This window comes from Pseudomonas sp. HN8-3, assembly GCF_020790195.1.
GTDB classification, from domain to species: Bacteria; Pseudomonadota; Gammaproteobacteria; order Pseudomonadales; family Pseudomonadaceae; genus Aquipseudomonas; species Aquipseudomonas synxantha_A.
Map to the genome: position 1 here is coordinate 227,483 of NZ_CP086206.1, position 461,373 is coordinate 688,855.

Annotated in this window: 391 protein-coding genes, 4 tRNA genes, 6 pseudogenes and 1 riboswitch (2 of these 402 only partly in view); of the genes and pseudogenes, 196 read left to right on the plus strand and 205 right to left on the minus strand. The window is 60.5% G+C overall.

Annotation, left to right across the window (positions count from 1 at the left end; all coding sequences use genetic code 11):
- From gabD to LJX92_RS00995, 3 genes are all read left to right on the plus strand, one after another.
- A protein-coding gene (gene gabD / locus LJX92_RS00985) for an NADP-dependent succinate-semialdehyde dehydrogenase (RefSeq protein WP_032878469.1) crosses the window boundary here: on the plus strand, positions 1-535 show its end. It extends 908 nt beyond the left edge of the window; the window shows 535 of its 1,443 coding nt (coding positions 909-1,443); its start codon lies off the left edge, out of view; it ends in the stop codon at positions 533-535.
- Positions 536-713: 178 nt separating this feature from the next.
- On the plus strand, positions 714-1,991 hold the full coding sequence (gabT, locus tag LJX92_RS00990; RefSeq protein WP_228309206.1) for a 4-aminobutyrate--2-oxoglutarate transaminase: 1,278 nt from the start codon (positions 714-716) through the stop codon (positions 1,989-1,991).
- A gap of 150 nt (positions 1,992-2,141) precedes the next feature.
- Entirely contained in the window at positions 2,142-3,350 is a 1,209-nt protein-coding gene (locus LJX92_RS00995) for an HDOD domain-containing protein (RefSeq protein ID WP_228309207.1), read from the plus strand.
- 99 nt (positions 3,351-3,449) lie between these two features.
- Here LJX92_RS00995 and LJX92_RS01000 read toward each other — a convergent pair whose 3' ends face one another.
- On the minus strand, positions 3,450-4,451 hold the full coding sequence (locus LJX92_RS01000) for a GGDEF domain-containing protein (RefSeq protein ID WP_032878465.1): 1,002 nt from the start codon (positions 4,449-4,451) through the stop codon (positions 3,450-3,452).
- A gap of 188 nt (positions 4,452-4,639) precedes the next feature.
- Positions 4,640-5,824: a delta-9 fatty acid desaturase DesA gene (gene desA, locus LJX92_RS01005; protein WP_005783697.1), complete on the minus strand. Its 1,185-nt coding sequence runs from the start codon at positions 5,822-5,824 to the stop codon at positions 4,640-4,642.
- Positions 5,825-5,991: 167 nt separating this feature from the next.
- Between desA and dibA the strand changes: the two genes are divergently transcribed.
- The 6 genes from dibA to LJX92_RS01035 all read left to right on the plus strand — a co-directional run bounded on the left by dibA (position 5,992) and on the right by LJX92_RS01035 (position 12,302).
- Entirely contained in the window at positions 5,992-7,905 is a 1,914-nt protein-coding gene (dibA, locus tag LJX92_RS01010) for a phosphodiesterase DibA (RefSeq protein ID WP_103734022.1), read from the plus strand.
- 250 nt (positions 7,906-8,155) lie between these two features.
- On the plus strand, positions 8,156-8,338 hold the full coding sequence (gene oscA, locus LJX92_RS01015; protein ID WP_003170956.1) for a sulfur starvation response protein OscA: 183 nt from the start codon (positions 8,156-8,158) through the stop codon (positions 8,336-8,338).
- Between the two features lie 65 nt (positions 8,339-8,403).
- A complete protein-coding gene (locus LJX92_RS01020) occupies positions 8,404-9,414 on the plus strand; it encodes a sulfate ABC transporter substrate-binding protein (RefSeq protein WP_228309208.1) in 1,011 nt (336 codons plus the stop codon).
- Between the two features lie 199 nt (positions 9,415-9,613).
- On the plus strand, positions 9,614-10,432 hold the full coding sequence (gene cysT / locus LJX92_RS01025) for a sulfate ABC transporter permease subunit CysT (protein ID WP_005783708.1): 819 nt from the start codon (positions 9,614-9,616) through the stop codon (positions 10,430-10,432).
- Between the two features lie 13 nt (positions 10,433-10,445).
- Positions 10,446-11,318: a sulfate ABC transporter permease subunit CysW gene (cysW, locus tag LJX92_RS01030; protein WP_032878463.1), complete on the plus strand. Its 873-nt coding sequence runs from the start codon at positions 10,446-10,448 to the stop codon at positions 11,316-11,318.
- A 3-nt stretch (positions 11,319-11,321) separates the two neighbouring features.
- Positions 11,322-12,302: a sulfate/molybdate ABC transporter ATP-binding protein gene (locus LJX92_RS01035; protein ID WP_005783710.1), complete on the plus strand. Its 981-nt coding sequence runs from the start codon at positions 11,322-11,324 to the stop codon at positions 12,300-12,302.
- A 47-nt stretch (positions 12,303-12,349) separates the two neighbouring features.
- Here LJX92_RS01035 and LJX92_RS01040 read toward each other — a convergent pair whose 3' ends face one another.
- Positions 12,350-12,877, minus strand: a complete 528-nt coding sequence (locus LJX92_RS01040; protein WP_032878461.1) for a DUF962 domain-containing protein — start codon at positions 12,875-12,877, stop codon at positions 12,350-12,352.
- Positions 12,878-12,960: 83 nt separating this feature from the next.
- Here LJX92_RS01040 and LJX92_RS01045 point away from each other — a divergent pair, with 83 nt between their 5' ends.
- Complete coding sequence (locus tag LJX92_RS01045) at positions 12,961-13,647, plus strand: Crp/Fnr family transcriptional regulator (protein ID WP_228309209.1); 687 nt, start codon at positions 12,961-12,963, stop codon at positions 13,645-13,647.
- Here the strand turns inward: LJX92_RS01045 and uraH are convergent.
- Together uraH and LJX92_RS01055 are read right to left on the minus strand one after the other, a co-directional pair.
- A complete protein-coding gene (gene uraH, locus LJX92_RS01050; protein WP_078820001.1) occupies positions 13,642-14,052 on the minus strand; it encodes a hydroxyisourate hydrolase in 411 nt (136 codons plus the stop codon). The genes LJX92_RS01045 and uraH overlap by 6 nt on opposite strands.
- Before the next feature lie 28 nt (positions 14,053-14,080).
- Positions 14,081-14,554, minus strand: coding sequence for a GlcG/HbpS family heme-binding protein (locus LJX92_RS01055; RefSeq protein ID WP_103734020.1), 474 nt, complete (start codon positions 14,552-14,554; stop codon positions 14,081-14,083).
- A 100-nt stretch (positions 14,555-14,654) separates the two neighbouring features.
- On the opposite strand from LJX92_RS01055, the gene LJX92_RS01060 reads away from it, so the two are divergent.
- Entirely contained in the window at positions 14,655-15,020 is a 366-nt protein-coding gene (locus LJX92_RS01060; protein ID WP_005783719.1) for a response regulator transcription factor, read from the plus strand.
- A 115-nt stretch (positions 15,021-15,135) separates the two neighbouring features.
- Here LJX92_RS01060 and LJX92_RS01065 read toward each other — a convergent pair whose 3' ends face one another.
- Positions 15,136-16,140, minus strand: a complete 1,005-nt coding sequence (locus tag LJX92_RS01065) for an AraC family transcriptional regulator (RefSeq protein ID WP_228309210.1) — start codon at positions 16,138-16,140, stop codon at positions 15,136-15,138.
- A 101-nt stretch (positions 16,141-16,241) separates the two neighbouring features.
- Here LJX92_RS01065 and LJX92_RS01070 point away from each other — a divergent pair, with 101 nt between their 5' ends.
- Positions 16,242-17,312, plus strand: coding sequence for a fatty acid desaturase (locus tag LJX92_RS01070; protein ID WP_228309211.1), 1,071 nt, complete (start codon positions 16,242-16,244; stop codon positions 17,310-17,312).
- Here the strand turns inward: LJX92_RS01070 and LJX92_RS01075 are convergent.
- Both LJX92_RS01075 and LJX92_RS01080 read right to left on the minus strand, forming a co-directional pair.
- Entirely contained in the window at positions 17,299-18,114 is an 816-nt protein-coding gene (locus LJX92_RS01075; RefSeq protein WP_032878454.1) for an ABC transporter ATP-binding protein, read from the minus strand. The two genes, LJX92_RS01070 and LJX92_RS01075, sit on opposite strands and share 14 nt — an antisense overlap.
- A complete protein-coding gene (locus LJX92_RS01080; RefSeq protein WP_228309212.1) occupies positions 18,111-19,709 on the minus strand; it encodes an ABC transporter permease in 1,599 nt (532 codons plus the stop codon). Before LJX92_RS01080 ends, LJX92_RS01075 begins: the two co-directional genes overlap by 4 nt.
- A gap of 287 nt (positions 19,710-19,996) precedes the next feature.
- Between LJX92_RS01080 and LJX92_RS01085 the strand changes: the two genes are divergently transcribed.
- Positions 19,997-20,998, plus strand: coding sequence for an ABC transporter substrate-binding protein (locus LJX92_RS01085; RefSeq protein WP_228309213.1), 1,002 nt, complete (start codon positions 19,997-19,999; stop codon positions 20,996-20,998).
- A gap of 103 nt (positions 20,999-21,101) precedes the next feature.
- On the opposite strand, the gene LJX92_RS01090 is transcribed toward LJX92_RS01085, so the two are convergent.
- Positions 21,102-22,022, minus strand: a complete 921-nt coding sequence (locus LJX92_RS01090) for a LysR family transcriptional regulator (RefSeq protein WP_223018016.1) — start codon at positions 22,020-22,022, stop codon at positions 21,102-21,104.
- Positions 22,023-22,204: 182 nt separating this feature from the next.
- Here LJX92_RS01090 and LJX92_RS01095 point away from each other — a divergent pair, with 182 nt between their 5' ends.
- Positions 22,205-23,110, plus strand: coding sequence for a TauD/TfdA dioxygenase family protein (locus LJX92_RS01095; RefSeq protein WP_032878449.1), 906 nt, complete (start codon positions 22,205-22,207; stop codon positions 23,108-23,110).
- A gap of 122 nt (positions 23,111-23,232) precedes the next feature.
- Here the strand turns inward: LJX92_RS01095 and LJX92_RS01100 are convergent, their stop codons facing one another.
- From LJX92_RS01100 to LJX92_RS01110, 3 genes and pseudogenes are all read right to left on the minus strand, one after another.
- Positions 23,233-24,840, minus strand: a complete 1,608-nt coding sequence (locus LJX92_RS01100; RefSeq protein WP_228309214.1) for an alkaline phosphatase family protein — start codon at positions 24,838-24,840, stop codon at positions 23,233-23,235.
- A gap of 296 nt (positions 24,841-25,136) precedes the next feature.
- Positions 25,137-25,475, minus strand: a pseudogene (locus LJX92_RS01105) (HIT family protein); the annotation flags it as partial.
- Between the two features lie 11 nt (positions 25,476-25,486).
- Positions 25,487-26,431: a LysR family transcriptional regulator gene (locus tag LJX92_RS01110; protein WP_032878447.1), complete on the minus strand. Its 945-nt coding sequence runs from the start codon at positions 26,429-26,431 to the stop codon at positions 25,487-25,489.
- Positions 26,432-26,586: 155 nt separating this feature from the next.
- Here LJX92_RS01110 and LJX92_RS01115 point away from each other — a divergent pair, with 155 nt between their 5' ends.
- A complete protein-coding gene (locus LJX92_RS01115; protein WP_228309215.1) occupies positions 26,587-28,902 on the plus strand; it encodes a TonB-dependent receptor in 2,316 nt (771 codons plus the stop codon).
- Here the strand turns inward: LJX92_RS01115 and LJX92_RS01120 are convergent.
- Entirely contained in the window at positions 28,873-30,060 is a 1,188-nt protein-coding gene (locus tag LJX92_RS01120) for a CynX/NimT family MFS transporter (RefSeq protein ID WP_228309216.1), read from the minus strand. The two genes, LJX92_RS01115 and LJX92_RS01120, sit on opposite strands and share 30 nt — an antisense overlap.
- Positions 30,047-30,508 (minus strand): nucleoside deaminase, encoded by a 462-nt coding sequence (locus LJX92_RS01125; RefSeq protein ID WP_228309217.1) that lies wholly within the window; start codon positions 30,506-30,508, stop codon positions 30,047-30,049. Before LJX92_RS01125 ends, LJX92_RS01120 begins: the two co-directional genes overlap by 14 nt.
- Before the next feature lie 105 nt (positions 30,509-30,613).
- On the opposite strand from LJX92_RS01125, the gene LJX92_RS01130 reads away from it, so the two are divergent.
- The 12 genes from LJX92_RS01130 (at position 30,614) to LJX92_RS01185 (ending at position 42,627) form a co-directional block, all read left to right on the plus strand.
- Complete coding sequence (locus tag LJX92_RS01130) at positions 30,614-31,465, plus strand: LysR family transcriptional regulator (protein WP_228309883.1); 852 nt, start codon at positions 30,614-30,616, stop codon at positions 31,463-31,465.
- 234 nt (positions 31,466-31,699) lie between these two features.
- A complete protein-coding gene (locus LJX92_RS01135) occupies positions 31,700-32,503 on the plus strand; it encodes an energy transducer TonB (protein ID WP_103734007.1) in 804 nt (267 codons plus the stop codon).
- Positions 32,504-32,552: 49 nt separating this feature from the next.
- Positions 32,553-33,275: a MotA/TolQ/ExbB proton channel family protein gene (locus LJX92_RS01140; protein ID WP_103734064.1), complete on the plus strand. Its 723-nt coding sequence runs from the start codon at positions 32,553-32,555 to the stop codon at positions 33,273-33,275.
- A 1-nt stretch (position 33,276) separates the two neighbouring features.
- On the plus strand, positions 33,277-33,678 hold the full coding sequence (locus LJX92_RS01145) for an ExbD/TolR family protein (protein ID WP_034125467.1): 402 nt from the start codon (positions 33,277-33,279) through the stop codon (positions 33,676-33,678).
- A 187-nt stretch (positions 33,679-33,865) separates the two neighbouring features.
- Entirely contained in the window at positions 33,866-36,763 is a 2,898-nt protein-coding gene (locus tag LJX92_RS01150; RefSeq protein WP_228309218.1) for a glycosyltransferase family 32 protein, read from the plus strand.
- A 240-nt stretch (positions 36,764-37,003) separates the two neighbouring features.
- Positions 37,004-37,585 (plus strand): alpha/beta hydrolase, encoded by a 582-nt coding sequence (locus LJX92_RS01155; RefSeq protein WP_032878440.1) that lies wholly within the window; start codon positions 37,004-37,006, stop codon positions 37,583-37,585.
- A 48-nt stretch (positions 37,586-37,633) separates the two neighbouring features.
- A complete protein-coding gene (locus tag LJX92_RS01160; protein WP_032878439.1) occupies positions 37,634-38,560 on the plus strand; it encodes a sigma 54-interacting transcriptional regulator in 927 nt (308 codons plus the stop codon).
- A 109-nt stretch (positions 38,561-38,669) separates the two neighbouring features.
- Positions 38,670-39,452: a MetQ/NlpA family ABC transporter substrate-binding protein gene (locus LJX92_RS01165; protein ID WP_032878438.1), complete on the plus strand. Its 783-nt coding sequence runs from the start codon at positions 38,670-38,672 to the stop codon at positions 39,450-39,452.
- A 251-nt stretch (positions 39,453-39,703) separates the two neighbouring features.
- Complete coding sequence (locus LJX92_RS01170) at positions 39,704-40,369, plus strand: amino acid ABC transporter permease (protein WP_005783759.1); 666 nt, start codon at positions 39,704-39,706, stop codon at positions 40,367-40,369.
- A complete protein-coding gene (locus LJX92_RS01175; RefSeq protein ID WP_078820016.1) occupies positions 40,350-41,009 on the plus strand; it encodes an amino acid ABC transporter permease in 660 nt (219 codons plus the stop codon). Before LJX92_RS01170 ends, LJX92_RS01175 begins: the two co-directional genes overlap by 20 nt.
- Positions 41,006-41,782, plus strand: coding sequence for an amino acid ABC transporter ATP-binding protein (locus tag LJX92_RS01180; RefSeq protein ID WP_228309219.1), 777 nt, complete (start codon positions 41,006-41,008; stop codon positions 41,780-41,782). Before LJX92_RS01175 ends, LJX92_RS01180 begins: the two co-directional genes overlap by 4 nt.
- Positions 41,779-42,627, plus strand: coding sequence for a transporter substrate-binding domain-containing protein (locus tag LJX92_RS01185; RefSeq protein ID WP_228309220.1), 849 nt, complete (start codon positions 41,779-41,781; stop codon positions 42,625-42,627). Before LJX92_RS01180 ends, LJX92_RS01185 begins: the two co-directional genes overlap by 4 nt.
- A gap of 145 nt (positions 42,628-42,772) precedes the next feature.
- Here the strand turns inward: LJX92_RS01185 and LJX92_RS01190 are convergent, their stop codons facing one another.
- Positions 42,773-43,933: an AAA family ATPase gene (locus LJX92_RS01190; RefSeq protein WP_228309221.1), complete on the minus strand. Its 1,161-nt coding sequence runs from the start codon at positions 43,931-43,933 to the stop codon at positions 42,773-42,775.
- A 121-nt stretch (positions 43,934-44,054) separates the two neighbouring features.
- On the opposite strand from LJX92_RS01190, the gene LJX92_RS01195 reads away from it, so the two are divergent.
- The 4 genes from LJX92_RS01195 (at position 44,055) to LJX92_RS01210 (ending at position 51,620) form a co-directional block, all read left to right on the plus strand.
- On the plus strand, positions 44,055-45,137 hold the full coding sequence (locus LJX92_RS01195) for an efflux RND transporter periplasmic adaptor subunit (RefSeq protein WP_032878433.1): 1,083 nt from the start codon (positions 44,055-44,057) through the stop codon (positions 45,135-45,137).
- Positions 45,134-46,204 (plus strand): efflux RND transporter periplasmic adaptor subunit, encoded by a 1,071-nt coding sequence (locus tag LJX92_RS01200; RefSeq protein ID WP_032878432.1) that lies wholly within the window; start codon positions 45,134-45,136, stop codon positions 46,202-46,204. The genes LJX92_RS01195 and LJX92_RS01200 overlap by 4 nt, the downstream gene beginning before the upstream one ends.
- Positions 46,201-49,266 carry an efflux RND transporter permease subunit gene (locus LJX92_RS01205; protein ID WP_032878431.1) on the plus strand — a complete coding sequence of 1,022 codons (3,066 nt, stop codon included), beginning with the start codon at positions 46,201-46,203 and terminating at the stop codon, positions 49,264-49,266. The genes LJX92_RS01200 and LJX92_RS01205 overlap by 4 nt, the downstream gene beginning before the upstream one ends.
- 164 nt (positions 49,267-49,430) lie before the next feature.
- Positions 49,431-51,620 (plus strand): glycoside hydrolase, encoded by a 2,190-nt coding sequence (locus LJX92_RS01210; protein WP_228309222.1) that lies wholly within the window; start codon positions 49,431-49,433, stop codon positions 51,618-51,620.
- Positions 51,621-51,729: 109 nt separating this feature from the next.
- On the opposite strand, the gene LJX92_RS01215 is transcribed toward LJX92_RS01210, so the two are convergent.
- Complete coding sequence (locus LJX92_RS01215) at positions 51,730-52,356, minus strand: class I SAM-dependent methyltransferase (protein ID WP_032878428.1); 627 nt, start codon at positions 52,354-52,356, stop codon at positions 51,730-51,732.
- Between the two features lie 177 nt (positions 52,357-52,533).
- Here LJX92_RS01215 and LJX92_RS01220 point away from each other — a divergent pair, with 177 nt between their 5' ends.
- Positions 52,534-53,637, plus strand: coding sequence for a hypothetical protein (locus tag LJX92_RS01220; RefSeq protein WP_228309223.1), 1,104 nt, complete (start codon positions 52,534-52,536; stop codon positions 53,635-53,637).
- 2 nt (positions 53,638-53,639) lie between these two features.
- Here LJX92_RS01220 and LJX92_RS01225 read toward each other — a convergent pair whose 3' ends face one another.
- The 11 genes from LJX92_RS01225 to LJX92_RS01275 form a co-directional block, all read right to left on the minus strand.
- Positions 53,640-54,284, minus strand: a complete 645-nt coding sequence (locus tag LJX92_RS01225; RefSeq protein ID WP_078820022.1) for a methionine ABC transporter permease — start codon at positions 54,282-54,284, stop codon at positions 53,640-53,642.
- A complete protein-coding gene (locus LJX92_RS01230; RefSeq protein WP_078820023.1) occupies positions 54,274-55,389 on the minus strand; it encodes a methionine ABC transporter ATP-binding protein in 1,116 nt (371 codons plus the stop codon). The genes LJX92_RS01225 and LJX92_RS01230 overlap by 11 nt, the downstream gene beginning before the upstream one ends.
- Positions 55,386-56,201 carry a MetQ/NlpA family ABC transporter substrate-binding protein gene (locus LJX92_RS01235; protein ID WP_103733995.1) on the minus strand — a complete coding sequence of 272 codons (816 nt, stop codon included), beginning with the start codon at positions 56,199-56,201 and terminating at the stop codon, positions 55,386-55,388. The genes LJX92_RS01230 and LJX92_RS01235 overlap by 4 nt, the downstream gene beginning before the upstream one ends.
- Before the next feature lie 83 nt (positions 56,202-56,284).
- Positions 56,285-57,637 (minus strand): LLM class flavin-dependent oxidoreductase, encoded by a 1,353-nt coding sequence (locus tag LJX92_RS01240; protein ID WP_032878423.1) that lies wholly within the window; start codon positions 57,635-57,637, stop codon positions 56,285-56,287.
- Positions 57,637-58,830 (minus strand): SfnB family sulfur acquisition oxidoreductase, encoded by a 1,194-nt coding sequence (locus LJX92_RS01245; RefSeq protein WP_005783783.1) that lies wholly within the window; start codon positions 58,828-58,830, stop codon positions 57,637-57,639. The genes LJX92_RS01240 and LJX92_RS01245 overlap by 1 nt, the downstream gene beginning before the upstream one ends.
- 40 nt (positions 58,831-58,870) lie before the next feature.
- Positions 58,871-60,112 carry an SfnB family sulfur acquisition oxidoreductase gene (locus LJX92_RS01250; RefSeq protein ID WP_032878422.1) on the minus strand — a complete coding sequence of 414 codons (1,242 nt, stop codon included), beginning with the start codon at positions 60,110-60,112 and terminating at the stop codon, positions 58,871-58,873.
- Between the two features lie 187 nt (positions 60,113-60,299).
- Positions 60,300-61,094, minus strand: a complete 795-nt coding sequence (locus LJX92_RS01255; protein ID WP_103733993.1) for a hypothetical protein — start codon at positions 61,092-61,094, stop codon at positions 60,300-60,302.
- A gap of 371 nt (positions 61,095-61,465) precedes the next feature.
- A complete protein-coding gene (gene tcyN, locus LJX92_RS01260; RefSeq protein ID WP_005783788.1) occupies positions 61,466-62,212 on the minus strand; it encodes an L-cystine ABC transporter ATP-binding protein TcyN in 747 nt (248 codons plus the stop codon).
- Positions 62,213-62,215: 3 nt separating this feature from the next.
- Positions 62,216-62,881, minus strand: coding sequence for a cystine ABC transporter permease (gene tcyL / locus LJX92_RS01265; protein WP_032878420.1), 666 nt, complete (start codon positions 62,879-62,881; stop codon positions 62,216-62,218).
- Positions 62,881-63,675, minus strand: a complete 795-nt coding sequence (gene tcyJ, locus LJX92_RS01270; RefSeq protein ID WP_103733992.1) for a cystine ABC transporter substrate-binding protein — start codon at positions 63,673-63,675, stop codon at positions 62,881-62,883. Before tcyJ ends, tcyL begins: the two co-directional genes overlap by 1 nt.
- 171 nt (positions 63,676-63,846) lie before the next feature.
- Positions 63,847-64,842, minus strand: a complete 996-nt coding sequence (locus LJX92_RS01275) for a D-cysteine desulfhydrase (RefSeq protein WP_032878418.1) — start codon at positions 64,840-64,842, stop codon at positions 63,847-63,849.
- A 167-nt stretch (positions 64,843-65,009) separates the two neighbouring features.
- Here LJX92_RS01275 and epsC point away from each other — a divergent pair, with 167 nt between their 5' ends.
- The 3 genes from epsC (at position 65,010) to mgrA (ending at position 69,401) form a co-directional block, all read left to right on the plus strand.
- Entirely contained in the window at positions 65,010-65,936 is a 927-nt protein-coding gene (gene epsC / locus LJX92_RS01280; RefSeq protein WP_228309224.1) for a serine O-acetyltransferase EpsC, read from the plus strand.
- A gap of 339 nt (positions 65,937-66,275) precedes the next feature.
- Positions 66,276-68,237, plus strand: coding sequence for a choline transporter BetT (gene betT, locus LJX92_RS01285; protein WP_164366000.1), 1,962 nt, complete (start codon positions 66,276-66,278; stop codon positions 68,235-68,237).
- A gap of 126 nt (positions 68,238-68,363) precedes the next feature.
- Positions 68,364-69,401 carry an L-glyceraldehyde 3-phosphate reductase gene (mgrA, locus tag LJX92_RS01290; protein ID WP_103733990.1) on the plus strand — a complete coding sequence of 346 codons (1,038 nt, stop codon included), beginning with the start codon at positions 68,364-68,366 and terminating at the stop codon, positions 69,399-69,401.
- Positions 69,402-69,561: 160 nt separating this feature from the next.
- Here mgrA and tauD read toward each other — a convergent pair whose 3' ends face one another.
- The 7 genes from tauD to LJX92_RS01325 form a co-directional block, all read right to left on the minus strand.
- Positions 69,562-70,398, minus strand: a complete 837-nt coding sequence (gene tauD / locus LJX92_RS01295; protein ID WP_228309225.1) for a taurine dioxygenase — start codon at positions 70,396-70,398, stop codon at positions 69,562-69,564.
- 14 nt (positions 70,399-70,412) lie between these two features.
- Positions 70,413-71,249 carry a taurine ABC transporter permease TauC gene (gene tauC, locus LJX92_RS01300; RefSeq protein WP_032878413.1) on the minus strand — a complete coding sequence of 279 codons (837 nt, stop codon included), beginning with the start codon at positions 71,247-71,249 and terminating at the stop codon, positions 70,413-70,415.
- Positions 71,246-72,025 carry a taurine ABC transporter ATP-binding subunit gene (gene tauB / locus LJX92_RS01305; RefSeq protein ID WP_228309226.1) on the minus strand — a complete coding sequence of 260 codons (780 nt, stop codon included), beginning with the start codon at positions 72,023-72,025 and terminating at the stop codon, positions 71,246-71,248. The genes tauC and tauB overlap by 4 nt, the downstream gene beginning before the upstream one ends.
- A gap of 18 nt (positions 72,026-72,043) precedes the next feature.
- Positions 72,044-73,021, minus strand: a complete 978-nt coding sequence (tauA, locus tag LJX92_RS01310; RefSeq protein WP_032878411.1) for a taurine ABC transporter substrate-binding protein — start codon at positions 73,019-73,021, stop codon at positions 72,044-72,046.
- Between the two features lie 190 nt (positions 73,022-73,211).
- Positions 73,212-74,795 carry a glutamate--cysteine ligase gene (gene gshA / locus LJX92_RS01315; RefSeq protein WP_032878410.1) on the minus strand — a complete coding sequence of 528 codons (1,584 nt, stop codon included), beginning with the start codon at positions 74,793-74,795 and terminating at the stop codon, positions 73,212-73,214.
- A 214-nt stretch (positions 74,796-75,009) separates the two neighbouring features.
- On the minus strand, positions 75,010-75,393 hold the full coding sequence (locus LJX92_RS01320) for a PaaI family thioesterase (protein ID WP_050549370.1): 384 nt from the start codon (positions 75,391-75,393) through the stop codon (positions 75,010-75,012).
- Positions 75,393-77,717 (minus strand): Tex family protein, encoded by a 2,325-nt coding sequence (locus LJX92_RS01325; RefSeq protein WP_032878409.1) that lies wholly within the window; start codon positions 77,715-77,717, stop codon positions 75,393-75,395. The genes LJX92_RS01320 and LJX92_RS01325 overlap by 1 nt, the downstream gene beginning before the upstream one ends.
- 357 nt (positions 77,718-78,074) lie before the next feature.
- On the opposite strand from LJX92_RS01325, the gene ompR reads away from it, so the two are divergent.
- Together ompR and LJX92_RS01335 are read left to right on the plus strand one after the other, a co-directional pair.
- Positions 78,075-78,815, plus strand: coding sequence for a two-component system response regulator OmpR (gene ompR, locus LJX92_RS01330; protein ID WP_003187669.1), 741 nt, complete (start codon positions 78,075-78,077; stop codon positions 78,813-78,815).
- Positions 78,816-78,931: 116 nt separating this feature from the next.
- On the plus strand, positions 78,932-80,245 hold the full coding sequence (locus LJX92_RS01335) for an ATP-binding protein (protein ID WP_005783812.1): 1,314 nt from the start codon (positions 78,932-78,934) through the stop codon (positions 80,243-80,245).
- Between the two features lie 140 nt (positions 80,246-80,385).
- Here the strand turns inward: LJX92_RS01335 and rimK are convergent, their stop codons facing one another.
- From rimK to LJX92_RS01350, 3 genes are all read right to left on the minus strand, one after another.
- Positions 80,386-81,291: a 30S ribosomal protein S6--L-glutamate ligase gene (rimK, locus tag LJX92_RS01340; protein WP_003187674.1), complete on the minus strand. Its 906-nt coding sequence runs from the start codon at positions 81,289-81,291 to the stop codon at positions 80,386-80,388.
- Positions 81,288-81,704: an ATP-dependent zinc protease gene (locus tag LJX92_RS01345; RefSeq protein ID WP_416309140.1), complete on the minus strand. Its 417-nt coding sequence runs from the start codon at positions 81,702-81,704 to the stop codon at positions 81,288-81,290. Before LJX92_RS01345 ends, rimK begins: the two co-directional genes overlap by 4 nt.
- Before the next feature lie 78 nt (positions 81,705-81,782).
- Positions 81,783-82,562: an EAL domain-containing protein gene (locus LJX92_RS01350; protein ID WP_078820035.1), complete on the minus strand. Its 780-nt coding sequence runs from the start codon at positions 82,560-82,562 to the stop codon at positions 81,783-81,785.
- 116 nt (positions 82,563-82,678) lie between these two features.
- Between LJX92_RS01350 and LJX92_RS01355 the strand changes: the two genes are divergently transcribed.
- Entirely contained in the window at positions 82,679-83,086 is a 408-nt protein-coding gene (locus LJX92_RS01355) for an RNA-binding S4 domain-containing protein (protein WP_005783819.1), read from the plus strand.
- Positions 83,087-83,221: 135 nt separating this feature from the next.
- Here the strand turns inward: LJX92_RS01355 and LJX92_RS01360 are convergent, their stop codons facing one another.
- Positions 83,222-84,025: a phosphatase PAP2 family protein gene (locus tag LJX92_RS01360; protein WP_228309227.1), complete on the minus strand. Its 804-nt coding sequence runs from the start codon at positions 84,023-84,025 to the stop codon at positions 83,222-83,224.
- Between the two features lie 124 nt (positions 84,026-84,149).
- On the opposite strand from LJX92_RS01360, the gene hslO reads away from it, so the two are divergent.
- Both hslO and LJX92_RS01370 read left to right on the plus strand, forming a co-directional pair.
- Complete coding sequence (gene hslO / locus LJX92_RS01365; RefSeq protein WP_005783822.1) at positions 84,150-85,052, plus strand: Hsp33 family molecular chaperone HslO; 903 nt, start codon at positions 84,150-84,152, stop codon at positions 85,050-85,052.
- A gap of 179 nt (positions 85,053-85,231) precedes the next feature.
- Entirely contained in the window at positions 85,232-86,773 is a 1,542-nt protein-coding gene (locus LJX92_RS01370) for a phosphoenolpyruvate carboxykinase (RefSeq protein ID WP_005783824.1), read from the plus strand.
- A 57-nt stretch (positions 86,774-86,830) separates the two neighbouring features.
- On the opposite strand, the gene LJX92_RS01375 is transcribed toward LJX92_RS01370, so the two are convergent.
- From LJX92_RS01375 to LJX92_RS01400, 6 genes and pseudogenes are all read right to left on the minus strand, one after another.
- The gene (locus tag LJX92_RS01375; protein ID WP_228309228.1) at positions 86,831-87,694 is read right to left on the minus strand and encodes a DMT family transporter; all 864 of its coding nucleotides are present in this window, start codon (positions 87,692-87,694) and stop codon (positions 86,831-86,833) included.
- Between the two features lie 160 nt (positions 87,695-87,854).
- Positions 87,855-88,211: a DUF1493 family protein gene (locus tag LJX92_RS01380; protein WP_228309229.1), complete on the minus strand. Its 357-nt coding sequence runs from the start codon at positions 88,209-88,211 to the stop codon at positions 87,855-87,857.
- 281 nt (positions 88,212-88,492) lie between these two features.
- Positions 88,493-88,969, minus strand: a complete 477-nt coding sequence (locus tag LJX92_RS01385; protein WP_228309230.1) for a hypothetical protein — start codon at positions 88,967-88,969, stop codon at positions 88,493-88,495.
- Positions 88,970-89,245: 276 nt separating this feature from the next.
- Positions 89,246-89,521, minus strand: coding sequence for a hypothetical protein (locus LJX92_RS01390; RefSeq protein ID WP_032878404.1), 276 nt, complete (start codon positions 89,519-89,521; stop codon positions 89,246-89,248).
- A 122-nt stretch (positions 89,522-89,643) separates the two neighbouring features.
- Positions 89,644-90,227, minus strand: a pseudogene (locus LJX92_RS01395) (Fic/DOC family protein).
- Positions 90,227-90,397 (minus strand): YhfG family protein, encoded by a 171-nt coding sequence (locus LJX92_RS01400; RefSeq protein ID WP_005783831.1) that lies wholly within the window; start codon positions 90,395-90,397, stop codon positions 90,227-90,229. Before LJX92_RS01400 ends, LJX92_RS01395 begins: the two are co-directional and overlap by 1 nt.
- 267 nt (positions 90,398-90,664) lie before the next feature.
- On the opposite strand from LJX92_RS01400, the gene LJX92_RS01405 reads away from it, so the two are divergent.
- Positions 90,665-92,602 (plus strand): RecQ family ATP-dependent DNA helicase, encoded by a 1,938-nt coding sequence (locus LJX92_RS01405; RefSeq protein WP_228309231.1) that lies wholly within the window; start codon positions 90,665-90,667, stop codon positions 92,600-92,602.
- 12 nt (positions 92,603-92,614) lie between these two features.
- Entirely contained in the window at positions 92,615-93,046 is a 432-nt protein-coding gene (locus tag LJX92_RS01410; RefSeq protein WP_032878401.1) for an acyl-CoA thioesterase, read from the plus strand.
- 67 nt (positions 93,047-93,113) lie between these two features.
- On the opposite strand, the gene LJX92_RS01415 is transcribed toward LJX92_RS01410, so the two are convergent.
- The 3 genes from LJX92_RS01415 to fdhD all read right to left on the minus strand — a co-directional run bounded on the left by LJX92_RS01415 (position 93,114) and on the right by fdhD (position 97,042).
- Positions 93,114-93,599 carry a glycine zipper domain-containing protein gene (locus LJX92_RS01415; RefSeq protein WP_005783837.1) on the minus strand — a complete coding sequence of 162 codons (486 nt, stop codon included), beginning with the start codon at positions 93,597-93,599 and terminating at the stop codon, positions 93,114-93,116.
- Positions 93,600-93,857: 258 nt separating this feature from the next.
- Positions 93,858-96,206, minus strand: a complete 2,349-nt coding sequence (locus LJX92_RS01420; RefSeq protein ID WP_228309232.1) for an FdhF/YdeP family oxidoreductase — start codon at positions 96,204-96,206, stop codon at positions 93,858-93,860.
- The gene (fdhD, locus tag LJX92_RS01425; protein WP_032878399.1) at positions 96,203-97,042 is read right to left on the minus strand and encodes a formate dehydrogenase accessory sulfurtransferase FdhD; all 840 of its coding nucleotides are present in this window, start codon (positions 97,040-97,042) and stop codon (positions 96,203-96,205) included. Before fdhD ends, LJX92_RS01420 begins: the two co-directional genes overlap by 4 nt.
- A 243-nt stretch (positions 97,043-97,285) precedes the next feature.
- On the opposite strand from fdhD, the gene lysM reads away from it, so the two are divergent.
- Positions 97,286-97,726, plus strand: coding sequence for a peptidoglycan-binding protein LysM (gene lysM, locus LJX92_RS01430; protein WP_032878398.1), 441 nt, complete (start codon positions 97,286-97,288; stop codon positions 97,724-97,726).
- A gap of 107 nt (positions 97,727-97,833) precedes the next feature.
- Here the strand turns inward: lysM and yrfG are convergent, their stop codons facing one another.
- Entirely contained in the window at positions 97,834-98,496 is a 663-nt protein-coding gene (gene yrfG / locus LJX92_RS01435) for a GMP/IMP nucleotidase (protein WP_032878397.1), read from the minus strand.
- Positions 98,497-98,583: 87 nt separating this feature from the next.
- Here yrfG and nudE point away from each other — a divergent pair, with 87 nt between their 5' ends.
- Both nudE and cysQ read left to right on the plus strand, forming a co-directional pair.
- Entirely contained in the window at positions 98,584-99,150 is a 567-nt protein-coding gene (gene nudE, locus LJX92_RS01440) for an ADP compounds hydrolase NudE (RefSeq protein WP_005783845.1), read from the plus strand.
- Positions 99,147-99,983: a 3'(2'),5'-bisphosphate nucleotidase CysQ gene (gene cysQ / locus LJX92_RS01445; RefSeq protein ID WP_005783847.1), complete on the plus strand. Its 837-nt coding sequence runs from the start codon at positions 99,147-99,149 to the stop codon at positions 99,981-99,983. Before nudE ends, cysQ begins: the two co-directional genes overlap by 4 nt.
- Before the next feature lie 128 nt (positions 99,984-100,111).
- Here cysQ and LJX92_RS01450 read toward each other — a convergent pair whose 3' ends face one another.
- The 7 genes from LJX92_RS01450 to rfbB are packed head-to-tail and all read right to left on the minus strand — an operon-like array spanning position 100,112 to position 107,182.
- Entirely contained in the window at positions 100,112-100,567 is a 456-nt protein-coding gene (locus LJX92_RS01450; RefSeq protein WP_228309233.1) for a thioesterase domain-containing protein, read from the minus strand.
- A gap of 25 nt (positions 100,568-100,592) precedes the next feature.
- Positions 100,593-101,978: a sigma-54-dependent transcriptional regulator gene (locus LJX92_RS01455; protein ID WP_148853129.1), complete on the minus strand. Its 1,386-nt coding sequence runs from the start codon at positions 101,976-101,978 to the stop codon at positions 100,593-100,595.
- Positions 101,975-103,783, minus strand: a complete 1,809-nt coding sequence (locus tag LJX92_RS01460; protein WP_103733976.1) for a sensor histidine kinase — start codon at positions 103,781-103,783, stop codon at positions 101,975-101,977. Before LJX92_RS01460 ends, LJX92_RS01455 begins: the two co-directional genes overlap by 4 nt.
- 36 nt (positions 103,784-103,819) lie before the next feature.
- Complete coding sequence (gene rfbD / locus LJX92_RS01465) at positions 103,820-104,689, minus strand: dTDP-4-dehydrorhamnose reductase (protein WP_228309234.1); 870 nt, start codon at positions 104,687-104,689, stop codon at positions 103,820-103,822.
- On the minus strand, positions 104,686-105,231 hold the full coding sequence (rfbC, locus tag LJX92_RS01470) for a dTDP-4-dehydrorhamnose 3,5-epimerase (RefSeq protein WP_032878390.1): 546 nt from the start codon (positions 105,229-105,231) through the stop codon (positions 104,686-104,688). Before rfbC ends, rfbD begins: the two co-directional genes overlap by 4 nt.
- On the minus strand, positions 105,228-106,103 hold the full coding sequence (rfbA, locus tag LJX92_RS01475) for a glucose-1-phosphate thymidylyltransferase RfbA (RefSeq protein WP_005783860.1): 876 nt from the start codon (positions 106,101-106,103) through the stop codon (positions 105,228-105,230). Before rfbA ends, rfbC begins: the two co-directional genes overlap by 4 nt.
- Positions 106,100-107,182 (minus strand): dTDP-glucose 4,6-dehydratase, encoded by a 1,083-nt coding sequence (gene rfbB / locus LJX92_RS01480; RefSeq protein WP_032878389.1) that lies wholly within the window; start codon positions 107,180-107,182, stop codon positions 106,100-106,102. The genes rfbA and rfbB overlap by 4 nt, the downstream gene beginning before the upstream one ends.
- 153 nt (positions 107,183-107,335) lie before the next feature.
- Between rfbB and LJX92_RS01485 the strand changes: the two genes are divergently transcribed.
- The 3 genes from LJX92_RS01485 to LJX92_RS01495 all read left to right on the plus strand — a co-directional run bounded on the left by LJX92_RS01485 (position 107,336) and on the right by LJX92_RS01495 (position 111,922).
- Positions 107,336-110,245 (plus strand): aminotransferase, encoded by a 2,910-nt coding sequence (locus LJX92_RS01485; RefSeq protein WP_228309235.1) that lies wholly within the window; start codon positions 107,336-107,338, stop codon positions 110,243-110,245.
- A gap of 120 nt (positions 110,246-110,365) precedes the next feature.
- Entirely contained in the window at positions 110,366-111,472 is a 1,107-nt protein-coding gene (gene aguA / locus LJX92_RS01490; RefSeq protein ID WP_032878387.1) for an agmatine deiminase, read from the plus strand.
- A 234-nt stretch (positions 111,473-111,706) separates the two neighbouring features.
- Entirely contained in the window at positions 111,707-111,922 is a 216-nt protein-coding gene (locus tag LJX92_RS01495) for a hypothetical protein (RefSeq protein WP_032878386.1), read from the plus strand.
- A 33-nt stretch (positions 111,923-111,955) separates the two neighbouring features.
- Here LJX92_RS01495 and LJX92_RS01500 read toward each other — a convergent pair whose 3' ends face one another.
- On the minus strand, positions 111,956-114,031 hold the full coding sequence (locus LJX92_RS01500; protein WP_228309236.1) for a TonB-dependent receptor: 2,076 nt from the start codon (positions 114,029-114,031) through the stop codon (positions 111,956-111,958).
- A 408-nt stretch (positions 114,032-114,439) separates the two neighbouring features.
- On the opposite strand from LJX92_RS01500, the gene LJX92_RS01505 reads away from it, so the two are divergent.
- On the plus strand, positions 114,440-115,726 hold the full coding sequence (locus LJX92_RS01505; protein ID WP_032878384.1) for an OprD family porin: 1,287 nt from the start codon (positions 114,440-114,442) through the stop codon (positions 115,724-115,726).
- 85 nt (positions 115,727-115,811) lie between these two features.
- On the opposite strand, the gene LJX92_RS01510 is transcribed toward LJX92_RS01505, so the two are convergent.
- From LJX92_RS01510 to LJX92_RS01565, 12 genes are all read right to left on the minus strand, one after another.
- Complete coding sequence (locus LJX92_RS01510) at positions 115,812-117,389, minus strand: M48 family metallopeptidase (protein WP_228309237.1); 1,578 nt, start codon at positions 117,387-117,389, stop codon at positions 115,812-115,814.
- A 13-nt stretch (positions 117,390-117,402) separates the two neighbouring features.
- Positions 117,403-117,768 (minus strand): hypothetical protein, encoded by a 366-nt coding sequence (locus LJX92_RS01515; RefSeq protein ID WP_032878382.1) that lies wholly within the window; start codon positions 117,766-117,768, stop codon positions 117,403-117,405.
- Positions 117,769-117,805: 37 nt separating this feature from the next.
- Positions 117,806-119,149, minus strand: coding sequence for a CHASE2 domain-containing protein (locus LJX92_RS01520; RefSeq protein ID WP_228309238.1), 1,344 nt, complete (start codon positions 119,147-119,149; stop codon positions 117,806-117,808).
- A 198-nt stretch (positions 119,150-119,347) separates the two neighbouring features.
- Positions 119,348-119,632 carry a DUF3077 domain-containing protein gene (locus LJX92_RS01525; RefSeq protein ID WP_103733968.1) on the minus strand — a complete coding sequence of 95 codons (285 nt, stop codon included), beginning with the start codon at positions 119,630-119,632 and terminating at the stop codon, positions 119,348-119,350.
- Between the two features lie 655 nt (positions 119,633-120,287).
- Positions 120,288-121,787: a hypothetical protein gene (locus LJX92_RS01530; protein ID WP_148853106.1), complete on the minus strand. Its 1,500-nt coding sequence runs from the start codon at positions 121,785-121,787 to the stop codon at positions 120,288-120,290.
- 336 nt (positions 121,788-122,123) lie between these two features.
- Positions 122,124-123,281 carry an AAA family ATPase gene (locus LJX92_RS01535; protein WP_148853104.1) on the minus strand — a complete coding sequence of 386 codons (1,158 nt, stop codon included), beginning with the start codon at positions 123,279-123,281 and terminating at the stop codon, positions 122,124-122,126.
- A gap of 190 nt (positions 123,282-123,471) precedes the next feature.
- Positions 123,472-123,547: transfer RNA gene (locus tag LJX92_RS01540), tRNA-Thr, on the minus strand.
- Between the two features lie 464 nt (positions 123,548-124,011).
- Positions 124,012-125,199, minus strand: a complete 1,188-nt coding sequence (locus tag LJX92_RS01545; protein ID WP_228309239.1) for a methyltransferase — start codon at positions 125,197-125,199, stop codon at positions 124,012-124,014.
- Positions 125,180-125,869: an ABC transporter permease gene (locus LJX92_RS01550; RefSeq protein WP_032803763.1), complete on the minus strand. Its 690-nt coding sequence runs from the start codon at positions 125,867-125,869 to the stop codon at positions 125,180-125,182. The genes LJX92_RS01545 and LJX92_RS01550 overlap by 20 nt, the downstream gene beginning before the upstream one ends.
- A 38-nt stretch (positions 125,870-125,907) precedes the next feature.
- The gene (locus tag LJX92_RS01555; protein ID WP_005783890.1) at positions 125,908-126,603 is read right to left on the minus strand and encodes an ABC transporter permease; all 696 of its coding nucleotides are present in this window, start codon (positions 126,601-126,603) and stop codon (positions 125,908-125,910) included.
- 74 nt (positions 126,604-126,677) lie between these two features.
- Positions 126,678-127,430: an ABC transporter substrate-binding protein gene (locus tag LJX92_RS01560; RefSeq protein WP_005783892.1), complete on the minus strand. Its 753-nt coding sequence runs from the start codon at positions 127,428-127,430 to the stop codon at positions 126,678-126,680.
- Positions 127,431-127,443: 13 nt separating this feature from the next.
- Positions 127,444-128,217: an ABC transporter ATP-binding protein gene (locus LJX92_RS01565; RefSeq protein WP_003187760.1), complete on the minus strand. Its 774-nt coding sequence runs from the start codon at positions 128,215-128,217 to the stop codon at positions 127,444-127,446.
- 556 nt (positions 128,218-128,773) lie between these two features.
- On the opposite strand from LJX92_RS01565, the gene gabP reads away from it, so the two are divergent.
- Complete coding sequence (gene gabP, locus LJX92_RS01570; protein ID WP_228309240.1) at positions 128,774-130,165, plus strand: GABA permease; 1,392 nt, start codon at positions 128,774-128,776, stop codon at positions 130,163-130,165.
- A gap of 889 nt (positions 130,166-131,054) precedes the next feature.
- Here gabP and LJX92_RS01575 read toward each other — a convergent pair.
- A complete protein-coding gene (locus tag LJX92_RS01575) occupies positions 131,055-131,468 on the minus strand; it encodes a hypothetical protein (RefSeq protein WP_005783897.1) in 414 nt (137 codons plus the stop codon).
- Between the two features lie 158 nt (positions 131,469-131,626).
- Between LJX92_RS01575 and LJX92_RS01580 the strand changes: the two genes are divergently transcribed.
- Together LJX92_RS01580 and LJX92_RS01585 are read left to right on the plus strand one after the other, a co-directional pair.
- Entirely contained in the window at positions 131,627-132,592 is a 966-nt protein-coding gene (locus LJX92_RS01580) for an arsenic resistance protein (RefSeq protein ID WP_228309241.1), read from the plus strand.
- 87 nt (positions 132,593-132,679) lie between these two features.
- Complete coding sequence (locus LJX92_RS01585; protein WP_228309242.1) at positions 132,680-134,287, plus strand: hypothetical protein; 1,608 nt, start codon at positions 132,680-132,682, stop codon at positions 134,285-134,287.
- Between the two features lie 22 nt (positions 134,288-134,309).
- On the opposite strand, the gene LJX92_RS01590 is transcribed toward LJX92_RS01585, so the two are convergent.
- The 7 genes from LJX92_RS01590 to LJX92_RS01620 all read right to left on the minus strand — a co-directional run bounded on the left by LJX92_RS01590 (position 134,310) and on the right by LJX92_RS01620 (position 140,787).
- Complete coding sequence (locus LJX92_RS01590) at positions 134,310-135,470, minus strand: Fic family protein (RefSeq protein ID WP_032878370.1); 1,161 nt, start codon at positions 135,468-135,470, stop codon at positions 134,310-134,312.
- A 198-nt stretch (positions 135,471-135,668) separates the two neighbouring features.
- Positions 135,669-136,340: a hypothetical protein gene (locus LJX92_RS01595; protein WP_005783902.1), complete on the minus strand. Its 672-nt coding sequence runs from the start codon at positions 136,338-136,340 to the stop codon at positions 135,669-135,671.
- An 86-nt stretch (positions 136,341-136,426) separates the two neighbouring features.
- Complete coding sequence (locus tag LJX92_RS01600; protein WP_228309243.1) at positions 136,427-136,825, minus strand: energy transducer TonB; 399 nt, start codon at positions 136,823-136,825, stop codon at positions 136,427-136,429.
- 227 nt (positions 136,826-137,052) lie between these two features.
- Positions 137,053-137,128: transfer RNA gene (locus LJX92_RS01605), tRNA-Phe, on the minus strand.
- Positions 137,129-137,231: 103 nt separating this feature from the next.
- Positions 137,232-137,504 (minus strand): oxidative damage protection protein, encoded by a 273-nt coding sequence (locus LJX92_RS01610; protein ID WP_005783905.1) that lies wholly within the window; start codon positions 137,502-137,504, stop codon positions 137,232-137,234.
- A complete protein-coding gene (gene mutY, locus LJX92_RS01615; RefSeq protein ID WP_228309244.1) occupies positions 137,501-138,568 on the minus strand; it encodes an A/G-specific adenine glycosylase in 1,068 nt (355 codons plus the stop codon). Before mutY ends, LJX92_RS01610 begins: the two co-directional genes overlap by 4 nt.
- Positions 138,565-140,787 carry an AsmA family protein gene (locus LJX92_RS01620; RefSeq protein ID WP_228309245.1) on the minus strand — a complete coding sequence of 741 codons (2,223 nt, stop codon included), beginning with the start codon at positions 140,785-140,787 and terminating at the stop codon, positions 138,565-138,567. The genes mutY and LJX92_RS01620 overlap by 4 nt, the downstream gene beginning before the upstream one ends.
- 326 nt (positions 140,788-141,113) lie before the next feature.
- Between LJX92_RS01620 and LJX92_RS01625 the strand changes: the two genes are divergently transcribed.
- From LJX92_RS01625 to LJX92_RS01655, 7 genes are all read left to right on the plus strand, one after another.
- Positions 141,114-142,775, plus strand: coding sequence for an OFA family MFS transporter (locus tag LJX92_RS01625; protein WP_005783912.1), 1,662 nt, complete (start codon positions 141,114-141,116; stop codon positions 142,773-142,775).
- Between the two features lie 232 nt (positions 142,776-143,007).
- The gene (hisB, locus tag LJX92_RS01630; protein ID WP_003187781.1) at positions 143,008-143,604 is read left to right on the plus strand and encodes an imidazoleglycerol-phosphate dehydratase HisB; all 597 of its coding nucleotides are present in this window, start codon (positions 143,008-143,010) and stop codon (positions 143,602-143,604) included.
- Positions 143,604-144,242, plus strand: a complete 639-nt coding sequence (gene hisH, locus LJX92_RS01635) for an imidazole glycerol phosphate synthase subunit HisH (protein ID WP_005783914.1) — start codon at positions 143,604-143,606, stop codon at positions 144,240-144,242. The genes hisB and hisH overlap by 1 nt, the downstream gene beginning before the upstream one ends.
- A complete protein-coding gene (locus LJX92_RS01640) occupies positions 144,243-144,500 on the plus strand; it encodes a DUF2164 domain-containing protein (RefSeq protein ID WP_032878360.1) in 258 nt (85 codons plus the stop codon).
- A gap of 39 nt (positions 144,501-144,539) precedes the next feature.
- On the plus strand, positions 144,540-145,277 hold the full coding sequence (gene hisA, locus LJX92_RS01645; protein WP_046070503.1) for a 1-(5-phosphoribosyl)-5-[(5-phosphoribosylamino)methylideneamino]imidazole-4-carboxamide isomerase: 738 nt from the start codon (positions 144,540-144,542) through the stop codon (positions 145,275-145,277).
- A 9-nt stretch (positions 145,278-145,286) separates the two neighbouring features.
- On the plus strand, positions 145,287-146,057 hold the full coding sequence (gene hisF, locus LJX92_RS01650; protein WP_003171107.1) for an imidazole glycerol phosphate synthase subunit HisF: 771 nt from the start codon (positions 145,287-145,289) through the stop codon (positions 146,055-146,057).
- Between the two features lie 66 nt (positions 146,058-146,123).
- Positions 146,124-146,879 carry a substrate-binding periplasmic protein gene (locus LJX92_RS01655; protein ID WP_228309246.1) on the plus strand — a complete coding sequence of 252 codons (756 nt, stop codon included), beginning with the start codon at positions 146,124-146,126 and terminating at the stop codon, positions 146,877-146,879.
- Positions 146,880-147,023: 144 nt separating this feature from the next.
- Here the strand turns inward: LJX92_RS01655 and LJX92_RS01660 are convergent, their stop codons facing one another.
- The 4 genes from LJX92_RS01660 to gpmI all read right to left on the minus strand — a co-directional run bounded on the left by LJX92_RS01660 (position 147,024) and on the right by gpmI (position 152,218).
- Entirely contained in the window at positions 147,024-147,797 is a 774-nt protein-coding gene (locus LJX92_RS01660) for a divergent polysaccharide deacetylase family protein (RefSeq protein WP_216090616.1), read from the minus strand.
- 2 nt (positions 147,798-147,799) lie between these two features.
- Positions 147,800-149,107 carry a S41 family peptidase gene (locus tag LJX92_RS01665; RefSeq protein ID WP_005783925.1) on the minus strand — a complete coding sequence of 436 codons (1,308 nt, stop codon included), beginning with the start codon at positions 149,105-149,107 and terminating at the stop codon, positions 147,800-147,802.
- Positions 149,108-149,137: 30 nt separating this feature from the next.
- The gene (locus tag LJX92_RS01670) at positions 149,138-150,433 is read right to left on the minus strand and encodes a murein hydrolase activator EnvC family protein (protein WP_005783927.1); all 1,296 of its coding nucleotides are present in this window, start codon (positions 150,431-150,433) and stop codon (positions 149,138-149,140) included.
- A gap of 258 nt (positions 150,434-150,691) precedes the next feature.
- Positions 150,692-152,218 (minus strand): 2,3-bisphosphoglycerate-independent phosphoglycerate mutase, encoded by a 1,527-nt coding sequence (gene gpmI / locus LJX92_RS01675; protein ID WP_078820066.1) that lies wholly within the window; start codon positions 152,216-152,218, stop codon positions 150,692-150,694.
- Positions 152,219-152,369: 151 nt separating this feature from the next.
- On the opposite strand from gpmI, the gene LJX92_RS01680 reads away from it, so the two are divergent.
- Genes LJX92_RS01680 through secB form a run of 3 tightly spaced genes read left to right on the plus strand, consistent with a single transcriptional unit; the run spans position 152,370 to position 153,561 of the window.
- Positions 152,370-152,783 (plus strand): rhodanese-like domain-containing protein, encoded by a 414-nt coding sequence (locus tag LJX92_RS01680; RefSeq protein ID WP_003187796.1) that lies wholly within the window; start codon positions 152,370-152,372, stop codon positions 152,781-152,783.
- 1 nt (position 152,784) lies between these two features.
- Positions 152,785-153,039: a glutaredoxin 3 gene (grxC, locus tag LJX92_RS01685; RefSeq protein WP_078820067.1), complete on the plus strand. Its 255-nt coding sequence runs from the start codon at positions 152,785-152,787 to the stop codon at positions 153,037-153,039.
- A 42-nt stretch (positions 153,040-153,081) separates the two neighbouring features.
- Complete coding sequence (gene secB, locus LJX92_RS01690; protein ID WP_005783933.1) at positions 153,082-153,561, plus strand: protein-export chaperone SecB; 480 nt, start codon at positions 153,082-153,084, stop codon at positions 153,559-153,561.
- A 127-nt stretch (positions 153,562-153,688) separates the two neighbouring features.
- Here secB and LJX92_RS01695 read toward each other — a convergent pair whose 3' ends face one another.
- Positions 153,689-154,144: a tRNA (cytidine(34)-2'-O)-methyltransferase gene (locus LJX92_RS01695; RefSeq protein ID WP_003171120.1), complete on the minus strand. Its 456-nt coding sequence runs from the start codon at positions 154,142-154,144 to the stop codon at positions 153,689-153,691.
- Between LJX92_RS01695 and LJX92_RS01700 the strand changes: the two genes are divergently transcribed.
- Positions 154,143-154,583: a hypothetical protein gene (locus tag LJX92_RS01700; protein ID WP_078820069.1), complete on the plus strand. Its 441-nt coding sequence runs from the start codon at positions 154,143-154,145 to the stop codon at positions 154,581-154,583. The two genes, LJX92_RS01695 and LJX92_RS01700, sit on opposite strands and share 2 nt — an antisense overlap.
- Positions 154,584-155,032: 449 nt before the next feature.
- Here the strand turns inward: LJX92_RS01700 and ntrC are convergent, their stop codons facing one another.
- From ntrC to glnA, 4 genes are all read right to left on the minus strand, one after another.
- The gene (gene ntrC / locus LJX92_RS01705; protein ID WP_003187806.1) at positions 155,033-156,469 is read right to left on the minus strand and encodes a nitrogen regulation protein NR(I); all 1,437 of its coding nucleotides are present in this window, start codon (positions 156,467-156,469) and stop codon (positions 155,033-155,035) included.
- Positions 156,466-157,551, minus strand: coding sequence for a nitrogen regulation protein NR(II) (gene glnL, locus LJX92_RS01710; protein WP_005783937.1), 1,086 nt, complete (start codon positions 157,549-157,551; stop codon positions 156,466-156,468). Before glnL ends, ntrC begins: the two co-directional genes overlap by 4 nt.
- Positions 157,552-157,871: 320 nt before the next feature.
- Positions 157,872-158,408: a chorismate mutase gene (locus LJX92_RS01715; protein ID WP_228309247.1), complete on the minus strand. Its 537-nt coding sequence runs from the start codon at positions 158,406-158,408 to the stop codon at positions 157,872-157,874.
- A gap of 208 nt (positions 158,409-158,616) precedes the next feature.
- A complete protein-coding gene (glnA, locus tag LJX92_RS01720) occupies positions 158,617-160,023 on the minus strand; it encodes a type I glutamate--ammonia ligase (protein WP_005783941.1) in 1,407 nt (468 codons plus the stop codon).
- Positions 160,024-160,357: 334 nt separating this feature from the next.
- Between glnA and thiI the strand changes: the two genes are divergently transcribed.
- Positions 160,358-161,812 (plus strand): tRNA uracil 4-sulfurtransferase ThiI, encoded by a 1,455-nt coding sequence (thiI, locus tag LJX92_RS01725; RefSeq protein ID WP_005783943.1) that lies wholly within the window; start codon positions 160,358-160,360, stop codon positions 161,810-161,812.
- A 139-nt stretch (positions 161,813-161,951) separates the two neighbouring features.
- Entirely contained in the window at positions 161,952-163,772 is a 1,821-nt protein-coding gene (gene typA / locus LJX92_RS01730; protein ID WP_005783945.1) for a translational GTPase TypA, read from the plus strand.
- Between the two features lie 193 nt (positions 163,773-163,965).
- Here the strand turns inward: typA and LJX92_RS01735 are convergent, their stop codons facing one another.
- Positions 163,966-164,400 (minus strand): YkgJ family cysteine cluster protein, encoded by a 435-nt coding sequence (locus tag LJX92_RS01735; protein WP_003187815.1) that lies wholly within the window; start codon positions 164,398-164,400, stop codon positions 163,966-163,968.
- Between the two features lie 237 nt (positions 164,401-164,637).
- Between LJX92_RS01735 and LJX92_RS01740 the strand changes: the two genes are divergently transcribed.
- The 4 genes from LJX92_RS01740 to LJX92_RS01755 all read left to right on the plus strand — a co-directional run bounded on the left by LJX92_RS01740 (position 164,638) and on the right by LJX92_RS01755 (position 169,313).
- Complete coding sequence (locus LJX92_RS01740; RefSeq protein ID WP_078820070.1) at positions 164,638-167,088, plus strand: glycogen/starch/alpha-glucan phosphorylase; 2,451 nt, start codon at positions 164,638-164,640, stop codon at positions 167,086-167,088.
- Positions 167,089-167,271: 183 nt separating this feature from the next.
- Positions 167,272-168,282: a class 1 fructose-bisphosphatase gene (locus LJX92_RS01745; RefSeq protein ID WP_032878350.1), complete on the plus strand. Its 1,011-nt coding sequence runs from the start codon at positions 167,272-167,274 to the stop codon at positions 168,280-168,282.
- Between the two features lie 176 nt (positions 168,283-168,458).
- Positions 168,459-168,713: a hypothetical protein gene (locus tag LJX92_RS01750; RefSeq protein WP_005783949.1), complete on the plus strand. Its 255-nt coding sequence runs from the start codon at positions 168,459-168,461 to the stop codon at positions 168,711-168,713.
- Between the two features lie 30 nt (positions 168,714-168,743).
- Positions 168,744-169,313 (plus strand): lipocalin family protein, encoded by a 570-nt coding sequence (locus LJX92_RS01755; protein WP_032878349.1) that lies wholly within the window; start codon positions 168,744-168,746, stop codon positions 169,311-169,313.
- Between the two features lie 111 nt (positions 169,314-169,424).
- On the opposite strand, the gene LJX92_RS01760 is transcribed toward LJX92_RS01755, so the two are convergent.
- Positions 169,425-170,789 carry a formimidoylglutamate deiminase gene (locus tag LJX92_RS01760; protein WP_078820071.1) on the minus strand — a complete coding sequence of 455 codons (1,365 nt, stop codon included), beginning with the start codon at positions 170,787-170,789 and terminating at the stop codon, positions 169,425-169,427.
- A gap of 147 nt (positions 170,790-170,936) precedes the next feature.
- Here LJX92_RS01760 and hutC point away from each other — a divergent pair, with 147 nt between their 5' ends.
- The 12 genes from hutC (at position 170,937) to hutG (ending at position 185,380) form a co-directional block, all read left to right on the plus strand.
- Positions 170,937-171,647 carry a histidine utilization repressor gene (gene hutC, locus LJX92_RS01765; RefSeq protein ID WP_171905445.1) on the plus strand — a complete coding sequence of 237 codons (711 nt, stop codon included), beginning with the start codon at positions 170,937-170,939 and terminating at the stop codon, positions 171,645-171,647.
- On the plus strand, positions 171,644-172,204 hold the full coding sequence (locus LJX92_RS01770; protein WP_228309248.1) for a HutD family protein: 561 nt from the start codon (positions 171,644-171,646) through the stop codon (positions 172,202-172,204). The genes hutC and LJX92_RS01770 overlap by 4 nt, the downstream gene beginning before the upstream one ends.
- A 406-nt stretch (positions 172,205-172,610) precedes the next feature.
- Positions 172,611-174,281 (plus strand): urocanate hydratase, encoded by a 1,671-nt coding sequence (gene hutU, locus LJX92_RS01775; RefSeq protein WP_032878345.1) that lies wholly within the window; start codon positions 172,611-172,613, stop codon positions 174,279-174,281.
- A 78-nt stretch (positions 174,282-174,359) separates the two neighbouring features.
- Positions 174,360-175,805, plus strand: coding sequence for a purine-cytosine permease family protein (locus LJX92_RS01780; RefSeq protein ID WP_103733952.1), 1,446 nt, complete (start codon positions 174,360-174,362; stop codon positions 175,803-175,805).
- Positions 175,806-175,874: 69 nt separating this feature from the next.
- Positions 175,875-176,840, plus strand: a complete 966-nt coding sequence (locus LJX92_RS01785; protein ID WP_148853046.1) for an ABC transporter substrate-binding protein — start codon at positions 175,875-175,877, stop codon at positions 176,838-176,840.
- A gap of 71 nt (positions 176,841-176,911) precedes the next feature.
- Positions 176,912-177,763 carry an ABC transporter permease gene (locus tag LJX92_RS01790; RefSeq protein ID WP_032878340.1) on the plus strand — a complete coding sequence of 284 codons (852 nt, stop codon included), beginning with the start codon at positions 176,912-176,914 and terminating at the stop codon, positions 177,761-177,763.
- Positions 177,760-178,584 carry a quaternary amine ABC transporter ATP-binding protein gene (locus LJX92_RS01795; RefSeq protein WP_050549364.1) on the plus strand — a complete coding sequence of 275 codons (825 nt, stop codon included), beginning with the start codon at positions 177,760-177,762 and terminating at the stop codon, positions 178,582-178,584. The genes LJX92_RS01790 and LJX92_RS01795 overlap by 4 nt, the downstream gene beginning before the upstream one ends.
- A gap of 121 nt (positions 178,585-178,705) precedes the next feature.
- On the plus strand, positions 178,706-180,214 hold the full coding sequence (locus LJX92_RS01800; protein ID WP_032878339.1) for an HAL/PAL/TAL family ammonia-lyase: 1,509 nt from the start codon (positions 178,706-178,708) through the stop codon (positions 180,212-180,214).
- A gap of 32 nt (positions 180,215-180,246) precedes the next feature.
- Positions 180,247-181,779: a histidine ammonia-lyase gene (hutH, locus tag LJX92_RS01805; RefSeq protein WP_032878337.1), complete on the plus strand. Its 1,533-nt coding sequence runs from the start codon at positions 180,247-180,249 to the stop codon at positions 181,777-181,779.
- A gap of 158 nt (positions 181,780-181,937) precedes the next feature.
- Entirely contained in the window at positions 181,938-183,347 is a 1,410-nt protein-coding gene (locus LJX92_RS01810; RefSeq protein WP_032878336.1) for an amino acid permease, read from the plus strand.
- A 15-nt stretch (positions 183,348-183,362) separates the two neighbouring features.
- The gene (gene hutI, locus LJX92_RS01815; RefSeq protein ID WP_032878334.1) at positions 183,363-184,568 is read left to right on the plus strand and encodes an imidazolonepropionase; all 1,206 of its coding nucleotides are present in this window, start codon (positions 183,363-183,365) and stop codon (positions 184,566-184,568) included.
- Between the two features lie 11 nt (positions 184,569-184,579).
- Positions 184,580-185,380 carry an N-formylglutamate deformylase gene (gene hutG, locus LJX92_RS01820; RefSeq protein WP_228309249.1) on the plus strand — a complete coding sequence of 267 codons (801 nt, stop codon included), beginning with the start codon at positions 184,580-184,582 and terminating at the stop codon, positions 185,378-185,380.
- Between the two features lie 140 nt (positions 185,381-185,520).
- On the opposite strand, the gene LJX92_RS01825 is transcribed toward hutG, so the two are convergent.
- Positions 185,521-186,906 carry a M10 family metallopeptidase C-terminal domain-containing protein gene (locus LJX92_RS01825; RefSeq protein ID WP_050549363.1) on the minus strand — a complete coding sequence of 462 codons (1,386 nt, stop codon included), beginning with the start codon at positions 186,904-186,906 and terminating at the stop codon, positions 185,521-185,523.
- Between the two features lie 290 nt (positions 186,907-187,196).
- Here LJX92_RS01825 and pip point away from each other — a divergent pair, with 290 nt between their 5' ends.
- From pip to LJX92_RS01865, 8 genes are all read left to right on the plus strand, one after another.
- Positions 187,197-188,168 (plus strand): prolyl aminopeptidase, encoded by a 972-nt coding sequence (gene pip / locus LJX92_RS01830; RefSeq protein ID WP_005783969.1) that lies wholly within the window; start codon positions 187,197-187,199, stop codon positions 188,166-188,168.
- A complete protein-coding gene (gene dtd / locus LJX92_RS01835) occupies positions 188,165-188,602 on the plus strand; it encodes a D-aminoacyl-tRNA deacylase (RefSeq protein WP_005783971.1) in 438 nt (145 codons plus the stop codon). The genes pip and dtd overlap by 4 nt, the downstream gene beginning before the upstream one ends.
- A 266-nt stretch (positions 188,603-188,868) precedes the next feature.
- Positions 188,869-190,605 (plus strand): glucan biosynthesis protein G, encoded by a 1,737-nt coding sequence (locus tag LJX92_RS01840; RefSeq protein ID WP_032881138.1) that lies wholly within the window; start codon positions 188,869-188,871, stop codon positions 190,603-190,605.
- On the plus strand, positions 190,598-193,168 hold the full coding sequence (gene mdoH / locus LJX92_RS01845; RefSeq protein WP_005783974.1) for a glucans biosynthesis glucosyltransferase MdoH: 2,571 nt from the start codon (positions 190,598-190,600) through the stop codon (positions 193,166-193,168). Before LJX92_RS01840 ends, mdoH begins: the two co-directional genes overlap by 8 nt.
- A 187-nt stretch (positions 193,169-193,355) precedes the next feature.
- Complete coding sequence (locus tag LJX92_RS01850; RefSeq protein WP_032878330.1) at positions 193,356-194,156, plus strand: transporter substrate-binding domain-containing protein; 801 nt, start codon at positions 193,356-193,358, stop codon at positions 194,154-194,156.
- 219 nt (positions 194,157-194,375) lie between these two features.
- Positions 194,376-195,173, plus strand: a complete 798-nt coding sequence (locus LJX92_RS01855; protein ID WP_005783978.1) for a transporter substrate-binding domain-containing protein — start codon at positions 194,376-194,378, stop codon at positions 195,171-195,173.
- 129 nt (positions 195,174-195,302) lie between these two features.
- The gene (locus tag LJX92_RS01860; RefSeq protein ID WP_005783980.1) at positions 195,303-196,262 is read left to right on the plus strand and encodes an amino acid ABC transporter permease; all 960 of its coding nucleotides are present in this window, start codon (positions 195,303-195,305) and stop codon (positions 196,260-196,262) included.
- Positions 196,255-196,989: an amino acid ABC transporter ATP-binding protein gene (locus LJX92_RS01865; protein WP_032878328.1), complete on the plus strand. Its 735-nt coding sequence runs from the start codon at positions 196,255-196,257 to the stop codon at positions 196,987-196,989. Before LJX92_RS01860 ends, LJX92_RS01865 begins: the two co-directional genes overlap by 8 nt.
- A gap of 4 nt (positions 196,990-196,993) precedes the next feature.
- Here LJX92_RS01865 and LJX92_RS01870 read toward each other — a convergent pair whose 3' ends face one another.
- From LJX92_RS01870 to ubiE, 12 genes and pseudogenes are all read right to left on the minus strand, one after another.
- Complete coding sequence (locus LJX92_RS01870; protein ID WP_228309250.1) at positions 196,994-198,901, minus strand: methyl-accepting chemotaxis protein; 1,908 nt, start codon at positions 198,899-198,901, stop codon at positions 196,994-196,996.
- Positions 198,902-199,079: 178 nt separating this feature from the next.
- Positions 199,080-199,952, minus strand: a complete 873-nt coding sequence (locus LJX92_RS27035; protein WP_372804085.1) for a methyl-accepting chemotaxis protein — start codon at positions 199,950-199,952, stop codon at positions 199,080-199,082.
- A 33-nt stretch (positions 199,953-199,985) separates the two neighbouring features.
- A pseudogene (locus LJX92_RS27040) lies at positions 199,986-200,996 on the minus strand (methyl-accepting chemotaxis protein); the annotation flags it as partial.
- 119 nt (positions 200,997-201,115) lie between these two features.
- Positions 201,116-201,823: a 16S rRNA (uracil(1498)-N(3))-methyltransferase gene (locus tag LJX92_RS01880; protein WP_228309251.1), complete on the minus strand. Its 708-nt coding sequence runs from the start codon at positions 201,821-201,823 to the stop codon at positions 201,116-201,118.
- Entirely contained in the window at positions 201,820-202,611 is a 792-nt protein-coding gene (tatC, locus tag LJX92_RS01885; protein ID WP_005783990.1) for a twin-arginine translocase subunit TatC, read from the minus strand. The genes LJX92_RS01880 and tatC overlap by 4 nt, the downstream gene beginning before the upstream one ends.
- Positions 202,608-203,006: a Sec-independent protein translocase protein TatB gene (tatB, locus tag LJX92_RS01890; protein WP_032878326.1), complete on the minus strand. Its 399-nt coding sequence runs from the start codon at positions 203,004-203,006 to the stop codon at positions 202,608-202,610. Before tatB ends, tatC begins: the two co-directional genes overlap by 4 nt.
- A gap of 10 nt (positions 203,007-203,016) precedes the next feature.
- Entirely contained in the window at positions 203,017-203,295 is a 279-nt protein-coding gene (locus LJX92_RS01895; protein ID WP_005783993.1) for a twin-arginine translocase TatA/TatE family subunit, read from the minus strand.
- 26 nt (positions 203,296-203,321) lie between these two features.
- Entirely contained in the window at positions 203,322-203,654 is a 333-nt protein-coding gene (locus tag LJX92_RS01900; protein ID WP_003187881.1) for a phosphoribosyl-ATP diphosphatase, read from the minus strand.
- Positions 203,655-203,656: 2 nt separating this feature from the next.
- A complete protein-coding gene (gene hisI, locus LJX92_RS01905) occupies positions 203,657-204,049 on the minus strand; it encodes a phosphoribosyl-AMP cyclohydrolase (protein WP_005783996.1) in 393 nt (130 codons plus the stop codon).
- A 41-nt stretch (positions 204,050-204,090) separates the two neighbouring features.
- Positions 204,091-205,695 (minus strand): ubiquinone biosynthesis regulatory protein kinase UbiB, encoded by a 1,605-nt coding sequence (gene ubiB / locus LJX92_RS01910; RefSeq protein ID WP_005783998.1) that lies wholly within the window; start codon positions 205,693-205,695, stop codon positions 204,091-204,093.
- A complete protein-coding gene (locus LJX92_RS01915) occupies positions 205,692-206,315 on the minus strand; it encodes a ubiquinone biosynthesis accessory factor UbiJ (RefSeq protein ID WP_005784000.1) in 624 nt (207 codons plus the stop codon). The genes ubiB and LJX92_RS01915 overlap by 4 nt, the downstream gene beginning before the upstream one ends.
- The gene (gene ubiE, locus LJX92_RS01920; protein WP_003171186.1) at positions 206,315-207,085 is read right to left on the minus strand and encodes a bifunctional demethylmenaquinone methyltransferase/2-methoxy-6-polyprenyl-1,4-benzoquinol methylase UbiE; all 771 of its coding nucleotides are present in this window, start codon (positions 207,083-207,085) and stop codon (positions 206,315-206,317) included. The genes LJX92_RS01915 and ubiE overlap by 1 nt, the downstream gene beginning before the upstream one ends.
- 145 nt (positions 207,086-207,230) lie before the next feature.
- Here ubiE and LJX92_RS01925 point away from each other — a divergent pair, with 145 nt between their 5' ends.
- The 3 genes from LJX92_RS01925 (at position 207,231) to LJX92_RS01935 (ending at position 208,982) form a co-directional block, all read left to right on the plus strand.
- Positions 207,231-207,506, plus strand: a complete 276-nt coding sequence (locus LJX92_RS01925; RefSeq protein ID WP_005784005.1) for a polyhydroxyalkanoic acid system family protein — start codon at positions 207,231-207,233, stop codon at positions 207,504-207,506.
- Positions 207,507-207,599: 93 nt separating this feature from the next.
- A complete protein-coding gene (locus tag LJX92_RS01930) occupies positions 207,600-208,022 on the plus strand; it encodes a phasin family protein (RefSeq protein WP_032878324.1) in 423 nt (140 codons plus the stop codon).
- A 12-nt stretch (positions 208,023-208,034) separates the two neighbouring features.
- Positions 208,035-208,982, plus strand: a complete 948-nt coding sequence (locus tag LJX92_RS01935) for a phasin family protein (RefSeq protein WP_078820082.1) — start codon at positions 208,035-208,037, stop codon at positions 208,980-208,982.
- A 174-nt stretch (positions 208,983-209,156) separates the two neighbouring features.
- On the opposite strand, the gene LJX92_RS01940 is transcribed toward LJX92_RS01935, so the two are convergent.
- From LJX92_RS01940 to LJX92_RS01985, 10 genes are all read right to left on the minus strand, one after another.
- A complete protein-coding gene (locus LJX92_RS01940; protein WP_005784011.1) occupies positions 209,157-209,777 on the minus strand; it encodes a TetR/AcrR family transcriptional regulator in 621 nt (206 codons plus the stop codon).
- 27 nt (positions 209,778-209,804) lie between these two features.
- A complete protein-coding gene (phaC, locus tag LJX92_RS01945) occupies positions 209,805-211,487 on the minus strand; it encodes a class II poly(R)-hydroxyalkanoic acid synthase (protein WP_228309252.1) in 1,683 nt (560 codons plus the stop codon).
- Positions 211,488-211,577: 90 nt separating this feature from the next.
- Complete coding sequence (gene phaZ, locus LJX92_RS01950) at positions 211,578-212,423, minus strand: poly(3-hydroxyalkanoate) depolymerase (RefSeq protein ID WP_005784015.1); 846 nt, start codon at positions 212,421-212,423, stop codon at positions 211,578-211,580.
- Positions 212,424-212,602: 179 nt separating this feature from the next.
- The gene (phaC, locus tag LJX92_RS01955; RefSeq protein ID WP_005784017.1) at positions 212,603-214,282 is read right to left on the minus strand and encodes a class II poly(R)-hydroxyalkanoic acid synthase; all 1,680 of its coding nucleotides are present in this window, start codon (positions 214,280-214,282) and stop codon (positions 212,603-212,605) included.
- Between the two features lie 249 nt (positions 214,283-214,531).
- A complete protein-coding gene (locus LJX92_RS01960) occupies positions 214,532-214,909 on the minus strand; it encodes a gamma-butyrobetaine hydroxylase-like domain-containing protein (protein WP_078820086.1) in 378 nt (125 codons plus the stop codon).
- Between the two features lie 149 nt (positions 214,910-215,058).
- The gene (gene hslU / locus LJX92_RS01965) at positions 215,059-216,396 is read right to left on the minus strand and encodes an ATP-dependent protease ATPase subunit HslU (protein ID WP_003171208.1); all 1,338 of its coding nucleotides are present in this window, start codon (positions 216,394-216,396) and stop codon (positions 215,059-215,061) included.
- A 37-nt stretch (positions 216,397-216,433) separates the two neighbouring features.
- Positions 216,434-216,964, minus strand: a complete 531-nt coding sequence (gene hslV, locus LJX92_RS01970; RefSeq protein WP_003171209.1) for an ATP-dependent protease subunit HslV — start codon at positions 216,962-216,964, stop codon at positions 216,434-216,436.
- 258 nt (positions 216,965-217,222) lie between these two features.
- The gene (locus LJX92_RS01975; protein ID WP_005784023.1) at positions 217,223-217,924 is read right to left on the minus strand and encodes an SPOR domain-containing protein; all 702 of its coding nucleotides are present in this window, start codon (positions 217,922-217,924) and stop codon (positions 217,223-217,225) included.
- A gap of 1 nt (position 217,925) precedes the next feature.
- Positions 217,926-219,662, minus strand: coding sequence for an arginine--tRNA ligase (argS, locus tag LJX92_RS01980; RefSeq protein WP_032878318.1), 1,737 nt, complete (start codon positions 219,660-219,662; stop codon positions 217,926-217,928).
- Between the two features lie 205 nt (positions 219,663-219,867).
- On the minus strand, positions 219,868-222,087 hold the full coding sequence (locus LJX92_RS01985) for a primosomal protein N' (RefSeq protein ID WP_223017975.1): 2,220 nt from the start codon (positions 222,085-222,087) through the stop codon (positions 219,868-219,870).
- 215 nt (positions 222,088-222,302) lie between these two features.
- Here LJX92_RS01985 and rpmE point away from each other — a divergent pair, with 215 nt between their 5' ends.
- The 3 genes from rpmE to LJX92_RS02000 all read left to right on the plus strand — a co-directional run bounded on the left by rpmE (position 222,303) and on the right by LJX92_RS02000 (position 224,808).
- Entirely contained in the window at positions 222,303-222,536 is a 234-nt protein-coding gene (gene rpmE, locus LJX92_RS01990) for a 50S ribosomal protein L31 (RefSeq protein WP_005784030.1), read from the plus strand.
- Positions 222,537-222,550: 14 nt separating this feature from the next.
- Entirely contained in the window at positions 222,551-223,357 is an 807-nt protein-coding gene (locus LJX92_RS01995) for a thermonuclease family protein (RefSeq protein WP_078820088.1), read from the plus strand.
- A 182-nt stretch (positions 223,358-223,539) separates the two neighbouring features.
- Positions 223,540-224,808: a malic enzyme-like NAD(P)-binding protein gene (locus LJX92_RS02000; RefSeq protein WP_005784034.1), complete on the plus strand. Its 1,269-nt coding sequence runs from the start codon at positions 223,540-223,542 to the stop codon at positions 224,806-224,808.
- A gap of 207 nt (positions 224,809-225,015) precedes the next feature.
- Here the strand turns inward: LJX92_RS02000 and LJX92_RS02005 are convergent, their stop codons facing one another.
- Positions 225,016-227,478: a penicillin-binding protein 1A gene (locus LJX92_RS02005; RefSeq protein WP_371920240.1), complete on the minus strand. Its 2,463-nt coding sequence runs from the start codon at positions 227,476-227,478 to the stop codon at positions 225,016-225,018.
- Between the two features lie 233 nt (positions 227,479-227,711).
- Here LJX92_RS02005 and pilM point away from each other — a divergent pair, with 233 nt between their 5' ends.
- The 10 genes and pseudogenes from pilM to hemE all read left to right on the plus strand — a co-directional run bounded on the left by pilM (position 227,712) and on the right by hemE (position 242,185).
- On the plus strand, positions 227,712-228,368 hold the full coding sequence (gene pilM / locus LJX92_RS02010; protein ID WP_228309253.1) for a type IV pilus assembly protein PilM: 657 nt from the start codon (positions 227,712-227,714) through the stop codon (positions 228,366-228,368).
- Entirely contained in the window at positions 228,365-228,919 is a 555-nt protein-coding gene (locus LJX92_RS02015) for a PilN domain-containing protein (RefSeq protein ID WP_005784037.1), read from the plus strand. The genes pilM and LJX92_RS02015 overlap by 4 nt, the downstream gene beginning before the upstream one ends.
- Positions 228,916-229,887 carry a pilus assembly protein PilP gene (locus LJX92_RS02020; RefSeq protein ID WP_078820090.1) on the plus strand — a complete coding sequence of 324 codons (972 nt, stop codon included), beginning with the start codon at positions 228,916-228,918 and terminating at the stop codon, positions 229,885-229,887. Before LJX92_RS02015 ends, LJX92_RS02020 begins: the two co-directional genes overlap by 4 nt.
- Positions 229,888-230,025: 138 nt before the next feature.
- Positions 230,026-231,282: pseudogene (locus LJX92_RS02025) on the plus strand (type IV pilus secretin PilQ); the annotation flags it as partial.
- 4 nt (positions 231,283-231,286) lie between these two features.
- Positions 231,287-231,805: a shikimate kinase AroK gene (aroK, locus tag LJX92_RS02030; RefSeq protein WP_005784043.1), complete on the plus strand. Its 519-nt coding sequence runs from the start codon at positions 231,287-231,289 to the stop codon at positions 231,803-231,805.
- A 125-nt stretch (positions 231,806-231,930) separates the two neighbouring features.
- A complete protein-coding gene (gene aroB / locus LJX92_RS02035) occupies positions 231,931-233,031 on the plus strand; it encodes a 3-dehydroquinate synthase (RefSeq protein WP_005784045.1) in 1,101 nt (366 codons plus the stop codon).
- 10 nt (positions 233,032-233,041) lie between these two features.
- Positions 233,042-234,613 (plus strand): SPOR domain-containing protein, encoded by a 1,572-nt coding sequence (locus LJX92_RS02040; protein WP_223017972.1) that lies wholly within the window; start codon positions 233,042-233,044, stop codon positions 234,611-234,613.
- Between the two features lie 355 nt (positions 234,614-234,968).
- Positions 234,969-239,414, plus strand: a complete 4,446-nt coding sequence (gltB, locus tag LJX92_RS02045) for a glutamate synthase large subunit (protein ID WP_032878304.1) — start codon at positions 234,969-234,971, stop codon at positions 239,412-239,414.
- Positions 239,415-239,446: 32 nt separating this feature from the next.
- The gene (locus tag LJX92_RS02050; RefSeq protein WP_228309254.1) at positions 239,447-240,865 is read left to right on the plus strand and encodes an FAD-dependent oxidoreductase; all 1,419 of its coding nucleotides are present in this window, start codon (positions 239,447-239,449) and stop codon (positions 240,863-240,865) included.
- A 252-nt stretch (positions 240,866-241,117) separates the two neighbouring features.
- The gene (gene hemE, locus LJX92_RS02055) at positions 241,118-242,185 is read left to right on the plus strand and encodes a uroporphyrinogen decarboxylase (protein WP_032878303.1); all 1,068 of its coding nucleotides are present in this window, start codon (positions 241,118-241,120) and stop codon (positions 242,183-242,185) included.
- A gap of 100 nt (positions 242,186-242,285) precedes the next feature.
- Here hemE and LJX92_RS02060 read toward each other — a convergent pair whose 3' ends face one another.
- Complete coding sequence (locus tag LJX92_RS02060) at positions 242,286-243,503, minus strand: MFS transporter (protein ID WP_416309141.1); 1,218 nt, start codon at positions 243,501-243,503, stop codon at positions 242,286-242,288.
- 181 nt (positions 243,504-243,684) lie between these two features.
- Here LJX92_RS02060 and LJX92_RS02065 point away from each other — a divergent pair, with 181 nt between their 5' ends.
- Both LJX92_RS02065 and LJX92_RS02070 read left to right on the plus strand, forming a co-directional pair.
- A complete protein-coding gene (locus tag LJX92_RS02065; RefSeq protein WP_228309256.1) occupies positions 243,685-244,578 on the plus strand; it encodes a LysR family transcriptional regulator in 894 nt (297 codons plus the stop codon).
- 88 nt (positions 244,579-244,666) lie between these two features.
- A complete protein-coding gene (locus tag LJX92_RS02070) occupies positions 244,667-245,053 on the plus strand; it encodes a type II toxin-antitoxin system PemK/MazF family toxin (RefSeq protein WP_032878300.1) in 387 nt (128 codons plus the stop codon).
- Positions 245,054-245,255: 202 nt separating this feature from the next.
- Here LJX92_RS02070 and LJX92_RS02075 read toward each other — a convergent pair whose 3' ends face one another.
- From LJX92_RS02075 to LJX92_RS02170, 20 genes are read right to left on the minus strand one after another with little or no spacing between them, the layout of a single operon-like run.
- The gene (locus tag LJX92_RS02075) at positions 245,256-245,651 is read right to left on the minus strand and encodes a hypothetical protein (protein WP_032878299.1); all 396 of its coding nucleotides are present in this window, start codon (positions 245,649-245,651) and stop codon (positions 245,256-245,258) included.
- A gap of 26 nt (positions 245,652-245,677) precedes the next feature.
- Positions 245,678-246,904, minus strand: a complete 1,227-nt coding sequence (locus LJX92_RS02080; protein WP_228309257.1) for a beta-ketoacyl-ACP synthase — start codon at positions 246,902-246,904, stop codon at positions 245,678-245,680.
- Entirely contained in the window at positions 246,904-247,632 is a 729-nt protein-coding gene (gene fabG, locus LJX92_RS02085; protein WP_032878297.1) for a 3-oxoacyl-ACP reductase FabG, read from the minus strand. The genes LJX92_RS02080 and fabG overlap by 1 nt, the downstream gene beginning before the upstream one ends.
- A complete protein-coding gene (locus LJX92_RS02090) occupies positions 247,629-248,090 on the minus strand; it encodes a hotdog family protein (RefSeq protein WP_078820098.1) in 462 nt (153 codons plus the stop codon). Before LJX92_RS02090 ends, fabG begins: the two co-directional genes overlap by 4 nt.
- The gene (locus LJX92_RS02095) at positions 248,087-249,253 is read right to left on the minus strand and encodes a beta-ketoacyl-[acyl-carrier-protein] synthase family protein (RefSeq protein WP_228309258.1); all 1,167 of its coding nucleotides are present in this window, start codon (positions 249,251-249,253) and stop codon (positions 248,087-248,089) included. Before LJX92_RS02095 ends, LJX92_RS02090 begins: the two co-directional genes overlap by 4 nt.
- The gene (locus LJX92_RS02100) at positions 249,250-249,732 is read right to left on the minus strand and encodes a DUF3261 domain-containing protein (protein ID WP_032878294.1); all 483 of its coding nucleotides are present in this window, start codon (positions 249,730-249,732) and stop codon (positions 249,250-249,252) included. The genes LJX92_RS02095 and LJX92_RS02100 overlap by 4 nt, the downstream gene beginning before the upstream one ends.
- The gene (locus LJX92_RS02105) at positions 249,729-250,478 is read right to left on the minus strand and encodes a class I SAM-dependent methyltransferase (RefSeq protein WP_032878293.1); all 750 of its coding nucleotides are present in this window, start codon (positions 250,476-250,478) and stop codon (positions 249,729-249,731) included. The genes LJX92_RS02100 and LJX92_RS02105 overlap by 4 nt, the downstream gene beginning before the upstream one ends.
- Positions 250,475-251,722 carry an NAD(P)/FAD-dependent oxidoreductase gene (locus LJX92_RS02110; RefSeq protein ID WP_032878292.1) on the minus strand — a complete coding sequence of 416 codons (1,248 nt, stop codon included), beginning with the start codon at positions 251,720-251,722 and terminating at the stop codon, positions 250,475-250,477. Before LJX92_RS02110 ends, LJX92_RS02105 begins: the two co-directional genes overlap by 4 nt.
- Positions 251,723-251,755: 33 nt before the next feature.
- Positions 251,756-254,086: an MMPL family transporter gene (locus LJX92_RS02115; protein WP_266105154.1), complete on the minus strand. Its 2,331-nt coding sequence runs from the start codon at positions 254,084-254,086 to the stop codon at positions 251,756-251,758.
- The gene (locus LJX92_RS02120) at positions 254,058-254,753 is read right to left on the minus strand and encodes an outer membrane lipoprotein carrier protein LolA (RefSeq protein ID WP_228309260.1); all 696 of its coding nucleotides are present in this window, start codon (positions 254,751-254,753) and stop codon (positions 254,058-254,060) included. Before LJX92_RS02120 ends, LJX92_RS02115 begins: the two co-directional genes overlap by 29 nt.
- Entirely contained in the window at positions 254,747-255,175 is a 429-nt protein-coding gene (locus LJX92_RS02125; protein WP_032878289.1) for an acyl-CoA thioesterase, read from the minus strand. Before LJX92_RS02125 ends, LJX92_RS02120 begins: the two co-directional genes overlap by 7 nt.
- Entirely contained in the window at positions 255,168-256,709 is a 1,542-nt protein-coding gene (locus LJX92_RS02130; RefSeq protein WP_032878288.1) for an HAL/PAL/TAL family ammonia-lyase, read from the minus strand. Before LJX92_RS02130 ends, LJX92_RS02125 begins: the two co-directional genes overlap by 8 nt.
- A complete protein-coding gene (locus tag LJX92_RS02135; RefSeq protein ID WP_228309261.1) occupies positions 256,693-257,628 on the minus strand; it encodes a glycosyl transferase in 936 nt (311 codons plus the stop codon). Before LJX92_RS02135 ends, LJX92_RS02130 begins: the two co-directional genes overlap by 17 nt.
- Complete coding sequence (locus LJX92_RS02140; protein WP_078820105.1) at positions 257,625-258,359, minus strand: glycosyltransferase family 2 protein; 735 nt, start codon at positions 258,357-258,359, stop codon at positions 257,625-257,627. Before LJX92_RS02140 ends, LJX92_RS02135 begins: the two co-directional genes overlap by 4 nt.
- Positions 258,352-260,022, minus strand: coding sequence for an acyl-CoA synthetase family protein (locus LJX92_RS02145; protein ID WP_228309262.1), 1,671 nt, complete (start codon positions 260,020-260,022; stop codon positions 258,352-258,354). The genes LJX92_RS02140 and LJX92_RS02145 overlap by 8 nt, the downstream gene beginning before the upstream one ends.
- Positions 260,019-260,564 carry a hypothetical protein gene (locus tag LJX92_RS02150; protein WP_078820107.1) on the minus strand — a complete coding sequence of 182 codons (546 nt, stop codon included), beginning with the start codon at positions 260,562-260,564 and terminating at the stop codon, positions 260,019-260,021. The genes LJX92_RS02145 and LJX92_RS02150 overlap by 4 nt, the downstream gene beginning before the upstream one ends.
- On the minus strand, positions 260,561-260,815 hold the full coding sequence (locus tag LJX92_RS02155; RefSeq protein WP_003187949.1) for an acyl carrier protein: 255 nt from the start codon (positions 260,813-260,815) through the stop codon (positions 260,561-260,563). Before LJX92_RS02155 ends, LJX92_RS02150 begins: the two co-directional genes overlap by 4 nt.
- A 9-nt stretch (positions 260,816-260,824) precedes the next feature.
- The gene (locus LJX92_RS02160) at positions 260,825-261,094 is read right to left on the minus strand and encodes a phosphopantetheine-binding protein (RefSeq protein WP_005784090.1); all 270 of its coding nucleotides are present in this window, start codon (positions 261,092-261,094) and stop codon (positions 260,825-260,827) included.
- Positions 261,072-261,884, minus strand: a complete 813-nt coding sequence (locus LJX92_RS02165; protein ID WP_078820109.1) for a lysophospholipid acyltransferase family protein — start codon at positions 261,882-261,884, stop codon at positions 261,072-261,074. Before LJX92_RS02165 ends, LJX92_RS02160 begins: the two co-directional genes overlap by 23 nt.
- On the minus strand, positions 261,860-262,582 hold the full coding sequence (locus tag LJX92_RS02170; protein WP_078820110.1) for a beta-ketoacyl synthase chain length factor: 723 nt from the start codon (positions 262,580-262,582) through the stop codon (positions 261,860-261,862). Before LJX92_RS02170 ends, LJX92_RS02165 begins: the two co-directional genes overlap by 25 nt.
- 315 nt (positions 262,583-262,897) lie before the next feature.
- Between LJX92_RS02170 and LJX92_RS02175 the strand changes: the two genes are divergently transcribed.
- The gene (locus LJX92_RS02175; protein ID WP_228309263.1) at positions 262,898-263,668 is read left to right on the plus strand and encodes a ParA family protein; all 771 of its coding nucleotides are present in this window, start codon (positions 262,898-262,900) and stop codon (positions 263,666-263,668) included.
- Between the two features lie 480 nt (positions 263,669-264,148).
- Positions 264,149-264,367 (plus strand): DUF6124 family protein, encoded by a 219-nt coding sequence (locus LJX92_RS02180; RefSeq protein ID WP_228309264.1) that lies wholly within the window; start codon positions 264,149-264,151, stop codon positions 264,365-264,367.
- Positions 264,368-264,497: 130 nt separating this feature from the next.
- On the opposite strand, the gene trxC is transcribed toward LJX92_RS02180, so the two are convergent.
- The 6 genes and pseudogenes from trxC to LJX92_RS27050 form a co-directional block, all read right to left on the minus strand.
- A complete protein-coding gene (gene trxC, locus LJX92_RS02185) occupies positions 264,498-264,932 on the minus strand; it encodes a thioredoxin TrxC (protein ID WP_032878279.1) in 435 nt (144 codons plus the stop codon).
- A gap of 36 nt (positions 264,933-264,968) precedes the next feature.
- On the minus strand, positions 264,969-266,432 hold the full coding sequence (gene selO, locus LJX92_RS02190; protein WP_032878278.1) for a protein adenylyltransferase SelO: 1,464 nt from the start codon (positions 266,430-266,432) through the stop codon (positions 264,969-264,971).
- Between the two features lie 48 nt (positions 266,433-266,480).
- Positions 266,481-269,864, minus strand: coding sequence for a mechanosensitive channel MscK (gene mscK, locus LJX92_RS02195; RefSeq protein ID WP_103733925.1), 3,384 nt, complete (start codon positions 269,862-269,864; stop codon positions 266,481-266,483).
- 49 nt (positions 269,865-269,913) lie between these two features.
- The gene (locus LJX92_RS02200) at positions 269,914-271,656 is read right to left on the minus strand and encodes a potassium/proton antiporter (RefSeq protein WP_005784108.1); all 1,743 of its coding nucleotides are present in this window, start codon (positions 271,654-271,656) and stop codon (positions 269,914-269,916) included.
- Positions 271,657-271,886: 230 nt separating this feature from the next.
- Positions 271,887-272,759 carry a methyl-accepting chemotaxis protein gene (locus LJX92_RS27045; protein WP_372804090.1) on the minus strand — a complete coding sequence of 291 codons (873 nt, stop codon included), beginning with the start codon at positions 272,757-272,759 and terminating at the stop codon, positions 271,887-271,889.
- A 30-nt stretch (positions 272,760-272,789) separates the two neighbouring features.
- Positions 272,790-273,512 (minus strand): annotated as a pseudogene (locus LJX92_RS27050) (MCP four helix bundle domain-containing protein); the annotation flags it as partial.
- 277 nt (positions 273,513-273,789) lie between these two features.
- Here LJX92_RS27050 and LJX92_RS02210 point away from each other — a divergent pair.
- Together LJX92_RS02210 and LJX92_RS02215 are read left to right on the plus strand one after the other, a co-directional pair.
- Positions 273,790-274,020: a hypothetical protein gene (locus LJX92_RS02210; RefSeq protein WP_003187970.1), complete on the plus strand. Its 231-nt coding sequence runs from the start codon at positions 273,790-273,792 to the stop codon at positions 274,018-274,020.
- Positions 274,017-274,307, plus strand: coding sequence for a cell division protein ZapA (locus LJX92_RS02215; protein ID WP_032878275.1), 291 nt, complete (start codon positions 274,017-274,019; stop codon positions 274,305-274,307). Before LJX92_RS02210 ends, LJX92_RS02215 begins: the two co-directional genes overlap by 4 nt.
- On the opposite strand, the gene LJX92_RS02220 is transcribed toward LJX92_RS02215, so the two are convergent.
- Both LJX92_RS02220 and putA read right to left on the minus strand, forming a co-directional pair.
- Positions 274,304-276,106 (minus strand): acyl-CoA dehydrogenase, encoded by a 1,803-nt coding sequence (locus LJX92_RS02220; RefSeq protein WP_228309266.1) that lies wholly within the window; start codon positions 276,104-276,106, stop codon positions 274,304-274,306. The genes LJX92_RS02215 and LJX92_RS02220 overlap by 4 nt on opposite strands.
- Before the next feature lie 211 nt (positions 276,107-276,317).
- On the minus strand, positions 276,318-280,271 hold the full coding sequence (gene putA, locus LJX92_RS02225) for a trifunctional transcriptional regulator/proline dehydrogenase/L-glutamate gamma-semialdehyde dehydrogenase (RefSeq protein WP_103733923.1): 3,954 nt from the start codon (positions 280,269-280,271) through the stop codon (positions 276,318-276,320).
- Between the two features lie 461 nt (positions 280,272-280,732).
- On the opposite strand from putA, the gene putP reads away from it, so the two are divergent.
- From putP to LJX92_RS02245, 4 genes are all read left to right on the plus strand, one after another.
- The gene (gene putP / locus LJX92_RS02230; protein WP_005784119.1) at positions 280,733-282,217 is read left to right on the plus strand and encodes a sodium/proline symporter PutP; all 1,485 of its coding nucleotides are present in this window, start codon (positions 280,733-280,735) and stop codon (positions 282,215-282,217) included.
- A 214-nt stretch (positions 282,218-282,431) separates the two neighbouring features.
- Positions 282,432-284,453, plus strand: a complete 2,022-nt coding sequence (locus tag LJX92_RS02235; protein ID WP_228309267.1) for a type VI secretion system tip protein VgrG — start codon at positions 282,432-282,434, stop codon at positions 284,451-284,453.
- Entirely contained in the window at positions 284,453-285,178 is a 726-nt protein-coding gene (locus LJX92_RS02240) for a DUF4123 domain-containing protein (RefSeq protein ID WP_228309268.1), read from the plus strand. Before LJX92_RS02235 ends, LJX92_RS02240 begins: the two co-directional genes overlap by 1 nt.
- Positions 285,179-285,275: 97 nt before the next feature.
- The gene (locus LJX92_RS02245; protein ID WP_032878270.1) at positions 285,276-286,112 is read left to right on the plus strand and encodes a 23S rRNA (adenine(2030)-N(6))-methyltransferase RlmJ; all 837 of its coding nucleotides are present in this window, start codon (positions 285,276-285,278) and stop codon (positions 286,110-286,112) included.
- Positions 286,113-286,248: 136 nt separating this feature from the next.
- On the opposite strand, the gene msrA is transcribed toward LJX92_RS02245, so the two are convergent.
- The 4 genes from msrA to aceE form a co-directional block, all read right to left on the minus strand.
- The gene (gene msrA / locus LJX92_RS02250) at positions 286,249-286,896 is read right to left on the minus strand and encodes a peptide-methionine (S)-S-oxide reductase MsrA (protein ID WP_032878269.1); all 648 of its coding nucleotides are present in this window, start codon (positions 286,894-286,896) and stop codon (positions 286,249-286,251) included.
- A gap of 72 nt (positions 286,897-286,968) precedes the next feature.
- Positions 286,969-289,662, minus strand: a complete 2,694-nt coding sequence (locus LJX92_RS02255; RefSeq protein WP_032878268.1) for a putative bifunctional diguanylate cyclase/phosphodiesterase — start codon at positions 289,660-289,662, stop codon at positions 286,969-286,971.
- A gap of 303 nt (positions 289,663-289,965) precedes the next feature.
- On the minus strand, positions 289,966-291,606 hold the full coding sequence (gene aceF / locus LJX92_RS02260) for a dihydrolipoyllysine-residue acetyltransferase (protein ID WP_223017958.1): 1,641 nt from the start codon (positions 291,604-291,606) through the stop codon (positions 289,966-289,968).
- 11 nt (positions 291,607-291,617) lie between these two features.
- Positions 291,618-294,263 (minus strand): pyruvate dehydrogenase (acetyl-transferring), homodimeric type, encoded by a 2,646-nt coding sequence (gene aceE, locus LJX92_RS02265; protein WP_003187985.1) that lies wholly within the window; start codon positions 294,261-294,263, stop codon positions 291,618-291,620.
- A 383-nt stretch (positions 294,264-294,646) separates the two neighbouring features.
- On the opposite strand from aceE, the gene glnE reads away from it, so the two are divergent.
- The 8 genes from glnE (at position 294,647) to LJX92_RS02305 (ending at position 304,761) form a co-directional block, all read left to right on the plus strand.
- A complete protein-coding gene (glnE, locus tag LJX92_RS02270; RefSeq protein ID WP_078820123.1) occupies positions 294,647-297,586 on the plus strand; it encodes a bifunctional [glutamate--ammonia ligase]-adenylyl-L-tyrosine phosphorylase/[glutamate--ammonia-ligase] adenylyltransferase in 2,940 nt (979 codons plus the stop codon).
- A gap of 222 nt (positions 297,587-297,808) precedes the next feature.
- On the plus strand, positions 297,809-298,843 hold the full coding sequence (gene waaF, locus LJX92_RS02275; protein WP_032878265.1) for a lipopolysaccharide heptosyltransferase II: 1,035 nt from the start codon (positions 297,809-297,811) through the stop codon (positions 298,841-298,843).
- Position 298,844: 1 nt separating this feature from the next.
- Positions 298,845-299,906 carry a lipopolysaccharide heptosyltransferase I gene (gene waaC / locus LJX92_RS02280; RefSeq protein ID WP_228309885.1) on the plus strand — a complete coding sequence of 354 codons (1,062 nt, stop codon included), beginning with the start codon at positions 298,845-298,847 and terminating at the stop codon, positions 299,904-299,906.
- Positions 299,906-301,030 carry a glycosyltransferase family 4 protein gene (locus tag LJX92_RS02285; protein WP_005784135.1) on the plus strand — a complete coding sequence of 375 codons (1,125 nt, stop codon included), beginning with the start codon at positions 299,906-299,908 and terminating at the stop codon, positions 301,028-301,030. The genes waaC and LJX92_RS02285 overlap by 1 nt, the downstream gene beginning before the upstream one ends.
- Positions 301,027-301,833: a lipopolysaccharide core heptose(I) kinase RfaP gene (rfaP, locus tag LJX92_RS02290; protein WP_223017957.1), complete on the plus strand. Its 807-nt coding sequence runs from the start codon at positions 301,027-301,029 to the stop codon at positions 301,831-301,833. The genes LJX92_RS02285 and rfaP overlap by 4 nt, the downstream gene beginning before the upstream one ends.
- Positions 301,833-302,567 (plus strand): lipopolysaccharide kinase InaA family protein, encoded by a 735-nt coding sequence (locus tag LJX92_RS02295; protein WP_005784139.1) that lies wholly within the window; start codon positions 301,833-301,835, stop codon positions 302,565-302,567. The genes rfaP and LJX92_RS02295 overlap by 1 nt, the downstream gene beginning before the upstream one ends.
- On the plus strand, positions 302,564-303,316 hold the full coding sequence (locus LJX92_RS02300) for a lipopolysaccharide kinase InaA family protein (protein WP_223017956.1): 753 nt from the start codon (positions 302,564-302,566) through the stop codon (positions 303,314-303,316). Before LJX92_RS02295 ends, LJX92_RS02300 begins: the two co-directional genes overlap by 4 nt.
- Positions 303,316-304,761 (plus strand): lipopolysaccharide kinase InaA family protein, encoded by a 1,446-nt coding sequence (locus tag LJX92_RS02305; protein ID WP_032878262.1) that lies wholly within the window; start codon positions 303,316-303,318, stop codon positions 304,759-304,761. The genes LJX92_RS02300 and LJX92_RS02305 overlap by 1 nt, the downstream gene beginning before the upstream one ends.
- A gap of 48 nt (positions 304,762-304,809) precedes the next feature.
- Here the strand turns inward: LJX92_RS02305 and LJX92_RS02310 are convergent, their stop codons facing one another.
- Positions 304,810-306,888 (minus strand): TonB-dependent receptor family protein, encoded by a 2,079-nt coding sequence (locus LJX92_RS02310; protein WP_228309269.1) that lies wholly within the window; start codon positions 306,886-306,888, stop codon positions 304,810-304,812.
- 205 nt (positions 306,889-307,093) lie between these two features.
- On the opposite strand from LJX92_RS02310, the gene LJX92_RS02315 reads away from it, so the two are divergent.
- The 6 genes from LJX92_RS02315 to LJX92_RS02340 all read left to right on the plus strand — a co-directional run bounded on the left by LJX92_RS02315 (position 307,094) and on the right by LJX92_RS02340 (position 313,718).
- Positions 307,094-307,429: a YceK/YidQ family lipoprotein gene (locus LJX92_RS02315; protein ID WP_032878260.1), complete on the plus strand. Its 336-nt coding sequence runs from the start codon at positions 307,094-307,096 to the stop codon at positions 307,427-307,429.
- Between the two features lie 119 nt (positions 307,430-307,548).
- On the plus strand, positions 307,549-309,306 hold the full coding sequence (locus LJX92_RS02320; protein ID WP_003187998.1) for a carbamoyltransferase: 1,758 nt from the start codon (positions 307,549-307,551) through the stop codon (positions 309,304-309,306).
- On the plus strand, positions 309,307-310,203 hold the full coding sequence (locus LJX92_RS02325; RefSeq protein ID WP_032878259.1) for a GNAT family N-acetyltransferase: 897 nt from the start codon (positions 309,307-309,309) through the stop codon (positions 310,201-310,203).
- Positions 310,200-311,606, plus strand: coding sequence for a PIG-L deacetylase family protein (locus tag LJX92_RS02330; RefSeq protein WP_228309270.1), 1,407 nt, complete (start codon positions 310,200-310,202; stop codon positions 311,604-311,606). The genes LJX92_RS02325 and LJX92_RS02330 overlap by 4 nt, the downstream gene beginning before the upstream one ends.
- A gap of 85 nt (positions 311,607-311,691) precedes the next feature.
- A complete protein-coding gene (locus tag LJX92_RS02335) occupies positions 311,692-312,840 on the plus strand; it encodes a glycosyltransferase family 4 protein (protein ID WP_032878257.1) in 1,149 nt (382 codons plus the stop codon).
- Positions 312,837-313,718 carry a glycosyltransferase gene (locus LJX92_RS02340; RefSeq protein WP_032878256.1) on the plus strand — a complete coding sequence of 294 codons (882 nt, stop codon included), beginning with the start codon at positions 312,837-312,839 and terminating at the stop codon, positions 313,716-313,718. The genes LJX92_RS02335 and LJX92_RS02340 overlap by 4 nt, the downstream gene beginning before the upstream one ends.
- A 19-nt stretch (positions 313,719-313,737) precedes the next feature.
- Here the strand turns inward: LJX92_RS02340 and LJX92_RS02345 are convergent, their stop codons facing one another.
- Complete coding sequence (locus LJX92_RS02345; protein WP_228309271.1) at positions 313,738-315,579, minus strand: bifunctional O-antigen ligase/aminoglycoside phosphotransferase family protein; 1,842 nt, start codon at positions 315,577-315,579, stop codon at positions 313,738-313,740.
- Between the two features lie 157 nt (positions 315,580-315,736).
- Between LJX92_RS02345 and msbA the strand changes: the two genes are divergently transcribed.
- The 3 genes from msbA (at position 315,737) to LJX92_RS02360 (ending at position 320,084) form a co-directional block, all read left to right on the plus strand.
- Complete coding sequence (gene msbA, locus LJX92_RS02350) at positions 315,737-317,542, plus strand: lipid A export permease/ATP-binding protein MsbA (RefSeq protein WP_032878254.1); 1,806 nt, start codon at positions 315,737-315,739, stop codon at positions 317,540-317,542.
- A 189-nt stretch (positions 317,543-317,731) separates the two neighbouring features.
- Complete coding sequence (gene hldE / locus LJX92_RS02355; protein WP_005784159.1) at positions 317,732-319,156, plus strand: bifunctional D-glycero-beta-D-manno-heptose-7-phosphate kinase/D-glycero-beta-D-manno-heptose 1-phosphate adenylyltransferase HldE; 1,425 nt, start codon at positions 317,732-317,734, stop codon at positions 319,154-319,156.
- Complete coding sequence (locus tag LJX92_RS02360) at positions 319,149-320,084, plus strand: NAD-dependent epimerase/dehydratase family protein (RefSeq protein WP_005784161.1); 936 nt, start codon at positions 319,149-319,151, stop codon at positions 320,082-320,084. The genes hldE and LJX92_RS02360 overlap by 8 nt, the downstream gene beginning before the upstream one ends.
- A 68-nt stretch (positions 320,085-320,152) precedes the next feature.
- Here LJX92_RS02360 and LJX92_RS02365 read toward each other — a convergent pair whose 3' ends face one another.
- Genes LJX92_RS02365 through LJX92_RS02380 form a run of 4 tightly spaced genes read right to left on the minus strand, consistent with a single transcriptional unit; the run spans position 320,153 to position 323,538 of the window.
- The gene (locus tag LJX92_RS02365) at positions 320,153-321,121 is read right to left on the minus strand and encodes a hypothetical protein (RefSeq protein ID WP_005784162.1); all 969 of its coding nucleotides are present in this window, start codon (positions 321,119-321,121) and stop codon (positions 320,153-320,155) included.
- 41 nt (positions 321,122-321,162) lie between these two features.
- A complete protein-coding gene (locus tag LJX92_RS02370; RefSeq protein WP_032878250.1) occupies positions 321,163-321,975 on the minus strand; it encodes an aldo/keto reductase in 813 nt (270 codons plus the stop codon).
- Complete coding sequence (locus LJX92_RS02375; protein ID WP_032878248.1) at positions 321,972-323,147, minus strand: NAD(P)/FAD-dependent oxidoreductase; 1,176 nt, start codon at positions 323,145-323,147, stop codon at positions 321,972-321,974. The genes LJX92_RS02370 and LJX92_RS02375 overlap by 4 nt, the downstream gene beginning before the upstream one ends.
- A 55-nt stretch (positions 323,148-323,202) precedes the next feature.
- Positions 323,203-323,538: a DMT family transporter gene (locus LJX92_RS02380; RefSeq protein WP_005784167.1), complete on the minus strand. Its 336-nt coding sequence runs from the start codon at positions 323,536-323,538 to the stop codon at positions 323,203-323,205.
- 103 nt (positions 323,539-323,641) lie between these two features.
- Here LJX92_RS02380 and LJX92_RS02385 point away from each other — a divergent pair, with 103 nt between their 5' ends.
- On the plus strand, positions 323,642-324,532 hold the full coding sequence (locus LJX92_RS02385) for a LysR family transcriptional regulator (RefSeq protein WP_032878246.1): 891 nt from the start codon (positions 323,642-323,644) through the stop codon (positions 324,530-324,532).
- A 23-nt stretch (positions 324,533-324,555) separates the two neighbouring features.
- Positions 324,556-325,833 (plus strand): lipid IV(A) 3-deoxy-D-manno-octulosonic acid transferase, encoded by a 1,278-nt coding sequence (gene waaA / locus LJX92_RS02390; protein WP_228309272.1) that lies wholly within the window; start codon positions 324,556-324,558, stop codon positions 325,831-325,833.
- A 123-nt stretch (positions 325,834-325,956) separates the two neighbouring features.
- Here waaA and LJX92_RS02395 read toward each other — a convergent pair whose 3' ends face one another.
- On the minus strand, positions 325,957-327,396 hold the full coding sequence (locus LJX92_RS02395) for a TolC family outer membrane protein (protein ID WP_005784173.1): 1,440 nt from the start codon (positions 327,394-327,396) through the stop codon (positions 325,957-325,959).
- 196 nt (positions 327,397-327,592) lie between these two features.
- A riboswitch (TPP riboswitch) is annotated at positions 327,593-327,698 on the plus strand.
- Between the two features lie 149 nt (positions 327,699-327,847).
- Between LJX92_RS02395 and thiC the strand changes: the two genes are divergently transcribed.
- Entirely contained in the window at positions 327,848-329,752 is a 1,905-nt protein-coding gene (thiC, locus tag LJX92_RS02400; RefSeq protein WP_228309273.1) for a phosphomethylpyrimidine synthase ThiC, read from the plus strand.
- A 226-nt stretch (positions 329,753-329,978) separates the two neighbouring features.
- Positions 329,979-330,320, plus strand: a pseudogene (locus LJX92_RS02405) (putative hydroxymethylpyrimidine transporter CytX); the annotation flags it as partial.
- Here the strand turns inward: LJX92_RS02405 and LJX92_RS02410 are convergent.
- Positions 330,289-331,035: an RsiV family protein gene (locus LJX92_RS02410; RefSeq protein WP_032878238.1), complete on the minus strand. Its 747-nt coding sequence runs from the start codon at positions 331,033-331,035 to the stop codon at positions 330,289-330,291. The pseudogene LJX92_RS02405 and the gene LJX92_RS02410 overlap by 32 nt on opposite strands.
- A 205-nt stretch (positions 331,036-331,240) precedes the next feature.
- Here LJX92_RS02410 and LJX92_RS02415 point away from each other — a divergent pair, with 205 nt between their 5' ends.
- The 8 genes from LJX92_RS02415 to LJX92_RS02450 all read left to right on the plus strand — a co-directional run bounded on the left by LJX92_RS02415 (position 331,241) and on the right by LJX92_RS02450 (position 340,127).
- Positions 331,241-331,858 carry an NUDIX domain-containing protein gene (locus LJX92_RS02415; RefSeq protein ID WP_032878236.1) on the plus strand — a complete coding sequence of 206 codons (618 nt, stop codon included), beginning with the start codon at positions 331,241-331,243 and terminating at the stop codon, positions 331,856-331,858.
- Positions 331,849-332,298 carry a DUF1249 domain-containing protein gene (locus tag LJX92_RS02420; RefSeq protein ID WP_003209507.1) on the plus strand — a complete coding sequence of 150 codons (450 nt, stop codon included), beginning with the start codon at positions 331,849-331,851 and terminating at the stop codon, positions 332,296-332,298. Before LJX92_RS02415 ends, LJX92_RS02420 begins: the two co-directional genes overlap by 10 nt.
- 113 nt (positions 332,299-332,411) lie before the next feature.
- Positions 332,412-333,206 carry a 3',5'-cyclic-AMP phosphodiesterase gene (gene cpdA, locus LJX92_RS02425; RefSeq protein ID WP_410457904.1) on the plus strand — a complete coding sequence of 265 codons (795 nt, stop codon included), beginning with the start codon at positions 332,412-332,414 and terminating at the stop codon, positions 333,204-333,206.
- A 141-nt stretch (positions 333,207-333,347) separates the two neighbouring features.
- Entirely contained in the window at positions 333,348-333,956 is a 609-nt protein-coding gene (locus LJX92_RS02430) for a YqiA/YcfP family alpha/beta fold hydrolase (protein WP_078820136.1), read from the plus strand.
- A 46-nt stretch (positions 333,957-334,002) separates the two neighbouring features.
- Positions 334,003-335,907, plus strand: coding sequence for a DNA topoisomerase IV subunit B (gene parE / locus LJX92_RS02435; RefSeq protein WP_005784190.1), 1,905 nt, complete (start codon positions 334,003-334,005; stop codon positions 335,905-335,907).
- Complete coding sequence (locus LJX92_RS02440; protein WP_228309274.1) at positions 335,907-336,902, plus strand: esterase-like activity of phytase family protein; 996 nt, start codon at positions 335,907-335,909, stop codon at positions 336,900-336,902. Before parE ends, LJX92_RS02440 begins: the two co-directional genes overlap by 1 nt.
- 73 nt (positions 336,903-336,975) lie before the next feature.
- Positions 336,976-339,240 (plus strand): DNA topoisomerase IV subunit A, encoded by a 2,265-nt coding sequence (gene parC, locus LJX92_RS02445; protein ID WP_228309275.1) that lies wholly within the window; start codon positions 336,976-336,978, stop codon positions 339,238-339,240.
- Positions 339,241-339,413: 173 nt separating this feature from the next.
- A complete protein-coding gene (locus tag LJX92_RS02450) occupies positions 339,414-340,127 on the plus strand; it encodes a PqiC family protein (RefSeq protein ID WP_005784196.1) in 714 nt (237 codons plus the stop codon).
- 116 nt (positions 340,128-340,243) lie between these two features.
- On the opposite strand, the gene LJX92_RS02455 is transcribed toward LJX92_RS02450, so the two are convergent.
- The gene (locus tag LJX92_RS02455; RefSeq protein WP_228309276.1) at positions 340,244-341,779 is read right to left on the minus strand and encodes a histidine kinase; all 1,536 of its coding nucleotides are present in this window, start codon (positions 341,777-341,779) and stop codon (positions 340,244-340,246) included.
- Between the two features lie 133 nt (positions 341,780-341,912).
- Here LJX92_RS02455 and serB point away from each other — a divergent pair, with 133 nt between their 5' ends.
- On the plus strand, positions 341,913-343,127 hold the full coding sequence (serB, locus tag LJX92_RS02460) for a phosphoserine phosphatase SerB (protein ID WP_057702577.1): 1,215 nt from the start codon (positions 341,913-341,915) through the stop codon (positions 343,125-343,127).
- Between the two features lie 141 nt (positions 343,128-343,268).
- On the opposite strand, the gene asd is transcribed toward serB, so the two are convergent.
- Genes asd through LJX92_RS02475 form a run of 3 tightly spaced genes read right to left on the minus strand, consistent with a single transcriptional unit; the run spans position 343,269 to position 346,553 of the window.
- Positions 343,269-344,129, minus strand: coding sequence for an archaetidylserine decarboxylase (asd, locus tag LJX92_RS02465; protein WP_032878223.1), 861 nt, complete (start codon positions 344,127-344,129; stop codon positions 343,269-343,271).
- 15 nt (positions 344,130-344,144) lie between these two features.
- Positions 344,145-344,960: a thiosulfate sulfurtransferase gene (gene rhdA / locus LJX92_RS02470; RefSeq protein WP_032878220.1), complete on the minus strand. Its 816-nt coding sequence runs from the start codon at positions 344,958-344,960 to the stop codon at positions 344,145-344,147.
- A 57-nt stretch (positions 344,961-345,017) separates the two neighbouring features.
- Complete coding sequence (locus LJX92_RS02475) at positions 345,018-346,553, minus strand: HDOD domain-containing protein (protein WP_032878218.1); 1,536 nt, start codon at positions 346,551-346,553, stop codon at positions 345,018-345,020.
- A 166-nt stretch (positions 346,554-346,719) separates the two neighbouring features.
- On the opposite strand from LJX92_RS02475, the gene motA reads away from it, so the two are divergent.
- Positions 346,720-347,571 (plus strand): flagellar motor stator protein MotA, encoded by an 852-nt coding sequence (motA, locus tag LJX92_RS02480; RefSeq protein WP_005784209.1) that lies wholly within the window; start codon positions 346,720-346,722, stop codon positions 347,569-347,571.
- A gap of 3 nt (positions 347,572-347,574) precedes the next feature.
- Positions 347,575-348,594, plus strand: coding sequence for a flagellar motor protein MotB (motB, locus tag LJX92_RS02485; RefSeq protein WP_046070637.1), 1,020 nt, complete (start codon positions 347,575-347,577; stop codon positions 348,592-348,594).
- Between the two features lie 61 nt (positions 348,595-348,655).
- On the opposite strand, the gene LJX92_RS02490 is transcribed toward motB, so the two are convergent.
- Positions 348,656-348,865 (minus strand): hypothetical protein, encoded by a 210-nt coding sequence (locus tag LJX92_RS02490; RefSeq protein ID WP_078820139.1) that lies wholly within the window; start codon positions 348,863-348,865, stop codon positions 348,656-348,658.
- A 240-nt stretch (positions 348,866-349,105) separates the two neighbouring features.
- Positions 349,106-350,137 carry a small ribosomal subunit biogenesis GTPase RsgA gene (rsgA, locus tag LJX92_RS02495; protein WP_005784215.1) on the minus strand — a complete coding sequence of 344 codons (1,032 nt, stop codon included), beginning with the start codon at positions 350,135-350,137 and terminating at the stop codon, positions 349,106-349,108.
- 108 nt (positions 350,138-350,245) lie between these two features.
- Between rsgA and orn the strand changes: the two genes are divergently transcribed.
- Together orn and LJX92_RS02505 are read left to right on the plus strand one after the other, a co-directional pair.
- Entirely contained in the window at positions 350,246-350,788 is a 543-nt protein-coding gene (orn, locus tag LJX92_RS02500; RefSeq protein ID WP_005784217.1) for an oligoribonuclease, read from the plus strand.
- 207 nt (positions 350,789-350,995) lie between these two features.
- Entirely contained in the window at positions 350,996-351,613 is a 618-nt protein-coding gene (locus LJX92_RS02505; protein WP_172833454.1) for a trimeric intracellular cation channel family protein, read from the plus strand.
- Here LJX92_RS02505 and queG read toward each other — a convergent pair.
- Complete coding sequence (gene queG / locus LJX92_RS02510) at positions 351,610-352,674, minus strand: tRNA epoxyqueuosine(34) reductase QueG (RefSeq protein WP_005784221.1); 1,065 nt, start codon at positions 352,672-352,674, stop codon at positions 351,610-351,612. The genes LJX92_RS02505 and queG overlap by 4 nt on opposite strands.
- Before the next feature lie 63 nt (positions 352,675-352,737).
- Here queG and LJX92_RS02515 point away from each other — a divergent pair, with 63 nt between their 5' ends.
- The 12 genes from LJX92_RS02515 (at position 352,738) to LJX92_RS02570 (ending at position 367,088) form a co-directional block, all read left to right on the plus strand.
- On the plus strand, positions 352,738-353,598 hold the full coding sequence (locus LJX92_RS02515; protein WP_032878212.1) for an NAD(P)H-hydrate dehydratase: 861 nt from the start codon (positions 352,738-352,740) through the stop codon (positions 353,596-353,598).
- A complete protein-coding gene (gene tsaE / locus LJX92_RS02520; protein WP_032878210.1) occupies positions 353,586-354,056 on the plus strand; it encodes a tRNA (adenosine(37)-N6)-threonylcarbamoyltransferase complex ATPase subunit type 1 TsaE in 471 nt (156 codons plus the stop codon). The genes LJX92_RS02515 and tsaE overlap by 13 nt, the downstream gene beginning before the upstream one ends.
- A 17-nt stretch (positions 354,057-354,073) precedes the next feature.
- A complete protein-coding gene (locus LJX92_RS02525) occupies positions 354,074-355,495 on the plus strand; it encodes an N-acetylmuramoyl-L-alanine amidase (RefSeq protein WP_032878208.1) in 1,422 nt (473 codons plus the stop codon).
- Entirely contained in the window at positions 355,495-357,411 is a 1,917-nt protein-coding gene (mutL, locus tag LJX92_RS02530) for a DNA mismatch repair endonuclease MutL (RefSeq protein ID WP_416309129.1), read from the plus strand. The genes LJX92_RS02525 and mutL overlap by 1 nt, the downstream gene beginning before the upstream one ends.
- Positions 357,411-358,382, plus strand: a complete 972-nt coding sequence (gene miaA / locus LJX92_RS02535) for a tRNA (adenosine(37)-N6)-dimethylallyltransferase MiaA (RefSeq protein ID WP_103733910.1) — start codon at positions 357,411-357,413, stop codon at positions 358,380-358,382. Before mutL ends, miaA begins: the two co-directional genes overlap by 1 nt.
- Before the next feature lie 94 nt (positions 358,383-358,476).
- A complete protein-coding gene (gene hfq, locus LJX92_RS02540; RefSeq protein WP_003188059.1) occupies positions 358,477-358,737 on the plus strand; it encodes an RNA chaperone Hfq in 261 nt (86 codons plus the stop codon).
- Between the two features lie 12 nt (positions 358,738-358,749).
- A complete protein-coding gene (gene hflX, locus LJX92_RS02545) occupies positions 358,750-360,051 on the plus strand; it encodes a ribosome rescue GTPase HflX (RefSeq protein WP_032878202.1) in 1,302 nt (433 codons plus the stop codon).
- Positions 360,052-360,147: 96 nt separating this feature from the next.
- Complete coding sequence (hflK, locus tag LJX92_RS02550; protein ID WP_005784234.1) at positions 360,148-361,323, plus strand: FtsH protease activity modulator HflK; 1,176 nt, start codon at positions 360,148-360,150, stop codon at positions 361,321-361,323.
- A complete protein-coding gene (gene hflC / locus LJX92_RS02555; RefSeq protein WP_003188064.1) occupies positions 361,323-362,189 on the plus strand; it encodes a protease modulator HflC in 867 nt (288 codons plus the stop codon). The genes hflK and hflC overlap by 1 nt, the downstream gene beginning before the upstream one ends.
- Before the next feature lie 293 nt (positions 362,190-362,482).
- Complete coding sequence (locus tag LJX92_RS02560) at positions 362,483-363,670, plus strand: ATP phosphoribosyltransferase regulatory subunit (protein ID WP_032878199.1); 1,188 nt, start codon at positions 362,483-362,485, stop codon at positions 363,668-363,670.
- Positions 363,671-363,724: 54 nt separating this feature from the next.
- A complete protein-coding gene (locus LJX92_RS02565) occupies positions 363,725-365,014 on the plus strand; it encodes an adenylosuccinate synthase (protein WP_005784238.1) in 1,290 nt (429 codons plus the stop codon).
- Positions 365,015-365,153: 139 nt separating this feature from the next.
- Positions 365,154-367,088: a methyl-accepting chemotaxis protein gene (locus tag LJX92_RS02570; protein WP_032878197.1), complete on the plus strand. Its 1,935-nt coding sequence runs from the start codon at positions 365,154-365,156 to the stop codon at positions 367,086-367,088.
- A 112-nt stretch (positions 367,089-367,200) separates the two neighbouring features.
- On the opposite strand, the gene LJX92_RS02575 is transcribed toward LJX92_RS02570, so the two are convergent.
- The 4 genes from LJX92_RS02575 to LJX92_RS02590 all read right to left on the minus strand — a co-directional run bounded on the left by LJX92_RS02575 (position 367,201) and on the right by LJX92_RS02590 (position 370,251).
- Positions 367,201-368,754, minus strand: a complete 1,554-nt coding sequence (locus LJX92_RS02575) for an ABC transporter permease (protein ID WP_228309277.1) — start codon at positions 368,752-368,754, stop codon at positions 367,201-367,203.
- Entirely contained in the window at positions 368,754-369,779 is a 1,026-nt protein-coding gene (locus LJX92_RS02580) for an iron ABC transporter substrate-binding protein (RefSeq protein WP_032878194.1), read from the minus strand. Before LJX92_RS02580 ends, LJX92_RS02575 begins: the two co-directional genes overlap by 1 nt.
- 145 nt (positions 369,780-369,924) lie before the next feature.
- Positions 369,925-370,011: transfer RNA gene (locus tag LJX92_RS02585), tRNA-Leu, on the minus strand.
- Positions 370,012-370,164: 153 nt separating this feature from the next.
- Positions 370,165-370,251: transfer RNA gene (locus LJX92_RS02590), tRNA-Leu, on the minus strand.
- 226 nt (positions 370,252-370,477) lie between these two features.
- On the opposite strand from LJX92_RS02590, the gene rnr reads away from it, so the two are divergent.
- The 7 genes from rnr (at position 370,478) to dnaB (ending at position 377,752) form a co-directional block, all read left to right on the plus strand.
- A complete protein-coding gene (gene rnr / locus LJX92_RS02595; protein WP_228309278.1) occupies positions 370,478-373,108 on the plus strand; it encodes a ribonuclease R in 2,631 nt (876 codons plus the stop codon).
- Positions 373,105-373,860 carry a 23S rRNA (guanosine(2251)-2'-O)-methyltransferase RlmB gene (rlmB, locus tag LJX92_RS02600; RefSeq protein WP_228309279.1) on the plus strand — a complete coding sequence of 252 codons (756 nt, stop codon included), beginning with the start codon at positions 373,105-373,107 and terminating at the stop codon, positions 373,858-373,860. The genes rnr and rlmB overlap by 4 nt, the downstream gene beginning before the upstream one ends.
- Before the next feature lie 311 nt (positions 373,861-374,171).
- Positions 374,172-374,588, plus strand: coding sequence for a 30S ribosomal protein S6 (gene rpsF, locus LJX92_RS02605; protein ID WP_005784250.1), 417 nt, complete (start codon positions 374,172-374,174; stop codon positions 374,586-374,588).
- Between the two features lie 29 nt (positions 374,589-374,617).
- Positions 374,618-374,848, plus strand: coding sequence for a 30S ribosomal protein S18 (rpsR, locus tag LJX92_RS02610; protein ID WP_002551829.1), 231 nt, complete (start codon positions 374,618-374,620; stop codon positions 374,846-374,848).
- A 36-nt stretch (positions 374,849-374,884) separates the two neighbouring features.
- Positions 374,885-375,778, plus strand: a complete 894-nt coding sequence (locus LJX92_RS02615) for a hypothetical protein (protein ID WP_005784252.1) — start codon at positions 374,885-374,887, stop codon at positions 375,776-375,778.
- An 18-nt stretch (positions 375,779-375,796) separates the two neighbouring features.
- Positions 375,797-376,243: a 50S ribosomal protein L9 gene (gene rplI / locus LJX92_RS02620; protein ID WP_003171376.1), complete on the plus strand. Its 447-nt coding sequence runs from the start codon at positions 375,797-375,799 to the stop codon at positions 376,241-376,243.
- Between the two features lie 111 nt (positions 376,244-376,354).
- Positions 376,355-377,752: a replicative DNA helicase gene (gene dnaB, locus LJX92_RS02625; protein WP_003188079.1), complete on the plus strand. Its 1,398-nt coding sequence runs from the start codon at positions 376,355-376,357 to the stop codon at positions 377,750-377,752.
- A 12-nt stretch (positions 377,753-377,764) separates the two neighbouring features.
- On the opposite strand, the gene LJX92_RS02630 is transcribed toward dnaB, so the two are convergent.
- Entirely contained in the window at positions 377,765-384,067 is a 6,303-nt protein-coding gene (locus LJX92_RS02630; RefSeq protein ID WP_228309280.1) for an NEL-type E3 ubiquitin ligase domain-containing protein, read from the minus strand.
- A gap of 314 nt (positions 384,068-384,381) precedes the next feature.
- Here LJX92_RS02630 and LJX92_RS02635 point away from each other — a divergent pair, with 314 nt between their 5' ends.
- From LJX92_RS02635 to LJX92_RS02665, 7 genes are all read left to right on the plus strand, one after another.
- The gene (locus LJX92_RS02635; RefSeq protein ID WP_005784258.1) at positions 384,382-386,685 is read left to right on the plus strand and encodes a YgiQ family radical SAM protein; all 2,304 of its coding nucleotides are present in this window, start codon (positions 384,382-384,384) and stop codon (positions 386,683-386,685) included.
- A 212-nt stretch (positions 386,686-386,897) separates the two neighbouring features.
- Positions 386,898-387,818 (plus strand): NAD synthetase, encoded by a 921-nt coding sequence (locus tag LJX92_RS02640; protein WP_216090661.1) that lies wholly within the window; start codon positions 386,898-386,900, stop codon positions 387,816-387,818.
- A complete protein-coding gene (locus LJX92_RS02645) occupies positions 387,815-388,273 on the plus strand; it encodes a hypothetical protein (RefSeq protein ID WP_032878185.1) in 459 nt (152 codons plus the stop codon). The genes LJX92_RS02640 and LJX92_RS02645 overlap by 4 nt, the downstream gene beginning before the upstream one ends.
- 65 nt (positions 388,274-388,338) lie before the next feature.
- Positions 388,339-388,719, plus strand: a complete 381-nt coding sequence (locus LJX92_RS02650; RefSeq protein WP_228309281.1) for a hypothetical protein — start codon at positions 388,339-388,341, stop codon at positions 388,717-388,719.
- 187 nt (positions 388,720-388,906) lie between these two features.
- The gene (locus LJX92_RS02655; RefSeq protein WP_223018754.1) at positions 388,907-392,197 is read left to right on the plus strand and encodes a DUF2126 domain-containing protein; all 3,291 of its coding nucleotides are present in this window, start codon (positions 388,907-388,909) and stop codon (positions 392,195-392,197) included.
- Positions 392,198-392,355: 158 nt separating this feature from the next.
- Complete coding sequence (locus LJX92_RS02660) at positions 392,356-394,842, plus strand: circularly permuted type 2 ATP-grasp protein (RefSeq protein ID WP_032878180.1); 2,487 nt, start codon at positions 392,356-392,358, stop codon at positions 394,840-394,842.
- Positions 394,842-395,732 carry a transglutaminase family protein gene (locus tag LJX92_RS02665; RefSeq protein WP_223018753.1) on the plus strand — a complete coding sequence of 297 codons (891 nt, stop codon included), beginning with the start codon at positions 394,842-394,844 and terminating at the stop codon, positions 395,730-395,732. The genes LJX92_RS02660 and LJX92_RS02665 overlap by 1 nt, the downstream gene beginning before the upstream one ends.
- Before the next feature lie 46 nt (positions 395,733-395,778).
- On the opposite strand, the gene LJX92_RS02670 is transcribed toward LJX92_RS02665, so the two are convergent.
- Positions 395,779-395,961: a hypothetical protein gene (locus tag LJX92_RS02670; protein ID WP_005784271.1), complete on the minus strand. Its 183-nt coding sequence runs from the start codon at positions 395,959-395,961 to the stop codon at positions 395,779-395,781.
- Between the two features lie 332 nt (positions 395,962-396,293).
- On the opposite strand from LJX92_RS02670, the gene azu reads away from it, so the two are divergent.
- Positions 396,294-396,740 (plus strand): azurin, encoded by a 447-nt coding sequence (gene azu, locus LJX92_RS02675; protein ID WP_032878176.1) that lies wholly within the window; start codon positions 396,294-396,296, stop codon positions 396,738-396,740.
- 109 nt (positions 396,741-396,849) lie between these two features.
- Here azu and nadE read toward each other — a convergent pair whose 3' ends face one another.
- The 3 genes from nadE to LJX92_RS02690 all read right to left on the minus strand — a co-directional run bounded on the left by nadE (position 396,850) and on the right by LJX92_RS02690 (position 399,993).
- Positions 396,850-397,677 (minus strand): ammonia-dependent NAD(+) synthetase, encoded by an 828-nt coding sequence (gene nadE, locus LJX92_RS02680; RefSeq protein WP_078820150.1) that lies wholly within the window; start codon positions 397,675-397,677, stop codon positions 396,850-396,852.
- A gap of 3 nt (positions 397,678-397,680) precedes the next feature.
- On the minus strand, positions 397,681-398,895 hold the full coding sequence (pncB, locus tag LJX92_RS02685) for a nicotinate phosphoribosyltransferase (RefSeq protein ID WP_005784275.1): 1,215 nt from the start codon (positions 398,893-398,895) through the stop codon (positions 397,681-397,683).
- A 207-nt stretch (positions 398,896-399,102) separates the two neighbouring features.
- On the minus strand, positions 399,103-399,993 hold the full coding sequence (locus LJX92_RS02690; RefSeq protein WP_223018733.1) for a LysR family transcriptional regulator: 891 nt from the start codon (positions 399,991-399,993) through the stop codon (positions 399,103-399,105).
- Between the two features lie 153 nt (positions 399,994-400,146).
- On the opposite strand from LJX92_RS02690, the gene LJX92_RS02695 reads away from it, so the two are divergent.
- The 9 genes from LJX92_RS02695 to LJX92_RS02735 all read left to right on the plus strand — a co-directional run bounded on the left by LJX92_RS02695 (position 400,147) and on the right by LJX92_RS02735 (position 411,262).
- Complete coding sequence (locus LJX92_RS02695) at positions 400,147-401,637, plus strand: aldehyde dehydrogenase family protein (RefSeq protein ID WP_223018732.1); 1,491 nt, start codon at positions 400,147-400,149, stop codon at positions 401,635-401,637.
- Positions 401,638-401,807: 170 nt separating this feature from the next.
- Entirely contained in the window at positions 401,808-403,091 is a 1,284-nt protein-coding gene (locus tag LJX92_RS02700; RefSeq protein WP_032878169.1) for an NAD(P)/FAD-dependent oxidoreductase, read from the plus strand.
- Positions 403,092-403,465: 374 nt separating this feature from the next.
- Positions 403,466-404,602 (plus strand): branched-chain amino acid ABC transporter substrate-binding protein, encoded by a 1,137-nt coding sequence (locus LJX92_RS02705; protein WP_032878167.1) that lies wholly within the window; start codon positions 403,466-403,468, stop codon positions 404,600-404,602.
- Positions 404,603-404,803: 201 nt separating this feature from the next.
- Complete coding sequence (locus LJX92_RS02710; RefSeq protein WP_003188099.1) at positions 404,804-405,718, plus strand: ABC transporter permease subunit; 915 nt, start codon at positions 404,804-404,806, stop codon at positions 405,716-405,718.
- A gap of 2 nt (positions 405,719-405,720) precedes the next feature.
- A complete protein-coding gene (gene livM / locus LJX92_RS02715) occupies positions 405,721-406,998 on the plus strand; it encodes a high-affinity branched-chain amino acid ABC transporter permease LivM (protein ID WP_005784284.1) in 1,278 nt (425 codons plus the stop codon).
- On the plus strand, positions 406,995-407,870 hold the full coding sequence (locus tag LJX92_RS02720) for an ABC transporter ATP-binding protein (protein ID WP_005784285.1): 876 nt from the start codon (positions 406,995-406,997) through the stop codon (positions 407,868-407,870). Before livM ends, LJX92_RS02720 begins: the two co-directional genes overlap by 4 nt.
- Positions 407,867-408,583 (plus strand): ABC transporter ATP-binding protein, encoded by a 717-nt coding sequence (locus tag LJX92_RS02725; protein ID WP_005784287.1) that lies wholly within the window; start codon positions 407,867-407,869, stop codon positions 408,581-408,583. Before LJX92_RS02720 ends, LJX92_RS02725 begins: the two co-directional genes overlap by 4 nt.
- Positions 408,584-409,407: 824 nt before the next feature.
- Positions 409,408-410,172 carry an SDR family oxidoreductase gene (locus LJX92_RS02730; RefSeq protein WP_032878165.1) on the plus strand — a complete coding sequence of 255 codons (765 nt, stop codon included), beginning with the start codon at positions 409,408-409,410 and terminating at the stop codon, positions 410,170-410,172.
- 184 nt (positions 410,173-410,356) lie between these two features.
- On the plus strand, positions 410,357-411,262 hold the full coding sequence (locus LJX92_RS02735) for a cation diffusion facilitator family transporter (protein ID WP_005784289.1): 906 nt from the start codon (positions 410,357-410,359) through the stop codon (positions 411,260-411,262).
- A 108-nt stretch (positions 411,263-411,370) separates the two neighbouring features.
- On the opposite strand, the gene LJX92_RS02740 is transcribed toward LJX92_RS02735, so the two are convergent.
- The 5 genes from LJX92_RS02740 to ureE form a co-directional block, all read right to left on the minus strand.
- Positions 411,371-412,480, minus strand: a complete 1,110-nt coding sequence (locus LJX92_RS02740) for an AGE family epimerase/isomerase (protein ID WP_032878163.1) — start codon at positions 412,478-412,480, stop codon at positions 411,371-411,373.
- A 173-nt stretch (positions 412,481-412,653) separates the two neighbouring features.
- Positions 412,654-413,226: a HupE/UreJ family protein gene (locus LJX92_RS02745; protein WP_228309282.1), complete on the minus strand. Its 573-nt coding sequence runs from the start codon at positions 413,224-413,226 to the stop codon at positions 412,654-412,656.
- A 22-nt stretch (positions 413,227-413,248) separates the two neighbouring features.
- Positions 413,249-413,863, minus strand: coding sequence for an urease accessory protein UreG (gene ureG, locus LJX92_RS02750; protein WP_005784294.1), 615 nt, complete (start codon positions 413,861-413,863; stop codon positions 413,249-413,251).
- Between the two features lie 24 nt (positions 413,864-413,887).
- Positions 413,888-414,562: an urease accessory protein UreF gene (locus LJX92_RS02755; protein ID WP_228309283.1), complete on the minus strand. Its 675-nt coding sequence runs from the start codon at positions 414,560-414,562 to the stop codon at positions 413,888-413,890.
- Positions 414,559-415,059 (minus strand): urease accessory protein UreE, encoded by a 501-nt coding sequence (ureE, locus tag LJX92_RS02760; protein WP_005784297.1) that lies wholly within the window; start codon positions 415,057-415,059, stop codon positions 414,559-414,561. Before ureE ends, LJX92_RS02755 begins: the two co-directional genes overlap by 4 nt.
- 337 nt (positions 415,060-415,396) lie before the next feature.
- On the opposite strand from ureE, the gene LJX92_RS02765 reads away from it, so the two are divergent.
- Positions 415,397-415,894, plus strand: coding sequence for a C40 family peptidase (locus LJX92_RS02765; RefSeq protein ID WP_228309284.1), 498 nt, complete (start codon positions 415,397-415,399; stop codon positions 415,892-415,894).
- Between the two features lie 4 nt (positions 415,895-415,898).
- Here the strand turns inward: LJX92_RS02765 and LJX92_RS02770 are convergent, their stop codons facing one another.
- Complete coding sequence (locus tag LJX92_RS02770) at positions 415,899-416,531, minus strand: TetR family transcriptional regulator (protein ID WP_005784300.1); 633 nt, start codon at positions 416,529-416,531, stop codon at positions 415,899-415,901.
- A gap of 151 nt (positions 416,532-416,682) precedes the next feature.
- Positions 416,683-417,003 carry a hypothetical protein gene (locus tag LJX92_RS02775; protein ID WP_005784302.1) on the minus strand — a complete coding sequence of 107 codons (321 nt, stop codon included), beginning with the start codon at positions 417,001-417,003 and terminating at the stop codon, positions 416,683-416,685.
- Between the two features lie 357 nt (positions 417,004-417,360).
- On the opposite strand from LJX92_RS02775, the gene LJX92_RS02780 reads away from it, so the two are divergent.
- The gene (locus LJX92_RS02780) at positions 417,361-419,430 is read left to right on the plus strand and encodes an AsmA family protein (protein WP_032878160.1); all 2,070 of its coding nucleotides are present in this window, start codon (positions 417,361-417,363) and stop codon (positions 419,428-419,430) included.
- Here the strand turns inward: LJX92_RS02780 and LJX92_RS02785 are convergent.
- From LJX92_RS02785 to LJX92_RS02795, 3 genes are all read right to left on the minus strand, one after another.
- Positions 419,427-420,137: a ribonuclease T2 family protein gene (locus LJX92_RS02785; protein WP_050549358.1), complete on the minus strand. Its 711-nt coding sequence runs from the start codon at positions 420,135-420,137 to the stop codon at positions 419,427-419,429. The two genes, LJX92_RS02780 and LJX92_RS02785, sit on opposite strands and share 4 nt — an antisense overlap.
- Positions 420,138-420,318: 181 nt before the next feature.
- Positions 420,319-420,849, minus strand: a complete 531-nt coding sequence (locus LJX92_RS02790) for a ferritin-like domain-containing protein (RefSeq protein ID WP_005784304.1) — start codon at positions 420,847-420,849, stop codon at positions 420,319-420,321.
- Between the two features lie 97 nt (positions 420,850-420,946).
- Positions 420,947-421,837: a DMT family transporter gene (locus LJX92_RS02795; protein ID WP_228309285.1), complete on the minus strand. Its 891-nt coding sequence runs from the start codon at positions 421,835-421,837 to the stop codon at positions 420,947-420,949.
- A gap of 97 nt (positions 421,838-421,934) precedes the next feature.
- Here LJX92_RS02795 and LJX92_RS02800 point away from each other — a divergent pair, with 97 nt between their 5' ends.
- The 3 genes from LJX92_RS02800 to LJX92_RS02810 all read left to right on the plus strand — a co-directional run bounded on the left by LJX92_RS02800 (position 421,935) and on the right by LJX92_RS02810 (position 424,317).
- A complete protein-coding gene (locus LJX92_RS02800) occupies positions 421,935-422,723 on the plus strand; it encodes an AraC family transcriptional regulator (RefSeq protein ID WP_005784308.1) in 789 nt (262 codons plus the stop codon).
- Positions 422,724-422,794: 71 nt separating this feature from the next.
- Complete coding sequence (locus tag LJX92_RS02805) at positions 422,795-423,094, plus strand: PsiF family protein (RefSeq protein ID WP_005784310.1); 300 nt, start codon at positions 422,795-422,797, stop codon at positions 423,092-423,094.
- Between the two features lie 209 nt (positions 423,095-423,303).
- Positions 423,304-424,317 (plus strand): AI-2E family transporter, encoded by a 1,014-nt coding sequence (locus LJX92_RS02810; RefSeq protein WP_032878157.1) that lies wholly within the window; start codon positions 423,304-423,306, stop codon positions 424,315-424,317.
- Positions 424,318-424,400: 83 nt separating this feature from the next.
- Here LJX92_RS02810 and LJX92_RS02815 read toward each other — a convergent pair whose 3' ends face one another.
- Positions 424,401-425,669, minus strand: coding sequence for an Hsp70 family protein (locus LJX92_RS02815; protein ID WP_078820160.1), 1,269 nt, complete (start codon positions 425,667-425,669; stop codon positions 424,401-424,403).
- 238 nt (positions 425,670-425,907) lie between these two features.
- On the opposite strand from LJX92_RS02815, the gene LJX92_RS02820 reads away from it, so the two are divergent.
- A complete protein-coding gene (locus LJX92_RS02820) occupies positions 425,908-426,846 on the plus strand; it encodes a DnaJ C-terminal domain-containing protein (RefSeq protein ID WP_032878155.1) in 939 nt (312 codons plus the stop codon).
- Positions 426,847-426,891: 45 nt separating this feature from the next.
- Here LJX92_RS02820 and ureC read toward each other — a convergent pair whose 3' ends face one another.
- From ureC to cbiE, 22 genes are all read right to left on the minus strand, one after another.
- Positions 426,892-428,592: an urease subunit alpha gene (gene ureC / locus LJX92_RS02825; protein ID WP_078820161.1), complete on the minus strand. Its 1,701-nt coding sequence runs from the start codon at positions 428,590-428,592 to the stop codon at positions 426,892-426,894.
- A gap of 118 nt (positions 428,593-428,710) precedes the next feature.
- Positions 428,711-429,016 carry an urease subunit beta gene (locus LJX92_RS02830; RefSeq protein WP_148852890.1) on the minus strand — a complete coding sequence of 102 codons (306 nt, stop codon included), beginning with the start codon at positions 429,014-429,016 and terminating at the stop codon, positions 428,711-428,713.
- The gene (locus LJX92_RS02835; RefSeq protein WP_032878151.1) at positions 429,013-429,546 is read right to left on the minus strand and encodes a GNAT family N-acetyltransferase; all 534 of its coding nucleotides are present in this window, start codon (positions 429,544-429,546) and stop codon (positions 429,013-429,015) included. The genes LJX92_RS02830 and LJX92_RS02835 overlap by 4 nt, the downstream gene beginning before the upstream one ends.
- A gap of 5 nt (positions 429,547-429,551) precedes the next feature.
- Positions 429,552-430,064, minus strand: a complete 513-nt coding sequence (locus LJX92_RS02840; RefSeq protein ID WP_032878150.1) for a GNAT family N-acetyltransferase — start codon at positions 430,062-430,064, stop codon at positions 429,552-429,554.
- Positions 430,065-430,073: 9 nt separating this feature from the next.
- A complete protein-coding gene (ureA, locus tag LJX92_RS02845; RefSeq protein ID WP_032878149.1) occupies positions 430,074-430,376 on the minus strand; it encodes an urease subunit gamma in 303 nt (100 codons plus the stop codon).
- Positions 430,377-430,535: 159 nt separating this feature from the next.
- A complete protein-coding gene (locus LJX92_RS02850) occupies positions 430,536-431,375 on the minus strand; it encodes an urease accessory protein UreD (RefSeq protein ID WP_228309286.1) in 840 nt (279 codons plus the stop codon).
- 31 nt (positions 431,376-431,406) lie between these two features.
- A complete protein-coding gene (gene urtE, locus LJX92_RS02855) occupies positions 431,407-432,105 on the minus strand; it encodes an urea ABC transporter ATP-binding subunit UrtE (RefSeq protein WP_078820165.1) in 699 nt (232 codons plus the stop codon).
- Between the two features lie 148 nt (positions 432,106-432,253).
- Positions 432,254-433,087: an urea ABC transporter ATP-binding protein UrtD gene (urtD, locus tag LJX92_RS02860; RefSeq protein ID WP_228309287.1), complete on the minus strand. Its 834-nt coding sequence runs from the start codon at positions 433,085-433,087 to the stop codon at positions 432,254-432,256.
- Positions 433,084-434,151 (minus strand): urea ABC transporter permease subunit UrtC, encoded by a 1,068-nt coding sequence (gene urtC / locus LJX92_RS02865; protein ID WP_032878142.1) that lies wholly within the window; start codon positions 434,149-434,151, stop codon positions 433,084-433,086. The genes urtD and urtC overlap by 4 nt, the downstream gene beginning before the upstream one ends.
- A complete protein-coding gene (urtB, locus tag LJX92_RS02870) occupies positions 434,151-435,653 on the minus strand; it encodes an urea ABC transporter permease subunit UrtB (RefSeq protein WP_148852887.1) in 1,503 nt (500 codons plus the stop codon). The genes urtC and urtB overlap by 1 nt, the downstream gene beginning before the upstream one ends.
- A gap of 165 nt (positions 435,654-435,818) precedes the next feature.
- Positions 435,819-437,084, minus strand: a complete 1,266-nt coding sequence (gene urtA, locus LJX92_RS02875; RefSeq protein ID WP_032878139.1) for an urea ABC transporter substrate-binding protein — start codon at positions 437,082-437,084, stop codon at positions 435,819-435,821.
- Positions 437,085-437,268: 184 nt separating this feature from the next.
- A complete protein-coding gene (locus tag LJX92_RS02880; protein ID WP_032878137.1) occupies positions 437,269-438,279 on the minus strand; it encodes a FecCD family ABC transporter permease in 1,011 nt (336 codons plus the stop codon).
- Positions 438,276-439,223, minus strand: coding sequence for an ABC transporter substrate-binding protein (locus tag LJX92_RS02885; protein ID WP_228309288.1), 948 nt, complete (start codon positions 439,221-439,223; stop codon positions 438,276-438,278). Before LJX92_RS02885 ends, LJX92_RS02880 begins: the two co-directional genes overlap by 4 nt.
- Positions 439,220-440,008 carry an ABC transporter ATP-binding protein gene (locus LJX92_RS02890; RefSeq protein WP_228309289.1) on the minus strand — a complete coding sequence of 263 codons (789 nt, stop codon included), beginning with the start codon at positions 440,006-440,008 and terminating at the stop codon, positions 439,220-439,222. The genes LJX92_RS02885 and LJX92_RS02890 overlap by 4 nt, the downstream gene beginning before the upstream one ends.
- Positions 440,008-442,116 carry a TonB-dependent receptor gene (locus LJX92_RS02895; RefSeq protein WP_216090673.1) on the minus strand — a complete coding sequence of 703 codons (2,109 nt, stop codon included), beginning with the start codon at positions 442,114-442,116 and terminating at the stop codon, positions 440,008-440,010. The genes LJX92_RS02890 and LJX92_RS02895 overlap by 1 nt, the downstream gene beginning before the upstream one ends.
- Before the next feature lie 151 nt (positions 442,117-442,267).
- Positions 442,268-443,650, minus strand: coding sequence for a PepSY-associated TM helix domain-containing protein (locus LJX92_RS02900; protein WP_148852880.1), 1,383 nt, complete (start codon positions 443,648-443,650; stop codon positions 442,268-442,270).
- 117 nt (positions 443,651-443,767) lie between these two features.
- Positions 443,768-445,828 (minus strand): TonB-dependent copper receptor, encoded by a 2,061-nt coding sequence (locus LJX92_RS02905; protein WP_228309290.1) that lies wholly within the window; start codon positions 445,826-445,828, stop codon positions 443,768-443,770.
- 93 nt (positions 445,829-445,921) lie between these two features.
- Complete coding sequence (locus tag LJX92_RS02910; protein WP_228309291.1) at positions 445,922-446,311, minus strand: DUF2946 domain-containing protein; 390 nt, start codon at positions 446,309-446,311, stop codon at positions 445,922-445,924.
- Between the two features lie 9 nt (positions 446,312-446,320).
- Positions 446,321-446,803 (minus strand): copper chaperone PCu(A)C, encoded by a 483-nt coding sequence (locus LJX92_RS02915; protein ID WP_032878127.1) that lies wholly within the window; start codon positions 446,801-446,803, stop codon positions 446,321-446,323.
- A 47-nt stretch (positions 446,804-446,850) separates the two neighbouring features.
- Positions 446,851-447,243, minus strand: coding sequence for a DUF2946 domain-containing protein (locus LJX92_RS02920; protein ID WP_005784364.1), 393 nt, complete (start codon positions 447,241-447,243; stop codon positions 446,851-446,853).
- Positions 447,244-447,500: 257 nt separating this feature from the next.
- Positions 447,501-448,220 carry a cobalt-precorrin-6A reductase gene (locus tag LJX92_RS02925; RefSeq protein ID WP_228309292.1) on the minus strand — a complete coding sequence of 240 codons (720 nt, stop codon included), beginning with the start codon at positions 448,218-448,220 and terminating at the stop codon, positions 447,501-447,503.
- On the minus strand, positions 448,217-449,422 hold the full coding sequence (gene cbiE, locus LJX92_RS02930; RefSeq protein WP_228309293.1) for a precorrin-6y C5,15-methyltransferase (decarboxylating) subunit CbiE: 1,206 nt from the start codon (positions 449,420-449,422) through the stop codon (positions 448,217-448,219). The genes LJX92_RS02925 and cbiE overlap by 4 nt, the downstream gene beginning before the upstream one ends.
- Before the next feature lie 38 nt (positions 449,423-449,460).
- Between cbiE and cobG the strand changes: the two genes are divergently transcribed.
- The 5 genes from cobG to LJX92_RS02955 all read left to right on the plus strand — a co-directional run bounded on the left by cobG (position 449,461) and on the right by LJX92_RS02955 (position 454,811).
- Entirely contained in the window at positions 449,461-450,807 is a 1,347-nt protein-coding gene (gene cobG, locus LJX92_RS02935; RefSeq protein ID WP_228309294.1) for a precorrin-3B synthase, read from the plus strand.
- Positions 450,800-451,426, plus strand: coding sequence for a precorrin-8X methylmutase (locus LJX92_RS02940; RefSeq protein WP_032878122.1), 627 nt, complete (start codon positions 450,800-450,802; stop codon positions 451,424-451,426). The genes cobG and LJX92_RS02940 overlap by 8 nt, the downstream gene beginning before the upstream one ends.
- A complete protein-coding gene (locus LJX92_RS02945) occupies positions 451,426-452,157 on the plus strand; it encodes a precorrin-2 C(20)-methyltransferase (protein WP_005784378.1) in 732 nt (243 codons plus the stop codon). The genes LJX92_RS02940 and LJX92_RS02945 overlap by 1 nt, the downstream gene beginning before the upstream one ends.
- Positions 452,157-453,794: a precorrin-3B C(17)-methyltransferase gene (gene cobJ / locus LJX92_RS02950; RefSeq protein WP_228309295.1), complete on the plus strand. Its 1,638-nt coding sequence runs from the start codon at positions 452,157-452,159 to the stop codon at positions 453,792-453,794. The genes LJX92_RS02945 and cobJ overlap by 1 nt, the downstream gene beginning before the upstream one ends.
- A gap of 237 nt (positions 453,795-454,031) precedes the next feature.
- On the plus strand, positions 454,032-454,811 hold the full coding sequence (locus LJX92_RS02955) for a hypothetical protein (protein WP_032878118.1): 780 nt from the start codon (positions 454,032-454,034) through the stop codon (positions 454,809-454,811).
- Here the strand turns inward: LJX92_RS02955 and LJX92_RS02960 are convergent.
- From LJX92_RS02960 to purH, 4 genes are all read right to left on the minus strand, one after another.
- Entirely contained in the window at positions 454,808-455,404 is a 597-nt protein-coding gene (locus tag LJX92_RS02960; RefSeq protein ID WP_003171467.1) for a MarC family protein, read from the minus strand. The two genes, LJX92_RS02955 and LJX92_RS02960, sit on opposite strands and share 4 nt — an antisense overlap.
- A gap of 494 nt (positions 455,405-455,898) precedes the next feature.
- Positions 455,899-458,673 carry a hybrid sensor histidine kinase/response regulator gene (locus tag LJX92_RS02965; RefSeq protein WP_032878117.1) on the minus strand — a complete coding sequence of 925 codons (2,775 nt, stop codon included), beginning with the start codon at positions 458,671-458,673 and terminating at the stop codon, positions 455,899-455,901.
- A gap of 115 nt (positions 458,674-458,788) precedes the next feature.
- The gene (purD, locus tag LJX92_RS02970; RefSeq protein WP_032878115.1) at positions 458,789-460,081 is read right to left on the minus strand and encodes a phosphoribosylamine--glycine ligase; all 1,293 of its coding nucleotides are present in this window, start codon (positions 460,079-460,081) and stop codon (positions 458,789-458,791) included.
- Positions 460,082-460,239: 158 nt separating this feature from the next.
- Positions 460,240-461,373: the 3' portion of a bifunctional phosphoribosylaminoimidazolecarboxamide formyltransferase/IMP cyclohydrolase gene (purH, locus tag LJX92_RS02975; protein WP_032878113.1), read on the minus strand. 474 nt of this gene lie beyond the right edge of the window; only the last 1,134 of its 1,608 coding nucleotides appear in the window; its start codon lies off the right edge, out of view; the stop codon is at positions 460,240-460,242.

The following is a 461,373-nucleotide window of genomic DNA, read 5'->3' on the forward strand; positions in this document are numbered from 1 at the left end:
CGCCTTCGCTGAAAAGCTCAAGGTGGCGGTGACCAAATTGAAGATCGGTAACGGTCTGGAAGAAGGCACCACCACGGGCCCGCTGATCGACGAAAAAGCCGTGGCCAAGGTTCAGGAACATATCGCTGATGCCCTGAGCAAAGGCGCCACGCTGCTGGCCGGTGGCAAGGCGATGGAAGGCAACTTCTTTGAGCCGACCATCCTCACCAACGTCTCCAAAGACGCCGCCGTGGCCAAGGAAGAAACCTTCGGCCCGCTGGCGCCGCTGTTCCGCTTCAAAGATGAAGCCGACGTGATCGCGATGGCCAACGACACCGAGTTCGGCCTGGCCTCCTACTTCTACGCCCGTGACCTGGGCCGTGTGTTCCGTGTGGCCGAGGCCTTGGAGTACGGCATGGTCGGCGTCAACACTGGGTTGATCTCCAACGAAGTGGCACCGTTCGGCGGCATCAAGGCCTCGGGCCTGGGCCGTGAAGGCTCCAAGTACGGGATCGAGGATTACCTGGAAATCAAATACCTCTGCCTGGGTATCTAAGGCGCGGGATTGCAGTAAACGCAGAGGGCACGAGAGCGCTGTCCCTTTGCGTGTTTCACATCGTTATTCGTAGTGGCCGGGAAAGCTGGGGCAGTCGATCATCGAATGCTGCCGTAGTTGCCTCCCCGCCACGTATGCCTTGGACCACGCCACCCGATGAGTGGCGAATGAGGACTTTATGAGCAAGACCAACGCTTCCCTGATGAAACGCCGCGAAGCCGCTGTACCGCGCGGTGTTGGCCAGATTCACCCGATCTTCGCCGACTCGGCGAAGAACGCCACCGTGACCGACGTTGAAGGTCGCGAGTTCATCGACTTCGCCGGCGGTATCGCCGTGCTGAACACCGGCCACGTGCACCCCAAAATCATCGCGGCCGTGACCGAGCAGTTGAACAAGCTGACCCACACCTGCTTCCAGGTATTGGCCTACGAGCCCTACGTCGAAGTGTGCGAAAAAGTCGCCGCCAAGGTGCCGGGTGATTTCGCCAAGAAAACCCTGTTGGTCACCACCGGTTCCGAAGCGGTGGAAAACGCGGTGAAGATCGCCCGCGCCGCCACGGGCCGCGCTGGTGTGATCGCCTTCACTGGCGCTTACCACGGCCGCACCATGATGACCCTCGGCCTGACCGGCAAGGTCGTGCCTTACTCGGCCGGCATGGGCCTGATGCCAGGTGGCGTGTTCCGTGCGCTGTATCCGAACGAACTGCACGGTGTGAGCGTCGATGACTCGATCGCCAGCATCGAACGCATCTTCAAGAACGATGCCGAGCCACGTGATATCGCTGCAATCATCATCGAACCGGTACAGGGCGAAGGCGGTTTCTACGTCGCGCCGAAAGCCTTCATGCAGCGCCTGCGCGAACTGTGCGACAAGCACGGCATCCTGCTGATCGCCGACGAAGTGCAAACCGGTGCCGGCCGTACCGGTACGTTCTTCGCCATGGAACAGATGGGCGTTGCCGCCGACCTGACCACCTTCGCCAAATCCATCGCTGGCGGCTTCCCGCTGGCCGGTGTGTGCGGCAAGGCCGAATACATGGACGCCATCGCCCCAGGCGGCCTGGGCGGTACCTATGCCGGTAGCCCGATCGCCTGTGCGGCAGCCCTGGCGGTGATGGAAGTGTTCGAAGAAGAGCACCTGCTGGACCGCTGCAAGGCTGTCGGCGAGCGCCTGGTGACCGGCCTCAAGGCCATCCAGGCCAAGTACCCGGTGATCGGCGAAGTGCGTGCCCTGGGCGCGATGATCGCGGTCGAGCTGTTCGAAGACGGCGACACCCACAAGCCAAACGCTGCCGCCGTTGCCTCCGTGGTGGCCAAGGCACGTGACAAGGGCCTGATCCTGCTGTCCTGTGGTACTTACGGCAACGTGTTGCGCGTACTGGTGCCGCTGACCTCGCCGGACGAGCAGTTGGACAAGGGCCTGGCGATTATCGAAGAGTGCTTCGCAGAGCTGTAACACTGTCACTGTGGCGAGGGAGCAAGCTCCCTCGCCACAGGTTATAGCCCGTACACAAAAAACCGCTTCGGCGGTTTTTTTGTGCCTGCTTCATTGTACGCACGCGGCGGCATTGTCTAAGGTGCAAGCATTGCCGATGGAGCGTGCTGGATGACTGCTGTTGATTTACCTGCTGTACCCCGAGTGTTGATTGCCGAGGCGGACCCCTGGTCGCGGGACCTGCTCAAGCAAGTGTTGTTGAATGTGCGTTGTGACGCGCGGCTGGATGTGTGCGCAGATGGTGACTACGCTGCTGCGCTGTTACGTGAGAAAAGCTATGACCTGATCCTGGCGGATTGGGAGCTTGCAGGCGTCGATGGTCTGAGCCTGCTGCGCAGTGTGCGCCAGCAGCGCCGCTCCCCTGCATTGCCATTTATTCTGCTGAGCAGTCGCAACGACAGCGCCAGCGTACGCGAAGCCTTGCCCCTGGCGCCCACGGCCTACTTGACCCGCCCGCTGAACATGGAGAGCCTGACCCAGCGCCTGCAAGACCTGCTGCTTAACGAGGGCGAAAGCGTGTATTGCGAGATCCCGGCGCTGGCACCGGGAATGACCTTGCCAGCATTCCTGGAGCAGCGCCGAGAGGTCTGCGATGGCGCACCGTTGCGTGTGGACGTGAAAGCGGCGGTGCATCGCAGCCTGGGCCCCGAGGGCGTGGACCTGCAGCAGCTTGAAGATCAGGTGCGCATGGACCCGCAAATCACCGCTGTGCTGATCGCTGCCGCCAACAGTGCCGGGTATCACGGCACGCCGGTGCAGACTCTGCACGCGGCCCTGAACAAGCTGGTCCCTGGGCAAAGCATGAACCTCATCCTGGGCCTTGCGCTCAAGCACAACGTGGTGCTGGGTGACTCTGGGCTGGTGGCCTACGCCGAGCGGCACTGGCAGTTGTCCGAGGACAGCGCCGAGTACGCCCGGCGCCTGGCACGCATGTTGGAACTGGATCACCAGCGCTGCTACAGCGCCTGCATCCTGCATCGGTTGGGCGACCTGGCCTTGTTGCGCTGCCTGGAGGACTGGCGCCAGGGCGGCGGCGCCCTGGATGACGAAGCCATAGGCGAATCCCTCGACGCCTTTGGCGCCGCCTACGGTTCGGCGTTGCGCACGCGTTGGCGCTTGCCGCTGGAGTTGCGCCAATTGATCGCGGCCACCTATTCACTGGAAGGCGGTGTGTATTCACGCGAAGCCTTGGTGGTGAACCTGGCGACGCAGATGGCGCGGTTGACCGAGCACGAAGGGCTGCAAGAGCTGGCCGGCAGCAAGACGGCGCGGTTGCTCAAGGTGGGCTTGTCCGAACTGACGCGAGTACGCAAAACCTGAAACACACACCGATCAATTGTGGGAGCTGGCTTGCCTGCGATAGCGGTGGGTCAGCCAAGACGCCATCGCAGGCAAGCCAGCTCCCACAGTTGATCGGTATCAACCGGCTATAACGCGGTTCTTGCCTTGGCGTTTTGCCTCATACATCGCTGCATCCGCCCGGGCGAACAGGCTGTCGAGGGTGGAGTCATCTTCACGCAAGCTGGCCAGGCCCTGGCTGACGGTCACGCTGAACTCGCGCCCTTCATAACTGAACAACAAGGCCTGGATCTCCTTGCCCAGCCGTTCGGCTACTTGCAGGGCCATTTCTGGCGCGCAACCGGGCAGCACAGCGGCGAATTCTTCGCCGCCAATGCGCCCGAACAGGTCGCCACGGCGCAATACCCCCCGACCACTCTCAGCGATGCGCCGCAGCACCTGATCGCCCTCCAGGTGGCCGTAGGTGTCGTTGACGTCCTTGAAGTCATCGATGTCCAGCAACAGGAACGCCAGCGGTGTGCCCTGAACGCAGGCGTTGTCGAACGCCTGGTTGGCGCATTCGAAAAAATACCGGCGGTTGCTGCTTTGGGTCAGCACGTCGGTGGTGGCCAGACGTTGCAGTTCCAGCTCCAGCAGCTTCTTTTCGGTGATGTCTTCGGCCATGCCAACCACAATCAGCGGTTCACCGGGCACCACCTGCTGGTTGATGTAGCACTTGTCACTCAGCCAGCGGATTTGCCCGTCGGCGGTGATGATGCGGTACTCGCGGTCTTCCACGGCGCCTTGTTCCAGCACGCGGGCCAGGCTGTGTTCGGCGTAATCGAGGTCTTCGGGGTGAACACTGTTGCGCCATTCGCGGTGGTCGGCCAACAGCAAACCGGCCGAACGACCGAATATGCGCTCGTAGGCTGGGCTCACATACAGCACGCGACGGGTTGCCCAATCGATGGCCCAGAGCACGGCGTTCACGCTGACCAACAGCGAACTGAGCAATTGCTCGCGCTCACTCAGCCGCTCCACTTCGCCCTGGGCATGCATCAGCGCCAACAGGGTCGCCGCCGCAGCTGGACGCGGCGGCTCGGCAGTGGGCACATCGGGCAGGCAGGGCTTTTCGTGAACCATCGGTACAACTCTCTCTGGGCGCGCCGCAGGATGGAGCAGCGGTCACTACAAGGGGTCACCATGATGGCGAAGTGTTCTTTGAGAGAGGGGATTTGCAGTGAAGTTCCGTGATCGGCATGGATTGACGGCGCCCGGAAAATGGCGCCAAAAAGCCAGTGTGTGGGAGGGCAAGCCCTCCCAAAGTACCGTCAGACCGCCGCAGGGCGCAGCGAGTAGGTCTTCAACTGGTGGGCAAAGTCGCGCAGGGATTGAATGCCGCTGGCCTCGGCTTCGTGCACCCATTCCTTGATCGCGGCCAGCATATCGTGGCCATTGGTGCTGGTCTTGAGCCAGATCTGCTGGAGCGCCAGACGCTTCTCATAGATTACGGTCAGCGCATGGCTGTGCTCCAACATGCTTTGGATACGCAAGTGGTGACGGTCATCCAGCAAGCTGGTTTCCCGTGACAACAGGCGCTTGGCACGGTGGAACTGGTGACGTACCGAGTGATCGACCTTCTCCAGCTCCTGCTTGACCAGCGGGCCGATCACCAACTTGCGGTATTGGGCCATGATCTGGAAGCGGTTGTTGAGGATCGCCATGGCGGTGTCCATATCCAGGCTGCCCTTGCCTTCGACGCGGTGGGCGATGGGGGCAACACGCTGCACCTTGGCCAGGCGCAGGAAGCTGAACACCTTGATCCAGGCCCAGCCCAGGTCGAACTCCCACTTCTTCACCGACAGCTTGGCCGAGTTGGGGTAGGTGTGGTGGTTGTTATGCAGCTCTTCGCCGCCGACGATGATGCCCCACGGCACCAGGTTGGTGGCGGCGTCACGGCATTCGAAGTTGCGATAGCCCACGGCATGGCCCAGGCCATTGATCACGCCGGCGGCCCAGAACGGAATCCACATCATCTGGATCGCCCAGATGGTGATACCGATGGTGCCGAACAGCAGCAGGTCGATCACGCCCATGAGCGCCACGCCCAACAGCGGGTAACGCGTGTAGAGCTTGCGTTCGATCCAGTCGTCCGGGCAGTTCTTGCCGTAGATGCGCAGGGTCTCGGGGTTTTCCGCCTCGGCACGGTACAGCTCGGCGCCTTTGCGCAGCACCGTGGACAGGCCCTTGATCACCGGGCTGTGCGGGTCATCGACGGTTTCGCATTTGGCGTGGTGCTTGCGGTGGATGGCGGTCCACTCGCGGGTGTTCTGCGCCGTGGTCAGCCACAGCCAGAAGCGGAAGAAGTGTTTCAGGCCGGCATTGAGCTCAAGGGAGCGATGGGCCGAATAACGGTGCAGATAGACAGTGACCCCAATAATGGTCACGTGGGTCATCAACAGCGTGACTGCCACCAGTTGCCAGGCTGACAGGTCAAGAAAACCGTTGTACCACATAGGCTGTATGGCCCTCAGATAAAGAAAAGAACAGCTCACGCATTATCACTAAGCCTACAGAGAAAACCAGCCGCTCTTTCAGATAGGAGTGACTGGATGTTTCTTATTCTATAATCCCCAGCCTTCGTAGGGCGATTCTGTTTTTTTTGGTAAGGATTACTGACCATATGCTGTTTTCATACCGAGGAGCCCTACGTGCGGGGCTGGTATACCTGTTGATTTCCGTCGTATGGCTCAGACTCAGCCACCAATTATTGATCAACTTTATCGATGAACCGGGGGCGCTGGCGCATTGGCTGCAACTTCGCGGCTACGTCTGGGTAGCCCTGAGTGCGCTGGCTATATACCTGATGGGCGTACGTTTCGCCCGCGCCCACCAACTACAGCTGCCCCTGCAAGAAAACCGCGTACGTCTGCAACAGGCGGCCGCCGTGTTCGATTGCACCCGCGAAGGTGTATTGGTCACCGATGCCCAGGGCCTGATCGTGCACGTCAATCGCGCATTCATGGAGATTACCGGCTACCGCCGCGAAGACGTCATGGGCCAGCCGCCCAGCCTGTTCAAGTCCGGGCGCCATTCGTCGGCTTTCTATCAACAGATGTTTCAGACCCTGGAACGTGAAGGTGAATGGAGCGGCGAAATCTGGAACCGCCGCAAAAGCGGCGAGGTGTATCCACAGTGGCAAACCATCCGTGTGATTCGCGATGAGCGGGGCCATATCAGCCATTACGTCGCGGTGTTCTCGGACATCAGCGCCATCAAGGACTCCGAACACGAACTGGCGCACCTGGCCCATCACGACCCGCTCACCGACCTGCCCAACCGCCTTTTATTCACCGATCGTACCGAGCAGGCCCTGGCCTCGGCGCAAGTGCACAAGCGTGGCTGTGCCCTGCTGTTAATGGACCTGGACCACTTCAAGATCATCAATGACAGCCTGGGCCACAATGTTGGAGACCAGTTGCTCAAGCTGGTGGCTGACCGTCTCAAGGGCCTGTTCGGGCCTGGGGTCACACTCGCGCGGCTGGGCGGCGACGAGTTCGCTGTGCTGGCGGAAAGTTGTCCACAGGTGATCCAGGCCGCTGCCTTGGCGCAGCGCATGCTCAATGCCATGAAAGACCCGTTTGTTTTTGACGGTAATCAATTGTTTATCAGCGCCAGTATTGGCATCAGCCTGTTCCCCAGCGATGCCTTGAGCGCCGAGCAATTACTGCGCAACGCCGACTCCGCGTTGTTCAAGGCCAAAAGCGTCGGCCGCGAGGGCTATGCCCTGTACACCGAAGAGCTGACCGCTCACGCGCAAAATCGCGTGGAGATCGCCAGCGAACTGCGCCGTGCCCTCGACCAGCAGGAACTGCGCGTCTACTACCAGCCGGTGCATAACCTGCCCGACAGCCGTTTGGTGGGCGTTGAAGCGCTGGTGCGCTGGCAGCATCCGGAGCGCGGCCTGGTGCCCCCTGGCGAATTCATCCCCATCGCCGAACGCACCGGGTTGATTGCCGATATCGACGCGTGGGTGATGGACCAGGCGTGCCGGCAGATGTGCCAATGGCTGGCGGACGGCGCGCCGTTGGGCTTTATCGCCGTCAACGTCTCCAGCCGCCTGTTTGCCCGGCGTGAACTCTATGAACAAGTGGCTCAGGTGCTGCACGACACGGGCCTGGACCCGGCGTTTCTTGAGCTGGAAGTCACCGAAAGCGCAGTGATGGACGACCCCGAAGTGGCTCTGGAGCAACTGCACCGTCTGCGCGAACTGGGCTTGCGCCTGGCCATCGACGATTTCGGCACCGGCTACTCTTCGCTGTTGCGCCTCAAGCGCCTGCCGGTGCAGAAGCTGAAGATCGACCAAGGCTTCGTCGCCGGTCTGCCGTGGGACGAAGACGACGCCGCGATCGTGCGCGTGGTCATCGCCCTGGCCAAAAGCATGGGGATGCAGGTACATGCCGAAGGAATCGAGCAGGTGGAACAGGCGCGGTTCCTGTTGGGTCAGGAGTGCGATATGGGCCAGGGGTATTGGTTTGGACGACCGATGCCGGCCCAGGAGATTGATTGGTCACGAGCCCCCGCCATCCGACCTTGAAACACGGTCAAACTGTGGGAGGGGCGGTGCGACCGCCCCGACCCTCCCACATTTTGATCACATCAGGCCTTAACTTCAGCATCTGAGCAGAAAATCCACCCGCAACCCCGCGCCCTATCAGAAAATTCTTTCTGGTTATATAAACATTCTTAAATAGTATTTTTAAGAATATCCACGCTTATCTACTATCGCCCTCACGCCGCAAGCAGTGTCGTCACTGCCAGGCACTATTCATTTCAGGAGCGAGACCATGAGCGCATCTCTACGTAGCGTCGACGGCCAGGACGAAGCAGCCATTTTGCGTGAGATCCAGAGCGCCTTGCGTGATCTGCGCTTTGGCGCGGTGGAAATCACTGTGCACAACGCCCAAGTGGTACAGATCGAGCGCAAGGAAAAATTCCGCCTGCAGAACCCGGGTAACAAACCGAGCTGAGCAAGAACGGCGATAGACCCGCAACTAATAAGAAAAGCCAACACTCAAGAATTTCAGGAGCTTCTATGTCGTCGATTCGCCGTTATGCCTTGGCCGCGCTGGCCAGTGCCGTGTTTGCCGGTTCCGCTGTTGCCAAGGACTACGAGTTGCTCAATGTCTCGTACGACCCGACCCGTGAGCTGTACCAGGACTATAACGCAGAGTTCACCAACTTCTGGAAGCAGTCTCACCCCGGCGACAACGTCAAGATCCAGCAGTCCCACGGCGGCTCGGGCAAGCAGGCACGAGCAGTGATCGACGGCCTGCGCGCCGACGTGGTGACCCTGGCCCTGGCCGGTGACATCGATGAAGTCGCCAAGCTGGGCAAGACCCTGCCGGAAAACTGGCAGACGCGTCTGCCGGACGCCAGCACCCCGTACACCTCGACCATCGTGTTCCTGGTGCGCAAGGGCAACCCTAAAGGCATCAAGGATTGGGGCGACCTGATCAAGAAAGACGTGTCGGTGATCACGCCCAACCCGAAAACCTCCGGCGGGGCGCGCTGGAACTTCCTTGCTGCGTGGGCCTATGGCCTCAAGGCCGGAGGCAGCGAAGCCAAGGCTCAGGAATACGTGAAAGAGCTGTTCAAGCACGTCCCGGTACTGGACACCGGCGCCCGGGGTTCTACCATTACCTTCGTCAACAACGGTCAGGGTGACGTATTGCTGGCCTGGGAAAACGAGGCGTTCCTGGCCTTGAAAGAAGACGGCGGCGCCGACAAGTTCGACATTGTCGTGCCGTCCCTGTCGATCCTGGCGGAGCCGCCGGTGGCTGTGGTCGACAAGAACGCCGAGAAAAAAGGCAATACCGAGATCGCCACCGAATACCTCAAACACCTGTACAGCCCGGCCGGCCAGGAGATTGCGGCGAAAAACTTCTACCGCCCACGCGATGCAAAAGTAGCCGCCAAATACGCCCAGCAGTTCCCGAAACTGGACCTGGTGACTATCGACAAAGATTTCGGCGGCTGGAGAACTGCCCAACCGAAATTCTTTAACGACGGTGGCGTGTTCGACCAGATCTACACGGCGCAGTAAGCCAAAGTAACTGTAGGGGCCTGACTTTCTGTAGGAACTGGGCTTGTGTGGGAGCTGGCTTGCCTGCGATAGCATCACCGTGGTGTGGCTGATACACCGAGGTGCCTGCATCGCGGGCAAGCCCGGCTCCCACAGAAAAGCCAGCTGCCACAAAAAGCGCGCTCCTACAGTGGTGTCTACCCTTTAACCAAGGACTCTTATGTCGCGTCGTATTTCCCCCGTCATACCCGGCTTCGGGCTGACGCTGGGCTACACCGTCGTGTACCTCAGCCTGATCGTGCTCATCCCGCTGGCGGCGATGTTTGTACACGCCGCCCAACTCACCTGGGATCAGTTCTGGAACATCATCTCCGCACCTCGCGTGCTGGCGGCGTTAAAGCTGAGCTTCAGCACCGCGCTGTACGCCGCGCTGATCAACGGCGTGATCGGCACGCTGCTGGCCTGGGTGTTGGTGCGTTACACCTTCCCCGGCCGCAAGATCATCGATGCGATGATCGACCTGCCGTTCGCCTTGCCCACCGCCGTCGCCGGTATTGCCTTGACCGCGCTGTATGCGCCTAACGGCCTGGTCGGCCAGTTCGCAACCGACCTGGGCTTCAAGATCGCCTATACCCCCTTGGGCATCACCCTGGCGCTGACCTTCGTGACCTTGCCCTTCGTGGTGCGCACGGTGCAGCCGGTACTGGCCGATATCCCCCGGGAAGTCGAAGAGGCCGCCGCTTGCCTGGGTGCCAAGCCACTGCAGGTGTTCCGCCATATCCTCGTGCCGGCATTGTTGCCTGCCTGGCTGACCGGGTTCGCGTTGGCCTTCGCCCGTGGCGTGGGTGAGTACGGTTCGGTGATCTTCATCGCCGGCAACATGCCGATGAAAACCGAAATCCTGCCGTTGCTGATCATGGTCAAGCTGGACCAATACGACTACCGCGGCGCCACCTCCATTGGTGTGCTGATGCTGGTGGTTTCCTTTGTCTTGCTGCTGCTGATCAACTTGTTGCAGCGGCGCATCGAACGTCCATAAGGAGGCGCGGAACATGTCCCAATCGTCTATTTCCGCCGCGTCCTCGGCCAACGCTGCCCGCCGTGGCAGCGCGACGTCGCGACGTATCCTGATCGGCCTTGGCTGGCTGGTGTTCGCCCTGTTCCTGCTGTTGCCGCTGGTGATCGTGGTGTCCCAGGGCCTGAAGAATGGCCTGGGTTCGTTCTTCACCGCGATCCTTGAGCCGGACGCGCTGTCGGCGCTGAAACTCACGGTGATCGCCGTGTTGATTTCGGTGCCGCTCAACCTGGTGTTCGGGGTCAGCGCGGCCTGGTGCGTAAGCAAGTATTCGTTCCGTGGCAAAAGCATCCTGGTCACGTTGATCGACCTGCCGTTCTCGGTTTCACCGGTGATTGCGGGCCTGGTCTACGTGCTGATGTTCGGCGCCCAGGGCTTCTTCGGCCCATGGTTGCAGGACCATGACATCCAGATCGTGTTCGCCTTGCCCGGCATCGTGCTGGCGACCATCTTCGTTACTGTGCCGTTCGTGGCCCGTGAGCTGATCCCGCTGATGCAGGAGCAAGGCACTCAGGAAGAAGAGGCCGCGCGCCTGCTGGGCGCCAATGGCTGGCAGATGTTCTGGCATGTCACCGTGCCGAACATCAAATGGGGCCTGATCTACGGCGTGGTGCTGTGCACGGCGCGGGCCATGGGCGAGTTCGGCGCGGTGTCGGTGGTGTCCGGGCACATTCGCGGCGTCACCAACACCCTGCCGCTGCACGTCGAGATCCTCTACAACGAATACAACCATGTTGCCGCGTTTGCGGTGGCCAGCCTGTTGCTGATCCTGGCGCTCTTCATCCTGCTGCTCAAGCAGTGGAGCGAGAACCGAATCAACCGCCTGCGCAACAGCGCCGGTGAGGAATAAGTCATGTCGATCGAAGTCCGTAATGTCAGCAAGAACTTCAACGCCTTCAAGGCCCTGGACAGCATCAACCTGGATATCCAGAGTGGCGAGCTGGTGGCGTTGCTGGGCCCGTCCGGCTGCGGCAAGACCACCTTGCTGCGCATCATCGCCGGCCTGGAAACCCCGGATGCCGGCAGCATCGTGTTCCACGGCGAAGACGTCTCCGGCCACGATGTGCGGGATCGCAATGTCGGCTTTGTGTTCCAGCACTACGCCTTGTTCCGCCATATGACCGTGTTCGACAACGTCGCCTTCGGCCTGCGCATGAAGCCGAAAAACCAGCGCCCGAATGAAAGCCAGATCGCGGCCAAGGTCCATGAGCTGCTCAACATGGTGCAACTCGATTGGTTGTCCGACCGCTACCCGGAACAACTCTCCGGTGGCCAGCGCCAGCGTATCGCCCTGGCCCGCGCGCTGGCGGTGGAGCCTAAAGTGCTGCTGCTGGACGAGCCCTTCGGCGCCCTTGATGCCAAGGTGCGTAAAGAGCTGCGCCGCTGGCTGGCGCGCCTGCACGAAGACATCAACCTGACCTCAGTGTTTGTGACCCACGATCAGGAAGAGGCCATGGAAGTCGCCGACCGCATCGTGGTGATGAACAAGGGCGTGATCGAGCAGATCGGCTCACCGGGGGATGTCTACGAAAACCCGGCAAGCGATTTTGTTTATCACTTCCTGGGTGATTCGAACCGCCTGCATTTGGGCGAAGACAAGCACCTGCTGTTCCGCCCCCACGAAGTGTCGTTGTCGCGGCATGAACTGGAAGATCACCATGCGGCCGAGGTACGCGATATTCGTCCGCTGGGCGCAACGACTCGCGTGACCTTGAAGGTGGAAGGGCAAAGCGAGCTGATCGAGGCTGAGGTGGTGAAAGACCACGACAGCCTCACCGGGCTGGCCCGTGGCGAGACCCTGTTCTTCAAACCCAAGGTCTGGCAAAAAGCCTAAACTCAATACAGAACCCAATGTGGGAGGGAGCAAGCCCCCTCCCACATTTAGACTTCACTTGGCTTGAGATCGCGGCGTCCCACCGGGCCTGAACGTTGTTCAATCTGCTTTTGCAGGTCCTGCCGCAACCCCAGCAAAAACGCCAACTCCGCCACCACAAACAACGGCCCCACGATCAGCCCCGACACATCGTCCACAAACGCGGGTTTCTTGCCTTCGTAGTAATGCCCGACAAACTGAATCACCCAGCCCACCACAAACATACCCACGCCACTGCTCAGCCATACCATCGTGCTCTGTGCCGCCAATACATGCCCAGCCCATACCGACAGACCCATCAACACCGTCATCAGCGCGCCCAGGGCCAGTTCCAGGCGCAGGTAGAACCACGCCGAGAACAACGCCAGGAGCACCGCTGGCGAGACCCAAAGGCCACCCACCGTCCACTCGGGGCGTGACAGCAGCACGGCCACGGCAACCACTATCAATGGGATACCGATAAAGTGACTGACAATATTGCGCGGGTCGCGGTGGTAGGCGGCGTATTGACTGAGGTGGTCGACGAGGCTTTTCATTGTTGTTCCTCCTGTAGGATGTTTGATCATGCCCTGTCAGTCGGTGCCTAACTGTCAATTGGGCGACAATCTTCGGAGTTCCCATGGACACAGGCAAATGGCACGCGCAATTGGTTCGCGGTCAGTGGTTCAGCCACTTGCCGCCAGACTTTCAGCGTAGCCTGCTGGGGGCGGCGCGGTTGCGCGTACTTGCAACGGGGCAGTTCCTGTTCAAACGCGGCGACCCGCCGTGTGGCCTGTATGCGGTGCTGGAAGGGGCGGTGCGCATCAGTGCCGTCAGCGCCCAAGGCAAGGAAGCGGTATTGAGCCTGGTGGAAACCCCTCACTGGTTCGGCGAGATCTGCCTGTTCGACAACCTGCCACGCACCCACGATGCCCTCGCCACGGGAGCCTGCACGCTGTTGCAGGTACCGCAGGCGGCCATCCTCGCCATTCTCGAACAGCATCCGGTGTTCTGGCGCGATATGGCGCTGTTGATGAGCCATAAACTGCGCCTGTCTTTGATCAACATTGAGCAGATAAGCCTGATGCCCGCGTCGGCACGTCTGGCCCATCGGTTGCTGATGATCGCCCAGGGTTACGGCGAAATAGAGCAGGCGCGCCGCATGTTGCAACTGCCTCAGGAGGATCTGGCGGCGATGCTGGGCCTGTCGCGCCAGACCATCAACAGTCTGCTCAAGGCGCTGGAGCAACAGGGCATCATTGGTTTGAGCTACGGCGCCATCGAGATACTGGACCTCGCCGGGCTGCGCCTTGCCGCGGGCCTATGAACCACGATAGGTGGAGAAGCCGTAAGGGCTGAGCAACAGCGGGATGTGGTAGTGCTGGTCGACCTGCTTGACCTGGAAAATCACCGGCACCTCGGGGAAGAACGTCTCGCGGTTGGCCTTCTTGTAGTAATCGCCGGTCTTGAACACCACACGGTACTCGCCCGGCTTCATGCTCTGGTCGGCGGGGAACAGTTCGGCGATGCGTCCCTGTTGATTGGTCACGCCCTGGGACAGTGATTGCCACTGATCGCCCACATGCTGTTCCAGGGTGACGCTGACACCGGCCGATGGCAGGCCGTTTTCCAGGTTGAGCACGTGTACGCTCAGCGGGTTGCCGGCGGCCAGGGCCAGGTTGCACAGGCCGCTCAGGCTGAGGGCGGCAAGGGTCATGCTAAGGTTTTTCATCGAGAAGTCCTTGTGACAGTGGGTGGAATCAAGGGGTGGTTTTCAAGCCCAGTTGCTCGGCAGCCTGTACGGCGCAGGCTTCGTCCTGCGCAGCGCCGCCGGCACCGGCGATGCCCAGCGCGCCGACCAGCTCAGCCTCGGCAAACAGCGGCACGCCGCCGCCGAGCAACAGCAACTCGGGCAAGCTGTTAAGGTTGGCGGCTTCAGGGTTGTTACGCGCACGCTCGGCAAACAGCCGGGTTGGGGTTTTGGTCGACAGCGCCGTGTATGCCTTGCGTTGGCTGGCGAAGCTGTTGTGCGGGCCGACACCGTCCGCCCGCAGGGCTACCAGCAAATTGCCACCGCGGTCCAGTACCGTCAGCGCGGCCGTGCAGTGGGCCAGGCTGGCGTCGGCCAGTTGGCGCGCAGTGTGCAAATCCAGCTCGGCATGGCGTGGCAGTGGTGGCGTTGCCTGTGCAGCGGTGGTCACAGCGAGGCTCAAGAACAAAGCGGTGCGATACATGTTTGTGGCTCCAGGAGGCAGGTGCTCACGGTAGCCAGTGGACGCGGACAAAAGCCGCACAATTGGATGACAGGTTTGTAATCAAACCCAGAGGTAAGACATGCAGGTGTTGTTAGTGGAAGACCAGCCGCAACTGGCGCAGCTTATGGCCCAGGGTCTGAGCGAGGCCGGCTTCTCCGTGGAAGTTGCGGCCAACGGCATGGCGGCGCAGCGGTTTGTGGAAAGCTCTGTGTACGAGCTGGTGATTCTGGATGTGATGCTGCCGGGCTTGAACGCCTGGAAATTGCAGCAGGCGATTCGCCAACGCGGCAAAACGCCGATTTTGTTTTTGACCACGCCGGGCGGCATTGAAGACCGATTGCGGGGGTTGGAGCTGCACGAGGATGATTACCTGCTAAAGCCGTTTGACGCCAAGGTGTTAGTGGCGCGGGTGAGGAAAGTATTGCGCCGGGATCGTGGGCGTTGATTGCCTGGGCGACCGCTATCGGGAGCAAGCTCCCTCCCACATTTGACCGCGTTCACAGTTCAGCGTGGGAGGGGGCTTGCCCCCGATGAGGCCATCACAGCCACTGAAAATTCTCCTACCGCAATCCCTCCCGAAATTGCCCGGGCGTCATCCCCGTCCAGCGCTTGAACGCCCGGTTGAAACTGCTGGTATCGGCAAACCCCAGCAAATGGCTGATCTCGGCCAACGAACACTGCGGATCCCTCAGGTGCAGCAACGCCAGGTTCTGCCTGCACTCATTGAGTAGCGCATCAAACCGACAGCCTTCATCCGCCAAGTGGCGCTGCAAGCTGCGCAAGCTCAGGTGCAAGGCCTGGGCAACGCGTTCGGCACTCGGCTCGCCATCGGGCAATTGCGCCTCGATCACGGAGCGCACCTTGCGCTCCCAGGTCAGCGGTTGCAGGTGGGCGAGGGTGCGCTTGAGCACGGTTTCATTGTGTTCGGCCAATTCCGGGTTGGCGTCGTCGAGATGGCTGTCGAAGTCGTGGGCAGCGAACTCCAGGCGGTCTTCGCTGGCGGCAAAAAACACCGGCGAGCGCAATACGGTATGCCACGGCGTGGGGTCGGCGGGTTCCGGGCGCATTAGATAAACGGCCAACGGCGCGTAGTCACGCCCCAGGCGGTTGCGGCAAGTGCGCACATAGATCGCCACGAAGGCGTCGATGGCCTCCGGCGCCGGCGCGGGGCTGCCTTGGGGTTGGAGCAGGCGAAAGTGGTACGCGTCGCCATGGCGGGTCAACTCCAGGCTCAGGGCGTCACTGACCACCTGGTGATAGCGCACGATGCGCTCGAACACCTCGCGCAAGCTGCCGCTGGCCACCAGGGCATAACCGAGGGCGTGAAAGGTGGTGGGGCTGACGAACCGCGACACCCGCAAGCCAATCGCCGGATCACCGCTGGCCTGCACCGCCAGTTGCCAGAGGCGCGTGGTGGCCGACAACGGATAGCGTGCGTTGGGGTCGTCCATCTGCTGCGGGTCGAGCCCGGCCTCGGCGCACAGCGTGGCGCTGTTCAGGCCCAGGGCGTCGAGCTGCTTGCGCAGGGCGCGGGTCCAACTGGCGAGGGAAGTGGGTTCGGTCATGGCGATTGGCGCTTGCGGTCAACAGGTTGGCGTCCGGGGCTAGCGTCCTGCCCGATCGCTTAGGGCAGGATGGACACATCAATGTACAAGAGGATGGAAGCATGGACGGTACTTCTGCAAGTCCCCAACAGATGAACGCACAACAACGTTCAGCGCATATCCGTGAGGTGGTGCTGGCCGAGGGCGCCCGATTGCGCCAGCGCCATCCCTGGCTGCTGCATCAGGACGCCCTGGGCGCGGGCATCCTGGCGTTTGCCTTGTTGGGCATGCTCGGCTCGGCGGCGCTCTATATCAGCGGTCACCTGGCCTGGTGGGCGTGCCTGCTGCTCAATGCGTTCTTTGCTTCACTGACCCACGAGTTGGAGCACGACCTGATCCACAGCATGTACTTTCGCAAGCAGCGCCTGCCCCACAACCTGATGATGGGCCTGGTGTGGCTGGCACGGCCCAGCACGATCAACCCGTGGATACGCCGGCATTTGCACCTCAACCATCACAAGGTCTCCGGCACGGAGGCCGATATGGAAGAGCGCGCCATTACCAACGGCGAGCCCTGGGGGCTTGCGCGCTTGCTGATGGTGGGCGACAACATGATGTCGGCCTTGATCCGAATGCTGCGGGCCAAGACCTGGGCACACAAGTTCAGCATCCTCAAGCGCGTGGTGCTGGTGTATGCCCCGCTGGCACTGCTGCATTGGGGCGCCTGGTACGTCTTCCTCGGTTTTCATGCCGCCAACGGCATCGCCAGCCTGTTGGGCGCGCCGATCATGTGGTCGGCCGGCACCTTGCAGATGATGCAGGTGATCGACATCGCTGCAGTGGTGATCATCGGCCCCAACGTATTGCGTACGTTCTGCCTGCACTTTGTCAGCTCCAACATGCACTACTACGGCGATGTGGAACTGGGCAACGTGATCCAGCAGACCCAGGTATTGAACCCCTGGTGGCTGTGGCCGTTGCAGGCGTTCTGCTTCAACTTCGGCAGCACCCATGGCATCCATCACTTTGTGGTGAAGGAGCCGTTCTACATTCGCCAGATGACCGTCAAGGTGGCGCATAAGGTCATGGCCGAGATGGGTGTGCGCTTCAATGATTTCGGCACCTTCGCCCGGGCCAATCGGTTTGAGCGCCAGGAGCAGCCGGGCGTCAAACTCGCTTTCAGCAAGCAATGAACGCCAGGGGCAAATCGCGGATCTGTTCGCGCACCGGCGGCTGGTAGTGGTCGTCACTGATCAGTTCATGCAGCAATTGTTCGCGCAGTTGGTGGAATTCAAAGCTGCTGCGCTGGCGCGGATGGGGCAGGGCGATGTCCACCATCTGCTTAATGCGCCCCGGCCGGGGCTCCATCACCACCACGCGGTCGGCGAGGAAAATCGCCTCTTCCACATCATGGGTGACCAGTACCGTGGTGATCCTGGCGCGGGCGCGAATTGCCAGGAGCTCGTCCTGCATCTGCTGGCGGGTCAGTGCGTCGAGGGCGCCGAAGGGTTCGTCCAGCAACAGGATGCGTGGGCTGGCTACCAGGCCACGAGCGATCGCCACCCGTTGCGCCATGCCGCCGGAGAGTTGATGCGGGTAGGCACGCGTGAAATCGGTGAGGCCCACCAGCTCGATAAAGTCACGGATGCGCCGGTTGCGCTCGGCCTCGTTCAGCGGCTCGTTGACCAGGCCCAGGCCGATGTTCTGCGCCACGGTCAGCCAGGGAAACAGGCGGTGCTCCTGGAACACGATACCGCGCTCGCCACCGATACCGCTGACGGCCTTGCCATCAACCTGGATCTCACCGCGATATTGTGTGTCGAGCCCCACCAGCAGACGCAGCAGGGTGGACTTGCCGCAACCGCTGGCGCCGACAATCGCGACAAATTCCCCTTCGGCAATCTGCAGGTTGAATTCGCGGATGGCTTCCAGTTCGAAGCCGTCGACATCGAAGCTTTTGCCCACATGGTTGAAGCTGACAATCGGTGCGTTCATGCGTGTCTCCAGCGGGTGGCACGGGTTTCGATGCGTTGGCCGATCAGGTTGAGGGCGGCGCCGGTGAGGCCGACCAGGAGCATGCCGCTCATGATCAGGTCCATGCGCAGCAACTGTTGGGCGCCGATCATCAGGCTGCCGATGCCGCCGTCCGAGGGCATGAAATATTCCGCGCCGATGGTGCCCATCCAGGCGTAGATCAGGCTCAGGCGCAGGCCGGCGAAAATCCCCGCCGCGGCCCCCGGCAGTACCAGGCGACGCAGACGTTGCCACAGGCTCAGGCGCAGCACTTGCGCGGCTTCGCGCAGTTGCGGCGACAGGTTGAGCACGCTGCGCTGAGTGGCGATGAATAACGGGAAGAACGCGGCGAGGGCGATAAACACCCACTTGGCCAGTTCACCCAGGCCGAACCAGGCAGTGAGCAGCGGCACCCAGGCGAAAATCGCGATCTGGCGCAGCGCGGCCAGGGTCGGGCCGAGTACCCGCTCACTGCGCCGCGACAGCCCCAGCCACAAGCCCACGGCAAAGCCCAGGCTGCCGCCGAGCAGCAAGCCACCCACGGCCCGGCCGAGGCTTTTGCCTAAAGCCGCGCTCAGGCTGCCATCCAGCACACCCGCCACGGTGGTTTGCAGCACCGCTTGGGGGCTGACCAGAATGTTCGGGTCGACCCAACCCTGTTGCGTTGCCACTTGCCACAACGTCAGCAATAGCAGCGGCAACAGCCACGGTTGCAAGCGTTGCCAGCCTTCATAGCGTGGCCCGCGGCGGATCTGCGCTGTAGCCGGATGGGGCCAGTGCACCCACTTGCGATCCAGCCAACCAATGCCGCGGTCCATCACTACGCCCAGCACACCGATGACCACGATGCACACAAAGACAATATCGAGCATGAACAACTGGCGCGCCCACACCATCAGGTAGCCGATACCTTCGCTGGAGGCCAGCAACTCCACGGCCAGTAACGACGTCCAGCCCGCCGCCAGGGCCAGGCGTACCCCGGCCATGAACGCCGGTAGCGCAGCGGGCAGGATCAGGCGGCGGATCAGCAAGTGGGTGGGCAGGCGCAACACGCGGGCGGCTTCGCGCAGGTTGGGTTGGGCGTCGCGCACGCCCACCAGGGTGTGCAGGGTTACGGGCACCACAATGGCCTTGACCAGCACCACCAGTTTCAAGGTTTCGCCAATGCCGAAAAACACCATGAACAGCGGAATCCACGCCAAGGTCGGTACCTGCGACAGCGCGCTGAACGTGGGGAATACCAAACGCTCGGCGCGGGCGCTGAAACCCAGGACTGCGCCGAGTATCGCGCCCACGCCGATACCGGCCAGCAGGCCCCAGAACAGGCGCTGCAAGCTGATCGCAAGATGGCTCCATAACTCGCCACCGGCCAACTCCACTGCGCTGCTCCACACCAGGGTGGGGGCGGGCAGAATCTGTTCGCTCATCCAGTGATTGCGACTGGCCAACCACCATAGGGCAAACAACGTGAACGGCAGCAGCCACGCCAACAGGCGCTGACACAGCTGCGGCCAACGCGGCACTCTACCGTTGGACGGGGCCACCAGAGGTAGGCTCAAAAGTGAAATCCGGGCCATGGAAGACCTCCGTGTCGCCAAATGCATTATGTGATTTCGATCTTATAAAAACGTAATCAAGATGATTGCGAGATAAGAGAAATCATTTAAAGCCTCAGCTCTCCACGCATCCAATGCATTCGAAGAATATTTTCGATGCTGTTCATGCATACCGCTCTGGAGCCTGTGTATTCGCTCGCATAGTCCAAAAAGCTATTAAATTGTGCATTTATAGTATTTAAAGTTTTGTTCGTGCTGTGCCTATTTTTTGCTCCCCAGGCGACCGTCGCCCACCAGGAGCTGCGCTTATGAAACTGCCCTTCAAACGTCTGATCAGCCTGTTCGCCGGTACCGCCCTGGCCGGGCTGGTGCATGCCGCTGACCTCAAGGAAATTCGCATCGCCGTGCCCGACCTCAGTGCCGGCAGCCAGCACAGTGGCGGCGGCATCACCGACGTTTTGCGTGAACAGCAAATCTATGAAAAAGCCTTTGCCGACCAAGGCATCAAGATCCAGTGGAATTACTTCAAGGGCGCGGGCCCTGTGATCAATGAAGCCTTCGCCAACGGCCAGGTGGACCTCGCCTATCTGGGCGACCTGGCGGCAATCATCGGCCGTTCCAATGGCCTGGATACGCGGCTGCTCAGCGCCACCGCACGTGGGGTCAAGCACTACCTCGGTGTGGTGCCGGGTTCAGGCATCAAGACCCTGCAAGACCTCAAGGGTAGGCGCGTGGCGGTGTTTCGCGGCACGGCCAGCCAGTTGTCGTTCGACAGCGCATTGGCCAGCCAGGGCTTGAGTGAGAAGGACCTGAAGGTCATCAACCTGGACTTCAATGCCGCCAGCGCTGCGCTGGCCGCCAAGCAGATTGACGCAACCTGGGGCGGTTCCACTCTCACGGCGTTGCAGGCCAAAGGCTTGGCAGAAATACCGCTGACCACGAAGGACCTGGGCGATGCCGGCAGCATCCAGGCCGTGCTGGTGGGCAGCGCCAAGTTTGTCGACGAACACCCAGATGCTGTGGCCAAGCTGCTCAAGGCCCAGCAGCAAGCAGTGCAGTGGTTGACCGATGACAACAATAAGCAGGCTTACATCGCGCTGGTGTCGGGGTTGGCCAGTTACCCGCCGGTGATCCTGACCAATGATTTGAAAGACCAGAAACTCAGTGAGATTTTCCCCTCGACCCTGGACCCGGTGTTCCTGGGCAAATTGCAGGATGCGGTGGATTTGGCCTCGAAGGAGAAGCTGATTCGCAAGTCGTTTCAGGTGAGCGATTGGGTGGCGCCTGGGTTGGCGGCGGCTGGGCTTTGAGCTTATCGGTGCCTGGGCTATCGCTATCGCAGGCAAGCCAGCTCCCACACTTGAATGTGTTCACCGCTCAATGTGGGAGCTGGCTTGCCCGCGATGAGGCCCTTCAAACCGCCACACTTACCTGCTGACTATCCACCTCCACCAACGTCTCGATCATCGCCTTCGCCGCTGGCGACAACCGCGACCCCGTGCGACTGACAATCCCGCAACGCGCACTCATGGTCTCCATATTCTGCGGCAGGTTGCGCCAGTGCAGCAGCACCAGCGAGCCGCTGGCGATGTCTTCGGCAAAGGCTTCTTCGGTGCCGACGCCGATGGCGTTGGATTGCAGCACAATCTTCACCAGCGCCGGGAAGTGCTCGGTCTGGATGCTCGGGGAAAAATCCATGCGCCCACTCAGGTTCGCCAGCAGTTTGCGAATACCCTGGGAGATCAGCGGCGCGGCCAGCGGATAGTCGAACATATCGTTGGTCGACAGGCTGTCCTTGGCCAGCAATGGGTGCCCGGGGCGGCAGAAAAAGACGCCGCGCTTGGGTGTCAGTGCGCGGGTCTGGAAATTCGGGTCGGCTTCGAACTGGCGGATGTCGGCGATAAAGAATTCAATCTCTTCGCGGCTCAGGCTGCGGCTGAGGGTTTCCCAGTTGTCCACCTGGAAACTTGTGCGGATTTTCGGGTGGGCGTTGATAAATCGCGCCACCGCATCCGGCACCAGTTTCACGGCGGGCGCGGGGCCGCAGCCGAAGCGCAGGTCGCCGGCGTCGAGCTTGGTCATGCGCGTCACTTCACTGCTCAGCAGCGCTGCGCCATGCACCAGGCTCAGGGCATGTTGCAACACCACCTGGCCTTCCGGTGTAGGGCGCAGGTCCTTGTGGCCACGGTCCACCAGCACGCAGCCAAACTCCTGTTCCAGCCCCTGGATGCTGCGGCTGAACGCCGGTTGGGTGATGCCCATGGCGTCCGCCGCACGCACGAAACTGCGGTGTTCGTTGAGGGCGATGAAGTAGCGCAGTTGGCGAAGATCCATATGCTTTCCCGGCATTTTAAAAATAGGTCGAAGGCATTTGCGACCGAGCAAGCTGAGGTTTTAAATGCAAGCTCTTATTCCGTCAACGAAGCATTGATTCATTTGCTAGATCTAAAATGCATATGGATAGAGCGTTGCTGGAAAGCATCTCCACCATCAGCAGGCACATGAGGGTCATCACAATGAGCAACGCCGCATTAGCTGTTCAACCCATCGCCCACGCGCTCGACATCCACCCGGTGGCCGGTCGTATCGGCGCCGAGATCCGTGGCATCAAACTGTCTGGTGACCTGGATGCCGCCACCGTTGAGGCCATCCAGCAGGCACTGGTGCAGTACAAGGTCATCTTCTTCCGCGAACAAACCCATCTCGATGACCAGAGCCAGGAAGCCTTCGCCCACCTGCTTGGTGAGCCGATTGCACACCCTACGGTGCCGGTGCGCGACGGCACGCGCTTTCTGATGGAATTGGATGGCACCCGTGGTCAGCGCGCCAACTCCTGGCACACCGACGTGACTTTCGTCGATGCCTACCCGAAAGCTTCGATCCTGCGTTCGGTGCTGGCGCCAGCGTCCGGCGGCGACACCGTCTGGGCCAATACCGCCGCCGCTTACAACGACCTCAGCGTCGAGCTGCGTGCGTTGGCTGACCACCTATGGGCGGTGCACAGCAACGAATACGACTACGCCGCACGCAAGCCGGATGTGGCGGTGGAGAAGCTGGAGGAATACCGCAAGGTCTTCACTTCGACAGTGTACGAAACCGAACACCCGGTGGTGCGTGTGCACCCGGTCAGCGGTGAGAAAACCCTGCTGCTGGGGCACTTCGTCAAGCGCCTGAAAGGCTATTCCCAGGCGGAGTCGACCCAGCTGTTCAACCTGCTGCAAGGCCACGTCACGCGTCTGGAAAACACCGTACGCTGGCGCTGGAATACCGGTGACGTGGCGATCTGGGATAACCGTGCCACCCAGCATTACGCGGTGGACGACTATGGCACCCAAGAGCGCATCGTGCGCCGGGTCACGCTCAAGGGTGATGTGCCGGTGGGTGTGCAGGGGCAGCGCAGCCAGACCACCAAAGGTCTCTAAACCAGTTGGAGATCAAAATGTGGGAGGGGGCTTGCTCCCGATAGCAGTGGGCCAGTCAAAAATGCTGTGACTGACACTCCGCTATCGGGAGCAAGCCCCCTCCCACATTGGATTTGTGGCGTTTACCAGACCCCAATTTGCACCACTTTTTCCGCCTCCGGCTCACCATAGCGAAACCATTGCCCGCGCACTTCGATCTCGGTGTGGCTGATGGTGGTACGCCGCTTCAACCCACGCAGCCATTCGAACAGATAACCCAAGTGAGTCTCGCGCACCTGGGCATAGGCGGGATCGCTGCCCAGGTCGTGGATTTCCTGCGGGTCGTTTTCCAGGTCGAACAGCTGCGGGCGAAAGCCGTCATAGGCCAGGTACTTCCAGCGTTCGCTGCGCACCATGGTCATGCGGCAACGGTCGATGGGCTGCGCCAGGCGTTCCCGAGCCGGGGCCTGGAAGGCGTAGTCGTATTCGGCAATGGCGTAGTGGCGCCAGGTGGGTTGCTCGCCGTGCAACAGCGGGATCAGCGAGCGGCCTTCGAGGCGATGGTCGGCGGCGGGCAGGCCCAGAGCGTCGAGGAAAGTGGGCAGGGCGTCGATGGTTTCCACCAGGCGTGCGTCCACGCTGTCACGGCTGACATCGGCACTGGCCCGTGGGTCGCGCACGATCAAGGGAACACCCACCGCAGGCTCCAGCAAAAACTCTTTTTCACCGAGGTAATGATCGCCGAGGAAGTCACCATGGTCGCTGGTAAACACGATCAGCGTGTCGTCCCAGCGGCCAGTGCTTTGCATGAAATCAAACAGCCGCCCGAGTTGATCGTCGATCTGTTTGATCAGGCCCATGTACGTGGGAATCACCGTCAGGCGCACTTCATCCCTGGAAAAATTCAGGCTCTCCTGGTGTTGGCGAAACGCCTGGTACACCGGGTGATCGCTGGTGTGTTCAGGTTGAATCGGCGCCTGGATATGCTCGGCGCCATACAGCGCGTGGTACGGCGCCGGGGCAATGTAGGGCCAGTGCGGCTTGATGTACGACAGGTGCAGGCACCATGGCTGCTGCCCCTGCTCGCCGATAAAGTCGATGGCGCGGTCGGTGGTGTAGACGGTCTCCGAATGTTGTTCGGCCACCCGCGCAGGTTTGCCGGCATTGCGCATGTGCCAGCCGCTGAGCACTTCACCGTCTTCACCTTGGGCCGCATTGGCCCAGTCATGCCAGGGGTTGCGACCACCGTAGCCCTGCTCGCGCAGGTAATGGGTGTAAGGCGCGGACTCGCGTTTGTCGTCGAACAGCGGGCTGTCGGGGTAGATGCCGTCGTGGCGCAGGTACGCGTCAAAGCCCACCTCATTCAGCGGCTCGGCCTGGGCGCTGTCGGGGTCGATATGCAGGCGTTGTAACGCCTCCACGTTCGGCGTGGCGTGGGTCTTGCCCACCAGCGCGGTGCGGATGCCGTGGGGGCGCAGGTAGTCGCCAATCGTCAGTTCTTCCAGCGGCAGCGGTACGGCGTTCCACGCCACCTGATGGCTGCTGACGTAACGCCCGGTATAGGCCGACATGCGCGACGGCCCGCAGATCGTGCCCTGGGTGTAAGCACGGCTGAAACGCACACCCGCAGCGGCCAGGCGGTCGATATTCGGCGTGTGCAGATGGGCATGGCCGTAGCACGACAGGTAATCGCGGCGCAGTTGGTCGCACATGATGTAGAGCACGTTGCGCACGGGTTGGGGTTTGGACATGGAGGTTCACCGGACGAAGGACAGGAGCGTTTTTTCGCCGTTCGCAGGGTGTGCTGGCAAGTGCATTTGAGGTCTGGATTTTATGCAGGGAATGCATGGGTGTGGCTGCTGGCGCCATCGCAGGCAAGCCAGCTCCCACAGGGGAATGCATTTCAAATGGGGAAGCCGGCCGCCAGCCGACGCTCATCTACCTGACACTCCGCGATCAAATTGTGGGAGCTGGCTTGCCTGCGATGGCGGCTAGCCAGCCGACACTCATCTACCTGACGCCCCACGATCAGCCTGTGGGAGCGGGCTTACTCGGCGAAGGACCTGATGTGAGCAGCCAGCTCTGCCAGCTCTTTATCGTCTTCCCCGGTCCCGTGCATCGGGAATAATTTGGCGTGCAGATGATCGACGCCGTAACCCTCCAGAATCATGCCCGTTCTAGCCACACCTTTTAGCGCTTCGTCCAAAAGCTGCGCCGTCTTCTTGGCTGCGATGACCAAGTCACACAGCGCGGTGTCCGGTTCGGCAAACGCGTAGCTGCCGTGATGGGTTTTGGGGATAACGACACTGAACCCCGGCGTGTTGGGAAATATGGAGAGAAAGGCTATGTGGGTCTGGTCTTCCCATAGGAGGTGGCGGGCCTCCGTTCACCACTGACTCAGACCGCAATATTTTCCAACGCATAAGCATCCTCGTCCCTCTCATCAATCTCCTTGATCTGCTCAATCATCGCCTCCGCCAACGGCGACAATCGATACCCCGCACGGCTGACAATCCCGTAGCGGGTGTAACGCTCCTCCAGGTTTTCATCCAGGCCATCGATCTTCAAACACACCAGCTCGCCCCGCGCCATGTGCAGCACATCGCTGTTGGCGCTGACGATGCCGATGGCATCCGAGCGCAGCACCACGCCCATCAGGCTATAGCCGTTTTCGCACTCCACATTGGGTTGGTAATCGGGCCGGCCGCTGAGGTCGGCGATGACCTTGCGCAGGTTCGGCGGGCGAATGGTGACCGCCAGCGGATAACTCATCAGTTCATCGGCGCGGATGCTTTCGCGGCCGGCCAGGGGGTGGCCGGCGCGGCAGCAGAAATACCAGCGACGGGCGCGCAGGCGGTGGGTGTGGTAGTCGGGGTTGGCTTCGAAGTGGCGAGTGTCGGCGACGAAGAATTCGAACTCTTCGCTGAGCAGGCGTTTGCCCAGGCTTTGCCAGTCATCCACCTGGAACTGCACGCGGGCCTTGGGGTAGCGCCCGATAAAACTGCCGATGGCGCGCGGGATCAACCCACCTGCCGGGGCCGGGCCGCAGCCGAAGCGCAGCTCGCCGGCTTCCAGGCCGTTGAACTGGCTGATCTCGTTGGCCAATTGCTGGGCGCCGCTGACCAGGCGCCGGGCATGTTCGAGCAGTACCTGACCTTGCTTGGTGGGCGCCAGGTCCTTGCGGCCACGGTCTACCAGCTGGCAGCCGGCGCTGTGTTCAAGGGCCTGGATGCTGCGACTGAACGCCGACTGCGACAGGTTCACGGCCAAGGCTGCCGCGACAAAACTGCGTTGCTCGGCGAGGGCGATGAAGTGGCGAAGCTGGCGCAAATCGATATGCATTTTTCACATCAAAAATATCCGGGAAATGCATTGGCTATGCATTAGGTCGACTCCTTATAAAGGCTATCTCTTATGCAGTAAATGTTCGTAAAAACATAAATAAATAACCTTTAGGAATATCTGGCGACGGATATCTCCGGGTTCTGGAGCCGCTTATGAGTCTGTTCAAGTCCTTGCCGCTGGCGATGCTGGTGGCCGGTAGCAGCAGTTGGTCGCCTTCCCAGGCCGCTGAAACACCCGCGCCTGCCGGCAAGGGCGAAAGCGCCAGTGGCCAACTGGAAACCGTCACCGTGACGGCCCGGCGGCGTACCGAAAGTGCCCAGGCCGTGCCAACGCCCATGAGCGTGGTCGGCGGCCAGGCGCTGGAAACCCAGCGGGTGTACCGCATCCAGGATTTGCAGCAACTGGTGCCCAGCGTCAACGTCGCCTACATGCACGCGCGCCAGTCCAGCGTGTCGATTCGCGGCCTGGGCAACAACCCGGCCAGCGATGGCCTGGAAGGCAGCGTGGGGTTGTACATCGACAACGTCTATCTCGGGCGCCCGGGCATGGCGGTGTTCGACCTGATGGACATCGAGCAGCTTGAAGTACTGCGTGGCCCGCAAGGGACGTTGTTCGGCAAGAACACCACCGCCGGGGTCATCAACATCAGCACCCGCGCACCGAGCTTTACCCCGGAGCGCAGCATCGAAACCTCTCTGGGCGAGGACGGTTACTTCCAGACCAAGGGCACGATTTCCGGCCCGCTCAGCGAGGACCTGGCGGGACGTTTCTCGGCCTATCGCACGCGCAGCGACGGCGACATCAAGAACGAGCACGACGGCCATGAGCTTAACGGCGGTTCGCGCCAGGGCTTTCGCGGGCAACTGTTGTACAAGCCCAACGAGGCGTTCAACCTGCGCTGGATCGGTGATTACAACGAAGAAGATTCCAGCGCCGGCACCCGCGTGTTGTACAGCACCGGGCCGACCATCAATGGCACCAACCTGTATCAATCCCGGGCCAACGCAGCGGGGGCGACCCTGGTGGATGGCACCCATCGCAAGGTCAACCTGGACAACGACCAGCATGTCACCGTGTTCCAGGGTGGTACCTCGCTGGAGGCCAACTGGACGCTGCCAAACGACTTCACCCTGACGTCGGTGAGTGCCTATCGCTGGTGGAATTTCACCCCACGCAATGATGACGGCCTCAACGTACCGGCGTCGTATAACGCCGGGGTTTCGGTGGAAGATAAGCAGTGGTCCCAGGAGTTTCGCTTGGCATCGCCTACCGGCGGCTTCTTCGATTACGTGCTCGGTGCCTATTACTTCGGCTCCGACCTGGACAACAAATCCTTCGCCTATTACGGCCCCAAGGCCGATATCTGGAACGGCACGCCGAACGGCGCTTTGAGCAATGTGAGCAGCGTCGGCAACGGGCATATCCGCACCGACAGTTTTGCCCTGTTCGCCCAAGGCACCTGGCACCTCACCGAGCGCCTGGATTTCACCGCCGGCCTGCGCGGCACCTACGAAGAAAAAAGCGCCTGGGTCACGCGCAATGCGCCGCTGGGCGGTGCTGCGGTGAGCGGTGCGGCGGCCACTGCACGGCGGGGGCGCACCGGGGCGTATGACTCGGGCGACCTGACGCAGTACAGCGCCACCCCTTCGGGGCTGCTCAACCTCAGTTATCACTTCAATGACAACCTGCTGGGCTACGCGACGCTGTCCCATGGCGAGAAGTCTGGTGGGGTCAACCTGGCGGTAGGGTCTGCGCCCACGGCCGGGGCCGACTCGTTACTGATCGGCACCGAGCGCGCCAACAACGCCGAGTTGGGTTTCAAGAGCACGTTGTGGGACCGCCGCCTGCAACTCAACGCCAACCTGTTCTGGACCCAGGTCAACGGCTACCAGACCAACGCCTACGACCAGGACAACCGTGTGCAGTACCTGACCAACGCCGGTTCCGTGCGCTCGCGAGGCGTTGAAGTGGAAAGCACCCTGGTGCCAATCAAGGGCCTGACCCTGAATATCAACGGCTCGTACAACGACGTGAGCTACCTGTCGTACAAAGATGCGCCGTGCCCACCCGAAACCAGCTTGCGCCCTGGTGCTCCGGCGTCCTGCGACCTCACCGGCCATCAAGTGGTGGGCGCGTCCAAATGGATCGCCAACGCCAACGGCGAGTACAAGTGGAACCTGGCCAACGGTTTCGAACCCTATGTCACCGCCAGCTACGCGTTCCGTTCCAAGGCGGTAGGCACGGTGGAAGACTCCGACTATGGGCAGATCCCGGCCTATGCGGTGGTCAACCTGTCCACCGGCCTGCGCGGTGACTATGAGCAGGGGCAGTGGGACGTGTCGCTGTGGCTGAAAAATGCCTTCGACAAAACCTATTACACCACCCTGTGGACCGGCGGTAACGGCGGCTATGAAGGTTTGCTGGGCACGCCGCGCACCCTAGGCGTGACTGGGCGCTACGACTTCTAGGTCGGTGCGATAGGTGGCCGGACTGAACACCCGAGTCACCAGCAGCATCGCCACCACCGTCACGGTCAGCACCACCCAGGCGCTGACAAAAGTGCCGGTGAGTTCGCGCAGCCAACCGGTCAGCCACGGCGAAATCGCATTGATCAAAAAGCCCACGCCTTGCACGAACGCCGCCAGTTGCCCGGCTTGGCGTGGGTCGCGGTGGTGGTCGAGGGTCAGCAGCAGGCTCAGGGCGAAACATGCGCCCAGGCCGAAGCCGATCAGCGCTACCCACAGGTGCGGGAATTGCTGTGGCGCCATCAGCAGGCCGAGGTAGCCGACCGTTTGCGCCAGCAGGCTGATGCTCAGCAACGGGCGCCGATCAATCCCTCGTTGCGCCAGCACCGGCATCAACAGTGCGGCGATCACCTGGAAGATGGTCATGAACGCCAGCAACGAGCCGCTGGGCAACACGCCCCAGCCCAGTTGCTGATAGTAGGCGGGCAGCCACGCGACCATGCTCATGTAGCCACAATTGACCAGGCCGAAATACAGCGCCAGCAGCCAGGCACGCCGGTTGCGCAACCCTTTGAACGCAGGTGCCTGTTGTGGGTTTCGCGCGGCACCCAGCGGCAGCCAGGCCCATAGCAGCAATGCCCCCAGCGCCGGCAATAACCACACCCCCAGGCCTGCCTGCCATTGCTGGAAATGCAGGGCCACCACAGGGCTAAGCAGCGCCGCCAGCCCACCCCCGGCCATCAGCGAGGCCGAATACACGCCCATCGCCACCGGCACGCGGTGATGAAATTCGCGCTTGATCATCGCGGGCACCAGCGCCTGGATCAGCGCCACGCCCGCGCCGCCGAGCAGTGCGGTAACCAACAGCGCCGAAGCCTGGCCCATCAACCAGCGCGCCAGGCACGCCAGCAAAATCATCAACAAGCCCAGGGCGATGCCGCGACGTTCGCCCAAGCGAGCCTCCACGCGCACGCCGACCAGTGCCACCAACCCCATGCAGATCACCGGCAGGCTGGTGAGCAGGGCGCTGCTCTGGAAGCTCAGCCCGGTGGCCTGGCGAATCTCGCCGAGCAACGGGCTGATGGAGCTGAGGATGGGGCGCAGGTTCAGGCCGAGCACCACCAGCAGGCCCCAGCCGGCAAGGGATTTATTCAGGGTCATGCAGAGCTTTCCACTGGTGATACAGCGCAGTCATTGCGCTGTCGGGCAGGTGCTGGATGGGCAGGCGTTGCGCGCCGATGGGCAAGCCGACCTGTTGGCTAATGGCTGCGGTCGAGAGGCCGAACGGCTCGGCCATTTCGTTGCTGGCGGCAAACACCACCCGTTCTACACCGCACAGGTACATGGCGCTCAGGCACATCGGGCAAGGCTGGCCGCTGGCGTAGATTACGCAGCCGTCCAGGCGTGCACCCAGCAGCCGGCTCGCTGCGCGGATCGCCAGCAGCTCGGCGTGGGCGGTAGGGTCCTGGGTCAGGTGGATCTCATTCACGGCTTCCACCAGCACTTCACCGTTGCGCGTCAGCACCGCGCCGAAGGGTCGGCCGCCTTGGGCAACGTTGGCGCGGGCCAAGCCGATAGCGCGTTGCAGGTGTGGTTGATCGTTGGTCATACAAGGCCCCCGGGCGCGATGAAAGGTGAAGTATGGTCAGCCACCGGGGTATGCTGAAATTAAATATAAACATGCCAATCAGTGGCAAACGCAATGGTGATGACGTTGTTCGATCCCGTGTTGTTGCGCAGTTTTGTCGCCGTGGTGGACTGCGGCAATTTCACCCGCGCTGCCGAGCGCCTGCATTTGACCCAGTCCACTGTCAGCCAGCAGATCCGCCGGCTGGAAGACGCAGTGGCTTGTCAGTTACTGGACCGCGACCAGCGCCGCGTGGTGGCTACCGCCGAGGGTGAGCGTCTGCTCGCGTATGCGCGCCGCATTCTCGCACTGCACGAAGAAGCCGCTGACGTGCTGATCAACCAGCAGAGCGACGGTGTGTTGCGCCTTGGCGTGCCGGAGGACTTTGCCGCCGAGCGCCTGATGCCGCTGCTTTCAGCGTTTGTCGTGGCCTATCCACGGGTGCGGCTGGAAGTCACCAGCGGTCTGGGCCCTGAATTGCAGCGCCAGTACCGGGGTGGTGAGTTCGATGTGCTGCTGGTCAAGCAGATGGGCGACAGCGACGACTGTGTGGCGTCGTGGCCGGAGCCCTTGTATTGGGTCGACAGCCTGAGCACCCCAGCGCTGGGCCGCGATCCGCTGCCGCTGGTGGCTTTCCCGGTGGGCGGCTTGTACCGCAACGACATGCTTCACCATCTTGAGCGGGCCGGCTGGCGTTGGCGCATCGGCTACTCCAGCGCCAGCCTGGCCAGCGTGTGTTCAGCGGTGGCGGCAGGCTTGGGCATCAGCCTGTTGCCGGAGCGGGTGTTGCAACCGTGCCATTGCATACTCGGCCCAGAGAGTGGCCTGCCGCCTGTCCATGGTGTGCGATTGGCCCTGTATGGCCGCAGTGGTTTGGGCGCAGCGGGCCAGAGTTTGCTGGGAGAATTGCTGGCGTTGTGCAGTGGAAATCCGCACTGAGCCATACCTTTGCTGAATATTTTGTATGCCTTTAAAGCATTGAAAAACAAGAGTTTGGCGCCAGGCCCCGAGCCACGTGGCTTTGACGACAGCGGCTGTTTCATTTATGCATTTTTGTTCTATATATAACTTTAAAGATTACTTTAAGAGATAAGTGTCTGGCCCCGATGATTCAGCCCTCGACGGGGCTGCACGCTGGCCCGTCGGTTTTTCAAAACCGTAGGGAGTGAATCAATGGGCAATGTCCAGACCGCCGCCAGTGCACCCGAGGCGCAATGGCGCCAGGCACCGAGTGGTGAGTTGGTCGACCTTGGCCGGCCGCATCGCGCGCCGTTGGGGCAATTGCGCCTGCAGAAGACCCCGAAGCGTTTTTCCAGCCGCCGCGAAGGGATTTTGCTCGGGTTGCTGGTGTTGGCGCTGCACGGCGCAGTGATCTATTGGGTGAGCCAGAAACCCACGCCGGTGCTGCCGATTGTGCCGCCGGAAATTCCGCCGATGACCATCGAATTTTCCCAGCCGGCGCCGCCGGTGGTTGAAACGCCACCACCTGTACCGCCACCACCGCCGCCCCCTGTAGTCGAGCCACCGCCGCCGGTGGTGGATGAGTTGGCGGCCAAGCCGGCGCCGCCCAAACCTATTGTGAAACCCAAGCCCAAGCCCGCGCCGAAACCTGAGCCCAAGCCGGCCCCCAAACCCGTCGAGCAGCCGCCTGCGCCACCGACGCCAGCCCCACCTGCTCCGCCCGCGCCCGCGCCGGTGACGCCGGCTTCGGCCAATGCCGCGTACCTGAAAAACCCGGCACCGGAGTACCCGTCACTGGCTCAGCGACGCGGTTGGGAAGGCACGGTGTTGTTAAGGGTGCATGTGCTGGCCAGCGGTAAACCGGGCGAGATTCAGGTGCAGAAAAGCAGCGGGCGCCAGCAGCTCGATGATGCCGCACTGGCCGCCGTAAAGCGCTGGAGCTTCGTACCGGCCAAGCAGGGGGATGTGGCCCAGGACGGCTGGGTCAGCGTACCGATCGACTTCAAGATTCATTAATTATTCGGCCGCGGTGTGCACACGCCGCGACCTGCACAAGAGGGAAAACATCATGGCATTAGCGTCTCCACTTGAATCCATCGAAAGCGCGGTGATCTGGCTGCTGGTGATCTTTTCGGTCGCCACCTGGGGACTGGCGTTGCTCAAGGGCGTGCAGTTCGGTCGCCTCAAGGCTCAGGATCGCAAGTTTCACAAACAGTTCTGGGCGGCATCGAGCCTCGATTCAGCCGCCGAACTCGCCGAAACCCAGCCCGGCGCCGCCGCGCGCGTGGCCCAGGCCGGCTATGCCGCAATCCAGGTGGGCGATACCCCTCACGCTGCGGATCTAAGCCAGGCGATCAATCATCAGGACCGCCTCGAACGCGCCCTGCGCCAGCAAATCGTGCGCGAGCGCCGCTCCCTGGAGACCGGCCTGGCTGTGGTCGCCAGTATCGGCAGCACCTCGCCGTTCATCGGCCTGTTTGGCACCGTGTGGGGCATCATGGAAGCGCTGAAGGGGATCAGCGCCGCCGGGTCCGCCAGCCTGGAAACCGTGGCGGGGCCGATTGGTGCGGCGTTGGTCGCGACCGGTGTGGGGATCGCCGTCGCGGTGCCTGCGGTGCTTGTCTACAACTATTTCCTGCGCCGCCTGAAGCTGACAGCGGCAGACCTGGATGACTTTGCCCACGACTTCTACAGCCTGGCGCAGAAGAACTCATTCCGCGTGCTGTTGCACCCGACACTGACCAAAGCCAGCGCCGCCAGCCCGCAAAAAGTGAAGGAGGCGTCCTGACATGGCCTTCTCCACGCAAGACAGTGATGAGGTGCTGAGCGAGATCAACGTCACGCCGCTGGTGGACGTGATGCTGGTGCTGCTGGTGGTGTTTATCGTCACCGCGCCGTTGTTGACCAACTCGATCCCGATCAACCTGCCCAAGACCCAGGCCGTGGCGCCTGTCGAGCAGAAAGACCCGCTGGTGGTGAGCATCGACGGCGCGGGAAAACTGTTTATCAACAAGGACGAAATCCAGCCGGACCTGCTGGAATTCAACCTGCAGGCGGCCAAGGCCAAGGACCCCGATGTGCGGGTGCAATTGCAGGCTGACGATGGAGTGAACTACGGCGAAGTGGCACGCGCCATGGCGTCGATTGAACGTGCGGGGATTACCAAATTGTCGGTGATTACCGCACGTTAGTTTCATCCGCCGCGACACGTTTTTTAGGCCGTTTCCTTGGCAGGGTGCGGCCTTTTTTTATTTTGTGGTTACAGTGTTTATAGAGGAAAAGAATTTTCACGTATTTGAATATTTCTGGGCGTGCAATTCACAACAGTATGATTACTCTAGTCGGCGCATGGAGAAATTTAACTAATGGAGAAGTTGCATGAACGTACGCTTTCCTATTCATTCGGTAAGTGCATTTGTTAACCCACAATCAACTCCCCCTCAGCTCGAAGAAACCCCCACTGCAAGGATTTATTCGCGGCCTGATAGGCCGGGTGTGCAGCATCCGCTTCCCAAAAAATCATTAAGTCGCGCTGATTATCGAGAGAGTAAAGCGCCAAAGGCCGGGGCGCCGGTGTTGAAACCAAACCCTGAAATAGATGCTTATATCAGCACACACTCTTTTGACTACATTTCTCCCGAGAAAGAAATTTCGACGATACTCTCGGCGAAAATAAAACAACATTGGGGCGTCGACGTTGATCCTGATAAAACGTATCTGGTTACGTTTAAAGATAATGGTAAAGATGATAAAGATGTTGTGGAAAAAATAACGCTGACACAAGCGGCGTTGAAAAACAGACAAGATGTAACGATTGAGGATAATGAGGGCTGGTTTGTAAAGATTGCCAAGTATTTTTCGCCGGCAGTTTATATTTACAATAAAGTTGACGGTTGGGTGCAGGAAGCACACAGTCGACAAGCTATTTACCGAGAGCCGAGTTCCCCAGGTTCTGCGCTGTATAGTGCAGACACTCAAGTGTCCATTCCTGTTGAAGACTTCAAAGCCTTGGTCTGGGATACAGACCGAACCAAACTTTACAAGAACACCCTTGACGGGTTTTGGGACAAGCACAGTAGTTCCTATGCTTCATTGAGTAAAATATCCTTTGTTAAAGCGATCAACCTACAGCGCTTGGAAGGCACGCTTGGCCCAGTCGAGGCGGCACTCGCCCAGAGGGCGTTGGGGCCTGTTGCGCAAAAGCAATGGTCCGAGCTGACGGTTCAGGACTTTTCAGCACCTGCCGTCAAGGATCCGAACCTGGATATCGGGTTGCTGAGCATCAATGGCCTGCAGTCAACCGACTTGATGTGTGTGACCGATCGCAAAACCCAGCTGACCTTGCTTTACATCCCTGGTAACTCCTCGCCGATACATCGTTTCGATAACCCACAGCAAATGAATATCTGGCTGGCCAAGCAAGCCACTGATCCTGTGAAACTTGAATCACTGCTGACGCATTTTTCCCTCAAGGACCAAGCCCAAAAGCTGTTGGCAGACGGTGTGCGTCAATCCTTGGACGGGATGGCACATTGGTCCAATGCGCAAGTATCTGGCAACGGCTTCCTTGCAAGGATCAACGGCTGGGTGCCCGATCGCTTTATCTCGGTTGAGCCTTTGCGCAGAGATCCTTTTGAAGCGGTCAAGGTCCGGCAAAAGGCGCGGTCTTATTCGGATGCAGAAAACGCGATCGTCAGCGATGGTGACTACACCAAGAACAAAGTCTTGCAAGGTGTGGAAGAGGCCACGAAGGTTGCCATGTTCATGACGCCTCTGGCATTGGTCATGCCGGAAGTAGCGATAGGCTTGGATGTTTTTTTCATGGCAGCCGGAGCCACTCAAACAGGTATCGGTATTGATGATGCCGTCAAAGGAAAGGCCACTGGTTCTGACCGGATTGTATTTGGAGTACTGAACGCGATACCGCCCTTGGTCACCCATGCGGGGGCGCCGCTGGCGAAAGCGATGACAGAGAGAATGGCCAACGGGGGCGTTACAGCAGGGGTTGACGCGGCAGCCCAGGCGCCCACTCAAGTGGCTGAACAGGAGCGTCCATTCTTCAATCCCCCACGACGAGTCAATGGGCATATCGGCTACCCAATGGGGCCTACTACGCCTCCCGTTATCCTCGATGAGTTCACGGTCCCCATGGACGACGTGCAGCGAATGTTTTCTCAGGACTACATGGTTTTTGTCGGGCAGTACGGTACTAAAGTCACTTATGACGTTGAGGCACGCCTCTGGCGTGGGCTCAACGAAGATGGTCAAGTGAATGATATATTCTATTGGCGTAATGGCCGAGGAAGATGGTTAGGTGGTACTAAAACCGAAGCGATCGAAGGGAATAAGAACGTACCTCCATCAGTTATAAATAAAACGCTTAAGTTACCACGGTTGCCGTCGCTGCCGTCCGGTACGACAGAAGTGCCCAAAGTCATTCATTATTTTTGGGCTGGCAATGAAATGCCGGAGCATTTAATCCAGAACATTATTGAGAACGCCAGGAAAAGCCCGGGTTACAAGTCTGTCGTTCACGTGGATGCAAACAGCGGGAGTGCGTTTCAGAAAATAAAATCTGCTCTGGATCACAAAGTGGGTGGGCTGGAGGTGCATGATCTGAAAGAGGATGAAGCTTTTCGAGAGCTAACGGCAAGTAAATATGGAGAGATGTATCAGTATTTTAGATCAGGTCAAGGGCAAAATTTAGCGGCTTCATCGGATGTGATGCGCGTTGCACTGATAAAGAAGCACGGTGGAATATACCTGGATACGGATGACACGCTGACCTTCAACGTGGGGGATGTCACGCTGAAAGCCACACCAAGTGATCTATTGATGAACTCGCCCATTACTTATGAGGGAGCGGATTTCAATGGTTTCAATACAAGTAATTTCGCAAGCCATGCGGACAATCCATTATTTGACAAGATTCTGGAGGAGTCATATCAGCGGTTCAAAGCCAACGAGTCGTGGTTTAACAATAATCGTCCGTTTTTAAGAGAAGGTTCGACAGACATAGAACGGCAAGCCTATAAAGAGTACGAGACGAAAATCTTCGAGGTTACCGGGCCGAGAATGTTTGGTGATGTAGAGGCGCAAGAGGAATATGGTTTTTTCCCGTTTGTTGATGACATGACTGAACTTTTGAATGCGCGTCTTCTTTTGCCCGAAGATTTCGGAAAAAAGTACATGGAAGTACGCGATTTCTATATGCCCATGAATCGTAAATTTGGGGTCGATATCGGCTCGGAGCACTCTATGCATCATTCTCGTTGAGTCGGTATAGCGGTAGCGGTCGTTGAGCATTGGGTTATCCAACTCAACATTACCGGCCCCCGATGCCATGGCGTCGGGGGGCACAATGGTTGGGTTTCCAGGAATGTGGAAGGGAGTGGGATTCGAATAAATGATGTGATGAGTTTTTGGTTATTAATAAATTCCTTTTTATTCCTTATTTGATTGTTGGGGCGCCCCTATACTGGTCAGCAACGTTAAAAGCTGCAGGAGGGCACACCCATGCACAGCGAGTCGATTCGTTATCTGATCGTGCCGGGCTGGCAAGGATCGCCAGAAGATCATTGGCAAACCCATTGGCAGCACAGCCTGCCCAACAGCGCTCGCGTGGAGCAGGCCGATTGGCTGACGCCGCGTCGAGAGGATTGGGTAGCTGCACTGGCTGAGGCGATTGCCGCCGACAGCACGCCGGTAATCCTGATTGCCCATAGCCTGGGATGCATCACCGTGGCTCATTGGGCGGCCACTGCCCCCGTGCATTTCTTGCGTCAGGTTCGCGGCGCCTTGCTGGTAGCCCCAGCCGATGTCGAGCGCGCAGCCTGTGCCCCCGCCCTGCGTAACTTCGCACCAATTCCCACCGACCTGCTGCCGTTTCCCAGCCAGGTGGTCAGCTCCGACAACGATAGCGCCGTCAGCGCGCCCCGGGCTCTGGAGTTGGCGCGTCAATGGGGGGCCGAAGCCGGCATTTTGTCCGGCGCCGGGCATATCAATGTGAAGTCCGGCCACCGCCGCTGGGAGCAGGGTTTCGCCTATCTCTATCGCCTGCAGAGCCGCCTCGAGCACCATGCTCGGCGTAGTGCCTGATATTTTTTCAACGCCCCGTCCCTGAGTGGATTGGGGCGGGAGCCTGCCATGAGTTTGCATGAAACCTACGGCCAGCCTTTGCTGACCTTTCCCGATGCCGAAAAGAGCCCACTGAGCATCCGCGCCAAGGCGTTGGTGTTCGTCGACCCACGCTCACGCCAACTGCGTGAAGAATTGGAAAGCCTTGCGCCGCGCGCCTTACCCGTATTGATCCGCGGTGAAACCGGCAGTGGTAAAGAACTGCTGGCGCGACACATCCACCGTGGCAGTGACCGTACTGGCCTGTTTGTCTCGGTCAACTGTGGCGCCATCAGTCCTACCTATGCGGATGCCGAGTTGTTTGGCTATGCCGCCGGCAGCCACAGCGGCGCAGCGAGCAGTCGGGCTGGCTGGTTTGGCTCTGCCAACGGCGGCACCTTGTACCTGGATGAGATTGGTGACTTGCCGTTGCCGATCCAGGTGAAATTGCTCGCGGCCCTGGAAAATCATGAGGTCACCCGCGTCGGTGCCCATCAACCCAGCCCGGTAGACGTACGTCTGGTGGCCGCTACCAGCATCGACCTGGCCCAGGCTGTGGCCGTTGGCAAGTTTCACGAGCGCCTGTTTCATTACTTGAGCGAAGGCCGGCTGGACCTGCCGGCGTTGCGCGAGCGGGTGGGGGATATTTTGTCTCTGGCCGAGTATTTCCTCGGCATCTACAGCCAGCGCCTGGACCTGCCGGTGCCGCTTATCAGCGACGCCGCTCAACAGGTACTGGAGCGTCACACCTGGCCGGGCAATACCCGCGAACTGGAAAACGTCATTCACTTTGCCTTGCTGGTGAGCAGTGGCGATGAAATCTTGCCCGAGCATTTGAACCTGCCGGTGGCAGGTTCGCCGCTGGAGCAAGTGCGACGAATTTTTGCCAGCGCCAGTGCGACCGAGCGCGAATCGCTGCGTACCTTCCTGTATGAACAAAATGGAATATCAACGTGAATAAAAGATATTGTTCGGGAATAAAAAATCTAGGTATTGTCCTTCCTACGCCGCGATAGCATTTCGCTGGCACCTCACATAAAAAATGGTCGTTAGAAAAGGACACTGCATGAAAAAGGTTCTGTTGTTTACCGCCCTGGCGGCTGCCCTGACTGCCGGCTTCGCCCAGGCCAACGAAAAGCTGGTGGTAGCGGCCACGCCGATTCCGCACGCTGAGATCCTGGAGTTGATCAAGCCGACCCTGGCCAAGGAAGGCGTGGACCTGCAGATCAAAGTCTTCACCGATTACGTGCAGCCAAACGTGCAAGTCGCTGAGAAGCGCTTGGACGCCAACTACTTCCAGACCCTGCCGTACCTGGAAAACTTCAACAAGGGCAAGGGCACCAACCTGGTCACGGTAGTCGGTGTGCATGTTGAACCCATCGGCGGCTACTCGAAAAAGATCAAGAAAATTGAAGATCTGAAAGACGGCGCGACCGTGGCCATCCCGAACGAAGGCTCCAACAGTGGACGCGCCCTGTTGCTACTGCAGAAGAACGGGCTGATCACCCTGAAAGACCCGACCAACGCGTTGTCCACGCCAAAAGACATCAAGGACAACCCGAAAAACCTCAAATTCAAAGAGCTGGAATCGGCCCTGCTGCCACGCGTGCTGGATCAGGTTGATCTGGATGTGATCAACACCAACTACGCCCTGGAAGCCGGTTTGAACCCGGCCAAGGACGCGTTGATCATCGAAGATGCCAAATCCCCTTACGTGAACTTCCTGGTAGCACGTCCGGACAACAAGGACAGCGACGCTATCCAGAAACTGTCCAAGGCCCTGACCAGCCCGGAAGTCAAAGCTTTCATCGAGAAGAAGTACAACGGCGCAGTCGTGCCGGCGTTCTGATGTAACTCAAAACCCCCTTCAAGGTTTCAACGCCGACGGCTACTACAGCGTCGGCGTTTTTTTTGTGGGAGGGGGCTTGCCCCTCCCACATTGATCGCCCTGGTGAAGGTTAGTTTTTTGGGTGATATCAATATGCTATTTCGGTATTTAAATTTTGCTTTTTATACCTTTAAAGTTCGCGCTACCCGACGTTATCCACGCCGGAACGGATTGCGCTCGCAGCATTACCCATGCGGCGATATGGACTGCACATGACCTTCGATTTCGCTTTTATCCTCAGCACCTTGCCGGCGTTCCTGCAAGCGGTGGGCGTAACCCTGCAAGTGGGCCTGATCGCCATCGGCACCTCCTTGCTGGTGGCGCTGATCAATGCAGCCTTGTTGGTGTTTCGCACGCCGTACCTGTCACGGCTGGTAGCGCTGTATGTGGAGCTGGCGCGGAACACGCCGCTGTTGATCCAACTGTTTTTCGTCTACTTCGCACTGCCGGCCCTGGGTTTGAATATCTCCGGGTTCTGGGCGGCAATCATCACCATGACCTTTCTCGGCGGCGCCTACCTCACTGAAGTGTTGCGCGCCGGTGTGGAAGCGGTGCCGCTGGCGCAGATCGAGTCGGGCAAGTCCATTGGCCTGTCCGACTGGCAGCTGTTGCGCCATGTGATTCTGCCCCAGGCCGGCATCCTCAGCCTGCCGGCGTTGTTCGCCAATTTCATCTTTCTGCTCAAGGAAACCACGGTGGTTTCCGCGGTGGCGGTGCCGGAGATTCTCTACACCACCAAGAGCTACATCGCCCTCTACTACAAGACCTACGAGATGCTCGCCGTGCTGACGCTGATTTGCGTGCTGCTGTTTTTGCCGTTGTCGTTGCTGCTCAGCCGTTTGGAAAGGAGGCTCCAGCATGGCCAGTTCGGGTCTTGAGTTGCTGTGGGTGTCGTTGCCACAACTGGGCAAAGGCGCTGCGCAAACCCTGTCGATTTCGTTTTTGAGCATCGCTTTCAGTACGGTCGGCGGCGTGCTGTATGGCGTGCTGCGCACCTTGAATAACAAGGTGATCAACGGTGTGCTGCGCATCTACCTGGAGCTGTTCCGGGCGATTCCGGTGCTGGTGTGGTTGTACCTGCTGTTTTTCGGCCTGCCGATTTTCTTTGGTGTGAGCCTGCCGAGCTTCTGGTGCGCGGTGCTGGTGTTGTCGCTATGGGGCGCCAGCGAAGTCGGCGAGGTGGTGCGCGGTGCATTGCATTCGCTGCCGCGTGGCCAGCGTGAAGCGGGCTTGTCGATTGGCCTGTCCGACCCGCAGTTGTACGGCTACGTGCTGCTGCCCCAGGCCCTTAAACGCATGACGCCGCCGACCATCAACGTCTACACGCGCATCATCAAGACCAGTTCCCTTGCGGTGCTGATTGGCGTGGTGGATGTGATCAAGGTCGGCCAGCAAATCATCGAGCGTACCTACGAGTCGGTATTGATCTACGGCGCGCTGTTCCTGTTTTTCTTCTTTATCTGCTACCCGTTGTCGGCCGCCTCCAAGGTGCTGGAACGGCGCTGGGCCCACGCATGAGCGCATTGATCGAGTTCCAGGGTTTCAACAAATTCTTTGGCCAGGCACAGGTGCTCAAGGGCATCGACTTGAGCGTGCAAAGCGGCGAGGTGGTGGTGATCCTCGGCCCCAGCGGCTGTGGCAAAAGCACCTTGCTGCGCTGCCTCAATGGGCTGGAAGTCGCGCACAGCGGCAGCCTGCGGTTTGCAGGCGTTGAGCTGCTGGATAAAAACACCGACTGGCGCCAGGTGCGCCAGGACATCGGCATGGTGTTCCAGAGCTACCACCTGTTCCCGCACATGAGCGTGCTCGACAACATCCTGCTCGGCCCGCTGAAAGTGCAAAGGCGTGACCCCCGCGAGGCTCGTGAGCAGGCGCAAAAACTGCTGGAGCGCGTGGGCCTGGCCGACAAGCGCGACGCGTTCCCGCGCCAGCTCTCCGGCGGCCAGCAGCAACGCATCGCCATCGTGCGTTCGTTGTGCATGAACCCCCAGGTCATGCTCTTTGATGAGGTCACGGCGGCCCTTGACCCGGAGATGGTCAAGGAAGTGCTGGAAGTGATCCAGGGCCTGGCCCGCGATGGCATGACCCTGCTGATCGTCACCCACGAAATGGCCTTCGCCCGCGCCGTCGCTGACCGCGTGGTGTTCATGGAGGCCGGTCGCATCCTCGAACACAACACCCCCGAGGCATTCTTTACGAACCCGCAGACCGCACGCGCGCAGCAGTTCCTGGAGAAGTTCTCCTTCGTTTCAACACTGCCCAAAAAGATCAAGGAACTGGAGCTGATATGAAAAAGTTACTGCTGCCACTGTTTGCCGTCGCCTTGCTGGCCGGCTGCGATAAAAAGGCCGAAGAGCCGGTAAAACCCGCGGCTGTCAGCTACATCGACAAAATAAAAGCGCGGGACAAGCTGATCGTTGGCGTCTTCACGGACAAGCCACCGTTTGGCTTTGTCGACGAGGCTGGCCGCTACGTCGGCTTCGATACTGACATTGGCCGTCAATTCGCCAAGGACCTGTTGGGCGACGAAAACAAGGTGGAGTTTGTCGCCGTTGAGCCCGCCAGCCGCATTCCATTTTTGCAAAGCGACAAGGTCGACTTGATCCTCGCCAACATGACCGTGACGCCTGAACGCAAGGAAGCGGTGGACTTCACCAACCCCAACCTGAAAGTCGCGGTCCAGGCCCTGGTGCCCAACGACAGTGCGGTGAAAAGCCTGGATGACCTGGCGACTCGCACCATTATCGTGACCACCGGCACCACCGCCGACATCTGGCTGACCAAAAACCACCCGGACTGGAAGCTGCTCAAGTTCGAAAAAAATTCCGAGTCGCTGCAAGCGCTGTCGGCAGGGCGTGGTGATGCCTATGCGCAAGACAACCTGGTGCTGTTCAGCTGGGCCAAGCAAAACCCGGGCTACCGTGTGCTGGAAGAAAAGCTGGGTGATGAAGCACCGATTGCTCCGGCGGTGAAGAAGGGCAATACCGAACTGCGCGACTGGGTGAATGCCGAGCTGGCGAAGCTGGGCGAGGAGAAGTTTCTGCTCAAGCTCTATGACCAATATGTGCGCAAAGAACTGAGCGATGACACCAAGCCTGAAAGTGTGATTGTTGAAGGTGGGAAGTGGCAGGGCTGAAACCTGACTTTTTGTGTTGGCTGCACCGGCCTCATCGGGAGCAAGCCCCCTCCCACACTGGATCGGGTTCACACATTCCGATGTGTGAATACAGGTCAAAATGTGGGACGGGGCTTGCTCCCGATGAGGCCGGTACAGTCACCACCTACTCCGGCCAATGCCAGGCCGGCCCATCCAGAATCCCTTGCCCCACGATCCGCGTTTCCCCCAACACCTTCTCCAGCACAATCGAATTGCACCCCTCATCCTGCTGCAACGCCGCAATCAAGCGGCTGGCATGGGACACCACCCACACCTGGCACTGCTTCGACGCCTGGATAATCAAGCGCGCCAATGCCGGCAACAGGTCCGGGTGCAGGCTGGTCTCCGGCTCGTTCAGCACCATCATGGTCGGTGGCCGTGGCGTCAGCAGTGCGGCGATCAGCAACAAGTAGCGCAGGGTGCCGTCTGACAGTTCCGCCGCCGACAACGGCCGCAGCAAGCCTTCCTGATAGAACTCAATGGCAAAGCGTCCGCCTTGCAACGGTTCAATGTTCAGGCGCGCCCCCGGGAATGCATCGCTTACGGCACGTTGCAGCGCCTCGGGGTCGCCGATCTCGCGGATAGTCTGCAACGCGGCCGCCAAATCGCGGCCATCCTGGTGCAACACCGGCGTACGCGTACCCAACTGGGGCTGGCGCACTGGTGCGTCCACGTCGCTGCGAAAGTGATCATAAAAGCGCCAGCCACGAATGCTTTCACGCAACAGCAGTACCTCCGGCGAGCCGCGCAGGCTGCCGACCTGATCGAACAGGCTGTGGTAGTTCGGTGTGTGCTGCGCCAGTACATCCCAGGCACGGCCTTCGCGGGCACGCACCATGGCACCTGAGCGCTGCACCAACAGGCTGGCCGGGCGGTAGATGTGGCCGGCCCAGATGCATTCCTTCTTCACTTCGGGGTCGAGGCTGAAGAACGACGAGGTTTTTTCCGGCAATCCCAGAGAGATTGCGTAGCTGAAATCTTCGGCGGCAAACCCCAGGCGCAGGCGTTTGACGCCTTGGCGCACATTGGATTCGATCGGTACTTCACCAGTGCGCATACGCCGGCTGATAGTTTCCGGCCCGGCCCAGAAGGTCGAATCCAGCCCGCCTTCACGGGCCAGGGCATTGATCACCCCGCCTTGGGCAGTTTCGGCCAGCAGGCGCAACGCGCGGTACAAGTTGGATTTGCCGCTGCCATTGGGCCCGGTGATCAGGTTCAAGCGGTCCAACGGGACTACCAATTTATTGATCGAGCGGTAATTGGCCACCGCGAGGGTTTTCAGCATATGCATTTAATCGGCTGGGGAACCATTGGAGTATGGGATCCTCCATGCAGATAAGGAACCCTGTTCTAAGCTCACAGTCGCATACACACTTGTACGTGAGCATCACGCAAAAGGAGCCTGCATGGGCGGTCGCGCTTCGACATTAATTTTCAGCCTTGGCCTCCTGGCGCTGCTGAGCGGCTGTGGCCAAGACAAAGCCGAGCCCAAGCAGCATTCACGGGTATTTGTGCAAACCGTGCAGCCGGCGGATTTTGCCGCGGCGGTCACGCTGACGGGCGATATCCAGGCGCGGGTGCAGACCGATTTGTCCTTTCGCGTGGGTGGCAAGATCATTCAGCGTATGGTGGACGTGGGCGACCGAGTAACGGCCAAGCAAGTACTGGCCAAGCTTGACCCCAAGGACCTGCAAACCAACGTCGATTCCGCCCAGGCCCAGGTTGTGGCCGAACAGGCGCGGGTCAAGCAGACCGCCGCCGCCTTCGTGCGCCAGGAAAAACTCTTGCCCAAGGGCTACACCAGTCGCAGCGAATACGACGCCGCTCAGGCCGCGTTGCGCAGCAGCCAAAGTGCCCTTGCCGCCGCGCAGGCGCAATTGGCCAACGCCCGTGAGCAACTTGGCTACACGGCGCTGGTCGCCGATGCACCGGGGATCATCACGGCGCGCCAGGCCGAAGTCGGCCAAGTGGTACAAGCCACCGTACCGATCTTCAGCCTGGCCAGTGATGGCGAACGTGACGCGGTGTTCAACGTGTATGAATCCCTGCTGGTGGAGCCGCCGCCGGATGCGCCGATTACCGTCAGCCTGCTGGACAACCCGAGCATCAAAGCCGTGGGCAAGGTGCGGGAAGTGACCCCGGCAGTGGCGGCCAATACCGGCACCATACAAGTGAAGATCGCCCTGCAAAACCTGCCTAAAGGCATGGAGCTGGGTTCGGTGGTGAGCGCCACCGCCAACGGCCCGGCCAAGGCCAGCATCGAATTACCCTGGGCGGCCTTGACCAAAGACCTCAGCGAGCCTGCCGTATGGCTGGTGGATGCCGACGGCAAGGCGCAGCTGCACAAGGTCAAGGTGGCCCGTTACCTCACCGGCAAGGTGATTATTGGCGAGGGCCTTAAAGGCGGCGAAAAAGTCGTAGTGGCCGGTGGGCAATTGCTGCACCCCGGCATGGTGGTCGAGATCGCCCAGCAAGGAGCCCAGCCATGAAGCAACTGACGGTTATCGTCGCCGCCAGCCTGTTGCTGATGGCTTGCTCCAAGGAAGAGGCGCCGCCTGAACCTGTGCGCCCGGTGTTGTCCATGCAAGTGAAGGCTGAAGATCAGGAAAACCTCGGCCGCTTCGCCGGCACTATCCAGGCCCGCTACGAAAGCAACCTGGGTTTCCGGGTGTCGGGCCGCATCGCCCGTCGCGCCGTCGACGTGGGCGCCGAGGTGGAGAAGGGGGCCTTGCTTGCCGTGCTCGACCCCACCGACCAGCAGAACCAACTGCGTGCTGCCCAGGGCGACCTCGCCCGCGTGCAGGCACAGTTCATCAATGCCCAGGCCAATGCCCGTCGCCAGCAGGAACTGTTCAACCGGGGCGTCGGCGCCCAGGCTCAGTTGGATGTGGCGCAGACTGACCTGAAAACCACCCAGGCCACCCTTGATCAGGCCCGCGCCTCGGTCAATCAAGCCAAGGACCAGCTCAATTACGCCGAACTGCACACCGACCACGCCGGTATCGTCACCGCCTGGAATGCCGAGGCTGGCCAGGTAGTCAGCGCGGGGCAGCAGGTGGTGACCCTGGCTCGCCCGGACATCAAGGAGGCGGTGATCGACCTGCCTGCCGGCCTGGCCGAGCGCCTGCCGACGGATGTGGTGTTTCTGGTCGCCGGGCAACTGGACCCCAGCGTGCATACCACCGCCATCGTGCGCGAGATCGAACCCCAGGCCCAAAGTGCCACGCGCACCCGCCGCGCACGTCTGAGCCTGACCGACACTCCCGCCGCGTTCCGCCTGGGCACCGCCATCAGCGTGACCTTGAGCAGCGCCATTACGCCGCGTATCGAATTGCCCTTGAGCGCCTTGCAGGACGTCGACGGCAAGACGCGCATCTGGCTGCTTGATACCCAGAGCCAGACCGTGCAGCCACGCGACGTCAGTGTGGTCAGCCGGGATGCTGACAGCGCCTTGGTCAATGGCGGCATCAAAGCCGGTGAACGCATCGTCACCGCCGGCGTGAACAGCCTGAAACCCGGGCAAAAAGTCAAAATCGACGAGGACAGCCCGCGATGAAAGGGAGCTTCAACTTATCCGACTGGGCACTCAAGCATCAGTCCTTCGTCTGGTACCTGATGTTCGTCGCGCTGCTGATGGGCGTGTTCTCGTATATGAACCTGGGCCGCGAGGAAGACCCCTCATTCACCATCAAGACCATGGTGATCCAGACCCGCTGGCCGGGCGCTACCCAGGAGGAAACCCTCAAGCAGGTCACCGATCGCATCGAGAAAAAACTCGAAGAGCTCGACTCCCTAGACTACGTGAAAAGTTATACGCGACCGGGTGAGTCCACGGTGTTCGTGTTCCTCAAGGACACCACCAGCGCCAAGGCCATTCCGGAGATCTGGTACCAGGTTCGCAAGAAGATCGATGATATTCGCGGCACCTTCCCCCAGGGCCTGCAGGGGCCGTCGTTCAACGATGAGTTCGGTGATGTGTTCGGCTCGGTGTACGCCTTTACTGGCGACGGCTTGTCGATGCGCCAGTTGCGCGACTACGTGGAGCAGGTGCGCGCCGAAATCCGCTCGGTGCCGGGGCTGGGCAAGGTCGAGATGATCGGCCAGCAGGACGAAGTGATCTACCTGAACTTCTCCACGCGCAAACTGGCGGCGTTGGGCATTGATCAGCGCCAGGTCGTGCAAAGCCTGCAATCGCAGAATGCGGTAACGCCCGCCGGGGTGATCGAGGCCGGGCCGGAGCGGATTTCGGTGCGCACCTCCGGGCAGTTCGCTTCGGAGAAAGACCTGGCCAACGTCAACCTGCGCCTCAATGACCGCTTCTATCGGCTGGCGGATATCGCTGACATCAGTCGCGGTTACGTCGACCCGGCAAGGCCGATGTTCCGTTTCAATGGCAAGCCGGCGATTGGCTTGGCGATCGCCATGCAAAAGGGCGGCAATATCCAGTCGTTCGGCAAGGCGCTGCACGGGCGCATGGATGAGCTGACTGCCGACCTGCCGGTGGGCGTCGGTGTGCACAAGGTGTCTGACCAGGCCGAAGTGGTGGAAGAGGCCGTCGGCGGCTTTACCAGCGCGTTGTTCGAAGCCGTGATTATCGTGCTGGTGGTGAGCTTTATCAGCCTCGGTATGCGCGCTGGGCTGGTGGTGGCGTGCTCGATTCCGTTGGTGCTGGCGCTGGTGTTCGTGTTTATGGAATACAGCGGCATCACCATGCAGCGGGTATCGTTGGGTGCGTTGATCATTGCACTCGGCTTGTTGGTGGACGATGCGATGATCACCGTGGAGATGATGATCACGCGCCTGGAAAAAGGCGAAACCAAGGAGCAGGCCGCCACCTACGCCTACACCTCAACAGCGTTCCCGATGCTCACCGGTACGCTGGTGACCGTGGCCGGTTTCGTGCCGATTGGCCTCAATGCCAGTTCGGCGGGCGAGTACACCTTTACTCTGTTCGCGGTGATTGCCGTGGCGATGTTGGTGTCGTGGGTGGTGGCGGTACTGTTTGCGCCGGTGATCGGCGTGCATATTCTCAGCGCCAATGTGAAGCCGCATAACGCCGAGCCTGGGCGCATCGGCCGCGCGTTCAATGGCGGTATGCTCTGGGCCATGCGCAACCGCTGGTGGGCCATCGGTATCACTGTGGCGCTGTTTGCGGCCTCGGTGTTTTCCATGCAGTTTGTGCAGAACCAGTTTTTCCCGTCATCGGATCGCCCGGAAATCCTGGTTGATCTGAACCTGCCGCAAAACGCCTCGATCAACGAGACGCGCAAGGCGGTTGACCGCCTCGAAGCGATCATCAAGGACGACCCGGACATTTCTCGCTGGAGCACCTACATCGGCCAGGGCGCGATCCGTTTCTACCTGCCGCTGGACCAACAACTGGAGAACCCGTACTACGCGCAGTTGGTGATCGTCAGCAAGGGCCTGGAAGAGCGCAGCGCCTTGATTGCGCGATTGCAGAAACGCCTGCGCGATGATTTTGTCGGTATCGGCAGCTATGTGCAGCCGCTGGAAATGGGCCCGCCGGTCGGGCGGCCGATCCAGTACCGCGTCTCCGGTAAAGACACCGACCAGGTGCGCAAGCACGCCATCGAACTGGCGACCTTGCTGGACCAGAACACCCACTTGGGCGAGATCATCTACGACTGGAACGAGCCGGGCAAAGTGCTACGCGTCGACATCGCCCAGGACAAGGCGCGGCAACTGGGGCTGTCGTCGGAAGACGTGGCGCAGTTGATGAACAGCGTGGTCAGCGGCGCGGCGGTGACTCAGGTGCACGACGATATCTACCTGATCAACGTGGTCGGTCGCGCCGAAGATGCCGAGCGCGGCACGCCGGAAACCTTGCAGAACCTGCAGATCGTTACGCCCAACGGTACCTCGATCCCGTTGCTCGCGTTTGCCACGGTGCGTTACGAGTTGGAGCAGCCGCTGGTGTGGCGTCGTGACCGCAAGCCGACGATTACCATCAAGGCCGCGGTGCGCGATGAGATGCAGCCGACCGACCTGGTCAAGCAACTGGCGCCGACCATCCAGAAATTCAGTGACGGCCTGCCGGTGGGCTACAAAGTCGCCACCGGCGGCACCGTGGAAGAAAGCGGCAAGGCCCAGGGCCCGATTGCCAGTGTGGTGCCGTTGATGCTGTTCCTGATGGCCACGTTCCTGATGATCCAGTTGCACAGCGTGCAGAAAATGTTCCTGGTGGCCAGCGTTGCACCGCTGGGGCTGATCGGCGTGGTGCTGGCGTTGATCCCCACCGGTACGCCGATGGGGTTTGTGGCGATCCTGGGGATCCTGGCGCTGATCGGTATCATCATCCGCAACTCGGTGATCCTGGTCACACAGATTCATGAGTATGAAGTGGCGGGCTATACGCCGTGGGATGCGGTGGTGGAAGCGACCGAACACCGGCGTCGGCCGATTCTGCTTACGGCGGCAGCGGCGAGCCTGGGCATGATCCCGATTGCCCGGGAAGTGTTCTGGGGGCCGATGGCCTACGCGATGATTGGCGGGATTATCATCGCCACGTTGCTGACGCTGCTGTTTTTGCCGGCGCTGTATGTGGCCTGGTACAAAATCCGCGAACCCAAACAAGAGCATCAGGAACAGCGCGGTTAAAAATGTGGGAGGGGGCAAGTCGAATCGTCGCACCGCCCCTCCCACATTTGGATCTTCATCTCGCTTGAGGCTGTGGGAAGCTTCCGAAAGATCCACTTGTTGCCCCGGCCACTGTCTGCATGTTTTACCCTCTCGACCTAACTTCTCCGTCCAGGTCGATTCCCATGCAGTGCCTGCGCCTCATCTTTGTGCTCTGTGCGCTTGTTCTTGCGCCCTCAGTCTTTGCCTCCACCGTGCTGGAAAACGCCCTGTGGCGCGTTGACCTCGACCCTGCAACCCTGGCGCTGCGTGTCACGCCAGCGGGGGAGGCCCCGGTACAAGCCTCCAGCGGTGTCGCCGCGCACGCTGTCAGTGCGTTGCAAGCTGATGCCGCACAGGTCTCCTGGCAATGGGATAGCGGCGCCTACCGCCTGACGGCCCGGCTTGAGCAGCGCGAACTGTCCCTGTCTATCAGTGCTCGCGAGCCGGGTGAATTGGCCCTGCTGCGCCAGCCGGCCACGGCCATGGGCCAGGCGCTGATCTGGCCGTTGGCTGAAGGGCATTATGTGCCCTTTGATAACCCCGTGTGGAAGGCGTTCCTGCTTGAGCACGGCGAAGTCAATACCACCCAGGACCTGAGCTTGCCCTTGTGGGGCCTGGATCACGGGCGCTTCACGCTTAACTGGCTGCTGACCAACCCCTACAACAATCGCCTAGAATGGCAAGCGGACGGCCAGGGCCTGGCGTTGTCAGCGGCCCATGAATTCACCACCCTTGCCCCCGACGCACCGATGACGCTGCGCCTGCATCTGGGCGACGCCGACCCGTTGGCCGGCGCCAAGCGTTATCGCCAATGGTTGGTGGAGCAGGGCCGTTACGAGCCGCTGGCGGACAAGCTGCGGCAAACCCCCGAGGCGGTGAAATTGCTCGGCGCCAGTCACGTTTACCTCTGGGGCAACGGCTTGCTGACGCTGGATGATGTCCGTGATTGGCCAACGTTGATCAAACGGCTGCGCACCCATGAGCTTGGCAGGCTGCTGGACAAAGAGTCTGCGAAGGTGCTCGCACAGACAACCGCATTGAATCGTTATGAGCAAACCGTGCTGCTGCGCGGCCTCAATGCGGCCATCAACCAGAAGGCCCGGCAAGCCTGGCAAGTGGAAGAGCCCGACATGAGTCGCCTTGCCACTCGCTACGGCGAGTTGCGTAGCGAGCTGGCCGTGGATTTCGCCTCAGCCTTGAGTGATCGCCCCGAAATCTGGGGGCATTCGACTATCCAAGCCTTGCGTGACGCGGGGCTCTCGCATCTGCTATTGGCCCTGGGGGATGGCTGGGAAGGCGGGCTCTGGCATCCCGAAGCGATTCGCGCAGGCGTGGATGCCGGGTACTTGATGGCGCCTTACGATTCGTATGAAACGGCGCTGTCGGCCAGCGAAAATCCGGATTGGGCCACTGCCCACCTGGGCGGCAAGGCGTACCGTGACTGCGCAATCATATTGAAGAACGGCCAGCCGAAAGCCGGTTTCCAACAATCCGGCCACTACACGGACCCGCGCTGTGTGCGACCGTTGCTGGAAGCACGGGTAAAGGCGGTGCAGGCCGCAGCCGGATTCAATGCCTGGTTCCTCGATGCGTACGCCACCAGCATGATCTTTGACAGCTACCGCGACGGCGCCTCCATGAGTCAGGTGCAGAATGCCCAGGGCAATATCGACGCCTCGCGCTGGATCAACACTTCGCTAAAACTGCCCGCAGGTTCCGAAGACGGCAACGCCGTCACCGCTCAGGGCATTATGTTTGCCCATGGTATGCAAACTCCGGTGATTGGCTGGGGTGACCGGGACATGACCCGCGACCGGCAGTCGCCCTATTACGTCGGCAACTGGTACCCGGCGGAACAGCCGGCGGTGTTCTTCAAGCCTGTGCCGTTGAAAGCGTCGCTGCGCACGGTGTATTTCGACCCGACGATGCGGCTGCCGTTGTATCAGGCGGTGTTCCATGGCTCGGTGATCACCACTCATCACTGGCTGTTCGACAACCTCAAGCTGAGCAATGTACGGGCTGAAAATGAACTGGCCCAACTGCTCTACAACGTACCGCCGCTGTATCACCTGAGCGCGACGACACTCAAGGACAGGCTGCCGGTGATTCAGCGCCAGGACCGGTTCTTTCGGCCGCTGCATCAACGGTTGGGGACTCAGGCAATGACTGAGTTTCGCTGGCTGACAGCGGACAAACTGTTGCAGCAAACCACCTTCGCCGATGGGACGCGGTTGGTGGCGAATTTTTCGGACGCGCAGAAAGATGGGTATGCCGGGCGCAGTGTGACGGCGCTGGTGGAGGGGGAGAAGCCGGTGGTGTATCAGGTGAAATAACGCTGCCCGTTACGGCGCCATCGCGGGCAAGCCCGGCTCCCACAGTGAAATGCATTCCGAATGTGGGAGCTGGCTTGCCTGCGATGAGGTCGGTACAGGCGATGCGGCACTAAATTTTACGCCACACACTCGCCAACCAAGGCTGCTGTTCCCGCGGCAACCCGGCCGGCCGGTAGTAGTGCTCCAGCTCTTCAAATCCGGCCTCGGTCAGCAAGCCCCGCCACGCCTCCAGGTCGTGATAAGAGCCATACCGCGGCCCATTCCAACCCTCCTGGTTCTCACCCCGTGGGTTGGAGCTGAACAGCACGCCTCCAGGCTTCAACGTGCCATGCAGCTGCTTGAGAACCCGCGGCAATTCCTGCTTGGGAATATGAAACAGCACCGCATTGGCAAACACGCCATCGAAGCGCTCGGGTGGCAGGTCCAGCTTGAGAAAATCCTGTTGCAACACCTCACAGCCGCTGTCGTCCCGCGCCATCTGCGCAAACCGCTCGGAGCCATCCAGCCCCACGGCGATATGCCCCATGCGCGTAAAAGTCTGCAAATCCCGCCCCGGCCCGCAGCCGAAATCCAGCACGGTAAACGGCGCCGAGCCCTGGATATGTCGCAACAGCGCGTCGATGTTCTGGCTCACATCGTGATCACGGGTGCCTTCACGGAAGTCTTCGGCGACTTTGTTGTAATGGCCGAGGGTGGTGGAGGTGATCTGGTTGAGGTCGTCGGGGGCGAGTTTCATGGTGTGGCGCACCGCTGCGGTTGAGGTGGTCGGACTATACCTCAGGCTCACCCTTGAGTTGAAAGACGTGTATCTGGTGTAGGGCGGTTCATTGTGTGCGTGTTGGGAGAATCCGACAGACCGCCCCGCAGGATTCTGGGTAAGATTCGGCCCTCATTCAAAGAGGGTTGTACATTCATGGAAGAAGAAAAACGTTCACGTGAGGGTCAGAAATTCACTGCAAACAAGGTGGACCAATACGCCACGAAACTCAGCAGCGGCCTCTTCTGGCTCAATGAACGCGCCTGGCCGCTGACGGTGGGGATCCTGTCGGTGGCAGGCTTGTATTTGTACCAGTACATCCAGGTGGAAAAAGTACCCCTGAGTATTTTGTCGGCCGCGGCGTTCACCGCATTGCCGGCCATGTTCGCCATGTTGGTATTCGTCATCGGCATGATGGGCGCGTCGATCCTGATCCCTACATTCATCTTGTTCAAACGCCTTAACGACACGGGCGTGCGCCTCAGTGATCAGCTGAATCTCAGTCCGCTTTCCCCTCAGTTGACGGCCCAGCACCGGCGTTTATTGTTGCACTGGGCTGCCAGCCTGGTCGTCATGGCCATCTTCTGGATGTGCGCCGTGTACCTGTCGGTGAACGCCGAAAGTGGACCTTTGCTGACTGTCAGTTGGATTGTGGCGATCGTGGTGGCGGTACTCGCCTATGTCGGCATCATCATGCGCGCACGCCCTGCTCAGGTTGCATTGCGTGACATATCCGGCGAGTTCTGGCTGGCCAGTGTGGGTGCTGGCGCGGTTCAAATGCTGGTAATCCTGATGGTAACCGTGCCGGTCTCCCGCGCCTTCCTTGAGTATTCCGACAGCGCTGTGCTCTTTGCACCGTTCATGTTTGCCGAGGTGGTCGTGCTGTTCCTGGTCCAGGGCTGTGGGGCCTGCCTTGTGGTGTACATGCGCGATCACAAGAACCCGGTTGCCTTCGCATCACTGGCAGCCTTTGTACTCATCGTCTTCCTCGGGCTGATCCCGGCAAGCGGGTCGAAGCTGGGTGGGTTGCCATTGCAAGGCTCCGCCTCCGGAGGGCGCGTGTGTACGCTGATGACCTGGTCGGACGACGCCAAGGTTCTTCGCGTGCTGGTAGACGCCGACAACCCGCAGCGCAGTGTAAAACTGCGGGTAATGGCAGACTCGGACGGCAGCTACATCGTGCGCCCCTGGCAGGCCAAGGAAAAAACCGTCAGCTTCGTACCCCATGCCAGCGTCGCGCAGTTGGACGAATGCCCGTGAGTTCAGCGCTTGTTCAATACCCGCGCCAAGCGATCCCCACTCAGTTGAATTACCGCCACCAGCACCACCAACAACACAATCACCGTGAGCATGATCTGCGAATCAAACCGCTGATAGCCATAGCGGTAGGCAATGTCGCCCAGGCCACCGGCACCGATCGCACCGGCCATGGCCGATGAGTTGATCATGGTGACCAGGGTGATGGTGAACCCGCCGACGATCCCCGGCAGGGCTTCCGGCAGCAGCACATGCCAGATGATGTGCCAGCGCCGGCAACCCATGGCCTGAGCCGCTTCGATCAGGCCGTGGTCGACCTCGCGCAGGCTGACTTCGGCAATGCGCGCAAAGAACGGTGTGGCGGCGATGGTCAGCGGTACCACGGCGGCCCATACACCGTAGGTGGTGCCGACGATCAGCCGAGTGAACGGGATCAGCGCCACCATCAGGATCAGGAACGGAATGGAGCGGAACAGATTGACGAACGCCCCCAGCACGCGGTTAAGCGCCGGCGCCTGGTAGATACCGCCCTTGTCGCTGGTAACCAGCAATACCGCCAGCGGGATACCGACCAGCAAGGCAATCAGCGACGACACACCGACCATCAACAACGTGTCGATAGCGCCCTGTACTAAACGATCAAACCACATAGCCCAGCACCTCTACCCGTTGTGCCCAATTGCCGGCGCGGTTACGCAGCTCTTCGGCATTGTGCGGCGACCCATTCACCGCCAGCAGTAATTGCCCCAGAGCGTGCCCCTGGATACGTTCCACACCGCCTTGCAGCAAACGCACGCGGCCGCCGAGGGCGCTGAACAGTGCGGCCAGGTCCGGCTCATCGGTATCGCTGCCGGTGAACTGCAAGCGCAGCACCAGCGCCGCATCAGCCGAGGTTTGTGTCGGTTGCAGGCGGTTTTGCAATTCGGGCGGCAGGCCGTGTTGCAGCGGTGCGAGCAGGGTCTTGCTGACCTCATGCTGCGGGTTGCCGAACACTTGCCACACCGGGCCTTGCTCGACGATGCGCCCGTGTTCCAGCACCACCACGCGGTCGCAGATTTCGCGGATCACCGCCATCTCATGGGTGATCAATACGATGGTCAGGCCCAGGCGTTGGTTGATCTCACGCAGCAGGCCGAGGATCGACTGGGTAGTCTCCGGATCGAGGGCCGAGGTGGCCTCGTCGCACAGCAGAATCTCGGGGTCGTGCACCAGCGCGCGGGCGATGCCGACGCGCTGTTTCTGCCCTCCGGAAAGCTGCGCCGGATACGCCTTGTGCTTGTCTTGCAGACCTACCAGCTCCAGCAGTTCATGCACCTTACGCACGCGTTGTGCCTGGGTCACGCCGGCGACCTTGAGAGGCAGTTCGACGTTCTGCCACACAGTCTTGGCCGACATCAGGTTGAAGTGCTGGAAGATCATGCCGATGCGCCGGCGCAGTGCGACCAGATGGTCTTCATCGAAGCCGCCGATGTCCACCTGATCGATCAGCACGCGCCCGCTGCTGGGTTGTTCCAGGCGGTTGATGGTGCGGATCAGCGACGACTTGCCGGCGCCGCTGCGGCCGATGATGCCGAACACTTCGCCACGCTGGATCGCCAGGTCGATGCCTTGCAGGGCGTGTACGGTGCCGCCATAGGTTTTGCCCAGGTTGATAAAACGCACGTGGGCGCGATTGAGGTCCGGGTGCAGTTCAGTCTGCTCGGCGTCCCTGGGCGCATGGCCCAGGTCGCGCAGTTGGGCGTTGGCGGCGGTCATTTTTTATCTTCCCAGCCGACTTGGTAGAGCTTGCCCAGGGATTTATCCAATGCGGCACGTACCACCGGCGAGTGCTGGTAGATGTCGACGAACTTGATCACTCGTGGGTCGGTCTTGCTCTTGGGCTGAATCACGAACTGAATCACGTACTCCGGGTGGTCGAGGCCATCGAACAGCAGCGCCGATTGCGCATCGAAGGTCTTGGACAGGCGGATATACGCCGGGTAGCCCTGCACCAGGTCGGCGTCGTCGTAGGCGCGTACCAGTTGCACGGCTTCCACCTGCAGGATCTTGAGCTTTTTGGGGTTGCTGACGATGTCTTCTTCGGTGGCCTTGTAGCCCACGCCCGGCTTGAGGGTAATCAACCCGGCCTTGGCCAGCAGTTGCAGGCCGCGCCCGCTGTTGATCGGGTCGTTGGCAATGGCCACGCTGGCGCCTTCGGGCAGGTCGTTGAAGCTTTTGTATTGCTTCGAATACAGGCCGACGTTGTTGATGATGCCTGGTGCGTAAGACACCAGGTCAAACCCGGCGGCGGCCTTGGCGTTTTCCAGGAAGGGAATGTGCTGGAAGTAGTTCACGTCGATATCGCCGGCGGCGAGGCTGACGTTGGGGGCGATCCAGTCGCTGAACTCGACCAGTTCGACTTTCAGGCCCTGTTTGCCGGCCTCTTCAACGGCCGCTTCCAGCGGAATGGCGAAGGCGGCGGTGGTGCCGATTTTCAGGGGAGGGTCGGCGGCGAAGACCGCTGTGCTGAATAACCCGAAGGCCAGGGCCAGTGCTTTGACTGGGTGGGTGAGCAGTGTTTTTTTCATAATCAATTTCCAGTCATAAGGTATAGGCACAAACAATGGAGATCCAATGTGGGAGGGAGCAAGCCCCCTCCCACATTTTTTGATCAGTGACGGTAGGTGGCGCCGGTGTGTTGTTCGGGTAGCCGAGCGGTGCCGTGGAAAACTTTTTCCCGCAGGGTGCCCTGCTCATAGGCGGTCTTGTACGACCCACGTCGTTGTAGTTCCGGTATCACTAGGTCAATGAAATCCACATAGCTCTCCGGCGTCACAACGCGCGTCAGGTTGAAACCATCCAGCCCGGTTTCGCTGATCCAGGATTCCAACTCATCGGCAACCTGTTCAGGCGAGCCCACCAAGGTGATATAGCGCCCACCCAGGGCGTGCTGTTCGAGCAATTTGCGCCGGGTCCAGTCGTTGTTTTGCAGGTTCTTGGTGGCCGACTGGATCGCGTTGCTCTTCACGTACTGGATCGGTTCGTCCAGTTCGTAGGTAGAAAAATCAATCGCCGTGGACGCCGAAAAGTGCGCCACACCGGCTTCCGCACTGGCATAGCTCAGGTACTCGGCGTGCTTGGCCCATGCAAGCTCCTCGGTGGCGCCCACGATCACGTTGAGGCCCATGAACACCTTGATGTCATCCGGGTTGCGCCCAGCCTCCACTGCGCTGGCGCGCACCTTGTCCACCTGTAGCCTGGTCGCGGCCTTGTTCTGCCCGCTGATGAACACGCACTCGGCGTGGCGCCCGGCGAACAGCAGCCCGCGCTCGGAACTGCCGGCCTGGAACAACACTGGCGTACGCTGCGGCGATGGCTCGCACAGGTGATAACCCTCTACCTGATAAAACTCACCGTGGTGCTCCACCTTGTGCACCTTGCCCGGTTGCGCATACACCCGCGTTTGCGGGTCGTTGAGCACCGCGTCGTCTTCCCAGCTGCCTTCCCAGAGTTTGTACAACACCTCCAGGTATTCATCGGCCTGGTCGTAGCGCCGGTCATGTTCGACCTGTTCGGTGAGGCCCATGGCTTTGGCGGCGCTATCGAGATAGCCGGTGACGATGTTCCAGCCGACGCGGCCACGGCTCAGGTGATCGAGCGTGGACATGCGCCGGGCGAACAGATAGGGCGGCTCGTAGGTCAGGTTGGCGGTAAGGCCGAAGCCAAGGTGCCGGGTGACGGCGGCCATGGCCGAGACCAGCAGCAACGGGTCGTTGACCGGTAGTTGGATGGACTCCTTGAGCGGCACGTCAATCGAGTTCTGGTACACGTCATAGACGCCGACGATATCGGCGATAAACAAACCATCGAACAACCCGCGCTCAAGGATCTGCGCCAATTCGGTCCAGTATTCGAGGCTCTTGTACTCGGTCGAGTTGTCCCGTGGGTGAGTCCACAAACCGTGGTTGATATGCCCGATGCAGTTCATGTTGAAGGCATTGAGCAGGATCTTTTTCTTGCTCATCAGATGGTCCCCCGCAGCGGCGGGTTTTCATCGTTGAGGTAATAGTTGCCTACCGCATGATATTTCCAGCGCACCGGATCATGCAGGGTGTGCACCCGGGCGTTGCGCCAATGGCGGTCCAGGCCATGCTCGGCCAAAGTCGCCTGGCTGCCGGCCAGTTCAAACAAGGTGCTGCCCGCTGCGAGGGAAATCTCGGTGCTCAGGGCGCGCACTTCGGCCACGGCGATGGACGCGGCGGCAACGGTCTGGGCATTGCTGTCGGCCTGGGCGCGGTCGAGGAATTCGCCGGAGCGCTCCAGCAACGCCTCGGCGGCGTGCAAGCGAATGCTCAGGTGGCCGAAGCTCTTTAGAGTCAGCGGGTCTTCGGTGGCCTTGTCGTTGCCGGAATCGATCCACGGGCGGGTCTTGGTGCGCACAAAATGCAACGCATCTTCAAACGCTGCGCGGGCGATGCCGGTGTCGATGGCGGCGTGAAGGATCTGCGCCAAGGGGCCCACGGTGGTCGGGCGTTCGAAGGCGCTCTGAAATGGGATCACGTCCTGCGCTGCGACCCACACGTTATCGAATACCACTGAGCCGCTGCCAGTGGTGCGCTGGCCGAAGCCGCTCCAGTCGTCGATGACCGTCAGGCCCTCGCTGTCACGGGGTACGAACGCCAGTTGCTGGATGCCGTTTTCATCCACCACCGAGGTGGGAATGCGTTGGGCATAGATCGCGCCGGTGGCGTAGAACTTGCGCCCGTTGATGCGAAAACCGTCGCCGTCGCGGGTGAGGCTGGTCACGCGGTCATGGGCGGTCTTGGTGCCCAGTTCCGCCAAGGCGTTACCAAAGCGCTGACCGGCCAGCACCTCGGCGTACAGGCGCTTTTGCTGCTCGGGGTTGCCGTTTACGCGCAGCACTTCAAGGGCATAAAAATGATTTTGCGGGATCTGGCCCAAGGAACCATCGGCCTGGGAAATCAGTGCAATCACCTTGGCCAGGGTGACATTGGATACGCCCGCGCCGCCGAATGCCTTGGGCACCGTGATACCCCACAGGCCGGAGCGCGAAAACACGTCCAGCTCGGGCCACGGCAGGCGGCGTTCGCGGTCGCGCTGGGCGCTGTCGCGGCGCAAATCTTCAGCGAGGTCGCTGGCGACGATAAGGGCTTGCTCATCGCTGGTGATAACCGCGACGTGGTGAGAAAGGGTCATGAGTTTCTCCAGAAGCTCGTGGAAAAAGTGTTCTGGTCGGTTAAATCCAGGAATGACGAGCAGGTAAGGTGCCGTTCAGTCGATACGCGCCGATGGCGTGATACTTCCAGCGCACCGGATCGTGCAGGGTATGCACCCGCGCGTTGCGCCAGTGACGATCAAGGTTGAATTCGGCGAGGGTGGCGCGGCTGCCGGCCAGTTCGAAGAGCTTTTCGGTAACCTGCAATGCCACTTCGGTGGTGAGCACCTTGGCCTCGGCTACGGCAATCGAGGCGCGCGCGGCGGACTGCGCGGTGATCGGCGCCGCGCTGACCTGGTCCAGCACCTGGCCGGCCTTGCGCAACAGTGCTTCGGCAGCGTGCAGTTCGATCTTCATCTTGCCGATATCGGCGATCACATACAGGTCATCGCTGGCCCGCTCGACCTTGGCGTCGATCCAGGGGCGTGAACGCTCGCGTACAAAGGCGATAGTGTCGTCGAGGGCACCACGGGCGATGCCGGCGTCAATGGCTGCCTGGATCAGTTGCGACACGGCACCCTGGATATTCGGGCTTTCGCCCAGGCGCCAGTTGTCGATGACCAACTCCGGGTCTACCGCCACCCGGTCGAGCAGTACCGTGCCGCTGGCAGTGGTGCGTTGGCCAAAACCGGACCAGTCATCGACGATGCGCAACCCCTCGCTGCCGCGCCGCACGAAGGCCATGACTTGCTTGCCGTCATCGTTCAATGCCTTTATCGCGACCCAGTGGGCAAATAGTGCGCCGGTGGAGTAGAACTTCTGGCCGCTGACCACGAACCCATCGCCTTCGGCCGTGAGGCGTGCCTTGAGCTCCAGCGTGTTTTTGGTACCGCGTTCCGGGCCGCCGTTGCCGATGCGCCACCCGTCGAGCACGCTCTGGAACAGCTGCTTTTTCTGGCGCTCGGTCGCGGTGCCCTGCAACACGTGCAGGATGCCGAAATGGTTCTGCGGGATCTGCCCGAGGGCCGGGTCGGCTGCGCTGATGATCGCGAAGACTTCGGCCAGGGTCACAAACGACACCTGTGGGCCGCCGTATTCGCGGGGAATGGAAATACTGCCCAGGCCGCTGCGGGTGAATTGTTCGAGTTGCGCCCACGGCAGTTTGCGCTGCTGGTCGCGCGTAGCGGCCTGCAGGCGCGCAGCCTGGGCCAGCTCATGAGCCGCGCTCAGTGCCTGCGCGTCGTTGCGCAGCACCGTTGCGGGCAACAACAGGGGGGCTACGTCCAGATCACTCTGGGGGGGTGTTAGAGCCAAGTTAGACATCAGCGCCGCTCCTTGGCTGCACGCAATGCCCTGGCGTTATGCACCGGGGTAATTCTGACCATACCGACCTCGCATTCAATGAAATAAAAACAGAAAAATCAGGAATGTCCGGTGGTCCGGTGCATATACCCTAAGCGTGTTAATTCTTTAAATAAACTAACTTTTAGGAATATGCATAGAAGGGCTGTCACCCCGGTTCACAGGGTGAGCCGAAGCGACGCGGTTGATAGCCCGGCGCGGGCGAGGCAGGTGGGGTTGGCACGACTGGCGTGCAAGCGGCGATACGTAGCGTGCGGGCCGGTGCCCAGCGTGAATTATTGCCCACGCGATCGAGAATGCAGTACGTGACTTCCAATCGGCAGTCGTCGCCCGCTTCGACAATGATCTGGGACGGTACCCACACCTGCACTGCCAGGCCAACGTTTTTGTCCTGGATTTTCGGCAGGTCCAGGCGCACATCACCCCAGCGCAGTGTGATGGCATCGCCGGCACTCATGTTCAAGTAAGGTTCGATGGTCAGCGGAATGCCGCGCCGAACCTGGTTGCGATTGACGCCATGGCGGCGGATCGTCTCGGGCAAACCCACGGGGGCGAGATTCTGGTTTTCATCACTTTCGTGGTTGAGGCATGGCGCAGGCTGGCCTCCGGGGTAGTTGGTCTTGACCCGCACCAGGGCGACGGCCGAGCGCATCGGGCCATGGCCGATTTGCAGGACCTGGTAGTGGACGCGTGCCGGCCCGTCCTGCACGAAGCTTTCCGGTACCCACAGATGAGTGAACGTGCCGATCTTGCACGCCGTCACCTTGCGCGAGGCGGCAAAGCAGTTGTTCCAGAACAGTTCGATCAGGTCGCCTTCCTCCATGCCCGAGTAGGGGGATATGTCGACCTGCAGATGGGTGGAGGCCAGGGCGCTGATGCCGTTTCCTACCGCCTGGGGCAGCTTCGGGGCAGGCAGCATGGCCAGGGTTTGGGTGTGTGTCATAAGTAATCTCCTTGTTGCAGCCAGCAGTCATCGTTCCGAACCTTCGGCGCATAGGCACAGGGCGATTCGAAAGGAACGATTCAGTCAGTAGCCGGGATGGGATCCAATCCTCAAGGCGCTAGATAAGAGGGTTGGCCGGGGAGCGTCAATGGAGGCAAAAGGCTAAACGGCGGGTTTGAGGATATTCAGAAGGGTCTGACGGGGAGGGGGATTTTAAGGGGGGGACGGCGGGGGTATTTTATGCGCTGAAATGGTAACCCGTTGTAGGAGTGAGCTTGCTCGCGAAGAACGTAAACGGTAACGCGGTGATTCAGATCGACCGAGTTGCCTGGGCGTTTTTCGCGAGCAAGCTCGCTCCTACAGAGGGTGGGTCAGTGGGCGAGGAATTTGCTCAGAAACTGCCGGGTGCGTTCTTCCCTGGGGTTGGCGAACAACGCTTTGGCTTCACCCTGTTCAACGATCACGCCCTTGTCGAAAAAGATCACGCGGTTGGCCACGTCCCGCGCAAAGCTCATTTCGTGGGTCACGATGACCATGGTGCGGTTTTCTTCGGCCAGGCTGCGAATGGTTGCCAGCACTTCGCCCACCAGTTCCGGGTCGAGAGCCGAGGTGGGTTCGTCGAACAGAATCACCTCCGGCTCCATGGCCAACGCACGGGCAATCGCCACACGCTGTTGCTGGCCGCCGGACAGCCGCCTTGGGTAGGACGCCTCCTTGCCCGCCAGGCCGACCCTGGCCAACAGCTTGCGCCCCAGTTCGGTGGCCGCTTCCCGTGGCATCTTCTTGACCACAATCGGGCCTTCGATGACGTTTTCCAGCGCAGTGCGGTGGGGGAACAGGTTGAAGTTCTGGAACACAAAGCCCACGTGCTGGCGCAGACGACGCACCAGCCCCTGTTGCTGGTTGAGCGGCTTGCTGCCGTCGATCTGGATATCCCCCACCTTGATGCGGCCGCTGGTGGGTTCTTCGAGGAAATTCAGGCAGCGCAGGAAGGTGGTCTTGCCGGAACCGCTGGGGCCGATGATGGCGACCACTTCGCCTTCCTTGACCTCAAGGTCGATGCCGTCAAGCACCACTTGACCGTTGAATTGTTTGGTCAGTTTTTCAACCACGATCATGCTTCAGGACTCCAGGTCATGCCGGTTGACCCGGTCTTCCAGACGATTTTGCAGATGCGCCAGGATGCTCGCCAGGATCCAGTAGATCAGGGCTGCGGACAGATACATGGTGAAAATTTCGAAGGTCCGCGCCGATACCAGTTGGGCCTGACGGAACAGCTCGGGCACCTGGATGGTGGCGGCCAGCGCAGTGTCCTTGACCAGCGAAATGAAGCTGTTGCCCAGGGGCGGCAATGCCGTGCGCATCGCTTGCGGCAGAATGGCCCGGCGCAGGGTTTGCGCGCGGGTCATGCCAATACTGGCGGCGGCTTCCCACTGGCCACGCTCGATGGAGGCGATGGCGGCCCGCAGGATTTCACACGCATAAGCGGCCATGTTCAGCGAAAAGCCGATCATGGCCGCCGGGATCGGATCCAGCTCGATGCCCACTTGCGGCAAGCCGTAGTAGATCAGGAACAGCTGCACCAGCAACGGCGTACCGCGAAAGAACGACACGTAGACTCGGGCCGTCCAGCTCAGCAACTTGAAGCGCGACAGGCGCATCAAGGCCAGGCCGAAGCCCAGCAGCAAGCCGAAAAACATCCCGCCCAGGCTGAGGATTACCGTGTAGTACGCGCCCTTGAGCAGAAAGGGCGCGGAGTCCAGCGCGAGTTGAAGACCTGCTTCCATTATTGAGTGACGTCAGCGTTGAAGTACTTCTCGGACAGCTTCTTCAAGGTGCCGTCGGCGCGCAGTTTGTCGAGGGCCGTGTTGACCGCATCGAGCAACTCAGGCTCGCCTTTGCGCAGGGCGATACCGGACTCCTGACGGGAGAAGGCGTCGCCGGCAGCGGCAGTGTCGGGGGCTTTCTTGGCGTATTCGAGGGCGGCCAGGCGGTCGATCAGGATCGCGTCGATACGGCCGATGCGCAGGTCCTGGAACTTGGTTGGGTCGTCGTTGTAGGTCTTGATAGTGGCTTTGGGTTGATTGTCCTTGAGCCATTGTTCGTAGTTGGTGCCCAGGCCCACGCCGACCTTTTTACCGGCCAGGTCGTCGGCTTTCGTGATCGAGTCGACGTTCTTTTTCAGCACCAGTGCCTGGATGCCGGACACGGTGTATGGCTTGGAGAAATCGTACTTTTTCTTACGCTCTTCAGAGATGGTCACCTGGTTGACCACTGCGTCCAGGCGCTTGGATTCCAGTGCGGCGAGAATGCCGTCCCACGGTGTAGCTTGCAGCTTGACCTTGACGCCCAGCTCCTTGGCCAGTGCTTCGGACAGTTCCACTTCGAAACCGCTGAGCTTGCCGCTTTCGTCGACGAAACTGAACGGTGGGTAGGTGCCTTCCAGACCGATCTTGATCTCGCCGGCCTTCTTGATGGTGTTCAACTGCTCGCCGGCAACCGCCTGGCCCAACCAACCGGCGCCAAGCGCCAGGCCCAAAGTGCTGACCAGCAGCGTGCGACGCAATACAGAAATAGTCATGAAGAGCCCCTGTGTTTTTATGGTGAGCGAAGCAGGTGACGCAGTAGTCGTATCCTGCCTTAAAGCGCGAAGCGCGTCTTCGCCTTCGGCGCGATGATAAAGCGGGTTTTTAAGACTTGAAAATAATAAAAAAACAATTTCATATTTCTTTTGAGAATATATGCCATTCAATCAATTGAATACTGAGTCATAGGCAAACAATGCCGGCGCCCCACCGGTATGCAGGAAAATGATCGGCCCCTCTTCAAACCGCTGGCGCCCGATGCCGTCCAGCAAACCGGCCATGGCCTTGCCGGTATAGACCGGGTCCAGCAGCAGACCTTCCTGGCTGGCCAAAAGTTTGATCGCGGAAAGTGTGCCGGCATTCGGTTCGCCATAACGGGGGCCGAAATACTCGTCCCACAGGATCACTTTGAAGGCGTCGGGAATAGCCACTCCGAGCAACTCGGCAGTGCGTTCTGCCAGGCTTTGCACTTTGGGCAACTGCGCTTGCTCGGTGCGCGACACGGTGATGCCGATCACCGGCAACTGCGGCAGTGCTTCGCTCAAGGCCAGGGCCAGGCCGCTGTGCGTGCCGGCACTGCCTGAGGCGAGCACCACGGCGGCGAACTCAATCCCGCTGTCTTCAATCTGCGCGGCCAGTTCCAGCCCTGCGCGCACGTAACCCAAAGCGCCGAGTGCATTGGAGCCACCGATAGGCACCAGGTAGGGCTTCTTGCCATTGCTGCGCAGGCGGTCGGCGAGGGCGGCGAGTTGGGCGTCGGCGTTGTCGAGGTTTTCCACCAGTTCCACTTTGGCGTCAAACAGCTCCAGCAGCAGGCGGTTGCCATTGGCCAGGTAGTTGGCGTCTTCGGTGCCAGTAGGGTTTTCCAGCAGAGCAACGCAGCCCAGGCCGAGTTTGGCGGCCAGTGCGGCGGTCTGGCGGACGTGGTTGGACTGGATCGCGCCGGCGGTGACCAAGGTGTCGGCGCCCTGGGCAATGGCGTCGGCCGCCAGGTATTCGAGTTTGCGCAGCTTGTTGCCACCCATGGCCAGGGGCGTGGTGTCATCGCGCTTGACGTAAATGTCCCTGCCCAGCCAGGCCGACAGCCGTTCAAGTTTTTCCAGAGCGGTGGCACCGCCCAGTAGTTCCAGACGGTTAAAGCGCTCGAGCTGTTGTTTGATCATGGCTACGCACGGTGACTGAATGATGGGGAGGACTATAGGCAGGCACTTTTCATCGGGCAACCGTCAATCGCTTATGAACAATAGTTCTTACGATCACACCATTGGTTCTTAAGAGCTGCCAGGGTGCATACCGTAAAGTGATGGCCATTTCGTCAGGAGTGAATACCGTGAGTGAGCGTTCCAGTCATTGGCAATTGCAGACCATCGTCAGCCAGCTGCGCGGCGCGCGGGACCAGTGGCGAACGCGCAACGGTCGCTTGAGCGGCGAGCACGGTGGCCGTGAATTGCCGTCCCGCGAGGCGGTGGCGCAAATCCTCGAAGCCTTGTGCGGCGCACTATTTCCCATGCGCCTGGGCCCGGTGGACCTGCGTGAAGAAAGCGAAGACTTCTACGTGGGGCATACCCTCGACGTGGCGCTCAACGCCTTGCTCGCCCAGGCGCGCCTGGAGTTGCGCTACGCCGCACGCCAGGGCGGCGGCGACGACAGCGGTGTGGATGCCCATGCCATTCGGCTGATCCAGGATTTTGCCCTGGCATTGCCGGCTCTGCGCAGCCTGTTGGATACCGACGTACTGGCCGCCTACCACGGCGACCCGGCTGCACGCAGTGTGGATGAAGTGCTGCTGTGCTACCCGGGCATCCTGGCGGTGATTCACCATCGCCTGGCCCACCACCTGTACCGCGCAGGTTTGCCGCTGCTGGCGCGCATCAGTGCAGAAATCGCCCACTCGGCCACTGGCATTGATATCCACCCCGGCGCGCAGATTGGCCCGAGTTTCTTCATCGATCACGGGACTGGCGTAGTGATTGGCGAAACGGCGATCATCGGCGATCGCGTGCGTATCTACCAGGCGGTGACACTGGGCGCCAAGCGCTTCCCAGCCGATGAGGATGGGCAGCTGCAAAAAGGCCATCCGCGGCACCCCATTGTCGAGAATGATGTGGTGATCTACGCCGGGGCGACGATTTTGGGGCGGATCACCATCGGCCAGGGTTCGACCATTGGCGGCAATGTGTGGCTGACCCGCAACGTGCCGGCAGGGGCGAATATCACTCAGGCGAACTTGCAGCATGACGATGGGGCGCAGAAGTAATACCTGAGCCAACCGCCGACCCGTGTGGGAGCAGGCAAGCCAGCTCCCACATTTCGTATGTATTTCAACGTGGGGTCGCTGAACGATTTGCCTTCTTCATCCGTCATACCAATCCTTGAGCTAGTGTAGGAATCATCTACCACTCAGCCCTGCGATTAGTCCCAGACCGCCTATTCATGTTTAACTTGAATGTTCGTTCAAGTTAAACCCGGTGGTTCGCTGCCCGCTCACAACAGGAGGCTTACCTTTGCTGAGTCCGTTATTTACAGCCATATCCCGCAACCTTGAGGTGCATCGTTCATGAGTGCATCGTCCACCCCTTCCAGCGGCATGGTGCGCATGAATGCGCCCGTTTTCTACTTTGCCGCCACCTTCATCCTGCTGTTTGGCATCACGGTTATCGCTATCCCGCAACAGGCCGGAGCCTGGCTGCTGGCGGCGCAAAACTGGGCGGCCAATACGGTCGGCTGGTACTACATGCTGGCGATGACCCTGTATCTGGTCTTCGTGGTGGTCACCGCGCTATCGGGCTACGGCAAGATAAAACTCGGTGCCGACCACGACGAGCCCGAATTCAGCTACCTGTCCTGGGCCGGCATGTTGTTCGCCGCCGGGATCAGCATCACGCTGTTCTTCTTCTGCGTCTCGGAGCCGTTGACGCACCTGGTGCAGCCGCCCCAGGGCGAAGCGATGAACGCTGATGCAGCGCGCCAGGCCATGCAGGTGCTGTTCCTGCACTGGGGCCTGCATGGCTGGGGTGTGTTCGCGTTCGTGGGCATGGCCCTGGCGTATTTCGCCTACCGGCATAACCTGCCGCTGGCATTGCGTTCGGCGCTGTACCCGCTGATCGGCAAGCGCATCAATGGCCCTATCGGTTATGCGGTGGATGGCTTCGGTATCATCGCGACGGTGTTCGGCCTGGGCGCTGACATGGGTTTTGGCGTGTTGCACCTCAATTCCGGCCTGGACTACCTGTTTGGCATTGCTCACACCCAGTGGATCCAGGTGGGCCTGATCACGTTGATGATGGGCGCGGCGATCATTGTTGCGGTAGCCGGCGTCGACAAGGGCGTGCGGGTGATGTCCGACATCAACATGCTGCTGGCCTGTGCGTTGCTGCTGTTTGTGTTGTTCGCCGGGCCTACCCAGCACCTGCTCAACACCTTGATCCAGAACATCGGTGACTACCTGGGCGCGCTGCCGACCAAGAGTTTCGATGTGTACGCCTACGATAAGCCAAGCGACTGGCTGGGCGGCTGGACAGTGTTCTACTGGGCCTGGTGGATCGCATGGTCGCCGTTCGTAGGTCTGTTTATTGCGCGTATCTCCCGTGGCCGCACCATCCGCGAATTCGTGTTTGGCGTGCTGCTGATTCCGCTGGGCTTTACCCTGGCGTGGATGTCGATCTTCGGTAACAGCGCCATCGACCAAGTGCTCAACCATGGTATGGCCGCGCTGGGCCAGTCGGCCATCGATGACCCGTCGATGAGCCTCTACCTGCTGCTGGAAACCTACCCGTGGAGCAAGACGGTGATTGCGGTCACGGTGTTTATCAGCTTTGTGTTCTTTGTGACCTCGGCGGACTCAGGCACGGTGGTGCTGTCCACCCTGTCGTCCAAAGGCGGCAACGCTGATGAAGACGGGCCGAAGTGGCTGCGGGTGTTCTGGGGTGCGATGACAGCGCTGGTGACCAGTGCCCTGCTGTTCGCCGGCAGTATCGATTCGTTGAAATCTGCGGTGGTCCTGACCTCGCTGCCGTTCTCGCTGATTCTGCTGCTGATGATGTGGGGGCTGCACAAGGCGTTTTACCTGGAGTCGCAAAAGCAGATCGCGCAGTTGCATTCCCTGGCGCCAATATCTGCTTCACGCAAAGGCCGTGGCGGCTGGCGCCAGCGCTTGAGCCAGGCCGTGCATTTCCCGTCACGTGATGAGGTGTATCGCTTCCTTGAATCGACGGTGCGCCCGGCGATCGAAGAAGTGACGGCGGTGTTTGTCGAGAAGGGCCTGAATGTAGTCACTCAGCCGGACCCGTCCAACGACAGCGTCAGCCTGGAAATCGGCCATGGCGAGGAGCATCCGTTCATCTACCAGGTGCAGATGCGCGGCTATTTCACGCCGTCGTTTGCCCGCGGTGGCATGGGTTCCAAAGAGATCAACAACCGCCGTTACTATCGTGCGGAGGTGCACTTGAGTGAGGGTAGCCAGGACTATGACCTGGTGGGCTATACCAAGGAGCAGATCATCAACGACATCCTCGACCAGTACGAGCGCCATCTGCAGTTCCTGCATTTGGTGCGCTGATACCGTTCCTCTCAAGTAGGTCTTTGCTGTAAAAGGAAGAGGCAGACTTAAGCGATTCAGCGGGTTAAAAGGCTTGGGAATAACCTTATTCCCGGGCCTTTCAACCCTCAGTCCAGAGAGGATTCGATGACGTACATTGCTGCCGAAAACCGCTATGAATCTATTCCCTATCGCCGCGTAGGCCGCAGTGGGTTGGTGCTGCCGGCACTGTCCCTGGGGCTGTGGCACAACTTTGGCGACAGCACCCCGATCGACACCCAGCGCGCTTTGCTGCGCACGGCGTTCGACCTGGGTATCAACCACTTCGACCTGGCCAACAACTACGGCCCGCCCTATGGCAGCGCCGAGATCAACTTCGGCCGTTTGCTGCGTGAAGACTTCAAGCACTACCGCGACGAATTGATCATCTCCAGCAAAGCCGGTTGGGACATGTGGCCCGGCCCCTACGGCCAGGGCGGTGGCTCGCGCAAATACATCCTGGCGAGCCTGGACCAGAGCCTGCAACGCCTGGGCGTCGACTACGTGGATATTTTCTACTCCCACCGTTTTGACCCCGACACGCCCCTGGAAGAAACCGCCAGCGCCCTCGCCACCGCTGTGCAACAAGGCAAGGCGTTGTACATCGGTATCTCGTCCTATTCCGGGGTGAAAACCCGCGAAATCGCAGCCTTGCTCAAAGAGTGGAAAGTGCCGCTGTTGATTCACCAACCGGCTTACAACCTGCTCAACCGCTGGGTGGAAAAGGACCTGCTCGACACCACCGAAGAACTTGGCGCTGGGGTGATCGCCTTCACGCCCCTGGCCCAGGGTTTGCTCACCGACAAGTACCTCAATGGCATACCGGCCGATGCACGGGTCAATCGTCCGGGTGGTGGTTCGTTGCAGGCCCAGCACCTGTCCGAGGCCAACATTGCCCATGTACGCGGCCTGAATGAAATCGCCCAGCGTCGCGGCCAGAGCCTCGCGCAATTGGCGCTGGCCTGGACCCTGCGTGATCCACGGGTGACCAGCGCGCTGATCGGCGCGAGCCGGCCGGAGCAGATCATCGAGAACGTCGGGGCGTTGCAGAACTTGAGCTTCAGTGCTGAGGAACTGGCGCAGATTGATCGGTTTGCGCAGGAAGGCGGGATCAACTTGTGGGAAAAGCCATCCACTGCTGAATAACTGACACAACTGGGTCAAAAATGTGGGAGGGGCGGTGCGACGATTCGACTTGCTCCCGATAGCAGTGGGTCAGCTACGGATGAGCTGACTGAACCACCGCCATCGGGAGCAAGTCGAATCGTCGCACCGCCCCTCCCACATTTGGTTTTCGGTGTGGCGACTAGAACGGCACATCCCCAAGAATCGTAGCCCGGTGCATCACCCGCCGCTGTGGCCGGTAGTCATCCACGGCGTAATGCTGGGTCACGCGGTTATCCCAGAACGCCACGTCATTTTCCTGCCAGCGCCAGCGGATGGTGAATTCCGGGCGGGTGGCGTGGGCGAACAGCAGCTTGAGAATGGCCTCGCTTTCGGCCGCTTCCAGTTCATTGATTCGGGTGGTGAAACCGTCGCTGACGAACAGCGATTTGCGCCCACTTACCGGATGCGTGCGCACGACTGGGTGCGATAGCGGCGGGTTTTTCTTGCGAGTTGCCTCCCAGCGCACCAGGTCCTCGGCGGTGTTGCCAAAGCGCTCCAGCGGGAACGACTTGGTGAAGTCGTGTGTGGCGGTGAGGCCATCGAGCAAGCGCTTTAGCGGTCCAGACAGTGCTTCATAAGCCGCAATCCCACTGGCCCACAAGGTATCGCCGCCAAACGCCGGCAGCAGCTTGGCGCTGAGCACAGCGCCCAGGGCAGGCGTGGGCAGAAAGGTCACGTCGGTGTGCCAAACGGCGTTGTCACGCACGTCGGTGACCGCGGTGTCGAGGATCAGCACTTCGGGCTGTTCCGGCACGTTGGGGTAGATCGGGTGGATGTGCAGGTCGCCAAAATTGGCCGCGAACCGTGCCTGTTGTTGCGGGGTGATTGGCTGATCACGGAAGAACAGCACCGAATAGTCGAGCAACGCCTGTTCAATGGCGTCGCGCTGTTCAGGGGCCAGCGGCTGAGTGATGTCGACGCCACTGATCTGGGCGCCCAGGGCGGTACTTAATGGGGTAACGGTCAGGCTGCTCATTGTAGATTCTTCACTCAGTGTGCCTGGCCATGCCAGGGCACTAATTTACGCTGCAAGGCGCGCAGGCCCATTTCCATGGCGAAGGCGATCAGGGCGATCACCAGGATCCCCAGCACCACCACATCGGTGACCAGAAACTGCGCCGCCGACTGCACCATGAAACCCAGGCCGCTGGTGGCGGCAATCAACTCGGCGGCGACCAGGGTCGACCAGCCCACACCCAGGCCGATACGCACACCGGTGAGGATATCGGGCAGGGCGCTGGGTAGGATCACATGGCGAATCAGTTGCGCACGGGTGGCGCCCAACGACTGCGCAGCCCGCAGCTTGGCCGGGTCGACGGTGCGCACCCCGGTTGCGGTGGCGATGGCGATCGGGGCGAAAATCGCCAAGTAAATCAGCAGCACCTTGGACAGCTCGCCAATGCCGCACCAGATCACGATCAGCGGCAGGTAGGCCAGCGGCGGAATCGGCCGGTAGAACTCGATCAACGGATCGAAAATGCCTCGGGCAATGCGGTTGGCACCGATGGCAATCCCCACCGGCACGGCAGTCAGCACTGCAAAACCCAGGCCCAGGCCGATGCGGCTCAGGCTCGCGCCCAGGTGCTGCCACAAGGTGGAATCCATGTAGCCGGTGGTCGCCAGCAGCCAGCCTTTTTGCAACACGGCGGACGGGGGCGGCAGGAACAAAGGTTCGATCAAACCGGTGGCGGTCACCCCCCACCACAGGGCAAGCAAAGCGACCAGGGTCAGTGCGCTGATCCAGCGTGTGCTCAGGCTGCGGCGTAACGGGATAACGGCGGGTGCCACCGGCTTGCTGGCGGTGGCGGGAAGTTCGTAGCTGCTCATGCGTACACCTGCCGTTGGGAGAACACTTTGCCCAGCACGTGCTCGCGGGTTTCGATAAAGCGCGGGTCGGACTTGATTGCGCGGGCTGATTCACCGGCAGCGTAACGTTGGCCGAAATCCAGCTGCAGGCGTTCGACGATCTGGCCGGGGTTGGGCGCCAGCAGGATCAAATCCGTGGCCAGGAACACCGCTTCTTCGATGTCATGGGTAATCAGGAACACCGGCTTGGCTGTGCGCCGCCACACTTGCAGCAGCAACTCCTGCATTTGTTCGCGGGTGAAGGCATCCAGCGCACCGAAGGGTTCGTCCATCAGTAATACGCGAGGGTCGGCCGCCAGGGCGCGGGCGAGGCCAACGCGTTGCTTCTGGCCGCCGGAGAGTTGCCAGATGCGCCGGCTGTCGAAACCGGCCAGGTCCACCAGAGCGAGCATTTCGCGGGCGCGTAATTCGCGCTGCGCCTTGGGCACGCCGGCCAGTTCCAGCCCGAAGGCGACGTTGGCCAGCACGTCCTGCCAGGGCAGCAGGGCGTCGTCCTGGAACACCACACCGCGTTCGGCGCTGGGCCCTTTGACCGGCACACCGTCGAGGGTAATCCGCCCGGCAGAAGGCTCGACGAAACCGGCAATCAGGTTCAACAGCGATGTCTTGCCACTGCCGGAGGGGCCCAGGGCGACCAGCAATTGCTGGGGCCCAAGGTCCAGGGAAATATCGGACAGTACCGGTCCCGGGGCGCCTGGGTACTGTGCGCTGATGCGCTCCAGCTGTAGCAAGGCCATCGCGATGAACTCCTTGGATCAGTTAGAAATGAACTTGGCGCTGACGTAAGGGGCGTAGTCGGGCAGTACGGCATCGACCTTGCCTTGTTCCTTGAGGAACACAGCAGTGTCGGTGACTGCCTTGGTGGTCGGCGCGCCCAGCAGGGTCACCTGGTCAGCGGCCAGCGGGTAGACGTTGCCTTGCAGCAGCAAGGGAATATCGCTGGCCTTGGCGCCGGAGAGTTTCACCAGCTTATCGACGTTGCCGGTGTCGGCCAGCCAGGCTTGTGGGTCTTTGCGGTAGGCTGCGTAGGCATCCAGGGTGACCTTGGCGAAGGCGGTGACGATGTCCGGGTGCTTCTCGGCAAAATCCTTGCGCACGATCCAGGCATCGAATGTTGGCGCGCCGAACTTGGCCAGTTCGCCGGAGGTGATCAGCACCTTGCCGTTTTCCTTGGCTACGCCCAGAGCCGGGTCCCACACGTAGGTGGCATCGATATCACCGCGCTTCCACGCGGCGATGATGGCCGGAGGCGCCAGGTTGAGAATGGTGACTTTGGCCGGGTCGATGTTCCAGTGTTTCAGCGCGGCAAGCAGGCTGTAGTGGCCGGTGGAGACGAAGGGCACGGCGATCTTTTTGCCGATCAGGTCCTGCGGGCTGTTGATCCCCGATCCGTTGCGCGCCACCAGGGCTTCGGCCCCGCCGATCTGGGTGGCGACGAGGAAGGTTTCTACTGGGACTTTGCGGGTTACCGCGGCAGTCAGCGGGCTGGAACCGAGGTAGCCGATCTGCACGTCGCCGGAGGCAATGGCGGCGATGATGTCGGCGCCATTGTCGAATTTGCGCCAGTCGATTTTGGCGTTGGTAGCTTTTTCATAGGCCCCGTCAGCCTGGGCGACTTTGGCCGGGTCGACGGTGGTCTGGTAAGCGATAGTCACGTCCGCCGCCTGGGCAAACAGACTGGCACCGGCCAGGGACAACGCGGCCAGCAAGCGCAGAGGGGTCAGCAGTTTCAAGGGGAAGCTCCTCAATCAGGCGGCCGAGAGTCGGCGTGTGAGGAGACTAAATGATCTAAGAACTCGAAAATAAATAACCTTTTCGAATTAGCTTATGAGTAGAAAGGTTGAAGCAAATGTTTGTACCGGTGATGACCAAATGTGGGAGGGGGCAAGCCCCCTCCCACATTGGAACTGAGTAGAGCTCCGGTTAGTTGCTGATGGCGAGGATGCTGGCCTGGTACGACCCGACAAACACATCGAAATCGCCCACTTCGTTCTGCTCAAGCTCCGCCTGTTGCGCCAGCGACGCACGGGCCAATTCTTCAAAGTGCGCTTGTTCCTCAGGCGCCAAAGGCTCCTTGCGGAAGTATTCGGCATGTACTTCGCTTTGATGCAGAGAGAACTGCGCAAAGCTTTCCTTGCGTTCAGCCATGGCCGCCAACACCTGGGCCGACGGCGTCAGGGACGGGTCCTTGACCTTGGCCAGTTGGGCATCCAGCGCTTCGCTGTGTTCGGTCATGCCCTGGCTCTCGTCGAGCAAGGCAGCCAACGGTGCAATCTTCTCCAGCAACTGCGCAGCCCATTCCTTCATGTCCACCGGCTGGCCGTCACGTTGCAATTGCAGGCCCGGACGCCGACCTTCCTTGACCACGCTGAGGAAGTTGGAGGTGGCGTTGCCGCACTCGTTGTTGGCGAACAGCGGGCTGTCGTTCAGCGCGCAATACAGCAGGAATGCGTCGAGGAATCGCGACTCCGGCAAGTCGATCCCCATCGGCAGGAACGGGTTGATGTCCAGGCAACGCACTTCGATGTACTGGATGCCACGGGCCATCAGCGCCTGGATAGGCCGCTCGCCGGTGTAGGTCACACGCTTGGGGCGGATATTGGAGTAGTACTCGTTTTCGATCTGCAGGATGTTGGTGTTGAGCTGCACCCACTCACCATCCTTGTGCGTGCCGACTTCAACATACGGCGCGTAGGGCGTTGCCACCGCTTCGCGCAGGCTGTCGGTGTAGCTGGCCAGGTCGTTGTAGCAAGGCGTCAGGCCGGCCTGGGCGTTGCTCTGGTAACCCAGGTCGCTCATGCGCAGGCTGGTGGCGTAGGGCAGGTACAGGGTGTCGGCATCCAGGACTTCAAGCTGGTGCGAGCGGCCGCGCAGGAAACCGGCGTCCAGGGCTGGCGAGGCACCAAAGAGGTACATCAACAGCCAGCTGTAGCGACGGAAATTACGGATCAGCGCGATATAGGCCGTGGACTGATAGTCACGGTCGGTACCGACAAAGCCTTCGGCTTCCTTGAGCAACGGCCACAGCTGTTCCGGCAGCGAAAAGTTGTAATGGATGCCGGCAATGCACTGCATGGTCTTGCCGTAGCGCAGGGCCAGGCCCTTGCGGTACACGTACTTGAGCTGGCCGATATTGGAGGTGCCGTAGTAGGCGATCGGAATATCTTCCTCGGCCGGTAACGGGCACGGCATCGAGGGGCTCCACAGGTATTCGCTGCCCAGCTTGGAGTAGGCAAAGCGATGGATCTTGTCCAGGCTGCCCAGGGTCTCGGCCGGGTTGGGCAGGGCTGGGGTGATGAACTCCAGCAGCGATTCCGAATAGTCAGTGGTGATCTGTTCGTTGGTCAACGCAGCGCCCAGGGCTTCAGGGTGCGGCGTTTGCGCCAGGCGACCCTCGCTGGTGACGCGCAGGCATTCGCGCTCGATGCCGTGCAAGCACTGCTCTAGCAGGGAGAGGTGTTCGCGCTTGCCGAGCAGGGCCAGGCGGCGGTTGAGAAGTTCGCTCAAGTTGGATTCCTTCACGCGTCAGTCGCCCCAATATGGGGGTGGGCAGGACGGTCTACAAGGGTGAAGTGGAAACTGGCGTGATCGCCTGGTTCTGAGTCGATTTGACCCGCTCTGAAAATGCCGACTTCACTCCATGAATTGGGCTACAGCGCAGCGAGAAAATTCCGACGCTGTTATCGCAGCGCCGAAATTAACTCAAATCGAGGGTAGGGAGCTATAGGACAGCGAACGTGCCCTGCGCTTTTGCGACAAGTCTTTCGCCCTGGTACACGTCGGCTTCGACCACCAACGTGCGCCGGCCGGCGTGAATTACCCGGCTGGTGCACAGCACGTCACCGTCTTCGACGGCGCGAATATAATTGATCTTGCATTCGATGGTGGCGCTCTGCTGGTCGAAACCATGGGCGCTGGAACAGGCCAGGCCCATCGTGATGTCCACCAGGCTGAAAATCGCCCCGCCATGGAGCTTGCCTGCACGGTTGCGCAGGTGCGGCTCCAGGGTCAGGGCCACCTCGGCAACGCCTTCATCCAGGCGTTGCAGGCGGCAGCCGATCAGCTCGCTGAACGCGCTCTGGGTCAAACCCGCCGGGATTTCCATCAACGCTTCTTCAACTGTTTGGCATTGGCGAACAGCGATGCCATGGCGTTGTTGCTCGGCGCGGCAGTCGTAGCGTCCTTGCGCGGCGCGTTGTTCTGCGACTGGCGCGGTGCCGAACCTGGGCGAGCGCCACGAGCACCGTCGATCTTCTCGCCCGGGGTATCGCTCATGCGCATCGACAGGCCCACGCGTTTACGCGGGATATCGACTTCCATGACCTTGACCTTGACCACGTCACCGGCTTTGACCGCTTCACGCGGGTCCTTGATGAACTTCTCCGAAAGCGCGGAGATATGCACCAAACCGTCCTGATGCACGCCAATATCCACAAAGGCGCCAAAGTTGGTCACGTTGGTCACTACACCTTCGAGGATCATGCCCGGTTGCAGGTCCTTGAGGTCTTCGACGCCGTCCTGGAACTCGGCGGTCTTGAACTCGGGACGTGGGTCGCGGCCAGGTTTTTCCAGCTCTTGCAGGATGTCGGTGATGGTCGGTACACCGAAGGTTTCGTCGGTGTACTTCTTTGGATCCAGACGCTTGAGGAAGGCGGCGTCGCCGATCAGCGAGCGGATATCACGGTCGGTCTCGGCGGCAATGCGTTGCACCAGCGGGTAGGCTTCCGGGTGAACCGCCGAGGCGTCGAGCGGGTTATCGCCATTCATCACGCGTAGGAAGCCGGCCGCTTGTTCAAAGGTTTTTTCACCCAGGCGTGCGACTTTTTTCAGCGCAGCACGGGTTTTGAACGCACCATTTTCGTCGCGATGGCTGACGATGTTCTGCGCCAGGGTCGCGTTGAGGCCCGAGATTCGCGCCAGCAGCGCTACTGAAGCGGTGTTCACGTCTACGCCCACGGCGTTTACGCAGTCTTCCACCACCGCATCCAGGCCGCGTGCCAGTTTAAGCTGCGACACGTCGTGCTGGTACTGGCCGACGCCGATGGATTTGGGGTCGATCTTCACCAACTCGGCCAGCGGGTCTTGCAGGCGACGGGCGATGGAGACGGCGCCACGGATCGACACGTCGAGGTCCGGGAACTCCTTGGACGCCAGCTCCGAAGCCGAGTACACCGAAGCACCCGCCTCGGAGACCATGACCTTGGTCATCTTCATGGCCGGGTATTTTTTGATCAGCTCGGCGGCCAGCTTATCGGTTTCGCGGCTGGCAGTGCCGTTGCCGATGGCGATCAGGTCTACCGCGTGCTTGGCGCACAGGGCGGCAAGGATCGCCAGGGTCTGGTCCCACTTGTTGTGCGGTACGTGTGGGTACACGGTGGCGTGGTCCAGCAGCTTGCCGGTGGCATCGACCACAGCGACCTTGCAACCGGTGCGCAGGCCCGGGTCGAGGCCCAGGGTGGCACGCGGGCCGGCCGGTGCGGCCAGCAGCAGGTCGTGCAGGTTGTGGGCGAACACGTTGATCGCTTCGGTTTCGGCGCCGTCGCGCAACTCGCCCAGCAGGTCGGTTTCCAGGTGGGTGTAGAGCTTGACCTTCCAGGTCCAGCGCACGACTTCACCGAGCCACTTGTCCGCAGGGCGATTCTGGTTCTGGATGCCGAATTGTTGACCGATCATGCCTTCGCACGGGTGCATGGTGCCTGGCAGTTCGTCACCGACTTTCAGCGCGGAGCTGAGAATGCCTTCGTTGCGGCCGCGGAAAATCGCCAGGGCGCGGTGGGACGGCATGCTTTTGAGCGGCTCGTCGTGTTCGAAGTAGTCGCGGAATTTGGCGCCTTCCTCCTCTTTGCCGGCGATGACGCGGGCGCTGAGGATGGCTTCCTGCTTCAAGTAGGTACGCAGTTTTTCCAGGAGGCTGGCGTTTTCGGCGAAGCGCTCCATCAGGATGTACTTGGCGCCTTCGAGGGCAGCCTTGACGTCGGCGACGCCTTTTTCCGCGTCGATGAAGCGAGCGGCTTCGGTTTCCGGCGTCAACGATGGGTCGTTGAACAGGCCATCGGCCAAGTCGCCCAGGCCGGCTTCCAGGGCGATCTGGCCCTTTGTACGACGTTTCTGTTTGTATGGCAGGTAAAGGTCTTCGAGGCGGGTCTTGGTGTCCGCGAGTTTGATGTCGCGCTCCAGTTGAGGGGTCAACTTGCCCTGTTCCTCGATGCTGGCGAGGATGCTGATACGCCGTTCGTCGAGTTCTCGCAGGTAGCGCAGGCGCTCTTCCAGGTGACGCAGTTGAGTGTCGTCGAGGCTGCCGGTCACTTCTTTTCGGTAACGGGCGATGAAAGGCACCGTGGAGCCTTCATCCAGTAGAGCGACGGCCGCTTCGACCTGTTGTGGGCGTACACCGAGTTCCTCGGCGATGCGGCTGTTGATGCTGTCCATAAAACCACCTGAAATTCTTAAAATCAGCGCGCCGGCCCGTAAAAACAAGGCCCGGCGAGGCTGGTTGAGCGGCCCGACTGGCGCCGCTGCCTGGGTCAAGAGGCTGCCTATTGACCCTCGAAATCGAAAAATTCACGACAAGCGGGTATAAAAAGCCCGGCAGCAAACGGTAACGATCTGACGTTGCCCTGCACGGAGGCGCCGCATTATAACCAGCGTTCTGCTATTGGGGGGTACTGCGCCGGAGGTTGTAGGGCGTGGGTTCGCTGGCAGTAGATGAAAAATCTGCTAACAATGCACACGGTGCGTATAACGGCAGCTACGCCATAATGCGCGCCGAGATAAGAGGAGCATCCAATGAGCAGCACCGCACAAACTGCTGAAGGCGAAAAAATTCTCATCGTTGATGACGATCCGGGGCTGAGCAGCCTGCTGGAGCGTTTTTTCAACTCCAAGGGCTACCGTGCCCGCGCGGTGCCGAACACCGAGCAAATGGACCGCCTGTTGGGGCGTGAAGTGTTCAACCTGGTCGTGCTCGATCTGATGCTGCCCGGCGAAGACGGCCTTACCGCCTGCAAGCGCCTGCGTGGTGCCAACAACCAGATTCCAATCATCATGCTCACCGCCAAGGGCGATGAGTTGAGCCGCATCAAGGGCCTTGAACTGGGCGCTGATGACTACCTGGCCAAGCCGTTCAACCCTGATGAGCTGATGGCGCGGGTCAAGGCCGTATTGCGTCGCCAGGCACCGGCCGTGCCGGGCGCACCGGGCAGCGAAGACGAAAGCGTCACCTTTGGCGACTACGAACTGTCGTTGGCCACCCGTGAGCTCAAGCGTGGCGAAGAAGTGCACATGCTTACCACCGGCGAATTTGCGGTGCTCAAGGCTCTGGTGATGAACGCCCGTCAGCCGCTGACCCGTGACAAGCTGATGAACCTGGCCCGTGGCCGTGAATGGGACGCCCTGGAGCGCTCCATCGACGTGCAGATTTCCCGACTGCGCCGGATGATTGAGCCGGACCCCTCCAAGCCGCGGTATATCCAGACGGTGTGGGGCGTGGGTTATGTGTTTGTGCCGGATGGTACCGCAACCAAGTGACCGATGATTTGCAGGGGCGGGTATCCGGCGTTTGACTCCATAAGAGTCGACGGGATGCCCGGCGTCTGCAATTCTGCGAGCACCGCTCGTTCCTGCAAGGTGTGCAGCTTTCATCTATGAAAACCCCGCTGTGGTTCCCACAAAGTTTCTTCTCTCGCACCCTTTGGCTGGTGCTTATTGTCGTTCTGTTTTCCAAGGCGCTCACGCTGGTTTATCTGTTGATGAACGAAGACGTGCTGGTGGATCGGCAGTACAGCCACGGTGTGGCCCTGACGTTGCGGGGCTATTGGGCCGTAGACCCTGAGAACCGAGAAAAGGTGGCCAAGGCGTCGACCTTGACTCGGGTTGATGGGGCCGGCGTGCCTGAAGGCGAGCAGCATTGGCCTTACAGCGAGATCTATCAGCGCCAGATGCAGGCCGAACTGGGCGCCGACACCGAGGTGAGGCTGCGCATGCATGTTTCACCGGCGTTATGGGTGCGGGCACCTAGCCTGGGCGATGCCTGGATCAAGGTGCCGCTTTATCCGCACCCGCTGCGCGGGCAGAAAATCTGGAACGTGCTGGGCTGGTTCCTGGCCATCGGCTTGCTTTCAACGGCCTCCGCGTGGATCTTCGTCCGTCAGCTCAACCAACCACTCAAGCGCCTGGTATTTGCCGCTCGCCAATTGGGCCAGGGGCGCAGTGTGCGCCTGCCGGTCAGCGACACGCCCAGTGAGATGACCGAGGTGTACGGCGCGTTCAACCAGATGGCGGAAGACGTCGAGCAGGCCGGGCGCGAGCGCGAGCTGATGCTGGCAGGTGTGTCCCATGACTTGCGCACACCGTTGACGCGATTGCGCCTGTCCCTGGAGCTGATGGGGGACCATACCGACCTCACCGATGACATGGTGCGCGATATCGAGGACATGGACGCTATCCTGGACCAGTTCCTGGCCTTCATCCGCGACGGGCGTGATGAAGTGGTTGAGGAGGTGGACCTCACGGACCTCGTGCGTGAGGTGGTTGCGCCCTATAACCAGAACGGTGAGCAGGTGCGCATGCGCCTGGAGCCGATCCAGCCGTTTGCATTGCGCCGGGTCTCGATGAAGCGCCTGCTGAACAACCTGATCGGCAACGCCTTGCATCATGCCGGTTCCGATGTGGAGGTGGCGGCGTATGTCTCCGGTGACAGTGCCGCGCCTTACGTGGTGCTGAGCGTGATGGACCGTGGCACGGGGATCGACCCTGCCGAGCTTGAGGGTATCTTCAACCCGTTCACCCGTGGCGACCGAGCCCGAGGTGGCAAGGGCACCGGGTTGGGGTTGGCGATCGTGCGACGAATCGCCTCGATGCATGGCGGCAATGTCGAGTTGCGTAACCGGGAAGAAGGCGGGTTGGAGGCGCGGGTGCGCTTGCCGCTTGGGCTGATGCTGCCTAGAGATGCGGTCTGACAAACAACAAATATCAAAAATGTGGGAGAGGGCTTGCTCCCGATGGCGGTCTTTCAGTCAAGAAGTTCAGTGACTGTGACACCGCTATCGGGAGCAAGCCCCCTCCCACATTGGTTTCATGTCGGGATTAAAATAGGCTTTTAGCCTTTGCCCTTGGTCCGAGTCATATTCGGTCCACCATTCTTCTCCAAGTGCTGAATGATGATCCCCGCCACGTCCTTGCCGGTGGTGGTCTCGATCCCTTCCAGGCCCGGCGATGAGTTCACCTCCATCACCAGCGGCCCATGATTGGAGCGCAGGATATCCACACCTGCCACGCTCAAGCCCATCACCTTGGCTGCCCGCAGTGCGGTCATGCGCTCTTCCGGTGTGATCTTGATCAGGCTGGCGCTGCCGCCACGGTGCAGGTTGGAGCGGAACTCACCGGGCTTGGCCTGGCGCTTCATCGCCGCGATCACTTTGTCGCCCACCACGAAGCAGCGAATATCTGCGCCGCCGGCTTCCTTGATGTACTCCTGCACCATGATGTTCTGCTTGAGGCCCATGAACGCCTCGATCACCGATTCAGCTGCCGTCGCCGTTTCACACAGCACCACACCGATGCCTTGGGTGCCTTCCAGTACCTTGATCACCAGCGGTGCACCATTGACCATCTCGATCAGGTCAGGGATGTCATCCGGGGAGTGGGCAAAGCCGGTGACCGGCAAGCCGATACCCCGGCGTGACAGCAACTGCAGCGAACGCAGTTTGTCCCGCGAGCGGGCAATGGCCACGGACTCGTTGAGAGGAAACACCCCCATCATTTCAAACTGACGCAACACCGCGCAGCCATAAAACGTCACCGAAGCGCCGATACGCGGGATCACCGCATCAAAGCCTTCCAGGGGTTTGCCCCGGTAGTGGATCTGCGGCTTGTGGCTGGCAATGTTCATGTAGGCACGCAACGTGTCGATCACCACCATTTCATGGCCACGTTCAGTGCCGGCCTCGACCAGGCGGCGGGTGGAATACAGACGCGGGTTTCGCGACAGCACAGCAATCTTCATGCAGCACCTGGGGCAGAAATAGTGGAGACCGGGAACACCGGCTTGTCTTGAACGTACTTGACGCCTGGATTGACGATCAACTGGCCGTCAATCAACGCCTTGGAGCCCAGTAACAGGCGATAACGCATGGCTTTGCGACAGGCGAGGGTGAATTCCACCCGCCATACCCGGTCACCCAGCGCCAGGGTGGTGCTGATCACGTAGCGCACCTGCGCATGGCCGTTGGAGCTCTTGATGGTTTTCATCGTCACCAGGGGCGCTTCGCAGCGACGGTGGCGCAGTTGCACCACGCTGCCCAGGTGCGCGGTAAAGCGCACCCACTTTTCACCGTCGCGCTCAAACGGCTCGATATCGGTGGCATGCAGGCTTGAGGTGCTGGCACCGGTGTCGATCTTCGCGCGCAGGCCCGCCACTCCCAGGTCGGGAAGTGCCACCCATTCACGCAGACCCACAACGGTCAAATGGTCAAATGTCTTCAATATGGGTACCGATCAATTTGCCCAGGCTTGAGGAGAAACCTTGGCCAGGGCATTGAATGCAGGTTTGGCGAACCAAAAACCCTGCATCAGAAATATTCCACAGTCGGAGAGGAAATCCCGCTCGCCAGCACTTTCGATGCCTTCGGCGATGACAGTAACTCCCAACTGCTCACAAATTGTGACAATCCCCCGGACGATCACCTGACGGACACGGTCTTGATCGACATCGCGAATCAACGCCATGTCGAGTTTGATCAGGTCGGGTTGGAAATCGGCCAGCAGGTTCAGCCCCGAATAGCCCGCACCGAAGTCGTCGATGGCGGTCTTGAAGCCGAATTCGCGATATTCACGCAGAATATTCGTCAAATGGCGATAGTTATCTACATGCTCGCTTTCCAGTGTCTCGAAAATCAGCCGGTCCAGCGGGAAATTGTGCGCCCGGGCGGCCTCCAGGGTGCTGCGAATACACAGTTCCGGACGGTATACGGCATTGGGCATGAAATTGATGGAAAGGTGAGTCTGCATGCCCAGCGCTGCGGCACCGGCAATGGCCTTGGTTCGGCAGCGCTGGTCGAAGCGGTAGCGATTGGTTTCGTTGACCTGGGCCAGCACCGAGAGCGCGCCTTCTCCCTGGGTACCGCGCACCAAGGCTTCGTTGGCGAATATCGAGTGGTCACGCAGGTCTACGATAGGTTGGTAGGCGAACGCAAAGTCGAACCCCAGAGGCTCGCTTTGCTGGCAACCCACGCACCGCTGGTTGGGCGAGGTGAGTGAAAGGGGGAAGTCGGTCACAGCGTATCCTCGCGAAAACAGGGTGCTACCTGGCGTATCTTAGGTGAGCCTTGGGGTTTATGCGTCGAAGGGTTTCAACGGTAAGGTTGCGACATTTTTCAGAGCGAGGAATTCAAGTGGGTCAAAAACAGGAAGAGGAAGAAAAGGTCCGACTGGACAAGTGGTTGTGGGCCGCGCGGTTCTACAAAACCCGTGCCTTGGCCAAGGCCGCAATCGAAAGCGGGAAGGTTCATCATCGCGGCGAGCGCTGCAAGCCGGGCAAAGAGCCACGTATCGGCGATGAGTTTCAGATTCGTACAGGGTTTGATGAAAAGACCGTCGTGGTGCAGGCGCTATCTGTCGTGCGCCGTGGGGCACCCGAAGCGCAGGCGCTGTACACCGAGACCGAAGCGAGTATCGCCAAGCGCGAAAATGCAGCGGCCATGCGCAAGGCTGGAGCGACTGGAATGACCACCGATGGCAAGCCAAGCAAGAAGCAGCGCCGCGATCTATTCAAGTTCCGCGGCAGCGGCAACGACGATTGATTACGAATCTCCTGCCGGCAGCAGATCAAAATGTGGGAGGGGGCTTGCTACCGATAGCAGAGTGTCAGCCAATACACTTGTGACTGAGCCACTGCAAATCGGGAGCAAGCCCCCTCCCACATTTAACCCGCGTATTTAAGGAGCGGTGCGTATGACGCTCAATCGCCCGATCACCGGCAGTTTTCCAAGCAACCCGAACACCGGCGCGGTTACCCGCAACAGGAACCCCGACACCTTCGCCGCAAACGGCGTGTAATACCCCCACCCCAGCGCCAACAGCGCCAGCAGTACGCCACCTATGTAATCGTCCTGACCCCAGTGCGCGCCCGCAACCAGGCGCGGCATCATGAACAGCAGCGCCAGGCCCCAGATCACCAGCACCTGGCCGATACGCTTGGCAAATACGGTCATGAACATCCCCCAGATCAACAGCACCGAGGCATGGTCGCCCGGGAAGCTCTGGCTGGAACGGTCCTTCAACTCCCAGGTTTTCTCCAGTCCCGGGAAAAAATCACTCATCTGAATCGCGCCGCCGATCACCATGGACGGGCTGCTGTGCTGCCAGCCCATATGCGCCGCAAGTTTGGAGAACAACATGCGAATAAACAGCAACAGCAGCAGAATGCCGAGGAAACCAAAGAACGCCTGGCGCACCTGCACGGCCTTGAACACCCAGTCGCCGCGGATCAGCAGCGTCAGCAAAATAACGCCGACCACTGCATCAAACGGCCGCAGACTGGCCACGGCCCACACATGCAGCCAGGTCGAATTGGTGGCTAGCGGGCCATTGAGCAGATGAAACAGCCACTCGTCGAAAATCACACACAGCATCTGGCCCGTGGGCCACAGCCAAAAACATAGCAGTCCGATAGCGAGTAGATTGCAAAGAGCCCATCGCCGGAGGTTCCAGTTGGCTTGGAACAAACCCGGATTGTTCATAAACTGTCCCTCATCGCTCTATTCAGCTCCTTGAATTCAGGAGAAGTCGCACCAAGATGGTGCTAAAGCGTTTAATTTTATAAACCTTGTAATCATTTTGTCATCACTTCAGATACCCAGACCTATGACTGATCTACCGGATACCGACTTCACCCAACGCTTCATCTTCGATGAGAGCGATGCCCGCGGCGAGATGGTGTCGTTGGAGCTCAGCTATGCCGAAGTCCTTGCCAAGCACGCCTATCCGGAGCCGGTCGCGCAATTGCTCGGCGAGCTGATGGCCGCCGCGGCGCTGCTGGTTGGCACCATGAAGTTCGACGGGTTGCTGATCTTGCAGGCCCGTTCCGAAGGGCCGGTGCCCATGTTGATGATCGAGTGCTCCAGCGAGCGCGAAATCCGTGGCCTGGCCCGTTATGAAGCCGACCAGATCGCCGCGGACGCCACCTTGGCCGACCTGATGCCCAATGGCGTCCTGGCACTCACCGTCGACCCGACCGAAGGCCAACGCTACCAGGGCATTGTCGACCTCGATGGCCAAACCCTGTCGGAGTGCTTCACCAACTACTTCGTAATGTCCCAGCAGGTGGGCACCAAGTTCTGGCTTAACGCCGACGGCAAACGTGCCCGTGGTTTGCTGGTGCAACAATTGCCGGCCGACCGCATCAAGGATGAGGATGATCGTGCCGAAAGCTGGCGGCATATCATCGCCTTGGCTGATACGTTGAAGGCCGAAGAACTGCTGGGCCTGGACAACGAAACCATCCTGCACCGCCTTTACCATGAAGAGGCTGTGCGGTTGTTTGACTCGCAAGCCTTGCACTTTCATTGCAGCTGTTCGCGCGAGCGTTCAGGCAACGCCTTGGTCAGCCTGGGCCTGGAAGATGCGCAAAATCTGGTGGTGGAACACGGCGGCCATATCGAGATCGATTGCCAGTTCTGCAACCAGCGCTACCTGTTCGATGCCGCTGATGTAGCCCAATTGTTCGCCGGAGCGGGCATCGACACCCCTTCCGACACCCGCCACTAAAACGTTTAAGCACAGGTAAATCACCTGACAAACGCGGGATTAGAGGTGTTCTGACGGGAGGGCCCTACTCTTTTTGGGCTTTTCTGGCATAATCCGGCCCACTTTTTTCGCGGTAGTAGTGCGCAACTTTCTACTACAAAACGTTTGGAGCACTCGGCCATAGGCCGACGGGGAACCTCATGACGCAAGCCAATAACGCCGTATACACCGATCTGAGTGTTGACGATCTGGTCAAAGAAGCCCTGCAGCGCGGTGAAGGCGTGCTTGCCGATACTGGTGCGCTGGTTGTCGAAACCGGTCACCGCACCGGTCGTTCGCCGGTCGACCGTTTTATCGTTGAAGAGCCTTCCACCCAGGACGCCATTGCCTGGGGCCCGATCAACCGCAAGTTCCCGGCCGACAAGTTCGATGCCCTGTGGGCTCGCGTCGAGGCGTTCAACAACGCGCAAGAGCATTTCGTTTCCCATGTTCACGTAGGGGCCGCAGAAGACCACTACCTGGCCGTGAAAATGACCACCCAGACTGCCTGGCAGAACCTGTTCGGTCGTTGCCTGTTCATCAACCCGGCCCAGTACAACCCGGCCGGTCGTGAAGAGTGGCAGGTGCTCAACGTGGCCAACTTCGAGTGCGTGCCAGAGCGTGACGGCACCAACTCCGACGGTTGCGTGATCCTCAACTTCGCGCAGAAAAAAGTGCTGATCGCCGGTATGCGTTACGCCGGTGAAATGAAAAAAGCCATGTTCTCGGTGCAGAACTTCCTGCTGCCGGCCGCCGACGTACTGCCGATGCACTGCGCCGCCAACATTGGCGAAGCAGGCGACGTGACCCTGTTCTTCGGCCTGTCCGGCACCGGCAAGACCACCCTGTCCGCCGACGAAAGCCGTTACCTGATCGGTGACGACGAACACGGCTGGGGCGAAGGCGTAGTGTTCAACATCGAAGGCGGTTGCTATGCCAAGTGCATCGACCTGTCCGAGAAGAACGAGCCGGTTATCTGGAAAGCCATCAAGCACGGCGCCGTGCTGGAAAACGTCGTGATCGACGAGGCCAAGCACGCCGACTACGCTGATGTCAGCCTGACCCAGAACAGCCGTGCCGCCTACCCGCTGGAGCACGTTGCCAAGCGTTCCGAGAAGAACCTGGGCGGCGAGCCAAACGCAGTGATCTTCCTGACCTGCGACCTGACCGGCGTACTGCCGCCAGTGTCGATCCTCAGCGAAGAACAAGCGGCCTACCACTTCCTGTCCGGCTACACCGCGTTGGTGGGTTCGACTGAAATGGGTTCGGGCAGCGGCATCAAGTCGACTTTCTCCACCTGCTTCGGCGCGCCGTTCTTCCCACGCCCGGCTGGCGAATACGCAGAGCTTCTGATCAAGCGCATCCGTGGTTTCGGCTCCAAGGTCTACCTGGTCAACACCGGCTGGACCGGTGGCGGCTACGGCGTTGGCAAGCGCTTCAACATCCCGACTACTCGCGGCGTGATTGCAGCGATCCAGAGCGGCGCGTTGATCGGTGCGCAAACTGAACACCTGGACACCATCAACCTTGACGTGCCATTGGCCGTACCGGGCGTTGAAACCGGCCTGTTGAACCCACGTAACACCTGGGCTGACAAAGCTGCCTACGACGAAGCCGCGAAGGCGCTGGCTGGTCTGTTTATCGAGAACTTCAAGAAGTTTGAAGTGAGCGATGCGATCAAGGCGGCGGGTCCTAAGTTGTAAGACTTAGCTGTTGTGAAAAAGCCGCCTCTTGTAGGCGGCTTTTTTGTGCGCGCAGGGTTAGTGGGCGATGTGCAGCAGCACCGCGCCGACCAGCACCAGCACAACCCCGAGCACCTGTACCGCCGACAAGCGCTCCTTGAAAAACACAAACCCCAGGATCGCCGCGATACCGCCTGACAGCGTACTGATCACGGTCACCACCGAAACCGAGCCGGCCATCGCCCCCCACGAAAACGCCGAGAACCCGCCGAGGTTCATCAGGCTCGCACCGGTCAACGTCGCGCAATTTTTCAGTGGTGGGATCTTCAGGCCGTCCTTGATCTTAAGCACCATCACCACCAGCACGCACAGGCCCACCAGGTAACCCAGCCACAACATCGTTATCGGCCCCAGCGCCGGCAGCGTGTAGCGCCCTTGCAACCAGAAACTGGTGCCGTACAGCGTTGCTGCGAGCATGGCGTAGGCGATGGACAGGCGCGGGTTGTTGTGGGGCGTACCGTTGTCCTTGTGGATGCTGGAGAGGATCACTCCGAGTACGCACAGCGCGATGCAGCCGAGTTGGACCAGGCTGATATGTTCACCGCTGGCCCAGGACAACAGGGTGGTTACTACACCATAAGAAGTGACCAATGGCGCGACGATGGCGGCTTTGCCCAGGGCGAAAGCCTTGGACAGCGCGAGGGCTCCAGAGACGGTCACCAGGGCCGCTGCGATGCCCAGGAGCCAGACGCTCAACGGCGCATCGAGGGATTTGAACAGGAAGGCCGGGAAAATGACCAGCAGCAGAGTCATGATCAGAAAGCCAAGGGCTTGGCCAAAATACACCGCGCGTTTAACGCCAACGGCGCGGGCATTGAGGCCCACGAGAAAGTCCGTGCCACCCCAGAGCAGGGCGGCCAGCAGGCCCATTAGTACGTCCATGTAAGGTCCTTGTTATGCATACCGCTCGCCAGATTAACGCAGAACCAATGTGGGAGGGGGCTTGCTCCCGATGGCGGTGAATCAGTCAGCTTATCTATAGCTGACCCACCGCAATCGGGGGCAAGCCCCCTCCCACATTTGGATCTCAGTGCTCTTGGGATCAGCTCAGGTTTTCCAAGGTCTGCGTGTCCCACCTTTGGGTCTTGATCGCCAGGTAGAGCATACCGATGGTCAGCGGTATTTTGTCGCCACGGCCTTTGGCGCGCCGCTTCAAGAATACGTCGAACATCGGCGGCTGAAAGTAACGATAAGCGTCGTAGTCGCTTAGGTCGACCCCAAAATCCTGTTCCAGCGCCTCCATGAATTGCTTGGCTTCAACACCATCGCAAGCAAGGTCGAAGTTGAGCGAGGTTTGCAGGCTAATGGTCTTGTGTTTCGGCAAGCCGATTTCTTCATGCAGCAATTGCAGGAGCTGCTGCATGACGGGGTCTTCGGGGAAGTGGGGGGCCAGGTTCATGGTGGGGGTGCGTAGGAGTGGGTGAGGGGGCCTTTTACGGTGCAGGCGGTATTTGTTTCGCGTGATGAAGAGAGCCAAGCCTATCAAGAACAAGGCCAGGGGAAGAAGTTGAATGTTCAGGACAATGGCGATGTAGGGTAGCCAGAACAACAGAAGCAGTCCCGTTACGATGAAGGTAACGGCGAAGCGCGTTCTTAACGTGCAGTCAGTGATTTTGTAATACAGCAGTAGATGGAGAGCGAATAATAGCGCTGTTTGTAGGTAAAGCCATTGACTAAAGTTCATCTGGAGTACACATGCATTGAGACGCTTGAGCGCTGCGGGCCTATGCCACCGCTGACCTGAGCATCCAGGCCAATGACGATGTCTGCGCTGTGGAAGTTGCGGATCCTGTGAGAAATCAAATCGCTGATAGCGTTCTCGATTATCGATTCTGCTTTGCTGGATATGATCCCGACAGGGGCTGCAACTGCGCCAGAAATGATTTCTTTTATGAGGTTGTTCCGATTGTTCAAGCTATCTGCCTGCTTCCTGGTCAGTGGCTTTGAGACGGCCACTGTCATGACGCAGGGTAGATCTCGGGCGAGCATCTTTTCGTACAACTTCTGAAGCCGCAAGCGGACCTCTATCGCTGAAGCTTTTGCTTCCAGCAAGCAAAGTGTGGCTAGCTCTTGTCGATTGTTTGGCATCACGGTGAGTCGAATTACCGTGAAAGTGATGCCATAGTAACCGACATATTGAGTCCTTTCGATGTTCACAAATTGATGCCGACAGAGCTTGGAGAGGGCGCTAGTTTCGCTCAGGCGAAAGGTATTTCCGTAGAGGGCGAGCGATTGTTTGAAGCAGTTTGGGAAGCGGACGTCGCGCCATTTGGTGGTTTCTTACAGTGGTTTCCTGGGTTTACGGCTTGATACCGATTTGGCAGGCTGAACTGGCAAAAAGTGGGAGCCGGGCTTGCCCGCGATGGCGGTGCGTCAGGTTTAAAAAATATAGCCCGATACGCCGCCATCGCAGGCAAGCCAGCTCCCACACGTTTAGCTGTGTAGCGGATCGCTTTGTGTTGGTTGGTCGGCCGCTGGTCGCATTTGCACGTGTTGAGTAGCTTCGAGCAAATCACAGCCGTCCTGAACGAGCAGGTACAGCGCATTGATGATGTGAGAAATGTCTTTGAGGTCGGCGTGTTCGAAGGTCAGGCAAGAGAAGGTTTCCACTAAATCGCTGGCGGCGCGGATACGCTGGTGGGCGGCGGATTGGATATCATCACAGTGTTCCAATACAGATTCAAAGAAATACGCCAGAGGAGCTGGCACGTTTGTCTCTGCTGTTTTTCGGGTGACCAAACCCGGTCGCTGAATTGGCAGCGACGAGCTGAACCTTAGAAGTGAGGTTGTTCTCGAGCAATAAACATATGGTTTAGTCGTTCGCGGTTCGATCAGGCTCTGGGAGGCTTACTGATACACCGCTCAAAAATCGCCTCCAGTCCTCGATAGTCACACGCCACCGCATCAATATTCGCCGGTATCCATGCCGCGTGTTTCACCAGCCACCAGTTCACCGAAAATCCCGCATTCACGATGATCTGTTCAAACAGGATCCGCTGAGCCCGTCCATTGCCTTCACGGAAGGATCGCCATAAGCTTCAGCGATGTGGTGAACGAGATCGGCCTGGGACGCGCCGACATACCAATTGGCTTCCAGCATGCGTTGAATGATTTTTGCAGCTTCCGGCGGGATGCGCTCCGGGGTGCAGAATAGCGTCTCACCTTTCTGGATGTTGACGCTGCGCAGTTCACCGGCCCAATCGTAGATGTCACCGAACAGGACGCGGTGGATGTGTTGCAGACGATCAAGGTCGTAGGGCGGCGGAAAGAGCGGAAGGTTGCCTACTGCAATCTCGGATAACTCCCGCTCTGCCTCGTGCAGGCGGTGTTCATCGAGCAAATCGAGGCGGTTGCGCAGGACGCTGCTACCGGGGTAGCAGTACGGGTCCTGGCCCACCCCGTATTTGTCGAGCATCAGCGTGAGGTATTGCGGTATTTGGCCAGGACGGCTTCGCGGGTCGGCAGGGGCTTGTCGACATCGGCCGGTTGGGTATCGAACCCTTCCAGGCGCAGGCTGGCCAGATAATTGGAACGGCGGATCTTGTGATAGTGATCCTGTTTTTGCTCAAACGTCAGTTCGCTCATTGCAGCGTACTCCTGGTTAGCAAGGCTTTGATTGTAGCGCAATGCATCAGGGGGAAGGCAGGATAAAAACCAAGTCGTAACCTGTATCAAAAACCCGCCGAAGATCTTAATTCAATGTGAGCTTTCGCAATATTCCCCTTCGGCCCTGGGCCATCCTCTGCCTGTGTATCATCCTGTCTCTTATTTCCTTGCGACCTTTCTCGATTCGCCGAACTTACTGGGCTACGTTTTTAAGCCACGTTCAGCGGTCAATGGAGTGACAGCCTTATGCACGACACCCTCCAGCAGGTCTTTGGTTATCCACAGTTTCGCCTGGGCCAGGAAGAGACGGTCAGCGCCGTTCTGGCCGGGCGTTCGGCAGCAACAATCTTCCCTACGGGGTCGGGTAAATCTTTGTGCTACCAGCTGTCGGCTGTGTTGCTGCCGCACCTGACGCTGGTGGTGTCGCCTTTACTGGCGTTGATGCAGGATCAATTGGGGTTTCTGCAGCGCCATGGCATTTCGGCAGGCAGTATCGATTCGGCCCAGAGCCGTGATGAGGCCAACGATGTGATGGCCCGTGCGCGTTCGGGCGAGCTGAAAATCCTGATGATTTCCGTGGAGCGCTTGAAGAGCGAGCGCTTTCGTAACTTTTTGCACAGCGTGCAGATCTCGCTGCTGGTGGTGGACGAGGCGCACTGCATCTCCGAGTGGGGCCACAACTTCCGCCCGGACTATTTGAAGCTGCCGGACTACCAGCGCCAGTTCAATATCCCACAAGCGTTGCTGCTGACGGCCACGGCGACGCCCAAGGTAATCGCCGACATGCAGGCCAAGTTCGCGATTGCCCCCGGGGATGTGGTGACCACCGGCTTCTATCGGCCCAACCTCAACCTGCTGGTGGAACCGGTCAGCGGTCAGCACAAGCGCCGCAGGTTGGTTGAATGGATGCAGGAGCGGGCCAACCAACCGAGCATCGTCTATGTCACTTTGCAAAAAACCGCCGAGCAGATTGCCGAGCATCTGAACCGCCACGGCATTCAGGCCGAGGCTTACCACGCGGGGCTGCCCCACGATAAACGCGAGGGCATCCAGCAGCGGTTCATGGGTGGGCGCTCCAATTGCATTGTCGCGACGATCGCGTTCGGCATGGGCATCGATAAAAGCGATATCCGCAATGTGGTGCACTTCGACCTGCCAAAGTCTATCGAGAACTACAGCCAGGAAATCGGCCGTGCAGGGCGTGACGGGCAGCCGTCGGATTGCCTGGTGTTGGCCAATCGCGACAGCCTCAATGTGCTGGAAAATTTCGTCTACGGCGACACGCCGGAGCAAGAGGGCATTGGCCGTGTCCTCGAGGAGTTGCAGGCCGCACGCAGTGAAGGGCAGTGGGAGTTCCTGCTCAGGTCGTTGTCCGATCACAGCAATATTCGCGAGCTGCCACTCAAGACGCTGCTGGTGCAGTTGGAACTCAAGGGTGTGATCGCGCCGCGCTACGCGTTTTATGCCGAATACCGTTTCAAGTACCTGGTCGAGCCCGACGCTTTGCTCGCACGTTTTTCCGGCGAGCGGCAGCAGTTCGTCGCGGTGATCATCCAGGTGTGCAAGCGTGCGAAAACCTGGGCAACGGTGGATTTCGACGCGCTGTATCAACAGCACAATGCCGAGCGCAGCCGGGTGGTAAAGGCGCTGGATTACTTCCAGGAGCAGGGCCTGATCGAGCTGGAAAGCAAACAGATGACCGAGGTCTACAGTTTGCTCGACACCGATTTCGAACCACAAACCTTGAGCGCTGAGTTATACACAGGCTTCAAGCAACACGAGGTGACGGAGGTGGCGCGGATTCACGCCATGCTCGACCTGTTCGCCACCGAGCACTGCCTGGGGCAGCGCTTGGCGCAGTACTTTGGTGATGAAAACGCTCCCCAGCGTTGTGGACATTGTTCGGTGTGCCACGGCCATGTCGCGTATCTGCCGCCTCCGCCAAGCCTGCCGCCGCTTGTGGATAAAAGCTTCATGGGGCTGTGCGGCGATTTTATCCACAGGCATCATGAGCACACTGGCGAGCTACCCAGTGCCGAGCGGCTGACGCGGTTTCTTGGCGGTATCAGCGTGCCGTTGTTTACCAAGTTGAAGGCGCGGGGCATTCCCGGTTTCGCCGCGCTGGAGGACTACCCCTACGCCGAAGTGCGCGAATGGGCCCGCGCTCAATTAGACCTACTCTGAAGAGACTTGCCGATGCCTGACTCAACGCCCCTGCGCGCCGATTACCGCTACTTCCAGCCGATCACCACGCGTTGGCACGACAACGATGCCTACGGCCATGTGAACAACGTCACCTACTACAGCTTTTTCGATACGGCGGTGAATACCTACCTGATTGAACAGGGCGGGCTGGATATTCACGACGGTGAGGTGGTGGGATTCGTGGTGAGTTCGGCGTGCGATTATTTTGCGTCGATTGCCTTTCCCGAGCGCATTGAAATCGGCCTGCGAGTGGGCAAGTTGGGCAACAGTTCGGTGCAGTATGAGCTGGCGGTGTTCAAGGCAGGCGAAGAAGAAGCCTGTGCGGCGGGGCGCTTTGTGCATGTGTTTGTGGATCGGGCCTCGAACCAGCCTGTGCCGATACCGGGGATGTTGCGCGAGGCGTTGCAGCGACTGGTGGTCTGACCGTGCGGCACCCCATGTGGGAGGGGGCTTGCTCCTCCCACATTAGTACTGCGGTGCTCTTCAGAGCTTACCGATGACGGTAGTGGTGCTTGTTCTTGCGATGCCCATAGGCATGGCCGCGGCCTGGATGGCCATCGCGGTAGTAGCGACGGTCGTCACGGTCGCGGTCGCGATAACGGCGGTCGTCGCGGTCACTTTCGTTACCCATGTAGTTGCCCAGTGCACCGCCCGCGCCACCGCCGGCCGCCGAGCCGATCAGTGCGCCGGTACTGCCGCCGACACTGCGGCCCACGACGTTGCCGCCAGCTGCGCCCAGTGCGCCGCCAATGGCGGCTTCGCCACGGCTGCGCTTGTCGGCGCCGACCGCACTACCACCCGCGCCGCCCAGGGCCGCGCCGATGGTCGAACCGGTATTGCCGCCCAGCTGCTGGCCGACAACAGAACCTAGAACCCCGCCCAATGCGCCGCCTACACCGGCTTCGGTGGTGCCACCGGCCATGGCTGCGCCACTGACCAGGCCAAGGGACAACAAGAGAATCGAGGAGAACTTCATTCAGGGAAACCTCAAGGGGATGACGGCGCGATCCTGAGGTTGTATCGAGCCGCTGACAATCGAAATCCGACCGGCGGCAGAGGTTGTATACAATTTGCTAAGTTGCTGTTTTGTATGGGGAACTTAAGTTGTTTTTACAGGTCTTTAGTTACTTCGGAACGGCCGCTTTTATGCAAAAGCGGCCTTTTTTGTGCCCGTAGAATATGTAGAGATTGTGCGGGCCTCGAAAGCGGTCGTTCAAACAACAAAGATCCCGGGTCAGGCCGAGCGCGCCATGATCAACCCAGTATCACTCGCCGCCTCCAGACGAATCGCGACGAACTTCGACGTTGGCGTATGGCTGCCGTCGCCAGTGCTTTCCAACGGCACCAGTGGGTTCACTTCCGGGTAGTACGCCGCCGCCTGTCCGGCCGGTATATCAAACGCCAGTAAGGTAAAGCCCTTCACCCGGCGCTCACGGCCGTCCTCCCACAGCGACACAATGTCGGCCTTCTGCCCTGGCTTGAAGCCCAGGCGGATGATGTCGGCTTCGTTGACGAACAGCACGTCACGCTGGCCCTTGACGCCACGGTAACGGTCGTCCAGGCCGTAAATAGTGGTGTTGTACTGATCGTGGGAGCGCATCGACTGCATGATCAGGTCTGGTACCCGGCCCGTGGCGTGGGTGCGTTCGTGGATCAGGTCTTTGGGCAGGATGTTAGGGCGGAAATTGGCGCGGCCCGACGGCGTGTTCCAGCGACGTGCACCGGCCGAGTTGCCAAGGTAAAAACCACCTGGGTGCTTGATGCGTTCGTTGAAATCCTTGAAGCCCGGGATGGTGTCGGCGATCAGGTCGCGGATGCGCCCGTAGTCGGCTACCAGCCAGTTCCAGTCCACCGGTGTGCTGCCCAGGGTGGCGGCGGCAATTCCGGCCAGGATCGCGGGCTCGGATTTCATCAGCGCCGACAGCGGTTGCAGTTGGCCATTGGAGCCATGGACCATGCTGAACGAATCTTCCACCGTCACCGCTTGCGGGCCGTCGGCCTGGATGTCGATATCAGTACGGCCCAGGCACGGCAGGATCAGTGCGTCTTTACCGTGCATCAGGTGGCTGCGGTTGAGCTTGGTGCTGATTTGCACGGTGAGGTCGCAATTGCGCAGGGCTTCGAAGGTACGCGGGCTGTCAGGCGTGGCTTGGGCGAAGTTGCCGCCCAGGCCGATAAACACCTTGGAGCGGCCTTCGAGCATGGCGTGAATCGCTTCCACCACGTTGTGACCATTGTTTCGCGGCACCTGAAACTGGAAACGACGCTCCAGCGCGTCAAGGAACGCCACCGGTGGGCGCTCGTTGATGCCCATGGTTCGATCGCCCTGCACGTTGCTGTGACCGCGCACGGGGCACAGGCCGGCACCAGGGCGGCCGATATTGCCACGCAGTAGCATCAGGTTGGCGATTTCCTGGATGGTCGGCACCGAGTGACGGTGCTGGGTAATCCCCATTGCCCAGCACATGATCACGTTCTTGCCTTTGGCGTACATGCGCGCCGCTTGCTCGATCTCGACCAGGGTCAGGCCGGATTGCTCGACGATTTCTTCCCATGAGGTGTCGTCGATCTGGCCCAGATACTCCAGTACGTTGGCGGTGTGCTCATTGAGAAAGTCATGGTCGAATACCGCTTCCTTGCCTTCGGCAAGTGCTTGGCGTTCCCACAGCAGCAGGAACTTGGCCATGCCGCGCAGGATCGCCATGTCGCCGCCCAGGGCCGGGCGGAAGTAGGCAGTGTTGGTCGGCTTGTCGCCGTTAGTGAGCATTTCGAGCGGATGTTGCGGGTGCTGGAAGCGCTCCAGGCCGCGCTCTTTCAGGGGGTTGATGCACACCACCTGGGCGCCGCGCTTCACCGCTTCGCGCAACGGTTCAAGCATGCGCGGGTGGTTGGTGCCGGGGTTCTGGCCCCAGACGAAAATAGCGTCGGCATGTTCGAAGTCGTCAAAGGTCACGGTGCCTTTGCCCACGCCCACACTTTGTGCCAGGGCTACGCCGCTGGCTTCGTGGCACATGTTCGAGCAGTCCGGGAAATTGTTGGTGCCGTAGGCGCGCACAAACAACTGATACAGGTAGGCGGCTTCGTTGCTGGCGCGACCCGAGGTGTAGAACTCGGCCATGTTCGGGCTGGGCAAGGCGTTGAGGTGCTTGCCGACCAGGTCAAATGCCGCATTCCAGCTGATGGGGGTGTAGCGGTCGGTTTGTGCGTCATAGCGCATCGGCTCGGTCAGGCGGCCCTGGTATTCCAGCCAATAGTCGCTTTGCTCCAGCAATGCCGTGACGCTGTGCTTGGCGAAGAAGGCTGCATCGACGCGGCGCTTGGTGGCTTCCCAGTTGACCGCCTTGGCGCCGTTTTCGCAGAACTTGACCATGCCGCTTTCCGGCGAGTCGCCCCAGGCGCAGCCCGGGCAGTCGAAGCCGCCGTTCTGGTTGGTCTTGAGCATCATGCGCAGGTTTTTAAGCGCGTTATCGCTGGTCAGCCAGGCTTGTGCCACGCTGATCAGGGCGCCCCAGCCGCCGGCCGGGCCTTTATAAGGCTTGTAGCGCGGAGTTGGGGTTTGGTCGGCTTGGTGGTGAAGGCTCATGGCTGGTGCTCCATCGCTGGGCTGTAGACCCGTGGCGCGCTTTTCTGCGGCAGGTGGATGAGATTGAGGTTGTGCCGGCGTGCCCATTGCAAGGCCAGGCCGGTGGGCGACGACAGGCTGACCAGGGTCTGGATGCCTGCACGCAAGACTTTCTGGATCAATTCAAGGCTGCAGCGGCTGGTAACAATCGCCAGGCCGCCGTCGGTCTGAATCTTTTGGCGGATCAACGCGCCGATCAATTTATCCAAGGCGTTATGCCGGCCGATGTCTTCACGGCCCAACAGCAATTCGCCTTGATCGTTCATAAACACCGCCGCGTGCACTGCTCCGCTGTACTGGCCCAACGGTTGGAACGCACTGATGCGCTGGCGCAGGCCGTCGAGCCATTGCGCTGGCGGCAAGGGCGCGCCGGGCAGCACTTGAAGGTCGGGCAGGGCCTGTTCAACCGCTTCTACACCGCACAGGCCGCAGCCGCTGGTGCCCGCCAATTGGCGGCGCTGCTGCTTGAGGTTCCAGAAGGCCCGGCTGGAAATCTGTACCTGAGCATACTGAGCGGAGCCCGCGCCGCTGATTTTTAGATCATAAATGTCGCTAACGTCGGCAATAATGCCGCTGCCGAGGCTGAAGCCGACGATAAAATCTTCCAGGTCGGTTGGTGTGACCAGCATGACTGCCTGGCTGATGTCGTTATAGGCAATGGCCAACGCCACCTCTTCGGCCAACGCAGTGCTGCCGACTTCAGTGTGTTCAAGATTGCAGTATTGGTAGCTCTGGCTGGCGGCGGGCGCGGGCGTTTCAAGGGCGGGCGCCGCGCAGGTTGGGCGCTTGGCGTTCATGGGGCAGTACCACCGACGGATTGATCAGTGTTCAGACTAGGCGCGACAAAGGGTCGCGTCTAATTGCCAGTATTGATGTATTGATAGATGGCGTCGATCAAGGTTCCCGCCCATTTCGCCGGGGGCTTATTCCAGGGACGGCGGATCTGGATACTTTTGAGTCTTTAGCCGGTTTGGAACCCAAGTCTGCTGGACTGGTCTAGTCTTGGGCATCTGGAAATTAAATCCCAAGGAGAGCGCACCATGAGTATTTTTAGCTTTATCAAAGAAGCCGGCGAAAAGATTGTCGACCTGTTGACGCCGGGTAATGCGAATGCGAGTGAGCAGCTGAAGGAGCATGTGAGCAAGGTGGGCCTGGGTAATCCAAACGTGCAGACTACGGTGGATGGCGACAAGGTCACTGTGACTGGTGAAGTGGCGAGCCAGGAAGAGAAAGAAAAGATCCTTTTGGCGCTGGGTAACATTGCTGGCGTGGCAAGCGTAGACGACCAGATCACTGTAACTGGTCCAGTAGTCGTGGCTTCACGCTTTGTTGTTGTGAAAAGCGGTGACACTCTCAGCGCAATCTCTAAAACGGTTTATGGCGACGCGAATAAGTACGACAAGATTTTCCAGGCTAACAAGCCGCTGCTGTCGCACCCGGACAAAATCTATCCAGGCCAGACACTGCGTATCCCTGAGTAATACGCAGGACAAAATGTGGGAGGGGGCTTGCTCCCGATGGCGGTGGTTCAGCACCTGATACTTGGCTGATACACCGCCATCGGGAGCAAGCCCCCTCCCACATGGGTTCAGAGCCCGACAATGAGATCGCGGTAATCCTCTACTGCCGCAAACTCTGCGGTGTCCTTCGGGCCTTTCTTGCTATCAGGCTCTTTGACTGCCAGCAAATGCCCCACGCCGAAATCCCGGGCACTGCGCAGGATCGGCAAGGTGTCATCGATAAACAGACTACGGGCCGGGTCAAAGTGGATATCGGCTTGCAACGCTTCCCAGAACTGTGGGTTTTCCTTGGGAAAACCGTAGTCATGGGAGCTGATCAATCGCTCGAAATACGGCGCCAGTTCAATGCGTTCCAACTTCAATGACAGCGAATCACGATGAGCGTTGGTGATCATGATCACGCGCTTGCCGGCCTGTTTGATCGCCTTCAGAAAGGTATCGGCATCCGGGCGCAGGGCGATCAGGTGGGCGGTTTCCAACTTGAGTTCGCGCACCGGGATCGCCAGTTCAGTGCTCCAGAAATCCAGGCAATACCATTGCAACTGTCCGGCGTTACGCTCAAACAACGGCTGCAACTCCATTTCGGCCATGGCCCGGCTCACGCCGTGCAGTTCGGCGTAGCGGTGGGGCAGGTGTTCCATCCAGAAATGGTTGTCGTAATGCAGGTCGAGCAGGGTGCCGTCCATGTCCAGCAGGACGGTGTCGATGGCGTGCCAGGGCAAAGAGGGCATGGTGCGTTCTCATGTAAGTAAAGATATCCGACACAGACAATCGGAAAAGCCACGGTATAGTAACCCGATCACGCCAAGGAGCCGCTTATGCGCCAGAAACCCACCGTCCTCGCCCGCGAAATAGTCGCCAGTAGCCGTTTGTTCCGCGTGGAGGAAGTGCAGTTGCGCTTTTCCAATGGCGTTGAACGGACCTACGAGCGCCTGGTGGGGCGCGGCGCGGGCTACGGCGCGGTGATGATTGTGGCGATGATCGACGAGGATCATGCATTGCTGGTCGAAGAATACTGCGGTGGCACTGACGAATATGAATTGTCCTTGCCCAAAGGTTTGATCGAGCCCGGCGAGGACGTGCTGGCGGCGGCGGACCGCGAGCTCAAGGAAGAAGCTGGCTATGGCGCACGGCAGTTGGAGCACATCACCGAGCTGTCGTTATCGCCGGGCTATATGAGCCAGAAAATTCAGGTAGTACTGGCCACCGACCTTTACGAAGAGCGCCTGGAGGGCGATGAGCCTGAGCCGATGCGCGTGGACAGGGTCAACCTGCGGGAGCTTTCTGCGCTTGCGCAAAACGAGCAATTCAGCGAGGGCCGAGCACTTGCCGCGCTGTACCTGGTACGCGATCTGTTGACCCAGCGTGGAGCGTTCAACGCATGAGCGAACTGTTTTTAGGCCACCCGTTTATCGCCCCCGTGATTGAGCTGGCCCGCCAGGCCGGCGAAGCTATCCTGCCCTACTGGCGCGCCAATGTAGCCGTGACCTCCAAAGCGGATGATTCGCCGGTGACGGCTGCCGATCTGGCCGCTCACCATCTGATTCTCGCGGGCCTGACCGCGCTCGATCCGAGTATTCCGGTACTCTCCGAAGAAGACGCCGATATCGATCTGAGCGTGCGTGCCCAGTGGCAGCGCTGGTGGCTGGTGGACCCATTGGATGGCACCAAGGAATTCATTTCCGGCAGCGAAGAATTCACTGTCAATATTGCCTTGATCGAACAGGGCCGCGTGGTGTTCGGCGTAGTGTCGATGCCGACCACTGGCCGTTGCTACTTCGGTGGCGCGGGCCTTGGGGCATGGCGTTCAGATGTGAAGGCCGCACCCAAGCAGATCCAGGTACGCCAGACCCCGGCCGTGGGCGAAGCCTTTACTGTGGTCGCCAGTCGTCGGCATACCAGCCCTGAGCAGGAACGCCTGCTGGATGGCTTGAGCGAAGGTTTGGGCGCGCTGAAGCTGGCGAATATCGGCAGCTCGTTGAAGTTTTGCCTGCTGGCCGAAGGCAGTGCTGACTGCTATCCGCGCCTGGCACCGACCTCACAGTGGGATACCGCTGCGGCACAGGGCGTACTGGAAGGCGCAGGAGGTGAAGTATTGGAGTTGAACGGTCAGCCGTTCAGCTACCCGGCGCGGGAATCGCTATTGAACCCGTTCTTTCTGGCGCTGCCAGCCAAGGCCGCATGGCGTGAGCGCCTGTTGACCCTGGCCAGATCTTAAGATCACTGCAGAGCAAAATGTGGGAGCATCGCTTGCCCGCGATGACGGAGTGTCAGTCATACAGGTATTGGCTGATCCACCGCTATCGCAGGCAAGCCAGCTCCCACTTTTATTTTATGTAATGGCTGCTAGCGGTGCAGGACGTACTGGCCGGTAAAGGCCACTGCACGCTCCTCACTGCCTTCATTCACAATCCATGTCTGCAGCGCCAACCGCGCCCGTCCATAACGCTTGTACGTCGCCAAGAAACGCTTCCACACTTTTTCTTCCGGCGCCGCGCAAATCGCCGTTGCATCCTGCGTCACCGGCAGCGGATAGCTGATCTGCCCTTCCTGAATCACGATATGACCGTCTTCTATCCCCGCTTCGCGCAGCTTCAGGTGCAGCCAACCCCAGCCTGCCAGTACGGCGCCACAGTAGAGGCTGCCACCGAACATGGTGCTTTTGTGGTTGATATTGGCTTGCAAGGGCAGGTGCAACTGCAGTTGGTCGTGTCGCCAGCCGAGCACCTTGAGACCCATCTCCCGGGTGAGGGGAATGTCGTGGTGAAGGACGGCTTCCAGGTAACGGCTGTCGCGGCTCATAGCGGTCTCTTGGTGGTAGGCGGATTCATTCGTCGTCGGCGCTTTGGCTGGTGCTGTCGGCGAAGTTCAGACCGTGTTTGCGTAACTTGTCGTGCAAGGTCTTGCGCGGCACGCCCAACGCTTCGGCGAGGCTGCGCACGGAGCTGTGAGGGCGGGTGAGTTCGGCGGCGATCAAGCTTTTTTCGAACTGCTCGACTTGCTCGCTCAAGCCGCCGGGCGTGGACGTCAGCACGCCCGCGGCGGGATTGTCTTGGGCGCTATCGAGCGCCAACTCCAGGCCCAGGGCGAAACGCTCAGCGGCGTTTTGCAGTTCCCGCACATTGCCCGGCCAGCTGTGGCGCAATAACAGCGCGCGTTGGCCCGGTTGCAGCTCATGCAGGGGCAGGCCGTGGCGGCTGCTGGCCTCGTCGGCGAAGTGCTGGAACAGCATCAATGCATCTTCACCACGCTCGCGCAGAGGCGGGATGCGTAGCGGTGCGACGTTGAGGCGGTAATACAAGTCGGCACGGAAACGGCCCTGGTCGGCGGCTTGGCGCAGGTCTTCCTTGGTGGCGGCGATAATGCGGATATCCAGCGGAATCAGCTGATTGCCGCCCAAGCGCTCCACCACGCGCTCCTGCAACAGGCGCAGCAACTTGACCTGCACATCCAGGCTCATGCTTTCGATTTCATCGAGAAACAGCGTGCCGCCATTGGCGAACTCGAACTTGCCGATGCGGCGTTTCTGCGCGCCGGTGAACGCCCCCGGCTCATGGCCGAACAGTTCGCTTTCTACCACCGATTCGGCCAGCGCCCCGGCGTTGATCGCCACAAATGGGCCACTGCGGCGGCTTGAAAGGTCATGCAGGGCGCGGGCGACGACTTCTTTGCCAGCACCGGTTTCGCCCAGGATCAGCACATCGGCCTTGGTCGCGGCCAAGGCGCCAATTTGCTCGCGCAGGCGCAACATTTGCGGGGAGTGCCCCACCAGGCGCGTGCTCAGTTGCTGACGATCGCTGAGAGCCAGGCGCAGGCTGCGGTTGTCCAGCACCAGGCGACGCAAGGCCAGGGCGCGGCGCACGCTGTCGAGCAGTGCGTCGCTGGCGAAGGGTTTTTCGAGGAAGTCATACGCGCCGGCACGCATCGCCTGCACCGCCAACGGTACGTCGCCGTGGCCGGTGATCAGCAGCACCGGCAGGTCCGGGTCCTGGCCATGCAGTTCGGCCAGCAGCTCCAGGCCGTCCATGCCGGGCATACGGATGTCGCTGACCACCACGCCAGGCCAGTCGCGGGACAGGCGTGCGGTGAGGCCGGTGGCTTCGCCCAGGGGCAGGACTTTGAGTCCGGCCAGGTCCAGGGTTTGGCACAGGGCTTGACGCAGGTGTGGATCGTCGTCGATCAACACCACCTGAATCTGGTTGTCGATGCTCATACACTGCGGTCCTCGGACGGTTGCAGACTGACGCCCGGCGAGCCGGCACGCAATTTCAAGGTTAACAGCGCGCCGCCTTCCTTGTGGTTGGCGAACAGCAGTTCGCCACCAAAGGCGCGCATCAGGGTGTCGCAGATTGCCAGGCCCAAGCCCAGGCCCTGGGTGCGCGTCTTGGTGGTGTAGAACGGCTCGCTGGCGCGGCCCAGGGCTTCCATGCAAAAGCCTGGGCCGTTGTCGCGAATGTACAGGTTGACGCCCTGGGGCGTGGTTTCGGCACTCAGCCAGAGTTTGCGCGGCGGGCCTTTTTCAGTGAGGGCGTCCAGGGCGTTGGCCAGCAAGTTACCCAGTACCTGGCGCAGGCGGGTTTCACCGGCCTGCACCCACAGAGTTGCCTCCGGCAGGTCGCGGATCAATTCCACTTCCATCGAGCGCCGCCGCTTGGCCAGCAACGCCAGGGCGTCGTCCAGGGCCGGTTGCAAGGCTACGCTCTCCGGTGCGTGACGATCACGGCGAGCGAATGCACGCAAATGGGCGATGATCGAGGCCATGCGCCCGGTCAGCTCGCTGATCAGTTTGAGGTTGCCGCGGGCATCGCTGGTGCGCTCATGGTCGAGGAGGATTTCGGCGTTTTCTGCATAGCTGCGAATCGCCGCCAGCGGTTGGTTCAGCTCATGGCTGATACTCGCCGACATGGTGCCCAGGGCCGAGAGTTTACCGGCCTGGACCAGGTCGTCCTGGGCGCGCACCAGTTCCTGCTGGGCGTGTTCGCGTTCCAGCACTTCCTGTTTCAGGCGCCGGTTCAGGCCCTCCAGGTCGCTGGTACGCTCGGCCACGCGCATTTCCAGCTCACGGCGGGCCTTGGCTTCGAAAGCGATGCGTTCCAGGTAGTGCCGACGGCGCTGCATCAGCAATCCCAGCAACAGCATCAGCACCAACAACGTGGCACCGCCCACGGCGACAACCGTGCGCACCGGACGGTTGATCAGCGAGCGTGGCGCCAGGATTTCCACATTCCAGCCGGTTTCGGCGATGGCCGTGGATTGGCGCAGCCAGGCGCTGCTGCTCAGGCTCAGCGGCTGCGGGTCACGGGTGGGGTAGGGCTGTATGGCGATGATGGCCTGGCGCTCTTCGGCGGTCAGTGGCCGCGTGGCGCGGAATCGCCATTGCGGGCGCGAGGTGAGGATCACCACGCCGTTGTGGTCGGTGACCAGCAGTTGTTCCGGGGTATTGCCCCACAGGCTTTCGGTGTGATCAAGGTCGACCTTGACCACCAGCACGCCGATGATGGTGTCGCCGTCACGCACCGCGGCGGCGAAGAAGTAGCCGCGCTTGGCTGAGGTGGTGCCCAGGCCGAAAAACCGACCCAGGCGCCCGGCCATGGCTTCGCTGAAATAGGGCCGAAAGGAGAAATTGCGCCCGACGAAGCTGTCTTGTTTGTCCCAGTTGGAAGCGGCAAGGGTCTTGCCGGTGGTGTCCATCAGGTACATCACTTCCACACCCGCCTGGGCGGCGACATCCTTGAGCAACAGGTTGGCATTGGCCAGGTTGGTACTGACGTGAGGTGCGTCCAGGGCGACGCGCAGGGCCGGCAAATCGCCGAGGATTTGCGGCAATACTTCGTAGCGATGCAAGGTGCCCAACAGGTTGGCGACATACAGGTCGAGAGTCTGGCGGTTTTGCCCGGCCAATTCGCTGCGGTAGTAGCGCTCGGCCAAATGCTCCAGCGGCCACAGCAGCGGTGCCAAGCACAATGCCAGCAGGGCGAGGCTGCGCCAGCGGGGTCTTCGCGGAAGGGGTGGAGTCATGGGGAGTGTGCGCCTGTGGGTACAGGCGCATTATGCCTAGTGCTGCTTGGCAAGACACTCGTGCAATGCATCTTGCCAATGGGGCTGGCTGACGTGCCATTGCTGTTGCAGACGCGAGCAATCCAGGCGCGAGTTCAGCGGGCGCTTGGCGGGGGTGGGGTAGGCACTGGAAGGGATCGGCTCCAGTTCGGCGCAGGCTTTGCCTTCGATCCGCAATTGCTCGCCAATGGCTTGGGCAAAGCCGAACCACGAGGTCTCACCTTGTGCGGTGAGGTGGTAAACCCCCCAGTCCCCGGCCTTGCCAGCCTGCCACTGCTGAATCAGCGCGCGGGTGCTGCTGGCGATGGTCCCGGCCCAGGTCGGCGCACCGATCTGGTCGGCGACGATGCGCATCTGCGCTTTTTCCTGCAGCAGGCGCTGCATGGTCAGCAGGAAATTCTTGCCATGGCCCGAATAGACCCAGCTGGTACGCAAGATCAGGTACTCGCCACCTGCTGCCGCAATCGCCTGCTCACCCGCCAGCTTGCTCTGGCCGTAGACACCCAATGGGTTCGGCGTGTCGCTTTCGGTGTACGGGGCAGGTTTGCTGCCGTCGAACACGTAGTCGGTCGAGTAGTGAATCAGCGGGATACTCAGGGCCTTGGCTTCCTCGGCGAGGATGCCGGGGGCGATGGTGTTGATCGCAAAGGCTGCGTCCGGTTCGCTCTCGGCCAGATCCACGGCCGTGTGAGCTGCCGCGTTGATGATCAGGCCAGGGCGGTGGGCGCGTACCTGTTGGCGGATGAGGTCAGCGTCGGCCAGGTCAAGCTGGTCGCGGCCCAGGATGACGAGTTCGCCAAGACCCTGGAGCCGCTGTTGCAGCTCCAGGGAGACTTGGCCGTGTTGGCCGGTGATTAATATTTTCATGGGAACAGGTCGGCTTCCATCAGCAGTTTTCCGACCTGGTCTTTGGCAGACAATTGCGGCGGCTCGACCAGCTCCCAGTCGATAGCCAGCGTCGGGTCATTCCAGAGAATGCTGCGCTCGGCGCTTGGCTGGTAGTAATCGGTGGTTTTGTACAGGAACTCTGCGTGGTCGCTCAACACCACGAAACCATGCGCAAAACCTTCCGGCACCCACAATTGACGATGGTTCTGTGCCGACAGGCGTACACCCACCCAGTGTCCGAAGTTTGGGGAGCTGCGACGGATGTCGACGGCTACATCCAGCACTTCGCCGTGAGTGACACGCACCAGCTTGCCTTGAGTGTGCTCAAGCTGATAGTGCAAGCCCCGCAGTACGCCTTTTTGCGAGCGCGAGTGGTTGTCCTGCACAAAATCACGCTTGAGCCCGGTAGCTGCTTCAAAAGCGCGGGCGTTGAAGCTTTCGTAGAAGAAACCGCGCTCGTCACCGAATACCTTTGGCTCAAGGATCAGCACGCCGGGTAGTGTGGTTTCAACTACGTTCACTGGGTCTCTCCGGCGAGGGAATACAGGTACTGGCCATAGCCGGTCTTGCCGAAGTATTTGGCGCGTTCCAGCAGATAGTCGCGGTCGATCCAGCCGTTTTCGTAGGCGATCTCTTCCAGGCAAGCCACTTTCAAGCCCTGGCGGTGCTCGATGGTCTGCACGTAAGTCGAGGCCTCCAGTAGGCTGTCATGGGTGCCGGTGTCGAGCCAGGCAAAACCGCGACCGAAGCGTTCTACATGCAGGTCGCCGCGCTGAAGATAGGCGTTGTTGACGTCGGTGATTTCCAACTCGCCGCGCGGCGAAGGCTTGACGGCCTTGGCGATCTTGATCACGTCGTTATCGTAGAAATACAGGCCGGTGACGGCATAGGGTGACTTGGGCTTCGCCGGTTTTTCTTCGATGGACAGGGCGCGGCCCTCTTTATCGAAATCAATCACACCGAAGCGCTCCGGGTCTTTTACCCAGTAGCCGAATACCGTAGCGCCCGATGAACGCTCGGCTGCAGTGCGTAATTGATCACTAAAATGTTGGCCGTGGAAGATGTTGTCCCCCAGAATCAGGCACACGGCGTCATCACCGATGAACTCTTCGCCAATGATAAATGCTTGAGCCAACCCGTCTGGAGACGGCTGTTCGGCATAGGTGAAATGCACGCCAAACTGGCTGCCATCTCCCAGCAGGTTTCGGTACTGTGGCAAGTCTACCGGCGTGGAGATCACCAGGATGTCCTTGATCCCGGCAAGCATCAGCACGGATATCGGGTAGTAGATCATGGGTTTGTCGTACACCGGCAACAGCTGTTTGGACACTCCCAGAGTAATGGGGTGCAAGCGGGTGCCGGAGCCGCCAGCCAATACGATGCCCTTCATCATGCGATTAGATCCTTCAAGTCGGTGTTGCCCAATCGTTCGCCCTGATAACTACCGTCCTGGACCCTGCGGCACCATTCCAGGTTATCGAGGTACCACTGCACGGTTTTGCGCAGTCCTGTCTCAAAGGTTTCTTCCGGGACCCAGCCCAGTTCGCGTTCGATCTTGCTGGCGTCGATGGCGTAGCGCTGGTCGTGGCCAGGGCGATCCTTGACGAAGGTGATCAGGTCAGTGAATTTTTCCACGCCGGCGGGGCGCTGCGGCGCCAGCTCTTCCAGCAGGCCGCAAATGCCACGTACCACGTCGATGTTCTTCTGCTCGTTATGACCACCGATGTTGTAGGTCTCGCCCACCACCCCAGTGGTGACCACTTTGAGCAGTGCACGGGCATGATCCTCGACGAACAGCCAGTCACGTACCTGCAAACCGTCGCCGTAGACAGGCAGTGGCTTGCCCGCCAAGGCGTTGAGAATAACCAGCGGGATCAATTTTTCGGGGAAGTGGAATGGCCCGTAGTTGTTCGAGCAATTGGTCAGCAGTATCGGCAGGCCGTATGTACGCTGCCAGGCGCGTACCAGGTGGTCGGATGCCGCCTTGCTCGCGGAGTAGGGAGAGCTGGGCGCGTAAGGCGTGGTTTCGGTGAAGAGGTCGTCTACGCCGTGCAGGTCGCCATACACTTCGTCAGTGGAAATGTGGTGGAAGCGGAACGCGCTTTTGGCCGGTTCTGCCAGCTTCTGCCAGTAAGCCCGTGTGGCTTCCAGCAGGCTGTAGGTGCCAACGATGTTGGTCTGGATAAAATCCGACGGACCGTCAATGGAGCGGTCAACGTGGGACTCGGCCGCCAAGTGCATGATCGCATCAGGTTCAAAGCGTGCGAGTACGGCGCTGACGGCGGCCTGGTCGATGATATCGGCCTGGACAAACTCATAGCGGCTGTTGGACGCGATGCTGGTCAGCGATTCAAGGTTGCCGGCATAGGTGAGCTTGTCCAGATTGAGCACTTCATGTTCGGTATCTTGAATCAAATAGCGGATCAGGGCTGAGCCGATAAAGCCAGCGCCGCCAGTAACGAGAATGCGCATATCGGAGGGCCCTTTCCTTAGATGGACATTAAGCGAATGAAGCATAGCTTGAGTTGTGTGGGCCGGGTGGTGCAAGTCCGGCGTTTACTGGGGGTTGCCTTGTGACCCGGAACAATGGCGATATAGACGTCTGAAAAAACAAAGGTCGTCACAATGTCGTTAGCCACATTGACCCACCGCGCCAGTTTACCTTGCCCACAAGTAAGCCCCGACCAGGCGGCAAGCCTGCTCGAGCGGCATTATGGGATGAGCGGTGTGCTGCAAGCGTTGGGCAGTCAACAAGACCTCAACTACAAGATTGACAACGCCCAGGGCCGTTTTGTTCTCAAAATCTGCCGCGGTGACTACGCCGCCGTTGAACTCGAGGCCCAGCACGCGGCCCTCAATAGTCTGCAAGCACATGTCCATCTGCGCGTGCCCAAGGTGATTCAAGCGTTGGATGGTAGTGAGCTGCTGACGGTAGACGTGGACGGGCACACCCTGCACCTGCGGCTACTGGAGTACATCGACGGCCAGCCCCTCACGCATTTACCGCACCTGGGCCGCGATGTGATCGCAGGCTTCGGTGAGCTGTGCGCGCAGATGAGTCTCGCGCTGCAAGGTTTCAAACATCCGGGCCTTGCGCGCACCCTGCAGTGGGATCCGCGCCATGCGCAGGCGTTGATCACTCATCTGCTGGCAACCTTGCCTGACCTGCCGCAACGCGCCGTATTGGAGCACGTAGCCACGCAGGTCGAGGCGTATGTCCAACCGTTGGCACCACGCCTGCCGTGGCAAGCGGTACATCTGGACATCACCGATGACAATGTGGTGTGCCAGCGTGATGCCCAGCGGCGCTGGCGTATCCACGGCGTGATTGATTTCGGCGATCTGGTGCACACCTGGCGGATTGCTGACCTGTCGGTAACCTGCGCGTCCCTGTTGCACCACGCTCACGGTGACCCGTTTGCGATTCTGCCGGCAATCCAGGCCTGTCACGCGGTGATGCCGTTACAGCGCGAAGAGCTGGAAGTGTTGTGGCCGCTGATCGTCGCACGCGCGGCGGTGCTGGTGCTCAGCAGTGAACAGCAGCAACGCCTGGACCCGGATAACACGTATTTAAAGAAAAACGCTGAGCACGAGTGGGAAATTTTCCATGTTGCGACGGCGGTGCCGTTTGCGCTGATGCAAGCGGCGATTCTCACTGGCGTTGGCGAGACGTTGCCACCGGTTGCCAGCCATGACTTTGCACCCTTGTTGCCGGGCCTGGTGGGCCGCGAGTTCGCGCTGATCGACCTGGGCGTACTCAGCCCGCATTGGGAGGCCGGTAATTGGGAAACCCCGGGAATAGATCGGCGGTTGCTGGCTGAAGCAGCGGCAGTACATGGGCTGGCGGCCAGCCGGTATGGGCAATACCGCTTGTCGCGTACCTGTGCCGACAGCGCGGTAGAGCCGCAGACCTTGCCCCTCCATGTCGAACTGCACCTGCCCCACGGCAGCGTGCTGCAAGCCCCCTTTGCAGGCACGCTGCGTGAAGGCGCCGATGGCTTGCTGTGCTTGCACGACCCTAGGCTGAGCCTGCGTGTGTGGGGCTTAAAAACGTCACTCACGCCTGGAGCGTTGGTGGTGAAAGGGCAAGTAATGGGGGAGGTTCACGCGCCGTTGACTGTGCAGTTATGCAGCGCCGACCTTGAACCGCCACTGTTCTGTACGCCCTCCCGAGCCTCGGCCTGGCAGGCGTTGTGCCCGTCACCGGCGGCGCTGTTGGGGCTGGCCTGCGATGCCGAGCCGGAACTGGACCCGCAGGCTCTGCTGGCCCGGCGTGATGCCAGCTTCGCCCGCTCCCAGAAGCATTACTACGTGGACCCGCCACGTATCGAGCGGGGCTGGCGCAACCACCTGATCGACATGCAGGGCCGATCCTACCTGGACATGCTCAACAACGTAGCCGTGCTGGGCCATGGTCACCCGCGCATGGCCGCGGTGGCAGCGCGGCAGTGGTCGCTGCTCAACACCAACTCGCGGTTTCACTATGCTGCGATTGCCGAGTTTTCCGAACGGTTGCTGGCGCTGGCGCCCAAGGGCATGGACCGCGTGTTCCTGGTCAACAGCGGCACCGAAGCCAATGACCTGGCGATTCGCCTGGCCTGGGCCTACAGCGGTGGGCGCGACATGCTCAGCGTGCTGGAGGCGTACCACGGTTGGTCAGTGGCGGCAGACGCCGTGTCCACATCAATTGCCGATAACCCCCAGGCATTGAGCAGCCGCCCGGACTGGGTGCACCCGGTGACAGCACCCAATACCTACCGCGGCGAATTCCGCGGGCCGGACAGCGCACCGGACTACGTGCGAAGCGTGGAACACAACCTGGCGAAAATTGCCGCAAGCCAGCGCCAATTGGCCGGATTTATCTGTGAACCGGTATACGGCAATGCCGGGGGCATCTCTCTACCGCCGGGTTATTTACAGCAGGTGTATGGCTTGGTCCGTGCCCAGGGGGGCGTGTGCATCGCCGATGAGGTGCAGGTAGGTTACGGCCGCATGGGCCACTTCTTCTGGGGCTTTGAAGAGCAGGGTGTGGTGCCCGACATCATCACCATGGCCAAAGGCATGGGCAACGGCCAGCCTTTGGGGGCGGTGATCACCCGTCGAGAAATTGCCGAGGCGCTGGAGGCCGAAGGTTATTTCTTCTCGTCATCGGGGGGCAGCCCGGTCAGTTGTCAAATCGGCATGGCGGTGCTGGACGTGATGGAAGAAGAGAAACTCTGGGAAAACGCCCAGGTGGTTGGCGGGCATTTCAAGGCTCGGCTGCAAGCGCTGATCGACCGCCATCCGCTGGTCGGAGCGGTACACGGTTCGGGCTTCTATCTGGGCCTGGAACTGGTGCGTGACCGACACACCCTGGAACCAGCGACGCAAGAGACGGCGCTGTTATGTGATCGTCTTCGGGAATTGGGGATTTTCATGCAGCCTACGGGTGACTACCTGAATATTCTCAAGATCAAACCGCCGATGGTGACCACCCGGCAAAGCGTGGACTTCTTTGTCGACATGTTGTCGAAAGTACTGGATGAGCAGCTGTGATAGATCGATTGTTATCGGCTATTTTGTGTAATATTCGGGATCTATAATCGTTAAGTGCTTCCAAAGCCGATTTTTATCCATATCAAGTCGGTCTTCACCCCATTCGGAGTTTTGAACGCCATGACCACCCTGCACAGCACACCTCGCGCCGATGGCTTCCATATGCCTGCCGAATGGGCGCCACAGACCCAAACCTGGATGATCTGGCCCGAGCGCCCCGACAACTGGCGTCTGGGCGGCAAGCCTGCGCAGGCCGCCCACGTGGCTGTGGCCAAGGCCATCGCCCGCTTCGAGCCCGTGACCGTTGCGGTTTCCGCCGGCCAGTACGAGAACGCCCGTGCGCGCCTGGATGTACCCAATATTCGCTTGGTGGAAATGTCTTCCGACGATGCCTGGGTCCGCGATACGGGCCCCACGTTCGTGATCAACGACAGCGGCGAAGTGCGGGGCGTGAATTGGGATTTCAATGCCTGGGGTGGTTTTGACGGCGGCCTGTATGCACCGTGGAACCGTGACTCCCAGGTAGGCGGCAAGATCCTCGAGATCGAGCGCGCGCCGCGCTATCGCACCCAAGGCTTCGTGCTTGAAGGGGGTTCGATCCATGTGGATGGCGAAGGCACCCTGATCACCACCGAAGAGTGCCTGTTGAACCGCAATCGCAACCCGCACCTGGATCGTGCCGCCATTGAAGCTGTACTGGCTGATCACCTCGCGGTGGATAAGATCATCTGGTTGCCGGATGGCCTGTTCAACGACGAAACCGATGGCCATGTGGATAACTTCTGCTGCTATGTGCGCCCGGGCGAAGTGTTGCTGGCCTGGACCGATGACCCGCAAGATCCGAACTACTCGCGCTGCCACGCAGCCATGGATGTGCTGCAAAACAGCACCGACGCCAAGGGGCGCGCGTTCATCGTGCATAAAATGCCGATCCCGGGACCGCTGTATGCCACCGAGGAAGAATGCGCCGGTGTCGACCCGGTGGACGGCAGCCAGGAACGTAACCCGAGCGTGCGGTTGGCCGGGTCCTACGTCAACTTCCTGATCGTCAACGGCGGCATCATCGCGCCGAGTTTCGATGACCCGCTGGACCACCAGGCCAAACAAATCCTGCAGAGCCTATTCCCGCAGCATGAAGTGGTGATGGTGCCGGGTCGCGAACTGTTACTGGGGGGAGGCAATATTCATTGCCTGACCCAACAGCAGCCCGCACCGCACAGAAATTGAGTGCAGTTGTAACGGTGCTTTGAGGGCGCGTGTGCGCTGCGCAACCGCAGTGTTCCAGCCAAGCCCGCGACCCAGCCAGGTCGCGGGCTTTTTTGTATCTGAATGCCAAGGCGAACGGCACATTGGCATAGCTCTTGTATCGCTGTCGGCACAGTGAATCTGTGCGATGACTGCGCAGTTCTGTCACAAACCTTGAGTAAGTTAGCCGCTCACGCAGCAGGAGAGAGCGCTGAAATGAATGCCGATATCGACCTGATGAACATGCGCACGTTTCACCCCTTGCGAGTCAACGGCGATGCGATCCATGCGTTGGCGCTGTGGTTGAAGGCAAACCGCTCGCGCCAGGTCAGGCAGGTGCCTGACTTGCGCAGGGTGATGAGAGAACGCTACCCGGTGGGGTTGTTCACGGAGGATGAAGTGCAGGCGTTATGCGAGTTGATGAGTAAGTGAAGGCACACTGCAGTCAGTGTGCCAGATGAAATATTAGAAACTGTAGGTACCGGTGACCACCAGGCTACGCGGCTCCCCTGGTTGAATCTGCGCCGCACTGGTCGCCGAGGCGTAGTAATTTTTGTCGGCAATATTGTTCAGCGCCGCCCTCACGTCCCACTCTTTCTGACGGAACCCGGCCAGCGCGTCCCAGCGCCCGTATCCCGGCAGTACCACGGTGTTGAGGCTGTCGGCGTAGCGATCACCCACCAGGGTCAAACCGGTTTCGGCGTACCAGCCCATTTCCGGTTTCCAGGTGATGAACACGCTGGCATTGCGCTTGGCCACGTCGCTGATACGTTTGCCTTCAAAGCCGTTGTTGTCCTTCTCCACCTTGGCGTCCTGCAGGCCTACACCACCGCGTACGTACCAGTTGTCGATGATCTTGCCGGTAGCCGTCAGCTCCACGCCGCGTGAGCGTTGCTCGCCGGTGAGCAGGGTAATGGTGCGGTCCAGCGGGTCGCTGGTGCGGCGGTTGTAGAGTTCCAGCTCGTACACGGCGAGGGTGGTGCTCAGGCGGTCGTCGAACCAGTCGCTCTTCACGCCGATTTCCTTCTGCTTGGTCAGCTCCGGGCTAAGGTCGTTGACGTTCCCGGCGGCGTTCGGCGTGATACCGATCAGGCCGCCGCCCGCTGGCGAGAAGGTCTTGCTCCACGAGGCATAGAACGAATGATGCTCCAGCGGCGTCCACACCAGGCCGACGCGCGGGCTGGTGCTGTGGCTCTTCACGTTCTCCTGGGTGTTGAGCACCTTGCTGGTGGTGTCCACTTCAAAGCGGTCGTAACGCAGCCCGCCCAAAAGTTGCCACTGGTCGTTCAGGCGCAGTTGATCCTGCACGTACAGCGCGCTGCTTTCGACTTCAGTGTGGTTGTAACTCGACAGTCGCATGCTCCCTGTGTGGCTCAGGCGGCGATTGGGTTGGTTGAGGTCCAGGCTGGGGACCGTCCTGGCATCCCGAGCCGAGTACAGCTTCGGGTCGCGCCGCTGGCTGCCCAGCTCGATGCCGGTGAGCAGGCGATGCTCCAGGCCAAACGTGTCGAAACCACCCTCCAGCTCAAGGTTGTTGAACACATTGCGGGTGGTCAGGTCCTGCTGCCAGTGTTGGCGGCTGACGCTGTTGGTTTTCGCGTCGTAGCCGGTCTGGTAGGTGTTGTCGAAATCGCTGTCGAGCTTGAACACACCGAGGGTGTGGCGCAGTTGCCAGTTGGCGTTGAGCTCGTAGGCGAGCTTGGAACGCAGTGACTGGGATTTATCGTCGATGTAGTCGCCGTGATTGAAATAAGTGGTGCTGCGGCTCACATCCGCCGGGCGCCCGTTGACCCCGGGAATGCCACGGTCCGGCGTGCGGTTGTAGCGGCTGTATTCGTATTGCACCAGCCAGTTCAGGTCGGGGGTGAGCTGCCAGCTCATCGACGGCGCAAACAACTGGCGGTTGCCGCTGACGCCATCGCGAAAGCTGTTGTTGTCCTGGTTGCCCATGTTCAGACGCAGGCTGATGGTGTCGCTCGGGTCAGCGCTCAGGTCGGCATACAGGCTGCGCAAATCGTTGCTGCCACCTTGGGCTTCGATACTCGACTTATGGCCCGGCGTGGGCAATTTGCTTACGCGGTTGACGATACCGCCCTGGCCACCTCGCCCGTACAGCACGGCGGCCGGGCCCTTGAGCACTTCGATACGCTCGATGTTGTGCAGGTCGCGCACGTACTGGCTGTCGTCGCGAATGCCGTCCAGATAGAAGTCATTGCTGGCGTCGAAACCGCGTATGCGCAGGCTGTCGAAGCGTGTGTCGGCGCCGCTGCTGACGTTGGGAATACCGCTTAACGCCTGGCCCAGGTCGTTGGTGCCGTAGGACCGCAGATTGTCGGTTTTTACCGAGTCGATCGCCTGGGGCACATAGCGTACGGAGGTCGCGGTGCGCGTGGCGGTGTTGGTCTCTTTGACCCGTGGGTCGTCTTCATCCGCTTCGGCATTGATCGAGGTCTCGGGCAATACCGTAGTCGCGCAGGCAAAACCGGCAGACAGCAGCATGGAGAGCCCAAGGGCGATGGGCGTCAGGCAAGGGGTGGGCATGGGGGTGTATCCAACAAGTTGGGCAGGAAATTTGCGCGAATGGTAATGCTTTGCATTTGCGCGTGTTATCTATTCCCTGTCGTGTCGCTGGCAGATTTGTTACTTGATGTGTTTTTTATCGGTGCCGTAGGTCATTCAATCGTTTTCAGCGTAGTGCTTTAGCTCGCCCCTTAGACGAATATCGCCTAAATACAGACGATTCACGAAATTGACACATAGTTCAACGCCCGCATAGGATTGCGCCCAACGCCTGTGGCTCACCGCCATGACTTACTCCAATAAAAAAAGGCCCGCGGCAGTTCAGTCGTCCGCGGGCTTTCTTTTTGCGGCAAAGGTCGACACCAGAAATAGCAACATGGAGCCTGGTGTCACAGCGCGTACTCAACCCGTAATAAGGAATATAAGAATATGTTGAAGCAACGGATGAGTCTGATCGCTCTGGGGATTTTGAGCGCATCGACAGCAATGGCAAACGACCAGGAGCAATCCAAGGGGTTTGTTGAAGATAGCCACCTGAACATCGCCGCACGTAACGCCTACATCAGCCGTGACTACAAAAACGGCAAGCAGGACAAAGCTGAATGGGGCCAAGGCTTCATCGGCAAGTTCGAGTCCGGCTTCACCCAAGGCACCGTGGGTGTGGGTGTGGACGTGATTGGCCAATACGCTATCCGCCTGGACGGTGGTAAAGGCCGCAGCGGCGCTGGCGGTATCGACTTCTTCAAGCAAGGTGACAGCGGTGAAGCCGCCAACGACCTGGCCAAAGGCGGCGCGGCCGTGAAGGCGCGTATCTCCAACACCGTGATCAAATACGGTCAGCAAATGCCGGCCGTACCGGTCCTGCAGTACGATAACTCGCGCTTGCTCTCGGAAACCTATGAGGGCACCTCGATTGTTTCCAAAGAGATCGCCGGCCTGCAACTGGACGCCGGTCACTTCACCAAGGAAGCTCGCAAGAGCGCCGAGGGCAGCGACAGTGGCCGCTTGAAGAGCATCAACTACATCGGCGGTAGCTACAAATTCACCGAAAGCCTGTCGGCTGCCCTGTATGCCTCCGACATGCAAGACGTGCTGAAAAAGCAATACGTCAACGTCAACTACGTGCTGGCCCTGCCAGAGAAGCAATCGCTGACGTTTGACTTCAACGGCTACAAAACCAAGCTTGATCGCAGTTTCGCCCTGGAAAACCAAGGTGATGCGGACGCGCGCGACAACAAGATCTGGAGCCTGGGCGCGACCTGGGCCGTTGGTGCGCACAGCTTCACCCTCGCTCACCAGCGCAGCACCGGCGACACTGGCTACCTGTACGGCGGCTACCGCAACGCTGGCGGCATCGGCGACGGCGGCAATACCATCTTGCTGGCCAACTCCTACTGGTCTGACTTCAACGGCAAGGACGAGCGTTCCTGGCAAGCAGGTTACGGCATCGATTTCGCCACCTTCGGCGTACCGGGCCTGACCTACAACATTGCCTACGTGCGTGGCACCAACATCGACGACGGCACCGGCCGTGGCGATGGCACCGAGCGTGAAATCTGGAACCAGTTCAAGTACGTCGTACAGAGCGGCCCAGCCAAAGACCTGAGCCTGCGTGCTCGCGCCTCGTGGCTGCGCGTTTCCAACAACGCCAGCAACTACAACGTAGGCGGTAACGAAATCCGTCTGTTCGCCGACTACCCGATCAACGTTTTCTAATTGATCGAGCGTCGTGCCTGATGCCAGGCAATAAAAAACCCCGACTGGTTCGGGGTTTTTTTATGCCAGGTGCGAATGTTGCCGCCTAGGCCTTGGCCGGTGCGAGCTTCTTGCAGTTTTCCTTGCGTGTCGGGTACTGCTCGCACTTGCGCAACACCGTTTGCACCTGCTGCACATTCTGCAGTTGCTGGTTGGCCAACAGCTTTTCGGTGATGAACAGCTCCTCCGAGCCCAGATTGCGTTCAGCCTTGTCGATCATCGCCAGGGCCGATTGCCCATCACCCCGCTTGAGGTGGTAGCTGATCATCAAGTCATAGGTGGAGGGGCCGGCCAGGGACCAGTCCTTGATCGCCTGCAACTCTTTCACCGCTTCGCTGTTTTTGCCCTGGGCCAGGCGCACGGTATAGGCCGTGCGCCGAATGCTCGGCTGGTCCTTGACCGGTGATGCCAGGGCCTTGCGGATAAACCCTTCAGCATCCGGCACTTTGTTTTTCTCCAGGGCATCGATGGCGAAGTACGCGTCTTTATAACCCTGTAAGGCCTTCGCCACTTGCGGCGTAGTCTTCATCTTCGACCAGCTTTGTGGGTTGACCCGAGCGCGGCGTTCCTGGCGATATTCGCGTTGCAAGTACTGGCGCAGCTCGGTGTCACGGTCCATCGCCGACATGTGCGAGCGGTTGAAGTATTGCGTGGTTGCGGTGATGCCGGTGGTCAAGCCGTCCTTGACCAGCACGTCCAGCTCTTTGGTGAACTGGTTGAGATTGAACTGCTGCAACGAATCCTGCATGGCATTCTTGCGCGCCGTGAGGAAGCCCGTGAGCAAGGGTTTCTGCTTGCCCTGGAAGTCGTTGAGGCGCTCCAGACTATGGGTGGCGGCACGCGGGGCGTAACCGGCGCGGATCATCAAGTCAGTGCCCAGCAAGTCGGCCTGGTCTTCCTGGCCGCGGCCCCAGGCGGTGCTCCATACCTGATCGGAAAAGGTATTGGCCAGTGCGGTGTACAGCACGGTGTTACCGATGGTCTTTTGCGTGCCGGCCGGGTCTTTACTGAACAGTTTCATCGTCCCGGAGCTGCGGTCGACGCCCGTATCGGCAGCCATGGTGGCCAAGGCGACCGTGGAGGCGACGGTGGTGAACATGTCTTTCTGCTGCTGGAAGGCAGCCATGCGGTCATGGTGATGCAGCAACACGTGGCTCATTTCATGGCCAAGCATCGCCGCGATTTCGTCTTCGCTGGCGACGTTGTCCAGCATACCCAGCGGCACGAACAGGTTGCCGTAAGGGTCTGCCGATGGCCCGAACCCATAGCTGTCAGTGATCTTCACCTGCAGCGGCGGCAACTCCCCCGGCCAGCCCTTGGACAAGCGCATGACAATGCCCTGCAAGTAGCCTTGCAGCATCGGGATATCCACCAGATTCTGCTGACGCGCTTCGGCAGCCGGCACCGCCCGCCCGTCGTAGCTCAGGCGCTGTTGGCTCTGGCGCTGTGGGTCGAGCTTGTAATACTGGCGTACGTCAGTGTTGTCCACGTAGTGGCCCTGGACCCGGGATTGGGTCGAAGGCCCCACCAGGTTCAGGAACGCCTGGTCCGCGCCCTTCAAGGTGGCGCAACCGCTGAGCACCGAACTGGCCAATAGGCTGGCCGCGACTAGATATCCCTTCACCGCACCTCTCCTTTTATTGATTGCAACCGGCACCAAAACCAATGGTGGAGTTATTGCGGCTGTCTTTGGCCTGGCTTTTGGTCAGGCCCTGGCAGGGCAGGTCGACGACGTTCAGCGGCGGCTCGATGCGCAGGTCCATGGTGTCCAGCCAGACCTTCTGGCCCGCCAGCTCGACCTGCACCAGGTCCAGCGCCTGGTTGTACTGCAACACCGGTACGGGCTGGGTGGGCGCATCCTTTTTCGCCAACTCACGTTGTTGCTTGCCTTGCTCGTCCAGTACGGTCACTGGGTCGGCCAGGAACGCTTTGATACTGTGAGTTTCCGCCCAGGCACCCTGGGTGAAGAGGGCGGTGAGCAAAACGATGAGACTTCTGTTCATCCTTGAATTCCTTGAGTCAAATGACAAAACGGCACACTCAGCGGTCGCGGTCGAAGAAGGCTTCGATCCGCTCGCTGAACAACACCAACGACAGCAATACAATGCCCAGCACGTTGACCGGAGTGATGTCATTGAGGCTCAGCAACACACTGACCGCCGCCAACATCGACATCACCAACAGCCACGATGGGCACGGCGAGGTAAAAAACCAGATTTCCTGGCGCCGCCAGCGGCTCCAGGTGCGATGGCCCGCCAGGCGCCGTGCGTGCAGCGCCTTGAGCACGGCAATCAACGCCAGCAGCCCGAGCTCGAGCAGGTCCAGCCAATTGAAGGGCAAGCGGGGGAAGTCGGCCGGTTCATGGTCGTAGTCCATGCCTGAATTGATCAGGTTATCCAGGGCCATGGCGTGCAAGTACACGCCGGGGAGTTGGCCATGTACCGGCGACTCAACCAGATCCCCCGTGGACGCGATATTGGCGCCCACCAGCACCAGGCGGTCGCGCAGCAACTCTGCAATCAATGCCTGGTCGTCGGGGTCGCTGACCTCCAGGTCACTGGCCGACAACGTCAGCGTATAAGGGCACCGTGCCTGGGCCGAGTCATCAAGCTTCCAGAACACGGCCTGAAAGAACTGCGCCACCCCATCCAGCAAAAAATGTCGCGCGGGCGCGCAGTGGCTGATATCGGCAATCCGCGCCTGTTCCGCCGCCAACTTCAGCCCCCACTGCACCGCAATGGGCTGGCGCTGCGCAGCGGTTTGCGCATCCACCGGCGGCTGTTTGCAATGTTGCGTGGCACAAAACTCGCGGTACAGCGCCATCGCTGGGGTTTCCAAAAGCCCTGCCTGTGTGTGCATGGCCAGCGGGTACTTGTCGTCCACCCCTTCCCACACCACCAGCGCTGGCCGGCTCACCTGCATGAACGGCGCCAGCGTATTGGCCTGGCCCGCCTCCGCGCGCGTCAACCCGGTATTGGCCAACCACAGCGGGATGCCCTGGCGCTGATAACGCTCAAACACATTCGCCAGCAACTGACTGCCCCGCGCCGGGTCGCCCAACGAGTGGTCGTGGCTGTACAACAGATCCACAAACACCGCCCGAGGCTTGTACGCCAGCAAGCGCTTGAACAACTTGCTCTGCTCGCCATACGGCATGGGCCACGAACTGTTATTGCGCATCAGGTAGGCATCATCAATCAACACCACCGCCACCCGCTGCTGCCCAAGGCTCGGGTAGTGACTGGCGAACATACGATTGAGCCACTGCGCCGACGCCTTGTCGCTGGAACTGGCCAGGCCGAAAGGATCAAGAATCGCCAGCAACACGATGATGGCCGCCAGCCAATAGCGGCGGTATTTGAACAGCGGGGGGTTGGACAACATCCATGTCTCGATAAAAGCGCAAGCAAGGCGGGGTTTTTAAAGGAGTGGGGAGGGGGTGTCAATCGAATAAGTGGCTAAGTGCCATATTGCCTTTGGCTCGTCTTTCGCAAAAAGCCCCGACCTATTCAGGCCAGGGCTTTCCTCTGTGGGAGCCGGGCTTGCCCGCGATGACGTCAGCCCGCGCACCACGCGACTTCTTTATTGCTCAACATTCCCTGGCGACTCCAACACCTTCACCACATCATCAATCACCGCCTTGCTCATCTCCTGCAAATAATGCGACGCCCAGGCATAACGGTCCGTGTCCTGCGTCATCGCCGCATCTTCCGCGAGCAGCTTGGCGAGGTGGAGCAGGTCAGAAACGTGATGCAAGGCTTCATGCAGGGAAACACCGCTGTTGACGCGGAACAGAGGTTGGTCGGAGTGAAAGGAAAAGGGGGTGACGCCGAGGGTGGTTAACGCGGATGGATTTGGAGCGGTCATTGGTAGAACTCCCGTATCTAGTGAGAGCTACCACGTTCGTTCTCAGGCGAATGGGTGGCAGCTGTGCGCAGGCTGAGAAACCGGAGATACAGGAACCCGGCAGACCCGAAGGTCTCCCACGCACAGCCGCCATTGCACGAATTGTAGGACGAAAAAAACGCCTGCAAATCGGGTTTGGGGGCGCTTGGTGCGCCTGCATCTTGCCGGGTTCTCAGGCCCGGTCGCTGAATTGGCAGCGACAGGAGGGAGGGTAGCGTGGTGGGGCTTGGGGAGCAATCGGGAAAATGGATTGGTTGTGTGCCCTCTGTGTTGAGAGATGAGATTGAAGGGCCGGTTATGAATTTTATAGATTAGGCATTCCGCTTAGGCGCACCGATAGAAAACGTTTCTACACAGCCTCGGCCAGAAGCTGATACTTAAAGAGTCGCAGAGTAGCGGCGCCTATCTCTTGGGATAAGTCCGAGCGGTCAACGAGTGGGGCCCAAGCAACTAGCTGCCTTTCCTGATGAGCCGAAAGCAAACGCTGGAACGGAATCGGGAGCATAGCATCGCAGATTAGGTAGTGGCTTTTGTGCGGGTTTATGAAGCGCTTACTGATGGTTAAGCGCTCGGCAACGGTCTCGGGAGATATATTTTATATGCTATTCATTAAGCACTATCGTTTGATAAGCCGCTTGACTGCTATGATGGTTTGCCAAATAAGAATACCGAACATTATGTAAAATATTAGACTAATAAATTCCATGTCTGTGCGTAGGAATTGTTTGAATGGTAGAAAGCCAGATGCAAAGCCGTTAAATAAGCTTGAGATGAAACGGATAATGTCATTCGCAGGAGGATAAATTTTGTACAGGATGTTATTTTCTTGGCCTAGGCTCAATAAACTGAAGGTGATAGAAAGAATAATAATGCACGAAGTTGCACGTAGATAGCTTTGGCCAAAATCTGACGTGAGCCCGTTTATTTTGTAGATTAAGCTGTCCCAAAAATTTGTGCTTAACTCTTTTTGAAATTTCTTCATTTCTAAAGCGAAGTATTTGTTTGCTTCTATATGAGAGCCATGAGCATCCAGTGCATGCTTTATTATTCTGAATGTCTCCCTGTTTGTGTGTTCGAAGGAGACTTGGGTGTTGTGAAAGTTTGGCGGCTCAATTGTATTTATTTTTTCTATATTTAATCCCGTTACAAAAACAGCATTTCGAAAGCTTGAGTGCTCAAGAAATGTTACATAGCTGAAGTCTGCGACTATTCGCGAGGCTCGCGCTAGTTTTGTTGCCTTTTTTTCTTCAAGCGGCGTTTGACCAAAGATACAGTTTTCAAATCCTGCAAATGTGCTGAAGATACTTTTGTTTATTTTGAAACGTAGAAATAGACTTCCATGGAAGTCGGCAACTTTTTCGAAGTTGCAGTTGTTAATTATCAATGCTCCGATACGGTTCCGTTTGAATTCAAATTTCCCTTTGAATATGCATGAGCGAAAAACTGCTGCGTCCATTAAATTTTTAATGTTGAGATATGTGCCAGATTGAAAAATGCAGTTTGTTGCAGTAATGCTGTGAAGTGTTGTGGGGTACCGTTGGTCTGGGTCAAATAAATAACCCTCAAGTTCTACATTTCTTAATTTTAAATTTTTTGAGAACGTGCATTTTGAAAATAGAGGGTGTTGAATTATAGTTCTTTCTTTCTCGTCATCAATCCCGCAATGCAGATCTCCATCGAATATGCAGTTTTGATAAATGCAGTCATCATAGCTATGGTCTTTGCGTAGTCTTACATTGAGAACCTCGTGCGTGGCACTAAATCGACATTCGAAAAATGAGATTCTGGGCGACCGTAAATCTATTTTTTTTAGGTAAAATTGGCATTGGGTGAAGCGTATGCTACCGAAGTGTTCTAGGATTTTTATTATTTCCTCACCCTCCCAGTCTCCGGGAAAACCTACGTGATTGATGTGAAGTTCTTTGGTTTTTAAAATACCAAATACCTCCGCTGTCGATTTTAAACGACCGTTCCTGTCGAGCCTGACAGGGCTTGGTAAGTTACTGAAGGACGTGTTGATCAGAAGAACGAGCAGATCTCTGAACTCTGTAAAAAAATAGAAATTTTCGTCTTTGTCCCCTGACAAAATCCTATCGGGGTCTAAATAGCGTTCCATAGCTCACCTACCAGCCTCAGTAGCTGGTTTTCGTCGACCTGGCAAAAGGCCAGTCGTTAATGTTTGCAAAGATGCCGATGCTCATCCACTAAATCAAGTAGTGGGTTAGGGGGGGGCTCGATGAGCGGGATGATTTCAAGGTGAACTGCCGTTCATTTTCCGTGTGAATACGGTGTGCTTGTGCCTCTGGCGAATACGACCATTTTCAAGACTCTATTTGCTTCCGCTTGGCAATCGACACCCGCAGACAAACGCCTGCCACCCATCACTGTGCGCATTGACCATGCCGAAGGAAAAAGGTGACGAAAAAGGTGACAGATTTATTTTGAGTGCTCCCTAACTCCCCTCTATCAACGCCCGCTCCTCCAACCAAATCTCCTGAACAAACTGATCCGTAATCGCGTAAATTCCATGCCCGCGCCGCATGATGATGTTCTCCGCCACCAGTGCAATTACTACCGGTTGAATCTCTTCAACCCGCACCTCGCGGCCGACCATTTTTGAATACTCAGCGGCTGCATCAATAGAGAATATCCCGCGGGCATCCCCTTCGGTTGCGGCGATTTTGTTGAAAATCGCCTGAGCGAGGCTGCCCAGTTGCTCGACTTTTTCAAGCTCAATATTCGCTGCCGCCGAGCGTAATGTGCTTGCAATCACGGGGAGGAAAAGGTCGGGATCACCCTCCTGCTGCAAGAGTTGGCGCAGGGCCTTTAGCATTTCCTCAGGTCTATTCCCCAAGGTGTTGAATGCCTCGATGGCAACTTCGAGAGAGGGGAGCTTTTCTTTCTTTACCGTCATCGCAAGACGATTGAGCAGAAACTCGACGTAATCACCTTTTAGCAGCGGATACGCAGCTGACGTGGCGCCGGAAAATGCCTGATTGCGTTTGGCGGTTAGCTCACTTACTTGCGCCCTATGAGAGCCAGTACCAATAAAGAGGAAATATCCTGGCGTATCAGGGCGTGGATTGATCGCATCACGTGCAGCCTTGAGTGCCAGTAGCAGCTGATTCCCGTCATCAGAGGAAATGGCGTGTTGCACTTCGTCGATGATCAGCACCAGATCAGTCTTCGCTTGGTCGACCACCTCTGTCAGGGCTTGAGCCAATGTCGGGCCGTCTGGGTTACCGACGCTGTCGAGCTTGAAACCGAACTTGAATCCTGCTGCGCCGAGGTCGACGTTGCTGACGCGCTTGAGCATCTCCAGTGCCGACGAGCCTGGGGTTTGTAGTTCTTTCAAGGTTTTGTAGATCGCGTTGTGTACGAGCGTTGCCGGGTTGGCCAGCGTGTCACTCCAGAGGTCGACGTAGATCACCAGGGCGCCTGCTGCTTCCAGGGCTGGGATCAGGTCATTTCTCAGAAAAGTCGTTTTACCCGTGCGGCGCAGGCCAGACAGAAAAAGGCCTGAGCGCAAGCCTTCATCAAGCACGCCTGGGTTCAGAAGCTGGTTCGCCATCGATTCAGCCAATTCGGGGCGCTGAAATATGCTGCTCATGCAATTATCCCTTTTTATGGATACGCCATAATTATTGCCAGTTCATAATTTAGCATAAAGCTCAAAAAATGGACTTCTGGTACAGCACATCGCAATTTCAGAGGCTTTGAAAGGGTGGCGTCAGAGGTGAGGAATATAGATCCCCAGAAACAACAAAGCCCCCACATTTCTGTGGAGGCTTCGTTTTGTATGGTGCCGGCACCAGGAGTCGAACCCGGGACCTACTGATTACAAGTCAGTTGCTCTACCAACTGAGCTATACCGGCGTGTTAGGGCGACGATTATAGCGATTGGAAAGGTTCTGTAAACCCCTGAATTCTGACTATTTTTGCAAAAACCAAGGTTTCTTGCGATTAGCGTGTTTTCCACACGGCGTGGCAGCGTAAAAAGCCGTCACTTCGGCGTCAGGCCAGGTACCCCGCGCATCTGAGCGATCCGACGCCCAACAAGGTTCTCCGCACGCTGAAACCGCCAGAAACCACCCTGCAAAGTCCGCTTTATACGTTTAACGTCTGATGCTTATGCACAATCGGTTGGTAACAGCTGTCACGAAACAGCCATTTTGTGCAGCCGTTCTCAACACGCTGCAACTGCCTGTTTTGTGTGCGTTTTATTTTATGAACAAAAAATGACCAGCCTCGCTTTTGGCGTTCAACGCCGATTGCTACAGCTTCCGCAAAGATTCCATCAACAGAGTTATCCACAGGGCGCGTGGAGGGAATTTTGCACCTCATTCGCGCTGGGCCAGCACCATCAGGTTGCGTGGGGTGAGCGTTGGTTCGCAGAAGGTGCCGACCTCGACGTTGTAGCCCTTTTCGCTCAAAAAAAGTGCGCGGTCCAGCACCAGCCACATTTCCAGTGGGCGTCGAAACAAACCCCTTACCAACTCCAGGTTTCGCACTTCGGCCAGGCGCTGCCAGCCGTGGGCTTCGAGCGCCGGCCAGTCTTGTTCACCTGTGGATAAATTCTTGAGGTTTGCCAGCTCGCGGCAGTAGTCGGCGAAGGATTTATCCAGCCAACTGGTGGGCAGGGAGGGCGTCGGCAGGTAGTCGTCGCAGCCGCGCAGTTGCCGCTGTAGTCGATCAAAGCCCAGGCGCCGCGCCATGGAGGTGTCCCGTTGCTGGCGCACGCGGTTGCCGGCGGTGACGGTTTCGCTCAGGGGTAATCCCAGATCGTCGATCGACAGGGTTAGCAGGGATGCGAGCCCGGCGCCGGACAGTGCCTGGTAGCCCTCGGCATTGATGCGGTTGTAGCAGCAGGGCGCCAGCGCCAATTGTTTGCAGCCAGCGGCGCTGGCCAGTTGCAGCAGGCGCACGTGCAGGTCGCCGCAGGCGTGCAGGGCCACAGGTGTGTGTTCGGGGTCGATCGCTACATCGGCCATCACGTCTTGCAGGCAATGGGCAGCGGGCAAGCCGTGGTGATCGCTCAGGGCTTGGCCGGACGCAATCAGGGCCGGGTCATATTCCAGGCAGGTCAACCGTTGGCCGGGTTGCAGCAGGCGGCGGCCAAGATGGCCTTTGCCGGCGCACCAGTCCAGCCAGTGGGCAGGCGTCTGGGCAAAAGTCAGTGCGGCGCCGAAGGCTTCGATCTGTTGCCACTTGCGCCCGGGCACGTCCACATTCAAACGGTGGCGAGCGGGGTCCAGTGAGTGGGCGGGTAACTTATCCACAGCACTCAGGCGCAGTGCTTGAGCGGCCAGCTGTGGAAACGGTGCAGGCGCAGGCAGGTCGTGGGGGTGGTTGTGACTGGCTTCAGCTTCGGCCAACGAACGCCGACGCAGCCACTGGGATAACTCGAGATGCTCGGTTTCCCAGGGCAACTGCAACTGAGTAAAGGGCCGTGGTCGCCACAGCCCTTGGTACTCGATCAGGAATGCATCCAGTGCCTGGAAGCGTGCCTCAACGTCCTTGGCACGCATCGACGCGCAGCCACTTTTCCAGCAGTTTGAAACCGCGCACCAGCACGTAAGCCATCAGCAGGTAGAACAACCCCGCGGCGAAGAAAATCTCCACCGGCAGGTAAGTGCGGGCAATGATGGTGCGCGCCATGCCGGTCAGTTCCAGCAGGGTCACGGTACTCGCCAGGGCACTGGCCTTGAGCATCAGGATCACTTCGTTGCTGTAGGCCGGCAGGCCGATGCGCGAGGCGCGTGGCAGGATGATGTAGAACAGCGTTTTCGGTTTGGACATGCCCAACGCCCGCGCTGCTTCGATCTCGCCCGGCGGAATGGCCTGGATTGCACCGCGCAGGATCTCGGCGATATAGGCCGCGGTGTGCAAGGTCATGGTGGCCGTGGCGCACCAGAACGGATCGCGCAGGTACGGCCACATGAAGCTGTTGCGCACGGCATCGAACTGCGCCAGGCCGTAATACACTAGGAACAACTGCACCAGCAACGGCGTGCCACGGAAGAAGAAGATGTAGCCATAGGGCAGGGCGCTCACGTACCAGCGGCGCGAAGAGCGCGCGATACCCAGTGGAATCGCCAGCAGCAGGCCGGCGATCACGGCGATTGCCACCAGCTCCAGGGTCAGGGTGGCGCCCTGGGCCAACTTCGGCAGCCACTTGATGATCACGGCCCAGTTCAGGCCCAGGTCAAAGTGCGATAGCCAGCTGTAGTCGCCGCTCATTGGGTGCTCCTTGCAAAGCCGCGGGCGGCGCGTTTTTCCAGGAAGTGCATGCTGGTCATCGCCAGTACGGTCAGGCCCAGGTACATGAACGCCGCGACCATGAAGAAGGTGAATGGCTGCTTGGTCACGGTCACGCCGATCTGCGCGTGGCGCATGATCTCTTCAAGGCCGATCACCGACACCAGTGCGGTGTCTTTCATCAGGATCATGAACAGGTTGCCCAGGCCCGGCAGGGCGATACGCCACATCTGCGGCATGATCAACCGGGTGAAAATCCGAAATTTCGACAGCCCCAATGCCACACCGGCTTCGCGGTGACCCTTGGGAATGGCGAGGATCGCGCCGCGAAACACTTCGGTGGCGTAGGCGCCGAAGCACAGGCCCAGGGCGATGACGCCGGCGGCGAAGGCACTCAGCGACAGGTCGGGGTTGCCAAAAAACTCACCCAGGGCGCGCATCAGGTTGACGGTGCCGAAGTAAATCAGCAGCACCCACAGTAATTCGGGAATACCGCGAACGATGGTCGAATACGCACCGCCCAGCCATTGCAGCGGCTTGTACGGCGAAGTCTTGGCCAAGGCGCCGGCAAGGCCGAGCACCAGCCCCAGGCACAGGGCCGTGAGCGCCAGTTTGACGGTCATCAGCGCGCCGGCGGCGAGGGCCGGGCCGAATCCGTAGAGATCGAAATTCATGGTGTTTTCATATCGCGGCAGGCATTGCTAAAAGCCGACGCGCTCCCAGGAGCGCGCCGGGCAGGTCGTTCAGATCATTCGATGCTGAACGGGAAGTACTTGTCGTTGATCTTTTTGTAGGTGCCGTCTGCCTTGATCTCTGCCAGGGCTTTGTTCAGGCGCTCGCGCAATGGGTCGCCTTTGCGCACGGCGATACCGATCTTGTCGCTTTCTACCACCGGGTCGCCTTTGAATTCATAGGCCGAACCGTCTTTGCTCTTGAGCCATTCGTACTGCACGTATTTGTCAGCCAGGATGCCGTCGAGGCGACCGGAGGTCAGGTCGAGGTAGGCGTTTTCCTGGGTGTCGTAGAGCTTGGCTTCGGTGTCTGGCAGCTTGTCTTCCAGGTAGGTACCGGCCAGCGTTGCGCGCTGTGCACCGATCACCTTGCCTTTCAGGTAAGCGGCGTCGGTCTTGAAGTCGGCCGTGGCTTTGGGCGCAATGAACTGCAGCTTGTTCGAGTAGTACGGGTCGGTGAAGTCAACCGCTTGCTTGCGCTCATCGGTGATCGACAGCGAAGACACCAGGAAGTCGAACTTCTTGGCGTTCAAGGCCGGGATGATGCCGTCCCAGTCGGACACATACACTTCGCACTTCTCGACTTTCATCTTGGCGCACAGGGCGTCGCCGATGTCCTTGTCGAAGCCCACTACGTTGCCGCTGGCGTCTTTATTGTTGAAGGGCGGGTAAGCCGCTTCGATCCCCATTTTCAAGGTTTCTGCCATGGCCGTGGCGCTGAACGCCATCGAGACGGCCGCGGCTAGAAGGAATTTCTTATAGGTCTGCATGCATGTTGCTCCGTTAGCGGTTGCTGGACATGAATTGTTTGCAGCGCGCCGAAAGCGGGTTTTCAAACACCTGCTGTGGCGATCCTTGCTCTTCGACCAGGCCCTGGTGCAAAAACACCACTTCGCTGGATACCTGGCGGGCGAAGCCCATTTCGTGGGTGACCAGCAGCATGGTGCGGCCTTCTTCGGCCAGTGCGCGGATCACATTAAGTACTTCCTGAACCATTTCCGGGTCAAGCGCCGACGTGGGTTCATCGAACAGGATGACTTTAGGTTGCATCGCCAGGGTGCGCGCGATCGCCGCCCGTTGTTGCTGGCCGCCGGAGAGTTGTGCAGGGTAGGCGTGACGCTTGTCGGCAATACCGACCTTGGCCAGCAAGGCCTCGGCCACTTCTATTGCTTCAGCCTTGCTTTGGCCGAGCACGCGACGAGGGGCCTCGATGATGTTGTCGAGGATGCTCATGTGCGGCCACAGGTTAAAGTTTTGAAACACAAAACCAATTTCGCTGCGCAGGCGGTTGATCTGCTTGCCGTCGGCGGCCATCAGCTCGCCGTTTTTTGCGGCCTTGAGCTTGAGCTCTTCGCCGGCTACCAGGATCTGGCCCTGATGCGGGTTTTCCAGCAGGTTGATGCAACGCAGGAAGGTGGACTTGCCGGAACCGGAGGAACCCAGGATCGAGATCACATCGCCGTCGCGAGCGGTCAGCGAGATACCCTTGAGTACCTCAAGCTCACCATAGCGTTTGTGCAAGTTGCGGATTTCAAGCGCGGGCGTGGCCTGGGCCATGTGCGGTCCTCATTGTGTTCGTTGCGATCTTCGCTGTTGGGCCGCCTTCCTGGCGAGGCGCCAAGCTAGCATAGCGTTTGGATGACAGCCAACAGCGCTGCGGACGGTTAACTGGTGGTCTGCGGCAGTGTGTCGCATCGGCGCAGTAGCGTGTCGCGCCATCAACAACCTACAGACGTTTGAACCCGAAAGATCCACAGGCTTCGCGTAAAAAAGGGCGCGATGGTGCCAGCTTTGGCCGGGTGTTGGAAGGGTTAACCGGGCAAACGGTCCATATCAGCCCGTTTATGGGGCGTCACGTACTTTTTATGTGTGTTTTTGGTGCGCCTGATTGGCTTGAAGGTGAGTCGCACGGTAACGCTATAGCGGAATGCCATGATTCTCAAAGACTTGCGAGCGCTGATGAATTGTCCTACAGCCCGCGTCAATGGCGGCTCTGTTACATTTTGGCGCAAATCTTGCGTAAAAAATAAAGAACGCCCTGTTGGATTCTTTTCACGAGAAAGGCTGCAGGCCGGGCGAACCCGTTTTCGCAATTCCTCGCAAAGGTGTGTCAATGAGTAGTACTCAAAGCTCCAATGACCTCGAACAGGGGCTCAAGCCGCGGCATGTCACCATGCTGTCGATTGCCGGCGTAATCGGCGCAGGTTTGTTTGTCGGCTCTGGCCATGCGATTGCTGCCGCCGGCCCCGCCGTGCTGCTGGCCTACGCGGCCGCCGGTACGTTGGTGGTGCTGGTGATGCGGATGCTGGCCGAGATGGCTGTTGCGTCACCCGATACCGGTTCGTTCTCTACCTATGCCGACCGCGCAATTGGTCACTGGGCTGGGTTTACCATTGGTTGGTTGTACTGGTGGTTCTGGGTGCTGGTGATTCCGTTGGAAGCCAACGCGGCGGCGACTATCCTGCACGCCTGGTTCCCCGACGTGGCGATTTGGGTGTTTACCCTGGTCATTACGTTGTTGCTGACTGCAACCAACCTGTTCAGCGTGAAGAACTACGGTGAGTTCGAGTTCTGGTTTGCATTGATTAAAGTCGTGGCCATCGTCGGCTTTGTAATCCTCGGCCTGGCCGCGATTTTCGGCTTTTTGCCCACCAGCCAGGTCAGCGGTGTTTCGCACCTGTTCGATACCCAGGGCTTTATGCCTAATGGGATGGGCGCGGTTCTGGCAGCGATCCTGACCACCATGTTCTCGTTCATGGGCACTGAGATCGTGACCATCGCTGCAGCGGAATCCAAGAACCCCGGCCAGCAAATCACCAAGGCCACCAACTCGGTCATCTGGCGGATTGGTTTGTTCTACCTGCTGTCGATCTTCATTGTCGTGTCGCTGGTGCCTTGGAACGATCCGACCCTGGCCGCCGTAGGTTCCTACCAGACGGTACTTGAGCGCATGGGCATCCCGAATGCCAAGCTGATCGTCGACCTGGTGGTGCTGGTGGCTGTTACCAGTTGCCTCAACTCGGCGCTCTACACCGCCTCGCGTATGTTGTTCTCCCTCGGGCGTCGCGGTGATGCACCAGCGGTGGCCAAGCGCACCAACAAAAGTGGTACGCCTTATTGGGCGGTGTTGCTGTCCACCGGTGCGGCGTTCCTCGCGGTATTTGCCAACTACGTGGCCCCGGCGGCCGTGTTCGAATTCCTGCTGGCCAGCTCCGGCGCCATCGCCTTGCTGGTGTACTTGGTGATCGCTGTGTCGCAACTGCGCATGCGTCAAAAACGTGCGGCGGCGGGCGAGAAGATCGTGTTCAAAATGTGGCTGTTCCCTGGACTGACCTACGCGGTGATGGTGTTTATCGTCGGCACCTTGACCATCATGCTGTTCCAAGAAGCGCACCGGGTCGAGATCATCGCCACCGGGATCCTGAGCTTGCTGGTAGTGCTGGCGGGGTTGTTCGTGGCGAGCCGCCGCAAGGCCCAGAAGGTAGGCGCAGCAGTGCTCAACTGACGGAATGTGGTGCAAATGTGGGAGGGGGCTTGCTCCCGATGGCGGTGTGTCAGTCACTGAGATGTCGAGTGAGACTCTGCCATCGGGAGCAAGCCCCCTCCCACATTTTGATACGCGTCAGTCTGCTGAGGTTGTCAGCGACTGAGATGCTGAGCTTGCAGGAGGTATTGGTAGTGGCGAGCTGCGGCAAGGCCCAGAAATCAGGTGCAGCAGTGCTCAACTGACGGAATGTGATGCAAGTGTGGGAGGGGGCTTGCCCCCGATGCAGTGTGTCAGTCACTGAGATGTCGACTGAGACTCTGCCATCGGGAGCAAGCCCCCTCCCACATTTTGATACGCGTCAGTCTGCTGAGGTTGTCAGCGACTGAGATGCTGAGCTTGCAGGTGGTATTGGTAGTGGCGAGCTGCGGCAAGGCCCAGAAATCAGGCGCAGCAGTGCTCAACTGACGGAATGTGACGCAAATGTGGGAGGGAGCAAGCCCCCTCCCACATTTTGATACGCGTCAGTCTGCTGAGGTTGTCAGCGACTGAGATGCTGAGCTTGCAGGAGGTATTGGTAGTGGCGAGCTGCGGCAAGGCCCGGAAATCAGGCGCAGCAGTGCTCAACTGACGGAATGTGACGCAAATGTGGGAGGGGGCTTGCTCTCGATGCAGTGTGTCAGTCACTGAGATGTCGACTGAGACTCTGCCATCGGGAGCAAGCCCCCTCCCACATTTTGATACGCGTCAGTCTGCTGAGGTTGTCAGCGACTGAGATGCTGAGCTTGCAGGTGGTATTGGTAGTGGCGAGCTGCGACAAGGCCCAGAAATCAGGTGCAGCAGTGCTCAACTGACGGAATGTGGTGCAAATGTGGGAGGGAGCAAGTCCCCTCCCACATTTTGATATGTGTCAGTCTGTTGAGGCTGTCAGCGCCTGGGATGCTGCTACATAGTCCGCCTGGAACTGCGGCGATTCGATCCACGCCAACGCAGCGGCCTCGTCATCGCTGTCAGTGGCCCACTGCCGATATTCAATCAGCGCCGCCAGGATAAAGTCGGTCGCTTCCTCTTCGCCTTCCTGCTCCAGCACCAGCGCCAACAGCGGGTGTGCGAGGAATACCGCGCACAGTGCCTGCTGGCTGATCTCGCCTGCGGTGCGCATCTCGACGAACAGTTCGGTCAAGTCCACCGATTCAAGATCGATGCGGCTGTCGTCGCCGGCGAACGCATCCGGCTTGGCCGCGACGGCGCGCTGGGTGCGGTTTTGCTTGGCCTTGGTCTTTGCCCGCTGGGCGCGTTTTTGCTGCTTGTTCGGCGAAGCCATGGGCTCAACATCCTTGGGTTCTGGATCGGGGTGGAGTATTGAAGCGCAGGTTGGGGCAAATCCCAAGGAAATCCGGGCGGGGTTTGGTCGCTTATCGCGCTCGACCGCCAGGCCATAGATCAATAGGCTATGCCTTTGTCATCTGCCAGAGCGTCTTCATGACCCGCGATGCCCTTGAGCATAACCAGATCCCCTTCTATTTTGTCGCCATCCTGCTGGCCGCTGCCTGTGGTGTGTTCGCGCCTCTAGTGGCTCACGGTTTGAGCGTATTGATCACGCCTGCCATCGCGGTATTGATGTACGCGATGTTCCTGCAGATTCCTTTCCTCGATCTGCGCCAGGGTTTGGGCAATATCCGCTTTGTCTCGGCGTTGTTGCTGGCCAACTTTGTTCTGGTGCCATTGCTGGTGTGGGCGCTGACCCGTGGCCTGCTGGGGCATCCCGCGCTGTTGGTGGGGGCATTACTGGTGTTGTTGACGCCCTGTATTGATTACGTGGTGGTGTTCACCCACATCGGCAAGGGCGATTCGCGGTTGATGCTGGCGGCCACACCGTTGCTGTTGCTGCTGCAGTTGGCACTGCTGCCGGTGTACCTGGGTTTTATGCTGGGCGCACACTCGGGTGTGGTGGTTGAGATCGGCCCGTTTATCGAGGCATTCCTGTTGTTGATCGTGGTGCCGTTGCTGCTGGCTGTGCTGACGGCCTACCTGGCGCGACGATCAAGGCTGGTCGACAAATGGAGCAGTGCGTGGGCTTGGTTGCCGGTGCCGGCGATGGCCCTGGTGCTGTTCGTGGTGATCGGGTCGCAAATCACATCGGTGATGCGCGACTTCGACCTGTTGCTGCCAGTGCTTGCGATCTACCTGGGCTTCGTACTGCTGGCGCCGCTGATGGGGATCCTGGCTGCGCGACTGTTTGCGCTGCCTGCGCCAAGCGCACGGGCGGTGACGTTCAGTGCTTCGACGCGCAACTCGCTGGTGGTATTGCCATTGGCGCTGGCCTTGCCGGAGGACATGCGCGGGTTGGCTGCGGCGGCGGTGATCCTGCAAACCCTCGTCGAGTTGGTGGCCGAGTTAGTCTACGTTCGCCTGATCCCGGCAGTGGTGTGGCCCGCAAGTCTATAAAAGCGTGAATGTTCAGGTTCGTTCAGGCGCTATTCAGGGCAGTGCTCGGCACCATACGCCAGCGCTTCCCACCTGACAGGTCACCCGATGGATCATCGCAACCGTTTTCGCCTGGAGTCCTTGGGCCTCTTTCTGATCGCCCTGTTGTTGTTCACGTTGGGGATCTGGGATCAGCAGCCCCAGGGCTTTGATGGGCGTTGGGCGTTGTTCATGCAGGAAATGTTTCGCCACGGCGCCAGTTTTTTCCCCACCACTTACGGTCAGCCTTACGCGGACTACCCAGGCACTGCGACCTTCTTCAGTTTTGTATTCGCCCGCTGGTTTGATGCGCCGAACCACCTGGCGAATGTGCTGCCCACCGCGCTTGCATCGGCCGGTGTGATCGCACTGATGTACCGCCTGCTGGCGCCGTTCAGTCGCCCATGGGCATTTTTGACGGTGCTGCTGACGCTGCTCACCACCCAGTTGCTCGAAAAATCGCGCTCGGTCTGCCTGGACCAGATGATCGCGCTGCTGTGTGTCGGCAGCTTCTATCTGCTGCACAGTGGCGAGCGCCTGGGGTCGCGGCTGCGGCAATTGGCGGTGTTCCCGTTGTTCGTCCTGGCCTTTGCCATTCGTGGCCCGCTGGGGTTGATCGAGGTGTGTGGGGTGGTGTGCGTGTATTGGGCGCTGGGCAGGCCGGGCGAGCGCGTCCGGCAAGTCCTGATCCACGGCGTTATCGGCCTGGTGCTGCTAGCAGTGTGCTGGTGGCTGCTGATGAAGCTTGCGCGGTTGAGTGGCGGTGATGCCTTTGCTGATGAAGTGTTCAAGATGCAGGTCGGCGGGCGCCTGGATGAGTCCGGTGAGCCGTTCTATTTCTATTTCCAGCTGAGTTTGTACCGTTACTTCCCGGTGGTGCCGCTGGCGTTGGCCACTCTGGTCGCGCTACGCCATCGCTGGCCGGAGCGCTGGGTCGACGGGCAGCTGCAACTGCTGGTGCGCCTCGGGGCGTGTGGCTTGATGATTCTGCTCGGGTTATCGGTGCCGCACTTCAAGCGCGCTTATTACATCTTGCCGATGGTGCCGATGTTTGCGGCTGTTGCGGCCTATGGGCTGCTCCAGGCGCAAGGTTGGCTGTTGGGCGTGCGCCGTTGTTACGAAGGGCTTGTCGCAGCGTTACCGGCGTTGTGCGTGGTTGTGTTGTTTGTGTGTCGGAACGCCTGGCACAAGCAGGGCTATTGGCCGGATATTTCCCTGCCGCTGATGATTGGTGCGTTGGTGGTGTTGCAACTCGCGGCGTTGATTGCCTGGCGCCGGCCGTTGCGTCTGGTATGGCTCAGCGTGATCGCACTGGCGGCGCAATGGTTGCTGCTGGTAGCGGTGATAGAACCGGCCAAGGACCTGCAATTCGACACCCGACGGTTTGTCAGCCAGGTGGAGGCGCTGCGTGAGTCGCAGCCTGGCCCTTTGGTGTTTGTCGACCTGGCCCGGGACACCTGGGCGGTGCGCTACATGATGAACCTGGATCACGATGAGCAGCCACTGTTTGTCGGGCGTCACCAGCTTGAGAAACTGAGTGAGCTGCCCCGGCCATCCTGGGTGATTGTGTCGCGCAAGGAGACTGCGCTGTTGAAGGGCTCGCCGGTGGAGCAATTGGCGCCAAGCTTTGCGGGGCGGTTGAATGACAATCCGTTGATGGTGTTTTTGCTGAAGTGAGGGGGCAACTTGGCGGGCCTCCTCATGGATAAGGTTTGTCCAGCTGCTCAGGGATAAAGCCTTCTTCGCGCAGGGATTTGATAACCCCTCTGATCAAATAATTATTTGAGAACCCGATTGTGTACTGCCGAGCGCCTGGACTGATGGGAAGCAGCATCCCTTGGTCGACCAGTTTTTTTATTTGATAGGTTCTTTGGGCGGCGGACAGTGTCGGTAGAGCGTCAGCGATATCGCCCGACTTGACCACCTTCAGTTGGATCGCCGTGCTCAGAATTTTCTCTTCAAGAGGCGTTATCCATGCGCGGTCTTTCGCCAATGCAATGGTGGGGGCAAGAATGTGCCTGGTCAGGTAGCGGTAGTCCGTCAGCCTGCTGACTTTCTCTAATTCATCTCTAATGCCTGCCAGCACATACGTACACCAAGCCTCAAGGCCTTCCTTGGTGCCTGTGTCAGCGGTGGAAAGCATCGAGTAATACTTTTCGCGGTCGATACAGAAGACTGCCGTCGGATTCAGGACTCGGCCGCCAGCGCTCACGTTGAAGCCGTACTTCATCAACATTGCGTACGTCAGAAGGCGCACGACGCGGCCATTGCCGTTGCCAAATGGGTGGATCCAGCCAAACCGGTGGTGGGCCAGCGCGACTTTCATCAGATCGTACTTGGGGGCATCCTGCTTATTCACAAAGGCGACGAGTTCTTGCATGTAGCCTGGCACCATCACCGCCTCGGGCGGGAGGTGATCGGACTGGGCAATGCTGACCCCGGACTCGCGGTAAGCACCTGGCGTACGATCACCTTCGCGTTGCAGTCCCTGGACGGTGATTGAGTGAAGCTCTCGAATCGCAAACTCCGTGAGATCAGCGCCGGTCTGCATGATGCTTTCGACGTAGTCCATGGCCTTTTCGATATTCGCAATTTCCCGCAACGGATCTGAAGCCTCGGCTGCCCCTTCGACTTTGCTTTCGATGTAGTCGGCCAGTGTCGTGTGGTTGCCCTCGATACGTGCAGAGCCCAGGCTTTCCAGCGTATGAAACAGGGCTTTCAACTGGAAAAAAACAGCAGGCGGTGTATCGCCACCCAGTTGCAGGCGGCGCAGGTGTTCCAGCTCGCTCAGAACATCAACCAGGCCCGAGTCGAACGAGGGGTTCAATAGCTCCAGATCGTGATGAGCAAACTCGGGCATATGGAAAGTATCTCCAATTGATATTTTGATTATCTCGAAAGCAGGCTGATTTGATGCCCGTAGGGAAGGCGTTAGGGGCCTGATGAGGCCCTACACTATCTCAAAAAAACAGTTCGGATAAGTGAAAAATATCCCAAATGAAACTAGGTCCGGTTGGCTTTGGTCAGGGTGCCCAAGCTGTATCCGGACGGGAGCAAGCTATTTGCAGCGATACCCCTCAGGCATCGTCACCGTGTAATTGCGCTGCACGCGGTCCTGGAAGTTCAGGTTCTGCAGGCCCTGCTGCACCAGGAAGGCTTCGACCTTGGCCGCCTGGCAATCGTCGTTATAGGACGATACTCGAAGCACGTACACGGCGCGCCTGCTCGCCTCGTCCCGAGCGGTAGCCCGGAAGGTGGTGAGGGTGGTGTAGCCGGTGCGTTCCGATGTGCCTACCGGGCCATAGGAGGTGTTCGGGGTGCTGGTGCAGGTCAGTTGATCGGTCTTTTTCTTGTTCTTCTTGCACTGTGTGGTGGTGCTGTTTGCTACCTGGCCATACTCGGTAGCGGTGTAGCGGTAAGTGACCTGCTTGCTTTCGACATCAAGGGTGATGGTCATTTTGATCGGTGCATGGTTCTTGGGCAGCGTGGTGTCGGTAAAGACATTGCGAAAGCCCTGGTCCTTCATGGCGCTGACCATGTCGCGCAGGTAGTACCGGGCATTGAGTGCGTTTTCGTCGCTGCCCCCGACAGACGTCACCAGTACGGTTGCCTGGCGGTCGAAGTGATAGTCCGGATCGGGTGTCGCGTTGATCGCTACGTCCATTTGCGTGGCGCATCCACTGAGTAGTGCAGTCAGCAGTAATAGCGAGCAGAGCAAGAGGCGTGTCATGAAAGAAACCTTACAGCTGTGAATTGGGTAAAGGGTGAACGATTGAAGCCAGTGAAAAACAAGCCTCAATCGCTCTGGGGCTTAGCTTAGCCCGCGCAGGATGGGGTCAGGCAAAACACAAAGGGTGCGCGCACCTCGACTTCACCATCCTTGAGAACTGACGGAGGCGGAGCAGGCATTGGCGATGCTGCTGGAAGAGATACCTGCACGGCAGCAACAAAAAGCTCAGAGCCTGAGTGACTGATGACGCGCTGACGCAACAAGTTGCCGTGGGCATCGATGATGAATTCAATATTGACCTGGCCTTCCAGCCCCTGCGCCTGGGCGTTTGCCGGGTAAAATTTGAACAGTTGTATATGGCTTATCAACTGTTGTTCCCATAGCTGCTGTTCTGCCAGTTGCTCTGGGGAAGGGGTTCTTGCGCAGGCGCCAAGCAGCAGGGCAAGTGCGATCCAGCAATACTTCATACATATTTCCTTGAGCATTTTTTGCATCCGTACTATCTGGCGCCACAGAGTATTTCAAATCCAGGCGCTTGGAAGGCTCACTCCCTCGACGGCTTTGCCGATTGACTTGGTCGGTGCCGGTATCCTGATTGCCTGAGTCAAAGCGCTCCTGCTCGGCATCCGGGTCCAGGGTGATCCAGAGCCCATTAAATCGCAGGCAATAAAAAACCCCAAGAAACATTGTTCCTTGGGGTTTTTCGGTATTTTGGTGCCCAGAGACGGAATCGAACCGCCGACACGGGGATTTTCAATCCCCTGCTCTACCGACTGAGCTATCTGGGCAACGGGGCGCATTAAACGGGTTTTTCAGGGGGTCGTCAAGCAAGTTTTCAAAAAATATTTAATTATTACCGTCGCTTACGTGTCGACCCCGGTTTTTGATCAATTATTGAGCAGGTGGCACGTAGCCTTCGGCTTGGGCGTATTCCTCGCCGGAAAAGAACTTGTCCATTTCACCGGCCAGGTATTTGCGGTCTTCGGCGTTCATCATGTTCAGGCGTTTTTCGTTGATCAGCAGGGTCTGGTGTTTCAGCCAGTCACCCCAGGCTTTGGCGGAGACATGGTCGTAGATGTCCTGGCCCTTGGCACCTGGGTACGGAGGGCGTTCCAGGGCTGGCAGTTCTTCTTTGTACTTGCGGCAGATAACGGTGCGGGTCATGACGAAACTCCTGCGTTCAATACGTCGGCCGCGCGCTTCAGCAGTTTTTTCACCGGGGCGGCAAGGCCCAGGCGCGGCGGGGTGGCGAGGTTATACCAAAGCCAGTCGGCCTCGGCCACGTGATGGGCGGATTCCTCGACCTGGACCAGCCAGGGTTCGATGGACAGTTGGAAGTGGCTGAAGGTGTGGATCAGCCCCGGCAGTTCCTGATGCTTGCCCAGCGCGAGTGCGTGCTGGTTGGCGAGGTGGTCGAGGTCGCTCAGGTCATCCAGCTCGGGCAAGCTCCACAAACCGCCCCACAGGCCCGTGGAAGGGCGACGGTAAAGCAGGATCGCGCCCTCGGCGTTCGCCAGCATGGGCATCAGCGTGCGCTTTTGCGGGATGGTCTTGCGTGGCTTGGGGATCGGGTAACGCGTCTCCAGGCCGAGCATGTGGGCTTCGCAGCCTTTTTCCAGCGGGCACAGCAAGCAACTGGGCTTGCTGCGGGTGCAGAGCGTGGCGCCCATGTCCATCATCGCCTGGGTGTAGGCGTTGACGCGCTCAAAGGGTGTAAAGCGCTCTGCGGTGGCCCACAGTTGTTTGGCCACCTTTGGCTCGCCCGGGTAGCCCTCCTGCGCGGTAAAGCGTGCCAGCACGCGCTTGACGTTGCCATCGAGGATCGGCGCGCGCAGGCCCATGCTCAGGCTGGCTATCGCACCGGCAGTCGATAGGCCGATGCCCGGCAGTTCGGTGAGCTTTTCGACGTCGCGGGGGAATTCGCCGCCGTATTCGGCCACCACGATCCTGGCGGTCTTCTGCAGGTTGCGCGCCCGGGTGTAGTAGCCCAGGCCGGTCCACAGGTGCAGCACTTCGTCTTCCGGTGCGGCGGCCAGGGCTTCGACCGTCGGCAGGGATGCCATGAACCGGTCGAAGTAATTGAGCACAGTGCTCACCTGGGTCTGTTGCAGCATGATCTCCGACACCCACACCCGGTACGGGGTGATGCCCTGTTGCCAGGGCAGGTCATGGCGGCCGTGGCGGTCGTACCAATCCAGCACCGCCTCTGAAAACTGCTCGTTTCTCATCGGTTGAACAGGCCTTTCAGTGCGTCTTTGAGCTTGGGATTAACCTTGTCGAGCTTCTCTTCCAGCTTCTCGTTCAGGCGATTGCCGGCAGCCTTGAGGGCGACCTGGCCCAGGCCGTCCTTGTCCAGGCGGCAGGCCTTGGCGCCAAGCTCCAGCGGGCCACGGCAGCGCAATGGCACCTCAATACCCTGGAAATTGGCGCCGACCTGGCAGGCCGGGTCCGGCACCTCGCGCTTGTCGCCTTCGACAATGATGCCGACGCGGTAGTCCATGCCCAGCACGCGCAAGTCGACATCGCCGTTGCCATTGACCGTCAGCCCTGGGATACGCACTTTCAGGTCGGGGTTGCTGGCCACGCCGTTACGCAACGTCAGGTTGCCGCGCAGTTCCTGGAAGGGGGTGTCCTTACCCGGTGGCGTGCTGGCCAGGGTCTTGCGGTTGAGCAGGGCGATACCGGTGCAGACTTGTTGCTCGATATTGGCGTTGAGCAACACACCGTTATTGATCACAAAGCTGGCGGTGCCGTTGAGGCTGTCGATCAACGCCTTCTGGCTGTTGCCACGCCCGGTCAGGTTGCTGTCCAGGGTGACCTGGCCTTTGACCGGCGGGTTTTTCCCTTGGGCCTGCAGGATTTTCTCAACCGGTACTTGCTTGATATGGGTTTGCATGGCCAGAAGCGGGAGATCCTGGCGCACATCGAGCGTGCCATTGGCCTGGAAGGTACCGTTGTAGAGACCGCCGCTCAGGGTGTCGAGCTTGAGCTGGCCGTCGATGCCGGAGGCTTTCAGCGCCGCGTTCTGGATCGGCAGCTGGCTCAGGGTCAATTGGCCGAACGCAAGGTCGGCGTCGATATCCAGGCTGCGCAGGCGGGTCAGCGGCAGCAGCTTGTCGGTGCTCCAGGCGCCTTTGGTCGGGGCGTCCGGCAGTGGCGTGTTGCCGCCGGCTGCCATCGCACCGGCCTCGCTGTTCTGCACTTCGGCCTGGCGAGCGGCGGTTGCGCCTTTGGCGGCTTCTGATTTGGCCGGCAAGTAGTTGTCGGCATTGAAGGTATCGGCCTTGAGCTGTACGCGCAGGGACTGCTTGGCGAAATCATCGACAGCGACACGGCCGCTGAAGGTGCTTTCGTCGAGTTTCAGGTTCAGGTTTTCCAGGGCGACGCTGGTGGGCGTGCCCTTGAGGCGACTCACCAGCTCGACCTTGCTCAGGCTGCCTGGGGCCATGGCCGGCAGCGGGTGGCCGACGCTCTCAAGGAACTTGGCCAGATCGAACTGGGCCACAGACAACGCACCACTGACCTGCGGGGTCTTGTCCAGGTCGTTGACCTTCAGTTCGCCCAAGGCGCGCAACTGGTTGGCCGACAGTTTCAGGTTGGTCCATTCGGCGACGTTGGCCGCCAGATCCACCAACAATTGGCCCTGGGTGGAGAAACTCACGGTCTTGCCTTGCAGCGGCTCGCCGGTGGCTTCGCCGCTCAGGCGCATGTCTTCGAACTGGTAGCGCTTGAGGGCACGCTGGATGCGCAAGTTGCCGTTCAGCTCGGTCTTGACGCGCATCAGTGGCTGGTTGCTGCCCAGGAACGCGGTGAGTTTGAGCGGAATGCTGGCGCCCTCGTGGATGGCCCCGGCGCTCAACTGGATGCTCTCGGCACTCAATTGCTTGCCGGTCTGTTCATCGGTGTATTCCACGCGAGCGTTGTTGATGGTCAGGCTGTCGATGTCCAGGCGGATCGGTTGTGGCGGTTTCTCCGGCTTGGTTTCAGCCACCGGTTCCACTGGCGCAGGCGCGGCTGCGGGGGCCTCGGCAGTCGCATCGGGTACGTTCTTGCCGATGTCTTCCCAGTTGCCATGGCCCTGCTTGTCGCGGTTCAGGCGCAGGTTCAGGCCCTCCACACGCACATCGCTCATCTGCACTTCGCGGCGCAGCAGCGGCAGTACGCGTACCGACAGGCCCAGCATCTGCAAATCGGCGAAAGGTTGAGTCGGTGCGGTCAGGGTCGCGACGCTGGCCTCGTGCAACTCCAGGCCCAGCCAGGGGAACAGGCTCCAGCCGATATCGCCATTGAGCGTCAGCTCGATGTGGGCCTTGTCGCGGGCTATCTGGCGAATTTCTTCTTTGTAGTCGTTGGGATCGAAGAGGTGGGTCAGGGCAAAGCCGAGCGCCACAATGATCAGCAACAGCCCGAGAAGTACCAGACCCAGGATTTTGCCGAACGCTTTCATGGGCGAGTCCTTGTATGTCGATTTCAAAATTTAGCCGAAGAGTATAACGCCCGACGGCCTGCGTCAGTTCACGGATCGTTACATTGTATCCAGGGGCTCGGAAATGGGATTTTGACGTCAGAAAAGTACAGATAATCCAAAAAAGGTAGTGGCAGTTTGATTTTTCTGTCATCCACTGATGCTAATCTCTGCACGTTCGTCCGCCTTCTGCGACGTATCGTCGCGCTTTAAATGGAGCTTCACTCAAAAAAACGGCCACGCTTTGCGTGCAAGGCCGAGGAGGAGAGCGCCTGACGGACGCATACCAATAACTGGGGGAAACACCAATGAGCACTAGCACTGTGGCCGGCACCGCCGCCGCACAGCCTGCGTTCCTGTCCAAGGAGCGCATCATCGCCAAGCCGGGGTTCAACCGCTGGCTGGTTCCACCGGCCGCCCTGGCCATCCACCTGTGCATCGGCATGGCCTACGGCTTCTCGGTGTTTTGGCTGCCGTTGTCCAAAGCGCTGGGTATCACCGCACCGGTCGCCTGCGCGCCAGACATGAGCTTTATCGCCCAGGTCTTCTCGTCCCAATGCGACTGGCCCATCTCCATGCTGGGCTGGATCTACACCTTGTTCTTCATCTTTCTGGGCTGCTCGGCCGCGATCTGGGGCGGCTGGCTCGAACATGCCGGGCCACGCAAGGCCGGTGTGGTCTCGGCGTTGTGCTGGTGCGGTGGCCTGCTGATCTCGGCGCTGGGCATCTATACCCACCAGATCTGGCTGATGTGGATCGGCTCCGGTGTCATTGGCGGTATCGGCCTGGGCCTGGGCTATATCTCGCCCGTTTCGACCTTGATCAAGTGGTTCCCGGACAAGCGCGGCATGGCTACCGGCATGGCGATCATGGGCTTTGGCGGCGGCGCGATGGTGGGTGCGCCCCTGGCTGCGGCACTGATGGGCCATTTCTCTTCGCCGACCAGCGTAGGTGTATGGCAGAGCTTTGTGGTCATGGCGGCGATTTACTTCGTGTTCATGATCGGTGGCGCACTGCTGTATCGCGTTCCGCCGACCGGCTGGAAGCCTGAGGGCTGGACCGCGCCGGCGAAAAAAGCCAGCAATGCGATGATCACTCATCGCCACGTGCATGTGAATGTCGCCTGGAAAACCCCGCAATTCCGCCTGGTATGGCTGGTGTTGTGCCTGAACGTATCGGCCGGTATCGGTATCCTCGGCATGGCCTCGCCACTGTTGCAGGAAGTGTTCGGCGGCAAGTTGCTGGGTGTCGATGTGCCATTTGGCCAGCTGGATGCCGGTCAGCTTGCCTCCATTGCAGCCATTGCCGCTGGTTTTACCGGCCTGTTGAGCCTGTTCAACATCGGTGGCCGGTTCTTCTGGGCGTCGTTCTCCGACTACCTGGGACGTAAGAATACCTACTTTGTGTTCTTCGCCCTGGGCTTTGCCCTGTACGCGCTGATCCCGAACCTGGGGCATCTGGGCAACGTGGCGCTGTTCGTGGCGGCGTTCTGCATCATCCTGTCGATGTACGGCGGTGGTTTTGCGACGGTCCCGGCTTACCTGGCCGACTTGTTCGGTACCCAGATGGTCGGTGCTATTCACGGTCGCCTGTTGACCGCCTGGGCTGCTGCGGGCGTGTTGGGGCCGGTACTGGTGAACTACCTGCGTGAATATCAGCTGAGCATCGGCGTTGAACGCGCCGCGGCGTATGACATCACCTTGTACATCCTTGCCGGTCTGCTGGTGCTGGGTTTCATCTGCAACCTGCTGGTACGCCCGGTGGCCGACAAGTACTTCATGACCGATGCCGAACTGGCCGCCGAACAGGCGCTCGGGCATGACAAGGGTGCCGATGCGTCCACCGTGCTGGAGTGGAAGGCCTCCGCCGCCAGCAAGCCGTTGGCGATCGCCGCCTGGCTGGTGGTGGGTATTCCGTTGGCGTGGGGTGTGTGGGTGACCCTGCAGAAGACCGCAGTACTGTTCCACTAACACTGCAAAACCCTTGTGGGAGGGGGCTTGCTCCCGATGGCGGCGCATCAGTCAGTGCATTGTTGACTGATCTACCGCTATCGGGAGCAAGCCCCCTCCCACATTGGTTATGCATGTATGCACATGTCTAACCCCGACACGCCGTCAGTCTTATCCCCTTCGATGTTTCTGTTTGGCGCCCGCGCCCCTATAATGGCTGCCTTTTTCGCCCAATGATTTTGCGGAGCTGGTGATGGCCGAACGTAAGGCGTCTGTCGAGCGCGACACTCTGGAAACCCAGATCAAAGCCTCGATCAACCTGGATGGCACCGGAAAGGCCCGATTTGATATCGGTGTCCCTTTTCTTGAGCACATGCTGGACCAGATCGCCCGTCATGGGCTGATCGACCTGGATATCGTCGGCAAGGGCGACCTGCACATCGACGACCACCACATGGTGGAAGACGTGGGCATAACCCTCGGCCAGGCATTTGCCAAGGCCATCGGCGACAAGAAAGGCATCCGTCGCTACGGTCATGCCTATGTTCCGCTGGATGAAGCGCTGTCGCGTGTGGTGATCGACTTCTCCGGCCGCCCAGGCCTGCAGATGCACGTGCCCTACACCCGCGCCAACGTGGGCCGTGGCTTTGATGTGGACCTGTTCCAGGAATTCTTCCAGGGCTTCGTCAACCACGCACTGGTCAGCCTGCATATCGACAACCTGCGCGGCACCAACACCCACCACCAGATCGAAACCGTATTCAAGGCTTTCGGCCGCGCGTTGCGCATGGCTGTGGAAGTCGATGAGCGCATGGGCGGGCAAATGCCGTCGACCAAGGGCGTCCTGTAATGCAGACGGTCGCGGTTATCGACTACGGCATGGGCAACCTGCACTCGGTGGCCAAGGCCCTCGAGCACGTAGGCGCCGGCAAGGTGCTGATCACCAGCGATGCCAACGTGATTCGCGAAGCCGACAGAGTGGTGTTCCCAGGCGTCGGTGCGATTCGTGATTGCATGGCCGAAATCCGCCGCCTGGGCTTTGACAGCCTGGTGCGCGAGGTCAGCCAGGATCGTCCATTCCTCGGTATCTGCGTCGGCATGCAAGCCTTGCTCGACAGCAGTGAGGAGAACGGCGGCGTCGATTGCATCGGTATGTTTCCCGGCCAGGTGAAGTTCTTCGGCAAAGACTTGCATGAAGACGGTGAGCATTTGAAGGTCCCGCACATGGGCTGGAACGAGGTGCGCCGCACCGTCGACCACCCGCTGTGGCACGAAATCCCGGACATGGCGCGTTTCTACTTCGTGCACAGCTACTACATCGCTGCCGGTAACCCGCGCCAGGTGGTGGGTGGCGGGCACTATGGTGTCGACTTCGCCGCAGCGCTGGCCGAAGGTTCGCGTTTTGCCGTGCAATTCCACCCGGAAAAGAGCCATACCCATGGCCTGCAATTGCTGCAGAACTTCGCCGCGTGGGATGGTCGCTGGTAAATGGCCAGGAAACCGAAGCCGCCGATCTTGAACCTCACGCCCGAGCAGGAGCGTGAGGCAACCGACAAGATCAAGCGTTTCATGGAAGACCGCTTCGAGCTCAAGCTGGGCTCGTTCGAGGTCGCCGAGATTCTTGAGCTGTTCACCACCGAAGTGGCACCGCACTATTACAACAGGGCGATTTTCGACACGCAGACGCTCCTTAAGGAAAGGTTCGAAAGCATCGAAAGCGACTTGTGGTCGCTTGAGAAGCCCTGATTTCCCAAGCATTGCTGAATATCGAATAAGGTTTGCCAGATGCTGATTATCCCCGCTATCGATCTCAAGGACGGCGCTTGTGTACGCCTGCGCCAGGGCCGCATGGAAGATTCCACGGTGTTCTCCGACGACCCGGTGAGCATGGCCGCCAAATGGGTGGAAGGTGGCTGCCGTCGTTTGCATCTGGTGGACTTGAACGGTGCCTTCGAAGGCCAGCCGGTCAATGGTGAGGTGGTCACCGCGATTGCCAAGCGCTACCCGAACCTGCCGATCCAGATCGGCGGCGGCATTCGCTCCCTGGAAACCATCGAGCACTACGTTAAAGCGGGCGTGAGCTACGTGATCATCGGCACCAAGGCCGTGAAAGACCCGGCCTTCGTCGCCGAAGCCTGCCGTGCGTTCCCTGGCAAGGTCATCGTTGGTCTGGATGCCAAAGACGGCTTCGTGGCTACCGACGGCTGGGCTGAGATCAGCACCGTGCAGGTGATCGACCTGGCCAAGCAGTTCGAAGCCGACGGCGTGTCCGCCATTGTTTATACCGATATCGCCAAAGACGGCATGATGCAGGGCTGCAATGTGCCGTTCACCGCAGCCCTGGCAGCGGCCACGAAGATTCCGGTGATCGCTTCCGGCGGCATTCACAACCTGGGTGACATCAAGTCGCTGCTGGACGCCAAGGCGCCTGGCATCATCGGCGCCATCACTGGCCGTGCGATTTACGAAGGCACCCTGGACGTTGCGCAAGCCCAGGCTTACTGCGACGCCTACAACGGCTGAGGACTGACCATGGCGCTGGCCAAACGCATCATCCCTTGCCTGGACGTCGACAACGGTCGCGTGGTCAAGGGCGTCAAGTTCGAGAATATCCGCGATGCCGGCGACCCGGTGGAAATCGCCCGTCGCTACGATGAGCAAGGTGCCGACGAGATTACCTTTCTCGACATTACCGCCAGCGTCGATGGCCGCGACACCACATTGCATACCGTCGAGCGCATGGCCAGCCAGGTGTTTATTCCGCTGACCGTGGGCGGTGGCGTGCGCACTGTGCAAGACATCCGCAACCTGCTCAATGCCGGCGCGGACAAGGTCTCGATCAATACTGCCGCGGTATTCAACCCCGAGTTCGTTGGTGAAGCCGCGCAACACTTTGGCTCGCAGTGCATCGTGGTTGCCATCGACGCCAAGAAGGTCTCCGGCCCGGGCGAAACCCCGCGCTGGGAGATCTTCACCCACGGCGGGCGCAAACCTACCGGGCTGGACGCGGTGGAGTGGGCGATGAAGATGGAAGGCCTGGGCGCCGGTGAAATCCTGCTGACCAGCATGGACCAGGACGGCATGAAAAACGGCTTCGACCTGGGCGTGACGCGCGCCATCAGCGATGCACTGGGTATTCCGGTGATCGCTTCCGGTGGCGTCGGTAACCTGCAGCATTTGGCCGACGGTGTTATCGAAGGCCATGCCAGCGCAGTGCTGGCGGCGAGTATTTTCCACTTTGGTGAATACACCGTACCCGAGGCCAAGGCCTACATGGCAGCGCGCGGTATCGTCGTTCGCTAAACGCTGCTGGACACCATGGCAGGCTCGCGGCACTCTCTGCGCTTGCCATGGATTCCGGTAGCCTTCATGTTCAAACACCTGCTGCTCGCCCTTGCCAGTACCTCGCTGCTCATGGCTGGTACGGCCCAAGCCGAAGAGCCGTCTGACGCCTCTCTGGTGCTGCTGACGGAAAATTTCCCGCCCTACAACATGGCGAAAAACGGCAAGAACTTCGCCAAGGACGAGAACATCGAAGGCATCGCCGTGGACATTGTGCGCGAAACCTTCCAGCGCGCCGGCATTTCCTACAACCTTACGTTGCGTTTTCCTTGGGAGCGAATCTACAAACTCGCCCTGGAAAAGCCTGGTTACGGTGTATTTGTGATGGCGCGGCTGCCGGACCGTGAAGCCTTGTTCAAATGGGTCGGCCCCATCGGGCCGGACGATTGGGTATTACTGGCCAAGGCCGACAGCACAATCCAGTTCAACGATCTTGAGCACGCCCGCCGCTACAAGATCGGTGCTTACAAGGGCGATGCGATTGCGGAAACCTTGGGGAAACAGGGGCTTAACCCGGTTGTCGCTCTGCGCGATCAGGACAATGCGCAAAAGCTCATGGACGGCCAGATCGACCTGTGGGCCACCGGCGATCCCGCCGGGCGTTACCTGGCGCGCCAGGTTGGTGTGAGCGGGCTCAAGACGGTGTTGCGGTTCAACAGTGCGCAGCTTTATTTGGCGTTGAACAGGGAAGTGCCTGATGAGGTGGTCGCCAAGCTCCAGGCGGCGCTGGATGAGTTACGCAAGAGCGGTCGTGTAGACGAAATCATGGCGCGTTACCTCTGAAGTTGGCAGTTGCGCAGAATAAACGCGGTCAAAATGTGGAAGGGGGCTTGCCCCCGCTAGCAGTAGATCAGCCAGTACATTTTCAGCTGACACACCGCCATCGGGGGCAAGCCCCCTCCCACATTGGATCTTCGCTGCCTTCATTTAGCGGTAAATGCCGTTTTTGCCGTGGGCACTCATGGCCCGATTACTGCGCACGCTGATCATCAGCTTGATATCGATCCAGTCGATACCCTGGGCCTTGAGCTTGGGCAGCTCGCGCTCCAGCACCGCCAGGGTCTGTGGGTAAGGGTGCCCGATCATCACCGCCGAACCCTGCTTATGCGCCAGCTTGATTGCGGTTTGCAGTTGGGTGGTAATTGCTGCCTCGGTGCGTTCGTCATCGAGGAACACATCCCGCGAAACATGCGCCAAGCCGATTTTCTGCGCCTCGGCGGCTGCGACGGTCTGCGCGCTGGTGCGGCTGTCCACGAAGAACTTGTGGCGCCGTTGTAGCTCGGCCATCAACCACGCCATGGCCTGCGGCTGCGCGGTCATGCGGCTGCCCATGTGGTTGTTGATGCCGGCGGTATAGGGCACAGCCTGGAACGCGGCGTCCAGGCGCTTGCCGAGTTCCTCCACCGGTAACTCGGGGTGCCAGGCGAAGGGGCCGGTGGCCGGGTCCATGGGCATGTGCAGGATCACGATCTTGCCGGCCTTGTGCGCCTCGCGGGCGAATTCGGCGGCATGGGGCGTGTCGGGCATGATCGCGGTGGTCACCGGGCCGGGCAGCGCAAGTACACGGCGATCGCGCGGCAGGTTTTGCCCCAGGTCGTCGATGATGAGAGTCAGGTAGGCTTTGTGGGGTTCGCCGGCAGGGGCCGCGTGAGCGACCCCTGCCAGGCTGCACAGCACAGCGATGATCAGGGCAAAACGCATGATCAACGGCTGCGAGTGATGCTCAGGCCCTTGAGCAGGCTCAGTGCCTGGGCCAGTTGGTAGTCATCGTCCTGCGGCATCGGCTTGGCCTTGGCGCCACTGCCGGTAGGCTGGTCGGCGCCGCCGTTGCCATTGCCCAGGTGACCCTGCAGGTCGGCCTCCTTGTAGTACTCGCCGTCGATCTCGTTGGTGATCTTGGCCCTGCGCACTTCGATGTCCGGCACGATGCCTTGGGCCTGGATCGAGCGGCCGTTCGGTGTGTAATACAGCGCTGTGGTGATTTTCAATGCGCGTTCGTTGTTCAACGGCAACACCGTCTGCACCGAACCTTTGCCAAAACTGGTGGTGCCCATCAGCACGCCGCGCTTGAGGTCTTGCAGCGCGCCGGCGACGATTTCCGACGCTGAGGCACTGCCGCCGTTGATCAGCACCGCCAGTGGCACGTTTTCGCTCAGGTCGTTGCCGGTGGCCGAGAAGCGCAGTTCGGAATTGGCGATACGGCCTTTGGTATAAACGATCAGGCCCTTGGTGACAAAGTGGTCGACCACCTCAACTGCCGACTGCAATACGCCGCCGGGGTTGTTGCGCAGGTCGAGCACGATGCCGTTGAGTTTCTTGCCATTGTCTTTGCGCAGCTTGGCCAGGGCCTTGGCCACTTCGTCGCCGGTCTTGACCTGGAACTGGGTGATACGGATGTAGCCGTAACCCGACTCCAGCAACTGGCTCTTCACGCTCTTGACCGTGATGGTCGCGCGGGCCAGGGTCACGTCAAACGGGTTGCCGCCGTCGCGTACCAGGGTCAGGGTGATTTTCTGGCCGAGCTTGCCGCGCATCTTGTCGACGGCCTCGGTCATGCTCTGGCCACGGGTCGGCTGGCCGTTGATCTTCACGATCAGGTCGCCGGCCTGGATACCGGCCTTGGACGCAGGGGTATCGTCGATGGGCGAGACCACTTTGATCTGGCCGTCTTCGGAGCCCACTTCGATGCCCAGGCCACCGAACTCGCCGCTGGTGCTTTCCTGCAGCTCGGCGAAATCTTCAGGGCCCAGATAGGCGGAGTGCGGGTCGAGGTTGCTGAGCATGCCCTTGATGGCATTTTCCAGCAGGGCCTTGTCGTCTACGGGTTCGACATACGCTGCCTTGATCCGGTCCATGACCTCGGCAAAGGTGCGCAGCTCATCCAGCGGCAACGGCGCCTTGGTGGTCGCGGCCATTGCAGCGGGTGCAGCCTGGTCGGCAAAAGCCAGAGGCGCGCCGATCACCAGGGCGATCGTCAGGGCCAGCGAAGTGAGGCGGGACAAATGCAGCATGTCGAACGAACTCCTAATGTAGATGCGGCCCTATCCTTGGGAACGGCACCATTGTGCGGGATCGCTCGGGCGACCCTGCTGACGAATAGCGAAGTACAGCGCCGGGGTGTCCTGGCCGCCACTGTTACCGACAGTGGAGATGGATTCACCGGCTTTTACAACATCACCTGCCGACTTGAGTAATGTCTGATTGTGGCCGTAAAGGCTCAAATAGCCATTTCCATGGTCGAGAATCACCAGTAAACCGGCGCCCCGCAGCCAATCGGCAAACACCACGCGCCCACCGTGAACGGCATGGACCTGGCTGCCGGCTGAGGCGCTGATCATCACCCCATCCCACTTGGCGCGGGTGTCATCGCCACGGGTTTCCCCAAAGCGTGCCAATAGTCGACCATCAACCGGCCATGGAAGTTTGCCCCGCGCTGAAGCAAAAGGGCCGCCGAATGACTCGCCGCTGCTGGAAACCAGCGGGCCGGGGCTGGCGCGCGCGGGTTTGCGCGGTGCCGGCGCGTCGCTGGTGGCAGCCAGTTCGGCCTCACGCTGACGCTTTTTTTCCGCTTCCTGCTGGGCGATCAGCGCTTTTTGCCGCGCTTCTTCGGCCTCGCGTGCCTGGCGGGCCAGGGTTTCTTCGATGGTCTTGAGCACTTTGGCCAGGTCGGCCTGATCCTGCTCGCGGGCCTGGAGCTTGGCGTCGCGGGCTTTTACATCGCTGTTGAGCTTGGCCAGGGCCTGCTGGCGCTCCTTGCGCACCTTGTCCAACTGGTCGCGCTGAACGTCGAGGGCGCTTTTCTGGTCGAGCAGTTGCGATTGCTGGTCGGCAATTTCCTGCTCGACATTGGCCAATTGGCGCAGGGTTTCATTGAAACCCTTCAATTGCGCCAGGCGCGCCTGGCTCAGGTAATCGTAATAGGTGAGGGTGCGGGCGAATTTTTCCGGGTTCTGCTGGTTGAGCAGCAGCTTGAGGTATTCCTGGCGACCGCTCTGGTAGGCGGCACGGGCCTGGATCGCGATCAGGCGTTGCTGTTCAACGCGTGCGCTCTGGAGTTTTTTTTTCTCAGCGTCGAGTCGCTCCAGTTCCGACTCGCTCTTCTTTAGTTCTTTTTGCAGCTCCTGGACCTGCTTCTCAAGCTTGCCCATTTCGGTTTCGGTGCCGCGCAGGTCTTTTTGCACCCCGGATTTTTCTTCCTGGAGCTTGCCGAGCAGCTTTTTCAGCTCGGTAATGTCCTGACGCGTAGCGTCCAACTGTTGTTGGGTTTGTGCGCGCTCATCGGCAAACGCCGGTTGGAGCAGGCAGACAAGAGCAAGGGTTATCAAGGCGCGAAGCATAGAGGCGGGCGACACCAGGGGAAAAGGACGGCCTAGTATGCCCGCCAAGCGCTGCAAAAAAAACGCCCAATTGGGGAGTTACGGCAAGATAGGTGCCGAGTGGCGGTGGTATGGCAAAAAGACATCTATCAAACACCACAAAACCAATGTGGGAGCGGGCTTGCCCGCGATTGCGGTGGGTCAGCGACATAGATGTCGACTGATTAGCCGCTATCGCGGGCAAGCCCGCTCCCACACTGTTTTGTGGCGTACTTTGGATCAGACCAGGATCGAGGTCCCAGTCATCTCTTCAGGCTTCTCCAGCCCCATCAGCATCAGCATGGTCGGCGCCACATCCGCCAGCACGCCACCTTCACGCACTTTCAGGTCACGTTTGCCGACATAGATGAACGGCACCGGCTCGGTGGTGTGGGCGGTGTGTGCCTGGCCGGTGGATTCGTCGGACATCTGCTCGCAGTTGCCATGGTCTGCGGTGATCAGCGCTTCGCCGCCGACTTTTTCCAGGGCGTCGACAATGCGGCCAACGCACAGGTCCAGGCATTCAACGGCCTTGACCGCCGCTTCCAGGTTGCCGCTGTGGCCAACCATGTCGCCGTTGGCGTAGTTGACCACGATCACGTCATAACGCTGGTTATCAATGGCATCGACGATCTTGTCGGTGACTTCCGGCGCACTCATTTCCGGCTGCAGGTCGTAGGTGGCGACTTTTGGCGATGGGATCAGGATGCGCTCTTCGCCCGGGAACGGTTCTTCACGGCCACCGGAGAAGAAGAACGTCACGTGGGCGTACTTCTCGGTCTCGGCGATGCGCAGCTGGGTCTTGCCGTTTTTCGCCAGGTAATCACCCAGCACGTTTTCCAGGCTGCCCGGGGCGAACGCCGACGGGGCCGGGATGTTGGCGGCGTACTGGGTGAGCATGACGAACTCGACTTTCGGCTGGCGTGCGCGCTCGAAGTCCTTGAAACCTTCATCGACGAACACATGGCTTAGCTCGCGGGCACGGTCGGCACGGAAGTTCATGAATACTACGGCATCGCCATCTTCGACCTTCACCGGTTCGCCGATGGTAGTGGCCTTGACGAACTCGTCGCTTTCGCCACGGGCGTAAGCGGCTTCCAGGCCTTCCTGGGCAGTGGCGGCATTGAATTCGGCCTGGCCGTCGACGATCAGGTTGTAGGCCTGGGACACGCGGTCCCAGCGGTTGTCGCGGTCCATGGCGAAGTAACGGCCCACCAGGCTGGCGATGCGGCCCTTGCCGAGGGCGGCGAAGGTGGTGTCGAGCAGTTCGATGGACGATTGCGCGCTTTTCGGCGGGGTGTCGCGACCGTCGAGGAAGGCGTGCAGGTAGATCTTGTCGGCGCCGCGCTTGAAGGCCAGTTCGGCCATTGCCACCAGATGATCCTGATGGCTGTGTACGCCGCCGTCCGACAGCAGACCCATGAAATGCACGGCCTTGCCGGCGGCCACGGCTTTATCCACCGCGGCGCAGATGGTCGGGTTCTCGAAAAACTCGCCATCGCGGATCGCTTTGGTGACGCGGGTGAAGTCCTGGTATACCACTCGTCCGGCGCCGAGGTTCATGTGGCCGACTTCCGAGTTGCCCATCTGGCCGTCCGGCAGGCCCACGTCCATGCCGGAACCGGAGATCAATCCGTTGGGGACGGTAGCGCTCAGGCGGTCCAGCACGGGCTTGTTGGCCGAGTACACGGCGTTGTCGTGGTGGCTTTCACTGTGTCCGAAGCCATCGAGAATTATCAGGACCAAAGGTTTAGGCGTGGTAGTCATAGATCCTCTCGCGGCGGTAATAAAGGAAGACAATGGAAAAGGGAGTGGCAGTTTAAAGCGAAGTTCCGAGCGCGTCACCGCTTTACGGGGGTTGGCCCTCCTTGGCGGCTGTGTATACTTACCGCCATTTTAACGCCCTGGAACCTCCTTGATGGTTGATCACCTGATTGCATTTGCCACTGCCCACTACCTGCTCGTGGGTGCCTTCGTCATCCTGCTGGCGTTGCTGATCGCACATGAACTGAGCCGCGGTGGTCGCAGCCTGAGCACGTCGGAGCTGACCGCGCTGGTCAACAAGGATGAGGCCGTTGTCGTCGATATTCGCCCGGCCAAGGATTATGCCGCCGGCCATATCGTTGGCGCCCTGAACATTCCCCAGGACAAGCTGATCGCACGCTTGGCCGAGCTGGAAAAATACAAGGCCAAGACCATCATTCTGGTCGACGCCCAAGGCCAGCACTCCGGCACCCACGCCCGCGAGATGCTCAAGACCGGCTTCACCGCCGCCAAGCTGTCGGGTGGTATCAGCAGCTGGCGTGGCGATAACCTGCCGTTGGTGAAGTGACATGAATAAGGTTGTCGTGTATTCCAGCGATTGGTGCCCTTACTGCATGCGGGCCAAGGCCCTGCTTGAGAAAAAGGGTGTTGCCTTCGAAGAGATCAAGGTCGATGGCAAGCCCCAGGTGCGTGCTGAAATGGCCCAGAAGGCCGGCCGCACGTCGGTCCCGCAGATCTGGATCGGCGCCAAGCACATCGGTGGTTGCGATGACCTGTTCGCCCTGGAGCGCGCCGGTAAACTTGATGCGCTGCTGTCCGTCTGACTGCTAACCCCTTAAGAACCCCAAGATAAAGAAGGATCTGCGATGACTGATCAACAGAACACCGAAGCAGCGCAAGACCAAGGCCCACAGTTTTCGCTGCAGCGCATCTACGTGCGCGACCTGTCGTTCGAGGCGCCGAAAAGCCCGGCGATCTTCCGTCAGGAATGGACCCCAAGCGTTGCCTTGGACTTGAACACCCGTCAGAAAGCCCTGGAAGGCGACTTCCACGAAGTGGTGCTGACCCTGTCGGTCACCGTCAAGAACGGCGAAGAAGTGGCCTTCATCGCTGAAGTGCAACAGGCCGGTATCTTCCTGATCCAGGGCCTGGACGAAGCGTCCATGAGCCACACCCTGGGCGCGTTCTGCCCGAACATCCTGTTTCCGTACGCCCGTGAGACCCTGGACAGCCTGGTCACCCGTGGCTCGTTCCCGGCACTGATGCTGGCTCCGGTGAACTTCGATGCCCTGTACGCCCAAGAGCTGCAGCGCATGCAACAGGAAGGCGCGCCGACGGTTCAGTAATCTCGAACCCGACGCAGCACTCAATGTGGGAGGGGGCTTGCTCCCGATAGCGGTGGAACAGTCACTTAGATGTCGACTGACACTCCGCCATCGGGAGCAAGCCCCCTCCCACATTTGTTATGCGGTGTTATTTAAAGCCAAGCTGGCGCCAGCCTTCATAGACGGCGACGGCTACGGTGTTGGACAGGTTCAGGCTGCGGCAGCCCTCACGCATCGGCAAACGCAGGCGATGGCCATCGGGCAGGGCGTCGAGCACCTCGGCCGGCAGGCCACGGCTTTCCGGGCCGAACAGGAAGGCATCGCCCTCGGCAAAGCTGGCATCGTGAAATGGTCGCGAACCCTTGGTGGTGAATGCGAACAGGCGCGGATGGCCCAGGCTTTCCAGGCAACTGGCCAGGTCGGCGTGACGCTTGAGGGTGGCGTACTCGTGGTAGTCCAGCCCGGCGCGGCGCAGGCGCTTGTCGTCCATGTCGAAGCCCAGCGGCTCGATCAAATGCAGGTGGCAGCCACTGTTGGCGCACAGCCTGATAACGTTGCCGGTATTCGGCGGAATTTCTGGTTGAAAAAGGATGACGTGAAACATGCACGGCTCCGAAGGCAAAGATGCGCTGCATTCTACCCCTGAAGAAGACCCGAGGCCGAAGCTATTGCCGAGGGTTTTGGGCTCGTTGGCGATTGTCGGCTTGATGGTGGGTTTGATGATCGGTCGCCTGACCACGCCAGACCCAGTCCAGTTACTGGAGGTGGTGCCTGCTGTCGACGGTGTAGCGGTGTGGTTCAACCGTGAGCCCAAGCTGCACGGTGAGCATATCGACGGCACCGTGGCGCTGCTGTTTGACGCCCAGGGCAAGGCGGCCAGCGGGCAGCTCAAGGTCAATGACAAGGACGTGAACTGGCGTGTGCGCAAGACCGATGGCGGTTTGCTGCTGAACCTGGTGGCGGCGCGACCGTTGCGTGGGGAGTGGAAAGGCGAGCAGGTCGATGACCGCTGGCGGCTGGAGGTCCATCTCCAGGAGCAATAAAAGAGGGAGTTCCCGGCCTGCCTGTACCAGGGCTCCCAAAACGGGGTGAAGCCTAAGGCTTCGGTGTTAAAGAGGGGATTCTCGGCCTGCCTGTACCAAGGTCCCCGAAACTGGGTTGTACGAGGGTTATTGCAGGGCGCGTGCCAGAGTTTGCAATTTCACCCATAAAATTTTTCCAAAAAGCGCAAAGCCCCGTAATCCGGGGCTTTGGTGGTTTCAGCTTGCGAGAGTTGTCCCGCGATAACGGTCTTCCACGTATCCAGCCCGTGCCCGATGCCGGTTCATGGTGCATTGAAGCGGTGCACAGTCGTGGAATTGCAGAGATCCAAATGTGGGAGGGGGCTTGCTCCCGATAGCGGTGGGTCAGACACAGATGTGGTGACTGAACTACTGCTATCGGGAGCAAGCCCCCTCCCACATTAGACTTTCAGTGGAACTGGGATGTGTGATCAGGCCTCATCACCCTCATCATCATCCCCACCATCTACCTTCATCCCCAATTCCTTGATCTTGCGCGTCAGGGTATTGCGCCCCCAACCCAGTAGCACGGCCGCATCGCGACGACGGCCGGCGGTATGCTTCAACGCGGTCTCAATCATGATCCGCTCGAACGCTGGCACGGCGCTGTCCAGCAGGTTCGACTGGCCGCGCGCCAACGCCTGGTCGGCCCATTGGCGCAGCGCTTGTTCCCAGTTGGTTACCGGTGCCGAATCCTGCGGCAGGCTCAGCAGCTCAGGCGGCAGGTCGCTGATATGCACTTCACGCCCGGAGGCCATTACGGTGATCCAGCGGCAGGTGTTCTCCAGCTGGCGCACGTTGCCGGGCCACGGCAGGTTCTTGAGGTATTCCTCGGTCTCGCTTTTCAGCAGCTTCGGCTCTACGGCCAGCTCCAGGGCGGCGCGGCTGAGGAAGTGGCGGGCGAGGGTGGGGATATCTTCGCGGCGGTCCGACATGCGCGGGATATGGATGCGGATCACATTGAGGCGGTGGAACAAGTCCTCACGGAACTTGCCCGCGTGTACCAGGGTTTCGAGGTTCTGGTGGGTGGCCGCAATGATGCGCACATCAACCTTGACCGGTGTGTGCCCGCCGACACGATAGAACTCACCGTCCGCCAACACCCGTAGCAAGCGGGTCTGGGTATCGGCCGGCATGTCGCCGATCTCATCGAGAAACAGCGTGCCGCCGTCGGCCTGTTCAAAGCGCCCGCGCCGCAGGTTGGCCGCGCCGGTGAACGCGCCTTTCTCATGGCCGAACAGCTCGGACTCCATCAGGTCCTTGGGGATCGCCGCCATGTTCAGCGCGATAAACGGCGAGGCCGCACGCGGGCTGTGACGGTGCAGGGCATGGGCCACCAGCTCTTTACCGGTGCCCGACTCGCCATTGATCAGCACAGTGATGTTGGAGTGGCTCAAGCGCCCGATGGCGCGAAACACTTCCTGCATCGCCGGCGCTTCACCGATGATTTCCGGGGTGCGGGTCAGGGTTGGCGGGGCTTCTTGGTTCTGTTGTTCCTGGGCGTGCTGGTTGGCGCGCTTGACCAGCGCCACCGCCTCATCCACGTCGAATGGCTTGGGCAGGTATTCAAAGGCGCCGCCCTGGTAGGACGCGACAGCGCTGTCCAGGTCCGAGTGCGCAGTCATGATGATCACCGGCAAGCGCGGGTGCTGCTCGCGGATGCGCGCCAGCAAGTCCAGGCCGCTTGCGCCGGGCATACGAATGTCGGAGATGATCACGTCCGGCTGCTGGCGTGCCAGGCGGCTCATCACTCCGTCGGCGCTGTCGAAGCTCTGGGTGGTCATGCCTTCCTGTTGCAAGGCTTTTTCCAGGACCCAACGGATAGAACGGTCGTCATCGACGATCCAGACAGTTTCACTACGGCTCATGTCGTGGGGGCTCCTTGTTCCAATGGCAGGAAGATCGAGAACGTGGTGTGGCCGGGATGGCTCTCACATTCGATCAGGCCCTGGTGCTGGCTGATGATGTTCTGGGTAATGGCCAGGCCCAGCCCGGTACCGTCCGGGCGGCCACTGACCATGGGGAAGAAGATGGTTTCCTGCAGTTCGGCGGGAATGCCGGGGCCGTTGTCGATGATCTCGACCTTGGTCACCAGGCGATGGCGCACATGGCCGATGGTGAACTGGCGCAGGGCGCGGGTGCGCAAACTGATGCGGCCCAGGCGCAGCTCGTTTTGGCTGCTGATGGCCTGCATGGCGTTGCGCACGATATTGAGCACCGCCTGGATCATCTGCTCGCGGTCGATCAATACATCGGGAATGCTTGGGTCATAGTCGCGTACCAGGGTGATACAGCCCTGGCTTTCGGCCTCGACCAGTTGGCAGACGCGCTCCAGCACCTCATGCACGTTGGTCATCGCCAATGACGGCAACTTGTTGGAGCCGAGCATCCGGTCCACCAGGTTACGCAGGCGGTCGGCTTCTTCGATGATGACGTTGGTGTAGTCCTTGAGATGCTCCTCGGGCAGCTCGCGGGCCAGCAGCTGCGCGGCGCCGCGAATCCCGCCGAGCGGGTTCTTGATCTCGTGAGCCAGGCCGCGCACCAGCATCTTGCTGGTTTCCTGCTTGGACAGCTGCGCCTCTTCCTTGGTGATGCGCAGCAGGCGGTCGCGGGGGTGTACTTCGAGCAATAGCAGCGTGGCGCCATTGCTCAGAATGGGGGTTACGGCGTAATCGACCGTCAGGGTCTGGCCGGTGAGGGCGGTGAGCATCGCTTCGCGCTTGGTGAACGGATGTGCCTGCTCCACGGCCTGGCGCAACGAGCTCAAGGCTTCGGCCGACTCGGTGAACAGCTCGCTGATGAACTGCCCATGGCTGCGCTGGCCGCTGATGGCCAGGAGCATCTCCGCCGCCGGGTTCATGTACTCAAGGCGCAGATCGGCATTGAGCAGGATGGTCGCGGTGGTCAGGTTGTCGAGTAACAAACGGTGCAGTGCATCGCTGATGGTCATCGGGACCTCTTTTGGAGCAAGGCGCAGGCTTGAGGCACACGCTGATACAAGGAAAATGCAAAAACCAAACCAAGGCTCCGAAAAGAAGCGTTAAAGCCCTGAAATAGGGGTTTGTGGCGCGAAACTGTGGCGTTCTGCCAGCTTTGTCGGGAAGATTCGAACCAAAATGGGCTGTGGCTGGAGTAAGGGTGCAACCTATCGCACCAATATAGTGCGGTTTTGTGAAGGTTGTTCAGGAAGCTGCCAGAGATGGCCCTGAATGCATACAGTCCAAATGTGGGAGGGGGCTTGCTCCCACATTTTTACCTTGTTTGCAGTCATTAACCTTTGTAGATGCAGAGTTCGGCGGTGGCGCGGATCATTGCCAGTTGGCGCAGCGGATCATTCAGCGGCTCATGCACGGCGGTGGCCAGCCATTGGGGGCACTGTGGATCGGCACGGTGCGGGGTGAAGTCGGCCAGTTGTTGCAGCAGGCGTTTTTGCAGCTCATCCAGCTGCGGGCGAATCTGCTTGATCAGGTCCGGGCGCGGCTCGTCTGGGGCTTTGCCCTGGAACTGCCAGTCGGACAGGTGGGTGTATTGCACCAGTTTGTTCGCTTCGATCTGTGCCGAGAAAAACTGCTCGGCGGCGGCCGGGTCAAGCTTGTAGCTCGGGGCTTGGGCGACGACGCTGGCGATCACTTCCTGCTCGCGGTTTTTGTCTTCGACGGGTTTGTGGCTGTCCCATTTGCTCAAGGCCACCTGATCGGCAATCTCCAGGCGTTCGGCAATGCTGTTGAGCAGGGGTTCGAGCGTAGGCGGCGCAGCGCTCGCACTGGCACTGATGAACAGCAGGGCAAATACAAGTCGATGTCTCAAAGGCGATCTCCTGTGGGAGCGGGCTTGCCCGCGATGGCGGTGTGTCAGTGATACAGCAGGTGGCCGGTAATGCGCTATCGCAGGCAAGCCAGCTCCCACACTTTGATTGGGTTTGCAGAGCTGGCGTAGCGTAACGCCCAGGCAAAAAAAAGACCTCCCGGGGGAGGTCTTTTTCGTCACGCCGCTCTTAAGAAGCAGCGCTACCGGATCAGCAGCTGTAGTACAGCTCGTATTCCAGTGGGTGTACGAAGGTGCGCACCTTGATTTCTTCTTCGCTTTTCAGAGCGATGTAAGCGTCGATGAAGTCGTCGCTGAACACGCCGCCTTTGGTCAGGAACGCACGGCCCTTGTCCAGCTCTTCCAGGGCTTCTTTCAGGCTGCCGCACACTTGTGGGATCTCTTTGGCCTCTTCAGGCGGCAGGTCGTACAAGTTCTTGTCGGCGGCGTCGCCAGGGTGGATCTTGTTCTGGATACCGTCCAGGCCGGCCATGACCAGTGCAGCGAAGGCCAGGTATGGGTTGGCAGCCGGGTCCGGGAAGCGAGCTTCGATACGGCGAGCGCGCGGGCTGGACACGTAAGGAATACGGATCGAGGCAGAGCGGTTACGCGCCGAGTAGGCCAGCATTACCGGAGCTTCGAAACCTGGGACCAGACGCTTGTAGGAGTTGGTCGACGGGTTGGTGAAGCCGTTCAGGGCCTTACCGTGCTTGATGATGCCGCCGATGAAGTACAGGGCGGTGTCGGACAGGCCGGCATAACCTTCACCTGCGAAGGTGTTCTTGCCTTCTTTGGCGATGGACAGGTGAACGTGCATACCCGAACCGTTATCGCCGTACAGAGGCTTGGGCATGAAGGTAGCGGTACGGCCGTAAGCGACGGCAGTGTTGTGTACGCAGTACTTCAGGGTCTGAACTTCGTCAGCCTTGGCCACCAGGGTGTTGAACTTCACACCGATTTCGTTCTGGCCGGCAGTCGCCACTTCGTGGTGATGCACTTCGATGACCAGGCCCATGTCTTCCATGGCGTTGCACATGGAGGTACGGATTTCGTGGTCGTGGTCGAACGGTGGAACCGGGAAGTAGCCGCCTTTGATGCCTGGACGGTGGCCATGGTTGCCGCCTTCCACGTCCTGGTCGGACATCCACGAACCTTGTTCGGAGTAGATCTTGAACATGGAGCCGGAGATGTCGGACTTGAACTTCACTTGGTCGAAGATGAAGAACTCTGGCTCCGGGCCCACGAATACAGTGTCACCAATACCGGTGGACTTCAGGTATTCCTCGGCACGCTTGGCGATCGCACGTGGGTCGCGGTCGTAGCCTTGCATGGTCGACGGCTCGATCACGTCGCAGACCAGGATCAGGGTCGGCTCTTCGGTGAACGGGTCCAGCACGGCAGTGCTGTCGTCCGGCATCAGGATCATGTCGGAAGCTTCAATGCCTTTCCAGCCGGCGATGGAGGAGCCGTCGAACATTTTGCCTTCTTCGAAGAAAGCATCATCCAGCGCGTCGCGAGCCGGCATGGTCACGTGGTGCTGAGTGCCTTTTGTGTCCGTGAAGCGCAGATCAATCCATTTAACGTCATGATCTTTGATGAGTTGAACCGACTTCGACATGGTGTCCTCCGGGTGGCTTCGGGCTTGGGTAGTGGAGTTAGCCCTTAGAATGTGGGTGATGCCGGCGCGGATACTCCGCCAAGGCAACCTGCCTCACAAGAGAGCAAATTACATGCCAGTGCGCCAACATGGTCTTTTTGCCTCAAAATGGCCCCTATAGCGGTGCAATAGGCCAAAGCGCGAGAAATAGCGCACTGCAATGTAGCGTTTATTTGTGTAAATGACCCGTTTTGGTGCGTTGCACGTTCGATGCATATTAACTGGTTAAACCTTGAGCGATTTCCGCTATAATCCGCGCCCCCCTTTTTCAGCAGGCCCGGCGCGCGCTGTTTCCATGAAATTAATCGTTAAAGTCTTCCCCGAGATCACCATCAAAAGCCGACCGGTACGGACGCGTTTCATCCGTCAGTTGGCCAAGAACATCCGTGCCGTGCTCCGTGACCTGGACCCGGCTGTGGTGGTGAACGGCGTGTGGGACAACCTCGAGCTGGAAACCCGCATTACCGACGCCAAAGCCTTGAAGGACATGACCGAGCGCCTGAGCTGCATGCCGGGCATCGCGCATTTCCTGCAGGTGGATGAGTACCCGCTGGGCGACTTCGACGACATCACCGAAAAGTGCAAGCAGCACTACGGCAGTGCACTTGAAGGGAAGATTTTTTCGGTGCGCTGCAAGCGTGCCGGCAAGCACACCTTCAGCTCCATGGATGTCGAGAAATACGTCGGCAGCAAGCTGCGTCGCGAGTGCGGCGCCGCTGGAATTTCCCTTAAAGCGCCGCAAATTGAAGTGCGCATGGAAATTCGCGACCAACGGTTGTTTGTGATCCACAGCCAGCACAACAGCATCGGCGGCTACCCGCTGGGCGCCCTGGAACAGACCCTGGTATTGATGTCCGGCGGTTTCGATTCCACGGTGGCGGCCTACCAGATCATGCGCCGCGGCCTGATGAGCCACTTCTGCTTCTTTAACCTGGGCGGGCGTGCCCATGAATTGGGCGTGATGGAAGTTGCGCACTTTATCTGGAAGAAGTACGGCAGCTCCCAGCGCGTGCTATTTGTAAGCGTGCCGTTCGAGGAAGTGCTGGGCGAAATTCTCGGCAAAGTCGATAACAGTCATATGGGCGTGGTATTGAAGCGTATGATGTTGCGCGCCGCGTCCCGAATCGCCGATCAATTGCAGATCGACGCGCTGGTGACCGGCGAGGCGATTTCCCAGGTGTCCAGCCAGACGCTGCCAAACCTGTCGATCATCGACTGCGTCACCGAGAAGCTGGTGTTGCGCCCGCTGATCGCCAGCCACAAGCAGGACATCATCGACCTGGCAGAGCAAATCGGCACCGCCGACTTTGCCAAGCACATGCCCGAGTACTGTGGGGTCATCTCGGTGAACCCCAAGACCCACGCCAAGCGTCACCGCGTGGAGCATGAAGAGAAAGAATTCGACATGGCGATTCTGGAGCGTGCGCTCGAGAACGCCAAGCTGGTCCCAATCGATCGGGTGATCGACGAGTTGGGCCAGGATGTAAAAATCGAAGAAGTCAGCGAAGCCCTGGCCGGCCAGATCGTCATCGACATCCGTCACCCGGATGCCGCTGAGGATGAGCCGCTGGAAATCGCCGGCATCGACGTGCAAACGCTGCCGTTCTACGCACTGAACGCGCGTTTCAAGGAACTGGATAACAGCCGTCAGTACCTGTTGTATTGCGACAAAGGCGTGATGAGTCGCCTGCATGCCCACCATTTGCTCAGTGAGGGGCATGCCAATGTGCGCGTTTATCGACCGAGCTAAGAGCCCGGGGCTGTTTGCCTGTGGCCTGCGTCACCGGCCCCCCGACTCTGCCGTCAAGCTGTAACGGCAAGGCCTGACTCTACTGTTAATCGCTGCCACGACCTGTCAGCACACCGAATCCTCTGATCGAGATACACAAGTGATCGAAAATCTACGTAACATCGCCATCATTGCTCACGTTGACCATGGTAAAACCACCCTGGTAGACAAACTCCTGCGTCAATCCGGCACCCTGGAGCGCAACGAGCTCAACGACGAGCGCGTGATGGACTCCAACGACCAGGAAAAAGAGCGCGGTATTACCATCCTGGCAAAAAACACCGCCATCAACTGGAACGGCTACCACATCAACATCGTGGATACCCCGGGCCACGCCGACTTCGGCGGCGAAGTAGAACGCGTAATGTCGATGGTTGACTCCGTTCTGCTGCTGGTTGACGCTCAAGACGGCCCTATGCCGCAAACCCGTTTCGTGACCAAGAAGGCTTTCGAAGCCGGCCTGCGTCCGATCGTGTGCATCAACAAGGTTGACCGTCCAGGCGCGCGTCCGGACTGGGTTCTGGACCAGATCTTCGACCTGTTCGACAACCTGGGTGCCACCGAAGAACAGCTGGACTTCCAGGTCATCTACGCCTCGGCCCTGAACGGTATTGCTGGTCTTGACCACACCGACATGGCTGAAGACATGACCCCGCTGTACCAGTCGATCGTCGACAACGTACCCGCGCCGAAAGTTGACCGTGACGGCCCGTTCCAGATGCAAATCTCGGCACTGGACTACAACAGCTTCCTGGGTGTTATCGGCGTTGGCCGTATCGCTCGTGGTAGCGTCAAGCCGAACACCCCGGTTGTGGCTATCGGCGCCGACGGCAAGAAGCGTAACGGTCGTATCCTGAAGCTGATGGGTCACCACGGTCTGCACCGTATCGACGTTGAAGAAGCTTTCGCTGGCGACATCGTATGCGTAAGCGGCATGGACTCGCTGTTCATCTCCGACACCCTGTGCCAGCCGGACAACGTTGAGGCGATGAAGCCTCTGACCGTTGACGAGCCAACCGTTTCCATGACCTTCCAGGTAAACGACTCGCCGTTCTGCGGTAAAGAAGGCAAGTTCGTGACCTCCCGTAACATCAAGGAGCGTCTGGACAAGGAGCTGCTGTACAACGTTGCTCTGCGCGTTGAAGAAGGCGACTCGGCTGACAAGTTCAAGGTCTCCGGCCGTGGTGAGCTGCACCTCTCGGTACTGATCGAAACCATGCGTCGCGAAGGTTTCGAAATGGGTGTTGGTCGTCCGGAAGTGATCATCCGTACTGTTGACGGCGTGAAGCAGGAACCGTTCGAAAACGTCACCATCGACACCCCTGAAGAATCCCAGGGCAAGGTCATGGAAGAGATGGGCCTGCGTAAGGGCGACCTGACCAACATGGTGCCGGATGGCAAAGGCCGTGTACGTCTGGAATACAACATCCCTGCTCGTGGTCTGATCGGTTTCCGTAACCAGTTCCTGACCCTGACCAACGGTGCTGGCATCCTGACCTCGATCTTCGATCGCTACGACACCATGAAGTCCGGCGACATGTCCGGCCGTCAGAACGGTGTTCTGGTATCGGTAGAAACCGGCAAGGCGCTGACCTACTCCCTGGAAACCCTCCAGGCGCGTGGCAAGCTGTTCGTTGAACACGGTCAAGAGATCTACAACGGCCAGATCGTTGGTCTGAACAGCCGTGACAACGACATGGGCGTCAACCCAACCAAAGGCAAGAAGCTCGACAACATGCGTGCTTCGGGCAAAGACGAAACCATCGCTCTGGTTCCACCTGTTCGCTTCACCCTGGAACAGGCCCTGGAATTCATCCAGGACGACGAGCTGTGCGAAGTCACGCCTAAGTCGATCCGCCTGCGTAAGAAGATCCTGGACGAAGGCGAGCGTACCCGCGCTGCCAAGAAAGCCAAGAACTGAGTTAACTCAGGCTGAATGAAAAACGCCCCCGGTCGAAAGGCCGGGGGCGTTTTTTTGTGCCCGCAGTTTGTGTGTTGTCTTTACTGGCCCCATCGCAGGCAAGCCAGCTCCCACAGTTGAATGTGTTCCCAAATCAAAATGTGGGAGGGGGCTTGCCCCCGATGAGGCCCTTCAGAACACTACAAAACCCGAGTCAGAATTTATCGAGAGTCTTGAAGTTGGTCTCGCGTACCACTTCCTTGGGCTTGTAAGCGCAGTACCCCGGCCGCGGCCCGATTTTCGGGTGGTTGCGGCAAGTATCCGGGCGCTTGTCATAAATAGTGCAGAAGCGCGTCTTACGATCCAGATACAGGCAGTCGTTGTTGCTCATGCGCTGCAGGGTAAAAATCTCGGATTTGTTGTTGTAGCGCTCGACGATGCCTTCTTTCTGCAAACGCTTGGCGATGTTCTTCGGCGGGTCGCCGCGCTCGAACTCGTCGACGATGCCAATGCGGATCAGGTCCTTGATCTTCACCTCAACCGGCAGGGTGCAACAGCTGGACACGCAGCCGCCGCACATGTGGGCGGAATATTTCTGCCACGTTTCGAGACGGTCGAGTTCCGCGGCGGCGATCAGTTGAGGCTTCATCAGGGTTCCAGGGTGGGGCGGTATACGGGCGCGGGATCATACCGGGATTGGTGGTTTTTTGAACAATATTTTGCAGGTTTCAGCTCAAAGGCTTCGCCGCGGCCTGATCGGGCACGACCCCTGCATCAAATTCAGCCAATGGTGAATGAGTTAAAAAACTGCCGAACCAGCACGTCTACCGTCTGTCAGACCGACTAGGCTCTAGCAACTCCTTCAATCTCGCCCGAGGTCGCACCGATGTCTCAGGAACCGCTTGCACGAGAAGCAGAGGTAGCCGCATTCCGCGATGCTGTCTTGACCAAACTCACCTACGCGGTGGGCAAAGACCCGGATCACGCCTTTGACCATGACTGGTTCGAAGCCATTGCCCTGGCCGCCCGCGACCAGATGGTCGATCACTGGATGGACCACACGCGGCGTATTTATCGCAAAGGCCAGAAGCGCGTTTATTACCTCTCGCTGGAATTTCTCATTGGCCGTCTGTTGTACGACAGCCTGAGCAATCTGGGCGTGTTGGAGATCGCCCGTGAAGCGCTGTCGGAGTTGGGCGTCGATCTGGAGCGCATCCGCCTGCTTGAGCCCGACGCGGCGCTCGGCAATGGTGGCCTGGGCCGTCTGGCGGCGTGCTTTATGGAAAGCATGTCGACCTTGGGGATTGCCGGCCATGGCTATGGTATTCGCTATGAACACGGCTTGTTCCGCCAGGCCATCGTTGATGGCTGGCAGCAGGAGCAGACCGAACGCTGGCTGGATTTTGGTAACCCTTGGGAGTTCGAACGCGCCGAAGTGATTTACCCGATCGGCTTTGGCGGCAGCGTCGAAACCCTTGCGGACGCCTCCGGCAAGATGATCCAGGTGTGGTCGCCCAACGAAACTGTCAGGGCTGTTGCCTATGACACCCCGGTAGTCGGCTGGCGTGGCGCCAGCGTCAACACCCTGCGCCTTTGGCGTGCACGGGCTGTGGAAGACTTGCACCTGGAGCGCTTCAATGCCGGTGACCACTTGGGCGCCGTCGCCGAGGTGGCCCGTGCCGAAAGCATCTCTCGCGTGCTTTACCCGGCCGACAGCACTGAAGCGGGGCAGGAACTGCGCCTGCGCCAGGAGTACTTCTTCGTTTCGGCGTCCTTGCAGGATTTGCTGCGCCGCCACAAGAACATGCACGGTTCGGTGCTGAGCCTGGGCGAACACGCCGCGATCCAGCTCAACGACACCCATCCGTCCATCGCCGTGGCCGAGCTGATGCGCCAACTGGTCGACCTGCATGACGTGCCGTGGGAAGCCGCGTGGGATGTCACCGTCGAAACCCTGTCGTACACCAACCACACCTTGCTGCCTGAAGCGCTGGAAACCTGGCCCGTAGGTCTGATGGAGCGCATGTTGCCCCGGCACATGCAGATCATCTACCTGATCAACGCCCAACACATCGACTCGCTGCGCGCCAAGGGCATCCACGACTTCGACGTACTGCGCGCCGTCTCGCTGATCGAAGAGGACAACGGCCGCCGCGTGCGCATGGGCAACCTGGCATTCCTCGGCTCCCATAGCGTCAACGGTGTATCGGGCCTGCATACCCAGTTGATGCGCAGCACGGTGTTCTCCGAGCTGCACAAGCTGTATCCCGAGCGCATCAACAACAAAACCAACGGCATCACCTTCCGCCGCTGGTTGTACCAGGCCAACCCCAAGCTGACCGATATGCTGGTGGAAGCCCTGGGGCCGGATATTCTCGACCAGCCTGAGCAGCGCTTGATCGAATTGGAGCCGTTCGCCGAGAAGCAGGCTTTCCGCAAGTCCTTCGCTGAACAGCGCCTGCACAGCAAGCGTGCACTGGCCCAGATCATCCATGAGCGCCTGGGTATCGCGATCAACCCGGCGGCGATGTTCGATGTGCAGGTCAAGCGCATCCACGAATACAAGCGCCAACTGCTCAACCTGCTGCACACCGTGGCGCTGTACCAGGCGATCCGCGCCGAGCCGGGCACCGACTGGGTGCCACGGGTGAAAATCTTCGCCGGCAAGGCTGCAGCCAGCTACCACCAGGCCAAGCTGATCATCAAGCTGACCAACGACATCGCCCGTACCGTCAACAACGACCCGACCGTGCGCGGTCTGCTCAAAGTGGTGTTCCTGCCCAACTACAACGTCAGCCTGGCGGAGAGCATTATTCCGGCGGCGGACTTGTCGGAGCAGATTTCCACTGCCGGCTTCGAGGCCTCGGGTACCAGCAACATGAAGTTCGGCCTCAACGGCGCGCTGACCATCGGCACCATGGACGGCGCCAACGTGGAGATGCACGAGCGGGTCGGCGCCGAGCACATGTTTATCTTCGGCCTCAGTGCCCAGCAGGTGGAAGCCCGCAAGCACGCCGGTGAGTTCAACGCCGGGCCGGACATCGCCGCGTCCCATCGCTTGAACGACGTGTTGCAAGCGATCCGTGGCGGGGTGTTCTCGCCGGATGATCCGGGGCGCTATGTGGGCCTGATCGATGGGCTGATCGACTACGACCGTTTCCTGGTGTGTGCCGACTTTGATTCCTACTGGGACGCCCAGGCGCGGGTCGAAGCCCACTGGCACGATTCCAAGGAATGGTGGCGTTCGGCGGTGCTCAATACCGCGCGCATGGGCTGGTTCAGCTCGGACCGGACCATCCGCGAGTACGCCACCGAGATCTGGAAAGCCCTCGACTGACCACTGCGGTTAAAAAATGTGGGAGGGGGCAAGCCCCTTCCCACATGGGTTCTGCGATGTTGGAGAGGGTCGTGGCGCCAGGTCGTGAACTCTATTGGCGTTAAATCCTCTGATTAGAGGAAATAACCCTCGACTCGCGTTAAACTGCGCGGGTTTTCAGCCCCCCATTCTCCGGAGCCTTCCATGTCCCGCGTTACCCTGAGTCGCTATTTGATCGAGCAGACCCGCAGCAACAACACGCCTGCCGATCTGCGCTTCCTTATCGAAGTGGTGGCGCGTGCTTGCAAGGAAATCAGCCACGCCGTTTCCAAAGGCGCACTGGGCGGCGTCCTGGGCAGCATGGGCACTGAAAACGTCCAAGGTGAAGTGCAGAAGAAGCTCGACGTACTCTCCAACGAAATCCTGCTCGAAGCCAACGAATGGGGCGGTCACCTGGCCGGCATGGCGTCCGAAGAAATGGACAATGCCTACCAGATCCCTGGCAAGTACCCGAAAGGCGCTTACCTGCTGGTATTCGACCCACTGGACGGTTCTTCCAACATCGACATCAATGCACCGGTCGGCACCATCTTCTCGGTACTGCGTTGCCCGAATGAATACCTGAGCCAGAACGAAGCCCTGAACGAAAAGGCCTTCCTGCAGCCGGGCACTGAGCAGGTCGCTGCCGGTTATGCCATCTACGGCCCGCAGACAATGCTGGTGCTGACCCTGGGTGATGGCGTCAAAGGCTTCACGCTGGACCGCGAAATGGGCAGCTTCGTGCTGACCCACGAAGACATTTCGATTCCTGCTTCTACCCAGGAATTCGCCATCAACATGTCTAACCAGCGTCACTGGGAGGAACCGGTGAAACGCTACGTCAACGAGTTGATGGAAGGCGAAGAAGGCCCGTTGAAGAAGAACTTCAATATGCGCTGGGTCGCTGCGATGGTTGCCGATGTGCACCGCATCCTGACCCGTGGTGGCCTGTTCATGTACCCACGAGACAGCCGCGAGCCGTCCAAGCCGGGCAAACTGCGCCTGATGTACGAAGCCAACCCGATGTCGTTCCTGGTTGAGCAGGCAGGCGGTGCGTCCACCGATGGCCACCAGCGCATCCTCGACATCCAGCCTGAAGGTTTGCACCAGCGTGTGGCGGTGTTCCTGGGTTCCAAGGAAGAAGTTGAGCGTGTGACCAGCTACCACAAGAAGTAATACACGGCGATAAGTTATCCACTGTGTTGTGAGGCCGTTCACCCTTGAAGAAGCCCCGAAACGTTTCAGCGTTTTCGGGGCTTTTTTGTTTTCGCTCGTCGGGAACCAGACACCCCTTTTCCCTTCTAAGCTTCTGGCAGATACCCCAGCTGCTTTGTCTCTCCAGGAGCTTTTCCATGTCTTTACGCCGTCTCGCCCTGCTGACTTTTTGCGTGCTGTTAGCCGCTTGCAGCAAGGTCACTCAAGAAAACTACCAGAAACTGTCGGCTGGCATGGCCAAGGCCGAGGTGGAGTCGTTGCTGGGTAAGCCGACCGATTGTTCCGGTGCGCTGGGCATGTCCAGCTGCACCTGGGGCGATAAAAACAGCTTTATCAGCGTGCAGTACGCCGGTGACAAAGTTCTGATGTTTTCCGGGCAAGGCCTGAAGTAAACCGGGGCGCGAGCCTGCGGGAGAAGAAGAATGATGCGTTTTGTTTTGTTCCTTTGCGCCAGCCTGTTTTTGGCGGGCTGCGCCAGCCATTCTGGCGATGATCTGCAACCCAAGACGGCAACCAACGTCAACCTCAAGCGTTATCAGGGCACCTGGTATGAGTTGGCCCGATTGCCGATGTACTTCCAGCGCAACTGCGCGCAGTCCGAGGCGCGTTACACCTTGCTGCCGGATGGCGACATGTCGGTGTTCAACCGCTGCCTGACGCCTGAATGGAAGTGGCAAGAAGCCAAAGGCACGGCCACGCCGCAGGTGCCTGGCAAAACCGACAAGCTCTGGGTGGAATTCAATAACTGGTTTACGTCACTGTTGCCGGGCGTTGCCAAGGGCGATTACTGGGTGCTGTATGTCAGCGATGACTACAAGACCGCCATCGTCGGCAGCCCGAGCCGGCGCTATATGTGGATCCTGTCGCGCACGCCGACGGTGAGTGCCGAGACGCGTGAAGACCTGTTGAGCAGGGCGCGACAGCAGGGGTATGACACTACGCGGTTGATCTGGCGTACTTCAGATAAACAAATGGCCAAGAGTTCGCAGTAATCAAATGTGGGAGGGGGCTTGCTCCCGATGCAGTGTGTCAGCCAGTACATCTGATACTGACACACCGCTATCGGGAGCAAGCCCCCTCCCACATTTGTTAGGTGTTGGCCGTTAGCCCAACAAAGCCTTCAAGACCTGGGTGAATGCCAGGCTGCTGTCTTCTTCGCCGGCATGATGCCCATCCCGCACCACCCATTTGCCATTGACCAGCACGTCGCGCACTTGGCGATCGCCACCTGCAAACAGCCAGCGATTGAGAATCCCATCCTCACTGGCGGTCGCCAGGTACGGGTCGCTACCGTCCAGCACAATCCAATCCGCCCGCTTGCCGACTTCCAGCCGCCCGATCGGCTGGCCAAGCGCCTGTGCGCCACCATCCAGCGCAGCATCGAACAGCGTGCGGCCAACCATTGGCTGATCACTGCGATACAGGCGATTACGCCGTTGATCGCGAAGACGCTGGCCGTATTCCAGCCAACGTAATTCCTCCACCACGCTCAGTGAAACATGGCTGTCGGAGCCGATACCCATGCGTCCGCCCTGGGCAAGGAAATCCACCGCCGGGAAAATCCCATCGCCCAGGTTGGCTTCGGTGGTCAGGCACAAACCGGCAATCGCTCGGCTGTTGGCCATGCGCGTCACTTCGTCAGCATCGGCATGAGTGGCGTGCACCAGGCACCAGCGCTCGTCCACTTCAACGTTGTCATACAGCCATTGCAGCGGGCGCTTGCCGCTCCAGGCCAGGCAATCGTCGACTTCTTTTTGCTGCTCGGCGATATGGATATGCACCGGGCAGGTCTTGTCACTGGCCGCCAGCACTTGCTGGATCTGTTCGGGGGTGACCGCACGCAGGGAGTGGAAACACAGGCCCAGTTGCTGCGCAGGTTGTGCCGCCAGGATCGGCTGCAAACGCGCTTGCAGGTCCAGGTAGTGCTCGGTGCTATTGATAAACCGGCGCTGCCCCTCATTCGGCGCCTGGCCACCGAAACCTGCGTGGGTATAGAGCACCGGCAGCAAGGTCAGGCCGATCCCGCTGCTGGCGGCTGCCAGGCTGATCTGGCGTGACAGTTCCGTACGGTCGGCATATGGCTGGCCGTTGGTATCGTGATGCACATAATGAAACTCGGCCACCGAGGTGTACCCAGCCTTGAGCATTTCGATATACAGCTGGCGGGCGATGACCTGTAACTGCTCGGGGTTGATCTTGCCGACCATGCGGTACATCAGGTCGCGCCAAGTCCAGAAACTGTCATTGGGGTTGCCGGCCACTTCGGCCAGACCTGCCATTGCGCGCTGGAAGGCATGGGAATGCAGGTTTGGCATGCCCGCCAATACTGGGCCTCTGAGCCGTTCGGCAGCGTCTGCACTGGCATTGGGCTCAACATGGGTCAGCAGGCCATCGGCGCTGACTTCAAGACGTACATCGTTGGCCCATCCATTAGGCAGCAGCGCGCGTTCGGCAAAGAAAGCGGACATGATCAAGGCACCCCGGTCGTGTGTTTATTTGTATATACATATACAGACGTTTGCCTGCTCGGTAAACTCCGGCAATCTATGCATCTTTTTCCCCTGCAAGGATTCCTCGTGCCGACTCCGCCTGCCAAGTCTTCGCTGGCTGCCCACATGGACGAAAGTCCGGCGCCCTTGTATGCCCGCGTCAAACAGATGATCAGCCAGCAGATCCTCAACGGCAACTGGCCGCCCCATTACCGCGTGCCGTCGGAAAGCGAACTGGTCAGCCAGCTGGGTTTCAGCCGCATGACCATTAACCGCGCCCTGCGTGAGCTCACCGCCGAAGGGCTGCTGGTGCGCATGCAAGGCGTGGGTACGTTCGTGGCCGAGCCGAAGAGCCAGTCGGCGCTGTTTGAAGTGCACAACATTGCCGATGAAATCGCTTCCCGCGGGCATCGGCACACGTGCCAGGTCATCACCCTGGGCGAAGAGGCCGCGGGTTCCGAACGCGCCGTCGCCCTGGAAATGCGTGAAGGTGGGCGAGTGTTCCACTCGTTGATCGTGCATTACGAGAACGATATTCCCGTGCAAATCGAAGATCGTTTCGTCAACGCCCTGGTTGCGCCGCAATATTTGCAGCAGGACTTCACCCAGCAAACCCCCTATGCCTATCTGAACCAGGTCGCGCCGTTGACCGAGGGTGAGCATGTGGTCGAAGCGATCCTTGCCGACGCAGCCGAGTGCAAGCTGTTGCAGATCGAGCCGAGCGAGCCGTGCCTGTTGATTCGCCGTCGCACCTGGTCGGGTCGCCAGCCGGTAACCGCTGCGCGATTGATCCACCCCGGTTCCCGTCACAGCCTGGAAGGACGTTTCAGCAAATGAGTACAGTGAAGGTCTGGCGCGCCGCCGACTACGTGCGCATGCCGTGGAAAAACGGTGGCGGCAGCACCGAAGAAATCAGCCGCGACGCCGGCACCGGCCTGGATGGATTTGGCTGGCGTGTGTCGATTGCCGATATCGCTGACTCGGGTGGTTTTTCCACCTTCGCCGGTTACCAGCGCGTGATCACGGTGATCAAGGGCGCGGGCATGGTGTTGACCGTGGACGGCGAGGAGCAGCGCGGCTTGTTACCGTTGCAGCCGTTCGCGTTCCAGGGTGAAAGCCAGGTTTCCTGCCGCTTGATCACTGGGCCGATCCGCGACTTCAACCTGATCTACTCGCCCGAGCGTTACCATGCACGCTTGCAGTGGGTGGATGGCGTGCAGCAGTTTTTCACCACGGCGCAGACGGTGTTGGTGTTCAGCGTGGCGGATGAGGTGAAGGTGTTGGGCGAGAAGCTCGGCCATCACGATTGCCTGCAAGTGGACGGTAACACTGGCTTGCTGGATATCTCGGTCAGCGGCCGCAGCTGCGTAATCGAATTGACCGCACTCGGTTAAAAACTGTGGGAGCTGGCTTGCCTGCGATAGCGGTGTATCAGCCTAGGATGTGCTGACTGACACACTGTTATCGCAGGCAAGCCAGCTCCCACATTTGTTTTTGCATTGTTCACAAAATCTGTTTCCAGCCCGCGCACCAATTTGTTACCGAATGCCCCAGCGTGATGCAAAGCTTCGCTGCCGTGACAAATTTCCCTTGCTGCAAAAAACCTCCGTAAGAAATTTCATCAAGCGTTGAAGCCTTGATTTACAAGGCTCGCACGCCCCGTGCAAAAAAATCCCAACCACTCCCGGCTAAAGTTGGCCGCTCGATTGCATATGCTTGTACATACAAGTAAAGATGTGTGCGTAAGAGCTTCCTTCGCACCATCCATGTTCGCGCATCGATCGCCGAGGAGTCCTAGCAGTGACCAAGTCTACAAAATACCGTGACGTCGAAATCCGCGCCGCCCGCGGTAACAAGCTCACCGCCAAAAGCTGGCTGACCGAAGCGCCGCTGCGCATGTTGATGAACAACCTCGACCCACAAGTGGCCGAGAACCCCAAGGAACTCGTGGTTTACGGCGGTATTGGCCGTGCGGCGCGCAACTGGGAATGTTACGACCAGATTGTCGAGAGCCTCACCCATTTGAACGATGACGAAACCCTGCTGGTGCAGTCCGGCAAGCCGGTCGGCGTGTTCAAGACCCACAGTAACGCCCCGCGCGTACTGATCGCCAACTCCAACCTGGTACCACACTGGGCCAGTTGGGAGCACTTCAACGAACTGGATGCCAAGGGCCTGGCCATGTACGGCCAGATGACCGCCGGCAGCTGGATCTACATCGGTAGCCAAGGCATCGTCCAGGGCACCTATGAAACCTTCGTCGAAGCTGGCCGTCAGCACTACGATTCAAACCTTCAGGGCCGTTGGGTCCTCACCGCTGGCCTCGGCGGCATGGGCGGCGCGCAACCGTTGGCCGCGACCCTGGCCGGCGCCTGCTCGCTGAATATCGAGTGCCAACAGGTCAGCATCGACTTCCGTCTGGCCAGCCGCTATGTCGACGAACAAGCCACCGACCTCGATGACGCCCTGGCGCGCATCGCCAAGTACACCAAGGAAGGCAAGGCCATTTCCATCGCCCTGCTGGGCAACGCTGCCGAAATTCTGCCAGAGCTGGTCAAGCGTGGCGTGCGCCCGGACATGGTCACCGACCAGACCAGCGCCCACGACCCGCTCAACGGCTACCTGCCGGCCGGCTGGACCTGGGACGAATACCGCGCCCGCGCCAAAACCGAGCCGGCTGCCGTGATCAAGGCCGCCAAGCAGTCCATGGCCGTGCACGTCAAGGCCATGCTGGAATTCCAGAAGCAAGGCATCCCAACCTTCGACTACGGCAATAACATCCGCCAGATGGCCCAGGAAGAGGGCGTGGAAAATGCCTTCGACTTCCCGGGTTTCGTACCGGCTTACATCCGCCCGCTGTTCTGCCGTGGCATTGGCCCGTTCCGCTGGGCGGCGCTGTCTGGCGACCCGCAAGACATCTACAAGACCGACGCCAAAGTCAAAGAGTTGATCCCGGACGACGCCCACCTGCACAACTGGCTGGACATGGCCCGCGAGCGCATCAGCTTCCAGGGCCTGCCGGCACGTATCTGCTGGGTCGGCCTGGGCCAGCGCGCCAAGCTCGGCCTGGCCTTCAACGAAATGGTACGCAGCGGTGAGCTGTCCGCCCCTGTGGTGATCGGTCGTGACCACCTGGACTCCGGTTCCGTATCCAGCCCGAACCGCGAAACCGAGGCCATGCAGGACGGTTCCGATGCCGTGTCCGACTGGCCACTGCTCAACGCCTTGCTCAACACCGCCAGCGGCGCGACCTGGGTCTCGCTGCACCACGGTGGTGGCGTGGGCATGGGCTTCTCTCAGCACTCAGGCATGGTGATCGTCTGCGACGGTACCGATGAAGCGGCCGAGCGGATTGCGCGGGTGCTGCATAACGACCCGGCGACCGGGGTGATGCGTCATGCCGATGCCGGTTATCAGATTGCTATCGATTGCGCCAAAGAGCAGGGCCTCAACCTGCCGATGATCAAGTGACCCATGTGGGAGGGGGCAAGCCCCCTCCCACATTGGATCGGCGGCAACCCCAAGACAATCCATCAGAGGTTGAACAACATGGCTGCAAACGACACCACCCCGTTGATCGAAAGGCGTTCGATCGACTACATCCCGGAAGCGGAAAGACACGGTCGTCTATTGAGCCAGTTCACCCTATGGATGGGTGCCAACCTGCAGATCACCGCGATTGTCACCGGGGCCCTGGCCGTGGTGCTGGGTGGTGATGTGTTCTGGTCGTTGATCGGCCTGCTGGTCGGTCAACTGATCGGTGGCGGGGTCATGGCGCTGCATGCGGCGCAAGGCCCCAAGCTTGGTTTGCCGCAGATGATCTCCAGCCGGGTGCAGTTCGGTGTGTATGGTGCGGCTATCCCGATCGTACTGGTGTGCTTGATGTACCTGGGTTTTACCGCCACCGGCACCGTGTTGTCGGGGCAGGCGCTGGGCCAGTTGTTCGGGGTCAGCGACAGCGTCGGTATCCTGATTTTCGCCAGTGTCATTGTGCTGGTCACCGTGCTGGGTTATCGGGTGATCCATTTCATTGGCCGTGTCGCCAGCGTCATTGGCGTGATTGCCTTTGTGTATCTGTTCAGCCGCCTGATGAGCCAGACCGACGTGGGCGCGCTCCTGCAAATCCGACATTTCAGCTGGAGCAGTTTTCTTTTGGCCGTGTCGCTTGCGGCCTCCTGGCAGATCGCTTTCGGCCCCTATGTGGCGGACTATTCTCGTTACCTGCCGAGCAACACGTCGTCGGTGAAAACCTTTCTCGCCGCTGGCGCGGGTTCGGTCATCGGCGCGCAGGTGGCAATGGTACTCGGCGTGTTCGCTGCGGCCATGTCCAATGGCCAATTTGCCGGGCATGAAGTGGCCTACATCGTTGGCTTGAGCGGCACGGGGGCCACCGCTGCATTGCTGTACTTCAGCATCGCGTTCGGCAAGGTCACCATCTCCACGCTCAACTCCTACGGCAGCTTCATGTGCATTGCGACCATCATCAGCGGCTTTCGTGGTCGCCTGGAGGTCACGCGTGTGCAACGCCTGGTGTTCGTGCTCGCCATCGTCGGTACGGCAACCCTGATCGCCTTGCTTGGCCAGCACTCGTTCCTCGGTGCGTTCAAGTCGTTCATCCTGTTCCTGCTGGCGTTTTTCACGCCCTGGAGCGCGATCAACCTGGTGGATTACTACTGCATCACCCGCGAGCGCTATGACGTGCCGGCACTGGCCGACCCGAACGGTCGCTATGGCCGCTGGAACCTCTTGGGTATCAGTGTCTATGTCTTCGGCGTGCTGGTGCAGTTGCCGTTCATCTCGACCAAGTTCTACACCGGCCCTTTGGTGGCCGCGCTGGGTAACGTGGACATCTCCTGGATCATCGGCCTGGTACTGCCGGCGGCCCTGTATTACGTGTGTGCGAAAAAATGGCACGGCACGGTACCCGATCACCTGATCCTGCCGACAGAGCAGGGCGCTTTACCCACAACAAACGGGCTGGCTGCACAAGCCTGATGGGACGTGGACAGGGCAGGACGCCTACTGACTGCCGTAATCCATTTCATGATTGGGAGCGTCACAACAATGACTATGAATAAGACCTTGCTGGCTACCTTGTTCTCAGCGGGCTTGCTGGCAAGCGCCGGCGCCCAGGCGGCCGGCTGGTGCGAATCCGGCAAGCCGGTGAAATTCGCCGGCCTGAATTGGGAAAGTGGCATGTTGCTCACCGACATCCTGCAAACCGTGCTGGAAAAAGGCTACGACTGCAAAACCGACAGCCTGCCAGGCAACTCCATCACCATGGAAAACGCCTTGGGTAGCAACGACATCCAGGTCTTCGCCGAAGAGTGGGTAGGCCGCAGCGAAGTCTGGAACAAGGCCGAGAAGGCCGGCAAAGTCGTCGGTGTAGGTGCCCCGGTGGTCGGCGCGGTGGAAGGCTGGTACGTGCCGCGTTATGTGATCGAGGGCGACGCCAAGCGCAAGCTGGAAGCCAAGGCCCCGGACCTGAAAAACATCGCCGACCTGGCCAAATACGCCTCGGTGTTCAAGGACCAGGAAGAGCCCTCCAAGGGCCGTTTCTACAACTGCCCGGCCGGCTGGACCTGTGAGCTGGACAACAGCGAAATGCTCAAGAGCTACGGCCTGGAAAGCACCTACACCAACTTCCGCCCAGGCACCGGCCCGGCGCTGGATGCGGCGGTGCTGTCGAGCTACAAGCGCGGCGAGCCGATCCTGTTCTACTACTGGTCGCCGACACCGCTGATGGGCCAGGTCGACCTGGTCAAACTGGAAGAAAAGCCCGGTGTGGATAAAAGCGTAAGCATCAAGGTCGGTCTGTCCAAGACCTTCCACGAACAAGCGCCAGAACTGGTGGCCGTGCTGGAAAAGGTCAACCTGCCCATCGACCTGCTCAACCAGAACCTCGGCCGCATGGCCAAGGAGCGAATCGAGTCGCCGAAACTGGCGAAAATTTTCCTCAAGGAACATCCTGAAGTCTGGCACGCCTGGGTGAGCGACGACGCAGCCAAGAAAATCGAAGCGGCCTTGTAGGTCAAGTGTGCACGGCTACCCTCAGGGGTGGCCGAGCGGCTGGCCACAACCCACTGGATCGAGAGCACGATATGTTTCCTGAGAGTTTTACGTTTTCCATCGCCGACTGGGTCAACGGTTGGGTGGACTCGCTGGTCACCAACTACGGCGATGTGTTCCGGCACATCTCCGACACCCTGCTATGGGCCATCGTCAACCTGGAAGGCCTGCTCCGCATGGCGCCCTGGTGGCTGATGCTGGCCATTGTCGGGGGCATCGCCTGGCACGCCACGCGCAAGCTGGTGACCACAGCGGTGATCGTCGGTTTGCTGTTCCTGGTGGGCGCGGTTGGCCTGTGGGACAAGCTGATGCAAACCCTGGCACTGATGATGGTCGCCACGGTGATCTCGGTGCTGATCGGCATTCCCCTGGGCATCCTGTCGGCGCGCAGCAATCGCCTGCGTTCGGTGCTGATGCCGCTGCTGGACATCATGCAGACCATGCCCAGCTTCGTGTACCTGATCCCGGTGCTGATGTTGTTCGGCCTGGGCAAGGTGCCGGCGATTTTCGCCACGGTGATCTACGCCGCGCCGCCGCTGATTCGCCTGACGGACCTGGGCATTCGCCAGGTCGATGGCGAGGTCATGGAAGCCATCAACGCCTTTGGCGCCAACCGCTGGCAGCAACTGTTCGGCGTGCAACTGCCGCTGGCGCTGCCGAGCATCATGGCCGGGATCAACCAGACCACCATGATGGCGCTGTCGATGGTGGTAATCGCCTCGATGATCGGCGCCCGCGGCTTGGGTGAAGACGTGCTCGTCGGCATCCAGACCCTCAACGTCGGCCGTGGCCTGGAAGCCGGGCTGGCGATCGTGATTCTCGCAGTGGTCATCGACCGCATTACCCAGGCTTATGGCCGCCCACGGCATGAGGCGAGCAAATGACGACTGTCAGCAAAATCGAAGTAAAGAACGTCTTCAAGATCTTCGGCGCCCGTTCCAAGGACGCCCTGGCGATGGTCGGCCAGGGCAAGACCAAGGACCAGGTACTGGCCGAGACCGGTTGCGTGGTCGGCGTGAACGATCTGTCCCTGAGCATCGGCACGGGTGAGATCTTCGTGATCATGGGCCTGTCAGGTTCCGGCAAGTCCACCCTGGTGCGCCACTTCAACCGCCTGATCGATCCCACCAGCGGCGCGATCCTGGTGGACGGCGAAGACATTCTGCAACTGGACATGGAAGCCCTGCGCCAATTCCGTCGCCACAAGATCAGCATGGTGTTCCAGAGCTTCGGCCTGTTGCCCCACAAGAGCGTGCTCGACAACGTCGCCTACGGCCTCAAAGTGCGCGGTGAAACCAAGCAGGTATGCGCTGAGCGCGCCCTGCACTGGATTGAAACCGTGGGGCTCAAGGGCTACGAAAGCAAATACCCACACCAGCTTTCCGGCGGTATGCGCCAGCGTGTGGGCCTGGCCCGCGCCTTGGCCGCAGACACCGACATCATCCTGATGGACGAGGCCTTCAGCGCCCTCGACCCGCTGATCCGCGCCGAAATGCAGGACCAGTTGCTCGAGCTGCAAAAGACCCTGCACAAGACCATCGTGTTTATCACCCATGACCTCGACGAAGCCGTGCGCATTGGTAATCGCATTGCGATCCTCAAGGACGGCAAGTTGATCCAGGTCGGCACGCCGCGGGAGATTTTGCATTCGCCGGCGGACGAGTATGTGGACCGGTTTGTTCAGCGGCGGGCGGCGGTGGTCTGACGGACGCCATCGCAGGCAAGCCAGCTCCCACATTTGATTGGGTTCACACAGTTCAAATGTGGGAGCCGGGCTTGCCCGCGATGAGGCCGCCAAAGGTTTAGAGAATATGAAGAGGTCAACGATGTCCCAGGCAACCAAAATCATCATCGCCGACGCCCCGATGCGCTGGCAGGACGTCGCCGCCGTTGCTCGCCACGGCGCAGTGCTCGAACTCTCGGGCCACGCCTGGGCGCGCATCGACAATGCCCAGGCCATCGTGCAGCGCATCGTCGCCAGCGGCGAGCGCGCCTATGGCGTGAACACCGGCCTGGGCGCGTTGTGCAATGTGTCGCTTGAGGGCGGGCAACTGAGCCAACTGTCGCGCAATACGCTGCTCAGCCATGCCTGCGGCGTCGGCCCGGTGCTCAGCGACGAGCAGACCCGCGCGATCATGTGCGCGGCAATCATCAACTACAGCCACGGTAAATCCGGCCTGCACCCGCAGGTGGTGCACGCGTTGCTGGCGCTGCTCAATCACGGCATCACGCCGCAAGTGCCATCCCAGGGTTCGGTGGGGTATTTGACCCACATGGCCCATGTCGGTGTGGCCTTGCTCGGCATCGGCAATGTGAGTTACCGCGGCCGGATCGTCACGGCGCAATACGCGTTGCAGGCTGAAGGCTTGCAGCCCGTGGTACTCGGTGCCAAGGATGGCCTGTGCCTGGTCAACGGCACGCCGTGCATGACCGGCCTGAGTTGCCTGGCCCTGGCCGACGCGCACCACCTGTTGCAATGGGCCGACGTGATCGGCGCCATGAGTTTCGAAGCCCAGCGCGGCCAGATCGATGCCTTCGACGAAGAAATCATCGCCCTCAAGCCGCACCCGGGTATGCAGCAAGTGGGCAGCAACCTGCGTGCGTTGCTCGACGGCAGTGAGGTGATCGCCAGCAGCAAAGGTATCCGCACCCAGGACGCCTTGAGCATTCGCTCGATCCCGCAGATCCACGGCGCGGCCCGCGATCAGGTGGAGCACGCCACGCGCCAGATCGAGACCGAACTCAACAGCGCCACCGACAACCCTTTGGTGCTCGGCACGCCGGTCAGCTACCGCGTGGTGTCCCAGGCCAACCCCCACGGCCAGTCCGTGGCGCTGGCGGCCGACATGCTCGCCATCGCCATGGCCGAAATCGGCTCGGTGGCCGAGCGCCGCCTGGATCGCCTGATCAATCCGCACGTCAGCGGCTTGCCGGCCTTTCTGGTCAGCAACCCCGGGGTCAACTCCGGGATGATGATCGTGCAGTACGTCGCCGCGTCCTTGTGCGGGCAAAACCGCCAGTTGGCGCAACCGGCGGTGCTCGACAACTTCGTCACCTCGGGCCTGCAGGAAGACCACCTGAGCATGGGCACCAACGCCGCGCTCAAGCTGCACCAGGTATTGGCCAACGTCACCCAGATTCTTGCCATCGAATACTTGCTGGCGGCCCAGGCGTTCGAGTTCCTCAAGGACCAGCGCTTGGGCGCCGGTACCGACCACGCCTGGCGCTTGCTGCGCGAAGTGGTCCCCGCTTACGAGCAGGACCGCTGGCTGGCGCCGGATATTGCCGCCGCTGCCCAGTTGCTTAAAGACACTGCGTTACCGAATTTGCACTGAACACTTAAGAATAATTCACAAGGAGAACGAATGTGACTGCGCTAAACCTGATTCCAGGCCAACTGAGCCTCGCCCAACTGCGTGCCATCTACCAGCAGCCGGTAACCCTCAGCCTGGATGACAGCGCCTCGGCCCAGATCGAAGCCAGCGTTGCCTGCGTGGAGCAGATCCTCGCCGAGAACCGCACCGCCTATGGCATCAACACCGGTTTTGGCCTGCTGGCCTCGACCCGTATCGCCAGCGAAGACCTGGAAAACCTCCAGCGTTCACTGGTGCTGTCCCATGCTGCCGGCGTCGGTGAGCCGATCAGCGATGCGCTGGTGCGGCTGGTCATGGTGCTCAAGGTCAACAGCCTGAGCCGTGGTTTCTCCGGGATCCGTCGCCAGGTGATCGACGCGCTGATTGCGCTGATCAACGCCCAGGTGTACCCGCACATTCCGCTCAAGGGTTCGGTCGGTGCATCCGGTGACCTGGCGCCATTGGCGCATATGTCCCTGGTGCTGCTCGGCGAAGGCAAGGCGCGCTACAAAGGCGAATGGCTGGACGCGACCGCAGCGCTGAAAGTGGCTGGCCTCACACCGCTGACCCTGGCCGCCAAAGAGGGCCTGGCCCTGCTCAACGGTACCCAGGTGTCCACCGCTTATGCATTGCGCGGCCTGTTCGAAGGTGAAGACCTGTTCGCCGGCGCCCTTGCCTGCGGCGGCCTCACCGTAGAAGCCGTACTGGGTTCGCGCTCGCCGTTCGATGCGCGTATTCATGCGGCGCGTGGCCAGCGTGGGCAGGTCGATGCGGCTGCGGCCTATCGTGACCTGCTGGGCGAAAGCAGCCAGGTCTCGCAGTCGCACCAGAACTGCGACAAAGTGCAAGACCCTTACTCCCTGCGTTGCCAGCCACAGGTCATGGGCGCCTGCCTGACCCAGTTCCGCCAGGCTGCCGAAGTGCTGGTGGTGGAAGCCAACGCGGTGTCGGATAACCCACTGGTATTTGCCGCCGAAGGCGATGTGATTTCCGGTGGCAACTTCCACGCCGAACCGGTGGCCATGGCCGCCGATAACATGGCCCTGGCGATTGCCGAAATCGGCTCCCTGAGCGAGCGACGCATCTCGTTGATGATGGACAAGCACATGTCGCAACTGCCACCGTTTTTGGTGGGCAATGGCGGGGTGAACTCCGGTTTCATGATCGCCCAGGTCACTGCCGCTGCGCTTGCCAGCGAGAACAAGGCACTGGCCCATCCCCATAGCGTCGACAGCCTGCCGACCTCGGCGAACCAGGAAGACCACGTGTCCATGGCCCCGGCTGCGGGCAAGCGCCTGTGGGAAATGGCCGAGAACACCCGTGGCATCCTCGCGGTGGAATGGCTGGCAGCGTGCCAGGGCCTGGATTTGCGCGACGGCCTGAAGACCTCGCCGAAACTTGAAAAAGCCCGCGGCATCCTGCGCGATAAGGTGGCGTTCTATGACAAGGATCGCTTCTTCGCCCCAGACATCAACGCCGCCAGCGAACTGCTCGCCACCCGCTGCCTGAATGAGCTGGTACCGGCCAAGTTGCTGCCGAGCCTTTAAGCACCCCGGTACCCAATGTGGGAGCTGGCTTGCCTGCGATAGCGGTGTGTCTGCGCCAGATGGGCTGTCTGGAAGTCCGCCATCGCAGGCAAGCCAGCTCCCACATTGATTTTCGCCAGATTCAGATTTTCTCGGGATAAGAATAATAGGGAAGAGAAATGCACCAGCCAGAAAAAGGTTTGAAACGCGGGCTCAACGCCCGACATATTCGCTTCATGGCACTCGGTTCCGCGATCGGCACCGGGCTGTTCTATGGTTCTGCCTCCGCTATCCAGATGGCCGGCCCCGCCGTACTGCTGGCTTACCTCATCGGCGGCGCCGCCGTGTTCATGGTGATGCGCGCCCTCGGTGAAATGGCCGTGCACAACCCGGTGTCCGGCTCGTTCGGCCACTACGCCAGCACTTACCTGGGGCCCATGGCGGGGTTTATCCTCGGCTGGACCTACGCCTTTGAAATGATCATCGTCTGCCTGGCCGACGTCACCGCGTTCGGTATCTACATGGGCTTCTGGTTTCCCGAGGTGGCCCGTTGGGTCTGGGTGCTGGGCATCGTGTTTTTGATCGGCGGCCTGAACCTGTGCAACGTCAAGGTCTTTGGCGAAATGGAGTTCTGGCTGTCGTTGCTCAAGGTCGGTGCCATCGTGGCGATGATCCTCGGCGGTTTCGGCATCATGCTGTTCGGCATTCACTCGGCGGGTGAAACGCAGGCTAGCGGCCTGAGCAACCTGTGGGCGCACGGCGGCTTCATGCCCAACGGCATTGGTGGCTTGATCGCCTCGTTTGCGGTGGTGATGTTTGCGTTCGGCGGTATCGAAATCATCGGCATCACTGCCGGTGAAGCCAAGGACCCGCAGCGAGTGATCCCCAAGGCGATCAACGCGGTACCGCTGCGTATCCTGTTGTTCTACGTGCTGACCCTGTTCGTGCTGATGGCGATCTACCCGTGGCCGCAAATTGGCAGCCAGGGCAGCCCGTTCGTGCAGATCTTCAGTAACCTGGGGATAGGCTCGGCGGCGACCATTCTCAATATCGTGGTGATCTCGGCGGCGGTCTCGGCCATCAACAGCGACATCTTCGGCGCCGGTCGCATGATGTACGGCCTGGCCCAGCAAGGTCAGGCGCCCAAGGGCTTTGCGCAGTTGTCCAAACAAGGCGTGCCGTGGATGACCGTGGTGGTGATGGGCGCCGCGTTGCTCGGCGGCGTGGTGCTCAACTACCTGATCCCGGAAAACGTCTTCCTGCTGATCGCTTCGATCGCCACCTTTGCCACCGTGTGGGTCTGGCTGATGATCCTGTTTACCCAGGTCGCCATGCGTCGCTCGATGACCAGGGAGCAGGTCGCCGAACTGAAATTCCCGGTGCCGTTCTGGCCCTATGCGCCGGCAGCGGCCATTGTGTTCATGCTGTTTGTGTTTGGTGTGCTCGGTTACTTCCCGGACACCCAGGCGGCCTTGATGGTCGGCGCTGTGTGGATCGTGCTGCTGATCGTCGCGTACCTGCTGTGGGTCAAGCCCGCTGCCGGGCAAGCGGCCAAGGTCCATTACGAACAGGCTTTGTCTCATCGATAACTTAGGGAGGCGTTGATGAAAACCCTTTGGCAACACTGCCACGTCGCAACCATGGCCCAAGGCAAATACTCGATTATCGAGGATGCCGCCATGGTGACAGCGGGCTCGCTGATCGAGTGGATCGGCCCGCGCAGCCAGGCACCTACGGCCGATTACGCCCAGGTGCATGACCTGCAAGGCGCGTGGGTCACCCCCGGGCTGATCGACTGCCACACCCATACCGTGTTTGGTGGCAATCGCAGCGGCGAATTCGAGCAGCGCCTCGAAGGCGTCAGCTACGCCGAGATCGCGGCCAAGGGCGGCGGGATTGCCAGTACCGTGCGTGCCACGCGTGCAGCCACGGAAGATCAATTGTTCCTGAGCGCTGAAAAACGTCTGCGCAGCCTTTTGCGTGACGGCGTGACTACCGTGGAGATCAAGTCCGGCTACGGCCTGGATCTGCCCAACGAGCGCAAGATGCTGCGCGTGGCCCGGCGCCTGGGTGAAGCGCTGCCGGTCAGCGTGCGCGCCACGTGCCTGGCCGCTCACGCGCTGCCGCCGGAGTACAAGGACCGCGCCGATGACTACATTGAGCACATCTGCAATGAGATGCTGCCGGCGCTGGCCGCAGAGGGCCTGGTGGATGCGGTGGATGCCTTCTGTGAATACCTGGCGTTTTCCCCCGAACAGGTCGAGCGCGTGTTCAAGGTTGCCCACCAGCTTGGCTTGCCGGTAAAGCTGCACGCCGAGCAACTCTCATCGCTGCACGGTTCCAGCCTGGCGGCGCGCTATCACGCGTTGTCGGCCGACCATCTTGAGTTCATGACTGAAGAAGATGCCATCGCCATGGCCGCTGCCGGCACGGTCGCCGTGTTGCTGCCGGGCGCTTTTTACTTCCTGCGCGAAACCCAGTTGCCGCCCATGGAGGCCCTGCGCAAGCACGGCGTGAAGATCGCCATCGCCAGCGACCTCAACCCCGGCACTTCCCCGGCGTTGTCGGTGCGCCTGATGCTGAACATGGCCTGCACCCTGTTCCGCATGACTCCCGAAGAAGCCTTGGCCGGTGCCACGCAACACGCCGCCACCGCGTTGGGCATGGGCGACACCCATGGCTCCCTGGAAGCGGGCAAGGTCGCTGACTTTGTCGCCTGGCAGATTGATCGCCCCGCTGACCTGGCCTACTGGCTGGGCGGCGAGCTGGATAAACGCGTTGTGCGCCACGGCGCCGACGTCACTGTGTAAGGAGTGGTGTTGTGGATAAGGTTCTGACATTCAAACAAGGCCGCGTACCGCTGCTGATCAGCATGCCCCACGCCGGCGTGCGCCTGACGCCTGCGGTCGAGGCCGGGTTGATTCCCCAAGCGCAAAGCCTGCCGGACACCGACTGGCATATTCCGCTGCTGTATGACTTTGCCGCAGAACTGGGCGCCAGCACCCTGGCGGCGGAGTACTCGCGGTTTGTCATCGACTTGAACCGGCCTTCCGACAACAAGCCGCTCTATGCCGGCGCTACCACTGGCCTGTACCCGGAGACGCTGTTCGATGGTGTGCCCTTGTTCCGCGAGGGGCTGGAGCCGAACGAGACCGAGCGCGCCAGTTACTTGCAGAAGATTTGGGGCCCGTATCACCGCACGCTGCAGGAGGAACTGGCACGGCTCAAGGCCGAATTCGGCTACGCGTTGCTGTTCGATGCGCACTCGATCCGCTCGGTGATCCCGCACCTGTTCGACGGCAAGCTGCCGGACTTCAACCTCGGCACCTTCAACGGCGCTGCCTGTGATCCCGAGTTGGCCAGCCAACTGGAAGCCATCTGCGCCGGGCATCCGCAGTACAGCCATGTGTTGAACGGGCGCTTCAAGGGCGGGCATATCACCCGTCACTACGGCAACCCCGCGCAGGATATTCATGCGGTGCAGTTGGAGTTGGGGCAATGCACGTATATGGAAGAGGTTGAGCCGTTTCAGTATCGGGCGGATTTGGCTGAGCCGACGCGGGAGGTATTGAAGCAGTTGTTGCAAGGTTGTTTGGCCTGGGGGAAAAAGCAGTACGGCTGAAATCGCCACCGCAAGCCAGTCGCGCCTGCTGATCGTTGCCGGCCTGTGGATGACCGCTGTGATCGGTGGCTCGGCCAGGAATCGACAGCAGCGCTGAGGAGGCGGGCGGTGTTGCTAAGAGTTGCACGCGCGTTTGACCGTCACTGGACAATATCGCTTTGTTTCAGGTCGCCGTGCACCTTCACCTCCAGTGGCTGACCTTGGCCATCGAAGACCCGCAGTGTGCTGATGTTCTTGTGTGGGTCGTAGGATATGGAGGCGTCGCCTTTTTGCATCTGCGCCGATTTGCCATCGACAAATCGCAATGGGGCGTCTCCGATTTTACTGCGTATGCCCGACACATCGACCTTGTCCTTGCTGCTTTCAAAATCCATGATTTCGTCGGTTCCATCCACGCTGTTCGATTCAGTCCAACTACCATAAACATAGGTGTCGGCACCTTTTCCGCCCCACAGCTTATCCGCGCCTCTGCCACCATCAATAATGTCGTCGCCATCACCACCCTTGAGTATGTTGTCGGCGTCGTTACCGATTATCAGGTCATTGCCTTTGCCACCAATCGCGTTTTCGATGATGACGCCCCGGGCAATAGAGAGGTTTCGATCGCGGCCATTGGCATTGGTGAAGGTGCCAGGCGTCAGGTTGATCTTTTGGTTTTTCTGATAGCCGGATAAATCCAGTGTGTCGTTGCCGCCGCTATCCCAAAGGGTACCTCTGAGCTCATCCTTGTCGGACTTGAGCTTGAGGAAGTTTCGGTTGGCGTTGGAGTTGAAGCCGTAGACGGTGTCCTCTTTGCGAGTATTGTGGTTCACACCGTACCGGGTCTGTATGGCGGTGATGTCATCCTGTAGGGGGGACTTCGCAACCGAGCCATGCTGGTATTTGCTCATAATGGTGTGGGAACGGGAATCTTCCACATAACCGAGTTTTTGCTGTTCATATTTTGTTCCGTAGTTGCCTCCTGGATGCTTCAAGCCAAGCGTGTGGCCGACTTCATGGATCAGAGTCGTCATGCCGCTCGGGCCTGCACTTTCTTTTTCTGTGGTCCAGACATGCGCCGTTAGCCTGTCTTTCGTCGGCGGCAAGGCGTGGGGGTTGAAAGGGGTGTACTGACCTTTGTCATTCAGTCTGGTTTTGAAGTTGCCGAAGTTGATATGACCTTCGCTTTGTTCATTTCTCGGCCCTTCTACAAATTTCACGTTTGTCACATCTTCCCAGAGCTTGAGTGCCTCGCGGGTTTTGGCTTTGTTTGCTTCGGACACATCAGTCACGCCTTGGTAACTGTCATGTTGCCCTTCAGGTTTATCGGAGCCGGGGGTAAATGAATAGGTGATGGTGATGACGCCATCGCCGTTCTTATCCTTCCAGATCGGATTCGGGCTTATCAGTCGCGCAGTGGCTTCCTCTGCGGTCTTGGACTTCAGGCCGTTGATTTCGATGTGCCCGCCACGATCATCACGACGCCTGAACTGTTCAACTTGTTGATATGTGGCACTTCCTTGCGGGGGAAGTCTGCTGATCGACATGGGATTCTCTATTCAAAGTTGGCGAGCTCTGAGCTTGGCGATGTCGAATCCAGTCGCAATTAAGAGTTTTCCGCAGTAGTGAGATGTCTTGCTCGCTGATTTGTAGGAAAGGGCAGTGACGCAATTGCAGCAACTCGACGATAACGTGCTGCATTACCTGAGCAGCGAAGGGCTGACACAGGTCTAAGCGCTCAATGACATGCTCATTGCACAATTCGGGTTTATGATGCGAGACGGCAAAATAATAGACGTCCCCCCAGGGATGAACCCGACACCCTACGGAGCGCGCAATGCAGACTTGGTACCCGCAGATCAAACCCTACGCCCGGCATGATCTGGCAGTCGATGACACCCACACGCTGTATGTCGATGAAAGTGGCTCTCCCGAGGGCTTGCCCGTCGTGTTCATCCACGGGGGGCCAGGTGCCGGTTGCGACGCCCAGAGCCGCTGCTATTTCGATCCGAACCTCTACCACATCGTCACCTTCGACCAGCGTGGCTGCGGGCGCTCCACCCCCCGCGCCAACCTTGAGAACAACACCACCTGGGATCTGGTCGCCGACCTTGAGCGCATCCGCGAGCACCTGGGCATCGACAAATGGGTGCTGTTCGGCGGCTCCTGGGGTTCAACCCTGGCCCTGGCCTACGCACAAACCCATCCAGAGCGTGTGCTTGGCCTGATTGTGCGCGGCATCTTCCTGGCCCGCCCGCAGGATATTCACTGGTTCTACCAAGAGGGCGCGAGCCGTCTTTTCCCGGACTACTGGCAGGACTACCTGGCGCCAATCCCGGTGGAAGAACGCCACGACATGATTGCCGCCTACCACAAGCGCCTCACCGGCAACGACCAGATCGCCCAGATGCATGCGGCCAAAGCCTGGTCGGGTTGGGAAGGGCGCATGCTCGGCCTGTGCCCGAGCCCGCAGCATGTGGAGCGTTTTTCCGAACCGCAACGCGCGCTATCCATTGCGCGTATCGAGTGCCATTACTTCACCAACAACTCCTTCCTGGAGCCCAACCAGCTGATTCGCGATATGCACAAGATCGCCCATCTGCCGGGCATCATCATCCATGGTCGCTACGACATGATCTGCCCGCTGGATAACGCCTGGGAGCTGCATCAGGCCTGGCCCAACAGTGAATTGCAGGTGATTCGCGAGGCTGGCCATGCCGCGTCTGAGCCGGGCATCACCGACGCGCTGGTGCGCGCCACCGGCGAGATGGCACGGCGCCTGCTTGATCTGCCGCCTGAAGAAGCATGAAGGGCCTGTTGCAGCGGGTGCGTGGCGCCCGCGTCGAAGTAGCCGGTGAGGTCGTGGGGGCGATTGACCAAGGTTTGCTGGTGCTGGTCGCCGTCGAACCTACAGATACGCCCGAGAGCGCCGACAAACTGCTGCACAAGCTGCTTAACTACCGGGTGTTCAGTGACGCCGAGGGCAAGATGAACCTCTCGCTCAAGGATATCGGCGGCGGGTTGCTGCTGGTGTCGCAGTTCACCCTGGCGGCGGACACGAAGAGCGGGCTGCGGCCAAGCTTCTCCACCGCTGCCCCTCCGGCCTTGGGAGCGGCGCTTTTTGAGCACTTGTTGTTACAAGCGCAACAATTGCATGGCAAGGTGGCGTCAGGGCGTTTTGGCGCTGATATGCAGGTGCATTTGGTCAATGATGGCCCTGTGACCTTTCTCTTACAGACATGAATGTATGAAAAACGACTTTAATGCCTAAAAACGCAGGTTTTCGCTACAAATACTTCGCTGTCCCTGATGCGTTGTCTCGCGGGCTACTAGATAATCGCGCGCTACGGGGATCAGCGTTGTTTGGTCCATTTTTGACTTAGGTAGAGCCTTGTCCGATAGCCTTTGGGGAATCATTTTGCCTTGGGGGAGTCGGAACATTGCTCGCCAACCTGGCATATAGATAGCTGGCCGTTGGTTTTTTGATCTGTTTTCGGCGAGGGTTGCTCGTGATTGTTAGTCCCTGTAATGCACCAAAATTGTCTGCCAAACGGTTACGAAACGCACTGGTAACGGGCTCTGCCCTGTTTTGCCTGTTCGGCGCGGGTCAACTGTGGGCATTCAGTCTGGATGATGTGTCGGCCAAGGCAAAAGAGCTGGCCGGGCAGAAATACGAAGCTCCGCGCAGCAATCTGCCGAACGAATTCCGCGAAATGAAATTCGCTGACTACCAGAAGATTCGTTTCCGCAACGAAAAAGCCGAGTGGGCCGATCAGAACACCCCGTTCAAGCTGTCCTTCTATCACCAGGGTATGCATTTCGATACGCCGGTGAAAATCAATGAAGTCACCGCCGACAGCGTGCATGAAATCAAGTACGACCCGACTCGCTTCGATTTCGGTGACGTGAAATTTGATCCCAAAGCCACCGAACAGCTGGGCTATGCCGGTTTCCGTGTGCTTTTCCCGATCAACAAGGCCGACAAGCAAGACGAAATCATGACCATGCTCGGCGCGAGCTATTTCCGCGTCGTCGGCAAGGACCAGGTGTATGGCCTGTCTGCCCGTGGCATGGCGATCGATACCGCGCTGCCGTCCGGTGAAGAGTTCCCGCGGTTTACCGAGTTCTGGATCGAGCGTCCAAAGCCGGGCGACAAGCACCTGGTGATCTTCGCCCTGCTGGACTCGCCGCGCGCTACCGGTGCCTATCGCCTGATCCTGCGCCCCGGCACTGACACCGTGGTCGATGTGAAATCCCAGATGTTCCTGCGCGACAAGGTCAGCAAGCTGGGGGTTGCCCCGTTGACCTCGATGTTCCTGTTCGGCGCCAACCAGCCTTCCAAGGTGCTTAACTACCGTCGCGAGCTCCACGATTCCAGCGGCCTGTCGATCCACGCCGGCAATGGCGAGTGGATCTGGCGCCCGTTGAACAACCCTAAACACCTGTCGGTCAGCAACTTCAGCGTCGAGAACCCGCGTGGCTTCGGCCTGCTGCAACGTGGCCGCAACTTCAGCCACTACGAAGACCTGGACGACAACTACGACAAGCGCCCAAGCGCCTGGATCGAACCTGAAGGCGATTGGGGCAAGGGCTCCGTTGACCTGGTAGAGATCCCGACAGCCGATGAAACCAACGACAACATCGTGGCGTTCTGGAGCCCGGCCGAACTGCCGGAAGTCGGCAAGCCGCTGGACATCGCCTACCGTCTGCACTGGACCCTGGACGACGCTGCATTCCATTCGCCGGACAGCGCTTGGGTCAAGCAGACCCTGCGTTCTACCGGTGACGTGAAGCAATCCAACCTGATCCGTCAGCCCGATGGCAGCGTGGCCTACCTGGTGGACTTCGAGGGCCCAGCCCTGAAGAAACTGCTGCCGGACGCCCCGGTGCGCAGCCAGGTGAGCGTGGGCGACAACGCCGAACTGGTTGAAAACAGTGTGCGCTACAACGAACACACCAAAGGCTGGCGCTTGACTCTGCGTATGAAGATCAAGGACGCAGGCAAACCAACCGAAATGCGTGCGGCACTGGTGCAGGATGTGGTTCAACCAGCGCCTGAGCCGGTTTCCAATCACGTGTTGAAGGCTGACAAAGTCCTGGCCAAGCAGCACGAGAAACAGGCCAAGAAAGACGCAAAAGACAAGCAAGACCCGCAGCCAGAAGCTGCCCCAGCCACACCGGAGCCGGCCAAGACCGAACAAGTCCTGACCGAAACCTGGAGCTATCAGTTGCCTGCCGATGAGTAATTCAAATGTCCGGCCAGAGACTCTGAGCGAGTATCTGGCGCACCTCCCGTTGACCGCTGAGCAGCGCGCCGAGCTGGCGGGCTGCAACTCGTTCAGCGAATTGCACGAACGCTTGTCGTCGTCGACTTTCGACGCACCGACTGAGGCCGCCCAGGCTTCGGTCGGCCGTCGCTTGACCCTCAACAGCGCCGAAGAGCTGCAAGACGCCGAGATGCTGGCGCTCGACGCCAGCGGTCGCGTGTGTCTTAAAGCCACGCCGCCGATCCGCCGGACCAAAGTGGTGCCCGAGCCCTGGCGCACCAACATCCTGGTGCGCGGCTGGCGCCGGATGACGGGTCGCACCAATCCGCCCAAGCCACCCAAGGATGAGCGCGTACTGCCCGCTGCCCGCTGGCGTACCGTGGGCTCGATCCGTCGCTATATCCTGCTGGTGTTGATGCTGGGCCAGACCATTGTCGCCGGCTGGTACATGAAAGGCATCATGCCGTACCAGGGCTGGTCGCTGGTCGACTTCGATGAAATCCGCAACCAGACCCTGCTGCAAACCGCCACTCAGGTAATGCCTTACGCGCTGCAAACCAGCATCCTGATCATGTTCGGGATTCTGTTCTGCTGGGTCTCGGCCGGTTTCTGGACCGCACTCATGGGCTTCCTGGAGCTGCTGACCGGTCACGATAAATACCGCATCTCCGGTAAAAGTGCCGGTAACGAGCCAATTCCGAAGGATGCGCGCACCGCACTGGTAATGCCGATCTGCAACGAAGACGTGCCGCGGGTATTCGCAGGTTTGCGTGCCACGTTCGAATCGGTAGCCGCCACCGGTGACCTGGATCGCTTCGATTTCTTTGTGCTCAGCGACAGTAACGACGCCGACATCTGCATCGCCGAACAGCAAGCCTGGCTCGACGTGTGCCGCGAAGCTGGCGGCTTTGGCAAGATCTTCTATCGCCGCCGCCGCCGTCGTGTAAAGCGCAAGAGCGGCAACCTCGACGACTTCTGCCGTCGCTGGGGTGGCGACTACAAATACATGGTCGTTCTCGACGCTGACTCCGTGATGAGCGGCGAATGCCTGACCAGCCTGGTACGCCTGATGGAAGCCACGCCGGATGCGGGGATTATCCAGACCGCGCCGCGGGCGTCGGGCATGGACACCCTGTATGCGCGTATGCAGCAGTTCGCTACCCGCGTATACGGCCCATTGTTTACCGCCGGCCTGCACTTCTGGCAGTTGGGTGAATCCCACTACTGGGGTCACAACGCCATTATCCGCATGAAGCCGTTTATCGAGCACTGCGCCCTGGCGCCGTTGCCAGGTAAGGGCGCATTCGCCGGTGCAATCCTTTCCCACGACTTCGTTGAAGCCGCGCTGATGCGCCGTGCCGGCTGGGGCGTGTGGATTGCCTACGACTTGCCGGGCAGTTACGAAGAACTGCCGCCGAACCTGCTGGACGAACTCAAGCGTGACCGTCGCTGGTGCCACGGTAACCTGATGAACTTCCGCCTGTTCCTGGTTAAAGGCATGCACCCGGTGCACCGTGCGGTGTTCCTGACCGGCGTGATGTCCTACCTGTCGGCGCCGTTGTGGTTCTTCTTCCTGGTGTTGTCCACGGCGTTGCTGGCGGTGAACACCCTGATGGAGCCGCAGTACTTCATGGCGCCGCGCCAGTTGTACCCACTATGGCCACAATGGCACCCGGACAAGGCGGTGGCGCTGTTCTCCACCACCATCGTGCTGTTGTTCCTGCCCAAGCTGCTCAGCATCATCCTGATCTGGGCCAAGGGTGCCAAGGAGTTCGGCGGCAAGTTCAAGGTGACCTTGTCGATGCTGCTGGAGATGCTGTTCTCCATGCTGCTGGCGCCGGTGCGGATGATTTTCCACACCCGTTTCGTCCTCGCCGCTTTCCTCGGTTGGGCTGCCACCTGGAACTCGCCGCAGCGTGACGACGACTCCACGCCTTGGAGTGAAGCGGTCAAGCGTCACGGCCCGCAAACTATCCTCGGCTTCCTGTGGGCACTGTTGGTGGTGTGGTTGAACCCAAGTTTCCTGTGGTGGCTGGTGCCGATTGTCGGCTCGCTGATGCTGTCGATTCCGGTGTCGGTGATTTCCAGCCGGGTCAAGCTGGGCCTCAAGTCCCGTGACGAGAGCCTGTTCCTGATCCCCGAGGAGTACAATCCGCCGCAAGCGCTGCTGTCGACCGAGAAGTACACCCACGAAAACCGTTGGCACGCCCTCAATGACGGTTTCGTGCGTTCGGTGGTCGACCCGCAGCAGAACGCCCTGGCCTGTGCCTTGGCGACCTCGCGTCACCGTGAGGCCGAGCCGATCGAGTACCTGCGCATGGAGCGCGTTCGCCATGCGTTGAAAGTCGGGCCTGCCGGCCTCAACAACAGCGAACGCCTGGCCCTGCTCAGCGACCCGGTAGCCCTGGCTCGCCTGCATGAGCAGGTCTGGAACGAAGGTCATGCCGAGTGGCTCGGTGCCTGGCGTGCTTCGATCAAGGCAGATCCGCACGCGCCATTGCTGCCTCTGCAACCGCAGTCGCCGCAGGCCCAACCGGCCTGATTCAGACGCCCCCGAGGGCTCGCCTCGGGGGCGCTGTAGACGCTGGTCCTACAGCGTTTACAGTCGCTTCCTTTTATCCCTAACTCCTTGTTATTTCGAAACAAAAGACCTTTGATCGAGGCGTATTGTCGTGCCTGTCGCTGGGTTAGCATCGCCCCCCAAAATTTGACTCGCCACGGGGGCATTCATGATCAAAAGGTATTGTTCGGTATTGCTGGTTAGCGTTTTCCTATGGGCTTACGCGGGTCTGCTGAGTGCGGGCGCCCTGGACGATGCTGTTCGTCGCGGCGTGTTGAAGGTGGGGACCACGCCCAATTACGTGCCCTTCGAGATGCTCGATAAGCAGGGGCGCATCGTCGGTTTTGAAATTGACTTGCTCCGCGCCATGAGCCGTGCACTGGGCGTGGAACTTGAGCTGATTGCGGTGCCGTATACGGATTTGGTACCGGGGTTGATGGCGAAGAAATTCGACCTGATTGGCAGTGGCATGACCGTCACCCAAGAGCGCAACCTGAAGCTCAACTTCAGCGACTCTTTCATTGTGGTGGGTCAGACCGTGCTGCTGCACCCCCGCCTGGCCGGCATCGTTTCCAGCATCGAAGAGCTGGACGACGCCAGCTACCGGGTGGTGACTATCCAGGGCACGACCGGAGAGGCAGCAGCCCAGCGTTTTCTGGGGGCTGCTCAACTGAGCACGGTGACGACCCCGGAAGACGGTGTGCGGCAGGTCGTGGAAGGCAAGTTCGATGCGTTTATCCATGATGCGCCCTACAACCTGATCGCGATGAGCCGGCCGCAGAACAGCGCCTTGTTGACACTGGAACAACCCTTCACCTTTGAGCCCCTGGCGTTTGGTTTGAAAAAGGGTGATTACGACAGCCTCAACTGGATCAATCACTTTCTCAACCAGATCGCTCAGGATGGCTCCTACGATCACCTGCATGACAAGTGGTTCAGGGACACGGCCTGGATGGCAGAGATTGAGTGATCGTCATAACTACTTACACATCAATCAATTGTCGAGGGGCTGCGCAGACGCGTCTACCCCTGCGCTTGACTGCACCGCCGTAGGACTTTTACGACATACGCCGATAACATTTACCGCTGAAACCTTTGTGACGGACAACGAGTGGGTTAGGATCGCATCCCGAAATGGCGCAGCCCTTTTGTGCGCCGACCTTATAAGAATCGTTCAGGGGTCTTGAAGATGAAAAAGTATCTTTCGATGCTGATGCTCGGCGTCACCGCGATGGTCGCTGCCACTGCGGCCCAGGCCGGTGCCATCGACGATGCGGTCAAGCGCGGCACGTTGAAAGTCGGCATGGACCCGACCTACATGCCGTTCGAAATGACTGACAAGCGCGGTGAAATCATCGGCTTCGAAGTCGACATCCTCAAGGCCATGGCCAAGTCCATGGGGGTCAAGCTGGAGCTGGTGTCCACCGGTTATGACGGCATCATCCCGGCCTTCCTGACCGGCAAGTTCGACATGATCGGCAGCGGCATGACCCTGACCCAGGAGCGCAACCTGCGCCTGAACTTCAGCGAACCCTTCATCGTGGTCGGCCAGACCCTGCTGATCCGCAAGGACCTGGAAGGCACCATCAAGTCCTACAAAGACCTGAACGATGAGAAATACCGTCTGACCTCCAAGCTCGGCACCACCGGTGAGATGGTCGCCAAAAAGCTGATTTCCAAGGCCAAGTACCACGGCTACGACAACGAGCAGGAAGGCGTGCTGGATGTGGTCAACGGCAAGGCTGACGCCTTCGTCTATGACGCACCGTATAACGTAGTAGCCGAGAAGAAAGTCGGCAACGGCAAGCTGGTGTTCCTGGAAGAACCCTTCACCTTTGAACCCCTGGCGTTCGGTTTGAAGAAAGGCGATTACGACAGCATCAACTTCATCAATAACTTCCTGCACCAGATCCGTAACGACGGCACCTACGATCGTATCCATGACAAGTGGTTCAAGAGCTCCGAGTGGCTCAAGGACATGGAATAAGGCCTGACACCGAGTTGCCTGCATCGCAGGCAAGCCAGCTCCCACATTTGACTGTATTTACACATCAAATGTGGGAGGGGGCTTGCCCTCGATGGCGGCCTATCAGGCAACACATATCCGGAAAGTGAAATGAAACAGAAAAAAGCCCAATGGCCCTGGCACCTGCTGACGGTGGTCGTGCTGGTCGGCCTGGCTGGCGCCTTGTACTACGCCACCTCGTTGATGTCCTACGAGTGGCGCTGGAACCGCGTGCCGCAATACTTCGCCTATCAAGCCGAAACCTCCCAGCGCGCCGCGGATATTTCCACCGTGGTCGAGTTGGTGCGCAAAGGCGATGTGGCCGAAGTCACCCTGCGCAACGACGCGGGGGCCGAGCAAAAGCTCACGGTTGCCGACAACAGCCTGCAAGTGGCGCGCGGTGATGATGTGGCTGAGGGCGATGTGGTCGGCGTGACCCGCCAGTGGGCGTTGGGGCCGCTGATGTGGGGCTTGTGGACCACGCTGTGGCTGTCGGTGGTGTCCGGCATCCTGGGCTTGGCGATAGGTTTGGCGACCGGTTTATGCCGGCTCTCCAAAAACCCGACCCTGCGGGATTTGTCGACGATCTACGTCGAACTGGTGCGCGGTACGCCGCTGCTGGTGCAGATTTTCATTTTCTACTTCTTCATCGGCACGGTGCTCAACCTCTCCCGGGAGTTTGCTGGGATCGCCGCGCTGTCGTTGTTCACCGGCGCCTACGTGGCCGAAATCGTCCGCGCCGGCGTGCAGTCCATCACCCGTGGCCAGGATGAAGCGGCGCGTTCCTTGGGCTTGAGCGCCAGCCAGTCGATGCGCCATGTGGTGTTACCGCAAGCCTTCAAGCGCGTGCTACCACCCCTGGCCGGGCAATTTATCAGCCTGGTCAAGGACACGTCCCTGGTGTCGGTGATCGCGATTACCGAATTGCTCAAGAGTGGCCGCGAAGTGATCACCACCTCGTTTTCGCCATTCGAGATCCTGTTCTGTGTGGCAGGCCTGTACCTGCTGATCAACCTGCCGCTGTCGAAAATGGCCAGCCGGCTTGAGCGGAGGCTCGCCCAAAGTGATTGAAGTGCGCGATCTGGTAAAAGTCTTCGACACCCGTGGGCATGTGGTACGCGCGGTTGATCACGTCACCACCCAGGTGGCCAAGGGCGAAGTGCTGGTGGTCATTGGCCCGTCCGGTTCCGGCAAGTCCACCTTCCTGCGCTGCCTCAATGGGTTGGAGGAGTTCGACTCGGGCTCGGTGAGCATTGATGGCCTGCAATTGGCCGATCCTAAAACCGATGTGAACGCCTATCGCCGTGAAGTCGGCATGGTGTTTCAGCATTTCAACCTGTTCCCCCACATGACCGTGCTGGAAAACCTGTGCCTGGCGCAAAAGGTCGTGCGCAAGCGCGGCAAGCAAGAGCGCGAGGCCAAGGCCCTGGCTCTGTTGGAAAAGGTGGGTATCGCGCAGAAGGCCCATGAGTTTCCATCGCGCCTGTCTGGCGGCCAACAGCAGCGGGTCGCGATTGCCCGAGCGCTGGCCATGGAGCCCAAGGTGATGCTGTTTGACGAGCCCACCTCGGCGCTCGACCCGGAAATGGTTGGCGAAGTCCTCGACGTCATGAAGACCCTGGCCCTGGAAGGCATGACCATGGTCTGCGTGACCCACGAGATGGGCTTTGCTCGCGAAGTGGCGGACCGGGTGCTGTTCTTCGACCATGGCAAACTGCTCGAAGATGCCGCTCCCGCAGCCTTCTTTGCAGCCCCCCAGGACCCGCGGGCTCAAGCCTTCCTACGCCAGGTGTTGTAACTGCTCAGACCTTGAACCGGCCTACCGAGCGCGCCAGGTCTGTGCCCAGGCGCGCCAGCTCAACGCTGGCCGCCGCCGTCTGCTCACTGGCGGTCGAGGTTTGTTCCGACGCATCCTTGACCTTCAGTACGCTGCGGTTGATCTCTTCGGCCACCGCGCTTTGCTCCTCGGCTGCTGCGGCAATCTGTGGGTTCATCTCCTGAATCACCGATACCGTACGGGTGATGTTGGCAAGGGCTGCGCCTGCGCGGCGCGTCAGCTCCACGCTGTTGTCGGTCAGGCTGAGACTGTTGTCCAGGATATCGGCGGTGTGTTGCGTGCCACGCTGCAAACCCTCGATCAACATCTCGATTTCCTCGGCTGATTGCTGGGTGCGCTGGGCCAGGGTGCGTACTTCGTCGGCCACTACAGCGAAACCGCGACCGGCTTCACCCGCGCGTGCCGCTTCGATAGCGGCGTTAAGGGCCAGCAGGTTGGTTTGCTCGGACACCGATTTGATCACCTCCAGCACGCTGCCGATCTTCTGGCTTTCCTGTTGCAAGCCTTGCATCGCCAGGCTCGAGCGGTTCATCTGCTCGGCCAGATGTTCGATATGGGTAATTGCTTCGGCCACCACCTGGTCGCCCACACCTGCTTGTTGATCAGCCTCAGTGGCGGCAATCGAGGCTTGCTCTGCATGACGAGCGACCTCTTGGGAGGTAGCGAGCATTTCGTTCATGGCGGTGGCGACTTGCTCGGTTTCCAGTTTCTGGCCATTGACCCCGGCGCGGGTTTGCTCGGTGACGGCGGACAGTTGCTCGGCGGCGCTTGCGATCTGGCGGGCGCTGTCGTTGATACCGCCGATCAGGGCGCGCAGGTTGAGCGTCATCTGGCCGATGCTGCGTTGCAATTGGCCCAGTTCGTCGCGCCGCGAGGTAGTGATATCGTGGCTCAGGTCGCCCTCGGCGATGCGGTTGGCTGTCAGCAGCGCCTGGCGCAACGGCCGCACGATCTGGCCGGCGATCAGCCAGGCAGCGAGGGCCCCGAGCAGCAGCGCTGCGCCTGTCACGTAGAGCAACATCAGGCGAGCCAAGTCTGCTTCTTTGTCGCGTTGCAGGGTCTGTTCCTCGCTCAGGCGGTCGCTTTGCGAGAGTAACTGGTCCAGCCACTGCTCCAGTTGATTCTGGGTGTTTTCAACAGTGACCTGCGCGTCCTTGACGCGGTTGAGTTGGGCGCGATAGTCGAGCAGGGCGCTGTTCAGAGCGGTGCTGTCGACCGGTAAAGCCGTCACGGCAGACTGAGCACCGTCGAGGGCCTTGAGCGCGTCGTCCACGCCTTGGGTGTAAATCTGCAGTGTGTCTGCGGCCCATGCCGGTGCCTTGGCGCGGTCTTCGGCTTTTTCCAAGGCCAGGCGCAGGTTTTCCACGCTATCCAAGGCTTTCTCATCGTTCTGGTCGGGCAAGTCACTGGAAAATTGTCCAAGGGTGTCGCTGGCCGCCACAGAACTGCTGGTGAGCCCCTTCTGCGCTTGCTCACGTTGTTGCATCAAGGTGGGTAGCCCGCCCAGTGCGGTCTTGAAGCGCGCGCTGAGGCGACTGGAGTCTTGGACTTGCTGCAGATGTGCCTGGATTTTCAGGCGATCCGCCAACTCGACCAGGTAACCGTCGATTTTTTCCATGTGCCGGCCGATCTTGTCGAAGTTCGTCGGTTCATTGAGGGTGCGGTACAAAATCCGTTCGGCGCGTAGTTCTTCACCGGTCACGGCCAATCGAGAAAGAGTGGTCAAGGTTTGTGCACGAAAGAGCGAGTCGTTCAGTGCCTGCCATCCCGTCAGGGCGACAGCAATGCACAGTGCCAGCACCAGGCCGAAGCCAAGGATAAGCTTGAGGGTGACGCTGGTATTGCCCAATACGCGGGTCAGTGGTCGAAACATGATGCACCTCCATCAGCAAAGAGAAAGCGTCTCGCAGTCCGACTGACGCAGGTCAGGAGGAGTGGGAACGCTAAATCTTTTCGGCAAGGGGCGCGTAAGTGTTGACCTGAAAGACGTGTAGGAAATTTCACAAGTTGCAGGGAGGACCCCGCACGGGCCACTCCCTGGTGTGAGCGTGTCAGACCCTGAAGCGGCCGACCAATGCTTGCAGATGAATGCCCAGGCGCGCCAGTTCTGCACTCGACGCAGCGGTTTCTTCGCTGGCCGAGGACGTCTGTTCGGATACGTCACGCACATTCAACACGCTGCGGTTGATCTCTTCGGCTACGGCGCTCTGTTGCTCGGCGGCGGTGGCGATTTGTGAGTTCATCGCCTGGATGGTTGAAACCGTGCGGGTGATATTCGCCAATGCGCTGCCGGCGCGACGCGTCAGTTCAACGCTGCTGTCGGTCAGCCCGCGGCTGTTGTCCATGATGGAGGCCACCTGCTGGGTACCGTTTTGCAAGCCGACGATCAGCTCTTCAATCTCTTCGGTGGACTTCTGTGTGCGCTGGGCCAGGCTGCGCACTTCATCGGCCACCACCGCGAAGCCACGCCCGGCCTCCCCGGCACGCGCCGCTTCAATGGCCGCATTCAGCGCCAGCAGGTTGGTTTGCTGGGCGACGGATTTGATCACGTCAAGCACGCTGCCGATCTTGTCGCTTTCGCGCTTCAGGTCGCCCATGGCGAGGGTGGAGTTGCCGACTTCGGTCGCCAGGCGTTCGATCTGGGCGATGGCTTCGCCGACCACCTTGTCACCTTCACGGGCCTGTTGGTCTGCGGCTACAGCAGCTTCCGAGGCTTGCTCGGCATTGCGTGCAACTTCCTGCACGGTGGCGGCCATTTCGTTCATGGCGGTGGCGACCTGATCGGTCTCGACCTTTTGGCTGTTGACCCCCGCGCTGGTCTGTTCAGTCACGGCCGACAATTGCTCGGCCGCGCTGGCGATCTGGGTGACGCCGTCGCTGATACCACCGATCAACGCGCGCAGGCCCACGGTCATGCTCTGCATGGCGCGTTGCAACTGGCCCAGTTCGTCCTGGCGGCCAGAGTCCAGGTTGTGGCTCAGGTCGCCGGAGGCCACGCGCTCGGCGACCTTGAGGGTCTGGTTTAGCGGGATGACGATCTGGCGGGTGATGGCCCAGGCTGCGAACAGGCCGAAGACCATCGCCAGTACGGTGGCGAGCAGCAACAGATACTTGGCCTGGGCCACATCGTGGTCGCGCACTGCGGTTTGCGACGTGGTGAGTTTCTCGCTATGGCCCAGCAGAATATCGCCCTGGGCGCTCATGATTTTAAGGGCGGCGGCACTGGCCACTTGGGAGTCGCGATATTGGCTGACGGCGGCGCGATAGGCTTGCAGTGAGACACCAGCCTCTTGCAGGTTGGCCTGGTAGGGCGCTGGCAGTTGGCTTTGCAGTTCGGTGATTTTTTTCAGGGCATTGTCGATGGCATCAAGGGCCGGTTGCTCGGCCTCGACTTTGCCGCTGTAGGTGTAGCCGCGTACCTGGAAGCGCGCTTGCTGGATCAGCTTGCTCAGGTCAACCACGCTGTTGAACTGGGTGACGCTGTCGCCTTGCAGGAGGCTTTTTTCAATCTCGTTGGTTTTGGCCACGGCATTGTCGGCGGTGTCGCCGAGCTTGCTGCGCGCGCCCTCACGCTTGAGGCCCGCCTGGACCATGGCCGCGAAGGCTTTTTTGTATTGGCTCAACGCTTCCTGTTGTTGCTCGACTAGGGCCTTGTCATTGGGCTGTTCGATTAACTGCGCGGCGGTTTCAAGGCCATTGTCCAACTGAGTAATCAGGCCGGTGACCGCGTCAGTGCCTTGTTCGCCGCGGCGCATATCAAAGTCCAGGCGCGCCAGGCGCAGGTCTTTGGTCAGGCCATTGAGGCTGGAGATAAAACCCAGCTTATCGCCGCGATTGATTACGTCGCCCAGGCCGGTCCAGCCGGTAAAGGTGATCAACAGCGTCAGGATCAACACCAGGCCAAAGCCGACGCTCAGCTTGCGGTTGACGCTTACATTCCCCAGTTTCTCGGCTAACCAACGATACATGCTGCGAACTCCCCTGGAACAAGGCTTGGACTTATTCAGAGGCTATCGGCATGGGCATAGGATTCTGTAGCGCCAGAGATCCAATGTGGGAGGGGGCTGTAGTGTTTTTGGATTTGATATCAGAACAGTCGGGCGAGCAGGGCCGTCACGGCGGTTTCAACCCGCAGGATGCGCGCACCTAGCTGCACCGGCTGTAGACCGGCCTTGGTCAGCAGGTCCACCTCATAGGGAATCCAACCACCTTCTGGGCCAATCGCCAGCGTCACCGGCTCATCCAGCCCCCGGGGGCACGCAGGGTAATCACCGGGATGGCCGATCAGGCCCAGGGTGCCTTCAACCATGGCCGGCAGGCGATCTTCGACAAACGGTTTGAAGCGCTTTTCGATAATGATCTCGGGCAGCACCGTGTCCCGCGCCTGTTCCAGACCGAGGATCAGTTGCTCGCGAACCGCTGCAGGTTCCAGGAATGGGGTCTGCCAGAAGCTTTTTTCCACGCGGTAGCTGTTGACCAGCACGACCTTGGGCACGCCCATGGCCGCCACGGTTTGCAGCACCCGGCGCAGCATCTTCGGGCGGGGCAGGGCCAGCAGCAGTGTCAGGGGCAGCTTTGGCGGCGGCGGTTGGTCGAAGCTGACTTGCAGCTCGGCTTCGCCTGCGTCCAGGCGCAGCAGTTGGGCATTGCCCATCAGCCCACCAATGCGGCCCACACGCAGGTTGTCGCCTACGGCGGCGCGGTGGACTTCCTGCATATGCACCAGGCGCCGATCACGCAGCACCACGCGGTCGGCCGCGATGAAGTCGGCGTCTTCCAGCAGCAGCAGGTTCACGGCTGGGTCGCTGGCGGCTGGTCGTCGTCGGCAGGCTGGTCGTCCGGGTGTTCGCCGCGCTTGCTGATCAAGCCGCTGAACAGGATGCCCACTTCGAACAGCATCCACATCGGCACGGCCAGCAAGGTCTGGGAGAAGATGTCCGGCGGCGTGAGGATCATGCCGACCACAAAGCAGCCGATGATCACGTACGGGCGGATCTTCTTCAGATATTTGACGTCGACCACTCCGATCCACACCAGCAACACCACCGCCACCGGGATTTCGAAGGCCACGCCAAAGGCGAAGAACAGCGTCATCACGAAGTCGAGGTAGCTGGTGATATCGGTCATCATCTCCACGCCGGCCGGGGTGGCGGCGGCGAAGAACTTGAAGATCAGCGGGAACACCAGGAAGTAGGCGAAGGCCATGCCGGTATAGAACAGCAGGATGCTCGACACCAGCAACGGCACTGCGATGCGCTTCTCGTGCTTGTACAGGCCCGGCGCAATAAAGCCCCAGATCTGATGCAGGATCACCGGGATCGCCAGGAACAGCGAAACCATCATGGTCAGCTTCAATGGCGTCAGGAACGGCGACGACACGTCGGTGGCAATCATCGTCGCACCGACAGGCAGGTACTGGCGCAACGGTGTGGAAACGAAGGTGTAGATCTGCTGGGTGAAGGCAAACAGCCCGGCAAAGATGATGAAGATGGCCGCTACGCAACGCAGCAGGCGGGTACGCAACTCGGTGAGGTGCGAGACCAGCGGCATGTGCTGGTCGTTTTCCGGTTTATCAGCGCTCATGGGGCTCGCGGCGGCAGTGTAGGGTCATTGGGCGCGGGCGACGCGACGGGCGTCGGCGCAGGCGTTATCGGGGCGGGAACGGCTTCGGCAGGGGACACCGGCGCGATGCTCTGCTCGGCCACCGGAGTGACCGGCTTGGCCGGCTCCTGCACCGGGGAAAGAATCTTGCGCGCCTCCTGCTCCAACGACAGGATATGTTCGTTGTGCAATTGCCGGCGGATCTCGTCGGCACCGATTTCACGTTCAACTTCCTGTTTGATCGCGTTGAAACTGCGTTTCAGGCGCCCGATCCACAGGCCGGCGGTGCGTGCGGCACCGGGCAGGCGTTCCGGCCCCAGTACCAGCAGGGCTACCAGGCCGACGAGCAGCAGTTCAGAGAAGCTGATACCAAACATTAGTCAGTGCTCACGAGTCTTTGCGGGTCGGCTCTTGGACTTTTTCAGCCTGCACGTCGAAGGTACGACGCTCGGTGATCGGCTGAGCGGCCTGCGGGTGCACAGGCTGTGCCGGTGGCACCGGGTTTGCGCTTGGCTCGGCGGGTTTCTCGTCGTCGTTCATGGCTTTACGAAAGCCCTTGATCGACTCGCCGACGTCGGTGCCGAGGTTTTTCAGTTTTTTGGTGCCGAACACCAGAACAACCACCACCAGAATGACGATCCAGTGTTTCCAGTCAAAAATGCCCATGCTGCAAATCCTCAAGTCTTGGTTAATCAGGCGGACGGGCGCGAGGCCTTTTCGGCGTGCCCGGACAAGCCGAAGCGACGGTCCAGTTCATCCAGCACGGCCTGTGGATGCTGCCCCAGTTGGGCAAGCATGACCAGGCTATGGAACCACAAGTCGGCGGTCTCATAGATTACATCGCTGTAATCACCGCTGATTTGCGCGTCCTTGGCCGCAATGATGGTCTCGACGGATTCTTCGCCGAGTTTTTCCAGAATCTTGTTCAGACCCTTGTGGTAAAGGCTAGCGACATAGGAGCTGTCGGCATCCGCGCCTTTGCGGTCTTCCAGCACCTGGGCCACACGGTTCAGGGTATCGCTCATGTTCAGTGTCCTGCCGAATAAATGGCGTGCGGGTCTTTAAGCACTGGGTCCACTGTCTTCCATTCGCCGTCTTCGAAGACGCGATAGAAACAGCTGTGGCGCCCGGTATGGCAGGCGATGTCGCCGATCTGATCGACCATCAGGATCACCACGTCAGCGTCGCAGTCCAGGCGCATTTCATGCAGAACCTGCACGTGTCCGGATTCTTCGCCCTTGCGCCACAGTCTGCCACGCGAACGTGACCAGTAGATGGCGCGCTGCTCAGTGGCGGTGAGGCTCAGCGCCTCGCGGTTCATCCAGGCCATCATCAATACGCGCCCGGTCTTGTAGTCCTGGGCAATGGCCGGCACCAGGCCGTCACTGTCCCACTTGATCTCGTCCAGCCAGTTTTTCATGTTCGGCTCCGGCAATTTGCGACAGTGTATAACCGGATTGGCTATCGACGCACGATCAGATAAACACCCACCGCCACCATGATTCCGGCTGGCCAGTGACCCAGTTGATTCAGCGGCCCGCCGATCACTAGCATCACACCGCCCACCAGGTGCGCGGCGCCGAGCAGGCGCAGGAACCAGTCGTCCTTGCGCTTGCGCCAAGGCGGCTCGGGGTCTTTGGCGTGGGGCTGGGACATGCGCTCCAGTAGATCGCGGGTCATGTTGGCCAGGTGCGGCAGTTGTTCGAACTGGCTGTGCAGGTTGCCCAACATGGTCTTCGGGCTCATCCGCTCACGCATCCAGCGCTCCAGGAACGGTTGCGCGGTGTTCCACAGATCGAGGTCCGGATACAACTGGCGGCCCAGGCCTTCGATGTTGAGCAGGGTTTTTTGCAGCAGCACCAACTGCGGTTGTACTTCCATATTGAAGCGCCGCGCAGTCTGGAACAGGCGCATCAGCACCTGACCGAAGGAAATATCTTTTAACGGTTTTTCAAAGATCGGTTCGCATACGGTACGGATCGCCGCTTCGAATTCGTTGAGCTTGGTTTCCGCCGGCACCCAACCTGAATCGATGTGCAACTGCGCCACGCGGCGGTAGTCGCGCTTGAAGAAAGCAAACAGGTTGCGCGCCAGGTAGTCCTGGTCTTCCGGGGTCAGGCTGCCGACGATGCCACAGTCGATCGCGATGTACTGCGGGCTCCACGGATTGACGGTGCTGACGAAGATGTTGCCGGGGTGCATGTCGGCGTGGAAGAAACTGTCGCGAAATACTTGGGTAAAGAAGATCTCCACCCCGCGTTCGGCGAGCATCTTCATGTCGGTGCGCTGGTCGGCGAGGGTGGCCAGGTCGGTGACCTGCACGCCGTAGATGCGCTCCATCACCAGCACTTTCGGCCGGCACCAGTCCCAATACACTTGTGGCACGTACAGCAGTTGCGAGCCTTCGAAGTTGCGTCGCAATTGGCTGGCGTTGGCCGCTTCGCGCAGCAGGTCGAGCTCGTCGTAGATGGTTTTTTCGTAGTCGGCGACCACATCCACCGGGTGCAGCAGACGCGCGTCGGCAGAAAAACGTTCGGCCGCCCGAGCCAGGATAAACAGCCACGCCAGGTCCTGGCCGATGATCGGCTTGAGGCCCGGGCGAATGACTTTTACCACCACCTCTTCGCCGGTCTTGAGCTGTGCGGCGTGGACCTGCGCGACCGAGGCCGAGGCCAGGGGCTCGACATCGAAGCGGCTGAACACCTCGCTGATCTTCTGGCCCAGTTGTTCTTCGATCAACGCCATCGACTGCTGTGAATCGAAAGGCGGCACACGGTCCTGCAACAGCATCAGTTCGTCGGCGATGTCTTCAGGCAGCAAGTCGCGGCGGGTGGAGAGGATCTGCCCGAACTTGATAAAGATCGGCCCCAGATCCTGCAACGCCAGGCGCAGGCACGCGCCTCGGCTGAGCTCCAGCTGTTTGCGCGGGAACCAGCGCCACGGCAGCACATAACGCACCGCCAGCAGGAACCAGGGCAGGGGCAGGGCAAACAGCAGGTCATCGAGGCGGTAACGGATTACGACGCGCTGGATACGAAACAAACGGCGGACGGCGAGCAGCTTCATGCGTTATCGCTTGGATCAAGGGAGCGGCTCAGGCGTTCGAAGCGGGCCTCGAGGCGTTCCAGGTCGATTTTGGCCTTGTCGAGCTCACGAAAGCGCGCTTGCGCTTCCCGTTGCCCGACCAGGGTGCGCGATTCTTCGCTCAGGTATTCGGCGAGGTTCTGGTTCAGGCTGGCGAACCCTTGCTGGTACCAGCGCGAGCGGCTGCGCAGGTGCCCGCTGAGCAACTGGGTGGCGACCGGGCCGATCCAGCGCGAGAGTTCGTATTCCCAATCCAGCTCCAGGTCCTGCAGCACGGCGGCCAGGTCCATCAGCACCGCACTGTCGCCTTCCAGCTCCACCTCGGGGCTGTGGAGGATGGCGGTCTTGTTGCGGCTCAGCGCCAGGTGCAACAGGCTGGAGGCCGGCGCACGCAAGGTGCAGTCGGCGTCGGCGGCCCATTGAGTGGCGAGCAGCAAGCCTTCATCGCTGGGCAGGATAAACAGCTGCACAGCGGGGCTGCGGCAGTCGACGGCAATGACTTTGCCGTTCAAGTGCGCGAGCCGTGCCAGGGCGGTGCTGTCCAGGCGCAGAACACGGTTGAGGCCATGTTCGACGCTTGCGAGAAGGCCTGCGAGCAGCATCAGGGTTTGATACCTCGGTGCAATGCAACGATGCCGGAGGTCATGTTGTGATAGGTCACGCGGTCGAAACCGGCCTCCACCATCATTGACTTCAGGGTTTCCTGGTCGGGGTGCATGCGGATGGATTCGGCCAGGTAGCGGTAGCTCTCGGCGTCATTGGTGATCAACTTGCCCATCAGCGGCATGAAGGCGAACGAGTAAGTGTCGTAGACCTTGGACATCAGCGCGTTGGTCGGCTTGGAGAATTCCAGCACCAGCAGGCGGCCACCTGGCTTGAGGACACGCAGCATCGAGCGGATCGCGTCCTCCTTGTGAGTGACGTTGCGCAGGCCGAAGGCGATGGTCACGCAGTCGAAATGGTTGTCGGGGAACGGCAGCTTCTCAGCGTCGGCCTGGACGAACTCGATATTGCCGGCCACACCTTTGTCGAGCAGGCGATCGCGGCCGACCTTGAGCATCGAACCGTTGATATCGGCCAAAACCACCTGACCGGTGGGGCCGACCAGTTTGGAGAACTTGGCGGCCAGGTCGCCCGTGCCGCCGGCGATATCCAGTACCCGGTTGCCGGTGCGTACGCCCGACAACTCGATGGTGAAGCGCTTCCACAGACGGTGCATGCCGCCGGAAAGCACGTCATTCATCAGGTCGTACTTGGCCGCCACGGAGTGAAACACCTCAGCGACTTTTTCCGCTTTCTGGCTTTCCGGGACGTTCTTGAAACCGAAGTGAGTGGTGGGTTCGGCATCGCTGCCTTTGCGCTGATCAGTCATATCGCTGTCACCAAAAGAGAATGCGGGACATGATAATCCCCAAGGCCTACTTTGTCTTGGCAAGGCTGCAGGTAAGATAGATGCTCACCGAGGCCATTTGCCGCATGGCGGGTGTTCCGAGTCGTTATAAAGAGGAGTCATTGCAATGGCCCGTATTACCGTTGAGCGTGAACATACCCTGGGGAAAGAACAGGCGCGGGCCAAGGCTGAGCAATTGGCGCGCAAACTCGAGGATAAATATGGTGTGGAGTCTTCATGGGCCGGCGATACCCTGAAGCTGAAACGTTCCGGGGTTAAGGGCACGGTCGCGGTGGCCGATGACTCGCTGCGCATCGAGGTAGAACTCGGCCTGTTGATGTCGGCCATGAGTGGCACGATCAAGTCCGAAATCGAAAAAGCCTTGGATAAGGCGTTGGCCTGACTTAGGGTGCCGATTCTAATTTTAACCCCTACTTTGTGCCCAAGCCCTCAACTCCTGCGGGCCGTCCTCCACCCTTTTTGCGTGAGGTGCACCATGGCCAAAGTTATTTTGAAGAAAAAAATCGACGTTCAAACCACCCCCCTGAGTGAGGTTAAAAGCTATGCCCGCAAGATCTGGCTGGCGGGCCTTGGTGCCTATGCAAAGGTCGGCAGCGAGGGCGGCGAATACTTCAAAGAGCTGGTCAAGAGCGGCCAACGCGTTGAAAGTAAAGGTAAAAAAGTTGTAGTTGAACAACTTGATGCCGCCAACAGTCAGATTGATCAAGTAAAGAGTAACGTCTCCGGCGTCAGGGGCTTGGTTGAAGTTCAGCTGGATAAAGTTGAAAAAGCTTTTGACACGCGTGTTGCAAGTGCCTTGAATCGAATCGGCATTGCGTCTAAACATGACGTGGAGACACTCTCTGCTAAGCTCGAAGAGCTGACGGCATTGCTCGAACGTGTCGCGCGTAAACACTAAGGAGACATCGGGATGGCTGTTAAAAAGACTACTCAGAAAGAAGGCAGCTCGTGGGTCGGGGAAGTTGAAAAATATTCCCGCAAAATCTGGCTTGCTGGTTTAGGCGTGTACTCGAAGGTTAGCAGTGACGGCGGTAAATACTTCGAGACTCTGGTCAAGGACGGCGAGAAGGCCGAGAAGTTGACCAAGAGCACAGTCGGTAAAAAAGTGGACGCGGCCAAGGCAACTGCCGGTTCTGCCAAGTCGAGCATTTCTGACACTTGGGGCAAGTTGGAAGAAACCTTCGACAAGCGCCTCAATAGTGCAATTTCGCGACTGGGCGTACCCAGCAAGGCTGAATTGAAGACGCTGCACAGCAAGGTCGATACCTTGACCAAGCAAATTGAAAAACTGACCGGCGCCAAAGCGGCTCCTGCCAAGACCGCCGCGGCCAAGCCTGCAGCAAAACCGGCTGCCAAACCTGCGGCTAAAACAGCCGCTGCAAAACCCGCCGCGAAAACTGCCGCCAAGCCTCTTGTTAAAGCCGCCGCCAAGCCGGCTGCAAAACCCGCTGCCAAAGCACCAGCCAAAGCCGCTGCGAAACCTGCGGCCAAGCCCGCGGCTAAAACCGCTGCCGCCAAACCGGCCACCAAGCCTGCCGCTAAGCCAGTGGCCGCTAAAGCCGCCGCGAAACCTGCGGCTAAACCGGCTGCCAAACCTGCGGCTAAAACCGCTGCTGCCAAACCTGCTGCCAAGCCCGCTGCTGCGAAACCAGCAGCCAAGCCTGCGGCCAAACCTGCAGCGGCCAAAAAGCCTGCGGTAGCGAAAAAACCGGCAGCAGCAAAGCCTGCCGCAGCGGCCAAGCCGGCAGCGGCGCCAGCACCGGCCGCTTCTACCGCCAACTCGGTGTCCGCACCGACGCATACGGCTGCTACCCCGACTGCAACGCCGGTCACCCCGACGCCATCCAGTCAGTCCTGATTTTTCCGGGACACAAAAAAACGCCCGGTCTGCGAAGACCGGGCGTTTTTTTATGCAAGCCTAAAAAACGCTGCATTTCCAATGTGGGAGCGGGCTTGCCCGCGATGGCGGAGTGTCAGTCATACAGGCATTGGCTGATCCAACGCTATCGCGGGCAAGCCCGCTCCCACATGTTTAATCAGTGTCATCCAGATATTTCAAGGCGAACTTCTCAGTCGCCTTCCGCGCCGTCGGTAACAGATGGGGGGCCACCAGCATCATGATCTGGTACACCACCACTCGCACCTCACCCTCACGGTCCAGAATCCGTTGGTAATCCAGGGAAAACAGCAGGGTCAGGGTGATCTGTTCCACCAGCTGTCCCAGTGCCTGGGTGTCACTGACCAGCTGCCCCGCGGCTTTCAACCGCGCTAACAATGAGGCCAGGGTGCGCTTGAGCGCCGTGAGCAGGTTGCGAATGCCCTTGGCCAGCTTCGGCAGGCGCCCGGCCAAGTTCGACAGGTCCTGGAACAGGAAGCGGTAGTGGGCCATGCGCTCGACAATCAGGTGCAGGAACAGCCAGTAATCCTCGGCCTCCAGTTGCGCATTGGCGGGAGGATCGAGCAATGGCGCCAACTCGCATTGAAAGCGCTCGAACAGCCCCAGCACCAACGGCTCCTTGCCGTGGAAGTGGTAGTAGAGGTTGCCGGGGCTGATCCCCATTTCATTGGCCACCTCCATGGTCGATACGTTCGGTTCGCCCTTGTGGTTGAACAACTGCAAGGCACATTCAAGGATACGGTCGCGGGTCTTCATCCAGTCTTCTTAATGTGATCGTTGAGCTCAACGCACCCGCACATAAGTGCCTGGCGCTGCTTCCATCGGTGGGTAGTTCTGGTTGCCCAGGACGGTAAGCGTTTCGCGTTGTACCCCGGAGCGTTGTTGTACCCATTCCAGCCACTGCGGCCACCAGCTGCCTTCGACATGCCGGGCGTCGTAGTACCAGGCACGCGGGTCACTGCTCAGCTTGAGGTTCTCGACGTAGTTGGCCTTGGGGTTGCCCGGCGGGTTGAGGATGCTCTGGATATGCCCGCTGTTGGACAGCACAAAGCGCCGCTCGCCGCCCAGCAGTTGGGTGGAGCGATACACCGCGTCCCACGGTGTGATGTGGTCGTTGATCCCGGCCACGCTGAAGCTGTCCACCGTGACCTTGCGCAAGTCGATGGGCGTTCCGCACACCTCCAGGCCGCCGGGATGGCTCAGGGGGTTGTGCTTGAAGAAGTCCAGCAGGTCACCGTGCAAGGCGGCGGGCAGGCGCGTGTTGTCGTTGTTCCAGTACAGGATGTCGAAGGCCGGCGGCTCCTTGCCCAGCAGGTAATTGTTGATCCAGTAGTTCCAGATCAGGTCGTTGGGGCGCATCCAGGCAAACACCTTGGCCATGTCACGGCCGTCCAGCACGCCCTCCTGGTAGGAGCGGCGCTTGGCGGCTTCGAGGGTTTGTTCGTCAGCGAACAGGGTTGCGGGGCTGTCGATCTGGCTGTCGAGCAGGCTCACCAGGTAACTGGCGCTGGAGATGCGCCGCAGCTGGCGCTTGGCTTGCAGGTGGCCTTGCAGGGCGGCGATGGTCAGGCCACCGGCGCAGGCGCCCATCAGGTTGACCTCGCGGGCGCCGGTGATGGCCCGGCAGACATTCAGTGCCTCCTCCAACGCCGCCACGTAGGTGGACAGGCCCCATTCGCGATGCCGCACGTCCGGGTTGCGCCAACTGATCATGAAGGTTTGCAGGCCATTTTTAAGGGCATATTGCACAAAGCTGTTGGCCGGGCTGAGGTCGAAGATGTAGTACTTGTTGATCTGCGGCGGCACCACCAGCAGCGGCTTGGCGTACTGTTTTTCGCTCATGGGCTTGTACTGGATCAGCTCCAGCAGTTCGTTGCGAAACACTACCGAACCGGGCGTGGTCGCCACCGTCTTGCCGACTTCGAAGGCGTGTTTGCTGACCTGGCGGGGCAAACCGTTGTTGTGCAGCAGGTCTTCGAACAGGTTACTCACGCCGCGCACCACGCTGTTGCCGCCGGAGTTGAGCAACTCCTTGATCGCCAGCGGGTTGAGCAGGGTGTTGGAAGGGGAGACGGCGTCGTTGAGCAGGGCGAAGGCGAACTGCGCACGCGCGCGATCATCGTCACTGAGGGTGCTGTCATCGATCCACTGCCGCGTCTGTTTCTGCCAGCTCAGATAGGCTTGCAAGCTGCGCCGGTACAGCGGGTTGAGCTTCCAGGTGGGGTCGCTGAAGCGATTGTCCCTGGGGTTGGGCTCGTGCACGGTCTCACCCAGCAGCACACGGCCCAGTTGGCCGCCCAGGGCCAGGGCGTGGCGGGCGGTGTGCACCGGGTTGCGCAGCCCGTGCGCGGCGACGGTGCGCAGGGTTGACAGCAGGTCGCGGCCGCGCAGGCCGGTGATCGCATTTTGTGCGTTGATGAACGCAGCGGGGGTGGGCGCCGGGTTCGTCACGGGTCTTTCTCGCATGAGCCAACACTCCTTCGTCAAGACATCAAGCAGGCACGCCAATCCAGAACCATAGTCGGTTCCTGGCAACTTGCGCGGTGGTGTGGTCCTTCACACCGCCGGTCGCGGATGTATCACTGCGCGCAAGCGCTCCTCTTCGAGAAACTTCATGATGATCGGCGCCACGGCTTCAGCCCGGGTGATCAGGAACAGGTGCCCGTCATCGATGATGTGCAACTGCGCATTGGGGATGCGCCAGGCGAGCATGCGCATGTTGACCAGCGGGATCAGCGGGTCATCGTCCCCGGCCAATACCAGGGTGGGCTGGCGAATCTTGTGCAGCCAATGAATGCTGGTCCAGCCCAGCCCGGCGAACAATTGCCAGTAGTAACCCAGCTTGCCAGCCGAGCGCACTTTGCTCGCATGTTCGGCGGCCAGGTTCGAATCGCGGCGGAACGAGCCGCCATAAATCATCGGCGCGATGCGCACCACATGGGAGGGTTGGATATAACGCCGGGGGCTGGCCATCAGCCACAGCACTTTGGGTTTGCCCGGCACCATAAAGGCCCCGGCAGCTGTGGCCGCCAGGATCAGCTTCTTGCAGCGTTCCGGGTAGTCATAGGCGAACTGCTGCGCCAGTGCCCCGCCCCAGGACACACCCACGGCGTTCACCTGGCCGTAGTCGAGGTAATCGAGCATACGCGCGGTGAGCCTGGCCAGGCCGGGGAAGCGATAGGGCCGCTTCGGCGTCGAGGAACCGCCAACGCCGGGCACGTCGAACGCAATCACTTCCAGGTCCGGGTCCAGGGCCTGGACGAACGGGAACACCAGCTCAAGGTTGGCGCCGATGCCGTTGAAGATCAGCAGCGGGGTCAAGTGCGGCTTGCCCGGGCGTACCGCCGTGCGGATGGTCTGGCCATCCAGGTCGATGGTACGGAAGATGAACGGTTGCGCCATGCTCAAGCCCTGTGAAGTGTTACAGGAGGAATACAGTCAAAATGTGGGAGGGGCGGTGCGACGATTCGACTTGCTCCCGATGGCGGTGTGTCATTGAGCACACCTGACACTGATCCATCCCTATCGGGAGCAAGTCGAATCGTCGCACCGCCCCTCCCACATTTGGATCTCATTCCAATCTACCGCTCATGTACATAGGTACCTGGCGCCGCTTCGGCGGCGGCATAGGTTTTACTGCCTAATGTCGCCGGGGCTTTTTTCAACTTCCCCGCCCGCTCCGCCTGCCACACCTGCCAGTGCAGCCACCACGAATCGGTGTGCTTGGTGGCGTTCTCCTGCCACTGCAACGCACTGCCCGACAAGCCCTCGCTGGTCTGGTAGCGCGCCTTGGGGTTGCCTGGCGGGTTGAGGATGCTCTGGATGTGCCCACTGCTGGACAGCACGAACTCGACCTTGCCGCCAAACAACTGCGCCGACTTGTAGCACGACTGCCACGGCGTGATGTGGTCGTTGGTGCCGGCCAGGGAGTAGATGTCGGCAGTGACCTGCTTGAGGTCGATGGGCGTGCCGCACACTTCCAGGGCGTTGGCGCGTACCAGTGGGTTGTTCTTGAACAGTTCGATCAGGTCGCCATGGAAAGCGGCCGGCAAGCGTGTGGTGTCGTTGTTCCAGAACAGGATATCGAACACTGGCGGTTCGTTGCCCAGCAGGTAGTTGTTGACCCAATAGTTCCAGATCAGGTCGTTGGGGCGCATCCAGGCAAAGACCTTGGCCATGTCGCGGCCTTCCAGCACGCCGGCCTGATAGGAATGGCGCTTGGCCGCTTCCAGGGTCTGCTCGTCGACAAACAGTGCCACTTGGGTGTCCAGGGTGGTGTCCAGCACGCTCACCAACAGGGTCAGGGCGTTGACCTTCTTCTCGCCCAGCGCCGCGTAGTGGCCCAGCAGTGCGGTGCAGGTGATGCCACCGGAGCAGGCGCCGAGCATATTCACGTCCTTGCTGCCGGTAATTGCTGTGACCACATCGACCGCTTCCTTGAGCGCCTCGATATAAGTAGAGAGCCCCCACTCGCGCTGGGCCTTGGTGGGGTTGCGCCAACTGACGATAAAGGTCTGTTGCCCATTGCGCAGGCAGAAACGCGCCAGGCTCTTTTCCGGGCACAGGTCGAATACGTAGAATTTGTTGATCTGCGGCGGCACCACCAGCAGTGGGCGCTCGTGTACCTGCTCGGTGATGGGCTTGTACTGGATCAGCTCCAGCACATCGTTGCGAAACACCACCGCGCCTTCGCTGGTGCCCAGGGTCTTGCCGACCTCAAAGGCGCCCATGTTGACCTGGCTCGGCATACCGCCGTTGTGCACCATGTCCTTGGCCAAGTGGGACAAACCGTCGAGCAGGCTTTTGCCGCCGGTTTCAAAGAAGCGCTTGACCGCCGCCGGGTTGGCCGCACTGTTGGTGGGGGCCATGGCTTCGGTCATCAGGTTGATCACGAAGTGGCCACGGCTGATGTCTTGTGCCGGCAGGTTGCTGTCGTCGATCCAGTCGTGGAGTTCCTTGCGCCACGCCAGGTAAGTCTGCAAATAACGTTTGTAGAGCGGGTTCTGGCTCCAGGCCGGGTCGTTGAAGCGACGGTCATCGCCTTCAGGCACCAGTTGGGATTTGCCGAACATCACATTCTTCAACTCGACGCCAAAGTGGGCGACGTGCTTGACGCTGTGCAACGGCTGCTTGATGGCTTGGGTCAGCACCATCTTGGCCGAGGCCAATAAATCCTTTTTGCGTAACGCGATGATCGGGTTCAGCCCCAGGGTGTTTTCCGAGGCCTGGCGTTTCAAGTCATCGTTATTCTTGTTACTCATCTACGACGCTCCATTGTCCGAAAGACGAGTACCGGCGATTGCTGCGCACCCAATTTCGATACACGACACCAGCCTGGTACTGCGACCCGGGTGACCGTTGATACCGCATCGTCAAATGCAGGGAACTTGCCAGCTCCATTGGTTACCCGAGTTTATTTTTTTTCGCAAGCGGGCCGATCATTGGCCACGCGACAGGGCATTCAAGCAGATGAAATTAGAAAATGCGCTCTAAAGAGCAAGAGGCCTGTGCTAGAGCATCAGCCGCACGACCGACTCACTCGGGTCGCGGGTTTTTCCGGCCGCTTTGAGCTCGGCCAGGTAGTCGGCCCATAGCGCGTCCTGACGTACGGCCAACTGGTAGAGGTAGTCCCAAGTGAACAGTCCGCTGTCATGGCCGTCATCGAAGGTCAATTTCAGTGCGTACTGGCCGGCCGGTTCGACTTGGGTCAACCTGACATTGAGCTTGCCGAATTGCAGGATGGGCTTGCCGTGGCCCTGGACCTCGGCCGAAGGCGAGTGAACCCGCAGGAATTCGGCGGGCAGTTGGTAGGTTTCATCCGGCCCGTAAGTCAGGCCAAGGGTATTGGAGGTTTTGTGCAGGTTTACTGCAGTAGGAAACTTGACCATATGGGATGCTCCTGAATAAACCGGCTTGAAAATGTGGGAGGGGGCTTGCTCCCGATGGTGGTGTGTCAGTCAGCTCATCTGATACTGATACACCGCCATCGGGAGCAAGCCCCCTCCCACATTTGAAGCAAAGCAGTTCTGTGTGAGGCTTACAGGATATAACGAGACAGATCTTCGTTCTGTGCCAATTCGCCCAAGTGGCTGTTGACGTAGTCAGCATCGATCTTGATCGCTTCGCCATTCTGCGCACCCGCCATGTCGCCGGCACTGAACGACACTTCCTCAAGCAGGCGCTCAAGCAAGGTATGCAGGCGTCGGGCACCGATGTTCTCGGTCTTCTCGTTGACCTGCCAGGCGATTTCCGCCAAACGCTTGATACCGTCCGCCTGGAACTCGATACCCAGGCCCTCGGTTTTCAGCAACTCACGGTACTGCTCGGTGAGCGAGGCGTGGGGTTCGCTGAGGATGCGCTCGAAGTCGCCAGGGGTCAGCGCCTTGAGTTCCACGCGAATCGGCAGGCGGCCTTGCAGCTCGGGTACCAGGTCGCTTGGCTTGCTCAGGTGGAACGCACCGGAAGCGATAAACAGAATGTGGTCAGTCTTGACCATGCCCAGCTTGGTGTTGACTGTGCAGCCTTCGATCAGCGGCAACAGGTCACGCTGCACACCTTCGCGGGATACATCGACGCCACCGGAGTTGCCACGCTTGGCCACTTTGTCGATCTCATCGATAAACACGATGCCGTGCTGCTCGACCGCTTCCAGGGCCTTGGCCTTGAGTTCTTCCTCATTGACCAGGCGGCCGGCTTCTTCGTCGCGCACCAGCTTCAGCGCTTCTTTCACTTTGAGCTTGCGGCTTTTCTTCTTGCCCTTGCCCATGTTGGCGAACAGGTTCTGCAACTGGCTGGTCATTTCTTCCATGCCAGGCGGGGCAGAAATATCCACGCCGGACACTTCAGCCACTTCGATCTCGATTTCCTTGTCATCCAGCTGGCCTTCACGCAGGCGCTTGCGGAACAGCTGGCGAGTATTGGAATCCGACGACGGTGCGGCGTCTTCGTTGAAACCCATGCGGGCCGGTGGCAGCAGGGCGTCGAGGATGCGCTCTTCCGCTGCGTCTTCGGCACGGTGGCTGACCTTGGTCACTTCCTGTTCGCGCAGCATCTTCAGGGCGGCATCGGCCAGGTCACGGATGATCGACTCGACATCACGGCCCACGTAGCCGACTTCGGTGAACTTGGTCGCTTCGACCTTGATGAACGGGGCGTTCGCCAATTTGGCCAGGCGCCGGGCGATTTCGGTTTTACCGACACCGGTCGGGCCGATCATCAGGATGTTCTTGGGGGTTACTTCAACGCGCAGTTCTTCGGGCAGTTGCATCCGGCGCCAGCGGTTACGCAGCGCAATGGCAACGGCGCGCTTGGCATCGTCCTGGCCGATGATATGGCGATTGAGTTCATGGACGATTTCGCGGGGGGTCATGGACATAGTGTCTGGCGGCCTCAAGCGGGAATAAGCCTACGGCTTACTCGGCGAGGTCCTGCTCCTCAATGGTCTGGTTGTGGTTGGTGAACACGCAGATATCGCCGGCGATACCCAGGGCGGTCTCGACGATTTCACGGGCCGACAGGTCGGTTTTCTTCAGCAGCGCACTGGCTGCCGCTTGGGCATAGCCACCGCCGGAACCCATGGCGATCAGGCCATGCTCGGGCTCTACCACATCGCCGTTACCGGTGATGATCAGGGAAGCGTCTTTGTTCGCGACGGCGAGCATGGCCTCCAGGCGGCTGAGGGAACGGTCGGTGCGCCATTCTTTGGCAAGTTCGACAGCGGCGCGCACCAGGTGGCCCTGATGTTTCTCAAGCTGGCCTTCGAAACGTTCGAAGAGGGTAAAGGCGTCGGCGGTAGCGCCTGCGAAACCGGCAAGTACCTGGCCGTGGTACAGGCGACGCACTTTTTTCGCGTTGCCTTTCATCACGGTGTTGCCCAGGGAAACCTGGCCGTCGCCGCCCATGACGACTTTGCCGTGGCGACGTACTGAAACGATGGTGGTCAAGGGGAGAGTCTCCACGCAGCGGGGCGAAAATGCCCTGATGAGAACTCATATGGGGGTGGCGGGGGGGATTTCAACCGTAGGACGGGTGCGCGGACGAGTGGTGTTTATTGATCCGACACCTATTCAAGAACACCGCAAAACCAAATGTGGGAGGGGGCTTGCTCCCGATCGCGGTGTGTCAGTCGCTGAATATATTGACTGATATACCGCCATCGGGGGCAAGCCCCCTCCCACATTAGCCCTGCTATGTCTTCGAAATCAGCGGCTCTGGCGCTGTTGTAACAACAGATTGCTAAACCCGGCCCCGGCCAATTGTTTCTGCGCCACGGTCAGTTGCTCACGGTTGCTGAACGGTCCCACCAATACGCGATACCAGGTCGCGTCCTTCACCGTGCCGGACTCAACCGAGACCGATTGGCCCAACAGAATGATCTGTGCACGCACACGATCGGCATCCGCCTGTTTCGGGAACGAGCCGGCTTGCAGGAAGAACTTGGTCACAGGCGCGGCCTTGGTCGCTGCCACTGGCGGTGCTGGCGGCGGAGTGATGCCGGCCAGTGCAGCCTGGGCGCGAGCCGTATCGATTTTCGCCGCTTCCGCTGGGGTTACGGGCGTGGTCGGCACTTGCGGGGTCGGCAGGGTTTTCTCCGGCACGGCGTCGGGCGGCACGATCACTTCCGATTCCGGCAGCAGTGTGTAGAAGTCGTATTTCGGCTTCACCGGTGCGGTCGGGCTTGGCGCAGTCTTGTTGGCCTCGGCAATTTTCGTGGCCTTCTGCTGCTCCTGTTTGACGCGCTTGACGTCATCGCCCTGGCCAGGCTCCAGCTTCATCAGAAACACAACGAAGGCACCGACCGTCAGGCCGATGGCCATCCACAGCCAGCCCGGGATCGGCTGCTTCGCCGGGGCCTGATAACGGCTGGCGCCGCGTTTGGGTGCAGGTTTTTTCTTGGCAGCCAACTTACATACGCTCCAGAGTTTCCAGGCCCAAGAGTTCCAGGCCTTGCTTGAGGGTGCGTCCAGCCAATGCGGCAAGGCGCAGGCGACTTTGTTTCTGGGCTTCGTCGTCGGCGGTCAGGATCGGGCAGTTTTCGTAGAAACTGGAGAACAGGCCGGCCACTTCGTACAAATAGGTGCACAGGATGTGCGGCGTGCCTTTTTCGCCAACGCTGTTGAGCACTTCGCCAAATTGCGCGAGCTTGGCCGCCAGTTCCTGTTCGTGGGCGGCGTCCAGCGCGATCTGGCCTTCGACTTCGCTGAAGTCCTTGCCCAGCTTGCGGAATACGCCGGCCACGCGGGTGTAGGCGTACAGCAGGTACGGCGCGGTGTTGCCTTCGAAGTTGAGCATCAGGTCGAAGTTGAAGCTGTAGTCGCTGGTGCGGTGCTTGGACAGGTCGGCGTATTTCACCGCACCAATGCCCACCACGCGGGCAATATTACGCAGGTCGGCCTCGGCCAGCTCCGGGTTCTTCTCCTTCACCAGGTTGTAGGCACGTTCCTGGGCTTCGGTCAGCAGGTCGATCAGCTTCACGGTGCCGCCGTCACGGGTCTTGAACGGGCGGCCATCGGCGCCGTTCATGGTGCCGAAACCCATGTGTTCCATGTGCATCGGGTGGGTGACGAAGCCGGCACGACGGGCCACTTCGAACACTTGCTGGAAGTGCAGGGCCTGGCGCTGGTCGACGAAGTACAGCGCACGGTCGGCCTTGAGCACACCGCTGCGATAGCGCACAGCAGCCAGGTCGGTGGTGGCGTAGAGATAGCCGCCATCGGCCTTGACGATGATCACCGGCAGCGGCTCGCCGTCGGCGGTCTTGAATTCTTCGAGGAACACGCACTGCGCGCCGTTGCTCTCGACCAGCAGGCCCTTGGCCTTGAGGTCGTTGACCACGTTGATCAGGTCGTCGTTGTAGGCGCTTTCGCCCATCACGTCGGCCATGGTCAGTTTCACGTTGAGCAGTTCGTAGATTTCCTGGCAGTGGGACAGGGAAATCTCACGGAAGCGGTTCCACAGCGCCAGGCATTCCTGGTCGCCGGCTTGCAGTTTGACCACCAGGCCACGGGCGCGGTCGGCAAACTCTTCGGATTCGTCGAAGCGCTTCTTGGCGGCGCGGTAGAAGTTCTCCAGGTCGGCCAGCTCGTTGCTGGTGATCGGGTTTTCCTGCAGGTAGGCCATCAACATACCGAACTGGGTACCCCAGTCGCCGACGTGGTTCTGGCGGATCACGGTGTCGCCGAGGAACTCCAGCACCCGCGCCACACCGTCGCCGATGATGGTGGAGCGCAGGTGACCGACATGCATCTCTTTGGCCAGGTTCGGCGCCGACAGGTCGATGACCACGCGTTGGGTGTCGCCAGCCTTGTGTGCGCCGATTTTGGCATCGGCCAGGGCTGCGTCCAGGCGCGAAGCCAAGGCCTGGGTGTTCTGGAAGAAGTTGATAAAGCCCGGGCCGGCGATTTCGGCTTTGGTGACACTGGCGTCAGCCGGCAGCGCGGCAATGATTTTTTCCGCCAGGTCGCGGGGTTTCATACCGGCCGGCTTGGACAGCATCATCGCGATGTTGCTGGCGAAGTCGCCGTGGGTCTTGTCGCGGGTGTTCTCCACCTGGATCGCCGGCGACAGGCCTTCAGGCAACACACCTTCGTTGACGAGTTGGGTGAGGGCTTGTTGGATCAGCTGGCGAATGGTGTCTTTCATGGTGTTCTCTTTCGACCGCAAGCGGCGGCGCGCGATGCGCAGGTGGAAAAACTGGGCATTATCCGTGGCGAGGGCGAGCTTGCCAACCGTTCAGACTAGATGGCGGACCTGCGGGCCTCTTCGCGGGCAAGCCCGCTCCCACATTTAAGGGGGGGGCACATTTCATAATGTGGGAGCTGGCTTGCCTGCGATGACGTAATTACCCTCAATATAAATCTACCGGGTCTACATCTAACGACCATCGCACCTGCCGGCCGCTGGGCATTTGCTCCAGCTCAAGCATCCAGCTACTTAGCAGTCGATGCAGCGGCGCACGGGAGGTTGCCTGCAAGAGTAGCTGAGCCCGATAACGCCCGGCACGCCGCTCCATGGGCGCAGGCACAGGGCCGAGCAGTTCGATACCGGTCAGGCCCAACTCGCCCAGCAAGCGTTCAGCAACGCTGCAGGCTTGATCGAGGAAACCTTCGGCCTGGCCGGGTTTGTGGGCTTCGGCACGCAGCAACGCCAAGTGCGCAAAGGGTGGCAAGCCGGCAGCGCGGCGTTCACTCAAGGCCTGCTCGGCGAAGGCAAAATAGCCTTGTTCCGTCAGTTGAATCAGCAGCGGGTGGTCGGCCAGGTGCGTCTGGATAATCACCTTGCCCGGCTCTTCGGCGCGTCCGGCGCGCCCTGCCACCTGCACGATCAACTGCGCCATGCGTTCGCTGGCGCGGAAATCCCCGGAGAACAACCCGCCGTCGGCATCCAGGATCGACACCAGGGTCACCCGTGGGAAGTGGTGCCCTTTGGCGAGCATCTGCGTGCCGATCAGAATGCACGGTTGACCTTTCTGAATGGTGGCAAACAACTGGTTCATTGCATCTTTGCGCGACGTGCTGTCGCGGTCGACCCGTAGCACCGGGTAATCCGGGAACAGAATGCCCAGACGCTCTTCGGCGCGCTCGGTGCCGGCTCCTACCGGGCGCAGGTCGACCTTGCCGCACTGCGGGCAATGGCGTGGCACCCGCTCTACATGGCCGCAGTGATGGCAGCGCAATTCGCCGTGGCGCTGGTGCACGGTCATGCGCGCATCGCAGCGCTCGCACTCGGACATCCAGCCGCAGTCATGGCACAGCAGTGTCGGGGCAAAGCCGCGACGGTTGAGAAACACCAATACTTGCTGGCCCGCGGCGAGGGTCTGGCCGATGGCCTGTTGCATCGGACCGGAAATACCGCTGTCCAGCGGGCGGCTTTTCACGTCCAGGCGCAGGAAGCGCGGTTGTTTGGCGCCGCCGGCGCGCTCGTTCATGCGTAGCAGGCCATAGCGGCCGGTGTAGGCGTTATGCAGGCTTTCCAGGGACGGCGTGGCCGAACCCAGCACAATCGGGATGTCTTCCTGACGTGCGCGTACCAGCGCCAGGTCGCGGGCGTGGTAACGCAGGCCTTCCTGCTGTTTATAGGAGCCGTCGTGCTCCTCGTCGATGATGATCAGCCCGGGGTTTTTCATTGGGGTGAACAGCGCCGAACGGGTGCCGATAATGATGTCTGCCTCGCCGTCCCGCGCTGCCAGCCACGACTCCAGGCGCTCACGGTCATTGACCGCTGAGTGCACCAGGGCGATGCGCGCGTTGAAGCGCTGCTCGAAACGCGCCAGGGTCTGTGGGCCCAGGTTGATCTCCGGGATCAGCACCAGTGCCTGCTTGCCGGCCTGCAGGGTTTCGCGGATCAGTTGCAAATACACTTCGGTCTTGCCGCTGCCGGTGACGCCAGCCAGAAGGAAGGCGTGGAAGCTGTCGAAACCGGCGCGAATCGCCTCATAGGCAGCGCGTTGCTCGGGGTTCAGCGGCAGCTCCGGCTGTGCCAGCCAATGTTCGTGGCGTGGGTCTGGGGCGTGCTTGCGGATTTCCACCTGCACCAGTCCCTTGGCCAGCAGCAGGTCGAGGCTGTCCTTGCTCAGCATCAGCTTGCTCAACAACTGGTGGGCCACGCCATGGGGGTGCTGGGCCAATGTGGCCAGGGCTTCGCGCTGGCGCGGGGCGCGGGCGATGCGCGGGTCGTCGAGGCGCGCGCCGGGCACCATCGACCAGAAACGCTCCTGGCGCGCTTCGGCCAGTTCGCCCTGGCGCAGCAGCACCGGCAGCGCCCAGCTCAAGGTATCGCCCAAGCTGTGCTGGTAATACTGCGCAGTCCACAGGCACAGCTTGAACAGTGCCGGCGGCAGTGGCGGTGTGGTGTCGAGGATGGCCAGGGCCGGCTTGAGCTTTTCCGCCGGGACCTCGCTGTGGTCCGTGACCTCCACCAGAATGCCGATCATTTCCCTGCGCCCAAACGGCACACGCACGCGCATCCCCGGCTGCAACTGCGTCCGCAGCACTCCAGCCGGGGCCCGGTAATCGAACAGGCGGCGCAGGGGGGAGGGCAGGGCTAGGCGCAAAATGGCGTCGGGCACGCGGGGCATCTCATATAAAGGCAGGCAGTGGTGCAGGGGCGCGAGCCTAGCAGAGCGGGGAGGGCTTGGGTATGCCATGGTTTTCTGATGAAAGGAGGTTTTTGGTCAGTAGCGCCGCTTGCGCGTTTAAAAAGGTCTGGTAGAATCCGCGGCCTAATTACGTGCGGTATTCGACAATAGTGTCGAGTGGCGGCACGCTAGCCCGAGGAAGTGCCATGAAAGCCGATATCCATCCAGCGTACGAAACCATCGAAGTTACCTGCAGCTGCGGCAACAAGTTCGAAACTCGTTCGAACCTGTGCAAGCCACTGGGTACTGACGTATGCAACGAGTGCCACCCGTTCTACACCGGTAAGCAGAAAACTCTGGACACCGGCGGCCGTGTACAGCGCTTCGCAGATCGCTTTGGTGCTTTCGGCAAGAAGCCTGCTGCTACTCCAGCAGAGTAAGGCTCAAAAGCCTTATGGGCTTTTGCCAGCTGTTGAAAAAGGCGTCCCTTGTGGGCGCCTTTTTTGTGCCCGGGATTTGGCTGGCAACCGCCCAGGCCGCGGTATTCTGCCCGGCACCCGCTTCCGTGGCGCGAGTAGAAGTGCAGCGCGTGGTGGACGGCGACACCGTACGCCTCAAGGATGGCCGCAGCGTGCGGATGATCGGCCTCAATGCGCCGGAAACCGGCAAGAAGGGTCGTACTGACGAGCCGTTTGCCGTCGCCGCCCGCCAGCGTCTACAAGCGTTGGTGCAGGCCAGTGATGGGCGTGTCGGTTTGGTGCCTGGCCGCGAGGGCAAGGATCATTACGGCCGCACCCTGGCCCACCTCTATGGCGCCAATGGCGAGAACCTGGAAGCGCAATTGCTCGCCGAGGGCTTGGGCTTCCAGGTGGGGGTGGCGCCGAATGTAGACCTCGCCACCTGCCAGCAGGCGGCGGAAAACAGCGCCCGCCAGGCGCGCCTGGGGCTGTGGCGCCAATCGCCGGTGCAAACGGTGGCACAACTCAAGCGCTCCGGGTTTGCGCTGGTAACTGGCCGGGTCAGCAAGATCGAGCGCAATCGCGGTGGCATCTGGATTGAAATCCAGGGTTCACTGGTATTACGTATTGCCCCCGAACTGATCAGTCAGTTCGATCCGGCCATGCTCAATGGTCTGCAAGGTCGCACTATTGAAGCGCGCGGCTGGGTGCAGGATCGCTCCCGCCGTGGTGGTTTGAAAAGAGGTCAATCACGCTGGCTCCTGCCAATAACCGATCCCGGCATGCTGAAATCGACGCTTTGAATAAAAAATTGTAGACATTTTTTATTCCGATTGTGAACAGTTGAGCCCTTGTATCCCGTGGCTCTTGGCCAAAAGTCGTAGCCCAGGGCCCTTGACACCTGTGACTGCCCAGTCTTGTAGGGACTTTGCGACACGCGTATCCTCGGCGGTCCGTCGACCAACAGTAAAAGCGGAATGCCGATATGTCTGATTTGAAAACTGCCGCTCTCGAATACCATGCCCATCCTCGTCCAGGAAAGCTGAGTGTAGAGCTCACCAAAGCCACTGCCACTGCTCGCGACCTGTCGCTGGCCTACAGCCCTGGTGTTGCCGAGCCCGTACGTGAAATCGCCCGTGACCCAGAACTGGCGTACAAGTACACCGGCAAGGGCAACCTGGTTGCAGTGATTTCCGATGGCACCGCGATCCTTGGCCTGGGTAACCTCGGCCCATTGGCTTCCAAGCCAGTCATGGAAGGTAAAGGCGTGCTGTTCAAGCGCTTTGCCGGCATCGACGTTTTCGACATCGAAGTCGATTCCGAGAGCCCGCAGGCTTTCATCGACACGGTCAAGCGCATTTCCATCACCTTCGGTGGCATCAACCTGGAAGACATCAAGGCACCTGAGTGCTTCGAGATCGAAAAGGCCCTGATCGAACAGTGCGACATCCCGGTATTCCACGATGACCAGCACGGCACCGCGATCGTTACCGCGGCCGGCATGATCAACGCCCTGGAAATCGCCGGCAAAACCCTGGGTGAGGCGAAGATCGTCTGCCTGGGCGCCGGTGCTGCGGCCATTTCCTGCATGAAGCTGATCATCAGCATGGGCGCCAAGCTGGAAAACATCTACATGGTCGACAGCAAGGGCGTGATCCAGTCCGAGCGTACCGACCTGAACCAGTACAAGGCGATGTTCGCCCACCCGTCCTCCAAGCGCACCCTGGCTGATGCCCTCGACGGTGCCGACGTGTTTGTCGGCCTGTCCGGCCCGAACCTGCTGAGCGCCGAAGGCCTGAAATCCATGGCGCCGAACCCGATCGTGTTCGCCTGCTCCAACCCGGATCCGGAAATCTCGCCTGAGCTGGCTCACGCCACCCGTAGCGACGTGATCATGGCTACCGGACGTTCCGACTACCCGAACCAGGTCAACAACGTACTGGGCTTCCCGTTCATCTTCCGTGGTGCCCTGGACGTTCGCGCCAAGCGCATCAACGAAGAAATGAAAGTAGCGGCTGCCAACGCTCTGCGTGAACTGGCCAAGCTGCCGGTGCCTCAGGATGTGTGCGACGCCTACGGTGGTGCCAAGCTGGAATTCGGTCGTGAGTACATCATTCCAAAACCAATGGATAAGCGCCTGATCACCCTGATCTCCGATGCCGTGGCCAAGGCCGCGATCGAGACCGGTGTAGCAACCCTGCCGTATCCAAAGAACTACCCGCTGCAAAGCGTGGATGATGTGTTCAACGGCTAAGCCGTTGTAGCGCACCAACAAAAAGCCCCGGCTCGAATGAGTCGGGGCTTTTTTTATGGCAATTCTCCTGAAGCCTATAGAGGTCAAATGTGGGAGGGGGCTTGCTCCCGATGGCGGTGTATCAGTCGCCATATTCATTGACTGACAGTCCGCCATCGGGAGCAAGCCCCCTCCCACATTTGGATCTATGTTGCGTCTTGGATCGGGTCAGAACAAATCGATCGGCGCGCCTTCATCCGCCGGCAGCGGGCTGCCCGGTGCCACGCCATTGCCCAGCTCGTTGACCGACGGCGGCGTGTCCTCGCTCTTGAACAGCTCGAAGTAAGCATTCGGCGTACTCGGCGACGCCGCACGTCCACTCACCGGGTCGATGCGCAGGCTCAGGATGCCTTCCGGTTCAGGCTGGGTGTGCAGCGGCTTGTCCTTGAGCGCGGCGCCCATGTAGCTCATCCAGATCGGCAGTGCGACGGTGCCGCCAAACTCACGGCGGCCCAGGCTTTCCGGCTGGTCGTAGCCAGTCCATACCGTGGTCACGTAGTCGCCGTTGTAGCCGGAGAACCAGGCATCCTTGGACTCGTTGGTGGTACCGGTTTTACCCGCGATATCCGCACGGCCCAGGGCCAGTGCGCGGCGGCCGGTGCCCTTCTTGATCACGTCCTGCAGGATGCTGTTGAGGATATAGGTGGTGCGGCCATCCACGATGCGCTCGGCAACCGCTGGCGCTTGCGGCTCGGTCGTTGCGGGAGCGTTTGCGGCCGGCGCTGTGCCTGGCGTGGGCTCGATGGTAATGCCGCCGTTACCCGGTGCTGCGAGACCATCGGTTGCCGCCACACCATTGACCACATCACCGGGCACCCGTGGTGGGTTGGCGGTGAACAGGGTGTCGCCATTGCGGCTTTCGATCTTGTCGATCAGGTACGGCGCAATCTTGTAGCCGCCGTTGGCAAAGGTGCTCCAGCCAGTGGCGATTTCCATCGGCGTAAGGGTTGCGGTACCCAGCGCCAGGGACAGGTTGGGCGGCAAGTCCGACTTGGCGAAGCCGAAGCGCGTCATGTAGTCGATGGTCTTGCCCACGCCCATGGCCTGCAGCAGGCGGATCGACACCAGGTTGCGAGACTTGTACAGCGCCTCGCGAATGCGGATCGGGCCGAGGAAGGTGTTGGTGTCGTTCTTCGGCCGCCAGACCTTGTCCAGGTATTCATCGACAAACACGATCGGTGCGTCGTTGACCAGGCTGGCGGCGGTGTAGCCGTTGTCCAGTGCGGCGCTGTAGACGAACGGCTTGAAACTTGAACCCGGCTGGCGCTTGGCCTGTATCGCACGGTTGTAGTTGCTCTGCTCAAAGGCGAAACCGCCGACCAGTGCGCGGATTGCGCCGTTCTGCGGATCGAGGGATACCAGGGCGCCTTGGGCGACCGGCACCTGGCTGAACTTGAGGCTGTCATCCTTCTGGCGTTGCACGCGGATCAAATCACCCACCTTGGCCACGTCGGACGGCTGCTTGGGCATCGGCCCCATGCTGTTGGTGTTCAGGAACGGGCGCGCCCATTTCATGCTGTCCCACGCCACGTGGGCTTCACCGGCGCGGGTCAGCACTTGAATGCCGTCTTTGGTCACCTCGGTGACGATGGCCGGCTCCAGGCCGCTGATCGAGCGCTGTTTGCCCAGTTCGGTGGTCCAGGCACTCAGGGTCTTGCCCGGCAGGCGCGACTCGGGGCCGCGGTAGCCGTGACGTTGATCATAGGTGATCAAGCCTTCGTGTACGGAGTGGTTGGCGATTTCCTGCAAGTTGCTCGGAACCGTCGTGGTCACGCGAAAGCCTTCGGTGTAGGCATCGCTGCCATAACGGCCAACCATTTCGGCGCGGGCCATTTCGGCGATGTACGGTGCATTCACTTCCGGCGTCGGCACGTGATAGCTGGCGTTCAGCGGCTCGGCCACGGCGCTTTCATAAGCGGCCTGATCGATCTTGCCCAGCTTGTACATGCGCCCCAGGATCCAGTCGCGACGTTCTTTACTGCGCGCCGGGTTGGCCAGCGGGTTGAAGCGCGACGGCGCCTTGGGCAGGCCGGCGATCATGGCCATCTGCGCCAGGCTGGCGTCACGAATCGATTTGCCATAGTAGACCTGGGAGGCGGCCTCAATGCCGTAGGCGCGATTGCCCAGGTAGATCTTGTTGACGTACAGCTCGAGGATTTCGTCCTTGGTCAGTTGGCGTTCAATCTGTAGCGCCAGCAGGATCTCGGTGGCTTTACGCGAAAAACTGCGCTCGCTGGTGAGGAAGAAGTTCTTCGCCACCTGCATGGTGATGGTGCTGCCGCCGGATTGAATGTGTCCGCTCTTTACCAACTGCGTGGCCGCACGCACCAGGCTGCTGGGGTCGACGCCGTAGTGGTTGGCAAAATTGTCGTCTTCTGCCGACAGCAATGCACTGATGAAATTGGGTGGAATGTCGGCGAAACGGATCGGTGTGCGGCGCATTTCGCCGAACTCCGCGATCAGTTTTTCGTCGCTGCTGTAGACCCGCAAAGGAATCTGCAACTGGATACTTCTGAGGGCCTCTACGGAGGGCAAACCCGGACTAAGGTAGAGGTAGGCCCCGCTGAGTACGAGCAGCAGCCCGCAGACGATCGCGACAATGGAGTACCCGAAAAACTTCAGCAGACGAATCAAGGCTTTTGGATTTCCAGAGAAAAGAATGAGTTACGCGTCGGGGATGCATGGCAAACGATGGATCGACCCGGGCAGCAGATAAAAAAGCGGGAAAAAACGCTGGGCATTAAAGCATTTTTCAGCTTGGGGCGTCATTCGCGTGCCTCGAACAAGCCGACCGAATGCAGGGTGCCTGGCAGCAATCAAGCGAGATGACAGCCGGTATGACAGGGAAAGTTTTGGGGAGTTTTATGGGAAAGGGATTTTTCAGGCGAAAAGCCGACATCGTCTTGGGTGTCGACATCAATGACAGCGGTATCAAGCTGATCGAGCTGAGCCGTTCATCGGGTGGTTTCAGTGTCCAGGGCTATGCCACCCAGGCGCTGCCCGCCCATGCGGTCGTCGATGGCGCCTTGCTGGACGTCGAGGGCGTGGGGCGAGCCTTGCAACAAGCGTTATCCTGCCTGCGAACTTCGGCTCGACACGCCGCTGTTGCAGTGGCGGGCCCTTCGGTGATCACGCGGTTGATCGAGATGGATGCGGGCCTGCGCGACGAAGAAATGGCCTGGAAGATCCACATGGAAGCCGACCAGTTCATTCCTTATCCATTGGATGAGGTGGCGATCGACTTTCAGGTCCAGGGTCCATCGGCCCAAGGGCCGCAGTGGGTTGACGTCATGTTGGCGGCCTGTCTGCGCGAGCAGGTCCAGGCGCGAGTGGCGGTTTTAGCCCGGGCGGGGCTGGTGCCGCGGGTGGTCGATGTCGAAGGGTTTGCATTGGAGCGCGCTTGCCGTCAGGATTTTGCCAGCTTCACGCCGGGTCATCGAGTCGATGGTGCACAATGGGCCGTGGATGCCCAAGGGATGGGAGTGGCTTGCGGGTTGGCCCTGAGGAGTTTCGCTGGATGACACGAATCAATCTTTTGCCTTGGCGTCAGGCGCTGGCAGAGCGCAAGCGCAGGTATTTCATGGTGCTATTGCTGGCATTTGCCTGCCTGGCGCTGGCGGCCGTGTGGCTGGCTGACCAGGTGATCGACCAGGCGATAGATCGGCAAGTGAGCCGCAATAGCCGCTTGGGTGAGGAGGTGGCTACCCAGGATTCGCGGATCAGGACCATCGACGACCTGCAGGAACGAAGCCAGCAACTGGCCGAACGCATGAAGGTGGTGCAGGACCTGCACGATGCCCGCTCTTCCGGCGCTCGATTGTTCGAGCAATTGGCTCGTGCAATGCCTGAAGGTGTCCATCTGCATGAGGTGGTCGCAAACGGTGACACCATCAGCATTCGCGGCACGGCTGAAAGCAACCAGGACATTGCCCGGTTGATGCAGCAGCTCAAGCAGTCATCCCAGGGCTCCAGCTCGACTCGTCTGCAGCGCGTGCAGGCTGATGGAGCGCGCGGCGAAAGTGAGTTTCAACTGATGGTGCGCCAGGGGGAATCCAGCGAGGCGCAACCATGAGCCTGCCCAGGCTCGATTTTCCCACGCTCTTCTACAACGCTGCTAAATGGCCCTTGCCTGGCAAGGTCCTGCTTGGCTGTGGGCTGGCCGGCCTGGTGCTGCTGATAGGAGAGGTTACCTACCTGAGCTCGTCACGTGAGCGATTGCACGGGTTTGAGGCGCGGGAGCAAACGCTACAGCAGCAGTTGGCGGAAAAAGCTGAACTGGCCTCCAGCCTTGAGGCGCGCACCGATCAGTTCAGGGCAATGGAGGACAAGGTCACAGGCCTTCTACGTCAATTGCCCGGCCAGTCAGAGGTGCCGGCCTTGCTTGAAGATATCGCCCGATTGGCGATTGCCAATGGAGTATGGGTCGAGGGCATCACGGTGTTGGATGAAGAGCCTCGTCAGCTCTATATCGAGCAACCCATGCAAATCGGCGTCACCGGGGGCTACCACGACTTGGCAGCATTCGTCGGCGCCCTGGGTGGGTTACCGCGCGTCGTCACCGTGCAGGATGTTGCACTGGGGCATGACGGCGCCTTGCTGCGTCTGAACATGCTGGCAAAGACCTATCGGCGTACCACGCAAAGCGCCAAGGCCCGCGAAGCGTTCGACCCGGCCCAGCCATTGGTCTACACCCCATCGTTTGTGCGCGACCCGTTTCAGCCGCCCGGTTTGCAAGTAACTCGCGTGCCGGGGCGACCGGCCCTTGCGCCGGATCTCGCTCGGCCACGGGGGCTGCTGGAAGGCATGAACATCGATCAGTTCAAAATGGTCGGCACGCTGTCGTTGGGGGCGCAGGCTTTTGCCCTGCTGCGTGCCGGAGCCAGGGTGCACCGGCTGACGATTGGTGATTACCTGGGGCCGGATCATGGCCAGGTCACGGCCATTCAAGAGGGGTCTATCCACTTGGTCGAACGGTTTCCCGATGAACAGGGCGGCTGGCTCGAACGCCCGCGAACCCTTGTGTTGAACGTCAACTCATAACGGAATCAAACAATGAAAAGGACTTTCTCGTCCTTCGGTGTGGCGCTATGGATAGCGTTCACGGCACCGATGGCTGCTGCTGTGCCCAATCGCCTGGACCTGATCCACCTGCCGCCGCCCGACAGTGCAGCGTCGGTCAGCTATACAGGCACCCGGCTGAACCTGAATTTCCAGGACATCGACCTGCGGGCGGTCTTGCAGCAAATCGCCGATGTCGCCGGGCTCAACCTGGTGACCAGTGATGAAGTGCAGGGCTCAATTACCCTGCGGCTCAAGGATGTGCCTTGGGATCAGGCGCTGGATCTGGTGCTGCAAACCAAAGGTCTGGATAAGCGCGTGAAAGCCGGTGTGTTGCTGGTGGCACCTGCGGATGAGTTGGCCGCTCGCGAACTGCTGGCGCTGGAGTCGCGCAAGCAGATGGCGGAACTGGCACCGCTGCGTCGGGAGCTGCTGCAGGTCAACTATGCCAAGGCGGCGGACCTGGCCAAGCTGTTTCAGTCGGTCACAGGTTTTGAAGGCGCCACGGATGAGCGCGGCTCGGTGGCGGTGGATGATCGCACCAACAACATCATCGCCTACCAGACCGGCGAACGGCTCGAAGAGCTGCGGCGTATCGTGGCGCAACTGGATATTCCCGTCCGCCAAGTGATGATCGAGGCGCGAATTGTCGAGGCCAATGTCGACTACGACAAAAGCCTGGGCGTGCGCTGGGGTGGGCGGCTCAGTCATGGCAGGGGAAGTGTCGGAGGTATTTCCAAGCCCGTGGCAGACGGCGCCGAACCGCCGCAAAACCCGCCCAGCTCCCCGTTTGTCGACTTGGGTTCGCTGACCGGCACCTCGGGTCTGGGCGTGGCCTACATCACCGACAATCTACTGCTGGACCTTGAGCTGACAGCCATGGAGAAAACCGGCAACGGCGAAATCGTCTCGCAGCCCAAGGTGGTCACGTCCGACAAGGAGACGGCACGCATCCTCAAGGGCACCGAAATTCCCTATCAAGAGTCCACCTCCCAGGGCGCTACCTCGGTGTCGTTCAAGGAGGCTTCGCTTTCGCTGGAGGTCACGCCGCAAATCACCCCCGACGACCACGTGATCATGGCGGTCAAGGTCACCAAGGATGAGCCCGATTACTTGAACAGGCTCAATGATGTACCGCCGATCAAGAAAAACGAGGTCAACGCCAAGGTGCTGGTCAGGGATGGCGAGACCATCGTCATCGGTGGGGTTTTCTCCAATACCCAAAGCAAAGTGGTAGATAAAGTGCCATTTTTGGGCGATGTGCCGTATCTTGGCCGCCTTTTCCGGCGCGATGTGCTGGCGGAGAAAAAATCCGAGCTGCTGGTATTCCTGACTCCGCGTATCATGAATAACCAGGCGATTGCTGTGAGTCGTTGATTCTGTGCGAAATTTGATTCTTGTAGGGCCGATGGGGGCTGGAAAGAGCACCATCGGCCGTTTGCTGGCCAAAGAGCTGCGCCTGCCGTTCAAAGATTCCGACAAGGAAATTGAATTGCGCACGGGTGCCAATATCCCATGGATCTTCGATAAAGAAGGCGAGCTGGGCTTTCGTGACCGCGAGCAGGCGATGATTGCCGAGCTGTGTGGCTGCGATGGCGTGGTATTGGCGACCGGCGGTGGCGCCGTCATGCGCGACGAAAACCGTCGAGCGCTGTATGCCGGTGGTCGGGTAGTGTATTTGCATGCCTCGGTCGAGCAGCAGGTGGGCCGCACCGCCCGCGATCGCAATCGCCCGTTGCTGCGCACCGCCAACCCGGAAAAAACCCTGCGGGACCTGCTGGCGCTGCGCGATCCGCTGTATCGGGAAATCGCCGATCTGGTGGTGGAAACCGATGAGCGACCCCCTCGGATGGTAGTGCTCGATATTCTGGAGCGCCTGCAGCGGTTGCCACCCCGTTAAAGCCTGGCCCGAAATGCGCTATTCTCGGCGGCGCGCCATAACCTTGTGAGGTGTGGCGTAGAGCCATCAGGTGATGTCGGATTGCGACATTGCCGGTCGTCAATACATCTTCAACGCGGGGAAACATGCAGACACTTAAGGTCGATCTAGGCGAGCGCAGCTACCCGATCCACATTGGCGAAGGTCTGTTGGACCAGCCCGAACTGCTCGCGCCGCATATTGCCGGTCGGCAGGTGGCGATCATCTCCAACGAAACGGTTGCGCCCCTGTATCTTGAGCGTTTGAGCCGCAGCCTTGCGGCGTATTCGGTGATTTCCGTGGTGTTGCCCGACGGCGAAGCCCACAAGAACTGGGAAACCCTGCAACTGATCTTTGATGGCCTGCTGACTGCGCGCCATGACCGTCGAACCACCGTGGTTGCCCTGGGCGGCGGTGTGATCGGCGACATGGCCGGTTTTGCTGCAGCCTGCTACCAGCGTGGCGTGGATTTTATCCAGGTGCCGACCACCCTGTTGTCCCAGGTCGATTCTTCGGTGGGCGGCAAAACCGGTATCAATCACCCGCTGGGCAAGAACATGGTCGGTGCGTTCTACCAGCCACAGGCCGTGCTGATCGACACCGCTACCCTCAACACACTGCCACCTCGCGAGTTGTCGGCGGGCCTGGCGGAAGTCATCAAGTACGGGCTGATCTGTGACGAGCCCTTCCTGAGCTGGCTTGAAGAACATGTAGATGCCTTGCGCGCACTCGACCAGGTGGCCTTGACCGAAGCGATTTCCCGCTCCTGCGCCGCCAAGGCGCTGGTGGTCAATGCCGACGAACGGGAGTCCGGCGTGCGCGCTACCCTGAACCTGGGCCACACCTTCGGCCATGCGATCGAAACGCACATGGGCTATGGTGTGTGGCTGCATGGGGAAGCCGTAGCGGCTGGCACGGTGATGGCGTTGGAGATGTCGCAACGCCTGGGCTGGATCAGCGCCCAGGAGCGTGATCGCGGTATCCGCCTGTTCCAGCGCGCCGGCTTACCGGTCATCCCTCCCACAGAGATGACCGAGGCAGATTTTCTCGAACATATGGCAATAGACAAGAAAGTGATCGACGGTCGACTGCGACTGGTACTGCTGCGCCACATGGGCGAGGCGGTGGTGACCGACGATTATCCGAAAGAGATTTTACAGGCCACGCTGGGAGCGGATTACCGCGCCCTGGCCCAGCTTAAAGGTTAATAAGATCCCGATGACTAGTTTGCATGCCGACGAGGCGTTCCTCGGCCATTATCACTTGAGCCATGACCCTTTTGCTCCACGGGTGCCTGGTTTCAAATTCTTCCCTGCGCAGCGTAAGCCGGTATTGGGGCAACTGCATCATCTGGCGCGCTACAGCCAGTTGCTGCTGGTGGTCACGGGACCGTTGGGCAGTGGCAAGACCTTGCTGCGCCAGGCGCTGGTCGCCAGCACCAACAAGCAATCGGTGCAGAGCGTGGTGGTATCGGCCCGTGGCGCCGGTGACGCAGCGGGTGTACTGCGCCAGGTTGCGCAGGCCCTGGACGTATCCAACGCCGAGCCGAACGCGATTCTCAAACAGGTGGTGCAACTGGGCCTGACCGGCCAGGAAGTCTACCTGCTGGTCGACGACGCCGAGCAGCTTGACGAATCCGCGCTGGAAGCGCTGTTGGCGCTGGCCGCGGGCACGCCGGAAGGCCGCCCGCATGTGTTCCTGTTTGGCGAGTCGTCGTTGATCGCCGATCTGGAGCAGATCAGCGGTGAGCAAGAGCTGTTCCACGTCATCGAATTGCAGCCGTACGAAGAGGAAGAAACCCGCGAATACCTGGCTCAGCGCCTCGAGGGTGCAGGGGCCGGTATCGAACTTTTCTCCGCTGCGCAGATCTCTGATATTCACGAAAGCTCCGATGGCTGGCCTGGAAACATCAACCAGGTTGCCCGCGATGCAATGATCGAAGCCATGATTGCCAGCCGCTCTGCGGTCAAGCGTCCAAAGATGGGGTTCACTATGCCTAAGAAGCACGTATTGGCTATTTCCGCCGTTGTCGTGGTCGCTGTAGCCGCCGCCTGGTTGATCCCGGGTCGCAATAAGGCACCGACAACAACCGGCGCGCCAACTGAGCAGGCGCAGTTGCCACTGGGCAAGCCCACGCCAAATGTCGAATTCGCCAACTCCGGCCAACCAACCAATCTGCCTATGGTCGGCCAGCCTGTAATGCGCGGCCCGCTGGCTGAAGAAGCCGGTGGCATCTCCGAAGGCGACGACGGCGTGCCGGTGGAAGGCTCCAGCGCCACGCCGCCGACCGTGACCACCACCGCGCCACCAGCGGGCGTACCGGCCGGCACGCCAGCAACCCCAGTAGCGCCTGCCGCACCGGTTGCGCCAGTTGCCAAGCCGACCCCGGCGCCGACAGTAGCGACAGCCAAGCCCGCAGCACCAGTTGCCAAGCCGGCACCGGCACCCGCGGCCAAGCCTGCTGAAAAACCTGCCGCTACCGTGGCCAAGACCGGCGCCGCTGGCAGCAGCTGGTACAGCAGCCAGCCTACCGGCAATTTCGTGGTGCAGATCCTCGGCACCAGCTCTGAGGCCAACGCCCAGGCGTTCGTCAAGGAGCAAGGCGGCCAGTACCGTTATTTCAAGAAAGTGCTCAACGGCAAGCCTCTCTACGTGATCACCTACGGCAGCTTCCCAAGCCGCGCCGCAGCCGATTCTGCCATCAAGGCCTTGCCAGCGAAGGTTCAGGCTGGTAAACCTTGGCCTCGCACTGTTGCCAGCGTTCAACAAGAACTGGCAGCAACTCGCTGAAGATCCGGCGGCCTTACCCAGGCCGCCCTCCCGGCACCTCAAAAAACAATCGCAAGGCGTGCAGTCCCCCGCAAGGACCGCGCGCTTTGTGGTGTCTGCGCCACAGTAGCTTTTGAGTCGTAGCGGTCAGAATTAAAAAAGTTTTGACTAGCACAGCATATCGCTTTAAACCTTTCATAAATGCGACATAGATTTGCGACATTTCGTCGCTAAATTTGTGAGCGTCTGTGTCGGTGTGTACAATGACCTCCCTTTTGCCCCCGCTAAGCCGGCGTACGTTCGGCGTGGAAGGTAACCGGTTGAATTGAAAAGAAATTTGCCTCGATATAAGAGGCAGCCTGGTGAGAAAGTGTCTATGAAAGCAGGTCTGTACCAACCCGATGAATTCAAGGATAACTGCGGTTTCGGCCTGATAGCCCACATGCAGGGCGAGCCCAGTCATACCCTTTTGCAAACGGCCATCGAGGCCCTGACCTGCATGACCCACCGCGGTGGGATCAACGCCGACGGCAAGACCGGTGACGGTTGCGGCTTGCTGATTCAAAAGCCCGACCAGTTCCTGCGCGCTGTCGCCAAAGAGCATTTTGCGGCCGACCTGCCCAAGCAGTACGCCGTGGGGATGGTGTTTTTCAACCAGGACCCGGTAAAAGCCGAAGCCGCTCGCGAGAACATGAACCGCGAGATCGTTGCTGCCGGCCTGCAACTGGTCGGCTGGCGCAAAGTGCCAATCGACACCAGCGTGCTCGGCCGCCTGGCCCTGGAGCGCCTGCCGCAGATCGAACAAGTGTTCATCGCGGGTGACGGCCTGAGTGACCAGGACATGGCGATCAAGCTGTTCACGTCCCGTCGTCGTTCGTCGGTGCTCAACGCCGCCGACACTGACCATTACATCTGCAGCTTTTCCCACAAGACCATCATTTATAAAGGTCTGATGATGCCGGCGGATCTCACCGCCTTTTATCCAGACCTGAGCGACGAGCGCCTGCAAACCGCGATATGCGTGTTCCACCAGCGCTTCTCCACCAACACCCTGCCGAAATGGCCGCTGGCCCAGCCATTCCGCTTCCTCGCCCACAACGGCGAGATCAATACCATCACCGGCAACCGCAACTGGGCCGTGGCCCGTCGCACCAAGTTCGCCAACGATTTGATGGACCTCGAAGAGCTCGGCCCGCTGGTCAACCGCGTGGGTTCCGACTCCTCCAGCATGGACAACATGCTTGAGCTGATGGTCACCGGTGGCATCGACCTGTTCCGTGGCGTGCGCATGATCATTCCGCCTGCGTGGCAGAACGTCGAGACCATGGACCCGGACCTGCGGGCGTTCTACGAATACAACTCGATGCACATGGAACCGTGGGACGGCCCGGCCGGCGTGGTCATGACCGACGGCCGCTACGCGGTGTGCCTGCTCGACCGTAACGGCTTGCGCCCGGCGCGCTGGGTCACCACCACCAACGGCTTTATCACCCTGGCGTCGGAAATCGGCGTGTGGGACTACAAGCCTGAAGACGTGATCGCCAAAGGCCGTGTCGGTCCTGGCCAGATCCTGGCCGTGGACACCGAAACCGGGCAGATCCTCGACACCGACGCCATCGACAACCGTCTGAAGTCGCGTCACCCGTACAAGCAATGGCTGCGCAAGAACGCCCTGCGCATCCAGGCGACCATGGAAGACAATGACCACGGTTCGGCTTTCTACGACATCGACCAGCTCAAGCAATACATGAAGATGTATCAGGTCACGTTCGAAGAACGTGATCAGGTGCTGCGCCCGCTCGGCGAGCAAGGCTACGAAGCCGTAGGCTCCATGGGCGACGATACGCCGATGGCTGTGCTGTCCCAGCGTGTGCGCACGCCGTACGACTACTTCCGCCAGCAGTTCGCCCAGGTGACCAACCCACCGATCGACCCGCTGCGCGAAGCCATCGTGATGTCGCTGGAAGTGTGCCTCGGTGCCGAGCGCAATATCTTCCAGGAATCGCCTGAGCACGCCTCCCGTGTGATCCTCAGCTCGCCGGTCGTTTCCCCGGCCAAGTGGCGCTCGCTGATGACCCTGGAGCGTCCAGGCTTCGACCGCCAGATCATCGACCTGAACTACGACGAGAGCCTCGGCCTTGAAGCCGCTGTGCGCAACGTCGCCGACCAGGCTGAAGAAGCTGTGCGCGCCGGCCGCACTCAGATCGTACTGACCGACCGCCATATCGCGCCGGGCAAGTTGCCGATCCACGCGTCCCTGGCGACCGGCGCGGTGCACCACCGCCTGACCGAAAAAGGCCTGCGCTGCGACTCCAACATTCTGGTGGAAACCGCCACTGCCCGTGACCCGCACCACTTCGCGGTGCTGATCGGCTTCGGCGCCTCGGCGGTGTACCCGTTCCTGGCGTATGAAGTACTCGGCGACCTGATCCGTACCGGTGAAGTGTTGGGCGACCTCTACGAGGTGTTCAAGAACTACCGCAAGGGCATCACCAAGGGCCTGCTGAAGATCCTGTCGAAGATGGGCATCTCCACCGTCACCTCCTACCGCGGTGCGCAATTGTTCGAAGCCATCGGCCTGTCCGAAGAAGTCTGCGAGCTGAGCTTCCGTGGCGTGCCGAGCCGTATCAAGGGCGCACGTTTCGTCGATATCGAAGCCGAGCAGAAAGCCCTGGCAGCCGAAGCCTGGAGCGCGCGCAAGCCGATCCAGCAAGGCGGCCTGCTCAAGTTCGTGCACGGTGGCGAATACCACGCCTACAACCCGGACGTGGTCAGTACCCTGCAAGCCGCCGTGCAGCAGGGCGACTACGCCAAGTTCAAGGAATACACGAGCCTGGTGGATAACCGCCCGGTGTCGATGATCCGCGATCTGTTCAAGGTGAAGACCCTGGACACGCCGATGGATATCGCCGAAGTCGAGCCACTGGAATCGATCCTCAAGCGCTTCGACTCCGCCGGTATTTCCCTGGGCGCCTTGTCGCCTGAGGCTCACGAAGCCCTGGCCGAAGCCATGAACCGCCTGGGTGCGCGTTCCAACTCCGGCGAAGGCGGCGAAGACCCGGCGCGTTATGGCACGCTCAAAAGCTCGAAAATCAAGCAGGTGGCAACCGGCCGTTTCGGTGTGACCCCGGAGTACCTGGTCAACGCCGAAGTGCTGCAGATCAAGGTTGCCCAAGGCGCCAAACCGGGTGAGGGCGGGCAATTGCCAGGCGGCAAGGTCAACGGCCTGATCGCCAAGCTGCGTTATGCAGTGCCGGGCGTGACCCTGATCTCGCCGCCGCCGCACCACGACATCTACTCGATTGAAGATTTGTCGCAGCTGATTTTCGACCTCAAACAAGTCAACCCGCAGGCCCTGGTCTCGGTAAAACTGGTCGCAGAAGCGGGCGTCGGCACCATCGCCGCTGGCGTGGCCAAGGCCTATGCCGACCTGATCACCATCTCCGGCTACGACGGCGGCACCGGTGCTTCGCCGCTGACCTCGATCAAGTACGCCGGTGCGCCGTGGGAGCTCGGCCTGGCCGAAACCCACCAGACCCTGCGCGGCAACGACCTGCGCGGCAAGGTGCGGGTACAGACCGACGGTGGCCTGAAAACCGGCCTCGACGTGATCAAGGCCGCGATCCTCGGCGCCGAGAGTTTCGGCTTCGGCACTGCGCCCATGATCGCGCTGGGCTGCAAATACCTGCGTATCTGCCACCTGAACAACTGCGCTACTGGCGTGGCGACTCAGAACGAAAAACTGCGCAAGGACCACTACATCGGCACCGTCGACATGGTGGTGAATTTCTTCACCTACGTCGCCGAAGAAACCCGTGAGTGGCTGGCCAAGCTGGGCGTGCGTTCGCTGGAAGAGCTGATCGGTCGCACCGACCTGTTGGACATCCTCGAAGGCCAGACCGCCAAGCAACAGCATTTGGACCTGACACCGCTGTTGGGCAGCGATCACATCCCCGCAGACAAGCCACAATTCTGCCAAGTGGACCGCAACCCGCCGTTCGACAAAGGCCTGCTGGCCGAGAAAATGGTCGAAATGGCCGGCTCCTCGATCAGCGATGCCAGCGGTGGCGAATTCGCCCTGGATATCTGCAACTGCGACCGTTCCATCGGTGCTCGCATCTCCGGTGAAATCGCGCGCAAGCACGGCAACCAGGGCATGGCGAAAGCGCCGATCACCTTCCGCTTCAAGGGCACTGCGGGCCAGAGTTTCGGTGTGTGGAACGCCGGTGGCCTGCACATGTATCTGGAAGGCGATGCCAACGACTACGTGGGCAAAGGCATGACCGGCGGCAAGCTGGTTATCGTCCCGCCAGCCGGTAGCGTGTACAAGACCCAGGACAGTGCCATCATCGGCAACACCTGCTTGTACGGCGCCACGGGTGGCAAGCTGTTTGCCGCGGGTACTGCCGGTGAGCGCTTCGCCGTGCGTAACTCCGGTGCCCACACCGTGGTGGAAGGCACTGGCGATCACTGCTGCGAGTACATGACCGGGGGCTTTGTCGCGGTACTGGGCAAGACCGGTTACAACTTCGGTTCGGGCATGACCGGCGGTTTCGCCTACGTGCTCGACCAGGACAACACCTTCGTCGACAAGGTCAACCACGAGTTGGTCGAGATCCAGCGGATCAGCGGTGAAGCCATGGAATCCTACCGGAACCACTTGCAGCACGTGCTGGACGAGTATGTCGAGGAGACCGGCAGTGAATGGGGTCGCAACCTCGCCGAAAACCTCGATGATTACCTGCGTCGTTTCTGGCTGGTCAAGCCCAAGGCTGCCAACCTGAAATCGTTGCTTTCCAGCATCCGTGCCAACCCGCAGTGATATGCGCCTGAACAGTTTGATGAGGTTTTAACATGGCTGAACGTCTGAATAACGACTTCCAGTTCATCGATGTCGGGCGCAAAGATCCGAAGAAGAAACTGTTGCGTCAACGCAAGAAAGAGTTCGTGGAAATCTACGAACCCTTCAAGCCCCAGCACTCGGCCGATCAGGCCCACCGCTGCCTGGGGTGCGGTAACCCGTATTGCGAATGGAAGTGCCCGGTGCACAACTTCATTCCCAACTGGCTCAAACTGGTGGCCGAGGGCAACATTCTCGCCGCCGCCGAGCTGTCGCACCAGACCAACACCTTGCCGGAAGTCTGCGGCCGGGTGTGCCCGCAAGACCGTCTATGTGAAGGTGCCTGCACCCTCAACGACGGCTTCGGCGCAGTGACCATCGGTTCGGTGGAGAAGTACATCACCGACACCGCGTTCGCCATGGGCTGGCGCCCGGATATGTCCAAGGTCAAACCGACCGGCAAGCGCGTCGCGATCATCGGCGCGGGCCCGGCGGGCCTGGGGTGTGCCGACGTGTTGGTGCGTGGTGGCGTGACCCCGGTGGTGTTCGACAAGAACCCGGAGATCGGTGGTCTGCTGACTTTCGGTATTCCCGAGTTCAAGCTGGAAAAAACCGTACTGAGTCACCGTCGTGAAGTGTTCACCGGCATGGGTATCGAGTTCCGCCTCAATACCGAGATCGGCAAAGACATCACCATGGAGCAACTGCTCGCCGAATACGATGCGGTGTTCATGGGCATGGGCACCTACACCTATATGAAGGGCGGCTTTGCCGGTGAGGACTTGCCGGGCGTGTATGACGCGCTCGACTTCCTGATCGCCAACGTCAACCGTAACCTGGGCTTTGAAAAGTCGCCGGAAGATTTCGTCGACATGAAAGGCAAGAAGGTCGTGGTGCTGGGCGGTGGCGACACCGCGATGGACTGCAACCGTACCTCGATCCGCCAGGGCGCCAAGTCGGTCACCTGTGCGTATCGTCGCGACGAAGCCAACATGCCCGGCTCGCGCAAAGAGGTGAAGAACGCCAAGGAAGAAGGCGTGAAATTCCTCTACAACCGCCAGCCGATTGCGATCGTCGGTGAAGACCGCGTCGAAGGCGTGAAGGTGGTCGAGACCCGTCTCGGCGAACCGGATGCCCGAGGCCGTCGCAGCCCCGAGCCGATCCCGGGTTCCGAAGAAATCATCCCGGCTGACGCCGTGGTCATCGCTTTCGGTTTCCGTCCAAGCCCGGCGCCCTGGTTCGAGCAGTTCGAAATCCAGACCGACAGCCAGGGCCGCGTGGTAGCCCCGGAACAAGGCCAGTACAAGCACCAGACCAGCAACCCGAAAATCTTCGCCGGTGGCGATATGGTGCGCGGCTCTGACCTGGTAGTGACGGCGATCTTCGAAGGCCGCAATGCCGCCGAAGGGATCCTGGAATACCTGCAGGTCTGATCAAATTTCAGTCTGAAATGCGATCAAATGTGGGAGCTGGCTTGCCTGCGATGCAGGCAACTCGGTCTGTCAGCCAGACCCAGTTGATGCTATCGCAGGCAAGCCAGCTCCCACACAAACCTCATTTCACATTGAGGTTTGTGTTGCCAGTCATTGCGACAAATTGACCCGATAGACAAAAGGCTCCGCTCTTGCCGTGCCTTTTGCGTCGCGCTCTGAGAAAATGCCCGCACTTTTTTTGCGGATGCCGACATGACTGCCCTCAAGAACGACCGTTTCCTTCGTGCCCTGCTCAAGCAACCTGTAGACGTCACCCCCGTGTGGATGATGCGTCAAGCCGGTCGCTACCTGCCGGAATACCGCGCCAGTCGCGCCCACGCCGGCGACTTCATGAGCCTGTGCATGAATCCTGCGTTCGCCTGCGAAGTCACGATGCAGCCGCTGGACCGCTACCCACAACTGGACGCGGCCATCCTCTTTTCCGACATCCTTACCATTCCCGACGCCATGGGCCAGGGCCTGTACTTCGAGACCGGCGAAGGCCCGCGTTTCAGGAAGGTCGTCAGCACCCTGGCCGATATCGAAGCCCTGCCGATTCCTGATCCGCACAAAGACCTCGGCTATGTGATGGACGCGGTCAGCACCATCCGCCGCGAGCTCAACGGTCGCGTGCCGCTGATTGGCTTCTCTGGCAGCCCGTGGACGCTGGCCACCTATATGGTCGAAGGCGGTTCGTCGAAAGACTTCCGCAAGACCAAGGCCATGCTCTACGACAACCCGCAAGCCATGCACCTGTTGCTGGACAAGCTGGCACAGTCGGTGACCTCCTACCTCAACGGCCAGATCATGGCCGGTGCGCAAGCGGTGCAGATCTTCGATACCTGGGGCGGCAACCTGTCGGCGGCGGCGTACCAGGAATTCTCCCTGGCCTACATGCGCAAGATCGTCAGCGGGCTGATCCGCGAACACGAAGGTCGCAAGGTTCCGGTCATCCTGTTCACCAAAGGCGGCGGCCTGTGGCTGGAAAGTATCGCCGATGCTGGCGCCGATGCATTGGGCCTGGACTGGACCTGCGATATCGGCGAAGCCCGCCGTCGCGTTGGCAACCAGGTTGCGCTGCAAGGCAACATGGACCCCACTGTGCTGTACGCCAAGCCGGAAGCGATCCGCACGGAAGTCGGGCGCATCCTCGCTAGCTACGGCAAAGGCAGTGGCCACGTGTTCAACCTCGGCCACGGCATCACCCCGGAAGTGAACCCGGAGCATGCCGGCGCGTTCCTGCGTGCAGTGCACGAACTGTCGGCGCAATACCACGAGTAAAACGCAGAACAAAATGTGGGAGCTGGCTTGCCTGCGATGGCGGTGTTGAATTCACCGCCGCCATCGCAGGCAAGCCAGCTCCCACATAAAGCAAGTAGCCTCAGGTTTCCACATGCCCCAACGGCGGCAACTTCGCCAGCTTCAACGCCACCAGCAACGCGCCGATCAGTAGCGCGATAATGAATCCGCCAATCCCGTTCCACCCGGCAAAATGCCAGAAGAACCCGCCTGCCGTCCCGGCAATACTCGATCCCACGTAATAGCAGAACAGGTAAAGCGACGACGCCTGCCCCTTGGCTTTCACCGCACGGCGGCCGATCCAGCTGCTGGCCACCGAGTGGGCGCCGAAGAAGCCGAAAGTGAAGATCAACATGCCCGGCACCACCAGCCACAGCGGGGTGAACAGCGTCAGGGCCATGCCGGCGAGCATCAGCACGATGGTGCCCCACAGCACTCGGCGGCGGCCGAGGCGGTCGGCCAGGGAGCCGATCTTGGCCGAGCTGTAGATGCCCGACAGGTACACCACTGACAACAGGCCAACCACCGCCTGGCTCAGCTCATAGGGTGAGGCCAGCAGGCGATAGCCGATGTAGTTGAACATCGTCACGAAGGCGCCCATCAGCAGGAAGGCTTCAAGGAACAGCCATGGCAGGCCGGCGTCCTTGAAGTGCATGACGAAGCCGTCCACCAGGCTGCGCGGCTTGAGGCTGCTGGCGCGGAAGTTGCGCGATTCGGGGAGGATCTTCCAGAACACCGTGGCGGCGATCAACGCCAGGGCGCCGATGATCAGCATTGCGGTGTGCCAGCTGACGAAGTCGATCAACACGCCGATGATCAGGCGCCCGCTCATGCCGCCAATCGCATTGCCGCCGATGTACAGGCCCATGGCCAGGCCTATGTGCTGGGGATGAATCTCTTCGCTGAGGTAGGTCATCGCCACGGCAGCCAGGCCGCTCAGGGACAGGCCCACCAGCGCCCGCATCAGCAGAATCCCCTCCCAGGTCGGCATCAGACCGCTGGCGATGGTAGCCAGCGCCGCACAGAACAACGCGGCGACCATCACCGGCTTGCGCCCCAGCCGGTCGGAAATCGGCCCGGTGATTAGCAGGCCGCAGGCAAGCATCGCGGTCGCGACCGAAAGAATCAGGCTGCTTTGCGCCGCATTGATGGAAAATTCATGGGACAGCGCCGGCATCATCGGCTGTACGCAATACAGCAGGGCGAAGGTGGCAAACCCGCCGGAGAACAGCGCCAACACCGTGCGCATGAACATCGGCGTGCCTTTTTCGATGTACTCGTCATTAAGCTGCGCCACCACGTCATCAAGGGCTGAGGGCGGGGTGTGTTGGGCAAGTGGAGCAACAGCAGGATTCACGGGGGACCTCGGGGAGGAAAGTCTGCCAGGACTGACAATACGAAAAAGAATATAGCTGGCTAATGATTCTTTCCAATATATTGTTCGACCTGTTTGATAGGTTCTACGACCTAATGAGGTGTGCATGGAATTACGTCACCTGCGGTACTTCATCGCCGTCGCTGAAGAACTGCACTTTGGCCGCGCCGCGCAGGTGCTGGGCATATCGCAACCGCCCTTGAGCCAGCAGATCCAGGCACTGGAGCAAGAGGTGGGGGCGCGGTTATTTGAGCGTACCAATCGTCGGGTCGAGCTGAGCGAGGCCGGGCGCCTGTTCCTGCAAGAGGCGCGGCTGGTGCTGGCCCAGGTCGACAAGGCGGCAGACGTGGCGCGCAGAGCGCAATTAGGAGAGCTCGGGGAGTTGAAGATCGGCTTCACATCTTCCGCGCCGTTCAATTCCAGTATTCCCCAGGCGATCTTTGCGTTTCGCCAGGCTTTCCCGGCAGTGCACCTCAATCTGCAGGAGATGAGCAGCACGGAGGTGGCCGAGTCATTGGTGGATGAGTCGATCCAGGTCGGGCTGATGCGGCCTTTGCCGTTGCCTGATTCGCTGAGCGTGATCGAGCTGATGCGCGAGCCGCTGGTTGCCGTATTGAGCGCCGGCCATCCGTTGGTGGAAGGCAGCGAGCGCGGCCTGCACTTGGCGCAGTTGGCGCAGGAACCCTTTGTATTTTTCCCACGCACCTACGGCAGCGGCCTGTATGCCCAACTGCTCAACCTGGCCCGCGACGCCGGGTTCAGCCCGCATTTTGCCCAGGAAGCGGGGGAGGCGATGACCATCATCGGCCTGGTGGCGGCGGGGTTGGGCGTGTCGGTGTTGCCGGCGTCTTACCAGCGTATCCGCATTGATGGCGTGGTCTACCGCACACTGCTCGACCCGGAGGCGATGACGGCGGTGTGGCTGGTGCAGCGCAAGGGCGTGCAAACGCCGATGGCTAAGGGGTTTGTGGAGTTGTTGACGCGTCAGGTATTGGTGTAGGCGGGGTCACATATCAGGTAACGCAACCGGCTTAGTTATTCGCCAGAAACTTGCGCAAAATCACTCTTTTTCAGGCGAGTGGATATGGATGGCACTTCTCTATCAGCCCAAGGAGGGCAGCGTGTTGATTTGTGATTTTCGTGGCTATGAGGTTCCGGAAATCATCAAGATTCGACCTGTTATTGTGATACGCAAACACCGGACGAATAAGCTGCTCGTAACGGTGGTACCTCTGAGTACTACCGCTCCACAGCAGGTGTTGGAACACCATTTGCGGCTTGATAGCCATCTTCAGGGAGCGAGCCCGGTCTGCTGGGCTAAATGCGACATCGTCGCGACAGTCAGCTTGGGTCGACTGGACCGAATCAAAAGTAAAGATCGTCATGGCAAACGAACTTACAAAATCGCCGAACTCACCAATGACCAATTTTTGGCGATAAAAGCGGCGGTGCGCAGTGCGCTTGGGTTGCGATAAAGTGGGATATAGATGGACGGCGTTTTGCCACCGATTGCAGGTAATCTGCTTTCAGGCATACTGGCCGAGTTCCCGAAAGGGGCTTGTGAGACTCTGAGGATCCTGGGCAACCAGCCATCGCAGAGCCAGGCAGGAAGCGGCGATGACAAGCCAACCTGTTTGTGAAGAGGGCGCCGAAAGGCGCCCTTTGTCGTTTCTGGCCTTACTGCATCCCGGTCGAGCGCAACCCTGCCAGGATGTCCCTATCCAGCATGCTCACCCAACGGTTGTAATTGCGATGGATCTTGCCGTCCTTGTAGCCCAGGTCGCGGCTGTCGCGGTAGGTGATGGCGTAGCTGTTGCGGGTGTAGCGGATATCGATTGCTGCATAGAACTGGCCGCGCACGGTGATCTCGGCCTGCACCAGTTGCGGGCTCAGGCGTTGTACTGTCCACTCACGTTTTTGCAGGGCAGCGACGATCACCTGTTTCATTTTTTCTTCGCTGACCTGGGTCGTGGCCGGCAGTTCGTGCTGGGTGTTGAGCACTGGTTTGCTGGTGCAGCCGGCAGTGGTCAACAGGGCCAGGGTGATCAGGGTAGCGCGTAGCAGGGAAGACATTCCGTTTTCTCCAATCGATTAAAAAGTCAGGCCCAGCGGCGGAAGATCAGCGAGGTGTTGACGCCGCCGAAGGCAAAATTGTTGTTCATCACGTAGTCGTTGTGCATCTGGCGAAAGCCCCCTTGCAGGTAATCGAGCTCGCCGCATTGCGGGTCGACCGAATCCAGGTTGAAGGTGTGCACGTAGTGGTCGCGGTTCATCATCTCGATGCTGAACCACGACTCCAGCGCGCCGCAGGCACCCAGGGTGTGGCCGAGGAAACTCTTCTGCGAGCTGATCGGCATACGGCTGCCGAACAGGCTGCTGGTGGCCAGGGTTTCGGCGATGTCACCTTGGTCGGTGGCGGTGCCGTGGCCGTTCACATAGCCGATGGCAGAAGGTGCAAGCCCAGCGTCTTCCAGTGCCAGTTCCATGGCACGGCGCATGGTTTTCTGTTCCGGGCGGGTGGTGTGCTGGCCGTCGGCATTGCTGCCAAAGCCAACCAGCTCAGCGTGAATATGCGCGCCCCGCGCCAACGCGTGTTCCAACTCTTCCAGTACCAGGATGCCGGCGCCTTCACCAATCACCAGGCCATCACGGCCGCTGTCGTAGGGGCGCGGACTGGTTTGCGGCGCATCGTTTTTCAGGCTGGTGGCGTAGAGTGCATCGAACACCATGGCTTCGGTGGGGCACAGTTCTTCGGCGCCACCGGCGAGCATCAAGGGCAGGCGCCCGAACTTGATCGCTTCATAGGCATAGCCGATGCCCTGGCTACCGCTGGTGCAGGCGCTGGACGTGGGGATCAAGCGCCCGGTGAGGCCAAAGAAAATGCTGATATTCGCCGCGGTGGTGTGCGGCATCATCCGCACATAGGAGTTGGCGTTTAGCCCCTCGGCCACGGAATTGAGCAGCATATTGCCGAACGCCTTGATCTCATCGGTGCTGCCGGTGGACGAGCCACAGGCCACGCCCATGCGCCCGTCCTTGATCGACGGGTCACCGAGCAAGCCGGCATCCTGCAGTGCCTGCTCCGCTGCCCACACCGCCAGGCGCGAGACGCGCCCCATGCTGCGCAATTGCTTGCGGGTCCAGTGCGCAGGCACCACAAATTCATCAATCGGCCCGGCCAGGCGCGTGTTCAATTCGGTAAAGCGGTCCCATTCATCCATGCGCCGGATACCGCTGCGGTTGGCGCGAAAGTTGGCGGCGATGGTGTCCCAATCGCTGCCCAGGGAGGTCATGCCGGCCATGCCGGTGACGACGACGCGCTTCATCAGCACAAGCCTCCGTTCACGGCCAGCACCTGGCGTGTGATATAGCCCGCTTCGGCCGACATCAGGAAATTCACCGCGCCGGCGACTTCTTCCGGGGTGCCCATGCGTTGCGCAGGGATCATTTTCATCAGCTCTTCGACGGGGACGTTTTCATCCAGCATCGCCGTGTCGATCAACCCCGGCGCCACGCAGTTGACGGTGATCTTGCGTTTGCCCAGTTCGATCGCCAGCGCCTTGGCTGCGCCGATCAGGCCGGCTTTTGAAGCACTGTAGTTGACCTGGCCGCGGTTGCCGATCAACCCGGACACCGAGGTGATGCACACGATACGCCCAGCGGCGCGACGTCGAATCATCGGCATCATCACTGGGTGCAGCACGTTGTAGAAACCATCGAGATTGGTGCGCATCACCACGTCCCAGTCGTCTTCCGACAGGGCAGGGAAGGCGCCGTCGCGGGTCAGGCCGGCATTGAGCACCACGCCGTAGTAGGCGCCATGTTGCTCCACGTCGGCTTCAAGGATGGCCTTGCAACTGGCGCGGTCGGACACGTCGAATTGCAGCACCCGCGCCTTGCGACCCAGGGCCTCGATCTCGACCTGCACGGTGTCGGCTTCGGCGCGGCCACTGCGGCAATGCAGCACGATGTCATGGCCGGCCTGGGCCAGGCGCAGGGCAATGGCGCGGCCGATGCCACGGCTTGAGCCGGTGACCAGTACGGATTCAGTCATGACGTTGGGTCCTTCGATTCATCTAAATAGTTGGCCGCCTGGGGCGGTCGAAATACGTTCAGGCGCGCACTGGCCTGGATACCCTTACCGGTGAGGTGGCATTCGAACACACCCATGCCGTTGTCGTCTTCCAGGGAGCGCAGGCCGTGGATATTCAGCTCGGCGCCTGCCGGGAAGTACTCGACATTGCACTCGAACTTGCGTGTACCCAACAGGAAGCCCAGTTCCACCGCGCGGCCTTGCTGGCGTGCATGGCAGCCGGCATAAGCGGCGACGCTTTGCGCCATCAATTCCAGGCCGACCCAGGCCGGCAGGCTACCGTCAGGGCGGTTGAACAGGCCGTCGGGCTTGACGGTGACGCGGGTGCGGATCTGCTCATCATCGAACGACAGCACCTGGTCGATCAGGATCATGTCGCCCGCGTGGGGTAGCAGCTCGGCAAGTGGCCAATCGATCATGGGGCCTCTGCGATTATCAGGCTGACGTTATTACCGCCGAAGGCAAACGAGTTGCTCATCAGGCAGGTTTTTTTCAAGGTGTCGCCGCTGTGCGTCCATTGCAAGGGCGGCAGCGCCGGGTCGGCGTGGCCATCCCACACGTGAGGCGGCAGCTGGCCCTGAGCCAGGCTCAGCCAGCAGAACGCCGCTTCCAGCGCTCCGGCGGCGCCAAGGGTGTGGCCGGTCATGGGCTTGGTCGACGAACAGGCCACACCGCCGGGGAACAGGCTGGCGACCGCCAGGCTTTCCATGGCGTCGTTGTGTTGAGTGGCGGTGCCGTGCAGGTTCAGGTAGCCGATCTGCTCGGGAGCCAGCTTTGCGCTGGCCAGGGCCTTGCGCATCGCCTGCAATGCACCCTTGCCGCTGGGCTCGGGCGCGGAGATATGATGTGCGTCGCAACTGGCACCGCTGCCCAGCAAGGCGATCGGTGCCGGCTCGCGGCTCATCAGGAACAGTACCGCCGCCTCACCGATATTGATGCCGTTGCGGTTCACCGAGAACGGGTTGCAGCGCTCGCTGGATACCGCCTCCAGCGAGGTAAATCCGTTCAGGGTCAGCTTGCACAGGCTGTCCACGCCGCCACAGATCACCGCATCGCACACCCCCAGGTTCAGGAGGCGCTGGGCGCTCATCAAGGCACGGGCGCTGGAGGTGCAGGCGGTGGAAATCACATAGGCCGGGCCGCTTAATTGCAGCCAGTCGGCGAGGAAGTTTGCCGGGGCGCTGAGTTCCTGTTGCTGGTAGTCGTAGTCGGCAGGGAACTGCTTGTCGCGCAGGTAATGGGCAATGCCACGGCTGGCTTCGTCGATGCCCGAGGTGCTGGTGCCAAGCACCACGCCGACTCTCCCTCGGCCATAGGTTTGAATGGCCTGACGGATCTCATCTTCAATCTGCAACGCCGCTTCCAGCAACAACTGGTTATTGCGGCTGCTTTGTTGAGCCAGTTCCACCGGCAAAGGCACCAGTTCGCCCTGGACGGCAGCCACCGGCACCACGCGCTCCGGCACCCAGCCGCTTTCGGCGCGCATGCCTGAGCAGTCACCGGCAAACAGGTTGCGGCTGACTTCGGCCTGGCCTCGGCCAAGGGCGCAGATCACACCGAGGGCATTGAGGTAAGCGGTCATCGGCTGATACCCAGCGGGGTGATGCGATAACTCAACGGCTGGCCGGCCATGTTCACGCTGAACACCTCGGAAGACTGATAGATGATTTGCCAATGGCCCGGCAGCGTGCGCGTCAGGTCCATGGCCTGGGCGCGTGGATACAACGCCGGCACGTCACCGGCCGGGGTCAGGGCAAACAGCAGCGCGGCAAACAGCTCCCGCGCCTGGGGATTGGGTGGCAGCAAGCCGTCGGCCTGCCACTGCCCATCGAGCAGTTTTTGCCGGGCCAGGGGAATGCCCAAGGGGTCCATCATCGACCAGCGAATCGCGTGGCCTTCGCGCTGGATCACCAGCAGCCAGTCCTGGCGCTGCCCGTCCGCCAGGCGCTGCACATGCAGTTGCATCGGCAAGGCCAGCGCCGGGATTTTTTCCGGCAGCGGTGCCTGGCTGGCGCAGGCACTGAGCAGCAACAGGCAACCCATTAACAGCAGGCGCATCATGAGGCGGCGTTCTCCAAAGGTTTGCGCGCTACGCAGTTGACCAGGGTTTCCTCGCGCTGGCCCACCGGCGGCGCCTTGCGCAGGCCCCAGCGCTCCAGCAGGCCGAAGTCGCTGGAGCGGCTCCACCACAGGTAGGGGTACGAGACATTCTGCGAGTCGAATTCAAAGCCTTGCTCGCGCAGCATCTCCAAGTACTCTTCGGCGCTTTTTTGCACATGCATCGGGTGGCGGAACAACCAGCGAATCACCCAGGTGTCGATATAGGCTTCGGTGGATTCGGCAAACAGCAGATAGCCGCCCGGTTTGAGTACCCGGTAGAACTCCTTGAGCGCGCGATGTTGCTCGACCAAATGGTGAAAGGTCTGGTGGCAAAACACGATATCGACGCTGGCGTCCGGTACATCGAGGGTGGCGCAGTCACTGCCGATCAGCTCGACAGCCAGGCCCTGGCGCGCAGCCTCTTCACGGCTCAGCTCCAGACTGTGGGGGTCGGCATCCAGGCCGATCAGGCGTGAAGGCGCAAACACCTGCTGCAGCAACCGGAAGGACTTACCCTGGCCACAACCGGCGTCCAGCAACACCGGGGCCACCGGCAGCGGCTCGCTGAACAGGCTGCGCAGGTCGTTGATCGCCACACGCAATACGTGATGCTGCCAGGTGTGGCTGCGCAGGAACCAGAAGCCGAACCTGGTTTCCTCGACATAATTTTTGCTCAGGTAGTTTTTTTCAACGGCAGGACTGTTCATACCGCTTCACTCGCACAAATATCCGACAACATCCGCAATCGCCGTTTAGGCTCGCTGACAAACGGGTTGCGCTCATCCCAGGCGTAACCGGCCAGGATCGAACTGATCATGCGGCGAATCTCCGGTGAGCTGCCTGGATGGAAAATCACATCCTGGAACGTACCGGCATACCAGCCTTCGACGTAGCAGCGGAAGGTATCGACACCGCGCTTCAAGGGTTCGGCGAATTCGCTTTGCCAGTCCACGGTCTCGCCGTTGAGCTGACGGTGCAGCACAGCGGCGGCCATGCTGGCCGACCGCATGGCGATGGTCACGCCGGACGAGAACACCGGGTCGAGAAATTCCGCTGCATTGCCCAGCAGCGCAAAGCCTGGGCCGTGCAGGCTTTTGACGTTGGCCGAATAGCCGCCGATGCTGCGCGCCGGGGTGTCCCATACGGCATTGCTGAGCACGGCGGCCAGGCTTGGCGTTTCATCGACAAAGCTGCGCAGGCAGGCGTCAAGGTCGCTGTCGCGGCCATCGAAATGCTCTTTGGCCGCAACCACGCCCACCGAGCAACGGCCGTTGCTGAACGGGATGGTCCAGAACCAGATGTCGCGCTGGGTCGGGTGGGTGGTGACCAGAATTTTGCTGCGATCAAAGCCTGGGTGTTCGATGCGGTCTTCGATGTGAGTGAACACGGCCTGGCGCAGCGGGAAGTTCGAGGGCGCCTCAAGGTCCAGCAGGCGCGGCAGCACGCGGCCATAGCCGCTGGCGTCGAGCACGAACTTGGCTTTGATGTGGTACTCGCTGCCGTTCTGTCGGCGCACATGCAGGTAGCGGCACTCGCCGGAGAAATCCACACCGACAATGCTTTGGCCATAGCGGATTTCCACACCTTGCAGCGCCGCCTGATCGGCCAGCAACTTGTCGAACTCGCCGCGCTGCACCTGGAAGGTGGTGGGCTTGCCGTTGCTGAAGGTGTCGCCAAAGTCAAACGCACTGTAGCGCTCGCCCCAGGCGAACGCGGCGCCGGTTTTTACCTGGAAGCCCGCCGCTTGCACAGCGTCGAGCATCCCGGCTTCTTCGATGAAGTCGATGCAGTGCGACAGCAGGCTTTCGCCAATCGAAAAACGCGGGAAATGCTCGCGTTCGATGATCAATACATCATGCCCTTTGCGCTTTAGCAGCGCGGCCGCAATGGCACCGGATGGCCCGGCACCGATCACCACCACCTGGCGACGTTCCATTTCAACTGTGGGCACGAGGGCTCCTTGCCGCATGGGCGATAATCGCATTCATAAGGTGTGTTTCTGCTGGGCTGCCCAGGGCGCCAGCATAAAGCTGAATGCCAGGCCCAGGCTGACCGATAAACCGAAATTACTCACGGCCGGTGTGCTCGACACCGCCAGCAGGCCGAACGACAACCAGGTTGTCAACGCCGCCAGCAGTGTTCCCAAGAGGCTGACGGCCGGGCCGCCGATCTGCTCGCGCATCAAGATCGCGTAGTCAACGCTGATGGCCGTGACCAGCAACAGGCCAAACAGGCTGAACAAGGTCAGCGGCTGGCCCAGCCAGCCGAGGCTGGCCAGGCTGCACAGCGCGGCCAGCAGGGGCAGGGCGACGATACGCAAGGCGCCGCCAAAACCGAAGGGCGCAATCAGCAACAGCACGATCAGCACGCACGACAGCAACTTCAATTCGGCTGCGCTGATTTGCGTGTCGGCAAACACGCGGTTCAAGTCGCCCAAGCGATCGACCAGTTGCACGCCGGGCAAATCCAGCGCCTGCACCCGCAGCAACGCCGGGTTGTTCAAGCCTTGCAGGCTGACCATGGCCGCCACGCCGCCGTCGACCGGGCCGAGCCAGAGCGTGCGCCAGGGTTCGGCCAGCGGGCCTTGCAGCGCTGCGTCAATGTCTTGAGTGGGTAGCGCCTGCAACTGCGCGACTTCAGCCTGCAGGGCACTGACGGGCACGCCGAGGTCCAGCAGCGGTTGCCAGTGTTGCGCCAGAGTGTTCAGCGCATCGCGCAGTTGTTGCTGCTCCTCGGGCAGGTTCACCAGTTGACTGAGCGCCAGGTAACCCTGGAGCTTGTCCATGTTCACCAACTGATCCAGGCGTTTGCCCAAGGCGGCCTGGCGTTCCAGCAACTGCTGCTGATTATCTGCGCGCACCAGGAAAAACTGGCTGGTGGGCTGGAACCCGGTGATGCGCGCTACGGCCTGTGCTTCCTGGAGCAATTGCGGCGGCGCGCCGATCCATTGGCGAATATCGTTCTTGCTGTTGAGCTGCCACAGGCCGGCGGCGCAGAACACCAGCACCGCCACCAGCAGCACTGAACCGGGCACGCGTTTGATCAAGGCGGTACGCAGTTGCCATAGGGCCTGGGCGACACGCAGCGGCCATTGCGCCGGGCGCAGCTCCACACCCTTGAGCAGCGCAGGCAGCAGGCACACCGCACACAAATAAGCCCCCACCAGCCCGGCGGCGGAGAACACCGCGATTTGCGTCAGCGCCGGGAAGGGTGTCCAGGCCAGCGCCAGGTAGCCGATGCAACTGGTGGCCAGGCTCAGGCTCAGCCCCGGCAGGGTCAGGCGCAACGCCGGCCAACTGCGCCAGGGTTGCAGGCTCCAGCTTTTGGACAGGTAGTGCAGTGGGTAATCCACCGCCACGCCGATCAGGCTGGAGCCCAGCACCAGGGTCATCACATGCATATGCCCAAACAGTGCCACACAAGCGACTGCGCCAAACAGCATGCCCACCAGCACCGGCACAAATGCCAGCAACACCCTCCAGCGTCGGAAAGCCAGCAACAGCAACAACAGGATGCCGATGGTTGCGCCACCGCCGACCCAGGTGATTTCCCGCGTGGCTTGCTGCTGCCCATTGGCCGCGTAGAGCAAGCCGCTGGCGGCGAGCAGTTGCGCGCCGTGCTCACCAGCCTGCTCGCGGCTGGCCTGGAGTAAATCCGCCACTTGCAACGGCAATTTCATATCGAAGGCATTGCCGTTGGTGCGTGCCCGCACCAGCACCCAGCTTTGGCCGTCGGCTTCGGCGATCAAGGCGCCGCTGCCGATGTCCAGCTGAACCGCGCCGTGTTGTGGCTGGCTGTTCTGGATACGCCCGGTTAGGCCGAGCCAGTCGTCCTGGCTCGGCACCAGGCTGAAGCCGGTGAACGGGTCGAACAGTGCTTGTACCCGCTGCTGGATAAAAGCGCCGGGGCGTTCGATCAGTTGCTCACGGTCGTTGGCCGAGAGCATCGACAAACGCCCGCGCAGCAGTTGCTTACGCAACGCCGGCAAGTCGGCTTGCAGGTTCCATTGCACCTGTTCAAACAGACCGCTGGCCTGCCAACGCTCGCCCATTTGCTGCGCCGCGGCCAGTGCTTGCTGGCGGTCGGCATGGCCCACCAGTACCAGCATCTCGCGGTTCAGCGGTTCTTGCATACGCTGTTCGGCCTGCTGTTCCAGGGCGTCCGGCGTACTGCCCGGCACCAGTTCCATCAGGTTGGCCGACAACGGCGCGCCATCGCGCCACTGCCAGCCGGCCAGGGCCAGCACGGCCACCAGCAGGATCAGGAACAGGCGCGGCAGCAGGCGCTCACTGGGCAAAGTCGTGTTGCTCCGCATCGCTCAAGGGTTGGTCGGCCGTGCTGTCCTGCATACGCAGTACAGTGCTGTCGCCCTGGGTTTCCAGCAGCTCGATGGTTTGCACCAGTTCGCCGCCGTCGATATTGATCCGGGTGAACACTTGCTTGAGCAGCAATGAGCGCGGGGTCAGCGTGAGCTTCCAGTTGTAGGGCTGGCCTTGCAGTTGCAGTTCGAAGTCACGCTGCAAGCCGCTGCTGTCGCCCTGGAGTACGGCGAGAAACAGGCGATTCTGTTCGGCCCCGGCGCTCTTGTTCGGCAGCGGTTGCCAGCCGTTGGCGTCACGCCGGGCGATGCCTTGGCCTGTGATGCGGTAGTCCTGTTGCAGCGGGGTCTTGAGCAGCCATAACAGGCCGTCGTCCTTGGCGAGCACGAAGGTGCCTTTGCTGACCAGCGGCTGGGGCAGGGCGCGCAGGTGTTTTTCCTGAGTGAAGCTGCCGTGGATGACAGAGGGTTTTGCAAGCTGATCGCTCAACTGCTGCAAGTCGAACGCCTGGGCCAAGCCTGGAACGCCCAACAGCAGGATAAGCACAATCCCTGTGGGAGCGGGCTTGCCCGCGAAGAACCTGAGGACGCTGCGTAGTGTCAGGCGTCGTGCGTTATCGTTAACGACCATCGCGGGCAAGCCCGCTCCCACAGGGGTCAGCATTTCAGGGCCCTTTCTACGGCATCGGTGAATATCTTGGGCGAGGCAAGTTGCATCTCGCGGTTGGCGATTTGCACCGCCACTTGCACGGTGCTGGCGCGGGTCAAGCGCTCGCCGCTCGCCAGGTCAGTGATCAGGTAGTTGACCTTCAAACGGTTCTCCCACTCCACCAGGCTGGCACGCACATTGAGCGTCTGGCCGAAGGTCGCGCCACGTACATAGCGTAGCTGCATGTCGATCACCGGCCAGGCGTAGCCGGACTCGAGCATCGCCGTGTAGTTATGGCCGATCTTGTCCAGCAGCGCACAGCGCGCCACTTCCAGGTACTTCACGTAGTGCCCGTGCCACACCACGTTCATGGTGTCGATATCGAAAAACGGCACGAGGATTTGCGTGTCGCAGTGCAATACGCCGGGGCTACGCATGCAGCCTCCAGTGTTGCGCGGCGATGCGTTGCAGGCACAGGCGCAGTTCGCCTTCCAGGGCACGGTCTTCGATGACTGGCGGGAAGTCCAGGGCCAATTCTGCGTGCATTGCGGCCAGTGCCGGTGGCAGCGCTCGGGCATCTTCTGCTTGGGCGCGCAGCCACACGCCCTGGTTGGCGGCGAGCAGGGTGGCGGCGGCTACTTGTTCGGTCAGCTCCAGTACGCGGATTGCATCGCGGGCAGCGATGGTGCCCATGCTCACCTTGTCCTGGTTGTGGCACTCGGTGGAGCGTGAGAACACACTGGCCGGCATGGTGTTCTTCAATGCTTCGGCGGTCCAGGCGCTGGTGCCGATCTGCACGGCCTTGAAACCGTGATTGATCATCGCGCGGTCGGCGGGGGCGCCCGAGAGGTTGCTTGGCAGGCCATGGTTGTAACGCACGTCCACCAGCAGCGCGAGCTGGCGGTCGAGCAGGTCGGCGACGTTGGCCACCAGGGTCTTGAGGCTGTCCATGGCGAAGGCGATATGCCCGCCGTAGAAGTGCCCGCCGTGCAGTACGCGTTCTTCTTCAGCGTCGATGATCGGATTGTCGTTGGCGCTGTTGAGTTCGATCTCGATGAACGAGCGCAACCAGCTCAGGCTGTCGGCCAACACGCCGAGCACATGGGGGGCGCAGCGCAGCGAGTAGCGATCCTGCAAGCGATGCAGCGGCGCGGTCGGTGCATCGATCGCCAGGTCATTGCGCAGCCACGCGGCCACTTGCATCTGCCCAGGGTGAGGCTTGGCGGCGAACAGGCGCTCGTCGAAGTGTTCCGGGTTGCCTTGCAGCGCCACCACATTGAGCGCGGTGATGCGCGTCGCCAGGTGGAGCAGGTAGTCGGCGCGGGCGAAAGCCAGGCAGGCCAGGCCAGTCATCACGGCGGTGCCGTTCATCAAGGCCAGGGCTTCCTTGGGGCGCAGCACCAAAGGCTCCCAGCCCAGTTCGCGGTGCACGTCGACCGCCGGGCGGCGTTCGCCACGAAACAGCACTTCACGTTCGCCGGACAAGGTCGCTGCCACGTAGGACAGCGGCGTCAGATCACCGCTGGCGCCCACCGAGCCTTCTTCCGGGATCAGTGGCAGCACATCGTGTTCGAGGAAGGCGTGCAGGCGTTCCAGCAGCTCCACGCGTACGCCCGACACGCCATGGCACAGCGACTGCAAACGCGCCGCCAACACGGCGCGGGTGGCTTGGGCGTCGAGCAGCTTGCCCAGGCCGCAACCGTGAAAGGTGTACAGGTGACGCGGCAAGGCTTCGACGTGTTCCAGCGGTACCGCCACCACGCAGGAGTCGCCGTAGCCGGTGGTGACGCCGTAGATCACGCCTTCCTTGTCCAGCAGCGAGTCGAGAAACTGCGCGCCCTTGGCGATGCGCTGACGATAGGCAGCATCACCCTGTAATTGCGTGGGCGCCTGACGGTTGGCCAGGGCCAGCACGTCTTCGATGCGCAAGGGGCGTTCGCCAAAGGTTACCGGCTCAAGATGCGTCGTCATCGGTCTTCCAGAAAGGGTAAAAGTTGAACCATTGTTGGGGCGCTTGCAGGCAGAACTGGCCCAGGCGTGCGGCGTAGCGGGCGGTCCACTCGGCAATCACCTGCTCGCGGGTGCTGCGCTTCCATTCGATCAACGGTGCGAAAGGCTCGATGGTCAGGCGATAGCGGCCTTGGTGTTTGAGGCACATCAGCAGGTTCACCGGGCATTTGAGCAGCCCGGCCAGCAGCCACGGGCCTTGGGGGAGCGCAGCCGGGTGGCCGAGGAAATCCACGCGCACCGTGCGCCCACCGTGCAACGGTATGCGGTCACCGGCAATCGCCAGCCATTCGCCGTCGTCCAGGCGCTGGCTGAGCAGCAGCATGGTGGCCGGGTCCAGCTCGCTGACCTGGATCAGGCGCAAATGGCTGGCCCCGGCTTCACCCAACAGGCGGTTGAAACGCTCGGCGTGCTTGGTGTGCACCAACACGTTCATGGTGACCTGTTCACCGATCTCCGCCAGTGCACGGCACACTTCCAGGTTGCCCAGGTGCGCGCCCACCAGCATCTGCCCGCGCTCGCCACGCAGTTGCCCGCGCAATTGCGCCGGGTCGTTGATTTCGATCTGTTCCAGGCCGAGATTGCCGTTCCATACGTCGAGCTTGTCGAGCAGGGAATCGGCGAAGGCCATGAACTGGCCGAAGACTTTCCGGTGGCTGGGCAGCAGTTCATCGCACCCACTCCATTGGGCCAGGCGCTGTTGATATTGCCAGGCGCTGCGGCGCGCCGTGCGGCCAAACAGAAAGAAGTAGAAAACGATGCTGTAGAGCAAAGGGCTCAACAGGCGACGACCCAGGACTTTTGCGGCGAGCGCCGTGAGCTTCATCAGCCAGAAGCTGCCGCGTTCCTCGCGGTCGGCCCAGTGCTTGGTGCTGTCGCTCATGCCTGCCACCGTCGCCACAGGATCATCGGCGCACGCACCAACATGCCGAAAAACAGCCGCGTGTGCATGGCGCTGATGCGAACGTTGTCGCGGAACAAGCGAAAGTGCGACAGGCCGTCGGCCGGGTAGTGCACCTGGGTCGGCAGCCAGCGCATCGGTTGGTTGCGCCAGGCCAGGCGCACCAGGATGTCCGAGTCGAAATCCATGTGCGTGCCGATGTAGGCCGAGTCCATCAAGGCCAGGGTTGGCGCCAGCGGGTACACGCGAAAACCGCACATCGAGTCGCGAATCTGCAACGACAGGGTGTTGATCCACACCCATACGTGGGTCAGGTAACGCGCATACAAACGGCCTTTGGGCACGCTGTCGTCGTATTCGGGGTAGCCGCAGATGACGGCGTCAGGGTGCCGGCGCGAGGTGTCGATAAAGGTCTCGACTTCACGCAGGTCGTGCTGGCCGTCGGCGTCCACTTGCAGGGCGTGGGTGTAGCCCTGGCGCGCCGCTTCGCGAAAGCCGGCCATCACGGCGCCACCCTTGCCCTGGTTGCTGGGCAGGGTCAACAGGGTGACGTTGTCGAGGGTGGCCAATTGTGCCAACACCGCTGCGCAGGCCGGGCTGCTGCCGTCGTCGACCAGCAGGCACGGCAAGCCGCTGCCCAGCAGGCTGCGGACCACGGCGGGTACGGCAGTTTCGTGGTTGTACACCGGAATCAGGGCGCAGGGGTTATGCATTCGCAGTCACCAACTGTATGCGACCGCTGGAACAGGCGGCAACGCCGTTGCGGTAGGTGAAATAAAGCTTGCTGCGTTCCGGGTCAAAGCGCAGGTGCAGTTCAATCTGATCGCCCGGGCGCACCAGTTGCTGGAACTTGAGCACTTCCATGCCGGCGAAGGTGCTCGGCAAGTCGAGCAGTTGCTGGCCCAGGTTGAACGCCCATTCCACTTGCACCACGCCCGGCAGCACGGGCGTTACCGGGAAGTGTCCGCTGAAATAGGCCAGGTCCGGCGGAACGCTCAGTTGCACGGTCCATTCGCCATCGGCTTCGACCTGCTCCAGCACTTCGGGGGCTTTTGGCCGGGGAGCCAGCAGAAGTGCTTCGATATCGGCCTGGGGCAGCTTGCCCTGGCTGTTGAGCGGCAATTGGCGCAGCAACCGCCAGCGACGGGGCAGGGCCAGGGCTTCGCAATGTTGGCCCAGGTGCTGGCGCAGGGTTTGGGTGAGCGTGCGCCGGCCCTGGTTGCGCAGGGCATGCAGGCCATCGCTGTTGAGCACCACCAGCGCGCCAAGGGAGGCGCGGTTTTCCTGCACTACACCCAAGCGGGTTTCGGCGACCCAGGGATGGGTCATCAATGCCTGTTCGAGCATCGGCAGGGAGATGCGTTTTTCTTCCAGCTTGACGATGCGGTCCAGGCGGCCCAGCAATTCGAAGCGGCCATCGGCATGGATGCGTGCAGCGTCGGCGGTCTGTTCGATGTGCCCTTCGGGCAGGTACTTTGATGCGATGCGCAGCGCGCCGTCGGCATCCTGGCTCAGTTGCACATCGGCAAACGGCTGCCAGGGTTGCGCGCCCTGGCGCCAGGCGATGCCGCCGGTTTCCGAGCTGCCGAGAATTTCCGTCGGCCATTGCTGCAAGCGGTCATACAGACTGCCGGCGGCTTCAACGGGCAGCGCGCCACCGGAGGAAAACACCCGCGCAACCTGGCTCAGTGCCGGCCAGTCGAGGTTGTCGCCCATGCGTTTGAGCAGCGCCGGGCTGGCGACCCAGGCGAATTGTGGGTGCTCGCGGCTGGCGCGCTGCATGTCTTCGGGGAACGCCAGTTGCTTGCGCACAAAGGTGCGACCTGCGCACAGCGGCCACAGCACGCGAAACAGCAAGCCGTAGATGTGCTGGGTGGCGACGCTGCCGATGATGCAGGCGTCTTTGAGGTCCGCCCCCCACAGGGCTTCCAGCGCCTCGACTTCATTGGCCAGTTGGCGCAGGGACTTGTCGATGCGCTTGGGCTCGCCGCTGGAACCGGAGGTGCACAGGCTCAGTTGGCAGGTGTCCAGGTCGAGAACCGCAGGGCTCAGTGGCGCCTGGTACAGCGCCTCGAGATCAGCGGCTTCGATCAACCAGGCGTCGACGGCAGGATCCCAGCGATGGCGGGTCTGGGGCTGCAGGTCGGCCGGCAGCAGTACGCTGGCACCGGCGCGCCAGGCGCCCAGCAAGGCAATCGCCAGGACGCCCGCGTCTTCCAGGTACACGGCCAGGCGCTGGATGCCTCGCGCCTGCAAGCCGGCCGCCAGGCGCAGGGATGCTTCCCACAGCTGGGCGTGATTCATGTCAGGCTCGGTGGTGACCCAGCGCTGTTGCAGCGGCTCAAGCAACAAGTGCTCAAGTTTCAACCCATTCATACGCGGCCTCGAACCCTTTGTCGTACCAGCCATTCCACGGCAAACAACAGCGCCATCAGCCCGTAGGCGATCAAGCCGTTGTACAACGTCCACCAGCTCAGCGGCGCCCACAGCGTGAGCGCGGCGGCGAGCAAGCCGTTACACAGAAAAAATGCACTCCACACCACGGTGACCTGGCGGGTATACACGATTGCCTTCGGCGGCAGTTGCGGGTCAGTCATGCGTGCCAGGCGCTCGACCATCGGCGGGCCGTATTTCAGGCTCAGGCCGAACAGCGCCAACATGAACGCGCTGACCAGGCTGGGGTACCAACGCAGCCACTGCGGGTTATCGAACCAGGCCAGCAGCACGCAGAACACGATCACCGTCACCGCCATCCAGCGGCTGCCCGGGCGCCGCCCAGCGGTCAGGGCGCGCAACAGCCACAGGCTGCCCAGCAACAGGCCGAATTGCCACGGTGCAAAATGCTCGGTGCCGTAATACACCGCAAAGGGGTACAGCAGCCCCGCCAACAACAGGCCAAGGCCGATCAGCCGGCTCATGCGGCGGGCTGGACCAGACGGTATACCGCCTCAACCACGTCGTTCACGGTGCGCACCGCCTTGAATTCTTCGGCGGCGATCTTCTTACCGGTCTGGCGCTTGATGTGGTCGATCAGGTCCACGGCGTCGATGCTGTCGATTTCCAGGTCTTGATACAGGTTGGCGTCGAGGGTGACGCGCTCCGGGGGCAGCTCAAACAGTTCCACCAAGGCATCGCGCAGGGTGTTGAAAATATCATCACGAGTTTGCATGGTACGGTCTCAAGCTGCCTGTCGGGCCGTGACGAACGCCGCAAGGCTGGCCACGTTGGTGAAATGATTGCGGGTGTCCTTGGCGTCGGCATCGATCTTGATGCCGTAGGTTTTCTGGATCGCCAGGCCCAATTCCAGGGCATCGACCGAGTCCAGGCCCAGGCCTTCGCCAAACAGAGTCTGTTCGCTGCCAATGTCGTCGGCGCTGATGTCTTCCAGGCCCAGGGCCTCGATGATCAGCTCTTTTATCTCGTGCTCAAGGCTTTTTTGGTCGCTCATCTTCGGCGAGCTCCTTAATGAAATAGTGATGCAGGTAATCGTTGAGCTTGCGTGAAGCCTGGGGCGCGGCGCCGAGCGCGGCAAACGCTTGTGGCTCTATATCGGCCCCCACGCGCAAACTGAAGTGAAATCGACGTTTGGGGATGCGATACCAGGGTTCGGCCTTGGTCAGGGTGGTGGGGCTGACCTTGATCACCACCGGGGTGATGATTGTCGCACCCCGCAGGGCAATGGCCGCGCCGCCGCGATGAAAGGCGGGGGCCGCGCCGGGTGTGGTGCGGGTGCCTTCGGGAAAGATGATCAGGGTCTGGCCGGCGCGCAGGGCATCGGCAGCCGCATCGAGCATATCGGCGCTGCCGTCGTTGCTGATGTAGCCGGCATCACGCACCGGCCCGCGGGTGAAGGGGTTCTGGAACAGGCTCTGCTTGACCACGCAGTTGGTCTGGCGCATCAGGCCGATCAGGAACACCACATCGATCAGCGACGGGTGGTTGGCAACGATCATCTGCCCTGGGCGCCCGAGCTTCTCGGCGCCTTCCACGCTGTAGGTCAGCACGCCGACACGCTGCATCAACCGCACAAAGAACCAGAACAGCCGGCTGATGGTGTGACGTGCACGGCGCTGGTGCTGTTCGGCACTGCCCGGCAAGCAACTGAGCAATGGAAACACCAGCAAACGCAGGCACAACCCGCCCACGCCGAACAGGAAAAAGCTCGCGGCGGTAGCGAACAGGCGCCAGTAATAGGCGTCCCGAGGCTTGTCGGTCAGGGCTTGCGTTGCCAGTTCCATACTCGGTTCTTCCAGGCATGTTGGCAGGCGCCCTGTTCGGTCAGCAGGGTGCGCAGCAGGTTCAGGGCGTGGGGCCACTGGGCGATGGTGGAGGGTTGGACAGTGCCGGTGGTAAGTTCCAGCTGCCACTCGTCGCCCGGTGTGAGCAACAGGCCGAGGGCATAGGGGAAGGGTACGTCATGGATCCAGCCGGCGTAGGCTTCGGGCGGCTGTTCTTCAGTGATCACCAGCAGCACCGCCGGGGCGCCTTCGTTGAGCAATGCGGCGGCTTCGAGGAGGCCGTGCTCCAGGCCATCGCCAACGGCGGCGAGGGCAGTCATCTCGGCGGTTTCATTGCGCAGGATCGACCACAGGCCGATCACCGCGTTGTGCACCGACAGGCTGAACTGGGTGGGCGACAGCGGCTGCTCGTTGGCCAGATCACTGAGGATATCCAGGGTGCGCGGGGTTTCGCCGTGGCGGGAAATGAACACCAGCGGCAGCTCTGCAAGGCCCTCGGCCAGCGGCCAGCCGACGCTGAATGCCATGCGCGCCAGCCGGCTCAAGCGGCGGCGCTGCATAGCTGGCAGAAATGACACATCCGGGCAGGCTTCGCTGACGGGCAGCAACACCGGGTCCCGGCACCAGGCGTGCCAGTCGTGCGCACTCTCAAGGCCAGGAGCCCAGGCGCGCCATTGGGCGATGTTGAAGTTGATCACTGAGAAGTTATCCCGCCCCTGCGGGCTTCCATGTGCGGCCAATGGCCCCGGATTCCGGGACAGAGAGCAATAGCCGAATGGCGCGCATTATCCCGGTGCCGCGGGGTTCTAGCAAATAGTGGTGAAAATTTGTTCACTATTGATCACAAATAAGTTGGAAGAATTTACAGATTGTCGGCGATCACAGGCCAGGCTGGGTCGTCGGAGATTTCCCATTCATTTGTGAGCCAGGCACAGCGTATGGATGAACGAGGTAGCTAACTGGCGCTTTTGCGCTCTACACTCGGTCATTCATTGATACACGGAGGTTTTTCCATGCGGCGCGTGGTGTTCAATCAAAAAGGCGGCGTGGGCAAGTCCAGCATCGCCTGCAACCTGGCGGCGGTCAGCGCCAGCGAAGGTTATCGAACCCTGTTGGTGGACCTCGATGCGCAAGCCAACTCGACCCAGTACCTCACCGGGTTGACGGGCGAAGACATCCCCATGGGGATCGCGGACTTTTTCAAGCAAACGTTGTCTTCCGGGCCGTTTTCGAAGAAGAACAAGGTTGATATCTACGAAACGCCGTTCGACAACCTGCACGTCATCACCGCCACCGCCGAGCTGGCAGACCTGCAGCCCAAGCTCGAAGCCAAGCACAAGATCAACAAGCTGCGAAAGCTGCTGGATGAGTTGAGCGAGGATTACGACCGGATTTACCTCGATACTCCACCCGCGTTGAACTTCTATGCGGTTTCTGCGCTGATTGCGGCTGATCGTGTGCTGATCCCCTTCGATTGCGACAGCTTTTCGCGCCAGGCCCTGTATGGCCTGCTGGCGGAAATCGAAGAACTGAAGGAAGACCATAATGAAGGCCTGGAAGTGGAAGGTATCGTGGTCAACCAGTTTCAGGCCCGGGCCAGCCTGCCGCAGCAGATTCTGGATGAACTGATTGCCGAAGGGCTGCCGGTGCTGCCGTTGTACCTGGCCAGCTCTGTGCGAATGCGCGAGTCGCACCAGGAGAGCAAGCCGCTGATCCACCTCGACCCACGGCATAAACTGACGCAGCAGTTTGTGGAGCTGCATAATCTGCTGGAAAATGCCTGACCCCACAGGCAGCGCAGAACACTGTGGGAGCTGGCTTGCCTGCGATGGCATCACCTCGGTGTACCAGGCAGACCGAGTCGCCTGCATCGCAGGCAAGCCAGCTCCCACAGTTTGGATTGCATTTCGGCAGGTGGGTTGGATTTGTCCCACGGGGTCTGTAGGAAGGGTCTGGCAATTGGGCTTGTGCCTTGTAACCTTGCCTACAGCTACGCCAGAATCCGCCGGCTTGTGCGTCTGGATGGGCGTCTCTAAGGTTTGCCGGTCGCTGAATGTTCAGTGTTCGGGTTTAGTAGCCCGACCGACCAAAGCATGTGCACCTGCTCCAAAAGCATGGCGTTATCGCCTATCTGATGGTGGCTGTGCGCAGGGCACCTTCGGGTGCGCCGGTCTTTGCTTTGTTCCCCGGTCTACTAACCTGCGTACAGCTGCCACCCTTCGTTTAGTAGCGAAACGGTAGTGGCCCTATCAGGGAACAAATGCATGTCTATCCGTCTTTTCAATGTTTCACCCAACCTCCCCACCGAAGCCCTCGTGCTCAACAGCTACGAAACCTTCTCCTCTGTGCGCACGCTATTACTCAACTTGTCCAACGACCTCACAGGCGAACATCGCGATGTGGCCCTGGCGATTCACCAATTAAGAGAACTGGGCGTCATGCTGGTCGGCCAGATGATGGACCGCGAAGCCCCCCTGACCTAAAGCTGAAATGCATTCAATGTGGGAGCTGGCTTGCCTGCGATAGCATCGCCTCGGTGTACCAGGCAGACCGAGTCGCCTGCATCGCAGGCAAGCCAGCTCCCACATTGACCGAGTTGATGGCGGGGGATGTTTATACGCCCTGGCTACGCAACCAGCTCATCAGCTGCGGCAACGGAAACGCCCCGCTCTGGCGCGCCACTTCGCGACCGTTCTTGAACAGAATCAAACTGGGAATAGAACGAATCCCCAACTGCGCCGACAGCTGCTGATTAGCCTCACTGTCCAGCTTCGCCAGCCGGCACTTGCCTTCAAGCTGCCCGGCGGCCTGCTCGAATACCGGCGCAAACGACTTGCACGGCCCGCACCATTCGGCCCACACATCGACCAGGAGCGGCAGGTCGCCCTTGATCTGGCTGGCATAGTCGCCCTGTTTCAAATCAAAGGGTTTGCTCAGCAACACCGACTGCTTGCAACGCCCGCACTTGGGCGCATCACCCAGGCGTTCGCCGGGGATGCGGTTGAGGCCGTTGCAATGTGGGCAGGGGATGACAAGAGATTCGGACATCGGGGGCTCCTTGGGGGTGGCTATGGGTTTCAGGACTTACGACGAACAACTAATCTCCAAATGCTTACCCCAATCCGGCGGCCGTTGCGCGTACTGCTCCATCCCCGCTTGCTCTTCAAACGGCCTGGTTAGCACTTCATGCAGCCGTCGCACTTCGCTGTAGTCGCCTGATTCGGCGGCGGCGATGGCGTTTTGGGCCAGGTAGTTACGCAGGATGTAGAGCGGGTTCACCGCATGCATCCGCTCACGGCGCTGTTCCTGGGTGAAATCCCCGTCCCGCGCAACGCGGGCCTTGTACCGCTCGGCCCAGGTATCAAACCCGGCCAGGTCGACAAAGTCGTCACGTAGCCGCGTCACGGCCAGCGCCGCGGATTCATCGCCCAGGCGTCGGAAGAACAGTGTGTAGTCCACGCCGCTGTTCTGCATCAGCTTGAGCAAGTCTTCCACCAGTTTCTGGTCATCCTCTTCAGCGCTCGTGAGCCCCAGCCGGCGGCGCATCAGGTCCAGGTAGTGGGCCTGGTAGAACGGCAGGTACAGGCCAAGTGCCTCCTTCAAGGCATCAACGCTGATGAACGGCGTAAGCGCCTGGGCCAAGGCGCTGAGGTTCCACTGCCCGATAGGCACCTGGTTGCTGAAGGAGTAGCGCCCTTCATGGTCGGAGTGGTTGCAGATGAAGTGCGCGTCAAAATCATCGAGAAACGCGAAGGGCCCGAAGTCGAAGGTGATGCCCAGAATCGACATGTTGTCGGTGTTCATCACCCCGTGGCAAAAGCCATAGGCCTGCCACTTGGCGATCATTTCGGCATTGCGCTCGACGATTTCGCGGAACATCGCCAGGTACGGCTCAGGCTGCTCGCGGCACTCGGGGTAATGCAGGTTCAGCACGTGTTCGGCCAACTCGGCCTGCTGTTCGGGCTTCTTGGTGTAGTAGAAGTATTCGAAATGCCCGAAGCGGATATGGCTATGGGCCAGGCGCAACACCATGGCGCCACGTTCCTGTTTCTCACGCCAGACCGGGGTGCTGGAGCCGATCACGCATAGAGCGCGGCTGCTGGGGATGCCCAGCGCGTGTAACGCTTCGGAGGCGAGGAATTCGCGGATCGAAGAGCGCAATACCGCACGCCCGTCGCCCATGCGCGAGTAAGGTGTCATCCCCGCGCCCTTGAGGTGCAAATCCCAATGCTCGCCGGCCTCGTTGTAGACCTCGCCCAGCAACAACCCGCGGCCATCGCCCAATTGCGGGGTGTAGCCGCCAAACTGATGCCCCGAATAGACCATCGCCCTTGGTTCGGCTTCGGCCCACAGCTTGTGGCCGCCAAACAGTTCGGCAAACACGGGCGTTTCAGCCACCGCCGGGTCGAGGTCGAGCAGCGTCATGGCGGCCTTGCTGGCCACCACCAGGCGCGGTTCGTCCAGGGGCTCTGGCAATACGTGGGTTGAGAACGCGTCGCCCAGGCGTGCGAAGCGGTTGTCGAAGGTCAGTTCGTCGAGGGCTTTCACCGGCCATCTCCAGCAGAATGTCCGAGCATTCTGCTGGGGACAGGGCGTTTAGTCGAGTTTGCTCGGTGGCGGCTCCGGCGCATCCACCACTTTGCCGGCGGGTGGCTCTGGTGCGTCGGGCTTGTCGACGGGCTCGACGATGGTCTTGCGCTCATCCTCGGCCGGCACCAGCTTGTATTCCTGGCCGTGGAGGTTTTTCAGGTAGATCTCCATCTGCCGGAACGAGATGTTGATGTGCTGTTTCTTGAACTCACGGTTGATAAAGCGGTTGACCTCGTCGAGCACCGGGTTGCGGTCGCCGAGGTCGCGCACATGCATGCGCAGCTCGTGGTCCAGGGTGCTTTCGCCGAAGTTGAGGAAGTACACGTGGGGTTCGGGTTCTTTCAGTACCCGCGGGTTTTCCCGTGCGGCTTTCAGTAATAATTCCTTCACCAGGTCCAGGTCCGAGCCGTAGTCCACCCCGAGTTTGAGGGTCACGCGAGTGATGGTGTCGGTCAGCGACCAGTTGATCAGTTGCCCGGTAATAAAGGTCTTGTTCGGGACAATGATGTCCTTGTTGTCGAAGTCGGTGATGGTGGTGGCGCGAATGCGGATCTTGCTCACTGTGCCCGATAGGTTGCCGATGGTGATGGTGTCGCCAATGCGCACCGGGCGTTCGAACAGGATCATGATGCCGGAGATGAAGTTGGCGAAGATCTCCTGCATACCGAAGCCCAGGCCCACCGACAGCGCCGCAACCAGCCATTGCAGCTTGTCCCAGCTCACGCCGAGGGTGGACAGGGTGGTGACAAACCCTACGCCGGCAATGATGTAGGACAGCAAGGTGGTGGTGGCATAGGCGCTGCCTTGGGCCAGGTCCAGCTTGGACAGCACCAGCACTTCCAGCAGGCCGGGCAGGTTGCGCGCCAGGGCGAAGGTGATGCCGATGATGATCGACGCGCCGAGCAGGTCGCCGATACTGATGGGTACCATGCTGATATTGGTACCCGTACCGCTGGTGTATTCGTACAGGGTGACGTTATCCAGGTACGAAAACACCGAGATCAGGTCCGACCACACCCAGTACAGCGCCGCGATAAAGCCGCCGAGCAAGGCCAGGCGGATCAGGCGCATGGACTGTTCGTTGACCTGTTCGATGTCCAGGGTCGGCTCCTCGATCACCGTTTCGCCATCACCGGCTTCCTTGGCGGCCTGGCGTTTGGCCAGGGCGCGGGCATAGGCCAGGCGCCGGGCGGCCACGCCGAGGCCGCGCACGAAGGTGGCTTCGATCACCAGCCAGAACATCAACAGGTACAGGGTGTTGATCAGCCGGTCGCTGAGTTTCAGGGCGGTGTAGTAGTAGCCAAAGCACACGGCGATGAACAGCGCGATCGGCAGGGCGGTGAACACCAGCCCGATGGCCTTGCGAAACAGCGAGGCCTTTTCATGGGTGGGGCTGTTGAGCAGCAGGCGACTCAGCAGCCACGCCATCAAGCCATAGCAGGTGAGCACCACGGCAATGCCCAGCACGTCTTCGGCCAGTGCCGCCGGTTGGTGTTCGGCAATCGCCACCACCGCCACCAGGGCCAGTACCACCAGCCCGAGCTTGCGTATCCAGCCCTGGAGGAACTGGACCTGAGGTTTCTCCCAGCGAAAGTGCAGTTCGGCCACGCCGCCCGGCGCAAGGATGCGGTAGGCGGTGTAGAACACCAGCCACGCCTGGGCGATCTGCAGCAGGGCCGAGCCCAGGTTGGCGTTTTGCCCGCGGGCGTCGATCTGCAAGGCATAGCCGCACAGCGCCAGGCCCAGTGACACCGGCATTGCCAGCAGGATATTGATCAGGATCGCCTGCGGCGTATGCCACTGGCTGTCGCGCTTGAAGTGACCGATGTCCAGGTGGACCTTGTTCAGGCGCTGATACAACGCCTTGCGCCGCCACAACAGCGCGCCGAGCAACAGCAGCAGCGGCAGGAACAGCAACGGGCGCTGGGTCAGGCCGTCATACAGTTCGCTGACACTGGACGCCCAGGGCAGGGTGGCGACTTGCTTGCTCAGGTGCGCCGGCACGGTTTCCAGCCATTCGGTGTCCAGCGGCTTGTTGCTCGGGATCCAGAACATCTGCTCATCAAGCGTCGCGCGCAGTGTAGTGGCGGTGCTCAACAGTTGCTTCTGGTTCAGTTGCAGGGTGATCGATTCGTTCAGTAGCGCACTCAGCTCGCGGCTCAGGCGCTCCAGAAGGTCGCTGCGGGTGATCGCCAGTTCCAGCAAGGTGCGACGCAGTTGCGGCGTGACTTCGTCCGGTGGCTGGTTGGCCAGCAGGTTATCCACATAGGCGCTGGGGGAACTGATCAGCTCACGCTGCTGGTTGACCTCGAACTGGTACAGGCGAATGTTGGCGATATCGTCGGCCAGGTCGCGGTCGACGGTAAGGCGCGGCAGGGCCTGTTTTTGCTTATACAGAATCTTGGAAAGCAGCAGGCTGCCCTTGAGCACGTTGATCTGCTCGTCCAGGGCCGAATCGCTCTGGTTGACCGTGTCCAGTTGCTGCTTGGTCTGCAGGTTCTTCTGGGTCAGGTCATTGAGACGGTCAGTGCTCTTGAGCAGGTAGTCGGACAGCTTCAGGTTGTCGGCGCTTTCCTTGGCAAGGATGCTGCTGCCCCCGGCTTTCTGGGCTTCGATGGACTGTTGCGTCACCGTCTGCTGGGACTGGGCCAGGCGTTTCTGGTTGATCAGGGTTTGCAGGTCCTGGATTTCCTGCTCCAGGCGCGCGGTTTTTTCCTGGATCAGGTCGTGCTGGCTGTTGCCCAGGTCTTGCAACTGGCTGTTGCCGGCCAACTCCTGGCGACGCAGCGGGATCAGCGCATTCAGGGCCGCCAGTTCAGCGTTCAACTGGTTGCGCTGGTCGCCGCTGAGGGCTTTGCCGTTGTCTTTGCCCAGCTTGAGCGTGGCGTTGATCTGCTGGATGCGCGTCTGGCTGCTGCTGATTTCGGTTTGGGCGCGCTCGGGTCGGGTCTGGGCGGCGATGGTCAGGCTGTTGGCGTCGGCCAGCTCTTTTTGCAGGTCGCCTTGCTGGGTGCTGCGTTGCACCAGCAATTGCTCAAGCTGCGGCACGGGCAGCGAGGCGTAGCGTTGGGCTACCGGGATGATTTTGGTGGCCTTGAGCCGGGCCAGCTCGCGCTGGTTGTCGGCGGTCTGGCGTGGGGCCTCTTCCAGCTGGCGCTTGAGATCGGCCAGGCGCTGCTCGTAATCCTGCTGGTTCGCCAGGTACGTCAGGGTCTGCTGCAGGATGCCCTGCAACGCCTTCATGTCAGCGTCGGGCAGCTTGCGGTCGGGCAGTTTATCCAGGGTTTGCTGGATGGCGTCGGCGCTGGGCGGGTCGGCAGCGTGAACGGCGCCGACGCAAAGGGTCAGGCCCAGCAGGGCAGTGGCGATAAAAGTGCGCAGGGTTGGCATAGAGACCGGTCTTGCAAGGTGAAGAATCGGGGCGTTGTTGCCCCGCAGTTTAGAGGAAGAGTCCGGGGCCGGGGCGACTTCCTTCGGGGAATCTGACGCCGACTTTGCCAATCTTGTTCCCGTCCATGACCGCGACAGTCCAGATGGTGTTGTTCCATTCCACCTGGTCGCCCACCACCGGTGCACCGCCGACCTTCTGGGTGATGAAGCGACTCAGCGGCATGTCCGGGTCGATACCCTCGAGCTTGAGCCCGTACAAGGCCGAAACCGCGCCCAGCTGGGCGTCGCCTTCGAGCACGAAGTCGCCGAAGAAGCGCAAATCGAGGCCCCGTTGCGGTGCCTGGCTGAACAGTTTGCCCAGGGCCGGCAGGTTGTGTTCATGGCCGATCACACAGAGCAAATCATCGACTTCCAGCACGGTACTACCCGACGGATGGAGCAGTTGCTGGCCGCGAAACAGTGCAGCGATGCGCGTGCCTTCGGGCATTTTCAGCTCGCGCAGGGCCGCGCCGATGCACCATTTCTCGGCGCCGAGGCGGTAGACGAACAGCTCCCACTCGCTGGTGACGTGCACTTCCAGGGCTGCGCGTGAAATCGGTGCCGGGTCCGGTGGTACGGTGACTTTGAGCAACTTGGCCACCCACGGCAGGCTTGTGCCCTGCACCAGCAGCGACACCAGCACGATAAAGAACGCCAGGTTGAAGTACAGCTGCGCATGGGGCAGGCCGGCCATCAGCGGGAACACCGCGAGGATGATCGGCACCGCGCCGCGCAGGCCGACCCAGGCGATAAAGGCCTTTTCGCGACCGTGGAAGGCCTTGAACGGCAGCAGGCCAACCATCACCGAAAGAGGCCGCGCAAACAGGATCATCCACAGCGCCAGGCCCAGCGCGGGCAGGGCGATGGGCAGCAGGTCATGGGGCGTGACCAACAGGCCCAGCACCAGGAACATGCCGATCTGCGCCAGCCAGGCCATGCCATCGAGCATATGCAAAATGCCATGGCGGCTGCGCACCGGGCGGTTGCCAATCACCAGGCCGCACAGGTACACGGCCAGGAAGCCGCTGCCGTGCAGGGCGTTGGTCAGGGCGAAAACGAACAGGCCGCCGGCGATTACCAGAATCGGGTACAGGCCGTTGGCCAGGTTGATGCGGTTGACCAGCTGCAGCATCAGCCAGCCGCCGCCCAGGCCCACCAGGCCACCGATGCCGAATTCACGAATCAGATGAGTCAACAGGCTCCAGTGCAGGCCGGTCTGGCCGCTGGCGAGCATGTCGATCAGGGTGACGGTAAGGAACACCGCCATCGGGTCGTTGCTGCCGGATTCGATTTCCAGGCTGGCGCTGACCCGTTCGTTGAGGCCCTTGCCGCCCAGCAGCGAGAACACTGCCGCGGCGTCCGTTGAGCCAACGATGGCGCCAATCAGCAAGCCCTGGATGATATTGAGGTCGAACAGCCAGGCCGCCGCCATGCCGGTGAGGCCGGTGGTAATCAACACCCCCACCGTGGCCAGGGACAAGGCCGGCCACAGCGCCACGCGGAAACTCGCCACCCGTGTGCGCAAGCCGCCGTCTAGCAGGATCACGGCCAGGGCGAGGTTGCCCACCAGGTAGGCAGTCGGGTAGTTATCGAAAATGATACCGCCGCCATCGACACCGGCGGTCATGCCCACGGCCAGGATGATCACCAGGATCGGGATGCCCAGGCGGGACGAAAGGGAACTCACCAGAATGCTCGCACTTACCAGCAACGCGCCGATCAAGAACAGGCTGTTGATGGTCGTCGCATTCAAAGGCAGTACTCCAGAGCAGGGAAGGCGGGGCGCAAACTGACCATGCAGTCTGCGTGCCAGCGATTCTAACCTGTTGAATTGCTGCGCTGTCAAAAAGCTTTTTCTGAATTTTTGCAGAAGCAAATGTGGGAGGGGGCTTGCCCCCGATAGCGGTGGGTCAGCCGCAGATAAGTTGACTGATATACCGCAATCGGGAGCAAGCCCCCTCCCACATTTTCAAGTGCCGTCAGTTAGAGACGGAAGCGGCCTACCATCCCATTCAGATCCACTGCCAGGCGCGACAATTCGCTGCTCGCGGCGCTGGTCTGGCTGGCGCCCGTAGCGGATTGCACTGACAGGTCGCGAATATTCACCAGATTACGGTCCACTTCCCGCGCCACCTGGGCCTGTTCTTCCGCCGCGCTGGCGATCACCAGGTTGCGCTCGTTGATCTCGACAATTGCGGTGTTGATGGTGTCCAGCGACATGCCCGCGCCCTTGGCGATGTTCAGCGTCGATTCGGCCCGCTCGGTGCTGTTTCGCATCGAATCCACTGCGTGCTCAGTACCCGTCTGGATACTGCCGATCATGCGCTCGATCTCGCTGGTGGATTGTTGCGTGCGATGGGCCAGCGCTCGCACCTCGTCGGCCACTACGGCGAAACCACGTCCGGCTTCCCCGGCGCGTGCGGCTTCAATCGCCGCGTTCAGGGCCAGCAGGTTGGTCTGGTCGGCCAGGCCGCGAATCACGTCCAGCACTTTGCCGATATCCCGCGATTCATTGGCCAGGTCGCCAATCAGGGAGGCGGTGGCCTGCACGTCAGCGCTCATGCGTTCGATGGCGCTGACGGTTTCCTGCACCAGGTCCCGACCATCACCGGCAGAGGTGGTGGCGTTGCGCGAAGCTTCGGAAGTGCTCACGGCGTTGCGTGCGACTTCTTCAACGGCGCTGGTCATCTCGTTGACGGCGGTGGCGGCTTGTTCGATTTCGTTGTTTTGCTGGGTCAGGCCACGGGCGCTTTCGTCGGTGACGGCGTTCAGCTCTTCGGCGGCAGACGCCAACTGAGTGGCGGAGCCGGCGATGCGTTGCAGGGTATCGCGCAGTTTGTTTTGCATCTTGGCCATGGCGGCGAGCAGGCGGCCGGCTTCGTCGTTGCCGTCTACGGTGATCGGGCGCGTCAGGTTACCTTCGGCCACTTCTTCGGCGGCTTCAAGGGCACGGGCGATGGGCAGGGTGATGCTGCGGGTCAGCAACCAGGCGAACAACACGGTCAGCGCCGTGGCAACCACCAGCAGGCCCACCACCAGGTCGAAGGCCATGTCGTATTGGTCTTTGGCTTGCTGGTTGGTGGCGTTGGCGTCGTCGTTATTGATATCCAGCAAGCGGGTCAATACGGCGTTGACTTGCTCGGAGTTGCTCAGCAACTCGGTGTTCAGCAGGCTGCGCAGCTCGTCAATCTGATTGGCGCGCGACAGGCTCTTCATGCGCTCTTCAATCTGGCGGTACTGGCCCAGCAGGCGCACGTATTCGTCGTAGGCGTTGCGCTCTTGAGTGCTGGTGATCAATTTTTCGTAGATGCCCTGGGCCGTGCGAATCTGCTGATTGCGCAACTCGAAGGCTTCCAGAGTCTTTTGCTGTACATCCGGCTCGCGGTTGGTCAGCAAGCGGTACGACAGCACGCGCAGGCGCAGGGTCAGTTGGGTGAATTCGTCGAGGGCACGAATGCTTGGCACGCTGGCTGAGGTGATGTCTTCGGTGGCTGCGCGAATCTTGCTCATCTGGTTCAGGGCGAACACACCCAGCAACAACATCAGGGCGCCAATAAACGCGAAGCCGAGGAAGGCCCTCGGGGCGATATTCATATTACGAAGAGACATGCTGGAATCCTGGGGGGAAGCGCGATCCGTGCGGCCATGAGACGAGGTGTGCCTGCGTTATCGGCCCTGCGACTAAAGTCTTAAGGGGCTGCGCGCTTTTGTCGCATCTGACGAAGGGTTGGGGGCATTGGAGGAACCAGATCGGGTAATTGCAGTCACTAAGGCTCGAAAGTGCGGCCCGGCCCCGATAAATCGGGCTGCACGCCGGGGATATCCCTGGCATCCGAGGTGAATTTTCTTTATCGTCACCGCCCTTTTAAAAGCCCGGGAAATCAAAATGTTAGAAGCATCTCTCAGCCAATTGGAACAACTGGTCAGCGACCTGGTACAGCAGAATCAAGAGCTGCTGGGCAGCAACGAATCCCTCAAGGCCGAACTGGCTCGCGCCAAGGATGAAAACGACAGCCTGCAACTGAACCTGATGGAGCAGGAAGAAAAGCACGGCGCCACCGCCGCCCGCATCCAGGCCCTGGTTGAGCGTGTGAGTGCAGGGCCTGTCAGCGCATGAATGAGGGGATAAAGGTCGTTTCGATTCTCGGAGAGGATTACTCGATCAAGGCACCGGCCGGCGAAGATCAGACCCTGATGCATGCCGTGACCATGCTCAAGGCTTCCCTGGCGGTTACCAAGAAAAAGTACCCGACCCTGATCGGTGACAAATTATTGGTACTGGCCGCGCTGAACCTGTGCGCCGAGCAGATCGAAATGCAACAGGCTCACCAGCAGGAACTCGACCGTTACCAAGAGCAAGTCAGCGCCACGGTCGAGGTGATTGCCAAGGCGATCCAGCCTTAGAACCACTCATCCTGCATCCCCAGGCACGTATCGTCGCGTGCCTCCAGAATTGCCAGTTCGTGATGGCAGCTCGGTACTTCCCAGGTCAGGAAGTACCGGGCGGCCTGGAGCTTGCCCTTGTAGAAGGCCGCATCGGCCGCCTCACCCTTGGCCAGCCCTTCTTCAGCGCGGATCGCCTGTTCCAGCCAGCGCCAGCCGATCACCGTATGCCCGAATACTTTCAAGTACAGCGCCGAGTTCGCCAGGCTGCTGTTGACCTTGCCCTGGGCGAGATCCGTCAGCAGGCCAATGGTGACGCCTTGCAGTCGATTGACCAGTTGCTCCAGCGGCTCTCGCAGTGCCGTAAGTGACGGGTACTTCTGCGCACGGGCCCCGGTCTCGGCGATCAGGCGAATCAATTGCTTCAAGCCGGCGCCGCCGTTCTGCGCCAATTTGCGCCCAAGCAAGTCCAGGGACTGGATGCCGTGGGTGCCTTCATGGATCGGGTTCAAGCGGTTGTCGCGGTAGTACTGCTCCACCGGGTATTCGCGGGTGTAGCCGTGGCCGCCGAGAATCTGGATCGCCAGTTCGTTGGCCTTGAGGCAAAACTCCGACGGCCAGGATTTGACGATGGGGGTGAGCAGGTCCAGCAGTTCGTGGGCGTGCTTGCGCTCGGTGTCGGTTGCCAGGGTGGTGGTGTCGTCAAACAGTCGGGCTGAGTAAAGGCCCAGGTCAAAGGCGCCTTCCACATAGGCTTTCTGGGTCAGCAACATGCGCTTGATGTCGGCGTGCTGAATGATCGCCACTGGCGCGGTGCCTGGGTCTTTGCTATCGGGCAGGCGACCCTGGGGCCGTTCGCGGGCGTAGTCCAGCGAGTAGAGGTAGCCGGCGTAACCAAGCATCACCGCGCCCATGCCCACGCCAATGCGTGCTTCATTCATCATCTGGAACATGCAGCTCAGGCCCTGGTGCGGTTTGCCCACCAAGTAGCCGACGCAGTTGCCGTTATCGCCGAAGTTGAGCGCCGTGGACGTGGTGCCGCGCCAGCCCATCTTGTGAAACAGCCCGGCCAGCAGCACATCGTTGCGTTCGCCCAGGCTGCCGTCATCGTTGACCAGGAACTTGGGCACGATAAACAGCGAAATGCCCTTCACGCCCGCGGGTGCGTCCGGCAATTTGGCCAGCACCATATGCACGATGTTTTCCGACAGCGAGTGGTCGCCACCGGAGATGAAGATCTTGTTGCCTTTGAGGCGATAACTGCCGTCAGCCGCCGGTTCTGCGCGGGTACGAATATCTGACAGCGAGGAGCCGGCGTGGGGCTCGGTCAGGGCCATTGTGCCGAAGAAGCGCCCGTCGATCATCGGTTGCAGGAAGCGCTGTTTCTGCTCCTCGGTGCCGAAGCTTTCGATCAGATTGGCGGCGCCCATGGTCAGGAACGGGTAGGAGGTCGATGCGGCGTTGGCCGCTTGAAAGTGGGCGAAGCAGGCTTGGGACAGCAAGGTCGGCAGTTGCATGCCGCCTGCTTCGAAACTGCGGGCTGCGTTGAGGAAACCGGCCTCCAGGAAGGCGTCTACGGCGGGTTTGACTTCCGGGATCAGGATCGCTTGGCCGTTCTCATAACGCGGTTCGTTTTCGTCGTTCTTGCGGTTGTGGGGGGCGAAGTACTTTTCGGCGATGCTGCGCGCCGTGCTGATCGCAGCGTCGAAGGTTTCGCGGTTGTGTTCGGCAAACCGCTCACGCTGGGTCAGGCCCTCGGCATCGAGGACTTCGTACAGCTCGAAAGCCAGATTGCGGGAACTGAGCAGCGTCTCGGACATGGCGGACTACCTTTGAAGGAATTGGCCTGAGTCTAAGCGCGTGAATAGAGGCTGGATAGCAAGATTGATCTGGGTGATGGAAGGGCAAAACGCAGGCAGGGAATTGAAATGCAGTCAATGTGGGAGGGGGCTTGCTCCCGATAGCAGTGTGTCAGTGTCCAATGTGCTGACTGACACTCCGCTATCGGGAGCAAGCCCCCTCCCACAGGTTTTAACCGATAGTCATCAGGCTGGCGTTACCGCCTGCCGCTGCGGTGTTGACGCTCAACGCCCGCTCGATCACCAATCGCTCCAAGGCAATGGCCGTCTCACCCTGAGACATACCATGCACCCCAACAATCGCCCCACCGCGCTGCGCCACTTGCTGGCACACCGCACGCAATTGGTCGGAATCACCGTGATGCAGCACGGCGTCAAACACTACGTCGTCCTTGGTCCAGTCGGCCACGCGCTTGATCTTCGCCTGAATGTCTCGCGGCAGGCGTGGGAACAGGGCCTTGGTCAGCTCAGTTTCCGGCCATACCGCCGAACCGCCGACGGCCAGCACTGCCGCCAGTTGGGTCAGCAGATCGCCTTCCACTTCAGCCAGGCACAGCACGTGTTCACGCGGCAGGATCGCGTAGCTGTTGCGCTCACCGGTCGGGCCGGCCAGTTGGCGGGTGATACCGCTTTGCGACTGCGCTGCGAACTGCGTGCACAGTGCGCTCAGTTCGCTGAACTTGTGGCTGTCGGCCCAGGTTTTCAGGGCGGTCAGCGGTTGGCTCATGGCGTCGCGCAGACGTACGTCCGGTGCAGTCAATGCGTCGCCACGTACGAAGGATTGCTCGATCGCGTCGGTAGGACGAGTCGACAGCAGGCGGTACAGGTACAACGGGCCGCCGGCTTTCGGGCCAGTGCCCGACAGCCCTTCGCCGCCGAACGGCTGCACGCCGACCACGGCACCCACGATGTTGCGGTTGACGTAGACGTTACCGGCGTTGACGTTGTCGATCACCTTGGCGATGGTCTCGTCGATGCGGGTATGCACGCCCAGGGTCAGACCGTAGCCCGACGCATTGATCTGGCCGATCAACTGGTCGATCTCTTTACGCTTGTAGCGCACCACGTGCAGCACCGGGCCGAAGATCTCGCGTTGCAGCTCGTCGAAGCTTTCCAGCTCGATCAGGGTTGGCATCACAAAGGTGCCGCGCTTTATCTCTTCGCCATCGGCAATTGCAACCTGATAAACGTTGCGGCCTTTGTCGCGCATGGCCTGGATGTGTTTCTCGATGCCGGCCTTGGCTTCGGCGTCGATCACCGGGCCGATATCCACCGACAGGCGTTCCGGGTTGCCCAGACGGCATTCAGCCATGGCGCCCTTGAGCATTTCGATCACGCGGTCTGCCGAATCTTCCTGCAGGCACAGTACACGCAGGGCCGAGCAGCGTTGGCCGGCGCTGTCGAAGGCCGACGACACCACGTCGATCACCACCTGTTCGGTGAGCGCCGACGAATCAACGATCATCGCGTTCTGGCCACCGGTTTCGGCGATCAGCGGGATCGGGCGACCCTGGGCATCCAGGCGCCCGGCGACATTGCGTTGCAACAAGCGAGCAACTTCGGTGGAACCAGTGAACATCACGCCTTTGACGCGATCATCACCCACCAGTCGGGCACCGACGCTTTCGCCTTGGCCGGGTAGCAGTTGCAGCACGCCCTCGGGAATGCCGGCTTCGAGCAGGATGCGCACGGCTTGGGCGGCGACCAGCGGGGTCTGTTCGGCAGGCTTGGCCAGTACCGGGTTACCGGCGGCCAATGCCGCAGCCACCTGGCCGCTGAAGATGGCGAGCGGGAAGTTCCACGGGCTGATGCAGACCACCGGGCCCAGTGGGCGATGGGCATCGTTGGTGAAGTCGTTGCGCGCCTGCACCGCGTAGTAACGCAGGAAGTCCACGGCTTCACGCACTTCGGCGATGGCGTTGGCGAAGGTCTTGCCGGCTTCACGGGCCAGCAGGCCCATCAGCGGCTGGATCTCGCCTTCCATCAGGTCGGCGGCACGCTCCAGAATCGCGGCGCGTTCGGCGGGCGGGGTGGCCTGCCAGATCGGCGCGGCGCTGATCGCGCACTGGATCGCGTTGTCGACGTCTTCGACGGTAGCTTCCTGTACGTGGCCGACCACATCCCGCAGGTCGGACGGGTTCAGCACCGGTTGGGCCGCTTCCTGGCTGGAGGCGCAACCGAGCATCGGCGCGGCTTTCCAGTTGTTGTGCGCGGTAGCCAGCAGGGCGCAGGACAGCGACGCCAGACGGTGTTCGTTGGCCAGGTCGATACCGGCCGAGTTGGCGCGGTCGCTGCCATACAGGTCACGCGGCAGCGGAATACGTGGGTGCGGCAAGCCGAAGCCACCTTCCAGCGTAGCCATCTGCTCGATGCTGGCCACTGGATCGGCCACCAGCTCCTGAATCGAGATCGATTGGTCGGCGATGCGGTTGACGAACGAGGTGTTGGCGCCGTTTTCCAACAGGCGGCGTACCAGGTAGGCCAGCAGTGTTTCGTGGGTACCGACCGGCGCGTACACACGGCACGGACGGTTCAGCTTGCCTTCGGAAACCTTGCCCACCACTTGTTCGTACAGCGGTTCACCCATGCCGTGCAGGCATTGGAACTCGTACTGGCCGGGGTAATAGTTCTGACCGGCGATATGGTAGATGGCCGACAAGGTGTGGGCGTTGTGCGTGGCGAACTGCGGGTAGATGGCTTCCGGCACCGACAGCAGTTTGCGTGCGCAGGCAATGTAGGAAACGTCGGTGTACACCTTGCGGGTGTACACCGGGTAGCCTTCCAGGCCCTCGACCTGGGCGCGTTTGATTTCGCTGTCCCAGTACGCGCCTTTTACCAGGCGGATCATCAGACGATGGCGGCTGCGGCGGGCCAGGTCGATGACGTAGTCGATCACATACGGGCAACGCTTCTGGTAAGCCTGGATCACAAAACCGATACCGTTCCAGCCGGTCAGTTGCGGCTCGAAGCACAGACGCTCCAGCAGGTCCAGGGACAGTTCCAGGCGGTCGGCTTCTTCGGCGTCGATGTTCAGGCCGATGTCGTATTGCTTGGCCAGCAAGGTCAGCGACAGCAGGCGCGGGTACAGTTCGTCCATCACGCGCTCGTACTGCGCACGGCTGTAGCGCGGGTGCAGGGCGGAGAGCTTGATGGAGATGCCAGGGCCTTCATAGATCCCACGGCCATGGGAGGCTTTGCCGATGGAGTGAATGGCTTGTTCATACGATGCCAGGTACTTCTGGGCATCGTGTTCGGTGAGGGCGGCCTCACCGAGCATGTCGTAGGAGTAGCGGAAGCCCTTGGCTTCGAACTTGCTCGCATTGGCCAGGGCTTCGGCGATGGTTTCGCCGGTGACGAACTGTTCGCCCATCAGGCGCATGGCCATGTCGACGCCCTTGCGGATCATCGGCTCGCCGCTTTTGCCGATGATGCGGCTCAGGGAGGAGGTCAGGCCCGCTTCGTTGTGGGTGGCGACCAGTTTGCCGGTCAGCAACAGGCCCCAGGTGGCGGCGTTAACGAACAGCGACGGGCTGTTGCCCAGGTGCGGCTGCCAGTTGCCGGTGCTGATCTTGTCGCGGATCAGCGCGTCACGGGTGCCTTTGTCCGGGATGCGCAGCAGCGCTTCGGCCAGGCACATCAGCGCCACGCCTTCCTGGGACGACAGGGAGAATTCTTGCAGCAGGCCCTGGACGATACCGGCACGGCCGCCGGCGCTCTTCTGGTTACGCAGTTTCTCGGCAATGGTGGCAGCCAGCTTGTTGGTGGCTTCGGCCATGTCTGCCGGCAGGCGTGCCTGCTCGATCAGCATCGGTACCACTTCCGGTTCCGGGCGACGGTAAGCGGCGGTGATCGATGCGCGCAGTACCGATTGCGGCAGGATGCTTTCAGCGAACTCAAGGAAGCACTGGTGGGCGTGGTCAGCCTGGATCTCGCCCGCGTCTTCGGCGTCCTTGCTGCTCAAGCCATTGAGCTCGGACAGGGTTGCACCACCCTCGAGTTTCTCCAGGTAATTGAAAATTGCCTGCTTGATCAGCCAGTGCGGCGTGCGATCAATGGAGGTCGCGGCGGCTTTCAGGCGCTCGCGGGTTGGGTCGTCGAGTTTGACCCCAAGGGTGGTCGTTGCCATTTTCTTATCCTCATGGGTGCCACTACCGAGTGGCATCTGCTGGCGGCAAGATTAGCTTTGCCCATGCAGAGGTGCAACCGGGTGCAACCCTTTTGTTCAGGAAATTTTCGACGGTTGATCGGAAAAAAATTGGCCTTCGACAAAATCCGCTCGGCATTGGTGCGTTTGCTTCTGAGATCGGCTGTTCTTGCTCCGAAAAGGAGCAAAAACACGGCGTTTGTCCTAAATCACACCTGGGTGCAACTTATTCGCAAGAAACTGGTTGCACCTTATTTGCTTTGTTGAATAGCATTCGCGCACCAAGGTGCAACCACCTCTAAGGTTTGGTTCATCGGCTGGCGGCTTTCCTGGGGAAACGCCAGTCATAAATGCGCGGCTAGCAGGCTCGTCTACTCGGTTATCCACCAGTGGCGATCTGACAGACCGTCGCTACATAAAAACAAAGCCAGGGCGTCACTCATATGAGCGTTAGCAATCCAACCCTGATCACGTTCGTGATCTACATCGCAGCAATGGTGCTGATCGGCTTGATGGCCTATCGCTCCACCAACAACCTTTCCGATTACATCCTCGGCGGTCGCAGCCTCGGTAGCGTGGTGACAGCTTTGTCGGCCGGTGCTTCCGACATGAGCGGCTGGTTGTTGATGGGCCTGCCGGGCGCCATCTACATGTCCGGCTTGTCGGAAAGCTGGATTGCCATCGGCCTGATCGCCGGTGCTTACCTCAACTGGTTGTTCGTGGCTGGCCGCCTGCGGGTGCAGACCGAACACAACGGCGACGCCCTGACCCTGCCGGATTACTTCTCCAGCCGCTTCGAAGATAAAAGCGGCCTGCTGCGGATCATCTCGGCAGTGGTGATCCTGGTGTTCTTCACCATCTATTGCGCCTCCGGCATTGTCGCCGGTGCCCGCCTGTTCGAAAGCACCTTCGGTATGTCCTACGAGACCGCGCTGTGGGCCGGTGCTGCGGCAACGATTGCCTACACCTTTATCGGTGGTTTCCTGGCGGTCAGCTGGACCGACACCGTACAAGCCACGCTGATGATCTTCGCGCTGATCCTGACGCCGATCATCGTGCTGCTGGCCACCGGCGGTGTGGACACCACGTTCCTGGCCATCGAAGCCAAAGACCCGACCAACTTCGACATGCTGAAAAACACCACCTTCATCGGCATCATCTCGCTGATGGGCTGGGGCCTGGGCTACTTCGGCCAGCCGCACATCCTGGCGCGTTTCATGGCGGCCGACTCGGTGAAGTCGATTGCCAACGCACGTCGCATCTCCATGACCTGGATGATCCTGTGCCTGGGCGGCACCGTGGCGGTGGGCTTCTTCGGTATCGCTTACTTCTCGGCGCATCCGGAAGTGGCTGGCCCGGTCACTGAAAACCCTGAGCGAGTGTTTATCGAACTGGCCAAAATCCTGTTCAACCCATGGGTTGCCGGTGTATTGCTGTCGGCGATCCTCGCGGCGGTGATGAGTACCTTGAGCTGCCAGTTGCTGGTGTGCTCCAGCGCCCTGACCGAAGACTTCTACAAGGCGTTCCTGCGTAAAGGCGCTTCCCAGCTTGAGCTGGTTTGGGTCGGTCGGATCATGGTGCTGGTAGTGGCCTTGATCGCCATCGCCATGGCCGCCAACCCGGAAAACCGCGTCCTGGGCCTGGTCAGCTACGCCTGGGCCGGTTTCGGCGCTGCGTTCGGCCCTGTGGTGCTGATCTCGGTGATCTGGAAAAACATGACCCGCAACGGCGCACTGGCCGGCATCCTGGTCGGCGCGATCACCGTGATCGTGTGGAAGCACTTTGAACTGCTGGGTCTGTACGAAATCATCCCAGGCTTCATCTTCGCCAGCCTGGCGATCTACTTCGTGAGCAAGATGGGCGCACCGACGGTTGGTATGGTCGAGCGTTTTGATGCTGCGGAAAAAGACTACAACCTCAACAAATAACTGCGCCGGGCGTTGAGCGCCTGTCCAGTTGAAACAAAAACGGCCCGCGTCCTTTGGATGGCGGGCCGTTTTTGTTTCGGCCAGTTCGCCTGGTTGCCTTCGAGGGTGGCTGGATGAAGGCACAGGTAGGACCTTACTGATTTGCCGGCGATACGCCCGGCCGGGCAAAAAGCTGGTGCAGAATCGGCTGCCACCCTTCGCAGAGAAACACCGGATGTTCGCTCCTGCCAACCAAAGTGCATTTACCCTGGCCCTGGATGGGGCGCCCAGTGACCTTAAGGTGTATGAGTTCAGTGGCTCCGAGGCCATCAACCAGCCTTACCGTTTCGAACTTGAGCTGGTCAGCGAGCAGCCGGATATCGACCTGGAGAGCTTGCTGCATCGTCAGGTATACCTGGGTTTCGATGACCGCGGCCATGGTGTGCATGGCCTGGTGTACCGGGTCGCCCAAGGCGATTCCGGACGGCGCCTGACACGCTACCAGCTCAGCCTGGCGCCGCACCTGGCGTATCTGGCGCACAGCAGTCATCAGCGGATTTTCCAGCATCAGACGGTGCCGCAGATCGTTGCGCAGGTGTTGGCGGGGCAGGGCATCCACAGTGACAGCTTTGAGTTCCGGCTGAGCGGTCAATACCCTGAGCGTGAGTATTGCGTGCAATTCGGTGAGACGGATCTGGCGTTCATCCAACGTCTGTGTGCCGAAGTCGGCATTCACTATCACTTTCAGCATTGCCCCGATGCTCATTTGCTGGTGTTTGGAGATGACCAGACGGTATTTGCCCAGGTCGATCAGCCCACGCCGTACCGGCCTGGGTCGGGCATGGTTGCCCAGGCGCCGGCGATCAAGCGTTTCACACTGCAATTGGCAGCCCGCACCACGGCGGTCAATCTGCGCGATTACGATTTTTGCAAACCGCACCTCGAGCTGCAAAGCACGGCGGCCGACGCGCAGTTGCCCAAGCTTGAGGCGCAGCAGTTCCCCGGCTATTTTTCCGACCGGGCCCATGGCAAATACCTCGCCCAGCGTAGCCTGGAGCGGCACCGCAGCGACTACCGCATCGCCCAGGGGCAAAGCGACGAGCCGGCCTTGGCCGGCGGCAGGTTCCTGCAATTGAGGGAGCACCCGCGCGAGGAGTGGAATGACTTATGGTTGGTCACCCAAGTCACCCACGAAGGCAAACAGCCCCAGGTGCTGGAGGAAGCGGTCACCGAGGTGGTTGGCGGGGCGTTTCGTCAGGGGTATGGCAACACCTTTGTTGCCACGCCGTGGGATGCAATCTTTCGCCCGCCCTTGCCTGAGCAGCCGCGCCCGACGATATCGGGTTACCAAAGCGCAGTGGTCACTGGCCCGGTTGGCAGTGAGATCCATTGCGACGAATACGGACGGGTAAAGGTGCAGATGGCGTGGGATCGCATCGGCGAGCACAACGATCATTCCAGTTGCTGGCTGCGGGTGGCCAGCGGCTGGGCCCATGACCGCTATGGTGTGGTGCTGATCCCCAGGGTCGGCATGGAGGTGCTGGTGGGCTTCGTCAATGGTGATTTGGACATGCCGCTGGTGGTGGGCTGCCTGCCCAATGCCGCCAGGCCAATGCCCCTCGACCTGCCGGCGGACAAGACCCGCAGTATCCTGCGTAGCCAGAGCAGCCCGGGCGGTGGAGGCTACAACGAACTGCGCATCGAAGACCGTAAGGGGGCCGAGGAAATCTACCTGCGCGCCCAGCGGGACTGGACCCAGCATGTGCTCAATGACCAACAGGTGCAGGTCGATAACCAGCGTCGTGTGCGGGTGGGCGGCGAGTCGCACCATGAGTTGCAAGGTGAAGAGCGGCGCATCACCCATGGCAACCGCCTCACTGAACTCAAGCAGGATGATCATCTGGCGGTCGGCGGTTCGCAGTACATGCGTGCCGGGCAGACCATTCAATTGGGCGCTGGGCAAAGCATCGTCATTGATGCGGGGGCCAGCGTGACGATTCAAGCGGGCGGGCAGTCGATCACGCTGTCGGCGGGCGGGATATTCAGCAGTGTGCCAATCCAGCCAGGCGGCGCGCCTGTTCCGGCGGCGCCGCCGTTAATGCCGGGGGTGAAGGAAACATTGTTGGCCGTTATTCCCGCGCCGCTAAGCCCTGCGCAAGTGGCCAGCCTCAAGCGCAGTGCGCCGTTTTGCGAAGAGTGTGAGCGCTGCAAAAACGGGCAGTGCGATATCAGCGCCCACGCACGGAGTTTCCCCTGATGGCCTCACCCTTGACGCCCCGCGCCTGGCTGGCCCAAAAACCGTTGCAGCCTGATGAGCAGCTATACGTCGTCATGGGCAACACCAGCGAGGCCAAGCCGTTTGCAGCCTGGCAAACCATAGCGGTCGCACCACCGCCGCAACCGGTGTGGGCGGGCACGCCCTATGCCGATTGGAATGAGGTGATGCCTTATGTTGGCGTTGTCGAGCCTGGCAGTGCTTTTCTCGACTGGGTAGCCACCACCCAGGCCTTGGACTGGGGCTGGCTGGCGGTGTCTTCGTGCCCGTTGGAGGTTGTGATCGATCACTTGAAGGGTTTGACCCAGGTGTACCTGCCTGAAGATCAGCCGGTATTTTTGCGCTTCTGGGATGGCGCGCAGTTTTTGCCGATGTTGCAGCAGTTGGGTGACGATGCCGCCACTGTGCTGCCCGTATTCCAGCGTTACTTAATCAATGGACAGTCGTTGGCAGTCTCGCCCCGCCAGGTGGCTGCGGCCAAACCCAGCCCTTGGTGGCGAGTGCCGGCGCCATTGTTGGCAAGCCTGGCGCAACACTCGCCCCAGGTGCTGATCTACAACCTGTTGCAATGGCTCCAGGAGCAGCGTCCCGACTTATACACTGCGTTTACACCCACGATCCTGCAGCACAAGGTCGCCTACTTCGCACGCAGGCCGGATATCGGCCATGCCGAGGTGGCGGACTACCTTGGCGTACAACTGAGTTAAACCCATGAGGCTCGCGTGATATCCGTACCGCCCGCCATGCGGCCCTGCACCTTTGCACCGGTAGAAGGTAAACTTCGCCCCCTGCGCAGGAGCAACCATGAATTATCGTCACGCCTTTCACGCCGGCAACCATGCCGATGTCTTCAAACACCTGACCTTGACCCGCCTCATCGCCCTGATGTCGCGCAAGGAGCAGCCGTTCGCCTACCTCGACACCCATGCCGGCATTGGCCTGTACGACTTGCAGGGCGACCAGGCCAACCGCACCGGTGAATACCTGGAAGGCATCGCTCGCCTGTGGGGCGCAAGCGACCTGCCGCCGCTCACCGCGGACTACATGCGCGTGCTGCACGAGATGAACCCGGACGGCCAGTTGCGCTACTACCCGGGCTCGCCGGAGCTGGCGCGACGCCTCACGCGTCCCCAGGACCGTGTGCTGCTCAACGAGAAGCACCCCGAAGATGGCGTGCTGCTCAAGGACAATATGAAGGGTGATCGCCGGGTCAAAGTGCATCTGGGCGAAGGCTGGCATGTGCCGCGTGCCCTGTTGCCGGTGCCGGAAAAACGCGCGTTGATGCTGATCGATCCGCCGTTCGAGAAGCTCGACGAAATGCAGCGTTGTGCGGCGTCCCTCAAGGAAGCCGTCAGCCGCATGCGCCAGACGGTCGCGGCGATCTGGTACCCGGTGAAGGACCAGCGCATGTTGCGCCGCTTCTACCAGGACCTGGCCGGTACCGGTGCGCCGAAGTTGCTGCGGGTGGAACTGCTGGTGCATCCACTGGACACGCCCAACACCCTGACCGGCTCGGGCCTGGCGATTGCCAACCCGCCGTGGGGTCTGGAAGAGGAGTTGCGTGAGTTGCTGCCGTGGGTGTCCAAGAAACTTGGGCAGACCCAGGGTGGGTGGCAGATGGATTGGCTTATCGCTGAATAGTCAGCGCTCAGGCCACACACAAAACTAAATGTGGGAGGGGGCTTGCTCCCGATTGCTGAGTGTCAGTCAGTACTTCTGTAACTGACACACCGCAATCGGGAGCAAGCCCCCTCCCACATTTGGTTCTATGTTGACCTTAGATCGGGCAGGTCACGCCTGTGCCGCCGATCCCGCAATACCCCTGCGGATTCTTCGCCAGGTACTGCTGGTGATACGCCTCGGCAAAGTACACCGTCGGTGCTTCTTCGATTTCCGTGGTGATCTCACCCAGGCCGGCCTTGTTCAGCTCTTGCTGATAAGCCTCGGCACTGGTTTTGGCCGCCGCCAATTGTTCAGGCGTGGTGGCATAAATCACCGAGCGGTACTGGCTGCCAATATCGTTGCCCTGGCGCATGCCCTGGGTCGGGTTGTGCAATTCCCAGAACATCTTCAGCAAGTCTTCGTACTTGAGCTTGGCCTGGTCATACACCACCAGTACCACTTCGCTATGGCCGGTCAGGCCTGAGCAGACTTCTTCGTAGGTCGGGTTCGGCGTGTAGCCGCCGGCGTAGCCGACCACCGTGCTGACCACGCCGTCGCGTTCCCAGAATTTACGTTCAGCGCCCCAGAAACAACCCAGGCCGAAGATCGCAAAACCGACGTCATCAATAAACGGACCCAGCAGCGGGTTGCCGTTGACGAAGTGCGTTTCCGGCAGCTTCATCGGGGTTTCACGGCCAGGCAAAGCTTGTTCTTGAGTAGGCAGCACGTTTTTGTTCACCAGAATTTCCGAGCGCAAGACCATGATCAGTCCTCTCGTCAGGTTGAGTAACAGTAAATTGTCAGACAGTCAGTGTGCCCGAGTGTTACAGCGCTGTCAGGCGATTGGCCCGCGCGGGTAGCGTTTAAGCATTGTCAGCAGCTCTGCACCGGGGATCGGTCGGTCGAACAGGTAGCCCTGGCCGACATCGCAGCGGTGTCTGCGCAGGAACGCCAACTGTTCGGCTGTCTCGATGCCTTCGGCCACCACCTTGAGCTTGAGGTTGTGAGCCATGGCGATCACTGCCGAGGTGATTTCCATGTCGTCCTGGTTATCCGGGATCTCGTGGATAAAGCTGCGATCAATCTTAATGATGTCGATGGGGAATTTTTTCAAGTAGCTCAGCGACGAGTAACCGGTGCCGAAATCGTCCATGGCCAGGGTCAGGCCAAAGCTTTTCAACTGGTCCAGTTGCAGGCGCGTGTCTTCGGTGGCTTCCAGCAGCAAACCCTCGGTCAGCTCCAGCTCCAGCAGGTTGGCCGGTAGCTGTTCTTCCTTGAGGATGGTGGCAATCGAGGTCACCAGGTCCGGATCGGAAAATTGCTTGGGCGACAGGTTGATCGCCACCTGCAAATTGCCCATGCCGGCGGCGCTCAACTGCCTGCTCATGCGGCACGCCTGGCGGGCGATCCATTTGCCGATCGGAATGATCAACCCGGTCTCTTCGGCCACGCTGATGAACTGGTCGGGGCGGATCATGCCCTTTTCCGGGTGGTTCCAGCGCAACAGCGCTTCCATGCCCAGCAGACGGCCGCTGCGCAGGCACAGTTTGGGCTGGTAGAACACGTCCAGCTCGTTCTGGGTCAGGGCGCGACGCAGGTTGTTTTCCACGAACAGCTTGTAGCTGGCTTCGGCATTCAACGCTTCGGTAAACACTTGCACCTGGTGTTTGCCGTTGGCCTTGGCCTTGTGCAGCGCCAGCCCTGCGTTACGCATCAGCGTCTGCGGGTCGCGGCCATGCAGCGGCGCGCAGGCCAGGCCCACGGAGCCGGTGACGCTGATCAACTGGTTGTCGACGAACATCGGCTTGTCGAGCGTGGCCAGCAACTGGCTGGCGACCTGCTGGCCGGTCTCCAGGTCGGAATCATCCAACAGCACTGCGAACTCGTTACTGGCAAAGCGTGCCAGGCTGCCACCGCTGCTCAAGCTATTGCGCAAACGGCGGGCCAGGCTGATCAGCAACTTGTCGCCGGTCTGGTGGCCGAGGCTGTCGTTGATGCGCTTGAAGTTGTCGATGTCCACCAGCAGCAGGCTGATCGGGCTGTCGCTGTCGCGGGCAAAGCGTTCGTCGAGGTTACGGATGAACGCCGGTCGGTTGCCCAGGTTGGTCAGGTTGTCGGTGTAGGCCAGGCGCTCGATGCGCTGTTGCGCCAGCTTGGTCTGGGTGATGTCTTCGTAGATGCCGATGTAGTGGGTCAGCTCGCGGTTATCGCCATACACCTTGGAAATCGACAACTGGCCCCAGTAGGGCTCCAGGTTCTTGCGCCGGCTTTTGAACTCGCCTTGCCAGCTGTTGCTTTTGGCCAGGGCCGACGGCGCGTCGAACAGCAACTCACTGAGATTTTCCAGGGCCGGCAGTTGCGCCAGGCGATGGCCGTGGACTTCTTCCGCGCTGTATTGGGTAATTGCGGTGAAGCTGGGGTTGACGTACTCCACCACGCCGTCGCAATTGACCAGCAGAAAGGCATTGGCGCTTTGCTCCACAGCACGCTGGAACAGGTGCAGGGCGCTGGTGGCGGTACGGCGGTTGTGGTTGTTGATGACTTGCGCGAACTGGTCTGCCAGCTCGCCGGCAAACGCGATTTCATCGGACTGCCAGGCACGTGAACTGCCGCTTTGTTCCAGGCACAGCACGCCGACGACCTGGCCGTCGACACGAATACTGGCGTCGAGCATCGCGTGGATATCGTTGGCGCGCAGGCTTTCGGCCATTTCCCGGGTGCGCGGGTCACGTTGGGCATGAGTGGCGTCGATGGCGCGGCTGGAGTGCAGGGCTTCCAGATAATCCGGGAAACCGCTGGCGTCGATGGCTTGGGGCAGGCGGTGCTGTTGGTCGGCGCGGTGGTACGCCGAGATAGGCACCAGATGTTGGCCTTCGAGGTGCCAGATGCTGGCGCAGTCGATCTGGTAAATGTCGCACGCGCTACGGGTGATCAGCTCAGCGGCTTCTTGCAGCGAATTGGGCGTGGTGTAGCGCTGTCGGGCCAGCAGCAGGATCAGCTCCTGCTGGGCGCGCACCCGTTCCAGGTGTTGCAACTGTTCCTGCTGCGCACGCTGGTTGAGCTCCAGGGCGATCTGCAGGCGGCTGTTCTGGTTTTCCAGGTCAGCGGTCGGGGCGGGCGCGGTGGTATCGCTGAACAGCCCGTCGACCACCATCAGGTAGCCGCGCAGCAGATGGCGGTTGTGTTGTTTGTAGGCCTCGCCCATTTCCAGCAGGCTCATCGGGCCGTCATGGGTGTGTAGGGTATAGCGCACCAGGTAATGGGGGCTGTGGGTCAGTTGCTGCTGGATTGCGTCGTGCAGCTGATAGCGGGCCTGGGGCTCCATCAGGCTGGCGTAGGGCGTGCCGATCAGCGCACAGAGTTCCACCGCTGGCAGGCCGAACTGGCGCTCGCAATTGGGATCGAGGTACAGCAGGGCCCAGCTTGCCTCATTAAGCCGCTCGAAACGCAGCATACCGAGGCGCGAAGGCACCGGTAATTGCGTCACTACCTCGGCCGCCATACGGGCGACATCGGGTTGGCTTTTCATGGGGAAACTCGCTTGGGAAAATGCGCGTGGCGCCCGGCTCACGCCCTCTTTACTGTCGCCTACGGCAAGGTTGCATCATGCGGCACGCACTGACAAGAGAGGATGAAGGCTAAGTGCTATAAGGCAGTTATCGGCCGTGCGGGGGATTTCTGCAATCGAAGTGACAGAAGGTGTACAAACCTGTTCTGTGCGTACACCGAGCGCACAAAAAAAGCCCCGCCAAGTGGCGGGGTTGAGGTACGAGCGTGGCGCTCGGAAATCGGTGCGGCAAGGGCCTTCCCCGTAAAGGGAAGGCTCTGCGGCTTACAGCAGGATGGTGCGGATGTCGTTCAGCAACTGGCTCAGGCGCTGGGTGAAGCGTGCAGCGGCGGCGCCGTTGATCACACGGTGATCGTAGGACAGCGACAGTGGCAGCATCAGCTTGGGCTGGAACGCTTTACCGTCCCACACAGGCTGGATGGTGGCCTTGGAAACACCCAGGATCGCCACTTCCGGCGCGTTGACGATTGGCGTGAAGCCAGTGCCGCCAATGTGCCCGAGGCTGGAGATAGTGAAGCAGGCGCCCTGCATGTCATCCGGGGTGAGCTTCTTGTCGCGGGCCTTGGCAGCCAGCGCAGCCGCTTCGCCAGCGAGTTGCAGCAGGCTCTTCTGGTCGACGTTCTTGATGACCGGTACCAGCAGGCCATCCGGAGTGTCGACGGCAAAGCCGATGTTGACGTACTTCTTGCGAATGATCGCCTTGCCGCTTGGCGCCAGCGAGCTGTTGAAGTCCGGCAGTTCCTTGAGCAGGTGCGCGCAGGCCTTGAGCAGCAGTGGCAGCACGGTCAGCTTCACGCCGGCCTTCTCGGCCACGGCTTTCTGCGCAACGCGGAAAGCTTCCAGGTCGGTGATGTCGGCCTGGTCGAACTGAGTCACATGCGGGATGTTCAGCCAGCTGGCATGCAGGCCGGCCGCGCCGATTTGCATCAGGCGGGTCATCGGCACTTCTTCGGTTTCGCCGAAGCGGCTGAAATCCACGGTACGGATCGGCGGAATGCCCGAGCCGCCCGTCGCGCCGGCAGCCGGTGCTTCCTTGGCCTTTTGCATCATGGCTTTGACGTAAGCCTGCACGTCTTCCTTCAGCACACGACCGTGCGGGCCGCTGGCCGAGACGGCGCTCAGCTCGACGCCGAACTCGCGGGCCAACTGACGCACGGCAGGGCCGGCGTGCACCTTGGCACCGCTTGGCGCAGGTGCGGCAGCCGCAGGGGCCGGTGTGGCCTCGGCTTTTGCAGCAGGTGCCGGGGCAGCAGCGGCCGGAGCGGCTTCAGGCTTGGCAGCCGGAGCAGCCGCCGGTGCTGGAGCGGCGGCCGGGGCAGCGCCTTGTACTTTCAGCTTGAGGATGAAGTCACCGGTGCCGACTTCGTCTTCCAGCTTGACCGCGATGCTTTCCACTACGCCGGCAGCCGGCGAAGGGATTTCCATGGAGGCCTTGTCGGACTCCAGGGTGATCAGCGACTGATCGGCTTCGACGGTGTCGCCGACCTTGACCAGCAGCTCGATGATCTTGGCCTTGCCCGACGAGCCGATGTCCGGGACGTGAATGTCCTGGACGGTGGCGGCGGCAGGTGCAGCAGCCGGGGCCGCTGGGGCCTCGGCAGCAGGTTTTTCAGCGGCAGGCGCAGGTTCAGCAGCGGCAGCCGGAGCCGCCGCAGGGGCTGCATCAGCGGCGCCTTCGATTTCCAGTTCCAGCAGTTCGTCGCCTTCTTTCAGGCGGTCGCCCAGCTTGACCTTCAGGCTCTTGACCACGCCGGCCTTGGGAGCAGGAATTTCCATGCTCGCCTTGTCCGACTCCAGGGTCAGGATGCTCTGGTCGGCTTCGACGGTGTCGCCGACCTTCACAAACAGCTCGATTACTTCACCTTCACCGCTGCCGATGTCAGGTACGCGAATGAGTTCGCTCACAAAAAATCTCCTCAGCAGTCCAGTGGGTTGCGTTTTTCCGGGTTGATCCCGAACTTGACGATGGCGTCAGCCACCACCTTGGGTTCGATCTCACCACGGTCAGCCAAGGCTTCCAGGGCTGCCAACACCACGAAGTGACGGTCGACTTCGAAGAAGTGACGCAGCTTCTTGCGGCTGTCACTGCGGCCGAAACCATCGGTGCCCAGGACTTTGAATTCCTTGGACGGGACCCACTGGCGAATTTGTTCAGCAAACAGTTTCATGTAGTCGGTAGAGGCAATGACTGGACCTTTACGGCCGGCCAGGCACTCTTCGACGTAGCTCTTGGCTGGCTTCTGGCCAGGGTGCAGACGGTTGCTGCGCTCTACGGCCAGGCCGTCGCGACGCAGTTCGTTGAAGCTGGTCACGCTCCACACGTCGGCGCCGACGTTGAATTCGTCACGCAGGATCTTCGCCGCTTCACGCACTTCGCGCAGGATGGTGCCGGAGCCCATCAGCTGTACGTGGTGCGCCGCTTCCTTGGTGTCTTCTTCGAGCAGGTACATGCCCTTGATGATGCCTTCTTCCACACCGGCCGGCATGGCTGGCTGCTGGTAGGACTCGTTCATCACGGTGATGTAGTAGAAAACGTCCTGCTGCTCTTCGGTCATCTTCTTCATGCCGTCCTGGATGATCACCGCCAGCTCATAGCCGTAGGTTGGATCAAAGGTGCGGCAGTTCGGGATGGTGGCAGCCAGGATGTGGCTGTGACCGTCTTCGTGTTGCAGGCCTTCGCCGTTCAGCGTGGTGCGCCCGGCGGTACCGCCGATCAGGAAGCCACGGGTACGGCTGTCGCCTGCTGCCCAAGCCAGGTCGCCAATACGCTGGAAGCCGAACATCGAATAGAAGATGTAGAACGGCAGCATCGGCTGGTTGTGGCTGGAGTACGAAGTACCGGCAGCGATGAAGGAGCTCATGGCACCCGCTTCGTTGATGCCTTCTTCGAGGATCTGGCCCTTCTTGTCTTCCTTGTAGAACATCACCTGGTCTTTATCGACTGGCTCGTAGAGCTGGCCGACGGAGGAGTAGATGCCCAACTGGCGGAACATGCCTTCCATACCAAAGGTACGGGCTTCGTCCGGGATGATCGGGACGATGCGCGGGCCGATGTCCTTGTCCTTGACCAATTGCGCGAGGATGCGCACGAAGGCCATGGTGGTGGAGATTTCACGGTCGCCCGAGCCGTCAAGGATGGCCTTGAGGGTGCTCAGGTCCGGCGTCGGTACGCTGAAGCTGTTGGCGCGGCGCTGTGGCACGAAGCCACCCAGTGCGCTGCGGCGCTCGCTCAGGTAGCGGGCCTCGGCGCTGTTTGGCTCAGGCTTGAAGAACGGCAGGTTCTCCAGCTCTTCGTCCTTGACCGGAATGTCGAAGCGGTCGCGGAACAACTTCAGGCTGTCGACATCGACTTTCTTGGTGTTGTGCGCGGTGTTCTTCGCTTCGCCGGCACCGGTGCCATAACCCTTGATGGTCTTGGCCAGGATGACGGTCGGTTGTTCTTTGTGGTTGACCGCTTCGTGGTACGCCGCGTAGACCTTGTACGGGTCGTGGCCGCCACGGTTGAGCTTCCAGATTTCGTCGTCGGACAGGTCGGCAACCATCGCCTTGAGTTCAGGCGTGTTGAAGAAGTGTTCGCGAACGAACGCGCCGTCTTTGGCCTTGTAGTTCTGGTACTCGCCGTCGATGACTTCGTCCATGCGACGTTGCAGGATGCCGTCGACGTCCTTGGCCAGCAGTGGGTCCCAGAAACGGCCCCAGATGACCTTGGTCACGTTCCACTGAGCACCACGGAACACGCCTTCGAGTTCCTGGATTATCTTGCCGTTGCCGCGAACCGGGCCGTCGAGGCGCTGCAGGTTGCAGTTGATGACGAAGATCAGGTTGTCGAGCTTCTCGCGGCCGGCCAGGGAAATGGCCCCCAGGGATTCCGGCTCGTCGCACTCGCCGTCGCCCAGGAAGCACCAGACTTTCTGCTTGCCTTCCGGGATGAAGCCACGGGCTTCCAGGTACTTCATGAAGCGTGCCTGGTAGATCGCCTGGATCGGGCCCAGACCCATGGAAACGGTCGGGAACTGCCAGAAATCAGGCATCAGCCAAGGGTGCGGGTAGGACGACAGGCCCTGACCGTCGACTTCCTGGCGGAAGTTGTTCATTTGTTCTTCGCTGATGCGACCTTCCATGAACGCACGGGCGTAGACGCCTGGCGAGGTGTGGCCCTGGAAGTAGATCAGGTCGCCGCCGTGTTCGTCGGTCGGGGCCTGGAAGAAGTAGTTGAAGCCGATGTCATACAGGGTGGCGCTGGAAGCGAAGCTGGAAATGTGACCGCCCAGGTCCGAATCTTTCAAGTTCGTGCGCATTACCATCGCCATGGCGTTCCAACGTACCAGCGAGCGAATGCGGCGTTCCATGAACAGGTCGCCAGGCATGCGTGCTTCGTGGGTAACGGGGATGGTGTTGCGGTATGGCGTAGTGATGGCGTAAGGCAGTTGCGAGCCGCTGCGGGTCGCGAGTTCGCCCATACGGGTCATCAGGTAGTGAGCACGGTCTTCGCCTTCTTTGTCGAGAACCGATTCCAGGGCGTCCAGCCATTCCTGGGTTTCGACGGGATCGAGGTCTTGCATGGCTTGCTCCAGGGCGGAAAGGCTACCAGAATCGGTTGCCTGAAGTTTGCGACTGGCCTTGTGGGCAGACGACATAAATTCTTGGATGGCCGAAGGTTGCTTCGGCGTCCTGTAGTTTTACTACAAATCGTCGGCCATTTCAGCCTTTCGAATGTATATACGAGTAGTAAAACTACACAAGACTGAGCGTATGGCTCGGTCTTGCTGGTGAGCATAATCGTTATTGTTGGTCTATTGCGAACAAGAAAAGGTGAAAGTTTGATGTTGCCTGCCAAGATTAATTTAATTTCAGCTATTTCTAACTTTTGTTCGACAGTCCTTCATCGAGCATGGCTCTTGCGTTCACAACTACACGCCAATTACACGCCGATCAAGGATAGACCATGAGCCTTCCAACGCTGGCCGAACTGCCGGCCATTCTCTTGCCTTATGCCCAGCGGGCCGAGCAGTCATTTCGTGACGCGGTGGCCGCGCTGGACGACGATCATGGCCTTTCTGCGTGGACGCCGCAACGGTGGGCCGACTTCGCCCGCGTGTGCGCTGCCAGTGATTTTGTCATTGAACAGAGTGTTCGTGACCCTTTGATGTTGCTCGAACTGGTGGCCTGGGGTGAGCTGGACCGCAGCTTTGCGCCCGGTGAGCTGTGCAGCCAGATTGCCGGCGCCGTGCAACAGGCCGAAACAGAAGATGAGTTGGGCCGCGTGCTGCGCCGCCAGCGCACGCGCCAGCAGGTGCGCATCATCTGGCGCGACCTGACGCGCCAGGCCGACCTGGTGCAAACCTGTCGCGACCTTTCCGACATGGCCGACGCCAGCATCGACCAGGCCTACCAATGGCTGTACCAGCGCCACTGCGCGCAGTTCGGCACGCCGACCGGGCGGCGCAGCGGTGAGGCGCAGCATATGGTCATCCTCGGCATGGGCAAGCTCGGTGCGGTGGAGCTGAATCTCTCGTCGGATATCGACCTGATTTTTGCCTACCCCGAAGGCGGCGAGACGGTGGGGGTAAAGCGCTCCCTGGACAATCAGGAATTCTTTATTCGTCTTGGTCAAAAATTGATCAAGGCCCTTGATCCTATGACGGTCGACGGTTTTGTCTTCCGTGTGGATATGCGCCTGCGTCCCTACGGCTCGGCCGGTGCGCTGGTGCTCAGCTTCAACGCGTTGGAGCAGTACTACCAGGATCAGGGCCGGGATTGGGAACGCTACGCCATGATCAAGGCGCGCGTAGTGGCCGGTGATCAAGTGGCCGGCGCGCAGTTGCTCGATATGCTGCGCCCGTTCGTCTACCGCCGCTACCTGGACTTTTCCGCCATCGAAGCGCTGCGCACCATGAAGCAGTTGATCCAGCAGGAAGTACGGCGCAAGGGTATGGCCGAGAACATCAAGCTGGGCTCAGGCGGCATTCGGGAGGTGGAGTTTATTGCCCAGGCGTTCCAGCTGATTCATGGCGGCCGCGACCTCAGCCTGCAACAACGCCCACTGCTGAACGTGCTGGGTACGCTTGAGGGGCAGGGTTACCTGCCGGCTGCGGTGATCACCGAACTGCGCAATGGCTACGAATTCCTGCGCTACACCGAGCACGCCATCCAGGCGATTGCCGACCGCCAGACCCAAATGCTGCCGCACAATCCCGAAGATCAGGCGCGTATCGCCTTCATGCTGGGCTTCAGCGACTGGGCTGCGTTCCACGAACGCCTGATGTACTGGCGTGGCCGCGTGGACTGGCACTTTCGTCAAGTGATTGCCGACCCTGATGAAGAAGAAGGCGAAGAAAGTGAATTGGTCGTCGGTGGTGAGTGGTTGCCGCTGTGGGAGGAATCCCAGGATGACGACGCCGCATGCCGTCAATTGGCCGAGGGCGGTTTCACCGATGCACCCAAAGCCCTCAAGGCCTTGGCCGGCCTGCGTGGCAGCCCGCAGTTGCGTGCCATGCAGCGGCTGGGGCGCGAGCGTCTGGATGCATTCATTCCGCGCCTGCTGGCCCAGGCGGTCGAGCACGCCAACCCGGACCTGGTGCTGGAGCGCGTGTTGCCGTTGGTGGAGGCCGTCGCCCGGCGTTCGGCCTATCTGGTGTTGCTCACCGAGAACCCGGATGCGCTGCGTCGCCTGCTGACCCTGTGCGCCGCCAGCCCGTGGATCGCCGAACAGATCACCCGTTTCCCGTTGTTGCTCGATGAGCTGCTCAACGAGGGCCGCCTGTTCAAGCCGCCGCTGGCGCCGGAGCTGGCTGCCGAGCTGCGCGAGCGCCTCACCCGCATTCCCGAGGACGACCTTGAACAGCAAATGGAGGCCCTGCGTCACTTTAAATTGGCGCACCGCCTGCGAGTCGCGGCCTCGGAAATCGCTGGCAGCCTGCCGCTGATGAAAGTCAGCGACTACCTCACCTGGCTGGCCGAAGCCATTCTTGAGCAAGTGCTGGCCCTGGCCTGGCGCCAGACTGTCGCCCGCCACGGCGCGCCGCAGCGCCTGGACGGTACCCTGTGCGATCCTGGGTTCATCATTGTCGGTTATGGGAAAGTCGGCGGCATCGAACTGGGGCATGGTTCGGATCTGGATCTGGTGTTTATCCACGATGGCGACCCCCAGGCCGAGACCGATGGCGCCAAGCCGATTGACGGCGCGCAGTTCTTCACGCGTCTGGGCCAGCGCATCATTCACCTGCTGACCACCCAGACCAACTCCGGCCAGCTGTATGAAGTGGACATGCGCCTGCGACCTTCCGGCGCATCCGGCTTGCTGGTGAGCTCCCTGGGCGCCTTCGATCGCTATCAACAAAATGAAGCCTGGACCTGGGAACATCAGGCGCTCATCCGCGCACGGGTGCTGGTGGGCAGCCAGGATGTGGGCCATGCATTCGAGCAGGTACGTGCCAACGTATTGGGGCGTGAACGGGACTTGGCGAAGCTGCGCCAGGAGGTCAGCGAGATGCGCACCAAGATGCGCGATAACCTGGGTACCAAGGCCACGGCGGCCGGCAGGGGCGCCAATGCCTTCGAGGCCACGGCGGTGTTCGACCTCAAGCAGGACGCCGGAGGTATCGTCGATATTGAATTTATGGTGCAATACGCGGCTTTGGCGTGGTCTGCGCAACATCCATCGTTGCTGCGCTACACCGACAATATTCGCATTCTGGAGGGCCTTGAGCAGGTCGGGCTGATGCCCGCCGCCGATGCCCATTTGCTGCGTGAGGTATATAAGGCCTACCGCTCCGCCGCCCACCGCCAGGCCTTGCAGAACGAGGCCGGCACGGTCGCCGGGGACCAGTTTGCCGACGAACGGCGACAGGTGATGCGAATCTGGCAAGCGCTGGGCTTAAATTGAAACTCGACTGATTGGGCGACGCCAATTTTTATATGGGATGCGGATTAATGTGGGAGCCGGGCTTGCCCGCGATGCAGGCGCCTCGGTTTATCAGTGATACCGAGGTGATGCAATCGCAGGCAAGCCAGCTCCCACATAAAGATGCTCCCTGGCGCGCCGCGATCTACAGTCATTATCGAGGCGGGGAGGCATAAGCCTCCCCGCATCGTTTGTGGAAACTACATGAATATTCTGATCGTTGGGCCCAGTTGGGTCGGTGACATGGTGATGGCACAGACACTTTTCCAGTGCCTGCGCCAGCGCTATCCAGACTGCCAGATCGACGTGCTCGCCCCTGAGTGGAGCCGGCCGATCCTGGAGCGCATGCCCGAGGTGCGCAAGGCCTTGAGCTTTCCGCTCGGCCACGGTGCCCTGGAACTGGCGACCCGCCGACGCATCGGCAAATCCATGGCCGGCCAGTACGACCAGGCGATCCTGTTGCCCAACTCGCTCAAGTCGGCGCTGGTGCCTTTTTTTGCCGGCATCCCCAAGCGCACCGGCTGGCGCGGTGAGTTTCGCTATGTGCTGCTCAATGACGTACGCACCCTGGATAAAGCCCGCTACCCGCTGATGATCGAGCGCTTCATGGCCCTGGCCTACGAGCCCGGCACGCAATTGCCCACGCCGTACCCGCGGCCCAGCTTGCAGATCGACCCGGTGACCCGCGATGCGGCGCTGGCCAAGTTCGGCCTCACCCTTGATCGGCCGGTTCTGGCCTTGTGCCCTGGCGCCGAGTTTGGCGAGTCCAAGCGCTGGCCGTCGGAGCATTACGCCAAGGTCGCCGAGACCAAGATCCGCGAAGGCTGGCAGGTGTGGCTGTTCGGTTCGAAGAACGATCATTCGGTAGGTGAAGATATTCGTCAGCGCCTGATTCCCGGCCTGCGCGAAGAGGCGGTGAACCTCAGTGGCGACACGTCCCTGGCCGAGGCTATCGACTTGTTGTCCTGCGCCGACTCGGTGGTGTCCAACGACTCCGGCCTGATGCATGTGGCGGCGGCGCTGAACCGCCCGCTGGTAGCGGTGTACGGCTCCACGTCCCCAGGCTTCACCCCGCCCTTGGCCGACAAGGTCGAAGTGGTGCGCCTGGGCCTGGATTGCAGCCCGTGTTTTGATCGCACCTGCCGCTTCGGCCACTACAACTGCCTGCGCCAATTGCTGCCGCAGCCGGTAACCGATGCCTTGCAGCGGTTGCAGGGCGATGTGGTCGAGGTTCACTGAGTTGCGGGTACTGGTAGTCAAGACCTCATCCCTGGGCGATGTGATCCATGCCTTGCCGGCGTTGACCGATGCAGCACGGGCGATTCCCGGCATTCGCTTTGATTGGGTGGTGGAAGAAGGCTTTGCCGAAATCCCGACCTGGCACCCGGCGGTGGACAAGGTGATCCCGGTGGCGATTCGCCGCTGGCGCAAGAACCTTTGGCAAACCATCAAGAGCGGCGAGTGGCGCCGTTTCAAGCAGGCCGTGCAGTCGACCAAGTATGACTTGGTGATCGACGCCCAGGGCCTGCTGAAAAGCGCCTGGCTGACCCGCTATGTGCGTGCTCCAGTGGCCGGCTTTGATAAAAACTCGGCCCGTGAGCCGATCGCTGCGCGTTTTTATTCACGACGCCTGGCCGTGGCCCGCGGGCAACACGCGGTAGAGCGCTTGCGCCAACTGTTCGCCGTGGCCCTGGGCTACGACCTGCCCAAAGGCTTGGGCGACTATGGCCTGAGCGTTGAAAAGCTGCTGGGCCTGCCGCCGAAAAAACCCTTTGTGTTGCTGCTGCACGGCACTACCTGGGACACCAAGCACTGGCCCGAAGCCTATTGGCGTGAGCTGGCCGAACGCATGGGGCGCCTGGGCGTGGACGTGAAATTGCCGTGGGGTAACGCCGCCGAAAAGGCTCGGGCCGAGCGCCTGGCCCAAGGCCTGCCCAACGCCGAAGTGCTGCCCAAACTCAACCTGGCGGGCGTGGCCGGCGTGTTGGCGGGCGCCCGCGCCTGTGTGGCGGTGGACACCGGCCTCGGTCACCTGGCGGCAGCGCTGGATGTGCCGACCATTTCCCTGTTCGGCCCCACCAATCCGGGCCTTACTGGCGCTTACGGCAAGGGCCAGATCCATTTGGCCAGCGACTGGCCGTGTGCGCGGTGCCTGCAAAAGCAGTGTACCTATCAACCTACCGCCGACGACCTGCGGCGGTTCGACATCAAGCGTGAGTCGCCCCTGTGCTTCACGCGCTTGAATCCTGAGCGTGTAGCAAGCCGGCTGAGCACGTTGTTACTGGCTGAGGAGCAGCACTGATGCAACTGGCTTTTGTTCTGTACAAGTACTTTCCCTTCGGTGGCTTGCAGCGCGACTTCATGCGCATCGCCCTGGAGTGCCAGCAGCGCGGCCACAAGATTCGTGTCTATACGCTGATCTGGGAAGGCGACATCCCACCCGGCTTCGAAGTACTGGTGGCGCCGGTCAAGGCGCTGGTCAATCACCGTCGCAATGAAAAGCTGTATGCCTGGATCCAGGCCGACCTGGCCAAGCGGCCGGTGGATCGCGTGGTGGGCTTCAACAAGATGCCGGGGCTGGATGTGTATTTTGCCGCCGACGGGGTGTTCGAAGACAAGGCTCAAAACCTGCGCAATCCCATGTACCGCTGGTTCGGGCGCTACCGGCACTTCGCCGAATACGAGCGCGCGGTGTTCGATAAGGACGCCAAGACCCAAATCATGGTGCTGTCCGAACATCAGCAGAAGTTGTTCACCCAGTATTACGGCACCCAGGCCGAGCGTTTCCACTTGCTGCCGCCGGGCATTGCCCGCGACCGGCGCGCTCCGCCTGACGCGGCCGAAATCCGCGCTGAGTTTCGTCGTGAGTTCGGCCTGGCCGAGGACGACCTGTTGCTGGTGCAGATCGGTTCGGGCTTCAAGACCAAGGGCGTCGACCGCAGCCTCAAGGCCGTGGCCGCCTTGCCTTCCAAGCTGAAGAAGCGCACCCGACTGTTTGTAATCGGTCAGGACGACCCCAAGGTATTCCAATTGCAGAGTGCGGCATTGGGCCTGGGCGATCAGGTGCAGTTCTTCAAGGGCCGCAGTGATATCCCGCGTTTCCTGCTGGGCGCCGACCTGCTGATTCACCCTGCGTACAACGAGGCGGCCGGCATGGTGCTGGTCGAAGCGGTGGTCGCCGGCCTCCCGGTACTGGTGAGCCGGGTGTGTGGCTACGCGTTCTACATCGACAAGGCCCAGAGCGGCCGGGTGTTGGACGAGCCGTTCGAGCAAGCCCAGCTCAACCAGTACCTGGTGGATATGCTCGACGATCCACACGCGCGTGCGACCTGGAGTCGCAATGGTCTGGCCTTCGCCGAGACGGCCGACCTCTATAGCATGCCGCAGTACGCTGCGGACCTGATTCTGGCGGAGCCAAACCGATGAAGTTGATTCTAGCCGAACCCTTCAAGACCCTCTGGGCCGGACGCGATGCGTTCGCCGAGGTCGAGAAGCTGCAAGGCCAGGTGTTCCGCGAGCTGGCCGCTCGCCGTACGTTGCGTACGGTGGTCGAAGGCCAGCCTTACTTTGTGAAGATTCACCGTGGCATTGGCTGGGGCGAAATCCTCAAGAACCTGGTCACGGCCAAGTTGCCGGTACTGGGCGCAGGCCTGGAGTGGCTGGCGATCCAGCGCCTGCAAGCGCTGGGCGTGCCGACCATGACCGCCGTGGCCTTTGGCGAAAAAGGCAGCAACCCGGCCGACCAGCATTCGTTCATCATTACCCAGGAACTGACGCCGATTATCAGCCTGGAAGACTTGACCCTCGATTGGGTCAAGCAACCGCCCGTGCCGGCCATCAAACACGCCTTGACCCGTGAGCTGGCGCGCACCGTCGGCGCGATGCACCGCGGTGGCGTGAACCATCGCGACTGCTACCTCTGCCATTTCCTGTTGCACACGGACCAGCCCATTACCGTCGACAATCTGAAATTGTCGGTGATCGACCTGCACCGTGCGCAGGTGCGTCCGACGACTCCACTGCGCTGGCGTAACAAGGACCTGGCCGGCCTGTATTACTCCGCATTGGAGATCGGCCTGACCCAGCGCGACAAGCTGCGCTTTCTCAAGACGTACTTCCAGCAGCCGTTGCGCCAGATCCTGGCGGAGCAAGCTGCGCTGCTGTCTGAGCTTGAGCGCATGGCCGCCAAGCTTTACGCGCGCAAGCAACGATACGGGGATGCGCTCTGATGGCGGGTTGGAACCTGGAACCTGCCTATGCCGCCCTGGCGGATGACTTTGGAAGCCTGGAGGCGGTATTTGCCTTGCAAGGCGAGCGATTGACCCGCGACCCGCTGTCGGAAGTCATCCGGGTCGAGCGCGGCGGGGTCAATTATTACGTCAAGCGCTACGTGGGCGCCGGCAAAGGCTTGCGCCGTTACCTGGGCAGGCCGCGGGTGAAATCCGAATGGCAGAACCTCAAGCGTTTCGCCAAGTGGGGCATCCCGACGGCTGATGTCGTCGCCTGGGGCCTGGACCGCAAGGGCCTGGCTTATAACCGGGGCGCGATGATTACCCGCGAGCTGCCCAAGACGGAAGACTTGTCAGTGCTGGCCGAGCGCAATGACGAACGCCTGAAAGACCCCCGGTGGGTCGATGGCATCAGCCGCCAGCTCGCCGAATACACGCGCACCATGCATGAGCACCGCTTCACTCATAACGACTTGAAGTGGCGCAACCTGCTGGTGGACGACCAACGAACCCTGTACCTGATCGATTGCCCCAACGGTGATTTCTGGCGTGGTTTCTGGCTCAAGTACCGCATCACCAAGGACTTGGCTTGCCTGGATAAGGTCGCCAAATATCACCTGTCGGCCACCCAGCGCCTGCGTTTCTACCTGCAATACCGCCAGCGCACGCACTTGTCGGCGTCGGACAAACGGCGAATTCGTCACGTGGTGAAGTTTTTTGAGGGACGCGAATGAGTGACTTCCTGGCGGCCGAAGACCGAGCCTTGCTTGAGCGCAACGGTCTGGCGACGTTTGACGCCCTGTGGGCCAAGCAACTGGACGCAGTGGACGAGCCCAATACCAGTCACGGCGGCTGGAGCAGTGTGTATCGCCTGGAGCTTGAAGGGCAGGGCTATTACCTCAAGCGCCAGAGCAACTACCTGACGCGCACCTTGCACCGGCCGCTTGGCGAGCCGAGTTTTGCGCGCGAGTTCCGTAATATCAGCCTGTATCGAAAGCTCGGAATCCCTGCTCTGCAGGCGGCGTTCTTCGGTGAGCGCAAGGTCGAGGGCGAGCGCCGGGCAATGCTGCTTACCCGTGCTCTGGATGGTTGGAACGACCTGGATTCGTTGCTGGAGCAGTGGCAGCAATTGAGCGTCGCCCAGCACAGTGCGATCCTGTCGGCGTGCGGCAAGCTGGCGCGTCATCTGCACAGCGTCGGGCAGGTGCATGGCTGTTTTTACCCCAAGCATATTTTCCTGCAGGCCACCGCTGAGGGTTATGCCGCGCAGCTGATCGACCTGGAAAAAACCCGTCCGTTGCTGTTTGGCTGGCGTGACCGGGTCAAGGACCTGGAACCGCTGCTGCGTCGCGCGCCCCAATGGTCGGACGCGCAGGTGCGCCAGCTGCTGGCGGCGTATCTTGAGCAGCCCGAGGACAGCGACCTGGTCTCCACTTGGCACCAGCGCCTGACCGCACGCCGCAGCCACAAGGAGAACCGCTGATGCGTTTATCCGAGCTGAAAAATGCCGGCCGTAGCCCCAGCCTGCCGTTGACCATCGATCTGGCGGATGCGGCAGGTTCGGGGCAGTTGCAACTGCTGAGCCTGCTGCGGGTGTTGCCCGGGCAGCGCTACGTGGGCGCGGCAGTGTGGCGTGGTCGCCCGGTATTGGCCAAATTGTTGGTTGGCAGCAAGGCGGCGCGGCATTTTCAGCGTGAACTCAAGGGTGTGCGTTTGTTGGCTGAGCAAGGCCTGACCACACCGTTGTTGTTGGCCGATGGCTTGCAGGACGGCGAGGGCGGCTGGCTGCTGTTTGAGTTTATCGAGGGCGCCCAAAGCCTGGCCGATGCGTGGCACGCCGTCGAACATCTGCCGCCGTTGGCGGACGAACAAACCGCCGTGCTCGCCGAAGCATTGGGCGCGATTGCGCAAATGCATGCCAAAGGCCTGTGGCAGGAAGACCTGCACCTGGACAACCTGCTGCGCCAGGACGGCAAGCTGTACTTGATCGATGGTGCAGGCATTTGTGTCGAGGAGGCGGGTAAGCCGTTGTCGCGCAATCGCGTGCTGGAAAACCTCGGCGTGTTTTTCGCCCAGCTGCCGAAAAACCTTGAGCCGTTTACCGAAGAATTATTGGTGTACTACCTGCTGGGTAATGGTGAGCACGCCTTGCCGCTGCAAGCCCTGGAAAAGCAGGTGCGCAAAGTCAGCGCCTGGCGCTTGAAGGACTTTCTGGACAAGACTGGCCGCGAATGCACGCTGTTCAGCGTGGTGCGTGGCGCCTTTGGCTTGCGTGCGATTCGTCGCGAAGAAGAAACGGCCATGTTACCGGTGCTGGAACAGGCAGACGCCTTGCTCGACCAGGGCCACCTGTACAAGACCGGCGGCGCGGCCAGTGTGGCCAAGGTCGAAGTGGCTGGTCGGCCGTTGGTGATCAAGCGCTACAACATCAAAGGCTTTGCCCACTGGCTCAAGCGCTTCTGGCGCCCGAGCCGAGCCTGGCATTCCTGGCGCGAGGGTAACCGCCTGGCGTTTCTCGGCTTTGCTACGCCCAAGCCACTGGCGGTGCTGGAGAAGCGCTTTTTATGGCTGCGCAGCCGTGCGTATCTGGTCACCGAGTTTCTGCCGGGGCCGGACATCATCGAGCGCTTTGCGCCGTATGTTGAAAACGGCGATGCGCCTGAGAGCGAGCTGCTCGCACTGGAACAGTTGTTTACCCAGTTGATTGGCGAGCGCATCAGTCATGGCGATTTCAAAGGCCATAACCTGTTCTGGAATGACGGGCGTTGGGCGATGATTGATCTGGATGCCATGTGTCAGCACGGCTCTGTTGCCAGTTTTGCGCCGGCATACGCTAAAGACCGGGCGCGGTTTATGCGCAATTGGCCGCAGGGCAGTGCGTTGTATCAGTTGATCGATCAGCGGTTGCCTAAAACCATCGTGGTTTAAGCGGGCGCCTGATACCCAAATGTGGAAGGGGGCAAGCCCCCTCCCACATCAGAATTGATATTCAGCCCCTGCTCCCGCATACCACGAGCGCCCCGGTGCTGCTTCGTAGTAGCGCCCGTTGCCGTCACCCACAATCACCGACCCCACATATTGACGATCCAGCAGGTTATCCAGGCGCAAGGTCTGGTGAAAGGTCCAGTGTTCCACCTTCTGCTCAAACCGTGCCCGCCAGTTGAAGACGCTGTAGCCCGGTGCGGCATGTTGGCTATTGGTGTCTTCGACATAGACTTTGCTGCGGTACATACCTTCGATGGCCGTGCTGACCCAGTCCCGTGGCTTCCAGTTCAGTTCGGCGAACAGGGTGGTTTGGGGGACGCCGGGGAGGTAGTTGCCCTTGTCGATGGTGTTGGCGCCGCTGGCGAAGTCGCTGTCGTAGGTGGCTTGGAGGCGGGTATAGGCGAGGCTGGTGCTCCAGTGCTCGTTCAGTTGGCTTTCAACACCCAGTTCGAAGCCGCGACGTAGTGTGCGACCGGCGTTCTGGTAGCTGGTACGGCCACCGATGGATTGCTGCACCACCAGTTCGTCCTCGGTAGTGATTTGAAAAACGGCGGCGTTGATCCGCGTGTTGTTCAGTTGCGCCTTCACACCTATTTCATACTGAGTGCTTTCAGACGGCTTCAAGCCGAAGTTGAAGCCCTCGACGTTGCCCGGGGCATAGGCCAGCTCGGCCTGGGTCGGGGTTTCAAAGCCCTTGCCTGCACTGATATAGCCGTGCAGGTCGGGCGTGAATGCATACATCACGCTCATCGAAGGCGTGTTTTTCTGGTAGGTCTTGTTACCACTGGCATCGCCATTGCTCAGGAATTGATCATCGACGTCCATCTGCATGGTGCTGTGCCGGACACCGGCTTGCAGGGTCCAGCGGTCGAGGGCCCAGTTGGCCTGGATATACGGATCGAGGCTACGAGCCGTGTCGATTTCGTCGCGGCGTAGTTGGCCTTTCACGCCGAGGGTGTTGCCCCTGTAGTTCTGATAACCGTGGCGGCTGTCTTCGCTTTGGTCGAAGTCCAGGCCAGTGATGATCATCAAGTCGCCGGGCGCACTGTCGATGGGCTGCATCCAGCGCACGCTGCCACCGTAGAACTTGCGGTCGAATTGCACCACGCCGCCGCCACGTTCGTTGGCGGGTGTGCCTTTTGGGATCGACAGGTACTGAATCACACTGCGGCGCCCGGTATACGCATTGACCTGCAACGTCGCATTGCCGATGTAGCGCTCGTAGTTCATTCCCAATTGCTGGTGATCGATGCTTTTACGCGTGTTATAGGTTAGCGCGTTGGCGCTTACCGAACGCGGATCGGCCTTGTACGCTGTCCAGGTCTGCCCCAGCGGATCCTGCGTACCGTTCTGCTCCAGGCTGCTGTAGATCAATGCCAGCTTGCTGTCGTCATCCGGCTGGAAGTTGAGCTTGGCGAAGGTCTGGTCGCGCCGGGCGCTGCTGTGGTCGCGGTAGCCGTTGGTGTCCATGCGTGAGGCATCGAGCACGAACCCGGCACCATTCGCCGCGCCTTCCGCGCTAAGGTGGTTCTTGTTCAGCCCGTCGCTGCCCACCAGCGTTTCTGCGCCGATGCGCGGTGGGCCTTCGCCGTCGCGGGAGAACATTTGGATCACACCGCCGGCGTTACTGCCATACAGAGTCGCCGCCGGGCCGCGCAGCACTTCGATGCGCTCGGCAGTGTCGAGGTTGAACGTTGCGGCCTGGCCCTGGCCGTCGGGGGTGCTGGCGGGGATGCCATCGGCGATCAGCTTGATGCCTCGTACGCCAAACGCCGAACGGGCGCCGAAGCCGCGGGACGAGATCTGCAAGTCCTGTGCATAGTTCTGGCGGTTCTGCACCACCAGGCCGGGCACGCGGGACAGGGCTTCGGAGGCGTTGATGCCCAGTTGGCCGTTGCTGATTTGTTCACGATTAATGCCGTCTACCGAATACGGCAGGTCGAACGTCGGGCTGGCGCTGCGCGAGCCGGTGACCACGCTGGGATCCAGGATCAGGGGCGCATTGTCGGCTTGGGCGGTGTTGCACAGGCCCAGCAGTAAGGCAAGGCAGGTTGGAGCAGAAGGAGTCATGAAAAGGCCGAGTGGGTAGCGCACGCAAGTAAGGGTGTAAGTGCAAATGTGACAAGTTTAACGACTCGTCCTCTGATTTGCCGAACTCCTTACCGCCTGGCGCATTGGGACGCTTCCTACGCTTAGCGTCGACTGCGCAAGCCTGAAGTCTTGGTTTTGTGGTGCTAGGTTTTCGATCTTTATCAAACGAAAAGAAGAATCAACTATGTGGACTCCTATCCTGCGCTTGCTGATGTTGCTGGGAATGTCGTTGATCGTTGCAGGCTGCGGCACGGCGACCACCGTGCTGCGTGGCGATGACGTTACTGTTCGTGACCTCAAGGGCAAGAAAACCTACTGTCAGTCCGTTTCGCGAATCTACAGTGGCGTAGCTTATGACCTCTGCGTCTTGCATGGGCCTCCCAACTCTGCGGGTGGGCTCTCGTTGAACGGGATTCCATGGGTCATTCTGGATGCGCCGGTTTCCGCGGTGCTGGACACGCTCGTCTTGCCCTACACCATCTACCGCCAAAGCGCCGACGGTAGCATCGAGCTGCGCTAACAGCTTCCTACTGCTTTTAAGCTATAATCCCGCCCTTTAGCTGTTTCCCGCCCGGGCGGGAAGCACACTTTTTTCAGGCGCGATGCGCCTGCATGCAGACTAAAAGAGGCTAGACCCCAGTGGCATTGACGATTCTTGGCCTGTCCGGCGCCCTTAGCCATGATCCTTCCGCAGCCCTGTATATCGACGGCAAGCTGATTGCGGCCGCCGAAGAAGAGCGCTTCGTACGCGACAAACATGCAAAGAACCGCATGCCCTACGAGTCGGCGAAGTTCTGCCTGGAACAGGCTGGCATCAAGCCTTCGGACGTTGACGTGGTGGCGATCCCATTCGCCCCGATCAGCCTGTTCGGCGAGGCACGCTGGCACTACGCCAAGCGCTACTGGTACGCCCCGGACCGCGCCCTCGACGCGATCCTGATGGGTAACCGTCGCTACAAGCGCTATCGCAACAAGATTGTCTGGTGCCTGGAACAACTGGGCTTCGATCCGAAGAAAATCAAGATCGAACCGGTTGAACACCACCTGGCCCACGCTTCCAGCGCCTACCACTGCTCGGGTTTCCAGGAAAAAACCGCGATCCTGGGCATCGACGGCAAGGGTGAGTACGCCACCACGTTCTTCGGCTATGGCGAAAACGGCAAGATCCACAAGATCAAGGAATTCTACGACCCGGATTCTCTCGGCGGCCTGTACGGTGCGATCACCGAGTTCCTCGGTTTCGAGATGCTCGACGGTGAGTTCAAGGTCATGGGCATGGCGCCGTACGGTGATGCCAGCAAGTACGATTTCTCGCGTTTGGCGTCCTTTGAAAACGGCGAGCTGGTGATCAACACCGACTACGCCAACGTCATCGGCCTGCGTCGCTACAAAGAGAAGGGCAAGGGTTTCTACTTCTCGCCAAAACTGATTGAGTGGCTGGGCCCCAAGCGCGAAGGCGACATTGCCGACGAGCCGTACATCCACTACGCCGCCAGTATGCAGGCGTTGTTCGAGAAGCTGGCCTTGCAGATGATCGACCATTACCTGGGCGACATCCTCAAGGACACCGGCAAGCTGGCCTTCGCCGGCGGCTGTGCGCTGAACGTCAAGCTGAACCAGAAGATCATTGCCCGCGACGACGTGAAAGAGTTGTTCGTGCAGCCGGCGTCCGGTGATGCCGGCACGGCTGTCGGCGCGGCCGCCTATGTATCCCACGCTCGTGGTGTACCGGTGGAGAAGATGGAGCACGTGTACCTCGGCCCGTCCTATAGCAACGAAGACGTGATCGCCGCTTGCGCCAAGCACGAGAGCAAGCCGAACTGGCGCAAGATCGAAAACATGCCCAAGCGCATCGCCAAGATCATGGTCGACGGTAACCCGGTGGCCTGGTTTCAGGGCCGCATGGAGTTTGGCCCGCGTGCCTTGGGTGGGCGTTCGATTATCGGCTGCCCAAGCGCCACCGGCGTGGCTGACCGCATCAACCACCAGATCAAGTTCCGCGAGCGCTGGAGGCCTTTCTGCCCGTCGATGCTCGACACCGTGGCCCCGCAGATGATCAAGGTCGATCACCCGGCGCCGTTCATGACCTTCACCTTTGAAGTGTCGGAAGAGTGGAAGACCCGCGTGCCTGAAGTGGTGCATGAAGATGGCACGTCCCGCGCCCAGGTGCTCAAGCGCGAATACAACCCGCGCTACTACGACATGATGAAAGAGCTGGAAGTGCTGACCGGTAACGGTGTGTCCCTGAACACCTCGCTCAACCGTCGTGGCGAGGCGATGATCTGCTCGCCGACCGACGCGCTGAACATGTTCTTCGGCTCGGACCTGCAGTACCTGATCATGGAAGACATCCTGGTCGTGAAAGACGGCGTGGACCCTTATGACGCCGTGGTTTAAATGCTGAACCGCTTCCAGGGCTGGCGTGAACGTGGCTGGGCGCCTGTCGAGGCCGAGGTTTACGCCCAGGCCTGGCAGCGTTACGGCGGCAGCGTGGCGACCCACCCGCAGGTTATCGAGCGGTTGGCTGGCCTGGCGCAGATTCCGGTACGCTACCTGGGCTGGGAACAAGGTGGCGAACTCAAGGGGGCGATAGCCACCTGGGGGCGCGATCTGGCTCTCTCCAAGGACGTGCTCAAGCGCACCGGCAAGAAAGGCCTGTTTGACCTGGGCAATGCCGAGGTCATCCTGCCCATTGCCGCCGATGCTCAGTTGCCGCTGCGCCACCGGGCGCGCTACCTGTCGGCTCTTAACGAAGGGCGCGTCAGTACCCTCAAGCCCCAGGCCGAGCAATTGGCCATGGCGCGCACGCCCGAAGAGCTGTCGAAGAAGTTTCGCTACAACCAACGACGTGAATTGCGTTTGCTGGAAGAAGCGGGCGGCGTGGTGCGGGCGGTCAGTGAGTTCTCCAGCGTGGAGCTGGCGGCGATTTATTGCGATCTGTTCCAGCGTCGCTGGGGGTTCCCGGCGGCTGGTGCGGCGCGTTTGGCCGAGGTGCTGGAGCTGCTCAAGGAGTTTGTGTTCGGCTCGGTGCTGTTTCTCAATGACGCCGCGATTGCGGTGCAATTGGTGTATCAGGTGCAGTCCAATGAATGGTTCAGCGCCGAGTACGTCAACGGCGGCGTCGACCCGCAAACCCGCGCGTTCAGCCCTGGCAGCGTGTTGAGTTTCCTCAATACCCAAAGCGCCTGGGAGCAGGCGCGGGCGGCGAACAAGTCGCTGCGCTTTTCCTTCGGTCGTTCCGACCGTGAGTATAAGGAGCGCTGGTGCAACCCGGTGCCGGTGTTCAGCGTATGAGTCGCAAACAGCAACTGCTCAAGCGCCATCGGCGCAACAAGCGCATTGCGCTGTTGATCGGCTTGGTGGTGCTGGTTGCCACCGGTGTAATGGTGGCCTGGTGGCTGCCGCCGATGTTGGCGGTATTGCTATGGGCGGCCCATGAAGCGTGGTTTGCCGATCACCTGTTCTACTCGCCCAGCGACCACTATGAGTACGCATTCCCAGCCGGCAGCGAGCAGCCCGGTTTGCGCCTGGAGTCGGGGCGGCTGTTGCTGGATGCGCCGCTGGCGAACGATGAAACCCTGATTATTGGCGTTGAGTTGAAAAGTTCGTGGCTGGGGCGCTTCCTAGACCCGGCGGTGGACCTGTTGGGCCTTGACTCAGCGGACCGCCAAACCTTTGAACGTGGCGTCAACGGGCGTCGCTATCTCAACCTGACCGGCGCTGCACAAGCACTGGCGGCGGGCAACATCAGCTTGCGCGGGCGCTTTTGCCGGATCAAGGGGCAGCCGATTCTGTGGCGTTTCCACCAACCGGACTATCGCCAGCAACGTGTGATGGTGATCGCTCCTCACGCCGACGATGCCGAGCTGGCCGCGTTCAGCCTTTACAGTCAAGCGGCTGAAAGCTGGATCGTGACCCTGACCGCCGGGGAGATTGAAGCCGAGCACTATCAGCAGATGGGTTTGCCCAAGGCCCAAGCATCACGCCTCAAGGGCCGCTTGCGTGCCTGGGACAGCGTTGCCGTGCCGCGTTGGGCCGGGGTGCCCGAAGCACAATGCGTGCAGTTGGGTTACTTCTGCATGCAATTGCAGGCTATGCAGGCTGCGCCGGACCAGCCTCAGGCGTCGCGCGAAGCGGATTTGGCCGACACGCGGCTATTTCGCCAGTTCAACGGCTTTGCCCTGCCGGGTGATGCAGATGGCGCACCGACCTGGCACAACCTGATCGCCGACCTGCGCGCACTGCTGCTCAAGGCGCGCCCTCAGGTGATCGTGTTGCCCACGCCATTGCTGGACCCCCACGCTGACCACATCTGCGCCCATGCGGCGGTGCTTGAAGCTCTGCAGGGCCTGGAGTGGCAGCCCGACACGTTGCTCGGTTATGCCAACCACCTGCATGATAATGACCGCTGGCCCATGGGTGACTCCGGTGCTGGGATGGCGCTGCCGCCACGTTTCGATTCATCGCCCGAGATGGTGCCGTGCAGCTTTGCACTCACCTTGAGCCAGCAGCAGGACAAGGCCATGGCCCTGGGCATGATGCACGACTTGCAGCCGCGCGCGCCGCTCAAGCGCCGGGTGCGCAAGTGGTTGCAGCAAGTGCTGGCCGGACGTAGTCCATCGCCTTACGGCGAGAACGAATTCTTTCGCAAAGCCGTGCGTCGTCACGAGCTGTTGTGGGTCCTTAAGCAGGACTGAAACCCTCTCGAAGGCAGGCCAGCGTGGGTCTGCCGCCCATTTTACCGGGCCGTGCGCCCGTAGCCAGATCGCTGCATGGAGAGTTATGAAGCCGCGTTTCAAGGTTTTGCAGTTACAGCCGGACTACAACGTCAAGACCCATGACTTCGCCGACCTGGGTGAGCAAATCGTCAAATCCCTGCCGCCTGAACGTTTCGAGGTGACCTCCGGGTTTCTAAGCGGTCGTCCGCTGCCCGGCCAGCCCCTGAGCGTGGCTGAGCATTCCCACTATTTCGAGCTGCCGGAGAAGTCTCTCAAGGGCATTCGTTTTGGCGCCATGTGGCAGATCTACAAGTATTGCCGCGAGCAGAAGTTCGATGTGGTCATTTGTAACCGCTTCAAATCGGTGAACATGATGCTGTCGCTCAATCGCTGGTTGAAAATCCCTCTGTGCATCGGTATCTCCCACGGTTTTGGCGAATATGCCCGTGGTTACCGTCGGCGTCAGACCCAGCGCTGGGTCAGCCCGGCCTGGCGTTTTGTCGGCGTGTCGGAAGCGGTGAAGGACTACCTGGTGGACCTCAACTGTGGGTTCACCCGTGAAAACACCAGCTACGTCACCAACGCCATCGACATTCCCCAGGCAGAAGCCTTGCAACTGTCCCGTGAGGACGCACGCAAGGCCCTGGGCCTGCCAATGGAAGCACGGATGATCGGCGCTCTGGGCCGCCTGGTGCCGATCAAGGGCCATACTCATCTGCTGCAGGCCTTCGCCACGCTCAAGGATAAATACCCTGAGGCGCAGGTGGGCATCATTGGTTCCGGGCGCGCCGAAGCCGATTTGCGTGCCGATATCGAACGCCTGGGCCTGAACGGTCGTGCGCACTTACTGGGCTTTCGCGAAGACGGCATGAAGTACGTGCGCGGCTTCGACATCTGGACCATGCCGTCGCTATTCGAGGGCCTGGGCCTGGCGCTGCTGGAAGGCATGAGCGGCCATCTGCCGGTGATTGCCTCCAACGGACCGGCAATGCTGCCCCTGGTGCAGGGCGCGGGTGGGTTGTCCCATGACCCGGGCAACGTCGAGCAGTTGGCTGCAGCCCTGGATACTTATCTGGCACTGAGCGATGAACAGCTGCGCGAAAAGGGTGAAGAGGTGTTCCGCTATCTGGAGGCCAACCACACCCTTGACGAGTTCAAGCACAAGTACCTGACCCTGATTGAAACCGGTTTGCGTGAAGTAGGTAGAGCATGAATCAGCAACAGCCCCTGGTCTCGGTGATCATCGCCTCCTATAACCATGGCCAGTACATCGAACAGAGCATCCTCAGCGTGCTGGGGCAGACCTACCCCAATATCGAACTGTTGGTGGTGGATGACGGTTCCAAGGATGACAGCGTCGAACGCATCCAGCGCTTGCAGGCCGAGCACGGCTTTGATTTCCAGGTGCAGCAGAACCAAGGCCTCAGCGCCACCTTGAACGGTGCGATCGCTCGTGCCAAGGGTAGCCTGATCGCGCCGTTCGGTTCGGATGACATCATGTTGCCAGACCGTCTCGCCACTCAGGTTGCGTACATGGAGGGCAAGCCGAAGGTGGGCATGTGCGCCGGCAATATCGAGCTGATCGACGGTGACGGCAACCTGCACCCGGAGAAGAAGCAACGTCGCGACGTGCCGTTTCGCAGCCTCGACTTCGACGATATATTCCTGGACCGCAAGCCCTTTCCGCCGGCGCCGACCATGCTGATTCGTCGCGACGTACTGGAGGAGGTCGGCGGGTTCGACCCGCAGATTCCCCTGGAGGACTTGCTGATCCAGCTGAAGATCACGGCGGCGGGCTATACCATCGACGCTTTGGGTGTGGTGATGGCCAAATATCGCCAGCACGCTACCAACACGTACAAGAACCACCGTTACATGATCCAGAACATTCTCAAGACTTACGCATTGTTCAGCGATCACCCGGCCTATGATCAGGTGCGCTACAACTTCCTGAACTCAATGTTCCTCAAGACCGCCGACCGCGACCGCCCGTTGGCGCGCGAGATTCTCAAGCAGATCCCGTTGAAGTTCTGGGGGCGCAAGACCTTGCGTGGGTTGGTGAGGTTGTATCTGGCGCCGCTCAGGAACTGAAACGGCGCCATCCCTCCTGCTACAGGCCCTGTACCTGCTCGCGGATTTTCGCAGTGGCGGCCGGGCTTGCCACCGAGGCATACCCTTTGACCAGTTGTTCGAAATGCGTTTCGAATAGCCAGTTGCGGTCTTGTGGGTAGCGCTGCATGTGACGCAGGTTACGTTGGCGCAGCGCATAACGCAGTGAAGAGGGGTAGATGCGCAGGTCAGCGATGTCGATCAGGCCGAACTCGCCATCGTCCATCAACAACACATTGCCCAGGTGCAACGAGCGAAAGTACACCCCTCGCTCGTGCAACTGCGCCATGAACCGGCCAAAACGCTCCACCAGTGATTCGCGCAGGCTGCTGTCTAGGCTTTGCAACGCCTGGCGCAGAGTCAAGCCGGGCAGTGGGGTGTAGGTCACGGCGCTGCTGGCATCGCTCAGGCGATAGAGCCCGAGGATTTGTGGCGTTGGAATGCCCAGGGTACGCAGTTGCTCGCTGTTGCTGGCAAAGCGCTCGGAGTAAGGGTTGAAGCTGCCTGAGGTGTACCAGCGGCGGGGGCGGAACACCTTGAGGAAATTACCGTCTTGCAGGCGCAGTACTTTGGGGCCCAGGCCATCGGCTTCAATGACATGGGCGTTGCTGCACAGCTGCTCGAAAGCCGGGGCCTTGATGTTCTGTACCGGCATGCGCAGCAGGCTGCGGTGGCGCTGGGCGAGGCTCAGACCTGTGATAATTGCCAACGGAATCCAGAGTACGAACCAATGTTCCTTGGGCCGCGACAGAATGCCGCCGCCTTCGGTCAGGCCAGCGCCGATGCCATAGGCCAGCAGCGACGATGCCAGGATGAACAACGGCTGCGCGCGCTCCTTCAGGCCCTTATACAGGCCCCACCCGAGCATGAAGATCCACGGAATAAAGCCGATGATACCGACGTAGTAGAGCACCCCGAGCGCAAAGCTGTGGGGTTCGCGCAGTTGGTCGCCATCTGCCAGGGTCAGGAACAGTTCGGAGTCGTAACTGTGACCGATCCACGGGTGTTCGGCGATAAGCCGCAACGACATGCTCCACAGTTCAAGGCGGAATGAGCTGCCTCGTTCAGTGATCGATTCGGGGTAGAGCACCAGGAGCGCGACGGCACCCAGGACCATACCGCCGAGAAGCAATGCCGAGCGGCGGTTGCGGCTGACAAAGCTCATCCACAGGATCGCCAGCGTCAACGCCACCAGCGGCGTGCGTGAGCCGGTCGCCAGCACCGCCGCCGTCATGATCGCCAGGGCCGGTACGCTGAACCACAATACCTTCAAGCGCTGGGTGGTCATGCAGGCGTACAGCCAATACACAGTGAAAAAACCAAAAAGGTGCGAACTGAGCAACGGGTTGTCGAGGGCGCCAAGGCCGCCGATCATGCGCATGCCGGGCTGGAATGATTTGACGAACACCACCAGGTTGCACAGGCTTACCACCAGCGCAATGACGGCGGCACCAAAGAAGATCGGCTTGAACAGTTCATTACGGTAATGCAGCAGGAGCCCGCAGCCGCCAAACAGCATGAAGGTATTGAGCGGCCGCTTGAAAAGGTCGGTATCGGAACTGGGCTCAGGGCTCCAGAGCAGGCTGGCCAAGGCCCAGGCGGAAAAGGCTAGAAAGGCGATAGCCAGGGGCTCTCGTAGCAGATCCCTGAGCTCCCGGGGGCGCATGCACAGTAAAAACAAGGTCGGTACGCTGAACAGGATGTAGACGATCCGGTGCAGGACATTACGATTGCCGACGAAGAAAAGTGCACTCAGGAGCAGCAGCAAGCCAACAGGTAAAATCCAAAGGACCAGGAAGTCGAAAACGCGGTTTGAGCCATAGATAAGGCGCTTGGAGTGCATACAGTAGAGCCATTCCACAAATAGAAAGCCAACCATCTTAAGCTAGTGGCTATGTAATGTCGCCGGTCAGATCCAACCGGGCCGCGGGTATACCGGGTGCAAGTACAACAGAGAAGCTGTGCTAAAGTCAGCCTCCTTTTTCAAAACGCCGCGTGATATGACCGACTCCAGTCCGAGCGCAAGCCCTTCGAGCTTGAAAATATACTTCCGCCTGCTCAGTTACGTTAAGCCCTACATGGGCTTGTTCGCGTTGAGTATCCTTGGATTTCTGATTTTCGCGTCGACCCAACCGATGCTGGGTTACATCCTCAAGTACTTTGTAGACGGCCTTTCCAATCCGGAAGCCGTGTTGTTCCCCACCGTACCCTTCCTGCGCGATCTGCAACTGCTGCAGGCGGTGCCGCTGCTGATCATCCTGATCGCGGCCTGGCAGGGCCTGGGTTCGTTCCTGGGCAACTATCTGTTGGCCAAGGTCTCCCTGGGGCTGGTCCATGACCTGCGGGTGCAGTTGTTCAACAACTTGTTGACGCTGCCCAACCGTTACTTCGATAACCACAACTCCGGGCACCTGATTTCCCGCATCACCTTCAACGTGACCATGGTCACGGGTGCGGCAACCGATGCCATCAAGGTGGTAATTCGCGAAGGCATGACGGTGATCTTCCTGTTCGCCTCCCTGCTGTACATGAACTGGCGCCTGACGCTGGTCATGATCGCGATCCTGCCGTTGATTGCGGTAATGGTCAGCACCGCCAGCAAGAAATTCCGCAAGCAGAGCAAGAAGATCCAGGTGGCCATGGGCGACGTGACCCACGTGGCCTCGGAAACCATCCAGGGCTACCGCGTAGTGCGCAGCTTTGGTGGCGAAGTCTACGAAGAGAAGCGCTTTTTCAAGGCCAGCCAGAGCAACACCAACAAGCAACTGCGCATGACTCGCACCGGGGCGATCTACACCCCGGCGCTGCAGTTGGTGATCTACTCCGCCATGGCCGTGCTGATGTTCCTGGTCCTGTATCTGCGTGGCGATGCCTCGGCGGGTGACATGGTGGCCTACATCACCCTGGCTGGCTTGTTGCCCAAGCCGATCCGTCAGCTCTCGGAGGTCAGTTCGACCATCCAGAAAGGTGTTGCGGGCGCCGAGAGCATCTTTGAACAGCTGGACGAAGACGTTGAGGTCGACCACGGCACCATCGAGCGCGACAAGGTCAATGGCCGCCTGGAAGTGCGCAATCTGAACTTCACCTACCCAGGCACCGAACGCCATGTGCTCAAAGACATCAGCTTCACCGCCGAGCCTGGGCAGATGATCGCTCTGGTGGGCCGTTCAGGCAGCGGCAAGTCGACCCTGGCCAGCCTGATCCCGCGTTTCTACCACCATGAAAGCGGTGAGATCCTGCTCGATGGCGTAGAGATCGAAGACTACAAGCTGCTCAACCTGCGCAAGCATATTGCTCAGGTCACCCAGCACGTGACCCTGTTCAGCGACACCGTAACCAACAACATCGCCTACGGCGACCTGGCCGGTGCGCCCCGCGCCGACGTTGAAGCGGCGGCGGCGGATGCCAATGCCAAGGACTTCATCGACCAGTTGCCCAAAGGCTTCGATACCCAGGTCGGTGAGAACGGCGTGCTGTTGTCCGGCGGCCAGCGTCAGCGCCTGGCGATTGCGCGCGCCTTGCTCAAGAACGCGCCGCTGCTGATTCTCGACGAGGCCACTTCGGCCCTTGATACCGAGTCCGAGCGGCATATCCAGGCGGCACTGGACAAAGTCATGCAAGGCCGTACGACCTTGGTGATCGCGCACCGATTGTCGACTATCGAGAAAGCCGACCTGATTCTGGTTATGGATGACGGGCGGATTGTCGAGCGCGGCACCCACGGCGAGTTGCTGGCGCAGAACGGCTATTACGCTCGCCTGCATGCCATGGGGCTGGATGCGCCAGTAGCGGCTGACATCACCTGATCCAGCAGCGACACAGAGCTAATGTAGGGGGCTTGCCTCCGATAGCGGTGGATCAGCCGGCATTTGTGCAAGCTGATACACCGCCATCGGGCGCAAGCCCCCTTCCACATTTGGCCTGCAGTGCGCGCAAGCGACCGCAAACCCTGTGCTAATATCGCGCCCCTGTTCATTTTGTATGTGGGTTGCTCCATGAAGTTGTCCATGCCGCGATTCAATCAAGCCGCTGTCTTGGTGGTCGGCGATGTCATGCTCGACCGTTACTGGCATGGTGGTACCTCACGGATTTCCCCTGAGGCTCCGGTACCGGTCGTCAAGGTCGAGCAAATCGAAGACCGCCCGGGTGGCGCTGCCAACGTCGCTCTCAATATTGCCGCCCTCGGTGCCCCGGCTTCCCTGGTGGGTGTGACCGGCGACGACGAAGCTGCCGAAAGCCTGGCCAACAGCCTGCAGGGGGCCGGCGTGCGTGCACTGTTCCAGCGCATCGCCCATCAGCCGACGATCGTCAAGCTGCGGGTCATGAGCCGTCACCAGCAATTGCTGCGTATCGATTTTGAAGAGCCCTTCGCCACCGACGCCCTGGCCCTCGGCGACCAGGTCGAGGCGCTGCTCGAAGGTATCAAGGTGCTGGTATTGTCCGACTACGGCAAAGGCGCCTTGCAGAATCACCAGGTGCTGATCCAGGCCGCCAAGGCTCGCAACATTCCGGTACTCGCCGATCCCAAGGGCAAGGATTTCTCGGTGTATCGAGGCGCCAGCCTGCTGACGCCTAACCTCAGTGAGTTCGAAACCATCGTCGGCGGTTGTGCCGATGAGCACGAACTGGTGAGCAAGGGCGCGGCGCTGATGGCCGAGCTTGATCTGGGCGCCTTGCTGGTGACCCGTGGCGAACACGGTATGACCCTGCTGCGACCTGACCATCCGGCCATGCACCTGCCGGCGCGGGCCCGTGAAGTGTTCGACGTTACCGGTGCCGGTGACACCGTGATTTCCACCCTGGCGGCGTCTATCGCGGCCGGTGAGGAACTGCCCCACGCCGTGGCCCTGGCCAACCTGGCGGCGGGCATTGTGGTGGGCAAGCTGGGTACCGCGGCCATCAGCGCACCGGAGTTGCGCCGTGCGATTCAGCGCTCCGAAGGCTCGGAGCGCGGCGTGCTGGGCCTGGAGCAGTTGCTGCTGGCGATTGACGATGCACGTGCCCATAACGAAAGCATTGTGTTCACCAACGGTTGCTTTGACATCCTGCACGCCGGGCATGTGACCTACCTGGAGCAGGCGAGTGCCCAAGGCGATCGCTTGATCGTCGCGGTCAACGATGATGCTTCGGTTAGCCGCCTGAAGGGGCCGGGCCGTCCGATCAACAGTGTTGACCGGCGCATGGCGGTGCTGGCGGGCCTGGGCGCGGTGGACTGGGTGATCAGCTTCTCCGAGGATACTCCGCAAAATCTGCTGGCCCAGGTCAAGCCTGACGTGCTGGTAAAGGGTGGTGACTATACCGTCGACCAGGTCGTGGGGGCGGATATCGTCAGCGCCTACGGCGGTAAGGTCAAAGTGCTGGGCCTAGTTGAAAACAGCTCAACCACCGCTATCGTCGAGAAGATCCGTAATAATGATTGATACTAAAAAGTGGGTTCTGATCACTGGCGGCGCTGGCTTCATCGGCTCACATTTGGTTGATGCGCTGCTTGCTGGAGGCTATTGGGTCCGCGTGCTGGATAACCTGTCCACTGGCAAGCGAAGCAATTTGCCGCTCGATAACGAGCGAGTCGAACTGCTTGAAGGTGACGTCGCCAATGCCGAAGAGGTGGCGCGGGCCCTTGTTGGTGTGACGGCGGTGGTGCACTTGGCGGCTGTAGCTTCGGTACAAGCATCGGTGGATGATCCCGTCAGCACCCATCAGAGCAATTTCGTCGGCACCTTGAATGTCTGCGAAGGTATGCGCAAGGCCGGTGTGAAGCGTGTGGTATTTGCCTCCAGCGCAGCTGTGTATGGCAACAATGGTGAAGGTGCTTCGATTGACGAGCAGACAGCTAAAGCCCCATTGACGCCCTATGCTTCGGACAAGTTGGCTGGCGAGTACTATTTTGATTTTTACCGCCGCCAGCATGGGCTGGAGCCGGTGATTTTTCGTTTCTTCAATATTTTCGGACCCCGCCAGGATCCGTCATCGCCGTACTCCGGCGTGATCAGCATCTTTAGCGAGCGTGCCCAGCGTGGCTTGCCTATCACCGTGTACGGCGATGGTGAGCAGACCCGCGATTTCATGTATGTGGAAGATCTAGTCAATGTGCTGGTGCAGGCCGTTGAAGTGCCAGACGCTCCCTTGGGGGCCATTAACGTCGGCTGGAGCCGCACCACCACCCTCAGGCAGGTTCTGCAGGCGCTGGAAGAGGCCTTGGGCTCGTTGCCTGCTGTGACATATGAAGCGGCGCGCTCGGGCGATATTCGGCATTCAAGGGCGAATAACCAACGGTTGTTGGCCAGTTTCACGCCGCCCGAGCCTACCCCGTTGAAAGTGGGGCTGGAGCGCCTGTTGAACAGCTGACGGTTTTACCTGCATGAGCCGAGGTGGACAGAACCGTCCTCCTCGCGCCTCAATGAAAGGTTAGCGCATCAGCTCCTGATGTTTTTCTTCGGCACGATCTTGCGCAGCATCTGCCGCGCCTTGCCGGTCAGGCGCTTGAGTTTCGAGTCCTTTTCCGGCTCTGCCAGGCCTTGCTGGCGCAGCCAATCCTTCCAGCGAATCCGCTCATCGCGCACCAGCCAGCCCTCTTGCTGGGCAAAGCTTTCCGCCAGGTACAAACCGCGTGTGCTGGCCGGGTACAGCTGATCTTTCTTGACGGTATACAGTTCGGCCAACGGCTCGCCGTCTTTCAATGGCATCAGGTACAGATCCGGACGCTGACGATCCAGGCGCGCCACCAGTTGGTCACCTTCCAGGCGTTCATCCACATGGAACAAACTGAGGGACTTGGCTTCCTTTGGCACTTCCAGGCGCAGGTCATAAATCAATTGCAGCGATGCCGTCGGCAGGTGCACATAGGCCCGTGGGCGCTCGATCAGTTGCGTGGTGGCGCAGCGTACCGGGCGTGCGGCGCCGGACAGGGGGCTCAGGCGAAACGGTAGGGCTTCGCGGTAATGCAGGGCGGCGGAGTAGGGCGCCGGTAGCCAGGTGTCATTGAAGCGCCCGCCGAGCCAGCCTTCAGGCGTCTCCAGCAGGCACTCTTCGGCAATTTCCTGGATCGCGGTGTGCAGCGGCAGGTTCAGTTCATGGGCCGGTACGTAGCCGGAGATCAGCTTGAGCACCACATCGCCGCGGTCCTGACGACGCTGGCGCACCAGCACCCAGTAATCCTTGTTTTGCCAGTGCAGTGTCAGGCGCACCGAGACGCCGAGGTTCGCCAGTTCCAGGGCGAAGCGTTCGGCATCCGGCACCTCCACCGGCTTGCGCCGTTGCAGGGTCTGGGCAAAGTTGAGCGGCATGCCGACGCTCTGGTAGCTCAGGCCTTCGGGGGTGGCCTCTACGTGCAGCGGCAGTGTCTTGAAGTTACTGGGGTTCTTTCTTATGAGCGTACGCGGCATGTCGGCTCCTTTGTGCGACGGGGTCGGCCGCGTGGGCGGCATCAGAGTTGACGGATGACTCGGGCAGCGGTTGCCACGTTATGGGCCAGGTGCAGCGGATTAATGGTCCCGACAATAGCACTGGCGACGCCCGTTTGCGCAAACAACAGCTGGAAACTGGCATGAATTGGATCCATTCCTGGCTCCAGGCACACGTGACCGCTGGCCAGGGCTTTTTTTACCAGTATGCCCTTGCCATGGGTGGTCGCGTAATCGATCACGGCTTTCTCGGCCTGTTCATTGAGGTTGTAGGTGACCATCGCGCAATCGCCCTGTTCCAGGGCCTTTATGCCGCCTTCGACGGTTTTGCCGGAGAAGCCGAAACCGCCGATCTTGCCGTCCTTCTTCAGTTGGGCCAGGGTCTGGTAAACCTCGCAGTCGTTGAGGATGTGCAAGTCGTTACCGTCGGAGTGCACCAGCACCAAATCGATAAAATCCGTTTCAAGGCGTTTCAGGCTGCGTTCGATCGACATTCGCGTATGGGCCGCGCTGAAGTCGTGACGGGACACGCCATCGGCAAACTCTTCGCCGACCTTGCTGACAATCACCCACTCGTTGCGCTGGCCACGCAGCAACGGGCCCAGGCGTTCCTCACTCATGCCGTAGGCGGGGGCGGTGTCGATCAGGTTGATGCCCAGCTCGCGAGCCTGGCGCAGCAGCATTCGCGCCTCGTCGTCGCCGGGAATCTGAAAGCCGCTGGGGTATTTGACCCCCTGGTCGCGGCCCAGCTTGACGGTGCCCAGTCCCAATGGCGACACCAGCAGGCCGGTGCTGCCCAACGGGCGATGCAGGTCGTGCAGGGTTGGCAGGCTCATGGCAACAGTTGCTCCCAGGCGGGTTGGCCGATAGCCGGTTTTGGCAGTTCGGGCAGTGGGGTGCTGGCGCCGGGGCGAATGCCGTCTCGCTCCAGAGCGTGGAGGACGCGGTCGGCGAAGTCCGGTGCCAGGGCCAGTTTGGTCGGCCAACCGACCAGCAGGCGGCCGTCTTCGGCCAGAAAGGCGTTGTCGGGCCGGCTCAGCCCCGATTGCAGCGGCTCGGCGCGCTCCACCCGCAGGGTCGCCCACCGGGTCTGGCTCATGTCGATCCAGGGCAGCAGGTGCGCCAGCTCTTTCTGGGCGGTGGCAATTTGTTCGTCAGGCGTACGCGCCACGCCATCGGCCTCGGCGATATCCCCGCCCAGGTACCACACCCAGTTGCCATCGGCGGCCGGGTGGGTGGTTACGGTGATGCGTGGCTTGGTACCGCCGCCCAGGCAATGGGCATACAGCGGCTTCAGGCCCGGGCCTTTGGCGATGATCATATGCAACGGGCGCTTTTGCATGGCCGGCTGGCTCAGGCCCAGGGCCGCGAGCAGGTCAGCGGTGCCGGCGCCGGCGCTCAGCACGATGCGCTGGGCACGGATCTCGCGGCCATCGACCTTCAAGCCCACCAGCGTATTACCGTCCAGCAACGGCTCGATGTGCTGGCCTGCGAGCAAGCCGTCACCCGCCAGTTGCGCCAGGCGTTCGATCAGGCTCGGTACGTCCACTACCAACTCCGCCAGACGATAGACCTTGCCCTTGAAGCGGCGGTCTTGCAGGGCAGCAGGCAGCTCTTCGCCCTTGACCTGATCAACGCGGCCGCGCACGGCCTTGCTGGCAAAAAAGCTGGTGAGGTTGCCGGCGAGGGTGCCCGGGGACCACAAATAATGCGCTTGGGACAACACGCGCACACCAGACAGATCCAGCTCACCGTCACCCGCAAGGGCTTCACGCCAGCGCCGCGGCATGTCGGCAATGGCTTCGGAGGCGCCGGTGAGGGCGCCATGCAGGGCGTATTTCGCACCGCCGTGAATGATCCCCTGGGACTTCACGCTTTGCCCGCCGCCCAGGCTGGCGCTTTCTACCAGTACCGTGGAAAACCCCTGGCGGCGCAGGCGCGCATTGAGCCAGAGCCCGGCAACCCCGGCGCCGACAATCAGAACGTCGGTGGAAATAACGGATGGCATCGGCGACCTCAGTGTTCAAGACAAGAGGCGCAGTATACAGGCTGTTGAGTGACGGTCAGTGCCCGGCGGTTTTCGAGAACAGCTGAATCACCACCACGCCCAGCACGATCAGGCCCATGCCCAGCATCGCCGGCACATCCAGCTTCTGCCCGTAGATGAACAGCGCCGCGACACTGACCATCACAATCCCCAGCCCTGCCCAGACCGCGTAAGCCACGCCCACGGGCACGGTGCGCACCACCAGGGTGAGCATCCAGAACGCTACGCCATAACCCGCGATCATCAGCAGCAGCGGGATCGGTGTGCTCAAGCCTTTGACCGCTTTCATGGAGACGGTGGCGATCACTTCCGAGCAAATGGCAATGGCCAGGTAGCAGTAGGCGGCGTTCATGGGGCAATCCTCAAGGTGAAGCTGGTTTGATAAGGTCGGCATTCTAGAGGTTCAACAGATGCGGTAAAGTCATTACCTATCCGAATTCAAGATAGGTTCAACCATGAGCGTGCAGTGGGATCTGGAACAGATGCGCCTGTTTGTCAGCGTTGCCGAGCAGCGTTCGTTCTCTGCCGTAGCGCGCGGGCAACGCAAGGCGCAATCGGCGGTCAGCAATGGCATCGCCCTGCTGGAGGCGGACCTGGGCGTCAGCCTGTTTGAACGTAGTAGCGGCCGCCAGCCACGCCTGACCGAAGCCGGCAGCGTGTTGCTGGAAGAAGCACGTGAAGTGCTGCGCCAATGCGAGCGGCTTAACGGCCGGGCGCTGTCCCTCACCCGCGGCGAGGAAGCCTGCCTGCGGCTGGCCCAGGATGAGGCGATGTTGTTTCAGCCAGTGCTCGACAGCCTGGAGGCGCTGGCGGTGCAGTACCCGCTCCTGGAAGTGCAGCTGTCCAGCGCCGCCCAGGGCGATGTGGCGCGCAAGCTGGTGGAGCGCCAGGCGGACCTTGGGTTGTTGTTCTATCACGACCAAATCCCGGAGGCCCTTGAGCGGCGGGTAGTGGGCAGTGTGGAAATGGTCACGGTATGCGGGGTGAATCATGCGCTGGCCAAGGAAACTTACGTGACTTGCCAGCATTTGGCCCAGCATCGGCAGTTGCTGATGTCGACCCAGACCAGCGTCTATCCCGGCAGCGAAGCGGCCAGCCCTCTGGTGTGGCGCGCCGACAGCTTCTACGTATTGGCCGAATGGCTGATGAGCGGCCTGGGCTGGGCCTGGCTGCCTCGGCACATCGTGCAATACCCGACCTACCAACAACAGATGGTCGAGTTAGCCAGCGAATGGACACCGCCGGCGCTGGTCGTGGAACTGGTATGGAGGCGCGATGAGCATCTGGGGCCCGCCGCTCGCTTCCTGGCCAAACGATTTGCCGAGTGCTTGCAGGCGATCGACTGAAAAAGCCGATAAACTCCGCCGCCATGAATAGAACTCTCTACAGCTGTCTGTTTTACCTGGCGCTGCCGTTGGTGGCCTTACGTTTATGGCTGCGCGCGCGCAAGGCACCGGCCTATGCCAAGCGTGTGGGCGAACGGTTTTCCTATGGCTTGCCGGTGATGCGCCCCGGCGGCATCTGGGTGCACGCCGTTTCGGTGGGCGAAAGCATTGCCGCCGCGCCGATGATTCGCGCTTTGCTGGCGCGGTATCCGCAACTGCCGATCACTGTCACCTGCATGACGCCTACCGGTTCCGAGCGTATCCAGGCGTTGTTCGCCAATGAGCCGCGCATCCAGCATTGCTACTTGCCCTACGACTTGCCTTGCGCCGCCAAGCGTTTTCTCGACCGTGTGCAGCCCAAGCTGGCGGTGATCATGGAAACCGAGCTATGGCCCAACCATATCCATGCCTGCGCTCAACGCGGTATCCCGGTCGCGCTGGCCAATGCACGTTTGTCGGCGCGTTCGGCAAAGGGCTACGCCCGGTTTGCCAAGCTGACGGCGCCGATGCTGGCGCAAATGAGCCTGTTCGCCGTGCAGACGCAAACCGAGGCGGAGCGCTTTCGCAGTCTGGGCGCACGGCCTGAAACGGTGGAGGTGACTGGCTCGATCAAATTCGACCTGACCATCGACCCCCAATTGACGGCCCGCGCCGCTGACCTGCGTGAACAGTGGGGCGCCAGCGACCGGCCAGTGTGGATCGCCTCCAGTACCCATGAAGGTGAAGACGAAGTGGTGTTGGCTGCCCATCGCCAATTGCTGGCGAGCTATCCCAACGCGTTGCTGATTCTGGTGCCGCGTCACCAGGAGCGCTTCGACCCGATGTTCGAGCTTAGCGTGCAACAAGGGTTTGCCACGGTGCGTCGCTCCAGCGGTGAGCCGGTCACCGAGCAAACCTCGGTGCTGCTCGGCGATACCATGGGTGAGCTGCTGTTTCTCTACGCCCTGGCCGACAGTGCCTTTGTGGGCGGCAGCCTGGTGCCGACCGGCGGGCACAACCCGCTGGAGCCGGCGGCTTTGGGTAAGCCTGTGATCATGGGGCCGCACCTGTTCAACTTCCTCGAAATCAGCACGATGATGCGCGACGCCGGGGCGTTGCGAGAGGTGGATGATGCAGACGGTTTGGCCGAAGCGGTGCGCCAATTGTTCGAACTGCCGCAGGATGCGCGCAGGATGGCGCAGGCGGGGTTGAAAGTGATGCAGGCCAACCAGGGTGCGTTAAAACGCCTTTTGGACGGTTTGGAAAGATTGATCGCTCACTGACCCAGCGCCCATCAAATGTGGGAGGGGGCTTGCTCCCGATGGCAGTGGGTCAGCCAACCTATTGGGCGACTGACACAGCGCTATCGGGAGCAAGCCCCCTCCCACATTGGTTATGCGGTGAGCTTAATAGCCCGGGCGGGCCTTGAGCTGTTCGGCAGCGGCCTTGGCCAGGTCCGGCGGCAGGAAGTCCTTGTCCGGGTTGTAGTCGGCCTTGAGGTAGCGCGCCAGGTCTTGCAGGTCCCCTGGGTTCAGGGTGCCCGCGGCCTGTTTCAAGCGCAGGTTGTCGAGGATGTAGTCGTAGCGGCTGTTGTTGTAGTTACGCACTGACGCATACAACTGGCGCTGTGAGTCCAGCACATCGACGATGTTGCGCGTGCCCACCTGATAACCGATTTCCGTGGCTTCTACCGCGCTCTGGTTGGAAATGATCGACTGGCGGCGTGCCTGCACCTGCTCCACGTCGGTGTTCACTGCACGGTGCAGGTTGCGGGTGTTTTCCACCACCTGGCGGCGCAGGCCCTCGCGCTGTTGCTCGGACTGGTCGAGGCGTGAATAGGATTCGCGCACTTGCGAACTGGTGAGGCCGCCGCTGTAGATCGGGATGTTCAAACGCAGGCCGATGGTGCGTTGCGACACATCGCCACCGTACGGGATAGGCAACTGATTCGGGTTGCTGAACCCCAGGGCGTCGTTGTCGCCTTTTTCGTATTGCGCGACCGCATCGAGTGTCGGCAAGTGGCCGGCCTTGCGCTGCCTGAGGGTTTCTTCGGCGGCGGTCACGGCGTAATTGCTGGCCAGCAGATTGAGGTTCTGACGCCCGGCGGTTTCGACCCAGGCCTTGGCGTCGTTCGGCGCCGGCGGCAGCACCGGCAGCGTATGGACGATGCCCTGGATCGAGTTGTATTGGCGGTTGGTCAGGGTAATCAGCGCTTCGAAAGCGTCGTCTACCTGGCGCTGGGCCACGATGCGGTTGGCCCGGGCGGTGTCGTAGCTGGCCTGGGATTGCAGCACGTCGGTCTTGTCCGACAGGCCCACATCGAAGCGCTCATTGGACTGGTCGAGCTGACGCTTGAAGGCATTTTCTTCGGCCTTGGTCGACGCCAGGTTGTCCTGGGCACGGAGCACGGCGAAGTAGCTCTCGGCACTTTGCAAAATCAGGTTCTGCTCACTGGCCGACAGTTGCAGCGAGGCTTGCTCGTTGACGGCTTCGGCAGCTTGCAGCTGGAACCAGCGATCGGCGCGGAACAGCGGCTGGCTCAGGGTAGCGCGCCAGGAGTGGGCGTCACGGTTGGCCGTGGCGGCGGGCTGGTCGATCTGGGTGCGCACATTGTTACTGTCGGCGCCGGCCGACAGGTTCGGCAGCAAGCCTGCGCGCGCCTGGGGCACCACCTCTTTTTGCGCGCCATATTGAGCGCGGGCAGCGGCCAGGTCGGCGTTGTTGCTCGCCGCTTCCTGATAAACGCTGACCAGATCGGTGTTGGTGGACAAGGGCGCTTCAGCTGCCCAGACCAGTCCGTTGGTCGCACAAGACACGGCAAGAGCCAGTGAAAGTTTGCGCAGCATGAGGCGATCCCTAATTTAAATATTACGGCAATAATTTAGCGCTCAAGGCTAAGGCTGGCCATTCCTGGCGTCAAGCCTTGAAGCAGTGCCCGAGTGTAGTTGCCGGACCTGCGCACAACAATCCCACGATCACGCCATTCATCACGCTGAATGCACCGCTATTGGCAATTTGCCCACGCCATGGTCTAGACTGGCCGCGTTCTTGTCGGGGTGCCTTGTTGGAAGGCTGAGATCGGTAAATACCGGATCCCGTTGAACCTGATCAGGTTAGCGCCTGCGTAGGGAACAAGATTTCTCGTCACCCGGCGAGTCCTCTTGTGCTTCGTCCGGGATGTTGTTCGACAATCGAACAGCCCTCGTGCGCCAAGCACAGCACTGATTCCAGTGCGTCCATCCGTCACAGGTTCGCTCCGACAAAAATCCACCGCCTGGATCAGTTGGAGAGCCCGTGATGAGCACTGAGATAAAAAGTACAAAACCAAAAAATACTGTGCACCTGAGTGAATCGGCCAAGGTCGACTCCGGCTCCGTGCAGCCGTTTACCCGCTCGCAGAAAATCTACGTGCAGGGCTCGCGCCCCGACATCCGCGTACCGATGCGGGAAATCAGCCTGGATGTGACCCCCACCGAGTTTGGCGGCGAAATCAACGCCCCTGTGGTGGTTTACGACACCTCCGGCCCCTATACCGACCCCAACGTCATCATCGATGTGCGCAAAGGCCTGGCTGATGTGCGCTCGCCGTGGATCGAAGAGCGGGGCGATACCGAGCGGTTGTCCTGCCTGAGTTCCAAATACGGCCAGGAACGCCTGGATAACCCGGACCTGGCCTACCTGCGCTTTGCCCACCTGCAAAACCCGCGTCGGGCGAAGGCCGGGGCCAACGTCAGCCAGATGCACTACGCACGAAAAGGCATCATTACGCCCGAGATGGAATACGTGGCCATCCGCGAAAACATGAAACTCGAAGAAGCCCGTGCAGCCGGCCTGCTCAGGCAACAACATGCCGGGCACAGCTTTGGTGCCAGCATTCCGAAAATCATCACGCCTGAATTCGTGCGCGAAGAAATCGCCCGCGGCCGCGCAATTATCCCGGCCAACATCAACCACACCGAGCTGGAACCGATGATCATCGGCCGTAACTTCCTGGTGAAGATCAACGGCAATATCGGCAACAGCGCCTTGGGTTCGTCCATTGAAGAAGAAGTGGCGAAAATGACCTGGGGTATCCGCTGGGGTTCGGACAACATCATGGACTTGTCCACCGGCAAACATATTCACGAAACCCGCGAATGGATCATCCGTAACTCGCCCGTACCAATTGGCACCGTGCCGATCTACCAGGCCCTGGAAAAAGTCGACGGCGTGGCCGAGGATCTGACCTGGGAGTTGTTCCGCGACACCCTGATCGAGCAAGCCGAGCAGGGTGTGGACTATTTCACCATCCACGCCGGCGTGTTGCTGCGTTACGTACCGCTGACTGCCAACCGCGTGACCGGCATTGTCAGCCGTGGCGGCGCGATCATGGCCAAGTGGTGCCTGGCCCACCACAAGGAAAACTTCGCCTACACGCATTTCGAAGAAATCTGCGAAATCATGAAGGCCTATGACGTCAGCTTCTCCCTGGGGGACGGCCTGCGCCCGGGTTCGGTGGCCGATGCCAACGACGCTGCGCAATTCGGCGAGCTGGAAACCCTGGGCGAGTTGACCAAGATCGCCTGGAAGCACGACGTGCAGACCATGATCGAAGGCCCCGGCCATGTGCCGATGCAGTTGATCAAGGAGAACATGGACAAGCAACTGGAGTGCTGCGACGAGGCGCCGTTCTACACCCTCGGCCCGCTGACCACCGACATCGCGCCGGGCTACGATCACATCACTTCAGGTATCGGCGCGGCGATGATCGGCTGGTTCGGATGCGCCATGCTCTGCTACGTCACGCCCAAGGAACACCTGGGTTTGCCGAACAAGGATGATGTGAAGACCGGGATCATCACCTACAAGATCGCCGCACACGCCGCAGACCTTGCCAAGGGCCATCCGGGTGCGCAGATTCGCGATAACGCCTTGAGCAAGGCGCGCTTCGAATTCCGTTGGGAAGACCAGTTCAATCTCGGCCTGGACCCGGACACCGCACGGGCGTTTCACGACGAAACGCTGCCGAAGGAGTCGGCCAAGGTGGCGCATTTCTGCTCCATGTGCGGGCCGAAATTCTGTTCGATGAAGGTGACTCACGAAGTGCGTGAGTATGCGGCCAACCAGCGTATTGAAGCGGTGGATGTGGACGTGGCCAAGGGGTTGGCCGAGCAGGCGGAGCGGTTCAAGCGCGAAGGCAGTCAGCTCTACAAGAAGGTCTGATCCCGAGTCGGCGGTGCCTGCACGGCCGTCATCGCGGGCAAGCCCGGCTCCCACAGTTGATCGAGTTGTAGACAATTTTTGTGTCCACAGCCGGTCCCCTGTGGGAGCGGGCTTGCCCGCGATAGCGATCTCCCAAACAACAAGTGCCCCTTAGAGATCACACCCTTGGGCGGTCAGTGGCCCGCTGACGTTTGTACGGCAAATCCTGCGCAAATGGGGGATTTGGCTGCTGGCACTGGCGGGCGCCGGGCTCGGCATTCCGCTGCTGTTGATTCTGCTCGATGAGTCGGAAAACGCCTTTGCCGATATTCACTCGGCGGCGGTGTCCAGTGGGATGCTGTTGCGTATGAAAGTCGAGCACCTGGCGTTGGCCATTGGCCTGGTCTGTACCTTGATTGCCTGTTTTGCACCCTTGGCGCAATACCAGAACTTCCTGCTGCTGATCGGCTCAGTGTTTGCGCCGCTGTTCGGCGTGGTCGGTGCGACCCTGCCGGCATTGCTGCTGGCAGGGCTGTTGCAGTTGATTCTGGGCCGGGTTAGTGGCGTGCAGGCATCAGTTCAGGCTTGATCACACCCGTGAGGCGCGTATAGGGGATGGTAATTTCGATCAGCCCCTGTGCGTAAGGGGCGATGGTGGCAACGTTGTACTTGAGTACTACGCCACCACTGGTCAAGGCCACGTTCGGGGTTTTCTGGAACGGCCAGTTCTTCAGGAACTCCGGATCGCGGTCCATCTTGGTGTTGATCAACCAACTGTTATGCGCAACTTTCGCGGTGTTCCAGAATGCCTGCTCCTGGCCCGGCAGCAACATGTCGGCCAGGCTCAACTCCTTGTGCAGCAGGCGTGAATAGTTGATGAAACCACGGCCCGGCTCACCATGAGCGACGCCGGTGTCGAGGTAGCTGGACACTTCAACGATCACCAGTGCGTCATGTTGCTCGCGTACCTTGGCTTGCAGATACATGCTGTGGCGGTCCGCGGATTCGCGCAGGAACTTGTCTCGATAGGCATTGAGCGTGGCAGGCACACTGGCGCCAGGCGTAGTGCGGGTCATCTGCAGCAGGCGCTGTTCCACCAGGCTGTCGAGTTGCGGGTCGGCGGGGAAGTGCACGGTATCGATGTTCACCAGTGGGCAGTCCGGGCTATCACAGCCAGGCTTGATCTGTTCCGACTTGTCGGTCGTGACGTCCAGCGGCTTGAGCTGGCCGGGTTGGAACAGGCTCTGGCAAGCACCCAGGGTCAAGGCAATACAGGCCATGGAGGCGATTTTGAAAAGCGACATGTGTGTCCTTCGTAAATCGATGGAAAGCGAAAAGAGTAGCGCTTGGACTGCCAACAAGGCAGTCAGTTCGCCACTAGACTGATGGGGGAGAGTTTGACGTCCGCCGCCGGTCCCGGCAACCGGAAAGGGGCTGCATCAACGGGCAACGGCGCGTTAGGATGGCGCCAATTGCACAAGCACACTCCTTGTCAAAGAGAGGAAACACATGACGGACACCGCGAAGTCCACGCCGAACAAGATCGAGATCGTTCAGCGCGACAATAGCTACCAGGGCTTCTACAAGCTCGATCACGTGCAACTGCGCCACGAGAAATTCGACGGTGGCATGAGCCGCGTGATCAGCCGCGAAGTCTTCGTTCGCCATGACGCTGTGTGCGTGCTGCCCTACGACCCGCAACGTGACGAGGTGGTGCTGATCGAACAGTTCCGCGTGGGCGCCATGGGCCGCGCCGGCAACCCGTGGTTGGTAGAGATGGTCGCCGGCCTGATTGACAAGGATGAGCAACCGGAGGAGGTTGCTCACCGCGAGGCCGAGGAGGAAGCTGGGTTGACGTTCTCCGCGCTGTGGCCGATCACCAAGTACTTCCCGTCGCCCGGCGGCAGTACCGAATTTGTCCACCTGTACCTGGGCCGTTGCGACGGCACGGGTGCTGGTGGTATCCATGGATTGGAAGAAGAGGCAGAAGATATCCGCGTCACCGTCTGGGCATTCGAAGACGCCCTGCAAGCGGTGCGCGACGGCAAAATTTCCAATGCAGCCAGCATCATCGCCCTGCAATGGCTTGCGCTTAACCGCGCGGAAGTGAGGGGGCTATGGCAGTAAAGGCACGGGAACGTTATCGAGTTGACCTGATCGGGCTGCAAGCCGCCTGCGAGGCCAATTATGCGCGGCTGATGCGCCTGCTTCCCGACATGCGTCACACTCCTGAGGCGCGGCGTATCGCCGTGACCCATGGCGACCAGATGCTTGGTGTGCTGACCCTGGAAGTCATCGTCAATTGCCCGTACACCACCACCCTGCGCGTACGCCAGGAACACAGCCTGCCCTGGCTGCCGGTGCCGCAACTTGAAGTGCAGGTGTACCACGACGCGCGTATGGCCGAAGTGATCAGCGCCGAACATGCGCGACGCTTTCGCAGCATCTATCCTTACCCGAATGTGTTCATGCACCAACCCGATGAGAAAGCACAGCTCAATGTGTTCCTCGGTGAATGGCTGAGCCACTGCCTGGCCCTGGGCCATGAGTTCGAAGTGGTGCGCTAGATGTGAATTGAGCCTGTTTCTCAGGTTTCCTCTTTGAGTCCTGCCCTAGCATAATCGTCAAATTATCCATGCCTGTGATTGCCAGGGAGAGCGCCTTGCCTCGCGTACCCACCATGAACCCTGATGCTGCGTTGTTGGTGCAATTGTCCGACAGCCATCTGTTTGCCGAAGCGGGCGGTACGCTGCTGGGCATGAACACCCGTGCAAGCTTGCAAAGCGTGATCGACTTGGTGCACGAGCAACAGCCGCGTATTGACCTGGTGCTGGCGACGGGCGACTTGTCCCAGGACGGCACACTGGCGTCGTACCAGCTATTTCGGAACATGACCGCGCCCATCGGTGCGCCGGCGCGCTGGATCCCGGGTAATCATGACGAGCCGCAGGTCATGGCCGAGGCCGCTGTGCAAAGCGACTTGCTCGAGCCCGTGGTGGACGTGGGCAACTGGCGCATAACCCTGCTGGACTCCGCGGTACCGGGTTCGGTGCCCGGTTACCTGCAGGATTCGCAACTGCAATTGCTTGCCCAGGCCCTGAGCGAGGCGCCCAGCCGCCATCATCTTGTGTGCTTGCACCATCATCCAGTGTCCATCGGCTGTGCGTGGATGGAGCCGATCGGCCTGCGCAATCCCGAGGCGCTGTTTGCCGTGCTTGACCGCTTCCCGCAGGTCAAGGCGCTGCTCTGGGGGCATGTGCATCAGGAAATCGACCGCGAGCGCAACGGCGTGCGGTTGCTGGCCTCACCGTCTACCTGCATCCAGTTCGCGCCGGGCAGCGAGGATTTCCAGGTCAGCGAGCAAGCGCCGGGGTATCGCTGGCTGCGCCTGTATGCCGACGGGCGGTTGGAGACGGGGGTAGAGCGGCTTCGGGACTTCGCGTTTACCGTCGACTACGGCAGCAACGGCTATTAAGACCTGCAAACACTGATCAAATGTGGGAGGGAGCAAGCCCCCTCCCACATGGGTTCTGCGGTGTCTGGAAGATCGGGTGCTCACACCTCACTCCGATCCCTGTAAACTGCGCCTCTTTGGCCCAAGCACGGAGAGCCCGGCATGTCCGCTTCGATCCTGTATATCCACGGCTTCAACAGTGCGCCAGCCTCCAACAAGGCCAGCCAGTTGATCACCGTAATGGGCAAGCTTGGCCTGTCCGACCGTTTGCGTGTGCCGGCCCTGCATCACCACCCGCGTCAGGCGATTCTGCAATTGGAGCAGGCCATTGACCAACTGGGGCGGCCGCTGCTGGTCGGCAGCTCACTCGGCGGCTACTATGCAACCCATCTTGCCGAACGCCATGGCCTGAAGGCGCTGCTGGTCAACCCGGCGGTCAGCCCCCATCGGATGTTCGACGGTTACCTGGGCACCCAGAAGAACCTCTACACCGATGAGACCTGGGAGTTGACCCATGATCACGTCGCAGCGCTGGCCGAGCTGGAAGTACCGGCGCCGCAGGATGCAGGGCGGTATCAGGTGTGGTTGCAGACCGGGGACGAAACCCTGGATTATCGCCTCGCCCAAGCGTATTACCGAGCCTGTGCCTTGCGCATCCAGGCCGGTGGCGATCATGGTTACCAAGGGTTCGCCGAGCAACTGCCGGCCTTGTTGAGTTTTGCCGGCATTGGCGCAGATCAGTATCAATCCTTCGATTTTTCGTCACTGTAAAAAATCGCAGGTCACTTTTTAATCGAACGACTCACGACGAGACCCCATGGCCACTCCCAGCGCTAGCTCTTATAACGCCGACGCCATCGAAGTCCTCTCGGGCCTCGACCCGGTGCGCAAACGCCCCGGCATGTACACCGACACCAGCCGGCCGAACCACCTTGCCCAGGAAGTCATCGACAACAGCGTCGACGAAGCCTTGGCCGGGCACGCGAAGTCGGTACAAGTCATCCTCCATGCCGATCACTCCCTTGAAGTGTCCGACGATGGTCGCGGCATGCCGGTGGACATTCACCCGGAAGAGGGCGTGTCGGGCGTCGAGCTGATCCTCACCAAACTGCACGCCGGCGGCAAGTTCTCCAACAAGAACTACCAGTTCTCCGGTGGTTTGCACGGCGTGGGTATTTCGGTGGTCAACGCCCTGTCGACGCAAGTGCGGGTCAAGGTCAAGCGCGACGGTAACGAGTACCAGATGACCTTCGCCGATGGCTATAAAGCCACCGACCTGGAAGTGGTTGGCACCGTTGGCAAGCGCAACACCGGTACCAGCGTGTACTTCGCCCCGGACCCGAAATACTTCGATTCGCCGAAATTCTCCATCAGCCGGCTCAAGCATGTGCTCAAGGCCAAGGCCGTATTGTGCCCCGGCCTGCTGGTCAGCTTTGAAGACAAAGGCACCGGCGAGAAGGTCGAATGGCATTACGAAGATGGCCTGCGCTCCTACCTGGAAGACTCCGTCAGCGACTTCGAACGCCTGCCCAACGAGCCGTTCTGCGGCAGCCTGGCCGGTAATAAGGAAGCCGTCGACTGGGCGTTGCTGTGGTTGCCCGAAGGTGGCGACAGTGTGCAGGAAAGCTACGTCAACCTGATCCCCACCGCCCAGGGCGGCACCCATGTCAACGGTTTGCGCCAGGGCTTGCTGGATGCCATGCGCGAATTCTGCGAATACCGCAGCCTGTTGCCGCGCGGCGTGAAGCTGGCGCCGGAAGACGTGTGGGAGCGCATCGCGTTCGTGCTGTCGATGAAGATGCAGGAGCCGCAATTCTCCGGCCAGACCAAAGAGCGCCTGTCGTCCCGTGAGGCGGCGGCATTTGTCTCCGGTGTGGTCAAGGATGCCTTCAGCCTGTGGCTCAACGAGCACCCGGAACTGGGCCTGGCCCTGGCGGAGCTGGCGATCAACAACGCCGGTCGTCGCCTGAAGGCCAGCAAGAAAGTCGAGCGCAAGCGCATCACCCAGGGCCCGGCATTGCCCGGCAAACTGGCCGACTGCGCCGGGCAGGACCCGATGCGTTCCGAGCTGTTCCTGGTGGAAGGTGACTCTGCCGGCGGTTCCGCCAAACAAGCGCGGGACAAAGAGTTCCAGGCGATCCTGCCGTTGCGCGGCAAGATCCTCAACACCTGGGAAGTCGACGGCAGTGAAGTGCTCGCCAGCCAGGAAGTGCACAATATCGCTGTCGCTATCGGTGTCGACCCTGGCGCGGCGGACATGAGCCAGCTGCGCTACGGCAAGATCTGCATCCTCGCCGACGCCGACTCCGACGGCCTGCACATTGCTACGTTGTTGTGCGCGTTGTTCGTGCAGCATTTCCGCCCATTGGTGGATGCCGGTCACGTCTACGTCGCCATGCCGCCGCTGTACCGCATCGATTTGGGCAAGGAGATTTTCTACGCCCTGGACGAAGCCGAGCGCGATGGCATCCTCGATCGCCTGGTGGCCGAGAAAAAACGCGGCAAGCCACAGGTCACGCGATTCAAGGGCCTGGGTGAAATGAACCCACCGCAGTTGCGCGAAACCACCATGGACCCCAATACCCGGCGCCTGGTGCAACTGACCCTGGAAGACTTCGCCGGCACCTCGGAAATGATGGACATGCTGCTGGCGAAGAAGCGTGCGCCGGATCGCAAAGCCTGGCTGGAATCCAAGGGCAACCTGGCCGAGGTTCTGGGCTGATGCGTACAGGCTTCGCCCTGGCGATGCTGATGTTGAGCGCACTGGCAACTCCCCACGTGGTTGCAGCCGGCGTGGCAGAGCTGAAGCTGGTATCCGAGCACCCGGTGGACGGCATGCGCGGCGGTAACCTATCGGGCCTGGCGTTGTGTGGCGCAGAACTGTGGACGGTTTCCGACCGCGATGATGATCAGATCTACCGCCTGGATACCCGCGCACCGACCTGGAACGCCGAAGCTCTGAAGATTGACGTGCCGCCCGTGCCCGAGTCGGGTTTGCCCTGGGGGCTGCGTTCACGCACCAAGGCCGCGTCGTTCATTCGCGGTGGTGACCTGGATTTCGAGGGCATCAGCTGTGATGCCGCAGGTAACCGCTACATTGTCAGCGAAGCCCATGCTGCAGTGCTGCAGGTACCTGCGACGGGCGCGCCCGAGTGGTTGAAAATCGCCCCGGGCATGGTGCGTGAGGCGCGGGCCAGTGGCATGTTGCTGCACTTCAATGCCTTGTTCGAGGGACTGGCGGTGAACCCCGAAGGCAACCAGATCTGGCTGGCCGCCGAGCGTGAGCGTCGCGGCCTGATCTCGATCAAGCGCGGGCAGAGCGTATGGGATTGCGATGGCCGGTGCGTGTTGTTGAGTGAGGCCGGGCAGGAAGTGCAACCGGCGCAGTTTACCAACGCCAAGGCAGTGTCCAATGACTTTGCCGACCTGGCGCTGTTCAATGGCAAGCTGTTTACCCTGGAGCGCAATGCGTTCCAGATTTGCCGACGCGACACAGTCACGGCCAGGGTTGAGCTGTGTTGGTCGTTTGCTGAAGAGACCCTGACGCCGCAGCGGCGTTATCCACAGCCTTACGGCCTGGCCGAAGCCCTGCTGTTGGACGCCGACGGTGCATGGATCGGTATAGACAACAATTTCGGCCCCCGCGCCGATGGTGAAAAACGCCCCGTGGTCTATCGTTTCGCCGCCCCTGCCGGTGGCTGGAGCGCCCAGCCATGAGCCAGCCGTTTTTTCAATTGACCCGGCGCAGCGGCAGTTCCGCTGCGCGTTACCCAACAATGATGAGGCCCGCATGAGTGACATCCTCGCAGACAGCTTAGATGGCGTAGAACGCCGGTCGCTGGCTGACTTCACCGAAAATGCCTACCTCAACTACTCCATGTACGTGATCATGGACCGTGCCCTGCCGCATATCGGCGACGGCCTCAAGCCCGTGCAACGGCGCATTATCTACGCCATGAGTGAGCTGGGCCTGGACGCTGATTCCAAGCACAAGAAGTCGGCGCGTACCGTCGGTGACGTACTCGGTAAGTTCCACCCCCACGGCGATTCGGCGTGTTATGAAGCCATGGTGCTGATGGCCCAGCCATTCAGCTATCGCTATACGCTGGTGGACGGGCAGGGCAACTGGGGTGCGCCGGATGATCCCAAGTCCTTCGCCGCCATGCGTTACACCGAAGCGCGGCTGTCGCGTTATTCCGAAGTGCTGCTCAGCGAGCTGGGCCAGGGCACGGCGAACTGGGGGCCGAACTTTGACGGCACCCTCGACGAACCCCTGGTATTGCCAGCGCGTTTGCCGAATATCCTGCTCAATGGCACCACCGGTATCGCCGTTGGCATGGCCACCGACGTGCCGCCGCATAACCTGCGCGAAGTCGCCACTGCCTGCGTGCGCCTGCTGGACGAGCCCAAGGCCACGGTCGAGCAATTGTGTGAACATATCCAGGGCCCGGATTACCCGACCGAAGCGGAAATCATCACGCCGCGCGCCGACCTGCTGAAGATGTACGAAACCGGTAAGGGCTCGGTGCGTATGCGCGCCGTTTACCATATCGAAGACGGCGACATTATTGTCACCGCGCTGCCGCACCAGGTGTCCGGTGCCAAGGTGCTGGAGCAGATTGCCGCGTTGATGCAGGCCAAACCGTCGAAACTGCCACAGGTCGCCGACCTGCGTGACGAGTCCGACCACGAGAACCCGTGCCGTATCGTGATCATCCCGACCAACAGCCGGGTCGATCATGAAGTGCTGATGCAGCATCTGTTCGCCAGCACTGACCTGGAGTCGAGCTACCGGGTCAACGTCAATATCATCGGTCTGGACGGCAAGCCGCAGTTGAAGAACCTGCGCAACCTGCTGGTGGAGTGGCTGGAATTTCGCGTACAGACCGTGCGCCGCCGCCTGCAGTTTCGCCTCGACAAGGTCGAGCGCCGCCTGCATCTGTTGGACGGCTTGCTGATTGCCTACCTCAACCTGGATGAAGTGATCCATATCATTCGTACCGCCGAGCACCCGAAAGCCGAGTTGATCGCGCGTTTCGAGCTGAGCGAAATCCAGGCTGACTACATCCTCGATACGCGCTTGCGCCAATTGGCACGCCTGGAAGAAATGAAGCTGCGTGACGAGCAAGACGCGTTGCTCAAGGAACAAGCCAAGCTGCAAGCGCTGCTGGGCAGCGAAGCCAAGCTCAAGAAGCTGGTACGCAGTGAGCTGATCAAAGACGCCGAAACCTATGGCGACGACCGTCGTTCGCCGATCGTCGAGCGTGCTGAAGCCAAGGCTCTGACAGAAACCGAGTTGTTGCCTAACGAGAAAATTACCGTCGTTTTGTCGGAAAAGGGTTGGGTTCGTTCCGCCAAAGGGCATGATATTGACGCCACCGGCCTTTCGTACAAAGCCGGTGATGGCTTCAAGACCGCCGCCGCCGGGCGCTCCAATCAGTTCGCGGTGTTTATCGACTCGACCGGGCGCAGTTATTCGGTGCCGGCCCATACCCTGCCGTCCGCACGGGGGCAGGGCGAGCCGTTGACCGGACGCCTCACGCCGCCACCTGGGGCGAATTTCGAGTGCGTGCTGCTGCCGGACGATGATTCGCTGTACGTCATCGCCTCTGACGCTGGTTACGGTTTCGTGGTCAAGGGTGAAGACCTGCAAGCCAAGAACAAGGCGGGCAAGGCGCTGTTGAGCCTGCCGAACAACGCCAAGGTGATCCTGCCAAGGCCGGTGGATGATCGTGAAAGCAACTGGTTGGCTTCGGTGACCACCGAAGGGCGTTTGCTGGTGTTCAAGATCAGCGATTTGCCGCAACTGGGCAAAGGCAAGGGCAACAAGATTATCGGGATCCCCGGTGACCGGGTGGCCAGTCGCGAAGAGTACGTAACAGACATCGCCGTGGTCCTGGAAGGCTCTACCCTGGTGCTCCAGGCCGGCAAGCGCACGTTGTCATTGCGCCCAGACGACCTTGAACACTACAAGGGCGAGCGTGGTCGACGCGGTAACAAACTGCCTAGAGGTTTCCAGCGAGTGGATGCCTTGTTGGTAGAAACGCCGGTTTAAGGCGTACTAGAGCACTCGATCTACGATTTAACCTGTAGATCGATGCTTTCGCGCTGGAGTCATGGCGCATATTCACGGATGATATGGCCTTTCCAGCGCCGGCGTGGCCGAGCGTGTTCAGGTTATTTTTAGTATTACATTGTGGTTCGCCTTGTGGCAGCCACTTGGATGGGATGATGACTGCTCCACGCCTTCCTCTATTTTTGATGCTCGCTGGCCTTTTGGGGCTGGCGGGTTGCAGCACGCACCAACCGGTGTCGCTGTACCAGCTGGACAGCGGTAGCCCGGCTCAGCCAGCCCAAACGGCTGGCATGGCGGTATTGCTCGGTCCGGTAGTCGTTGCCGATTACCTGCAACGCGAAACCCTGCTGCAACGTCAGAACGACGGCAGCCTGCAAGGTTCCACTGATGGTCGTTGGGCGGGCAGCTTGTCGTCCGATATCAATCAACTGATGTTGCGTCAGGTTGCAGGGCAGTTGGATAGCCAGCGTGTGGTCCTGGCACCAGGGCCATCGGGATTCACTCCGGATGTGCAGGTGCTGCTGACGATTACGCGGCTCGACTCCGGCAAATCGCAACCGGCGATTCTGGATGCACAGTGGCGCCTGATCGACCGTCGCGGGCAAGTACGGGATAACCGCATCGTGCACCTGCAGGAAGAACATACCGGCACCACCGCTTCTCAGGTCCAGGCCCAGGGTGTGCTGTTGCAGCACTTGGCGCAGCAGTTGTCGGTGGCGCTCAAGCCATTGGCGAACCAGCCGCCGATTGCCGAGGTGCAGCCGCGTAAACAGGCCCCAGCCCAGGCCAAACCGGCAGCCCCGGAAAAGCCGAAGATGCCGATGGCTACGCCGATTCGTACCGATCTGGAAGTGTTCAGGTTCTGATCTGAATCGCAGCCAAACAAAAGGCCCGCTGAATAAGCGGGCCTTTTTGTTTGCGCAGGATTTGAGTCATGTTGAAGATCAACTGTGGGAGCGGGACCCACTCCACAGTAGGTATTTCAGGGCTTGCGGCTCTCATGCATCCGCGCCAGCTGGCGTTCGAGCATCGAGGGGTACGGTTCCATCAGCCGCTCTACGCAACTGGCCCCTTCAGGGCTGGCAATCGGACGGATACGTGCGCGTTGGCGGATCAGCGTGTCTTCACTGATCTTGCGTTCCACCAGCAGCAGGTTGCGGCTGTGTTGGGACAGGGCCAGGGCATCCTGGGCGATTTCGGTGAGCAGCAGGTCGATCTGGCTCATGCCGAACAGGTCATCACCCACGGTCAAGCCAAGCTGCAATTGCAGGGTAATGCCGCTGTCGGCCACTTCGATCTGCAGGGCATGGCCCAGCGCGCGCAGCAATTCGCCGCAGCAAATTGCATTGGTCAGGTAGTCTTCGCCGCTGTCTTCGCTGTGGAACAGCATCAGGGTGCTGCCATCGTTCAACGTGTGCAGCTCGCTCTGGTACAGCGAGGCGGCCTGGTCGAGACAGTCGCGGTAGCGTTCGAGCAGTTCGGTCAGCCGGGCACGAGGCAGGCGGCGCAGCTGCTCCTGGGAGCCCAGTTGCACGGCGAGTACTGCACTGTGCTGCGGCTCGGTGTTCCTGACCACCGCAACGGGTTTTGTCGCAGCGGCCGGGGCCACGGCCGAGGTATCGCGCAGGTCGGCGAAGGGGTCTTCCTCGTCGAGTTCGTCTTCCTCGGCCTTGACCACATGGCGCGGTGCAGGCTTGAGGCCGGCCACCGGAGCGCTTTCGTCAAAGCCCGGGTCGCGCAGGTCACGTACTTCAAACTCAGGCTCATCGCTGTAGTCGTCGGTATCGTCGTATTCGGGTTCCGGTTCGACTTCAGGCGCTTTCGGCTCCGGAGCGAAGCTGGTATGGAGCTGGCGCGCGAGGTCGCCGATTTCATCCTGGCGATCAGTGGCCGGGGTGTGTTCGTCGATATCCCGCAGCCAGATACGCAGTTGCATCAGCGGTGTGGAGATATGCCTCCCCAGGCGCAGGCTCAAGGCCAGGGCCAGGGCCAGCAGGATCGCGCTCAAGATACCCATGCTTTGCAGGCTGATGGTCATCGGCTGCTGGAACTGCTGCATGTCGAGGCTGATACGCAGTTGGCCGGCTTTCACATCCTGAAAGGTGATATTGCTCTGGTAGAGGCCCTCGGCTTCACCCAGCAAGCCGTTCTTCGGGCGCTGCCCGGCTTCGGCCATGATCCGGTTGTCCACGCTATAAATGGCGGCGTGAGCTACCAGCGGGTTCTTGGTCAGGTTGTTGAGCAGCACGTTGAGGCTGAGGATGTCGTTGGACACCAGCAACTCAGTCGCCGAGGTGGCCGTCTGGGTCGTCAGGCTCGCACCCAGGGCGTCGGCTTGCTCATGCATGGCCTGCTTGAACTGCAAACCCATCACGCAGGCGTAGATTACCAGGGCCAAGGCGACCAGGATCACGTTATGGCTGGCGATGCGTAATGCGATCGGTACACGGCGGTGGCGCAGTGCCCGGAAGATCAGCAGGAAGAAGTTATCGGTTTTTACTGGCGTGGGCCGGTTCACTTGCGCTCGGCTCTTGGTCCGTGAAGTTGACGCGCAGTATAGCGACAGGCCCATGACCGGCAAAGCACTGGCTGTGCCCGATGGTCACTGAAAGTGGGTAGAATGCGGTTTTTTTCCAGCCTGGGGGTGCGCTTTGCGCGAAATTGTCCTGATCAACATCACGGGTGAAGACCGACCGGGTCTCACCGCGGCCATTACCGGCGTCCTGGCCCAGGGTGGTGTGAACATCCTCGACATCGGTCAGGCGGTGATCCACGACACCCTGTCGTTCGGCATTCTGGTGGAGATCCCCAGCACCGAACAGGCTTCGTCGGTACTCAAGGACATCCTGTTTACGGCCTATAAGCTGGATCAACAGGTGCGTTTCACCCCCGTGTCCGAAGCCGATTACCAACACTGGGTAGAAGGCCAGGGCAAAAAACGCCATATCGTGACGCTGCTTACTCGCAAGGTAACGGCTGAACAATTGCAGCGTGTCAGCTCGATCACGGCCCACTACGGGTTGAATATCGACCATATCGACCGTCTGTCGGGTCGTATGCCCTTGGACACCCCGGCCGACAAAGGCAAGGGCTGCATCGAGTTTTCTGTACGCGGTGAACCGGCTGACGCGCAAGCGCTGCGGGCCGAATTCCTGAGCGTGGCCCAGGAGTTGAATGTCGATATCGCCTTCCAGGAAGATTCGCTGTTCCGTCGCAACCGTCGTTTGGCGGTGTTCGACATGGACTCCACCCTGATCGAAGCCGAAGTCATCGACGAACTGGCCAAGGCAGCGGGAGTCGGCGAGCAAGTCAGCGAGATTACCGAGCGGGCGATGGCCGGTGAGCTGGATTTCCGTGCCAGCTTCAAGGAGCGCCTGGCGTTGCTCAAGGGCCTGGACGTGAGCGTGCTGGACTCCATCGGCGCATCCCTGCGCCTGACGGAAGGCGCCGAAACCCTGTTCGCCGAACTCAAGCGCCTGGGCTACAAGACCGCCATCCTGTCGGGCGGCTTCACCTACTTCGCCAAGCAGTTGCAGGCGAAGTTGGGCATTGACTACGTGTTCGCCAACGAGCTGGAAGTGGTGGACGGCAAAGTGACCGGCGTGGCCGTCGAGCCGATTGTCGATGCGCAGCGCAAGGCCGACCTGCTCAAGGAATTGGCGCACAAGGAAGGCTTGCGTCTGGAGCAGACCATTGCGGTCGGCGACGGCGCCAATGACTTGCCGATGCTGGCGATTGCAGGATTGGGTGTGGCGTTTCGCGCCAAGCCGTTGGTCAAGCAGTCGGCCAAACAGGCGATTTCAACGCTGGGGCTCGATGGCGTGTTGTATCTGCTGGGCTTGCGCGACCGCGACGGTCAGTTATAAGCCGATCTCACTGTAGAAATACAGTCAAAAATGTGGGAGCCGGGCTTGCCCGCGATAGCGGCAGTTCAGTCAATGATGTGTTGACTGACACTCCGCTATCGCGGGCAAGCCCGGCTCCCACATAGGATGTCACCAGCAATATCAGGCTTTCGGCAATGCGATACCCTGGCCCATCTGCACTGGCGTACCCGCTGCCAGTTCTTCAGCCCACTTCACCTGATCCGGCCCGAACAGCACGATGGCGGTCGAGCCCAGCTTGAAACGGCCCAGCTCCGCACCTTTTTCCAAATGAATCGGCGCACGTGCGGCTTCGTCGTAGCGGAAGGTTTTCAGCTCGCGCTTGGGCGGGGTTACCAACCCGGCCCACACCGTCTCAATCGACGCGACGATCATCGCACCCACCAACACCACGGCCATCGGGCCGCGCTCGGTGTCAAACAGGCATACAACCCGCTCGTTGCGCGCAAACAGCTCCGGTACGTTTTCGGCGGTGGTCTGGTTGACCGAGAAAATCCGACCTGGCACATAGACCATCTCACGCAAGGTGCCGGCCAGTGGCATGTGCACCCGGTGGTAGTCTTTGGGTGACAGGTAAATAGTCGCAAAATCGCCTCCCATGAACGGTGCAGCCAGCGCCGCGTCGCCACCGAGCAATTCCAGCACGCTGAAGCTGTGGCCCTTGGCCTGGAACACACGGCCATGTTCGATAGGGCCTAGCTGGCTGACGGCGCCATCGGCCGGGCTCAGCACGGCACCGGGAGTCTGGTCGAGCGGGCGGGCGCCGTCTTTCAAGGCGCGGGTGAAGAACGCGTTGAAATGCTCATAGGCGCTCAGGTCTTCAACCAGGGCCTGGGACATGTCCACTTGATAGCGCTTGGCGAACCAGGCGGTGAAGGCGTTCTTGAACCAGCGCACGCGGCACTCGGCAATGCAGCCGGCCAGGCGCGAGAGCAAGTGGTGTGGCAGCAAGTACTGGCTGAGGATAAACAACTGCTTTTTCATAACTGTCCTTAAACCTTAAATCTCAACGGGGGTGTCGGGGTGGTTGCCCCATTCGCCCCAGGAACCGGCATAGCCTTTGACTCGTGGATAACCGAGCGCCTTGGCCACCAGGTAGGTGAAGCCAGAGCGGTGGTGAGTCTGGCAGTGGGTAATGATTTCTTTATCGCGGGTCAGCCCGAGCTCTTCGAGGACCTGTGGCATGTCGCGACGGATGCGCAGGTTGCGCGCCTTGTCCATGCCGGCGGTCCATTCGAAATTCACCGCGCCGGGAATATGGCCCCCCTTGGCGGCGAGCACTTTTTCGCCGGAATATTCCAGCGGGCCGCGGGCATCCCAGACGCCCAGGTCGGCCGCGCCGAGGCGGCTTTGCAGGTACTCACGGGTAGCCGTGGGGCCATCGTGCAACGTGAGGCTGACGGGGCCGCCTGCCGGCGCGGGCACTTCGATGGAGAGTGGGTACTTTTCCTCCAGCCATGCCAGCAGGCCGCCGTCGAGGTAGTGATATTTCTGGTGACCGATCACGTCGAGCATCCAGATAAAGCGTCCGGCCCAGCCGCCGCCTTCGTCGTCATAGACCACGTAGGTCGCGTCCGGGGTGTGGCCCAGTTCGCCGAACAGTTTTTCCAGGTCGGCCTTGCTCGGCAGCAAGCCGGGTGCCGGTGGCTGGCCCAGTTGGGTGCGCTTGGGGTCAACAAAATGCGCGCCGGGGATATGCCCTTCGGCGTAGCGGGCGGCACTGGTGAGGTCCACCAGAATCAAGTGCTCGGCATCCAGTTGAGCGAGCAGGTCACTGGATTCGATCACCAGCGGCAAGCCAGAGAAGTCAGGCATGTGAGGTCTCCTGGGCACAAATGTTGGTGATAAAGGCCGCTGATTGTAGCGCAAGCATCAGGCGCTGCGGTTGGTAAAGCTGTGCAGGGCTTTTTCGATGCATTGGGCGGTTTTGCCGAACGCCTGCACGGTGGTTTCCGAGAATGGTCCGCCGCCTTGGTCCGCCACTACCAGCATCACCACGCGGCCATTGCAGCTCAGCGAACGCAGCAGCAAGTGCTCGCCCGTAAACAGGCGACGCAGGATAGGCGGCAGCAGGGCGGAAAACTGCGCATGGTTGTCGGGGGTCAGACGCACCTGAGCGGACTTTTCCAGAAGGCGTTGCAGCAATGTGCTGTTGACCACATCCAGGCTCAGGTGCGCGGCGTCCCTGGGCAAACCGTCGGCCTGATGCACGCGCAGGGTGCTCAGGGCGCGATCGGCCATGAACAACAACACCCGCTGCATGCCACTGGCAACCAAGGCGTGCTTGGCGCAGGTGGTCAGGTGCATGGCGTTGGCAAAGCGGCTCGGCTCGACCAGCAACTCGGTGCAATGAGTGCGCCATACGGCCAGGGCTTCAGCCGTGGGCGGCGGCGCGGGCAACAAGCCGCGATGGACTTTTTGCACATGCCACGGCCAGATCAGCGACAGCGCCGGGTGCCAGAGGTCGGGCATCAAGGTGGTGCGGGCGCTCGTGACTGCCTGCTGGTGCGCCTGTTGTTGCACATCACTCAAGGGCACTTGCAGGTATAGCGCGGTGAGGTATTGCCAGCGTTCGGTGTGCGGGCAGGTCCAGGATTCCTGGGCGGACATCGCCAGGCCGTTGGCCAGCAACACGGTATTGGCTGGCTGGTTCAGCCAGCGGCGCAGGTTGGGGTCGGCGTCGAGCAATTGCTGGTGGCGCAAGGCGTCGTCTTCGCGGGCAATGTGCAGCGCCTTGACCAGCAGGCGTTGCTCGGCCAGCAGCAGCTTGTAGCCCTGCGAAACCCAGATCGGCAGGTGCCAGGCTTCGGTCAGGCCCAGGCACAGGTCCAGCAAGCGCACACCGAACAGTTCCTGCTCGACCTGGCGCGCCGACTGGCCCTTGTGAATCACCCGCAGCTCCCATTCCTCCAAAAGCTTGGGGTAGGCGACGGCCATCGGCCACAGTGGCGACAGAAACAGCAGGCTGCCCCAGTGGATGTCCTGCCATAGCCGCGCCAGGCGACTGCCGAACAAGCCGTTGGCTTGCTGGGACGCGTGCTGGCTGACCAGCAGCAGTTGGCGCAATGCGGCTGGGATTTCTCCAGCCGGCACCGAAGGTAGGCGTGCCAGCAACTCCTCGGCACGTTTGAGGCCGAGACGGTTAAGCGCTACTTCGAGGTTTTCGGCGGGCTCGGCCAGGCTCCCATGGGCTTGGCTGTTGGCCTCGCGCATCACGCTCAGCACCAGCGCCGGGCTGTTTTGCATCAGCTCGGCAATATCTCGCAATGAACTGCGACTGTCGCGGATGGCTTTGCACACGCGCTCATGGTTGGCCTGGGGAACGGGCAGCAGCACGTCGTCCAGGCGCTTGATCCAAGCGGCGAGGGTGGTGGGGCGGTTCGTTGGGACTGTCGTTTCGATTGCCATGATTGGGGCGCGATCATCACTTGTGTTCAACACACCCGGAACGGGCCGAATTGGCTTTTCGCCTTAACGGGCTATAGTCTGGCGCAGTTTTGCCGATAAGTAGAACAAGAGTTTTCTGCTGCACCCACTATGTCCATGAACCCGACGGCGCAAGTACCCATCTCCTATGGCTAAAATTATCGGCATCATTGTCGTCATCGCAAGTGTGCTCGGAGGGTACGTCCTCTCCCACGGTAAAATCGCCGCATTGATCCAACCTTTCGAAGTGCTGATCATCGGCGGCGCCGCGTTTGGCGCATTCTTGCAGGCCAACCCCGGCTACATGACCATGCACGTGATCAAGAAATCGCTGGGCATGTTCAGTTCGCGTTTTTCCCACACCTTCTATCTGGAAGTGCTGGGGCTGATCTACGAGATCCTCAACAAGAGCCGCCGCGAAGGCATGATGGCGATCGAAGGCGACATCGAAGACGCCGCCGCCAGCCCGATTTTCGCCAAGTACCCGGCCGTGCTCAAAGATGAGCGCATGACCGCTTATATCTGTGACTACCTGCGCATCATGTCCTCCGGCAACATGGCTCCCCACGAGCTGGAAGGCCTGTTCGACATGGAGTTGTTCAGCCTCAAGGAAGAGCTGGAGCATCCTTCCCATGCCGTGACCGGCATCGCCGATGGCATGCCCGGTTTCGGCATTGTCGCGGCGGTGCTGGGTATCGTGGTGACCATGGCATCCTTGGGCGAGGGCGATCAAGCGGCCATCGGCATGCACGTGGGTGCGGCGCTGGTGGGTACCTTCTTCGGTATTCTCGCGGCCTATGGCTTCTTCGGCCCGCTCGCTACTTCCCTGGCCCACGATGCCAAGGAAGAGGTCAACCTCTACGAAGCGATCAAGGCGTGCCTGGTGGCATCAGCATCGGGGATGCCGCCATCGCTGGCCGTGGAGTTCGGGCGCAAGGTGCTGTACCCCAAGCATCGCCCAAGTTTCTCCGAGCTGGAACAAGCGGTTCGCGGTCGCTAAGCCATGGAAAACAACCAGCCGATCATCATCAAGCGCGTCAAGCGCTTCGCTGCGGGGCACCATGGTGGTGCCTGGAAAATCGCGTTTGCCGACTTTGCCACGGCGATGATGGCGTTCTTCCTGGTGCTGTGGCTGATGTCCACCGCCACACCGGAACAGAAGATCGCCATCGCCGGTTACTTCAAAGACCCGATTGGCTTTTCGGAAAGCGGTACGCCATTTGTCATCGATCTGGGCGGTTCACCGCAACTGGCGCCAGAGCGCACCATCAACCCGGAAGTGCAAACTGAGTCGCCCCAGGAAAAAATCCCGATTGAGCGCGATACCGTCGAAACCATGGCCGAGCAGGTCGAACAGGAACGCCTGGAGCTGTTGCTGCAGGAATTGCAGAACAAGGTCGAAGAAAACCCGCAACTGCTGAAGTTCAAGGACCAGATTTCGTTCGAGATCACGCCCGAAGGGCTGCGCATCCAGATCACGGACGCCGCCAACCGGCCGATGTTCGATTCCGGCAGTGCGCGCTTGAAGCCGTACTTTGAAGACATCCTGCTGGCCATGGCCGACACCATCAAGGCGGTACCTAACAAGATCAGCATCAGCGGCCATACCGACGCCAAGCCCTACGCGGGCCAGGGCGACTTCGGCAACTGGGAACTCTCGGCCAACCGCGCCAACGCCGCCCGCCGTGCGCTGGTGGCCGGCAGCTATCCGGACCCACAAGTGGCACGGGTGGTGGGCTTTGCCTCATCGCAGTTATTTGATCCCAAAGACCCGTTCAACCCGGTCAACCGCCGTATCGATATCGTGGTGCTGACCAAAAAGGCCCAGCGTGCGATTGAAGGCGACCAGCCACCGCCACCGGTACCGACTCAGGGCGATGGTGCCCCTGGCGAAGTGCCGGCCGACCCCAACGCACTGCCGCCTGAGCAGGAACCACTGCCGGCCCATGAGTTGCGGCAGAAGCTGAACCTGTTTGATGACGGTGGGATGAAGGATCCTACGGTGCCTGCGCCGGCCTCGTAACTTATCTCTCTACAGCAGAAACCAAAACGCCCCGAATCATTCGGGGCGTTTTCATTGGCGGTCAGAGTGGCAGGTAGGCTTTGACACCATTAACTACGCCTCGCATGTCGTCGGCGCACAGGCGTGGGACAACCTTGCGGATTTTCAGCATTTCCGGTGCAACAAAACCTCGTGTGAAGTCACACAGCAGCACGTCGCCTTGTTTGGGGTGATAGTAGAGAGCCAATGTTAATTCCCCACAAAAAGCAAAGCCGCCCGAAGGCGGCTTCATTCGACACGCAGCGGAGCTTGCTTCGCCCCTTCTGCGCCGCTGGATCAACCCCGAAAAGGATCCAGACTCCTGCCAGCTTTCGCTGGTGACGGAGCAATTATGGGCATCAGGAAATCTGAATACAAGCTGGCTTGTGTGTATGAGCCACCCAGTTGATCCGGATTCTTGATTCCCGCTCCTGTTAAATCAATGGGCTAGGGCGTTCAGCGCCGTGGTTTATGTGTATCAAGAAATTGACCGTCAATAACTGCTCTCAGGCAAGCTCGCAATAATCGACCGATAGCTGTTCATCCGCTGCTGTTGCACGCGGCCATCTTCCAGGGCCTTGAGCAATGCACAGCCCGGTTCGCGGTCGTGTTTGCAGTCGCGGAAGCGGCAGGTGCCGATCAGGTCGTTGAACTCGATAAAGCCCGCTTCCACATCGCTGCGGCTGACGTGGCCCAAGCCGAATTCACGAATACCCGGGGAGTCGATAAGCTCGCCGCCACCGGGGAAGTGGAACAGCCTCGCAGTGGTGGTGGTGTGGGTGCCTTGGCCGGAAAGCTCCGACAGCGGCCCCACGCGGGTATCGACTTCCGGCAACAGGCTGTTGACCAGCGATGACTTGCCCACGCCAGACTGGCCGACAAACACGCTGATGCGCCCGTCCAGCTGCTGTTGCAGCTGTTCCATGCCGTTGCCGTGATGGGCCGACACTTCCAGCACCGGGTAGCCCAGGGTGCGATAGACCGCCAGCAACGCATTGAGCGCCGGGGCGTTTTGCTCGTCGATCAGGTCGAATTTGTTCAACAGCAACAGCGGGCGGATGCCGGCGTGTTCGGCCGCGACCAGGTAGCGGTCGATCAGGTTGGCATGGGGCTCGGGCAACGGTGCGAACACGATCACAATCATGTCGACGTTGGCTGCCACCGGCTTGAGCTGGCCACGGCTGTCGGGGCGACGCAGTTCGGTGCTACGCGGCAACTGGGCGACGATCACGCCGATGCCCTGGTTGCCGGCGCGCCACACGACTTTGTCGCCGGTCACCAGCGCAGGCAGGTTGGCGCGCAGGTGGCAACGGGACACCGAGCCTGCGAGTTCGCCTTCCAGCGCCTCGACTTCGACTTGCACACCAAAGTGCGCGATCACCAGGCCCGTTTGTTCGGGGCCCAAGTCGCCGCCCTCGAGCGCTTCCACGGCGGAGGATTCACGTTTGGCGGCACGCGCTGCGCGTTCACCTTGAATCTTTTCGATGCGCCAGTTTTGGCGACGGTTGAGCTGGCGTTTGGCCATTGGTGTTCCGTGTCGATAATGCAAAAGTTGGGTAAAACGGTCGCGAGTCTAGCACGGCCCCGCCTGCTAAACTGCGCAGCTACGCCAAGGTGCCAAGAGAATCAAGCCATGCAAAACCCACAGAACCTGATTTGGATCGATCTGGAAATGACCGGTCTGAACCCCGACAGCGACGTCATCATCGAGATGGCGACGATTGTCACCGACAGCAACCTCAACACCTTGGCCGAAGGTCCGGTGATCGCCATCCACCACAGCGACGCCGTGCTCGCCACCATGGACGAGTGGAACACCCGCACCCACGGTAACTCCGGGCTGACCCAGCGTGTGCGCGACAGCCGCATCAGCATGGCCGAAGCCGAAGCCGAAACCATCGCATTCCTGGAAAAATGGGTGCCCAAGGGCAAGTCGCCGATCTGCGGCAACAGCATCTGCCAGGACCGTCGCTTCCTTTATACGCATATGAAGGCGCTGGAGAGCTACTTCCACTATCGCAACCTGGACGTATCGACGCTTAAAGAGCTGGCTGCGCGTTGGGCGCCGGAAGTCAAAGACAGCTTCCATAAAGGCAGCACGCACCTGGCGCTGGATGATATTCGTGAGTCGATCGCCGAGTTGCAGCATTACCGCAAGCATTTCATCAAGGCTTGAAAACGGGCGACTGCTGAACATGTGGGAGGGGGCTTGCTCCCGATGGCGTTGTGTCAGCCCCAGATGCATTGACTGACACTCCCTCATCGGGAGCAAGCCCCCTCCCACACTTGAATGGGTTTGCAAATCCAAGTGTTGGAGAGCGTTTGCCCCCTTTTGGTGCCATCAGCAAATGATTAGACTGCCGGCCTCCCTGCAAGGATCGCCATCATGCTGTTGATGCTCTACCTCATCGCCATCACCGCCGAAGCCATGACCGGCGCCTTGTCCGCCGGTCGGCGCGGCATGGACTGGTTTGGCGTGGTGCTCATCGCCTGCGTGACGGCCCTGGGCGGTGGTTCGGTGCGCGATGTGCTGCTCGGCCACTACCCGCTGACCTGGGTCAAGCACCCGGAGTACCTGGTGCTGACCTCCGTCGCGGCGCTGGTGACGATCTTTATCGCGCCGCTGATGCGCCGCCTGCGCTCACTGTTTTTGGCGCTGGACGCCTTGGGGTTGGTGGCATTCACCCTGATCGGCTGCATGACCGCCCTGGAAATGGGTCACGGCATGTTGGTGGCGTCCGTCAGCGGGGTCATCACCGGCGTATTCGGGGGCATCCTGCGGGATATCTTCTGTAACGACATTCCGCTGATCTTCCGCCGCGAGTTGTACGCCAGCGTGTCGTTCCTGGCCGCCTGGTTCTACTTGCTGTGCCTGTATCTGGAACTGCCGAGCGAACAGGCGATTCTGTTGACGCTGTTCAGCGGCTTTCTATTGCGCCTGCTGGCGATCCGTTTTCACTGGGAAATGCCCAAGTTCGTCTACAACGACGACGTACACTAGCGGGCCGCGTGCTGGTTCAGCGCCCATTCCACATGCTCGCGAACCAGCTCTGAGGGGTAGTCCCGCCGCGCCTTCAAGGCTTCCAATACCGGAATGCTTGACGGCGCATTGCCCAGGCCCACCGCCAGATTGCGTAACCAGCGCTCGTAACCGGCGCGGCGCAGGGGGGAGCCCTCGGTGCTGCTGAGGAATTTATCCTCGTCCCACATAAATAGTTCGGCTAACTCGGCGTTATCCAGGTTGTGCCTGGGCTTGAAATCGCTTTCGGCAGTGGGTCGAGCGAAACGATTCCATGGACAAACGATCTGACAGTCATCGCAGCCAAAGACGCGGTTGCCGATCAGTGGGCGCAGGTCCTCGGGAATGGCGCTCTTGAGTTCGATGGTCAGGTAGGAGATGCAGCGCCGGGCGTCCAGCACGTAAGGACCGACGAAGGCGTTGGTGGGGCAGATGTCCAGGCACGCCGTGCAACGGCCGCAGTGCTCGGTAGTGTGGGGTGGGTCCACCGGCAACGGTAAATCGACAAACAGTTCGCTCAAGAAGAAATAACTGCCGGCCTTGCGGTTGAGCACAAGGGTGTTTTTACCGATCCAGCCCAATCCGGCTTGTTCGGCGATGGCTTTTTCCAGGACCGGCGCGCTGTCGACAAAGGCGCGAAAGCCGAACGGCCCGATCTGCGCCTGGATGCGGTCGGCCAGCTGCTGCACGCGCTTGCGGATCAGCTTGTGGTAGTCGCGGCCCAGGGCGTAGCGCGAGATATAGGCTTTTTCCGGCTGGCCCAGCAGTTGCGCCATCTGGGTGTCGCCGGGCAGGTAGTCCATGCGCAGTGACACCACGCGCAAGGTGCCGGGTACCAGTTCATCGGGATGGGAGCGTTTGCTGCCGTGGGCGCCCATGTAGTCCATCTCGCCGTGGTAGCCCGCGTCGAGCCAGCGTTGCAGGTGCTGTTCATGCTCAGCCAGGTCCAGGCCACTGATGCCGACTTGTTGAAAGCCCAGCTCGCGGCCCCAGTCTTTGATCGATTGGGCGAGGGCGGGCAGATCGGAGGTAATAGCAGGCATGAGACACGGGAAACCACAGGTTAGATGCGTATAATTCTGCCAGACATCGGAGCTTGAAGACGCATGCCTCAGACAAAACACCCAATTACCGACGTTCAGCTGTTGTTGCCCGGCCATTTGCCGCAACTGGCTGCGCGTTCTCCGGACGCCCATAAGGGCCAGTTCGGCCACCTGCTGGTCATCGGTGGTGACCGTGGCTTTGGCGGTGCGGCGCTGCTGAGCACCGAAAGTGCCCTGCGCGGTGGCGCCGGCATGGTCTCGCTGGCAACTCGACCGGAACATGTGCCAGCCGCTCTGGCCCGGCTGCCGGAAGTCATGGCTGTCGGCGTGAGCTCGGCCAACCAGTTGATGGGCCTGCTGGAAAAAATCTCGGTGATCGTCATTGGCCCAGGCCTGGGCGATGCCGCTTGGGGCAAAAGCCTGTTGTCGGTCGCGGCCAATGCCCGCCAGCCGCAGGTGTGGGACGCCGACGCGCTCAATCAACTGGCCACTGGCAGCGTCGAGCTGCCGGCCAACTGTGTGATTACTCCTCATCCGGGCGAAGCTGCGCGTTTGTTGGGGCTATCGACAGCCGAGGTTCAGGCCGATCGCCTTAATGTGGCGCGCGCGTTGAGCCAAAAATTCAATGCAGTGGCTATCCTCAAGGGTGCTGGCAGTTTGATTGCCAGCCCGGATGGACGGCTTGCCCGTTGTGATCAAGGCCACCCGGCGATGGCGACGGCGGGGCTTGGGGATGTCTTGGCTGGTCTGGTCGGCGCGCTATTGGCTCAGGGTATGCCCGCGTACGAGGCAAGCTGCCTGGCCGTGTGGTTGCACGCTACCGCTGGCGACCGCCAGGGCAGTTTTGGTCGGGGGCTGGCTGCCAGCGACCTGATCCCTGCCATTCGTCAATTGCTGGAGGAGCAGTCGCCGTGCCTGAAGTAATTCTTTTCCTGGCAGATGAAGAGGCCATGGTCGCGTTGGGGCAGCGTCTTTCGCAGGTCACGCAAGGGGCAGGGTTGATCTTTCTCGAAGGCGATCTCGGCGCAGGCAAAACCACATTGTCCCGGGGGATTATTCGCGGCCTGGGCCATACCGGCGCGGTAAAAAGCCCGACCTTTACGTTGGTCGAGCCCTACGAGATCGGCGACGTGCGTGCTTTCCACTTCGATCTTTATCGCCTGGTAGATCCAGAGGAACTGGAGTACATGGGCATCCGTGATTACTTCGATGAAGATGCGCTGTGCCTGATCGAATGGCCAGATAAAGGCACAGGCTTTTTGCCAAAGCCAGACATGACCATTACCATTACGCCGCATGAGCACGGACGTCAGCTGAAGTTGTTGCCCCAGAGCGTGCGCGCTGAAGCGTGGTGCACCGCTCTGGCATTGGAATTCAAATAAAATTGGTGGGGTTAGGTATGCGCTTTCGCGCGTTGGTTGCTGTCGTGGGGGTGTTGCTTGCGGCAATGACTGTCAATGCTCTGGCTGCTTCACAGGTAAAGAGCGTTCGCCTGTGGCGAGCGCCGGATAACACGCGACTGGTGTTCGACCTGTCTGGCCCGGTCCAGCACAGCGTCTTTACCCTGACGGCGCCTGATCGCCTGGTGATCGACATCAACGGTGCGAGCCTGGCCGCGCCGCTGAAGGTGTCTACCGCCAATACCCCGATTACCGCCATGCGCTCGGCCCAGCGTACGCCGACCGACTTGCGCGTGGTCATCGACCTGAAAAAGGCCGTGACGCCAAAGAGCTTCTCCCTGGCGCCCAACGCCCAATACGGTAACCGACTGGTGGTCGACCTGTTCGACAACCCCGCCGACGCGGCACCACCGCCTGCGCCGACGCCAAGCGTGGCTACCGTGCCTGCGGTGCCGGTCAACCCGTCGCAACCCCAGGTCAAATTGCCACCGCCGCCGCCCGCGCCGGCAGGCAAGCGCGACATTATCGTGGTGATCGACGCCGGCCACGGTGGCGAAGATCCGGGGGCTTCCGGCTCACGCGGCCAGCATGAGAAAGACGTGGTACTGGCCATCGCTCGCGAGCTGCAACGCCAGGTCAACGGCATGAAAGGCTACCGCGCCGAGCTGACCCGCACCGGTGACTACTTCATTCCGTTGCGTGGCCGTACCGAAATTGCGCGCAAGAAGGGTGCAGACCTGTTCGTGTCCATTCACGCCGACGCCGCGCCTTCAACTGCTGCATTTGGTGCCTCGGTATTTGCCCTGTCGGATCGCGGTGCCACGTCCGAGACCGCCCGCTGGCTGGCCGACAGTGAAAACCGCTCCGACTTGATCGGCGGGGCCGGCAACGTGTCCCTCGATGACAAGGACAAGATGCTCGCCGGTGTGCTGCTCGACCTGTCGATGACCGCCTCGCTGACCTCCAGCCTTAACGTTGGCCAGAAAGTCCTGAGCAATATCGGTCGTGTGACGTCGCTGCATAAACAGCGGGTGGAACAAGCCGGGTTCATGGTGTTGAAGTCGCCGGACATCCCGTCGATCCTGGTGGAAACCGGGTTTATCTCCAACGCCAACGAGGCCTCCAAGCTGGCCAGCGCCAGCCACCAGCAAGCGCTGGCGCGCTCCATCAGTGCGGGCGTGCGCCAGTTCTTCCAGCAGAACCCACCACCGGGCACTTATATCGCCTGGCTACGCGATTCCGGCAAAATCGCCCAGGGCCCGCGTGACCATCGTGTGCAGCCCGGCGACACCGTTGCCATGCTGGCGGTACGTTTCCAGGTCACGCCTGCGGCCCTGCGCAGCGCCAATAACCTGAAAACCGATGAGTTGAAGATCGGCCAGGTGTTGACCATTCCCGGCACTGAATTGGCGGCACAGTAATGAGCGAATCCTTGTTGAACAGCGGCTCGCGCATCGAATTGCTCAGCCCGCGCCTGGCTAACCAGATTGCTGCGGGTGAGGTCGTCGAGCGCCCTGCGTCGGTGATCAAGGAGCTGCTGGAAAACAGCATCGACTCTGGTGCCAGGCGCATCGATGTCGACGTGGAGCAGGGCGGCGTCAAGTTGCTGCGGGTACGTGATGACGGCAGCGGCATCTCCTCCGATGATCTGCCGCTGGCTCTGGCCCGTCACGCCACCAGCAAGATCCGTGATCTGGAAGACCTTGAGCGGGTCATGAGCCTGGGTTTTCGCGGTGAAGCACTGGCCTCCATCAGTTCCGTGGCGCGCCTGACCCTGACCTCCCGCACCCGCGACGCCGAGCAAGCCTGGCAAGTTGAAACTGAAGGCCGCGACATGGCGCCTCGGGTCCAGCCGGCTGCACACCCGGTGGGCACTTCGGTGGAGGTGCGCGACCTGTTCTTCAACACCCCGGCGCGGCGCAAATTCCTCAAGGCCGAGAAAACCGAATTCGATCACCTGCAAGAAGTCATCAAGCGCCTGGCCCTGGCCCGTTTCGATGTGGCGTTTCACCTGCGCCACAACGGCAAGACCATCCTCAGTCTGCACGAAGCCAACGACGACGCCGCCCGCGCACGACGTGTGGCAGCCGTGTGCGGCAGCGGTTTCCTGGAGCAGGCGCTGCCGATTGAAATCGAGCGCAATGGCCTGAGGTTGTGGGGTTGGGTGGGGTTGCCGACGTTCTCCCGTAGCCAGGCCGACTTGCAGTACTTCTTTGTGAATGGCCGTGCGGTTCGCGACAAGCTGGTAGCCCACGCGGTGCGCCAGGCTTATCGCGACGTGCTGTTCAACGGCCGGCACCCCACGTTTGTGCTGTTCTTCGAGGTCGACCCGTCGGTGGTCGACGTCAACGTGCACCCGACCAAGCACGAAGTACGCTTCCGGGACGGGCGCATGGTGCATGACTTCCTGTATGGCACGCTGCACCGCGCCTTGGGCGATGTGCGCCCGGATGATCAACTGTCAGCGCCGATTGTCACGGCGGTGGTGCGCCCGAGCGGTCCTGAGGCCGGTGAGTTCGGTCCGCAAGGTGAAATGAGCCTGGCGGCCAACCTGCTGCAATCGACGCCGTCGCAGCCAGCCTACACGGCGCCAAACTCGGGTGCCGGTGCGGGTTACCAGTACCAATACACACCGCGTCCGCAGTCGACGGTGCCGGTGGCTGAGGCCCAGGCGGCGTACCGTGAGTTTTTCGCGCCGCTGCCGAGCGCCGAGCCGGGTATTGCCCCTTCATTGCCGGAAGGCGGCGGTGATATCCCGCCGCTGGGCTATGCCCTGGCGCAACTCAAGGGCATCTACATCCTTGCGGAAAACGCCCATGGCCTGGTGCTGGTGGACATGCATGCCGCCCATGAGCGGATCATGTACGAACGCCTGAAGATCGCCATGGCCAGCGAAGGCCTCAGCGGTCAGCCGCTGCTGGTGCCGGAGTCCCTGGCCGTGAGCCAGCGCGAGGCCGATTGCGCCGAAGAACACCACAGCGTGTTCCAGAAGCTGGGTTTTGAGCTACAACGCCTGGGCCCGGAAACCCTGGCGATCCGTCAGATTCCCGCGCTGCTCAAGCAGGCCGAAGCCAACCGCCTGGTGGCCGACGTGCTGGCAGACCTGATGGAATACGGCACCAGCGACCGTATCCAGGCGCATATCAACGAATTGCTCGGCACCATGGCCTGCCACGGCGCCATCCGCGCCAATCGCCGCCTGGCCCTGCCGGAAATGAACGGCCTGCTGCGTGACATGGAAAACACCGAGCGCAGCGGCCAATGCAACCATGGCCGACCGACCTGGACCCAAATGGGCCTGGACGATCTGGACAAACTGTTCTTGCGCGGCCGTTGATGAGCGCCTTGCCCCCCGCGATCTTCCTGATGGGCCCCACGGCCGCCGGCAAGACGGACCTGGCCATCGAGCTGACCAAGGTGTTGCCCTGCGAGTTGATCAGTGTCGACTCTGCCCTGGTTTACCGGGACATGGATATCGGCACGGCCAAGCCGTCCAAAGCGCTATTGGCCCAATATCCGCATAAATTGATCGACATCATCGACCCGGCGCAGAGCTATTCGGCTGCGGATTTTCGCACCGATGCCCTGGCGGCCATGGCCGAGATCACCGCGCGCGGTAATATCCCGCTGCTGGTGGGTGGCACCATGCTCTACTACAAGGCATTGCAGGAGGGGCTGGCCGATATGCCGCCTGCCGATGCCCAGGTGCGCGCCGAACTCGAAGAAGAGGCTGTACGCCTTGGCTGGCAAGCCCTGCACGACCAGTTGGCAGCGGTGGACCCCGTGTCCGCAGCGCGCATCCACCCCAATGATCCCCAGCGCCTTACCCGTGCCCTGGAAGTTTGGCGTGTCAGCGGCCAGACCATGACTGAACATCGGCTGAAACAAAGTGCGCAAAGTGCTGATGCAGGCGCATCTGGACAGTCACAATTGCCCTATACTGTGGCGAATCTGGCCATCGCTCCGGCAAATCGCCAGGTGCTGCATGAACGAATTGCACAAAGATTCACAATTATGTTGGAACAGGGGTTTGTGGACGAGGTCGTAGCACTGCGTTCAAGAGGTGACCTGCATGCCGGGCTGCCTTCGATACGTGCTGTAGGCTACCGCCAAGTCTGGGATCATCTGGATGGCAAGCTGACGTCAGCCGAAATGCAGGAGCGCGGCATCATCGCCACGCGCCAATTGGCGAAGCGCCAGTTCACCTGGCTGCGCAGCTGGAGCGATTTGCACTGGTTGGACAGCCTGGACAGCGACAATCTGTCACGCGCCTTGAAATACTTGGGAACGGTCTCCATATTGAGCTGAGTCCTTGCAATTGCCGTCTATCCTTGGGGGTGTGACGGCCATAAGCTATCTATTTTCCGATTTTTTATTATTGATCCTTAAAGGAGTGCGGCACATGTCAAAAGGGCATTCGCTACAAGACCCTTACTTGAACACTTTACGTAAAGAGAAAGTTGGGGTTTCCATCTATCTGGTCAACGGTATCAAGTTGCAAGGCACGATCGAGTCGTTCGACCAGTTCGTGATCCTGCTGAAAAACACCGTCAGCCAGATGGTCTACAAACACGCTATCTCGACAGTCGTTCCAGTTCGTCCAATCCGTCTGCCTAGCGCAGCAGGTGATGAACAGGGTGACGCTGAGCCAGGTAACGCCTGATAGGAGTCTCCTTTGTTCTTTGAGCGCCACGGTGGTGGTGAGCGAGTAATCCTCGTTCACTTGGATGGACAGGACCCTGAGGCGCGCGAAGATCCGCAGGAGTTTCAGGAGTTGGCAAATTCGGCCGGCGCCGAGACCGTTGCGTTTTTTAACGTGCCGCGTCATCGGCCAACCGCCAAATACCTGATCGGCAGCGGCAAGGTCGAGGAACTGCGCGACCTGGTTCACGCTGAAGAAGCCGATCTGGTGATCTTCAATCACACCCTCACGCCCAGTCAGGAACGTAACCTCGAACGTGTTTTCGAGTGTCGCGTGATCGACCGTACCGGCCTGATTCTCGATATTTTCGCCCAGCGCGCCCGTACCCATGAAGGCAAGCTCCAGGTCGAACTGGCCCAGCTTGATCACATGAGCACCCGCCTGGTTCGCGGCTGGACTCACCTTGAGCGTCAAGGTGGCGGCATCGGTATGCGCGGTCCGGGTGAAACCCAGCTGGAAACCGACCGGCGTCTGCTGCGGGTTCGCCTGCGCCAGATCAAGGGCCGCCTGGAAAAAGTCCGCAGCCAGCGCGAACAATCGCGCCGTGGCCGTTCCCGTGCGGATATCCCTACCGTGTCCCTGGTGGGCTATACCAACGCCGGCAAGTCCACGCTGTTCAACAACGTGACGAAATCGGACGTGTACGCGGCCGACCAACTGTTCGCCACCCTCGACCCGACCTTGCGCCGTCTGGACATAGACGACCTGGGGCCGATTGTCCTGGCCGATACCGTGGGTTTCATTCGTCACTTGCCGCACAAGCTGGTCGAGGCATTTCGGTCTACGCTCGAAGAGTCGAGCAATTCCGACCTGCTGCTGCACGTGATCGATGCGGCCGAACCGGATCGCATGTTGCAGATTGAACAGGTCATGGTGGTGCTGGGCGAGATTGGTGCCCAGGACTTGCCGATCCTCGAGGTCTATAACAAACTCGATTTGCTTGAAGGTGTTGAGCCACAAATCCAGCGTGACGAAAACGGCAAGCCCCAGCGGGTCTGGCTGTCGGCGCGTGATGGCAGTGGTTTGGACCTGCTTGAGCAAGCAATTGCCGAACTGCTGGGCAGCGATTTGTTTGTCGGCACCTTGCGCTTGCCGCAGCGTTTTGCTCGACTGCGGGCACAGTTTTTCGAACTGGGTGCGGTACAGAAAGAAGAACACGACGAAGAAGGTGTCAGCTTGCTGGCCGTTCGATTGCCACGCTCGGAGCTCAATCGACTGGTCAGTCGCGAGGGTGTTGTGCCGGCGGAGTTCATTGAACAACACACTTTGCAATAAAAGCCTGAGAAAGCGGTTGTGCCGCAGTAGCAGGCATTCTGTAGCATTGGTCGGCGCGCCGTGGGTGCGTCTTTGCTTTATCAGATGGAGAGCGCTATGGCTTGGAATGAGCCGGGTGGCAACTCGAATAATCAGGATCCTTGGGGTGGTAAGCGCCGCAATAATGGCGACCGCAAGGGGCCACCGGATCTCGACGAGGCCTTCCGAAAGCTGCAGGAAAGCCTGAATGGGTTGTTCGGTGGTGGAAAAAAACGTGGCGGTGACGACGGCGGTCGCACCAGCAAGGGCGGCGGCTACGGCCTGCTGGGCCTGGGTCTTGTCGTGCTCGCGGCCGTATGGCTGTACAGCGCGGTCTACGTGGTGGACGAGCAGGAGCAAGCCGTGGTGCTGCGCTTCGGCAAGTACTACGAGACTGTCGGGCCGGGCCTGAACATCTATTTCCCGCCGATCGACAAGAAGTACATGGAAAACGTCACGCGTGAGCGTGCGTACACCAAGCAGGGCCAGATGCTGACCGAAGACGAGAACATCGTCGAAGTGCCGCTGACCGTGCAGTACAAGATCAGCAACCTGCAGGATTTCGTGCTGAACGTTGATCAGCCGGAGATCAGCCTGCAACACGCAACCGAAAGTGCCCTGCGCCATGTGGTGGGTTCCACCGCCATGGACCAGGTGCTGACCGAAGGTCGTGAATTGATGGCCAGTGAAATCAAGGAGCGCCTGCAACGGTTCCTCGATACCTACCGCACCGGTATCACTGTCACTCAGGTGAACGTACAGAGCGCCGCGGCACCGCGTGAAGTGCAGGAAGCGTTTGACGATGTGATCCGCGCCCGTGAAGACGAGCAGCGTTCGCGCAACCAGGCTGAAACCTATGCCAACGGCGTTGTGCCGGAAGCCCGTGGTCAGGCCCAGCGCATCCTTGAAGATGCCAACGGTTATCGCGACGAAGTGGTCTCGCGCGCCAAGGGTGAGGCAGATCGCTTTACCAAGCTGGTTGCCGAGTACCGCAAGGCGCCGGAAGTCACGCGTGAGCGTCTGTACCTGGACACCATGCAGGAAGTTTTCAGCAACACCAGCAAGGTTCTCGTGACCGGCAACAAGGGTGGGCAGAACAACCTGCTGTACCTGCCGCTGGACAAGATGATCGAAAGTGGTCGTAGCGGCACCAGCGCACCGTCCACCGGTTCGAATGCCGCTGCCAACGAAGCGAGCGCCCGTGCGGCCGCTGACTTGCTGCAACAGCAAACACGTACCAGGGAGAGTCGTTGATGAGCAATAAATCGCTGACCGCCCTGATTGTGGGCGTCGTCGTGGTCATCGCTGCCTGGAACTGCTTCTACATCGTGGCTCAGACCGAGCGTGCGGTGCTGCTGCAATTCGGTCGCGTGGTCCAGGCGGATGTCCAGCCAGGCCTGCATGTGAAAGTCCCCTACGTCAACCAGGTGCGCAAGTTCGACGCCCGCCTGATGACCCTGGATGCACCGACACAGCGCTTCCTGACCCTGGAAAAGAAAGCCGTGATGGTTGACGCCTACGCCAAGTGGCGCGTCAAGGATGCCGAGCGCTTCTACACCGCGACCTCCGGCCTCAAGCAGATTGCCGACGAGCGTTTGTCCCGTCGTCTGGAATCGGGCCTGCGTGACCAGTTTGGTAAGCGCACCCTGCATGAGGTGGTTTCTGGTGAACGTGATGCGCTGATGGCGGATATCACCCGTTCGCTGAACACCATGGCGGAAAAAGAGCTGGGTATCGAAGTCGTCGATGTCCGGGTCAAGGCCATTGACCTGCCCAAGGAAGTGAACCGCAGCGTGTTCGAACGTATGAGCACCGAGCGTGAGCGTGAAGCTCGTGAGCACCGTGCCAAGGGTAACGAGCTGGCTGAAGGTATCCGCGCCGATGCTGACCGTCAGCGCCGAGTCCTGCTGGCAGAGGCCTATCGTGAGTCTGAAGAGGCCCGCGGTGATGGTGATGCTCAAGCGGCGGCGATCTACGCCAAGGCTTACGGCCAGGACCAGGAGTTCTACGCGTTCTACCGTAGCCTGCGTGCCTACCGTGAAAGCTTCGCGAACAAAACCGACGTACTGGTGCTGGACCCAAGCAGCGACTTCTTCCGCTACCTGGAAAAGTCCAAGTAACAGGCCTGTGATTCTGTAGGGGGTACTCCGTCGGGCGGCTAAAATGCCTGGCGGGGTGATCCTTTCAGAAAACGGGTGTATGATGCGGCAGCCGGGAAATTCCCGGCTTTTTTGCGTCTGCATGTTTGATTCGGCAGGCGTGACAGGTTTTTCGAGGAAAGTGCCCGACGAGGCCGTTTGCAGGCCGTTCGTCACGTCGCTCTTGCGCGTGGTTTATGCAGGAGGCGGGTATTTTCTGCTTCACTCAAGGCTCGGCCGAGGGCTGGCCGCCCGGATCAAAGGGGAATGGCGTAATGGCAACGGTAGACCGCTGGCTGCTGCCAGATGGCATCGAAGAAGTACTGCCACCAGAAGCTGCGCGCATTGAAGTAGCGCGTCGCCAGGTGTTGGATCTGTTCCAGAGCTGGGGTTACGAGTTTGTCGTGACTCCCCATATCGAGTACCTGGAATCCCTGCTGACCGGCGCGGGCCAGGACCTGGATCTGCGCACCTTCAAGGTGATCGACCCGCAATCGGGCCGGCAAATGGGGTTCCGTGCCGACATCACGCCGCAAGTGGCGCGCATCGACGCGCACACCCTGCGCCGCGAAGGTCCGAGCCGCCTGTGCTACGCCGGCAGCGTGTTGCATGCCCAACCGCGAGCCTTGTCGTCTTCGCGCAGCCCGATCCAGTTGGGTGCCGAGTTGTACGGCGATGCCAGCCCGAGCAGCGACGTTGAAGTGATCAGCCTGATGCTGGCCATGCTGCAACTGGCTGACGTGCCGGATGTCCACATGGACCTGGGCCACGTCGGTATCTATCGTGGCCTGGCCCGTGCGGCCGGCTTGTCCGGTGAGGTGGAGCAACAGTTGTTCGATGCCCTGCAGCGCAAGGCGATCGACGAAGTGATCGCCCTGACCGAGGGTGTGCCGGCTGAACTGGCCGGTATGCTGCGTGCGCTGGTGGACCTGTGCGGTGGTCGTGAAGTGCTGGTGGCTGCGCGTGAGCGCCTGGCCAATGCGCCGGCGCCGGTATTGGCGGCACTGGATGACGTGCTGGCGATTGCCGAACGCTTGTCGGCGCGGTTCCCGCAGCTGCCGCTGTATTTTGATCTGGGCGAGTTGCGCGGCTACCACTACCACACCGGTGTGGTGTTCGCGGTATTTGTCCCGGGTGTTGGCCAGGCCATCGCCCAAGGTGGTCGTTACGACGATATCGGCGCCGACTTCGGTCGCGCGCGTCCGGCCACTGGTTTTTCCACCGATTTGAAAACCCTGGTGACCCTGGGGCGTGCTGAGGTCGAGCTGCCGTCTGGTGGCATCTGGATGCCCGACAGTACGGACGCGGCGCTCTGGCAGCAGGTTTGCCAGTTACGCAGTGAGGGTCAGCGTGTGGTCCAGGCCTTGCCTGGGCAGCCATTGGCCGCCGCCCGTGAAGCGGACTGCGACCGGCAATTGATTCAGCAGAACGGGCTTTGGCAAGTATCGCCACTGGCTTCTTGAGTTTTCCTGCCGGCCATCGCCGGCACCAAGTTTGCGCGAATGAGGACAAGTGTTATGGGTAAGAATGTCGTAGTCCTGGGCACCCAATGGGGTGATGAGGGCAAAGGCAAGATCGTTGATCTGCTGACCGAACATGCTGCCGCCGTAGTGCGCTACCAGGGTGGCCACAACGCTGGCCACACCCTGGTCATCGATGGCGAAAAAACCGTCTTGCACCTGATTCCGTCGGGCGTACTGCGCGAAGGCGTGCAGTGCCTGATCGGCAACGGCGTGGTAGTTGCACCTGACGCCTTGCTGCGCGAGATCACCAAGCTGGAAGAGAAAGGCGTACCGGTGCGCGAGCGCCTGCGCATCAGCCCGTCCTGCCCGCTGATCCTGTCCTTCCACGTTGCACTGGACCAGGCCCGTGAAAAGGCCCGTGGCGAGCTGAAGATCGGCACTACCGGTCGCGGCATCGGCCCGGCCTATGAAGACAAGGTTGCGCGTCGTGGCCTGCGTGTGGGCGACCTGCTCAACATGCCGCGCTTTGAAGACAAGCTGCGTGAACTGGTGGATTACCACAACTTCATGCTGGTGGGTTACTACAAAGAGCCTGCCATCGAGTTCGACAAGACCCTGGCCGAGTGCAAGGAATACGCAGAGCTGCTCAAGCCGCTGATGCTGGACGTGACCGCCGAGCTGCACGACCTGCGTCGCGCCGGCAAAGACATCATGTTCGAAGGCGCCCAGGGCTCGTTGCTGGACATCGACCACGGCACCTACCCGTACGTGACCAGCTCCAACACCACTGCTGGCGGCGTTGCCACAGGTTCAGGCGTTGGTCCGATGTTCCTGGACTACATCCTGGGCATCACCAAGGCTTACACCACCCGTGTAGGCTCGGGTCCGTTCCCGACTGAGCTGTTCGACGACGTTGGCGCGCACCTGGCCAAGCAAGGTCACGAATTCGGCGCCACCACTGGCCGTGCTCGTCGTTGCGGTTGGTTCGACGCCGTTATCCTGCGTCGCGCTATCGATGTGAACAGCATTTCGGGCATTTGCCTGACCAAGCTGGACGTACTCGACGGCCTGGAAGCCATCAACATCTGCGTCGGCTACAAAGACGCGCAAGGCAACGACGTTGCCCCGACCGACGCTGACAGCTACGTGGGCCTGCAGCCTGTGTACGAAGAAGTGCCAGGTTGGACCGAATCGACCGTGGGCGCCAAGACCCTGGAAGAACTGCCAGCCAACGCCCGCGCTTACATCAAGCGTGTGGAAGAGCTGATCGGTGCACCGATCGACATTATTTCGACCGGCCCGGACCGCAACGAGACCATCGTTCTGCGTCACCCGTTCGCTTAATAAATTGTTGATGTAAAAAGCAAAGGGCTCCTTCGGGAGCCCTTTGTCGTTTCTGCCTGGCAAACGGCACGACCCTTGCTGTGTTTCCCTCTTTCGAGGTGCTATCAAATTAGTGGCACCCGTGGTGGAGGGGTTTCCAGTGTCTGCCGTTCTCTCGTTGTTACAAAGCCGTCTGTTGCGGCCGGTGTTCGTTACCCTTGGTATCGCCCTTTTGGTGCAAGTGCTGGTTGCCGTCGCGCTGACGCGGAGCACCGTGACCGCGCTGGAAGCTGATTTGGGTAATCGTCTGGGCATCGATAGTCAGAAACTGTCTGGCGAATTGGCCCAGGCCGGCAAGGAGGTCACGTCCAGCCTCGACAGCTTGTCCTCCAGCACGCGCCAGCGCCTGACAGCCGGGCTTTCCACGCGTCTGCAGGAAGAGCAGAAGCAACTGCGTGCGACCCTGGAAAAAGACCTGAAGGACTCCGCCAATGACATGGCGCAGTTGCTGGCCTCGGTCGCGCCCCGCGCCATGTGGGACAGCGATGTGCCAACACTCTCGGAATTTGCCCGGCGTGCCCAACGCAATCCCAACGTGTTGTTCGTCGTGTATGACGACGCCGCGGGTGAGCACCTGACGCGTTATCTGAACCGTGATAACCCGATCAACCAGGCGTTGCTGGCAAAGGGTGCGGGTGAGCGTGCCCTCGATAAAGTGCTGAACGCGGCCAAGACAGACCCGTCGGTGTACTACGTCGAAGCCTCCATCAGCCCAAATGGTGTGGAAATCGGCAAGGTGCGCATGGGCGTGTCGACCGCTGCGGTTGAGGCCGACCTGCAAGCGTTGGATAAGCGCTTTGCCGCGCTGATCGCCAGCGGTGATCAACTGGTGGGCGATAGCCTCCAGGGGGCGGCGGCTGATAGTGCCAGCGCCATGGGCGCCAGGCTGCAGTCGGCACAGGCAACTGCCACCCAAATGACTGCAAACACCTCCAGCGCCGTGCAAGAAGCGGCGGGCGCCCTGCGTTGGCGTATCGGCATGGGCCTGGCATTGGTGGGGCTTGGCGTATTGCTGTTGCTCGCTGTTGTGTTGGGCCGGCGCGTGGTCAATCGTCTCAAGCTGCTTATTGCCGCCATGGACGACTTGGCGGCAGGCGAGGGCGACCTCACCAAGCGTGTGCAGATCAACAGCAAGGACGAAATCGGTGATATGGCTTCGGCGGTCAATCGCTTTGTGGATAAGTTGCAGCCCATCGTGCGTGAGGCGGGCGATGTGGCCCAGCGTACCGGTGTGGAAATCGGCGCCATGACATTGCGTAACGCGGGCGCCGACGCGGCAGCGGGTTTGCAGCGCGACGAGGTTGCAGAGAGCTTGCGCGCACTTTCGCAAATGGCTGACGAGGCCCAGGCCGAAAGTCACGCCATGCAAGCGGCCTTGCAGCAGGTGGTGGATATTCGCCAGGCCACGGATGAGAACTCGCGCACCTCGGCTGAGGTCGGCAGCTTGATCGAGGCGTTGGCGGGGCAGGTGCAGGCTGGCTCCCAGGTGATTGAGCGGCTGGCGCAGCAAAGCGAGCAGATCGAAGTCGTGCTAACCGTGATCCACGGTATCGCCGAGCAAACCAATTTGCTTGCCCTGAATGCGGCTATCGAAGCGGCGCGGGCGGGCGAGACTGGACGTGGCTTTGCGGTGGTGGCGGACGAAGTGCGTGCGCTGGCCAGCAAGACCCAAAGCTCTACCGGCGACATCCAGGCGCATATCGTGGCGTTGCAACAGGGCGCGCGTGAGGCGGTGGAAACAATCGGCAAGGCTGGCCGCCAGGCCAATGAGGGCTTGCTGGTGTTGCGCGACAGTGTGCGTTTGCAGCAGACAGTACAAGCGTCGGTGGAGCAGGTGCACGCCGCGATTGGTCTGGCGACGCGTGCGGCTGAGCACCAGGCTCAGGGCGCCCATGCGGTGCGTGGGCGGGTGGAAGTGATCCATGCCCAGGCCGAGCGTGCGGCGCAGGCTGTGGTGGAGACGACGGCCAGTGGCAAGGTGCTGGATGGGTTGGCGGCGCAGTTGAAGGCGAGCCTGGGGCAGTTCCGGGCTTAGTGGTGTCCATACCGGCCTCATCGGGAGCAAGCCCCCTCCCACACTTGATTTGCGAACACATTCAAATGTGGGAGGGGCGGTGCGACGATTCGACTTGCCCCCGATAGCGGTCTCAGCGACTCAGATACATCCGAGTCGTAAGTAGATACACCGGCAACCCCGACACCAATATCAACAACGCTGCATACGGTGCCGCCGCCGCAAACTCCACATTCGAAGTATGCGCCCACACGGCCGTCGCCAAGGTATTCAACCCGGTCGGGCTCAGAAGCAAAGTCGCCGTCAATTCCTTCATCGCATCCAGAAACACCAGCGCAAATGCCGCCCCTAACGCCGGGAAGATAATCGGCAACGTCACTCGGCAAAACGCACTGAACGACGAAGCGCCCAACGTGCGCGCCGCCTCTTCCAGTTGTGGTGCCGCTTTGTTCAAGGCCGTACGAATCGGCGCCTGGGCCAATGGCAAAAACAGCAACGCATAAGCGATCAGCAGCAACGCCGAGGTCTGGTACAGCGCGGGCACGTAATGCAGCGCGAAATACACCAGTGTCAGTGCAATCACCAGGCCGGGCAGGGCGTGTAGCAGGTAAGGCAGGCCTTCGGCCCACAGTGCCAACTGGCCTTTGTAGCGCACCACCAGCAAACCTACGGGCACCGCCAGTACCAGGCACAACGCCGCGCCTCCCAGCGACAAGGCAAGTGAGGAGAGCAACGCCTCGCCAATTTCAGCCAGTGGAAACGCGGCGGAAGATCCGACGGCCAACCAATAACCGAGCATCCCCAGTGGAATGCCGCTGCCAATGATCGCCAGCGCCAGGCAATACACCTGCCCCAATGGTGCCCACTTGCCCAGCCGGACCTGCTCGGCATGTCGCGCCGCGCCCTGGCCAATGCGCACGTGTCGGCCTTTGCCACGCACGCGCAACTCCAGCCACAGCAAGGTCAGGCACATCACCAGCAACACCGCCGAGAGCATCGCGGCATTGGCGTTGCTGAATTCCAGTTCGAATTGCTGGTAGATCGCGGTGGTAAAGGTTTGCAGGCCGATGATCGACAAGGCCCCGAACTCCACCAGCATGTGCAGGGCTATCAGGAGTGCCCCGGCCAATAGCGACGGCCATAGCAGCGGTAAGGTGACGCGAAAGAACACGCCCCAGCGATTCAGTCCCAGGGTGCGCGCGGACTCTTCCAGGGACGGGTCAAGGTTGCGCAAGGTTGCTGCCACCGGTAGAAATACCAGCGGGTACTTGGACAGACTCATCACCAGAATCGCGCCACCGAGCCCTTCGAAGCTCGCGCTCAGGGACACCCAGGTAAAGCTGCTGACAAACGCAGGTACCGCAAACGGCAGGCACAGGATTACGCCCCAGATCCTTCGTCCCGGCAGGTTGCTGCGTTCCAGCAGCCAAGCCAGGGACAGGCCGATCACACCACAGGTCACGGTCACGCCGACCATCAGCGCGAGGGTGTTGCGCAGCAGGCCAAACACATAAGGCCGCCACAGCAGATGCACCGCCTCTGCCCAGCCCGCTTGCCAGGCCTTGAGCCCGACATACGCCAGCGGCAGCAGGCTCAGGCCCACTAGCAGCAGTACTGGCAGCAACAGCCAGATCGACGGGCGTTTGCGCCGTGGGCTGAATGCCCCGGCCGTTAGCGATGCGGTCATCAGTTCAAGCCAACGTCACGTTCCAGTTCCAGGGCTTCTTCGGCGTTGCCAAGGTCGGCTGGGGTGACTTTCGGCGGCTGCAGCTCGCTGAAGGGCTTGAGGCCACGGTTGGATTGCATGCCCTTGCGCAGCGGGTACTCGGCCGAGGTGTTGGTGATCACGCGCTGGCCTTCTTCACTGGCCATGAATGCCAGCAGTTGCTGAGCTTCTTTGGGGTGTTTGCTGGATTTCAGTGCGGCAGCGGAGGATACGGTGATCAGGCCGCCAGCATCGCCATCGGTGAAGTAGTGCAGTTGGGAGTCCAGGTTGGTTTTTTCCTTTTTCAGGGCAAACCAGTAATAGTTGTTCACCAGCACGGTGGCCACTTCGCCATTTTCAACGGCCTTGAGGGCGACCATATTGTTGCTGTACACCTTGCCGAAGGCGCGCAGGCCGGTCAGCCACTCTTCGGCGGCTTCGCGACCGTGCAGTTTGATGATCGCCACGGCTTGTTCCTGGAAGGCACCGCTGGTGGGCACGAAGCCAACCTTGCCTTGCCACTCGGGGCCGGCGAAATCCAGGACGGATTTGGGCAGGTCCTTTTCAGCAATCAGTTTTGGATTGAACGCCACCACGCGGGTGCGTGCAGTCACGCCCATCCAATCACCATTACGACCGACGTAATCCTTGGGCAGCACGTCGAGGGTGCTGGCATCGATCTTCGCCAGCAAGCCTTGCTCGCCGAGTTTGTTCAGCGGCGGCGATTCTTCGGTATAGATCACGTCGGCGGGGGAGCGGTCACCTTCTTCGACGACCTGGCTGGCCAACTGATTGCTGCTGCCTTTGCGCACGTTGACGTGAATGCCGGTCTTGGCTTCAAAGGCTTTGGCGAGTTCATCGCCGACTTCCTTGTGTTGGCCGTTGTACAAGGTCAGGGCGATCTTGTCGGCAGAATAGGCGGCGGGCGAGAGCAGGGTCAGGCTGAGCAGGGTGAGGCTCAGGCCGCGCAGAAGGGATGTTTTGAGACGGTTATCGCGGATCATCATCCGAAGTGTTCCTCGCTATATGCAACAAATCATTGCAAGGATAAACGATAAAACTTCTCAAGTGCGGACGAGGGGGGGAAATCGCTGGGGAGTTTTTCGAGCGTCAGAAACGAAAAAACCCGCTTTCGCGGGTTTGATCTGAATTTGGTGCCCAGGAGAAGACTCGAACTTCCACGACCTTGCGATCACCAGCACCTGAAGCTGGCGTGTCTACCAATTTCACCACCTGGGCATTATCTAACAACGTTGCCGCTGTTGATGGGGCGAACTATACGGCGGGCTTTTTGATCTGTAAACCCCTGATTCGAAAATATAAATCAATTTTTCCGTTAAAAATCAAAGGTCTGAAACGAAAAAACCCGCTTTCGCGGGTTTGATCTGAATTTGGTGCCCAGGAGAAGACTCGAACTTCCACGACCTTGCGATCACCAGCACCTGAAGCTGGCGTGTCTACCAATTTCACCACCTGGGCATTATCTGACAACGTTGCCGTCGTCGATGGCGCGCACTATACGGAGCGATATTTGAGCTGTAAACCCCTGCCATGAAAAAACCCTGGAAAATTTCGCCAGTGGTCGTGCAAGGTGCGCGGTGGGGGGGCGTAAAGGTCTTTTAAACGCTTGTTGATACCTGAAATTTCCCGTTTCAATACGCGTATGCCAAACTAACCCACATATAGACAAGGTGAAAACTCTCTAATGGCCGATTGGCAGTCCCTCGATCCCGAGGCCGCTCGTGAAGCGGAAAAATATGAAAACCCTATTCCTAGCCGCGAACTGATCCTGGCGCACCTCGCCGATCGTGGTTCGCCTGCTAGCCGCGAGCAGTTGGTCGAAGAATTCGGTCTGACCACCGAAGACCAGCTCGAAGCCCTGCGCCGCCGTCTGCGTGCGATGGAGCGCGATGCTCAATTGATCTACACCCGTCGTGGCACTTACGCGCCGGTAGACAAGCTCGACCTGATCCTGGGCCGCATTGCCGGCCATCGTGACGGTTTCGGCTTCCTGATCCCGGATGACGGCAGTGACGATCTGTTCATGAGCCCGGCGCAAATGCGCCTGGTGTTCGATGGCGACCGCGCCCTGGCGCGGGTTTCCGGTCTGGACCGTCGCGGTCGTCGCGAAGGCGTGATCGTCGAAGTGGTGTCCCGTGCCCACGAGTCCATCGTCGGCCGTTACTTCGAAGAAGGCGGCATCGGCTTTGTGGTTCCGGATAACCCGAAGGTCCAGCAGGAAGTGCTGATCACCCCCGGCCGCAACGGTGCCGCCAAGGTCGGCCAGTTCGTCGAGGTGAAAATCACCCATTGGCCAACGGCGCGCTTCCAGCCCCAGGGCGATATCGTTGAAGTGGTCGGCAACTACATGGCGCCCGGCATGGAAATCGACGTTGCGCTGCGCACCTACGATATTCCTCACGTCTGGCCTGATGCCGTGCTCAAGGAAGCCGCCAAGCTCAAGCCGGAAGTCGAAGAGAAAGACAAAGAAAAACGCATCGACCTGCGTCATCTGCCGTTCGTCACCATTGACGGCGAAGATGCCCGCGACTTCGACGATGCGGTCTACTGCGAAGCCAAGCCTGGCAAGCTGCGCCTGTTCTCCGGCGGCTGGAAGCTGTACGTCGCGATTGCCGACGTGTCCAGCTACGTGAAGATCGGTTCGGCCCTGGATAACGAAGCCCAGGTGCGCGGCAACTCCGTGTACTTCCCTGAGCGCGTGATCCCGATGCTGCCTGAGCAGCTGTCCAACGGCCTGTGCTCCCTGAACCCGAAAGTCGACCGTTTGGCCATGGTGTGCGAGATGACCATCTCCAAAACCGGCGAAATGACCGACTACCAGTTCTACGAAGCGGTGATTCACTCCCAGGCACGCCTGACCTACAACAAGGTCAGCACCATTCTGGAAACACCGAAGACCAGCGAAGCCAAGGCCCTGCGTACCGAGTACGCTGGCGTGGTCCCACACCTCAAGCAATTGTACTCGCTGTACAAGGTGCTGCTGGGCGCCCGTCATACCCGTGGCGCGATCGATTTTGAAACCCAGGAAACCCGGATTGTTTTCGGTTCCGAGCGCAAGATCGCCGCTATCACCCCGACCACCCGTAACGACGCGCACAAGTTGATTGAGGAATGCATGCTGGCGGCCAACGTGGCCACTGCCGAGTTCCTGAAGAAGCACGAAATTCCTGCGCTGTACCGCGTCCACGACGGCCCGCCGCCGGAACGTCTGGAAAAACTGCGCGCCTTCCTTGGTGAGCTTGGCCTGTCCCTGCATAAAGGCAAGGACGGCCCGACGCCCAAGGATTACCAGGCTCTGCTGGCCAGCATCAAGGATCGTCCGGATTACCACGTGATTCAGACCGTGATGCTGCGCTCCCTGAGCCAGGCGGTGTACAGCGCCGATAACCAGGGCCACTTTGGCCTCAACTACGAGGCGTACACCCACTTCACGTCGCCGATCCGTCGTTACCCGGATTTGCTCACGCACCGGGCGATCCGCAGCGTGATCCACTCCAGGCAGAACACCCCGCACGTCAAGCGCGCCGGTGCCATGACCATTCCGAAGGCGCGGATCTATCCGTACGACGAGGCGGCCCTGGAACAGTTGGGCGAGCAGTGCTCCATGAGTGAGCGCCGCGCCGACGAAGCCACCCGCGACGTAGTGAACTGGCTCAAGTGCGAGTTCATGAAGGATCGCGTGGGCGAATCGTTCCCGGGCGTGATCACTGCTGTGACTGGCTTTGGTCTGTTCGTGGAACTGACCGACATCTACGTCGAGGGCCTGGTGCATGTCACCGCCTTGCCGGGTGACTACTACCACTTCGATCCTGTGCACCACCGTCTGGCGGGCGAGCGCACCGGTCGCAGCTTCCGCTTGGGCGATACCGTCGAAGTGCAGGTCATGCGCGTCGATCTGGACGAACGCAAGATCGACTTCGGTATGCCTGACAAGCCCGCTGAGCCGGCTGGCCGCAAAAAGCGTGGCAGCGAAACCGCAGCGCCGGCTTCCAAAGGCAAGGCCACTGGCGCGAAGACGGCTGCCGAGCCTGCACCTGCCAAGTCGGGGCGTCGCTCTTCCGCCAAGGACAAGGCTCCTGAAGCCTACCGCCCAAGCGATGCTGCGGCGAAAAACGCCGAGCTGCGCAAGAGCCGCGAGTTGAAGCAGCAGCTGCTCAACGAAGCCAAAAGTGGTGGTAAAGCGGCGTCTGGGGGAAAGTACCAAGGGGCGGAAAAACCGTCGAGCAAGCCAAGTAAACATCGTAAAGGCCCGCCCAAAGCGGGCTCTGCCCCCGCGAAAAGCGGCGGGTCGCGCAAACCTAAGGCCAAGTCATGAGTCTGGAAAAAATCTACGGCGTGCACGCCGTAGAAGCACTGCTGCGTCATCACCCCAAGCGGGTCAAGCAGGTTTGGTTGGCCGAAGGCCGCAGTGAGCCGCGTGTGCAGGCGCTGGTCGAACTGGCCACCCAAAACAAGGTTGCCATCGGCCAGGCCGAGCGTCGTGAAATGGACGTGTGGGTTGAAGGTGTACACCAGGGCGTGGTCGCGGACGTCAGCCCGAGCCAGGTATGGGGCGAGGCGATGCTCGACGAGCTGCTCGACCGTACCGAAGGCGCGCCTCTGTTGCTGGTACTGGACGGCGTGACCGACCCGCACAACCTCGGCGCCTGCCTGCGTTCGGCAGATGCTGCCGGCGCGCTTGCAGTGATCGTGCCTAAAGACAAGTCTGCAACCTTGACGCCGGTGGTGCGCAAAGTGGCTTGCGGCGCGGCAGAAGTGATTCCGCTGGTGGCCGTGACCAACCTGGCGCGCAGCCTGGAGAAACTCCAGCAGCGCGGCCTGTGGGTCGTGGGTACGGCAGGCGAGGCCGAGGTCAGCATTTATGACCAGGACTTGACCGGCCCGACCATCCTGATCATGGGCGCCGAAGGCAAAGGCATGCGTCGTTTGACCCGTGAGCATTGCGATTATCTGGTGCACTTGCCGATGGCCGGTAGCGTCAGCAGCCTGAACGTATCGGTGGCGACGGGCGTGTGCCTGTTTGAAGCCCAGCGTCAGCGTGGTGCCAAGGTCAAAGCCAAGAAGTAATCCCGAGCCTGGCACAGAACCAAAATGTGGGAGGGGGCTTGCTCCCGATAGCGGTGGGTCAGTTACAGATGATGTGACTGAACTCTCGCAATCGGGAGCAAGCCCCCTCCCACATTTAATTTTGTGGTGTTTGGAAAGTTGTTCAAATAATCACCAATCACCTTGCGCCGCTTCTCCCCCTTCTCTACAATTGCGCCCCTTGCCTTCCTGGCAGGCACCGATGTGCCTCCCCTACGGCAAGATCCATAAGTGTCATTCACTCCTTGTCTGACCGTTTTTGAGCGGCAGGCTACAACCCGTAAGGAGCATTCATGCGTCATTACGAAATCATCTTTTTGGTCCACCCGGATCAAAGCGAGCAAGTCGGCGGCATGGTTGAGCGTTACACCAAGCTGATCGAAGAAGACGGCGGCAAAATCCACCGTCTGGAAGATTGGGGCCGTCGTCAACTGGCCTACGCAATCAACAATGTTCACAAGGCTCACTACGTGATGCTGAACGTTGAGTGCACTGGCAAGGCCCTGGCCGAGCTGGAAGACAACTTCCGCTACAACGATGCAGTGATCCGTAACCTGGTCATCCGTCGCGAAGAAGCCGTTACCGGCCAATCCGAGATGCTCAAGGCTGAAGAAAACCGCAGTGAGCGCCGTGAGCGTCGCGACCGTCCTGAAGAAGGCGCTGATGATAGCGCTGATGACAGTGACAACAGCGATAACGCTGACGAGTAATCCACGGACCTTATTAAGGAGCCTATCAAATGGCACGTTTCTTCCGTCGTCGTAAATTCTGCCGCTTCACCGCTGAAGACGTGAAAGAGATCGATTACAAAGATCTCAACACTCTGAAAGCTTACGTATCCGAGACCGGCAAAATCGTTCCAAGCCGTATCACCGGTACCAAAGCACGTTATCAGCGTCAGCTGGCCACCGCTATCAAGCGCGCCCGCTTCCTGGCCCTGCTGGCCTACACCGACAGCCACGGCCGCTGAGACCGGGCAGTCGACAAGTAGTAAGGGATTGAATGCATGCGCGCCTTAGCTGAGTTCATCATGCGCGGTCGCGTGCAGGCCACTCTGGTAGTGGCTGGCTGTGCGGCATTGCCGTTGCTTTATTGGTTGGGTGCTGCCGCAGGTTGCCTTGTGCTGCTGCGGCGCGGTTTGAAGGACGCCCTTGGCGTTCTTGCCCTGGGTTTGTTGCCGGCCTTGATCTGGTGGCTGCAAATGGGTGATCCACGGGTACTTCTGGTACTGCTGGGGTCATCGAGCCTTGCGTTGGTTCTGCGCGCAAGTGAGTCCTGGGTCCGTACGCTGCTGGTCAGCGTGGCATTGGGGTTGGTGTACTCAGTGATGCTTGGCGCGGCTTTCCGCCCGCAAATCGAGGCGCTGTCGCAGGAGATCGTCAAGATCCTGCCACTGGCTCTCGGGGATCTCTACCAGCAGTTGTCGGTAGATGAGCGAGCGCGGTTTGCGTCACTGATTGCCCCGGTCCTGACCGGCCTGATTGCGGCATTGTTGCAGGTCGTCAGCGTGCTGAGCCTGATTCTTGGGCGTTATTGGCAGGCGTTGTTGTACAACCCGGGTGGTTTTGGTCGCGAGTTTCGCAGTATCAGAATCCCTGCGGGGCCGGCCATGTTGCTGCTGGCGTGCATGGTTGTCGGACCGAACTTCGGTCCACAGATGGCCTTGCTGGCGCCGATTTGCAGCGTACCGCTGGTGTTTGCCGGGCTGGCCCTGATTCACGGGCTGGTTGCGCGAAAGCGCCTGGCCAGGTTCTGGCTGGTGGGGTTGTACGTCACGCTGTTGCTGTTCATGCAGCTGATCTATCCGTTACTCGTGGTTCTGGCCATTGTCGACGGCCTGATTGATTTTCGCGGACGTCTGGCGTCGAAAGATGCCGATAGCGCGAACGGTGAAGGTTAAAAGTTAGAGGATTTTCACATGCAACTGATCCTTCTGGAAAAAGTCGCCAACCTGGGCAACCTGGGCGACAAAGTGAACGTTAAGGCCGGCTACGGTCGTAACTACCTGCTGCCATACGGCAAAGCCACCGCTGCAACCGCTGCCAACCTGGCTGCGTTTGAAGAGCGTCGTGCTGAGCTGGAAAAAGCCGCAGCAGACAAAAAAGCTTCGGCCGAAACTCGCGCTGCCCAACTGGCTGAGCTGGAAGTGACTATCACTGCCACCGCCGGTGACGAAGGCAAGCTGTTCGGTTCGATCGGCACCCACGACATCGCTGATGCACTGACCGCCTCCGGCGTTGAAGTGCAGAAGAGCGAAGTTCGTCTGCCGAACGGCACCATCCGCAACGTAGGCGAATTCGACGTAGCCGTGCACCTGCACGCCGAAGTTGAAGCCACCGTACGCGTTGTCGTGGTAGCAGCTTAAGTCGCACCTAACTGACTGGCACCTCGCGTGTCAGCCGGTTAACATCGGGCACGATCCTGTTTACAGGTCGTGCCTTTTGTTTTTCTACACACCCTTAAATTCCAAGTGGCCATGAACGAAATCTCCGCTCCTGAGCAATACGATCTGCAAACCGCTGCCCTGAAGGTGCCGCCGCATTCCATCGAGGCCGAACAGGCCGTGCTCGGTGGCTTGATGCTGGACAACAACGCCTGGGAACGCGTGCTGGATCAAGTCTCGGACGGTGACTTCTATCGCCATGACCACCGCCTGATCTTCCGCGCCATCGCCAAGCTGGCCGACCAGAACTCACCGATCGACGTGGTGACCCTGGCCGAGCAGCTGGACAAGGAAGGCCAGACCTCCCAGGTTGGCGGGCTGGGCTACCTCGGTGAACTGGCGAAAAACACGCCGTCCGTCGCCAACATCAAGGCCTATGCGCAGATCGTCCGCGAGCGCGCCACCCTGCGCCAGTTGATCGGCATCAGCACCGAAATCGCCGACAGCGCCTTCAACCCGGAAGGCCGTACCGCCGCCGAGATCCTTGATGAAGCCGAACGCCAGATCTTCCAGATCGCCGAAGCACGGCCCAAGACCGGTGGCCCGGTCAGTGTCAACGACCTGCTGACCAAGGCTATCGACCGTATCGATACCTTGTTCAACACCGACGCGGCCATTACCGGTATTTCCACCGGCTACACCGACCTCGACGAAAAGACCAGCGGCCTGCAGCCGTCCGACCTGATCATCGTCGCCGGCCGTCCGTCCATGGGTAAGACCACCTTTGCGATGAACCTGGTGGAAAACGCCGTACTGCGCAGCGACAAGGCGGTATTGGTGTACTCCCTCGAAATGCCAGGCGAATCGCTGATCATGCGTATGCTTTCGTCCCTGGGTCGTATCGACCAGACCAAAGTGCGTTCCGGCCAGTTGGAAGACGACGATTGGCCGCGTTTGACCTCGGCTGTCAACCTGCTCAATGACCGCAAGCTGTTCATCGACGACACGGCCGGTATCAGCCCGTCCGAGATGCGTGCGCGTACCCGCCGCCTGGTACGTGAACACGGCGATATCGCCCTGATCATGATCGACTACCTGCAGTTGATGCAGATTCCCGGTTCCAGCGGCGATAACCGTACCAACGAGATTTCCGAAATCTCCCGGTCCCTCAAAGCCCTGGCCAAGGAATTCAACTGCCCGGTGGTGGCGCTGTCCCAGCTCAACCGCTCCCTGGAACAACGCCCCAACAAGCGTCCGGTGAACTCCGACTTGCGTGAATCCGGAGCGATCGAGCAGGACGCCGACGTGATCATGTTCGTGTACCGCGACGAGGTGTACCACCCCGAAACGGAACACAAAGGCATTGCCGAGATCATTATCGGCAAGCAGCGTAACGGCCCGATCGGCTTTATTCGCCTGGCGTTCATCGGTAAGTACACGCGCTTCGAGAACCTGGCGCCGGGCAGTTACAACTTCGACGACGACGAGTAACCGTTGGCCGAGTCACTCGGCCAGGATTTGTCGAGTCAGTGTCTGGATCAGCTCGGCTTCTTCAATCGCAAGCAGGGCCTGCTGGCTATCGGTTTGCTCCTTGTAGGCCGCTTTCGACAGTAAACCGGCGGTAAGACTATCGCGTAGTGCCTCAAGTCGTTCCTGAAAGGGCTGACGCTGCGCTTCGAATTGCGCCTGGTATTTGTTGGTTATATAGACTTGCCAGAACTCTCTGGAAAGCAACGCCTGGAATTCCTCGGGTGAATTATCCAGCGCCACTATTTTTTCATAGGCGCTGTCTAGCATGCCCTGTGTGACTCCACCCATATGGGTGTATGCCGTCCGCTGAGGCTGCCCAGGCAGTTGGAGGCGGTCTTTAAGGCCGTAGCGATAAGCCAGTCTGATCTCGACCTCCTCGCCCAGGCGCAGGCGATGCGGGCGCTTCGCTTCTTCCGATACCGTCGGATCGTTGACAATCGTTTCGCTGCGCAGGATGTCGGCTGAGGCGATTTTGTCCACTTCATGCAATCGGAACAGGCTTCTGGACAATGCCGATAACGGCTTGCCTTGTGACTGATCCATCGCCTGACTTTGGGCCCTGTATACCAGGACTGCGGTTTCCAGGTTGCCGAACGAGAAGGCCGCTCGGTCGCAGCACGCAGGTTCGCCGGCTCGATCGAAGATTTCTTTGCGCAACTGTTCGGACTCCGAACTGTTTTCGGTAATAGCGTCGATCAACTCCCAGACTCTTCGCCGATGATCCTCCTGGCCCGTACCCAGTTGCTCTAGACGCTTGAGCAGGTCGAAGAAGGGATCCGCCCCCTGCTGTTCGCGTAGCGTAGTCCATTGCGATCGCCTGGCCGAAACCTGAGCTGAGTCCAATCCCTTGGTCAAGCGTCGAAACGACTCGTCGCCCCGATTTCTAAAGGGTGCTGGCGGTCTGTTTAGCGTGGATGTGACCACTAAACGGTTTGGCTGCCCCACTTCGGCGAGTCCGGCTGTGATCAACCGGGCTGCGTAACGCCTGACCCGTGCCAACGTTTGATCGGACAACGGATTACCGGTGACAGAGGTCAAGTTATTGAGCCGTGCCGAACGGGGCAGGAGCGCGTCTGTAGGCGCGATGACGGAGTCAGGAATCTCTGTTATCTGATTGGCACTCAGGTCGATCGTGTCCAGTAGCGGTTGCTCTGCCAGGCCGGTCGGCCATGTCTCAATGCCTGTACCCGACAGATTAATCGAGCGGATGTCGGGCATCTGGCTGAAGTCGGGTGTCACGCCTAGTTGTTGGTTTCCCTGTAATACGAGGCCTCTGAGCGTGACGCGTTCCGCCAGGATGCGGGCGGTGTCCGGGGTCAGGCGAATCCGGTTGTTCTGCAGATATAAACGGGTGAGCCCATGCATTTCGCCCAAGGCTGGAGGAAGGTCCCTGAGCTGATTGTCTGCCAGGTCGAGCCAGCGTACGTGTCGGTATCGTGTCAGGAAGCTTTCTGGAGAAACGCTTAGGTACATGTTGTTCAGTTTGAGTGAGCCTACGTGACTGAAGTCCACGTCCAGGTCCGGCAGACTCGGCAGCCTCAGGCCACTGAGATCGAGTTCCAGGCCAATCGGTGTGCCATCCTTGGCCAGCATCTGCGGTGTTTCCTGTCTCCAGCAACTCAAAATGCGTTCCAGGGCGATGTTACGATCGTCCCAAGTCACTGCATTGGTTGCGAGTTGGCCAGAGCGAACATAACCCTGGCGGCGAACACCGCCTGAAAACGCCCAGGCGTCCAGTTGGGTTTGGAGCTTATGGAACTCAAGTTCGAGTCTGTCCAACTCTGCCGCCACTGTTCCTTTGGGCAAGCTCCAAAGAAACTCCCTAGCCTGCTTGAGGGTCTTGCCCGGATATAGCCGCTGATACCTTTCTATCCTGGGGTTACCCGAGTCAAACGCGCTGTCAATTGCGTCTTTGATCAGGTCCGGATGGTTTTCATGCAGATTGCGCCAGTAGCTTTCGAATTTTCTCCAGTATTGAGAGGGAAAGTCATTGCCTTGTAGCTGGGTGACGTTATTGATCCGGACGATGGTTTCCAACTGGTCGGCCGGCGGTTTCAGGTAGGTTTCGGGAACTGCACGCAGTTTGTTATTGAGCAAGTTGAGGCTTTTCAGGTTGGTCTGACTCAGTAGGCCGGTGGGCCACTGATCGATCTTTGTATTGCTGAGGTCCAGTGTTTGCAGTTTCGACATACCGCTGAAGTCGGGCGTTATCCCCAGCGGGTTTTCCGATAGATCGATATGTTCAAGCTGGGTAAGGCCGGCCAATTTTTCAGCACTGGGTACATCCAGCCTGATCTGGTTCGAACTCAAGTTCAGCGTGGTCAATTGACTCATGTTGCCGATCGCGGTGGGGAGTTTGTCGAGCTTGGAGTGTGTGATGCTCAGTCGCTCCAGGTTGGAGAAATTGCCCATGAACGTATCCGTCGCATCCGACCAGTTAATCGACACAAGATCCAACTCCCGCACATGGCTGAAGTCGGCTTTCAACCCGGGAAGCGCGGAGGTGCCCGACGGCATTGTGAATGATGTCCCGGTCTCACGACGCCAGCAGCGCTTGATCTCATCGGTAGCAAGCTTGGCCCAGCTTGTAGATTCGGAAGCGTTTGCATGTCGCCATGCCTTCAACTTCCTGCTGAGGTTTCTGTACTCGGCTTCTCGTCTATCCAGCCCGCCAGCAATGTCATTGCCAAGAGACTGGATAAACGCGTTGATCTGTCCTTCGTCAAATGACGGGAACAAGCTGTGTACCCGACGCTGCGGGCTGCGCAGTTGATTTAAGGCTGCGCTGGCACTGTCGGCCACTTGCCGGAAGAACGACCAGTCATGTCTCTCGCCTCGTACGCCCCCCGGTGCGCCGACGATGGCGCTGACCCAGACATTGGCGGCGTTGCGCCTGATGGCGTGGCTTGCACCGAGGCGACTGCTGTTGTAGACGTTAGCCGCGTCCATCGCCACGGGATCGCCAGGTTTGACGATGCGCCAGACTTTGCCTGCCGCCGAGGAAGCATCGCGGTCGAGCATGACTTGATAGGTGCCGCCGTCGATGGTCACGTATTGACGCCCGCTCAGGGCATGGACGCCGTCTGCATCGGCATTGTCCGGCACCTGCTTGTGGGGTATCCGCAAACCACTGATGCTCTGGTTCGATAGCGGCGACTCCCGCGATTGTGTGAGGAATTCTGGCAGGTGCGCCTGCTGTACGCGCGCTTGCTCAAGCACGTCCTGAGCCAGCACGGCGGTGTCGTGGCGCCCAAGGCCCAGCTCATTGCGTTGGGTTTCGGTGAGAGTGCGCAAGGTGGCACCGAGTAAGCTGTTTTCCCCGACGGCCGCCGTTTTCAGATCGCCACTGTCCGGTCGGTAGCCAGCATATTCAGTGCCGGACTTGACCAACATGACGAAGCTGTCTGCGTCTTCGCTCCCATAGGTGTCCAGCAGGGATCCTCGGCGGATGGTCCGCCCGGTCTGATCGGTAGAGCCTTGATACACCTGCACGCCGACATCGCTTGGCCAACCTGGCAAGAGCGTCAGCAGGTTGCAGAACAGGGCTTCACTGTGCGCGTTGAGGCCGAGGCCGCTTGGGTCCGAAAGTGCGTTGAGCGCCTCAGTGATGATGCTTTGTTGAAGACTTTTGTGAATGGCCTCGCGTACCGGAGCTTCCAGGAAGGAGTACAGGCCGACGTCGCGTAATGAGGGATGACGACGCAGCAAGTCTGCAGCCATTGCCCGTGAAAGGTCCGGAAAGCGACGCCGCAACAGGCCGATTGCCAGGTCATCACTGGTGGGCTGGCCGGACAGCGCCGTGGGTGCAAACCGAGCTGCTGAATTTTTTGCATTCAGGTGGTCGCGCGGTTGGCCGTCGCGTAACGCCTCATACACAGCGGCTTGATGTGCTTGAAGGTGTGTCGCTATTTTTTTTCTCAGCTCAATCAATCGGCTCGCCAGGTGTTGATCTTCACTGCTGTGACCTGTCTTACCCAACCTGCTATTGGGGACGAGCCGTTCATGTTCCTGCAATACCTGTTGCATGAGCGAGCCCACCGGCGAGCCAAATGCCAGTGCCAGGTAACGATCGCGGCCGTCCTGGCGTAGTTCGATTGTGGCCAAGGGCTGTGTGTTGCCCGCGAGCACCGGTGCGTGGCTGGACAGCAAGGTTTTGCCGTCAGGGGCATACAGTTTGATCGTGCAGGTGCCCAGGTCGGCCAGTAGCGCAGGCATGACCTGATCGGCAATGGGCGGCAGCGGGCCATCGCTCTGCCTGAGCGCCGCTTGTAACTGGGTGAGCCCTTCGCGCAGTTGCTGATTCTCTATGGCCTGCGTCAGTGCGACGGGCGCGCGCCGGCGATCGAACCAGATATCCAGCAGATCCTGGCGATCCACCCGCGCGACATCCAGCGAGCGCTTACAAGCTGTCGGGCTCAGCGGCAGCTCGCTGGGCGAGATCATGTGCTGCAACAGTTGGGCTTCGTTCAGCGCACGGGTATCGATCGGGTCGAGTGTCCAGCGGTCATGCTTGGCTGAATAGGTAACGTAGGGCTGAATGCTTGAAGAACCGTGCATGTCCAGTTGATAGCGCCCGGAGATTTTTTCGAGGGTGACCTGGGCGAATCTGGTTTGGTTGTCGACCTGTAGCTTGATGTAGCTTCGGTTGTCCTTTTCAAACAGGCCTTGAGGGTTTTGTTCAACTCCCGACAGGTAGTTGGGGTCGATTTGTGTGTAGTCGTTGATGAACCACAACCCAGGCTTGCCGTTAGTGCCAAGAGCATAGTTGGGGTTACCCAGCGCGTTCATCAACTGACGGGTGCGGCGTGCAGACAACTTGGCTGCCGCCCCCTGCAAGCGCAGCCCCACCAGCAGGTCAAGGATGTCGCCGACAGCTTGCACCAGCTCGGCCTGCTGGCCTCGGCGCAGCGCCGCAATGGCAGACCAGGTCTGATAGACGAGGGCGCCCAGCATTGCGACCAACATGATTTTGCCCAAGCCCGTCACACCGCCGGGGAGGGGGATCAGCAGCATCGACAAGGTTTCGCTGACCAGATAGGTGGCCAACGCAACGGCGGCCTCCTGGTCGGCGAGTTTATTGGTGCGGGCCAGTCGGATAAGGTCCGATTGTATCGGCCACGCCTGGTGGATCGGCAAGGTGTGGGCGAGGCAACGGATGTCCGTGCCGATTTTTTCCACCGCCAGTTTTTGTCTGTTTGGGGTCTTGCTGGCGAACAGGTCATACAGGATTTTGGCATGCCAGGCGAGCTCGTCCCGGTTGACCTTCAGCGGTTTGATAAAGGCTCGCAGCTTTTCCTGATTGTTCAGGGAGATGGCCTTCATGAACCAACTGAAGTGTGCCAGCCCCACGTCGTTGCGGATCTGGTCCTGCAGCGAGTCCACGGCGTCTTGCCTGGAGGCATGTCGGCGTAACGCGCCATTGGGGCGGTCCGGGAAGTAGCTGTAGACGCAAGAGCCGTCGGGCGTGTCAAAGCGACGAGTAAAGAACGGCAGGGCAATCTTTTCGCCGCCGGCGTCCAGTTGGTAGAGGTCCCAATACACGCTGGTGTCGAACAGCCAGTCTTTAAGTTCATTGAATTCCCATTCGCTGATACTCCAGGACTCATTGGTGCGGTAGGCGTCCCTCAATGCGACCAGCAGCTTGGTGCTTTGCAGGCCGAATAGCGGATTGGACAGACGCTTCTTGAACTCTTTTTCGATGTAGTCGCTGATGCGCGTGCCGATGTCCACGCTCCTTGCGACGGCCACGAACGCTTTGACGCTGATGACGTTGCCGCTGATAGAGCTGGCGCGTTGTTCTTCGGTGGAGAAATACGCAGTAAACCCGAAGTTGCGATACGCCGCCTCCAGCAAGGTGATCGAGCGTTCGTACTCACGTATGCCCAGGTCCTCTTTGTAGATGCGCACGTTGTTGCCCAGGCGGTCGTTGGCGGGGAGGTCATCCTGGGAGGCCGGTAGCTGCCGGATCCGCGTCTTCAGGTAAGTGGTACGCGAGTTGATGACCGTGCCGGTTTTGCTCTTCAGCGCGCTGTCCAGAGCGTCGACCATTTGCTGGCTCAAGTCGTTGTAAAGATCTGTGAGGGCGTTGCCGAGGGTTTGCTCGCGCTCCACCAGATCCTTGCTCAGACGCAGGTATTCTTTTTGCTCGTCCACGCCCATTTTGCCCATGAAGGCATTTACGTTTTCCTGTATCAGTTGAAAGATCTGTTGTTCGGCCCAGCTTTCGTGGGTGAGTAATGCAGGTTGCTCTGCATCAAAGGTGACTGAGTTGGTCATGGTGTGTGCTCGGGAAGAGAGCGCTTGGCACAGCAGCGTGGCAGGCGCTCTGTTGGAAAGATTGAGCGACATTAGGGCCGGCAGTACCAGAAGAAGAGGTGCATAAAGCTGTGCGCTGAAAACGCCTGGTAGTTGCACCCTCAATGACGACGCGTGATCAGCGCGCCTATGTGGGCCTCGCCCCCCCAGCAAAACCGGGCTATAAGCACCGTCGGGCGCGGTGTGGCTAAAAGCCGACCATTGCCGTCGGAATTGGTCAAAATTTGTGCTATATTCCGCGCCCGCGATTTTTCATCTCAACACCGGTCACCGTCATGCAAACAGCCAAGCCGTTATTTGACTATCCCAAGTACTGGGCCGAATGTTTCGGTCCTGCGCCATTCCTGCCAATGAGCAGGGAGGAGATGGATCAGCTTGGCTGGGATTCCTGCGACATCATCATCGTCACCGGTGATGCGTATGTGGATCACCCATCGTTCGGCATGGCGATCATCGGCCGGCTGCTGGAGTCCCAGGGCTTTCGCGTCGGGATCATCGCCCAGCCGAACTGGCAGTCCAAAGACGACTTCATGAAGCTCGGCGAGCCGAACCTGTTCTTCGGCGTCGCGGCCGGCAACATGGACTCGATGATCAACCGCTACACCGCCGACAAGAAAATCCGCTCCGACGACGCCTACACCCCAGGCGGCATGGCCGGCAAACGCCCGGACCGCGCCAGCCTGGTGTACAGCCAGCGCTGCAAGGAAGCCTACAAGAACGTGCCGATCGTGCTTGGCGGCATCGAAGCTTCCCTGCGCCGCATCGCCCACTACGACTACTGGCAGGACCGGGTGCGCAACTCGATCCTGATCGACGCTACCGCCGATATCCTGCTGTACGGCAACGCCGAGCGCGCCATTGTCGAAGTCGCCCAGCGCCTGTCGTGGGGCCACAAGATCGAAGACATCACCGACGTGCGCGGCACCGCGTTCATTCGCCGTGATACACCCGCGGGCTGGTACGAAGTGGACTCCACGCGTATCGACCGCCCGGGCAAGGTCGACAAGATCATCAACCCGTACGTGAACACCCAGGACACCCAGGCCTGCGCCATCGAGCAAGAGAAAGGTCCGGTGGATGACCCGGAAGAAGCCAAGGTCGTGCAGATCCTGGCCAGCCCGCGCATGACCCGCGACAAGACTGTGATCCGCCTGCCGTCGGTGGAAAAAGTCCGCGGTGACGCGGTGCTCTACGCCCACGCCAACCGCGTGCTGCACCTGGAAACCAACCCAGGCAACGCCCGCGCCCTGGTGCAGAAGCATGGTGACGTGGACGTTTGGTTCAACCCGCCGCCCATCCCGATGACCACCGAAGAAATGGACTACGTGTTCGGTATGCCTTATGCCCGCGTGCCGCACCCTGCGTATGGCAACGAGAAAATCCCGGCCTACGACATGATCCGCTTCTCGGTAAACATCATGCGTGGCTGCTTCGGCGGCTGCACCTTCTGCTCGATCACCGAGCACGAAGGCCGCATCATCCAGAACCGTTCCGAAGAGTCGATCATTCGCGAAATCGAAGAAATCCGTGACAAGGTGCCGGGCTTCACCGGGGTGATCTCCGATCTCGGCGGGCCTACCGCGAACATGTACCGCATTGCCTGCAAGAGCCCGGAAATCGAATCCGCGTGCCGCAAGCCGTCGTGCGTGTTCCCCGGCATTTGCCCGAACCTGAATACCGACCACTCCTCCTTGATCCAGCTGTACCGCAGCGCCCGTGCATTGCCGGGTGTGAAGAAGATTTTGATTGCTTCCGGCCTGCGCTACGACCTGGCCGTCGAGTCGCCTGAGTACGTGAAAGAGCTGGTGACCCATCACGTGGGTGGCTACCTGAAGATCGCCCCGGAACACACCGAGGAAGGCCCGCTCAACCAGATGATGAAACCGGGCATCGGCAGCTATGACAAGTTCAAGCGCATGTTCGAGAAGTACACCAAGGAAGCGGGCAAGGAGCAGTACCTGATCCCGTACTTCATCGCCGCCCACCCGGGTACCACCGATGAAGACATGATGAACCTGGCCCTGTGGCTCAAGGGCAACGGCTTCCGTGCCGATCAGGTGCAGGCGTTCTACCCGTCGCCGATGGCCACCGCCACCGCGATGTACCACTCGGGCAAGAACCCGCTGCGCAAGGTCACCTACAAGAGCGACGCGGTGACCATCGTCAAGAGCGAAGAGCAGCGCCGTCTGCACAAGGCGTTCCTGCGTTATCACGACCCGAAAGGCTGGCCAATGCTGCGTGAAGCACTGACGCGCATGGGCCGCGCCGATCTGATCGGGCCGGGTAAAGACCAGTTGATCCCGCTGCACCAGCCGGCCACCGACAGCTACCAGAGCGCCCGTCGCAAGAACTCGACGCCGGCCGGCAGCCACAAGGTCGCCAAGGAAACTACCACCAGGATCCTTACCCAGCACACCGGCCTGCCGCCCCGTGGCAGCGACGGCAGCAACCCGTGGGACAAGCGTGAGCAAGCCAAGGCGGCTGCTCAGGCGCGTAACAAGCAGGCCGCCAAAGAGCGTGCCGATGCGGCCAAGGGCAAGGGCGGCAAGCCTGCGCGCAAGCCGGTAGTGCCGCGTTGATCATCGCTTGAATATGCAGAACGCCAGCCTCGTGCTGGCGTTTTGCTTTCTGGTCGGTGGTGAGTCTGTTTGGTAAGGTGGCGCCCATTAGATCGCTATCGGGAGCAAGCCCCCCTCCCACACTTTAATGTGTGAATACATTCAAAATGTGGGAGGGGGCTTGCTCCCGATAGCGTCAGTCCAGTCTCCACCCTTTCAAGGAAGAACACCCCATGGGCAACCCCCTGCTCGGCATCGGCATGGACTCCAACCGCTCCCAGTTCATGGCGCGCCAGCGCATCGAAAGCCAGATCAACCTGCCGCGCCTGTTTGCGGCCATCGACGCCGATCCAGGTATCGTTGGCGCAGGCGTCGTATACATCGACGCCGACTTCAACGTCATTACCCTGCGCGAATTCAGGCCCATCTGCAGCATCAAGCCCAAGCGCATCATTTTGCGTGAAGCGCAGAAGTACATTGCGCCAACGCAGTTTGCTCAACATGTCGTGAGCAATCCTCGAGAATCGCGACTGATTGGCGAAGCCGTGAATACCGGAGTCTCCTGCTTTGGGGCTGTCATCAGTTGGGCTGCGATCGCCAGTGGAACAATTCTGGTGCCTTTCAGTGCCGGCGCCAGTTCCGTCATCGTTGTGGTGGGGTATGCGGCTGCCGGCGCAAGTTCGCTTCAGTGTTTCAACGGCATTGCCCGGACAGCGCTGGAAGTCGCTAAACCTGAGGTTAAAGACCGGCTCGACAGTGAAGGCTGGTACCAGAATGCTTCCATTGTGCTGGACGCAGTATCCCTGGCAGGCGTGGGCGCCTCGGCCCTGACGACGGTCAAGCTGGTTAGGGCCGCCACTGCATCGACGGGCAAGAGTCTGCGTGAAGTGCTTCGCGGTTTGAATCGCCAGGAAAGAGCCAAGCTGACGAAAGAGCTGCTGAGCATCAACCATCCCAGCTTGACCGCGAAGATGCTCAAATTGAGACAGGCATCGGGCGAACTCACCAAGCGTTTCACCCCTACGCAGCTCAAGCACAGCACAACTACCCAGATCAAAGACGTCCTGGGCGCAAGTGTTGGGTTCGGCGGGAGTGCGTACTCCGGGAACGTCAATACCATCGCGATAGGGTTGTATGAGGAAATAAACGAATGAGCGAGTTAATGACGCTGCGAGACTTTTTCAGGCATTACTTTCTGACGTTTATTGGCGGCGTATTCGCTGCGTACTTTTCGTTGGCGTTGGCTGTGGCGCTGGCGTTCGTCACCTATTTTCGTGATGCGCCGATGGCTCAAGTGGGGCTCAAGATCATGTCTGTCGGGGCGCTGCTCATTCTGTTGACGGTCCATAGTAACTTTATGATTTTGCGGGGCAGACCCTCCTGGGTGTGGGTAATGGTCGGTATCTACGTCGCCTGTCTACTGTTTGTCGTTCCGATGGCTCAATTCCGGCCTCACAAAGTTCTTTATGGGTTGGCGCTGTTATTCCCATTGCTCGGATTATTGACACTTAATAGCAAGGTTCAACGAGAGATGCGCACGAAACTCGTGGAAATCCGTCGCATTCGGCAGTCTGTCAAATCAACCGTCAGATCGAGTAGTCGCATGTGAAGGAGCCGCCTTCGATAAACAGATTCCTGGCGCGCTATTTCCCCGTATTCATGGGGACGATTTTCATGGCGATCTTCTCCGGCTCGGCTGCGGTTTCCATGGCTGGCGTGACCTATTTGCGCGGTGTTGATCCTGCGCTCAAGGCCAACTATTCAGTAGGCGCGATCCTGGTGCTAGTGGCAGTGCTTGTCTTTGGCAACGTCATGATCGCACGCGGCTATCCCTGGGCTACACGGCTGGTAGCGGCGTACTTGGGCGCTTGTCTGTTGTTCGCACTGCCAATGATTCAATACGATCTCAACAAGCTGGTCTATGGCTCGGCTGTACTCTTTCCACTGTTGGGGTTACTGCTGCTCAACAGCAAACGCCACCGCGAAATGCGCAAAAAACTGTCCGGGATACGCCATCTGCGCCAAGCCGCAATCGCAAAGCGCAAAGCCCGTTGATTGGGTAGATTCACCATCCACCCTCACACTAACGCCACAAATGTGTGCAGCTCTTGCACCGTGGTACGTACGTTGGCGCTATTTTGGTGCTGTACTGCACCGGGCTCCACGATAAAGCGCAATGAGGGCCGCTGTGGCATAAGTCTTGCGCGCGTTGTACTCATGCCCAGGCTCGCAGGAGGCCGCCGTGTCGATACATGTCGCGTTGCACCACGTTACGCATTACCGCTACGACCGTGCTGTCGAACTCGGCCCACAAATTGTGCGCTTGCGCCCGGCAGCCCATAGCCGCACGCGGATCCTGTCTTACGCGCTGAAAGTGCTGCCCGAGCAGCATTTCATCAATTGGCAGCAAGACCCCCAGGGCAATTACCTGGCGCGCCTGGTGTTCCCGGAAAAAACCGACCAACTGCGCATCGAAGTCGATCTGGTCGCCGAGATGGCGGTGTTCAATCCGTTCGACTTTTTCCTGGAACCCTACGCCGAAAAAATCCCCTTCAGCTACGCCGCCGATGAGCAGCGCGAGCTGGCGCCGTACCTGGAAACCTTGCCGCTGACGCCAAGGTTTGCCGCCTACCTGGCCGGTATTGACCGCACACCCTTGCCTGCGGTGGATTTCCTGGTTGGGCTGAACCAGCGCCTGGCCGCCGATATCGGCTACCTGATCCGCATGGAACCGGGCGTGCAAACCCCGGAATTCACCCTGGAAAACGCTTCCGGCTCCTGCCGCGACTCGGCCTGGCTGTTGGTGCAATTGCTGCGCAATCTTGGCTTGGCGGCGCGATTTGTCTCTGGTTATCTGATTCAGCTCACCGCTGACGTCAAAGCCCTCGACGGCCCCTCCGGCACCGAAGTGGACTTCACCGACCTGCACGCCTGGTGTGAAGTGTATTTGCCCGGCGCCGGCTGGATCGGCCTGGATGCCACCTCCGGTTTATTTGCCGGTGAAGGGCATATCCCATTGGCCTGCAGCCCCGATCCATCGTCTGCCGCACCCATCAGTGGGTTGGTGGAACCGTGCGAATGCGAATTTACTCATGAGATGTCGGTGGAGCGTATATGGGAAGCCCCTCGGGTAACCAAGCCCTACACCGAAGAACAATGGCTGGCGATCCAGGCCCTGGGCCGACAGATTGACGGCGACCTGCTCAAGCATGACGTGCGCCTGACCATGGGCGGCGAGCCAACTTTCGTGTCCATCGACGACCCCGACGGCGCCGAATGGAACACCGCCGCCCTGGGGCCGGACAAGCGTCGCCTGTCCGCCGAGCTGTTCCAGCGCCTGCGCCGGCACTATGCACCCCAGGGCCTGGTGCATTTCGGCCAGGGCAAGTGGTACCCCGGCGAGCAACTGCCGCGTTGGTCGCTCAATTGCTACTGGCGCCGCGATGGGGTGCCGATCTGGCACAACAGTGCGCTGATCGCCGATGAGCAAGAGGACTATGGGGCTGACGGCGCGATGGCCGGACGTTTCCTGGCCAGCGTCGCCGAGCGTCTGAAGTTGCCGGCGCGCTTTGTGTTCCCTGCCTTTGAGGACAACTTCTACTACCTGTGGCGCGAAGGCACACTGCCGCAAAACGTTAGCGCCCAGGACCCGCGCTTAAGCGACGAACTGGAGCGCGAACGCCTGCGCAAAGTCTTCGTCCAGGGCCTGGACAAGGTCATCGGCCAAGTGCTGCCGTTGGCGCGCACCGCCGCCAATGATCGCTGGCAGAGTGGGCGCTGGTACTTGCGCGATGACCACTGCCGCCTGGTGCCGGGCGATTCGCCGTTGGGTTATCGGCTGCCGTTGGCTTCGCAGCCGTGGGTGACAGCGGCGGAGTATCCGTTCATACACCCGACCGACCCGAACCAGGATCAGCCGCAGCTGCCTACGACCGCGCAGTTGCACAGCCACGACGAGCCGGCCCCAAGTGATGAGCGTGTGCCAAAGGTCGACGAATCCGCCGATTGGCTGACCCGCACTGCGCTGTGCGCTGAAGCGCGGGAAGGACGCCTGTACCTGTTCATGCCGCCGCTGGAACGCGTGGAGGATTATCTGGAGCTGGTGACGGCCATCGAGGCCACCGCCCAGGAACTGCATTGCCCCGTGTTGCTGGAAGGCTACGAGCCACCCGCCGACACACGCCTGAGCAATTTTCGCGTGACGCCGGACCCGGGTGTGATCGAGGTCAACGTGCAGCCATCCGCCACCTGGGATGAGTTGGTGGAACGCACCGAATTTCTTTACGAAGAAGCCCGGCAAACCCGCCTGACCACCGAGAAATTCATGATCGACGGGCGCCACACCGGCACCGGCGGTGGTAACCACTTCGTCCTCGGCGGTGCGACGCCCAAGGACTCACCATTCCTGCGTCGCCCCGATTTGCTGCGCAGTCTGATCAGCTACTGGCATAACCATCCGTCGCTGTCCTACCTGTTCTCCGGCCTGTTTATCGGCCCGACCTCCCAGGCGCCACGGGTGGATGAGGCGCGCAACGATGCGCTGTATGAACTGGAAATCGCCTTCGCGCAGATGCCGGCACCGGGCGAGGAATGCCCGCCGTGGTTGGTGGACCGCCTGTTGCGCAACTTGCTGATCGACGTGACCGGCAACACCCATCGCGCCGAATTTTGTATCGACAAACTCTACTCGCCGGAGGGTGCCACCGGCCGCCTGGGGCTGCTGGAGTTGCGCGCTTTCGAAATGCCACCCCATGCGCGCATGAGCCTGACTCAGCAATTGCTGCTGCGCGCGCTGGTCGCACGGTTCTGGCGCGAACCTTATGCGCCGCCGAAGCTGGCGCGTTGGGGCACCGAACTGCATGACCGCTTTTTGTTGCCGCATTTTATCGAACAGGACTTTGCCGACGTCATTGTCGAGCTCAACGCTGCCGGTTATCCGCTGCGGGCCGAGTGGTTTGCCGCGCATCTGGAGTTCCGCTTTCCCAAAGTGGGTGATTACGCCGTCAGCGGTATCGAACTGGAACTGCGCCAGGCCCTGGAGCCTTGGCATGTGCTGGGTGAGGAGGGCGCGGTAGGCGGCACGGTACGTTATGTGGATTCGTCCCTGGAGCGCCTGCAAGTCAAGTTGACTGGCCTGCCGGCGCAGCGCTATCTGCTGACCTGCAACGGCATACCCGTGCCGCTGCAACCGACCGGTCGGGTGGGAGAGTTTGTTGCCGGTGTGCGTTACCGCGCCTGGCAACCGGCCAACTGCCTGCAACCGACCATTGCAGTCCATGCGCCGTTGGTGTTCGACCTGCTCGACACCTGGATGCAGCGCTCGCTGGGTGGCTGCCAATACCATGTGGCGCATCCGGGCGGGCGCAATTACGACAGCTTGCCGGTCAATGCCAATGAGGCAGAGAGCCGGCGAATGGCGCGGTTTTTCCGGTTGGGGCATAGCCCGGGCAAGCTTGTGGTGCCGACTGTAGTGGTGAACGGTGAATTGCCAATGACCCTGGATTTGCGGCGTTTTACAAAAAATAAGGAATGAACATGATCCAAGTGTGGGAGCTGGCTTGCCTGCGATAGCGGTGGTTCAGTCGACAGTTCTGGTGACTGACACACCGCTATCGCAGGCAAGCCAGCTCCCACATTGGATCGTAGTGAATTTGAGTTAACCTGACTTCCCTTGCCTCTGCCGAGCGTTCCATGTCCGACTTGCTCGACCGTTACCCGCTGACCGCGGGCACCTATCACGAACTGCTGGACGCCGGCGGCGCGGTGCGTGCCCATTGGCAGCGCCTGCTCGACCATCTGCAACGCAGTACGCCCGCACAATTGGCCCAGCGCCAGGCGCTGCTGACGCGGCAGATCCAGGAAAACGGCGTGACCTATAACGTCTACGCCGACCCCAAGGGCGCTGATCGCCCGTGGGAGCTGGACCTGCTGCCCCATGTGCTGGCCGCTGATGAGTGGCGGCAGTTGTCGGCCGGTATCGCCCAGCGCGCGCGTCTGCTCAATGCGGTACTCGCCGACCTCTATGGTCCGCAACGCCTGATCAAAGAGGGGCTGTTGCCTGCCGAGCTGGTATTTGGGCATAACAACTTTTTATGGCCGTGCCAGGGTATCCAGCCGCCGGACGGTGCTTTTCTGCACCTGTACGCCGTGGATCTGGCGCGTACTCCCGATGGCCGTTGGTGGGTCACCGCCGACCGTACCCAGGCGCCGTCGGGCGCCGGCTACGCCTTGGAAAACCGCACCATTGTGTCTCGCGCCTTCCCGGATCTGTACCGTGATTTGCAGGTGCAGCACCTCACCGGTTTTTTTCGCACCTTGCAGGAAACCCTGGCCCGCCAGGCGCCCGGCGATGACCAGCCGCCACTGATCGTGCTGCTCACGCCGGGGCGTTTCAACGAAAGCTATTTCGAACATCTGTATCTCGCCCGCCAGCTCGGCTACCCACTGGTAGAAGGCGGCGACCTTACCGTGCGCGACAGCACGGTGTTCCTGAAAACCCTCAGCGGTCTGCGCCGGGTCCACGCGATCATGCGCCGCCTGGATGACGATTTCTGCGACCCTCTGGAGCTGCGTACCGACTCGGCCCTGGGCGTGCCCGGCCTGCTTGACGCCGTGCGCCAAGGCAATGTGCTGGTGGCCAATGCCTTGGGCAGCGGCGTGCTGGAGTCGCCGGGCTTGTTGGGGTTCCTGCCGAAGATCAACGAGTTCCTGTTCGGTGAAGCGCTGATCCTGCCGTCGATTGCCACCTGGTGGTGCGGCGAGGCACCGGTGCTGGCCGAGGCACTGGAGAAGCTCCCGGAACTGTTGATCAAGCCGGCGTTTCCTTCGCAAAGTTTCGCCCCGGTGTTCGGTCGTGATTTGAATGAACAACAACGCCAGGCCCTGGCCGAGCGGATGCGCGCGCGGCCTTACGCCTATGTCGCCCAGGAGCTGGCGCAGTTGTCCCAGGCGCCGGTGTGGCATACCGAAGAAGATCATCTGCAACACCGCGCCATCGGGATGCGTGTGTACGCGGTAGCCAGCGATGAGGGGTATCGCGTGCTGCCCGGTGGCCTGACCCGTGTGGCCGCCGACGCCGATGCCGAAGTGGTGTCGATGCAACGCGGCGGTGCGAGCAAGGACACATGGGTGCTCGGCGAGCGCGCCAGCGCTGGTGAACAGTGGCGTGCCCAGCGCGCCATTGGCGTGCATGATCTGGTGCGCCGCGACCCGTATCTGCCGTCGCGGGTGGTGGAAAACCTGTTCTGGTTTGGCCGTTATTGCGAACGCTGCGATGACAGTGCGCGCTGGCTGCGCATTGTGCTGGCGCGTTATGTCGACGGCGACGATCCGTTGGCATTGCAGGCGGCGGTCGAACTTGGAGAAAGCCTGCGCCTGTTGCCGGAGGAGGGCGAGCTACCGGAGCGTCTGCTCGCGGCCTTGCTCGGTGATGACTGGCCCTCAAGCCTGCGCGCCAATTTGCAGCGCTTGCAGTGGGCAGCGTCCCAGGTGCGCGGCAAGCTGTCGCGGGAAAACTGGCAGGCCCTGGTGGAGCTGCAACGCGAAGCCATGGAGCTGGAAAGCCAGGCCCCGGACTTCGGCGAGCTGCTGGATTTTCTCAACCGTTTGGTGATGTCTTTGGCGGCGCTGTCCGGGTTTGCCCTGGATGATATGACCCGCGATGAAGGCTGGCGCTTTTTGATGATGGGCCGGCGCATTGAGCGTCTGCAATTTCTGAGTACCAGCCTGGCAGCGTTCCTGCGCGGTGTGGCGGTGTTCGATCAGGCGGGGCTGGAGTGGTTGCTGGAGCTGGGCAACAGCAGCATCACCTATCGCTCGCGCTACCTGGCGGTGCCGCAGCTGATCCCGGTGCTCGACCTGTTGTTACTCGATGAGCAGAATCCCCATGCGGTGCTGTTCCAGCTCAAACTGGTGAGCCGTACCGTGCGTCGCCTCAATGATGATTTTGGGGTGCCCAGGGAAACCGGCCTCGCGCCGTTGGTGGAGCGCCTGGGGCGCTTTGACCTGGGGTGCCTGGAGAACCCGTTGTTTGGCGAGCCCAGCGTGCGTGCCGCGCTGGATGGCCTGGCCGACCTGCTGCAAGCGGTCGCCGATGAGAGCGGGCAAGTGTCGGATCGCCTGGCGCTGCGCCATTTTGCCCATGTGGATGATGTCAGCCAGCAAACGGTGTCGGTGTGATGAGTGCGCGCTATCAGATTTTTCACGATACCCATTACCACTACGACAGCCCGGTGTCCCTGGCCCAGCAGCTGGCGCATTTGTGGCCACGGCCGTGTGCGTGGCAGCGTTGCACCTGGCAAACCCTGGACATCAGCCCGCCGCCCTCTTCACGCCGTGATGAGCTGGACGTGTTTGGCAACCCGATCACGCGCCTGGCGTTCGAGCGTCCTCATGATGAGCTGCTGGTCAATGCCGGGTTGACCGTGGAAGTGCTGGCGCGACCCGCGCTGGATCTGGGGCAATCGCCGGCGTGGGACCGCACCCGTGACAGTTTTACCTACAGCAGCCAGGCGCTGTCGATGGAGGTGATTGAAGCCTGCCGCTATCGCTTCGAATCGCCTTACGTGCATCTGAAAAAAACCTTCGTCGAGTTCTCTGAAAGCTGCTTCCCGCCTGGCGAGCCGTTGTTGGTCGGCGCGCAGGCGTTGATGCAAAAGATTTTCAGCGAATTCACTTTTGATGCCGAAGCCACTCAGGTCGCCACGCCGCTGGTGGAGGTGCTGGAGCGCCGTCGCGGTGTGTGCCAGGACTTCGCCCACCTGATGCTCGCCTGCCTGCGCTCACGGGGCCTGGCGGCGCGCTACATCAGCGGCTACCTGCTGACCCAGCCACCGCCCGGCCAGCCACGGCTGATCGGCGCCGATGCGTCCCATGCGTGGGTCTCGGTGTTCTGCCCGCGGTCGGGCTGGGTGGATTTCGATCCGACCAACAATGTGCAGCCGGCACTGGAGCACATCACTCTGGCCTGGGGCCGGGATTTCTCCGATGTGTCGCCGTTGCGTGGGGTGATTCTGGGAGGCGGGAGCCATGACCCGGAGGTGCGGGTGACGGTGATGCCGCTGGAGTAGCGGTGGGTTGGGGTGAACAGGGAGGGCCTGCTCACCCCAACAAAATTTATTCAGCCGGGTCTTTCGGGGTTTCGGTCTCGTCAGTTGCTGCTTCACCTTCCGCATCCGGGTTCAGCGCGCCGGCTTCTTCGTCTGCAGCGGCTTTCTTGCGTTGCAGCTTTTCCTCTTTCTTCTGTTCCTTTGCCAAGTCTCTCTGACGTTTGGCGAAGGAGTAATTAGGTTTGGCCATGGGCGATCCTCTAGGGTCGAAGGTGAGGGTAGGCGGCGCGCAGCTGCCTTGGGTCGTCATGGTAGCAGCTTCAGGGGGCCCTTTGCTTTCACTTACCGCAGGCGTAGGCGGCCAGCAGGCCGTTGAACAGGTGATTGAGGTGCATGGCATGAACTCCCGTGAGTGATGGGGCGATCATAGGCAGGGTGCGGCAGTTTGGCTGGTTGATTGTGTTGATCAACCTGATAGCCTAAAGTTGTATACAATCTGTTGATGCAGATCATAAGAAACTAAGCCTGCTTGAGGCACCCTTGTCGCAATACGCGTTTTCTAACCCTGCCCTGGAGATTCACATGTTCGCCAAACTCGTTGCTGTTTCCCTGCTGACTCTGGCTAGCGGCCAGTTGCTTGCTGCAGAGTGCAAGGTCACTGTCGACTCCACCGACCAGATGTCTTTCAATACCAAAGAAATCACCATCGACAAGAGCTGCAAGCAGTTCACCGTTGAGCTGACTCACTCGGGCAACCTGCCCAAGAACGTGATGGGGCATAACTGGGTGCTGACCACTGAAGCCCACATGCAGCCTGTAGCTACTGACGGTATGGCTGCAGGTATCGATAAGGATTATCTGAAAGCCGGTGATGACCGCATCATCGCCCACACCAAGATCATTGGTGCTGGCGAGAAAGACTCGGTGACCTTCGACGTCTCCAAGCTTAAAGCCGATGAGAAGTACAGCTTCTTCTGCTCGTTCCCTGGCCACATCTCGATGATGAAAGGCACTGTGGTTCTGAAGTAAGACCGCGTTATCGTTCATCGCAGGCAAGCCAGCTCCCACATTCGACCGCATTCTCATGTTGGAACTCGGTCAAGTGTGGGAGCTGGCTTGCCTGCGATGGCGGTCTACCTCACGGCGCAAACGGCATCACCCGCTTGTGCTCAGTCTTGCGATACGTCTCGCAGATAATCCTGAACGCTTCCTCACGCACCGGCTCACCGTGCAGGAACGCATCAATCTCTGCATAGGTCACGCCATGTGACGCTTCGTCCGGCTTGCCCGGCGACAAGTCTTCCAGGTCCGCCGTCGGGATCTTTTCTACCAGTGACTCGGGCGCACCAAAATGCCGGGCAATCGCTCGCACCTGGTTTTTCACCAGCCCGCTCAATGGCGCCAGATCGCAGGCACCATCACCGAACTTGGTGAAAAAGCCCATCACCGCTTCCGCCGCATGGTCGGTACCAATGACCAGGCCACTGGCCGCGCCGGCGATGGTGTACTGCGCCACCATGCGCATACGCGCCTTGGTGTTGCCCAGTACGAAGTCGCGGGACACCGCCGCCTTGCCTTCAAACGCTGCGACTTCATTGGCCAGGGCTTTGACCGCCGGGCCGATGTTGACGGTGTGGCGCTCGTCTGGCTCGATGAAGTCCACCGAAGCTTGGGCTTCGTGTTCGTCGAACTGGGTTTCATAGGGCAGGCGCACGGCGATAAAGCGATAAGCCTCATCGCCAGTGCTGGCGCGCAGTTCCTGCACGGCACGTTGGGCCAACAGGCCTGCGGTCAGGGAGTCGACGCCGCCGCTGATGCCCAGCACCAGGGCCTTGAGCCCGGAATTGCGCAGGCAGTCCTGGATAAAGGCTACGCGCCTGGCGACTTCTGCCTCCAGTGCGGCCTGGTCTTTGAACGGCGCTTGCACCTTGAGCTGCTGCGCAATCTCACGCTGTACGGCTTGCATGCTTCACTCCTTGCTGGATAGGGCAGGTACTTTGAAAACGTGACGCAAATAGGCGACAAAATTCGGGTCGGTGCAATGGGTCTTGCCCGCTTCATCGGAAATCTTGGCGACGGGCTGGCCATTGCAGGCGGTCATTTTAAGCACGATGCTCATCGGTTCCACCCCCGGAATGTCGCAGGTGAGGTTGGTGCCGATACCAAAGCTCACATTGATCCGACCCCGCAATGCGCGGAATATTTCCAACGCCTTGGGCAGCGTCAGACTGTCGGAGAACACCAGGGTCTTGCTCATCGGCTCGATGCCCAGCTTGTGATAGTGAGCGATGGCTTTTTCCGCCCACTGAATCGGATCACCGGAGTCGTGGCGCAGGCCGTCGAACAGCTTGGCGAAGTACAAGTCGAAGTCGCCGAGGAAGGCGTCAGTGGTGATGCAATCGGTCAGGGCAATGCCCAGCAGGCCACGGTACTCACGCACCCAGCAATCCAGGGCGGCGATCTGGCTGTCGATCAGGCGTGGGCCGAGTTGCTGGTGGGCCATGATCCATTCATGGGCCATGGTACCCAGCGGTTTCATATCGAATTCGCGAGCCAGGTGCACGTTGCTGGTGCCGACAAAGCGCCCTGGGAAGTCGTGTTTGAGCACGCTTACCACTTCTTCCTGCACGCGGTACGAGAAGCGGCGGCGCGTGCCGAAGTCGGCCACTTGCAGTTCCGAGAGTTCATCGCTGGCGGCATTGGCCGTCAGCCAATCGAACTTGCGGTACAGCTGTTCGCGGGCCTGTTCGAGGATCACGGTCTGGTAGCGATAGCGGTTACGCACTTCGCTGACGATGGCCAGCATCGGCACTTCAAACAGGATCACATGCAGCCACGGTCCGCGCAGGCGGATAAACAACTCACCGTTCTCGATACCGGTCTGCACATACCGCAGATTGAAGCGGAACAGCCCGAGGAAGCGCAAAAAATCCGGCTTCATAAAGCTGATGCGTTCCAGAAAACCCAATTGATCGGGGCTCAGGCTCAACTCGGCGAGGCGTTCGATCTGGTAACGGATCTCCGCCAGGTACGGGCGCAGGTCTTCGCTGTTGCGGCAACGGAACTCCCATTCAACTTCCACATTGGGGTAGTTGTGCAGCACCGCCTGCATCATGGTCAGCTTGTAGAAGTCGGTGTCGAGCAGGTTCTGCACGATGCGATCGGCAAACACACTCTCGCTCATAACGGGAATCTCCAGACGGCTCGGCGATGGGCGCCGGCCTTTACGCACAATTAAGGAAGGGGGCTAGTGGCGCATAGACGTGGGTCGGTTTGCCAGTGATTTTTTTGCCACGGCCACTGGCGCTATCGGGAGCAAGCCCCCTCCCACAGGTTGAAATGCGTTCCAAATGTGGGAGGGGGTTTGCTCCCGATAGCGGTATTCCAGGCACTAAATAACCTGCTCAAGCATCCACTTCACAAATTCCCTGACCTTCGGCACCTCCGCCGAATGCTCCGGATAAGCCAGGTAATACGCATCCTGGCTCGGCATCGCATGTTGCCAGGGAATCACCAGCTTGCCCTCGGTCAACTCCTCTTCCACCAGAAAGCGCGGCAACAGCGCCACGCCACAACCCACTTGCGCGGCCCGAATGCACATATAGAAGGTGTCGAACCGCGGCCCGTGGTAGCTGTGCTCGGTGTGGAAGCCCTGGCTGGCGAACCAGTCATGCCAGCCCTGGGGCCGCGAGGCGTTTTGCAGCAACACCAGGTCGCTCAGTTGCGTGGGGTCGGTGAAAGGCTGCGTCGGCAGGCTCTCCGGCGCGCATACCGGCACCAGCTCTTCACTGAACAGCTTCAGGCTCTCGGTACCAGGGCGTGCGCCCTGGCCGAAATAGAACGCCATGTCAGCCTTGCCTTGCAGCAGCTCGTCCGGCTGCTGTTCGTTGCACAGGTCCAGGTGGATCTGCGGGTGACGCAGGCGCCAACCCTTGAGGCGCGGCACCAGCCAGCGCGCGCCGAAGGTATAGGGCGTGGACACGCGCAGCACCTCGGTCTCGCCTCCGTAGGAGCGCAGGTAATGGGTAGACATCTCCACCTGGGTGAGGATCTTGCGCACTTCCACCAGGTACAGATCGCCCGCCGGGGTCATCTGCAAGCGGCGGCGTACCCGGCGAAACAGCAGGTGCTGCAACAACTCTTCCAACTGCGCCACCTGTTTGCTCACGGCGCTTTGTGTGAGGTTCAGCTCTTCGGCGGCGCGGGTGAAGCTCAGGTGGCGGGTGGCGGCTTCGAAGCACTGCAGAGCGGTGATCGACGGCAAATGTCTTTTGTTCAGCACGGCTTGCCTCTTTTTATTCTTTGCATGAATAAACGGAATGATATCTCGCCTAATCGTCGTTTGTTGGCAAGTCTTGGGCCAGCTACAAATAGGGCCAGGATCGCCGTGCGTATTGCGGCGCGAATTTTTGTATGCAGATTGAAGGAGTGACCCATGGTTGCCGCATTGCTTGATCGTCTCGGGGTAAACCCGGCGCTGTACCAGGCGGGCAAACAGCCCGTGCATTCGCCGATTGATGGCAGCCGTATCGGCAGTGTGCACTGGGAAGGCGCCGCCGAGGTGGAGCAACAGGTCAGTCGTGCCGAGCATGCATTTGAGGCTTGGCGCAAAGTGCCGGCGCCGCGGCGTGGCGAGCTGGTGCGCCAGTTTGGCGACGTACTGCGCCAATACAAGGCCGAACTGGGCGAACTGGTCTCCTGGGAAGCCGGCAAGATCACCCAGGAAGGCTTGGGTGAAGTCCAGGAAATGATCGACATCTGCGACTTCGCCGTGGGCCTGTCCCGACAGTTGTACGGCTTGACCATCGCCTCCGAGCGCCCAGGCCACCATATGCGTGAAACCTGGCACCCGCTGGGCGTGGTCGGGGTGATCAGCGCCTTCAACTTCCCGGTGGCCGTATGGGCCTGGAACACCGCGCTGGCATTGGTGTGCGGCAACGCGGTGATCTGGAAACCCTCTGAAAAGACCCCGCTCACTGCCCTGGCGTGCCAGGCGCTGTTCGAGCGCGTATTGAGCAAGTTTGATGATGCTCCCGAGTACCTGAGCCAGGTGATCATCGGCGGCCGCGACGCCGGCGCCGCGCTGGTGGACGATCCGCGTGTGGCCCTGATCAGTGCCACCGGCAGTACGCGCATGGGCCGCGAAGTGGCGCCGAAAGTCGCGGCGCGCTTCGCCCGTAGCATTCTTGAACTGGGTGGCAACAACGCGATGATCCTCGGCCCAAGCGCCGACCTGGACATGGCCGTGCGCGCCATCCTGTTCAGCGCCGTCGGCACTGCCGGCCAACGCTGCACCACCTTGCGCCGGCTGATCGCCCATGAATCGGTCAAGGAGGACATCGTCACCCGCCTCAAGGCTGCCTACTCCAAGGTGCGCATCGGTCACCCGCTGGAAGGCAACCTGATCGGCCCGCTGATCGACAAGCAGGGTTTTGACAACATGCAGGACGCCCTGGAGCAAGCCTTGAGCGAAGGCGGCAAGGTGTTCGGCGGCAAGCGCCAACTGCAAGACACATTCCCCAACGCTTACTACGTCTCGCCGGCAATTGTGGAAATGCCCGAGCAAAGCGACGTGGTGTGTACGGAAACCTTCGCGCCGATTCTCTACGTGGTCGGCTACACCGACTTCGCCGAAGCCCTGCGCTTGAACAACGCGGTGCCACAGGGGCTGTCGTCATGCATCTTCACCACGGATGTGCGTGAAGCCGAGCAATTCATGTCGGCGGTGGGCAGTGATTGCGGGATTGCCAACGTCAATATCGGCCCGAGCGGCGCGGAGATCGGGGGGGCCTTTGGTGGTGAAAAAGAGACTGGCGGCGGGCGAGAGTCGGGTTCGGATGCGTGGCGCGGGTATATGCGCCGCCAGACCAATACCGTGAACTACTCGCTGGAATTGCCTCTGGCCCAAGGCATTACCTTCGACTGAGCCCTCGCGTCGAAGTGAGATCAAAATGTGGGGGGGCTTGCTCCCGATAGCAGTGTTTCAGTCAGCAAATCTGTAGCTGACCCACCGCTATCGGGAGCAAGCCCCCTCCCACATTTGATCAGATTTTCAATTCTGAAAAGTTGTTTGTTAGGTCTCATCGGAGTCTGGCAATGGCACTACGCGAAACATGTTTATGGGAACACCTCACCCCCGGCCGGCCGGATCGTGCCGCGCTCAGGGGCGCGCTCAAGGTGGATGTCTGCGTGATCGGTGCCGGTATCACCGGTTTGTCGGCGGCCATTCATTTGCTGGAGCAGGGTAAAAGCGTTGCCGTGCTGGAGGCCCATCGTACCGGCCATGGCGGTTCGGGGCGTAACGTCGGGTTGGTCAATGCCGGCATGTGGATCCCGCCAGACGAGATCGAAGCCGGGTTCGGCACGGCGGTTGGCAGCCAGCTCAACCGCATGTTGGGCGCAGCGCCGGCCCTGGTATTCAGCCTGATCGACAAATACAAGATCGATTGCCAATTGCGCCGCGAGGGCACCTTACACATGGCCCACAACGCCCGTGGCGAGGCGGATTTGCGCAGTCGTGAAGAGCAATGGAAGCGCCGTGGCGCGCCGGTCGAATTGCTCACCGGGCAGGCGTGTGAGCAAGCTACCGGCACCCAAAAAATCTCCGCCGCCTTGCTCGATCGACGGGCCGGCACCCTGAACCCCATGGCCTACACCACGGGCTTGGCGAATGCCGCCGCAGCGCTGGGCGGGCAGTTGTTTGACCATTCCCCGGTCACCCAGCTTGAGCGCCAAGGTGCCGATTGGTCGGTGCAGACCGCCGAGGGCGCGGTGCAGGCCGCTCAGGTGGTGATCGCCTCTAACGCCTACACCGAAGGCGAATGGACCGAGTTGCGGCGCAATTTTTTCCCCGGCTATTACTATCAGGTGGCGTCAGCGCCGCTGACCGATGATGCCGCCCGGCAAATCCTCCCCGGTGGCCAGGGCTCGTGGGATACGCGCCAGGTACTGAGCAGCATCCGTCGCGATGCCGATGGCCGTCTGTTGCTTGGCAGCCTGGGCAATGGCAACCAGAAACCTGCCTGGTTCCTCAAGGCGTGGGCCGATCGGGTGCAGCAGCACTACTTCCCGTATCTCAAATCGGTGCAGTGGGAATACACCTGGACCGGCTGCATCGCGTTTACCCCAGACCATCTGATGCGCCTGTTCGAACCCGCCCCTGGCCTGGTCGCAGTCACCGGCTATAACGGGCGCGGTGTGACCACCGGCAGTGTGGTCGGCAAGGCGTTTGCCGACTATCTGTGTCACCAGAATCCCCAGGCCTTGCCGATCCCCTTTGCACCGATGCAGCCACTGGCGGGTGCAGGTCTGCGCAGTTGCCTGTATGAAGCAGGATTCTCGCTGTATCACGCCGGGCAATGTCTGAGGATCGTGATCTGATCAGCGAAATACCGCTCAAAAGCCTGCTTTTTCTTAGCAGGCTACCCATCTGTATTGGTGCAAGGCGTAGCAATCACGCACTGTAAATGTGCAGTTCCGTTACGCACGTTGTTACAGGTGTAGGAACTGTCGTTTATCCCTCTGGTTGCAGCTGCGACCTGGCGGGGTTGTACTTTTTTGGTTCGTTGGTTGCACCTATCGGGGCTAGACGGTTGCACGTCCTGGCAAAAGGCGTCGAAACGCCTGTAATAACAATGACACCGTGTCTTTTTGAAGAATAAAAAAGTAATGGCACGCGGCTTGCTCTGAGCTTTCAGTGAAAAGTTTGAATGCAAGTTGTCGTGCCAAAAATCAAAAATATCGGAGCACCACTCATGTCCCAGACGTTTTACAAGAAAGGTTTTCTGGCCCTCGCCGTTGCAGCGGCGCTGGGTGTTTCTACGTTTGTTCAAGCTGATGTGAAAATTGGTGTGGCGGGCCCGATGACGGGTGCCAACGCCGCTTTCGGTGAGCAGTACATGAAGGGTGCCCAGGCGGCAGCCGACGTTATCAACAAGGCCGGCGGCATCAACGGCGAGCAGATCAAGCTGATTGCCGGCGATGACGCCTGCGAACCCAAGCAAGCCGTGGCCGTGGCCAACCGCCTGGCGGACCAGGACAAGGTGATCGGCGTGGTCGGGCACTTCTGCTCGTCCAACACCATCCCGGCGTCTGAGGTCTACGACGAAGCCGGCATCATCGCCATCACCCCAGGCTCCACCAATCCACAGGTCACCGAGCGCGGCCTGGCCGCGATGTTCCGTATGTGCGGGCGTGACGACCAGCAAGGCATCGTCGCCGGCGACTACATCGTCGATGTGCTCAAGGGCAAGAAAGTCGCGGTGATCAACGACAAGGACACCTACGGCAAAGGCCTGGCCGACGCCACCGCTGCGCAGTTGACCAAGCGTGGCGTCAAGCCGGTGCTGGAAGAGGGCCTGACCCGTGGCGAGAAAGACTTCAGCGCCCTGGTCACCAAGATCCGCTCCCTGGGCGCCGACGTCGTGTACTTCGGCGGCTTGCATCCAGAGGCCGGCCCATTGGTGCGCCAGATCCGTGAAGCGGGCCTCAAAGACGTCAAGTTCATGTCCGATGACGGCGTAGTGACCGACGAACTGGTGGCGACCGCCGGTGGTGCGCAGTACGTCGATGGCGTCTACATGACCTTCGGCGCCGATCCGCGCCTGTTGCCGGACAGCAAGACCGTGGTTGAAGAGTTCCGCAAAAACGGCACCGAGCCTGAAGGCTACACCCTGTATGCCTACGCCTCGATCCAGGCCCTGGCCGCCGGCTTCAACGGTGCCAAGTCCAACAAGGGCGAAGACGCGGCCAAGTGGCTCAAGGCCAACCCCGTGCAGACGGTAATGGGCAAGAAGGAATGGGACGGCAAAGGTGACCTGAAAGTCTCTGACTATGTGGTTTACCAGTGGGACAAGGACGGTAAGTACCATCAGCTGGAAAAACAGAAGTAAGGCTGAGCACCACAGTTCCAATGTGGGAGGGGGCTTGCTCCCGATAGCGCAGTGTCAGCCAACACATGCATGACTGACCCACCGAAATCGGGAGCATGCCCCCTCCCACAGGGGAACGGTGTTGTTATTGAGATCTGTTTTTTCCTCCAGAAGCGCCGCACACCCACCGGTGTGCAGGTGCTCACCGCGTGAGATTGCGTTATGGATGGTATTTTCCTGCAGCAACTGGTCAACGGCCTGACCCTCGGGTCGGTCTATGGCCTGATCGCCATCGGCTACACAATGGTCTATGGCATCATTGGCATGATCAACTTCGCCCACGGCGAGGTTTATATGATTTCCGCTTACCTCGCGGCGATCAGTCTGGCACTGCTGGCTTACTTCGGCATCGAATCCTTCCCGCTGCTCATTCTCGGCACCTTGATCTTCACCGTGGTCGTCACCGGCGTGTACGGTTGGGTCATTGAACGGGTCGCCTATAAACCGTTGCGCAACTCCACCCGACTGGCTCCGCTGATCAGCGCCATCGGCATCTCGCTGATCCTGCAGAACTACGCACAGATCGCCCAGGGCGCCAAGCAACAAGGTATCCCGACCCTGCTGGCCGGCGCCTGGCGCGTCGATATCGGCACTGGCTTCGTGCAACTGACCTACACCAAAGTGTTCATCCTAGTGGCGGCATTCGCCGGCATGGCGTTGCTCACCTACATCATCAAGTACACCAAGCTGGGTCGCATGTGCCGCGCCACCCAGCAAGACCGCAAGATGGCCTCGATCCTGGGCATCAACACCGACCGGGTGATCTCCTACGTGTTCGTCATCGGCGCGGCCATGGCTGCCCTGGCCGGCGTGCTTATCACCCTCAACTACGGCACCTTCGACTTCTATGCCGGCTTCATCATCGGCATCAAGGCGTTTACCGCGGCGGTACTCGGCGGCATCGGCTCCCTGCCTGGGGCGATGCTGGGCGGGATCATCCTTGGTATCTCCGAGTCGCTGTTCTCGGGGTTGATCAACTCTGACTACAAAGATGTGTTCAGTTTCTCCCTGCTGGTGGTGATTCTGATTTTCCGTCCCCAGGGCCTGCTTGGTCGCCCACTCGTGGCGAAGGTGTAAACATGTCTGCTGCCAAATCTATCGATATCAAGAAAAGTGTGGTCGATACGGTCCTCGCCGGGCTGATTTCGCTGATCGTGTTCGGGCCCATCGTCGGCGTAGTGCTCGACGGCTACAGCTTCAACCTGGAGCCGCTGCGCGTTGCCACGTTGGTCGCCATCGTCATGGCTGGCCGTTTTGCCCTCAGCCTGTTCCTGCAAACCCCCAAGGGCGTGAAGATTCTGCAGGGTTTTGAAAGCAGCGGCTCGGGTGTGCACGTGCTGCCACCGGACTACAAATCGCGGTTGCGCTGGATCATCCCGGCGTTGATCGTGATCGCCATCGTGTTCCCGATCTTCGCCAACAAATACCTGCTGACCGTGGTGATTCTCGGGCTGATCTACGTGTTGCTTGGCCTTGGCCTGAACATCGTGGTGGGCCTGGCCGGCCTGCTCGACCTGGGTTACGTGGCGTTCTATGCCATCGGTGCCTACGGCCTGGCGCTGGGTTATCAATACCTCGGCCTGGGGTTCTGGACGGTGCTGCCGCTGGCGGCAATCGCGGCGGCACTGGCGGGGTGCATACTCGGCTTCCCGGTGCTGCGAATGCACGGTGACTACCTGGCCATCGTGACCCTGGGCTTTGGTGAAATCATCCGCCTGGTGCTCAACAACTGGCTGTCATTCACCGGCGGCCCCAACGGTATGCCGGTGCCTTCGCCAACCTTCCTGGGCCTGGAGTTCGGCAAGCGTGCAAAGGATGGCGGCATCCCGTTTCACGAGTTCTTCGGCATCGATTACAACCCCAACATCAAGTTCATGTTCATCTATATCGTGCTGTTTCTGGTGGTGCTGGCCGTGCTGTACATCAAGCATCGCCTCACGCGTATGCCGGTCGGTCGCGCCTGGGAAGCCTTGCGTGAAGATGAAATCGCCTGTCGTTCCATGGGCCTGAATCACGTATTGGTCAAGCTCTCGGCGTTCACCATTGGGGCTTCCACTGCCGGATTGGCGGGTGTGTTTTTTGCCAGTTACCAGGGCTTCGTCAACCCGTCGTCGTTTACCTTCTTCGAGTCGGCTTTGATCCTCGCCATCGTGGTGTTGGGCGGCATGGGCTCGACAGTCGGCGTGGTGATTGCGGCATTCGTGCTGACCGTGGCGCCTGAATTGCTGCGCAGCTTCTCCGAATACCGTGTGCTGCTGTTTGGCGTGTTGATGGTGGTGATGATGATCTGGAGACCGCGTGGCTTGATTCGGATCAGCCGCACCGGTGTGACGCCACGCAAGGGGGTAGCGCCATGAGCAAGGAAGTCGTGCTATCTGTCGAACACCTGATGATGCACTTCGGTGGCATCAAGGCCCTGAGCGATGTCAGCCTCAAGGTCGAACGCAACTCGATATTTGCCCTGATCGGCCCCAACGGCGCCGGCAAAACCACGGTGTTCAACTGCCTCACCGGCTTTTACAAAGCCAGCGGCGGCAAGATCGAACTCAACGTGCGCGGCAAGCAAACCAACGTCATCCAGTTGTTGGGTGAGCGCTTTGAGGCCACCGACTTCGTGTCGCCCAAAAGCTTCCTCAGCCGCGTGTACTACAAGATGTTCGGCGGCACCCACCTGGTAAACCGCGCCGGCCTGGCACGGACCTTCCAGAACATTCGCCTGTTCAAGGAAATGTCGGTGCTGGAAAACCTGCTGGTGGCCCAGCACATGTGGGTCAACCGCAACATGCTCGCGGGCATCCTCAATACCAAGGGCTACCGCAAGGCTGAAAGTGATGCACTGGACTGTGCGTTCTACTGGCTGGAGGTTGTGGACCTGGTGGACTGCGCCAACCGCCTGGCTGGCGAGCTCTCCTACGGCCAGCAGCGCCGCCTGGAGATCGCCCGCGCCATGTGCACGCGGCCGCAGATCATCTGCCTGGACGAACCGGCAGCGGGCCTCAACCCTCAGGAAACCGAAGCCCTCAGCGCGATGATTCGCCTGCTGCGCGACGAACACGACCTCACGGTGGTGCTGATCGAACACGACATGGGCATGGTGATGAGTATTTCCGACCACATTGTGGTGCTGGACCACGGCAACGTGATCGCCGAAGGCGGCCCCGACGCGATCCGCAACGACCCGAAAGTGATCGCCGCCTACCTGGGCGCGGACGAAGAGGAGTTGGTATGAGCGCACCTATCCTCGAAATGAAGGACCTGGACGTGTTCTACGGCCCGATCCAGGCGTTGAAGAAAGTCTCGCTGCACATCAACGAAGGCGAAACCGTCAGCCTGATCGGCTCCAACGGCGCGGGAAAGTCCACGCTGCTGATGTCGATCTTCGGCCAGCCTCGGGCCGAGTCGGGGCAGATTCTGTACAACGGCGTCGACATTACCCACAAGTCGTCCCACTACATCGCCTCCAACGGCATTGCGCAGTCGCCGGAAGGGCGGCGGGTGTTCCCCGACATGACCGTCGAGGAAAACCTGCTGATGGGCACCATCCCCATTGGCGACAAGTTTGCCAGCGAGGATATGCAACGCATGTTCGAGCTGTTCCCCAGGCTCAAGGAGCGGCGTAACCAGCGCGCCATGACCATGTCCGGCGGCGAGCAGCAAATGCTCGCCATCGCTCGTGCGCTGATGAGCCGGCCCAAACTGTTGCTGCTCGACGAGCCAAGCCTGGGACTGGCGCCGATTGTGGTGAAGCAGATCTTTTCTACCCTGCGCGAGCTGGCGTCTACCGGGATGACCATCTTCCTGGTGGAGCAGAACGCCAACCATGCGCTGCGCTTGTCGGATCGGGCGTATGTGATGGTCAATGGCGAGATTCGCCTGACGGGCACCGGTAAAGAGCTGCTGGTGAACGAGGAAGTGCGCAACGCCTACCTGGGCGGTCACTGACCTCAAGTCCAGACACATCACCCCTGTGGGAACCTGGCCTTATGTGGGAGCCGGGCTTGCCCGCGATAGCATCACCTCGGTTTAGCTGGCATACCGAGGTGGCTGCATCGCAGGCAAGCCAGCTCCCACCCAAGGCCCGGTTCCCACATTTGTTTTTGCGGTGTCAACAAGCCCTCCACCAAATTGTGGAAAACAAATCCAGCCCACCTCCAAAGCGCGACATATAGCCGCCGCAAATTCCTGTTTTGTCACAGTTTTGACTTGTCCCCATCCACTGTGGAACCGGCTGTGGGTAACGTGGGTGTACTTGGCTGAAAGCCTTTGAATACGGGGCCTGTAGCGTTGTGGTTGTTTTTTGATCGGTGGTTTTTTCTCGACCCTCTACCGGCTTTGTCAACCTGTTTAAAGACACAGGTATATGACCGGAATATGTCCATCCAGCCTGTGGATAAGTCTGTGACTAAACTCTGGAAAGACGCCCGCAGGGGCCGGAATGACTGGCCTGAAGCCATCGTTGCGTTTTTCCGAATTTTTCAGGGGCTACATACGCCCCAGCCAAGGTCAAGCAAAAAACTTTCTAAAAACGCCTGCAAGCCTTGTACACAGTGGCTTCGAGCGATTTGCACTTGCCCCCAAAGACTGTGGGCGCAGTTGTGGATAACCTGCGCGCATATGGCTGCAGGCCACGGTTTATAAGGCTTTGCTTGGGGTGGTTAAAAAACGCACAGTTGCGTGTGAAGTTACGTGCGTAGCGGTTGCCGCAGCCGCGGCGGAAGGGCATTCTGCTGGCAACTTTTTTCCCCGATGCACTCAAGGAGAACACCATGTCCGACACGCTATTCATTACTGGCGCTACTTCAGGTTTCGGCGAGGCCTGTGCCCGTCGTTTTGCCGAAGCCGGCTGGAAACTGGTGCTCACCGGTCGTCGTGCCGAGCGCTTGAATGCCTTGGTCGAAGAACTTTCCAGGCAGACCGAAGTGCATGGCCTGGTGGTGGATGTGCGCGATCGCAAAGGCATGGAGGAGGCCATCGCCAACTTGCCGCCGTCGTTCGCCAAACTGCGTGGCCTGATCAACAACGCTGGCCTGGCCGTGGGCACTGATCCGGCCCCCAAGTGCGACCTCGACGACTGGGAAACCATGGTCGACACCAATATCAAGGGCCTGCTGACCACTACCAACCTGCTGCTGCCGCGCCTGATTGCTCATGGCCGTGGTGCGGGGATCATCAACCTGGGTTCCATCGCCGGTAACTACCCGTACCCCGGCAGCCATGTGTATGGCGGCTCCAAGGCGTTCGTGAAGCAGTTCTCGTTGAACCTGCGCTGCGACCTGCAAGGCACTGGCGTGCGTGTGACCAACATCGAGCCGGGCCTGTGCGAGAGCGAGTTCTCGCTGGTGCGCTTTGGCGGTGACCAGGCGCGTTATGACGCCACCTACGCAGGTGCCGAGCCGATCCAGCCGCAGGATATTGCCGATACGATTTTCTGGGTGATGAATACGCCGGCGCACGTGAATATCAACCGGTTGGAGCTGATGCCTGTGAGCCAGACCTGGGCTGGGTTTGCGATTGAGCGGGGGGCCAAATAGGGCCTTAGACCGCGTCGCCTGCATCGGGGGCAAGCCCCCTCCCACATTGATCGGGTTCGCAGATCAAGTGTGGGAGGGGGCTTGCCCCGATAGCGGTAAATCGGCCAAAAACAGGCCATAAGGTACACTCCGCTCCTGAAAACCCTCCGCACTGTGCGGTTTAAAGGTTTTGACAGGAGGAAATGTGAGTAACCGAGGTGAGCAGGCACTGCTCAAACAATCGACCATCCTGATGTTCGCCGTGGCGATCGCCGGGATTGTCACGGGTGTCATATCCGGCGCCCAATCCATTTTATTCGACGGCTTTTTCTCGCTGATCGCCACCGCCATCAAGGTGCTGATGCTGATCACGGCCAAGCTGATCGCCAAGAAAAGCAACGAGCGCTTCCAGTTCGGCTATTGGCACCTGGAACCGATGGTGCTGTTGATCGAAGGCAGTTTCCTGCTGCTGATCGCCATCTACGCGTTCCTCAATGGTGTGTTCGGCATCATCAACGGCGGGCGCGAGATCGAGTTGGGGCTGGTGATCATTTATGCGGCGGTGTTTACCGTCGTGGAGTTCGCCTACTTCTTTTATGTGCGCTACCGCAACCGCACGCTTAAATCGTCGCTGATCCAGTTCGACAACATCAGTTGGCTGGTGGACGCAATGCTGTCGGTGGGCTTGCTGATCAGCTTCCTTGCCGCACTGCTGCTCAAGTCCCAGGGCTATGGCGAATGGGCGGTGTACGTCGACCCGCTGATTTTGATCCTGTTGGCCCTGAGTATGCTGGCGCCAGCGTTCAAGATCCTGCGCCCGGCGTTGCGTGAAGTGCTGGGGATCGCGCCGGATCACCTGGACGATAAAGTACGCGAAGTGATGGATGCGGCGCAGGCCAGGCATGGTTTCGATGACTACGTGTCCTATGTGCAGAAGCACGGGCGGGCGCGGTTTATCGAGATTCATGTAGTGCTGCCGGCCGATTACCCAGTGGATAAGGTCGCGACCCTCGACAGGTTGCGCGAAGAGATATCCACAGGGCTGGGCACGCCGGATGCGGCGCGTTGGTTGACGATCAGTTTTACGGGCGATCGCAAGTGGATTGCATAACGTCTGTTAGACCGAGGTGAGGCTATCGCAGGCAAGCCAGCTCCCACATTGATTGGGTTCGCACATTAAGGTGTGGGAGCTGGCTTGCCTGCGATGGGGCCTTGCAGGTCAGCCCAGATGCTGGACCAGACCCTGATAGCAAGTCGCCAAATGATAAGGGGTGGTAGAAGGCATATCCCGCCGGCTCACCTTACCGTCGGCATCCAGGCATTCATGCCAGCCCTTTGCATGCAGAAAACGCTGTTGCAGCGCCAGCAATTGACGTTGCAGCACCGTCTCGCTGCCGGGACGCAAGGTCAGTGCTCGCAGGTATTCCGCCTGGGCCCAGATGCGCTGAGTGCCGTCGCGCACCGTGCCATCGAGTGCCAACATGCCACTGACCGCACCGCTTAACTTATCCACACCCTTTTGCTCGGCATAGGCAAACGCCCGTGTCAGTGATGCATGCAGCGGCGTGCCGCGCAGCACCTCTGAGGATTCCAGCAAAAAGAACCATTCGAACTGGTGCCCTGGCTCAAACCAGTTATCCACAGCGCCCAGCGGTTTCTCCAGCATCACGCCGTGCTCGCGGTCGATGAAGCGTTGCTGCATGGCCGTCGCCAGTGCCAGCAGTGCCGCTTGTACCTGCGCGTCCTCGCGTACCGCGAGGGTGGCGAGGAAGCCCTCGGCCAAGTGCATCAGCGGGTTTTGCAACGGGCCGGATTTCAGCGAGGCCCAGTTGCGCTCAAGTACGGCCTCATACAAGCCATCGCCTGTGGCAAAGCGTTGAGCCACAACTTCCAGTGCGGCGTTGAGCACTGACTCCACCAAGGGTTCACGCACCTTGGCCCAGTAATGGGCACAGGCAAAGATGATGAACGCGTGGGTGTAGAGGTCCTTGCGCTTGTCCAGCGGTTGGCCGGCCGGGTCGATGCTGTAGAACCAGCCGCCGTGCTCGGCATCATGGAAGTGCCGCTGCAGGGAGCGGAACAGCGCCGCCGCCCGTTCATCGGCAAAGGCCGCACCTGGCTCGCCGATCAGGCTGGCGAACAGGTACAGCTGCCGGGCGCACGCCATGGCGCGATAGCGTTGTGGGGGCAATGGTTGATGATCGGCATCCAGTGCCTCAAAGGGCAGTGCGAGGTCGGCATTCCAACCCGGACCTTGCCAGAGGGGCACGATCAGGTCATGGAAGTGCGTGAGCACAGGCGTCAGGGAAGAGGGGGAAGCGATGGGCATTGGCTGGCGTCGTCACGGCAGGGGTGTTTGCCGCGCATGGTAGCAGGCTTGGGATCGGTGGTGTTTGTACTGGCACTATCGCGGGCAAGCCCGCTCCCACATTTTTGAAGTGTGAACCCTCTCAAATGTGGGAGCTGGCTTGCCTGCGATGAGGTCCTTGCAGTCGCTGACGATCAGCCCGCCAACCACCACACCCCAGTCGCTGCCGAAGCCGCCCCGGCCACCCGCACCAAGGGTGCTGCAGCCGCTGGCAAAAAGCGCACCACTGCATAACCGGCGGCATGCAACGCCGCGGTCGCACCCACAAACCCAATGGCATACGCCCAAGGGCTGGTCATGTCCGGCAGTTCAAGGCCATGGGCCACGCCGTGAAACAACGCAAACAACGCCGTGGCGCCCACCGCCATGAACAGCGGCGGCCGCACTGCCAGTGCCACGGCCAGGCCCAGGGCAAGCACCGAAGCGGCAATCCCGCTTTCCAGCGCCGGCAATTGCAGCCCTTCAAAACCCAACACCCCGCCGATCAGCATGGTGCCCACGAAGGTGCATGGCAGTGCCCAGCGCGCGACGCCTTTCTGTTGGGCCGCCCACAGGCCGACCGCAACCATGGCCAGCAAGTGATCGAGGCCGCCCAAGGGATGGCTGATGCCGGCCACCAGGCCATTGTCGCCGTGGCCAGGGTGCGCGAAGGCCAGGGCAGGGGCCAGCAGCAGCGCGGCAGCGGCGAAGAGTTTGTTGAGGCTCATGGACAGGTTCCTTATGGGTTGATCAGGCGGCGGTCAGCAAGCCCTGGCGTTCGATGAAGGCGACGATGTCGTCCAGGCCGACTCCGGTTTTCTGGTTGCTGAACACAAAGGGTTTGCCGTTGCGCATCCGCTGGGTGTCGCTGTTCATCAACTCCAGCGAGGCGCCCACCAGCGGGGCCAGGTCGATCTTGTTGATCACCAGCAAGTCGGATTTGCAAATACCGGGCCCGCCTTTGCGTGGCAGCTTGTCACCAGCGGACACATCGATCACATAAATGGTCAGGTCTGAGAGTTCCGGGCTGAAGGTGGCTGACAGGTTGTCGCCGCCGGACTCCACCAGGATCAGGTCCAGGCCGGGAAAGCGGCGGTTGAGCTGGTCCACGGCCTCAAGGTTGATCGAAGCATCTTCGCGAATCGCCGTGTGCGGGCAGCCGCCGGTCTCCACGCCGATGATGCGCTCCGGCGCCAGTGCCTTGTTACGTACCAGAAAGTCGGCGTCTTCGCGGGTATAGATGTCGTTGGTGACCACCGCCAGGTTATAGCGATCACGCAGCGCCAGGCACAGGGCCAGGGTCAGGGCGGTCTTGCCGGAGCCCACCGGGCCGCCGATTCCGACGCGCAGGGGTTGTGTGTTCATGTGCTTCTCCACAATAAAAAACGTTCAGGAACGAAACAGGCGGCTGTACTGGCGTTCGTGGGCCATGCACGCCAGGGACAGGCCAAAGGCGGCGCTGCCCAACCGCGCAGGGTCAATGCGCTCGGCGTCCTGCTGGGCTTGCTGTAGCAAGGGCAGCAGTTCGCTGGTCAGGCGTTGCGCGGCTTGCTGGCCCAGTGGCAGGGTTTTCATCAGCACGGCCAATTGGTTCTCCAGCCAGCTCCACAGCCACGCGGCGAGGGCATCGTTGGGGCTGATGTGCCAGGCGCGGGCGGCCAGGGCCCAGCCAAGAGCCAGGTGCGGTTCGCCGCGTTGTGCAAGGAACTCACGGGCGGTGCTGTCCAGTTCCGGTAAGCCATTGAGCAGTTGCTGCAGGGAGTAACCCATTTGCCGGCTCTCCTGATACAGCTCGCGGGTCTCACGGCTGGCGCGGTGTTCTTCGCACAATTGCGCCAGCCCAGGCCAGTCATGTTCAGCGGCCGCGCGGCAATGGCCGAGCAACAGCGGCGCTTCGAAGCGCGCAAGGTTGAGCAGCAACTGATCGCTGATCCAGCGCCCTGCGCTCGCGGCATCCTGTACGCGGCCGTTGTCCACAGCCATTTCCAGGCCCTGGGAATAGCTGTAGCCGCCAATCGGCAACTGCGGACTGGCCAGGCGCAACAGCGCCCAGGCTGGGTTCATAGACGTACGCCGAACTGGTGCAGCTTGGGCGGGTAGTTGAAGTCTTCGTCGCCATGGCGCGAATGATGATGGCCGCCGCCGTAGGCGCCATGTTCCGGCTGGAACGGCGCCTCGATGGTTTGCGTGTCGGCGCCCAACTGTTCCAGCATCGCCTTGAGCACGTAGTCGTCGAGCAGGCGCAGCCAGCCGTCGCCGACTTGCAGGGCCACATGGCGGTTACCCAGGTGATAGGCAGCGCGGGTCAGTTCAAAGGCGTTGCGGCAAGTGACGTGCAGCAGTTGTTCAGGGCGGGCGCAAACGCGTACGACACGTCCGTCTTCAGCTTGTAGGAACTCGCCATCGTGCAAGGGCGGCTGTCCACGCTCCAAAAACAGGCCGACGTCTTCACCGTCGGCACTGAAACAGCGCAGGCGGCTTTTGCTGCGGGCTTCGAAGTTCAGCAGCAACTCAGCGGCCCAGAGGGCTTGGGGGGCGATTCGGCGGTGGATCACCAGCATCGGTAGGCTTCCAGCTATGAGCGATAGCAGTGCTAGAGCAAGGGGCTTGCCAACCTGCTATTGGCGTAGGAGTTTCCTGTCAGTGCAGGTGGTTGCGCATGGATAGGGCATCCACGGGTTGTATAGAGCGTTCAAATTTGGTGCACATGAGCGGTTATAGCACTGGAAAAGGGCGTTTTCCCTGAAAGAAGCCTGGTGCTGCATGAAATTTCTTTCATCCAATTATCCGTTGCGTTTTTAAGGATTTATCCTACAAAGACCCGAGAATCGGCCTTCGTGGGCTTACGTGATGGTTCTTTAAGATTCGCGCCGTGTTTAATTCACCGCGATGTTCATCATGTTCAAGTCATTTATTTGTTCAGTCATTGTCGGCCTGTCGTGTGTTATCTCGTCAGCCTCGGCCAATCTTCAACAGCCGCCGACTTTCGCTTCAAGCCATGCGGCGTCTTCGGTCGACGATGTGATCGACCGCGCCCATCAACTGCTCGGCACTCCCTACAAGTGGGGCGGTACGTCTGCCGAGCAGGGGTTTGATTGCAGCAGTTTCCTGGTCAATCTGTTCAAGACCGAAGCCAACATTCAGCTGCCGCGCACCACTGCGGCGATGCACCGTTCAACCGCTGCAACCATCAAGCGAAAAGCGTTAAAACCGGGCGATGCCGTATTTTTCAAAGGCAACGGGCGAGGGCAGGTGAGTCACGTCGGGCTGTATATCGGCGAAGGCAAGTTCATCCATTCACCGCGTACCGGCAAGCATGTGCGTATCGATTCGTTGAGCAATAAGTACTGGAGCAAGAACTACACAACGGCCAAGCGTTTTCACAAGGCTGGCTGAGGGATTACTCGGTACTGCCCAGCCCTTGCCAGTGCTTGAGGCCGATAAAGATAAAGCGCAGTTGCTGGGTGATTTTCGCCTGGGGCGTGAGGTGGGCCGGCAGGGCATGGGCCGGTGGGTCGATGATATCGGGCAGGGTGGCAAACACGCTTTTGACGATCAGGTCGGCCATCACATGTAAACCTTCTGCATCCAGATGCTGCAATTTTGGCATCAACGTCAGGTCGGCGGCCAGGTCGCGGGTGATGTCCTCGCGCAGGGCGCCGATGGCTTGGCGCACGGCCAGGCAGCCGCCGTACTGTTCGCGGGCCAAAAACAGGAATTGCGAACGGTTGGCCGAAACTACGTCGAGAAAGATCCGCACAGAGGCATCGATAATGCCCCCCATCACGAATTCGTTGTGGCGCACCAGGCGGATCGTGGCGCGGAAGGTCTGGCCGACTTCGCTGACCAATACCAGCCCAAGCTGGTCCATGTCGGCAAAATGGCGATAGAAACCAGTTGGCACTATACCCGCTGTCTTGGCCACTTCGCGCAGGCTCAGGCTGCCAAACCCACGGCCACACTCCATCAGATGGCGGGCTGCGTCCATCAAGGCAAGGCGTGTCTGTTGCTTCTGTTCGGCGCGGGGCAGCATGAGCGGATGGGCTTTGTCGGCAAGTACAGCGACGCACTCTAGCAAAAGCGCTTTGCCGGCGTCGAACTTGGCGGGGGCGAGGCGTGACGCGGTCTATATAAAAGCAAAAGCCCGATCGGCTGATCGGGCTTTTTTCTGGGCCACCACGGGCTTAGCTCTGTGCTTGATGCAGTTCTTGCAGACGGTCGGCACCACCTTCAGCAACGCCTTCGGTGTAGGCGCGTTTGTTGGCTTGTTCAGCACCGCCTTCTACCAGACCTTTCTCTTGCAGGCGATTGTAGCCATTTTCAGCGACAGCACCTTTGGCGTAGTCACGGTTTTCGTCTTCTTGCGAACCGCTACGCGCCACGGTTTGGCTAGTCTGCATGGCTTGAGCTTTGTTCTGTGGAGTGGCCTGTTCGGCGGCTGGCAGGGCGAAAGCGCTGGAAGCCAGGACAGATAACAGGACGGTAGCGAGTAATTGGCGTTTCATGATGGTTGCTCCTTGGGAGGGCGATAAAGTGGGTACAGGGCTAATGCTACTCTTGATAAGTCGATATAAAAGTTCATAAACACAATGGTAATAATCAACAGAATTGATTGTTCCCTGCAAAGGCTCTAGATCGAGCCTCTCAAGCACGCGGTTTTGCACCGCAGTGGGTATTTTCGACACGAACCTGGGTAACAATGGTGCGCTGTCGATGATGAAATCTGTCTGCTTGATCAGGAAAATCGTTTTTTTCGGCTAAATCCGCCGTTGGGTTAAACCCTCCGGCACTTTGCCAGTCGTAGTTCTATAAGCTGTGTCAAAGGCTGTTGCCCAGCCAGTCGTATTCAGGAGCCCTGTGCAATGACGCGCACTCGTAAAATCGTCGCTTGGAGCTGCGCCAGCTTCGTTCTGTTAATTGCCATAGCGGTACTTGTGCTGGTGTTCTTCGACTGGAACCGCATCAAGCCGCCGCTCAACGCCAAGGTATCCGAAGAACTGCATCGCCCGTTCGCGATCAACGGCAACCTCGCGGTGGTGTGGCAGCGCGAGCCCGATGAGGGCGGCTGGCGTGCCTGGGTGCCGTGGCCCCATGTGATCGCCGAAGACCTGACCCTGGGCAACCCGGATTGGTCGAAACAACCGCAGATGGTCACGCTCAAGAAGGTCGAGCTGCGTATTTCACCCCTGGCTTTGCTGGTGCAGCGCGTGGTGATCCCGCGCATTGACCTCACCGAACCCAGTGCCCAGTTGCAGCGCCTGGCCGACGGCCGCGCCAACTGGACGTTCAAGTTCGATCCCAAGGACCCCGACGCCGAGCCCTCCAACTGGGTGGTGGATATCGGCGCCATCGGCTTTGACAAGGGCCATGTGACCCTCGACGATCAAACCCTCAAGACTCAGTTGGATGTGATCATCGACCCCTTGGGCAAACCCATCCCGTTTGGTGAAATTGTCGGGGACGCCGATGCCAAGAAGGCGCTGGAAAAAGGCTCGGCGCCTCAGGACTACGCGTTCGGCCTCAAGGTCAAAGGCCAATATCACGGCCAGAAGCTCGCCGGCACCGGCAAGATCGGCGGTCTGCTGGCCTTGCAGGACGCGGCCAAGCCGTTCCCGCTGCAAGCCCAGGTGAAAGTCGCCGACACCAGCATCGCCCTGGCCGGCACCTTGACCGACCCGCTTAACCTCGGTGCCCTGGACCTGCGCCTGAAACTCTCGGGCAGCAGCCTGGGTAACCTTTACCCGTTGACTGGTGTGACCTTGCCGGATTCGCCGGCCTATTCAACCGACGGCCATTTGATCGCCAAGCTGCATGAAACCAGCGGCGCCTCATTCCGCTACGAGAACTTCAACGGCAAGATCGGCAACAGCGACATCCATGGCGACCTGGCCTATGTCGCCAGCCAGCCACGGCCCAAGCTCAGCGGCGCGCTGGTGTCCAACCAACTGCTGATGGATGACCTGGCGCCTCTGATTGGCGCGGATTCCAACGCCGAGCAAAAAGCTCGTGGCGGTGAAAGCAAACAACCGGCGACCAAAGTGCTGCCGGTTGAAGAGTTCCGCACCGAGCGCTGGCGCGAGATGGATGCCGACGTGGAATTCACCGGCAAGCGTATCGTGCACAGCGCCGACTTGCCCTTCACCGATCTCTACACGCACCTGGTGCTCAACGACGGCCAACTGAGCCTCGAACCCCTGCGTTTCGGCGTGGCCGGCGGCAAGCTCGATGCGCAGATTCGCTTGAATGGCCGCATTACGCCGATGGAAGGCAGCGCCAAGCTGACGGCACGCAACTTCAAGCTCAAGCAACTGTTCCCGACCTTTGAGCCGATGAAAACCAGCTTCGGCGAACTCAACGGCGATGCCGATATTTCCGGGCGCGGCAACTCGGTGGCGGCACTGCTGGGAACCTCCAACGGCGACCTGAAGATGCTGATCAACGATGGCGCCATCAGCCGCAGCCTGATGGAAATCGCCGGGCTCAACGTGGGCAACTACGTCGTGGGGCGCCTGTTCGGCGACGAGGAAGTGAAGATCAACTGCGCAGCGGCGGACTTCGGCATCAAGACGGGCCTGGCGACCACGCGGTTGTTTGTGTTCGATACCGAGAACGCCATCATCTACATCGACGGCACCGCGAACATGGCCACGGAGCAGTTGGACCTGACCATCACGCCGGAGTCCAAGGGCTTTCGCTTGTTTTCGCTGCGCTCGCCGCTGTACGTCAATGGGCCGTTTATCAAGCCCAATGCTGGCGTGAAAGCCATTCCGCTGGCGCTACGTGGTGCAGGCATGGTCGCCCTGGGCGTTATCGCCGGGCCAGCCGCCGGCTTGCTCGCCTTGGTCGCTCCAAGTGGCGGAGAGCCCAATGAGTGCGCACCGTTGCTGCAGCAGATGAAGGAAGGCAAGGCACCCAAGACGGTGAAAGGTTAACTGCCACTGGGGATAAGCGTTTCCCCGGGCGCGCAGGGAATACCGATCTGGAGGGACGGATCGCCTTTATAGGGGGTGCCGTCCGGATAGATCGAGTAGAACACTTCATGCAAGTACTGCTTACCGTCCAGGGTAAAACAGCGGAAAGATGCATGGGTCGGGAATGCATTTTTGAGTTGATCGAACTTCACGCTACGACCTATCCAGGTATTAAACATTGGCTCGAGGTACATCACTGCTTTTCGCAGTCTGACAATGTCATTGAAATAGTCCGTCTCAGTTTGATTGGAGCAGGTCCCGTGTTTCTTCCACTCGTATCTGAACATTTCTTGCGGGGAGGCGGTTACTAGCCCGGCAATTGCGCGGGTGTCGGAAATTTGGTTGAGTTTGTCCTCGCTGATATCGCACTCTGTGGATGATTTACAGCTGGGCGCGGTATTGCAATTGGCCGGATGACGATTGGTTTTTTGCCCGATGCTGTTGTTATAGGGCCAGATGCCATGGGTCAGAAACTTTTGCGGCGGTTTATCGCAGCCCGACGTTTTCGGCTTGAGCTTGCAGAAACTGGGCTGCCAGGTCACCGCGTAGACTAAATATTGGTAACCCTTGCTGCTGGGGGTTATCTCCTCGTTCGCATCCAGGCCCAAGGCGCCATGACTGATCAGCAGCGTGGCCATCGCCGTTGCAAAGAGGTAAGTATTTTTCATGGGCGGTTACTCCCTTTTCATTCGGCTGACAGTGTTGTCAGCGAACGTTGGAAGTATTAATTAGCGCTGGTGCGCTGGAAAATCTACTGTCAAACCTGACAGGTCGGTGGTGGGCATATAGACAGAATAAAACCCCAGGTGGAAGCGCTCGGCTTGCACCTGGGGTTTGAACTGCGACCTGTCAGAGGTCCTGCAGAATATCCGCCATATCATCGGCGTGCTCTTCTTCCTGGGCCAGGATGTCTTCGAAGATGCGACGGGTAGTCGGGTCTTTATCGCCGATGTACTGGATGATTTCACGGTAGCTGTCCACCGCGATGCGCTCGGCTACCAGGTCTTCGTAGACCATCTCTTTGAGCGAGTTGCCTGCCACATATTGAGCGTGGGAGTTCTTCGACAGCAGGTCGGGGTTGAACTCCGGCTCGCCGCCCAGTTGCACGATACGCTCGGCCAGTTTGTCGGCGTGCTCGGCTTCCTGGGTGGCGTGTTCAAGGAACTCATCGGCAGCCACGCTGGCTTTCAGGCCGTTGGCCATGAAGTAGTGACGCTTGTAGCGCAACACGCAAACCAGCTCAGTGGCCAGCGACTCGTTGAGCAGGCGGATGATTTCCTGACGGTCGGCGTCGTAGCCTTCGGTCACGGCTCCGTTTTCGACATTCTGGCGGGCGCGGCTGCGCAGGGTCGCAATGTCAGTCAAGTGTGCTTCAGTCATTTCAATCTCCTGGGGCTAATCCGGTTGTACGCCACGCTCTGCCGGCGTGATCGCTATAGGTTGTGAGTCCCGGGCCAGGCGAAAAGTTTTATCGGATTTAACAGGATGTGTCATGAGCACGTCTGACCGGTGTGGTCCAGCGCTCCGACAGGATCACTCCACCCAGGGTCAGCAAGCCACCCACCAGGTGATACAGCGCCAACTCTTCCTTCAACACCACTGCTGCGATCAGTGCGGTAATCAACGGCAGCAGGTTGAAAAACAGCGTGGTACGGCTTGGCCCCAGGGTCTTCACCGAGTGCATCCACGCCAGCGGCGCCAGCATTGAAGCCAGCAGGCAGGCGTACAGCACCAGCGGAATATTCGTCCACCCCAAACCGGCCTTGGCCGAGAACAGGTACAGCGGCAGCAGCACCACCACCGCCACCAGCACCTGCAAATACAGCAGCACCAACGGCGGCAGGCGCAGTTGCCATTTTTTCAGCAGGGTGCTGTAGACCGCATAAGCCAGCGTCGCCACCAGCATCATGCCGTCACCCAGGTTGACCCCGTGTTGCAACAGCGCACCCAGGCTGCCGGACGATACCACCACCACAACACCGGCGAACGACAGCACCGCGCCGGTCAGCGCGCCTAAGGTCAGGCGTTGCCCCAGGCTGATAATCGCGGCGGTCAACGCCATCAGCGGCATCAGCGAGAGGATGATGCCCATGTTGGTGGCGCTGGTCAGCGTGGCGGCGTAATAGGCCAGGCTTTGATACACCGCCATGCCCAGCACGCCGAGGATGAAGATCTTGCCCAGGTTGGGACGGATAAGCGCCCAGTTGGCAACGACCGGCTTGAGCATGAACGGGGTGAACAGCAGTGCTGCGAACAGCCAGCGGTAAAAGCCGATTTCAGCCGGGAAAATCGAGCCCACGGCCAATTTGTTGACCACGGTGTTGCCGGCCCAGATAAAGATGGCCAGCAGCGGATACGCGTATTGCATCGAAAGAAACCCAGTGTATTGACGAGGCGCGATTATCCCCTGTCTGGATCGAAGCCTATACTGCGATCCAGACAACCGACCTCTGAATCCAGACAACATGCCCCGACATACCGTACGCCTGGCGGATTTCCCCCGCCTGCCGAGCCCTGTGTACTTTCGCTATTCCGATTTCGCACCCGATACCGAGTGCACACCGCACCGGCACAGCTGGGGGTCGTTGGACTATTCAGCCAACGGCGTGATGCGCATGGAGGTGGCTGGCAGCCGTTTTATGTCGCCGCCGCAGTACGCGGTGTGGATCCCGCCCAACACCGAACACAGCTCCTACAACGCCCAGGCGATTGTCTATCGTTCGGTGGGCTTGGCGCCGACGCTCTGCGAGCAGCTGCCGCAAGCGCCGTGCACGCTGACGATCAGCGATATTCTCAAGGCCATCCTCAGCGATTTCGCCCAGCGCGACGTGAATATCCCGCAATCGGACGCGGATATCCGCCTGGCCCAGGTGCTGGTGGACCAACTCAAGCAGGCGCCGATCCATGATGGCTTCCTGCCCTACGCCCGCCACCCCGGGCTGCTGGGGGTGCTGGAAGGTATGCAGGCGCAGCCCGCCGACAATCGCCCGCTCGGGCAATGGGCTGAGCAGGTACATGTGAGCGAACGCACCCTGGCGCGTCAGTTTGTGCGCGAGCTGGGTATGAGTTTTGGTGAATGGCGCCAGCGCCTGCGCTACCTGGCGGCCATCGAAGCCCTGGACAGTGATCGCAGCGTGCAGCACGTGGCGTTTGATTTGGGCTACAGCACCGCCTCGGCATTTATCGCCATGTTCCAACGCCATGCTGGCTGCACCCCGGAGCACTACCGACGGACGAATATTCGTGGCCGGTGAAGTTGTAACAGCTTTTGACTACACTGCGCTGTAGGCCGTGCCCGTCGGCACGGTAACAGGGAGAAAACTCCATGAAGATGCTGCGTATTCCGTTGTTGATGATGGGCCTGCTGTTGTGTTCACAAGGTTTTGCCGCCACTGCCCAGCAGAACAAAATGACCACCTGCAATGCCGAAGCCACCACCAAGACCCTCAAGGGCGATGACCGCAAGGCCTTCATGAAGACCTGCCTGTCGGCGCCTGCCGCCAACGATGCCAAGACCCTGACGCCGCAGCAGCAGAAGATGAAGGACTGCAATGCGTCGGCTAAAACCAAAGCGTTGACCGGCGATGCGCGTAAAACATTCATGAGCACCTGCCTCAAAGGTTAATCACGATTTCGCAGGCGCTGCAGATCAAATGTGGGAGGGGGCTTGCTCCCGATAGCGCCGTGTCAGTCAATCGATTCATTGGCTGATCCTCCGTAATCGGGAGCAAGCCCCCTCCCGCACTTGATCGCATTCACAGTCGTCCCCCCTCGCTTGATGCCTGCAACGCTGGCAGACTGCCCATCCTTTAACGCCGTTCGTTTTGAGGCTGTATGCCAACGTTTTCTCAGCGTCATGTGTTGTTGCTGGCCAGTTACATCATCATTTTCGGCGGGTTGCTGCTGGTGCTGCCGCTGAAGTTGCTGCCCAGCCTGCTGGCCGGCCTGTTGGTCTATGAACTGGTCAACATGCTCACCCCCCAACTGCAACGACTGATCGAAGGCCGGCGCGCCCGTTGGCTGGCGGTGGCCTTGCTGGGCACCCTGATCGTCAGCGTACTCACCTTGATCTTCGCCGGCGCCATCAGCTTCCTGCTCCACGAAGCTGAAAACCCCGGGGCTTCCCTGGATAAATTCATGGGCGTGGTCGACCGCGCACGCGGCCAGTTACCGCCGTTCATCGACGCCTACCTGCCCGCCAGCGCCGCCGAGTTTCGCGTGGCCATCGGCGACTGGATGAGCAAGCACTTGAGCGAACTGCAACTGGTCGGCAAAGACGCCGCCCATATGTTCGTCACCTTGCTGATCGGCATGGTGCTCGGCGCCATCATCGCCCTGCAACGGGTGCCCGACCTGACCAAACGCAAACCCCTGGCCGCCGCGCTGTTCGACCGTTTGCACCTGCTGGTTCAGGCGTTTCGCAACATCGTCTTCGCCCAGATCAAAATCGCCGCGCTCAACACGGCTTTCACCGCCGTGTTTCTCGCCGTGGTGCTGCCGCTGTGCGGCATCCACCTGCCGCTGACCAAAACCCTGATCGTGCTGACCTTCCTGCTTGGCTTGCTGCCGGTGATCGGCAATCTGATGTCCAACACCCTGATCACCATCGTCGCGCTGTCGCTGTCGATCTGGGTGGCGGTGGCGGCGCTGGGGTATTTGATCGTGATCCACAAGGTCGAGTACTTCCTCAACGCGCGCATCGTCGGCGGGCAGATCAGTGCCAAGTCGTGGGAGTTACTGCTGGCGATGCTGGTGTTTGAAGCCGCGTTCGGTTTGCCGGGGGTGGTGGCGGGGCCGATTTATTATGCGTATCTGAAGAGTGAGCTGAAGTTGGGTGGGATGGTTTAGGCGCAGATGCGAGTTACAAGCTGCAAGCTGCAAGCGGAAGCAGATTGGCTTTTACTTGCCGCTTGCAGCTGAAAACTTACCGCTTAAGACCCATAACGCTTGCTGGCCTCAATCGCCAAACCGCTGCCGATACTGCCGAAGATATTGCCTTCCACATGCCGCGCATTCGGCAGCATCGCCGAGATACTGTGGCGCAACGCGGGGATGCCGCTGGAACCACCGGTGAAGAACACCGTGTCTACCTGGGCCACGCTCACCGAGGCGTCATTGAGCAACTGCGTGACACTGCCGCGCACGCGTTCAAGCAGGTTGTCGATGGAGGACTCGAACAGCGCCCGGCTCAGGTCCACGCTCAGGCCGGCTTCGATACGGTCCAGTGGCACATGGCGGCTGTCTGCCTGCGTCAGCTGGATCTTGGTTTCTTCCACTTCCATCGCCAGCCAGTGCCCGGCGCGCTGTTCGATCAGCTTGAACAGGCGGTCGATGCCGCCGGTGTCTTCGATGTCGTAGCGCATGCTGCCCAGGGCCAGCTGGGACTTTTGCGAGTACACCGAGTTGATGGTGTGCCAGGTCGCCAGGTTCATGTGATGGCTGGTAGGCATGTAGGCGCCGCTCTTCATGCGGCTGCCGTAGCCGAACAGCGGCATCATGCCGGCCAGGGACAGCTGCTTGTCGAAGTCGGTACCGCCGATGTGCACGCCACCGGTGGCGAGGATGTCGCTCTGGCGGTTGTCGTTGTGACGGCGGTCCGGCGACAGGCGCACCAGGGAGAAGTCGGAGGTACCACCGCCGATGTCGACGATCAGCACCAGCTCCTCTTTTTCAATGGTGGACTCGTAGTCGAACGCCGCCGCAATCGGTTCGTACTGGAACGAGATGTCCTTGAAGCCGATCTTGCGCGCCACGTCCACCAGGGTGTTCTCGGCTTCCTGGTCGGCCATCGGGTCGTCATCGACGAAGAATACCGGGCGGCCCAATACCACTTCTTCGAACTCACGCCCCGCGTTGGCTTCGGCGCGGCTCTTGAGTTGGCCGATAAACAGCGCCAGCAGGTCGGTAAAAGGCATTGCAGTGCCAAGCACGCTGGTGTCGTGCTTGATCAGCTTGGAACCCAGCAGGCTCTTGAGCGAGCGCATCAAGCGGCCTTCGTAGTTCTCCAGGTATTCGTGCAGCGCCAGGCGACCGTACACCGGGCGGCGCTCCTCAAAGTTGAAGAAGACCACCGACGGCAGGGTGATTTTGTCGTCCTCCAGCGCGATCAGCGTTTCCATGCCGGGGCGGATCCAGCCGACGGTGGAGTTGGACGTGCCGAAGTCAATGCCGCAGGCACGGGCTGGGGATGGGTTTTTCATGTCTATCGGGTTCCGGTTGAAAAACGGCCGCGCAGTGTATGCCAGTCGCAAGCGCTTGCGTAGGCCAACCATCCGTTAAATCGTGCTTGAAAGTACGGGATTTGCCCCCACATCTGTTACATACGGCTGATGCCGATAACACTTTGACGTACCCCCAGGCCGCAACCCTCACCAGGTGCAAACCAGCGCACGTTGCGCCCCGGGCAGTGCGATCTCGATAAAGGATGGTGAACCGTCGATGGATTTCAAAGATTACTACAAGATTCTGGGTGTCGAGCCGACGGCCGATGACAAGGAAATCAAGGCTGCCTATCGCAAGCTCGCGCGCAAATATCACCCCGATGTGAGCAAGGAAAAAGACGCCGAAGAGAAATTCAAGGACGCGTCCGAAGCCTATGAAGCGCTTAAAAGCGCCGATAAGCGAGCCGAGTACGACGAATTGCGCAAATACGGCCAGCATGGCCAGCCGTTCCAGGGCCCGCCGGGCTGGCAGAGCCGTGGCGGCTTTGGCGGTGGCCAGGACGCGGGCGATTTCTCGGACTTTTTCAGCTCGATCTTTGGCTCGCGCGGCGATGCTTTCGGTGGTGGCCAACGTCGTCCTACCGGGCGCAAGGGCCAGGATGTGGAGATGCAGCTGTCGGTCTCCCTTGAGGAAACCCTGTCGGCCGAGTCCAAGCAGATCAGCTTTCAGGTGCCGCAATACGACGCCTCTGGCCGGCATGTCAGCAATAGCGTCAAGAGCCTGAATGTGAAGATCCCCGCCGGTGTAGCCGACGGCGAGCGCATCCGTCTCAAGGCCCAGGGCGCGCCAGGCATTGGCGGTGGCGCCAATGGCGACCTGTACCTGATCATCAAGTTTGCGCCGCACCCCAAGTTCGAGGTCGATGGCGAGAACCTGGTCATCAACCTGCCGCTGGCCCCGTGGGAGTTGGCCTTGGGTGCGGAAGTGGCAGTGCCGACCCTGACCGGCAAGATCAACCTCAAGGTGCCTGCCGGCAGCCAGAATGGCCAGCGTATGCGCGCCAAGGGCCATGGCTTGCTGAACAAGGCCGGGCAACGTGGCTACCTGTTCATCCAGTTGAAGGCGGTCATGCCCCCTGCGGGCAATGAGGATGTGAAAGCGTTGTGGCAGGAGCTGGCGCAAAAAGCCGCTTTTAACCCACGCGAGCAGTTCTAAGGTCCTGTGGCGAGAGAGCAAGCTCCCTCGCCACATGTGTTTGAGCTAGAACAGGAAATATCGCTGCGCCATCGGCAGGACTTCAGCCGGTTCACACCACAGCAGTACGCCATCGGCCTTGACCTGATAGGTCTGCGGATCAACCTCGATATCCGGCAGGTAATCGTTGTGGATCAGGTCGCTTTTCTGCACATCGCGGCAGCCCTTGACCACTGCAATCTGCTTCTTCAATCCCAGGGCTTCGGGCAGGCCGGCGTCCTGTGCCGCCTGGCTGATAAACGTCAGGCTGGTGGCGTGCAGTGAGCTGCCGAAGCTGGCGAACATCGGGCGGTAATGCACCGGTTGCGGTGTGGGAATCGAGGCGTTGGCATCGCCCATCAGGCTCGACGCAATCGCGCCGCCCTTGAGGATAAGGGTCGGCTTGATACCGAAAAACGCCGGGCGCCACAACACCAGGTCCGCCCATTTGCCGACTTCGACGGAACCGACGATATGGCTCACGCCGTGGGTGATCGCCGGGTTGATGGTGTACTTGGCGATGTAGCGCTTGGCGCGGAAGTTGTCGTTGCCGGGGCCGTCACCTGGCAGTGGGCCGCGCTGTTTTTTCATCTTGTCGGCGGTCTGCCAGGTGCGCGTGATCACCTCGCCGACACGGCCCATGGCCTGGCTGTCTGAACTGATCATCGAGAACGCGCCGAGGTCATGCAGGATGTCTTCGGCGGCGATGGTCTCGCGGCGGATGCGGCTCTCGGCGAAGGCCACGTCTTCGGCGATGCTCGGGTCCAGGTGATGGCAGACCATCAGCATGTCCAAGTGCTCGTCGATGGTGTTGCGGGTGAATGGCCGCGTCGGGTTGGTAGAACTGGGCAGCACGTTCGGGTAACCGCACGCCTTGATGATGTCAGGTGCGTGGCCGCCACCGGCACCTTCAGTGTGGTAAGTGTGAATGGTGCGGCCCTTGAGCGCGGCGAGGGTGGTTTCGACGAAGCCCGACTCGTTGAGCGTGTCACTGTGGATCGCCACCTGCACATCGTACTGGTCGGCGACGCTCAGGCAGTTATCAATGCTGGCGGGCGTGGTGCCCCAGTCTTCATGCAGCTTTAAACCAATGGCACCGGCCTTGACCTGCTCGATCAACGGCTCGGGCAAACTGGCGTTGCCCTTGCCGGTGAACCCGATGTTCATCGGGAACGAATCACTGGCCTGCAGCATCCGTGCAAGGTGCCACGGCCCCGACGTGCAGGTGGTGGCATTGGTACCGGTGGCCGGCCCGGTGCCGCCACCGATCATGGTGGTGACGCCGCTGGTCAGTGCTTCTTCGATCTGCTGCGGGCAGATGAAGTGCACATGGGAGTCGATGCCGCCGGCGGTGAGGATCATGCCTTCACCGGCGATCACTTCGGTGCTGGCGCCAATGGCCATGGTCACGCCGGGCTGGATATCCGGGTTGCCGGCCTTGCCGATGGCATGGATGCGACCGTTCTTCAAGCCAACGTCAGCCTTGACGATGCCCCAGTGGTCAATGATCAGCGCATTGGTGATCAGGGTGTCCACTACCTCATGGGCGAGCAACTGGCTCTGGCCCTGGCCGTCACGGATCACCTTGCCGCCGCCGAATTTGACTTCTTCGCCATAGACGGTGAAGTCCTGTTCGACTTCGACAAACAGCTCGGTGTCGGCTAGGCGGACTTTGTCGCCGACGGTTGGGCCATACATGTCGGCGTAGGCTTGGCGGCTGATTTTCATGTGGTTGCCCTGATTAATTGTGTTGAATGTGAGATCGCTATCGCGGGCAAGCCCGCTCCCACATTTTGATTTGTGAACACTGTCAAAAGGTGGGAGCCGGCTTGCCTGCGATGAGGCCCTAGAGGTCGCCCATAATTCGACCGGCAAACCCGAACACCCGGCGCCCGCCGCTCAAATCGACTAACTCCACCTCCCGACGCTGCCCCGGCTCAAACCGAACCGCCGTGCCTGCCGGAATATTCAGGCGCATACCGCGGCTCGCTGAACGTTCAAATTCCAGCGCGTCATTGGTCTCGAAAAAATGGTAATGCGAGCCCACCTGAATCGGCCGGTCGCCGCTATTGGCCACGCTCAAGGTGACGGTGCGGCGGCCGACATTCAGTTCGATCTCGCCAGGCTGGATCTGATATTCACCAGGAATCATGCCGGTTGCCCCAGGGTCTTGTAGTAGATGGCGGTCGGGCTGTAGCGCCCGTCCGGGCTTTGGCAGTAATCGGGCAGCTCACCGATCTTGATGTAGCGCAGCGACTGATAGAAGGCTTCGGCGCCGGAGCCGGCCTCGGTGTCCAGATACAGCAGGCCGCGCTTGTGCTGGCGTGCGGCGAGCTCCAGGCTGTGCATCAATTGCTGGCCCAGGCCATGGCGGCGGGCGCTGCTGTGCACCAGCAACTTTTGCACTTCGGCGCGGTTGAGGCCATTGGCCTTTTGGCACAGCGCCAGTTGTACACTGGCGACTACCCGTTCTTCACGTACCACCACCCACAACAGCAGGCTGGCGTCTTCGATACCGGCTTGCACGCCGGTCAGATACTCGCGGGCCTGGGCCTCATCGAAGTCGGCCATAAAGCCCACCGACGCGCCATGCTGCACCGCGTCCAGCAACAACTCGATCAAGCCCAGGCGGTAATGGGCAAAACTTTCAGCATTGACTCGACGCAGTTGTGCAGCGTTCATCGATCTCACTCCTTGGGCGGTTCGGCGCCCGGGTTCAAGGTCAGTTGCATAAAGGTCAGGTCCAGCCAGCGGCCGAACTTGATGCCCACTTGCGGCATATGCCCGGTGGTGATGAAACCCAGGCGTTCATGCAGGTGGACCGAGGCCAGGTTGCCGCTTTCGATGGCGGCGACCATGACGTGCTTGCCGCAGCTGCGGGCGCGCTCGATCAGGGCCTGCATCAGGCGTGGACCGAGGCCTTTGCCGCGCTGGTCATTGCGCACGTACACCGAGTGTTCGACGCTGTAGCGGAAGCCTTCGAAAGGTCGCCAGTCGCCGAATGAGGCGTAGCCGGTGACTTCGTCGTTTTCCACCGCGACCAGGATCGGGTACTGCTGCGCCTGGCGTGCGCTGAACCAGGCTTGGCGGTTGGCCAGGTCCACCGGTTGTTCGTTCCAGATCGCTGTGGTGTTGAGCACCGCGTCGTTGTAGATGTCGCGGATCGCCGGCAGGTCTTGCTCGGTAGCATCACGAATCATGGCCGGGCCTCACGCGATTGGCTGGTGGACAGTCACCAGCTTGGTGCCATCGGGGAAGGTGGCTTCCACCTGGATATCCGGGATCATTTCCGGGATGCCTTCCATCACTTGCTCGCGGCTGAGCAAGGTGGTGCCGAAGTGCATCAACTCGGCCACGGTGCGGCCATCGCGAGCGCCTTCCATCAGCGCGGCCGAGATATAGGCGATGGTTTCCGGGTAGTTGAGCTTCACGCCGCGCGCCAAGCGGCGCTCGGCCACCAGGCCGGCGGTGAAGATCAGCAGTTTGTCTTTTTCCCGTGGGGTCAAATCCATGGTTCAAGGTCCTTCAAACAGCATTCATAAAAACACCGCAGATCCCCTGTGGAAACAGGCCGGTGTGGGAGCTGGCTTGCCTGCGATAGCGGTGTATCAGGCACACCGCCATCGCAGGCAAGCCAGCTCCCACATAAACTCAGTTTCACTTGTTGATCTTCATGTGCTCCAGATTCGTGGTGCGACGGCTTCTCGCCCCAGCACTGCCGGGCGCAACAGCCGCCATAAATCAATCAACCACCCCCGCGCCAACAGCGCTTCCTCGGCCAGACAACGCGCCACCAGCAACCCAGGCAGTTGGGTCAAATCTCCGCGCACCGCGTGGGGCAGCGAGCGGCAACGCTCAAGCAATTCAGGATCGACCTCACCCGTCACCAGCAACGTGGCAAACACCGGCTGCCCATCCAGCCCGATGGGCGAATCCAGCAACCCATCGGCGCCCACAATGCGCTGGCGCTCATGCCAGAGCAACTGGCCGTCGCGGCGAATATCCAGGTGTGATTGAAAGTGGCCGAGGTCGAACCGCTCGCCGCTGGCCGGGCGCCCCAGGGCGACCACGTCCCAGTAGAACAACCGCGCATCGCCCGAGAGCTCGATGCGCGTAGTGAGTTCGGCCTGGGCGGCGCTGAACACGATGGTTTCCTGGGGCAGCCATTCCAGCGTCGCGCCGGCCTCGACGGTCAACTCAAGTTGCTGAAATGCCGGGCCGCTGGCGCGGTACCACTTGGCGGCGCCGGGGCTGGTCAACTGCGCCCATGCACCGGCGCTGACGTGGGCGCTGATGTCCAGGCGATCGCCGCCGGCAATTCCGCCGGGCGGGTGCACGATGATGTGCTGGCACACCTGGGGGCCTTCGGCGTACAGGTGCTTTTGCACGCGCAGCGGGCCCAGGTGGCGGCGCAATACCGGGCGCGTGGTGTCGCCGAAACGCGCGTAGCCGAGTTCCAGCGCGGCGTGCCAGCTGGGGGTGAACAGGGCAGTGGAAACGGGCAGGTTCATGGTTTTTGGCTTAATGTCGTGACCCCACAGATTAGATGGTTACGAGGCCGCGTACACCTTCGCTCTCCATATTTTCACCGCGGCCCTGCTGCACGATTTCACCGCGTGACATCACCAGGTAGTGGTCGGCCAGTTCGGCAGCGAAGTCGTAGAACTGCTCCACCAGCAGGATCGCCATGTCGCCACGCTCGGCAAGCTTCTTGATCACCGCACCGATCTCCTTGATCACCGACGGCTGGATACCTTCGGTGGGCTCATCGAGGATCAGCAGGCGCGGGCGGCTGGCCAGGGCGCGGCCAATCGCCAACTGTTGCTGCTGGCCCCCGGACAAATCGCCGCCGCGTCGATGCTTCATCTGCAGCAACACCGGAAACAGCTCGTAGATGAACGCGGGCACTTCCCTGGCTTCGGAACCGGGGAAGCGCGACAGCCCCATCAGCAGATTTTCTTCCACCGTCAGCCGGCCAAAAATCTCCCGGCCCTGAGGCACATAAGCGATCCCGGCATGGACACGCTGGTGCGGCTTGAAGCCGGTGATGGCCTTGCCTTCCCAATTTACCGCGCCCTCCTTGGCCGGCAGCAAGCCCATCAGGCACTTGAGCAGGGTGGTCTTGCCCACGCCGTTGCGGCCGAGCAGGCAGGTGACTTCGCCGATTTTCACGTCGAAGGACAGCCCGCGCAGGATGTGGCTACCGCCGTAGTACTGGTGCAGTTTGTCGACTTGCAGCATTCTCAATACCTCTTCAATCCCCCTGCGGGAACCGGATCAAATGTGGGAGCTGGCTTGCCTGCGATGCAGGCGACTCGGTGTTTGTGTGACACTGAGGTGACGCCATCGCAGGCAAGCCAGCTCCCACATAAAGCAGTTCGTGTCAGCGTTAGCGACCGAGGTAAACCTCGATCACCCGCTCATTTTCCTGCACCTGTTCCAGCGACCCTTCGGCCAATACGCTGCCCTGGTGCAACACGGTGACGTGATCAGCGATGGAGCCGACAAAGCCCATGTCGTGCTCCACCACCATCAACGAATGCTTGCCGGCCAGGCGCTTGAACAGTTCGGCGGTGAATTCGGTTTCGGCGTCGGTCATGCCGGCCACCGGTTCGTCGAGCAGCAACAGTTGCGGGTCTTGCATCAGCAACATGCCGATTTCCAGGAACTGCTTCTGACCGTGGGACAGCAAGCCGGCGGGCCGATGCACCGAGGCGGTCAGGCGGATGGTGTCGAGTACTTCATCGATGCGGTCTTTTTGCTCGCCACTCAGGCGCGCCCGCATGCTGGCCCACACCGACTTGTCGGTCTTCTGCGCCAGCTCAAGGTTTTCGAACACGCTGAGGGCTTCGAACACCGTAGGCTTCTGGAACTTGCGGCCGATACCGGCCTGGGCGATTTGCACTTCGCTCATGCTGGTCAGATCCAGGGTTTCGCCGAACCAGGCCCTGCCGTGGCTGGGCCGGGTCTTGCCGGTGATCACGTCCATCAACGTGGTCTTGCCTGCGCCGTTGGGGCCGATGATGCAGCGTAATTCGCCGACGCCGATATACAGGTTCAGGTCATTCAGCGCTTTGAAGCCGTCGAAGCTGACGCTGATATCTTCCAGGGTCAGGATGGTGCCGTGGCGGGTGTTGAGCCCTTTGCCTGCGGCCTGGCCGATACCGATCGCATCGCGGCCGCTGCCCGCATCGAAAATAGGTTCAAGCATGACGTTCCTCATTTCTTCAGCAGGCCGATAACGCCCTTGGGCAGGTACAGGGTGACGATGATGAACAGCGCCCCCAGGAAGAACAGCCAGTACTCGGGAAACGCCACCGTGAACCAGCTCTTCATGCCGTTGACCACCCCAGCGCCGAGCAATGGCCCGATCAGTGTGCCCCGCCCGCCGAGGGCGACCCATACGGCGGCCTCGATGGAGTTGGTCGGCGACATTTCGCTGGGGTTGATAATGCCCACCTGCGGCACATACAGCGCCCCCGCCAACCCGCACAACACTGCGCTCAACACCCACACGAACAACTTGAAGCCACGCGGGTCGTAACCACAGAACATCAGGCGGTTCTCGGCATCGCGCAAGGCGGTCAGCACGCGGCCGAACTTGCTCTGCGCCAGGCGCCAGCCGATGTACAGGCTGGCTACCAGCAACAGCACCGTGGCCACAAATAACACCGCCCGTGTGCCAGGTTCTGTAATGCCAAAGCCTAAGATGCTGCGAAAATTGGTAAAGCCGTTATTGCCGCCAAAGCCGGTCTCGTTGCGAAAGAACAGCAGCATTCCGGCAAAGGTCAGGGCCTGGGTCATGATCGAGAAATACACGCCTTTGATCCGTGAGCGGAAGGCGAAGAAGCCGAACACCAGCGCGAGCACTCCCGGGGCCAGCACCACCAGGCACAGCGCCCAGAGAAAGTTGTCGGTGCCCGCCCAGTACCAGGGCAATTCGGTCCAGGACAAAAAGGTCATGAACGCCGGCAACCCGTCGCCCGACGCCTGGCGCATCAGGTACATGCCCATGGCATAACCGCCCAGGGCGAAGAACAGACCGTGGCCCAGGGACAACATCCCGGCATAGCCCCACACCAGGTCCAGCGCGAGCGCGACGATGGCGTAGCAGAGGATCTTGCCCACCAGCGTCAGGGTGTAGGCCGATACATGCAGTGGATTGTCCGGCGCCAGCAGCGAACACAGTGGCAGCGCCAGCAGCAGGAACAGGATCACCACGCCGACGGCGATCGTCACCTTGGGGCCGGCCTTTTGCGTGGCCGTAAGCATCAATGGCTGGTTCATCAGTCGATCACCCGTCCTTTCAGTGCGAAGAGTCCTTGCGGGCGTTTCTGGATAAACAGAATAATCAGCGCGAGGATCAGGATCTTGCCGAGCACGGCACCGATTTGCGGTTCAAGAATCTTGTTGGCGATACCCAGGCCGAAGGCTGCCATTACGCTACCGGCCAACTGGCCGACGCCACCGAGTACCACCACCAGGAACGAGTCGATGATGTAGCTCTGGCCCAGGTCCGGGCCGACGTTGCCGATCTGGCTCAGGGCCACGCCACCAAGGCCTGCGATGCCGGAGCCCAGACCAAAGGCGAGCATGTCCACGCGCCCGGTGGGCACGCCGCAGCAGGCGGCCATGTTGCGGTTCTGGGTGACGGCGCGCACGTTAAGACCCAGGCGTGTCTTGTTCAGCAACAACCAGGTGAGCACCACCACGAACAGCGCGAAGGCAATGATGACGATGCGGTTGTACGGCAGCACCAGGTTGGGCAGTACTTGAATACCGCCGGACAGCCAGGCGGGGTTGGACACTTCGACGTTCTGCGCGCCGAACACCAGGCGTACCAGTTGGATCAGCATCAGGCTGATGCCCCAGGTGGCGAGCAGGGTTTCCAGTGGTCGGCCATAGAGGTGACGAATCACCGTGCGTTCCAGGGCCATGCCGATGGCGGCGGTGACGAAGAACGCCACCGGTAGCGCGATCAGCGGGTAGAACTCGATGGCCTGGGGCACATAGCGCTGCATCATCAGCTGCACCACATAGGTGGAGTAGGCGCCGAGCATCAGCATCTCGCCATGGGCCATGTTGATCACGCCGAGCAGGCCGAAGGTGATCGCCAGACCCAGTGCCGCCAGCAATAGAATCGAGCCCAGCGACATGCCGCTGAACGCCTGCCCGAGGATCTCGCCGACCATCAGTTTGCGTTTGACCTGGGCCAGGCTGGTTTCGGCGGCGGTGTGCACGGCGGCATCGGTTTCCACGCCCGGCGCGAGCAGCGCTTCGAGGCGCGTGCGTGCCAGCGGGTCGCCGGTGCTGCCGAGCAGACGCACGGCGGCCAGTCGCACCGCAGGGTCGGTGTCCACCAGTTGCAGGTTGGCCAGGGCCAGGCTGAGGGCGCTGTGCACATCCTCGTCGGTTTCGGCGGCGACCTGCTGGTCGAGGAATTTCAACTGCGCAGGCACAGCGCTTTTTTGCAGGGTTCGAGCTGCCGCCAGGCGAACCTTGGGATCGGCGGCGAGCAGTTGCTGGCTGGCTTGGACGTTGTCGATCAGGCCGCGCAGACGGTTGTTCAGGCGTACGGTCTTGGTTTCGCCGTTGACGTTAAGTTGGCCTTGTTGCAGGGCATCCACCAGCTCGATGCGCGCCGGGTCAGGCTGGGCGGCCCAGTCCTGGAGCAGCTTGGCTTGTTGCATCGGGTTGGCGTTGATGAAGTCTTCGGCGTCGCTGGCGTGTGCGGCCAAAGGCAGCAACAACAGCACGGCGAGGATGAAGCGGTGGAGGGCAGTGGGCATACAAAAATGTCCTGATCATGCGGGGACAGTGTGGGCGCTGGTTGTCTGTGGGAGCTGGCTTGCCTGCGATGGCATCGCTGCGGTGTGTCAGGCACACCGAGTTGTTTGCATCGCAGGCAAGCCAGCTCCCACATTGACCATGCCCTACATTAGAGTCGTGGGGCTTTAGTTGCTCTTCACCGCGTAATCCGGCTTCTTGTCATTGCCCGGGATGTAAGGGCTCCATGGCTGTGCCCGAATCGGTGCTTCGGTCTGCCACACCACCGAGAACTGCCCATCAGCCTGGATCTCGCCGATCATCACCGGCTTGTGCAGGTGGTGGTTGGTCTTGTCCATGGTCAGGGTAAAGCCCGACGGTGCGGCGAAGGTCTGGCCGCCCAGGGCTTCGCGCACTTTGTCGACGTCGGTGGACTTGGCTTTCTCTGCCGCCTGGGCCCACATATGGATGCCCACATAGGTGGCTTCCATCGGGTCGTTGGTCACCGCTTTGTCTGCGCCCGGCAGGTTGTGCTTCTTGGCGTAGGCTTTCCAGTCGGCGACGAATTTCTGGTTGACCGGGTTCTCCACCGACTGGAAGTAATTCCACGCCGCCAGGTTGCCCACCAGTGGTTTGGTGTCGATGCCGCGCAGTTCTTCTTCGCCCACCGAGAACGCCACCACCGGTACTTCGGTGGCTTTCAAGCCCTGGTTGGCCAGCTCTTTGTAGAACGGCACGTTGGAGTCGCCATTGACGGTGGAGACCACCGCGGTCTTGCCGCCGGCGGAGAATTTCTTGATGTTGGCGACGATGGTCTGGTAATCGGCATGGCCGAACGGGGTGTAGACCTCTTCGATATCCTTATCCGCCACGCCTTTGGAATGCAGGAACGAGCGCAGGATCTTGTTGGTGGTGCGCGGGTACACGTAGTCGGTGCCCAGCAGGAAGAAGCGCTTGGCACTGCCGCCTTCTTCGCTCATCAGGTATTCCACTGCCGGAATCGCCTGCTGGTTCGGCGCCGCACCGGTGTAGAACACGTTCGGTGACATCTCTTCGCCTTCGTACTGCACCGGGTAGAACAGCAAACCGTTGAGTTCTTCGAACACCGGCAATACGGATTTGCGCGACACCGAGGTCCAGCAGCCAAACACCACGGCAACCTTGTCCTGGGTCAACAGTTGCCGGCCTTTTTCTGCGAACAGCGGCCAGTTGGACGCCGGGTCCACCACCACTGGTTCGAGCATCTTGCCGTTCACGCCGCCCTTGGCGTTGATCTCGTCGATGGTCATCAGCGCCATGTCTTTAAGCGAGGTTTCGGAGATCGCCATGGTCCCGGACAACGAGTGCAGGATGCCGACCTTGATGGTCTCGGCGGCCTGGACGGTCCAGGTCAAACCCATGGCGACAATGGATGCCGACAAAGTGAAAGCCTTGATCAAGCTGCGACGCTGCATGGTGCGATCTCCGTGGACTCAACACTGTTATGAGGGGAAAGTTGAGCAGGTGATTGCAAGCGCTGTGCCGAGTCGGAAAAAGGCATGAAATGGTCGCTTCGCCCAGGTCAGCGCATGGGAAATGCACCATGAAATGGCGGGACGGTCTGCCAGGTGCGTGGCTGTGCGCTACAACGGGGCGCGCTCAACGCTTGCGCATCAAACCGATAAAAAACAGCCCGCCAATCGCCGCCGTCGCCACGCCAATCGGCAAGTCTTCGGGCGCTATCAGTGTGCGTGCGGCGACATCGACCCACACCAGGAACACACTGCCCAGCAGCACGCACACTGGCAGTAAACGCCGGTGTTCGGCACCTATCAGGCGCCGGGCGATGTGCGGCACCATCAGCCCGACAAAGCCGATAGAGCCGCTGATGGACACCAGCACGCCGGTCATCAGCGAGGCGACCAGGAAGACTTTCAAGCGTACATTGCGTGCGTTCAAACCGAGGGTCACGGCGGTCTGCTCACCGGCCATCAATGCGTTGAGCGGGCGGGCCATGCCGAGCAGCAACAGCAACCCCAGCAGCACCGTGGTGGCGGGAATTGCCAGCAGTTCCCAGCGGGCCAGTCCCAGGCCGCCGAGCATCCAGAACATCACCGCCGAGGCGGCGCGGTGGTCACCCATGAACAGCAACAGGTTGGCCACCGCCATCATCACGAACGACACCGCTACACCGCACAGCAGCAGGCGATCACTTTCCAGGCGACCGTTGCGACTGGCTACGGCCAGCACCACCAACATACTCAGCAGCGCACCGATAAAGGCGGCGAGGGGCAAGGTCAGCAGGCCGATGATTTCACCCACATGCAGCACCACGATCACCGCGCCGAGGGTGGCGCCGGAGGTCACACCGAGCAGGTGCGGGTCGGCCAGCGAGTTACGCGTGACCGCCTGCAGCACTGCGCCAATCAGTGCCAGCCCGGCGCCTACCAGCGCCCCCAGTAGCATACGCGGCACACGGATCAGCCAGACGATATGTTCCTGGCCCACACTCCAGTCCACCACACCCAAGCCGAACACCTTGTTCAGCAAAATTCGCCACACCACGTCCACTGGCACCTGCGCCGAACCGAACCCCAGGGAGATCACGCAGGAGACCAGCAACAAGGCACCCAGGGCGCTTAATAACAGGACGTAGTGACGGGTGATCATTCGCCGTGAAACCCCTTGGCCAGGGTTTCAACCGCCAGCACGTTGTCGATGCTTGGTGTGGCTTGCATATAGGGGATCACGATGAAGTGCTGGTGCTTGATGGCCTCCACCGATTGCAGTGCAGGGTGGTCAAGCAGGAACTGTTTCTTCTGTTCGGCGGTGACCTCGCTGTAGTCAACGATCACGATGACTTGTGGGTTGCGCTCAACGACGGTTTCCCAGTTGACCCGGGTCCAGCTGGCGTCGATGTCATTGAGGATGTTGCGCCCGCCGGCGGCGTCGATCAGCGCCTGGGGCATGCCCAGGCGGCCCGAGGTCATGGCGCGGTCTTCGCCGCTGTCGTAAAGGAACACCCGTGGCTTGTCGGCGGGCAGGTCTTTTTGCACCTCGGCCACTTGCGCCTGCATCTGGGCGATAAGGGTATTGGCGCGATCCTGCACGTCGAAGATCCTGCCCAGGTTGCGCAGGTCGTTATAGGTATCGTCGAGGCTTGCGGCTGGGCGCTTCATCACGAACGCACATGACTCGGTCAACTCATACACATTGATGCCCAAGGGTTGCAGGGTGTACGGCGTGAGGTCGCCGCCCACGCGCATACCGTAATCCCAGCCGGCGAAGAAGAAATCCACGTTGGCGTTGAGCAGGGTTTCCACCGACGGGTACTTGCTCGCCAGTTCCGGCAGGCCGTCGAGGAGCGTGGCCATTTGCGGCGGTACTGACTTCCAGCCGGTCACGCCGCTGTAGCCGGCCATGCGTGGCTTGAGGCCCAGGGCGAGCATCATCTGGGTCATGTTGATGTCGTGGCTGACCGCGTGTTGTGGGGCTTGCTGGAAGGTTACGTCGCGGTTGCAACTTTTGATGGTCAGCGGGTATCGGGTGCTTTCGGCGAGTGCTTGAGCCGCGCCGAGCAACAGAGGCAGAGACAGCAGGATGCGCAGGATCATGGCTGGGTTATCCAAGTGATTCGTGGGTAGCCGTCCAAGGGGTGAGTGTCGATCAAGGCCTCGACGCCAAACACGTCGCGCAGCAACGCGGCGGTCAGCACTTCGTGGGGCGTGCCGCTGGCGACGATGCGCCCGTGGTGGATCACGTACAGGCGATCACAGAAGGCGGCGGCCAGGTTGAGGTCATGGATACTCGCCAGGGTGCCGATGTTCAAACGCCTGACCAGCCTGAGCAACTCAAGTTGATAACGCGGGTCGAGGTGGTTGGTCGGCTCGTCAAGGATCAACAGTTGCGGTTGCTGGGCCAGGGCGCGGGCAAGGATGACGCGCTGTTTTTCACCGCCGGACAGGGTCGCGAAGGCATGGTCCTCGAAGCCTTGCATGCCCACCGATTCCAGCGCGTGAAGGATCAGTTGCTGGTCGTGCAGTGTGTCGCTGTCGAACAAACCCTTGTGGGGTGTGCGCCCCATGGCGACCACCTCATCCACGCGTAAGCCGAAGGTATCGGGAAACTCCTGCAGCACCACGGCGATGCGTTGCGCGCACCACTTTGCGCTTTGCTTCCAGACATTCTGGTGCGCAAGCGATACATCACCCTGTTCTGGCCGGGTGAACCGATAGGCGCAGCGCAACAGGCTGGTCTTGCCACTGCCGTTAGGTCCGATCAGCCCGACAAACTCCCCGGCACCGACGCGCAGGCTGGCGTCACGCAGTTGGAACTGGTGATGGCAGTGGTTGTGGCCGGGTGGAGTCCAAGCCAGGTCGGTGAGGGTGAGTGAGGTCATTAGAAGGTGTAGTCCGCGGTAATGAACATGGAGCGAGGTACACCTAGAATCCACTGCTGCCCATCGTTGTATTGGCTGACCGCATAAGTGCGATCGAACAGGTTATTGAGTTGCAGGCCCAGCGTGGTGTCGCGCATGGCTTTCCACGACAACGTGGCATCGACCACGGTATAGCTCGGCAGCTCGCTCTGGTTGGCCATATCGGCATAGCGTGCGTCGACGTAACGCACACCGGCAGCGGCACGCACGTTGTCGGTCACGGCCTTGCTCAGCCACAGGTTGGCGGTGCGGCGCGGAACGTCCACCGGGCGGTTGCCGTCGCGGGAGACCTGTACGCCGTTGACGTCTTGTTTGAAATCGTCGTACTGCGCCCGCACGACGGCGGCGTTGGCTTGCAACTGCCAGGCGTGGGGCAGTTGCAAGTCGAGGCTGGCTTCCAGGCCGTTGGAGGATTGTTGGCCGACTTGCTGTTTGAAGTCCGGCTCACCCGGCACATCCGTCAGCAGTTTCTTTTTGACGATGTGGTAGGCGGCGAGGGTCCATTCTCCGCGGGCACCCCAGAACGCTTGTTTGATGCCGACCTCGGTCTGCTTGGCGGTAGACAGGTCGAACTGTTGCTGGCTCGGGCTCAGGGAGATCAGCCCGCCGACGCCGTCGGTGCTGGTGGCGTACTGGCCGTAGACCGAGGTGTCCGGGGTGATCGCGTAGACCAGACCGGCTTTCCAGTTATTGCCGGTGAGGGTTTTGTCGGATTGGCCGCCAGTGCGCAGGTCGTCGCGGTCGATGTGCGCGTAGTCGCGGCGGATACCGGTGATCAGCGTGAGTTGGTCGGTCAACTGCAAGCGGTTTTCAGCAAAACCTGCGAAGGTTTTGGTCGTAGTGGAAAACACCGGTTTGAACGGGTCTTTACTGGCAAACGGCGCGGGCGCCGGGTGATACAGGTCGATGGGTTGGCCGGTTCCCGACACATCATTAAATGGAGTGTTGCTCGCCAGGCGGAAACGGATGCGGTTGTATTCCACGCCCGCTACGGTCTGGCTATCGAGGCCGAACAGGGTGTGCTTGAAGGTGAAGGTCTGGCGGTCGCCCACCTGTTCCTGATCGTGCTTGATACCGAAGTTGCCGCTGCGGGTCAGTTGGCCGTTGGTGAAATTGTAGTTCTCGGCGTTTTGCCAGCGGCGTTGGTTTTTCAGGTAATACAACTCGTTGGTGGCGCTGACGTTGTCGTTGAGTTGCCACTCGCTGGTCAGGCGCGTCCACTGGTCGTTGTAGTGCTGGGTGTCGTTGCTGACGTTGTAGTTCTTGTCGCGCAGGCCCTTGTGCAACTGGCCGTTGACCAGGGGCGTGCCGAAGTAGTTTTGTGGGCGCTGATCACCGTAGTCGCTGGCCAGGGTGAAACTCAGGTTGTCGGCTGGTTGCCAGCGCAGGGCGCCGCTGACGAAATCGCTGCTGGAATCGCCACGGTCGATGAAGCCGTTGCTGCGCAGGCGGTTGAGGTTCAAGCGGTAGCTCAAGGTGTCGGTCAGCGAGCCGCCGCTGTCGAGGGCTTGCTGCTGGCGGTCGTAGGAGCCGTAGCCAAGGCGGATATGGTTTTCGATCTCGCCCGCAAAGGGTTTTTTCGAGATCGTGTTGATCACCGCGCCGGTGGCGCCTTCGCCGTACAGCACCGAGGCCGGGCCGCGCAGCACGTCCACCCGCTCCACTGCCCAGCTGTCCACCGGGAAGGTCGAGGTGCCCATGCCGGTGTACATGCGGTTGCCGTCGTACAGCTGCATAACCGAGCTTTGGCCGGTAAAACCACGGGCCTGCAACGAGGTGCCGCCGTCGCCCGGCGTGCCGGTGCGGCTGATGCCGGTGGCGCGGGAGATGGCGTCCTGCACGCTGGCGTCGCCACGTTCGCGGATCTGGGCGCCGGTCTGGCTTTCAACGCTGCCGGGGGTTTGCAGCGCTGTGAGATTCAGGCGCGAACCGGCGGTGGTCGGGGTGTTGAGGTCAACGCGCTCACTATCCACTGCCGGTGCGGTAATGGGGCTGGCGGGCAGGGTCAGGGCCTGGGCGTTGGTATGCAGGGCGAGCAGGCACAGGCCGCTCGCAAGGTAGTTGTTCATCGGTCGATCAGTCGCTTCTTGAGAGGTACTCGCCGCAGGGCGCGGCGAGCAACGATAGCGCAGAAAGTGTTATAAGTTAACACTTATCGGCTGCGGGGCAAAAGTCTGCGCAAGGCTACACAAGCCCCCTGGATTGGGCATCTCGCCTGTTTCATGCGGAACCTGAAGCGGATTCACCTTGGCCAAAAAAGCGCGACAGCACCAGACGATCCAGTACCCACACCACGATCAGCGACGCCCCCACCAGCGGGAAAACAAGTGCCAGGCCCAGCATGATCACCATCGCGGTTTTCCACTTTGGCAGGTCATGACGCAACGGCGGAACACCCACGCCACCGGCAGGGCGACGCTTCCACCAGATCACCACGCCGCTGACCGCACTGAGCAGGATCATCAGGCAGATCACCAGCACGATCAGTTGGTTGACCCAGCCGAACATCTTGCCTTCATGCAGCATCACGCCGGTCTCGGTGGCGCGGGCGACCAGGTTGTAATGTTCCCAACGCACATCGGCCAGGACCTTGCCGGTGTACTGGTCCACATGCAGGGTGGCGTCATTGCGCGGGTCGTTGGCGAACACCGCGACGGTGAATACCCCCGTGGCGGTGGGGGGGAAGGCGATGCTGTAGCCGGGCTCCACGCCGCGCGCATTGGCCAGGTCGACCACTTGTTGCAGGCGCACGCTTGGCGCGGCAGGGCCTGAGTGCATGGCGCCATGCTTCATGTGTTCGGCGTGGTCGCCGGACATCGGCATCGGCGTGTTTTCCATGGCCCAGGGCACGGTCTGTTGGGTGGCCGTGTTGAGCACGCGTGCCTGCTGGTCGGACTGCGGCACGTTGTTCCACATCGCCGCCGGAAAGGTGTTCCACAGGTCGGCGTATTGCTTGCCCCAGAAACCGGTCCAGGTCATGCCGCTGAGCAGCATGACCAGCAGAAATGCCGCGCCCCAGAAGCCGGCGACAGCGTGCAGGTCACGCCAGAACAAGCGGCCACGGCTGTTGAGGCGCGGCCACAATACGCCAGCCGATGACTTGCCACGCGGCCACCACAGGTACAGGCCGGACACCACCAGCATGACGCCCCAGCCGGCGGCGAGTTCTATCAGGCGGTCGCCGGTGGTGCCGATCATCAGCTCGCCGTGCAGGGCGCGGGCAATGGCCTGCAGGTTGTTTTTGGCGTCCTGCTCACCCAGGACTGTGCCGCGATACGGGTCGACGAATACGCTGATCTCGCGGCCCTGGTTGTGCATCACGAACTGCGCGCTGTTGGTGGCGTCGGCAGGCGGCAGGTATTTGCTGATCGCGGCCTGGGGGTAGGCGTCTTTGGCGCGTTGCAGCAGTTCGTCCGCGCTCAGAGCGTGCTCGGCTGTGGGTACGGTGAGCAGGTGGCCGTACATCAGCGGGTCGAGCTGGGGTTTGAACAGGTAGATGATGCCGGTCAGGGCCAGCAGCACCATGAAAGGGGCGACAAAGAGACCGGCGTAGAAGTGCCAGCGCCAGGCCAGGTTGTAGAAGGAGATCTTCGGTGTGCTCATCAGGGGCTCCGCAAGGCTTTTGATTTTTTTGTGTCGGTTACACCGCCATCGGGGGCAAGCCCCCTCCCACATTTGAAATGCGTTTCAAGTGTGGGAGGGGGCTTGCTCCCGATGCTGTTAGAAGCTCATGTCCACCTTGGTCCAGAGCGTACGCCCCGGCTCCTTGATGGCTTGCGGGTCATTCGCCGGGTAACCGAAGCCTGCGTTACCCGCCAGGTTCAAATGCTCGGCATAAGCCTTGCCGAACAGGTTGTCGACTCCGGTACTGACCTTGAAGTTCTTATTGATGCGGTACGCAGCGTTGAGCGAGAACACGCCGAAACCGCCGCTCTTGTCGTAGTCCTTGCCGACCACGTTGCCCTTGTTCTGGTCGATGCGGTTTTGCGCCGCGACCACGCGCCACAAGGCGCCGGCACTCCAGTCGTCTTCGCTGTAGGTCAGGCCCAGGCGTGCATCCAGCGGCGGCATCTGCGGCAGGGCTTTGCCATCGCTGCTGTTCTTGCCCCAGGCGTAGGCGAGGCTGGCGTCGGCTTTCCAGTTGCGGCTCAGCTTGTAGGCCGCACCCAACTCGCCACCCATGATGCGCGCGTCGACATTGCGCGCCTGGGAAGTGGTGCCCATCATGCCGGGCCGGTAGTCGAACAGGATGAAGTCGCGCACCTGGCCGACGTAACCCGAGGCCCAGGCTTCGAGGTCAGCGGTTTTGTATTGCGCGCCGAAATCCAGCTGCGTGGTCTTCTCGGGCTTCACGCCATCAAAGGCATTCACCGAGCCGACCGCGCCGGTGTTGGGGGAGAACAGTTCCCAGTAATCCGGAAAGCGTTCAGCGTGACCCAGGCCCGCATAGACGGTCGTGGGCGTGTCCGCCAGGTCGTGCTCGTAGCGCACAAAGCCCGATGGCAAGGTGTCTGCGCGGGTGTCGTCGGCGGTGGGGTTGGGGCGGCTCATCATTGCCGAGCCGGTGCGTTGCCGGAAATCCTTGGCTGAGGCACGGTCCAGGCGGGCGCCGGTGATCAGGCGGTCGTTGTCGGCGGCGTACCAGGTCAGCTCGCCGAATACCCCGTAGTTGTGGAAGTTGGCGTCCTTGTTGCGCGGCAGGTCCTTGTAGGTGTCGATGCCCATGCTGCTGCGCGCGCGGTGTTCGTTGGTCTGCGCGTCCAGACCGCCGATCAGTTGCACATCGGCCCAGCGCCAGGTTGCCTTGATGCGACCGCCCAGGGTGCGACGGTCGACGTTGGAGGCCATGGGCCCGGCCGTCATGCCGGTGCCCGAAGGGACGCGCAGGCTGTAGTTGTCCATGACGTGGTCGGCGTAGTTGTAGTAGACCTGGGCCTCGACCTTGTCCAGCACCTCGCCGAGGTTGGATTTTTCGAAGCGCAGCCCGAGGCTTTCGCGCAGGAATTGCGAGCCGTCCATACCGCGTCCGGCGTAGCGCGCTTCACCGTCGCCACGGCCGGCGGTGAGTTCCAGCAGCGTGTCGGCGTCGGGGGTGAAACCCACCGCCACATCGCCATTCCACTTGTCATAGCGCGAGGCGACAGTGTCGTTGTTGCCGTCCTTGTAATCGTCGGCATGGGCCTGGTTGCCGATCACCCGCACATAGCCCAACGGGCCTCCTGCAGCAGCATCGATAACCTTGTCGAAGCGCCCGTTGGAACCGGCCAGCACACTGGCATTGACCCGCGTGCCCAGCTCGCCGAACTGCTCGGGCTCACGCTCGAACAGGATCGTACCGGCCGACGCGCCCGGGCCCCAGAGTACGGTTTGCGGGCCTTTGATCACGGTGAGCTTGTCGTAGGTTTCCGGCGAAATATACGAAGTCGGCGCATCCATGCGGCCTGGGCAGGCGCCGAGCATCATGCCGCCGTTGGTAAGGATGTTCAGGCGCGAGCCGAACATGCCGCGCAGCACCGGGTCGCCGTTGGTGCCGCCGTTGCGCACCAGGGCGAAGCCGGGGATGGTCTTGAGGTAGTCGCCGCCATCGCTCGCGGGCACCGGCTGGCGTGGATCCTTGGGGTTGGTGACAACGGTGAGGGGCGAGCTGGGAGCGATCGCGGTGATCACCGTGGGGCTCAGCTCGTGTTCGTGCGCATGGGCGTAGGGGGCAAGCAGTGCGCCGCACAGAGCGGCGAAAACAGGGGCAGCGCCCAAACGGGTGTCAGCAGAAAACCTGGACATGACAAATTCCATCAATCAATCGTAAACAACACGGCCAGCAGCCTGCGGCTGTCTAATTGAAGTCGGCCGGGGTGAAGTAACGCGGTGAAGGGCTTACGACACGATGGGCGGCGCACGACTGCGGGCGCCAGGGAAGATGCTCTGCCGAGCATGGCCCAGGTGGGGGGCGGGGATGAGCGCGTTGGCTGGCGGCGGGGTGCCGAGCGTTACGTAAGAGACGCTGCCGGGCAGGGCAGGGCAACTGAACAGCAGGCTGCAATAGCCGCATTTCTCCCAGAGGACATGATGTTCGTCGGGGGTTTTGGTCGGCTTGGGCTCGCCGTGGCACGCGGGCATGTCCATGGACATACCAGCGTGATGATCCATCGGCATCGCTTGGGAAATCAGCGGACCGATAAAGATCATCAGCATGGCGAACAGGCTGATCCAACTGCCGCGCATCAGACGGCGGTGCGGAGACAACCTGGCGCGGGGGGCGCCCATCGGGTAGGTCTAGTGAGTGTGCTTATGCTCGTGCGTGGCCATCGGCGGGACCTTCTGCACCGACACTTGCACCTGAACCTTGCCTGCTTTCTCGAAGGTCAGGGTCAGTGGGAATTGCTTGCCATCGGCCAACAGGCTGCGGTCTTTGAGGCCCAGCAGCATCACGTGATAAGCCATCGGCGCGAAGGTCAGCTCACCCTTGGCCGGTACGGCAACGCTGGGCACTTGCTGCATCTTCATCAAGTCGCCTTGCATCACATGCTCGTGCAGCTCGGCTTTCTCCGCGACGCTGGTTTCAACGCTGAGCAGGCGATCCGGAGCAGCCCCGGTGTTATGAATCACAAAGTAGGCCGCCACGGTCGGCGCATTCGGTGGCAGCTCCTGGGACCAGGGATCGCTCACCAACAGGTCGCCGGCCTTGTAGTCATCGGCATTGGCAGCACTGAACACCGGCAACAGCAACGCAGCCAGAAGCAGGGAAGATTTAAGCATGGCAGTTCTCCAGAACGGTTCTAAACGCAGTTCACTTGCGAAGAAGATCAGACCGTTGGGGAGGCGCGAGGGTTAAGGCTTGGCCATTGCTGGCGCGGGGTGGGATTGCGCAATAAGCGTGGCGGCAGGCTCTGCACCGCCTCGAAGCGCGTCACATACAGCTGCGGCACATGCCCCGGCAACGCCACCAACGGCGCCGAGCCCGAGCAACACCAGCAATGCTGCATGGCAGAGTGATCGTCCGGCGCTGCCGGGATTTCCAGCTTGCCCAGGGCAATCGCCTTCAGGCTGGCACCATTGGACGAACAGAACCCACCCCACATCAGACGCTTGACCGGATCATCAGTCTGCTGCATCGCACTGGCCAACGGCATGGCAAACGCATTGAACAGCACTGCAAGGCAGGCGATCCAGGCAATTGCAAAGCGTTGACGGGCCATGGCGGATAATCCGTAGGGTTAAACGATCAGGGGGTATTTAGCCTGATCGGGGGGGATAAGTAAAAAGGGGCGGTGTGGTTTGGTGTCGCAGTGCTGGATTTGAGCGTAGACGGGAATTGAGTGGATGAGGATCTTCAGGGCTGCGCAGGTCAAATGTGGGAGGGGGCTTGCTCCCGATCGCGGTGTGTCAGTTACTGATTTGTGGCTGATCCGCCGCCATCGGGAGCAAGCCCCCTCCCACATTAGGTCGGTGTTGCTCAGAAGGGGTGTATTGCCTGTAGCACCGCAGCTACGGTGGTGAACTCTCGATCCACCGCCGCCAGCACCGGCCGCTTCAGCACCAATACCGGCACGCCACGCTCACGCGCCACTTCCAGCTTCGGTTCGGTGGCGGTGCTGCCGCTGTTCTTGCTGATCAGTACATCGATCCTGCGCCGTTCGAATAAAACCCGCTCATCCTCGATCAGAAACGGTCCGCGCGCGCCGATCACTTCACACCGCGCATTCCCCGGATAAACGTCCAGTGCGCGCAGCGTCCAGAACTGGTCGGCGGGGATTTCCTCCAGATGCTGCAAGGGTTCGCGACCCAAGGTGAACAATGGACGCTTGAAGGGCTTCAACGCGGCTATCAGTGCGGCCCAGTCAGGCACTTCCCGCCAGTCATCCCCCACCTGCGGCTGCCACGCTGGACGTCGCAACGCCCAGCAAGGCACATCGCTCAATCGCGCCGCCTGGGCCGCGTTGTGGCTGATCTGCGCCGCATACGGATGCGTGGCATCGAGAATCAGGCTGATACGCTCGTCACGAACAAACTGCGCGAGCCCTTCAGCGCCTCCATAACCCCCGACTCGAACCTGGCAGCTCAGGTCGGTCGGCACACGGCCCACGCCCGCCAGGCTGTAGATATGCTCAGGCCCCAGGGTGCGGGCAATGGCCAGCGCCTCCGTAACGCCGCCCAGCAACAGAATTCTTTTCATAGGGGCTTGATCACTTCCAATAGCGTGATCGGCAATGCCTGGCGCCAGGTATCGAACTCGCCCAATGGCTGCGCCTGGGCCACGTGGATGCGGGTCAGTTCGCCGCCGTGCTCGGCGCGCCAGTTCATCAAGGTCATTTCACTTTGCAGGGTCACGGCATTGGCCACCAACCGCCCGCCGGGGCGCAGGTGTTGCCAGCAGGTGTCGAGCACGCCTTCGCGGGTGACGCCGCCGCCGATGAAGATGGCGTTCGGTGCTTCCAGACCGCTTAACGCATCCGGCGCCTTGCCGCGAATCAGTTGCAGGCCGGGCACGCCGAGGGCGTCGCGGTTATGTTCGATCAGGCTTTGGCGGCCTGCGTCGGCCTCGATTGCCACGGCGCGGCAGCTTGGATGCGTGCGCATCCATTCAATGCCGATGGAGCCGCTGCCCGCGCCCACGTCCCACAGCAGTTCGCCGGGCATGGGGGCGAGGCGGGCGAGGGTCATGGCGCGCACGTCGCGTTTGGTCAGTTGGCCATCGTGCTTGAAGGCCGCGTCGGGCAAACCTGCAAGGCGTGACAGACGTGGTGCGTTCGCATCCGCCAGGCAGTCGATGGCGACCAGGTTCAAAGCGGCAACCTCGGCGTGTTCCCACGATTGCGCGTGCCCGTCGATGCGCCCCTCAGCCGGGCCGCCCAGGTGTTCAAACACAGTAATCCGGCTGGGGCCGAAACCGCGTTCGGCCAACAACGCAGCCATCAAAGCGGGGCTGCTGCCGTCATTGCTCAAGACCAACAAGCGCACGCCAGCGGTCAGATGCGCATTAAGTGCCGCCAACGGACGAGCGACCACCGATAGCGTCACCACCTCCTGCAACGGCCAGCCCAGGCGCGCTGCCGCCAGGGACACCGACGATGGTGCGGGCAAAATCAACAACTCTTCAGCTGCCACTTGCCGGGCCAGGCTGGCGCCGACGCCATAGAACATCGGGTCGCCACTGGCCAAGACGCACACAGGCTCCCCGCGCCGCGACAACACCGGCTCCAGGGAAAACGGGCTCGGCCACACCTGGCGTTCGCCACGAATACACACCGGCAAAAGGTCCAACTGGCGTTGGCCGCCTATAATCCGCGTGGCGCGCAACAGGGCGTGCCGGGCATTCTTGCCCAGGCCCTTGAAGCCGTCTTCACCGATGCCTACAACCGTCAGCCAGGGCGACATATCAATTCCTTGAACGACATCCGACGGGCAGGCTTTTCATGCCGCCGGACAAAGCAGGCATAATACCGCGCCTTTACCCGTCAACCGGTAGCCCCGTGAACCCAACGCCCGCTGTGAATACCATGCGCCCCTCGGCTTGTCCGGGGTTGCTGCGTATTGTCCAGGCGTTGGACGGCGGCATTTGCCGGATCAAACTGGCCGGTGGTTCGATCACCGCAGCCCAGGCCAGCGCCGTGGCCGACGCGGCCCGTACGTACGCGGGGGGGATAATCGAGGCGACCAACCGCGCCAACTTGCAGATCCGCGGCATTGGCGCCGAGCAGGACGCCTTGATCGCCAGGTTGCTTGCCGCCGGTCTGGGCCCCAATAACGCTGCCGGTGACGACGTGCGCAACCTGATGCTCAGCCCCGCTGCTGGTATCGACCCGCAGATGCTGTTCGACACCCGCCCGCTGGCCACGCAGATTCTTGCCACCTTGCAAAACCATGCGCGGTTCCACCAGCTGTCGGCCAAGTTCGCGATACAACTCGATGGCGGTGAAGCCCTGGCGATGATGGAGCATCACCATGACCTGTGGCTGTCGGCGTTTGTGCGCGATGGTCAGACGCTGTTGGCGTTCGGCCTGGCCGGTTGTCCGGGGTTGGATGCGCCCGTGGCGGCAGTGCCGCTGGACCAGGGGCATGCGCTGGTGGTGGCGGTGCTGGAGGCCTTTCTCGACCTGGCGACGCCCGAGCAAACACGTATGCGTCATCTGCCTGTGGATAACTTGTTGGGCCGCCTGAGGCTGCCGCTGTTGTCGGCGCAGGGCTTCAAGCGCCCGGCCAGTGGTGCGTTGTTGCACATCGGCAGTTATCCACAGGCCCAAAAGAATCAGTTTTACGTCGCGGCAGTCGCGCCATTGGGCCGCCTGGATTCGCTGATGCTCCAGGGCGCCGCGCAACTGGCCAGCGAGTACGGCGATGGCACGTTGCGCTTCACGCCCTGGCAGGGCGTGCTACTGCCCAACATTGAACGCGTTGGCGCCGTGACCGAACGCCTGGCGCAACTGGGCTTTGTGTGTTCAATCGACCAACCCCTGGCGCGCATGATTGCCTGCACCGGTTCCAGCGGTTGCGGCAAGGGCCTGGCCGATACCAAGGCCGACGCGGTGCAACTGGCCGCCCTGCAACCCGGCGTCGAAGCGCACCTGTCCGGCTGCCCGCGCTCATGCGCCGCCGCGCACACCGCGCCGGTCACGTTGCTTGCGGTGAGCCCTGGCCATTACGACCTCTATTTTCGCGATGCAGCCCACTCGGGTTTCGGTCGGCTGCACGCGCGCACTCTTTCCATTGAAGCGGCGGGCGCCCTGTTACGCGCTCGCCCACGGAGCAACACCGATGATTGATTACATCCGCGACGGTCAGGAGATCTATCGCAACTCCTTTGCCATTATTCGCGCGGAAGCCAACCTGGACCGCATCCCGGCCGATCTGGAAAAACTCGCGGTGCGGGTGATTCATGCTTGCGGCATGGTCGAGGCCATCGACGGTCTGCAATTTTCCGAAGGGGCCGGCAAGGCCGGGCGCGATGCGCTGGCTGCTGGCGCGCCGATCCTGTGTGATGCGCGGATGGTCTCCGAGGGCGTGACTCGTGCTCGTTTGCCGGCCAATAACGAAGTGATCTGCACCCTGCGCGACGACAGCGTGCCGCAGCTGGCGCGGGAGCTGGGCAACACCCGTTCCGCCGCCGCCCTGGAGCTGTGGCGCCCGTACCTGGAAGGCAGCGTGGTGGTGATCGGCAACGCGCCGACCGCCTTGTTCTACCTGCTGGAAATGCTCGACGCCGGCGCGCCGAAACCGGCGCTGATCCTGGGGTTCCCGGTCGGTTTCGTCGGCGCCGCCGAATCCAAGGCCATGCTTGCCGCCGACAGCCGTGGCGTACCCTTCGTGATCATGCAAGGCCGCCTGGGCGGTAGCGCAATGGCTGCCGCCGCCGTCAACGCCCTGGCCACGGAGGTCGAATAATGCAGGTGCGCGGACGTTTGATCGGGCTGGGCGTAGGCCCCGGTGACCCGGAACTGATCACCCTCAAGGCCCTGCGCCTGCTGCGTGAATCGCCGGTGGTGGCGTATTTCGTGGCCAAGGGCAAGAAGGGCAACGCTTTCGGCATCATCGAAGGCCACCTGGTGCCACAGCAGACCCTGATGCCGCTGGTGTACCCGGTCACCACTGAAGCGCTGCCGGCGCCGCTGTCCTATGAACAAGTGATCAGCGACTTCTACGACAACGCCAGCCTCGACGTGGCCGCGCACCTGGACGCGGGCCGCGATGTGGCGGTGATCTGCGAAGGTGATCCGTTCTTCTACGGCTCCTACATGTACCTGCATGACCGCCTTGCCGAGCGCTACGAAGCCCAGGTAATTCCGGGCGTGTGTTCGATGCTCGGTGGCGCTTCGGTGCTCGGCGCGCCGTTGGTGTATCGCAACCAGAGCTTGTCGGTGCTCTCGGGCGTGTTGCCCCATGATGACCTCAAGCGCCGCCTGGCGGATGCCGATGCCGCAGTGATCATGAAGCTGGGGCGCAACTTCCCGAAGGTGCGCCAGGTGTTGGAAGAGCTGGGCCTGGCCGAACGTGCGTTGTACGTGGAGCGCGCCACCATGGCCAACCAGAAGATCGTGCCGCTGGACCAGGTGGAGCCGATGTCGTCGCCGTATTTCTCGCTGATCATCGTGCCCGGTGAAAGGTGGCAAGGTTGATGACTCCGGCGATTGTGATTCTGGGCCAAGGCAGTTTGGCCACGGCGCGCAAGATCCAGCAGGTTTACCCTGGCGCGTTGATTCACGGCCTGGCCGCTCGGGTTGAAGGGGCGGACCAGAGCTACAGCGAGTTCGGCGCGACGCTGCGCCAGCTCTACCAGCAAGGCACGCCGCTGATTGCCCTGTGCGCGGCCGGCATTGTGATTCGCACCTTGGCGCCGCTGCTGCTGGAAAAGGGCGAGGAACCCGCCGTGCTGGCCGTGGCAGAAGACGGCAGCGCCGTGGTGCCGCTGCTGGGTGGCCTGGGCGGGGTGAATGTGATGGCGCGGGACATCGCCGCGGCATTGGGCGTATCCGCGGCAATCACCACCAGTGGCGAACTGCGTTTTGGCACCTGCCTGCTCAACCCGCCGACGGGTTATCAACTGGCGGACATTGAACTGGGCAAGCGCTTTGTCTCGGACCTTTTGGCCGGTGAGTCGGTACGCGTCGAAGGCGTGGCGCCGTGGCTGGATCAAGCCAATCTGGCCCAGGACCCACAGGCGCGCCTGGCGATTCATGTGGGCAGTGCCGAGCGCCCACCGGCAGCGAACGAGCTGCTGATTTATCCGCAAAACGTCTGCATTACCTGCAAGCCTGGTGCGCGGTTGGCCGAGCGCGTGCGCACTGCGCTGCATGAGGCGGGGATCGCGGTGCAAGCCGTGGCCTGCCTGTTGGCCAGCGACCTGCAGATGGCCGACGCCTCATTGCATGAAGCTGCGCTGGCGTTGGGTGTGCCGCTGCGTTTTGCCCCGGTGACGCCCATTGCGGACATCAGCATTACCGTGGCCGAACAGCCCTTGGACGTGTCGCAGGTGGGACGCCCCCGTGGCCGTCTCGCAGTGATCGGCCTGGGTCCCGGCGCGGCCGAGTTGATGGTGCCGGCGGTCAAGGCGGAACTGGCGCGTTGCACCGATGTGCTGGGGTATGAAACCTATGTGCGCATGGCCGGGCCGTTCCGTGACGATCAAGTGCAACACTGCACCGACAACCGCGAAGAAATGCAGCGCGCTCGCCATGCTTTCGAGCTGGCTGCGCAGGGGCGTTCGGTGGTGGTGGTGTCGTCCGGCGACCCGGGTGTATTCGCCATGGCCGCCGCGGTGATCGAGGCGCTGCACGACTCCACGGACCCGGCCTGGCATCAGGTCGACCTGGAAATCCTGCCGGGGGTTTCTGCCTCCCTGGCCACCGCCGCCCAGGCCGGTGCACCCTTGGGGCATGACTTCTGCGTCATGTCGCTGTCGGATAACCTCAAGCCCTGGTCGATCATTGAAAAGCGCCTGGACCTGGCTTCCCAGGCCGATCTGGCCCTGGCGTTCTACAACCCGATCTCGCGTTCGCGGCCCTGGCAACTGGGGCGTGCCCTGGAGATCGTCGGCCTGCACCGCACGCCCGATACGCCGGTGGTGCTGGGCCGCGACATCGGCCGCCCGGGCCAGACGCTACGCGTCACCACCCTGGGCCAATTGACGCCCGAGCAGGTGGACATGCGCACCATGGTGCTGATCGGCTCGTCCACCACCTGCGTGTTCCCGCGTGCCGGTGGCGGGGCGTGGGTGTACACGCCGCGTTGGTACGGCGACAAACCCGCCTCCTGAAAACGGCCCGCTGGCCGCCGGAAAGCTCCGAATGACCCTGGGATTCTCCTGAGGTTGTTCGGGGCTTTTTCTTTTTTTTACGGTGAAAACCGCAAGCCTGCCGGCTGTGCCTTGTGATTGCTGGGCACTGGGTTTTGACCGGTGCCACCAAGGCATGTTTGTCGCATGGAAAGCCCTCCGCCCGCTGGACTAGTGTGAAGGAAAGCCCCATGTCGGGTGCTTGTGGAGAACTGAAAAATGGAGCGACGTCACAGAAGGATCAACACTATCAAACGGCGCAAGCTGATTGCCGCCTACAAGTTGCCGGGGGCACCAGGAGTGCACGCGGCGTTACCCCTGGACACTGACGACGACTGCAATGCGGCGGTGGTCAACAACGGGGTGATTTCCTTCGCCGAGGGGCTGTCTGGGCTGAACCGCGAATACATTCGCAAGAGTTACCTGCTGGCCAGCAGTTACGTGAGCGATGTATTGAAAGTACATCGGGGCACCGAGGCGTGGTACGACGAATTTATCAAGGTCATGGTCAGTCTTGGCTGGCTGCCGGTGCGCAGCAGTTTCGAGCGTGTCTCGCGCTCCGGCAAGGGACTGACGGTGCAATTGGCGGCGCTGAATATTATCGGCGCGCTGCTGGCGTCGATGTCACTGTCGGGGCCACTGGTTACCGCGCTGCCAAAACTGGCCGCCGATGCGCTGGAGGCATTGAAGCGGCAGCCGGCGTCTTTTGATTTGTTCAAGCGCAATAGCGCGGTGCATGAGGGCGGTGACTTCGGCGTGGCGTCCTGCGCCGAAACCAATGGTGAAGTGATGATGGTGCTGGTGACCTTCAGCAGCCACGGCGTGAACAAACAGGTGGGAGTGCCGTTCCTTGAATGGGACAGCTCATCGTTCGAGGCTTTCAGCGGGCAAACCTGCCTGGTGCTGAACACCTCGGTGGTCAACGAAAAAACCATCCAGCTGATGCGCGAAAGCGCCGGTGACAAGGTGCAGCTGGCGATTGCCAAATACCGGATCTAAGGCACCAGGTAGCCGCGAACCCCGGTAAAAATGATTTGCGCGGCCAGGGCGCATACGAACAGGCCCATCAACCGGCTGACAATCTGCAAGCCCTGGTCGCCGAGAATCCGTTCGATACGGTTGGACAGGTACAGCACCACACCCACTGTGAGGCTGGCCAAGGCGATGCTGAGGATGGCGGTGAGCTTGTCGTCCCAGTGGGGCTGGCTCACGCCCATCACCAGCAGCGCACCGATGGTGCCTGGGCCGACAGTGAGCGGGATGGTCAGCGGCACGATGGTCACGTCCTGCTGCACGTTGTCGGTCTGCACCGCCGACTTGCCCTGAGCCATGCCCAGGGCCGAGATAAACAACACGCTGCCGGCGCCGATACGGAACGCGTCCACGGTAATGCCGAACACGCTGAAAATCACCCTGCCGAACAGGTAGAGCAACACGCTCGATACCAGGGTCGCCAGTGCGACTTTCCAGGCCAGGCGCCGACGTTCCTTGCTGGAATAGCCACGGGTCAGGCTGATAAAGCAGGACAGCACAAAAAACGGGCTGTAGAGCACCAGCATCTTCAGGTAAACGCTGAATAACACATGGAGCATGGGGGCGGCTCGCGGGCGGGGGAAGTGTGGAGGAGTCTATCCGACAGAGATCAAATGTGGGAGCTGGCTTGAACTGCGATAGCCATAGGTATCTACACAATTTTGTAGGTTGTAGCAGCCGACGGTAACCACGATGCGAAGCGAGTCGCTTTTGATCTTAGGCGCCCCGTTAAACCACGCTGGCCGGAATTCGACAGGGATTTGGGGGGTAAACCGGCAGGGATGCCGGTTTAGCCGCCCCGCGCCATGGATGGCGCGTGGCGGCGGCCCCCCAAATCCATGGCGGATTACGGGCACACCGAGCCTAAGCGAGGTGCCGAGTGGTGGGGCAAGAGCGTTTGGGTTACTTCTGCGCTTTTCAAAAGTGACCCGCTGTAAAAGCGGAACCCTAAGTGGCCGTTACCGCAGGAATGGATATGTACTCGGTATAACTGTGTCGGCTGTCAGGCCGCCTTCGCGAGCAAGCCCGCTCCCACAGGGGATGGTATTTCAAATCAGGAAATGGTGCTGCGCTCAGGAAGCTTTTGGCGCTGCACTACCCAGTAATCCACCAGCTCGCGCAACTGTGATAGCTCCACCGGCTTGGCCATATGCCCGTCCATGCCGGCCTGGCGTGCGCGTTCTTTATGTTCCGAAAGAATATGCGCCGTGAGCGCTACCACCGGCGTGCGTACGCGTTGGTGGCTGACTTCCCACGCGCGCAGCTGCTGCGTGGCAGAGAATCCATCGAGGACTGGCATTTCACAATCCATCAACACCAGGTCATAGCGCTGGGCCTTCATCGCTTGCAGGGCTTCTTCGCCGTTGCTGGCGGTGTCCGGGTTGAGGTTGAGTTTGCCGAGCATGCCGCGAATCACTTTGGTGGAGATGCTGTTGTCTTCGGCTACCAGGATGCGGAAATCGCTCGGCACGGTCACCGCCACCGGCGCGCTGGGGGCGGGGCGTGGAATGGCTGCGCCTTTGCTGCGTTGAGCCAGTTCGTCGGCCAGGGTCGTCTTGAGCGTATAACCGGCCACGGGTTTGGCGAGGATGCGCTTGATCCCGCAGTTGCGCGCGATGATCTTGCTCGGCGCATTGCTGATACCGGTGAGCATGATCAGCAGGATGTCGTGGTTCAGGCTCGGGTCTTCCTTGATCTTCGCCGCCAGTTGCATGCCGGTCATGCCCGGCATGTTCTGGTCCAGCAGCACCACGTCGAAGTAATCGCGCAGGTGTGCCTTGGTGCGCAGCAGCGCCAGGGCCTCCTTGCCGGACGGCACGGCGCTGACATTAAGGCCCCAGGCCGAACATTGCTGCACCAGTACTTTGCGGCAGGTGTCGTTGTCGTCCACCACCAGCACGCGGGCGTCCTTGAGCGGGCCGTCGAGATCCGACGTCGGGTGCTCCAGGCGCTCCGGGTCCAGCGGCAGGGTCAGCCACAAGGTACTGCCCTGATGGCTGCCACTCTTGATACCGAATTCGCCGTTCATCAGCAGGATCAACTGGCGGGCAATGACCAGGCCCAGGTGACCGCTCAGGCGTGTCGCCGAGAGGAAGTTCTTGCTGTGCAGTTCGCTGTGCAGCAGCGCGTCGCGTTCGGCGGCTTCCATCGGCACGCCGCTGTCCTGCACGGCAATGCGCAAACGGGGCTTGGTGCTGCGCTCGTCGAGGGCCACGACGATCAGCACTTCGCCTTCATCGGTCTTGTGCAGGGCGTTCTCCAGCAGGCTCAACAACGCCTGGCGCAGGCGCGTCGGGTCGCCGCTGATCACGCGTGGCACCTGGGGCTGGATAAAGCTGATCAGCTCGACATTCTGCTGCTCGGCCTTGGCGCGAAAGATACTCAGGCAGTCGTCGATCAACGCGTTGAGGTCGAACTGCACATCATCGAGTTCGATCTGCCCGGACTCCAGCTTGGAAATGTCGAGAATCTCGTTGATCAGGGTGAGCAGCTCGTTACCGGCGCTGTGGATGGTCTGCACGTAGTCGCGCTGCTTCACCGACAGCGGCGTACCCAATAGCAGTTCGGTCATGCCCAGCACGCCGTTCATGGGCGTGCGGATTTCATGGCTGATCTTCGCCAGGAACTCGGCCTTGGCGGCGATTTCGGCATTGCTGGCGGCCAGGTCGCGGCTCAGGCTGAAGCGCGTTTCGACAATCGCGCGCTGGCGTTCGCCCAGGGCCAGGCTCATCAACAGGCCGCTGAGACAGATGAAACCCAGCAGGGTGACGATCAGGCCCTGCGGCGCCACCAGGGTGAGGCCGAGCAGGGCGGGAAGAATGATCAGTGTGCCAATGTTGAACACCACCATCGCCGCCACGAAAAGACGCGCCGGGCGGTAGCCTTTTTGCCAATGGTAGGCCGAGACAAACAACATGCTCAGGCCGGCCAGCGCCACCAGGGCATAGGTGATGATGTTCAGTGGCAGGGTATTGACGAACAACAACAGCAGACCGCACAGCACGATCAGCAGGATATCGGCCATCAACACCTTGTTCAGCGGGTGCGGGCCCAGGGGCATGAAGAAGCGGTAGGCGAACATCAACCCGCAAGGTGCGGTCAGCAACAGGGCGAGGTAGGCGCCAGGGGTCTGGATCGCGTGCCAGTTCGGCAGCCATGGCCCCACCAGGTTGAGCAGCAGCGCCAGGCTGAGCATCAACAGCAATTCGCAGGCGGCCAGCCACAGGCTGCTGCGCGAGCGGTGGTAGGCGAAGCGCGTGAGGTTGTGCAGGATCAGCATCAGCAGCACGCCGAACAGCAGGCCGTAGATCAGCGTCTGGTTCTGGTTGGCGGCGGCCAGTACTGCAGGTTCCAGGGTGATGTAGGGGCGCAGTTCGTGTTCCGAGACCAGGCGCAGGTACACCTCAAGAGGTCGTGGGCTCTGGGGCATCGGCAGCATGAAATCGCTGCTGGGCAGCGGGCGTTCAACCTGGGGTTGGCGCGTGCCGGTGGTTTGTTGCTCCACCAGGGTATCGCCGTCCAGTACATACAGGCTCAGGCTGGAAAGATCCGGGGCAAAGACCCGCAGCACTTGTTCGTGCTTGCCGGGCTGCAGCCTGAAGCGCACCCACAACGCACCGTCCGGCTGCGCGGCAGTGATCCGGTCCAGTTCGATGGGGCTGAATTGATTGGTGTAGCGGGCGGAACGGATGTCGCTCAGTTGCAGGTCGGCCTGTTCATCAAGCAATACCGCCCAACCACTGCCTTGTGCGGCGGCCTGGGCCGGGAGCAGGCAGAGCAGGGTCAGCAAGCTGACTGTGAAACCTATGGCGATCCTGAGCCAGCGCACGGCGAAATCCCTTCGTAGGTTGATGCACGGGTTAACTATGCGCGGGGCGACATGTGTACGGCAAGGGCCAAAGGCCCTTACCTAACCGAACGGATAGCTACTGCAAGTGTAGCTCTCAGCTGTTCTCGCCGCGTTCACGGGCAATGGCACGGTAGCCGATGTCGGTGCGGTAGAAACAACCTTTCCAGTCGATTTTCGCAGCCAGCTTGTACGCCTGCTGTTGTGCTGCATCGACACTGGCACCCATTGCGGTGGCGCACAACACACGGCCACCTGCGGTTACAACTTTGCCGTCCTTGAGCGCGGTGCCTGCGTGGAACACCTTGCCTTCCAGCGCAGCGGCGGCATCCAGACCTTCAATCACATCGCCCTTGGCGTAATCGGCAGGGTAACCACCGGCCGCCAGCACGATGCCGACGCTCGGGCGTGGGTCCCACTGTGCTTCGACCTTATCCAGCGCTTGGGCCAGCGCCGCTTCCACCAGCAGCACCAGGCTAGATTGCAGGCGCAGCATCACCGGTTGTGTTTCCGGATCGCCGAAACGGCAGTTGAACTCGATGACTTTCGGGTTACCGGCTTTGTCGATCATCAGGCCGGCGTAGAGGAAACCGGTGTAGACGTTGCCCTCGTCGGCCATGCCGCGCACGGTCGGCCAGATCACCAGGTCCATGACGCGCTGATGCACATCGCTGGTGACCACTGGCGCCGGGGAGTAAGCACCCATGCCGCCAGTGTTCGGGCCGCTGTCGCCATTGCCGACGCGCTTGTGGTCCTGGCTGGTGGCCATGGGCAGTACGTTCTTGCCGTCGACCATTACGATGAAACTGGCTTCTTCGCCGTCGAGGAATTCCTCGATCACCACGCGCGAACCTGCATCACCAAAGGCATTGCCGGCGAGCATGTCGCGCACGGCGTCTTCGGCTTCCTGCAGGGTCATGGCGACGATCACGCCTTTACCGGCAGCCAGGCCATCGGCCTTGATCACGATCGGTGCGCCTTTTTCGCGCAGGTAGGCGAGGGCCGGCTCGATCTCGGTGAAGTTCTGGTAGTCGGCGGTGGGGATCTTGTGGCGTGCCAGGAAATCCTTGGTGAAGGCTTTCGAGCCTTCCAACTGGGCGGCGCCAGCGGTCGGGCCGAAGCAATCCAGGCCACGGCTGCGGAACAGATCGACGACGCCGGCAACCAGTGGCACTTCCGGGCCGACGATGGTCAGGGAAACATTCTTCTCGGCAAAATCTGCCAGTTGCTCAAGGGCCAGTACGTCGATGGCGACGTTTTCGCACTTGGCCTCAATGGCGGTACCGGCGTTGCCGGGGGCGACGAAGACTTTCTGGACACGTGGGTCCTGGGCAACTTTCCAGGCCAGGGCGTGTTCACGGCCACCGCTGCCAATGATCAAAACATTCATTTCAAAAACCTCGGATGAAGCAAATTCTGTGAGGCGCCGCAAGTGCGCTTTATGTGGGAGGGGGCTTGCTCCCGATTGCGGTGTATCAGTCAAATAATCAACCTGCTGAAATACCGCTATCGGGAGCAAGCCCCCTCCCACATTTCGATCGAGTGGGATCAGTGGCGGAAGTGGCGCATACCGGTGAAGACCATGGCGATGCCGGCTTCATCAGCAGCGGCAATCACTTCTGCATCACGCATCGAGCCGCCCGGTTGGATCACGGCAGTAACACCGGCTTTCGCGGCGTTATCCAGGCCATCACGGAACGGGAAGAATGCATCGGAAGCCATTACCGAACCCACCACCTGCAAACCGGCGTGTTCTGCCTTGATCGCGGCGATACGCGCCGAGTTCACACGGCTCATCTGGCCGGCGCCGACACCGATGGTCTGGCGGTTCTTGGCGTAGACGATGGCGTTGGATTTAACGTACTTGGCGACTTTCCAGGCAAAGATCAAATCGTTGATCTCTTGCTCGGTCGGGGCGCGTTTGGTCACCACTTTCAAGTCTTGGCTGCCGATCATGCCGATGTCGCGGCTCTGTACCAGCAAGCCGCCATTGACGCGCTTGTAGTCCCAGGCAGCGGCGCGGTCGGCCGACCACTCGCCGCAGGCCAGCAGGCGCACGTTGGCTTTGGCGGCGACAATGGCGCGGGCTTCTTCGCTGACGCTTGGCGCGATGATCACCTCGACGAACTGGCGCTCGACGATCGCCTTGGCGGTCTCGGCATCCAGCTCGCGGTTGAAGGCAATGATGCCGCCGAACGCAGATTCGGTATCGGTGGCGTAGGCCAGTTCGTACGCCTGGCGGATACCGCCTTCAGCGTCCGGGCTCACGGCCACGCCGCACGGGTTGGCGTGCTTGACGATCACGCAGGCCGGTTTGACGAAGCTCTTCACGCATTCCAGCGCGGCGTCGGTATCGGCCACGTTGTTGTAGGAAAGTTCTTTGCCTTGCAGCTGGGTCGCGGTGGCAATGCCCACTTCGGCAGGCTTGGCTTCCACGTAGAACGCCGCGCTCTGGTGCGGGTTCTCGCCGTAGCGCATTTCCTGGGCCTTGATGAACTGGCTGTTGAAGGTGCGCGGGAATTGGCTGCGACCTTCTGTGCTCAAGGTGTCAGCCGCTTGGTTCACGGTGCCCATGTAGTTGGCGATCATGCCGTCATAGGCTGCGGTGTGTTCGAACGCCTTGAGCATCAGGTCGAAACGCTGGGCGTAGGTCAGGCCACCGGCTTTCAGGTTTGCCAGCAC

Coding starts and splice junctions, on each gene's coding strand:
- gabT (WP_228309206.1), top strand. CDS start 714: ATGAGCAAGACCAACGCTTCCCTGATGAAACGCCGCGAAGCCGCTGTA.
- LJX92_RS00995 (WP_228309207.1), top strand. CDS start 2,142: ATGACTGCTGTTGATTTACCTGCTGTACCCCGAGTGTTGATTGCCGAG.
- LJX92_RS01000 (WP_032878465.1), bottom strand. CDS start 4,451: ATGGTTCACGAAAAGCCCTGCCTGCCCGATGTGCCCACTGCCGAGCCG.
- desA (WP_005783697.1), bottom strand. CDS start 5,824: ATGTGGTACAACGGTTTTCTTGACCTGTCAGCCTGGCAACTGGTGGCA.
- dibA (WP_103734022.1), top strand. CDS start 5,992: ATGCTGTTTTCATACCGAGGAGCCCTACGTGCGGGGCTGGTATACCTG.
- oscA (WP_003170956.1), top strand. CDS start 8,156: ATGAGCGCATCTCTACGTAGCGTCGACGGCCAGGACGAAGCAGCCATT.
- LJX92_RS01020 (WP_228309208.1), top strand. CDS start 8,404: ATGTCGTCGATTCGCCGTTATGCCTTGGCCGCGCTGGCCAGTGCCGTG.
- cysT (WP_005783708.1), top strand. CDS start 9,614: ATGTCGCGTCGTATTTCCCCCGTCATACCCGGCTTCGGGCTGACGCTG.
- cysW (WP_032878463.1), top strand. CDS start 10,446: ATGTCCCAATCGTCTATTTCCGCCGCGTCCTCGGCCAACGCTGCCCGC.
- LJX92_RS01035 (WP_005783710.1), top strand. CDS start 11,322: ATGTCGATCGAAGTCCGTAATGTCAGCAAGAACTTCAACGCCTTCAAG.
- LJX92_RS01040 (WP_032878461.1), bottom strand. CDS start 12,877: ATGAAAAGCCTCGTCGACCACCTCAGTCAATACGCCGCCTACCACCGC.
- LJX92_RS01045 (WP_228309209.1), top strand. CDS start 12,961: ATGGACACAGGCAAATGGCACGCGCAATTGGTTCGCGGTCAGTGGTTC.
- uraH (WP_078820001.1), bottom strand. CDS start 14,052: ATGAAAAACCTTAGCATGACCCTTGCCGCCCTCAGCCTGAGCGGCCTG.
- LJX92_RS01055 (WP_103734020.1), bottom strand. CDS start 14,554: ATGTATCGCACCGCTTTGTTCTTGAGCCTCGCTGTGACCACCGCTGCA.
- LJX92_RS01060 (WP_005783719.1), top strand. CDS start 14,655: ATGCAGGTGTTGTTAGTGGAAGACCAGCCGCAACTGGCGCAGCTTATG.
- LJX92_RS01065 (WP_228309210.1), bottom strand. CDS start 16,140: ATGACCGAACCCACTTCCCTCGCCAGTTGGACCCGCGCCCTGCGCAAG.
- LJX92_RS01070 (WP_228309211.1), top strand. CDS start 16,242: ATGGACGGTACTTCTGCAAGTCCCCAACAGATGAACGCACAACAACGT.
- LJX92_RS01075 (WP_032878454.1), bottom strand. CDS start 18,114: ATGAACGCACCGATTGTCAGCTTCAACCATGTGGGCAAAAGCTTCGAT.
- LJX92_RS01080 (WP_228309212.1), bottom strand. CDS start 19,709: ATGGCCCGGATTTCACTTTTGAGCCTACCTCTGGTGGCCCCGTCCAAC.
- LJX92_RS01085 (WP_228309213.1), top strand. CDS start 19,997: ATGAAACTGCCCTTCAAACGTCTGATCAGCCTGTTCGCCGGTACCGCC.
- LJX92_RS01090 (WP_223018016.1), bottom strand. CDS start 22,022: ATGGATCTTCGCCAACTGCGCTACTTCATCGCCCTCAACGAACACCGC.
- LJX92_RS01095 (WP_032878449.1), top strand. CDS start 22,205: ATGAGCAACGCCGCATTAGCTGTTCAACCCATCGCCCACGCGCTCGAC.
- LJX92_RS01100 (WP_228309214.1), bottom strand. CDS start 24,840: ATGTCCAAACCCCAACCCGTGCGCAACGTGCTCTACATCATGTGCGAC.
- LJX92_RS01110 (WP_032878447.1), bottom strand. CDS start 26,431: ATGCATATCGATTTGCGCCAGCTTCGCCACTTCATCGCCCTCGCCGAG.
- LJX92_RS01115 (WP_228309215.1), top strand. CDS start 26,587: ATGAGTCTGTTCAAGTCCTTGCCGCTGGCGATGCTGGTGGCCGGTAGC.
- LJX92_RS01120 (WP_228309216.1), bottom strand. CDS start 30,060: ATGACCCTGAATAAATCCCTTGCCGGCTGGGGCCTGCTGGTGGTGCTC.
- LJX92_RS01125 (WP_228309217.1), bottom strand. CDS start 30,508: ATGACCAACGATCAACCACACCTGCAACGCGCTATCGGCTTGGCCCGC.
- LJX92_RS01135 (WP_103734007.1), top strand. CDS start 31,700: ATGGGCAATGTCCAGACCGCCGCCAGTGCACCCGAGGCGCAATGGCGC.
- LJX92_RS01145 (WP_034125467.1), top strand. CDS start 33,277: ATGGCCTTCTCCACGCAAGACAGTGATGAGGTGCTGAGCGAGATCAAC.
- LJX92_RS01150 (WP_228309218.1), top strand. CDS start 33,866: ATGAACGTACGCTTTCCTATTCATTCGGTAAGTGCATTTGTTAACCCA.
- LJX92_RS01155 (WP_032878440.1), top strand. CDS start 37,004: ATGCACAGCGAGTCGATTCGTTATCTGATCGTGCCGGGCTGGCAAGGA.
- LJX92_RS01160 (WP_032878439.1), top strand. CDS start 37,634: ATGAGTTTGCATGAAACCTACGGCCAGCCTTTGCTGACCTTTCCCGAT.
- LJX92_RS01165 (WP_032878438.1), top strand. CDS start 38,670: ATGAAAAAGGTTCTGTTGTTTACCGCCCTGGCGGCTGCCCTGACTGCC.
- LJX92_RS01170 (WP_005783759.1), top strand. CDS start 39,704: ATGACCTTCGATTTCGCTTTTATCCTCAGCACCTTGCCGGCGTTCCTG.
- LJX92_RS01175 (WP_078820016.1), top strand. CDS start 40,350: ATGGCCAGTTCGGGTCTTGAGTTGCTGTGGGTGTCGTTGCCACAACTG.
- LJX92_RS01180 (WP_228309219.1), top strand. CDS start 41,006: ATGAGCGCATTGATCGAGTTCCAGGGTTTCAACAAATTCTTTGGCCAG.
- LJX92_RS01185 (WP_228309220.1), top strand. CDS start 41,779: ATGAAAAAGTTACTGCTGCCACTGTTTGCCGTCGCCTTGCTGGCCGGC.
- LJX92_RS01190 (WP_228309221.1), bottom strand. CDS start 43,933: ATGCTGAAAACCCTCGCGGTGGCCAATTACCGCTCGATCAATAAATTG.
- LJX92_RS01195 (WP_032878433.1), top strand. CDS start 44,055: ATGGGCGGTCGCGCTTCGACATTAATTTTCAGCCTTGGCCTCCTGGCG.
- LJX92_RS01200 (WP_032878432.1), top strand. CDS start 45,134: ATGAAGCAACTGACGGTTATCGTCGCCGCCAGCCTGTTGCTGATGGCT.
- LJX92_RS01205 (WP_032878431.1), top strand. CDS start 46,201: ATGAAAGGGAGCTTCAACTTATCCGACTGGGCACTCAAGCATCAGTCC.
- LJX92_RS01210 (WP_228309222.1), top strand. CDS start 49,431: ATGCAGTGCCTGCGCCTCATCTTTGTGCTCTGTGCGCTTGTTCTTGCG.
- LJX92_RS01215 (WP_032878428.1), bottom strand. CDS start 52,356: ATGAAACTCGCCCCCGACGACCTCAACCAGATCACCTCCACCACCCTC.
- LJX92_RS01220 (WP_228309223.1), top strand. CDS start 52,534: ATGGAAGAAGAAAAACGTTCACGTGAGGGTCAGAAATTCACTGCAAAC.
- LJX92_RS01225 (WP_078820022.1), bottom strand. CDS start 54,284: ATGTGGTTTGATCGTTTAGTACAGGGCGCTATCGACACGTTGTTGATG.
- LJX92_RS01230 (WP_078820023.1), bottom strand. CDS start 55,389: ATGACCGCCGCCAACGCCCAACTGCGCGACCTGGGCCATGCGCCCAGG.
- LJX92_RS01235 (WP_103733995.1), bottom strand. CDS start 56,201: ATGAAAAAAACACTGCTCACCCACCCAGTCAAAGCACTGGCCCTGGCC.
- LJX92_RS01240 (WP_032878423.1), bottom strand. CDS start 57,637: ATGAGCAAGAAAAAGATCCTGCTCAATGCCTTCAACATGAACTGCATC.
- LJX92_RS01245 (WP_005783783.1), bottom strand. CDS start 58,830: ATGACCCTTTCTCACCACGTCGCGGTTATCACCAGCGATGAGCAAGCC.
- LJX92_RS01250 (WP_032878422.1), bottom strand. CDS start 60,112: ATGTCTAACTTGGCTCTAACACCCCCCCAGAGTGATCTGGACGTAGCC.
- LJX92_RS01255 (WP_103733993.1), bottom strand. CDS start 61,094: ATGACACACACCCAAACCCTGGCCATGCTGCCTGCCCCGAAGCTGCCC.
- tcyN (WP_005783788.1), bottom strand. CDS start 62,212: ATGATCGTGGTTGAAAAACTGACCAAACAATTCAACGGTCAAGTGGTG.
- tcyL (WP_032878420.1), bottom strand. CDS start 62,881: ATGGAAGCAGGTCTTCAACTCGCGCTGGACTCCGCGCCCTTTCTGCTC.
- tcyJ (WP_103733992.1), bottom strand. CDS start 63,675: ATGACTATTTCTGTATTGCGTCGCACGCTGCTGGTCAGCACTTTGGGC.
- LJX92_RS01275 (WP_032878418.1), bottom strand. CDS start 64,842: ATGATCAAACAACAGCTCGAGCGCTTTAACCGTCTGGAACTACTGGGC.
- betT (WP_164366000.1), top strand. CDS start 66,276: ATGAATGCGCCCGTTTTCTACTTTGCCGCCACCTTCATCCTGCTGTTT.
- mgrA (WP_103733990.1), top strand. CDS start 68,364: ATGACGTACATTGCTGCCGAAAACCGCTATGAATCTATTCCCTATCGC.
- tauD (WP_228309225.1), bottom strand. CDS start 70,398: ATGAGCAGCCTGACCGTTACCCCATTAAGTACCGCCCTGGGCGCCCAG.
- tauC (WP_032878413.1), bottom strand. CDS start 71,249: ATGAGCAGCTACGAACTTCCCGCCACCGCCAGCAAGCCGGTGGCACCC.
- tauB (WP_228309226.1), bottom strand. CDS start 72,025: ATGGCCTTGCTACAGCTGGAGCGCATCAGCGCACAGTACCCAGGCGCC.
- LJX92_RS01320 (WP_050549370.1), bottom strand. CDS start 75,393: ATGGAAATCCCGGCGGGTTTGACCCAGAGCGCGTTCAGCGAGCTGATC.
- LJX92_RS01325 (WP_032878409.1), bottom strand. CDS start 77,717: ATGGACAGCATCAACAGCCGCATCGCCGAGGAACTCGGTGTACGCCCA.
- ompR (WP_003187669.1), top strand. CDS start 78,075: ATGAGCAGCACCGCACAAACTGCTGAAGGCGAAAAAATTCTCATCGTT.
- LJX92_RS01335 (WP_005783812.1), top strand. CDS start 78,932: ATGAAAACCCCGCTGTGGTTCCCACAAAGTTTCTTCTCTCGCACCCTT.
- rimK (WP_003187674.1), bottom strand. CDS start 81,291: ATGAAGATTGCTGTGCTGTCGCGAAACCCGCGTCTGTATTCCACCCGC.
- LJX92_RS01360 (WP_228309227.1), bottom strand. CDS start 84,025: ATGAACAATCCGGGTTTGTTCCAAGCCAACTGGAACCTCCGGCGATGG.
- hslO (WP_005783822.1), top strand. CDS start 84,150: ATGACTGATCTACCGGATACCGACTTCACCCAACGCTTCATCTTCGAT.
- LJX92_RS01370 (WP_005783824.1), top strand. CDS start 85,232: ATGACGCAAGCCAATAACGCCGTATACACCGATCTGAGTGTTGACGAT.
- LJX92_RS01375 (WP_228309228.1), bottom strand. CDS start 87,694: ATGGACGTACTAATGGGCCTGCTGGCCGCCCTGCTCTGGGGTGGCACG.
- LJX92_RS01380 (WP_228309229.1), bottom strand. CDS start 88,211: ATGAACCTGGCCCCCCACTTCCCCGAAGACCCCGTCATGCAGCAGCTC.
- LJX92_RS01400 (WP_005783831.1), bottom strand. CDS start 90,397: ATGAGCGAACTGACGTTTGAGCAAAAACAGGATCACTATCACAAGATC.
- LJX92_RS01405 (WP_228309231.1), top strand. CDS start 90,665: ATGCACGACACCCTCCAGCAGGTCTTTGGTTATCCACAGTTTCGCCTG.
- LJX92_RS01410 (WP_032878401.1), top strand. CDS start 92,615: ATGCCTGACTCAACGCCCCTGCGCGCCGATTACCGCTACTTCCAGCCG.
- LJX92_RS01415 (WP_005783837.1), bottom strand. CDS start 93,599: ATGAAGTTCTCCTCGATTCTCTTGTTGTCCCTTGGCCTGGTCAGTGGC.
- LJX92_RS01420 (WP_228309232.1), bottom strand. CDS start 96,206: ATGAGCCTTCACCACCAAGCCGACCAAACCCCAACTCCGCGCTACAAG.
- fdhD (WP_032878399.1), bottom strand. CDS start 97,042: ATGAACGCCAAGCGCCCAACCTGCGCGGCGCCCGCCCTTGAAACGCCC.
- lysM (WP_032878398.1), top strand. CDS start 97,286: ATGAGTATTTTTAGCTTTATCAAAGAAGCCGGCGAAAAGATTGTCGAC.
- yrfG (WP_032878397.1), bottom strand. CDS start 98,496: ATGCCCTCTTTGCCCTGGCACGCCATCGACACCGTCCTGCTGGACATG.
- nudE (WP_005783845.1), top strand. CDS start 98,584: ATGCGCCAGAAACCCACCGTCCTCGCCCGCGAAATAGTCGCCAGTAGC.
- cysQ (WP_005783847.1), top strand. CDS start 99,147: ATGAGCGAACTGTTTTTAGGCCACCCGTTTATCGCCCCCGTGATTGAG.
- LJX92_RS01450 (WP_228309233.1), bottom strand. CDS start 100,567: ATGAGCCGCGACAGCCGTTACCTGGAAGCCGTCCTTCACCACGACATT.
- LJX92_RS01455 (WP_148853129.1), bottom strand. CDS start 101,978: ATGAGCATCGACAACCAGATTCAGGTGGTGTTGATCGACGACGATCCA.
- LJX92_RS01460 (WP_103733976.1), bottom strand. CDS start 103,783: ATGACTCCACCCCTTCCGCGAAGACCCCGCTGGCGCAGCCTCGCCCTG.
- rfbD (WP_228309234.1), bottom strand. CDS start 104,689: ATGAAAATATTAATCACCGGCCAACACGGCCAAGTCTCCCTGGAGCTG.
- rfbA (WP_005783860.1), bottom strand. CDS start 106,103: ATGATGAAGGGCATCGTATTGGCTGGCGGCTCCGGCACCCGCTTGCAC.
- rfbB (WP_032878389.1), bottom strand. CDS start 107,182: ATGCGCATTCTCGTTACTGGCGGCGCTGGCTTTATCGGCTCAGCCCTG.
- LJX92_RS01485 (WP_228309235.1), top strand. CDS start 107,336: ATGTCGTTAGCCACATTGACCCACCGCGCCAGTTTACCTTGCCCACAA.
- aguA (WP_032878387.1), top strand. CDS start 110,366: ATGACCACCCTGCACAGCACACCTCGCGCCGATGGCTTCCATATGCCT.
- LJX92_RS01495 (WP_032878386.1), top strand. CDS start 111,707: ATGAATGCCGATATCGACCTGATGAACATGCGCACGTTTCACCCCTTG.
- LJX92_RS01500 (WP_228309236.1), bottom strand. CDS start 114,031: ATGCCCACCCCTTGCCTGACGCCCATCGCCCTTGGGCTCTCCATGCTG.
- LJX92_RS01505 (WP_032878384.1), top strand. CDS start 114,440: ATGTTGAAGCAACGGATGAGTCTGATCGCTCTGGGGATTTTGAGCGCA.
- LJX92_RS01515 (WP_032878382.1), bottom strand. CDS start 117,768: ATGAACAGAAGTCTCATCGTTTTGCTCACCGCCCTCTTCACCCAGGGT.
- LJX92_RS01520 (WP_228309238.1), bottom strand. CDS start 119,149: ATGTTGTCCAACCCCCCGCTGTTCAAATACCGCCGCTATTGGCTGGCG.
- LJX92_RS01525 (WP_103733968.1), bottom strand. CDS start 119,632: ATGACCGCTCCAAATCCATCCGCGTTAACCACCCTCGGCGTCACCCCC.
- LJX92_RS01530 (WP_148853106.1), bottom strand. CDS start 121,787: ATGGAACGCTATTTAGACCCCGATAGGATTTTGTCAGGGGACAAAGAC.
- LJX92_RS01535 (WP_148853104.1), bottom strand. CDS start 123,281: ATGAGCAGCATATTTCAGCGCCCCGAATTGGCTGAATCGATGGCGAAC.
- LJX92_RS01545 (WP_228309239.1), bottom strand. CDS start 125,199: ATGCGTGCCAAGGACGTTGAGGCACGCTTCCAGGCACTGGATGCATTC.
- LJX92_RS01555 (WP_005783890.1), bottom strand. CDS start 126,603: ATGAATTTCGATCTCTACGGATTCGGCCCGGCCCTCGCCGCCGGCGCG.
- LJX92_RS01560 (WP_005783892.1), bottom strand. CDS start 127,430: ATGCAGACCTATAAGAAATTCCTTCTAGCCGCGGCCGTCTCGATGGCG.
- LJX92_RS01565 (WP_003187760.1), bottom strand. CDS start 128,217: ATGGCCCAGGCCACGCCCGCGCTTGAAATCCGCAACTTGCACAAACGC.
- gabP (WP_228309240.1), top strand. CDS start 128,774: ATGAGTAGTACTCAAAGCTCCAATGACCTCGAACAGGGGCTCAAGCCG.
- LJX92_RS01575 (WP_005783897.1), bottom strand. CDS start 131,468: ATGGCTTCGCCGAACAAGCAGCAAAAACGCGCCCAGCGGGCAAAGACC.
- LJX92_RS01580 (WP_228309241.1), top strand. CDS start 131,627: ATGACCCGCGATGCCCTTGAGCATAACCAGATCCCCTTCTATTTTGTC.
- LJX92_RS01585 (WP_228309242.1), top strand. CDS start 132,680: ATGGATCATCGCAACCGTTTTCGCCTGGAGTCCTTGGGCCTCTTTCTG.
- LJX92_RS01590 (WP_032878370.1), bottom strand. CDS start 135,470: ATGCCCGAGTTTGCTCATCACGATCTGGAGCTATTGAACCCCTCGTTC.
- LJX92_RS01595 (WP_005783902.1), bottom strand. CDS start 136,340: ATGACACGCCTCTTGCTCTGCTCGCTATTACTGCTGACTGCACTACTC.
- LJX92_RS01600 (WP_228309243.1), bottom strand. CDS start 136,825: ATGCTCAAGGAAATATGTATGAAGTATTGCTGGATCGCACTTGCCCTG.
- LJX92_RS01610 (WP_005783905.1), bottom strand. CDS start 137,504: ATGACCCGCACCGTTATCTGCCGCAAGTACAAAGAAGAACTGCCAGCC.
- mutY (WP_228309244.1), bottom strand. CDS start 138,568: ATGAGAAACGAGCAGTTTTCAGAGGCGGTGCTGGATTGGTACGACCGC.
- LJX92_RS01620 (WP_228309245.1), bottom strand. CDS start 140,787: ATGAAAGCGTTCGGCAAAATCCTGGGTCTGGTACTTCTCGGGCTGTTG.
- LJX92_RS01625 (WP_005783912.1), top strand. CDS start 141,114: ATGAGCACTAGCACTGTGGCCGGCACCGCCGCCGCACAGCCTGCGTTC.
- hisB (WP_003187781.1), top strand. CDS start 143,008: ATGGCCGAACGTAAGGCGTCTGTCGAGCGCGACACTCTGGAAACCCAG.
- hisH (WP_005783914.1), top strand. CDS start 143,604: ATGCAGACGGTCGCGGTTATCGACTACGGCATGGGCAACCTGCACTCG.
- LJX92_RS01640 (WP_032878360.1), top strand. CDS start 144,243: ATGGCCAGGAAACCGAAGCCGCCGATCTTGAACCTCACGCCCGAGCAG.
- hisA (WP_046070503.1), top strand. CDS start 144,540: ATGCTGATTATCCCCGCTATCGATCTCAAGGACGGCGCTTGTGTACGC.
- hisF (WP_003171107.1), top strand. CDS start 145,287: ATGGCGCTGGCCAAACGCATCATCCCTTGCCTGGACGTCGACAACGGT.
- LJX92_RS01655 (WP_228309246.1), top strand. CDS start 146,124: ATGTTCAAACACCTGCTGCTCGCCCTTGCCAGTACCTCGCTGCTCATG.
- LJX92_RS01660 (WP_216090616.1), bottom strand. CDS start 147,797: ATGCGTTTTGCCCTGATCATCGCTGTGCTGTGCAGCCTGGCAGGGGTC.
- LJX92_RS01665 (WP_005783925.1), bottom strand. CDS start 149,107: ATGCTGCATTTGTCCCGCCTCACTTCGCTGGCCCTGACGATCGCCCTG.
- LJX92_RS01670 (WP_005783927.1), bottom strand. CDS start 150,433: ATGCTTCGCGCCTTGATAACCCTTGCTCTTGTCTGCCTGCTCCAACCG.
- gpmI (WP_078820066.1), bottom strand. CDS start 152,218: ATGACTACCACGCCTAAACCTTTGGTCCTGATAATTCTCGATGGCTTC.
- LJX92_RS01680 (WP_003187796.1), top strand. CDS start 152,370: ATGGTTGATCACCTGATTGCATTTGCCACTGCCCACTACCTGCTCGTG.
- grxC (WP_078820067.1), top strand. CDS start 152,785: ATGAATAAGGTTGTCGTGTATTCCAGCGATTGGTGCCCTTACTGCATG.
- secB (WP_005783933.1), top strand. CDS start 153,082: ATGACTGATCAACAGAACACCGAAGCAGCGCAAGACCAAGGCCCACAG.
- LJX92_RS01700 (WP_078820069.1), top strand. CDS start 154,143: ATGCACGGCTCCGAAGGCAAAGATGCGCTGCATTCTACCCCTGAAGAA.
- LJX92_RS01695 (WP_003171120.1), bottom strand. CDS start 154,144: ATGTTTCACGTCATCCTTTTTCAACCAGAAATTCCGCCGAATACCGGC.
- ntrC (WP_003187806.1), bottom strand. CDS start 156,469: ATGAGCCGTAGTGAAACTGTCTGGATCGTCGATGACGACCGTTCTATC.
- glnL (WP_005783937.1), bottom strand. CDS start 157,551: ATGACCATCAGCGATGCACTGCACCGTTTGTTACTCGACAACCTGACC.
- glnA (WP_005783941.1), bottom strand. CDS start 160,023: ATGTCGAAGTCGGTTCAACTCATCAAAGATCATGACGTTAAATGGATT.
- thiI (WP_005783943.1), top strand. CDS start 160,358: ATGAAATTAATCGTTAAAGTCTTCCCCGAGATCACCATCAAAAGCCGA.
- LJX92_RS01735 (WP_003187815.1), bottom strand. CDS start 164,400: ATGAAGCCTCAACTGATCGCCGCCGCGGAACTCGACCGTCTCGAAACG.
- LJX92_RS01740 (WP_078820070.1), top strand. CDS start 164,638: ATGTCTCAGGAACCGCTTGCACGAGAAGCAGAGGTAGCCGCATTCCGC.
- LJX92_RS01745 (WP_032878350.1), top strand. CDS start 167,272: ATGTCCCGCGTTACCCTGAGTCGCTATTTGATCGAGCAGACCCGCAGC.
- LJX92_RS01750 (WP_005783949.1), top strand. CDS start 168,459: ATGTCTTTACGCCGTCTCGCCCTGCTGACTTTTTGCGTGCTGTTAGCC.
- LJX92_RS01755 (WP_032878349.1), top strand. CDS start 168,744: ATGATGCGTTTTGTTTTGTTCCTTTGCGCCAGCCTGTTTTTGGCGGGC.
- LJX92_RS01760 (WP_078820071.1), bottom strand. CDS start 170,789: ATGTCCGCTTTCTTTGCCGAACGCGCGCTGCTGCCTAATGGATGGGCC.
- hutC (WP_171905445.1), top strand. CDS start 170,937: ATGGACGAAAGTCCGGCGCCCTTGTATGCCCGCGTCAAACAGATGATC.
- LJX92_RS01770 (WP_228309248.1), top strand. CDS start 171,644: ATGAGTACAGTGAAGGTCTGGCGCGCCGCCGACTACGTGCGCATGCCG.
- LJX92_RS01780 (WP_103733952.1), top strand. CDS start 174,360: ATGGCTGCAAACGACACCACCCCGTTGATCGAAAGGCGTTCGATCGAC.
- LJX92_RS01785 (WP_148853046.1), top strand. CDS start 175,875: ATGACTATGAATAAGACCTTGCTGGCTACCTTGTTCTCAGCGGGCTTG.
- LJX92_RS01790 (WP_032878340.1), top strand. CDS start 176,912: ATGTTTCCTGAGAGTTTTACGTTTTCCATCGCCGACTGGGTCAACGGT.
- LJX92_RS01795 (WP_050549364.1), top strand. CDS start 177,760: ATGACGACTGTCAGCAAAATCGAAGTAAAGAACGTCTTCAAGATCTTC.
- LJX92_RS01800 (WP_032878339.1), top strand. CDS start 178,706: ATGTCCCAGGCAACCAAAATCATCATCGCCGACGCCCCGATGCGCTGG.
- LJX92_RS01810 (WP_032878336.1), top strand. CDS start 181,938: ATGCACCAGCCAGAAAAAGGTTTGAAACGCGGGCTCAACGCCCGACAT.
- hutI (WP_032878334.1), top strand. CDS start 183,363: ATGAAAACCCTTTGGCAACACTGCCACGTCGCAACCATGGCCCAAGGC.
- LJX92_RS01825 (WP_050549363.1), bottom strand. CDS start 186,906: ATGTCGATCAGCAGACTTCCCCCGCAAGGAAGTGCCACATATCAACAA.
- pip (WP_005783969.1), top strand. CDS start 187,197: ATGCAGACTTGGTACCCGCAGATCAAACCCTACGCCCGGCATGATCTG.
- dtd (WP_005783971.1), top strand. CDS start 188,165: ATGAAGGGCCTGTTGCAGCGGGTGCGTGGCGCCCGCGTCGAAGTAGCC.
- mdoH (WP_005783974.1), top strand. CDS start 190,598: ATGAGTAATTCAAATGTCCGGCCAGAGACTCTGAGCGAGTATCTGGCG.
- LJX92_RS01850 (WP_032878330.1), top strand. CDS start 193,356: ATGATCAAAAGGTATTGTTCGGTATTGCTGGTTAGCGTTTTCCTATGG.
- LJX92_RS01855 (WP_005783978.1), top strand. CDS start 194,376: ATGAAAAAGTATCTTTCGATGCTGATGCTCGGCGTCACCGCGATGGTC.
- LJX92_RS01860 (WP_005783980.1), top strand. CDS start 195,303: ATGAAACAGAAAAAAGCCCAATGGCCCTGGCACCTGCTGACGGTGGTC.
- LJX92_RS01870 (WP_228309250.1), bottom strand. CDS start 198,901: ATGTTTCGACCACTGACCCGCGTATTGGGCAATACCAGCGTCACCCTC.
- LJX92_RS27035 (WP_372804085.1), bottom strand. CDS start 199,952: ATGCAGAGCATGACCGTGGGCCTGCGCGCGTTGATCGGTGGTATCAGC.
- tatC (WP_005783990.1), bottom strand. CDS start 202,611: ATGAGCGCTGATAAACCGGAAAACGACCAGCACATGCCGCTGGTCTCG.
- tatB (WP_032878326.1), bottom strand. CDS start 203,006: ATGTTTGGTATCAGCTTCTCTGAACTGCTGCTCGTCGGCCTGGTAGCC.
- LJX92_RS01895 (WP_005783993.1), bottom strand. CDS start 203,295: ATGGGCATTTTTGACTGGAAACACTGGATCGTCATTCTGGTGGTGGTT.
- LJX92_RS01900 (WP_003187881.1), bottom strand. CDS start 203,654: ATGAGCGATACCCTGAACCGTGTGGCCCAGGTGCTGGAAGACCGCAAA.
- hisI (WP_005783996.1), bottom strand. CDS start 204,049: ATGAAAAACTGGCTGGACGAGATCAAGTGGGACAGTGACGGCCTGGTG.
- ubiB (WP_005783998.1), bottom strand. CDS start 205,695: ATGAAGCTGCTCGCCGTCCGCCGTTTGTTTCGTATCCAGCGCGTCGTA.
- LJX92_RS01915 (WP_005784000.1), bottom strand. CDS start 206,315: ATGCTGCTCGCAGGCCTTCTCGCAAGCGTCGAACATGGCCTCAACCGT.
- ubiE (WP_003171186.1), bottom strand. CDS start 207,085: ATGACTGATCAGCGCAAAGGCAGCGATGCCGAACCCACCACTCACTTC.
- LJX92_RS01925 (WP_005784005.1), top strand. CDS start 207,231: ATGGCCCGTATTACCGTTGAGCGTGAACATACCCTGGGGAAAGAACAG.
- LJX92_RS01930 (WP_032878324.1), top strand. CDS start 207,600: ATGGCCAAAGTTATTTTGAAGAAAAAAATCGACGTTCAAACCACCCCC.
- LJX92_RS01935 (WP_078820082.1), top strand. CDS start 208,035: ATGGCTGTTAAAAAGACTACTCAGAAAGAAGGCAGCTCGTGGGTCGGG.
- LJX92_RS01940 (WP_005784011.1), bottom strand. CDS start 209,777: ATGAAGACCCGCGACCGTATCCTTGAATGTGCCTTGCAGTTGTTCAAC.
- phaC (WP_228309252.1), bottom strand. CDS start 211,487: ATGCGAGAAAGACCCGTGACGAACCCGGCGCCCACCCCCGCTGCGTTC.
- phaZ (WP_005784015.1), bottom strand. CDS start 212,423: ATGGCGCAACCGTTCATCTTCCGTACCATCGACCTGGATGGCCAGACC.
- phaC (WP_005784017.1), bottom strand. CDS start 214,282: ATGAGTAACAAGAATAACGATGACTTGAAACGCCAGGCCTCGGAAAAC.
- LJX92_RS01960 (WP_078820086.1), bottom strand. CDS start 214,909: ATGGTCAAGTTTCCTACTGCAGTAAACCTGCACAAAACCTCCAATACC.
- hslU (WP_003171208.1), bottom strand. CDS start 216,396: ATGTCCATGACCCCCCGCGAAATCGTCCATGAACTCAATCGCCATATC.
- argS (WP_032878318.1), bottom strand. CDS start 219,662: ATGAAAGACACCATTCGCCAGCTGATCCAACAAGCCCTCACCCAACTC.
- rpmE (WP_005784030.1), top strand. CDS start 222,303: ATGAAAGCCGATATCCATCCAGCGTACGAAACCATCGAAGTTACCTGC.
- LJX92_RS01995 (WP_078820088.1), top strand. CDS start 222,551: ATGGGCTTTTGCCAGCTGTTGAAAAAGGCGTCCCTTGTGGGCGCCTTT.
- LJX92_RS02000 (WP_005784034.1), top strand. CDS start 223,540: ATGTCTGATTTGAAAACTGCCGCTCTCGAATACCATGCCCATCCTCGT.
- pilM (WP_228309253.1), top strand. CDS start 227,712: ATGGGAAAGGGATTTTTCAGGCGAAAAGCCGACATCGTCTTGGGTGTC.
- LJX92_RS02015 (WP_005784037.1), top strand. CDS start 228,365: ATGACACGAATCAATCTTTTGCCTTGGCGTCAGGCGCTGGCAGAGCGC.
- LJX92_RS02020 (WP_078820090.1), top strand. CDS start 228,916: ATGAGCCTGCCCAGGCTCGATTTTCCCACGCTCTTCTACAACGCTGCT.
- aroB (WP_005784045.1), top strand. CDS start 231,931: ATGCAGACACTTAAGGTCGATCTAGGCGAGCGCAGCTACCCGATCCAC.
- LJX92_RS02040 (WP_223017972.1), top strand. CDS start 233,042: ATGACTAGTTTGCATGCCGACGAGGCGTTCCTCGGCCATTATCACTTG.
- gltB (WP_032878304.1), top strand. CDS start 234,969: ATGAAAGCAGGTCTGTACCAACCCGATGAATTCAAGGATAACTGCGGT.
- LJX92_RS02050 (WP_228309254.1), top strand. CDS start 239,447: ATGGCTGAACGTCTGAATAACGACTTCCAGTTCATCGATGTCGGGCGC.
- hemE (WP_032878303.1), top strand. CDS start 241,118: ATGACTGCCCTCAAGAACGACCGTTTCCTTCGTGCCCTGCTCAAGCAA.
- LJX92_RS02065 (WP_228309256.1), top strand. CDS start 243,685: ATGGAATTACGTCACCTGCGGTACTTCATCGCCGTCGCTGAAGAACTG.
- LJX92_RS02070 (WP_032878300.1), top strand. CDS start 244,667: ATGGCACTTCTCTATCAGCCCAAGGAGGGCAGCGTGTTGATTTGTGAT.
- LJX92_RS02075 (WP_032878299.1), bottom strand. CDS start 245,651: ATGTCTTCCCTGCTACGCGCTACCCTGATCACCCTGGCCCTGTTGACC.
- LJX92_RS02080 (WP_228309257.1), bottom strand. CDS start 246,904: ATGAAGCGCGTCGTCGTCACCGGCATGGCCGGCATGACCTCCCTGGGC.
- fabG (WP_032878297.1), bottom strand. CDS start 247,632: ATGACTGAATCCGTACTGGTCACCGGCTCAAGCCGTGGCATCGGCCGC.
- LJX92_RS02090 (WP_078820098.1), bottom strand. CDS start 248,090: ATGATCGATTGGCCACTTGCCGAGCTGCTACCCCACGCGGGCGACATG.
- LJX92_RS02095 (WP_228309258.1), bottom strand. CDS start 249,253: ATGACCGCTTACCTCAATGCCCTCGGTGTGATCTGCGCCCTTGGCCGA.
- LJX92_RS02100 (WP_032878294.1), bottom strand. CDS start 249,732: ATGATGCGCCTGCTGTTAATGGGTTGCCTGTTGCTGCTCAGTGCCTGC.
- LJX92_RS02105 (WP_032878293.1), bottom strand. CDS start 250,478: ATGAACAGTCCTGCCGTTGAAAAAAACTACCTGAGCAAAAATTATGTC.
- LJX92_RS02115 (WP_266105154.1), bottom strand. CDS start 254,086: ATGCGGAGCAACACGACTTTGCCCAGTGAGCGCCTGCTGCCGCGCCTG.
- LJX92_RS02120 (WP_228309260.1), bottom strand. CDS start 254,753: ATGCTGACCCCTGTGGGAGCGGGCTTGCCCGCGATGGTCGTTAACGAT.
- LJX92_RS02125 (WP_032878289.1), bottom strand. CDS start 255,175: ATGCGTAGCCCCGGCGTATTGCACTGCGACACGCAAATCCTCGTGCCG.
- LJX92_RS02130 (WP_032878288.1), bottom strand. CDS start 256,709: ATGACGACGCATCTTGAGCCGGTAACCTTTGGCGAACGCCCCTTGCGC.
- LJX92_RS02135 (WP_228309261.1), bottom strand. CDS start 257,628: ATGAGCGACAGCACCAAGCACTGGGCCGACCGCGAGGAACGCGGCAGC.
- LJX92_RS02140 (WP_078820105.1), bottom strand. CDS start 258,359: ATGCATAACCCCTGCGCCCTGATTCCGGTGTACAACCACGAAACTGCC.
- LJX92_RS02145 (WP_228309262.1), bottom strand. CDS start 260,022: ATGAATGGGTTGAAACTTGAGCACTTGTTGCTTGAGCCGCTGCAACAG.
- LJX92_RS02150 (WP_078820107.1), bottom strand. CDS start 260,564: ATGAGCCGGCTGATCGGCCTTGGCCTGTTGTTGGCGGGGCTGCTGTAC.
- LJX92_RS02155 (WP_003187949.1), bottom strand. CDS start 260,815: ATGCAAACTCGTGATGATATTTTCAACACCCTGCGCGATGCCTTGGTG.
- LJX92_RS02160 (WP_005784090.1), bottom strand. CDS start 261,094: ATGAGCGACCAAAAAAGCCTTGAGCACGAGATAAAAGAGCTGATCATC.
- LJX92_RS02165 (WP_078820109.1), bottom strand. CDS start 261,884: ATGGAACTGGCAACGCAAGCCCTGACCGACAAGCCTCGGGACGCCTAT.
- LJX92_RS02175 (WP_228309263.1), top strand. CDS start 262,898: ATGCGGCGCGTGGTGTTCAATCAAAAAGGCGGCGTGGGCAAGTCCAGC.
- LJX92_RS02180 (WP_228309264.1), top strand. CDS start 264,149: ATGTCTATCCGTCTTTTCAATGTTTCACCCAACCTCCCCACCGAAGCC.
- trxC (WP_032878279.1), bottom strand. CDS start 264,932: ATGTCCGAATCTCTTGTCATCCCCTGCCCACATTGCAACGGCCTCAAC.
- mscK (WP_103733925.1), bottom strand. CDS start 269,864: ATGCCAACCCTGCGCACTTTTATCGCCACTGCCCTGCTGGGCCTGACC.
- LJX92_RS27045 (WP_372804090.1), bottom strand. CDS start 272,759: ATGGCCAAGATGCAAAACAAACTGCGCGATACCCTGCAACGCATCGCC.
- LJX92_RS02210 (WP_003187970.1), top strand. CDS start 273,790: ATGTTAGAAGCATCTCTCAGCCAATTGGAACAACTGGTCAGCGACCTG.
- LJX92_RS02215 (WP_032878275.1), top strand. CDS start 274,017: ATGAATGAGGGGATAAAGGTCGTTTCGATTCTCGGAGAGGATTACTCG.
- LJX92_RS02220 (WP_228309266.1), bottom strand. CDS start 276,106: ATGTCCGAGACGCTGCTCAGTTCCCGCAATCTGGCTTTCGAGCTGTAC.
- putA (WP_103733923.1), bottom strand. CDS start 280,271: ATGGCAACGACCACCCTTGGGGTCAAACTCGACGACCCAACCCGCGAG.
- putP (WP_005784119.1), top strand. CDS start 280,733: ATGAGCGTTAGCAATCCAACCCTGATCACGTTCGTGATCTACATCGCA.
- LJX92_RS02235 (WP_228309267.1), top strand. CDS start 282,432: ATGTTCGCTCCTGCCAACCAAAGTGCATTTACCCTGGCCCTGGATGGG.
- LJX92_RS02240 (WP_228309268.1), top strand. CDS start 284,453: ATGGCCTCACCCTTGACGCCCCGCGCCTGGCTGGCCCAAAAACCGTTG.
- LJX92_RS02245 (WP_032878270.1), top strand. CDS start 285,276: ATGAATTATCGTCACGCCTTTCACGCCGGCAACCATGCCGATGTCTTC.
- msrA (WP_032878269.1), bottom strand. CDS start 286,896: ATGGTCTTGCGCTCGGAAATTCTGGTGAACAAAAACGTGCTGCCTACT.
- LJX92_RS02255 (WP_032878268.1), bottom strand. CDS start 289,662: ATGAAAAGCCAACCCGATGTCGCCCGTATGGCGGCCGAGGTAGTGACG.
- aceE (WP_003187985.1), bottom strand. CDS start 294,263: ATGCAAGACCTCGATCCCGTCGAAACCCAGGAATGGCTGGACGCCCTG.
- glnE (WP_078820123.1), top strand. CDS start 294,647: ATGAGCCTTCCAACGCTGGCCGAACTGCCGGCCATTCTCTTGCCTTAT.
- waaF (WP_032878265.1), top strand. CDS start 297,809: ATGAATATTCTGATCGTTGGGCCCAGTTGGGTCGGTGACATGGTGATG.
- LJX92_RS02285 (WP_005784135.1), top strand. CDS start 299,906: ATGCAACTGGCTTTTGTTCTGTACAAGTACTTTCCCTTCGGTGGCTTG.
- rfaP (WP_223017957.1), top strand. CDS start 301,027: ATGAAGTTGATTCTAGCCGAACCCTTCAAGACCCTCTGGGCCGGACGC.
- LJX92_RS02295 (WP_005784139.1), top strand. CDS start 301,833: ATGGCGGGTTGGAACCTGGAACCTGCCTATGCCGCCCTGGCGGATGAC.
- LJX92_RS02300 (WP_223017956.1), top strand. CDS start 302,564: ATGAGTGACTTCCTGGCGGCCGAAGACCGAGCCTTGCTTGAGCGCAAC.
- LJX92_RS02305 (WP_032878262.1), top strand. CDS start 303,316: ATGCGTTTATCCGAGCTGAAAAATGCCGGCCGTAGCCCCAGCCTGCCG.
- LJX92_RS02310 (WP_228309269.1), bottom strand. CDS start 306,888: ATGACTCCTTCTGCTCCAACCTGCCTTGCCTTACTGCTGGGCCTGTGC.
- LJX92_RS02315 (WP_032878260.1), top strand. CDS start 307,094: ATGTGGACTCCTATCCTGCGCTTGCTGATGTTGCTGGGAATGTCGTTG.
- LJX92_RS02325 (WP_032878259.1), top strand. CDS start 309,307: ATGCTGAACCGCTTCCAGGGCTGGCGTGAACGTGGCTGGGCGCCTGTC.
- LJX92_RS02330 (WP_228309270.1), top strand. CDS start 310,200: ATGAGTCGCAAACAGCAACTGCTCAAGCGCCATCGGCGCAACAAGCGC.
- LJX92_RS02335 (WP_032878257.1), top strand. CDS start 311,692: ATGAAGCCGCGTTTCAAGGTTTTGCAGTTACAGCCGGACTACAACGTC.
- LJX92_RS02340 (WP_032878256.1), top strand. CDS start 312,837: ATGAATCAGCAACAGCCCCTGGTCTCGGTGATCATCGCCTCCTATAAC.
- LJX92_RS02345 (WP_228309271.1), bottom strand. CDS start 315,579: ATGCACTCCAAGCGCCTTATCTATGGCTCAAACCGCGTTTTCGACTTC.
- msbA (WP_032878254.1), top strand. CDS start 315,737: ATGACCGACTCCAGTCCGAGCGCAAGCCCTTCGAGCTTGAAAATATAC.
- hldE (WP_005784159.1), top strand. CDS start 317,732: ATGAAGTTGTCCATGCCGCGATTCAATCAAGCCGCTGTCTTGGTGGTC.
- LJX92_RS02360 (WP_005784161.1), top strand. CDS start 319,149: ATGATTGATACTAAAAAGTGGGTTCTGATCACTGGCGGCGCTGGCTTC.
- LJX92_RS02365 (WP_005784162.1), bottom strand. CDS start 321,121: ATGCCGCGTACGCTCATAAGAAAGAACCCCAGTAACTTCAAGACACTG.
- LJX92_RS02370 (WP_032878250.1), bottom strand. CDS start 321,975: ATGAGCCTGCCAACCCTGCACGACCTGCATCGCCCGTTGGGCAGCACC.
- LJX92_RS02375 (WP_032878248.1), bottom strand. CDS start 323,147: ATGCCATCCGTTATTTCCACCGACGTTCTGATTGTCGGCGCCGGGGTT.
- LJX92_RS02380 (WP_005784167.1), bottom strand. CDS start 323,538: ATGAACGCCGCCTACTGCTACCTGGCCATTGCCATTTGCTCGGAAGTG.
- LJX92_RS02385 (WP_032878246.1), top strand. CDS start 323,642: ATGAGCGTGCAGTGGGATCTGGAACAGATGCGCCTGTTTGTCAGCGTT.
- waaA (WP_228309272.1), top strand. CDS start 324,556: ATGAATAGAACTCTCTACAGCTGTCTGTTTTACCTGGCGCTGCCGTTG.
- LJX92_RS02395 (WP_005784173.1), bottom strand. CDS start 327,396: ATGCTGCGCAAACTTTCACTGGCTCTTGCCGTGTCTTGTGCGACCAAC.
- thiC (WP_228309273.1), top strand. CDS start 327,848: ATGAGCACTGAGATAAAAAGTACAAAACCAAAAAATACTGTGCACCTG.
- LJX92_RS02410 (WP_032878238.1), bottom strand. CDS start 331,035: ATGTCGCTTTTCAAAATCGCCTCCATGGCCTGTATTGCCTTGACCCTG.
- LJX92_RS02415 (WP_032878236.1), top strand. CDS start 331,241: ATGACGGACACCGCGAAGTCCACGCCGAACAAGATCGAGATCGTTCAG.
- LJX92_RS02420 (WP_003209507.1), top strand. CDS start 331,849: ATGGCAGTAAAGGCACGGGAACGTTATCGAGTTGACCTGATCGGGCTG.
- cpdA (WP_410457904.1), top strand. CDS start 332,412: ATGAACCCTGATGCTGCGTTGTTGGTGCAATTGTCCGACAGCCATCTG.
- LJX92_RS02430 (WP_078820136.1), top strand. CDS start 333,348: ATGTCCGCTTCGATCCTGTATATCCACGGCTTCAACAGTGCGCCAGCC.
- parE (WP_005784190.1), top strand. CDS start 334,003: ATGGCCACTCCCAGCGCTAGCTCTTATAACGCCGACGCCATCGAAGTC.
- LJX92_RS02440 (WP_228309274.1), top strand. CDS start 335,907: ATGCGTACAGGCTTCGCCCTGGCGATGCTGATGTTGAGCGCACTGGCA.
- parC (WP_228309275.1), top strand. CDS start 336,976: ATGAGTGACATCCTCGCAGACAGCTTAGATGGCGTAGAACGCCGGTCG.
- LJX92_RS02450 (WP_005784196.1), top strand. CDS start 339,414: ATGATGACTGCTCCACGCCTTCCTCTATTTTTGATGCTCGCTGGCCTT.
- asd (WP_032878223.1), bottom strand. CDS start 344,129: ATGAAAAAGCAGTTGTTTATCCTCAGCCAGTACTTGCTGCCACACCAC.
- rhdA (WP_032878220.1), bottom strand. CDS start 344,960: ATGCCTGACTTCTCTGGCTTGCCGCTGGTGATCGAATCCAGTGACCTG.
- LJX92_RS02475 (WP_032878218.1), bottom strand. CDS start 346,553: ATGGCAATCGAAACGACAGTCCCAACGAACCGCCCCACCACCCTCGCC.
- motA (WP_005784209.1), top strand. CDS start 346,720: ATGGCTAAAATTATCGGCATCATTGTCGTCATCGCAAGTGTGCTCGGA.
- motB (WP_046070637.1), top strand. CDS start 347,575: ATGGAAAACAACCAGCCGATCATCATCAAGCGCGTCAAGCGCTTCGCT.
- LJX92_RS02490 (WP_078820139.1), bottom strand. CDS start 348,865: ATGAAGCCGCCTTCGGGCGGCTTTGCTTTTTGTGGGGAATTAACATTG.
- rsgA (WP_005784215.1), bottom strand. CDS start 350,137: ATGGCCAAACGCCAGCTCAACCGTCGCCAAAACTGGCGCATCGAAAAG.
- orn (WP_005784217.1), top strand. CDS start 350,246: ATGCAAAACCCACAGAACCTGATTTGGATCGATCTGGAAATGACCGGT.
- queG (WP_005784221.1), bottom strand. CDS start 352,674: ATGCCTGCTATTACCTCCGATCTGCCCGCCCTCGCCCAATCGATCAAA.
- LJX92_RS02515 (WP_032878212.1), top strand. CDS start 352,738: ATGCCTCAGACAAAACACCCAATTACCGACGTTCAGCTGTTGTTGCCC.
- LJX92_RS02525 (WP_032878208.1), top strand. CDS start 354,074: ATGCGCTTTCGCGCGTTGGTTGCTGTCGTGGGGGTGTTGCTTGCGGCA.
- mutL (WP_416309129.1), top strand. CDS start 355,495: ATGAGCGAATCCTTGTTGAACAGCGGCTCGCGCATCGAATTGCTCAGC.
- miaA (WP_103733910.1), top strand. CDS start 357,411: ATGAGCGCCTTGCCCCCCGCGATCTTCCTGATGGGCCCCACGGCCGCC.
- hfq (WP_003188059.1), top strand. CDS start 358,477: ATGTCAAAAGGGCATTCGCTACAAGACCCTTACTTGAACACTTTACGT.
- hflK (WP_005784234.1), top strand. CDS start 360,148: ATGGCTTGGAATGAGCCGGGTGGCAACTCGAATAATCAGGATCCTTGG.
- hflC (WP_003188064.1), top strand. CDS start 361,323: ATGAGCAATAAATCGCTGACCGCCCTGATTGTGGGCGTCGTCGTGGTC.
- LJX92_RS02560 (WP_032878199.1), top strand. CDS start 362,483: ATGGCAACGGTAGACCGCTGGCTGCTGCCAGATGGCATCGAAGAAGTA.
- LJX92_RS02565 (WP_005784238.1), top strand. CDS start 363,725: ATGGGTAAGAATGTCGTAGTCCTGGGCACCCAATGGGGTGATGAGGGC.
- LJX92_RS02575 (WP_228309277.1), bottom strand. CDS start 368,754: ATGACCGCATCGCTAACGGCCGGGGCATTCAGCCCACGGCGCAAACGC.
- LJX92_RS02580 (WP_032878194.1), bottom strand. CDS start 369,779: ATGATGATCCGCGATAACCGTCTCAAAACATCCCTTCTGCGCGGCCTG.
- rnr (WP_228309278.1), top strand. CDS start 370,478: ATGGCCGATTGGCAGTCCCTCGATCCCGAGGCCGCTCGTGAAGCGGAA.
- rlmB (WP_228309279.1), top strand. CDS start 373,105: ATGAGTCTGGAAAAAATCTACGGCGTGCACGCCGTAGAAGCACTGCTG.
- rpsF (WP_005784250.1), top strand. CDS start 374,172: ATGCGTCATTACGAAATCATCTTTTTGGTCCACCCGGATCAAAGCGAG.
- rpsR (WP_002551829.1), top strand. CDS start 374,618: ATGGCACGTTTCTTCCGTCGTCGTAAATTCTGCCGCTTCACCGCTGAA.
- LJX92_RS02615 (WP_005784252.1), top strand. CDS start 374,885: ATGCGCGCCTTAGCTGAGTTCATCATGCGCGGTCGCGTGCAGGCCACT.
- rplI (WP_003171376.1), top strand. CDS start 375,797: ATGCAACTGATCCTTCTGGAAAAAGTCGCCAACCTGGGCAACCTGGGC.
- dnaB (WP_003188079.1), top strand. CDS start 376,355: ATGAACGAAATCTCCGCTCCTGAGCAATACGATCTGCAAACCGCTGCC.
- LJX92_RS02630 (WP_228309280.1), bottom strand. CDS start 384,067: ATGACCAACTCAGTCACCTTTGATGCAGAGCAACCTGCATTACTCACC.
- LJX92_RS02635 (WP_005784258.1), top strand. CDS start 384,382: ATGCAAACAGCCAAGCCGTTATTTGACTATCCCAAGTACTGGGCCGAA.
- LJX92_RS02640 (WP_216090661.1), top strand. CDS start 386,898: ATGGGCAACCCCCTGCTCGGCATCGGCATGGACTCCAACCGCTCCCAG.
- LJX92_RS02645 (WP_032878185.1), top strand. CDS start 387,815: ATGAGCGAGTTAATGACGCTGCGAGACTTTTTCAGGCATTACTTTCTG.
- LJX92_RS02650 (WP_228309281.1), top strand. CDS start 388,339: ATGGCGATCTTCTCCGGCTCGGCTGCGGTTTCCATGGCTGGCGTGACC.
- LJX92_RS02660 (WP_032878180.1), top strand. CDS start 392,356: ATGTCCGACTTGCTCGACCGTTACCCGCTGACCGCGGGCACCTATCAC.
- LJX92_RS02665 (WP_223018753.1), top strand. CDS start 394,842: ATGAGTGCGCGCTATCAGATTTTTCACGATACCCATTACCACTACGAC.
- LJX92_RS02670 (WP_005784271.1), bottom strand. CDS start 395,961: ATGGCCAAACCTAATTACTCCTTCGCCAAACGTCAGAGAGACTTGGCA.
- azu (WP_032878176.1), top strand. CDS start 396,294: ATGTTCGCCAAACTCGTTGCTGTTTCCCTGCTGACTCTGGCTAGCGGC.
- nadE (WP_078820150.1), bottom strand. CDS start 397,677: ATGCAAGCCGTACAGCGTGAGATTGCGCAGCAGCTCAAGGTGCAAGCG.
- pncB (WP_005784275.1), bottom strand. CDS start 398,895: ATGAGCGAGAGTGTGTTTGCCGATCGCATCGTGCAGAACCTGCTCGAC.
- LJX92_RS02695 (WP_223018732.1), top strand. CDS start 400,147: ATGGTTGCCGCATTGCTTGATCGTCTCGGGGTAAACCCGGCGCTGTAC.
- LJX92_RS02700 (WP_032878169.1), top strand. CDS start 401,808: ATGGCACTACGCGAAACATGTTTATGGGAACACCTCACCCCCGGCCGG.
- LJX92_RS02705 (WP_032878167.1), top strand. CDS start 403,466: ATGTCCCAGACGTTTTACAAGAAAGGTTTTCTGGCCCTCGCCGTTGCA.
- LJX92_RS02710 (WP_003188099.1), top strand. CDS start 404,804: ATGGATGGTATTTTCCTGCAGCAACTGGTCAACGGCCTGACCCTCGGG.
- livM (WP_005784284.1), top strand. CDS start 405,721: ATGTCTGCTGCCAAATCTATCGATATCAAGAAAAGTGTGGTCGATACG.
- LJX92_RS02720 (WP_005784285.1), top strand. CDS start 406,995: ATGAGCAAGGAAGTCGTGCTATCTGTCGAACACCTGATGATGCACTTC.
- LJX92_RS02725 (WP_005784287.1), top strand. CDS start 407,867: ATGAGCGCACCTATCCTCGAAATGAAGGACCTGGACGTGTTCTACGGC.
- LJX92_RS02730 (WP_032878165.1), top strand. CDS start 409,408: ATGTCCGACACGCTATTCATTACTGGCGCTACTTCAGGTTTCGGCGAG.
- LJX92_RS02740 (WP_032878163.1), bottom strand. CDS start 412,480: ATGCCCATCGCTTCCCCCTCTTCCCTGACGCCTGTGCTCACGCACTTC.
- LJX92_RS02745 (WP_228309282.1), bottom strand. CDS start 413,226: ATGAGCCTCAACAAACTCTTCGCCGCTGCCGCGCTGCTGCTGGCCCCT.
- ureG (WP_005784294.1), bottom strand. CDS start 413,863: ATGAACACACAACCCCTGCGCGTCGGAATCGGCGGCCCGGTGGGCTCC.
- LJX92_RS02755 (WP_228309283.1), bottom strand. CDS start 414,562: ATGAACCCAGCCTGGGCGCTGTTGCGCCTGGCCAGTCCGCAGTTGCCG.
- ureE (WP_005784297.1), bottom strand. CDS start 415,059: ATGCTGGTGATCCACCGCCGAATCGCCCCCCAAGCCCTCTGGGCCGCT.
- LJX92_RS02765 (WP_228309284.1), top strand. CDS start 415,397: ATGTTCAAGTCATTTATTTGTTCAGTCATTGTCGGCCTGTCGTGTGTT.
- LJX92_RS02770 (WP_005784300.1), bottom strand. CDS start 416,531: ATGCTGCCCCGCGCCGAACAGAAGCAACAGACACGCCTTGCCTTGATG.
- LJX92_RS02775 (WP_005784302.1), bottom strand. CDS start 417,003: ATGAAACGCCAATTACTCGCTACCGTCCTGTTATCTGTCCTGGCTTCC.
- LJX92_RS02780 (WP_032878160.1), top strand. CDS start 417,361: ATGACGCGCACTCGTAAAATCGTCGCTTGGAGCTGCGCCAGCTTCGTT.
- LJX92_RS02785 (WP_050549358.1), bottom strand. CDS start 420,137: ATGAAAAATACTTACCTCTTTGCAACGGCGATGGCCACGCTGCTGATC.
- LJX92_RS02790 (WP_005784304.1), bottom strand. CDS start 420,849: ATGACTGAAGCACACTTGACTGACATTGCGACCCTGCGCAGCCGCGCC.
- LJX92_RS02795 (WP_228309285.1), bottom strand. CDS start 421,837: ATGCAATACGCGTATCCGCTGCTGGCCATCTTTATCTGGGCCGGCAAC.
- LJX92_RS02800 (WP_005784308.1), top strand. CDS start 421,935: ATGCCCCGACATACCGTACGCCTGGCGGATTTCCCCCGCCTGCCGAGC.
- LJX92_RS02805 (WP_005784310.1), top strand. CDS start 422,795: ATGAAGATGCTGCGTATTCCGTTGTTGATGATGGGCCTGCTGTTGTGT.
- LJX92_RS02810 (WP_032878157.1), top strand. CDS start 423,304: ATGCCAACGTTTTCTCAGCGTCATGTGTTGTTGCTGGCCAGTTACATC.
- LJX92_RS02815 (WP_078820160.1), bottom strand. CDS start 425,669: ATGAAAAACCCATCCCCAGCCCGTGCCTGCGGCATTGACTTCGGCACG.
- LJX92_RS02820 (WP_032878155.1), top strand. CDS start 425,908: ATGGATTTCAAAGATTACTACAAGATTCTGGGTGTCGAGCCGACGGCC.
- ureC (WP_078820161.1), bottom strand. CDS start 428,592: ATGAAAATCAGCCGCCAAGCCTACGCCGACATGTATGGCCCAACCGTC.
- LJX92_RS02830 (WP_148852890.1), bottom strand. CDS start 429,016: ATGATTCCTGGTGAATATCAGATCCAGCCTGGCGAGATCGAACTGAAT.
- LJX92_RS02835 (WP_032878151.1), bottom strand. CDS start 429,546: ATGAACGCTGCACAACTGCGTCGAGTCAATGCTGAAAGTTTTGCCCAT.
- LJX92_RS02840 (WP_032878150.1), bottom strand. CDS start 430,064: ATGATTCGTGATGCTACCGAGCAAGACCTGCCGGCGATCCGCGACATC.
- ureA (WP_032878149.1), bottom strand. CDS start 430,376: ATGGATTTGACCCCACGGGAAAAAGACAAACTGCTGATCTTCACCGCC.
- LJX92_RS02850 (WP_228309286.1), bottom strand. CDS start 431,375: ATGAACCTGCCCGTTTCCACTGCCCTGTTCACCCCCAGCTGGCACGCC.
- urtE (WP_078820165.1), bottom strand. CDS start 432,105: ATGCTGCAAGTCGACAAACTGCACCAGTACTACGGCGGTAGCCACATC.
- urtD (WP_228309287.1), bottom strand. CDS start 433,087: ATGAGGAACGTCATGCTTGAACCTATTTTCGATGCGGGCAGCGGCCGC.
- urtC (WP_032878142.1), bottom strand. CDS start 434,151: ATGAACCAGCCATTGATGCTTACGGCCACGCAAAAGGCCGGCCCCAAG.
- urtB (WP_148852887.1), bottom strand. CDS start 435,653: ATGCCCACTGCCCTCCACCGCTTCATCCTCGCCGTGCTGTTGTTGCTG.
- urtA (WP_032878139.1), bottom strand. CDS start 437,084: ATGCAGCGTCGCAGCTTGATCAAGGCTTTCACTTTGTCGGCATCCATT.
- LJX92_RS02880 (WP_032878137.1), bottom strand. CDS start 438,279: ATGATCACCCGTCACTACGTCCTGTTATTAAGCGCCCTGGGTGCCTTG.
- LJX92_RS02885 (WP_228309288.1), bottom strand. CDS start 439,223: ATGATCCTGCGCATCCTGCTGTCTCTGCCTCTGTTGCTCGGCGCGGCT.
- LJX92_RS02890 (WP_228309289.1), bottom strand. CDS start 440,008: ATGACCTCACTCACCCTCACCGACCTGGCTTGGACTCCACCCGGCCAC.
- LJX92_RS02895 (WP_216090673.1), bottom strand. CDS start 442,116: ATGAACAACTACCTTGCGAGCGGCCTGTGCCTGCTCGCCCTGCATACC.
- LJX92_RS02900 (WP_148852880.1), bottom strand. CDS start 443,650: ATGAGCACACCGAAGATCTCCTTCTACAACCTGGCCTGGCGCTGGCAC.
- LJX92_RS02905 (WP_228309290.1), bottom strand. CDS start 445,828: ATGTCCAGGTTTTCTGCTGACACCCGTTTGGGCGCTGCCCCTGTTTTC.
- LJX92_RS02910 (WP_228309291.1), bottom strand. CDS start 446,311: ATGGGCGCCCCCCGCGCCAGGTTGTCTCCGCACCGCCGTCTGATGCGC.
- LJX92_RS02915 (WP_032878127.1), bottom strand. CDS start 446,803: ATGCTTAAATCTTCCCTGCTTCTGGCTGCGTTGCTGTTGCCGGTGTTC.
- LJX92_RS02920 (WP_005784364.1), bottom strand. CDS start 447,243: ATGGCCCGTCAACGCTTTGCAATTGCCTGGATCGCCTGCCTTGCAGTG.
- LJX92_RS02925 (WP_228309292.1), bottom strand. CDS start 448,220: ATGAAAAGAATTCTGTTGCTGGGCGGCGTTACGGAGGCGCTGGCCATT.
- cbiE (WP_228309293.1), bottom strand. CDS start 449,422: ATGTCGCCCTGGCTGACGGTTGTAGGCATCGGTGAAGACGGCTTCAAG.
- cobG (WP_228309294.1), top strand. CDS start 449,461: ATGCCGCCGGACAAAGCAGGCATAATACCGCGCCTTTACCCGTCAACC.
- LJX92_RS02940 (WP_032878122.1), top strand. CDS start 450,800: ATGATTGATTACATCCGCGACGGTCAGGAGATCTATCGCAACTCCTTT.
- LJX92_RS02945 (WP_005784378.1), top strand. CDS start 451,426: ATGCAGGTGCGCGGACGTTTGATCGGGCTGGGCGTAGGCCCCGGTGAC.
- cobJ (WP_228309295.1), top strand. CDS start 452,157: ATGACTCCGGCGATTGTGATTCTGGGCCAAGGCAGTTTGGCCACGGCG.
- LJX92_RS02955 (WP_032878118.1), top strand. CDS start 454,032: ATGGAGCGACGTCACAGAAGGATCAACACTATCAAACGGCGCAAGCTG.
- LJX92_RS02960 (WP_003171467.1), bottom strand. CDS start 455,404: ATGCTCCATGTGTTATTCAGCGTTTACCTGAAGATGCTGGTGCTCTAC.
- purD (WP_032878115.1), bottom strand. CDS start 460,081: ATGAATGTTTTGATCATTGGCAGCGGTGGCCGTGAACACGCCCTGGCC.